Consider the following 455,819-nt stretch of genomic DNA (forward strand, 5'->3'; position numbering starts at 1 on the left):
AGGGTACAAAAGGACAAGGAACTCGATCATGCAGAGCGGCATCGAAAGGGAGCTAACGAGTGAACTCCCATTCCCAACAACATTCGTCGGAGGGGACAGCATGGCGGCTTCCAGCGACGCGGAACAGAAGTTCGAGCGCGTCAAGACCCAGCTGAAGGCACGCCTGGGAGCCGAGGTCTATTCAAGCTGGTTCGGCCGGATGAAGGTCGCGGAGGCGTCCCGGGGGATTGTCCGCATCTCCGTACCCACGGCCTTCCTGCGTTCGTGGATCAACGGCCATTATCTCGACCTGATCGCGGAACTGTGGAAGCACGAGGATCCCGAGGTCCTCAAGATCGAGATCGTCGTGCGCACCGCCACGCGCCAGACGCGCAACGGCGTCGAGCCAGAGGTGGCGCCGGCGCGTAAGATGACCCGACAGACGCAGACGGCGCTCGCCGCGGGCACCGCCGCGACAGGCAGGGTGGAACGGGCGCCGGCGCCGCGCCCGGGCGTGCCCGCCGAAACCGAGTTCCGGCACAATGTGCTGGGGTCGCCGCTCGATCCGCGCTACACCTTCAATTCCTTCATCGAAGGCCCGTCGAACCGGGTGGCCTTCGCCGCCGCCAAGGCGGTGGCGGAATCGCAGTCGAGCGCGGTGCGCTTCAACCCGCTTTTCCTCCATGCAACGGTCGGTCTCGGCAAGACGCATCTTCTGCAGGCGATCGCGGCGGAATCGCTGATGCACAACCCGAAATCGCGCGTCGTCTACCTGACGGCCGAGTATTTCATGTGGCGCTTCGCCACCGCCATCCGCGACAACAATGCGCTGACGCTGAAGGAGCAGCTGCGCGATATCGATCTCCTGATCATCGACGACATGCAGTTCCTGCAGGGCAAGTCGATCCAGCATGAGTTCTGCCACCTGATCAACATGCTGCTCGACAGCGCCAAGCAGGTGGTGGTCGCAGCCGACCGGCCGCCGTCGGAGCTGGAGTCGCTGGAGCCGCGCGTGCGCTCCCGCCTCAATGGCGGCGTGGCGCTGGAAATGTCGGCGCCGGACTTCGCCATGCGCATCGGCATGCTGAAGCTGCGCCTCGCCACGGCCAAGGTCGACGACGCCTCGCTCGACATTTCGGAAGAGATCCTCAACCATGTCGCCCGCACGGTGACCGGCAGCGGACGCGAGCTGGAAGGCGCCTTCAACCAGCTCCTGTTCAGGCAGTCCTTCGAGCCGCAGATCAGCATCGATCGTATCGACGAGATCCTCGGCCACATCTATCGCTCGGGCGAGCCGAAGCGAGTGCGCATCGAGGACATCCAGCGCATCGTCGCCCGCCACTACAACGTGTCGAAGACCGAGCTTCTGTCCAACCGGCGCACGCGCACCATCGTCAAGCCGCGGCAGGTCGCCATGTACCTGTCGAAGGTGATGACGCCACGCTCGCTGCCCGAGATCGGACGGCGGTTCGGCGGCCGCGACCATACGACCGTGCTGCATGCGGTGCGCAAGATCGAGGACCTTTCGGGCGCCGACAACACGCTGGCGCAGGAACTGGAACTCTTGCGAAGACTGATCAACGACCAGGCTTGAGCGGCAGGGAAAGGGCTGAAGCGCGTCGCGCCTGAAACGGGCTCTGCGACGCGCTTCAGCTTGTTGTTTCTGATGCGTGTCGTTGCCCAAAAACCGCTGCGTAGTTTTGGGCGACATGCGTTAACCGGGACTTCGCGGGCTTTATCCCCAGAAAGCCCGCGCAACCGGTCCGAACCGGTGGCGCGGGCTTGCGTTTGCAGGCTTTTTCCTGTCAGTTTAAGCAGATTCTGAGCCTGTTCAGAGCTTTCGCGGGGCGCCGCTCGCCGGAGACCCGCTCATTCATTCAAGCGAGCCTGTTTCGTCATGCGTGTTATCCTGGAACGGTCAAATCTCCTGAAGTCGCTCAACCATGTCCACCGCGTGGTCGAGCGGCGCAACACCATACCGATCCTGTCTAACGTGCTGCTCAGCGCCGAGGGCGCCAGCCTCGAGATGAAGGCGACCGACCTCGACCTGGAAGTGACCGAAGCCACGCCCGCCAAGGTCGAGCGCGGCGGAGCCACCACCGTCCCGGCGCACCTGCTCTACGACATCGTGCGCAAGCTTGCCGATGGGGCGGAGGTGATGCTGAAGACCGACGAGGACGGTAATGCGATGACCGTCACCTCGGGCCGGTCCAGCTTCCGTCTGCAGTGCCTGCCGCAGTCCGATTTCCCGGAACTCTCGGCCGGCTCCTTCTCGCACATCTTCCGGCTCGATTCGGTCGACCTGAAAGGCCTCATCGAGAAGACGCAGTTCGCCATCTCCACCGAGGAGACGCGCTACTATCTCAACGGCATTTACCTGCACACACATGAAGCCGGCGGCAAGCTGAAGCTGCGTTCCGTGGCGACCGACGGCCACCGCCTGGCGCGCGCCGAGATCGACGCGCCTGCGGGTTCGGAAGGCATGCCGGGCATCATCATCCCGCGCAAGACGGTCAGCGAATTGCAGAAGCTGGTCGACGACCCGGATGTGGCCGTCACCACCGAGCTTTCCGACACCAAGATCCGCTTCACCATCGGCAGCGTCGTTTTGACCTCGAAGCTGATCGACGGCACCTTTCCGGACTATCAGCGCGTCATTCCGACCGGCAACGACAAGAAGCTGATCATCGACCGCCAGAGCTTTGCCGCGGCGGTCGACCGTGTCTCGACAATTTCCTCGGAGCGCGGCCGGGCGGTGAAGCTGTCCATCGCGGAGGGCCAAGTGACGCTCGCTGTCAACAATCCGGATTCGGGCAGCGCCACCGAGGAACTGGCGGCCGACTATTCGTCCGACCCGATCGAGATCGGTTTCAACGCCAAGTATCTGCTCGACGTCGCCGCGCAGCTCACCGGAACGGAAGCGAAATTCATGCTGGCCGATGCCGGCTCGCCGACGCTGATCCACGACATGGCCGACGAGACCGCGCTCTACGTGCTGATGCCGATGCGGGTCTAGACCGCCAACGAGGCGATTTTGCTGCCGTGACCGCAGGTGCAACAAAGCTCCAGCAGCAAACTCACATAAGTAAGCTCACGCTTACCAATTTCCGCAACTACGCGGCACTTTCCGTCGACCTCTCGCCCGGAGCAGTCGTGCTGTCCGGCGACAATGGCGCCGGCAAGACCAATCTGCTGGAGGCGATTTCGTTGCTGACGCCCGGGCGCGGGCTGCGCCGCGCGCCCTATGCCGACCTGGCGCGCGAAGGCGGCGATGGCGGTTTTGCGCTGCATGCCCGCATCGAGGGACCGGAAGGCCAGGTCGAGATCGGCACCGGCATTGCAGGTGGCGACAGCGGCGAAAGCGGCAGGCGCGTGCGGATCAACGGCGCCGCCGCGCGATCGGCCGAGGACATGCTGGAATGGCTGCGGGTCGTCTGGCTGACGCCGGCGATGGACGGCCTGTTCCCCGGGCCGGCCGCCGACCGGCGGCGCTTTCTCGACCGGCTGGTTCTGGCGATCGACCCCGGCCATGGCCAACGCGCGCTCGACTATGAGAAGGCGATGCGAGGCCGTAACCGACTGCTTACGGAAGGATCGCGCGACGGCGGCTGGTTCGACGCCATCGAAACGCAGATGGCGGAGACCGGCGTGGCGATCGCCGCCGCCCGCGCCGAGCTTGTGCGCCTGCTTGCCGCCATGATCGAGCGGCTGCCTTCCAGCGGGCCGTTTCCGCAAGCCGACATCAGCCTCGACGGCGACCTGGAAAACGCGCTCGGCGCTGCGCCGGCGGTCGATGTCGAGGAGCGCTTCCGCCGCGCGCTGGCGAATGGCCGCGACCGCGACCGCGCCGCCGGGCGCACGCTGGACGGCCCGCATCGTTCCGATCTCATGGTGCGGCACAGGCCCAAGGCGATGCCGGCCGAGCTCTGCTCGACCGGCGAGCAGAAGGCGCTGCTGGTCGGCATCGTGGTGTCGCATGCGCGGCTCACCGGCGAGATGTCGGGGATGACGCCGGTCCTGCTGCTCGACGAGATCGCCGCGCATCTGGACAGCGGCCGGCGCGCCGCCCTGTTCTCGATCCTGGAAGAATTGAACTGCCAGGCGTTCATGACCGGAACCGATGCGGCGCTGTTTTCCAGCCTGGAGGGGCGCGCTCAGTTCCTGACCGTCGATCACGGCACCGTTGGGCCAACCAAAGTGTCCTGACAAGCATTTTTGCCCACTATATGGTCCGCTGATGACGACCGCCCTTTCAGACGAAGAGTTGGAGCGCTACGCGCGCCACATCGTGCTGCCGGAAATCGGCGGCGCCGGCCAGCAGAAGCTCAAGCGCGCGCGGGTGCTGGTGATCGGCGCCGGCGGGCTCGGCGCGCCGGTGCTGGAATATCTCGCCGCCGCCGGTGTCGGCACGCTCGGTATTGTCGACGACGACACCGTCTCGCTGTCCAACCTGCAAAGGCAGGTGATCCATGGCACCGACGCCATCGGCGCAGCAAAGACCGACAGTGCCAAAGCAGCAATCGCGCGCATCAATCCCAATGTCGCGGTCGAAATGCACCGTCTCAGGTTGACGGAGAAGAACGCCCCCGCCCTCATTGCCGGCTACGACATCGTGGTCGATGGCTCCGACAATTTCGAGACGCGCTACGCGGTGGCCGATGCCTGTGCGGCGGAAAGCAAGCCGCTGGTGCATGCCGCCGTCGGTCGCTTCGACGGCACGCTGACCGTGCTGAAGCCGTTCGAGACCGGCGCCGACGGCAGGCCCAACCCGGGCTACCGAGACCTCTTTCCCGAAGCGCCGCCACCGGGCCTGGTGCCGTCCTGCGCAGTTGCCGGCGTGATCGGCGCGCTGACCGGTGTCATCGGCACGCTGCAAGCGATGGAGGCGATCAAGCTGATCACTGGCATCGGCGAGCCGCTGGTTGGCCGGCTTTTGCTCTACGACGCGCTCGGCGCGCGCTTCGACACGATCCGCTACAAGAAGGCCTGATCGCATGGACCAGCCAACCGGCGTCCTCGTCGCGCACATTCCACCCGGTTTCGGGCAGTGGGACGAGCTGCTTTCGCTGATCATGCGCGCCTTTGCCTATATGGATGGAGTCATCGATCCGCCTTCCTCGGCGCATCTGCTGACCGCCGAAAAGCTCGAGGAAAAGGCCCGGCATGAAACGGGCTTCCTGGCGCTGCAGGGTGGCCGGATCATCGGCTGCGTTTTCACGCAGGAGCGGCCCGATATTCTCTATGTCGGCAAGCTCGCCGTCGCGCCGGACTTGCGGGGGCAAGGCATCGGCAGGCTGCTGATGCGGGCCGCCGAGGACCTTGCCGTGAGCCACGGCAAGCGCGCCATCGAACTGCAGACGCGCATCGAGCTTTCCGCAAATCACACCGCCTTCGCCCGGCTCGGCTTTGACGAGACCGAACGCACCGCACATGAAGGCTACGACCGGCCGACCTCGATCACCATGCGCAAGGTGCTGCCATGAGCCTCGCGCTCAGCGCCGAAGAACAGGCGATCGCCGCCGGTCGGGACGGCGCGGGAATGGCGATGCGCATCGTTGCCGAAAGCGCCCGCCTGCTCGGCGCGCCGCGACTCATCCCGATCGCCTCGACGCACATAGACGGGGCGCTTTATCACGGCGATTCCGGCACGCTGTTCGCCGAACGGCTCGTCGAGGGCGGCGCGCGGGTCGTGGTGCGCTCGACGCTCAACGTCGGCGCGCTCGACCTGATGGGCTGCTCGCGCATCCGTCTGGAGGAACCACAGCGCGGCATGGCGCTGCGGATGATGGAGGCCTATCGCAAGCTCGGCTGCGAGCAGAGCTGGACCTGCGCGCCCTATCAGGCCGGGCACCGGCCGGCACAGGGCAGCGACGTCGCCTGGGGCGAGTCCAACGCCGTGGTGTTCTGCAATTCGGTGCTCGGCGCGCGCACCAACCGCTATGGCGATTTCCTCGACATCGCCTGCGCCATCACCGGCCGCGCGCCGGACTACGGACTGCACCGCCCGGAGAACCGGCGGGCGCGGCTGGTGTTCGATGTTTCGGGCCTGTCCCCTTCCTTCCTCGCCTCCGAGATCGCCTGGCCGGTGCTTGGCAGCCTCTATGGCCGCGAGGTGGGTAACACCGTCGGCGTCGTCACCGGCGTGGGCAATCATCCAGGCGAGGACGCGCTGAAGGCATTCGGTGCCGCCGCCGCTTCGTCCGGGGCGGTCGGCCTGTTCCACATTGCCGGCGTGACACCGGAGGCGCCCGACGCCGGGACAATTCTCGCCGGCGCCGCGCCGGAAATGGTGATCCGCGTCACGCCCGAAATGGCCGCGAAGGCCCGTGCGGGCCTGTCGACGGCGGTGGCGCCGAAAACCATCGACGCGGTGGCAATCGGCAGCCCGCATCTGTCGCTGGCCGAGTTCGATTTGCTGGAGCGGCTGATCGCCGGGCGGCGGCTCGGCGTGCCGATCTATGCCTGCACCGGCCGCCATGCGCTGTCCGGCCTCGAACAGGGCGGCCGGCGCAAGGCGCTCGAGGCGAGCGGGGTGGTGATCGTTGCCGACACCTGCGTGGTGGTGACGCCGATCATGCCGGAGCTCAGCAACGGCGTGCTGATGACGAACTCGGGCAAGTTCGCGCATTACGCGCCGGGCAACACCGGCTATTCCGTGCTCTACGCCTCCCTGGCCGACTGCGTCGAAAGCGCCGTTCTTGGTAAGCCACGATTTACGGATATTGCCGCATGAGCGCCGCTCCGGAAATACTGGTGCCGGGGCGAGCCGGGCAAGGCGAGGCGCTGGTGCTGACGGCGCCGATCAGCTTCTGGGGCGGCGTCGACCCGAAGACCGGCCGCATCGCCGATGTCCGCCATCCGCAGCATGGCGAGACCATTTCCGGACGGGTGCTGTTCCTGCCGGGCACGATCGGTTCGTCCTCGGCCTCGGCCGTGCTGATGGAGCTTGTCCACAATGGCCGGGCGCCTGCCGCGCTGGTGCTGCACGAGCCGGACGCCATCCTCCTGCTCGGGCTCATCGTCGCCAGGGAGATGGGCTGGGAGACGCCGATGGCGATCCAGCTCGGGCGCGGTCAATTCGACCATTTTCGCGGCCGAGTGATCACCATTGCGGCGGATGGATCGATAAGGCTGCGTGCCGAAACGTCATGACCATCCGCATTCGTCCCGCGTCAACGAATGATGCCCTTCACGTCGCCGCGATCGTGGACATCGCTGGACACGGCATCGAGCTCGAAAGCTGGATCAGGGACAGCGGCGACAATCACGCGGCCCTGGAGGCGGCGCGCAGGGCGGCATCCGCGGATGCCAATTCGCCCTATCATTTCTCCAAAGCTCACCTCATTGAGGTCGACGGTGCCGTTGCCGGCGGACTGGTTGGAGAGGTGCTCACAGGGAATGACGACTATGCGGCGGAAATTTCACCCGCGCTCATGCCGCTCGTCACGCTGGAAACGCGGTTGGTCGGCTATTGGTTGATCCTTGCGATCGCCGTCTATCCCGAATACCGCGGCCGGGGACTTGCAAGGCGGTTGCTTGCAGAAGCCGCTGAACTCGCTGTCGCGGCCGGAGCAAAAGGCCTCTGCCTCACCGTCGAAGACAACAATCTTGCGGCGATCTCCGTGTACGACAGGCTTGGCTTCGTCACCGCCGACAGGCTTCCCTGGGTTGCGTACGGCGGCAGGAGCGGCCCACGCGAATGGGTTATGATGAGGCGCGACTTCTAGCTCATGTCCTGAGTGGCAGCACGCGGTCCGGCGGACGGTGGCCGTCGAAGAAGGCGCGGATGTTGATGATCACCTTCTCGCCCATGTCGATGCGACCTTCGAGCGTCGCCGAACCCATATGCGGCAGCAGCACGACCTTGCCCTTTGCGGCGAGCTTCAGCAGCTTGCTGTTCAGCGCCGGCTCGTGCTCGTAGACGTCGAGCCCGGCGCCGGCGATCTTGCCGTCGTGGATCAGCTTGATCAGCGATTCCTCGTCGATGATGTCGCCGCGCGCGGTGTTGACGATGTAGGCAGAGGGCTGCATCAGCGCCAGGCGTCGCGCCGACAACAGATGGAAGGTCGCCGGCGTCGACGGGCAGTTGACCGAGATGATGTCCATGCGGGCCAGCATCTGGTCGAGGCTTTCCCAGTAGGTCGCTTCCAACTCTTCCTCGACCGCCGGCAGCACGCGGTGGCGGTTGTGGTAGTGGATCGACAGGCCGAAGGCCTTGGCGCGCCGGGCGACGGCGGTGCCGATGCGGCCCATGCCGACGATGCCGAGTCGTTTTCCCCAGATGCGGCGGCCAAGCATCCAGGTCGGCGACCAGCCGGCCCATTTCTTGTCGCCGGTGAGCACGTTGGCGCCTTCCGCCAGCCGCCGCGGCACCGCCAGCATCAGCGCCATGGTCATGTCGGCGGTATCCTCGGTCAGCACGTTCGGCGTGTTGGTGACGGTGATGCCCTTCTTCGCCGCCGCCGCCACGTCGATCTTGTCGACGCCATTGCCGAAATTGGCGATCAGCTTGAGATTATCGCCGGCCTGGGCGATCAGCGCGGCGTCGATGTTGTCGGTGATCGTCGGCACCAGCACATCGGCTTCCTTGACGGCGTCGACAAGCTCCGGCTGCGTCATCGGCCGATCTTCGACATTCAGCCGCGCGTCGAACAGCTCGCGCATGCGGGTTTCGACGGGATCGGGCAGCTTGCGCGTGATGACGACGAGGGGCCTTTTCTTGCCTGCCATTGTTTCCTCGAACCCGATCTCGTTGAGACCTCTTTAACCAAGACAGGCGAAACTTGAAGCCGGTCGCGGTGCCAAGCCACTCCTGTAACAAGCGGTGCCGCCGAAGACAAAGAAAAAGGGGCGCCGGTGCCGACGGGCAGGCGCCGAAAGGAATGAAAGTGTCTGGTTTCGCGTCGCTTCGCCTGGCCGTCAGCGCGGCCGTTCTCGGCGCTCTCCTTTGTTCTCCGCAGCAGGTGGCGGCACAGGGCGCGGCCGCCCCGGCGCAGACGGTCACGCTGGGTCCCAGCGGCCTTCCCTTGCCGCGTTTCGTCAGCCTGAAATCGGGCCGCGTCAATTCGCGCGTCGGCCCCGGCGCCAACTATTCCGTCGACTGGATGTACTTGAAGGCAGGCCTGCCTATGGAAATCATCCAGGAGTTCGACACCTGGCGCCGCGTGCGGGATGCCGACGGCTCGGAGGGTTGGATCAACCAGTCGCTGCTTTCGGGCCGACGTACCGCGATCGTCGCGCCCTGGCAGCGCAGCAAGGGGGGCCGAATCAACCTGCTTGACGATCCCGACAAGGACGCAGGCGTCGTCGCCATCCTCGAGCCGGGCGTCATGGGCTCGATCAAGAAGTGCGACGGTCAATGGTGCGAAATGACCTTCGAAGGCCACACCGGCTGGCTGCAGCAGTCGGTCGTCTGGGGCGCCTATCCGGGCGAGCGGGTCAAGAACTAGTCCGTCCCGGCAGGTCCAGGGACCTCGCGGCGGCCGATGCGGCCAAGATGGGTGTCCTGGAAACCGCTGGGCAGCTTGAGGCCGTAGCCGAGCGCGCGGTCGATGGCGATGTGGGCAATCCAGATCAGCGCGATCGCCATCGCCATGGAACTGCCGAGGACGTATCCGGCCAGCGCCAGGAAAAGCGGGACGATCAGCATGTGCAGGGCGTTGTAGGCGATGGCGCCGACGCGCGGTCCGGCGAGGTAGCCCAGCATCGACAGATCCGGCGCCAGGATGAGCAGCGCGAACAGCCACCATGACGTGCCCGTCATCGCATAGAGGACGATGGCCGCCGCCGCAGCGACACACCATTCGAGCCTTACTGCGAGATCGACAGGCCGCATCGGAAGCGGATCAGTCGCGCCGCTTCGGGCGCAGCCTCACCACGATATCGACATTGGCGATTTCCATGCCCTGCGGAGGCTCCGGCAGGTTGGAGACAGTCACCGGGCCGCTGGCGATATCGAAGATCCTGTTTTCGCCTTCGATATAGAAATGGTGGTGGTCGGAAGTATTGGTGTCGAAATAGGTCTTCGACCCCTCGACGGCGAGGATGCGCAGCAGGCCCGCCTGGGTGAACTGGTGAAGGGCGTTGTAGACGGTGGCCAGCGACACCGGCACGCCGGCGGCGATCGCCTCCTCATGCAGTTCCTCGGCCGACAGATGGCGATCGCCCTTGGCAAACAGCAGATCGGCCAGCGCAACGCGCTGGCGTGTCGGCCTCAGGCCGGCCTCGCGAACCCGCTTGTCCACAGCGACATTATCCTTCCGGCAGCCCTGATCCATCTATCCCGTCGAAGCTCACGCTTTCGGCCCAAAAACACGCCCAGAGTGGCGAAAAAACGTCATCGGCCGAAACTGGACACGTTCCGACATATATTCTGTCGGCCGAATGCGATCAATAGAGCAAGACGCTTGTGCACCCGCGCGCATTGACCCGGGCAGATGGGCAGGTTAAGCGCAAACGCCGGTTTCCGGCCTTGGAAAGATTGTGTTAGGAAGCCAACGACAAGGGCGCCCACCGCCCGGGACGATCACGGGGACGAAATTGATGGCGGGTTCGAAGTCCAGCTACGATTATGAAGAACTGCTTGCCTGCGCCCGCGGCGAGTTGTTCGGACCGGGCAACGCGCAGCTGCCCTATCCGCCGATGCTGATGTTCGACCGCATCACCGAGATCAGCGAGACCGGCGGCGCATTCGACAAGGGCTTCATCCGCGCCGAATTCGACATCAAGCCGGACCTGTGGTTCTTCGCCTGCCATTTCATCGGCAATCCGATCATGCCGGGCTGCCTCGGCCTCGACGCCATGTGGCAGCTGACCGGCTTCTATCTCGGCTGGCTCGGCGAGCCGGGCAAGGGCATGGCGCTGTCGACCGGCGAGGTGAAGTTCAAGGGCATGGTGACCCCGTCGGTCAAGAAGGTGGAATACGGCATCGACTTCAAGCGCGTGATGCGCGGGCGCCTGGTGCTCGGCATCGCCGATGGCTGGCTGAAGGCGGACGGCGAACCCATATACGCGGCGACGGATCTGAAAGTGGGTCTGTCCAAGCAACCGGCGGCGGCTTGACCGGCGCCATTGTCGTGCCGCGCGCCCTTGAGATGCGGGATAGCGTAGCATTTTGATTTTGCGTATGAGCCCCAGCGAAAACCGACTACGGTTTTCGGGGCCATGGGCCGGAAGGAGTTGCGAATGAGACGGGTCGTAGTGACGGGCCTCGGCATCGTGTCGTCGATCGGCAACAATGCCAATGAGGTGCAGGCCTCGCTGCATGATGCCAAATCGGGCATCAGCTTTTCCAATTCCTTCGCCGAACACGGTTTCCGCTGCCAGGTCTGGGGCGCGCCGACGCTCGATCCGTCGGCAATGATCGACCGGCGCGCCATGCGTTTCCTGTCGCAGGGCGCGGCCTGGAACCATGTCGCCATGGACCAGGCGATTGCCGACGCCGGGCTTGGCGAGAGCGACATCACCAACGAGCGCACCGGCATCGTCATGGGCTCGGGCGGCCCCTCCACCCGCACCATCGTCGAAGCGGCCGAGACCACGCTCAAGAACGGCAGCCCCAAGCGCATCGGCCCGTTCGCTGTGCCGAAGGCGATGTCGTCGACGGCCTCGGCCACTTTGGCCACCTGGTTCAAGATTCACGGCGTCAACTATTCGATCTCGTCGGCGTGCTCGACCTCCGCGCACTGTATCGGCAATGCCTATGAGCTCATCCAGTGGGGTAAGCAGGACGTGATGTTCGCCGGCGGCCACGAGGATCTCGACTGGACGATGTCGGACCTGTTCGACGCGATGGGCGCCATGTCGTCGAAGTACAACGACAAGGCATCCACCGCTTCCCGCGCATATGACGTCAACCGCGACGGCTTCGTCATCGCTGGCGGCGCCGGCGTGCTGATCCTGGAGGAGTTGGAGCACGCCAAGGCGCGCGGCGCCAAGATCTATGCCGAAATCGTCGGCTACGGCGCGACCTCGGACGGCTACGACATGGTGGCGCCTTCCGGCGAAGGCGCGGTGCGCTGCATGCGCCAGGCGCTCGCCACGGTGTCCTCGCCGGTCGACTACATCAACACGCACGGCACCTCGACGCCGGTCGGCGATTCCAAGGAAATGGGCGCCATCCGCGAGGTGTTCGGCGACAAGATGCCGTTCATCACCTCGACCAAGTCGCTGACCGGCCATTCGCTGGGCGCCGCCGGCGTGCAGGAATCGATCTACTCGATCCTGATGATGCAGGGCGGTTTCATCGGCGAGAGCGCCCATATCGACGAGCTCGATCCGGAATTCGAAGGCATGCCGATCGTGCGCAAGCGCATCGACAACGCCAGGATCGACACCGTTTTGTCCAATTCCTTCGGTTTCGGTGGCACCAACGCAACGCTGATTTTCCAGCGCTATTCCGCATAAGGATCGCCAGTCATGGACGGACTGATGAAGGGCAAGCGCGGGCTTGTCATGGGTGTCGCCAACGACCATTCGATCGCCTGGGGCATTGCCCGGAAACTGTCCGAGCACGGCGCCGAGCTCGCCTTCACCTATCAGGGCGACGCCTTCGGGCGTCGGGTCAAGCCGCTGGCCGAAAAGCTCGGCGCATCGCTGGTGGTGCCTTGCGACGTCGAAGACAGCGCTTCGGTCAGCGCCACCTTCGAAACGCTCGGCAAGGAATGGGGCGGGCTGGACTTCGTCGTCCATGCCATCGGCTTTTCCGACAAGAACGAGCTCAAGGGCCTCTACGCCGACACCAGCCGCGACAATTTCGTCCGCACCATGGTGATCTCCTGCTATTCCTTCACCGAGGTCGCACGCAACGCCGCGCCGCTGATGACGGATGGCGGCTCGATGATCACGCTGACCTATGCCGGTTCGGTCCGGGTGATGCCGAACTACAATGTCATGGGCGTCGCCAAGGCCGGGCTGGAAGCCAGCGTGCGCTATCTCGCCAACGACTACGGCCCGCGCGGTATCCGGGTGAACGGAATCTCAGCTGGGCCGGTGCGTACGCTCGCCGGCGCCGGAATCTCGGACGCGCGCCACATGTTCTCCTACCAGCAGCGCAACTCGCCGCTGCGCCGCACGGTGACCATCGACGAGGTCGGCGGCTCGGCGCTCTATCTGCTGTCCGATCTCTCCTCCGGCGTGACCGGTGAGATCCACTATGTCGATTCCGGCTATCATATCGTTTCCATGCCGACGCTCGATGAATTGAAGCAGAGCGACGGCGCCCGGGAATAATCCCGCCGGAAATACTCAGCTCCGGTAAAATTGGATCCATTGGCGGAAACTCATTTTAAGGAGATTTCCGCTAGAACGTCCCGCAACTTGGGGACTCTGCATGTCTGCTGCCAGCAACCCGAAGCGAACACCGCTGTTCCGACTGCTGACCATAGGCAGTTCGGGCATGGGCAGCTTTATCCTCGGCATCTGGGGGCTGAAGTTCGGTTTCGGCGACGGTCTTGCCGGCATGTCGGCGGGAACGATGGCCGGCATCATCGCGGCGCTCTGCGCGCTGTCCGCGGCGGGCGCCGCGCTGTCCTTCTTCGCCGGCGTCGATGAATCCGAGCAGTATGTCTTCAACGAAACCAATTTCGACAAGCTGACGGGCCTGCTCGCGCGTCCGGCAATGGTCGGCAAGATCGCCGAGGCGGCTTCGGCGACGATCCGCACCGGCGAACCGGTGTTCCTGGTCGACATCGACATCGATCGCTTCAAGCATATCAACGACGCCCTCGGCTACAGCCATGGCGACGATCTGATCCGCGCCTTCGCCGAGCGGCTCAAGGCCCGCATGCCGGAGGGCACGGTGATCGGGCGCCTCGGCGCCGGCGAGTTCGGGGTGCTGCTGGCTGACCGCGCTCTGAAGGGCCCGGTCGAGGAGGTGATCGAGAAGCTCATCGACGACATGATGGAGCCCTACCAGCTCAATTCGCATCAGCAGTCGGTCAGCCTGTCAGTCGGCATCGCGGCGATGCCCAAGGACGGCGTCGACCCCGTGCTGGTGCTGCGCCGCTCCAACCTGGCGCTGCAGAACGCACGCGCCGGCGGCGTGGGCAACTGGTCGGTCTTCCATACCGACATGGGGCGGGTCGCCGACTATCGCCAATGGATCGAATCCGAGTTGCATACCGCTTTCGAGCGTGGCGATTTCGACCTTCACTACCAGCCACAGCTCGACCTGCCGAGCGGCCGCGTCATCGGCTATGAGGCGCTGATCCGCTGGAAGCATCCCGAGCGTGGCATGATCCCGCCGATGGAGTTCATCCCGATCGCGGAAGAGACCGGCATGATCAACCCGATCGGCGAATGGGTGCTGCGCAGGGCCTGCAGCGACGCCCAGTACCTGCCTGAGGATTGCTTCGTCGCCATCAACATCTCGCCGGTCCAGTTCATGACCAAGGATTTCGTCGGCAACGTGCGCGAGACGATGGCCGCAACCGGCATCAAGCCCTCGCGGCTGGAGCTGGAAGTCACCGAGACGGCGATGATGCAGGACCGCGAGCGCGCGGCCATCATCCTGCAGCAGCTTGCCGAGATGGGCATCTCGGTGGCCGTCGACGATTTCGGCACCGGCTATTCCAATCTGAGCTACCTGATCGATTTCTCGTTCGGCAAGCTCAAGATCGACCGTTCCTTCGTCAGCCGCATCGACACCGATTCCAACTCCGGCGCGGTCGTCTCGACCATCGTCGGACTTTCGCGCGCGCTCGGCGTCGGCATCATTGCCGAAGGCGTCGAGACCGAGAACCAGGCGACGCTGCTCAGGGCCGCCGGCTGCGAGGTGGTGCAAGGCTATCTGTTCGGCCGGCCGGCGCCGCTCAAGATCGAGCTTGGCGAAGCGCGCTTCGAAAAGCGCGAGGCGCGCATCGTGAGCATGCACTAAAGCGCGCCGCGCAAAACGGATTCGTGCGACGAGCTTTATCCCAAAACCGCTGCACATTTTTGGGCGACCTGCATTGACGGTGAAGATTACCGGCGCGCCGAAAGCACCTTGAACATACCGTCGCGGGCGATCTCGGCATGGCTCGAAAAGGCCGCCGCCAGCACCGCCTCGTAAGGCAGCTGGCGGTTCGCCACCATGAACAGCCGCCCGCCCGGCTTCAGCGCCTTGCCCGCCGCCCTGATCATGCCGGCGCCGACCTCGGGTTCGGCCGCCCGGCCGCGGTGGAACGGCGGGTTCATGACGATGGCGTCATAGCGCCGCTGGACCGGCTCGCCGAGCAGATCGGCCCAGAAGAAACGCGGCGCCGCCGACCCGCCGCCCACATTGGCCTTCGCCGCTTCCAGCGCCTCGAAATCCGCCTCGAACAGATCGAGCGCGGTGAGGCCAGGGAAACGCGACGCGACCTCCGCCGCCACGTAGCCCCAGCCGGCGCAGAAGTCGGCAACGGTGCCCTTGATGTCGCCCGGCAGGCTTTGCACCAGCAGTTTCGAGCCGGCGTCGACTCGATCGAAGGAGAACATGCCTGGCGCGGTGCGGAAGCGGTCCTCGACCAGAACGGCCGGATTGGCCGCGCGCAGCGCCGCCGCCGCTCCGGCGTCGTCGGGCCGGCGGAACCAGAAGGCAACGCCGTGATGCTTCGGCAGATGGCCGTCGAGCGGCACAAGCTCATCAATGCGCTTGCGCAGGGACGCGATGCCGTCCTCCTTGCCGCCGGCGACCAGGATCAATCCGCCCGGCGCCACGCGTTCGATCGCCCCGGCGACACGCAGCTCGTTCTGGCCGCGATGGCGCCCGGCGAGCACGAGTGCCATGTCGAAGCCAGCGCCTTGCGCTTGCGGCAGGACATCGAAGCCTGCTGCCTTCAGCGGACGGAAATGCGGCCGGAAGCCCTGCGCCAAATGGAGGGAGGCAGCAAACCCTTCAGGCAAGCGGAAACCGGGCTCTGCGCCAAGAAAAAGCGCACGCTCGCCCTTTCCGGGCAAGGCAAGGGCCTCGGCCTCATAGGGATGGAACAGCGTCTTCAGCGGCTCTGCCGACATTTCCTTGCCCCGTGGGAAACAAGTCCCCTAAACGAAAACGGGCGCGACATCGGTCGCGCCCGTCTCAACTATCTGGTCAGACCAATCAGGCTGCGTCTTCCTCGCCGCCTTCGGCCTTCTTCTCGCGCACGATTTCCTTGCCGGTGGCCTGGTCGACGACCTTCATCGACAGACGGACCTTGCCGCGCTCGTCGAAGCCCATCAGCTTGACCCAGACCTTGTCGCCTTCCTTGACCACGTCGGAGGTCTTGGCGACGCGCTCATTGGCCAGCTGCGAAATGTGAACGAGGCCGTCGCGCGGACCGAAGAAGTTGACGAAAGCGCCGAAGTCGGCGGTCTTGACGACCGTGCCTTCGTAGATCTCGCCGACTTCCGGCTCGGCGACGATGGTGTGGATCCACTTCTTCGCCGCCTCGATCTCCTTGGCGTTGGCCGAAGCGATCTTGACCGTGCCGTCATCCTCGATGTTGATCTTGGCGCCGGTCTTCTCGACGATCTCGCGGATGACCTTGCCGCCGGAGCCGATGACGTCGCGGATCTTGTCGGTCGGGATGTGCATGACCTCGATGCGCGGCGCGAATTCGCCGAGCTCGGCGCGGGCGCCGGACAGCGCGTGGGCCATCTCGCCGAGGATGTGCAGGCGGCCGTCCTTGGCCTGGCCGAGCGCGATCTGCATGATCTCCTCGGTGATGCCGTCGATCTTGATGTCCATCTGCAGCGAGGTGACGCCGTTGGCAGTGCCGGCAACCTTGAAGTCCATGTCGCCGAGGTGGTCCTCGTCGCCGAGGATGTCGGAGAGCACCGCAAAGCGCTCGCCTTCCTTGATCAGGCCCATGGCGATGCCGGCAACCGGCTTGGCGATCGGCACGCCGGCATCCATAAGCGCCAGCGAGGTGCCGCAAACGGTGGCCATCGAGGACGAGCCGTTGGACTCGGTGATCTCCGAGACGACGCGCAGCGTGTAGGGGAACTGGTCGGCGGAGGGCAGCATCGGCCGGATGGCGCGCCAGGCAAGCTTGCCGTGGCCGATCTCGCGGCGGCCCGGCGAGCCCATGCGGCCGGTTTCACCGACCGAGTAGGGCGGGAAGTTGTAGTGAAGGAGGAACTTCTCCTTGTACATGCCGGTCAGCGAGTCGACATACTGCTCGTCCTCGCCGGTGCCGAGCGTGGCGACGACCAGCGCCTGGGTCTCGCCGCGGGTGAACAGCGCCGAACCGTGGGTACGCGGCAGGACGCCGACTTCGGAGACGATCTTGCGAACCGTCTTCAAGTCACGGCCGTCGATGCGCGAGCCGGTGTCGAGGATGTTCCAGCGCACGACCTTGGCCTGGAGCTCCTTGAACACGGTGCCGATCTGCTCGGACGTGTACTTGGCTTCCTCGCCTTCGGCCGGCGCGAACGCCGACTTGACCTTCGCCTTGACGGCGTCGACGGCGGCATAGCGGGCCTGCTTGTCGATGATCTTGTAGGCGTCGCGAAGCTCGTCGCCGACGATCTTCAGCATCTCGCCTTCGAGCGCGGAATAGTCCGGGGCGGTGAAGTCGCGCGGGTCCTTGGCGGCGACCTCTGCCAGCTTGATGATGGCATCGATCACCGGCTGAAAGCCCTTGTGGCCGAACATCACGGCGCCGAGCATCAGCTCCTCGCTAAGCTCCTTGGCTTCCGACTCGACCATCAGCACGGCATCAGTGGTACCGGCGACGACGAGATCGAGCTTGGATTCCTGCATCTCGTCAATATGCGGGTTGAGCACGTACTCGCCGTTGATGTAGCCGACGCGGGCGCCGCCGATCGGGCCCATGAAGGGGACGCCGGACAGCGTCAGCGCGGCCGAGGTGGCAACGATCGACAGGATGTCCGGATCGTTCTCGAGATCGTGCTGGACGACGGTGACGACGATCTGGGTATCGTTCTTGTAGCCGTCGGCGAAGAGCGGGCGGATCGGGCGGTCGATCAGGCGGGAGACCAGCGTTTCCTTCTCGCTCGGACGGCCCTCGCGCTTGAAGTAGCCGCCCGGGATCTTGCCGGCGGCATAGGTCTTTTCCTGGTAGTTGACGGTGAGCGGGAAGAAATCGAGGCCGGGCTTCGGTTCCTTCATCGAAACGACGGTGGCGAGGACGACGGTCTCCCCGTAGGTGGCGAGCACGGCGCCGTCAGCCTGGCGCGCAATCTTGCCGGTTTCCAGAACGAGCGGACGACCGCCCCACTCGATTTCCACTTTGTGGTAGTTGAACATATCTTGTCCTTCATATGCGGAAAGGGTCGCGCTGCTTGATCGTGCGCGAATGCCCTTTCCCCTGGCTTCTTTTCTCGGGCAGCCACGGGCAAGACAACGGGAAGCTCATGTCAGTCTCGGCACGATGGCCGCACGAGCGTCCTGCAATCCTGCCCCATGACCGTCCATGGGCGGTTCCGAGTGGCCCTCTGCTTTCTCGAAACCGGGTGGCCGATCGATCCGAACGGCCTTGCGCATGACCCCGAAAGCCTCGGCTCTCGAAACGCGCCCTGCGCAAATGCGAACTTTGCGAAGCGTCCATTTGCGCATCCAACCGATGCGCGGCGCTTCATTTCCTTCATTGGCGCACTGGAGATATCCGATGCACCAATGCGCGACCGGCGGGCTCTCCCAGGGAAAGCCCGCCGGTCAATTCGTCAACGGCGCAGACCGAGCTTCTCGATCAGCGTCTGATAGCGCGTGTCGTCCTTGCGCTTGAGATAGTCAAGCAGGCTGCGGCGCTGGGAGACAAGAGCGAGCAGACCACGGCGGGAATGGTTATCCTTCTTGTGGTCCTTGAAGTGGTCGGTCAGATTCTTGATGCGCTCCGAAAGAATGGCCACCTGGACTTCCGGAGACCCGGTATCGCCCTTCGCGGTCGCGAATTCAGTCATCAATTCCTTCTTGCGCTCGGCAGTAATCGACATCGTGTTTTTCCTTATCTGTTGGAGGAAACGGGACGCCCTCAGCCGGGATGTCGTCCAGCAGGGGCCGGTGCAAGCAACGCGTCAGGGCGCGAAGCTGCCGGGCATATAGTGCAATTCCCTGGAAAACGCCAGCCCAATTCACAAGCCGGCTTGTCGCAGGCCTTTTGCAGTCAAACCGAAGATTTGCGTTCGACTACAACCACTTCTTCCACTTGAAGAAGGCAATGAGCCCGACGGCAACCAGGCCCATGAACAGCAGCGCCGTGGGATAGCCGTAATAGGCCTTCAGCTCCGGCATGTTCCATGGCGATGTGTCAGGGTCGAAATTCATGCCCCAGACGCCGACCAGGAAGGTAAGCGGCATGAAGATCACCGAGACGATGGTCAGATAGGAGATGACGTCGTTTGTGCGCGCCTGGCTCAGCGACAGATGCATCTCGATCAGCCCGGTCAGCATGTCGCGCTGGGTTTCGACCAACTCGATCAGCCGCAGCGAATGATCCAGCGTATCGTTGAAGAAGACTTTGGTCTCCGCCTTCACGTAAGGCACGTCGTTGCGGATCAGCGTCGCCAGCGCATCGCGCATCGGCCACAAGACGCCCTTCAACACATTGGCGTCGCGCCGCAATTCGTGCAATTGCCGCATCTGCTGCTTGTGCGGCGCGTGCAGCATCTCGTCCTCGATGCTGTCGACCAGTTCACTGGCCGCCTCGATCGGCGGGAAATAGCTGTCGACGATGGCATCGATCAGCGCATAGGCGAGATAGTCGGCGCCCCGCGCACGCAAGCGGTTGGGCATTGAGCTTGCGATCCGCTTGCGCACCGGATTGAACGGGTCGCCCTCGCGCTCCTGGAAGGTGACGACGAAGTTGTTGCCGAAGAAGACCGTGATCTGCTCGTAGCGATGGGCCGTGACGTCGTCGATCATGCGCATGACGACAAAGGCATGATCCTCGAAGAAATCCACCTTCGGCCGCTGGCCGGTGTTGACGACATCCTCCAGCGCCAGCGGATGCAGGCTGAAGATGTGGCCGATCTCCTCGATGAGCGGGATGTTGGCGAGGCCGGTGCAATCCAGCCAGACGACCGGCCACTGGTCGCAATGGGCGTTGAGATCGTCGATGCTGGCGTTCTCGATGGTCTCGTATGTCTCCGGCGAAATCAGCGTCAGGCGAAGCTCGCTGCGCCGCGCCGCCGGATCGGCGATCAGCGTGCCCGGCGAAGCGCCGACCGGCGGCCGTCTTGTTTTCAGCGGCGCGCGCTTCCTGACCGTCTCAGCCTTTGCCATGTCCCCCTCAAGCGCAGTGTCGACGCGAAATTAGCCGAACGCCGTCACCCGGCAAAGACCCGCTTGGGCTTGAACATGCCTTGCTCGATGGCGCCGATGGCGACCAGCCTGCCACGCGCGGTGGCGCAAGCCTCCTCGGCCTCGACCGGCGCGTCGCGGCCGCGGATGATGACTGGATTGCCGAGCCGGATCCTGGTCGCCGCGTCGTCGCTGACCACCACCTGCGGCAGGCAGTCGAGCGCGGCGGCGGTCTCGACCAGCAGCGCGTCGATCGCGCCGAAGTCGATGGGCGTTTCCGGGGCGTCGGCATCGCCCCCCGCCTCATCGCGTTCGCCGAAACGGGCGGCTTCCAACTCGGCGATGGTAACGAAATCCTCCGGCGTGAAAGGCTCGACCTCGACGCGGCGCAGTTCCGAAATATGGCCGAAGCAGCCAAGATCGCGGCCCATGTCGCGGGCAAGCGAGCGCACATAGGTGCCCTTGCCGCACTCGACCTCGAAAACGGTGCGATCGGCGCCGTGCTCGACGATGTCGAGGCGGCCGATCTCGATCTCGCGCGCGGGTATGTCGACCGTCTCGCCCTCACGGGCGAGGTCGTAGGCGCGCTCGCCGGCGATCTTGATGGCCGAGAATTGCGGCGGCGTCTGCATGATGACGCCGGTGTATTTCGGCAATAGCGCCCTCACCTCGGCCTCGGCCGGACGGAGCTGCGAACTTTCGGTCACCGGGCCTTCGAGGTCGTCGGTCGAGCGCTCCTCGCCCCAGGCGACCGTGAAGCGGTAGACCTTGGCGCCGTCCTGCACGTAAGGCACGGTCTTGGTCGCTTCGCCGAGCGCGATCGGCAACATGCCGGACGCCAGCGGGTCGAGCGTGCCGGCATGACCTGCTTTTTCTGCCTGGAACAGCCATTTGATCTTGGAGACAGCCTCGGTCGAGCCCATGCCGACCGGCTTGTCCAGCACCACCCAGCCGGAAACCGGCCGGCCCTTCTTCTTGCCGCGGCGGCCCACTATTCGCTGTCCTTCTCGTCTTCTTTGTTGTCTTCGTGGCTGAGATCGCGCGCCACTTCGGGCGATTTCAGCAATTCATTGATCCTGGCGAAATTGTCGAAGGACGTGTCGAGCCGGAAGCGGAATTCCGGCATGTACTTCATCTGCCTGAGCGCGCCCGAGACTCGGCCGCGGATGAACTTCGCATGCTTGTTGAGCGCTTCGACCACGGCATTGTCGTCGCTGGCGCCCAGCGGCGAGACGAAGGCGGTGGCGATCTTGAGGTCCGGCGACATGCGCACCTCCGAGACCGAGACCACCGCGTTCTCGATCAGCGGATCGATGATCTCGCCGCGCTGCAAGGTTTCGGACAGCGCGTGGCGCACCTGCTCGCCGACACGCAGCATGCGCTGGGACGGGCCTGACGTGGTTGAACGGGACATTTTCCTCGGTCCTGAAATCGTGATGCGCGGGATGGGACCGCGCCGCATGTCTCATGTGATGTGGGCGGCGGCCTCGCGACCACCGCCCGGTCTTCTCGACGCGTTACTCGAACTCAGAGCGTCCGGGTCACCATCTCAATGCGGAAGCACTCGATGACGTCGCCGACACGCATGTCCTCGTAGTTCTGGAAGGCCATGCCGCACTCCTGGCCGCCCGGCACTTCCGAAACCTCGTCCTTGAAACGCTTCAGCGTCTTCAGCGTGCCTTCGTGGATGACGACGTTGTCGCGGATCAGGCGCACGCCGGCACCACGCTCGACCTTGCCTTCGGTGACACGGCAGCCGGCGATCTTGCCGACCTTGGTGATGTCGAAGATCTCGAGGATCTCGGCATTGCCGATGAAGGTCTCGCGACGCTCCGGCGAGAGCATGCCCGAGAGGGCCGCCTTCACGTCGTCGACGAGATTGTAGATGATCGAGTAGTAACGGATCTCGATGCCCGCGGCCGCGGCGGCGGCGCGTGCCTGCGTGTTGGCGCGGACGTTGAAGCCGATGATCGCGGCACCGGAGGTCTCCGCCAGCGACACGTCGCTTTCGGTGATGCCGCCGGCTCCGGCATGGACGATGCGCGCACGCACCTCGTCGTTGCCGAGCTTGTCGAGCGCGGCGTTGATGGCCTCGATCGAGCCCTGCACATCGCCCTTGATGACCAGCGGGAATTCCTTCAGCCCGCTCGTCTGCAACTGCGACATCATCTGCTCAAGCGAGCCGCGCTGGCCGGCATGCTTGGCCACCGCCTTCTCGCGCGCCAGGCGCTGACGGTACTCGGTGATCTCTCTCGCGCGCGCCTCGTTGTTGACGACGGCGAAGCGGTCGCCGGCCTGCGGCGTGCCCTGCAGGCCCAGCACCTCAACCGGCATCGCCGGCGGCGCTTCCTTGACGTGCTCGCCGCGATCGTTAACCAGCGCACGCACCCGGCCCCACTCGTTGCCGGCGACGAGGATGTCGCCCGGCATCAGCGTGCCGGTCTGCACCAGCACGGTGGCGACGGGGCCGCGGCCCTTGTCGAGCTGCGCCTCGATGACCACGCCTTCGGCGGTGCGGTCCGGATTGGCCTTCAGGTCGAGGATTTCGGCCTGCAGCAGGATCGCCTCGAGCAGCTTGTCGAGATTGGTGCCCTTGGTCGCCGACACTTCGACGTCCAGCACCTCGCCGCCCATCGATTCGACGAACACTTCATGGCGCAACAGTTCGGAGCGCACCTTCTGCGGGTCGGCGTCATGCTTGTCGATCTTGTTGATCGCCACGATGATCGGCACGCCGGCCGCCTTGGCATGGCTGATCGATTCGATCGTCTGCGGCATGACGCTGTCGTCGGCCGCCACCACCAGCACGGCGATGTCGGTCGCCTGGGCGCCGCGGGCGCGCATCGCCGTGAAGGCGGCGTGGCCGGGCGTGTCGATGAAGGTGATCTTCTGACCGTTCTTCTCGACCTGGTAGGCGCCGATATGCTGGGTGATGCCGCCGGCTTCGCCGGAGACGACATTGGCGTTGCGGATGGCGTCGAGCAACGAGGTCTTGCCGTGGTCGACATGGCCCATGATCGTGACCACAGGCGGACGCGTCACCAGGTCTTCCGGACGGTCGGCGATGTTGAACAGGCCTTCCTCGATGTCGGACTCGGCGACGCGGCGCACGGTGTGGCCGAATTCGGTGGCGACCAGTTCGGCCGTGTCGGCGTCGATGACGTCGCCCGGCTTCATGATCTGGCCCTGCTTCATGAAGAACTTGACCACGTCGACGGCGCGCTCGGACATGCGCTGCGCCAGTTCCTGGATAGTGATGGTTTCTGGCAGGATCACTTCGCGCATGACCTTCTCGCGCGGCTCATTGTGCATCGCGCGTTTGAACTTCTCTTGACGGCGGCGCATCGACGACAGCGAACGGGCGCGCGCATCCTCGTCGGAGAGCGCCGAATTCAGTGTCAGCTTGCCGCGGCGGCGGTCTTCCTCGCCCTTGGTGGGCTTGGCCGGACGCGCCACTTCGGGCGTGACCAGGCGGCGCACGGGAGCGCCGGCGCCGGCACGCTTGGGCTTGACGTCCTCGTCTTCGTCCGGCGTCGCCAGTTCGGCGGCCAGCGGCGCGCGGCGGCGAGCCTCTTCCTCGGCGCGGCGCCGGGATTCGGCCTCGGTCTGCAGCCGCGCTTCTTCCTCGGCCTGGCGGCGCGCAGAGTCCTCACGCTCGCGCTTGCGGCGCTCTTCTTCCTCGGCGCGGCGCTTGGCCTCTTCCTGGGCGCGCTGGCGGTCTTCGACCTCGCGCGCCTTGGAGCCTTCCAGCGCCTTGCGGCGGGCTTCCATTTCGCTGCGCGACAATTCGTTGAGCACCATGCCGCCACGCTCGGCCGGCGGCGGAGGCGCCTTGGGCGCTTCCTGGACGGCAGGAGCCGCTGCCGCGGCAACGGGCTTCGGCGTGAAGACGGACACGGGAGCGGCCGCCGGCTCCGGCTTGTCGCCGGGCAGCGAGAACTTGCGCTTCTTGGTCTCGACGACGACCGCCTTCGTGCGGCCGTGCGAGAAGTTCTGGCGCACGGTGCCCTGTTCCATGCCGGGCCGCTTCAGCGTCAAGGTCTTCTTCGGCGTAACGCTCAACGTCTTGTCGTCGCCCGATTTCGTATCGCTCATTCGATATCCTCTGCGGCATCATCTTCGTCAGCAACGTCCGCAATCATTGCCAGATCGTCCGGGGAACCGCCCCGATACCGGTCGAGCGCAACCATGCGCTTCTCAACCGCCTTGCCCGCGTCTTGCGCGAGGACGGCAGCATGTATCACATTTGTACCCCCCAATGCCAAGCTCAACTCGGCCTCGGGGAAAAGTTTGTAGGCAGGGATGGCGGGGCCGCCGAGATGAACGGTCGCCCGTCTTGCCTGGCTGATCTTGCGGACGCCGTCATCCGACGCTTCGGTCGCATGAAGCACCAGCAAGGCCAGCCCCTCGCGCACCGCGTTCTCGACCTTGGCGGCGCCGAGAACGACCGCGCCGGCCTTGCGGGCAAGCCCCAACATGCCCAGCGCGGATCGGGAAAGCAGGGTGTCGACCATGTCGCCGAGGTCGGCGGGAACGTTCACCTGCGCCTTGAAGGCGCGGGCGAACAGGTTCTTCGCCGCTGCCTTGTCGACATGTAGGCGCTCGGCACTGACCCAGCAACCGCGGCCGGGCAGATTTCTCTTGAGGTCCGGGACGACGGCCGAATCGGGGCCGACGACGAAGCGGATCAATTCATCCGGTTCGGCCTGCTTGCGGGTGACGATGCAGGTGCGATCGTTCATCTCGTCCGGGGGCGGGTTCGGTGCGATAGGGTTTCACCTCACGCACCGACGGCTTCGTCAGCCGTCGCTTCCTGCGCGGCAAGCTCATCCTCGGTGATCCAGCCGGCCTTCAGGCGGGCGGCCAGGACCATCTGCTCGGCGTCGGCGCGCGACACGCCGTGGCTGGCGAGGACGCCCGGATAGACCTTGGTCTCGCCGTCCTTGCGTTCCTTCCAGCCGGTCAGGTCGTCGGCGGCATAGCCGGCGAAGTCCTCGATCGTCTTCACGCCGTCCTCGCCGAGCGTCACCATCATGGCGGTGGTGATGCCGGGGATTTCGCGCAGCTCGTCCTCGACGCCGAGCGCCTTGCGCTTGTCGTCGTGCTCGGCCTCGATCTTCTCCAGATATTCGCGGGCGCGGGTCTGGATTTCCGAAGCGGTATCCTCGTCGAAGCCGTCGATCGAAGCGATCTCGCCGGCGTCGACATAGGCGACTTCCTCGACGCTGGTGAAGCCTTCGGAGGCCAGCACCTGGCCGACCATCTCGTCGACGTCGAGGGCCTCCATGAACAGCGCCGAACGCTCGACGAATTCCTTCTGGCGGCGCTCGCTCTCTTCCTGCTCGGTCAGGATGTCGATGTCCCAGCCGGTGAGTTGCGAGGCGAGCCGGACGTTCTGGCCGCGGCGGCCGATGGCCAGCGACAGCTGATCGTCCGGCACCACGACCTCGATGCGCTCGGCGTCCTCGTCGAGCACCACCTTGGCGACCTCGGCCGGCTGCAGCGCGTTGACGATGAAGGAAGCGGCCGACGGCGACCACGGGATGATGTCGATCTTCTCGCCCTGCAATTCGCCGACCACCGCCTGGACGCGGCTGCCGCGCATGCCGACGCAGGCGCCGACCGGATCGATCGAACTATCGCGCGAGATGACGGCGATCTTGGCGCGCGAGCCCGGATCACGGGCCACCGACTTGATCTCGATGATGCCGTCGTAGATTTCCGGCACTTCCATGGTAAACAGCTTGGCCATGAACTGCGGATGGGTACGCGACAGGAAGATCTGCGGGCCGCGCTGCTCGCGGCGCACGTCGTAGACATAGGCGCGGACGCGGTCGCCGTATTTGTAATTCTCGCGCGGGATCAGCTCGTCGCGGCGGATGATCGCCTCGCCGCGGCCGAGATCGACGATGACGTTGCCGTATTCGACGCGTTTGACGGTGCCGTTGACGATCTCGCCAATGCGGTCCTTGTATTCGTCATACTGGCGGTCGCGCTCGGCCTCGCGCACCTTCTGCACGATGACCTGCTTGGCCGACTGGGCGGCGATGCGGCCGAAATCCATCGGCGGCAGCTGTTCAGCGATGAAATCGCCGAGCTGGGCGTCGGGGTTGCGCTCGCGGGCCGAGGAAATGGCGATCTGGGTGGCGTAGTCCTCGACCTTCTCGACCACTTCCATCAGCCGCTGCAGCTTCATCTCGCCGGTGTTGGCGTTGATGTCGGCGCGGATGTTGGTCTCCTGGCCATAGCGCGAGCGCGCCGCCTTCTGGATCGCATCGGCCATGGCGGCGATGACGATCGACTTGTCGATCGACTTTTCACGCGCGACCGCGTCGGCGATCTGCAGCAGTTCCAGTCTGTTGGCGCTTACAACCATTGTCTTTCTCCCGAGCCTGTTGCCGGACTAGTCCGGCAGCTCAAATCAATTTTCCTGTTCGTTTTCCGTATCCGCAGCAACGTCTTCAGCTTCGCCGCGGCGTTTTTTGGCTTCCTTGCGCGCCCTGTTGTCCTTCGACAGGGCGTCGCGGATGAGATCGTCGGTCAGCACCAGCCGCGCATCGGCGATCGCATCGTAAGGCACGCGCACCGTCGGCTCCTCGCCATAGGCCGCCTTGTCGCGGGCGATCAGCACGCCATCGGCGTCGCTCTCGGCGATCTTGCCCTTGAAGCGCTTGCGGTCGCCGACGAGGACCGAGGTCTCCATCTTGACCAGATGGCCGGTCCAGGTCGTGAAATCCGACTTGCGGACCAGCGGCCGGTCGATGCCGGGCGAAGAGACTTCGAGATGATACGCCTTTTCGATCGGATCTTCGACATCGAGCGCGGGCGATACGGCGCGGCTGACCTCTTCGCAATCCTCGACGGTCATGGTGCCGTCCTCGCGTTCGGCCATGATCTGCAGCGTCAGCCCGTTCTGGCCCGACAGATGCACCCGCACCAGGCGGAAGCCGATGCCGCGCAGCACCGGCTGCACGATGAGCGCGATGCGCGCATCGATGCCGCTTTCGCGGATGATGCGGTCGTCGGCTTCGCTTGCCGTTACAGTCATGCGGTTCCTGTCGTTCTCTGATGGCTGAGCGGCAGGTAATAAAAAAGAGCGGGACCGGGTGGACCCACTCTTCGTCATACCGACCAAGAATTTGAGGCTGATATAGACGATCCCGGCCGGCGTTTCAAGCCTGCTGTGGGGAGCGGCGCGAGCGCGGCGGTTGCGCGGCCGATCTGCAGCGAACGGAGGCCGGGGCAAACAGCCCTGCGCCGGATGCATGGCGCCCATGCGGTAACGCCTCTGTGATCCCGGGCGCACCACACCTATCTATGCTGCATCGCACAATAGATGAATTGCGCGCGGTGGCGCGCGAGAGGTTGAAAGTCATGGGTAGCCGCAAGCTGTTTTCCGCCATTGGCAACATCTTCACCACATTCGGCAGCGCCGTTGCCGTGTCGCGAGCCGTCGAAACCGGCCGCAAGCCGCGCGCCGACGATCTGCGCAAGCTCGGCATGGACCCGGCCGCCTTCGCCAAGATCGGCCGCTTCTGATTCAGTTGTTCGCCTGGCGCCTGATATTGGCGCCGGGCCTATGTCCTGACGAAGGTGAGATAGGCCGGCCGCCGGCCCTCGCGAATGGCCTTCGCCTCGTAACGCGTGCCCGGCCAGCCATCATAGGGCCGATGCCAGTCGGCCGCTTCCTGCGCCTGCCATGCGAAGGCGCCATGTGCCCGACAGTGCAGCAGCGTCCAGTTGACATAGGTGTCGATGTCGGAGGCAAAGCGGAATTTTCCGCCCGGCTTCAGCACGCGGGCGAAACGGTCGAGATTGACCGGACCGACGAAGCGCCGCTTCCAGTGCTTCTTCTTTGGCCAGGGATCGGGATAGAGCAGGTCGATGCCGTCGAGCGACGCCGGCGGCAGCCAGTCAAGCAGCCGCGTGGCGTCGTCGTCATAGACCCTGAGATTGGTCAGCGGTTTTTCCCTGACCGCCATCATCAGTTTGGCCATGCCGTTGACGAACGGCTCGACGCCGATAAAGCCGGTTTGCTCAGCCGCCGTCGCGCGATGCAGCAAGTGCTCGCCGCCGCCAAAACCGATTTCAAGCTGAATCGCTGAAACATCGGCGGCAAACAGGGCGCGCAATTCCGCCGGCGGCTCGGCCGCCAGATCAAGCCGATAGGTCTGAAAACCGCTTTCCAGCGCCGCGGCCTGCTGCGGACGGATGGTCTTGCCGCGCCGGCGGCCGAAGAAAGCTTCGGTCGCGCGGCTCGGCCTGTCTTTTGGGTCCATGGACAGGTTTGCCGTCGCCGTCAGGCGGCGACCGCATCCTTCAGCGCCTTGGCGAGGTCGGTCTTCTCCCAGGAGAAGGAACCGTCGCGGCCGGCCTTGCGGCCGAAATGGCCATAGGACGAGGTTTTCGCGTAGATCGGCTTGTTGAGGTCGAGGTGGCGGCGGATGCCGGACGGCGACAGGTCCATCACCGTGCGCAACGCGTCCTCCAGCCTTGCCTCGTCGACCTTGCCGGTGCCGTGCAGGTCGACATAGACCGACAGCGGCTGGGCGACGCCGATGGCGTAGGACAGCTGGATGGTGCAGCGGTCGGCGAGCTTGGCGGCCACCACGTTCTTGGCGAGGTAGCGCGCCGCATAGGCGGCCGAGCGGTCGACCTTGGTGGTGTCCTTGCCGGAGAAGGCGCCGCCGCCATGAGGTGCTGCGCCGCCATAGGTGTCGACGATGATCTTGCGGCCGGTGAGGCCGGCATCGCCATCCGGACCGCCGATGACGAACTTGCCGGTCGGGTTGATGTACCAGTTGCAGTCGTCGGCGATCTTGAGGTCGCCCAGCGCCTCGCGGATATAGGGCTCGACGACCTTGCGGACCTTCTTGGAATCCCACGTCGCGTCGAGATGCTGGGTGGAAAGCACGATCTGCGTCGCTTCCGCGGCCTTGCCGTCGACATAGCGCACGGTGACCTGGCTCTTGGCGTCCGGGCCGAGCTTCCCGGCCTCGCCGTTGTTTTCATGACGGGCGGCGGCGAGCAGTTCGAGGATCTTGTGGCTGTAGTAGATCGGCGCCGGCATCAGGTCCGGCGTCTCGCGGCAGGCGTAACCGAACATGATGCCCTGGTCGCCGGCACCTTCCTCGCCCTGACGGTCGGCGGCGTTGTCGACGCCCTGGCCGATGTCGGGCGACTGGCCGTGCAGCAGAACCTCGATCTTGGCCGTCTTCCAGTGGAAGCCGGCCTGCTCGTAGCCGATCTCGCGGATCGCCTTGCGGGCAACCGACTTGAACTTTGCCGGGTTGACGACCGGATGACCGGCGGCGTCCTTGAGGATGTTGCCGGCCTTGTCTTTCTTCAGCAGCGTCTCCGGAACCCGGACCTCGCCGGCGATGACGACACGATTCGTCGTGGCCAGGGTCTCGCAGGCGACACGGACCTTCCAGGGATCCATGCCGGTCTTCTTGGCCTCGCGATAGACCAGATCGACGATTTCGTCGGAGATACGGTCGCAAACTTTGTCGGGATGGCCCTCGGCAACGGATTCCGAGGTGAAGAAGTAGTTCTGCCGCGTCACGGGTGTCCCCTCTTGAAAAAAATCGACAGGTTGCCGATTTTGGCGCGCCACGTGTTAGCGGTGCCGGGCGCCGCTCGTCAAGCGCTGCCGCGGTACTGGCATGAATGTCAGCACAGTTTGTCTTGTGCCACCGGCGGCGGGGGCGCCGCAGGTGGCACAGGACCTGGGATCAGTCGGCGTCGTCGGTAGAAAGCGATTTCACCAGATCTATGATCCTGCGACGCACCTTGACGTCGGCAATCTTGACGAAGGCGCGGTTGAGCTGAAGCCCCTCTGGACTGCCGCAGAATTCGACGGCGAAAGCCATCGACGCATCTTCGGCAAATCCCCGGTTGCCCACGGCCTCCTGCCCCGGGGCATCCTCGAAAAAGAAGGCGACGGGCACGCTGAGGATGGACGCTATCGCCTGCAAGCGGCTGGCGCCGACCCGGTTCGTGCCTTTCTCGTACTTCTGGATCTGTTGAAACGTGATGCCGAGATTTTCACCCAGCTTCTCCTGGCTCATTCCAAGCATATTGCGCCGAAGCCTGATGCGACTTCCGACATGGATGTCGATCGGATTCGGCTTTTTCTTGTTTTCTTCTGTCATTTTCTCCTCGCCGAATTTTTCCGGCTTTTTCTATTTTTTCTTGCCCAAACGAAGCCGGAGCCAACTGCCCCAACAGAACCTCCAACCGACTTCGAGAAATTTCAGGCGCTTACAGTATGAGTTTCTAATGTGTCGACTGTCAATTCACCCGTAGCCGTTGCCTTACATTCAATGCGAGGGCTCCCAGCGCGAACAGGAACATGATCAGCAATCCGTTAATGCGCCGCCGATCAGCGGTAACGAGGGCGCGCCCAGAGATCGGTACACGGGCGTCGATGGCGCCGCGCGCATTGACGGCAAGCGCGTCGACAATGCGGCCGCGCGGATCGACAACGGCGGAAATGCCATTGTTAGCCGCGCGCAACAAAGGCAATCCATTCTCCACCGCGCGAATCTGGGCCTGCCTGAAATGCTGGTATGGTCCCGGCGTGTCGCCGAACCACGCATCGTTCGTGACGTTCACAATAAGCTGAGATGACGTTGCGTCAACCGCCACGAGGTCGGGGAAGATGACTTCGTAGCAAATGAAGGGGAGCGCCCGCACGCCGTCCGGCAACGCGATCGGATGGCGCTCGTTGCCGGGGGCGAAATTCATAGGGCCGGCGACCAGCTGCTCGACCCCGAAGCGGTCGAACAGGCCGGCGAAAGGCAGATATTCGCCGAAGGGCACCAGATGGACCTTGTCGACGGCGTCGGTGATCTCGCCCTTGTCGTTGATCGCGACCACGGAATTGTAATAGCGGCTGCCGGGACCTGCTGCCGAGCCGCCCTCTTCGCGGACGACGCCGGCGATCAGCATCTGGCCCTCGCCGAGCATGTCGCCCAGCGCGGTCAGCGCGTCCGGGCGCTCGGTGAAGAGGAACGGCACCGAGGTCTCCGGCCACAGGATCAGCTGCGGCTTGGCGTGGCCAGGGTCCGGCGCCTTGCCCGACAGGCCGAGCAAGGTGGCGAAGATGCGGTCGCGTACCGAAGCGTCCCATTTCTCGCTGAGGTCGACATTCGGCTGGACGATGCGGACATCGATCGAACGGGTCGCCGGCTCGAGCGGGGCTGCAAGCCTAGCATAGCCGAAGCCGACATGGGCGGCGACAAGCAGGACGAGCAGCGAAAAGCCAAGGCGAAGCTGGCGGCGCGCCGCGACGAGCGCCGGCAGCGAGAAGACGAAGACGGCGAGCGCGTTCATGCCGACCATGCCGGTCACAGAGACGCTCTGCATCAACAAGGGCACGGGCATCGCCGCGTAGCCGACGGCATTCCACGGAAAGCCGGTGAACAGGAAATCGCGCAGCCATTCGGTGAGGCCGAAGCCGAAGGCGAGCGCGGCGATGCGGCCGATGTCGTTGCTCCAGAGCAGCCGCGCCACGACCGTGGCGAAACCGTAGAAGAAGGCGAGCGCGAACGGGATGCCGACCACCGCGAAGGGCAAGGCCCAGGCGAAGCTGTCGGCCTCGACCAGGAGGGCCTGGCCGATCCACCACAGGCCGGCGAGGAAATAGCCGAAGCCGAACCACCAGCCGATGGCGAAGGCCGGCTTCAGCCGCCGCAGCCAGCCGTCGGAGGCTTCGCCGGTGGCGCCATCGAGCAGCCAGACCAGCAGCGGGAACGAGATGAAGCAGACGGCGAAGAAATCGGATGGCGCCTGGGCGAGAACCGCCAGCGCTCCAGCGAGAAACGCCACCAGCGCACGCCGCCACCCCCACAGCAGAATTATCCGGCCGGCCAGGCGCTGCATCGATGCTTCCGAGTCGCGCGAATCACGCCAGAAGATTTATCAGGCTGCGGTCCGCGCTCCAAACATCGATAAGCGCAATCTGATGTTATCTGTGTTACCTGTGCCAGCCCTCGATGCTGAGGGTCATGAGGCAGATTTCAGGCTTGCTCGGCGCGGGCGGCGCGGCGGCGGCGCTCGCCCTTCTGGATCTGCACGATGCGCACGCGCTTGACGCGACGCGGATCGGCGTCGAGCACGTGGAATTCGAAGCCGGGTATGGCCTGCACCACCTCGCCGCGGGCCGGCACCCGGCCGAGCGTGTTGAAGATCATGCCGCCGATCGTGTCGACATACTCGCCATGCTCGCCGGCGGTGAAGTCCTCGCCGATCATCTTGGCAACCTCGTCGATCTCGGCCTTGCCGTCGACGATGAACACGCCCTCGCCGGTCTGGGTGATCATCGGCTCGTCGTCGTCATGCTCGTCCTCGATGTCGCCGACCACCATCTCGACGATGTCTTCCAGAGAGGCGAGGCCGTCTGTGCCGCCATATTCGTCGATGACCAGCGCCATCTGGGTGCGCGTCGTCTGCATGCGGCCCATCAGGTCGGAAGCGAGCATCGAGGGCGGCACGAACAGCACTGGACGGATCAGGTTGAGCTCGCCGATGGTGCGGGCGAGATCGACCTGGGCGAGGTCGAGAAGCGTCGCCGCCGGCGTCTTGCGGCTGGCGCGGCCCTTCTTGACGCGGGCCACCTTGGTGATGTGGGCCAGCACGTCGCGGATGTGAACCATGCCGCGCGGGTCGTCGAGCGTCTCGGAATAGACCGGCATGCGGGAATGGCCGGACTGTTCGAAAAGGCCGAGAAGATCGCCCAGCGTCGTGGTGATCTCGACCGCCTCGATGTCGGCGCGCGGCACCATGACGTCCTCGACGCGCACCTCGCGCAGGCGCAGGATGTTGTTGAGCATGGCGCGCTCGCCGGGCGAGAAGGCGCCGGCGTCGCTCGCCGTTTCGGCCAGCGCGTCCGCGATCTCCTCGCGCAGGCTGGTTCCGTTGCGCTGCCTGAACAGGCCAAGCACGCGATCGAACAGGGAAGGACCGGCAGGCGATGGCTCGCTGGCGATGCTGCCGGTCGTGGTACTCGGACTCGAGCCCTCTTCCGTCTTTTCGGAAGGCTTGGCCGCACTGCCGGCGTCGGGGCGGGCGGCAGTCTCTGGTTTGTCGTTCATCGTCGTCCGGTCAATTGGTCTTTTTAGTTACGCGTAGGGATCGGGAATGGCAAGCCTCGCAAGCGCGGCGCGCTCGATCGCTTCCATCTCCTCGGCCTCGGCGTCGGTCTCGTGATCATAGCCCAGCAAATGCAGCAGGCCATGGATGACGAGATGGGTGATATGGTTCGCCACGGGCTTGTCTTCCAGTGCCGCTTCCCGTGCGACCGTCTCGGCGGCCAGCACGATATCGCCCAGCATCGGCGGCAGCGGGCCGTCCTTCAAGAGCGGAAAGGCCGGGAAAGACAAGACGTTGGTCGGCTTGTCCTTGCCGCGCCAGCCGGCGTTGAGCGTGCGGATCCGGGCGTCGTCGGAAAAGACGATGCTGAGCTCGGAGGCGCCCTCGATGCCGGTTTCGGCAAAAGCGGCCGTGACGGCGCGATCGACCAGGCGCGTCAGGGCCGCCTCGTCGGGCCAGTCGCCGGCCTCAATCGAAATATCGATGTCGACGGGCGAGCCGCCGGCGGGGTTGCTGTCTTCAGCCATGCGGCTTTTTCGTCAGCTTTCCGCGCCGAGGCCCCTGGCCAGCTTGCCGTCGCGGTCATAGGCCTTGACGATCTCGGCGACCAGCGGATGCCTGACGACGTCGCCTTCGTTGAAGCGCACCGTCACCATGCCGGTGACGCCGTCAAGGATGCGGAGCGCCTCGACCAGGCCGGATTTGGTGTTCGGCGGCAGGTCGATCTGGGTCGGGTCGCCGGTGACGATCATGCGCGAATTCTCGCCCAAGCGGGTGAGGAACATCTTCATCTGCATCGGCGTGGTGTTCTGCGCCTCGTCGAGGATGACGGCGGCGTGGGCCAGCGTGCGGCCACGCATGAAGGCCAGCGGCGCGATCTCGATCACCTCGGCGGCGATCGCCCGCTCGACCTTGTCGGCCGGCATCATGTCGTAGAGCGCGTCGTAGAGCGGCCGCAGATACGGATCGACCTTCTCCTTCATGTCGCCGGGCAGGAAGCCCAGCCGCTCACCGGCCTCGACCGCCGGGCGCGACAGCACGATGCGCTCGACCATGCCGCGTTCGAGCAGCATCGCCGCATGCGCCACCGCCAGATAGGTCTTGCCGGTGCCGGCCGGGCCGATGCCGAAGACGAGCTCGGAGCGCTCCAGCGCGCGCATATAGGCGTCCTGGTTGAGCGAGCGGGCGTAGATCGTCTTCTTGCGCGTCGCTATCTGAGCGGCCGACATCTTGCCCTTGCGTTCCAGGGTCGGCAGCGTCAGCTGGTCGTCGGCGGCGATCGCCATGCGCACGGCGCCGTCGACATCGGACTGGCCGATGTCGGCGCCCTTCTGGAGAATGCCGTAGAGATTGTCGAGCGCGCGGCGCGCCTGCTCGGCGGCCGATGCCGAGCCCTTGATGGTCAGCTGATTGCCACGCGAGCGGATATCGACGCCCAGCTTCTGCTCGAGCCTGGCCAGATTTTCGTCGAACTGGCCGTAGAGGGCGCTCGCAAGCTTGTTGTTGTCGAAGGTCAGAACGATGTGCGCCATGTCAGAGGCCCCGGACGCCTGGCTCGGGGGCAGATTCTTCAGTTCAGCAGCGCTCAACCGTCTCTCCTCATCTGCCGAGGCCGTCAGGCCAATTCGGCGAACAGGCTATTGTAGCCCGTCCTTGTGATTCGTACCTGAATAATGTCACCGATTTCGCCGGCCTTTTCATCAACAATAACCGGCTGCAGCCAGGGCGAGCGGCCGACCTTCTGGCCGGACTGCCGGCCCGGCTTCTCGATCAGCGTGCCGATGGTCTTGCCGACCAGGCTCGAGCCGAAATCCTGCTGCTGCTTCAGGAGCAGCGCCTGCAGGCGCTGCAGGCGCTCGTCCTTGACGGCTTCCGGCAGGTGGCCGGCCATTTCGGCGCCCGGCGTACCTGGACGCGGCGAATATTTGAACGAGAAGGCCGACGCATAGTTGACCTCGCGCACAAGCTGCATGGTCGCTTCGAAATCGGCGTCCGTCTCGCCGGGGAAGCCGACGATGAAGTCGCCCGACATGGCGATGTCGCCGCGCGCGGCGCGAATGCGCTCGATCAGCGCCAGATAGTCGCGCGCCGTATGCCTGCGGTTCATCGCTTTCAGGATGCGGTCCGAACCCGACTGCACCGGCAGATGCAGATAGGGCATCAGCGCCGGCAGGTCGCGGTGGGCGGCGATCAATTCGTCATCCATGTCGCGCGGATGGCTGGTGGTGTAGCGCAGCCGCGCCAGGCCGGGGATCTCGGCCAGCCTGAACAGCAGGCGGCCAAGTCCCCACTCCTCGCCGCCTTCGCCCTCGCCATGCCAGGCGTTGACGTTCTGGCCCAGCAGCGTCACCTCACGCACGCCGGCTTCCGCCAGGCGCTCGGCCTCGGCGACGATCTGCGCCACCGGCCGCGAGACTTCCGAACCGCGCGTATAGGGCACGACGCAGAAGGTGCAGAACTTGTCGCAGCCTTCCTGCACCGTGAGGAAGGCGGTGACGCCACGCTTGGCGACCTCGGCGCGGTTCGGCTGCGGCAGGTGCTCGAACTTGTCCTCGACGGCATAGTCGGTCTCGACGATCTTCTCGCCGCCGCGCACCCTTGCCAGCACGTCCGGCAGCCGGTGATAGGTCTGCGGACCGATGACCAGATCGACGGCCGGGGCGCGGCGGATGATCTCGGCGCCTTCGGCCTGCGCCACGCAGCCGGCGACGCCGATCAGCAACTCGCGTCCCATCCCGGCCCGTTCAGCTTTCATGTCGCGGATGCGGCCAAGCTCCGAATAGACCTTTTCCGCCGCCTTTTCCCGGATGTGGCAGGTATTGAGCAGCACCAGGTCGGCATCATCGACACTATCGGTCGCGACATAGCCGTCGGCCGCCAGCGCATCAGTCATGCGCTGCGAGTCGTAGACGTTCATCTGACAGCCATAGGTCTTGACGAAGACTTTCTTCGTCGCAGCAGGCGCCGCCAGGCTGTCGGACGCGATAGCGATATCGTTCCGTTCTGTCGTGTTCAGGTCCATCGGGCGGCTTCTAACGCCTTTCGGTGACAAAAAACAGACGATTCTGCGCCCCGGCGCCGCGCCCCTCGAACGCGCGAAGGCGGCGTCAGCGGCTCGGGCGTGGCTCGGCGAGCGCCGCTTGCACCATCTCGCGCACCCGGCTTTCCATCAGCCTTGCCGTCTCCTTGCGGTTCGAGCCCTTGGAAAATGCGATCGGCTCACCGAAATGCAGCTCGACGTCGAGCGCGCCTTCGGCCAGCAGCACCTTGAGATGCGGCATCAGGTCCTCGTCGCCGATCCAGGCGGCGATCGGCCGGTGGCGGCGGCCAAGCGGCACGCCATGCAGCCTGGTGTAGACGATGGCCACCGGCTGGATGAACACTTCCTGCGCCGCTCCTTCCGAAATCGCCATCGAGGCGGCGCCGAACAGCGTGCTCTTGAAGGGCAAAAGCAGATTGCCATCGCCGGTCGAACCCTCGGCGAACAGCACCATGGCGTCGCCATTGGCCATGCGGCTGGCGATCTCGCTGGCCTGGTCGCCCGAGCTGCGCTTGCGTTCCCGCTCGATAAAGACAGTGCGCTGCAGCTTCGACAGCATGCCGATCATCGGCCAGTTGGCCATGTCGGCGCGGGCGATGAATTTCACGTCGACCTTGGAGCCCAGCACCATGATGTCGGTCCAGGAGATGTGGTTGGACGCCACCAGCAGCGGGCGCTGGCTGGACAGCTCGCCCCTGACGTGGATGCGCAGGCCGAGCGCCCTGGCGATCATCCGGTGCCAGATCTTGAGGATGAAGGTTTCCGGCCAGAGCCCCGTCCTCATCGACAGGACCTGCAGCGGCACGAGGACCAGCGAGCCGGCGACGACCAGGCAGAGCGCCAGGAAAATCCTGATTTTCTTGATCATTCGCTCCGGCCCAATCCCACGCTTGGCTAGCGAAGATCGCGGCGCATGACAAGCGCGCCGGTCGGGCCGCGCTCGGGCGACCTGTAGTAGTTGGCGCGCTTGCCGACCTCGCGGAAGCCGAGCCGCCGGTAGAGCGCAATGGCCGCGACATTGGTTTCGTCGACCTCGAGGAACAGCGCCTCGGCGCGCTGCGCGTGCAATTCGCGCAGCACCGCGTCCATCAACTGCCAGCCCAGACCCTGGCGGCGATGCGAACGGGCGACGGCAACGGTGAGGATCTCGCCCTCTCCCGCCGCCAGCCGCGCCAGCACGAAGCCGACCGGCGGCTTGCTGCCCTGTCCGGTCTCGCGCGCGGCATAGCCGAACACGGTGTCCTGCTCGAGCAGAGAGGCGAATTCGCCATCGGTCCACGGCCGCACGAAGTCCTCCTGGTGCAGCGCCGAGACGGCGGCGCTGTCGGCAACCGTCAGCGGCTGGAGCGAGTAGTCCCTGCGGCGCGGCTGAAAGAAGGGAATGCGCATCAGCTTGCCTGTCGTGGGAGAATGAAGCCAGCCTGCGGCTTGGCGTCGGCGCCGCGCAGATAGAGCGGCTTCGGCCTTTCGCCCGCGCCCTTGGCCGCGGCCAGACGTGCATAGACGGCGATGTCGGCCGTGGCGCCGGTCGGGCCGATGTCGAAGGCGCGCCCGGCCGAAGCGGCGATCTTCGGCGCTGCCGTGCCGGCGAGCACGGCGGACGTGTCCACCGCCATGGCCGTTGCCTGCGCGAGGGTGGTCACCGCCGGACCGTAAGCCAGCGCTAACGCTTTGTCATAGACTGCGGCGTGGATCTCCTCGCGCCCGGCATCGAGGGTGGCGATCACCGTGCGGCCGGGAAAGGACGCGGCCGCCTCCGCAGCCAGGGCTTCGAGCGTCGTGACGCCGATCGCCGGGATTTTCAGCGCCAGCGCCAGGCCGCGCGCCGTGGAGACGCCGACGCGCAGGCCGGTGAAGGAACCGGGGCCGACGGAAACGGCAATGGCGCCGAGGCCGGCATAGCGGGTCTCTGCCGCTTTCAGCGCCGCGTCGATGACCGCCATGAGATGCTCGGCATGCCCCTTGCCGAGGTCGAGCACCTGGCGGCCAAGCTCGCGCTCCGCCGCTGCGTCGTAGACGCAAGCGGCGCACAGCGCGGCGGCACAGTCGATGGCGAGCAGCTTCATGGTGGCCAGTTAATGCCTTGGGTCGAAAAAACAATTCCCTGTGCCCGCCACGGCCCGTCCCTGCAAGGGGGATGGCGCATAATTGTTAAGTGGCTTCACTTCGTCGAGGCAGGGAAATGATCCGAGGGATGGCGCCAGCTTGGGTATGTCGAGATTCAGATCAGGCCGCGCCGAGGATGGCGGTTTCCGAGAACCGGAGCGGAGCGTACTTGAAGTACGTGAGCACCGGAAGCGCAGGAAACCGCCATTCGCAGGCCGGCATCACCTGAATCTCGACACACCCGAGGCCGCCTGCTCGATGCGCAGCATGTGGTTGTCCCAGACATAGTCGGGCTCGGAGCGCGTGGCGCCATTGCCTTCGACGATATCGCCGGCGCCGGTCGTGGCCATGAAGCCAGCGCCGTCGGGCGCCAGGCCGCAGACCTCGACAAGGGCCTTGGTGGCGACGATTCTGCCGCTGGTGGCATCGATAACGGCGAGCGAATTGCCTTCCGGCGAGGTGACGGCGACCGTGCCGGCGGCCGGATTGGCGGCGACCGAGCCGATATAGTTGCGGAAGCCGGAAAGCACGTCCTGCGGCATGTCGAGCAATTGCAGGTCCTTGCCGCGCGTCGCGCGGCCGACCAGCAGCGGACGGTCGATCGCCGGGCCGCGATACTGGCAGCCGAACCAGATCGTGCCGGACGGGTCGCAATCCATGTGGCGGATCGACAGCTGGTGCAGCGCCGGCGGCAGTTCGTGCTTCTCGATCAGATCGCCGGTGATGCGATCGACCAGCACATAGGACGGCTTCATGGTGGCGATGTTGAGCTCGGCGCGGCCATAGTCCGGATGCGTCTCGATGCCGCCATTGGCGACCGCGATCGTCCGGTCATCGCCGAGCAAAAGCAACTCATGCGGCCCCATGCCGTAGGTCGGGAACTCGCCAACACGCCTGAAGCCAGCGCGCGCGTCATAGACACCGACGACGCCGGCGGCGTTGTCGAAATCATTCTCGGTCGCGTAGAGCAGCGCGCCGTCGGTCGAGAACACGCCGTGGCCGAAGAAGTGCCGCCCGGTGACGCTGGCGATGGTCAGCGGCTTGTCGCGACCTGTGTGATCGAACACCATGGCAAAAGTGCCGGGCTGCCGGGCAAAGACCACCGAGCGCTTCGACACCCGGTCGAAGGTGACGTCATGGCCGCGATCGGGCAGGTCGATGGCGTGCAGCACGTCGCCGGCCTCGGATAGCACCGCGGCGCCATAGCTGCCGTCGCGCTTGACGAAAGCGGTGGCGAAGACCGCGTCGGCAACAAGCGTCTTTGCCCAGGCTCGCGGGGCCATGGCGGCGACGAAGCCGGCGCCGGCGGCCCTGAGGAAATCGCGGCGGTCGATCAGCGGCGTGCGTGTCCCGACCATGATCAGTCGCCATCCAGCGAGGAGAAGCCGGCGGTGAGGCCGAATTCGGCGGTCAGCCTGGTGCCGACCAGGGTCGACAGGCTCGAGGTGATCAGCGCGAAATGGTCGAGCTTTTCACGCAGCGCCCGATCTGAAAGCGCCTTGTCGATCGGACCCGTGACGGATCTGGCGGCCGCGACGCCGTTGGCAAGCTGGATGTGGATGGACTCGGCCATCCATTGCGCATCGGCCGGAAGCGCATCGCCGAGCTTCGAAGCCTCGAACAGCGCATCGATGCCGGAAAGATTGCCGGCCAGGGAATTCGTCGTGTTTCGCGAGCGCCAATAGATCGCCTGCCTGGGCTTGTCGCCCTCCGGCTTGCCGCCCAGGAATCCTTTGAGGCGCACGTCGCGGACCATCTCCAGTTCGTTGATGAATACGCCGACCAGCTCGGTCACCGCTTCGGTGCCGTCGCGGTAGAGCGCGTTCTGAGGTCCTGGATTGGCCCAGAGCGCGGCAAATCCGTCGGGCTTCTTCCAGGCCTCTTCGACCTCGGCGGCCATCGTTTCGATGTTACCGGCGACAGCCGCGCCATAGGCGCAGCGATAGGGATCGTCCTTGCCGGCGAGAGCGTCGGCGCCATCGCCGTAAAGCACGAATTCCAGCGCGCCGAGCCCTTGCATGGCGACGCTCTTGCCGGCCAGCTGCACCGGATCGGCGGCGCTCGGGTCCTTGCCGGCCAATGCCGCCTGCACCTGCTTCAGGCCGATGCCTTTACGATCCGGCCAGTAGAGCATGCGTTCCAGCCGGTTGTTTTCCTTGATCGGCCCGAATGCGATGATCTCGGCCGATGACCAGGCATCGACCGTGGCCGAAAACTCGGCACGCGCGGCCTCGAGGCCGCTCTGTGACGGCGCATCGCACAGCGCCCGCATCGCCTTGGTCAAGCTGCCGGTATGGTCGTGCAGCCTGGCATAGGCCGGGCGGACAAAGCCGTCGATCGCGCGCTGGATGACATCGGAGGCTTTCACCTCGGCGGATGACGGGGAAACGCCAAACATCGCCAAGGGAAGAAGGAGAGCAAGCAAACGACGCTTCGACATCACAGTGACTCCAGGAATTCGACCAGCGCATCGCGGTTCGTCGCATCGGCAGCGGCAAAGCGGTCGCGCGCCTTTTGCGCCTCGCCGCCATGCCACAATATCGCTTCGGCGAGCGTGCGGGCGCGCCCGTCATGCAAAAAGAAGGTGTTGCCGTTGACCGTCCCGGTGAGGCCGATGCCCCACAGCGGCGGCGTGCGACATTCGCTGCCCGTCGCCTCGCCGACAACCTGCCCATCGGCGAGGCCCGGACCCATGTCGTGCAGCAGGAAATCGGAATAGGGCCAGATCAACTGGAAGGCCTGCGCCTTGTTGGGCGTGCCGCGCAAGGTGACGAATTTCGGCGTGTGGCAGGAGACGCAGCCCATCTCGTAGAACTGCCTCTTGCCGGCGAGCACCTGGCGGTTGTCGATGTCGCGCCGGGCCGGCACGGCCAGGTTCTGCGAATAGAAGGTAACCAGATCCATCACCGGCGACGGCGCCTCGACCGGGCCGAGCCGCTGCTGCACACCATTGGGCATGGCAAGGCAGGCCTTTTCGGCCTCGGTGCAGTCGCCCCAATGTTTCGGCACCTCCGGCGTCGAGATGCCGACGTCGCCGGCAAAGGCTTCCGCCGCCTGCTCTCGGATGGACGCCGTCTGAGCCTTCCAGCCGAAGCGGCCGAGCGCGAGTTCGCCGCTCGCGGCATCGCGCACGATGTTGGGGCGGCCGGAAATGCCGTCGTCATCGCGGTCGTCCGGATCGGCATGGGCGAGGATGTCGGCGGACGCGATCTGCTCGATCAGGCCGAGGCCGATCATCGGCGGCGTCAGGCGCGGCGAGAGCGTGGTGCGCGGATCGAGCGGACCATAGCCAGGGTCGTCGACGAAGTAGCTCGGTTTGCGCAGCGAAACGACCGAGCCGTCGCCAAGCGTCACCTTCTCTTCCTGGTAGCCGACGCGCATCCGGCCTTCGCCCTTGAGGCCGGGAACCGCGAGCTCCTGCAATTGCGAGCCATAGGCCGGATCGGGGAAGTTCAGCAGCCTGTGGCCGGCGAGTTCGGCTCTCTCTTCTTCGCTGCTCGCGTCGCGCGCCAGGCGCAGGAACATCGAGGTGGTGCCGGCGCTGCCTTCGGGTGGACGGCCACGGCCATCCTTCAAATGGCAGTTCTGGCAGGCACGCTCGTTGAACAGCGGCCCAAGCCCGTCCGATGCCTGGGTCGAGGAGGGCGAGGACACCCAGTTCTTGCGGAAAAGCGCATTGCCGAGCTTGAAGGTGCCTTCTTCCTCGAAGGTGATGTTGGCCGAGGGTTGCGAGAAGGCGTCGCGGTTGACATCCTTGCGCGACGTGCCGGCGCCACCCTGCATCCGCTCGAACGGCTCGGCCTTGGAGAAGTCGGTGGTCGGCCTGGTAACGGCAATGACACGCGCCAGATCCTTCGGCGTCAGATCGGTGCGCGTGGCGGCAAGGCCCGCGGGCAGCGGATCTCCAGCCAGCGCCGAAGCGGTGGCCATCAAGACAGGAATGAAAGAAAGCCCGCGAAGCGGCCAGGCCCGCGAGCTTTTCCTGGAAGGCGAGGAAGGCGAGCCTTCGGCCCGCCGCGAGCGGCGCAGGAAAACTAGGCGGCGCCGCATTCCCGCATGCCCTTACTCCGCCTCGTTTGCCGATGTGGCGTTGAGCTGACCGTATTTCTCCTCGCCGATCGAGGCGAGCAGGTCGAGCTGCGTCTCAAGGAAGTCGATATGACCTTCCTCGTCGGCTAGCAGTTCCTCAAACAGTTTCATCGACACGTAGTCGCCTGCTTCTTCGCAAATCTCGCGCGAGCGCTTGTAGGCGGTGCGCGCGTCGTACTCGCCGGCTAGATCGGATTCGAGCACTTCCTTGACATTCTGACCGATTCGCAGCGGTGCCACCGATTGCAGGTTCGGATGCCCCTCAAGGAAGATGATGCGGGCCACGAGCCGGTCGGCATGGTGCATCTCCTCGATCGATTCGGCGCGCTCCTTCTTGGCCAGCTTGGCGTATCCCCAGTCCTCGAGCAGGCGGAAATGCACCCAGTACTGATTGACGGCCCCCAGCTCCAGAAACAGGGCTTCGTTAAGCCGCTCGATGACCTGCGCTTCGCCTTTCATAGGTTCTGCTCCCGTATTGGCCGCGCAAGCCTCTGACGCGGTCCAGGTGTGAAACGATGTCGGCGCCGCTCGCCTCCGAGCGGGCGTGGTAGTGCTCGGTGACCCGAATGATCGTTTCCACCACATTTGGGAAGCAGCCGCAACAGCGACCGCGCTTGCGCATGGCATGATAGACCTTGGCCGGCACGATAAGCTGCCAGGGATCCTCATCCAGCAGGCCGACGATCGTCTGCTCGATCTCCTTTTCGGTGATGATGTTGCAATGGCAGATCAGCATTCACTTGCCCTGGCTGACGGCGCCGCTCCGGCGCCGTTTGGCTTGTTTCCTATTTGAGCATGATCTTGTCCAAAAACCGGCTTCCGCTTTTTGGGATCATGCTCACGGCTACTTGAACACCTTGTCCGGCGCGTCGAGGCTGTCGGAGCCTTCGAAGGCGATGCTGTTGAGCTTCAAGGAGCCGACGGCGCGCTCGATCGACTTGGTCTGGTCGATCAGCGCATCGATCGCCGCCTGCACGGTGGCATTGCCTTCGGTATTGCCCTCGGCAATCTGCTGGTCGTAGGCCTCGCCGGCCAGCGCACGCGCCTTGATCGCCTCCATCCTGGCAACCGAGACGTCGAGCTTGTCCGACAGTTCCTTGTCGATCGCCGGGTCGTCCGCCTTGACCATATCGGACACGGAAGGTCCGGAAACGACCGTGCCGTCGAGGCGCGTGTAGCTCGCATGATAGGCGGCACGGATGCCGACGGCGTCATAGAGGTGGGAGTTGTAAGTGTTGTCCGAGAAGCAGTCGTGCTCCTCTTCCGGATCATGCAGCAGAAGGCCGAGCTTCATGCGCTCGCCGGCAAGTTCACCATAGGACAGCGAACCCATGCCGGTGAAGATGGTCGAGATGCCGGCATTGGTGTCGCCGTCGACCAGGTTCTTGCGGGCAGCGCCATCTTCCTTCCAGTTGTCGACCATTTCCTGCAGGTCGGAGACCAAAAGGTCGCTCGCCGACTTCAGATATTCGGCGCGACGGTCGCAATTGCCGCCGGTGCAGTTGGCGAGGTCATAGTCGGTGTAGGGCCGCTCGCCGGCGCCGGGGCCGGTGCCGTGCAGGTCCTGGCCCCAGAGCAGGAACTCGATGGCGTGATAGCCGGTCGCGACATTGGACTCGACGCCGCCGGCCTCCTGCAGCGTGCCGGACAGGAACTCCGGCGTCAGCTTCGAGGCGTCGACCTTCTTGCCGTTGATCTCGATCTCCTTGTTGGCGATCACGTTCGCGGTGTAGAGCGAATTGGTGTCCGACTCGGTGCCGTAGCTCTTGGCGACATAGTCGATCAGGCCTTCGTCCAGCGGCCAGGAGTTCACCTTGCCTTCCCAGTCGTCGACGACCTTGTTGCCGAAGCGGTAGACCTCGGTCTGCTGGTACGGGACGCGCGATGCCTTCCAGGCTTCGCGGGCGGCGTTCAGCGTTTCCGCCGAAGGCTTGGCGAGCAGCGCGTCGACGGCCTTGTCGAGGGCTTGCGCCGTGGTCAGCGCGTCCTCGTATTTGGCGAGCGCGATGTCGGCATAGGTCTTGATGACCGCCTTGGCATCGGTTTCGGCCTTGGCCGGCAGCACGAACACCGCCGCCGTCAGCGCGGCTGTCGCGCAGATCGCAGCGAGCCTGCCGCCATTACGTGCTGTCATCATCGTTCTCCAGTTCCTTGGGAATTCATTGAAAGGCGCGCGCGCCAGCCCGCGCAGAGGCATGGGCATGCCGCCGGGCACAAGATATGCCGCGCCAATGCGCGGCTCGCGGAAGAAAGACACCGAAATGCCTCCAATCGAAAGGGTTCAAGGCCCAGACATCAAAGGGAGCGCTTGACGCGCGAGCCTCCATAAAGCGGCGAAGGGGTTGGAAGTCAACAGGCGCAGCCAAGAAAATTCAATTGAAACAACTGTTTAGAATAATTCTAAACTAGAACTATCAACTTTAAGACGTTCCCGGCGCGACGTAATCGTGGAAGGCGGCGATTGACAGGTGACCGTTCCGGGTGCGACCCGGACCGAGGCTCTTGCGACGGCGGCAGACAATCGCCACCTGGCGGAACAGCTTAGATTTGAAGCGAAAACGGGATTGCGATGAAGAACGGGGTGGTCATTGTCGGTGCGGGTCACGCTGGCGTGCAAGCGGCGGCGAGCCTGCGCGAGGAAGGTTACGACGGCCCGGTCATCCTGATCGGCGACGAGAGCGAACTGCCCTACCACAAGCCGCCATTGTCGAAGACTTTCATCAAGGACCAGGACGCGAAGCCGCAGCCCCTGCGCGGTGAGGCCTTCTATTCGGGCAGCGCCATCGACTATCAGCCGGGCGTCCGCATCGAGGCTATCGATGCCGGTGCGCGCAGGCTGGAGGTCTCGGGCGGCGCGACGCTTGCCTTCGACCGCCTGGTGCTCGCGACCGGCTCGCGACCGCGCCTGCTCAAGCTGCCGGGTTCGGAACTGTCCGGCGTGGTCTCGCTGCGATCGCTGGCCGATGCGCGGACGATCCGCGAGCTCAGCGCGCAAAGCGAGGATGTCGTCATCCTCGGCGGCGGCTTCATCGGCCTGGAGATCGCAGCCACGCTCAGGGCAGCCGGGCGCAATGTCACTGTGGTCGAAGCCGTCGACCGGCTGCTCGGCCGCGCGGTGGCGCCGGTCATCGCCAGCCATGTTCGGCAGCGGCTGGAAGCGATCGGCGTGCGCCTGCTCACCGGCACCACTATCGATCGGCTCGAAGGCGACAAGGGCCGAGTCTCGGCCGCGATCACCTCCGGCGGCGAACGGCTTCCGGCGCAGATGGTCATCATCGGCATCGGCGTGGTGCCCAATGTCGAACTGGCCGAGGCCGCCGGCATCACGATCGCCAACGGCATCCGCGTCGACCAGCAGATGCGGACCTCGGCGCCGGATATCCTTGCCATCGGCGATGCGGCCTCCTACCGGCACTGGTTCACCGGCGCCGACGTGCGGCTGGAATCGGTGCAGAACGCCACCGACCAGGCGCGGCTTGCCGCACGCACCATTCTTGGCCATGCGGACGCCTATTCAGCGGTGCCGTGGTTCTGGTCGGATATCGGCGACATGAAGCTGCAGATGGTCGGGCTGACGTCGGGCGGTGACAGCCATGTCGTGCTGGGCGATCTCGCCGAGAACAAGTTCTCGATCTACCACTATGCGGGAAGCCGGCTGCTCGGCATCGAATCCGTCAACCGGCCCGGCGATCACATGCTTGGCCGCAAGATGCTGGGTGCCGGTTTCTCGCCCACGCCACAGGCCGTTGCCGCCGGCCCCGATGCGCTGAAGGCGGCGCTCGCCGCCTTCCAGGAAGAGCCCGCCAGGGCAACCGGTTAAGCGGCGCGAGCCTCGCGGATCGAGCTTTCCAGAATATCCAGCGCCTCGTTCATGACGCCGTCCTGGATGGTGATCGGTGACAGGAAGCGGATGACGTTGCCGTAGACGCCGCAGGTGAGCAGGATCAGGCCCTTGTCGAGCGCCTTCAGCCGCACCGCATTGGCGATGTCCGCCGAGGGCAGGTCCTTCTTGACGTCGTTGAATTCGACCGCGTTCATGAAGCCGGGGCCCCTGATGTCGACGATCTCCGGCACGTCCTCGCGGATCGATTGAAGCCGCTGCTTCAGCCTGTTGCCCAGCGCATTGGCGCGGTCGCAGAGCTTTTCCTCCTCGATCACGTCGAGCACGGCGTGGGCCGCGGCGACGCCGATCGGGCTGCCGCCGTAAGTGCCGCCAAGTCCGCCGGGGCCGGGCGCGTCCATGATCTCGGCGCGGCCGGTGACCGCCGACAGCGGGAAGCCGCCGGCCAGGCTCTTGGCCATGGTGGTGAGGTCGGGCGCGACGTCATGATGCTCCATGGCGAACATCTTGCCGGTGCGGGCAAAGCCGGTCTGCACCTCGTCGGCGATGAGCAAAATGCCATGCTGGTCGCAGACCTTGCGCAGCGCAGTCATGAAATCGCGCGGCGCCTCATAAAAGCCGCCCTCGCCCTGCACCGGCTCGACGATGATGGCGGCAACGCGGGCAGGATCGACATCGGCCTTGAACAGCCTGTCGAGGGCTGCGAGCGAATCGGCGACAGAGACGCCATGCAGCGCCACCGGGAACGGTGCGTGGAAGACATCGGCCGGCATCGCGCCGAAGCCGACCTTGTAGGGCACCACCTTGCCGGTCAGCGCCATGCCCATGAAGGTGCGGCCGTGGAAGCCGCCGGAAAAGGCGATGACCGCCGGGCGGCCGGTGGCGTTGCGGGCAATCTTGACGGCATTCTCCACCGCCTCGGCGCCGGTGGTGACGAAGATCGTCTTCTTGTCGAACTTGCCGGGCAGCAGGCCGTTCAGCCGCTCGGCCAGCCGCACATAACTCTCATAGGGCACGACCTGGTGGCAGGTGTGGGTGAAGCGGTCGAGCTGTGCCTTGACCGCCTCGATCACCTTGGGGTGGCGATGGCCGGTGTTGACGACGGCGATGCCGGACGCGAAGTCGATGTAGCGGCGGCCCTCGACATCCCAGATCTCAGAATTCTCGGCGCGGTCGGCATAGATCTGCGTGGTCATGCCGACGCCACGCGAGATCGACTGGTTCTTGCGTTCGGAAATGGCTGAATTCTTCATCTCATCCCTCATCGGGCCTGCGCCCGTTCTCGTTTGATGCCGTTGAAGTCCGTTCTGGCCCTATTTCAGCTTTTCCTCAAGCCCACACCAGTGCTGGTCGATTGGGCCTGCCGTTGCCGCAATTTAAACCAGTCCGCCCATACGCGTACGAGAGAGGTTTCCTTTTTGCGGGGATCGACTATCCTCGCAATGCTGGCGGTATCCGCCGCAGGGAGCGGCCCGCACGGTTGAGGGAACCATGAGCAGGAACGCGACATCGCCCGCCCCGCTGCTTCCGGTCAAGCCATTCATTCCGTTGTCTTTTCCGACTTCCGTAATCCTCGCCTGCGCTTTGGCGGCGCTGTCGCTCGCTGGCTGCCAGAAGCAGGAGGCGGCGGCCAAGAAACTGCCGATTATTGTGCGCACCGAGACGGTGGCGATCGCCGACTACGCACCGCGGACCTCGCTCACCGGCGTGATCGCGGCGCGCACGCTGAACAATCTGTCGTTTCGGGTCGGCGGCCGTGTCGCCGAGCGGCTTGTCGACGTCGGCCAGCATGTCGACAAGGACGCGGTTCTTGCCCGCATCGATCCGCAGGAGCAGGAGTCCGACCTGCGCTCGGCGCAGGCCGACCTCGATGCCGCGCAGGCGCAGTTGACGCAGGCCGCCGCCGCCTTCGAGCGGCAAAAGACGCTGCTTGCCCAAGGCTACACCACAAGGCGCGACTACGACACGGCCGACCAGACGCTGAAGGTGGCGCAAGGCAGCCTCGATGCCGCGCAAAGCGCGCTCGCAAATGCCAAGGAGAACCTCTCCTTCACCGAGCTCAGGGCCGGGGCCGCCGGCGTCATCACCGCCCGCCAGGTCGAGGCCGGGCAAGTGGTGCAGGCGGCGCAGACTGTCTTCACCGTCGCCGAGGACGGCGATCGCGACGCAGTGTTCAACGTGCAGGAAACGCTGGTGGCGCGGACGCCGGATGCGCCGACGGTGACGATCACACTGCTATCCGATCCACAGGTCAGGGCGACCGGCAAGGTGCGCGAGATCTCGCCGGCGGTCGATCCGGCGTCGGGTTCGATCCGGGTCAAGGTCGCCATTCCCGACACGCCCGCCGCTATGCCGCTGGGCGCGGCCGTGATCGGCTCGGCCAGCGCCAAACCGGTCAAGGCGATCCTCTTGCCATGGCAGGCGCTGACCTCGATCGACGGCAAGCCGGCGGTCTGGGTCGTCGACCCATCGGCCAAGGCGGCGGCGACGACGCCGGTCGAGGTGCTGGCCTTCGATTCCGGCGTGGTCATCATCGGCAAGGGGCTGGAAGCGGGCCAGAGCGTCGTCACCAATGGCGGCCAGCTGCTCAGTCCCGGACAGGCGATCGAGATCGCGGGGGCAGGCCAATGAACCGGCTGCCGCGCGCACTGCTCTTGCCCGCACTGCTATCGCTTGCGCCGCTTGCCGGCTGCTCGCAATCGGAAGAGAAGCCGCCGGAGATCACCCGCCCGGTGCTGTCGATGGTGATCGAGCCTCGCGCCATGCAGACCTTCGGCTTCGCCGGTTCGATCGAGCCGCAAGTCAGCGCCGACCTTGCCTTCCGCCTGCTCGGCCGCGTCGTCGCCCGCGACGTCAAGGTCGGCGACATCGTCAGCAAGGGAACGACGATCGCCGCACTCGACCCGACGGCGCTGGAACTTGCGGTGCAGGCGGCCAAGGCCGAGCTTTCCAATGCCGAGGCGCAGTTCGCCAACGCTGCCGCCAGCGAGGAGCGCCAGCGCCAGCTGCTGGCCGCCGCCAACACCTCCCAGGCCGTCTTCGATGCCGCCCAGCAGGCGCGGAAGGCGGCCGAGGCCGGCGTCGAGCGGGCCAAGGCATCGCTTGCCAAGTCGCAGGAGCAGCTCGGCTATGCGCGGCTGTTCTCCGATTTCGACGGTGTCGTCACCGCAGTCGGCGCCGAGGTCGGCCAGACGGTGTCGCCGGGCCAGACGGTGGTCACCGTGGCGCGCTCGGACCTGCGCGAGGCGGTGGTCGACATCCCCGACCAGTTGACCGGCGACCTCGCCGCCGGCACGCCGTTCCAGGTCATCCTGCAGTCGCTGCCGACCATCCAGACCGAGGCCAAGCTGCGCGAGATCGCGCCGCAGGCCGAGGGCTCGACCCGCACCCGCCGGGTCCGCTTAACGCTCACCGATCCGCCGATAGCCTTCCGGCTCGGCTCGACGGTGACGGCGACGCGCATGACCAAGATCACGCCGACGATCGAACTGCCGCTGTCTGCGCTGCTTGAAAAGGACGGTGCCGACAGAGTTTGGATCGTCGATCCGCAAACATCGAGCGTTAGCTCGAAAGAGGTCAAGGTGTCCGCTAAGGGCGCCGACACCTTCACCGTCGCCGAAGGGCTGGAGGCCGGCATGCGCGTCGTCACCGCCGGCGTCCACAGCCTCGCCGAGGGCCAGAAGGTAAAGATACCGGAAGGAGGAGCCATATGAAGGGCTTCAACCTCTCGGACTGGGCGCTCAACCATCGCTCGCTGGTGTGGTACTTCATGCTGGTCTTCGTCGTGGCCGGCGTGTTTTCCTATCTCAACCTCGGCCGCGAGGAAGACCCCGCCTTCACCATCAAGACCATGCTGATCCAGGCCAATTGGCCCGGCGCCTCCGTCAACGAGACGGTGACGCAAGTGACGGATCGCATCGAGAAGAAGCTCGAGGAGCTCGACAGCCTCGACTACACCAAATCCGTCACCACCGCCGGCAAGACCGTCATCTTCGTCAACCTGAAAGACACCACCAAGGCGCGCGATGTCGTGCCGAACTGGATTCAGGTGCGCAACATGGTCAACGATATCTGGTCGCAGTTCCCGCAAGGGGTGCAGGGACCGTTCTTCAACGACCGCTTCGGCGACGTTTTCGGCAACATCTATGCCTTCACCGCCGACGGGCTGACGCCGCGCCAGCTGCGCGACTATGTCGAGGATGTCCGCACCAAGATCCTGACCGTGCCGAACGCCGGCAAGGTCGATCTGGTCGGCGCCCAGGATGAGGCGATCTACCTCGAATTCTCGACCCGCCAGATCGCGGCGCTCGGCCTCAACCAGCAGGCGATCGTGGCTAGCCTGCAGGCGCAGAACGCCATCACGCCGTCCGGCGTCATCCAGTCTGGGCCGGAGCGCATCAGCGTGCGCGTCAGCGGCCAGTTCACCTCGGAAGAGAGCCTGCGCGCCATCAACCTGCGCGTTGGCGACCGTTTCTTCCGGCTGAGCGACGTGGCGACGATCAGGCGCGGCTATGTCGATCCACCGACGTCGCTGTTCCGCTTCAACGGGCAGGACGCCATCGCGCTGGCCATCGGCATGAAGCCCAACGCCAATCTGCTGCAGTTCGGCGAAGCCTTGCACGAGGAGATGAACAAGGTGCTGGCCGACCTGCCGGTCGGCGTCGGCGTGCATCTGGTCGCCGACCAGCCTGTCATCGTCGAGGAAGCGGTGTCGGGCTTCACCCGCGCTTTGTTCGAGGCGGTGGCCATCGTGCTTGCCGTGTCCTTCATCAGCCTCGGCATGCGCGCCGGTTTCGTCGTGGCGCTGTCGATCCCGCTGGTGCTCGCCATCACCTTCACCGTCATGGCCTATCTCGGCATCTCGCTGCAGCGCATTTCGCTGGGCGCGCTGATCATCGCGCTCGGCCTTCTGGTCGACGACGCGATGATCGCGGTCGAGATGATGGTGGCGCGGCTGGAGGTCGGCGACAACCTCCGCAAGGCGGCGACCTATGTCTACACTTCGACCGCCTTCCCGATGCTGACCGGCACGCTGGTAACGGTCGCCGGCTTCATCCCGATCGGCCTCAACAACAGCGCCGCCGGCGAATACACCTTCACGCTGTTCGTCGTCATCGCCGTATCGCTCCTGGTGTCATGGATCGTCGCGGTGCTTTTCGCGCCGCTGCTCGGCGTCACCATCCTGCCAGCGACGATGAAGGCCAAGCATCACGACCAACCCGGGCGCTTCACGTCGCTGTTCCGCAGCGTGCTCGTCTTTTCGGTGCGCCGGCATTGGCTGACCATCATCGCGACGGTGCTTCTGTTTGCGGCCTCCATTGCCGGCTTCGGCCTCGTCCAACAGCAGTTCTTCCCGCCGTCCGACCGGCCGGAGCTGGTCGTCGACTGGAACCTGCCGCAGAATTCGTCGATCACCGAGACGCGCGACCAGATGGAGCGCTTCGAGCAGCGCGCGCTGGTCGGCAATCCCGACATCGACCATTTCAGCTCCTATATCGGCCAGGGCGCGGTGCGCTTCCTGCTTGCCTATGACGTGCAGCCGGGCAATCCCTATTTCGGCCAGACGGTCATCGTCACCAAGAGCATAGAAGCGCGCAACCGGGTCAAGCCGGCGCTGGAAAAGCTGCTGCGCGAGGAGTTCATCGGCACCGATGCCTTCGTCAAGCCGCTCGAGCTCGGGCCGCCGGTCGGACGCCCGGTGCAGTACCGCGTCGGCGGTCCAGACATCCAGACGGTGCGGGACATGGCGCAGGAGTTTGCCGGCATGATTTCGGCCAACCCGCAGCTGGCGGCGCCCACTTTCGACTGGAACGAGCCGCAGCGCGTGCTGAGGGTCGACGTGCTGCAGGACAAGGCGCGGCAGCTCGGCATCACCTCATCCGACATCGCCAGCGCGCTGAACAGCACGGTCGGCGGCACCACGATCACCCAGCTGCGCGACGCCACCTATCTGATCAATGTCGTGGCCCGATCGCGCGAGGCCGAGCGCGGCTCGATCGGCACGCTGCAGAACTTGCAATTGCCGACCGGCACCGGCGAGGCGATCCCGCTCGCGGCGGTGGCGAACTTCCGCTACGAGCTCGAACAGCCGACGGTGTGGCGCCGTGACCGGATACCCACCATCACCGTGCGCGCCGGTCTGGTCGGCGACGTACTGCCGGCCACTGTCGTCAACGAATTGAAGCCGTCGGTCGACGCCTTCATCGCCAAGCTGCCGCCGGGCTATTCGGTCGCAACCGCGGGCTCGGTCGAGGAAAGCGCCAAAAGCCAGGGGCCGATCGCGGCAGTCGTGCCGTTGATGCTGTTCATCATGGCGACCATCCTGATGGTGCAGCTGCAAAGCTTCCAGCGCCTGTTCCTGGTGGTGGCGGTAGCGCCGCTCGGCCTGATCGGCGTGGTGGCGGCGCTGGTGCCCAGCGGCGCGCCGCTCGGCTTCGTCGCCATCCTCGGCGTCTTGGCGCTGATCGGCATCCTGATCCGCAACTCGGTCATCCTGATCGTGCAGATCGAGGACCTCGTCGCCGAGGGCAAGGACCGGTGGGCGGCGGTCATCGAGGCGACCGAGCACCGCATGCGGCCGATCGCACTGACGGCGGCGGCCGCCAGCCTGGCGCTGATCCCGATCGCGCGTGAAGTGTTCTGGGGGCCGATGGCCTACGCCATGATGGGCGGCATCATCGCCGGCACCGCGATCACGCTGCTGTTCCTGCCGGCGCTTTACGTGGCGTGGTTCCGGATCAAGGAGCCGAAGCGGGGGCAGGACAGCGTGCAAACAGAAACGGTGTCGGAAGGCGGGGCGGCCTAACCGGCAAAGTTCGATCGCCGAGTTCCCGCCCACCCCTCTCTGGCCTGCCGGCCATCTCCCCCGCAAGGGGGGAGATCAGATGTCTCCATCGCTTTCGCCAATCACCAAAGGTGCAGGAGGAGAGCGGCCGACGAAGCTGCCAGTCTCCCCCTTGCGGGGGAGATGTCCGGCAGGACAAAGGGGGTGCGAAGGATCGCGACTTCCCGAATTACGCCCTCACAAACCCCTCGCTGGCCCTGAGCAGGTTGCGCGTATAATCCTCGGCCACGCGATGCCCGATCAACTGGCTCGCCGTCAGCGTCTCGACCGCCTCGCCGTTCTGCATCACCATCAGCCGCTCGCACATATGGGTGATGATGGCGAGGTCGTGGCTGACCATCAGGAAGGTCAGCTTGCGCCGCCGCCGCACTTCTTCCAGCAGGTTGAGCACCTCCGCCTGCACCGAGGCATCGAGCGCCGAGGTCGGCTCGTCGAGCAGCAGGATCGAGGGTTCGAGGATAAGCGCGCGGGCGATGGCGACACGCTGGCGCTGGCCGCCGGAGAGCTGGTGCGCATAACGGAAGCGGAAGCCGTTGCCGAGGCCTACCTCGTCCAGCGCGCGCTCGATGCGCTTCTCGCCGTCGGCAAAGCCGTGGATGGCGAGCGGCTCCTGCAGTAGCCGGTCGACGGTCTGGCGCGGGTGCAGCGAGCCGTAGGGATCCTGGAAGACCATCTGCACCTCGCGGTAGAAGGCCTTGTCGCGGCTCTTGCCCAAGGTCTTGCCGTTGACGGTGATGGTGCCCGAAGCAACGGGCGCCAGGCCGGTGATTGCCTTGAGCAGCGTCGATTTGCCGGAGCCGCTTTCGCCGACCAGCCCGTAGGACTCGCCCTCCCTGACCTCGAGGCTGACGCCTTTCAGCGCGCGGAAGCGGTCGAAGATCACCTCCAGCCCTTCGATGGCAATGGCCGCATTCATGCCGCCCACTCCGGCTTGCGGTCGAGCACCGGCAGCGGGTGGCGTTCGAACCCTATCCTCGGCATGCAGTTGAGCAGGCCGCGCGTATAGGGGTGCTGGGCGTCGCGCAATTCCGACGCCTTGAGCTGCTCGACCACCTTGCCGGCATACATGACGATCACCCGGTCGCAGAAGGAGGACACCAGGCGCAGATCGTGCGAGATGAAGATCAGCCCCATGCCGCGCTCGGCGACCAGCCTGTCGAGAATGTTCAGCACATCGAGCTGCACCGTGACGTCGAGCGCCGAGGTCGGCTCGTCGGCGATCATCAGCTCCGGGCCGGCGATCAGCATCATGGCAATCATGGCACGCTGGCCCATACCGCCCGAAACCTCGTGCGGATGCAGGTCGAAGACGCGGGCCGGGTCGCGGATCTGCACCGCTTCCAGCATCGCAAGGGCACGGTCGCGTGCCTCGGCCTTTGAGACCCTCTCATGCGTGCGCAGCGTCTCGACGATCTGGCGGCCGATGCTCATCACCGGATCGAGCGAATATTTCGGATCCTGCAGGATCATGGCGATGCGGTTTCCCCGCAACGCCCGGCGCTGGCGCGCCGGTATGGAGAGCAGGTCGATACCGTCGAAGGCGAGCTTGTTCGCCGAGACCTCGGCTTGCGGCGGGGTGACGCCCATGATGGCGCGGCCGGTCTGCGACTTGCCGGAGCCGCTCTCGCCGACAATGCCTAGCCGCTCGCGGCCGAGCGAGAAGGTGACGCCGCGCACCGCTTTGACCAGGCCGGTGCGGGTCGGAAAGGTGACGCGCAGATCGTCGACCTCAAGAAGCAGGCCCTTGTCGCTCTTATTGCCGCTCATTGGTCGCCGCTCACTGGTCGCCGCTCCTTGGATCGAGTGCGTCACGCAGGCCATCGCCGAGCAGGTTGAAGCCGAGGCTGACGATGAGGATGGCGAAGCCCGGCGCACCCGCCACCCACCACTGGTCGAGGATGAAGCGTCGGCCGGACGCGATCATGGTGCCCCATTCGGGCAGCGGCGGCTGCGCGCCGAGGCCGAGGAAGCCGAGGCCGGCGGCGGTGAGGATGATGCCTGCCATGTCGAGCGTCACACGGATGATCAGCGAGGAGATGCAGAGCGGCATGATGTGGCGCAGCACGATGCGGAAGGGCGAGGCGCCCATCAGTTGCACCGCCTTGATGTAATCGGAATTGCGCACGGTAAGCGTTTCGGCACGGGCGATGCGGGCGTAAGGCGGCCAGGAGGTGATGGCTATCGCCAGCACCGCGTTCTCGATGCCGGGGCCAAGTGCCGCGACGAACGCCAGCGCCAGCACCAGCTTCGGAAAGGCGAGGAAGATGTCGGTGATGCGCATCAGGACGGCATCGATCCAGCCGCCGGCATAGCCGGCGACGGTGCCGACCAGGAGACCGATCGGCGCAGCAATGACGGCAACGAGGATGACGACATAGAGCGTCCAGCGCGAGCCATAGACGATGCGGGAATAGATGTCGCGGCCGAGATCGTCGGTGCCGAACCAGTGCGCCGCACTCGGCGCCAGCAGGCGCGCGTTCTTCAGGTCGCCGACGGTCGGCGAATAGGGCGCCAGCACATCGGCAAGGGCCGCGACCGCCAACAGCCCGATGATGATCAGCAGGCCGAGAAACGCCAGCCGGTTAGCGGAGAAGCGCCGCCACGCGACATAGCCACGGCCTAGCCTCGCCTGCATGCGCGAGGCCGGCCGATCGCTGAGCAGCCAGTCGCGCCGGCTCTGGATGGTCTCGGCGCTCATGCGGCCTTGGTCCTCGGATCGAGCACGCGGTAGAGCAGGTCGGAGAGAAGGTTGATGCCTATAAAGACGGAGCCGATGATGATGGTGCCGCCGAGAACGGCGTTCATGTCGGCGTTCTGCAGCGAATTGGTGATGTAGAGCCCGATGCCCGGCCAGGAGAACACCGTCTCGGTCAGCACCGAGCCTTCGAGCAGGCTGGCATAGGACAGCGCGATGACAGTGACCATCGGCACGGCGGCATTGCGAAGCGCATGCGCCCAGATGATGCGGGTTTCCGACAGGCCCTTGGCGCGCGCCGCCACGATATACTCCTGTGCCAGTTCGTTCAGCATGAAGGAGCGGGTCATGCGGCTGATATAGGCGAGCGAGAAATAGCCGAGCAGCGAGGCCGGCAGGATGATGTGGCGGTAGGCGTCGTAGAAGACATCCCACTGGCCCTGCATCGCCGCATCGAGCAGGTAGAAGCCGGTGATCGGCGTGAAGGTGTATTCGTAGACGACATCGAGCCGCGCCGGGAAGGCGACCCATTGCAGCTTGGCGTAGAACAGGACGAGCCCGAGCAGTCCCAGCCAGAAGATCGGCACGGAATAGCCGATCAGGCCGATGATGCGCACGATCTGGTCGATGAGGCTGCCGCGCCTGACGGCGGCCAGGACGCCGAGCGGCACGCCGATGACGGCGCCGATCAGCGTGCCCAATGTGGCGAGCTCAATGGTCGCCGGGAAGGCACGGCGGATGTCGGTCATGACCGGATTGGTGGTCAGCACCGAGGTGCCGAAATCGCCATGGAGGGCATTCTTGACGTAGATGTAGAACTGCTCGATCAGCGGCAGGTCGAGGCCCATCTCGCGGCGCGTGCGCTCGACGACATTGGCAGGCGCCCGGTCGCCGAGCACGGCCAGCACCGGATCGATCGGAATGACGCGGCCAATAAAGAAGGTCACCGCGAGAAGACCGAGATAGGTCGTCACCGCGATGACCAGGAAGCGGCCGATCGACGATAGAACAGCGGCGGAGCGGGCGCTGCCGCGCCCGGCCGCCGCCTGATTCTCAATTGTGCTCACGCGGCGCGTCCGCCGGAACTATTCCTTGGAGACCGCCCCGACGAAGTTGGTGTCGAAGCTCGGGCCAAGCGCGAAGCCCTTGAGGTTCTTGCGCAGCCCCGCCACTTCCAATTGCTGGTGGATGACGACGAAGGGGCTGGTGTCGAGGATCTTCTTCTGCAGATCCTTGTACATGTCGGCGCGCTTGCCCGAATCCTTCTCCAGCAGCGCCGCCTCGGTCTCCTTGGTCAGGTCCGGAATGTCCCAGGCATTGCGCCAGGCCAGCGTCTTGATCTTGGCGGAATCGGAATTGTCGGGGTTCGAGGCGAAGGTCTGGGCGTTGGAGTTCGGGTCGAAATAGTCCTGGCCCCAGTTGCCGATATAGATGTCGTGGTTGCGGGCGCGGTATTTGGTCAGCGTCTGCTTGCCGTCGCCCGGAATGATCTCCAGCTTGATGCCGGCCTGGCCGAGCGTCTGCTGGATCGATTCTGCCATGCCGGTGGTCGGCTGGCCGGTGCGCACATCCATGGTCACGCTGAAGCCATCCGCCAGGCCGGCCTTGGCCAGCAGTTCCTTGGCCTTGGCGACGTCGAGCTTGAACGGATTGTCGTCGATGGCGCCGAGATCGCCCTTGGGCAGGAAGGACTGGTGGATCTCGCCTATGCCCTTGAGGATGGTCGAGCTCAGGGCGTCATAGTCGACCAGATATTTGAAGGCCTGGCGAACCTCGGGCTTGGCGAGGTTCGCGTTCTTCTGGTTGAGGCTGATGTAATAGACCGTGCCCTTGGGCGCGCTGGTCGTGGTGAGATCGGCGTTCTTGGCGATGGCGTCGAGGTCGTTCGGCTCGAGGTTGCGGGCGACGTCGATGTCGCCGGCCTCCAGCGCCAGGCGCTGCGCGGAGCTTTCCTTCATGTTGCGGTAGATGACGCGGGCGAGCTTGGCCTTCTCGCCGTTGTAATTGTCGTTGCGCTCCAGCACGACGGCCTCGTTGGCACGCCATTCACGCAGCTTGAACTGGCCGGATCCGGCATAGCCGGTCTTCAGCCAGGCATTGCCGAAATCATTGTCCCACTTGTAGTCGGCGCTCGGCGTGACCGCCGCGACATGTTCCTTGACCAGCTTGGCGTCGACAACCGAGGCGACGGTGGCAGACAGGCAGTTCAAGACGAAGCTCGGCGCATAGGCCTTGTCGACGACGAACTGGAAGGTGGTGTCGTCGACGGCCTTGGCCTTTTCGGCGACATTGTCGCCGCTGATGCCGAACTGGTTGATGATGAAGGCCGGGCTCTTGTCCAGCTTGATGGCGCGCTCGAAGGAATAGGCGACATCTGCCGCGGTGATCGGATTGCCCGAGGCGAATTTCATGCCGGGCTTGAGCTTGAAGGTGTAGGTCAGGCCGTCGTCCGAAACGCTCCAGCTCTCGGCGAGGTCGCCCTTGACCTTGGAGGTGTCGCTGAGGTCGAGGCGGACCAGGAGATCATAGGTGTTGCCGGTGACCTCGGCTGTCGACAGCTCGAACGCCTCGCCCGGGTCCATGGAGATGATGTCGTCGATGGCGAAGCCCTCGACCAGCGTATCGGCAGGCGTTACGGCGAAGGCCGGCGCGACGAGCAGCGCGGACAGCGCCGCGCCCGCAAGCAAGGCACGAGAGCGAAGAGCAAACTTTTCCAGCATCATGGTGATCGTTCCCTGTTTTGTTGTTTGTTGACCTGAGTTCCCGGCTCAGGATTGCAGAAATTCCATCGGGTCGCGCGCGTGTCCCCGGCCACTTACCGTCGTGGTTTTTGTCCAATTGGTCAACACCATATCCGGCGGCCCGCATGCCGGCAACGCGCATTTGCCAGACAACGTATTGGACCAGAACGAGCCATGGCGAGTCGACCGATGCGCCGGCTAATCGACGCCGCCAATCGGGAAAATTTTGCTGTTCTTTTAGCTACTTCAGCACACCAACCAGGGCGGCGTCGGGGAAGCAGGTGGCGGCGCGGCCGCTCTTTTCCTGCCAGTTGCCGATCGAGCGGCGCGTCTTGAAACCCGGCAGGCCGTCGGCGCTGCCGACGTCGTAGCCCTTGGCCTCCAGCGCCCGCTGCAGGGCGGCTATGTCGGAGCGGTGGAGATCGCCGACAGGACCCCAGCTTGCAGTAAAGGTGGTGTCACCCTTGGCGATGCGGTCGGCGGCATGGCCGATGAACAGCGCGTAGAGGTCGCTGGTGTTGTACTCTTTCAGCACATAGAAATTGGGCGTGACGATGAAGGCCGGACCGCTGCGGCCGGCCGGCATCAGCAGGAAGCCCTCGGCCTTGAGCTCACTCGCCTGGAACGCTTTGTTGTCGGCGCGCCTGATGCCCATTGCCACCCAGTCGGCAATCGTCTTGCCCTGGTCGGGCCCTTCGAGCGAGCAGGAAACATTGGCCGGCGCGATCACCTCGGTCCCCCAGCCGCGACCCCTCACCCAGCCATAATGGACGAGATAATTGGCGATCGAGGCGAGCACGTCGGGGGTCGAGTTCCAGATGTCGGGCCGGCCGTCGCCGTCGAAATCGACGGCGTGCTTGAGGAAGGATGTCGGCATGAATTGCGGCTGGCCGAGCGCGCCGGCCCAGGACGACTTCATCGCATTGACCGGCGCCAGTCCGCGCTCGACGATCTCCAATGCCGCCAGCACCTCGGTGCGGAAGAAATCCTTTTTTGTCGACATGAAGGCCTTGGTGCCCAGCACCTCGAAGGCATCATAGGGCATCTTGGCCGCGCCGAAGCCGGTTTCGCGGCCCCAGATCGCCAGCACAATCTCGCCCGGCACGCCGTAGCGCTTCTCGATCAAACCCAGCACCCTTGCGTTGGCGCTGTCGCGCGTCCGTCCGCCAGAAGTGACGGCGCGAACCGTCTTCTCGGCGAAATAGGCGCCGGGCGGCCCGAACTCGGCCTGGTGCTGCTTCTCAGGCGTCGTCGGCTTCTCGCCGGGCATGACAAGGTCCGGCAGTTTCAGGTTCGGCTTCACGCCGATGAAGGCCTCGTCGAAGGTTTTCTTCGAGATGCCCTTGGCCTCGGCTTCCGGCCAGAGATCGTTCTGCAACCAGGTGCGGAACTGGTCATCGATCTGCGCGGCCGAGGCGGGGATGGCGAAGAGGAAAATGGCCAAGGCCGCGAAGAGGGGGGCGCGAAGGAATGCCGACATTTCCAAGCTTCCCTCCCCAATCCGCTCAAAACGCCGTCCGCGAGCGCAGCGCGGCGGCCAGCGTGCCTTCGTCGAGATAGTCGAGCTCGCCGCCGACCGGAACGCCATGCGCCAGCCTTGTCACCTTGACCTCGAAGCCGGAAAGCTGGTCGGTGAGGTAATGCGCCGTGGTCTGGCCCTCGACCGTGGCGTTGACGGCGAGGATCACTTCCTTGACCTCGCCGCCGGCGACGCGGTCGACCAGCGAGCGGATGTTGAGCTGCTCGGGGCCGATGCCGTCAAGCGGCGACAGCGTGCCGCCGAGCACATGGTAGCGCACATTCATCGCCGCCGCCCGCTCCAGCGCCCAGAGATCGGAGACATCCTCGACGACGATCAGCGTGCCGGCGTCGCGGCGCGGGTCGGTGCAGATCATGCAGGGATCGGAGGTGTCGACATTGCCGCAGGTCGAGCAGATGCGCACCTTGTCGACCGCCTCGCCCATGGCGGCGGCGAGCGGCTGCAGCAGCTGCTCCTTCTTCTTGATGAGATGAAGCGCGGCGCGCCTGGCCGAACGGGGCCCCAACCCCGGCACCTTGGCCAGGAGCTGGATCAGGCGTTCGATCTCTGGACCGGCGATTCGTTTCGACATCGCACTGATCTAGAGCAATTCCTGGAAAAGTGCGAAGCGGTTTTCCGTCCGGAATTGGAAGACGAAAAGCTGGAGCAGTTCGCCGTTTCCGTGAAACGGTCAACTGATCCAGGATTTTTCCGCGCGCTTTGGGACATGCGGCGTCCAGGCATGATCCGCCATGCTGACAGGGCGGACCATCGATTGCGGGTCAACTCAGTAGGCTTCGAGCGGCCGGCTCTGGCTGACGATCATCGCGCCGATTGCATCGGTGTTCTCGGGCGTCGACTGGAAACCCATCGCCGCTTCCTGCGGCGCGCTCGGCACCGAGGTGATGGTGCGGCTGTTCAGGGCGCCGCCGAAACGCGAGGCATCCGGCTCCGCCATCGGCTCCTGCATCGCCACCACCACCGGCTTCGCCGTAACACGGCCAGCCTTTGACGCAGGCGCCACCGCAGCCGTGACATATGTCTCTTGCTCGGGGGCCGCGGTCGTATCGGCCTGCTTGGCGGGGTCCGGATGGACAATCGTCTTGACCACCGGCTCGGCGGACGCCACGAGCACGGGAGCGGCGGGCGCCGCCTGTCGCGGCGTGGCCGAGGCAACGGCGACCATTGGCTCGTCCGGCAGCGGCTGCCAGTTGCGGCCGCGCTTCTCGTAGAAGGCATTGCCGCCGGCGACCATCGTGTAGTGCATGTTCTTGTAGGGGAAGCGCAGGCCCGCGGTGTGGAAGTACATCGTGTTCTTGAGCTTGGCCTTGCGCTCGCCCTTGAGCACGGCGTCGGCGGCCTCTTCGACGTCGGGCATCGCCTTCGAATTCATCGGCCGGGTCATCACGCCCGGAGCGAACTGGCCTTGCTCGCCGACGACCTCGCAGATCGTGCCGCCGTGCTGGCCCGAGCGCAGCCGGTTCATGACGACGGTGCCGACGGCGATCATGCCGTCGCGACTCGAGCGGTTGGACTCGAAGAACATCGCGCGTTCAAGACATTCCCTGTCCTTCGGCGTGTGGCTGGCGCGTGTGCTGAGGAAGCTCGGCGTGATGGCGTCGGTCAGGCTCGCGACCGACATGCCGTGCGAAGAGGTGGTCTGACTGCATCCGGCAAGGAACAGGGGAGAGAAGACGATGCCGATGAGCAGCGGCGTTTTCCATCGCGTCGCGATCAACAAAATTGCCTCATTTCCAGATGCCAGCCCGCCCCGAGATGTGGCAAGAATGAGACTCTTAAAGGCAAAAAGATGGCTAAAGGATTAGCATTCGTGCAGCATAGGTAAAACTTTATGAATGGCTGGAAATGACTGCGTGAACATAGCCGGGGAAAGTCTTAACAACCGCCCCGGTGTCCGATTTTCATTCATAATCAATTAACTGGCGGCAGCCGGCTCAGAACGGCAATTTCATTCCGGGCGGGATCGGCAAGCCTGCCGTGAGCGCCTTGGTCTTTTCCTGCATGACCTGCTCGACCTTATTTTTGGCGTCATTGTGAGCGGCGAGAATAAGGTCCTCGAGGATCTCGGCCTCGTCCTCCTTGAACAGCGACGGATCGATCTTCAGCACCTTCATCTCGAACTTGCCGGTGAGTGTTACGCTGACCAGGCCGCCACCGGCCTGACCGGTGGCTTCGAGCGTGGCGATCTCATCCTGCATGGCCTGGAACTTGGCCTGCATTTCCTTCGCCTTGCCCATCAGGCCGAGAAGATCCTTCATCCCAATGTCCTCTTCAGTTCTTCAGATTTCGTCGTCATCCGCCGCCGGCTCGACCGGCAGGTCGGCCTCGGCCTCTTCCACTTCCGGCACGTCCGGAATGCGCACATCGATGATCTTGGCGCCTGGGAAGCGGGCGAGGATTGCGGCAACCGTCGGGTCGCTCTTGGCGTCGAGGAAGGCGTTCTCGCGCTTCGTCGTCTCCATCTCCGCCAGCGTCTGGCCGCCATCTTCCTTCGACAGCGACACCAGCCAGTTGCGGCCGGTCCAGGCGCGCAGCTTGGATGTCAGGTCGTTGAGCAGCATCTTCGGCGCGTCTTCGGTCAGGCTGACGTCGAGGCGGCCGGGCTCGACGCGCACCAGCCGCACGCAGCGCTTGATCAGCACCTTGAAAGCGATGTCGCGATTGGAATCGGCGAGGGCTGCAATGTCGGCCAGCGATTTGACGGGCACGGCGGGTGCTTCCACGACCGGCTCCGGTGCGGCAACGAAGGCCGCAGGCGCCGGCTCGGCCTCGACAAGCCGCATCGTCTGCGCGCTACCGCCGGCGGAGGGCATGCGCGCCTGCGCCACGGCACTTGCGCCGCCGCCATTGCCGGAGCTTGCCGGCGCTCCGTTGGCGCGTGGCGCGCCGTTCGGGACGGACGCGGCCCCCTCCAACGATTTCAGCGCCTCGTCCAGCGTCGGCAGGTCGGCGGCATGGGCCAACCGGATCAGCACCATCTCGGCGGCGCTTACCGGCCGGTTCGAGGACTGCACCTCGGGGATGCCCTTCAGCAGCATCTGCCATGTCCTGGACAGCACGCGCACCGACAGCGCCCTGGCGAAATCGCCGCCGCGCCGGCGCTCATCCTCCGACAGCGAGGCATCGTCGGCGGCCGTCGGCACGAAGCGCAGCCTGGTGACGAGGTGATTGAACTCGGCAAGGTCGGTGAGCACCGCGGCCGGATCAGCGCCGGTGTCGTACTGGGCGCGGAATTCGGCCAACGCCGCCGCGACGTCGCCTTTCATGACATATTCGAACAGGTCGACGATGCGGGCGCGGTCGGCGAGGCCGAGCATCGCGCGCACCGCCTCGGCGCTGACCGCGCCGCTGCCATGGGCGATCGCCTGGTCGAGGATGGAGAGCGAATCGCGCGCCGAGCCTTCCGCGGCACGGGCGATCATCGCCAGCGCGTCGTCATCGACCGAGATGCCTTCCTTGGCGGCGATCGCCGACAGATGCGCAACCAGGGCGCCGGCATCGATGCGCCTGAGATCAAAGCGCTGGCAGCGCGACAGGACCGTGATCGGCACCTTGCGGATCTCGGTGGTGGCGAAGATGAATTTGACGTGCGGCGGCGGCTCTTCCAGCGTCTTCAGCAGGCCGTTGAAGGCCTGGGTGGAGAGCATATGCACTTCGTCGATGATGTAGACCTTGTAGCGGGCCGAGACCGGCGCGTAGCGCACGCGCTCGATGATGTCCCGGATGTCGTCGATGCCGGTGTGCGAGGCGGCGTCCATCTCGATGACGTCGACATGACGGCCTTCCATGATCGCCTGGCAATGCTCGCCAGGGATGGAAAGGTCGACGGAGGGCTGATCGACGGTGGCGGTCTTGTAGTTCAGCGCCCGGGCCAGGATGCGGGCTGTGGTCGTCTTGCCGACACCGCGAACGCCGGTCAGCATCCAGGCCTGGGCGATGCGGCCGGAAGCGAAGGCGTTGGTCAGCGTGCGGACCATCGGCTCCTGGCCGATCAGTTCGGAGAAATTCGCAGGGCGGTATTTGCGTGCCAGAACGCGATAGGCGCCGGCCTTGCCTGTCACCAGGCTTTCCGTCCCCAAATTTCCGGCTTCGCTCATTCGCCGTCAAAGCTCCCAGGACCGCGACGGAAGGCGGCCGTTTCCTGCGCATAGTTTCGCCCGCACGGCTTGGCGCCGTCAATGTCGCGAGAGAAAGGCGAAGAGGTGGGAGGCTGGAACAATGACCCGTTCCGGGCTCGTTAGGGCTGCTTCCTTCCGGACCTGACCCGGTTGGCGAGTGGATCGTCCACCACCAACCTCCCGGCCTCCATATCGGCAATTCGGCGATGAAATGCAAGGGCGGAGCGGAAGCGGCGGCGCGGGTCGTTCGTAGCGCACTGGCGGCAGGGCCTTCAAATCCGCAATTCCGGCCAATGATTCGCTTGCAGCCCCTTTGCAGCCGCTCTAGCGTTCATCGGTCAAAAAAACGGTGCAAAGTCCAAAAAAGTGAGGGAAACGCCAATGCTGCCGGGCCTCAAGGCCGGATTCACGCTCGACGCCAGGCTGGAGGCGGACAGCGAGCAGCTGATGTGGCTCGGCCTGTGCGAACTCAGGCTGATGAACGACTGCCGCTGGCCATGGCTCATCCTGGTGCCACAGCGGCCGGGCGTGGAGGAAATCCATGACATGACGCCGCTCGATCAGGCGATGCTGACCTTCGAGACCAACATGGTTGCGCAGGCGCTGAAGAAGACGACCGGCTGCACCAAGATCAACACCGGCGCGCTCGGCAACATCGTGCGGCAGTTGCACGTCCACGTCATCGCGCGATCGGAAGGCGATCCGGCCTGGCCGGGGCCGGTCTGGGGACACGGCCTGCGCGAACCCTACAGCAGTTCGGAGATCCGCCGGTTTGCCGAAACGATCAAGGCGGCGCTATAAGCTGACCCCCGTGTCCATCCCAAAGCTCTGAGTCCACATGACCTTCCGCCTGTTTGACGCGCCCTTGCGGGAGCCCAGCCAGTTCGTCGGCTTCGCCGGCAACACGATCGACCGGCAGTCGGAGACTCGCGCCGACGATTCCGTCGAACAGGCGCTCGCCGATGCCTCGACGCGGCTCCTGCTGATGCATGGCGGCCGGCTCTACCTGAAGCTCGAGGACGGCGGCTTCGACCCCTGGTTCAGTGCGGCCGAAGGCCAGACCTTCGACGTCTCGCTCGACCGCGGCGTGCTGCTCGGCTTTTCCGAGGCCGGCCCGGTGCTGGCGGTGCCGGCGGGCGTCGAGCCGGAGCAGCTTCCGGAAACCATCAAGGCCATCGACTACCGCTCCGTCTACATGCAAGGCCTGATCGACGAGGCGGCGGCCGGCGCGCTGGCGCAAGGGGCCGCCCTTCTTGCCTGGCACGCCAGCCATGCCTTCTGCAGCAAATGCGGCAACCGCTCGGAAATGCGCGCCGGCGGCTACAGGCGGCACTGCCCGGCCTGCGGCACCGACCATTTCCCGCGCACCGACCCGGTGGCGATCATGCTGACGGTGACGGCGGACAAGTGCCTGCTCGGGCGCGGCCGGCATTTCGGGCCGGGCATGTATTCGGCGCTAGCCGGCTTCATCGAGCCTGGCGAGACGATCGAGGCCGCGGTGCGCCGCGAGACGCTAGAGGAAGCCGGCATCCGGCTCGGCCGCGTCGTCTATCACGCCAGCCAGCCCTGGCCGTTTCCCTATTCGCTGATGATCGGCTGCTTCGGCGAGCCGCTCAACGACGACATCCAGGCCGATCTCAACGAGTTGGAGGACTGCCGCTGGTTCTTGCGCGACGAGGTGCGCCTGATGCTGGACAGGACGCATCCCGGCAATCTGGTCACGCCGCCCAAGGGTGCGATCGCGCACCATCTCATCCGCGCCTGGGTCGACAGCGAATAGGAGCAGAAGAATGATCCGTCACACCGTCGTGTTCACGCTGAAGCATGCGCAGCATTCGCTGGAGGAGAAGCGCTTCCTCCATGACGCCAAGAAGATCCTGACCGGGATCAAGGGGGTGACGCATTTCGAGCAGTTGCGGCAGGTGAGCCCCAAGAACGACTACCGCTTCGGCTTCTCGATGGAGTTCGCCGACCAGGCTGCCTACACACGGTACAACGAGCACCCCGACCACGTCGCCTTCGTCCGCGATCGCTGGGTGCCGGAGGTCGAGGCGTTTCTCGAAATCGACTACGTGCCGCTCGGATTCTAGGGCTAGTCGGCCACCTTCCACTGCTCGCGCGACGCGCTTGCCGGATAGACGCCGAGGATGCGCATCTCACGCGAGAAGAAGCGCAGCTCGTCAAGCGCCAGCTTGACCAGCGGATCGTCGGGATGGCCCTCGATATCGGCGTAGAACAGCGTCGCGGTGAAGGCGCCGAGCTGGTAGCTCTCGAGCTTGGTCATGTTGATGCCGTTGGTGGCGAAGCCGCCCATCGCCTTGTAGAGAGCGGCCGGGACGTTGCGGACGCGGAAGATGAAGGTGGTCATCATCTTGGCCTCGGCGGAAGGCCGCTCGGCCCATTGCTTGTTCTTGGTCAGCACGACGAAGCGGGTGACGTTGCTGTCGGTGTCCTCGACGTTCTTCTCGATGATGTCGAGGCCGTAAAGCTCCGCGGCGAGCGCCGGCGCGAGCGCCGCCATGGTGCGGTCCTTGACCTCGGAGACCATCTTCGCCGAACCCGCCGTGTCGCCGGCGACGACCGGCTTCCAGCCGTTCTTGCGGATGTATTTGCGGCATTGGCCGAGCGCATGGATATGGCTGTGCACGGTCTTGATCTCTTCGCGCTTCACCCCCGGCAGCACCATCAGCTGGAAATGGATCGGCAGGAAATATTCGCCGACGATGTGCAGCCTCGACTCCGGCAGCAGATGATGGATGTCGGCGACGCGGCCGGCAATCGTGTTCTCGATCGGGATCATGGCGAGCTCGGCCTTGCCGGTCTCGACCGCGACGAAGGCATCCTCGAAAGTCGGGCACGGCAACGGTTCCATCGTCGGGAACATGTTGCGGCAAGCAGTGTCGGAATTGGCGCCCGGCTCGCCCTGGAAGGATATTCTGTTGGTCTTTTCAGGCATGCACAAAATCTCAGGTTGAAAGGATTTCCCTGGCGCGTTCCAGGTCGTCGGGCGTGTCGACGCCGAGCGGCACGGATTGCACGATCTCGGCATCGATGCGCATGCCGGCCTCCAGCGCCCGCAACTGCTCCAGCCGCTCGCGCCGTTCCAGCGGCGACGGCTTCAGAGCGACGAAGCGCTCCAGCGCAGCACGCCGATAGGCGTACAGGCCGATATGGTGATAGAGCGGCCCCTCGCCCCAGGGCGCGGTGGCGCGGGTGAAATAGAGCGCCTTGAGCCGCGTCGCGGAACGCGGCGAGCCGACGATCTTGACGACGTTCGGGTTGGTCTTCTCCTCGTCGCGGACGATCTCGACGCCGAGCGTGGCGATGTCGACCGATCTGTCCTCGAACGGCCTCAGCGCCGCGCCGATGACCTCTGGATCGATGGTCGGCAGGTCGCCCTGCACGTTGACGATGGTTTCGACCTTGCCGGCGGGGTCGAGGATGGTCAGCGCCTCGAAGATGCGGTCGGAGCCCGATTCATGGTCGGCGCGGGTCATTACCGCCTCGAAACCGTGCGAACGCACCGCTTCGGCCACCGCCTCGGTGTCCGTCGCCACGACAACCCGGCCAAGGGCGGCCTCGGCGGCGCGGCGGGCGACATGCACGATCATCGGCGCGCCGGCGATGTCGGCCAGCGGCTTGCCCGGCAGGCGGGTCGAGGCCATGCGGGCCGGGATCAGGATGAGCGTTGACATCGGTGCGATGGGGCGTTCGAAAGGAGGCTGGAGAAAGTGGCAAAAGGTCTCACTGGAAGCGCCCTTATAGGTGTTGCAACGCCGGAGCAAAAGACCTAGTTTCCGCCCGATTTGACTGGCCCCGCGGGGCCTTCGCGATACCGACGGACGGAGTGGACGGTTCGGTCCGCCGGAAAAGGGAGCAAGGGGCGTATGGATTCCAACGAAGTCAACAAGCTGCTCGCCGGTCTCCTTGGCACCGTCTTTGTCGTCTTCTCGGTCGGCATCGTCTCCGACTCGCTGTTTGCCTCGCCTGCCCCCGAAAAGCCCGGCTTCGCCATCGAGGCGGCTGAGCCCGCCGAAGGCGGCGGCGCCGCCCCTGCCGCGGAAGCCAAGCCGATCGCCGATCTGCTCGCCACCGCCAATGTCGAGGCGGGTGCTGCCGTGTTCAAGAAATGCCAGGCCTGCCATTCCGGCGAGAAGGGTGGCCCGAACAAGGTCGGCCCCGATCTGTGGGACATCGTCGACCGCCCCGTCGCCGAGCATGAGGGCTTCGCCTATTCGGCCGGCATGAAGGATTTTTCCAAGGGCGGCGCCGAGAAGTGGACCTATGACAACCTCAACCACTTCATCACTTCGCCGAAGAAGTTCGTGAAGGGCACGGCGATGGGCTTTGCCGGCCTGCCGAAGGACGAGGACCGCGCCAACGTCATCGCCTATCTGCGCACGCTGTCGGACAGCCCGAAGCCGCTGCCTGCGCCGGGTGCGTCGGCCGAAGCGAAGCCGGCCGAAGGTGCGGCACCCGCCAAGCCGGCCGAGGGCGCCGCGCCCGCCAAATAACCAATTTGTAATGCACAGATCACACAAAAGCCGGGTTCAGCCCGGCTTTTTTGTTGGGAAAGCGCATATGCGGCGATAAAGCCGTCCTGCTGCGGTTTTCACGGGCGTCAAATGATCTAGATTGCCCGAGGACGTGCACGAGGAGAACGCATGACGGTTGGCCGAACGCTTCTCAAATCCGTACTGGTCGCAGCCGCCCTTGCCGGCGGCCTGCAAGCGACCTTCGCGGATGAATGGCGCACCACCTCATCGCTGATCGGCCCCTCCAAATACGGCGACAATTTCCAGCACTACGACTACGTCAATCCGGACGCGCCCAAGGGCGGCGCCTACAATTCCGTCGTTCTCGGCACCTTCGACAGCTTCAACCCCTATATCGTGCAGGGTTCCCCGGCAGCGGGGCTCGTCGGGTTCGGCGGCGGGTTGCTCTACGACACATTGATGGAGCAATCCACCGACGAAGGCAGCACCAGCCATCCGCTGATCGCCGACGCCTACAAATTTCCGGCCGACTATTCCTCGGCGACCTACCGCCTGGACCCGAGGGCAAAATGGCACGACGGCCAGCCGATCACCGTCGACGACGTGATCTGGTCGTTCCAGGTGCTGAAGGCGAACAGCCCGCAATACAGCCGCTATTTCGAGAACGTCACCGACGCGGTCGCCATCTCGGACCGTGAGGTCGAGTTCCATTTCAGCCAGAAGGGCAACCGCGAGCTGCCGAAGATCATCGGCGACCTCGCCGTGCTGCCGAAGCACTGGTGGGAAGGCAGCGACGCCAATGGCAAGAAGCGGGACGTGACCAGACCGACGCTGGAGCCGCCGCTCGGGTCCGCCGCCTACAAGATCGCCAGCTTCAAGCCGGGGTCGGAGATCGTCTGGCAGCGCGTGCCGGACTATTGGGCCGCCAAGCTGCCGGTGAAGATCGGCCGCGAGAATTTCGACACGCAGCGTTTCACTTACATCCTGGACGACAACGCCGCCTGGCAGGCTTTCACCAAGGGCGGGCTGGACGACATCAAGCCGGAAAACAGCTCGAAGCGCTGGAAGACATTCTACAACTTCCCGGCGATCCAGGCCGGCGACGTGATCAAACAGGAATTCAAGACCACCTCGCCCGAGCCGATGCAGGCCTTCATGCTCAACCAGCGGCGGCCGCTGTTCCAGGATCGCCTTGCCCGCGCAGCGCTGACCTATCCGTTCGATTTCGAGACGATGAACCGAACGCTTTTTTACGGCTTCAACACCCGTACGCAGAGCTATTTCCAGGGTACCGAACTTGCTTCCAGCGGCCTGCCACAAGGCAAGGAGCTGGAAATCCTGGAAACGTACCGCGACAAGCTACCGCCCGAACTGTTCACCCAGGAATTCAAGCTGCCGGTCTACGACTCGCCTCAGGCGGAACGGAAGTACCTGAAGCAGGCTGTCGACCTGTTCGCGCAGGCCGGCTGGGTGATCAAGGGCGGCAAGATGGTCAATGCCAAGACCGGCGCGCCGTTCAAGTTCGAGATCCTGGGCTGGAACGACACTGACCAGGTGATCGCCAGCCCCTGGATCGCCAATCTGCGCAAGATCGGTGTCGATGCGACGCTGCGCATCATCGACCAGACCCAGTATGTCAATCGCGTCAACAATTTCGATTACGACGTCATCATCGGGCAGCTTGGGCAGTCGGAATCGCCCGGCAATGAACAACGCGACTTCTGGAGCTCGAAGGCCGCCGATACGCCGGGATCGCGCAACTATTCCGGCATCAAGAACCCGGTCGTCGATGCGCTGGTCGACCGCATCATCTTCGCCACCGATCGGGACGACCTGGTCGCCGCCACCCACGCGCTCGATCGGGTGCTGCTGTGGAACTACTATGTGGTGCCGCAATACTACCGGGCCGTGGTGTGGCTCGCCTATTGGAACAAGTTCGGCATCCCGGAAAAGCAGCCGAGCTATAGCGGCGCTGACCAGAGCTCCTGGTGGATCGATCCCGAGAAGGAAAAGGCGCTGGCCGCCAAATACAAGGGCAGCAACTGATGGGGCGGCAACCGACGATGGCGCTTTCCCGCCGCGACGTCCTGGCGCTCGGCGTCGCGGCTACCGCCAGCACATTGCTGCCCGGCCGCGCCTTTGCCGCCATTCCGACCGGCGTCAAGGTGCACGGCCTGTCGGCGTTCGGCGACTTGAAGTACAAACCGGATTTCGCGCATTTCGACTATGTCAACGTCGACGCTCCGCAAGGCGGGACCTTCAACTTCTCGCCGCCCAACTGGGGCTACAACCAGAACCCGCTTACCTTCAACACGCTGAACTCCTACACGCCAAAGGGCGATGCGCCGCCACGCATGGGGCTGTGCTTCGATTCGCTGATGGCCAGGGCGCTGGACGAGCCGGACGCCGTCTACGGACTCGTCGCCGTCGGCGTGACGATTTCCGACGATCGCAACAGCTTCACCTTTTCGCTCAGGCCCGAGGCACGCTTCCACGACGGAACGCCGCTGACCGCCGAGGACGCGGCCTTCTCCCTGAAGCTGTTCAAGGAGAAGGGCCATCCCGACCTGTCGCTTTCGCTCACGCATCTTGCGGATGCCGTCGCCGTCGACCCGCGCACGCTCAGGCTGAGCTTTTCCGGCAAGCAGTCCGCCCGCACGATCCTCAACATCGTTGAATTCCCGATCCTGTCGAAGGCCTTTTACACGGCCAACCCGTTCGATTCCTCGCAACTCAACCCACCGCTCGGATGCGGCGCCTACAAGGTCGGACGCTGGTCGGCCGGGGCCTGGATCGAATATGAGCGGGTGGCCGACTACTGGGGCAAAAGTCTTCCGGTCAATCTCGGCCAGAACAATTTCGAGCGCATCCGCATCGAGTTCTACCAGGACCGCACCGCCGGCTTCGAAGCCTTCAAGAAAGGCGAGATCCTCTATCGCGAGGAGTTCACCTCGCGCGTCTGGGCGACGGCTTACGATTTTCCGGCCTTCACCGCCGGAAAGGTGGTCAAGCACGAATTCCCGGCTGAGAGCTTGCCCTCGATGCAAGCAACCGCAGTCAACCAGCGGCGCGAACAGTTCCGCGACCCGCGCGTGCGGCAGGCGATCGGGCTCTGTTTCGACTTCGAATGGACGCGGCGAAACTTCTTTTACGGTTCCTATGAACGCTCACAATCCTGCTTCGAGAAGTCGGATTTTCGCGCGCAAGGCATGCCATCGCCGGAAGAACTTGCCCTGCTGGAACCGCTGCGTGACAAGCTGCCCCCGGGGGCCTTCGGCGAGGCGGTGACGCAGCCGGCCTCGGATGGTTCGGGGCGTGACCGCAAAATGCTGGGCAAGGCGGCGAAGCTGCTCGCCGAGGCCGGCTGGAAACGGTCCGGCGATTTCGTCGTCAACGACAAGGGCGGGCGGCTGTCGGCCGAGTTCCTGGTCGATGACGAAACCTTCGTCCAGGTCTATTCGCCCTGGATCGCCAACATGAAGGCGGTGGGCATCGACGCCACGATCAGGCTGGTCGATTCTGCGCAATACGAGCTCAGGCAGTCGACCTTCGATTTCGACCTGTTGTCGGCCGCCTTCTCCTTTTCGGCGACGCCGACCCGCGACGATGTCGAGATCTTCTTCCATTCGAGCACGGCAGCCGTCACCGGCTCGCGCAACCTGCCGGGCATAAAGAGCCCGGCCATTGACGCGCTGATCGATACGGTCGGCGCCGCCAAGGACCGCCAAAGCCTGACCGTCGCAATGCGGGCGCTCGATCGGGTCTTGCGCGCGCGGCGCGATTGGATTCCAAGTTGGTTCCTGGCGAATCACCGAAGCGCCTATTGGGACATGTTCGGCTTTCCGGAACAGAAACCCGATTTCGGCTTTCCGGTCGAGACGCTCTGGTGGGTCGACAAGGGCAAGGCGGCAAAGATTGGCAAAGCCTGAAATCTCCGTTCGCTCAGGACGGGCGGCCTGATGGGCGCTTATATCCTGCGCCGCATCCTTTTGATGATCCCGACCCTGTTCGGCATCATGGCGATCTCCTTCGCCGTCATCCAGTTCGCACCCGGCGGGCCGGTGGAGCAGGTCATCGCCAGGCTCACCAACCAGGGCGGCACCGACCGTCTCGGCGGCGGCGGTGGCGATGCCGGTGGTGGCGGGGGCAATATCGATGTCGCCGGCGACGTCAGCTCGAAATACCGCGGCGCGCAAGGGCTCGATCCCGAATTCATCAAGAAGCTGGAAAAGCAGTTCGGTTTCGACAAGCCGCCGCTGGAGCGCTTCGGCATGATGCTGTGGAACTATTCCCGCTTCGATTTCGGCGACAGCTATTTCCGCGACATCTCGGTGCTCGACCTGATCCTGGAAAAGATGCCGGTGTCGATCTCGATCGGCCTGTGGATCACGCTCCTGTCCTATCTGATCTCGATCCCGCTCGGCATCCGCAAGGCGGTCAAGGACGGATCGGCCTTCGACGTCTGGACCAGCGGCGTCGTCATCGTCGGCTACGCCATCCCCGGCTTCCTGTTCGGCATCCTGCTGATGGTGCTGTTTGCCGGCGGCTCGTTCTGGGACTGGTTCCCGCTGCGCGGCATCGTTTCGGATAATTGGGACCAGTTGTCGTGGCCGGACAAGATCGTCGACTATTTCTGGCACATGACCTTGCCGCTCACCGCGCTGGTGCTGTCGGCTTTCGCCACGACCACGCTGCTCACCAAGAACTCCTTCCTCGAGGAGATCCGCAAGCAGTATGTGGTGACGGCGCGCGCCAAGGGCCTTTCGGAGCGAAAGGTGCTTTACGGCCACGTCTTCCGCAATGCGATGCTGATCGTCATCGCCGGCTTTCCCGGCGCCTTCATCTCGGCCTTCTTCACCGGGTCGCTTTTGATCGAGAACATCTTCTCGCTCGACGGCCTCGGCCTGCTCGGCTTCAAATCCGTCGTCGACCGCGACTATCCGGTGGTGTTCGCCAATCTCTACATCTTCTCGCTGCTCGGCCTGTTCGTTAACCTCCTGTCCGACCTGATCTACACCTGGGTCGATCCGCGCATCGATTTCGAGCGGAGGGATGTCTGATGGCGGAAGCCGCTGCAGTAACGACGCCGCCCCGCATCGCCCGCCCCTGGCTGTCGCCGCTCAACCAGCGACGCCTGCAGAACTTCAAGTCGAACCGGCGCGGCTTCTGGTCGTTGTGGATCTTTCTCGTCCTGTTCGTGCTGTCGCTGTTTTCCGAGTTCATCGCCAACGACAAGCCGATCATCGCCTCCTACAAGGGCGAGATCCTGTTTCCGGTGCTGGTCGCCTATCCGGAAGAGAAGTTCGGCGGCTTCTATGCTGTGACCGACTATCGCGACCCCGTCATCCAGGACGAGATCAACGCCAATGGCTGGATGATCTGGCCGCCGGTGCGCTACTCCTATCAGACGGTCAACAATGCCATTCCCGAGGCGGCGCCGACCAAGCCGTCCTGGCTCTACGACAAGAAGACGCTGTGCAACCAGTATCCGCAAGGTGCGGCCGACCCGAACTGCTCCGTCGGCAACTGGAACTGGCTGGGCACGGACGACCAGGCGCGCGACGTGCTGGCGCGGCTTATCTACGGCTTCAGGATCTCCGTCCTGTTCGGCCTGATCCTGACCGTGGGATCATCGCTGATCGGCGTGGCCGCCGGCGCGATGCAGGGCTATTTCGGCGGCTGGACCGACCTTCTCTTCCAGCGCTTCATCGAGATCTGGTCGGCGATCCCGGTGCTCTACCTGCTGCTCATCGTCGCCGCCATCCTGCCGCCCGGCTTCTTCATCCTGCTCGGGCTGATGCTCTTTTTCTCCTGGGTGGCGTTGGTCGGCGTGGTGCGCGCCGAATTCCTGCGCGCGCGCAACTTCGAATATGTCAATGCAGCGCGCGCTCTTGGCGTGCCCAACCTGACCATCATGTTCCGGCACCTTCTGCCCAACGCCATGGTGGCGACGCTGACCTTCCTGCCCTTCCTGCTCTCAGGCTCGATCTCGACATTGACCTCGCTTGATTATCTCGGCTTCGGCCTGCCGCCGGGCTCCGCGTCGCTCGGAGAGATGCTGAAACAGGCGCAGCGCAACCTTAATGCGCCGTGGCTCGGCATTTCCGCCTTCATCGTCATCTCGCTGATGCTGTCGCTGCTGGTCTTCGTCGGCGAGGCGACACGCGACGCCTTCGATCCGCGCAAGACGTTCAAATGAGCGAGCCCCTGCTTTCCGTCCGCGATTTAAGCGTCGCCTTCGCGCAAGGCGGCAAGCAATCGCTGGCCGTGGATCACATTTCCTTCGACATCGCCAAGGGCGAGACGGTGGCGCTGGTCGGCGAGTCCGGTTCCGGCAAGTCCGTCTCGGCGCTGTCGGTGCTGAAGCTGCTACCCTATCCGACAGCCAGCCACCCATCCGGAAGGATCCTGTTCCAGGGCGCCGACCTTCTGTCCATGGACGAGAAAGCCCTCAGGCGCGTGCGCGGCAACAAGATCACCATGATCTTCCAGGAGCCGATGACCTCGCTAAATCCGCTGCACACGATCGAGCAGCAGATCGTCGAGGTGCTGAAGCTGCACCAGGGGCTCGGTGACCGGCAGGCCCGCGCCCGCACGCTGGAACTGCTCAACGAGGTCGGCATCCGCGATCCGGAAAAGCGGCTCGACGCCTATCCGCACCAGCTTTCCGGCGGCCAGCGCCAGCGCGTCATGATCGCCATGGCTTTGGCCAACGAGCCGGAGCTCTTGATCGCCGACGAGCCGACGACGGCGCTCGACGTCACCGTGCAGGCGCAGATCCTCGAACTGCTGGCCGGGCTGAAGGCCCGCAAGGGCATGTCGATGCTGTTCATCACGCATGATCTCGGCATCGTCAGGAAGATCGCCGACCGCGTCTGCGTGATGACCAAGGGCAAGATCGTCGAGACCGGTCCGACCAGGGACATCTTCGCCAATCCGCAGCATGCCTATACCAAGCATCTGCTGGCCGCCGAGCCAAAGGGCAAGCCGCCGGCCGCCAACGCGGACGCCAAGGCGGTCATGAGCGGCAAGGACATCAAGGTCTGGTTCCCGATCAGGCGCGGCTTCTTCCGTCGCACCGTCGACAATGTGAAAGCGGTGGACGGCATCGACGTCACCGTGCGCGCTGGCCAGACGCTCGGCGTCGTCGGCGAATCCGGCTCTGGCAAGACGACGCTCGGGCTGGCGCTGGCCAGGATGATCTCGTCCTCCGGCGCGATCAATTTCAACGGTCGCGACATCAACCAGCTCTCCTTCAACGCCATGCGGCCGCTGAGGCGCGAGCTGCAGATCGTCTTCCAGGACCCGTTCGGCTCGCTCAGCCCGCGCATGTCGATCGCCGAGATCATCGAGGAAGGGCTCAAGATCCACGAGCCGAAACTGTCGCTTGACGAGCGCGACGACAAGGTCGTCGACGTGCTGAAGGAGGTCGGGCTCGATCCCGAGACGCGCAACCGCTATCCGCACGAATTCTCCGGCGGCCAGCGCCAGCGCGTGGCGATCGCGCGCGCCATGGTGCTCAACCCGCGCTTCGTCATGTTGGACGAGCCGACCTCGGCGCTCGACATGAGCGTGCAGGCGCAGGTCGTCGACCTGTTGCGCAGCCTGCAGGCCAAGCACGATCTCGCCTATCTGTTCATCAGCCACGATTTGAAAGTCATCCGCGCGCTTGCCAATGACGTCATCGTCATGCGCAATGGCCAGATCGTCGAAGCCGGGCCTTCCGAACAGATTTTTGGCAGCCCGCAAACGGACTATACTCGGGCGCTGATCTCGGCCGCATTCCGGATCGAGACGGCGCCGACCGGCGTGGTCAGCGAGTAGGTTGAGCCCAAGGCCAGAGCTGAAATGACAGGGAAGAGAAATCCGCACATGGAAAAAGGCCGCGTCCTGCTTGCCGTCACCGGCTTTCACCCGCAGCGCTGGCGCGAGCTGCTGTCGGCCGAGCGCGAGGTGGTGCTGGAGCCGGACGGCGCCAGCGATCCCTCGATCACCTATGCGGTGGTCTGGAAGCAGAAGCCCAATCTGCTTTCGTCCCTGCCCAATCTGCGCGCCATCTTTTCGATCGGCGCCGGCGTCGACCACATCTTCGCGGATCCCGGCCTGCCCGACGTGCCGATCGTCAAGGTGGTCGCCGACAATCTCACGCAATACATGACCGAATACGTAGTCTGGCGCGTGCTCGACCATCACCGCCAGGGCATGCTCTATCAGGCGCAGCAGAAGAAGAAGACCTGGCACGAGCCGCCGCAGCGGCCGGCCGGCGACATCTCGGTCGGCATCATGGGCCTCGGCAATCTCGGCCGTGCCGCGGCGTCGGTGCTGTTGTCGCTCGGCTTCGCGGTCAATGGCTGGTCGCGCACGGAGCGGCCGATGAAAGGTGTTTCCACCTATGCCGGCGAAGCCGGGCTGATCCCCTTCCTCAACGCCACCGACATATTGGTGGTATTGTTGCCGCTGACGGCCCGGACACAGGGCATCGTCAACTACAGTCTGCTGAAGGAGCTGCGCAGGCGCAACGGGCTCGGCGGCGCGGTGCTGATCAATGCGGGACGCGGGCGCCTGCAGAAGGACGCCGACATCCTACGCGCGCTGGACGACGGCACGCTGAAAGAAGCGAGCCTCGACGTGTTCGAGGTTGAGCCGCTGCCGAGGACCAGCCCGCTATGGGCGCATCCGAAAGTGTTCGTGACGCCGCATGCGGCGGCGACCTCGGACCCCGTGCACCTGGTGCCGATCATGCTGCGGCAGATGGCGGCTTACGAGCGCGGCGAGAAGCTCGACAATCTGGTCGATCGCGAGGCGGGGTACTAAGAAGGTTTCGACCCAGGCAGCTCGAACTTGTTCTTCTTCGCCGGCTTGCCGCAGTCCCGGCGCTCGATCGACCGGTTCATGGCGTCGATCTGGCCCGCCGCCTGGTCGGCGTCGCGCCTGGCCTTCGAACGCATATCCGGCGTGAACGGGCCGAAGCCCATGGCCGGATTGGAGAAGGTCGTCTTGGCGGCGGTCGGCAGGTTGTTTTGCTCGGCCAACGCGTTGCGCTGGGCAATCAGCTGATCGCAAGGCACGCTGTCGTATTGCAGCGAGGACTGCACGTCCTCGTCCTGACGTTCCGCCATCGAGGTGCCGCCGACGCAGCCGGCCATTGCCAGGCACGAGGCCAAAACCATGATGTTCCAGCGCATGGTATGTCCCTCTCTTTCGGTATCCGCCCGGCGCAACCCCGACACGCGATTCGGGCTTTTTCGCAGCAGACGGAGGGTCGGCGAGACACAAGGGGGTGGGAAGGATCACGGCGCAGGTGATTTGCCCGCCACCACGGCCAGGCCATCTATCGGCTCGCGGCGGTCGTGCCGGATGACCGCACTTTGAAGCCACCGGGCCGAAAATCCGTTGGCGGCCAGAACGCTCCGCACATAGGCCTCGGAATGGGCGTAGCGGCGGGACGGGCGCAGCGCGAAGCCATCGCCGCCGGCCTGTTCCCCATCAGTCAGCGTCTCGACGGAGAACGCAAACAACCCATCCTCGGCAAGCATGCCGGCGACGGCTCTCACAATGCCTTCAAGCGCGCCGACGTAGATGAAGACGTCGGCCGCAACCACGAGATCGGCTTTCGACCCGGCATAAGCGAAATCCTGCAGGTCGGCCTTGACGAGCCGGTCGTAGACGCCCTTGGCCCGCGCCTTCCGCAGCATGGCAGCGGAGATGTCATAACCCTCAAGCCGGTCGGCGATCGGCCGCAGCCTTTGACCCATCAGGCCGGTGCCGCAGCCGAGATCGAGCGCCAGAGAGAAGTGGCACGGCCGGACCGATCGAATGGCCTGGTCGAGGAATTCGGGCATCCGGTAGCCGAGCTTGCCGACGAGCGACTCCTCGAAGCTCTCGGCATAATGGTCGAACAGGGTCTCGACGAAAGCGCTGGGCGGGGCGGCAGCGGCCGGCGCCTTGCCGGCGAGCTGCAGCTTCAGCGCCGCGCCCAGCCGGTCCACCGGCTCCAGCCGCAATGCCATCGTCCAGGCCTGGGCGGCCTGCTCGGGCTGGCCGGCCGCTTCCTGCATCTCGCCGAGGCGGAACCAGCCGGCCGCCCAGTGCGGCGCCAACTCCAGCGCGCCGAGCAACAGTTCCGCCGCCGCGGCTGGATCGCCGGAGGCACTGAGCATCTCGGCGAAGTCGGCGCGGCGGTCGGCGGTCAGGTCGCCGGACGAGGCCTGGAGCGGTTTCATGGCTTGTTGGATCCCACCGGCAATCGGACCGGCTGGACGGGCTGTAGGATGAGTCAGCAGTCTCTGGCAACAGGCTTCCCGCGCCGGAATTAGCCACTATCTTGGAGCCATGCGTGCCAGCGACCTGCTCAAGCCCCGCCCCGAAGGCCTCTATTGCCCGCCCGGCGACTTCTTCATCGACCCGGTGCGACCGGTGGACCGCGCATTGATCACGCACGGCCATTCCGACCATGCCCGCTCCGGCCACGGCTCGGTGCTCGCCACCCAGCAGACGCTGGACATCATGGGACTGCGCTATGGCGAGGACTGTGCCGGGACAACGCAAGCCGCCGTTCCCGGCGAGACGGTCGACCTCAACGGCGTGTCCGTCAGCTTCCATCCGGCGGGCCATGTGCTGGGCTCGGCGCAGATCGCTGTCGAGCACCGCGGCATGCGCATCGTCGCGTCCGGCGACTACAAGCGTCAGAAGGACGCCACCTGCGAGCCGTTCGAACCGGTCCGATGCGACGTCTTCATAACCGAGGCGACGTTCGGCCTGCCGGTGTTCCGCCATCCGCCGGACGCGGAGGAGATCGCACGGCTGCTGAAATCGGCGGCGCAGTTTCCGGAACGCTCGCATCTGATCGGCGCCTACGCGCTCGGCAAGGCGCAGCGCGTCATGCGGCTGCTGCGCGACGCCGGCTACGACAGGCCGATCTACATCCATGGCGCGCTGGCGAAACTGAGCGAGTACTACCAGAGCCAGGGCATCGACCTTGGCCAGTTAGATCCGGCGACCGTCGACAGCGGCGGCAAGGACGATTTCGCCGGCGCCATCGTCGTCGGCCCGCCGGCGGCCTTCGCCGATCGCTGGGCGCGGCGCTTTCCCGACCCGATCTCCTGCTTCGCCTCGGGCTGGATGCGCATCCGCCAGCGCGCCAAGCAGGGCGGCGTCGAATTGCCGCTGATCATCTCTGACCATGCCGACTGGGACGAGCTGACCGCCACGATCAAGGAGACGGGCGCCGCCGAAATCTGGGTGACGCATGGCCGCGAGGAGGCGCTGGTGCGCTGGTGCGAGCTTGAGGGCATCGCGGCGCGGCCGTTGCATCTTGTCGGCTATGAGGACGAGGGCGATTGAGTTGAACCGCTTCGCCGAACTCCTCGATCGCCTCGTGCTGACGCCGTCGCGCAACGGCAAGCTGACGCTGCTCACCGACTATTTCCGCAGCGTCGAAGACCCCGACCGCGGGCTGGCGCTGGCCGCGATAACCGGCGACCTCTCGATCGCGGCGGTCAAGCCGGCGATGCTGCGGGCGCTGGTGGTCGAGCGCATGGACCCGGTGCTGTTCGGCTATTCCTACGACTATGTCGGCGACCTCGCCGAGACGGTGTCGCTGGTCTGGCCGCAAGCGCCAGGAAATATCCCGAACCATGCGCCGACGCTGGCCGAGGTGGTCGGCAAGCTGCAGGCGGCGAGCCGCTCCGACGGGCCGAAGGTGCTGGCAAGGCTGCTCGACAGCGCCAGCATCTCGGCACGCTTCGCCATCATCAAGCTGGTGACCGGCGGCCTGCGCATCGGCGTGTCGGCGCGGCTGGCCAAGCAAGCGCTGGCCGATCTCGGCAAGGTCGACGTCACCGAGATCGAGGAGCTGTGGCACGGGCTGACGCCGCCCTACACCAGCCTGTTCGCCTGGCTGGAAGGCAAGGCCGGCAAGCCGGAGCGGACCGCGCTTGCCCTGTTCAGTCCGGTGATGCTGGCCAACCCGGTCGGCGACGGCGATCTCGAAAACCTCGATCCGGCAGACTATGCGGCTGAATGGAAATGGGACGGTATCCGGGTCCAGGCGGTGTGCGAGGGCGGCATTCGCCGGCTCTATTCGCGCACCGGCGACGACGTCTCCGGCGCCTTCCCCGACCTCGCCGCGGCAATGGATTTCGAGGCGGCGCTTGATGGCGAACTGCTGGTCGGCGATCCGCGTGAGGCGACGGGAACCTTTTCCGACCTGCAGCAGCGGCTGAATCGCAAGAGCGTGTCGCAGAAGATCCAGCAGCAATACCCCGCCTTCATGCGCTGCTACGATGCGCTGCAGATCGGCGGCGAGGATTTGCGCGCGCTGCCGTTCCGCGAAAGACGAGCTCACCTCGAAGCCTTCATCGGCACGCTCGATCCCGGCCGCTTCGATCTCTCGCCGCTGGTGGAATTCCCAGACTGGCAAGCGCTGGGAAGCCTGCGCCAGGCTCCGCCGCACCCGATCATCGAAGGGGTGATGCTGAAGCGCTGGGATTCGCCCTATCTCGCCGGGCGGCCGAAGGGTCCGTGGTTCAAGTGGAAGCGCGATCCGCACACGGTCGATGCGGTGCTGATGTATGCGCAGCGCGGCCACGGCAAGCGTTCGAGCTTCTACTCCGACTACACGTTCGGCGTCTGGTCAGGGCCGGAAGGGTCCGAGGAACTGGTCCCTGTCGGCAAGGCCTATTTCGGCTTCACCGACGAGGAGCTGAAGCAGATCGACAAATACGTCCGCGACAACACGGTCGAGCGCTTCGGCCCGGTGCGCTCGGTGCGGGCCGACCGCGACAACGGCCTGGTGCTGGAGGTGGCGTTCGAGGGGCTCAACCGCTCGACCCGGCACAAATCGGGCGTCGCCATGCGCTTCCCGCGCATTTCGCGGCTGCGCTGGGACAAGCCGGCCGCCGAGGCCGACCGCATCGAGACGCTGCAGGCGCTGCTCGACAGTTAGGAAATCCAACGCAGGCGCTTCACCCCACCCGGCGCTTCGCGCCGACCTCCCCATCGAGGGGAGGTGGAATGTCGCGCCAACCCCTACCTCCCCTTGATGGGGAGGTCGCGCCAAAGGCGCGGGTGGGGTGCTGCGCCTACGTCGATGGGTCGAGAGACACTCACTGCGCGATCGAGACGCGTATCTCGTAGATGTCGACCGACTTGCCCTGCTTGTCGAAGTCGGAGTTGACGGCGATGGTGCCGGCCGCGCCCGGATGCTTGTCCGGGAACTGCACGTCGAACAGATATTCGTTGCGCTCGTGGCCGACGGCGTAGCGCTTGCGGCCGCAATCGCCGAGTTCGCCGAAATTGCAATCGACCGAGATCTGCGTCTCCTTGCCCTCTTCCGAGCGGGCGACGATGTCGAACATTACATGCTTGCCGATGAGCTTTTCCAGCACGCCCTGGCCGACGTCGAAGGCGATGGCAGAGCCGGAAGAGCCGGAGCGAATGCGTAGGAACGAGCCGGTATCGTCCTGCATCACCTCGGCCTTGGCGTCGGCCGGCGCGGCGACATGGGTCGGGTCAGCCGGCGCGAAGACATTGATCCAGTCGCGCTGCTGCGCGGCGTCGCCCTGTTTTTCCGGCGACCCGGCGGGCGGCTCGGTGGCCTCGTCGTCCTCGACCGTCGGCGGCGCCTGGGGCGGGCCGGTGTCGAGCTCCGCCGCTGTCTTGAAGACGCCGGTCTCCTTGGCGAAGTAGATACCGATGCCGGCGGCCGCCAGCAGCGTCACGCCGAGGAAGATTGCCGTCAGCGGCAGGCGCCGCCCCCTGATCCGACGCTCGTCGCGGTCTGGCGCGACCTCCGCCCCGCCGTCTTCCGCTGTGGCTGTTGCCGGCGTATCGAGGGTCGGGGCATCGGGAAGGTCGCCCGGCATGATATCGGGGACGACAGGCAGCACGCGCGAGCGCGGCGCGTCCGAGGCCGAAGGCTGCACCGGGCCGTCGACCACGATCGCTGGCGATGGCTGGGCAGGTGCCGCCTGGGTCGGCGGCTCCACGGCGGGCGCCGGCGCGGCGGTCTCGGCCGGCACGGCGATTTCGGCAGCCACCGCCGAGGCTATGGCGCTCTCGTCCAACGCGGAGACATCGGGAACCGCCGGCAAGAACTCCGATTCGATCTCGGTGATCTTGGCCTGCACCGCCTTGCGGCGCTTGATGGCCATCTCCACGGTCACGTTCGGATTGGCCTGCAGCACGCGGTCCAGCGCGGCAAAGGCCGAGCGATAGACCCGCTCGCGAAAGACGCGGTCCTCGGCATTGCCCTTCTCCAGGGCGTTGCGGATCGCTTTTTCGATCGCGTCCAAGCCAAATCCCTCTGCACGTTCCTGCCATGATCGTTAGCGGCAGGCGACCAATCAATCAACGGCCCGGCGGCCGCATTCTGCGCGGCTCGACCCAACAAGGCCGATTTCGGCGGTTTTTTCCAAGGAAATCAACATATTTCGCTAAGACCGGCTTGCACCGATGGCGGGGCGCCACCCTCAAAGCGGGCGACGGGGTGCCTTTACCGCCGTTCCAAGCCCCGCCCGCGCCGACACGAATTGCCAGGTTCCGGCTCGAATTCGCGGCTGGTTATTTGAATTCGTCGCTGGGCCATCTTGAATTCGCGGCGGGTTGAGTCTATCACGCAGCCCATCTTGGAGGCCTAGCGCTTCCCGGGCCGCTTTAGCTCAGTTGGTAGAGCACATCATTCGTAATGATGGGGTCGCGTGTTCGAGTCACGCAAGCGGCACCAGTTTTCCCATACAACGCAATTGTGTCCTTGAGGCGCGCCAAGTCCTATTTGGCGACGTCAAAGTTGCGGGTAGTCGTGATCCGAGCAGACCGCGCCAGCACCTGGCGACACTATGATCTGCGAGAGGTGCGGCGGCTACAATTTTCCATGTCTACAACATCATTTCTGAATTCAAACATAAAATATTAGTTTCTTCTAATGTAGATATACATAATTCTAGTCATTACTTTCAAATAACTTCAGACTTGGAATTCACTGTTAATCGTTGCCTTCTATAGAGACATCGGTCTGGGTGGAACTCATGAACGACGTCTCGACATCAAGATATATTCTGGGCGGACTGACGGTCTTTTCCTACATTACCGTCTATTCACTCGCATCCCTGCTCGGCCTGAAAATCGAGAACGCCCTGGGCGTCCCCCAGGGTCTTCTGGTCGTTGCGGCCATTGTGGCGAGTTCCAGCCTTTTGAACACCACACCTCTGTTCAGGGCGGCACTGGAAAATTTCCTCTACGGGGCGCTGCTCGTCTTCCCCATCGTGATCGCGACCTATCTCGCAGCGCATCTGAAGATGCCTTGGGCCGACGAAGAGCTGCGGCAAATGGATCAGGCGCTGGGCGTCAACTGGCCGGCCCTGATCGCTTTCGTGGACAGCCGAAAATATCTCTCATTCGCCTTGAACATCGCCTACCGAAGCTTCCATCCTCAGCTCCTGTTGCTGCCGTTGATACTGGCTTCGACGGGACATATCCTGCGCTCATATCAGATGACGATCGTCTATGCTCTAATCTGCTTCATCTCCAGCGTCGTCTCCATCTGGTATCCGGCGCTTGGCACGTACATTAGCTACGACATAGACCCCACCAAGCTTCACTACATAGACGGCGGGCTGGCGACTGTTTTCCTTGATGAGCTGAAGGGCGTTCATTCAAATCCGAACTTTGTTTTCGATTTTAACAGAGCCGCGGGAATTGTGACTTTTCCATCCGTCCACGCTGCCATCGCGGCTCTCTGCGCATGGGCTGCATGGGATATGAAATGGCTCCGCTACCCCATCCTTCTACTGAATATCCTGATGGCGGCTTCCGCCGCCATCGTGTCCAACCACTACATCGTAGACATCATCGCCGGCATAGGGATCGCTGGTCTTTGTATCTCAGCGGTGTCGCTCTCTTTCCGGCCGCGGCGTGTTGCAAAGGTGGCTCGCGCCCGGCGGGGCGTCGATATTCTACCCGCTACGTCAATCTCCGACAGCTCCGCGTGATCTCCGCACCGGCCTACCGTTGATCGAACTACGGGCCGACACATGCGTGGCGTAATCGTGATTGTCGACGCCCGCTTGAAGAACCGCCTGACCGCATAGGCCACGCAAATGGGTAGGCGTGTGAGCGACTGATGGCCGCTCGCTCATGCGGCCGGGCTATCGCCCAGCGTCGCCACCGTCTTCAGCGCGCCGTCGAGCATGTCGCCCTTCTCGTCCTTCAGCGCCGCCTCGCGCAGGCGCCTGATCCAGTCGGCGGCGTCGGCGCGGCCCTTGAGCATGGCGAGCGCCGACAGCACGCGGTCGAACTTCGACTGGGCGCGGGCGTGGGTGTCGCTGTAGCCCTTGATCAGCCGGCGGCAGTTCAGGATTTCCGTGCCAAGTGCGTAGTCTTCGCGGGCGCGAGCGAGCGCCAGGTCGTACCAGCGTTCCAGATGCTCGACCTCCACCTTGTGGCGCAGCAGGCGGCGGCGCCAGCGGCGCAGGCCGCCGATGACCCAGAGCATGGCGAAGCCGGTGAAACTGTCGGTGCGGATGTGGCGGCCGCGGTTGATGCGGCGGTCGAGGAAGGCGGCGAGCTTCGGCCGGTCCTCGATGTAGCTACCCAGCCCCGCCGGCAGCGTGCCGCAGAATTCCTCGATGCGCGGATGGAAATACTCGGTCACCTGCAGGACCGTTCCGTCCTTGACGCCGACCTCCTTGCGCACCCGCCTGTCCCGGGTCGAACGGGTCTTGAGATCGGCGACGCGGATCATGTCGTCGTAGCACATGGCGTTGGCGAGATGTTTCGCGGCAGCAATCGACAGCGCATAGGCGTGATCCGGGCCGTCGAGCGCGACGGCCCTGTCCAGCCGGTCGAGATACTCGCCGCCATAGGCGATGTCCTGGTAATCGACGACCTTTTTCAGGCCGCGTTCGGCCATATCGCGCAGCGGTTCCGGCAGCGACGCGACACGGGCGGCAAGCTCCTGCCAGCCCTTCAGCAAGGTTTCGGGACCACTGACCTTCGCCGTTGACCTGGCTTCGGAGACGGCAGGTTGAGCCACCGCCTTCTCGCCCGCCGGCACGGTCGCAACGCCGCGCGCGCGATCATAGGCGGCGCCGAAGGCTGCCAGGCTCTGCTTGACGCCACGGCCGCCGGCACTGACTGCCTGCTCGTAGTTTTCGCGCGCGAACGGCAGCGCGTCGGAGCCGGCCAGCGCGCCAAGCAGGCTGGCCGAGATCATCGTGCCGTTGTCGGCGGCGATCTTCTCCATGTCGAAGGCGATGAAGCGCCTAGCGGCTGCCTGAGCCGTGGCGTGCACCTTCTCGGACGAGGCGCGCCCATCGCCCGGCTCGATCTTTTCCGACACCGCGGCGATGCGATGCGATGAGGTGATCAGCGTCGTGCGCTCGGGCGTCACGAAGCCGCGGATGATGGCGCGGCCTGCCTCCATCAGTTCGGCGGCGATCAATATGTCGACATCGCCCTGCGAGGGCGACAGCGCGAAGACCGGCAGCCGGCCGGTGTCGCGGGCCATCTCGATATAGTAGATCGTCGCACCGGTACGCTGGGCGACGCCGGCGACCGAGGTCGATTGCGCAACATAGCCGCTGCGCTCGGCGACGTCGGTGATCCAGTCGGCAAGCACGCCGCCGCCCTGGCCGCCAACGGCAAGCACGGCGAGTTTTATCACCCGCTCGTCGCCGGCAGCGTCCGTCTTCGGGCGCGGGGCTGTGTTCTGGTCAAGCATCGGCGAACACCAGCCTGCGGCTTTCGCGGCGGCGCTGCAAAAGGCCGATCACGGCGCGGCGCGCGCTTTCCAGGAAGCGGTCCCAGCGGCCGGGATTGTGGACGACATCGGCGCGGTAGAAGGACGGGCAGAGCACGGCGGCGTCCGCCACCTCGCCGCAATTGCCGCAGCCGACACAGTTCTGGTCGATCGATGCCACCGGATCGTCGCGCAGCGGATCGTCGAGCGACTTCACCGACAGCGACGGACAGCCGGAGAGCCGCATGCAGGCGTGGTCGCCTGTGCAGATGTCCTCGTCGACACCGAACTTCGGCTTCACCACGCGCTCGCCGCCCTTGATCGCCTTGTCGACCAGCGGCTTCTCGCGGCGCTGGCGGTTGAGCATGCATTCGGACGAGGCGACGATAACCTTAGGACCCTTCTCCTCGGTGGTCAGCGCCTCGCGGAGCGTCGCTTGCATCTTGCCGACATCATAGGTGCGATCGATGTGGCGCAGCCACTTCACGCCCATGCCTTTCACCGCCTCGGTGATCGGATGCTTGGTAGATTTCGTACGGTTCGAGGCGCGCGACGACAGGATGTCCTGGCCGCCGGTGGCGGCCGAGTAGAAGTTGTCGACGATGACGATGACGCCGTCGTTCTTGTTGAAGACCGCGTTGCCGATCGAGGAGGTCAGCCCGTTGTGCCAGAAGCCGCCGTCGCCGACGAAGGAGATCGAGCGGCGCTTGGCGTCCGGCGAATTGAAGGCCGACGCCGAGGCCGGTCCCAGCCCGTAGCCCATGGTGGTGGCGCCAAGCTCGAAGGGCGGCATGATCGAGAACAGATGGCAGCCGATGTCGGAGGCGATGTGGTGTTTGCCGAGCTCCTGCTCGACCAGCTTGGTCGCGGCGAAGATCGGCCGCTCCGGGCAGCCGATGCAGAAGCCTGGCGGGCGGCCGGGAACGACATTGACGAGATCGGCGGTGTCGACGCCTTCGCCGAGCTTATTCGGCGCCCTCACCTCGCCCGGCAGCAGATGCGGGGCGTTGGCGCGCAGGAAGGAGCCGATGCCGTCGAGCATGACCTGGCCGGTGTATTCGCCGGCCATCGGCAGATGCTCCTTGCCGACCAGCTTGGTGCCGCGGCTGGCCTTGTGCAGCATGGCGGCAAAGGCCTGCTCGATATAGTTGGGCTGGCCTTCCTCGACGACCAGAACCGCCTGCTTGCCTTCGCAGAAGCCGAGGAATTCATCGTCGATCAGCGGATAGACGGCGTTGAGAACATAGAGCGGCACGTCGGTGTCGCCATAGGTGTCGGCGAGGCCGAGCCGCTGCAGGGCGCGGATGGCCGAATTGTACATGCCGCCCTGCATGACGATGCCGACGGAGCCGTGATCTGAGCCGAAGATCTCGTTGATCTTACGGCTCTTGATGAAATCCACCGCCGCTGGCCAGCGCTTCGCCACCTTCTCCTTCTCATGCAGGAAGGAGGCGGGCGGCAGCACGATGCGGCCGGTGTCGCGGCGCGGCGCTTCCAGCGCATCCGCCACTGACATTGGCGGCCGTTTGTTGTCCTTGGCGACGAAGTGGCCATGGACGTGGCAGCAACGAATGCGCACCTGCAGCATGACCGGCGTGTTGGAGGCCTCCGACAGTTCGAAGCCGTCCTCGACCGCCTTGACGATCGAGGGCAGGTTGGGGCGCGGATCGAGCAGCCAGACCTGGCTCTTCATGGCGAAGGCATGGCTGCGCTCCTGCATGATCGAGGAGCCCTCGCCATAATCCTCGCCGACGATGATCAGCGCACCGCCGGTGACACCGCCCGAGGCGAGGTTGGCCAGCGCATCGGAGGCGACATTGGTGCCGACCGTCGACTTGAAGGTGGCGGCACCGCGGATCGGGTAGTGCACGGAGGCGGCAAGCATCGCGGTGGCGGTGGCTTCGGAGGCGCTCGCCTCGAAATGCACGCCGAGCTCGCCCAAAATATCCTGCGCGTCGGCGAGTACGTCCATCAGATGGCTGATCGGCGCGCCCTGGTAGCCGCCGACATAGCCGACGCCGCATTGCAGCAGCGCCTTGGTGATGGCGAGGATGCCTTCGCCGGCGAACTCCTCACCGGCACCGAGTCTCAGCTTCTCAACTTCCTTGGCAAAAGACCGTTCGGCCATGGTGGCCTCCTTCCGTTGCCGCCGGCATCCGGCGGCGCGTACGTCTAGATGTCGTGCTTGCGGATGTTCTTCAGCATCTTCTGTAGAATCGCGATCAGAGCCGCGTATTCGGTATCGTCGACGCCGTCGAACATCGCCTCGAAGGCGTCGTGCATGGCCGGCCAGGCGCGGGTGAACAAAGCGCGGCCGTCATCGGTCAGGAACACGTGGCGGATGCGGCTGTCGGTGACGCCCTGCTCGCGCCGCACCAGGCCCTGCCCCTCCAGCGTGTCGAGCGTGCGGCTCAAGGTCGACTGCTCGATAACGGTGTAGACCGACAGGTCGTTGACAGTGACGCCGTCGGCGACGGAGAGCACGGCCAGCGTGCGGACCTGCGGAATGGTCAGGCCCTGCTTGCGGAAATCCTCGCGCAGCGTGGCGTTGTAGCGGCCCATTATGCGGTTCATCAGATAGGGCGCGAACTGCTGCAGGCCGATCTCGCCCAAGGTCGAGATGCGCTGGCGCTTCTGCTGGACCTTCTCTTCCATCACAGCCTCCCCGCCAGCAGGAAGCCGGAGCCGCCGCCGAGCCCGGCGCCGGGATGGGTGGAGGCGCCGATATGGTAGAGGGCCTTGATGCCAGTTTCGTGGTTGCGGCTGGCCTTGAAGGGTCGCCACAGGAAGGCTTGGTCGATCGTCGACGAGCCGCCATAGGGATCGCCGCCGACCAGGTTGATGTTCATCGCTTCGAGATCGGCCGGCGAATAGGCGCGGCGCGCGATCACGCTCTCGCTGAAGCCGTCGATGTGGTTGGCGAGGATCGCCTCGACGCGATCGGCATAGGCTTCGCGTAGCTCGGCGTTCCATTGCCCGTCCGCCGGCGCCGCGAGCTTGCCGGCGGCATCGCCCTTGATGTGGCGCGGCGCCTCCGGAAGCTGCAGCCAGAGGATCGCCTTGCCCTCCGGGCAGCGCGACGGATCGAGCGCATGCGGCTGGCCGACGCAGATGGTCGGCACCTCCGGCAGCAGGCCGCGCACCGCTTCGTTGCAGGCTTTCGATACGCCGTCGAGGCCAGGCGTCAGATGCAGCAACGCCACCTTGTCCAACCCCTCGCCGCGCCATGCCGGCGGCTTGTCGAGGGCATAGTGGATCTGGAAGTTGCCCTTGCCGTAGCGATAGTCGTGTGTCGCTTCGACAGCCGCCTCCGGCGCATCCCTGCCGAGCAGTCGGCCATAGAGCTGGGTCGGCGTGACCGAGCAGATGACGCTCTTCTTCGCATGCACCGTTTCGCCCGACGCCAGCCGCACGCCGGTGGCGCGGCCGCCATCGAGGATGATGGAGGCGACGTCCGCTTCGGTGGAGATCACGCCGCCGCGCTCCTTGATCAGCGCCTCGAAGGCGGCGAGCAGGTTCTTCGCGCCACCCTTGACGATCGGCGCGCCCGCGGCCTCCAGCGCAAACGCAATGACCCTTGCGATCTGGCCGGAGAAGGCGTCTTCCGGCCCGAGGCCGGCATGAAGCACCCAGGGCGCCCAGAGCGCGCGCGTGGTTTCGGATTGGTAGCTGCTCTCCAGCCAGCCGCGCGCCGGCGCCAGCGCCTCGCCGAGGAAGGCGGCGAGGTTGCGCGGCCCGCGCCGCCAGGCCTCGCCAGTGAGCAGCCTGGTCGTCGGATAGGACCAAAGCGCCCCGCCGAGCAGGCCGAACAGCAAGCCGGCATTGCGCTCGATGCCACCGACGTCGTTACCGTGGCGGTCGCCGTCGCCCGCGGCAACCTTGTTCAGCGCCGCGATGTTGGCGGCGCGGTCGGTGGTGAGCACCGCGTGACTGCCGTCGGGCCTCAGCACCCCGGTCGGCGTCGCGGTGTGGCAGAATTCCAGCCCGTGCCGCGTCAGGTCCTTGCCGAGCGCGGCAAAGGCCGGCGAGGTGATGAACAGCACGAAGGTCGTCGCCATCACGTCATGGACGAAGCCGGGCGCGGTGATCTCCTCGGTGCGCATGCAGCCGCCGATGCGGTCGTTGCGCTCCAGTACAAGCACGCGCGCGCCCTTGGCGCCAAGCATCGCCGCACAGACCAGAGCGTTGATGCCGCTGCCGACGATGATGTGGTCGGGGGCGTTCATTGATGATTGCTCCCGGGCGGCGGGCGGTGGAGTTCAATTGCGCGGGCTGGCGTTCCTTCGCGGCGCCGTAGAGCGGCAGCGTTGCAACGCTGCCACTTCCTACCCACCATCGCGACATTGCCTGCGAGCATGATCTTCTCCCGAAGACCGCCTCCTCGCGCCCCTATTTGCCCGGCACCAGCGCCAGCGCGCGGATCGGGCTGCCGGTGCCATGCTCGATCTTGAGCGGCGCGGCGATCAGGATCGCGCCCTTCGGCGGCAACTGGTCGAGGTTGCAGAGGCTGGCGAGGCCATAGCGGTTGGCCTTGTGCATCAGCGTGTGCGCCGGGAATGGCGGCTCCATGCCGCCGGCCTTGCCGGCGTCGGTGCCGATGGTCTCTGAGCCCCAGCCCTTGATGTCCTTGCTGATCAGGAACTGGATGGCCTCCGCCGTCGGGCCGGGCGTGTGCGGGCCGGTTTCGTTGGCGTTGAGGAACTCGGCTTCCGAACCGTTGCGCTTGTACCAGTCGGTCCGCATCACCACCCATTCGCCCGGATTGATGGCGCCATGCTTGGCTTCCCAGGCCTTGATGTGGTCGACGGTGAGCAGGAAATCGTGGTCGGCGGCGGCTTCCTTGGAGCAGTCGATGACGTTGACCGGGCCGACGAAGCTCTGGACCGGAATGGTGTCGGTGGCGCCGTCCGGATAGTCCTTGCCGGTGATCCAGTGCTGCGGCGCATCGAAATGCGTGCCCGAATGTTCGCCGAGCTTCAGCCAGTTCCAGGCCCACCACGGACCATTCTTGTCATAGCGGGAGATCGAATGGATCTCGACCTTCGGCGTGTCGACGGCGAGCTCCGGCGGCAGCTTGATCAGCGGCGTGTTCGGCCCGAGCGGCGCCGACAGGTCGACCACGCGTATGGCGCCCGAAAGGAGCTGGCCGGCGACCTCGCCGAGGAGTTTTTGCGTGTCCATGGTTTTCTGTTCCCTCTTGTCCGTGATCCATCAAGGCTCGTTTCGGCCCTTAATATCCTACTAGACGAAAACATATGCATCTGCAATTATCTTTAAGCATAAAGCAATTGGGGCGGGGCGTGAGCGAGTTCGACGCCATCTTTGTCGGGGCAGGCCACAACAGTCTGGCATGCGCCGCGCATCTGGCGCGCAAAGGCTGGAAAACAGCCATTTTTGAACGCAGCGCGGCAATCGGTGGCGCGGTGCAGACCCGCGAGTTCACCCTGCCCGGCTTCCGGCACGATTTCGGCGCGATGAATCTCAGCCTGTTCGCCGGCTCGGCCTTCCACCGAAAATATGCAAATGAATTGAAAACCCACGGGCTGGAATTCGCTCCCGTGGCCGACTGTTTCGCCAGCGCCTTTCCGGACGGGAAATGGTTCGGCGTCAGCAACGATCTGGAGAAGACCGTCGCGCGGCTGGCCGCCTTCTCCGCCGCCGATGCGGCCAGCTGGCGCCGGCTGGTCGCCGCCTTTCCAGGTGAAGCCGAGCACCTTTTCCGGCTGCTGTGGTCGCCGATGAGCGGCCGGGCGCTTGCCGGCACGGCGTGGAACCTGTGGCGCAAGAAGGGCCTTGCGGGCGCGCTCGACACCGGCCGGCTGCTGCTGTCATCGCCGCGCGCGTGGCTGGAAGAGAATTTCGAGACGCCGCATGTCCGCACGACGCTTGCAGCCTGGGGCATGCATCTCGACTTCGCGCCCGACATCGCCGGGGGTGCTGTCTTCCCCTATCTGGAATCGATGGCCAACCAGAGTTTTGGGATGGTGCTGGGCAAGGGCGGCGCCGACACCATCATCCGCGCGCTTTCAGGCATGGTGACTGCGGCCGGCGGCAAGATCGCCACCGGCGCCGAAGTGGCCGAGATCACGGTCGCCGGCGGCAGGGCGACCGGCGTGCGGCTAGCGTCCGGCGATTTCCACGTCGCCAGCAAGGCGGTCATCGCCGGCGTCGCGCCTAAGGCGCTTGCCGGCAGGCTCCTGCCCGAAGGCTCCGGCGACGCGACCTTCGATGCGGCGATGAAGACATTCCGCTACGCGCCGGGCACGATGATGATCCATCTGGCGCTCGACGATCTGCCGGAATGGCGTGCCGGCGCCGAGCTCCGGCAGTTCGCCTATGTGCATCTTTCACCGTCTCTCGACGCCATGTCGCGCACCTACCAGCAGGCGATGGCGGGCACGCTGCCCGACCAGCCGGTCCTGGTCGTCGGCCAGCCGACGGCGGTCGACCCGTCGCGGGCGCCGGCGGGCAAGCATGTGCTGTGGGTGCAGGTGCGCATGCTGCCGGCCGAGATCACCGGCGACGCGGCCGGCAAGATCGCGCCAGATCACTGGGACGCGGTCAAGGACGCCTATGCCGAGCGCGTGCTCGACATCATCGAAGGCTACGCGCCGGGGCTGCGCCAAAAGATCCTCGGCCGCGCCGTGTTCTCGCCGCTCGACCTCGAGCGCGAGAACCCGAACCTCGTCGGCGGCGACCAGATCTGCGGCAGCCATCATCTGACCCAGAATTTTCTCTTCCGCCCGGCGCGCGGCTTTGCGCGCTGGAACACGCCGGTCTCAAACCTCTACCTCACCGGCGCCGCGACATGGCCCGGCGCCGGCACCGGTGCCGGATCGGGCTTCATGCTCGCTGAACAGTTGGGCGGGAGGTAGGACCGACGATCTTTCCGGGATGCAGGAGGGCAAGGCGCGGTTGCCCTAGGAGCCTGAACCCAACGATCGAATGAGAATGCCGCGCGAAGAAACACAACCACAGGGGAACGACCATGACCATCAACAGACGTGACTTGCTCGGATATGGCGCGGCGGCGATCGGCGCGACCGCTATCGGCCTGCCCAAGGCAGCCAGGGCAGCGGGAGAGCTGACCATCGCCTACAACGTCAACTTGCCGTCCTGGGACCCGACGACCGGACCTTCGGCCGTCAACCCGACCATCCAGGGCCTCTACCAGTCGGTGTTCGACCAGATCATCCCGCAGAAGCCGGACCTGTCGTTCACGCCGGGCCTGCTCACCGAATGGGGCTGGAACGACGACCGCACCAAGGTGATGATGACGGTGCGCGACGGCGTGAAATGGCATGACGGCTCGCCCTTCACCGCCGAGGACGTGGTGTGGTCGCTGCAGCGGGCGGGCGACGAGAAGACCGGCAACCCGATCCAGTTCGTCTGGAAGAACGTCAACAACTTCAAGATCGACGGCAACAAGATCACCGGCGACGTCGTGCAGTTCGACCCGGTCTATTTCAAGTGGATGTCGTTCCTGACCGGCTACATCATGCCGAAGGCCTATTACGAGAAGGTCGGCGCCGAAGGTTTCGAGAAGGCGCCGATCGGCACCGGCCCCTACATGGTCGACAAGTTCGAGCGCAACGCCTTCCTGCGGCTGAAGGCCAATCCGAACTACTGGGGCTCGAAGCCGGCCTTCGAGAATGTGACGATCAAGTTCGTCACCGACGCGGCGAGCCGCGTCGCCGAAATCGAATCCGGCTCCTCGCAGGTGACGCTCGAAATCCCCTATGAGGAATACGACCGGCTGATCGCCAAGGACGGGCTCGCGGGCTCTTGCAAGAATGTCTCCGACATCGGCATGATCTTCTTCAACGACATCGAGGCGATGCTGGACAAGAACGTCCGCCAGGCAGCCGTGATGGCGGTGGACAAGGAGCTTCTGGTCAAGCGGCTGCTGCGCGGCTATGGCCAGCCGATCGCCACGCTGGAGACGCCGGAATACGCGGCCTTCGATGCCTCGATCAAGGTCGAGCACAATCCGGAAAAGGCCAAGCAATTGCTTGCCGCTTCCGGCTATTCGCCGGAGAAGCCGGTCAAGTTCACCATCCAGACGACCAAGGGCTTCAAGCCCAAGGATTATGAGATGATCCAGGCCATCGTCGGCATGTGGCGCAAGGTCGGCATCGAGGCGACGATCGAGGTCTACGAGATCGCCAAGCATTACGAGCTGCGCGCCGCCGACAAGCTGGCACCGGCCGCCTTCTACAACTGGGGCAACTCCATCGGCGATCCGACGACGTCGACCGGCTTTGCCATGTATGGCCCGAGCCCGCATTCGGTGTGGGACAGCCAGGACCTGATCGACATGATCAACCCGCTGTGGGGCGAGAAGGACGAGGCCAAGCGCATCGCCGGCTGGAAGGCGGTCGACAAATACGTCGCCGAGCAGGCCTATGTACTGCCGCTGATGCAGTATGCGCAGCCGATCGTGCACTCGAAGAAGGTGAATGTCGTGCAACATGTGTCGGGCGCGCTGCTGCCGGCGCTGATGACCCCGGCCTGACTGTGTCCCGGCATTCCGGGGCATAGCATTCCGGGGCAATAGCATTCAGGCGCGCCATCACTGTCGATGGCGCGCCCTTTCCGCCAGCCTATAGGCGACCATGCTTCTGCAAAGATTTCTGATCCGTCTTGTGACAATGCTGGTCACGCTGTTCGGCGTGGCCGTCGTCGTCTTCGTCGTCATCCGGGTGGCGCCCGGCGACCCGATCGCCATGATGCTGCCGCCCGGCGCCAGCGATGACGACATCGCGCGGCTGCGGGCGCTCTATGGGCTCGACAAGACCATCGTGCAGCAGTTCTTCATCTGGCTGGCGGGCGTCGTCCGCGGCGACTTCGGCACTTCGATATCGCTGCGCCAGGACGTGCTGGGGCTGGTCTTCGACAGGCTGCCGGCGACGCTGGAACTGGCAATCGTGGCGCTGCTGATGGCGGTGGCCATCGGCGGCACGGCGGCCATCCTCGGCGCACGCGAGCGCGGCACGGCGGTCGAGGCCGGCATCGACATCGCCAGCGGCACCGCGCTTTCGATACCGGACTTCCTGTGGGGGCTGGTGCTGATCCTTTTGTTTGGCGTGCTGATCCCGGTGTTCGACATTTCCGGCCGCGTGTCGCCGCAGCTCGACCTGCCCTTCGTCACCCAGTTCTATTTCTTCGAGAGCCTGCTTCGGCTCCGCCTCGATCTCACCTTCGACCTGCTCAAGCACATGCTGATGCCGGCGGTGGCGCTAGCGCTGCCGCTGGCGGCGATCATCGCCCAACTCTTGAAGCAGTCGCTGAAGGAGGTGCTCGACCTCGACTATGTCGTGCTGGCCAGGGTGAAAGGGTTTTCAGAGACGCAGGTCATCCTGCGCGAAGCGCTGAAGAACGCGGCGCTGCCGACGCTGACGCTGGTCGGCGTGCAGTTCACCTTCCTCATCGGCGGCACGGTCATCGTCGAGCGGCTGTTCTCCTATGAAGGCCTCGGCAACATGGCCATCGATGCCGTCATCAACCGCGACCTGCCGCTGATCCAGGGCATCGTGCTGGTCTTTGCGCTGCTCTTCGTGCTGATCAACCTTGCCGTCGACATGATGTATGCGCTGCTTAATCCGAGGCTGCGCCATGGATGACGCCCGCATCGCCGGGCGCGGCTTGCGCCCGAGGCTGTGGCTGGCCGGCGGATGGCTTCTGCTGGCGCTGCTAGCAGCCATCTTCGCGCCGCTGATCGCGCCGCAGGACCCGCTGGCGCAGGACCTGATGCTGGAGCGCCTGCCGCCCTTCTGGCTGGATGGCGCCGAACCCGGCTATTGGCTGGGCACCGACAGCCTCGGCCGCGATCTCTTGTCCCGCCTGATCTTCGGCGGCCGCATTGCCTTCATCGTCGCCTTCGCCGCCGCTTCGGCCGCCTGCCTCGTCGGCTCGACGCTCGGGCTGATCGCCGGCTATTTCGGCGGCTGGGCCGACCGCGTCATCTCGCGCATCGTCGATATCTGGATGGCGTTCCCGCCGGTGCTGTTCGCCATCCTTTTGGTGGCGGTGCTGGGCACGGGCCTCAGCTCGGTCATCATCGCCATCGCCGTCATCGACTGGACGCGCTTCTGCCGGGTGATCCGCGCCGAGGCGATGGGCCAGGCGCGCATGGACTATGTCGAAAGCGCGCGCATCGCCGGCTATGGCCGCATCGGCATCATGCTGCGCGAGGTGCTGCCCAATGTGCTGCCATCGATCGTCGCGCTGTTGTCGCTGGAGATGGGCATCGCCGTCATCGTCGAGGCGATCCTGTCCTTCGTCAATTTGTCGATCTCAACCGACGACCCGACATGGGGCGGCATCATCGCCGAAGGCCGGCTATCGATCCACCAGGCCTGGTGGGTGCTGGTATTCCCGTTGGTCACGCTGATCCTGACCGTGCTGTCCTTCGGCCAGTTCGGCGAGGCGCTGAAGGCGCGCTTCGATCCGGTGCTGCGATGAGCGCGGCCATGAAACCCTGCCTCGAAATCCGCTCGCTCAGCGCCGTGCTGCCCAACGGCCAGCGCGTGCTGCGCTCGGTGTCGCTCACCGTCCGGCCCGGCGAGGTCCGGGCGCTGGTCGGCGAGAGCGGCGCCGGCAAGACGATGGTCGGCAAGGCTGTGCTCGGCGTCCTGCCGTCCAGCGTGCGCGTTGTCGAAGGCGAGATGCTGCTGGAGGGCGAGGACCTCGGCGCCCTGCAGCCCAGGGCGCGCCGCACGCTCATCGGCGCGCGCACGGCGCTGATCCCGCAGGATCCGCTGACCGCGCTCAACCCGTCGCGCCGCATCGGCCCGCAAATGACCGACAGGCTGGTGCGCATCCTCGGCTGGCGCGGAGAGCGGGCCGATCAGCGCATCCGGCAATTGCTCGACGAGGTGCAGATACGCGACCCCGAGAGAGTACTGAAGAGCTATCCGCACGAGCTGTCCGGCGGCATGCGCCAGCGTGTGCTGATCGCAGCCGCCTTTGCCGCCGAGCCCCGTTTGATCGTCGCCGACGAGCCGACGACGGCGCTCGACGTGACGGTGCAGAAGCAGATCCTGCGGCTGATCGCGCAACTGCAGCGCGACCACGGCACGGCAATCCTGTTCGTCACGCATGATCTCGGCGTCGTCGCCAAGATCAGCCAGAAAGTGTCGGTGCTCTACGCCGGTAAGGTGGTCGAGGAGGCCGGCACCGCCGACCTCTTCGCATCGCCGCAGCACCCATACACGCGGGCGCTGATGGCAGCGACGCCGCGCTACACCGATCCATTCGCGTCGCTGAAGCCGGTGGACGAAACGGTGCTGACCGGACTGGCGACGGAGATCGCTGCTGCCGACCAGGCATGGAGGCCGCGCCATGGCTGAGCCCCTGTTCTCGGTGCGCGGGCTGAAGGTGGCGCTGCCCGACATGACCCGCAAGCCGCTGATCGGCCGGGCGCCGCTGGCCGAGATCCTGAAAGGTCTGGATTTCGACCTGCCGAAGGGGTCGGTAACCGGCATCGTCGGCGAGTCCGGCTCAGGCAAGTCGACACTGGGCCGCGCCCTGGTGCGGCTGATCGAGCCGAGCGACGGCGCAATCAGCTTTGAGGGGCGCGACGTCAGCCATCTTTCGGAAGCGGAGCTGAGGCCGCTCCGCCGCGACCTGCAGATGATCTTCCAGGATCCGATGTCGTCGCTCAACCCGCGCCATACGATCTTCAGCATCATCGCGGCGCCGCTCAGGCAAAATGGCCTCGGCGACAGGCTGAAGGAGCGCGTGGCCGAAGCCCTGCAGCGTGTTGGCCTGCCGCAGAACTTCGCCGGCCGCTATCGCCACGAGCTTTCGGGCGGCCAGCGCCAGCGTGTCGGCATTGCGCGGGCGCTGGCGCTGTCGCCCAAATTCGTGCTGGCCGACGAGATCGTCTCCGGCCTCGACGTTTCGACGCAGGCGCAGATCCTGACCTTGCTCGAAAAGCTCGCGGCCGAAATGGGGCTGACCGTCGCCTTCATCAGCCACGATCTGTCGGTGATCCGCCGGCTCTGCCAGCAGGTCATCGTCATGCGCGAAGGCAGGATCGTCGAAGCGAGCGCCACCGACGCGCTGTTCGGGAATCCCAAGGACGCCTACACACGCGACCTGCTCGCCGCCATCCCGCTCCCCGAGATCGACGCGGACTGGCTGCGGCCGCCCGCGAAGGCGCCGGCATGAGATGCGTCTGCCTATCCGCACGCCGAAGCAGCGGGCCTCGGATGTGCGCCTTTCAAGTCAGCCCGCGAATGGAGGGTGACATGAACTACGCAACCCGTGGCGCGCTGCTTGCCGCTATCCTGCTCGGCTCAATGGGAACGGCCTCGGCGGATTCGATCCCCGGCATGCGCGGGCACGACCATACCGGCATAACGGTGCCCGACATGAAGCAGGCCGTCGATTTCTTCACCGAGGTGGTCGGCTGCAAGAAGGCGATGTCCTTCGGCCCGTTCGCCGACGACAAGGGGACGTTCATGCAGGACCTGCTCGGCGTCGATCCAAAGGCGGTGATCGAGGAGATCACCATGGTCCGCTGCGGTGCTGGATCGAACATCGAATTGTTCAAATACACCGCGCCGGACCAGAAGGACCTGCAACCGAAGAACAGCGACATCGGCGGCTTCCACATCGCCTTCTATGTCGACGACGTCGCGGCGGCCAAGACCTATCTCGACGCCAAGGGCATCAAGACCCGGTTGGGGCCGCTGCCGGTCAAGGAAGGACCGGCCGCCGGCCAGACCATCCTCTATTTCCAGGCGCCGTGGGGCCTGCAGCTGGAAGCGATCAGCTATCCGGACGGCATGGCCTACGAGAAGGGCGCCGAGACGGTGCTGTGGAGCCCGAAGGATTCGAGCAAGTGACACGGGTTTGCGTTCAGCCGGTCAGATCAAGGCAATCATTCAATCATGAAACTTTAAGCTTGAAATAATTTTGCTCCCGCGCGATACTGTGAGTGGGGACCGCCGTGGCAGATGGCGGCCCGGAAGCGAAGAGGAGATCGCAGGCATGAAGGTTGCGGTTCTCGGCGGCGGACCGGCCGGACTCTACTTTGCCATCTCGATGAAGCTCCGCGACGCGGCGCATGAGGTGACGGTGTTCGAGCGCAACCGCGCCGACGACACGTTCGGCTGGGGCGTGGTGCTGTCGGCCGAGACGCTGGAAAACCTCAGCCGGAACGATCCGGTCAGCGCGGTCTGGATCAGGAAGCATTTCGCCTATTGGGACGATATCGCCGTCATCCATGACGGCGTGCGCACCGTCTCCTCCGGCCACGGCTTCTGCGGCATCGGCCGCAAGCGGCTCCTGATCCTCCTGCAGCGGCGCGCACATGAGCTCGGTATCAAGCTGGAGTTCGAAACCGACATCGCCGACCCCAGGCCGTTCATGGAAACGCACGAACTGGTGGTGGCGGCGGATGGGCTGAACTCGAAAGCCCGCGGCACCTTCGTCGACGTGTTCAAGCCCGATATCGATACCCGCAAGTGCAAGTTCGTCTGGCTCGGCACCAACCAGAAATTCGACGACGCCTTCACCTTCATCTTCGAGAAGACGGAGCATGGCTGGGTGTGGGCGCATGCCTACCAGTTCGACAGCGACACCGCGACCTTCATCGTCGAATGCAGCGAGCAGACTTGGGCTGCTTTCGGCTTCGGCGCGATGTCGCAGCAGGAATCGATCGCGGTCTGCGAGCGCATCTTCGAAAAGCATCTCGGCGGCCATGCGCTGATGACCAACGCCAACCACATCCGCGGTTCGGCCTGGATCAATTTCCCGCGCGTGCTTTGCGAGCGCTGGTCGTACAAGAACCTGGCGCTGATGGGCGACGCGGCCGCATCGGCGCATTTCTCGATCGGCTCCGGCACCAAGCTGGCTCTGGAAAGCGCCGTCGCGCTGGCCGACTACGTAGAGTCCGAGCCCAACCTCGAAGCGGCGTTCCGCAAATATGAGGATGCGCGTCGCACCGAGGTGCTGAAGCTGCAGTCGGCGGCACGCAACTCACTGGAATGGTTCGAGGAGGTCGAGCGCTACCTCGGCCTCGACCCGGTGCAGTTCAACTACTCGCTGCTGACCCGCTCGCAGCGTATCAGCCACGAGAATCTCAGGCTGCGCGATGCCGAATGGCTGGGCGGTGCCGAGGAATGGTTCCAGCGCCAGGCGGGTGCCGCCAGCAACCATCTTCGCCGCGCGCCGATGTTCGCGCCGTTCAGGCTGCGCGACATGGCGCTGAAGAACCGCGTCGTGGTGTCACCGATGGCGCAGTACAAGGCGGTCGACGGATGCCCGACCGACTGGCATTTCGCGCACTACGCCGAGCGCGCCAAGGGGGGCGCCGGGCTCCTTTATATCGAGATGACCTGCGTCAGTCCGGAAGGGCGCATCACGCCAGGCTGCCCCGGCTTCTATGCACCGGAACACGAAGTGGCCTGGAAACGCGTCGTCGATTTCGTCCATGCCGAGACGGAAGCAAAAATCTGCGCCCAGATCGGCCATTCCGGCGGCAAGGGCTCGACCCGCGTCGGCTGGCAGGGAACCGACGTGCCGCTCACCTCCGGCAACTGGCCGGTGATGGCGCCGTCGGCCGTGGCCTGGTCGTCCGAGAACCAAGTGCCGAAGGCGATGGATCGCGCCGACATGGTCAAGGTGCGCGATCAGTTCGTTGCTTCCGCCGAAATGGCCGAGCGCTGCGGCTTCGACATGCTGGAGATCCACGCCGCGCATGGCTATCTGCTTTCCTCCTTCATCACGCCGCTGACCAACCGGCGCACCGACGAATATGGCGGCTCGCTGGAGAACCGCATGCGCTATCCGCTGGAGATCTTCCATGCGGTGCGCGCCGTGTGGCCCTCGGAAAAGCCGATCTCGATGCGCATCTCGGCCAATGACTGGGTGGGCATTGAAGGCGTCACACCTGCCGACGCGGTCGAGATCGCAAGGCTGTTGCACGAGGCTGGCGTCGATCTCTGCGACGTCTCGGCCGGGCAGACTTCGGTTGCCGCCAGGCCGGTCTATGGCCGCATGTTCCAGACACCGTTCTCTGATCGCATCCGCAACGAGGTCGGCATGGCGACGATGGCGGTCGGCAACATCTATGAGCCCGACCATGTCAACTCGATCCTGATGGCGGGCCGCGCCGACCTGGTGGCGCTGGCGAGGCCGCATCTCACCGATCCCTACTGGACGCTGCATGCGGCAGTGACGCTCGGCGACAGCGGTGTCAAATGGCCCGATCCCTATCTGCCCGGGCGCGATCAGCTCTACCGGCTGGCCGAGCGCGATGCGGCAGCGGGGTTCAAGGTATGACCGCCACTCCGAGAATCACAGGCAGACATGCCCTTGTCAGCGGAGGCGGTTCCGGTGTCGGCAGGGCGATCGCGCTGGCGCTCGCCGGCGCTGGCGTCAACGTCACCATTTGCGGGCGACGCGAGGCGGCTCTTGCCGAAGTCGCGAGCGAGAATGACCACATCTTCGGTATCGTCGCAGACGTCACCGACGAGGCGGACATGATTGCACTCCATGAGAAGGCGGAAGCCGCGCGCGGACCGATCGACATCGTCGTCGCCAATGCCGGCTTGTCAGGCAGCGCACCTGCGCACAAGACCGCGCTCGTAGACTGGCGGCACACAATCGACGTCAACCTCACCGGCGCCTTCCTGACGGTGAAGCCGGCACTGGCCGGGATGGCGGCGCGGAAGGCGGGCAGGATCGTCTTCGTCGCTTCGACGGCCGGGCTGAAAGGCTACGCTTACGTCGCTCCCTATGTCGCCGCCAAGCACGGCGTCGTCGGGCTTATGCGGGCGCTGGCGGTCGAGACCGCCAAGTCCGGCATTACGGTCAATGCCGTCTGCCCTGGTTTCGTCGAGACCGACATGCTGGAGGAGTCCGTCCAGCGCATCGTCGAGAAGACCGGCCGCTCGACCGGGGAGGCGCGGGAGAGTCTTGCCGCGATCAATCCGCAAGGACGTTTCATCCAACCGGAAGAAGTGGCGGAAGCGGTGCTTTGGCTGTGCGGCGACGCTGCCCGCTCGATCACCGGGCAGACGATCTCGATCTCGGGAGGCGAGACATGGTAGCCGGTCCGTTGCCCACCCGATCCGGCTCCGGCAAGGAGCGGCTGCGGCTGTGGATACGCCTGCTGCGCGCCTCGCGCACGATCGAGGCGGAGCTGCGCGAGCGGCTGAAGAAGGAATTCAACACCACGCTGCCGCGCTTCGACGTGATGGCGGCGCTCTACCGGTCGCCGGAAGGCATGCTGATGAGCGACCTGTCGCGCTTCCTCCTGGTGTCGAACGGCAACGTCACCGGCATCGTCGACCGGCTGGTCTCGGAAGGGCTGGTGGCTCGGGCGCGCCGCAATGGCGACCGCCGCACCTCGATGGTGCGGCTGACCGAGGAAGGGTCGAGGGCCTTCGCCGAGATCGCCGCCGCGCATGAAGGCTGGATCGGTGAGCTGCTCGGCACTGTCAGCGAGGAAGAGGCGCGCCGGCTGACCGGCATGCTGACTTCGTTCCGCAGCAACTGGGAGGGACGAGAATGAGCGCCATGGCCAATCTCAAGCCGAAGCACTTCCTCTGGGATGTCGAAGGCAAGGTCGCGAAGGTCCGGCTCGACCGTCCCGAGCGGAAGAACCCGCTGACCTTCGACAGCTATGCCGAGCTGCGCGACACGTTTCGCGATCTCGTCTACGCCGACGATATCGACGCCGTGGTGTTCCTGCCCAATGGCGGGAATTTCTGCTCGGGCGGCGATGTCCACGACATCATAGGACCGCTGGTCAAGATGGACATGAAGGCATTGCTCGCCTTCACGCGCATGACCGGCGACTTCGTCAAGGCGATGCTCAACTGCGGCAAGCCGATCATCTCGGCGGTCGACGGCGTGGCGGTCGGCGCCGGCGCCATCATCGCCATGGCCTCCGACATTCGCATCGCCACGCCGGAGGCCAAGACCGCTTTTCTCTTTACCCGCGTCGGCCTCGCCGGCTGCGACATGGGCGCCTGCGCGATCCTGCCGCGCATCATCGGCCAGGGCCGCGCCGCGGAGTTGCTCTACACCGGTCGCACCATGACGGGGGCGGAAGGCGAGCGCTGGGGTTTCTACAACCGCCTCGTCGAGCCGGCCGCGCTCGAGGCCGATGTGCTCGACATGGCGGCGCGGATCGTCTCCGGCCCGACCTTCGCGCACGGCATCACCAAGACGCAGCTCAACCAGGAATGGTCGATGGGCCTCGACCAGGCGATCGAGGCGGAAGCGCAGGCGCAAGCGATCTGCATGCAGACGGCTGATTTCGGGCGCGCCTACAAGGCGTTCGTGGCGAAGGAAAAGCCTGTGTTCGAGGGGAATTGAGGATGGGCGCTTCCATAGAGAAGCTGGCGGGACGGGGCCGTAGAGCGCAACGCTCGAAGCATACAGGAGGCAGAAATGTCTGACCGTTCCTTCCTCAACTGGCCCTTCTTCGAGGATCGTCATCGCGCGCTCGCCGAACAGCTCGACGCCTGGTGCGCAAAGAACCTGCCGGTCGACCATCACGACGTCGACGCCGCCTGCCGGGAGCTGGTGGCGATGCTCGGCCGCGACGGCTGGTTGAAGCCGACAGCGCTCGACACGGACAATCCCGGACCGCTCGACGTGCGCACGCTCTGCATCACCCGCGAGACGCTGGCACGTTATGACGGCCTCGCCGACTTCGCCTTCGCCATGCAGGGGCTCGGCACAGGTGCGATCACGCTCTTCGGCACAGCGGACCAGCAGCATTGGCTGGCCGACACGCGAGCGGGCAAGGCAATCGCCGCCTTCGCGCTCACTGAACCGCGTTCGGGCTCGGACGTCGCCAACATGGAGATGACGGCGGTTCGCGATGGCGACAGCTACGTGCTTTCTGGCGAGAAGACCTGGATTTCCAATGGCGGCATCGCCGACCTCTACGTCGTCTTCGCGCGTACCGGCGAAGCGCCGGGCGCCAAGGGGGTTTCCGCCTTCATCGTGCCGGCCAAGACCGCCGGTCTCAGCATTGCCGAACGGCTGGAAACGATCGCCCCTCATCCGCTGGCGCGGCTGTCGTTCGACAAGGCTCGCGTGCCCGCCGCTTCGCTGATCGGCAAGCCCGGAGACGGCTTCCGCATCGCCATGTCGGTGCTCGACGTGTTCCGTTCCACCGTGGGTGCCGCGGCGCTGGGTTTTGCCCGTCGCGCGCTGGACGAAAGCGTCAGCCGCGCTGCCGAGCGCGAACTGTTCGGCGCGCCGATGGCCGACCTGCAGATGGTGCAGGGCCACATCGCCGACATGGCGCTGGATGTCGATGCCGCGGCGCTTCTCGTCTACCGCGCTGCCTGGACCAAGGACATGGGTGCCGTCCGCGTCACCCGCGAGGCGGCGATGGCCAAGCTGTTTGCCACCGACCGCGCGCAGGAGGTGATCGACACGGCCGTGCAACTGCACGGCGGCGACGGGGTGCGCAAGGACCACATCGTCGAGAGCCTCTATCGCGAGATCCGGGCGCTGCGCATCTATGAGGGAGCCTCCGACGTACAGAAGGTGGTGATCGCCAGGCAAGTGATGGGGTCGGCGTGAGATTGATCCATGTCTTGCAAACCGCATTTGGATTAGGGGGAGTCTAGCCATGCACACCATCCTGCAGCCCCAAGGCTGGGCAAAGCCCATCGGTTACGCCAATGGCGTTGCGGCGCGCGGGCGGCTGGTTTTCGTCGGCGGCCAGGTCGGCTGGAACGCAGACTGCCGGTTCGAGACCGACGATTTCGCCGGGCAGGTGCGCCAGACGCTGGCCAACATCGTCGCCGTGCTGGCCGAGGCGGGCGGCGAGCCGCAACACATCACCTCGATGACATGGTATTTCACCGACAAGGCCGAATATCTCGCCAACCTCAAGGGCATCGGCGAGGCCTACCGCGCCGTCATCGGCCGCCACTTCCCGGCCATGGCCGCCATGCAGGTGGTGGCGCTGGTCGAGGACCGCGCCAAGGTGGAGATCCAGGCGACGGCGGTCATTCCTGAGTGAGATTTCAACAGCGGCAACGCCTTGACGCCCGGCAGCGCCGCAGCCGGCTCGCGTTGGCTTTTCTCTTTCCTCAATCTATGATCAGATGATCATGCCTGCTTCGGCCGGCGCGTTTCACGTGTCTTCGCATAGACATTGTCGGCATCTAAGGAAAGCAAAACCGTGGCTCTGGGCTTTGAACCGGTATCGGCACGCATCACCGTCCAGGATGGCGTCTACCAGCAGCTTCGCCATGCCTTGATGGTCGGCAGTTTCGACCCAGGACAGGTGCTGACCATCGCCTCGCTTGCTGAAGCCTTCGGCACGTCGAACATGCCGGTGCGCGAGGCGCTGCGCCGGCTGGCGGCGGAGAACGCGCTGGAGATCTCCCAGAACGGCTCGGCCTGCGTGCCCGTCGTCACGCGTGCGCGACTCGACGACCTTTGCCGGGCCCGACTGGCGGTCGAAGGGCTGGCGGCGGAAATCGGCGCGCCACGGCTGACCGCGGCGGAGATTGCCGGCCTGCAGCGCATCACCGACGACCAGCAGGCGATCGGGCGCGACGGCAGCATCTACGAGCTGATCGCCAAGAACCAGCAGTTCCATTTCACCATCTACCGTGCCTCCGGTTCCGACGTGCTGTTCCAACTGATAGAGACGCTGTGGCTGCGCTTCGGGCCCTACATGCGGCTCCTGTCGAACCACGTCGCACCGCTAATGCGCGCCGGCACCATGGAACCCTCGGGCCGGCATGTCGCGATCATCGCCGCACTGCGCGACAAGGATTTCGTTCGCGCCAGGGACGAGGTGGTGGCCGACATCACGGCGACGCAGATGACGCTGCGCACGATCTGTCCGGACGTGCCCGAGCCCAGGGTGGTCGACTTTGCCGGTTTCGGCAAAGCGTCCTGACCTTCTCAGTGCCGGACATGACCAAAGGCCCGAGAAAGGTCCCATCACGACCGCGCTGGACCAAAGCGATCGCCTGATTTTCGACCACTCGCACTGACTTTCTTTAGCCTTAAAGGATTGACCCTTGGGCTATTTTGTGATCACATGATCACAAGGGAGCGAGACAGCAAATGTCCGGCTATTTTCTTTACCATTCGATCGGCACTTTCCCCGGCAAGGCCGACCTCATGGCAGCGGCGTTGGCGGAATTCTCCGGCATCTGGTCGGCGGAAGACGATGGCCAATGGCCGGCCGCACTTGCGGCACGGCATCGCTTCATCGACGCCTGGACCAGGCTGATCGCCGCTCCAGAAGGCACGCTGACGACCGCCGAGAATGTCACCGCGGCGCTCTACAGCCTGATCGGCGCCCTGCCATCCGAACGGCTGGCGGGAAAGCGCCTGCTGGTTGCCGCGGACTGTTTTCCGAGCCTGCATTTCCTGCTCGCGGGATTGGCCGAGCGTTTCGGCTTCACGCTCGATACCGTGCCGCTCCGGCCGGGCGAAAGCTGGGTGCGCGACGAGGATTTCATCGCCCGCTGGCAGGACGATGTCGGCCTCGCGGTGCTCACCTTCGTCACCTCGACGGCGTCGCATCGCTGCGATGTTGCGATGCTCGCCGCGCACGGCCGGGCGATGGGCAGCATCGTCGGCGTCGACATCACCCAGGGCGTTGGCGTGATGCCCTTCTCGGTGGCTGGGACGCCGGTCGATTTCGTCGTCTCGACATCGCTGAAATGGCTAAGCGGCACGTCGGGCGCCGGCATATTGCAAGTGGCGCCGGATCTGCTCGCAAGCTGCCGCCCGGAGTTGCGTGGCTGGTTCAGCCAGCCGAACCCATTCTCCTGGAATCTCGACAGCTTCACCTATGCAAGCGATGCGCGCCGCTTCGATCATGGTACGCCGGCCATACTGGCCAGCGTTGCCTCGCTGCCCGGCCTGCAATGGGTCGAGGAAACCGGCATCGACGCCATCCGCGCGCGCAATGCGATGCTTACGGGGCGCATCATCGGCGCCGCGCTGGACAGTGGCTGGACGATCCGCTCGCCGCTCGATGCCAACGAGCGTGGTGGCAGCGTGATGCTCGGCCTGCCGCAAGGCGTCGAGGCGGCGAAGCTCGTCGCGACGCTGCGCGATGAGCGGCTCTACTGCGACGCCCGCGGCACCACGCTACGGCTGTCACCTGGCATGGTCACGACGGACGCGGCCGTCGAGGCGCTGATTGCGCGGCTGCGGGACCAGATCGGCTCAAAGCGACGCCGCGCATCCTGATTTCAGGCGCCGCCTCGCCTGCAGCGTCCGGGAGCTGGACGCTGAAAGGGGCGGAAGACGAAATGCGCCACGCGAAGTGGCCGAACCAGAGGGAAGCAACATGCTCAAACGTCTAGGACTGATTGGCGTGATCATCGCCGCCGGTGTCGCGTTCGCCGCGCCCGCCTTCGCCGACAAGATCATGGTCGGCGCCTATCCGGCCAACCCTCCATGGGAATACAAGACCGATTCCGGCGGCTTCGAGGGCTTCGAGATCGACGTCGCCAACGACGTCGCCAAGCGCATCGGCGCCGAGGTCGAATTCCAGGATCTCGGCTTCCAGGCGCTGTTCGCGGCGACGGCTTCCGGCCGCATCGACTTCGCCGTGTCGTCGATCTCGATCACCAAGGAGCGCCTGCAGAACCAGAGCTTCACCCAGGCCTATTACGACAGCGACGGCACCATCGTCGGCAAGGCGGATTCGATCATCAAGACGCTCGACGATCTCAAGGGCAAGACCATCGGCGTCATCGCCGGCTCGACCGGCGAAGCCTACATGAAGGAAAACGCCGCCAAGCTCGGCGTCGCCGAGACCAAGAGCTACAACGCCCAGCAGGATCTGCTGCTCGACGTGCAGAACGGCCGCATCGATGGCGGCGCCGGCGAGCTCGCCGGCTTCCTGTTCGCCATCAAGCAGATGCCGGCGCTGAAGATCCTGGTGCGCATCCCGACCGGCGAGCGTTTTGCGATGATGACCAAGAAGGGCCATCCGCTGCTCGAAAAGGTCAACGACGCCATCACCGCGATGAAGAAGGACGGCACCATGGCCGCGATCCACAAGAAGTGGTTCGGCGTCGATCCGGAAGCCGGCACCAGCACGGTGACGCCGGGACCGATCCCGCAATAAGCCGGCTAAATATAGCCGTTCGCGAGAGCGCCGGCGACAGGCTGGCGCTCTCCGATCCCCACCCCGTTCAGGCCTGCAAAAGCGCGGGCTTGGCATTGCCTTGACGGTGACGCCGATGGAACTGATCGACACCTTCTTCAACTGGAGCATTCTCGTCCGATCGTTTCCGATCCTGATCCGCGGGCTCGGCAACACCATCCTGCTCGGCTTGGCCGCGATCGTCTTCGGCACCATCGCCGGGCTGGCTATCTGCCTGATGCGCCTCTATGCGCCGAAGCTGCTCAGGCGGCTGGCGATCCTCTATGTCGACATCTTCCGGGCATTGCCGATCCTGGTGGTGCTGATCCTGATCTACTACGCCCTGCCCTTCGTCGGCATCCGCCTGTCGTCCTTCGTGTCGGCGGCCCTGGCGCTGTCGCTGGTGCTCGCCGCCTTCACCGCGGAAGTCTGCCGCGCCGGCATCGAAAACATCCCGAAGGGCCAGTTCGAGGCGGCCGCAGCGCTCGGCCTGCCGTTCTGGGTCGCCATGCGCAAGGTGATCCTGCCGCAGGCGATCCGCGTCGTCATCCCGCCGCTGACCAGCAACTGCGTCTCGGTGTTCAAGGACACCGCGCTGGCCTCGGTGGTGGCGATGCCCGACCTTCTGAAGCAGGCGACCGACGCGCAGGCGCTGATGGCCAATCCGACGCCGCTGATCGGCGCCGCAATCATCTATCTCGCCTTCCTGTGGCCGCTGGTGCGGCTGGTCGGCTACCTCGAAGAGCGCGGCAAGGCTCAGTCCGGCGCGCGCTGATCCCACCTGGAACGACATCGATGAACTCAAGGAGACGTCTGTGAACCAACACCATATCTCGAAGGCGCAGGGCGGCGCCGCTTCGTTCCCGGTCGAGAAGATCCGCGCCATGTTCCCGGCGCTTCAGCAGGCCGGCGACTTCATCTTCATGGACAATGCGGCCGGCGCGCAGATCCCGCAGAGCGTGCTCGACGCGGTGACCAATCATCTGGTGGGACACAATGTGCAGCGCGGCGGCCGCTATGGCCGCAGCGTCACCGTCGACCAGTCGGTCGCCGAGGCGCGCGAGAGCGTGGCGCTTTTGATCAATGCCTACAGCCCGTCGGAAATCTGCTTCGGCATGAACGCCACCTCGTTCATCCGCCTGGTCAGCCTCGGTATCGGCCAGATGCTCGCCAATGAAACAGATGGGGGGCGCGACGAGATCGTCATCACCGAAATGGACCACGACGCCAACATCGCCACATGGCTGGCGCTGGAGCAGGCCGGCGCGAAGTTCAAATGGTGGCGCATGCGCGAGGACGGCAATCTGCATGTCGACGACCTCAAGCCGCTTGTCTCCGACCGCACCCGGCTCGTCGCCTGCACGGTGACGGCGCATTCGATCGGCTCGATCGTCGACGTCGCCTCAGTCGCCAAGATCGCGCATGCGGCGGGTGCGGAAGTGTTCCTCGACTGCGTGCATTACGGCCCGCACGGGCTGATTGACGTCAAGGCCTGGGACTGCGACTACCTCGTTTGCTCCGGCTACAAGAACTTCTCGCCGCATATGGGCTTCCTGTGGGGCCGCTTCGAGACGCTGAAGCGGTTGCCGACCTTCCGAGAGGATTTCATTCCGGACGAGCCGCCCTACAAGGTCGAGGCCGGCACCTTCATCTACGAGAACGTCTCCGGCATGGACGCGGCGGTGCGCTACCTGGAGTCGGTCGGCCGCAATTTCCTGCCCGAAAACAACCGCTCGCGGCGCGACAACATCGTCGCCGGCATGAACGCCATCCGCGACTACGAACTGGTGCTGGCGCGCGCGATGCTGAAGGAACTGAAGGATTGCGGCGCCACGATCTACGGCGTCGCCGACGAGGCCCGTATCCACGAGCGGGTGCCGACCTTCTGCTTCAACATCGGCAAGCTGTCGCCGCAGCGGATCGTCGAGGAGATGGCCGACCTGCAGATCGGCATCCGCGACGGCCACATGTACGCGCCACGACTGATGAAGCGGCTCAATCTGTCGATGGACAGCGGCGCCGTCCGCGCCTCGCTGTTGCACTACAACACGGTGGAGGAAGTGCACCGCTTCGGCGAGACGCTGCGGGCGATCGTCGCCAAGTTGTCTTGAGGGATAGGCCGGGCCTGACGCGTTCCTGAGACGTCAGGCCGCCTTCTTCTTCGCCAGCCTCGCCTTGATGCTTGCCACGTCGGCGCGCGGCGTCGCGGCGAACAGCGTCTTGGTGTAGCTGTGCTGAGGGTTGGAAAAGACCTCGTCACGCGGGCCGTATTCGACCGCCTCGCCGAAATACATGACCATGACGTCGTCGGCGATGTAGCGCACCACCGAGAGGTCGTGGCTGATGAAGACATAGGTGAGTTGGAACTCGTCCTGCAGGTCGGCGAGCAAATTGAGCACCTGCGCCTGCACGGAAAGGTCCAGCGCCGAGACCGGTTCGTCCAGCACCAAAAGGCTCGGGTTCAGCATCAGCGCTCGGGCAATGGCGATGCGCTGGCGCTGGCCGCCGGAGAACATGTGCGGATAGCGGTTGTAGTGCTCCGGTCCGAGGCCGACCTTCTTCAGCATCTTCATGGCAAGGTCGCGGCGTTCCTCGGCCGGTTTGTCGGTGTTGATCAGCAACGGCTCGCCGAGCACATCGCCGATCTTCTGGCGTGGGTTGAGGGAGCCATACGGGTTCTGGAAGACGATCTGCACCTTGCGGCGCATCTCCTTGGTCAGACCACTCCTTGCGATGTCGACCTTGTTGCCGTCGATGAACAGCTCGCCCGAGGTCGCCGGGTCGATCAGCGTGATGATGCGGGCGAGCGTTGACTTGCCGCAGCCGCTTTCGCCGACGATGGCGAGCGTCTTACCCTTGTCGACGCTGAAGGAGACGCCCTTCACCGCGTGTACCGTGCGCGCGCCGCGAAACAGGCCGCCGCCGACATGGTAGTCGCGCTTGATGTTCTTGCCTTCGAGGACCCTGGTGCTCATGAGGCAGCTCCCGAGGGCGCCGGCTGGAACAGCATGTCGGACACCGTCGGCAGCCGGTCGCCGACGGCATTTTCCGGCAGCGCCGAAAGCAGCGCGCGCGTGTAGTTGCTCTTCGGGCTCTCGAACAGCGACAGCACGTCGGCCTCTTCCATCTTGCGGCCCTTGTACTGGACGATGACGCGGTCGGCGGTCTCGGCGACCACGCCCATATTGTGGGTGATCATGATCAGGCCCATGCCGTATTTTGCCTGCAACGAGACCAGGAGATCGAGGATCTGCTTCTGGATGGTGACGTCGAGGGCTGTCGTCGGCTCGTCGGCGATCAAAAGCTTCGGATTGCAGGCAATGGCGATGGCGATCATGACGCGCTGGCACTGGCCGCCCGACATCTGGTGCGGGAACGAGTTCAGCCGTTCCGCCGGCTCGGCAATGCCGACCTGCTTCAGGAGTTCGATAGCGCGTGCTCGCCGCTGCGCACCGTCCATGCCCATGTGGAAGCGCAGCACCTCTTCGATCTGGAAGCCTACGGTGAAGCAGGGATTGAGGCTGGCCATCGGCTCCTGGAAGATCATCGACATGTCCTTGCCGACGATCTTGCGGCGCTCGGCAGGGCTCATCTTCAGCAGGTCGCGGCCATTGAAGCTCATACGGTCGGCGGTGACCGTGGCGGTCCAGGGCAACAGGCCCATCACCGCCAGCATCGACACCGACTTGCCGGAGCCGGACTCACCGACGATGGCGAGCACCTCGCGCTCGTCAACATGAAGCGAGACGCCGTCGACGGCGCGGAACGGACCGGACGCGGTCTGGAACTCGACGACGAGGTTCTGGATGTCGAGCAACGCCATCACGATCTCCTCAGCTTCGGGTCGAGGGCGTCGCGCAGGCCGTCGCCGATCAGGTTGATGGCGAGCACGGTGATGAGGATGGCAAGACCGGGGAAGGTTACCACCCACCAGGCGCGCAGGATGAATTCGCGCGCCGACGCGAGCATGGTTCCCCATTCGGGTGTCGGCGGCTGGGCGCCGAGGCCGAGGAAGCCGAGGGCAGCGGCCTCGAGGATGGCGTTGGAGAACGAGAGCGTGCCCTGAACGATGAGCGGCGCAAGGCAATTCGGCAGGATGGTGGCAAGCATCAGCCTGAGATGCCCGGCGCCGGCAACCTTGGCGGCCACGACATATTCACGGCTCTTCTCGGCCATGACGGCGGCCCGCACCAGCCGGGCAAAATGCGGCTGCAGCACGAGCGCGATCGCCAGCATCGCATTGAACAGGCCGGGCCCAAGGATGGTGACCAGCACCAGCGCCAGCAACAGCGACGGGAAGGCGAGGATCAAGTCCATGATGCGCATGATCGCGACGTCGACCCAACCGCGGAAATAGCCAGCCAGCAGGCCGAGCGTGATGCCGCCGGTGAGAGCCAGGGTGACCACGACCGCGCCGATCAGCAGCGAGAAGCGCGCGCCGTAGAGCAGGCGCGAGAGGATGTCGCGGCCGACAGGATCGGTGCCGAGCAGATATTGGGTGCTGCCGCCGGCCTGCCAGGCCGGAGGCCTCAGGAACGCGGTCTTGTCCTGCACGTCCGGCGCATAGGGCGCGAGCAGCGGCGCAAAGAGCGCCGCCAGCACCAGAAGGATGAACACGAACAGGCCGATCACGGCGCCGCGGTTCACCGAGAAATAGTGCCAGAAGGTCCTGAACCCCAACATCCGGTCAGGACTGGCGGCAAGCGGTGTGATTTCGGTCGACTGGCTCATCACGCGGCCCTGATGCGCGGGTTGATGACGGCGTAGAGCAGGTCAACGATGAGGTTCACGGCCATGACGATGAGGGCGATCAAAAGCAGACCTGACTGCACGACGACATAGTCGCGCTTGAAGATGGAATCGACCATCCACTTGCCGATGCCCGGCCAGGCGAAAATGGTCTCGGTAAGGATGGCGCCGGCAAGCAGCGTGCCGACCTGCAGGCCGATGGTGGTGACGACCGGGATCAGCGCGTTGCGCAAGGCATGCACGCCGATGACACGCGATGACGACAGGCCCTTGGCGCGCGCCGTGCGCACATAGTCCTCACCCAGAACCTCGAGCATTGCCGAACGCGTCTGGCGGGCGATCACCGCCAACGGAATGGTGCCGAGCACGATCGCCGGCAGCACCAGATGGCTGAGCGCCGATTTGAACGCATCCCATTTGCCATAGAGCAGGCAGTCGATGGTCATGAAGCCGGTGATCGGCTTGAAGAAGAACTGCAGGCCGATGCGGCCCGAAACCGGCGTCCAGCCGAGATAGCCGGAAAAGAAGATGATCAGCAGCAGGCCCCACCAGAAGATCGGCATGGAATAGCCGACGAGCGCCGTGCCCATCAGCGACTGATCGAACCAGGAGCCGCGCTTGACCGCAGCGAAGATACCGGCCGGAATGCCGAGCACCATGGCAAAGATCATGGCGAAGAACGACAGTTCCATCGTTGCCGGAAAGAGGGTCTTGAACTCCTCCATCACCGGACGCTTGGACGAGATCGAGACGCCGAAATCGCCGGTCGCGACCTCACCGACATAGCGGATATATTGCTGCCAGATTGGCAGATTGTAGCCGAACTGTTGCTTGAGCTCCTCGTAGCGCGCCGGCGCCACGCCATGTTCGCCGGCCATGGCAAGGATGGGATCGCCTGGTAGCAGTCTGACGAAGGCGAAGGCACAGATAGTGATGCCGACCAGCGTCGGAATCAAAAGTGCAATTCTGTGAAGAATGTATTTGAGCATGGCGAAAGGGGGCGGCGCTCTATCGCGCCGCCCCGCTCATCACTTATTCGGCTTTGTCGGTGCCGTCGAAGCGGTGAATGCCGAGCGGATCCATATAGAAGCCGCTGACGTTCTTGCGCACGACCGCATAGACCTGGCTGTGTGCCAGAAGGAAGGCCGGAGCCTGCTTCTGGAAGACCACCTGAGCCTGTCCATAAAGCTTGGTGCGTTCGGCCTGGTCGCTGGTCTTCTTGGCCTTCTGGATCAGATCCTCGAAGTCCTTGTCGCACCAGCTGGAGTAGTTCGACACGCCGATGGCCGAGCAGGCGAACAGCGTGGCGAAGAAGTTGTCCGGATCGCCATTGTCGCCGGTCCAGCCGATCTGGAAAGCGCCCGGGCGGTCCTTCTTCTTGCCTTCCGAGCGGTACTTGGTCCACTCGTAGTTGACGATTTCAGCCTTGACGCCGACCTTGGCCCAGTCGGCCTGGATCAGTTCGGCGGCGCGCTGGAAGTTCGGGTTGTAGGGACGAACGCGGTCGGAAGCCCAGAGCTGGATCTCCTTCAGCCCGGCAGCCTCAAGCACCTTCTTGGCCTCATCCGGATTGTAGGCGTCGGACTTCACGTCCTTGTTCCACGACCACATGGTCGGCGGGATCAGGTTTTCGGCCGGCGTGGCGCCTGCGTCCTGGAACAGCGACTTGATCAGCGCCTCCCGGTCGATCGCCTGGTTGAGCGCGTGGCGCACTTCCGGCTTGTCGAGCGGCGGGATGGTGGTGTTGTAGCTCATATAGCCGATGTTCAGGCCGGCCTGGTCCATCAGGGTGACGTCGTTGTTGGCCTTGATGGTGGGGATGTCGGCGGGATTCGGATAGGGCGCGACGTCGCATTCGCCGGCCATCACCTTCTGGATGCGGGCGGTGGCGTCAGGGGTGATGGCGAAGACCAGATCGTCGATCTTTTCCTTGCCCTTGAAGTAGTCGGGGTTGGCCGCATAACGGATGACCGAATCGAGCTGATAGTCGACGAACTGGAACGGGCCGGTGCCGATCGGCTTGGTCGAGAAGTCGGCCATCTTGCCGTCCTTCTGAAGCTGGTCGGCATATTCCTTCGACACGATCGAGGCGAAGTCCATGCCGAGATTGGCCAGCATCGGCGCGTTCGGCTCGGTCAGCGTCAGCTTGACGGTCAGGTCATCGACCTTTTCCCACTTGGCGACGTATTTCGGCATGTCCATGCCGGTGTAATAGTCCCAGGTCAGGTTGGGCAGATACTTGTCGCCGTTCCAGGGATTTTCCTTGTTGAACTGGCGATCGAAGGAGAAGACGACGTCGTCCGCATTGAGGTCACGCGTCGGCTTGAAATAGTCGGTGGTCTGGAACTTCACGCCCGGATGCAGGTGGAAAGTATAGACCAGGCCGTCGTCGGAGATTTCCCACTTGTCGGCAAGGCCGGGCTCGACCTCGGTGCCGCCATGCTTGAATTCGACGAGGCGCGAATAGACCGTGCGCGAAGAGGCGTCGAAATCGTTACCGCCCGTCGTCGTACCCGGGTCGAAATTGGCCGGCGACGCCTCCGAACAATAGACCAGCGTCTTGGCATTGGCCACGCCGCCGAGGACGCTTGCGGCCAGCAACGCGGCCGCAAAAGTCAGTTTCTTTTTCATTGAGCACTCCCTGATGTTCTGCCAAGCCCCTCTAGCAGGCTCGCGAAGCGCGCATATAAGCACCGTTTTTCTGGCTTTGGAACACCCCGTTTGCGTACCCCATGGGAAGCAGGAAAAGAATCCGCATTCTCCTAAAATGACAGAAAAAATTAGCAGATTTTTCCGCTCACGATAATGTTAACGATCGCATTTTTTTATTGATCGGCACTCCCGCGAAATCGGGGCGGCATCGCCTTCCTCGGCGCGGTCCGCCGCTCGGGAAGATGCGTTCCGGGTGCGGAAGAAGAAAAGGATTTCGACGGCAAATCTTTCCGGTTCTGCCGCAAGGGCAAGACTTGCACGGCCGAGGATAGTCGCAATACATAGACGGCAAGCTGGATTTCCTGAGGAATCCGCAACCATTGCGGCGGAGGACGCTTCTGTCATTCAGAGGCGCGCGGCACGAGTGAACGACGACGGGAGGGACAGGGTGGCGAAGGCAGCAAAGACGACGGCTCCGGCCAAGACGAAGGCCGCTTCGAAGCCGGCCGCCGGGTCCGGCAAGAAAGCGCCCGCGGCCAACGATGCGGCCAAGGCGAAGGCAGCCGCCCCTGTGAAGGCTGCCGCAAAGCCCCAGGCCAAGGCCACCGCCGGCAAGGCCGCCAAACTTGCGGCGGCGAAGCCGTCGGCCGCAGCCAAGCCCGCCGTCAAATCTGCCGCCGCAAAGCCGACCGCCAAGGCGGCCCCTGCAAAGGCGGCTTCGCCAGCGTCGGCAGCGAAGCCGGCGCCGGCCAAGAGGCTGCCGAAGGCGCTGACGGAGCTTGCCGCCGGCCTGCCGGAAAAGCCATGGCTGGCAAGCTATTCGAAGAACATGCCGGCCGAGATCGGGCCCTTGCCCTATGGCTCCATCGGCGACTTCCTGGTCGGCGCCTGCAAGCAGTTTGCCGGGCAGCCGGCCTTCGTGTGCATGGGCAAGGCCATAACCTATGCCGAGCTCGAGCGCCAGTCAGCCGCCTTCGGTGCCTATCTGCAGTCGAAGGGCCTGCAGAAGGGCGCGCGCGTGGCGCTGATGATGCCGAATGTGCTGCAATATCCGGTGGCGATGATGGCGGTGCTTCGCGCCGGATATACGGTGGTGAATGTCAACCCGCTCTACACACCGCGCGAGCTGGAGCACCAGCTCAAGGATTCCGGCGCGCAGGCCATCGTCATCCTCGAGAATTTCGCCAACACGCTGCAGGCGGTCATCGCCAAGACCTCGGTCAAGCATGTCGTGGTCGCCGCGATGGGCGACATGCTTGGCGGCCTCAAGGGGACGCTGGTCAACTTCGTCGTGCGCCGGGTGAAGAAGCTGGTGCCGGCCTGGTCGCTGCCCGGCCATGTCAAGTTCAACGCCGCCCTGACGGCGGGCGCCGGCGTCGCCTTCAAGCCCGCCAGCGTCAGCGCCGACGACATCGCCTTCCTGCAGTATACGGGCGGCACCACCGGGATCTCGAAGGGTGCGACGCTGTTGCATTCCAACGTGCTTGCCAATGTCGCGCAGAACGCGCTCTGGCTGCAGGACGCCTATGCGGTCAAGCCGAAGCCGGCGCATCCCAACTTCATCTGCGCGCTGCCGCTCTACCATATCTTCGCGCTGACGGTGAACGCGCTGATGGGCATGCAGCAGGGTGCGCAGAACGTGCTCATCCCCAATCCGCGCGACATTCCCGGCTTCGTCAAGGAGCTGGCGAAATATCCGGTCCACATCTTCCCGGGCCTCAACACGCTGTTCAACGCGCTGCTCAACAATGAGGATTTCCGCAAACTCGACTTCAAGCCGCTGATCCTGACGCTGGGCGGCGGCATGGCGGTGCAAAAGGGCGTAGCCGAGCGCTGGAGGGCGCTGACCGGCTGCCCGGTCACCGAAGGCTACGGGCTTTCGGAAACCTCGCCGGTGGCGACCGCCAACAAGTTCAGCGGCGGCGACTTCACCGGCACGATCGGCCTGCCGCTGCCTTCGACGGAGATCGCCATCCGCGACGACGACGGCAACAATGTGCCGCTCGGCGAGGTCGGCGAGATCTGCATCCGCGGGCCGCAGGTGATGGCCGGCTACTGGAACCGGCCGGACGAAACCGCCAAGGTGATGACCAAGGACGGCTTCTTCAAGTCGGGCGACATGGGCTTCATGGACGAGCGCGGCTACACCAAGATCGTCGACCGCAAGAAGGACATGATCCTGGTCTCCGGCTTCAACGTCTACCCGAACGAGTTGGAAGAGGTCGTGGCGCAGCATCCAGGCGTGCTCGAAGTGGCGGCGATCGGCGTGCCGGACGAGCATTCCGGCGAAGTGCCGAAACTCTTCGTCGTCAGGAAGGACCCGGCGCTGACCATCGAGACGCTGACCGCCTATTGCCGCGAGAACCTGACCGGCTACAAGCGGCCGAAATATATCGAGTTCCGCACGGAGCTGCCGAAGACGCCGGTGGGCAAGATCCTGCGGCGGGCGCTGCGCGGATAGGCAAGACCTTGAACGATCATCCTGCCGACAGGGAGACGACTGTCACAGGCAGCCGTCCCGATCCGGCGGGGTTCATCAAGGCGAACATGCGCCTTGCGCCGGTCGCGGCACTTCCCGAAATCCTCCTCTACAAGGCCCATCCCGGCAGCGGGCTGCGGCGGCTTGTCGACCCGGACGAAGAGGCAGAGCCCTATGCCGGGGCGCCCGAACCGCAGCCGCCCTATTGGGCCTATGCATGGGCCGGCGGCACCGTCCTTGCCCGCTACATACTCGACCGGCCGCAAACGGTGGCGGGACGCCGCGTGCTCGACCTCGGCGCCGGCTCGGGCCTGGTCGGCATCGCCGCGGCGAAGGCCAGCGCAGGCGCGGTGATCGCCGCCGAGATCGATCGCAACGGCGTTGCCGCAATCGGCCTCAACGCTGCGGCCAATGGCGTCGAGATCATCATTTTCGACAAGGATATCACCACGGGGCCGCCCCCGGCGGTAGACCTCGTGCTTGCCGGCGACGTGTTCTACGGGCGCGAGGTGGCCCGGCGGGTCATCCCCTTCTTCGACCGCTGCCTTGCCGCCGGCATCGAGGTACTGGTCGGCGATCCCGGCCGCGCAGATCTGCCGCTGTCGCGGCTACGGCTGCTCGCCGAATATCAGGTGCCAGATTTCGGTGACGCAAAGGCTGCGACCAAGCCGAGCGGGGTGTTTTCGTTTGAGGTGGAAGACTGCTGAAGTCCGGCTCAGACCAAACCATTCTGAGCGACCGAGTTCGCCTCTATTTCTACCATTCATAGCAGAAGTCGAGGGCATCTAAGCAAACCTGCAGATCGCCGTTGTCTTGGATCATGACTGTCGCAGGTTTCGGGTCTTTTGCTAATCCGCATTTTGGGGATTGACTTAGAGTGCACTCCAACCCCTAGCCTCATTCGCGTCGTGACGAAAGAACGGTGTTCATGAAGATTGGCGAACTGGCAAAGCGTTCGGGACTATCGGCCCACACGATCCGCTACTACGAGCGAATCGGGCTGCTTCCGTATGCTGACAGGAACCATTCGGGCCAACGTGACTATGACGCATCAATCCTGACCTGGATAGAATTTCTCGACCATCTCAAAGCGACCGGGATGCCTATTCGGGAAATGCTGCACTATGCAGCGTTGCGGGAGCGCGGCGTCGGCACGGAAGCTGAACGACGCACGTTGCTCGAACAGCATCGCGAGCGTGTCCGTGCCCGCGTGGTTGAACTGCAAGCCTGCCTTCTCGTCCTCGACACCAAGATTGCCGGATATGCCGGCACCGAACAGAGGATGAAAGACTATGACGCATCAATCCCCGAACGTCGACGAAAGCCGGCTGGAACGCGGCAAGCGGGCGCTCGCTGAAATCGATGGCGAGGCCGGCCACAAAGTGATTGCGGCTCTGGCCGACATTGCCCCCGATTTCGCCAACTACGTGTTCGAGTTCTCCTTTGGGGACATTTACAGTCGCCCCGGCCTCGATCTGCGCGCCCGCGAGATCGCGACCATCGCGGCACTAACGGCGATCGGAACCGCGGTGCCGCAACTGAAAGTCCACATAGAGGCCGGTCTGAATGTCGGGCTGACAAAGGACGAAATCATCGAAACCATCATACAGATGGCCGTCTATGCGGGCTTCCCTGCGGCGCTCAACGGGCTGTTCGCGGCCAAGGAAGTCTTCGCCGCCCGATTCCCCGTCCAGCAGGAGCAAGCGACGTAGTCCTTGTAACATAAGCCTGCCCATGCCCTATCCGGCAACGTCCGCTTCCAAATCTAAACCTGCAAGCCGTCTGTCCGCTGCCGGCTCTTAACGCTCTTCGTGACGCTTGGTGATCGTGATGGCGTTCAGGAAACTTAGCACTCGTTCCCACGTCTGGTCTGTCGCCGCCGCATTGTAGTCCGGCAAAGTTTCGTCGGTAAAAAAGTGTCCCACATTCGGATATGTGAACACTTCAGCGACGGCGTCAGCCTTCTCTGCCATCGCCGTCCACCGGGCGAGTTCTTCGGGGAGCGCGAACTGATCCGGATCCGCGACATGGACGGCAATCGGAATCCCACGACGCACGTTTTGCGGAATCTCCGCGAGTCCGTGAAAGAGGACTATGCCGGCGGATAAATCTCTATCGGGCCATACGCTGCCCACAACTCCCGCGCCCATGGAATGCCCGGCCAGGACGGCTGTTTCAGGGAGGGTTTCAAGCGCAACTCGCGCACGGCCGCAGATGGCTTCCCATCCGACAGTGCGCATGAGCTCAAAACCTTCTTCAATCGTACTCGCTGCAAGGCCCGCGTAGAGATCGGGCGTAACAACTGTATGACCAGCGCTACGCATTCGGCCGGCGGCCGCTCTTTCTACTCTTCTTAGACCGAGAACTGAATGAAACAGCGCGACCGTCGCCATGGCGCTTCTCGTCTCCGCGAGATCTGGTTGCCCAGGCTTCCCGTCAGATCGTCTCCTTGACCCGCGCCGCCAGAAAATCGGGCAGGTCGGCAACCGAATTGAGCACGACATCGGCGATCGCCGACAGCGATTCGCGCGTGCCTGTGCCGGAGAGCACGCCGACCGCCAGCCCGCAGCCACCGGCCCGCGCCATTTCGAGATCGTGTCGGTTGTCGCCGACCATGGCGATCTCGGCCGGCCTCAGCCCGGTCAGGTCGGAGAAAGCGAGAATGGTGTCCGGCGCCGGCTTCGGCCTGGCCACCGAATCATAACCATAGGCGGCGTCGAAAAGCTGCGCCACGCCGAGCGTCGCCAGGGTCTTTTCCGCGCCGCTGGTCGAATCGTTGGTGGCGACGCCGAGCCGGTAGGATCGCCGGTGCAGCACCGCCAGCGTCTCGACGATGCCAGGCAGCGCCACCGCCATGCTGGAGCCCTGCACCGAGGTGATCTCGTTGAAGCGGGCGACGGCGAGCATCTGGTCTTCGTCGGAGAGGCGGGGGAACCAGAGCTCGACGACGTCCATGTTGGTGCCCGAGGCGAAGATCGAATCGGGCTTGAAGCGCTTGCTGACGGAATCGAAGCCGGCCGCGGCGAGCAGCCTGTCAGCCTTCCAGCGATCGCCCTCGGCTGCATCCATGGCCATGAAATCGGCAATGCCGAGCCATGTCGCGTTGAAATCGACAAGTGTGCCGTCCTTGTCGAACAATATGCCTTTGATCTCCGCCAAGCCTGTCACTCCGATCCGCGCAATCGGTGGATGTGTCCCACCAGACCAGCCGTCGAGGCATCCCCCTTTGCGGCATTCTCCTTGCCTTCCACGACAGGAAGCAATCCGGTCGCCAGCTCCTTGCCCAGTTCGACGCCCCACTGGTCGAAGGAATTGATGTTGAACAGCGTGCCCTCGACGAAGACGCGATGCTCGTAGAGCGCGATCAGGCGCCCAAAGGTGCGCGGATCGAGCTTGCGGTAGAGGATGGTGACCGACGGGCGGTCGCCGGAGAACACGCGGTGCGGGGCGATCCTGTCGACGTCGGCCGGCTTCATGCCCTTGGCCAGCATCTGCGCGCGCGCCTCGTCCAGCGTGCGGCCCTTCATGAAGGCTTCCGACTGCGCCAGGCAGTTGGCGAGCAGGAGATCGTGATGGTGCTTCAGCTCCGGCTCGTGGCCGACAGCGGCGGCCAGGAATTCGACCGGGATGAAATCGGTGCCCTGGTGCAGCAGCTGGAAGAAGGCATGCTGGCCGTTGGTGCCCGGCTCGCCCCAGACCAGCGGGCCGGTCGGCGTGGTGACCGCGCCGCCATCCAGCGTCACGCTCTTACCGTTCGATTCCATGTCGAGTTGCTGCAGATAGGCCGGCAGCCTGGAGAGACGCTGGTCGTAAGGGATGACCGCGCGGGCGGGATATCGGCAGACGACCCGGTGCCACCAGCCGATCAGCCCCAGCAGGGCTGGCAGGTTCTTCTGCAACGGCGCGCTGCGGAAGTGCTCGTCCATCTCATGCGCGCCGTCGAGGAAGGCGCGGAAATTGCGCGGACCGATAGCGATCATCACCGGCAGGCCGATTGCGCTCCAGACCGAATAGCGGCCGCCGACCCAGTCCCAGAAGCCGAACACGCGGTCCGACGCGATGCCGAACTTCGCCACGAGGTCGAGCGCGGTCGAGACGGCGGCGAAGTGCTTGCCGACAGCCGCCTTGCCCAGCGCATTCTCCACCCATCGGCGTGCCGTCTCGGCATTGGTCATCGTCTCGACCGTGGTGAAGGTCTTGGAGGCGACGATGAACAGGGTGGTTTCGGCCGACAGACCCTTCAGCGTGTCGTGGATGTGGGCGCCGTCGATGTTGGAGACATAGTGCGCGCGGGGGCCGTCGTGATAGGGCGCCAGCGCCAGCGTCGCCATCACCGGGCCAAGATCGGAACCGCCGATGCCGATGTTGACGATGTCGGTGATCTTCTTGCCGGTGGCGCCGGCCGCCTTGCCGGAGCGGACAGCATCGGCGAAGGCGCCCATGGCGTCGAGAACGGCGAGAACCTCGGCCTTGGTATCCTGGCCATCGACCACCACGCTCTTGCCGGTCAGGTTGCGAAGCGCCGTGTGCAGCACGGCGCGGTCTTCGGTGATGTTGATCTTCCTGCCTTCGAACATGGCGGCGCGGCGGCCTGCGAGGTCGGCGGCGCCGGCGAGCTTCTCCAGCATTGCCATCGTGTCGGCATCGACCGCGCATTTCGACCAGTCAAGCAGGAGATCGCCATCGGTGGCTGAGAACGTCTCGAAGCGCTTGGGGTCGGACGCGAAAACCTCACGCATGGTGCCCTTGGCCGCCGCGCGATGTTCGCGCATGGCGACGACTTGCTTGTCAAAAGATGGCTGATCCATGCGGGCTCCTGGCGGGTTTTTGCATCTATTCTAACAGGCCGGATGTTTCCGGCGCGTGTCGTCGCGACATTCTATCGAGCCGAATTCCATTTCATTCAAGGGCGGCGATGCCGCACTGCATCACGCTTTCATGATGCAGCGCGGCGATCGTTTTCGCGGCCATTGGATCGCTTTCGTGACCGATGGATCACTGGCATAAATCCCAGCGATCAGAAAAATTGATTGGCGCAACCCCTTGTGCCACCCCTACACTCGACTGGTCCAGCCAAGCACAAAAAGCTGGCCATCGAGGAAACTCTTCCATGCCACAGCGCAATGACACGGCCATATGGTCCGGCCTGTTCCGGATTTCGGCTGAATCCGGCCAGACCCTGCAGGCGCAGATCCGTCAGGCGATCGTCGCCGCCATTCTAGACCGGCAGATCGCAGCTTCCATGCCGCTTCCCTCCTGCCGCATCCTGGCGGAGAAACTGGGCGTCGCCCGGGGCACCGTGGTGCTCGCCTTCCAGCAACTGGTCGACCAGGGCTTTCTGGTGGCGCGTGAGCGGCGCGGCCATTTCGTCAATCCGGACGTGCTGGCCACCCCCGCCAAGCCGCACCAGAAGGCACCCGACCAGCAGAACGAGATCGATTGGAAGGCGCGCCGGCAGATCGCCGCCAGCGACATGCCGCCGCCGGCCAAGCACGACAACTGGATCAAGTCGTCCTACCCCTTCGTCTATGGCCAGTTCGACCCGGCGCTGTTCCCGACCGCCGAGTGGCGCGAATGCAACCGCATGGCGCTCGCGGTGCTGGAGATCCGCAACTGGGCTTCTGACATGGTCGACCGCGACGATCCGCTCCTGATCGAGCAGATCCAGGCGCGGCTCCTGCCGCGGCGCGGCATCTTCGCCAATCCGGACGAGATCATCGTCACGCTCGGCGCCCAGAACGCGCTCTACATGCTGGCCACGCTGCTGATGACCAAGGGCTCGAAAGTGGCGATGGAGGACCCCGGTTATCCCGACGCGCGCTCGATCTTCCGCCTGGCGGGCGCCGACATCCAGCCGGTCCCGGTCGACCAGTCCGGCATCGTGACGTCCTCGATTCCGCAGGATTCGGGCTTCGTCTTCGTCACGCCAAGCCACCATTGCCCGACCATGGTGCCGCTGTCGGCGGAGCGGCGGCAGGACCTCTTGGCGCGGGCCAACCGCCACAACCAGATCATCATCGAGGACGGCTATGACAGCCAGCTGCTGGACGAGGCGCCGCAGCAGGCGCTGAAGAGCCTCGACCGCTCCGGCCGCGTCGTCTATGTCGGCTCGATGTCGAAGACCCTGGCGCCGGGCTTGCGGCTTGGCTACATCGTCGCCTCGGCCGGGCTGATCGCGGAGCTGCGCGCGCTGCGCCGCTTCATGCTCAGGCATCCGCCGGCCAACAACCAGCGGGCGGTGGCGCTGTTCCTGTCGCTCGGCCATCACGAAGCGCTGGTGCGGCGTCTGTCCACTGCCTTCGACGAGCGGCGCAAGCGTCTGGTCCATGCGATTTCCGCTTTCCTGCCGGAGTGGCGCTCGACCGACTCGGCCGGCGGCACGTCGCTCTGGCTCGAAGGACCGCGCGGCACCGACGCGCGTGGTCTCGCCGAAGCGGCCGCGTCGCGTAGCGTCATCATCGAGCCCGGCGACCGCTTCTTCGACCGCACGGAAAAACCGTCGCGTTTCATGCGCTTGGGCATTTCCTCGATCGCGCTTCAGCACATCGAGCCCGGCATACGGGAACTCGCGACGGCCGCCGGCCGCAGACCCGCCGCGGCCTGATCCACCTGCCGAATTCGACAGAGAGCCGGCCCGCGCCGGCTCTTTTGCTTTGACACGACCCTCTATCGCTTTAGCATCCTGGCATATTCGACGGGACTGGCTGGCTCATAGGCTGCACCAATGCCGGCGGCATAGTCGAGCCACAAAGGGGACGAAGCAGGGCCGATGGTGGACCAACCGCCGCGTCCCGCCTCGCAGATAAAGGTGGAGTGCTTCCATGTCAGTGGCTCTTGAGAAGCAGGATGCGCCGGCCGACCAGCGGTCGCGGCGATCCGGCGGGCGCGAAGCGCGCCGCGCGATGCGGGCGGCACCGCTTGCAGACGACATCAGGCCGGTGCGGCCCGGCCTCGAAGGCGGCAGCTACGGCCCGCTCAGCGAAAACGACCGCGAGCGCATCCACGAAGCGGTGCTGACGCTGCTGGAGACGGTCGGCTTCGCCAATGCCATCCCTTCCTGCATCGAGGCGCTGACCAGGGCCGGAGCCACCTATGGCGACGACGGCCGCATCCGCCTGCCCCGCGCGCTGGTGCTCGACACGATCAAGAACGCGGCCCGGCATTTCACGCTGCACGGCCAGGACCCCAGGCACGACATGGTGATCCAGGGCAAGCGCGTGCACTACGGCACGGCGGGTGCCGCCGTGCATCTCGTCGACGTCGAAAAGCGCGAGTACCGCGAGTCGCAGCTGCAGGACATCTATGACGCCGCCCGCCTCGTCGACGGTCTCGACAACATCCATTTCTTCCAGCGCACCATGGTGCCGCGCGACATTCCCGATCCGCTCGAGATGGATTTCAACACGCTCTATGCGTGCGTGATGGGAACCTCCAAGCATGTCGGCACCTCGTTCACGGTGCGCGAGAACGTCAAGCCGGCGCTGGAGATGCTTTATGCGATCGCCGGCGGCGAGGAGAATTTCCGCGCGCGCCCGTTCGTGTCGAATTCGAACTGCTTCGTCGTGCCGCCGATGAAGTTCGCCGAGGACGCCTGCGGCGTGCTCGAGGCCTGCGTGGAAGGCGGCATTCCGATCCTGCTGCTGTCGGCCGGCCAGGCCGGCGCGACAGCGCCGGCGGCGATTGCCGGAGCCGTGGTGCAGGCGGTCGCGGAAGTGCTGATGGGCCTCGTCTATGTCAACGCCATCAAGCCCGGTCATCCGGCGATCTTCGGCACCTGGCCGTTCGTCTCCGACCTTCGAACCGGCGCCATGTCAGGCGGATCGGCCGAGCAGGCCGTGCTGACCGCCGCGTGCGCGCAGATGGCGCAATTCTATGACCTGCCGGGCGGCTCCGCCGCAGGCATGACGGACTCAAAACTGCCCGACATCCAGTCCGGCTACGAGAAGGGCATCACCAATGTGATGGCCGGCCTCTCCGGCCTCAACCTCGTCTATGAGTCGGCCGGCATGCATGCCTCGCTGCTCGGCTTCTGCCTGGAGAGCCTGATCATCGACAACGACATGCTCGGCCACTGCCTGCGCTGCGTGCGCGGCATCGAGGTGACGGACGAGGCGCTGTCGATCGACACCATCGCCGACGTCTGCCTGAAGGGGCCAGGCCACTATCTCGGCAACGAGCAGACGCTGAAGCTGATGCAGACCGAATATTTCTATCCGGCCATCGGCGACCGCTTCTCGCCCAAGGAATGGAACGAGAAAGGCCGGCCCGATATCCTGCAAAGGGCGATCGCCGAAAAGAAGCGCGTGCTTGCCGAGCGCTTCCCGCGCCATGTGCCGAAAATGATAGACGACAAGTTGCGCGCCCGCTTCGGCGAGATGATCAAGCTGCCGCGCGGCGGCATGGGTGGCTGACGGACCTCCATCGGACCGTCACTCGGCGCTCAGCCCATAACGCTCCACCACCTGGGCGCTGATCAGCTTTGCGTGCAGCGCCATCAGCACGATCTGCGCATCGAGGCTGTCGCCGGCCTCGAGCGCCGCCTCTATCCTGCGTTCGGCGTCCAGCCTGCGCTCGCGGCCATTGGCCTGCTCAAACGTCTCCGGCCCGGCGACGCAATAGCCGAACAGTTCGGCGAGCGACGAATAGGCCTGTGCCGGCGGCTCGTCCGGCCAGTGATCCTTCATCAGATTGACGATGGTGAGCTTGACGCCCTCCGGCACGAGGGCGGGATGGAGGTCGGCGCCGCGTAGGGCGGCATCGAGCTGCCTCAGGTCGCCCGATCGGCCGAACATGCCAAGGAAGCCAAGGGAAGAACGCCGTTTCGTCATGATGGTCCTGTCCGCGCCTCACACATATGGCATCGGGCGCGCCGATTTGCACAGGAGCGGAACCCGCCTTGCTGCCGATCATGCATAGGTACGGCAAGGCCGGAACGGGCGCCGGAGACAGCCGCCCCATTCAGCAAAAACGGCGGCTTGATCCTTCGATCAAGCCGCCGTTCGCGCGAGCGAGGTTGCCGACGCTCAGTGGTTGTCGCGCGGCACCCCCCTGGTATGCGCGACATCCTGGTATTTCACCGCCGGCTTCAGCACCATGCCGGCGGAAAACTGGTCGACCATGCCGCGCTGGATCTCCTGCCACGGCGTCTGGTGCTGGGGATAGTGGAAGCCGCCATTGCCCTGCAGCGCGGCGCGCCGCGTGGCGATCTCCTCGTCGCTGACGAGGATGTTGGCGGTGCCCTTCTTCAGGTCGATGCGGACGCGGTCGCCGGTCTTGAGCAGCGCCAGGCCGCCGCCGATGGCGGCCTCGGGCGAAGCGTTGAGGATCGACGGCGAGCCTGACGTGCCGGACTGGCGGCCGTCGCCAATGCAGGCCAGCGAATGGATGCCTTTCTTGATGAGGTAGGCCGGCGGCTGCATGTTGACCACCTCGGCGCCGCCCGGATAGCCGACCGGCCCGGCGCCGCGCATGAACAGGATGGTGTGCTCGTCGATGCCTTGCGCCGGATCGTCGATGCGGGCGTGGTAGTCCTCCGGCCCGTCGAAGACCATGGCATTGCCCTCGAAAGCCTCGGGATCCTTGGGATTCGACAGATAGCGCTGGCGGAATTCCGGCGATATGCCGCTGGTCTTCATGATCGCCGAATCGAACAGATTGCCCTTGAGGTTGATGAAGCCGGCATTGGCCTTCAGCGGCTTGTCGACGCTGCGGATGACTTCCGGATTTTCGTTGGCCGCGCCTTTGCAATTGTCGCCCATCGTCTTGCCGTTTGCGGTGACGGCATCGGGATGCGGCAGCAAACCACCCTTCATCAGTTCGGCCACCACGGCCGGCACGCCGCCGGCATGGTGATAGTCCTCGCCGAGGTATTCGCCCGTCGGCTGCAGGTTGACGATGAGCGGCACGTTGAGGCCGATCTTCTGCCAGTCGTCATTGTCGAGCGGCACGCCGAGATGGCGGGCGATGGCATTGAGGTGGATCGGCGCGTTGGTCGAGCCGCCGATGGCCGAATTGACGACGATGGCGTTCTCGAACGCCTGGCGCGTCATGATGTCGGACGGCTTCAGGTCCTCATGCACCATCTCGACAATGCGCTTACCGGTCTCGTAGGCGATCTGGCCGCGCTCGCGATAGGGCGCGGGGATGGCGGCCGAGCCAGGTAGCTGCATGCCGAGCGCCTCGGCCAGCGAGTTCATAGTGGTGGCGGTGCCCATGGTGTTGCAATAGCCGGTGGACGGCGCCGAGGAGGCGACGATGTCCATGAACTCGTCATAGTTGATCTCGCCGGCCGACAGCCGCTGGCGCGATTCCCAGACGATGGTGCCGGAGCCGGTGCGCTTGCCCTTGTGCCAGCCATTGAGCATCGGCCCGACCGACAGCGCAATGGCGGGGATGTTGACTGTGGCGGCCGCCATCAGCAGCGCGGGCGTTGTCTTGTCGCAGCCAATGGTGAGCACGACGCCGTCGAGCGGATAACCGTAAAGCACCTCGACCAGGCCGAGATAGGCAAGGTTGCGATCGAGCGAAGCGGTCGGCCGCTTGCCGGTCTCCTGGATCGGATGGCACGGGAACTCGAAGGGAATGCCGCCCATCGAGACGATGCCCTCGCGCACGCGCTTGGCGAGCTCGAGATGGTGCCGGTTGCAGGGCGACAGGTCCGAGCCGGTCTGGGCGATGCCGATCAGCGGCTTGCCGGACATCAGTTCGGCGCGCGTCAGCCCGTAGTTCAGGTAGCGCTCGAGATAGAGCGCCGTCATGCCCGGATTGTCGGGGTTGTCGAACCACTCCTGCGAGCGAAATTTCTTCTTGTTGGTGGGGGCGCCGGCCATCATGGTCTCCGTATTTGTATGACAAATCGATATGACAATGCGCGGATGCAGGCAAGGGGCACGCGCCATCCGAACCCGCACTTTGGTGCGATAGACACAAGTGCGCCCCTGCGCTAGGGCTTTCGACAAGTCTCTCCGGGAGGTTCTGATGGCTTTGGTGATCGAAGGCGAGGAACGTATTGCCGCACCCCTGCAGAAAGTATGGGAAGCGCTGAACGACCCAGCCATTCTGAAGGACGCCATCCCCGGCTGCCAGAGCCTCGAAAAGAAATCCAACACCGAGATGGCGGCGATCGTGGTGCTGAAGATCGGGCCGATCAAGGCGACCTTCAATGGCGAAGTCACGCTGAAGAACCTCAACCCGCCGCACTCCTACACCATCCAGGGCGAGGGCAAGGGCGGCATCGCCGGCTTCGCCAAGGGCGGCGCCGACGTGACGCTGACCGCCGACGGCGCCGACACGACGGTACTCAAATATGCGGCCAAGGCCGATGTCGGCGGCAAGATCGCCCAGCTCGGCAGCCGCCTGATCGAATCGACGTCGAAGAAGCTCGCCGGGCAGTTCTTCACCGCCTTCGGAGACAAGGTGGGGAACGGCTGAGCCGTACCCGCAGTCTACTCGAACACGATGCTTGGCACCGCGGCTTCCGCCGCGCCGCGCTCCTCATTGACCCTGTCCCAGACCTTCAAGGCGATATCACGATAGATCTTCGCCTCGGCCCCGTCCGGCTTCGAGACCACCACCGGCGTGCCAGCATCCGAGCTTTCGCGAATGCCCATTTCCAGCGGCACTTCACCGAGGAAGGTGACGCCCAGCCGCTCGGCCTCGCGCCGCGCGCCGCCATGGCCGAAAATGTCGTAGCGCTTGCCGGTGTCGGGGGCGAGGAAGTAGCTCATGTTCTCGACGATGCCGAGCAGCGGCACGTCGACCTTCCTGAACATGTTGAGACCCTTGCGGGCGTCGATCAAAGCGAGGTCCTGCGGCGTCGAGACGATGACGGCGCCGGCGAGCGGCACCTGCTGCGCCATGGTGAGCTGGGCGTCGCCGGTGCCGGGCGGCATGTCGACGACGAGCACGTCGAGCGGGCCCCATTCGACCTCGCGCAGCATCTGCGTCAGCGCCGACATCACCATCGGACCGCGCCAGATCATCGGCGTCTCCTCGTCGACGAGGAAGCCCATCGACATCACCTTCAGCCCATAGTTCTGCATCGGCTTCAGGATCTTGCCGTCGACGGTCTGCGGCCGGCCATGGATGTTGAGCAGCCTCGGCATGGACGGGCCGTAGATATCGGCATCGAGCACGCCGACCTTCAGGCCGTTGGCGGCAAGGCCAAGCGCCAGATTGACCGCGGTGGTCGACTTGCCGACGCCGCCCTTGCCAGAAGCCACCGCGATGATCGCCTCGATGCCGGGCACGCCGCGCTTGCCGTGGCTGTGCGAGGCGGGCGCCTGCGGCGCGGGCCGCGAAGGTGCCGCCGGCGGGGCCGGTCGAGGCGCGGGACGCGGAGGCACCGGGGCTTCCATGCCGCCGCCTTTCTTCTCGGCCGTCAGCGCCACGACGGCGCCGGCGACGCCGGGAATGGCCTTGACCACACGCTCGGCAGCGGCGCGCAGCGGTTCCATCTCCTGCGCGCGGGCGGCGGGAACGGTGATCGAGAAGAACACCTTGGCGTCGGCGATGAAAATCTCCGAGACCAGGCCAAGGTCGACGATGTTGCCGGTGAAATCCGGCCCGTTGACCGTTTTCAGGCGCTCTATGACGGTTTCCTTGGTGACGGCCATGGTGTTTCCTTGAGGTTTGGCGATGCAGATAGTGCAGTTTCCGGCAAGAACCAAGCCGTGGAGCAATGGCTCGCGCCGCGTGCCACTGAAAACGACCGATGGTGTCGGTTTGCCCGACGCTGTTTTTGGCCGGCACGCACCGCTTGGCCATGGCCGATCGATCCACGGACCCTATCTCGGTTGCCATGAGCGACGGCAACCGGGGAAGGAGGCTGTCATGCTCGCAAACAGCAACGCGACGGCCAATCTGGCGGTGAAGGACCTTGCGAGGGCAAAGACGTTTTATGAAGGAACGCTGGGCCTCAAGCAGGTGGACGAGATGGCCGGAGACCTGATCGTCTACAAGAGCGGCGACACGGTCATCAACGTCTATCGTTCGGAATTCGCCGGAACCAACAAGGCGACGGCGTTGACGTGGACGGTCGGCAGCGAGATCGGCGCGATCGTCCAGGCGCTGAAATCGAAGGGTGTCGCCTTCGAGCACTATGAGATGCCGGGCCTTGCGCTGGAGGGCGACGTCCACGCCGGCTACGGCATGAAGGTCGCATGGTTCAAGGATCCGGACGGCAACATATTGTGCCTTGCGGGCGAGTAAGTTCCGAGGCGCGAACCAGTTCGTGGTTCCGCGGCAGCGCCGTCTGGCGCAACAGCTTTACGCCGGTTAGCCTGCGCCGATGATCGACAAGCTGGAATTCTTCATCGCGCTCGCCAGGGAGGAGCATTTCGGCCGGGCGGCGGAAGTGTGCGGCGTAACCCAGCCGACGCTCTCGGCGGGGATCAAGCAGCTGGAGGAACAGCTTGGCGTGATGCTGGTGCTGCGCGGCTCGCGCTTCCAGGACCTGACGCCGGAAGGCAAGCAGGTGCTGGTTTGGGCGCGCCGCATCGTCGGCGACAGCCGCACCATGCGCGAGGAGATGCGGGCGGCCCGCCACGGCCTGTCCGGCCGCATCCGCATAGCGGCGGTTCCGACGGCGCTGGCCATGGTGGCGCGGCTGACGACGCCATTTCGCGAAAAGCATCCGGGCGTCACCTTCTCGGTGCTGTCGCGCACCTCGATCGAGGTGCTGACGCTGCTCGGTAATTTCGACGTCGATGCCGGCATCACCTATCTCGACAACGAGCCACTCGGACGGGTGGTGAGCGTGCCGCTCTATGACGAGCGCTACCAGCTGATCACCGCGGTCGGAAATCCCTATTCCGACCGCGACAAAGTGACGTGGGCGGAGATCAGCCAGCTGCCGCTCTGCCTTTTGACGCCCGACATGCAGAACCGCCGCATCATCGACCAGCACCTGGCTGAGGCCGGCGTGCAGGTACGGCCGACGCTGGAATCCAATTCCATGATCGTGCTGTTCTCGCATATCCGAACCGGCAAATGGTCGTCGATCATGCCGCTCAACCTCGCGGAAACATTCGGCTTTTCAGAGCCGATCCGGGCCATTCCGATCGTCGAGCCGGATGCCAGCCACACGGTCGGGCTGGTGGCGGCTCCCGGCGAACCGCACACGCCTTTGGTGCAGGCGCTGCTGGACGAGGCGATGACGCTGGCGGACGATTTCCGAAACCATCGCTAGGCTAGACAGTGCAGGCGGACCGCACTTGATAGAAAATTTCTATCGAGCGACGGAACAGCTTTATTGATTTCGGAGGTTTCCTCTGATTTCGTAAGGACTTAGCGATATTGCGTCCTATGCATGTCGTTGCCCGAAAACCGCTCTATATTTGGGTGACATACATAAGGTCGCCACGACCAGGGAGGGCGCTGCATGCCAATGCAGCCTGCAAGTACCGAGATCGCATCGCGCACGGCCGCGATCGTTGAGGAATTGAAGGGCCTTGATGGCCCGCTGTTGCCGATCCTGCACGGCATCCAGGAAGAGTTCGGCCATGTGCCGCAGGCAGCGCTCCCGGTCATCGCCGACGGGCTGAACCTCTCCCGGGCCGAAGTGCACGGCGTTGTCACCTTCTACCATGATTTCCGCGCCCGCCCGGCCGGCCGGCATGTGCTCAAGCTCTGCCAGGCGGAAGCCTGCCAGTCGATGGGCTCGGACGCGGTGGCCGCCAAGGTCAAGCAATTGCTCGGCATCGGTTTCCACGAGACCACCCGCGACGGATCGGTTACACTGGAGCCGGTCTATTGCCTCGGGCTTTGCGCCTGTTCGCCGTCGGCGATGCTGGACGGCGAGGTGATCGGGCGGCTCGATGACGAGAAGATCGAAGAGATCGTCGCGGAGGTACGCTCATGATCCCGCGCATCTATGTTCCCGCAGACTCGGGCGCGCTGGCGCTGGGCGCCGACAAAGTCGCCAAGGCGATCGCGGAGGAACTCAAGGAGCGCGGCGTCGAGGCCAAGATCGTGCGCAACGGCTCGCGCGGCGCCTATTTCCTGGAGCCGATGGTCGAGGTTCAAACCACCGAGGGCCGCGTCGCGTACGGGCCGGTGAAGCCTTCCGACGTCAAGAGCCTGTTCGACAGCGGCTTCCTCAAGGGCGGCCACCACAAGCGCTGGCTGGGCGCGCCGGACAAGATCCCGTTCCTGGCCAAGCAGACGCGGCTGACCTTCGCGCGCTGCGGCGTCATCGACCCGGTGTCGCTCGACAATTACAAGGCGCATGGCGGGCTGAAGGGCCTGCAGAACGCAGTGGCCATGGCGCCGGCCGACATCGTCAAGCAGGTCACCGAATCCGGCCTGCGCGGCCGCGGCGGCGCCGGCTTCCCGACCGGCATCAAGTGGAAGACGGTGCTCGATACGGCAGGTGACCAAAAATATATCGTCTGCAACGCCGACGAGGGCGACAGCGCCACCTTCGCCGACCGCATGATCATGGAAGGCGACCCCTTCGTGCTGATCGAAGGCATGGCGATCGCCGGCATCGCCACCGGCGCGACCAAGGGCTTCGTCTATATCCGCTCGGAGTATCCGCATGCGGTGGCGACGATGAACAAGGCTGTCCAGGTCGCCCGCAAGGCCGGCGTGCTCGGGCTCAATGTGCTGGGCTCACCCAACGCCTTCGACATGGAGATCCGCGTCGGCGCCGGCGCCTATGTCTGCGGCGAGGAAACCTCGCTTCTGAACAGTCTGGAAGGCAAGCGCGGCGTGGTGCGCGCCAAGCCGCCGCTGCCTGCGATTCAAGGGTTGTTCGGCAAGCCGACGGTGATCAACAACGTCATCTCGCTAGCCTCGGTGCCGATCATCATGGACAAGGGTGCCGCCTTCTACAAGGATTTCGGCATGGGCCGCTCGCGCGGCACGATCCCGATCCAGATCGCCGGCAACGTCAAGCATGGCGGCCTGTTCGAGACGGCCTTCGGCCTGACGCTGGGCGAGATCGTCGACGAGATCGGCGGCGGCACGGCTTCCGGGCGTCCGGTGAAGGCGGTGCAGGTCGGCGGCCCGCTCGGCGCCTACTTCCCGCGCGCACTGTTCGACACGCCGTTCGACTATGAAGCCTTCGCGGCCAAGGACGGATTGATCGGCCATGCCGGCCTCACCGTGTTCGACGATACCGCGGACATGCTGAAGCAGGCACGCTTCGCCATGGAGTTCTGCGCCATCGAAAGCTGCGGCAAGTGCACGCCGTGCCGCATAGGCTCGACGCGCGGGGTGGAGGTTCTCGACAAGGTCGCCGCCGGGGTCGAGGCGGAGAAGAACCTCGCTCTGGTCACCGACCTCTGCAACACGATGAAGTTCGGATCGCTGTGCGCGCTGGGTGGCTTCACGCCCTACCCGGTGATGAGCTCGATCACGCATTTCCCCGAGGATTTCAAGCCGGCGCCGGCGCGCGTTGCGGCTGAATAGGAGCTGGCAGATGAACATCAAGGCCGACTTCCCGACCTTCATCGAAGAGATCGACTACGGCACCCCGGAATCGAGGGCTGAAAAGCAGGTCACGCTGACCGTCGACGGCCGCAGCATCAGCGTGCCGGAAGGCACCTCGATCATGCGCGCGGCGATGGAAGGCGGGGTCGAGATCCCGAAGCTCTGCGCCACCGACATGCTGGACTCGTTCGGCTCCTGCCGCGTGTGCCTGGTCGAGATCGAAGGGCGTGGCGGCACGCCGGCCTCGTGCACCACACCGGTCGGCGAAGGCATGGTTGTGCGCACGCAGTCGGACCGGCTCGACGCCATCCGCCGCGGCGTCATGGAGCTCTACGTCTCCGACCATCCGACTGGCTGGAACGAAAAGGCCGGCACCGGCGCCAGCGAGTTCGACGTTGTGGCGAAGTCGGTCGGCCTGACCGAGAACCGCTACGGCGTCGAAGGCCGTAACCACGTCAAGGAAGAGAACGGCGTCGCGCCTGGCCATGGCTCGCTGGCCGTCGACTACATCGCCCGCGACGAATCCAACCCGTATTTCACCTATGATCCGGCGCAATGCATCGTCTGCTCGCGCTGCGTGCGGGCCTGCGAGGAAGTGCAAGGCACTTTCGCGCTGACCATCGAGGGCCGCGGTTTCGAATCGCGCATGGTCGCCGGCATGCATGAGGATTTCATCGCTTCCGAATGCGTTTCCTGCGGCGCCTGCGTGCAGGCCTGCCCGACCGACGCGCTGCGCGAGAAGACGGTGCTGGAAAAGGGCATGCCGGAGCGCTCGGCCGTCACGACCTGCGCCTATTGCGGCGTCGGCTGCTCGTTCAAGGCGGAAGTGAAGGGTGACGAGGTCATCCGCATGATGCCCTACAAGGATGGCAAGGCGAACCACGGCCACTCCTGCGTGAAGGGCCGTTTCGCCTATGGCTACGCCACCCACAAGGACCGCATCCTGTCGCCGATGATCCGGGAAAAGATCTCGGATCCGTGGCGCGAAGTGAGCTGGGAAGAGGCGATCGCCCATACGGCCAAGGAATTCCGCCGTATCCAGTACCAGTACGGCCGCACCGCGATCGGCGGCATCACCTCCTCGCGCTGCACCAACGAGGAGACCTATCTCGTCCAGAAGCTGGTGCGCCAGGGCTTCCGCAACAACAATGTCGACACCTGCGCGCGCGTCTGCCATTCGCCGACCGGCTACGGGCTCGGCCAGACCTATGGCACCTCGGCCGGCACGCAGGATTTCGATTCCGTCGAATTCACCGACGTCGCCGTCATCATCGGCGCCAATCCGGTTTCGGCCCACCCGGTGTTCGCCTCGCGGCTGAAGAAGCGGCTGCGCCAGGGCGCCAAGCTGATCGTGCTCGATCCGCGCCGCACCGAGATGGTGAAGTCGGCGCATGTCGAAGCGGACTATCACCTGCCGCTGAAGCCCGGCACCAACGTTGCGGTGCTGACGGCGCTGGCGCATGTCATCGTCACCGAGGGCCTGTTCGACGAAGCCTTCATCCGCGAGCGCTGCGACTGGGCCGAGTTCCAGGACTGGGCGTCCTTCGTCGCCCTGCCGGAAAACAGCCCGGAAACCGTCGGCAAGCTTTCCGGCGTCGACCCCGAGCTCATCCGCGGCGCCGCGCGCCTCTACGCCAAGGGCGGCAATGGCGCGATCTACTACGGCCTCGGCGTCACCGAACACAGCCAGGGCTCGACCACGGTGATGGCGATCGCCAACCTCGCCATGGCCACCGGCAATATCGGTCGGCCGGGCGTCGGCGTGAACCCGCTGCGCGGCCAGAACAACGTGCAGGGCTCCTGCGACATGGGTTCGTTCCCGCACGAGCTGCCCGGCTATCGCCACATCTCGGGCGAAGCGGTGCGCGACATCTACGAGAGCCTGTGGGGCGTGAAGCTGGACGACGAGCCGGGCCTGCGCATCCCCAACATGCTGGACGCCGCCGTCGACGGCTCCTTCAAGGGCATCTACATCCAGGGCGAGGACATCCTGCAGTCCGACCCCGACACCAAGCATGTCGCCGCCGGTCTTGCCGCGATGGAATGCGTCGTCGTGCACGACCTCTTCCTCAACGAGACCGCGAACTACGCGCATGTCTTCCTGCCGGGCTCGACCTTCCTCGAGAAGGACGGCACCTTCACCAACGCCGAGCGCCGCATCAACATGGTGCGCAAGGTTCTGGAGCCGAAGGCGCGCTATGCCGACTGGGAAGCGACGCAGGAGCTCGCCCGCGCGATCGGCCTCGACTGGAACTACCAGCATCCTTCCGAGATCATGGACGAGATCGCCAAGACGACGCCGAGCTTCGCCAACGTCTCGTTCGAGTTGCTCGACCGTGTCGGATCGGTGCAGTGGCCCTGCAACGACAAGGCGCCGCTCGGCACCCCGATCATGCATGTCGACGGCTTCGTGCGCGGCAAGGGCAAGTTCATCCGCACCGAATATGTGGCGACGGACGAACGGACCGGGCCGCGCTACCCGCTGCTGCTCACCACCGGCCGAATTCTGTCGCAGTACAATGTCGGCGCGCAGACCAGGCGCACCGAAAACGTGATGTGGCATGCCGAGGACCGGCTGGAGATCCATCCGCACGATGCCGAGAACCGCGGCATTCGCGAAGGCGACTGGGTGCGGCTGACCAGCCGTTCCGGCGAAACCACGCTGCGCTCGCTGATCACCGACCGTGTCTCGCCGGGCGTCGTCTACACGACCTTCCACCACCCGGACACGCAGGCCAACGTGATCACGACCGACTTCTCGGACTGGGCGACCAATTGTCCGGAGTACAAGGTCACCGCCGTGCAGGTGGCGCCGTCCAACGGGCCGACCGACTGGCAGAAGGACTATAACGAGCAGGCCCGCCAGAGCCGCCGCATCGCCCCGCTGGAAGCGGCGGAGTAGTCTTGGCCGCGCGCCGCAAAGCAACGACGCAAATCTCGCGGCTGGCGCACCGCGCCAGCGGCACCGCGGCCGCGAACCGCATGGTGCCGGAGGAGACGCCGGTGGCTTTCTCCTATGCCGGCACCACGCATGCGGTGATGATGGCAAGCCCCGCCGATTTCGAGGATTTCGCGCTCGGCTTCTCGCTGACCGAAGGCATCGTTGCCGACCAGCAAGAGATCGAGGCGATCGAAGTTGAGGATCTCGGCGCCGGCATCGACATCCAGATAAGGTTGAAGGACAAGGCCAATACGCGCTTCCAGGCGCGGCGGCGCAGGCTTGCCGGACCGGTCGGCTGCGGCCTGTGCGGCATCGAATCCATCGAGGAGGCGATGCGCTCGGTCGACGCGGTCGGTTCGTCAAAGCTTACGCTTGAGGCCGAGGACATCGTCCGCTCGGTCAAGCTCCTGTCGAAGGTGCAGCCGTTGCACACTGAGACCGGCGCGGTGCATGCCGCCGGCTTCTATGTGCAGGGCAAGGGCATCGTCATGGCGCGCGAGGATGTCGGCCGCCACAACGCGCTGGACAAGCTGGCCGGCGCGCTGGCCAGGGCCGGCATTGACGGTCCGACGGGCGCCGTCGTGGTGACCTCGCGGGTCTCGGTGGAGATGGTGCAGAAGACGGCCGCCATCGGCGCCGCCATCATCATCGCCGTTTCGGCGCCGACGGCACTTGCCATCCGTACCGCCGAGGCCGCCGGGATGACGCTGGTGGCGCTGGTGCGCGGCGAGGAATTCGATATTTTCACCCACCCTGACCGGGTGGTCTGCGGAGTTGCCAAGCATGTCGCATGACGAAGATCACATCACGAGCACCAGGGAAAAACTGGTGCGGATGGCCAACCAGATCGCAACCTTCTTCGATTCGAAGCCGCGCGAGGAAGGCATTGCCGGCGTCGCCGAGCACATCAACAAGTTCTGGGAACCGAGGATGCGGCGGCAGCTGTTCGAGATGCTTGACGGCGGCACCGAGCATTTCAACGAGCTGGTCGTGGCGGCTGCCGCCAAGATCAAGCGGCCCAAGACGCCCGAACAGGCCGACACGAGCATCGGATACACCGGGCCTGCGCAAGGCGAGAGCGGTGCTTTGCACAAGTAATCCGGCCTTCGCACCCGATCGCCGAAGGTCTTATATTTCAGCTCTCTAAAGTTTGTCTGCCGCTTGCGGCATGGCTCTGCTATGGTCGACGAGAAAAAATCGTCTGGCCGGCAGGGTGTTGCGTGAGGCCGATCGAGACCCGATACGCCCGTAGCGGCGATGTGCGGATCGCCTACCAGGTGGTCGGCCAGGGCTCGTTCGATCTCGTCTTCGTGCCGGGCTTCATCTCCAATCTCGACCTGCAGTGGGAGGACGAGGGTTACAGCCGCCTGCTGAAACGCCTTTCGGCCTTCTCGCGACTGATCCTGTTCGACAAGCGCGGCACGGGTCTCTCCGACCGCGTCGACAGCCACCATCTGCCCAGCCTGGAAACCCGCATGGACGACGTGCGCGCGGTGATGGACGCCGCCGGCAGCGGCCGCGCGGCGATCTTCGGCACCTCGGAAGGGGCACCGATGGCGATGCTGTTCGCGGCCACCTATCCTGAGCGGACACGCGCGCTGGTCCTCTATGGCGGCTATGCGAATTTCCACAAATGGGTGATGCCGCCGGAGCGCCTCGAGGCGTTCATCGCGACGACGGAAACGGCATGGGGCACCGGCGCCACGCTGCCCAATTTCGCGCCGGGCCGGGTCGATGACCCGCACTTTTCGCGATGGTGGGCGCGGTTCGAGCGGCTGTCGGCGAGCCCGACGGCGGCGGCCGCGCTGGCGCGCATGAATGCCGGCATCGACGTGCGCGATGTCCTCGGCACGATCAGTGCGCCGACGCTTCTGATCCATCGCCGCAGTGATGTGCGGGTCGACCCGGAGGCGAGCCGCTTCCTTGCCCGCAAGATACCCGGCGCTCGGCTGGTGGAGATCGCTGGGCGCGACCATCCGGTGTGGACCGGCGATGTCGACCGCGTGGCCGATCTGGTCGAGGAGTTCCTGACCGGCGAGCCGGCCGTGGCCGACACCGAACGTGTGCTCGCCGCACTGCTGGTGACGCGCATCTACGACACCGCCAAATTGGGCGACCGGATGTGGGGCGAGCGCAGTCTGCGCTACCAGGAGACCTGGCGGATGCTGGTCGGCCGCCACGGCGGCCGCACGAGCGGCACGCATGGCGAATTGATGGTCTCGCGCTTCGACGGGCCGGCGCGCGCCGTGCGCTGCGCGGCGGCCCTGCGCGAGGCGGCGCAGCAGATCGGCGTGGCGAGCGCGCAAGGCGTCCATGTCGGCGAGATCGAGCTGCGCGGTCCGCCGGTCGGACTCACGGCGCGCGTGACCATGCAGCTCGCCGGCCTTGCCGGGCGCGGCGATATCCTGGCTTCGCGGCTGGTCGCCGACCTGGTGGTTGGCTCGGGCCTGCATTTCGTCGACGCCGGCCGCGTCAGCCTCGACGAGCTGGAGGAGCCGCTGCCGGTGGTGCACGCGACATCGGAACAGCATCTGGAACCGGCCTGCCGGCAGAAGGCCAGGCCGGCCGAGCCGGCGGCGCTGACGGCGCGCGAAAGCGAGGTGGTGAACCTGATCGCCGATGGCAAGAGCAATGCCGCGATCGCCGCCGAGCTCAGCCTCAGCGAGCATACGGTCAAACGTCACGTCGCCAACATCCTGCTGAAGCTCGACCTGCCGTCGCGGGCGGCGGCGGCGGCATTTTCCGCCAGGCACACTGGCTCGGACGGGCCATGAGAGCCATGGCGCTTTAGGGGGAAGCGGCAGGGGGCACGGCGGCGCTATCCATTTCTCCATGCAGGCCAGGCGGGTGTCGCCGGTAAAGGCGCTGCGAACGGAGGATGACATGAAGTCGAACCGGACACTGAAATCGCTGGTGATCGCGGCAAGCCTTGGCGCGACCTTCACTCTTGCGCCCGCAAACGCCGAGGATGCCTCGGCGACGGCGGCCTACAAGGACATCCAGGCAACGCTCGGCTCGGTGCCCGACATGTTCAAGACGCTGCCCGATGTCGCGGTGGCCGGCGCCTGGGCCGAGATCAAGGGCGTGCAGCTCAATCCCAACACCGCGCTCAACGGCAAGACCAAGGAACTGATGGGCCTTGCGGTGGCCTCGCAGATCCCCTGCCAGTACTGCATCTACTTCCACACCGAAGCGGCCAAGCTCAACGGCGCGACCGACGAGGAGATCAAGGAGACGATCGCGATGGCGGCCATCGTGCGCCACTGGTCGACGATGCTCAACGGCAGCCAGGTCGATCTCGCCACCTTCAAGAAGCAGACCGACGACGTGTTCGCCGCCGTCAAGGCGAAGTCGCAGTGAGGAACCCGCCGCCCGGCGATGAGCGCCGGGCAGCACTCGATCATCAACCGCCCGAGACGACGGGCACATGGAGGATGAAATGCTGACCAAGACACAGATCGTGGACGGCACGACGATCAAGAAGGCGATCGAGGGCCGTGACGGCAAGCTGCTGGCGAGCTTCTACACCGACGATGCGCTGGTTCGGGTGATCGACCGCAACAATCCGCCGAGCAAGCCGCGCGAAATCCGCGGCCGCGCCGCGATCAGCACCTTCTGGGACGACATCTGCAGCCGGGCGATGACCCACAAGGTCGACACCACCATCGCCGATGGCGACAACCTCGCCTTCACCCAGGCCTGCGCCTATCCGGACGGCACCAAGGTGTTCTGCGCGGCGATGCTGGAGCTGAAGAACGGCCGGATCGCGAAGCAGACCGTCGTGCAGGCCTGGGACGAGTAGGTGAGGCGCGGGTAGATCAACAGCGGAACCTGTCCATCCCGATCGAAGCGGGAGGGGCTCCATTCAAGTGCCGGAGCATGATCCTTTGCGAAACCGGATTCCGCTCTTCGGGATCATGGTCGGGCCGCAACCTCGGAGGAGAACGACGATGTTCAGCGCCAGATGGCAGATCGACGCCAAGTTCGGTCACAAGCAGACCGTGCTCGACATGATGCGGCAATGGGAACGCGAGGTCGGCTCGCAGGTCGGCATCGCCGATTTGAAGTTCCAGATCATGACCGGATCGATCGGTGCGCACGAATCGAGGATCGAGTCGCACCATGAGGTCGAAAGCCTGGCCCAGTTGGAGGCATTCTTCGCCAAGCTCGGCAAGATCGAGGCACATGCCAAATGGGGTAAGGCGTTGGAGCCCTTTGTCGTATCGGGCACCAATGTCTGGGAGATCTACCGGATCGTCGAATAGCCGCGCAGGTCCCAATCATCATGCCTGTTGCCCGGAACCGCTGTCGGTTTTGGGCGACAGGCGTTTGGGTCCGGTCGTCAGCTCTTGCGGCCGAAACTCGTGCGCTGACCCGCCTTCGCGGGTTTCTGGACGACCGTGAGCTTGTCGCCAACCTGCGGCTCGCGGCCCTCGCTCAAATCCATTTCGCCTGGAGGGCGTCCGCGCCGGCGCCGACGCGCGAGGTGCCGGTGAACTGGTGAGCTGAATAGTTTAAAGATGGCGGCACGCCGCCATCTTCTTCCAATCTTGCCGGTGGCGGCGGTGTCCCTTCAAACGGCGCTAGCCATACGCCACCATCACATGGCGGACGGCGGTGTAGTCCTCCAACGCGTAGAGCGACATGTCCTTGCCGTAGCCGGACTGCTTCAGCCCGCCATGCGGCATCTCGTTGGTCAGCATGAAATGGGTGTTGATCCAGGTGCAGCCATATTGCAGGCGGGCGGCGGTCGCCATGGCGCGCGAGACGTCCTTGGTCCACACCGACGAAGCAAGGCCGTAGTCGCTGTCATTGGCCCAGTTCACCGCTTCGTCGACTTCCGTGAAGCGCGTGATCGAGACGACCGGGCCGAACACCTCGCGGCGCACGATCTCGTCCTCCTGCAGCGCGCCGGCAACGACCGTCGGCTGGTAGTAGAAGCCCGAGCCCTCGCCCGGCTTGCCGCCGGTGGTGATCTCGATGTGCTTCAACTCCGAAGCGCGCTCGACGAAGCTCGACACGCGGTCGCGCTGGCGGCGCGAGATCAGCGGGCCGATTTCGTTTTCGGTATCATCCGGGCGGTTGTACTTGATGGTCGAGACGGCGGAGGAGAGGTCGGCGACCAGCCTGTCGTAGACCTTCCTGCCGGCGTAAATGCGGCAGGCGGCGGTGCAGTCCTGGCCGGCATTGTAGTAGCCGAAGGCGCGCAGGCCGTTGACCACGGCGCCGAGGTCGGCGTCGTCGAAGACGATGACCGGCGCCTTGCCGCCGAGTTCCAGATGCGTGCGCTTGACCGACTTGGCGGCCGCCTGCAGCACCTTCTTGCCGGTGGCGACGTCGCCGGTGATCGAGATCATGTTGACCTTGGCATGGTTGATCAGCGCATTGCCGACGCTGTCGCCGCGCCCGAGCACGACGTTGACGACGCCTTCCGGCAGGATCTCGGCGAGGATCCTGGCCAGCTTCAGCGACGTCAGCGGCGTCTGCTCGGACGGCTTGAAGACGACCGTGTTGCCGCCGCCGATCGCCGGCGCCAGCTTCCAGGCCATCATCATCAGCGGATAGTTCCAGGGCGCGATGGAGGCGACGATGCCGATCGGGTCGCGCCTGACCATCGAGGTGTGACCTGGGAGGTATTCGCCGGCGACCTGGCCGGGCATGGAGCGAACGGCACCGGCAAAGAAGCGGTAGCAGTCGACGATCGCCGGGATCTCGTCATTGAGCACGGCGTTGATCGGCTTGCCGCAGTTCAGTGCCTCGAGTGCCGCAAATTCCTTGGCCTCGGCCTCGATGCGGTCGGCGATCCTCAAGAGATAGCCGGAGCGCTGCGCCGGCGTGGTGCGCGACCAACTGACGAACGCTCGTTCGGCGGCACTGACCGCCGCCTCGATCTGCGCCGGGCTGGCTTCAGGCAGGTTGAGAATGGTCGCCCCGGTCTTCGGATTGAGGATCGGCTCCTCAGTCTCGGTGCCCTTCTCGAAGGTCGAGCCGATCAGCATCTGGGTGTCCATTAACGTTCTCCCTAAACAGGAGCGAGTAGCCAATAGCGAATAGCGAATAGGGTTTGGCTGTCGGTTTTCCCTATTCGCTACTCGCTACTCCCTATTCGCAGTTTTCATTTTCCGCTGCCGGCGATCTGGTCGCCGTCGCGGGTCAGGTAATAGGCAAAGAGGATCGGCAGCAGCGTCACCAGCACCACGACCATGGCGACGACGTTGGTGACCGGGCGCTGGCGCGGACGGATCAATTCCTCCAGCATCCAGATCGGCACGGTCTGCTGCTGACCGGCGGTGAAGGTGGTGACGATGACTTCGTCGAAGGACAGTGCGAAGGCCAGCATGCCGCCGGCAAGCAGCGCCGTGGCGATGTTGGGCAGCACGACATGCCTGAAGGTCTGGAAACCGTCGGCGCCGAGGTCCATCGAGGCCTCGATCGTCGAGCCGGAGGTGCGGCGGAAGCGGGCGACGGCATTGTTGTAGACGACGACCACGCAGAAGGTGGCGTGGCCAAGCACGATCGTCCAGAACGAGAACGGGATGTCGGCGAGCGCAAAGGCCGAGCGCAGGGCGATGCCGGTGATGATGCCGGGCAGCGCGATCGGCAGGATGACCAGCAGCGAGATGGTCTCGCGGCCGAAGAAGCGCGTGCGCGAGACTGCGGCGGCGCAGAGCGTGCCAAGCAACAGCGCGATCGTCGTCGAGATGGCGGCGACACGGATCGACAGCGACAGCGCCTCCCACACATCCGGGCGGTTCCAGGTGACGGCGAACCATTGCGTGGTCAGCCCCGGCGGCGGCCAGACGAAGCTCTTCTCCTCGGTCGTGAAGGCATAGACGAAGATCAGCAGGATCGGGAGGTGCAGGAAGAGCAGGCCGCAGGCGGCGGCGATCTTCAAGCCGAGCGGGGCGGAAGGCGAGCCGTCAGAGCGCATCGAAGGCCCCCATGCGCTTGGCGCCCCAGAGGTAGAAGCCCATGATGACGATGGGCACGACGGTGAAGGCGGCGGCGAGCGGGATGTTGCCGGCGGTGCCCTGCTGCGAATAAACCGCCTGGCCGATGAACAGGCGCGACGTGCCGATGATCTGCGGGATGATGTAGTCGCCCAGCGTCAGCGAGAAGGTGAAGATCGAGCCGGCGACGATGCCGGGCAGCGCCAGCGGGAACAGCACGTTGCGGAAGGTCTGGCCGGGCGAGGCGCCGAGATCGGACGAGGCCTCGACCAGATTGCCGGGCACGCGCTCGAGCGCCGCCTGGACGGGCAGGATCATGAAAGGCAGCCAGACATAGACGAAGGCGATGAAGGTGCCGGTGAAGGAGACCGACAGCGAATTGCCGCCGACGACGGGCAGCGACAGCCAGGCGTCGAGCAGCCACAACAGGTTCAGCTTGCCGAGCAGCCAGGTGAGGATGCCTTCCTTGGCGAGGATGAGCTTCCAGGCATAGACCTTGACCAGGTAGCTCGACCACAGCGGCAGCATGACGCCGAGATAGAACAGCGCCTTCCAGCGGCCGCGCGCATAGCGCGCCGCGTAGTAGGCGATGGGGAAGGCGATGACCGCCGAGGCGAGTGTGACCAGCGCCGCCATCGTCACCGTGCGCAGGATGATGTCGAGATTGGCGGCCTGGAGCAGGTCGCCATAAGTCTTCAGCGTGAACTCGCGGTTGATGAGGCCGGAGAACTCGTCGATCGAAAAGAAGCTTTGCGCCAGGAGCGCGAACAGCGAGCCGATGTAGACGATGCCGAGCCACAGCACCGGCGGCAGCAGCATGAGCAGCAGCAACAGCTTCGGCCGGCGCCAGAACAGGTCGGAGAGCGCGCCGCGCGGACCGCCGCTGCCCGGGAGGATGGCAGGGGCAACCTTCGACGGTATCGTCGCCTCGATGCTCATGCCGGCTCGTCCATCAAATGCAGCTGATCGCGGTTGAAGGTGAGCATGACGGCTTCGCCTTCCACCGGCAGCGCGACGCCGGCGGGCACCACGGCGTGCAGCCGCAAGCCGTCGGCATCGAGCGCCAGCCTGGTGGTGGCGCCAAGATAGTTGGTCGAGACCAGACGGGCGGCAACGCCGTCGCCGCTCGCCTCGCGCGTGACGCGGATGGATTCGGGGCGCAGGCTGCCCCAGCGGTGCTGGCCGGAATAGCGCTGGACGAAGTCCGGCGGCAGCACGTTGGAGGAGCCGACGAAATCGGCGACGAAGCGCGTCTTCGGACGCTGGTAGATGTCTTCCGGGGTGCCGATCTGCATGATCTTGCCGTCGTTGAAGACAGCGACCCGATCAGCCATCGACAGCGCCTCGCCCTGGTCGTGGGTGACGAAGACGAAGGTGATGCCGAGCACCTTCTGCAGCGACTTCAGCTCTTCCTGCATGTTCTCGCGCAGCTTGAGGTCGAGCGCGCCGAGCGGCTCATCGAGCAGCAGCACCTTGGGCTGGTTGACGAGCGCACGGGCGAGCGCGACGCGCTGGCGCTGGCCGCCGGAGAGCTGGCCGGGACGGCGGGCCCCGTAGCCCGGAAGCCTGACCAGCGACAGCGCCTCTTCCGCCGCCTTCTGCCGCTCCGGCTTGCCGACGCCCTTGACCATCAGCCCGTAGGCGACGTTGTCGAGCACGTTGAGATGCGGAAACAGCGCATAGTCCTGGAAGACGGTGTTGACGTTGCGCCGATAGGGCGGGACGCCCTCGGCGCGCTCGTCGAAGATCGAGATCGAGCCCGACGTCGGCTGCTCGAAACCGGCGATCAGGCGCAGGCATGTGGTCTTGCCGGAGCCCGACGGGCCAAGCATGGCGAAGAACTCGCCCGGCGCGATGTCGAGATCGACCGCGTCGACGGCACGAACGCTGCCGAAATGGCGGGATACTTTCTGGAAGGAAACGGCCGAGGTCATGGGCTGTCAGTCTTTTGCCGGGTTGTCTTTGGTCGAAATCGCTCTCGCTGCCGGCAATCGGGCAGCGCAAATGGCACGGCACTCCACCTCCCCTCAAGCGGGGAGGACGTCGGGAAGCCGCGGGTGGGTGGCAGCGAGGAACCTGCCCGGCTGACCACCCCGACGCTACACGTCGCCCCTCCACAAAGGGGAGGGTAAGGGCGCTCACCGCCCGCCGATGACGCCGATATAGTCCGACACCCAGCGGTAATAGGGTACGCACTGGTTGTTCTCGCTGGCGCATTTCGACACCGGCGTCTTCCAGAACTTGATCTTGTCGAAATAGTCGTAGCCGTTGGTCTTGCAGCCCTCTCCGCCAAGCAGCTCGTTGCCCTTGCAGGCGTCGGGCACCACCGGCAGCGAGCCGAACCAGGCGGAGACATCGCCCTGCACCTTGGGCGACAGCGAATGCTCGAGCCACATATAGGCGCAGTTCGGATGGGCGGCGTCGGCCTCCATCATGGTGGTGTCGGCCCAGCCGGTGACGCCTTCCTCGGGAATGGTCGAAGAGACCGGCTTCTTGGCAGCGACCAGCGTGTTGACCTGGTAGGGCCAGGAACCCGAGGCAACCACGCCTTCGTTCTGGAAGTCGTCGACCTGGATCGCGGCATCATGCCAATAGCGGCCGACCAGCGTGCGCTGGACGCGCAGCAGGTCGAGCGCGGCCTTGTACTGGTCCTCGGTCAGCTCGTAGGGGTCCTTGATGCCAAGCTCCGGCTTGTGGAACATCAGGTAGTTGGCGGCGTCGGCGATATGGATCGGGCCGTCATAGGCCTGGACGCGGCCCTTGTTCGACTTGCCGTCGGGCAGCTTCATCTCCTCAAAGACAATGTTCCAGCTCTTGGGCGCTTCCTTGAAGACATCGGTGTTGTACATCAGCACGTTCGGGCCCCACTGATAGGGGACGCCGTAGTGCACCTTGTCGACCGTGAACCAGGGCGCGTCCTTGAGGCGGTCGTCGACCGTCTTCCAGCTTGGGATGAGATCGGTGTTGATCGGCTGGACGCGCTTGCCGGCGACCAGGCGTAGCGATGCATCGCCCGACGCGGTGACGAGATCGAAGCCACCTTCGTTCATCAGCGAGACCATCTCGTCTGACGTGTTGGCGGTCTTGACGTTGACCTTGCAGCCCGTGTCCTTCTCGAAGGACGTCACCCAGTCATAGCCCTTGTCGGTTTCGCCGCGCTCGATATAGCCCGGCCAGGCAACGATGTTGACTTCGCCCTCGCCCTTGCCGAGTTCCTTGACCTGGGCGATGGCCTGGCCGGAGAAGGTCAGCGCGACCGTCAATGCGGTGCACGACTTCAGGAATGCATTCATCATCGATCTCCCATTTTGGCGCATGACCCCGAAGACCCGTCCGGCTTCGGAAAAGACCATGCGCTCCCTCAGACATCAAAGCGCCCGCCAGCCCAAGGCGGATGAGCGGCGCTTCAAGGGGCCGCACTCCACGGCGGCTTTGGTTCCCTGGAAGGAAGGTGCTGCGAAATGCCCGGTTTCGCAAATTCATTTGTCAGAAAGGCGATATCGGTTTTACCGATAGATAGCGATCTACCCTTATGGGCGCTGGCGGACGGTGCGCTGCGACTGGGCAAGGCCGATGAAGTCGCGCGCGGCCTGCGGCAGGCTGGAGCCGCGGCGCCAGACCATGCCGACCTGGACGACCGGCAGGGCGCCGGAAATATCGCGCGATTCGATGCGGTCGCCTTCCAGCGACCACGGCCGATAGACAAGATCGGGCAAGAGCGCCACGCCGGCGCCGGTGGCGACGAGGCTGCGTACCGCCTCGACCGAACGGGTGCGGAAAGCGACATGCGGCTTGGCGCCGAGCGCTGCCAGCAGCTTGCCGGTGTTTTCCTCGATTTCGTCGACAGTGAGCATGATCAGCGGCTCGGAAACGATGTCGCCAATGCCGATGATGTCGGCGCTGGCCAGCTTATGGCTGAGCGGTACCCACAAACGGTAAGCCGAGACCTCGAGGATTTCCAACTGCAGCGCGGTGCGGTCGCGCAGGTTCGAGGTGACCATGACGGCGATGTCGAGCTTGCCGCCGATCAGCAGGTGCTCGAGGTAGTCGCCATTGTCCTCGATGGCCGAGACCTCGACGCCCGGATAGGCGCGGCGGTAGCGGGCAAGAAGGTCGGACAGCACATAGCCGGCGACCAACGAGGTGACGCCTAGCTGCAGGCGGCCGCCAGCCACCAGCTGGTCGCCGAAGAAGGCGCGGCGGGCATCGGACACATCCGCCAGGATCTTGGTCGCGTGGCGCAGGAACTGGTGGCCCTTGTGGGTGATGTTGAGGCCGCGCGGGTGGCGCTCGAACAGTTCGACGCCGAGGTCGCTCTCCAACTCCTTGATCGCCTCGGTGACCGAGGACTGCGAGATGGAGAGGTTCTGCGCGGCGCCGGACACGGTGCCCTGCTCGGCGACGGCGACGAAGAACTGCAGCTGGCGGATGGTGAAGGCCATGGCGGGACTAAACACTGGCGGGGCGCGGAAGGAAAGCGGGCCGCTGTCCGGCCCACAACATCGCTGCCCTGGCCTTACCGGCTGTCGTCCTCGCCGAACGCAACGCTGATCCGCGCGCCGGCCCCGGCGAGCGCCGCGGCGATGTTGCGCGGCGGCGGCCGGTCGGTGGCGAGTTCGGAGAAGCCGTCGAAGCCGCAGACCCGGACCAGCCCCTGGCGGCCGAACTTGCTTTGATCGGTGACCACCACGGAGCGCTGGCCGCGCGACAGCACCATGCGAGCGAATTCAGCTTCTTCCAGATCATAGTCCATCAGGCCAGCGAGGGCGTCGACCGCGCCGATGGAGATCACCGCATGGCTGACGGAGAAGCGGCTGACGAAGTCGATGGCCGAGACGCCGAAGGCGGCGCCGGAATCGCTGCGCAACTCGCCGCCGGCCATATAGACCTTGTTGCCGTTTACGGTGGCCAGCGTGCGGGCGATGTCGGACGAATTGGTGACGACGGTGAGCCGCCGGTGGCCAAGCAGCTCGCGCGCAAGGAACGAGGTGGTCGTGCCGGTGTCGAGCATCACCGACTCGCCGTCGCGAATGGTGGCGGCGACCATGCGGGCGATGGCGCGCTTGGCATCGGCATTCTCGCGCATGCGCCGCTCGAACGGCGCCTCGCCGGCCATCGCCGGCAGGCTGACGGCGCCATGCATCTTCAGGATCGACCCGTCATGGGTGAGCGGCTTGACATCGCGGCGCACCGTCTCCAGCGAGACTCCCAGCCGGTCGGCCAGGCTCGCGATGGTGATGGTGCCCTCCTCGTTCAGAAGCCGCAGGATCTCGGCATGCCGTTTCGAATGGATCATATGGGGGGCTTCCATATTTTGACCGATTCTAAGGCAATCCTGCCGTTTTTAAAGGAACTGCTTATACTTTCGGGCAAAACACCCAAAAAAAGTCACAGCTTTTGATTGACAGCCGACCAACGCTGGCGTGAGATCAAGGGCATGACAGTCTCGGAACTGCCGGACAAGGCAGAGCCGCAATTGACTAACCAGACTGCCCGGAATGGGCCTGGTGCGAGGAATTTTCAGATCCGCGGGGGCGGATGCCGGGATCACAAACCTGGCCAAGGGGCTCGTCGGTGCGGTGCGGGATACCGGTCCTGGCGTCCCGCACCGACGAGATTTTTGCATTGCCCATTTCCATCGCGCGCTGTCTGTGGCGCTTTGCCGAAGCGCCGCCGAACCAGGAATAGACCGTGACCACCATTGAAGACCGCATCCGCGCCCTGCCCTGCTGGACCGGCACGATCGACATTGAGCCGCTGCCGGGAGGCTTGAGCAACGCCAACTATCTGGTCAAGGATGCGGCCGGCCGGCATGTCGTGCGCTTCGGCCAGGATTTTCCTTTCCACCACGTCTTTCGCGAGCGCGAGGTGATGACCTCGCGCGCGGCGCATGCCGCAGGCTTCGCGCCAGCCGTCCGCTATGCCGAGCCGGGTATCATGGTGACGCAGTATCTCGGCGCAAGGACTTATACAGGCGAGGATGTTCGCGCCAATATCGGCCGCGTCGCGGCGCTGATGCGCGGCTTCCACCGCGAAATGCCCAATCATGTCTCCGGCGCCGGCTTCATGTTCTGGGTGTTCCATGTCATCCGCGACTATGCGCGGACGCTGGACGAAGGCGGCAGCCGCAAGCGTGACGAGTTGCCCCGCTATCTGACGCTCGCCGACGACCTCGAACGCGCGCAGAAGCTGCTGCCGATTGTGTTCGGCCATAATGACCTTTTGCCGGCCAATATTCTCGACGACGGCAGTCGGCTCTGGCTGATCGACTTCGAATATGCGGGCTTCAACACGGCGATGTTCGACCTTGCGGGCTCGGCCTCCAACGCCGGCCTGAGCGACGAGGAATCCTTCGCCCTGCTCACCGCCTATTTCATGAAGGAGCCCGACGATGCGATCCGCCGCTCGCATGCCGCCATGCAATGCGCGTCGCTGCTGCGCGAGGCGATGTGGAGCATGGTCTCCGAACTCTATCTCGACGCGCCGGGCATCGACTACGTCGCCTACACCGAGGAGAACCTGACGCGGCTCGACGCGGCGCTGGACCACTACCAAACGAAGTACGGAAGACTGAACCCATGACCTTGCCCAGCCACGCCGGGATCGTCGTCATCGGTGGCGGCATCATCGGCTGCTCGACGGCCTATCATCTGGCGCGCGACCACAAGGCCGATGTCGTGCTGCTGGAGCAAGGCAAGCTGACCTCGGGCTCGACCTGGCACGCGGCCGGACTGGTCGGCCAGCTGCGCTCTTCGGCCTCGATCACGCGCGTGCTGAAGTATTCGGTCGAGCTCTACAAAGGGCTGGAGGCCGAGACCGGGCTCGCCACCGGCTGGAAGATGACCGGGTGCCTCAGGCTTGCCACCAATGCCGACCGCTGGACCGAGTTCAAGCGGCTGGCGACGACGGCGAAGAGCTTCGGTATGGACATGCAATTGCTGTCGCCGGCCGAGGTAAAAAGGATGTGGCCGCTGATGGAGAGCGGCGACCTCGTCGGCGCTTCCTGGCTGCCGACCGACGGCCAGGCCAGCCCCTCCGACATCACGCAGTCGCTGGCCAAGGGCGCGCGCATGCATGGCGCCAAATTGTTCGAGGAGGTACGCGTCACAGGCTTCGGCATGAAGGACGGCCGCATCACGGTGGTGAAGACCGACAAGGGCGACATCGCCTGCGACAAGGTGGTGAACTGCGCCGGGCAATGGGCCCGCCAGGTCGGCGCGATGGCCGGCATAAACGTGCCGCTGCAGCCGGTCAAGCACCAGTACATCATCACCGACAAGATCGAGGGGCTTGCGACCGACGCGCCGACGATCCGCGACCCCGACCGCCGCACCTATTTCAAGGAAGAGGTCGGCGGGCTGGTGATGGGCGGCTATGAGCCGAACCCGCAGGCCTGGACGACCGGCGACGTTCCCGATGACTGGGAATTCCGGCTATTCGACGACGACTACGATCACTTCGAGCAGCATATGGCGCAGGCGATCGAGCGGGTGCCGGCACTGGCCGATGCCGGCGTCAAGCAGATGATCAACGGACCGGAAAGTTTTACGCCGGACGGCAATTTCATCCTCGGCGCGGCACCCGAATGCGCCAACATGTTCGTCGGCGCCGGCTTCAACGCCTTTGGCATCGCGTCGGGCGGAGGTGCCGGCTGGGTACTGGCGCAATGGGTGGTCGACGGCGAGGCGCCGCTCGACCTCTGGGTGGTCGACATAAGGCGCTTTTCCGGCCTGCACCGCGACCGGCAATGGGTGTGCGACCGCACGCTGGAAGCCTACGGCAAGCACTACACGATCGGCTTCCCGCATGAGGAATACCTCTCGGGCCGGCCGCGCATCGTCTCGCCGCTCTATGAGCGGCTGAAGCAGCACCGCGCCGTGTTCGGCTCGAAGCTCGGCTGGGAGCGGCCGAACTGGTTCGCGCCCGAGGGCATGGCGCCAGAAGATGTCTACTCGATGGGCCGACAGAACTGGTTCCCGGCGGTCGGCGACGAACACAGGCACGTGCGCGAGAAGGTCGGCATCTTCGACCAGTCCTCCTTCGCCAAATATGAGATGACCGGCGCGGATGCGCTGAAGGCGCTCGACTGGATCTGCGCCAACGATGTCAACAAGCCGGTCGGCCGGCTGACCTACACGCAGCTTCTCAACACGCGTGGCGGTATCGAGGCGGACCTGACCGTGTCGCGGCTTGGCGAGGACAGGTTCTACATCGTCACCGGCACCGGTTTTCGCACGCATGATCTGTCGTGGATCGAGGACCATGTCGGCAAGGGCCTCGACGTGACGCTGAAGGATGTCAGCGAGGATTTCGGCACGCTGACGCTGATGGGGCCGCGCGCCCGCGACGTGCTGTCGACGGTGATCGATGCGGATGTCTCCAACACCGCCTTTCCGTTCGGCCATGCGCGCGAGATCACGATCGCCGGCCACACGGTGAAGGCGCTGCGCGTCACCTATGTCGGCGAGCTGGGCTGGGAGCTGCATGTGCCGATCGCCGCAACTGGCGAGATCTTCGACACACTGATGGCGGCGGGCAAGGCGCATGGCATACGACCGGTCGGCTACCGAGCGCTGGAGTCGCTTCGGCTGGAGAAGGGCTACCGCGCCTGGGGCTCCGACATCACCCCCAACGACACGCCGCAGGAAGGCGGCCTCGGCTGGGCGGTGAAGCTGCGCAAGAACACCGATTTCCTCGGCCGCAGGGCACTCGAAAAGGCCGGCGGCGAGGCACTGAAGAAACGCTTTGCCGGCTTCACCGTCGACGACCCGGAGACGGTGCTGGTCGGGCGCGAGACCATCCTGCGCAATGGCGAGCCGGTCGGCTACCTCACCAGCGGCGGCTATGGCTACACGATCGGCAAGAACATCGGCTACGGCTATGTGCGCAACGCCGACGGCGTGAGCGACGATTTCCTCGCTTCGGGCGACTATCAGCTGGTGGTGGCGATGGACCGCACGCCGGCAAAGATCCATCTGGAGCCGATGTACGATCCGGCTGGGGCAAAAATCAAAGCCTGACCAGAGTATCTGTCTTAGGCAATTCCGGACGGAAAACCGCTACACACTTTTCCTGGAATTGCTCTTGCAGATCAGGCGACGCCCAGGACGAGGCCGCGGCTGGGCACGGTGTCGGCTTCGCCGGGCATCGAGACATAGGGCGCCGTTTCCTCGACCCGGACAACCGTACCTTTCGCCTCGAGGTCGGCGATGCTTTTGGCAAAGCCCCCTTCCCACAGGGTGTTCTTGACCGTCAGCACGATGACACCGCCGGGCTTGCAGATGCGGATCAGTTCGTCCAGCCCTTCGGCGCCGACATGGCCGGAGGTGAAGACGCCGGCCGAGACGATGCCGGCATAGGCATTGTCCGCGAAGGGCAATGGCCCACCCATCGCCAGGCAGTGAAGTGCGGCGTAGACGCCTTTGGCGGCCGCCTTGTCCAGCATGCCTTGCGAAATATCGAGCGCCTCGACCTTCGGGTAGCCGGTGATGGCCAACCACTCGCCGATCAGGCCGGTGCCGGCGCCGGCGTCGAGCAGCGGCGCCGCGCCGCGCGGCAGATGGCGGGCAAGCAGCGCCAGGCAGATCGTCGGATGGCGGTAGCCGGCCGCCGACATGTCGGCGTCGTAGGTTTCCGACCAGCTATCATAGAGCGCCGCCACTTCCTCGGGCCGCGTCGCGGCGTAGGCTGCGCTGAGCGCACCCAGATGTTTGCTGTCGGTCATCGCTGCTTTGCCGTCGCCTGATCGAGTCGCCTTCGATCCGATGATAGCCAAACGGCGAAAACTGTGGAACCGTCCCCACCATAAATAGGGCGTGAAGGTAAATACGGGGCATGACTATGGACGAGGCGCGCGCGGCGTTGGCCGCCATTCCGGTGCTGGCGGGCTACCAGGGGCCGCTGGAACGGCTCGGCGGTCTCACCAATCTGGTCTACAGGGCGGGCGATCTTTGCCTGCGCATCCCGGGCAAGGGCACCGAGGAATACATCAACCGCGCCAATGAGGCGGTGGCGGCGCGCGAGGCAGCCAGGGCCGGCGTCAGTCCCGAGGTGCTGCATGCCGACGCCGGGACCGGCGTGCTGGTGACCCGCTTCCTAGCCGGCGCCGAGACGATGTCGCCGGAAAAGTTCAAGACGAGACCCGGCAGCCCGGCACGCGCGGGCGAGGCCTTCCGCAAGTTGCATTCATCCGGCGCGGTCTTTCCCTTTCGCTTCGAGCTGTTTTCAATGATCGACGACTATCTGAAGGTACTGTCGACCAAGGATGTCGCGCTGCCCGAAGGCTATCACGACGTGGTGCGGGAGGCTGACGGCGTGCGCGCCGCGCTCGCCGTCCATCCCGCTCCGCTTGTCGCCTGCCACTGCGATCCGCTGTGCGAGAACTTCCTCGATACGGGCGACCGGATGTGGATCGTCGACTGGGAGTATTCGGGCATGAACGATCCGCTCTGGGATCTCGGCGACCTCTCGGTGGAAGGCAAATTCGACGACGCCCAGGATGAGGAGCTGATGCTGGCCTATTTCGGCCGCGAGCCAAAGCCCGCCGAGCGCGGGCGCGTCGTTATCTACAAGGCGATGTGCGACCTTCTCTGGACGCTTTGGGGTTTGATCCAGCTTGCCAACAACAATCCGGTCGACGATTTCCGCGCCTATGCCGACGGCCGCTTCGCCCGCTGCAGGGCGCTGATGGAGACAAAGGAATTTTCAGAGCACCTGGCGGCTGCAAGAGCAGCGTGAGCACCAGCGGCAACGGATTTCAGTTCACCCCCTTCGGCACGTTCTCGGGCGGCACCACGGTTTCCACCACCTTCTGGCGATGGAAGATGAAGATGCCGGCGAGCACGACGATCGCCGAACCGACCAGGATGCGGGGGCTCGGCACGTCGCCGAAGAAGACCAGGCCGAAAATGATCGCCCACAGAAGCAGGCTGTAGTGCAGTGGCGCCAGCGTCGAGGCCGGCGCCAGCTTCAGCGCCCTGGTGATCATCAGATGGGCGGTGCAGGAGACGACGCCGAGCAAGAGCATGGCGCCGAAATCGAGCGCGGACGGCGCCCGCCAGGCGCCGATGGTCAAGGCGCCGCCGACCAGCAGCGTGCCGATGGTCTGCCAGGTAACAAGCGTCGTGTCGCTGGTGCCGCGCAGCCGCCGGCCGAGGATGATGGCGAAGGCGAAGGCGATGCTGCCGACCAGCGCATAGGCCGACGACAGCGAGAACGCCGCCGAGGAAGGCTTCAGAATGATCAGCACGCCGCAGAAGCCGACCAGGATGGCCAGCCAGCGGCGCCAGCCGACCTTTTCGCCGAGCAGCAGATGCGACAGCGCCGCGACATAGATCGGTCCGGCCATGTAGAAGCTCATCACATCGGCGAGCGGCAGGTAGACGACGGCGGCATAGAAGAGGCCGGTGTCGAGCGTGGTGGCCACCACGCGCAGAAGCTGCAGCACCGGCCGTTCCATGTGGAACAACTTGCCGGGCCCCTGGTTGGCGATCATCGGGCCAAGCACGATGAAGGCGCCGATTGAACGGATCAGCACGACCTGACCGACGGAGAAGCTGGCGACCAGCCATTTGCCCATCGCATCGTTCAGCGCGAACATGAAATCGCCCGCCAGCATCAGGAGGATGCCGGCGAGGAGAACGTTCCTGATCGTCAGAGTGCGGGCGATGGATCGAACCATGCCGGCTGCCTAGACGCAAGCGGCCGCTTTGACGAGTGGAAATCGCAGAAAAGGTAAGACCAGCAGCGGGAATCGGCTGGCTCTACGCCGATTTGTGCCGCCGATTTACCTGGCCCGGCCGGCCGGCAATCGACAGGCGCGTCTCCTGCTTCGTCCGCTCGGCCACGACCTTGCCCCTGGCGATGACGCAGAGGCGCTCGGGGCGCAAGCGCACCGCCTCGATCGGATTGCCGGCGTCGAGGACGACCAGGCTGGCGCGCTTGCCGACGGCAAGCCCGAGATGGTCGAGGCCCATGATGGCGGCATTTACGTTGGTGACCATGTCGAAGCAGCGCGCCATGTCGGCCGGGCTCGACATCTGGGCGACATGCAGGCCCATGAAGGCGACGTCGAGCATGTCGGCGGTGCCCAGCGAATACCAGGGATCGAGCACGCAATCCTGGCCCCAGCCGACGCGGATGCCGAGCGCCAGCATCTCCTTCACCCGGGTCAGGCCCCGGCGCTTGGGGAAGGTGTCGTGCCGGCCCTGCAGCATGATGTTGATCAGCGGGTTGGGGATCGCCGACACGCCGGCCTCGGCGATCAGCGGCAACAGCTTCGAGACATAGTAGTTGTCCATCGAATGCATGGAGGTCAGATGCGAGCCGGCCACCCTGCCCTGCAGGCCAAGCCGCTGCGTCTCATAGGCCAGCTGCTCGATGTGGCGCGACAGCGGGTCGTCTGTCTCGTCGCAATGCAGGTCGACCATCAGGCCGCGTTTTGCGGCGATTTCGCACAGTTCCGTCACCGAGCGCGTGCCGTCGGCCATGGTGCGCTCGAAATGCGGGATACCGCCGACGATATCGACACCCATGTCGAGCGCGCGGATGGTGTTTTCACGCGCCGTCGGCGAGCGGTAAAGCCCGTCCTGCGGGAAGGCGACGAGCTGCAGGTCGATATAGGGCGCCACCGTCTTCTTGACGTCGAGGAGCGCCTCGACCGCGAGCAGCCGGTCGTCGCAGACATCGACATGGGTGCGGATGGCAAGCAGGCCCATCGACACCGCCCAGTCGCAATAGGCGAGCGCCCGCTCCCGCACCGCCTGATGCGTCAACAGCGGCTTCAACTCGCCCCAGAGCGCGATGCCTTCGAGCAGCGTGCCCGACGCGTTGATGCGCGGAATGCCGTAGGACAGCGTGGCGTCCATGTGGAAATGCGGGTCGACGAAAGGCGGCGAGACCAGGTTGCCGTGGGCATCGACCTCCTTGCCCGCCTTGGCGTCCAGTCTGGGCTCGATCGCCGCGATCGTCTCGCCGGCAATGCCGATGTCGGCAACCCGTCCGTCAGGCAGGGTGCCGCCGCGCACGATGAGGTCGAAATCCATCTGTGGTCATCCCTTTGGTAGAATCAGCTTCTATCGTGGCCGAAAAGACACCCAGCCGCAGCCGTTTCCTTTCGCGACGGCGAAAGGTTCCATCCGACGGCAACTCGCTCTATAAGCCGCCTCTCGCCCCGGTGGCGAATCCGAAATCGTTTCAGCCAGGCATGGGATCGGCCGATTGTTTCGCTTCTTCCGCTCGACGGAAAACCAGCGCCTCATCGCGAGGCTGGTGAGGGAATCCTTCCGGGAGCACAGGGCCGGATATGGCGCCGCCGTATTGTCGATGCTCGTGGTGGCCGCCACGACCGGCGCGAGCGCCTGGATCCTGAAGGAGATCACCAATGAATTCGTGATCTACAAGAGGATCGATCGCGTCAATCTGATCGCGGTCGCAGTCGCGGTGATCTTCCTTCTCAAGGGCGCCGCCAATTTCGTCCAGGCCTATTTCATGAGCCGCGTCGGCAACGCCATCATCGCCGACCGACAGCGCAAGATCTATGACCGCATCCTGGCGCAAGGCATAGAATTCTATCATGCGACCTCGTCGTCCGATCTGATCACCCGCATGACCAACAATGCACAGGCCGCGCGCAGCGTGCTCGACCTCGTCGTCACGTCCTATGTGCGGGACCTGGTGACGCTGATTGTGCTGGTGTTGGTCATGATCTGGCAGCAGCCGGCGCTGTCTTTGATCTGCTTCGTCATCGGGCCCGTGGCCATCTATGGCGTCAACCGCATCCTGAAGCGCGTCCGCAAGATCGCCAAGATGGAATTCCGCTCGCTCGGCCAGATCGTGCATGTGATGCAGGAGACGGCAGTCGGCGTGCGCGTCGTGAAGTCCTTCAATCTCGAGGGCGCGATGCGCAAGCGCATGTACAAGGCGGTTTCCGACGTCGAAAACCGCGCCAACAACATCGCCACGCTGGAGGCCGCCACCAGCCCGGTCATGGAAACGCTTGCCGGCCTGGCGATCGCCGGCGCCGTCTTCGTCAGCGGTTTTCTCGTCCTTCAGGGCGGCCAGATGCCGGGCAACATCATGGCCTTCATCGGAGCACTGCTGCTCGCCTACGAGCCGGCCAAGCGCCTGGCGCGCGTGCGCATTTCGCTGGAGACCGGCATCGTCGGCGTGCGCATGATGTTCCAGCTCGCCGACCGGCCGCTGACGCTGGCCGAAAAGCCCGACGCCAGGCCGCTGCAGCCAGGTCCCGGCGAAATCCGCTTCGAGGACGTCGGCTTCGCCTATCCGGAGAGCCAGCCGGTGTTTGAAGGCTTCAACCTCACCCTCGCGGCGGGCAGGATGACGGCGCTGGTCGGGCCTTCGGGCAGTGGCAAGTCGACGATCCTGAACCTGATCATGCGCATGTACGACCCGCAGGACGGCAAGGTGCTGTTCGACGGCCAGGACATCTCCCATGCGACGCTCGCCTCGCTCAGGGGAAAGATCGCCTATGTCAGCCAGGACACATTCCTGTTTGCCGGCACCGTGATGCACAACATCCGCCTCGGCCGTGAGGGCGCGACCGACGCGGAGGTGATGGCCGCCGCCAAGGCCGCCAATGCACATGACTTCATCACCGCCATGGCCAAGGGCTACGAGACCGAAGTGGGCGAGAACGGCTCGCTGCTCTCAGGCGGACAGCGCCAGCGAATCTCGATTGCTCGCGCCATGCTGCGCAATGCCGAAATCCTGCTTCTCGACGAGGCGACCAGCGCGCTCGATGCCGAGTCGGAAGCGCTGTTCCGCGACGCGCTGCAGCAGCTCACCGTCGGGCGCACGACGATCGTCATCGCGCACCGGCTGTCGACAGTGCACCAGGCCGACACGATCGTGGTGCTGGAGAGCGGCAAGGTGGTGGAAAGCGGCCCGCACAAGACCCTGCTCAGGCAGGGCGGGCTGTACCAGAAGCTTTATGAATATCAGCTGATGCCGTAACGCCTTTTCCTCCCCCCCTTGTGGGGGAAGGTGGATCGGCGCGCAGCGCCGAGACGGATGAGGGGTGTTCCAGCGGAGTGAGACGTCGGCGTTCCCTGGAACACCCCTCATCCGTCGCCTTCGGCGACACCTTCTCCCACAGGGGGAGAAGGGGGAGCCTAGATCACTCCGGCACTTTCCTCACAGCGCCCTTGTCGGCGCTGGTGGCGAACGCCGCATAGGCGCGGAGCGCTGTCGTCACCTTGCGCTTGCGCTTTTCCTCGGGCTTCCAGGCATCCACGCCTTTTGCCGCCATCGCCGCGCGGCGGGCATCGAGCTCTGCCTCTGAGACGGCGAGGTGGATCTTGCGGTTGGGGATGTCGATCTCGATCGTGTCGCCTTCCCGGACCAGGCCGATCAGCCCGCCTTCGGCGGCTTCCGGCGAGACGTGGCCGATCGACAGGCCCGACGTGCCGCCGGAGAAGCGACCGTCGGTGATCAGCGCGCAGGCCTTGCCGAGGCCTTTCGACTTCAGATAGCTGGTCGGGTAGAGCATTTCCTGCATGCCGGGTCCGCCGCGCGGCCCCTCATAGCGGATGACGACGACGTCGCCCGCCTTGATCTCGTTGCCGAGGATCGCCTTGACCGAGGCATCCTGGCTCTCGAAGACACGGGCCGGGCCGGTGAACTTCAGGATCGACTCATCGACGCCGGCGGTCTTCACGATGCAGCCGTCGAGCGCCAGATTGCCTTTCAGCACGGCTAGGCCGCCGTCCTTGGAGAACGGCGTCTCAGCCGAGCGGATGACGCCCTTCTCGCGATCGAGATCGAGCTCGTCCCAGCGGCGGTCCTGGCTGAAGGCGACCTGCGTCGGCACACCGCCGGGGGCGGCGAGGAAGAAGTCGCGCACGTTCTCGGCGGAGGTGCGGGAAATGTCCCAATGGTCGAGCGCCTCACCGAGCGTCGCGGTGTGGACCGTCGGCAGGTCGCGGTTGATCAGTCCGGCCCGATCGAGCTGACCGAGGATGGCCATGATGCCGCCGGCGCGATGGACGTCCTCCATGTGCACGTCGGACTTGGCCGGCGCCACCTTGCAGAGCACGGGCACCTTGCGCGACAGCCGGTCGATGTCTTCCATGGTGAAGTCGACCTCGCCCTCATGCGCGGCGGCGAGGATGTGCAGCACCGTGTTGGTCGAGCCGCCCATGGCGATGTCGAGCGCCATGGCGTTCTCGAAGGCGCCCTTGGAGGCGATGCTGCGCGGCAGGGCGCTGGCGTCGTCCTGTTCGTAGTAGCGCTGGGCAAGATCGACGACCAGGTGGCCGGCCTCGACGAACAGCCGCTTGCGGTCGGCGTGGGTGGCGAGCGTCGAGCCATTGCCGGGCAACGACAGGCCGAGCGCCTCGGTCAGGCAGTTCATCGAATTGGCGGTGAACATGCCGGAGCAGGAACCGCAGGTCGGGCAGGCCGAGCGCTCGATGACCTTGACGTCCTCGTCGGAGACACGGTCGTCGGCGGCGGCCACCATGGCGTCGACGAGGTCGAGCGCCTGCGCCTTGCCGGCGAGCACCACCTTGCCGGCCTCCATAGGGCCGCCTGAGACGAAGACGGTCGGGATGTTGAGGCGCAGCGAGGCCATCAGCATGCCGGGGGTGATCTTGTCGCAGTTGGAGATACAGACCATGGCGTCGGCGCAATGCGCGTTGACCATGTATTCGACCGAGTCGGCGATCAGCTCGCGCGACGGCAGCGAATAGAGCATGCCGTCATGGCCCATGGCGATGCCGTCGTCGACGGCGATGGTGTTGAATTCCTTGGCGACGCCGCCGGCTTTCTCGATCTCGCGCGCGACGAGCTGGCCGAGGTCCTTCAGGTGCACATGGCCCGGCACGAACTGGGTGAAGGAGTTGACCACGGCGATGATCGGCTTGCCGAAATCACTGTCCTTCATGCCGGTGGCGCGCCACAGGCCGCGGGCGCCGGCCATGTTGCGGCCATGGGTGGTGGTGCGGGAGCGATAGGCGGGCATGAACTTTCCTTGGCTGGCTGGCCGCGCTCGATGCCGAGCGTGGCGGCGCTGAATTTGGACCGCAGGGTTTATAGACGCCGCAGTCCGGCATGGCCACAATTTTGCGATGCGCCAGATTTTGCCTGCGCCGGTTGACGGCGGCGAGCCATCCGTATATAGCCAATTGGGTATATAGCTATTTGGCTATGGAGTTGATGTGAACCAGTTGGATGCCACTTTCGCGGCGCTCGCCGATCCGACGCGACGCGCCATCCTCGCCCGGCTCATCCAAGGCGAAGCCTCGGTGATGGAACTGGCCGAGCCGTTCGCAATGAGCCAGCCGTCGATCTCCAAGCACCTCAAGGTGCTGGAAAATGCCGGACTGATTTCACGCGGTCGTGACGCGCAGCGCCGGCCCTGCCGGCTGGAAGCCAAGCCGCTGGCCGAAGCCAATGATTGGTTGGAGCGCTATCGCAAAATCTGGGAGGGCAACTTCCAGCGGCTCGATGCGCTGCTCGGCGCGCTCAAGGCCGAAAAAGGCTCAGACGAGCAGGAACATTAGACCCGGACGACTTCGGCGCGGGCCGAAAATATCGACGCCGCTGTCGGATCGAGGCCTGGCCGAGCGTCCTTGGGCTAATCAAGGACGAAGCAGAGGAGGACAGCAATGAGCACCACGAGATTGCCGGATTCGACCCTCGCGACGTTGACAGTCACGACCCCCAGCGATTGCGAGGTGAGGATCACCCGCGTCTTCGACGCGCCTCGCCCGATGGTGTTCGACTGCTGGACCGTGCCGGAACTCCTGAAGGGCTGGCTGCACGGCCCGGACGGCTGGTGGCTGGAGGTATGCCAAATCGACCTCAGGGTCGGCGGCGCGGCACGTTACGTCTGGCATCACAGCGATGGCCAGGTCATGGGCATGAGCGCCACCTACCGCGAGATCGTGCGCCCGAGCCGGATCGTCGCCACCGAGCTTTTCGACCAGGACTGGACCGGCGGCGAGACGCTGGGGACGGTGATCTTCTCGGAGGTCAACGACAAGACACTGCTGACACAGACGATCCTCTATGCCTCGCAGGCGGCGCGCGACGGCGCGCTCGGCACCGGCATGACCGGCGGCATGGGCGAAAGCTACGCTAAGCTCGACGCCTATCTTGCTTCCCTGCAGGACGCCGCCAAGGGCGCCGCCTGATCCTTCCATCATCCCCAAGAGAAGCCGAGGAGAGACGCATGCAAAAGATCACCACCTTCCTGTGGTTCGACGGCCAGGCAGAAGAGGCCATGAACCATTACATGTCCATCTTCAAGAATTCCAAGGAGCTGAGCGTGACGCGTTGGCCCAAGGGCCACGCTCTTGAAGGCAAGGTGCTGGTGGCGTCGTTCGAGCTCGACGGCGTTCCGTTCCTGGCGCTCAACGGCGGACCCCAATACAAGTTCACCGAGGCGATCTCGCTCTCGATCGACTGCAAGACCCAGGAAGAAGTCGATCATTTCTGGACCAGGCTCACAGAAGGCGGTGGCGAACCTGGCCCCTGCGGCTGGCTGAAGGACAAGTTCGGCGTTTCCTGGCAGGTCGTGCCGGAACAGCTGCCGCGCCTGCTTCAGGACCCCGACCAGGCAAAGGCCGGCCGGGCGATGAATGCGATGATGCAGATGGGCAAGATCGACATCGCCAAGATCGAGGAGGCCGCCAGGGGCTGAACCGCCCCAGGCCGATCGCTCCAGCTCCAGGGCGGTTCACCGTTTCACGGAACGGAGAACCGCTCTATCTCTGGATCAGACCATGCTCCTCAAGGATTTGCGCAATACGCCGCCCCACCACGACCAGCGATTGCTGTTCCTTCAGGAGCGCGAAGCCGCGACGCGCACGTGCATCGGCTTCCCCAGGTGAATCGTAGACCTTGCGCAAGGCCTCGACCGCGGCGTCGGCGTTCGCTGTCGCCCAAACCTGACCTTTGGTCTGCACATATTCGCCGTGGCGAACCGGCTCCAAGGCATAGGCGACGGGATATCCGGTCAGTTCATTGATGAAGTCGGTGGTGCCGCCATAGTCGGTGGCCACCACAGCCTTTCCGGCCGCGAGCGCCTCGGCGGCGCCAAAGCCGAAGCCTTCGGAGCGATGGAGCGAGATGAACGCATCGCATCCCCGCATCAGCGCATCCACGCCCATGCGATCGAGCGTGTGGTCCACAATCTGGATCCGGTCGTCTTGCGCTGCCATGTCACCAAGCCACTGCCGCAGCCCTTCATCGCGCTCGCCGCGCGTTTTGACGATCAGCTCGACATCACGCTTCGCCGGCGGGAAGGCGGCGCGGAAGGCGTTGACCGCGGCTTGAGGGTTCTTGCGCGCGACGTACGAGTCAAAGTCCAGATAGGTAAAGAAGCGTAGCGTTGCGCGGTCAGGGCGCGGTGTCGGCGCTTGCAAGGGAAGCCGCACGGGCTGCGGCACATACTTCAGGCTTACGCCCGAAAGTCCGTCGAAGGCGGACGCCACGAAACGCGAAGGCGCCCACACTTCGTCAAAATCACGGATTGCGGCATGCCATTCCCGCGGAATCTTTCCGAGCTCCCAAAACGGAAACAGGATGTTCAACCGGCCGGGCGCGATGTCCTGGCGATAATGCTCGGCGGCGGCCAGACCGGTAACGACCAGCTGGGCCTTGCGGTCGACCACCGGGTTGGACTTGGTTGTGAATTCGGCGTCATTTTCGCGTCCGGGCAAAGCAAGGGCGCGGGACGTAACGGGCAGGCGCGCCGCGTCGCACGCGTAGACGATGTTTCGCGCCGCCTGGCCCAGTCCAATTTCGGAACACAGATATCCGCTGACGCACAGGCCATCTTCCAGATTTCGCGGGAAGGGGATGACGCGACGTTCGGAGAGCTTCATCCGCACCGCCTTGAAATGGGGGGCATCGAAGCCATTGCGCAAAAGGTGCGCGATCGGATTGTCCTGGCCCGGCCGGAACCCCGGGGCCAGAGAGGCATAGCTTTCGATATCGATCCCGTTCGCCGGCTTCCGCCTTTCGCGCCAGCCATGGCTCATATAGTGCGCGAACGGATCGATGCCGCTCATGGCGACGTCCTTGTGGGCAGTCAAATACCACTCCGGGTCGAAGACGCCGGTCAGTTCGGCCAATGCCCGAAGATGCCGGTGCTCCCATTCGACGCCCAGCACCCCCTGCATCTGCTGCCGCCGCGACAGGATGGTACGCCGAGCGTAGCGAACGACCCTTCGCGCAAAATCCTTGATCGTCACGGATTGCCTATCCTGTCTGTCCACGGAAATCCGGCTTGCGGCCGATCGCCCATATCCACATGCGGATTGCAAAAGGGATCCTGCTCCACGGCTTCGCGCCAACGCTCGGCTATCAGGCGCATGCTTGCGACACGCATCCTCAGCACCTCAGGCGTGGCTTCGGAACCACGCGTCGCGGATTCGCGGTGGACGATCCCGTCCGTCGGTAGCGAAATGACCCTTAAGCCCATCAGGCGCGCGCGCAGGCAATAGTCGACATCGTTGTATTCAACAGGCAGGCAGACCTCGTCAAACCCGCCGATCTCATGGAAAACGGTTCGCCGCGAGGCGATGATGGCGCCCGTCACGGCCTGATAATTGCGCACGGTGCGCATGGCGTGGAGATAGCCGTCCGCATTTCCCGGCGCGCCTCGCAACACATGCTGCGCCAGCACGGGATGCTCGCTGTGCGAGCCGGGTTGCAAAACTATGCCCGCATGCTGCACCGAGCCATCCGGGTACAAAAGGCGGGCGCCCACGACGCCGACTTCGGGGCGCATAGCGTGCGCAACCATCAACTCCAGCTGACGAGGGTCGGTGATCTCGACATCATTGTTCAACAGGACCACAACGTCCGCGGTCGCGGCCGCCACGCCCATATTGACCATGCGAGAGAAATTGAAGCGGCCATGGACCCTGACGATACCGGCGCCGTGCTGCTTCTGGAGTTCCGCGTAGAGTGCCAGCGTGGCCGGGTCGGTGCTTGCGTGATCCACAATGACGAGCTCGGGCGAAAGGTGCTCCAAGGCTTTCACAAACCGGACGCAACGCTTCAGGAGTTTGGGCTGGTCACGGTTGGGAATGACGATCGCCACGGACCGAGGCGGAGGCAGACGCGCGATATCGGCTGGTTCCGCCGAAGGACGCGGCAGACCAGTGGGAAGGTGCATGACGGTCTCGGTGAGATGACCGACCGCGAGAGGCCCACTCGCCAGGGCACGCAGCCAACCGTGCAGGGAATTCGGGCGCCCGGCCGAGCGCCGGCCAAGGATGAGTTTACGCGAAGCCATGAAGGCCGTGCCGACATAGTCCATCGAAACGATCAGATCGGGATCCCAGCCCGGCAGAAAACAAGGCTGCGGGACCGCCCCGGCATCGAGACGGCGATCATGATCGCAGACGATCAGGTCCGGCATCGGTGCCCCGCGCGACGGTGAAAGCATGCGATTGAGGAGAGCGAAGGCATCCGTATCGAACGTCGTACCCGCGGCTGCGAAAACCATATGACTTCCGCGCCACAGATGATCGTGCGCCGGATCCGACAACAGGTTCAGCGCATCGAGCGTCGGCTCCGCGAACAGGCCGCGCAGGCTTGCAAAGTCGTCCACATCAGGCAAGTCCGTCTCGCGGACACCGGCAACGACGATCTCGATATTGCGATAGGACTGTGCAAGCAGCGTCGAGAGCGTATCCGACAGGGCCTCGCCGCTCGCCGATGCCGCGTCATGGATCACAACGGTAATCAGGTGATTCCACGTGCGCTGCTCGCCGGCTGCCGCCATCCTTTCGGCCAACCTGGATTGCCGCCAATCGTCGTAACCCGCCGATAGGGTGGCGTCTTCCCGCCTGCTCATACTACCGGCTCTCCTCAGTCGCCGTCGGCTTGTCTGCGCGTGCCGATTGTTGTCGTTGCCGAAAGAGATCGATCACTACAGCTTCGTCAGAACGACCATGTCCTGATAGTCGAGCGCACCGCGCGGGATATACTGGCATACACGCAAGAATTTCGACCAATGATCGAATACATACCGCACATTGTGGAAGGCGGAGTGGTAGAAGTCGGGGAAGTCTGCGCCCCACTGGTCATCCTTGGTAAAGAAAAGCCCTCGCGTATAGAAGATATCCGCGACCTGCTCGCGAAGCGGCGACTCCGGCGGAATCCCTCCGGAAAACTGATCGAATGCATGCTGTCCGTGAACTGTCAGCGTGACAAACCCGCCCGGGCGAAGGACGCGTGCCAACTCCGCAAGCCAGGCATCCTGATAATCCTCATCAAGATGCGACATCACACTGTGGTTGAAGATCAGGTCGAACGAGCCATCGCCGTAGGGAAGCGGAGGCAGGCCTTGCGTAAGGCTCGTTTCAATCCACGGCATATGCGCCGAAACCCATTCGATCGCTTCGGCGTCGATCTCGTTTCCGTACAGCTTGCGAGGCAAGGCGGGCACAGGCAGATGCCGCAAGATGCGGCCGCAGCCGCAACCCCACTCGAGGATATCGTTGAAATCCCCGTATGACTTTCGGATGGACGCCAAGGCCCGCTCCAGATCGCGCAAGGACTTTGCCCCCGACTCAACGAACCAGTCGCCGGCGTCCGTGCCGGTGACCTTGTAGCGCAGCCGCGGCGGAGGGAGCTGGATTTCCGGAGCAGCGCCGGATCTGTCGGCCGCATGGACTGCTGCTCCAGGTCCCTGATTTGAACTCTCGGTTGTCGAAATCACGAAGCCTCCTGTCCTGCATCACAAGAGCATCACGCTTCGGCGATGCTCCGCGGCTTTTATGGACCGATCAGACGACGATGAAAATCCAGAACATCCGACAGAGTCCGAGCGGTTCAGCTTGTGCAGGCATCTGCCGGCATCGTTTCGGCGCGCCAAAAGAGACCGCCTTCACGCTGCCTTGTCGCGAACCTGATAGTCCTTCACCGCCGCGAAGCGGATCGCTTTCCAGCGCTCGGCCTCGTAGTTGAGCGAAAAGCCATGCTGGGCGAGGAAGACCGGATCGTTGTCGAGGTCGCGGGCGATGTCGCCGCGATGCGCTTCGATGAACCGTTGCACCTCCGCTTTGTCGTCGGCCGAGATCCAGCGGCAGACCGAGAACCGCGACATCTCGAAATCGACCGGCAGCGTGTATTCGAAGTTCAGCCGTTCCTTCAGCACATCGAGCTGCAGGGCGCCGACGACGCCGACGATTGCGGGTGAACCGTCTTCCGGCGAGAACAGCTGCACGACGCCTTCCTCGGCCATCTGGTGCAGCGCTTCCTTGAGCTTCTTGGCCTTCATCGCGTCGCCGAGGCGGACGCGGCGCAGGATTTCCGGCGCGAAGTTCGGCACGCCCCGGAACAGTATCTCCTCACCTTCGGTGAGCGTGTCACCGATGCGCAGCGTGCCGTGGTTGGGAATGCCGACGACGTCGCCGGCGAAGGCCTCGTCGGCGGTGACGCGGGTGCGGGCGAAGAAGAACTGCGGCGCCGAAAGGCTCATCGGCTTGCCGGTGCGCACCAGCTTGGCCTTCATGCCGCGCTCCAGCTTGCCGGAGCAGACACGCACGAAAGCGATGCGGTCGCGGTGGTTGGGATCCATGTTGGCCTGGATCTTGAAGACGAAGGAGGTCATCTTCTCCTCGGTCGCCTCGACCTTGCGGCTGTCGGCCTCCTGCGCGCGCGGCGGCGGCCCGAAGGCGCCGAGCGCCTCGATCAGGTCGCGCACGCCGAAATTGCGCAGCGCCGAGCCGAAATAGACCGGCGTCAGATGGCCCTCGCGGAAGGCGTCGATATCGAGCGGGCGGCAGGCCTCGCGCGCCAGCTCCAGCTCCTCGATGAAGGCTTCCCGCTCATTGTCGGGCAGCAGCCCGGCGACGCGGTTGGAATCGGGACCGTGGACCGGCGTGCGCTCCTTCTCGTCGTCGCTCCTGCGCACGGCGTTCAGCGCAAGGTGGTAGGTGCCCGAAAAGGTCTTGCCGCGGCCGATCGGCCAGGTGACGGGGGCGGTGTCCAGCGCCAGCTTCTGCTCGATCTCGTCGAGGATCTCGAAGGGATCGCGGCTTTCGCGGTCCATCTTGTTGACGAAGGTGATGATCGGGATGTCGCGCAGCCGGCAGACCTCGAACAGCTTCAGCGTGCGCGGCTCGATGCCCTTGGCGGCGTCGATGACCATGACGGCCGAGTCGACCGCCGACAGCGTGCGGTAGGTGTCGTCGGCGAAGTCTTCGTGACCTGGCGTGTCAAGCAGGTTGAAGACGTTGTCGTCATACTCGAAGGTCATCACCGAGGTGACGACGGAAATGCCGCGCTCGCGCTCGATCTTCATCCAGTCGGACCGTGTCTGGATGCGGTCCTTCTTGGCCTTGACCTCGCCGGCAAGCTGGATCGCGCCACCGAACAGAAGCAGCTTTTCGGTGAGCGTGGTCTTGCCGGCGTCGGGGTGGGCGATGATCGCGAAGGTGCGACGGCGCGATACCGCGTTTTCGATGTCTTCTGCCAAGTCGTGGAATCCTGTCTGTGGCGCGGGCTTCTAGCAGTGCATTGCCAGCCTGTCGACAGTTTCGGGCGGATCGGTTCCGCACCGAGAAGCCGCCACCGGCTAGGAGCCGCAGTCCGTCAGATCCCAGTTTGATCGCTGTACTGCCTGCCGAAGCTGGTGGCTAACCGGATCTCCAGGCGGCTGATGCCGATATCGCGCAACAGGTAGTCCGGCAATTCGTCGAGCAGCGCCCGGTTCCTGCGGACGCGTACGATGCGAGCGACGGCATTGAGGCCGGCGCGACACTTTTCGTTGGCCGTGACGAAGAAGCGCCAGCCGATCGGCCTGTCGACCGCGAACTTCAGTTCGGTGAGGGATGACATTGGTCGTGGTTCCTTCTGTTTGAACGATGGAAGATCGGGAGGGCCATGCAATGACCCTCCCGTGAGATGCCGACATGAAATGCCGGGTGTCGGCTGCGTCAGGACTGGTCGTTGGCGCAGCTCACATAGGGGTTCCAGTCTGCGAACATGCCGGCCGGATTGTGCCGCCAGTGCCAGACATGGAGTTCGTAGTAGGGATCCACCGGGTGGACACCCACCGTCGTCTTGCGCTGGAGGGTGCGCCCGAGGAATTCGGGAACGCCCTTCTGCTTCCAGTCTTTCTCGAAGACGATGTATTCCATGCCGACGAGCTGCATGGAGCCATCCGGCTCCGGCTCGTAGGTCAGCACGTCCGGCTCGCCGAGCACCAGCCTGCCGTCGCCGGCACGGCCGGGGTTGATGAAGTGGACCCCCATCGTGCCGTGCTCGTCATGCGTCGTGCATTCGAAGAGCTGCTGGTAGCCCTCGGCCTTGGCGACCTCGATGTTGAAGTATTTGGCCGCCATTTCCCGCGAGCGGTTGAGCACCGCATCCGGCTTGTCATGGGCATCCGCGGTGCCGCAGGCGGACGCGGAGGCCCAGATGGCGCCGGACAACGCCGTGCCGAGGACGAGATTTGCGAAGAGTTTAACCACCCGTCCCTCCCCGTCAGGCGCTGGCGTGCGCCGTCGTCGGATCGAACAGGCGTTTCACCTGCGTGATCTTGGTGGCCGGGAAGCCGCTGATCTTGGCGTGGCGCTGGATGATCGCCTCGTCCTTGGCGAGATAGACGCAGAAGGTCTTGTCGTCGGTGACGAACGACTCCACCCACTGGATGTCCGGGCCGAGTTCGGCAAGCACGGCGTTCGAGGCCTTGGACGCATCGCGAAGCTGCTCGCGCTCGAAAGTGCCGACCTTGGGAATGTCCCGTTCGATGATGTACTTCTGCATTTTCGTAGTCTCCTCATCTTGGGTTCAAATGCCGGCGGGCGGCCGACCAGGTCGCTGCCGGTGACATGCCTGGGGTGGCTGAGCTAAAGTGCCTTTTGGCTCGCCAGGCAGGGGAAGAATGACAGGAGGGGCGGCCGACAGTCCTTACGCCGCGCTTATCTTCTCCTGATCCTTTGCCCATTGTCGTTGGAGGAATGCTGCCGATGGGGGTCTATTGCTTCGGCGACTTCGAGCTGAACGAGGAATCCCGCGCCCTTCGTCTCGCCGGCAAGGAGGTTGAGGCGCAGCCCCTGGTCTTCGATTTCCTCGCCGTTCTGTTGCGGAATCAGGACCGGGCCCTGAGCAAGGACGAATTGATCGAAACGCTGTGGCCGGGCGTCACGGTGACGGAGGCTTCGCTGCAGCGCGTGGCGAGCCTCGCCCGCAGCATCCTTCGCCAGGGCGGCATGGAAACGGCGCTGCGCAACCTGCCCCGGTTCGGCTACCGCATCTTCCTGGATTCGCCTGCCGTTTCGGAACGGCGGCCCAGCCCGCCCGACCCATCAAGCGCGCAGCCTCGCCCCGGGCCGCGAATCCTCGCCGCGCGAACGGCGGTCGCGGCCAGAAAATGGCACGAGGCCGCGGCTTCATTCGCCGAAGCCGATGCCTGCGACGAGCTGCTCACCGCCGATCTCGAGGAATGGGCGCTGGCGCTGGAATGCATGGGACGCCCGTCCGAGGCCATCGCGCCGCTGACACGGGCGGTGACGGCCTATGGCGTGGCCGGAGAGCGCCTGCGCGCGGCTACGCCGGCAATCGCGCTCGCACGGATCCACTTGGAGAGAGGAGAGCTCGCGGTCGCCAGCGGGTGGCACAAGCGCGCGGCCGCGTTGATCGGCACCGCCACCGACAGCCGCGAGCACGGGCTCTGGTGCTGGATGGGATCGCGCATCAGGGGCGCGGAAGCCGAGCCGGAGCAGGCGCTCGCCTTCGCCGAGCAGGCCTGCGTGGTCGGCAAGCACCTCGAGGATCCGGTGGTGGAGTCGCTCGGGCTGATCTATCGCGGCTTTTTCAAGCTTTGCCTCGGAGAAACCAAATCCGGTCTGGAAGATCAGGATTTCGCCGCCGCGCTCGGCCTGTCGAGCGACGTCGATCCGGTCGTCGGCGGCATCCTCTATTGCAACGTGCTTTGGGCCTGCCGGAATTTCGGCGACTGGGCGAGAGCCAACCAATGGACCCTGGGCTACGAAGACTGGTGCAGGGGACACGGGCTTGAGGACCTGTCTGGCTCGTGCCGGCTGCATCGGGCCGAGGTGCTCGGCGTGCTCGGCACGCTGAAGGAAGCGGAAGCGCTGGTGCGCGCTGCCCTCGACCAGCTTGCGCTCGATGCGCCGTGGGCGACCGGCGATGCGCTGCGCGTCCTCGGCGACATCCATCTTGCCGCCGGCGATTTCGCCGAGGCGGAAACGGCCTATCGAGCGTCCCATGCCGCGGGCTGGGATCCACAGCCGGGCCTGGCACTGCTGCAGCTCGAACTGGGACAGGCGGAAGCCGCCTTCGCCGCGCTCGAGCGGTCGCTGATCGGCGCGGCCTGGCCGACCCTGCAGCGCCGGGGGCTTGTTCTCGCCACGCTGGCAAAGGTCGCGGCACGGACGGATCGACCGGAGCGCGCCAGGGAGGCCATCACCGAATTGGAGACCCAGCCGCAGCGCTGGCCGATGGCGTCGATCCGGGCGCACACGGCGGAAGCCAAGGCCGAGCTTTTCACCCGGGAAGGCCGGCTGGCCGAGGCCGTTGGCGAGCTGCAAGCCGCATGCTCGCGCTGGAGCGAGATCGGTTCGGCAATCAATGCCGCCAACGCGCGGCTGTCGCTCGCGGCACTGCTCATTCACCTGGGCGATCGCATCGGCGCCGAACTGGAGCTCGGCACGGTGCTAACGGTCGCGAAGAAGGTCGACTCGCCACGGCTCATGCGGCGATATGAAGAGCTGAAGGGGCAGCTCGCCGGCGCGAAGAGAGAGGCACTGGGCTAGCGCATAGAGTTCCTTCCCGCTTGAGGTTGGATCGATGCGATGGCATGACGGGAAATCCCACGGAGCCCGGCATGAGCAGTGCGAAGGAAGTCATCGTCATCGGCGCCGGCATCATCGGCGCCTCGATCGCCTGGCATCTGGCGAAAGCCGGGGCGCGGGTGACGGTCGTCTCAGAAAGCGGTGCCGGCGGCGTAGCGACGCCGAATTCCTTCGCCTGGATCAACGCCAGCTGGGGCAATCCCGAGACCTATTTCCGGCTGCGCCGGCGCGCCATGGCCGAATGGACAAGGCTGGCAGACGACCTGCCCGGCCTGCCGCTCGCCTGGTGCGGCGGCCTGTGCTGGGACATGCCGACGGACGAGCAGGAGGCTTACGCGGCCGGGCATTCTTCCTGGGGCTACGGCATCGAGCGCGTCGGTCGTGATCAGGTGGCTCGTATCGAGCCCAATCTCGCCGAGCTTCCGGATCTTGCGCTTTACATCGCCGAGGAAGGCGTGGCCGAGCCGGTTGCCGCCACAAGCGCATTGCTGGCCGATGCCGAGCGGCGCGGGGCGCGCATCGTCACCGGAAAGACTGTCATCGCCCTGACGCGGTCCGGCGGCAAGGTCACGGGCGTGGAGATGTCCGGCGAGCGCCATGCCGCCGACGAGGTGGTGATCGCGGCCGGCACCGGCGCGCCGGCGATCGCCGAAACAGTCGGGGTCAAGCTGCCGATCGAAACACCGCCCGGCCTTATCGTCCATTCGCGTCCCTACACAAAAATGCTCAACGGGCTGGTGCTGGCCGACCGGCTGCACATGCGGCAAACGGCCGAGGGACGGATCATTGCCGGCTCGGATTTCGGCGGCGCCGATCCGGGCGAGGATGCGGATGCCACCGCGCACGAGCTGTTCGCTGCGACGAAGACGATGCTGCGCGGCGGCGAGGGGCTGGAGCTCGATTTCCACACGGTCGGCTACCGGCCGACCCCGGTCGACGGCTTCCCGATCATCGGCCGCGCCGAAGGGGCGGACGGGCTCTATGTCGCCGTCATGCATTCCGGCATCACGCTGGCGCCCGCGGTCGGCCTTTTTGCCGCCCGCGAAATCCTCGACGGCGAGCGTGATGCGCTGCTGGCGCCCTATGGGCTGAACCGCTTCGCTCAATAGCCAGGCGGCCGGCGAAAGCCGCCACTGAGCGGCGCCATCGCAGCGGCAATGCCGAGCAGCCGCGATTCCGACCAGCGCCTGCCGATCAGCTGCAAACCAATGGGCAGGCCCTCGCTGTCGTACCCGCTGGGTATCGCGACTGCCGGATGGCCGGAATAGTTGAACACCGCGCCGTAGGCCGGCAGCGTCCAATAGCTTTCGTGCTTGCCATTGACCTCGATCGCCGTTCCCGGCGCGCAATGCGGGAAGGCGGTGGTCATCGCGGCCGGGCAGAGCAATGCATCGCAGCTTTCGAAGAACCTGTCCCAGGCGAGAATCGAGCGGTCGCGCCGGGCGAGCGCCGCGAACCAGCGCGAGACAGGCGTCGGCTGGTCCGGCGGTTCCGGCTGCGCGGCCTCCAGCATCATGCCGATCAGCGCGCCGCCTTCGGCGAGATCGTCATGCAGGTCGAGCCTGGGCAGTTTTGCCTCCTCGACCGTGGTGCCGGCAGCTTGCAATTGCCTCGCCAGGCTCCCGGCGGCGGCCCTGATCCCGGCGGCGACCGGAAAGCCTGGGAAGACAGGCGCGACGGCAATGCGCAGCGATTTGAGGTCGAGCTTCGGCATCGCCTCGACCGGCACCGGGGCAAGGTCGGTGTCCATTCCGTCCGGGCCGGCGATGATCCTGTAGATCAGCGCCAGATCCTCGGCGCTGCGCGCCAGCGGTCCGAGGCATGACATCAGCCGCACGCTGCGCGCGGCACCGCCGGGATCGGGAAAGGCACCGGCCAGCGAAACGCGATGCTCGGTCGGTTTCAGCCCGTAGACGCCGCAGAAGGCGGCCGGCAGCCGGATCGAATCCTGGAGGTCGGTGCCGACCTCGAACGGAGTCATGCCGGCGGCAACCGCCGCCGCCGCGCCGCCGCTGGAGCCGCCAGCAGTGCGCGACCCATTCCAGGGGTTGCCGGTGCGGCCGAACAGCGGATTGTCCGATTGCCAGTCGCCCAGCATGGTCGCGACATTGGTCTTACCGATCAGCACGCCGCCGGCGGCCTTGAGCCGCACAACGACCGGGCTGTCCGCCTTCGCTACATAGTCGGCAAAGGGCGGGAAGCCGACCGTGGTCTTCATGCCCGCTGTTTCGTGCGTGTCCTTCAGCGTGAAGGGCACGCCGTGCAGCGGACCAAGCGCTTCGCCGCGCGCCAGCGCAACGTCCGCCTGCCTGGCACGCTCACGAGCCCCTTCCCTGTCGAGCGTGACGACCGCGTTGACCGCCCCGTTGAGCCTGTCGATCTGCGCCAGATGCGCATCCAGCGTCTCTAGCGCCGAGATTTTTCGTGTCGCGATCGCGGCGGCGAGGTCGATGGTCGAGGAAAAGGCTATGTCCATGGCGAATGCTCCGGCTTGGCCGCGCTCTTCCCTGAAATGGCGGACTGCGGCGTGGCTTCAAGCCAAGTTCAGCATCCGGGGATTGATTATGCTTGATCGGGATTGCTCCGCCGAAGTCGGCTGAGGGGGCGCGAAAGGAATGCGGGCTAAACCTGCTTCCTTGGGTCAGCCGACCAGCGCAAGCTTGGTCGCCGGCGCGAACGGCCGGATGCTCATGCCTTCGCGGGTCATGGTGACGAAACTCGACGGTGGGATCGCCTGCCAGTCGCCGCCTTCGCGGTCGAAGGGCTCGGAGACGATGCAACGGCCGCCATTGCGGAAGACGGAGGTATAGAGCGTCGGGGCATGATCGTCGGTGGCGTAGCGCACGGCGTGCAGCGCCTGGCCATCCGAGAAGGCGGCGGTGAGCTTCAGGGCCGGCTCGAGTCCAGCGCGGCGCGAGGCTTCCAGCACGCGACTGGTAGCGCGCGACGCCGCGCCTTGCGGGTCGTCGGACAGTCCTTCGTCGATCATGAGGAGGAAGAAGAGCTCGGAATCGGTGGTGCCCTCGCGCTGGTCGAAGACGGCGTCGGAGAGCGAATTCTCCAGCGCGCGGCGGATCTTCTCGAAGCCGCCGATCTGGCCGTTATGCATGAACGACCAGCGGCCGGAGATGAACGGATGGCAGTTCATGCGGCTGGTGGCGCCGCCGGTCGAGGCACGCACATGGGCGAGGAACAGGCCGGATTTGATCTGCCGGCACAGGCTCTTCAGATTGGGATCCGACCAGGCCGGCAGGATATCGCGATAAAGCCCGGGCTCAGGCCGGTCGCCGTACCAGGCAAGGCCGAAGCCGTCACCATTGGTCGGCGACTTCGCCTCCTGGGCACAATGACTCTGCGCGATCAGCGAGTGGCAGGGCGCCGTGACGATGTCTTCCAGGAAGACCGCTTCACCAAAATAGGCCGCCCACCGGCACATCGCCTTCCACCGTTGCTAGGCGCGGTCCATGAGAGCCTGAGGCTCCTTGACCGCGTGTGAGCCTCTGTTGTGCGTCCGCTCATAGAGTTCGCGAACGATCCGGCTGGCCGTAGTCTCGAACAAAAACGGCAAGAAAGCGTGAACAAACGCGGCGCCGGCGGCGAGCGACAGGCGGGAGCAGAACCACGCGGCGAAGGCCATGTGACTGAAATAGGTCTCGCCCACCTTGGCCGGGTGAGCGGTGAACAGCGTCGCAAACCGTGTCGTCATGGTGATCCCTCCTGCCGGGATGAGCCCCGATGCTGAGTATCATGCCAGCAGTCGAAGGTTCATCGGTCCCAAATTGTCCTTGCAGATGGCGACATTTTGGGACATTCATCCCAACATGAAATCGGAAATCGATGAAATCGATCGAAGATTGCTGGCGGAGCTGCAACGCGACGGCACGCTGTCGGTCGACCAGCTTTCGGAGCGGGTGGCGCTGTCGCGCAACGCCTGCTGGCGGCGGGTCAAGCGGCTGGAGGAGGATGGCGTCATCACCGGGCGCGTGGCGCTGGTCGACGCCGACAAGCTCGGGCTCGGCCTTTCGGTGTTTATCCTGGTCCGCACCTCCAACCACGATCCGGACTGGCTGGGGAAATTCCGCGCGGCGGTGACCGTTTTTCCCGAGATCACCGGCGTCTACCGCATGTCCGGCGACCTCGACTATGTGCTGAGAGCCCGCGTCGCCGACGTGAAGGCCTATGACCGGCTCTACCAGCGGCTGATCGCCAAGGTGGCGCTGTCGGACGTATCGGCCTCCTTCGTCATGGAGGAGATCAAGGAGACGACGGTCGTGCCGGTGGAACTGCGCTGAGGAGGAACTGCCTTCAAAGAAAGGCGTTGATAGCGTTGCGGCCGGGTTGACCTTTCCGGCACTCACGCCGATAGGAATGTGCTCATGCGCACAGCTGTCTATCCTTCCTCCGTCATCGGCCCCTCCGTCGGTTTCGTCAGGCTTCCGCATGGCGAAGGCCTGCCGCTGCCGGCCTATGAAAGCTCGGGTGCCGCCGGCATGGACCTGCGCGCAGCGGTGCCAGATGATCGGCCGTTGCTGATCCTGCCCGGAAAACGCGCGCTGGTGCCGACCGGGCTGATCCTGGAAATCCCGGAAGGCATGGAAGGTCAGGTCAGGCCACGTTCCGGCCTTGCCTTCAAGCACGGGCTGACCTGCCTCAACACGCCCGGCACCATCGACAGCGATTATCGCGGCGAGGTGAAGGTGCTGCTGGTCAACCTCGGCGACGAGGATTTCGCGGTGACGCGCGGCATGCGCATCGCCCAGATCGTCTTTGCCGCTGTGACGCAGGTGGCGATCGAGGAGCGCTCGCTCGCCGGCGGCACCGCGCGCGGCTCCGGCGGGTTCGGGTCGACCGGCACGGCGTGATGTCTGCACCAAAGCTGGTTATCTTCGACTGCGACGGGGTCCTGGTCGACACCGAGAACCTTGCCAACCGGCGCCTTGCCGAATGGCTGAGCGGCGCGGGCTTCGCCACCACCTTCGAATACTGCCGCAAGCATTTCTCAGGCCGCAGCATGGCCTCGGTGCAGAAAGAGATCGAAGCGGCGACCGACGTCAGGCTCGGCGCCGATTTCGTCGATCGGTGGAATGCCGGCCTGCCCGACCTATTCGCGCATGGCGTCGAGGCGATCCCGCATGTGCGTGAGTTCATCGAGAAGGTCCGCGGCGCCGGCATCGCCTACTGCGTCGCCTCCTCGGCGCGGGTGTCGAAGATGCACATCACGCTCGGCCAGACCGGGCTGCTGCCGCTGTTCGAGCACGCGATGTTTTCCTCGACAATGGTCGGGCGCGGCAAACCGTTTCCGGACCTGTTCCTTTACGCGGCAAAAACGATGGGCTTCGCGCCGGCCGACTGCATCGTCATCGAGGACAGTGTCGCCGGTACCCAGGCAGGCATCGCCGCCGGCATGCGCGTCTTCTCCTACCACGCCGACCCCTATTCCGACCCGCACGACCTGGAAGAAGCCGGCGGCATCCTGTTCGACGACATGCGCGAACTGGCCGGGTTGGTGCCGATCTCGTGAACCGGCCTTGAGGCCCGGCTGCGCGCTTCGAAACTCCGCGCTGGAGTGGTTCATCGGTTCATCGAAAAGCAGAGCCACTCCAACTTTTGTTTCGCCGCGATTCCGGGCGGAAAACCGCTTCACACTTTTCCTGAATTTGCTCTAGCGTACGCTCTCTCGAGGGGCGCCCGCACATATGATCTCCATTTTGTTTCGTTTCATTCTCGCTTGCCTGCTCTTGCCCTGGCTTTGGGCGACGGCAGACGCGCAGACCGCCAGCTTCCCGGAGATGAGCAGCGCCGTTCCTGGCCATCAGGACGTCACCTATCTCGACCTTGCCAACATGCTCATTCCGGTTCTCGCCGACACTTCGCCGATCAAGATCCGTCCCATCCTCGGTGACGATTACCACGAGGCGCCGCCTTCGACCGGCGACCTGTCGAGCGCCGCCGTGCTCGATATCAAAGCCGGCGGCAAGGAACGGCTGACGATGCTGTTCGACCTCGGACAAGCCTCCGATAGCGCCGAAGGCTTCGCGCTGCTGGCGCTCTATGATCTCGCCGGCAAGCCTAAACTGCTCGATGCGGTCAATGTCGCCACCGACCGGATCACCTTTTTCCGCGAACCGGCCAGGCTTGCGATCGGCGCCGGCGATGATGCCGTCGTCACCACGAGCACGCATTTCAATTCGAGCCAGGGCTATGTCAGCACGTTGCTGCTCATGGTCCGCAACGACCGCTTCAAGCTGGTCGACACAATCGACACGTTCGATGAAAACTACTGCGGCTACAAGCGGACGCAGGATCTTGCCTTCAAGACGCTCCCGGAGGGCCGCCTCTATGCGGCGATCAAGGCGACGGTCACCGACGCCACGGTGCCGGGCGAAGGCTGCGAGGACGAGCAGCCCAAGGCTTCGTCGCACAAGATCTCCGTGACCTACCGTTGGAGCAAGAAAGCGTCGCGCTACGTTCCGAACTCCAAGGCGTTCGAGCGCCTGTCAGCAGAGAACGCCAAACGCTTCTGAACCAACCGCATTCGTTTGCCCGGTTGAATTCGGCGCGATAGACTCCGCCTCAAAAGTCCACACATGAGGGAAGCATCCATGGACAAGGGCAAGATCTTTCGCGACCTTCACGCTTCGACCTTCGTCATGCCCAACCCCTGGGACATCGGCACGACGAAGCTTCTCGCCTCCTTCGGATTCAAGGCGCTGGCGACGACCAGCGCCGGCTTTGCCTTTTCGCGCGGCCTGCCGGACGGCGCGGTGACGTTCGACGCGATGATCCATCATTGCCGCGAGGTGACGGCGGCGACCGCTCTGCCGGTCTCGGCCGACCTCGAGCGCGGCAAGGGCGACAGCCCCGAACAGGCGGCAGAGACCATTTTCGCGGCCGAGGCGGCAGGCCTGGCCGGCTGCTCGATCGAGGACCACACCGGCGATCCGGATAAGCCGATCTACGAGTTTTCGCACGCCGTCGAACGCGTCGCCGCCGCAGTCGAGGCGGCGCGGGCGCTGAAGCATGATTTCGTCTTCACCGCGCGGGCCGAGAATTTCCTCTGGGGCAAGTCCGACCTGGACGACACGATCAAGCGGCTGCAGGCCTTCGAGCAGGCCGGAGCCGACGTGCTCTACGCGCCGGGCTTGAGCGACGTCGAGACGGTGCGAATCGTCTGCTCGTCGGTGCAGAAGCCGGTCAACGTCATGGCGCGGCCGGGCTTCACCGTCGCCGACCTCGCCCAAGCCGGCGGCAAGCGCATCTCGCTCGGGCCGTGGCTCACCAATTTCGCCTTCGGCATGCTGGAGACTGCGGCGCGCGAGATCCAGCAGGACGGCACGTTCGGCTTCACCCGCGCCGCAATGCCGTTCGGCAAGCTGCAAGCCCTGTTCGGCAAGCCCGGCGAATGACGACAGGATAAGTTACGGCTTTTCCCGCACTGATACCGCCTTGTGCAGATGCACCATCATGGCGGCGGCAAAGAGCGGCGTCAAAAGGTTGAGGACCGGCACGGCAAGGACGGCGGCGATGACCAGGCCGGCCAGGAACACCGTGCCGGCATGTTTCCTGCGCAGCGCCTTGGCCTCTGCCTCCGGGCGGAAGCGCATGGCGGCGAATTCGAAGAACTCGCGCCCGAGCAGATAGCCGTTGACGATGAAGAAGGCGGCGATGTTGACGCCCGGCACCAGGAGCAGCAGCAAGGCGACGATGTTGCCGAGGACAACGACGCCGAAGAATTTCATCGCCAGCACGAGCGAGTGCAACGCCGGCACCGGACGGCCGGGCGGATCGTCCGGATAGTCGGTGCGCTCCACCACTTCGGCGACGTCATCGAGGAACAGACCAGCAATGATCGCCGTCACCGGCGCTATGAGCAGCGCCATGCCCATCGCCAGGATGATGCCGGCGACGATGGCGCCCAGCCATCCAGCCCAGGACGGTAGGCCGGGAAGAAGCGAATGCAGCCATGGCCAGGCCAGCCATTCGAGCAGGCTCTCGATGCCGAACCACAGCGCCACCAGGGCCAATAGGGTCAGCCCAATCGTCTTGAGGAAGACGGAGCGGAATTCGGGCGAGAACAGCCGGCTGGCGGCGGCGCGGGCGGCGTCGAGGATCACGGTGTCTCCAACCCCTCATGGACAAGGACGCTTCCGAGATAGGCAGCCTTGTCGAGCAGCGCAACTATTGCGCAAGTTTCGCCTGCCGGGCGGGGATGGTCATCGCCGCGACGCCGACGACGACAAAGGCCATGCCGAGCCAGGCCGTCGGACCGAGGCTCTCGCCGAGGAAGACGGCGCCGATGCCGACGCCGATCGGCACGCGCAGGTAGGCCTGCGAGGTGGTGCCGACCGAGCCCAGCGTGTGGATGAGGCGGAAGAAGATCGTGAAGGCGAGCGCGGTGGAAAAGACCGAAAGCCCGATCAGGGCGAGGATCGACGCCGTCGATGGCGAAAGCGTCCAGGGCCGGTCGAAGACGAGGCTCAAGGGGATCAGGATCGCGGCGCCGCAGATCATCGAGCCGGCCGCCGGCAGCATCGGGTCGAGGCCCCTGAAGTTGCGTCCGAAAATGGCGGCGCCGGCGTAGCTGACGGTGGCGGCAACGACGGCAAGCTGCGCCCAGAGCTGATGGCCAAGGCCGCCGAGCGCCTCGGTGCCGACGATGAGGCAGATGCCGGCGATCCCGGCGCCGACGCCAACCAGCTTGCGCAGCGTCACCGGCTCGTGGCGGGTAATCAGCGCGGTCAGCAGGAAGGTGAAGATCGGCGAGGTGGCGTTGAGGATGGTGGCGAGGCCGGCATCGATGGAGCGCTCTGCGGCGGCGATCAGCGTGAAGGGCACGACGCTGTTCAGACAGGCCTGGAAGGCGAAGCGGCGCCAGGTTGCGGCGTCCCTCGGCATGGCGAGGCCGCGCCAGCGGATGATGGCCAGCAGGATGGCGCCGGCGATCAAGGTGCGGGCGGCGATGAAGGTCACCGGCGGGATCGTCTCGACGCCGACCTTGATAAAGGTATAGGACGCACCCCACAGCACCGCCAGCACGGCAAGCAGCGCCAGTTCGGTTGTCATGTCGGTCTTTGCGGGCATTGCCGGTTCGCGCTCTTCAGAAACTTCGATCGGATCGCTTCTAGCCGACGATTGAACGGAGATGTTTCGATCCGGAAGCAACCATAGCCGCCATCGTCGCGGCCGATATGGTCCAGTTCGATGCGATGGCTGCAGCAGCCGACGAACAATCGCGGCCATTGGCCGGCGCCGCGGAGCCCGATACCGATTTTCGGGGTAGGCAAAAGGCCGGCAACTCGCTAGACCCGCGCCCGGCCGGCGTGGCAGAAAGCCGGCAAGTTTCGAGGCGGAGAGATTGATGCCGGATTATGACGTGCTTTGCATCGGCAATGCCATTGTCGATATCATCGCCCAGTGCGACGACGCTTTCCTCGAGACCAACGGCATCATCAAGGGCGCGATGAACCTGATCGACACCAGGCGCGCCGAACTGCTCTACAGCCGCATGGGCCCGGCGATCGAAGCCTCCGGCGGCAGCGCCGGCAACACGGCGGCGGGCGTTGCAAGCTTCGGCGGCCGCGCCGCCTTCTTCGGCAAGGTCTCCAACGACCCGCTCGGCGAAATCTACACCCACGACATCCAGGCCCAGGGCGTCGCCTTCGACACCAAGCCGCTAAAGGGCCAGCCGCCGACGGCGCGATCGATGATCTTCGTCACGCCGGACGGCGAGCGTTCGATGAACACCTATCTCGGCGCCTGCGTCGAGCTCGGGCCGGAAGATGTCGAGGCTGACAAGGCATCGGGCGCCGCGGTCACCTATTTCGAGGGCTATCTGTGGGATCCGCCGCGCGCCAAGGAAGCGATCCGGCAAACGGCAAGGCTGGCGCACGAAGCCGGGCGCGAAGTGTCGATGACATTGTCGGATTCCTTCTGCGTCGACCGCTACCGCGACGAGTTCCTCGACCTGATGCGCTCGGGCACCGTCGACATCGTCTTCGCCAACAGCCACGAGATCAAATCGCTCTACCAGACCTCATCCTTCGAGGACGCGCTGGAAGCGATCCGCAAGGATTGCAAGATCGCCGCCGTCACCCGCTCCGAAAAGGGCTCGGTCATCGTGCGTGGCGACGAGACCGTCACCATCAACGCGACGACGATCCGCGAACTGGTCGACACGACCGGCGCCGGCGACCTCTATGCCGCCGGCTTTCTCTACGGTTACACTGCGGGACGCAGCCTGAAGGATTGCGGCAACCTCGGCTCGCTGGCGGCCGGGCTGGTGATCCAGCAGGTCGGGCCGCGCCCGCGGCAGAATTTGCGCAGCGCGGCCCAGCTGGCGGGGTTGCTGTAGGAGCAGGGCGTATCAGGACCGCCTTGCCGGGCCTCCTGCCACGGCCTCCCCGGCGTTCGCGTGTTTTGATCTTGCCAGCGGCGCGATGAATTTCGCTTTCGGCGAAACCGACCGCTCGCCTGTCGTGCGCCTGTCATAGAGCGCACTTACACGCAATTTGAGGCGTCTCGCGACTGACATTTCGGGACGCGCTCAATCGGTTGGGGTGTTAGATGGAAGACAGCAACCTGTCAGGTCGCTGTGTTTGTCGTTGTTGCCATTTCCGCTTCCTGCTGTAGCCATTTCAATCGGCCGCAGCTGGGGAGGAGCGCGCGTGGCCCACAAGACAGATACATGACCAGATTTCAAAATCCGACGGATGGGATATCGCAGGATGCCCTGGCGGGCCTCGTGGCCGAGGCGGTGCAACAGGCGCTGATCCAGCATGGCGTCGTTCTTGACGCAAAGACCCTGAGTTCAACCAGCGCCTTTGCCGGCAATGTTGCCGCAAGCCTGCCTTTCCTTCCGCAGGCACAGAGGCTCGCGATTGGCTCTTTCAAGGGCGAATGGAGCGCCCTGGCTTCGGAGTTGGTCCACGCTATGGCGGCCGCACAGCGCGACGCGGCGAATACCTCGGATGACAGCGCTGCTTTGGCATCGGCAATCGTCGACCGGAAATCCGCTTCCGTCGACCCGCGCGAGCGAACCAACGATCTACAATCGGTGCTGATCGAGGATTGGGCAGGCGAAGTCGCAGGGTCGACCTATCTGGAAGAGAATTTCCGCATTGCGCGCTCGACTCTGCATCGCTGGCAAAGGCGAAACGAGGTCATTGCCCTGCGCAAGGGCGGCCGCAAGCATGTCTTCCCGCTCGCCCAGTTCGTCGACGGCAGGCCGGCCGCGGGGATCAGCGAGGTGCTGGCGGTGATCGCCAATCCGAGACTGGCCTGGTTCTGGCTGACCCGCCCTTCGCCCGATCTCGATGGTCGTACTCCCCTTGAAATGCTCAAGCACGACAGAGTGCGCGAAGTCATGCTGGCCGCACGCGACTTTTCGTCGGCCAGCAGGCCCAGCGGCCCGCAAGCTTGATTTTTTTCTTTAAATCAATCGGCTGAGCAACAATAGCCGCCTCTTGAATTGGTCGGCTAATGGTATTTCATGGAATAGTCATAGTTGGATTTATCTCAGGTTGCGCCAATTTAGAGGCACGTTTCGTTTGTACAACTTGTGCCGTTTGTGCCGAATTCGACAATTTATTCGTGGTATTTACGCAACAATACTTTTCGAAGATTCCAAAAGCCGCTTTTACGACACAATCTCTGTTGAAGCGCGCTGAGGCATGGGCCATGTGGAGAGCGAAGAAGCGTCGCGATGCGCGTCTTTTTCAACCGTGGGGACGGGGGCGGCATCGCTGCCCTTCAAGAGATCAAACCCGTTTAACTTTTGACTGGAGATTCAGAAAATGAACATCAAGAGCCTTCTTCTCGGCTCAGCTGCGGCCCTGATCGCAGTTTCCGGCGCGCGCGCCGCCGACGCGGTCGTCGTCGCCGAGCCGGAACCGGCCGAATACGTCAAGATCTGCGACGTCTACGGCGCCGGCTACTTCTACATCCCCGGCACCGAAACCTGTCTGCGCATCGGCGGCTATGTCCGCTATGACATCGGCGCTGGCGATGTCGGTTCGTTCGATGGTGCGCTCGCTACGGACCGCCAGGACGGCGATGTCCAGGACACCTGGAAGAAGAATGCCCGCTTCACCTTCAAGACCTGGACCGGCCAGGAAACCGAACTCGGCACCTTGAAGACCTACACCGAAATGCGCTTCAACTTCGGCAACTCCGCAACCAGCAATTCAGCTGGCGACAAGGGCGTCTCGGTGAAATTTGCCTGGATCCAGCTCGGTGGTCTCCGTGTCGGTAAGGACGAATCGGCATTCGATTCGTTCATCGGCTACGCCGGCGCCGTCATCCAGGACACCCTGGTTCCCTACGGCGATTTCGACACCAACGTCGTTCAGTACTACTTCGACGCCGGCAACGGCTTCTCGGCGGTGGTCTCGCTCGAAGAAGGCTCTGGCGCGGTTGGCACGATCGACAGCTATGTTCCGCATGTCGTCGGCGGCGTGAAGTACACGCAGGGCTGGGGCGCCATCACCGGCGTCGTTGCTTACGACAGCAACTACGAAGAAGTGGCCGGCAAGGTGCGCCTGGACGTCAAGCCGATGGACAACCTGTCGCTGTTCATCATGGGCGGCTACGGCACCGACGACAATCTCAACGACGACGCCGGCAACTTCATCGACGCACACGGTCGCGGCTTCTACAAGCAGTGGAGCGGCAACTGGGCAATCTGGGGCGGTGGTACCTATACCATCAACGAGAAGACCTCGTTCAACGCCCAGCTCTCCTATGACGAAGGCAAGAACTTCGGCGTCGCGGCGAACATTGCCTATGAAATCGTCAAGGGTCTCAAGATCACGGCCGAAGTCGACTATCTGCATGTCGGCGAAGACACCGTCACCAACTGGACCAAAGCCGACAAGGAAAACAGCATCGGCGGCATCCTCCGCTTCCAGCGCTCGTTCTGATCGGTCCTACAATCTCGAAAGAAGGGCCCGCGGCTATGCGCCGCGGGCCTTTTCGTTTCAACTCAACCCGACCTGCCGCAGGGCCGAATAGACCCGCTGGCGCAGATCGTGCGGCTCCTGGCCGACGACCGAGTCGAACGAGGCGACCGTCAGCCCCTGGTCCATGCGCCTGGCCTCAGTGACGACGGCCTTGGCTTCCTCCGGGCGCCCGAGCGCGACGAGGGCGACGGCGAGGGCCAATCTAGACAAGGTCTCGCGCGCATTGAGCGCCGTGGCGGGCGGTGGCCTCGGCGGCGGCAAAATCGTCCAGCCAATAGTGGCAGGATCCTATCCGTGCTGTTCGATGGACGCGGGCCGTCGAAGCTATGCGATGCGACGCTGGCGGCGCGACGGCTGGCCGGCCTCGGATTGCTGCAGCACCAACTGGTCGGAGGTGACCAGCCGGCCACGGCCTTCCTTCTTGCCGACATACATCAGCCGATCGGCGAGCGCGACAAGCGCGTCGGGATCGGCCGCTTCCGTCGGATAGATCGCAACGCCGACGGTGCAGCCGACCTGGATGTCGCCGCTCGGGGCGGGAACCTTGATGCGCAGCCTTTCCAGCACGCGCTCCGCGACGCGCACCGCCTTCTCCCTGGCCTGGTCCGGCTTGCCCGCAAACAGGAAGGCAAACTCGTCGCCGCCGAGACGCGCGACGAAATCGGCGCTGCGCAGGATCGCGCGAAGCTTGTCCGAGACGCGCTGCAGCAGCGCATCGCCGGCCTCGTGGCCAAGCGTGTCGTTGACCTCCTTGAAGCGGTCGAGGTCGATGAACAGCAGACCTGCCGCGTCGCCGGTGGCGGCGCAGCGGCCGATCACCGATTTGAGCTCGTTGTGGAAGGCACGCCGGTTGGGCAGATCGGTCAAGAGATCATGGTTGGCCGAATGGTCGCTCTGCTGCTTGGCCAGCTCGATCTCACGCTTTTGCGCCGACAGTTCCTCGTTGGCAGCCTTGAGGTCGAGCAGCAGCTGGGCGTTGAGGTCCTCGACGACCTTGCGGTCGCTGATGTCGACGACGAAACCTTCCAGGAATTCGAGCCCGCCGGCCTCGTCCCAGACGCCGCCGCCGATCTCGCGGACCCAGAGCGGCTCGCCAACCCGCGGTACGATGCGGTAGTCGACATTCCAGTTGCAGCGCGCCTCGAGCGCGGTGTCCACGGCGGCATAGACGGCGGCGAGGTCATCCGGGTGGATGGCCGAGACGTAGTCGCGCACCGCATTATGGATGAAATCGCTCGGCCGATAGCCGCTGACGGTGAAGATACCGTCGCTGATGTAGAGCATCGTGTAGGACTGGTCGTTGCGGCAGCGGTAGAGATAGCCGTCCATGCGACCGGTGATGCTGAGCAGCGCGTCCAGCCGCTCGTCGTGGTGGACCCCCTGGCCGACCACGGATGCAGAAACCCCGTCATGCTTCATGGCCGCACCCCCAAGTTAGCGGTCTGAGCGCGCCGTAGATGCCGGTACGGCAAGTCGGCAAGAGGGGTTCTATATCAGCTGAATATTATCAATCTGTTATGGCCTGGACGCCGACCGGGCGCGCGTCCGCCTTTAATTCCCCGCCGTGTAGGCGGCGATCGCCGCCATGTTGACGATGTCCGAATCCTTGGCGTTCAGCGAGACGATCTGCACCGGCTTGTTGAGGCCGACCAACAGCGGGCCGATGACGGTCGAGCCGCCGAGCTCCTGCAGCATCTTGGTCGAGATCGAGGCCGAGTGGAACGCCGGCATGATCAGCACGTTGGCCGGGCCGGTCAGCCGGATGAAGGGATACTGCGCCATGGCGCGGGCATTCAGCGCCACGTCGGCCGCCATCTCGCCGTCATATTCGAAATCGACGCGGCGCTTGTCGAGGATGCGCACCGCCTCCTGGACGCGCTCGGAGCGCTCGCCCTGCGGGTGGCCGAAGGTCGAATAGGCAAGCATGGCGAGCCTCGGCTCATAGCCCATGCGGCGGGCGAAGCCGGCCGCCTCCTCGGCGATGTCGGCGATCTGCTCGGCGTTGGGCATATCGTGCACGGCGGTGTCGGCGACGACGACCGTACGGCCCCTGGCCAGCACGATCGAGACGCCGATGACGCGGTGGCCGGGCTTGGCGTCGATGACGCGGCGGATGTCGTCGAGCGCGGTGGAATAGTTGCGGGTGACGCCGGTGACGATGCCGTCGGCATCGCCCAGCGCCACCATGCAGGCGGCGAAATGGTTGCGGTCGTTGTTGATCAGCCGTTGGCAGTCGCGGAACAGAAAACCCTTCCGCTGCATGCGCTCGTAGAGATAGTCGGTGTAGATGCCGTTGCGGCGCGACAGCCTGGCATTGATGATCTCGATGCCCTGCTTGTTGAGCTCGATGCCGGCGTGCTTGGCGTTCTCCTTGATGACGTCGTCGCGGCCAAGCAGGATGGCGGTGCCGAGATTCTGGTTCACATAGGAGACGGCGGCGCGCATCACCTGCTCCTCCTCGCCCTCGGCGAAGACGATGCGCTTGGGCTGGCGGCGCACGCGGTCGTAGATGCGCTGCAGCGTGGAGGCGATCGGATCGCGGCGGGCGGAAAGTTCCTGCGCGTAGCGGCCGAGGTCGAGGATCGGCTTGCGGGCGACGCCGGATTCCATCGCGGCCTTGGCCACGGCGAGCGGGATGGCGGCGATCAGGCGCGGGTCGAACGGCACCGGGATGATGTAGTTGGGGCCGAATTTCGGCCGGTTGCCCTGATAGGCGGCGGCGACATCGTCGGGCACGTCCTTGCGCGCCAGCTCGGCCAGCGCGCGCGCCGCGGCGATCTTCATCTCGTCGTTGATGGTGGTGGCCCGGACATCCAGCGCGCCGCGGAAGATGTAGGGGAAGCCCAGCACATTGTTGACCTGGTTCGGATAATCCGAGCGGCCTGTCGCCATGATGGCGTCGGTGCGGATCTCGGCCACTTCCTCAGGCGTGATCTCGGGGTCCGGATTGGCCATGGCGAAGATGATCGGGTTCTTGGCCATCGACTGCACCATTTTGGTGGTCAGCGCGCCCTTGGCCGAGAGGCCGAGGAATACATCAGCGCCGTCGAGCGCCTCGGCCAGCGAACGCGCCTCTGTCTTGACGGCATGCGCCGACTTCCATTGGTTCATACCTTCGGTGCGGCCTTGGAAGACGACACCCTTGGTGTCGCACAGGATGATGTTCTCCGGAGAAAAGCCCATCGCCTTCATCAGTTCGATGCAGGCGATGCCGGCGGCGCCGGCGCCGTTGCAGACCATCTTCGTGGTCTTCATGTCGCGGCCGGTGATCTCGAGCGCGTTGATCAGGCCGGCGGCGGAGATGATGGCGGTGCCGTGCTGGTCGTCGTGGAAGACGGGGATGTCCATCAATTCGCGCAGCCGCTGCTCGATGATGAAGCATTCCGGCGCCTTGATGTCTTCCAGATTGATGCCGCCGAAGGACGGGCCGAGGAAGCGCACGCAGTTGATGAACTCGTCGGCATCCTCGGTGTCGACCTCGAGGTCGATGGAATCGACGTCGGCGAAGCGCTTGAACAGCACCGCCTTGCCTTCCATCACCGGCTTGGAGGCGAGCGCGCCGAGGTTGCCGAGGCCGAGGATGGCGGTGCCGTTGGAGATGACGGCGACCATGTTGCCGCGCGTCGTGTAGTCGAAGGCACGGCTCGGATCCTCGGCGATGGCGCGGACGGGAACGGCGACACCCGGCGAATAGGCGAGGCTGAGGTCGCGCTGCGTCGCCATCGGCTTGGTGGCGACGATCTCCAGCTTGCCCGGCCGTCCCATGGCGTGGAATTCGAGCGCCTCCTGCGCGCTGACGGAGGGGCCACTGCTTTCGGTTTTCCTGGCCATGATGCTCTTGATTTCCTCACCGGTGCGGCACCCTTGAGATGGACGCCATGTTTTTTTGTGAGCTTCCGGCTTAAGGCCACACGCCGCCGCTGTAAACCGCCAAGCGTCGGGCAAACGCTGTTCCTGCGCCGGGCGGAGCGACTTCGATCAGGCGCCTTCGGGCAAGGGTGCGAGCGCTGCCAGCTCGCGCGCATGCTGGCTGGCCGGCGCCCATCGCCGCAGCGAGGTGGTGCCCGGAAACGGCCAATGCGAGAGCGGCGGCTCCTTGCTGCCCATGCGCCTGTAGAGCTCCGACAGGAAATCGATGAGCTCCAGCCGCTGCGCCCGCACCTTCGCCAGCGTGCGGTTGCGGATCTCCTCGCGCGGGATGGCGCGGTCGCGCAGCGTCTCGACGGCGCGGCGGATCGCTGCCGGATCCGGCTCGGCCATCAGGCAATAGTCCGGGTCGAAATAGACGTCGCGACCGCCGAGGTTGGGCGTGCTGACGACCGGCAGCCCGGCCATCAGATATTCCATGCTGGCGCACATGGCTCCTTCGCTCGCCGACAGGCAGAGCCCGACCGCGGCCTGGTTGTAGACGCGATTGACCTCTTGCGGCGACAGCCTTCCGGTCATGCCGTCGGCAATCGGATTGGCGATCCGGTGAAGCGGCGACTGCGCCTGCAGGCGGCGGATGAAGGCGCGCGCGCCGGCGGGCGGCAATTCGCCGATCGAAACGGCGATATGGACCAGCCTTTCGATGTCGAATGCAAGGTAATGCCGCTTGGTGTGCGAGATGCGGCCGTTGTAGACGGCGTCGAATTCGACGGGAACGTCCGGCAGCGGCCGAAACACGTCCTCCGACACCATCAGATTGTGATTGGAGAAGATCGCGGTGCCGCCAACACCGGTGATCAGGCGACGTTCTTCCTCGGTATTGCAGAGGAAGATGATTTCGTGCTGCGGAAAGCGCGCGCCGTACCACGCGAGGTCCTTGCCCAGCTGTTCGATGACGGCCGGCCGCCTTTCCAGGGTCCAGCTCGGCATAAGAAGGAATGCGGCCCGCCGCGAAGCCAGGCGCCGGCCGAGGACGGCGACGGAACAGAGCGGACGTGGCCCGCCAATTGGCGTGTAAAGGACCAGCGGATCGCGATTGACCACATAGAGGGCAACCTTGATCCCGCCGTCGAGACCGGAGAGAGGGCCCTTGACCGGAAGCAGGAAAGGAGCCCGCTTCTGCGTTGAGAGCCTGAGCTTGCCCGCCGTCCGGTTGGCGCGTCGCGCGGCCTTGAGCCACAGGCGCTCGAATGGCGAGCTGATCGGCCCGACCATCTCCTCGAATGTCTCGTGCCCGTCCTTGTCCAAGCCCACAATCCGCCACTGACCTCGGACGATCTTTATGTCGTCCCCTGGCCGGAGGCAACATGATGGCCGGCGGTCCAAAGGCGCCGATTGCGGACAGTCGTCCCCCGTTTTTCAAGCCGCCGGCATTAAACCACGCCAGCGCTTCTGCTAGCGTGCCGGCATGGATATGCGCACCCCGACCGAACTCAACGCCCCCGAGGCGACCACGCCGATGGCTTTTGGCGGCGGCGTCACGCCGATGATGGAGCAGTATATCGAGATCAAGGCGGCGAACCCGGATTCACTCCTGTTCTACCGCATGGGCGATTTCTACGAGCTGTTCTTCGACGACGCCGAGAAGGCAAGCCGGGCGCTCGGCATCGTGCTGACGCGGCGCGGCAAGCACCAGGGCCATGACATCCCGATGTGCGGCGTGCCGGTGCATGCGGCGGACGACTATCTGCAGAAGCTGATCGCGCAAGGTTTTCGCGTTGCCGTCTGCGAGCAGATCGAGGATCCGGCGGAGGCCAAGAAGCGCGGCGCCAAATCGGTGGTGCGGCGCGACGTGGTGCGGCTGGTGACGCCCGGCACCATCACCGAGGACAAATTGCTGGCGCCGTCGGAATCGAGCTTTCTGATGGCGCTCGGACGCGTGAAGGGCGGCAGCAGCGATCATGCCTTCGCGCTGGCCTGGATCGAAATCTCGACCGGCGTCTTCCGCGTCGCCGAGACCAGCGCCGATCGGCTGCTGGCCGACATATTCCGTGTCGACCCGCGCGAGCTGATCGTCGCCGAGCCGGTGTTCCACGATGCGGAGCTGAAGCCGCTGTTCGACGTGCTCGGCCGAGTCGCCAACCCGCAGCCGCCCTCGCTGTTCGATTCGGCCTCGGCGGCGGGCAGGATCGCGCGCTTCTTCGAGGTGGCGACGCCGGACAGTTTCGGCACGTTTTCGCGCGCCGAGCTGTCGGCGATCTCCGGCGCGATCGCCTATGTCGAGAAGACGCAGAAGGCCGAACGGCCGCCACTGTCGCGGCCGGAGCGCGAGGAGAGCGGCTCGACGCTGTTCATCGATCCGGCGACACGCGCCAATCTGGAGCTGTTGCGCACGCTGTCGGGCAGCCGCGACGGCTCGCTGTTCAAGGCGATCGACCGCACGGTGACCGGCGGTGGTGCGAGGCTGCTCGCCGACCGGCTGATGGCGCCGCTGACCGATGCGGCGGCGATCGGCGCAAGGCTCGATTCGGTGTCGTTCTTCCGCGCTGAAACCCGGCTCTGCCAGGCGGCGCGGACGAGCCTGAAGAGCGTCGCCGACATGCCGCGCGCGCTGTCCAGGCTGGCGCTCAACCGTGGCGGCCCACGCGATCTCGGCGCGCTGCGCGCCGGCTTCGAGGCGGCGGACGCGATCGCGCAGCTGTTCGCGGCGACCGGCCTGCCTGAGGAACTTGCGGCGGCGCTGGCTTCGATCAAGGCCTTGCCGCGCGATCTGCGCGAGCATCTCGGCCAGGCGCTGGACGAGGAATTGCCACTGCTCAAGCGCGACGGCGGTTTCGTGCGCGGCGGCTACCACGCCGAGCTCGACGAAATGCGGGCGCTGCGCGACGAGTCGCGCAAGGTGATCGCCGGACTGGAGCGCTCGCTGATCGAGGAGACCGGCATCCGCTCGCTGAAGATCCGGCACAACAATGTGCTCGGCTATTACATCGAGGTCACCGCCAACCATCATGCGGCGATGACCGGCAGCGACGAGAGCAAGGCCCGTTTCATCCACCGGCAGACCATGGCCAATGCCATGCGCTTCACCACGACGGAGCTCGCCGAGCTGGAATCGAAGATCGCCAATGCCGCCGACCGGACGTTGAGCATCGAGCTCGCCACCTTCGACCGGCTGACGGCGGAAGTCGTTGCCGAGGCGAACGGCATCCGCGCCGGTGCCGATGCGCTTGCCGTGCTCGACGTGTCGGCCGCCCTTGCGCTACTCTCGGAAAGCGAGGCCTGGTGCCGGCCCGAGGTGGATTCCAGCCTCGCCTTCGAGATCGAAGGCGGCCGCCATCCGGTGGTCGAGCAGGCGCTACGCCGCACGGGCGAAGGCCCGTTCGTCGCCAACGACTGCAATCTTTCGCCGGAAGGCGGCGCCAAGGCCGGCGCCATCTGGCTTTTGACCGGTCCCAACATGGGCGGCAAGTCGACCTTCCTGCGGCAGAACGCGCTGATCGCCATCCTCGCCCAGACCGGCTCCTTCGTGCCGGCCGAGAGCGCCCATATCGGCGTCGTCGACCGGCTGTTCTCGCGCGTCGGCGCGTCCGACGATCTGGCGCGCGGCCGCTCGACATTCATGGTCGAGATGGTCGAGACGGCGGCGATCCTCAACCAGGCGGGCGAGCGGGCGCTGGTCATCCTCGACGAGATCGGCCGCGGCACGGCGACCTTCGACGGCCTGTCGATCGCCTGGGCGGCGGTGGAATATCTGCACGAGAAGAACCGCTGCCGGGCGATCTTCGCCACCCATTTCCACGAGATGACGGCGCTGGCCGGCAAGCTTCCACGCCTCTCCAACGTGACGATGCGGGTCAAGGAATGGGAAGGCGAAGTGGTGTTCCTGCACGAGGTCGGCAAAGGTGCTGCCGACCGTTCCTACGGCGTGCAGGTGGCGCGGCTCGCCGGCCTGCCGGAGGCCGTGGTGGCGCGGGCGAAAGAGGTGCTGCACCAGCTCGAAGAGGGCGAGGTTTCCGGCAAGACCAACCGCCTTGTCGACGACCTGCCGCTGTTTTCGGTGGCGGTGAAACGCGAAGCGCAAAAGCCGGTGAAGAGCGATGCGCTTAGCGAAGCGCTCGGCGGCATCAATCCCGACGAGATGACGCCGCGCGAAGCGCTGGAGGCGCTGTACCGTCTGAAGGGGATGGCGGGGAAGCCATAGCTTCTGTCTGCATCATCCGCCTCGCCATTGACTCATTGTACCATTCGGTACAATGTCGGTTGCCGATGATCGGAACCGATAGGAGATTTTCATGAGCCGTCCGCCATTGCCGCCATTCACGGCCGAGACCGCAGCGCAAAAGGCACGGCTTGCCGAGGACGCCTGGAACAGCCGCGACCCCGAACGGGTTTCGCTCGCCTATACGGAGGACAGCATCTGGCGGAACCGGGCCGAATTCATCTCTGGCCGCGGCGAGATCGTCGGCTTCCTCAGGCGCAAATGGGCGCGCGAGCTCGATTACCGCCTGATCAAGGAGGTGTGGACCTGGAACGACAACCGCATTGCCGTGCGCTTCGCCTATGAATGGCGCGACGACAGCGGCCACTGGTTCCGCTCCTACGGCAACGAGAACTGGGAATTCGACGACGCCGGGCTGATGCGCCGGCGCGTGGCGAGCATCAACGACCTGCCGATTACCGAAAGCGACCGGAAATATCATTGGCCGCTGGGCAGGCGGCCGGACGACCATCCCGGACTTTCGGACCTCGGGCTCTAGCAAAGCATGCGACGCATCGCGCCCGACCGAGACCAGTTGCTGGGGATCGTCGCGGAAGTTTTCCGCGAGCATGGCTATGAGGGCGCCAGCCTGTCCTTGATCGGCGAAGCGACGGGGCTCGGCAAGGGGAGCCTGTACCACTTCTTTCCCGGCGGTAAGGAAGAGATGGCGAGAGCCGTCATTGCCCATATCGATGGCTGGTTCGAGGACAATGTCTTTGCGCCTCTGCGCGACCGCACGGATGCGCTGGCCGGGATCGAGCACATGTTCGAGGCGACGGACAGCTACTTCCGCTCGGGGCGTCGGGTTTGCCTGATCGGCGCCTTCGCGCTGGATGAATCGCGCGACCTCTTCGCCGGCCAGATAAGGGACTATTTCGGCCGCTGGGTCACGCATCTCGCCGATGCGCTCGCGCGGGGTGGACATGGAAAGGCCGATGCGGCCGAGCTTGCCGAAGAATCCGTCGCCGCCATCCAGGGCGCGCTCACGCTTGCCCGCGCCGCCAATGACCTCGATGTATTTTCAAGGACACTGCGGCGACTGCGGATGCGGCTTGGGCTACCGGCTAAGATCTAGCCGCGGTTCCTACACTGGTTCGAAGCAGAAGCCTGTCTCGGTTCGGGAAATCCGGCCAACGCCCGGTGAATCGAGATGCGCTCCTGCAACGCAATAGGCGTTGTCGGCGGCGAGGGCCAAAATTTGCAACCGGCTTGCCCGCGCCTGTTCCTGGTCGGCGTCGAACTCCCATGCGACCTCCGGCCGATCGAACTGAAGCGACGGCACATGGACGAGGTCGCCCCAGACCAACAATGTTTCGCCCCCGCTCGTGACACGAAAGCAGGTATGGCCGATTTCATGTCCCGGCGCGGCGATCGCCTCGATGTTCGGGTCCAGACGCTGTCCCGGATCCAAAGGCTGAGCTCGCTCATGAAAGCGGCTCAACCTTGCTACCGACCGGAACATGTCGAGCTCAGCCCGAGGGACAAGCAAGCGGGACAGCTGCGGGAAACCGTCCCGACCATCGGCAAGGATAAGCCCGTGGATATGGTCGAGATGCGTGTGGGTGAAGGCAACCGTGCGTATTCGATCGACGGCAATCTGCGCTTCGCTTAGCGCCTGCGGCAGAAACCCCATCGTCGGGTGCCAGGCGTTCGAGGATCCCGTATCGATCAGCGTGATTTCATGACTGTCGTCGACAGCAAAGGCATTCACCGACAATCTGAGTGCACCGTCGAAGAGTGGTACCTGCAGCGGGAGATCATCGCCGAAAGGCTTGTCTTCCGGCTGGCGCAGTCGCCGGACCGGCATGTCGACATAACCGTCGCGCAGCGATGTGACGGTCAGGTTGCCGATCTTATAGGTCGTGTGATGAGGTCCAGCTGAAATTCGTTCCAATGCTTGCTCTCTGTCCAGTCCCAAAATCCGAAGTGAGGTTTTCGGCTAGATCATCTCCAGCCCGCGCTTGCGCGTCGGCGGCGGGAAGGCGCGGTCGAGCTCGGCGAGATCCTGCGGCGTCAGGCTGATGTCGAGCGCGGCGACGTTCTGGCGGACATGCTCCTGTCTACCCGCCTTCGGAATGGCGATGACGCCGGGCTGCGCCATCACCCAGGCAAGGGCGATCTGTGCGGCCGTGGCATTGTGGCGGGCGGCGATGGCTTCCAGCCGGGCATTGCGCGCCAGCGCGCCCTGCTCGACCGGCGAATAGGCCATCAGCGGGATGCCGCGCTGCCGGCTCCAGGGCACTAGGTCGAATTCGGGGCCGCGACGCGACAGGTTGTAGAGCACCTGGTTAGTCTGGACGTTGCCGCCGTCGCGCAGGCCGACCAATTCCTCCATTTCATCGGTGTCGAAATTGCTGACACCCCAATGGCGGACCTTGCCGGCCGCCTTCAACGCCTCGAAGGCCTCGACGGTCTCGGTCAGCGGCACGCTGCCCGGCCAGTGCAGCAGATAGAGATCGATGCGGTCGGTGGCGAGGCGCCTCAGGCTATTTTCGCAGGCCCGCTGCACACCGGCGCGCGAGGCGTTGGACGGCAGCACCTTGGAGACCAGGAAGACCTCGTCGCGGCGCCCGGCAATCGCCTCCGCCACCACCTTCTCGGCGCCGCCGCTGGCATACATTTCGGCGGTGTCGATCAATGTCATGCCGAGATCCAGCCCGAGTTGCAAGGCCTTCACCTCGTCGGCATGGCGGCGGCCGTCCTCACCCATTTTCCAGGTGCCCTGGCCGAGCACAGGCAAGGCTTCGCCCGAGGGCAGCGCGGTGGTTCTGATTGGTGAGGACATGGCAGGCTCCGCTTGGCGCAGGATCGCATCACAGCCGATACGGGAATCCAGATGAAAAGTCGGCGCCGGCTCCTGGCCTGGCCGCCCGATGCCTTACTTCGCCGGATGGGCGGCGAGCCAGGCCTGCATCTCCTTGATCTCGGCCTCCTGCGCCTTGACGACGCCTTCGGCCAGCTTGCGGATTTCCGGATCCTTGCCGTTGGCGAGAACCACCTTGGCCATGTCGATTGCACCCTGGTGGTGCGGGATCATGCCTTGGACGAAGTCGACATCGGCATCGCCGGTATATTCGACCATCATGGCGGCATGCATCTTGTCCATCGCCGCCTTGTAGCCGGCGGTCGACGGGCTCTCCGCCCCCATCGCCATGCCGGACATGTCGTGCTTCATCTCCTCGGACTGCGCGGGCACGCTTTCGAGGAAGACAGCGAGCAGCATCCCCGCCGCCATCAGCAGCAACACGATCTTCTTGGCCAAGGTCATCCGTTATCTCCTGTTGATGGAATGTCGTATTTGGGAGCTTCTGTCAGAGTTTCAACGTTCGCAGCCGCAATGCGTTGCCGATGACCGAGACCGAGGACAGGCTCATCGCCGCCGCCGCGATCATCGGTGACAGCAGCGTGCCGGTGAGCGGGTAGAGCACGCCGGCCGCGACGGGCACGCCGAGCACGTTGTAGAGGAAGGCGAAGAACAGGTTCTGGCGGATGTTGCGGATCGTCGCCCGGGCAAGCGTGCGGGCCCTGACGATGCCGTTGAGATCGCCCTTGACCAGCGTGATGCCCGCGCTTTCCACCGCGACATCGGCGCCGGTGCCCATGGCGATGCCGACATCGGCGGCGGCAAGTGCCGGCGCATCGTTGACGCCGTCGCCGGCCATGGCGACGCCGGCGCCCTTTGCCCGCAGTTCTTCGACCAGCGCGCCCTTCTGCTCGGGCAGCAGACCGGCGCGCACCTCGTCGATGCCGAGCTTGCCGGCGATCGCCCTGGCCGTGCGCTCATTGTCGCCGGTCGCCATGATGATCCGCAAGCCGCTGTCATGCAGCGCCCTGATCGCCTCGGCCGTCGTTGCCTTGACCGGATCGGCGACGGCAACGATGCCGGCGAGCCGGCCATCGACGGCGACAAACATCGCGGTCTTGCCCTCGCCCTGCAGTGCACCCGCCTGCGCCGAAACGGAGCCCGTGTCGACGCCGAGATCGGCCATCATCGCCGGATTGCCGAGCGCGACCTTGTTGCCCGCCACCGTGCCGGAGACACCCTTGCCGGTGACCGCCTCAAAATCGCTGGCGTCAGCTATCTTGATGCCGCGTTCGGCCGCGCCCTCGACGATCGCCTCGGCGAGCGGATGCTCCGAACCCTTCTCAAGCGCGGCGGCCAGCGCCAGCAATTCGTTTTCCGCGATGCCGCCGGCGGCGACGACGTCGGTCAGCCGTGGCCGGCCCTCGGTCAAGGTGCCGGTCTTGTCGACTATCAACGTGTCCACCGAAGCGAAGCGCTCCAGTGCCGCCGCCTCCTTGATCAGTACGCCGGCATGGGCGCCGCGCCCGGTCGCGGTCATGATCGACATTGGCGTCGCCAGCCCCAGCGCGCAGGGGCAGGCGATGATCAGCACCGACACCGCCGAGACGATGGCGAAGATCAGGCTGGGCTGCGGCCCGAGGACCGCCCAAGCGGCGAAGGCGGCGAGTGCCACCAGCACCACGGCCGGGACGAAATAGAAGGAGACGCGGTCGGCCAGTCCCTGGATCGGCGCGCGCGAGCGCTGCGCCTTGGCGACCAGCTCGACGATGCGCGACAGCGTCGTCTCGGCGCCGATGCGCTCGGCGCGCATGACCAGCGAGCCGTTCTTGTTGAGCGTGCCACCGGTCAGGGCGTCGCCCTCGGTCTTTTCCACCGGCAGCGGCTCTCCGGTGATCATCGATTCGTCGATTGCCGAGCGTCCCTCGAGCACGACGCCGTCGACCGGGACGGCATCGCCCGGCCGAATGCGCAGCCGGTCGCCGGCCTTGACGGTGTCGAGCGGCACGTCACTCTCGGAGCCGTCGGCGCCGATCAGCCGCGCTGTCTTCGGCGCCAGGTCGAGCAGCGCGCGGATGGCCGAGCCGGTGCGCTCGCGGGCCCTGAGCTCCAGCACCTGGCCGAGGAACACCAGTGCCACAATGACGGCGGCAGCCTCGAAATAGACAGGCACGGCGCCGCCATGGCCGCGGAACTGGTGCGGAAAGATGTCCGGGAACAGCGTGGCGGCGACGCTGTAGGAATAGGCCGCGCCGACGCCCAGAGAGATCAGCGTCCACATGTTGGGGCTGCGGTTGCGGATCGAGTCCCAGCCGCGATGGAAGAACGGGAACGCTGCCCACAGCACCACCGGGCTCGCCAGCGCCAGCTCCGCCCATGTCTTCGTGCGGTCGTCGACGAGGCTTTCGAAGCTCAGGCCGAGCATCGGCGCCATGGCGATGACGAGAAGGGGCAGGGACAGCACCGCGCTGACCCAGAATCGCCGGGTGAAGTCGACCAGTTCAGGGTTAGGGCCCTCGTCACCGGTCGGCACGCCCATCGGCTCCAGCGCCATGCCGCAGATCGGGCAGGCGCCCGGCTTGTCGCGGATGATCTCGGGATGCATCGGGCAGGTGTACTGCGTGCCTTTCGGCATCGGCTGCGGCGCCGCGCGCTCGCCGAGATACTTTGCCGGCTCCGCCTCGAACTTGCCCTTGCAGCCGGCCGAGCAGAAGTAGAAGCCTTGACTCTCATGGCGGAGAAAGTGCCTGGCGCTGGAGCGGTCGACGCTCATGCCGCAAACGGGATCGGTGGCGGTCAGGTATTTTTCCGGCTCCGCGACGAATTTCGAACGGCAGCCCTCACTGCAGAAATGATGGACGTGGCCGCCATGCTCGGCGGTCGGCTTGCCGGCGGCGGGATCGACCGTCATACCGCAGACCGGATCGCGAATGACCGCCTCCGCGACAGGCGCGGCGCCCTTCGCGGAACAGCAGCCGGCGCCGTGAGCGTGGTGATCATGGTCGGAATGGGCCATTGGGAATGCCTCTCATGTCTCGATCTGAGGCCGAGGTAGTGCTTCCAGTAACTGGAAGGTCAAGGGTCGACTGTAATTTTTCTCGCCAGGCGATTGCCGGCCGGTCGAGGCAGCGGAATCCCGTATTGTCGGCGTGTCCGTCCGCCCCATACCCAGCACCGAGAAAACGCGCTATAGACGCCGCCAAAAAGGCAAGGCCGACACGGGCATATGGCAAAGATCTCCCTGAAACTCGACGAGTTGATCGACGGCGTGATGCTGCGCGGCGACATGACGACGCTGACCGCGGCCCATGCCGGCGACGGTTCCGGGCAGGCAACGCGCGCGGCCGTTCTCCAGCTGCTCAAGGCCCGGCTGGCCGATGGCCGCAGGATCGCGGAAGCCATGCTGAGGGAGGATGGCGGCGGCACCGCCTGCGCCGCCCGGCTGTCGCATGTCATGGACGAACTCATCCGGGCGCTCTACGATTTCGCCGCGACCCACGTCTATCGCGTCAAGAACCGCTCCGCGGCCGAGCGCATGGCGGTGGTGGCGGTGGGCGGCTACGGCCGCGGCACGCTGGCGCCGGGCTCCGACATCGACCTCCTGTTCCTGCTTCCCTACAAGCAGACGCCCTGGGGCGAGCAGATCGTCGAATACATGCTCTACATGCTGTGGGATCTCGGCCTGAAGGTCGGCCACGCCACGCGCAACATCGACGAATGCCTCAGGCTGTCGCGCACCGACATCACCATCCGCACCTCGATCCTCGAGGCGCGTTTCCTGTGGGGCGAGCAGAAGCTTTATGACGAGCTTTTGACGCGTTTCGACCATGAGGTGGTGCGCACGACCGGGCCCGAATATGTGCAGGCCAAGCTTGCCGAGCGCGACGAGCGCCACGCCAAGGCTGGCGAGAGCCGCTATCTGGTCGAACCCAACGTCAAGGACGGCAAGGGCGGCCTGCGCGACCTGCAGACCCTGTTCTGGATCGGCAAATATTTCTACCGGGTGCGCACCGGCGAGGAGCTGGTCGAGAAGGGTGTCTTCACCGAGGCCGAGTACCGGGAATTCCGTAAGGCCGAGGATTTCCTCTGGGCGGTGCGCTGCCACATGCACTTCCTCACCGGCAAGGCCGAGGAACGGCTGCATTTCGACATCCAGCGCGAGATCGCCGAACGGCTCGGCTATACCAGCCATCCCGGCCTGTCGGCGGTCGAGCGCTTCATGAAGCACTACTTCCTCGTGGCCAAGGACGTCGGCGACCTCACGCGCATCTTCTGCGCCGCGCTCGAGGAAGAGCAGGCCAAGCACGTGCCGGGCTTCAACCGCATCTTCCTCACCTTCTCGCGGCGCAAGCGCAAGCTCGCCGGCACCTCCGATTTCATCGTCGACAACCACCGCATCAACGTCGCCGACGACATGGTGTTCGAGCGCGACCCGGTCAATCTGCTCAGGCTGTTCTGGTTCGCCGACAAGCACGGGCTGGAATTCCATCCCGACGCGCTGAAGCTGCTCACCCGCTCGCTCGGCCTCGTCGGCAAGGCGCTGAGGCGCGACGAGGAGGCCAACCGGCTGTTCCTCGACATATTGACCTCGGACCGCAACGCCGAGCTCAATCTGAGGCGCATGAACGAGGCCGGGCTGCTCGGCAGGCTGATCCCGGATTTCGGCAAGATCGTCGCCATGATGCAGTTCTCAATGTACCACCACTATACGGTGGACGAGCACCTGATCCGCTGCATCGGCGTGCTGGCCGAGATCGAACGCGGCGACGGCGAGAAGGTGCATCCGCTGTCGCACGCGCTGATGCCTGGGCTGAAGAAGAGCCGCGAGGCGCTCTATGTCGCCGTGCTGCTGCACGACATCGCCAAGGGACGGCCGGAGGACCATTCGGAGGCCGGCGCCAGGATCGCACGGCGCATCTGCCCGCATATGGGGCTGTCGGCCGCCGACACCGAAACCGTCGCCTGGCTGGTCGAGAACCATCTGGTCATGTCGATGACGGCGCAGACGCGCGACCTCAACGACCGCAAGACGATCGAGGATTTCGCCTCGATCGTGCAGTCGGTGGAGCGGCTGAAGATGCTTTTGATCCTCACCGTCTGCGACATCAGGGGCGTCGGCCCTGGCGTCTGGAACGGCTGGAAGGGACAACTGCTGCGCACGCTCTACTACGAAACCGAGCTGCTGCTGACCGGTGGCTTCTCGGAGGTGTCGCGCGCCGAGCGCACTTCCGCGGCGCGCGAGCGGCTGGCCGAGGCGCTGGCCGGCTGGCCGGCGAAGGAACGCAAGCGCTACGTCGCCCAGCACTACGAGAACTACCTGCTGACCGTCGACCTCGCCGACCAGCTGCGCCACGCCGAATTCGTCCGCGAGGCGGATGTGCAAGGCAAGAAGCTCTCCACGATGGTCAAGACCCACCAGTTCGAGGCGGTGACCGAGATCACCGTCCTGGCGCAGGACCATCCGCGCCTGCTGTCGGTGATTGCCGGCGCCTGCGCCGGCGCCGGCGGCAATATTGTCGACGCGCAGATCTTCACGACCTCCGACGGCCGGGCGCTGGATACCATCCTGATCTCGCGAGAGTTTGACCGCGACGAGGACGAGCGCCGCCGCGCCGAGCGCGTCGGCCGGCTGATCGAGGACGTGCTGTCGGGCAAGAGCTGGCTGCCCGAAATGATCGAAAAGCGCACCAAGCCGAGGCGCGGCGCCAAGGTCTTCCGCATTCCGCCGCGCGCCGAGATCCGCAACACGCTGTCGAATCGCTTCTCGGTGATCGAGATCGAAGGGCTCGACCGGCCGGGCCTGCTGTCCGAGGTCACCGGCGCGCTCTCGGACCTGTCCCTCGACATCGCCTCGGCCCACATCACCACCTTCGGCGAGAAGGTCATCGATACCTTCTATGTCACCGACCTCACCGGACAGAAGATCGACAGCCCGACGCGCATGGCCACCATCCACAAGCGGCTGATCGAATCGCTCGAAGGCATCGCGCCGGAGCGCGGCGGCAAGGCCAAGGCCGCCGCCGAGTGACCATCACTTTGTCCCAATCGCACAGGCAGTCTCTCCGCGCATGAGCCTTGTCAAGAAATTCGCCACGGTCGCTTCAGGCACGCTGATGAGCCGCGCGCTCGGCTTCGGCCGCGAGATGCTGATGGCGGCGGCGCTGGGCACGGGACCGGTGGCCGACGCCTTCAACGCCGCCTTCCAGTTTCCCAACACCTTCCGCCGGCTGTTCGCCGAGGGCGCCTTCAACGCCGCCTTCGTGCCGCTGTTCGCCAAGGAGATCGAGACGCACGGCACCGAGGGCGCCAAGCGCTTTTCCGAGGAAGTGTTCGGCGTGCTGTTCTCGGCGCTGCTGGCACTGACCATCGCCATGGAACTGGCGATGCCGCTGATCGTGCGCTACCTGGTGGCGCCGGGCTTTGCCGACACGCCGGGCAAGTTCGAGACGACGGTCACGCTCGCGACCATCATGTTCCCCTATCTCATCTGCATGTCGCTCGGCGCCATGATGGCCGGCATGCTGAACTCGCTGCGCCGCTATTTCGCGGCAGCGATCGCGCCGGCCTTCCTCAACATCATCCTAATCAGCGTGCTGGGTTACGCCTGGTATCACGGACTGGACGCGCATGATGTCGGCTTCGGCCTGTCCTGGGGCGTGCTTGTGGCGGGCCTAGTGCAGCTCGCCATCGTCTGGGTGGCGGTGCGCAACGCCGGCATCTCGATCGGTTTCCGCCGGCCCAGGATGACGCCGAGCGTCAAGCGGCTCTTGATCCTGGCGCTGCCGGCGGCGATCACCGGCGGCATCACCCAGATCAACCAGCTGATCGGCACGGCGATCGCCTCGGCGCAGGACAGCGCGGTGTCCTCGCTCGCCTATGCCGACCGCATCTATCAGCTGCCGCTCGGCGTCGTCGGCGTGGCTGTGGCGATCGTGCTGCTGCCCGAACTATCTCGGGCGCTGAAGTCAGGCAACCTGATCGAGGCGGCCAACCTGCAGAACCGCTCGGTCGAGTTCACGCTGTTCATGACCTTGCCGGCGGCGGCCGCACTCTGGGTGATGTCAGAGCCGATCGTGCGGCTGGTCTATGAGCGCGGCGCGTTTGCCGCCAACCACTCGACGCCGATCGTGGCCTCGATCCTGGCGATCTTCGGCCTCGGCCTGCCGGCCTTCGTGCTGATCAAAGCCTTCACGCCTGGCTATTTCGCCCGCGAGGACACGCGCACGCCGATGATGTTCGCCGCCATCTCGGTCGGCGTGAACGTCGCCACCGCGCTGACGCTGTTCCCGACGATGGGCGCGCCGGGCATCGCGGTCGCATCGGCCGTCGCCGGCTGGGTCAACGCAATGATGCTGCTCGCCGTGCTGATCCGGCGCGGCCATTGGGGCCGCGACATCCCGCTGTTGAAGCGCATTCCCAGGCTGGTGCTGTCAGCTGCGGTGATGGCTGTCGTCCTCTATTTCGCCGAGCACTGGTTCGCCACAAGGCTGGGTCCCGGCTCGCCGCTGGTCATAAAGGCGACGACACTGCTGGCGCTGGTAGCCGGCGGAGCGACGCTCTACTTCGTCACCGCCTTCGCCACCGGCGGCGCCGATTTCGGCATGATCCGGCGCAACGTGAAACGTGGATCCGGCAAGGCAGCGCCGCCAGCAGCAAAGATCGAGCTGGACGAATAGAGCCTCAAAATCCGCTTGCAGCACCCGTCTTGATCGCAGCGTCGTCTTCGTCCATAAGCGCGCCGTCGCAAGACTTTCGCCGCGCGCGGTTTCCAGCCGCGTGATTGGCTCCGAAAAGTCTGCAACTTTTCGGAATCACGCTTAGACGGCCCTCCACAAGCCATGAGGACATCATGACCGCCTTCAAACCCCTTGTCTTTTCGGGCGTCCAGCCGACCGGCAATCTGCATCTCGGCAATTATCTCGGCGCCATCAAGAAATTCGTCGCGCTGCAGGAGCAGTCCGACTGCATCTATTGCGTCGTCGACCTGCATTCGCTGACCGCGCAGCTCGTCCATGACGACCTCGCCGACCAGACACGCTCGATCACCGCTGCCTTCCTCGCCTCCGGCATCGACGCGAAGAAGCACATCGTCTTCAACCAGTCGCGGGTGATGCAGCATGCCGAGCTCGCCTGGATCTTCAACTGCGTGGCGCGCATCGGCTGGATGAACAAGATGACGCAGTTCAAGGACAAGGCCGGCAAGGACCGCGAGAACGCCTCGCTCGGCCTGCTCGCCTATCCGAGCCTGATGGCGGCCGACATCCTGCTCTACCGCGCCACCCATGTGCCAGTGGGCGAGGACCAGAAGCAGCATCTGGAGCTGACCCGCGACATCGCCCAGAAATTCAACAACGATTTCTCGAACCGCATCGCGGCGCTGGGCGTCGGTGTCGAGATGCAGGTCGGCGAGGAGACCGTGAACGGCTTCTTCCCGATCACCGAGCCGGTGATCGGCGGGCCGGCGGCGCGCATCATGAGCCTGCGCGATGGTTCGAAGAAGATGTCGAAGTCGGACCCATCGGACCTGTCGCGCATCAACCTGACCGACGATGCCGACACCATCTCGAAGAAGATCCGCAAGGCCAAGACCGATCCGGAAGCCTTGCCGAGCGAGGTCGACGGGCTGGAAAGCCGGCCGGAGGCGGAAAACCTGGTCGGCATCTATGCCGGGCTCGCCGATATCTCCAAGGCCGACGTGCTGAAGGAGTTCGGCGGCCAGCAGTTCTCGGTGTTCAAGCCGGCGCTGGCCGACCTGGCGGTCGAGAAGCTGGCGCCGGTCGCCGGCGAGATGCGCCGCATCGAGGGCGACCGCGCCTATGTCGACGCGGTGCTCAGGGACGGCGGCGAGCGCGCCGGCGCGCTCGCGGAATCCACCATGAGGACGGTGCGCGACATCATCGGCCTTCTGCAGGATTGATCGATCCAATCTCGTTGATCGCTACTGCCATGGAGGCCGGCGGCTTGCCGCCGGTCCGTGGCGGTGGCAGATTGCGGCCGAATTGATACCGGGCAGATAGACATGGTCTCCAAACGCCTCAGCCGTGAAGTCGGCCACCGCCGCAAGTTCCTGGCGATCATCGACGACACGCCCGAATGCGAACGCGCCGTCGCCTATGCCTCGAAGCGGGCGCAGAGCACCAGCGGCGTGCTGGTGCTGCTCTATGTCATCGAGCCGGACGATTTCCAGCACTGGCTGGGGGTCGAGAAGATCATGCGCGAGGAGGCCAACGCGACGGCGCGCGCAGCGCTCGATACTTACGCCAACAAGGTTCGCCAGAAGCTCGGCATCGAGCCTGAGCTGGTGGTGCGCGAAGGCAAGCCGACCGAGGAGATCCACAAGCTGATCGAGGAAGACCAGGACATCGCCATCCTGGTGCTGGCGGCGGGCGCCGGCAAGGAAGGCCCCGGACCTCTTGTCAGCGCCGTGGCCGGCAGGGGCGCCGCCTTCCCCATCCCGGTCACCGTGGTGCCGCAGAATCTGTCGGATGAGGAGATCGACAGCCTCGCTTGAGATGTGTTGGTATTCAGGTGAGGCCGGCCTGCAAATGGCGGCTTCCTGCGCTTCCGGTGCTCACGTACTTGGAGTACGCTCCGCTCCGGTTCTCGTAAGCCACCACTTTCGGCACGGCCTGACCTGAACCTCAACACACCTCACGCACATTGCGGGAGCCCGCAAAAACATTCCGCCAGCCGGCCGTTCGGGCGATGCGTTTCGCTTGAATGTCCAGCCGATAGGGCCTATTTAGAATTATTCCAAACTTCCCGCCCGAAGGGGCATGGAGACCGCCATGTTCATCCAGACCGAGTCGACGCCGAATCCGGCGACGCTGAAGTTCCTGCCCGGCAAGGAGGTGCTTCGCGAAGGCACCGCCGATTTCCGCGACGCCGATGGCGCCGCCGCCGCCTCGCCGCTGGCCGGCCGGCTGTTCGAGATTCCGGGCGTCACCGGCGTCTTCTTCGGCTATGACTTCATCACAGTGACCAAGGACGGTCCCGACTGGCAGCATTTGAAGCCGGCGATCCTCGGCGCCATCATGGAGCATTTCATGTCGGGCGCGCCGGTCATGGCGACGAGCGGCCCGGCGGCCGAAACCAGCCAGACCGGTGAATTCTACGACAAGGCCGACGAAGAGCTGGTCATCACCATCAAAGAGCTGCTCGACACCAGGGTGCGCCCGGCGGTTGCGCAGGACGGCGGCGACATCACCTTCCGCGGCTTCGAGAACGGCACCGTGTTCCTGCACATGAAGGGCGCCTGCGCCGGCTGTCCGTCGTCGACGGCGACGCTGAAGCACGGCATCCAGAACCTGCTTCGTCACTTCGTTCCCGAGGTGCAGCAGGTCGAGCAAGTGGCTTAATCCCACCGCTCCCTTATCCGCAGACAACAAAAAACCGGGCCGAATTGCCCGGTTTTCTGTTTTAGGACGTCCATTTGTTGCCTAGACGGTCCGCGCACGAAACTTTCAGTTGGCCTACATCACGATGACCTTGGCGCCGACCGAGGTGCGGTCGTAGAGGTCGATGATGTCCTGGTTCATCAGCCGGATGCAGCCCGACGACATCGCCTTGCCGATCGAATTCCATTCCGGGCTGCCGTGCAGGCGGTAGCCCATGTCACCGCCCTTGTTGAACAGGTACATGGCGCGCGCGCCGAGCGGGTTCTTCAGGCCCGGCTCCATGCCGCTGGCGAATTTGGCGAGCTCCGGCTGGCGCTTAATCATCTGCGAGGGCGGCGTCCAGGTCGGCCATTCGCGCTTCAGCGCGATATGGGCGGTGCCATGCCACTCAAAACCTTCGCGGCCGACGCCGATGCCGTAGCGTATCGCAAGGCCGTCGCCCTCGACGAAGTAGAGGAACTTGTTCTGGGTGTCGACGATGATGGTGCCCGGCTTTTCCTTGGTGTCGTAGTCTACTTCCTGCCGGTGGAAGCGCGCCGGAACCTTCTCGATCGGGATGCGCGGCAATTGATAGCCCGCATCGGTGACCGCGCCATAGTCGTTGGTAAAGAGTCGCAAGCCGATGGTGCTACAACCACTGATCGCAGTCGACAGCGCCAGAGCGGCGACAATTGCAAAAGACTTCAAGCGCATGAATAGGTCCGATGCCCAGCCCGTTGATCGCGGCACGAGTCGGCCGCTTTTTCCTGAAATCATTCATGCTGGCATTTCTTTTGCTTGCCAAGCGCGCGATGCCTATATGCAGGACCTTACCTGCCGGTAGATGCACAACTGCGTCTTTTCGGCAACAGGGCTCACAGGATTGTGAAGCAAAATCAATGGGCCTGTCCCGCGGGATGGCCGAGGCCGAGGAGAGCGCCATGAATGTCGGAGATGCCGCCGAGCGGTCCGGCCTGCCGGCCAAGACCATCCGCTACTACGAGGAGATTGGCCTGATCCGCCCGGCGCGGGCCGAGAACGGCTATCGCGACTATTCCGGCGACGACATCCACCGGCTGGCCTTCCTGCGCCGGGCGCGCAATCTCGGCTTCTCCATCGACGACTGCCGCCAACTTATGTTGCTCTACCAGGATCGCAGCCGCGCCAGTCACGACGTGCGCGAGATCGCAGCCGCCCATGTCAGGGCGATCGAGGAGAAGGTGCGCGAGCTGCAATCGATGCGCTCCACGCTGCAGACGCTGATCCACGCCTGCCATGGCGACCACCGCCCGGACTGCCCGATCCTGGACGACATGGCGGGGCTGGCGGCGGAGAGCGGTCGCGGCAAGACGGCGAACTGACCCCGGGCGGGATCGCGCAGAGCACGCGACGACGTTTATTCAGGACGTTCGTGAGCGCTTCTTGCCGGGTTTGCGGCTGGTGGTCTGCTTGATGAACAGCTTGGCGTGATCGGCCCAATCGGCTGTCGTGACGCCATGCTCCCGAACCGACTTCCTGAACATCTCGCGCAGCGTGTCGAGGTCGAAGGCCGAAGGCCTCTCGCCATTCGATCCTGCTCTGTCCACCGCCATCTCCGCCCCGAAAGCAACAAGAAACATATATGTTTCTATATGATCGGCGTCCGGAACCCTTCAAGTTAAAAGCGGTCCCGGCGCTGACTTCTTTTGGGTGTAAATGGCATCTTGCTCGACAGCCATCCAATCGTCGCCGGGGGTTGCAATTCAGCCGGGCGCGGCTGTTGAACCACGCCCGCGCCTTTGAGCGTCGGGACGGGCGGCGAACCCGCGTCTTTCCCTGGACGGGAAGACGCGGGCCAGGTTGCCACCTGTTGCAATCACCAGCGGCGAATGCAACCGGACACAACCATTAACGATAGCTAATGTCCAGACGGGCCTAGGCTGTTCGGGAGCCCTAATCCCACTCTGGGTTTGTCAATCATAATCGCCATAATGTTCCTAGGTAGGGCGATTCTCGTAGGAGGTTGCAGTGGGCATGCGCAACAAACCCAACCAGCTATCGGGTCAGGATTCGGACCGGTTACTACAGGCCGCGGAAGGGCTGCATACGGCCCATCGTCGACCCACTGGTATCGCCGCAGTGCGACCACTACCCGCTCGCTCCAGGTTCTGCATGCGGCGCTGTTGAAGACCGTGCATGAAGTCACCGGGAAGGAAGTAGCGTTCATCCGGTGGAACGGGACGGGACCGGCTGAGCCACTTTAGAGGCCGCTAACGTAGGAACGCCCGGCGGACGTTCCGCGAACGAAAGGAGCCAATCTAAATCGAATGGGCGTGGGCTTACGCCTTTAGGCGGACCCTCGAATGGATTGCCGTGTTGCGCGATTGTCGGGGCGCCCCCAAGCCCTACGAGTAACCGATCAAGCGTGCGGGAACAAAGGCACGACCCTTCGTGCCGACTGAAATTCGCGTCAGCACTATCAAGGACTATAAGGGGCCCCTTGGCATCCTATCGATTCAGACCACCGAAGGTTTCTCTGGTGTTCGCCGCTGCCGCCATCCTCAGCGTTCCAGCGTACGCTTTCCTCCACATGATCTACATCCTGTCGCAGATTCATGGCCCTTGGTGAGTGCACCTGCGTCCTCGGGAAAGATCCGTTCATCGGTGGAACGGGACGGGTCTGGGCAACTAGGCACGAAGCTGCGCCCTAGCTTCCTGAGCGGCTTCGATAAGGAGGTCTAGATCGACGCTCCGCATCGGGGAGAAGTACGAATCTTCGCCTGACTGCACGCTCATACGGCACGTCCGTTCGCCATCATCTGACTGGTAGATTTTGAACGAAACCGTGAAGTATTGGGCATTAACGTTGTACTTGGCGATAAGCTTGCGCGACCAGAACCGCCGCCAACCGTTCACCAGCGATTGAAAAACCAAGGTGCGCCCCCGCTTCCACCGGATATCGGAAGCTATCCCCCGAGCACTTGGGTCTGTCAAATATGCAATCGCCCGGGTTCAAACCGTGAACAAAATCTGGCATGGTGCCGGCCATGCCCATCATTTCTCCGATTCCGCTCAACCCCCTGATCGACGGCCGCCAGTCGGAGCGAGCCATGCTGGTGCGGCGCGGGGTGCAGCGGCTGCTTACCGAAATGGGCGCGCATGTGCTGCCGGAGCTCTCGCTCGCCACCGGCCGGCGCGCCGACCTCGTCGCGCTCACCCGGCAGGGCGATATCTGGATCATCGAGATCAAATCCTCGATCGAGGATTTCCGCGTCGACCGCAAATGGCCCGACTATCGGCTGCATTCCGACCGCTTCTTCTTCGCCACCCATCCCGGCGTGCCGCAGGACATCTTCCCGGAGGAATGCGGCTTCATCCTCTCCGACGGCTATGGCGCCGAAATCCTGCGCGACGCGCCGGAGCACCGCATGGCGGCGGCGACGCGCAAGGCGCTGATGCTGCGGATCGCCCGGGCGGGCGCGGCACGGCTTTTGGCGGCGGAGCTTGCCGGTGTCTCGGTGCCGTCGCTGGATGGCGAGAGCGAGTAGGGCTGATACGGCCCGCCGGGGTCATCCTGCGACGCTGGCGCCGCCCCTCATCCCCCTGCCGGGACCTTCTCCCCGTGAACGGGGAGAAGGGAGATAGCCTCGACCGTACTGATCGCCCGAAAAGTTTTTTGACCTCGCACCGATGATTTCCGCTGACTCCGGCTGTCCTCATCAACAGGGGCGCCCGGATGGTCCGGCGGCCCGCAACGAGAGGTGATCCATGGGATCGTTGAAAGGTCAGAATGTCGTCGTCATCGGAGGGAGCCGGGGTGTCGGCCGCTCGATCGTGGAAGCAGCGCTTGGCGAAGGGGCAACGGTGCTTGCCGTCGCCCGTGGCGCCGCGGACCTGAAACAGCTTGCCTGGGAGAAGCCCGGCGTGAAGACGCTGGCGGTCGACGCGACGGACGAGAGCGCGCCCGAAGCCGTTTTCGGCGCGCTTGCGCCGGACGTGCTGGTGGTCTCGGCGGGCGCGCTTGCCCCGACCGTGCCGGTGCAGGAGCAGAGCTGGGAGGTGTTCTCGGCAAACTGGGACATGGACGTCAAGGCGTCGTTCCTGTTCTGCAGGGCCGCGCTCCAGGGCCGGCTCAAGCCGGGGAGCCGGGTGGTGCTGATCTCCAGCGGGGCGGCCATGACCGGAGGCCCGCCGAATTCCGGCGGTTATTCCGGCGCGAAGCGCATGCAGATATTCCTGGCCGGCCACAGCCAGAAGGAAGCGGACCGGTTGGGCCTCGGCCTGCGCTTCATGGCGCTGTCGCCGGCCCGCATCATGCCAGGCACCGGCGTCGGCGATCGCGGCATCGACAGCATTTCGGCCTATATGGGCATCCGCCCGGCGGACTTCCTCGCCAGCATGACCGACATGCAGAGCCCGGCCGATGTCGGGCGCGCGGTGGTTCAGCTCGCCACCGCGAAGCAGCAAGGCAGTTCCTTCCTGGTGAGTGGCGCCGGACTTGCGGCGGCGGCATGAGGCGCGCAGGATGCCGGCCGAACTCAACCCCGCAGGCTCCGCATGACAGACGCTCCCGGCGCTTCTGAGCCATTGGGCCGGCCAGGCCAGCCGATCCTCGATCGGCTGGCCTTCGAGCGCTTGACCGTGGCCCATCGCCGCGAGCTCAAGCTGCACTGCTACCGGATGATGGGTTCGCTCAACGAGGCCGAGGACCTCGTCCAGGACACTTTCCTCAAGGCATGGCGCGCAAGGTCGCAATTCGGCGGGCGGGGCTCTCCTCGCGGCTGGCTCTACAGCATCGCTACCAACAGCTGCCTCAACGCCATCAAGGCGAGAGCGGCGGCGCGCCGCATTCTCGAACTGCCCCGACAGCCGCCCTCCGACGGGCCGGCAGCAGACGGGCCCGCCGCCGAGCTTGCCTGGCTGGAGCCTTATCCGGACACCGAGCTTCCGGACCTCGCCGACGACGAGCCCGGTCCGGAGGCGCGCTACGAGGCGCGCGAGGCCGTACAGCTCGCCTTTGTCGCGGCGATCCAGCTTCTGCCGCCCCGGCAACGGGCCGCGCTTTTGCTTTGCGATGTGCTGGGATGGTCGGCGATCGAGACGGCGCAATTGCTGGGCGGGTCGACCGCCTCGATCAACAGCGCCCTGCAGCGCGCCCGCGCGACGCTTGGTGAACGATACGCTGAGGGCCGCCCCCTGCAACGGGTGCAGCCCAGTCCGGAAGAGGGCCTGCTGCTCGAACGCTACATGCGGGCCTGGCAGACCGACAATCTCGACGGCCTCGTCGAGCTGCTGCGGGAGGACGCCAGCTATCACATGCCGCCATGGCGGGAATGGTACCGAGGACGCAAGGCGATCGGTGCTTTCCTGGGGACGGTCTGGGGCAATTTTGCCGGCTATCGCACGGTGGCGACAAGGGCCAACGGCCATCCCGCCGTCGGGGTCTACGCGTTGAGCCATCAGGATCAGGTCTGGCGGCCCCACTCGCTGCATGTCATCGAGCCCGCCGACAGCGCGATCGCTTGCCTGACGATCTATGTGCCGCCGCTCGGACCTAAACTGTTTGCGGCCTTCGGACTGCCGCCGATCTAGTCTTCGTCCGCCTCGTCCCCCACCGCCGGCGCGATGAGCAGCACCGCCGCGCCGAGCAGCGCGGCGACCAGCGAGCCGGCGAGGATGCCGACCTTGACCGCGTCCTGGAGTGCGGCATCGCTGGCAAAGGCGAGCAGGCCGATGAACAGGCTCATGGTGAAGCCGATGCCGCACAGCAGCGAAATGCCGATCATGTGCAGCCAGCCGGCATTGACCGGCAGGTCGGCGAGGCCGAGCCGGATGGCGAGCGCGGAAGAGCCGAAGACGCCGACCAGCTTGCCCAGCACCAGGCCAGCGGTGACGCCCAGCGTCAGCGGCTCGACCAGGGCGGCCATGCTCAGGCCGGCAAGCGATACGCCGGCATTGGCGAAGCCGAAGATCGGGATGACGAAGAAGGGCACGAGCTTGTGCAGGCCGTGCTCCAGCCGGTGCAGCGGCGAATGCTCGAGGTCGTGGCTGATGCCGGCGGCGCGCTCGAGTGGGATGGTGAGCGCCAGCGCCACGCCGGCCAGCGTGGCGTGCACGCCCGATTTCAGCACCAACACCCAGAGCACGGCGCCGAGCACGAGATAGGGGATCAGGGTCATCACCCGCATGCGGTTGAGAACGACGAGCGCGGCGATGACCGCGAAGGCGGCGCCGAGATAGGCGAGCGACAGGCCGCTGGTGTAGAACAGCGCGATGATGATGACGGCGCCGAGATCGTCGATGATGGCGAGCGCGGTGAGGAAGATCTTGAGCGAGGCCGGCACGCGATTGCCGAGCAGCGACAGCACGCCGAGCGCGAAGGCGATGTCGGTGGCGGTCGGGATCGCCCAGCCGGAGAGCGCGGCGGAATTGTCCCTGTTGATGGCGACATAGACCAGCGCCGGCACCACCATGCCGCCGGCGGCGGCGATGCCGGGCAGCACGCGGCGCGGCCAGGTCGAAAGCTGGCCGTCCAGCATCTCGCGCTTGATCTCCAGGCCGACCAGCAGGAAGAACACCGCCATCAGCCCGTCATTGACCCAGTGCGCGACGCTGAGCGGCCCGAGATAGGCGTGGAGCGCGGCGAAGTAGGCTTCGGCGAGCGGCGAGTTGGCGACGATCAGCGCAAGCGCCGCCGCCACCATCAGGATGATGCCGCCGGCCGCCTCGCCGTCGAGGAATTCGCGGAAGATGGATTTTGGCCGCTCGTCCCGCATGTACCCTCCGTTGCCGACTGTCAGCCGGCGCTATTCATGATGATGCTCAAGCGTCGCCGATGACGCAAGGCGCGCTTGGTACGTCGGAAATTGGCCGAGACGCCCGTCGCTTCGTCATCCTGGGGCGGAGCAAGGAGCGAAGCGACGCAGCGCAGACCCCAGGATCCATGCCGTGACTTCAGAGCGCTGCTGCGGTGCAGTATTTTGCGCCGTTTGCATTCTCCGGCTGAGGTAACGGCATGGATCCCAGGGTCTCCGCGACGGAGCTTCGCTCCTGCTTCGCCCTGGGATGACGACGTTGGGGGCTTTCGCCAATTGTGAAGCTTGCGACGGCTCCTCCAACGATGCTCCGTCAGCGCGGCGCGCGCTTGGCGAGGATCCGCTGCAGCGTGCGGCGGTGCATGTTGAGCCGGCGTGCGGTTTCCGAGACGTTGCGGTCGCACATTTCGTAAACGCGCTGGATGTGTTCCCAGCGCACGCGGTCGGCCGACATCGGGTTTTCCGGCGGAGCGGCGCGCTCGCCAGAAGTGCGGGTGAGCGCGGCGAAGACGTCGTCGGCGTCGGCGGGCTTGGAGAGATAGTCGATGGCGCCGAGCTTCACCGCGGTGACGGCGGTGGCGATGTTGCCGTAGCCGGTGAGGATGACGGCGCGGGCGTCGTCGCGCTTCTCGCGAATGGCGGCGATGACGTCGAGGCCGTTGCCGTCGCCGAGCCGCATGTCGACCACGGCATAGGCCGGCGGATGGGCGCGCGCCCTGGCGACCGCCTCCTCGACGCTCTCGGCCGTCTCGACGACGAAGCCCCTGGTTTCCATGGCGCGGGCGAGCCGGGTCAGGAACGGCTTGTCGTCGTCGACGATCAGCAGCGAGGTGTCCTCGCCCTCAACCATTGCGCCAGTCGTTTCGTCTCCACTCATGGTGTCCAGAATTCCTGCTGCCTTAAGTTTACGCAGATACAGTCCCGCGCCACTATTGTCCAATTTTTAGGGCCTGCAACCGGCTCCGATGAGGCCACTAAGCAGGTTAAAGCGTGGTTTCAGGCGGTGTCGAACATGCTCGAAGACGATTCGGGGTTGAGAAAGACGCCGCGTGGCCAGGATATCTGCACCACGGCGCCCTCGCCCAGCCCGCTCGAATTGCGGAAATCGAGCGTGGCGCCGGAACGCTCCAGCAAGGTCTTGGCAATGAACAGGCCGAGGCCGAGGCCGCCGCCGGCCTCTGTGCCCTGCCGCGTCGACATATAGGGTTCGCCGATGCGGTCGATGATCTCCGGCGGGAAGCCCGGCCCGTCATCGATTATCGAAAAGGTAACTTCGGCGTCGTCCCAGCTCCAGCTGACAGTCACGGTCTTGCGGGCGAAGTCGACGGCGTTCTCGACCAGATTGCCGAGACCGTAGATGACGCCTGGATTGCGCCGTCCGACCGGCTCGGGGCCGATGCGCTCGCCCGGCCGCAGCTTGATCGAGATGCCGAAATCGCGGTGCGGTGCGGTCACCTCCTCGACCAACGAGGTCAGCGGCAGACGCGACAGATGCGCCTCGCCCTCGGGAGACAGGCTGGTCAGCCGCTTCAGGATCTCGCGGCAGCGCTCGCTCTGCGAGCGCAGCAGCTTCACGTCCTCGGCAAATTTCCGGTCCTCACCGAGCGCCTTCTCCATCTCCTTGGCGACCAGCGTGATGGTGGCAAGCGGCGTGCCGAGCTCATGCGCGGCTGCGGCCGCGAGCCCGTCAAGAGCGGAGAGATGCTGCTCGCGCTGCAGCACCAGCTCGGTGGCGGCGAGCGCGTTGGCAAGCAGGCGCGCTTCCTCGGCGACGCGGAAGGCGTAGATGGCGGTGAAGGCGATCGAGGCGAACACCGCCATCCACATGCCGGCGACGTAGATGAAGGGCATCTCCAGCGGCGCGCCCTCGTACCAGGGCAGCGGCTGGTGGAAGAAGACCAGCAGCGTGGCCGCCACCATGACCAGCGCCCCTAGCACCGCTGTGAGGCGCAGCGGCAGCGACGCCGCCGAGATGACGACGGGCACGGAAAGCAGCACCGAGAACGGGTTGGTGAGACCGCCGGTCATGTAGAGCAGGCCGGCAAGCTGCAAGCTGTCGACGGTGAGGATGGCGAAGGCCGAGAGCGGGGTGAGCCGGTGTGCCGCCGGGTAACGGAAGGTCAGCCACAGGTTCATCCAGGCCGAGCAGGCGATCAGCGCGAAGCACATGCTGACGGACAACGGGAATTTCAGCCCGTAGGCGACGACGAGCACCGTCAGGCTCTGGCCGACGATGGCCAGCCAGCGCAGCCGGATCAGCGTGTTGAGGCGCAGCCGCTGGCTTTGCTGGAAATCTGGTGAACGCAGTATGTTGATCATGACGAGCGACTATAGCCGGGAAAAGACGATGGGGTGACTACCATGTTTCGATGCCTGCCCTTACGTCCCGCGCGGCTTGGCGCGGCTGGTGGCGGTGGCGAGCAACGGGTTCTCGGGCCAGACATGCCTGGGATAGCGGCCGCGCATGTCGGTGCGGACATCCGCCCAGGAACCGCGCCAGAAGCCGGGCAGGTCGCGCGTCGTCTGGATCGGCCGGTGCGCCGGCGACAGGAGTTCGAGGGTGAGCGGCACGGTGCCGCCGGCGATCGCCGGGTGCCTGTCGAGGCCGAACAGCTCCTGCACGCGCACCGCCAGCACCGGCCATTCGCCGTCGTAGCGGATCGGCACATGGCTGCCCGACGGGGCGTCGAAATGGGTCGGCGCCAGCGCGTCGACCTTGCGCTGCAGATCATGCGGCACCATCGCCATCAGCCCGGCCGAAAGGGAAGCCGGCTTGATCGCGGCGAAGGAGGCATCGCCGCCGAGGAAGGGCAGCAGCCAGTCGTCGAGGCGGTCGAGGAGCGCCTCGTCGGAAACATCAGGCCAGGGCGCGCCGAGGCCACGATTGAGCCAGCCGAGCCGCTGCCGCAGCGTCTCGGCCTCCTTGCCCCAGTCGAGCAGCGACAGGCCATGCTCGCGCAGAGCTTCGAGGATCGCCCGATCCGCGTCGGCGCCGGACGGCGCCGGCAGCATGCGCTCGGCCAGCGTGATGGCGCCGAGCCTTGCGGTCTCGCGCACGCGCACCGCACGCCGGTCGCGGTCGAAGCTTGTCTCGCGGCGCGTCTCGATGCGGTCGCCAAGGGCCGCGCGGATGTCGGCCTCGTCGACCGCAGCGGCGGCGGTGATGCGGGCGTTCTGCGCCTTGCCCTGCAGGTCGGCGACGACCAGCCAGGTCTCGCCAGCCAGCGGATCGGCGGCATCGAGGATTGCGCCCGAACCATTGGCCAGCACGAAACGGCCACGCTCGCCGCGCGCTTTGGCGACGCGGTCCGGCCAGGCATGGATGAGGAGCGCGCCGGCGGAAGCCTGCGCATCGCCTTTGCCGCCGCCGGCCTGCCTTGCCAGCCGTTCGGCGAGCTGGCGGGCTGAAACGGCACGCGGCGACTTCTCGGCGCGGAAGCGCATTAGCCGGCGTTCGAGGTCGGCGCCGTCGCCGCCGAGCCCACGTTCGGTAAGCAGCACGGCAAGCGTCGCCGCCTCCAGCGCATGGCCGATTGCGGCGGCTTCGGCGACCATATGGGCAAGCCGCACCGGCAGCGCCAGCTTGCGCATCGCCGAACCAGCATCGGTCAGCCGCCCCGCCTCGTCGACGGCGTGCAGCGCGCGCAGCAAGACCCTCGCCTCGTTGAGCGCCGGCGCCGGCGGCAGGTCGAGGAAGGACAGGCTCGAAGGATCGGCGACGCCGAAGGCGGCGCAATCGAGCATGAGGCCGGAAAGATCGGCCTCAAGGATTTCCGGCGGCGTGAAGGCGGGAAGCGCGGCCGTCTGCTCGGCGCGCCACAGCCGGACGGCGACGCCAGCCTGCGTGCGGCCGGCGCGGCCGGCGCGCTGGTCGGCCGATGCCCGGCTGACGCGCACCGTCTCCAGCCTGGTCAGTCCGCTCGCCGGCTCGTAGCGCGGCAGGCGCGACAGGCCGGAATCGATGACGACGCGCACGCCGTCGATGGTGATCGAGGTCTCGGCGATGGACGTCGCCAGCACCACCTTGCGGCGACCCGGCGGCGGCGGCCTGATCGCCGCGTCCTGTGTTTTGTTGTCGAGTTGGCCGTAGAGCGGCACGATGTCGGTGTCGGCGCCGAGGCGGTCCCGCAGCCGCTCGGCGGTGCGCTCGATCTCGCGCTGGCCGGGCAGGAAGGCAAGCACGCTGCCGTTCTCGTCGACCAGGGCCGAGCGGATCGCCCTGGCCATGGCGTCCTCGATCGCAGTGCCCGGCGGCCGCTCGTCATAGCGGATGTCGACCGGGAAGGCGCGGCCCTCGCTCTCGATCACCGGCGCGCCGGACAACAGCCTGGCGACGCGCGCGCCGTCGAGCGTCGCCGACATGACCAGCAGCCTGAGGTCCGGCCGCAGCGCACCCTGCACGTCGAGCGCCAGCGCCAGGCCGAAATCCCCGTCCAGCGAGCGCTCGTGGAATTCGTCGAAGATCACGGCGGAGACACCGGGCAGTTCCGGGTCATCGAGGATCATGCGCGACAACACGCCCTCGGTGACGACGAGAATCTTTGTCTTCGCCGAGGTGCGGTTCTCCATGCGCATGGCATAGCCGACGGTCTCGCCGGGCTCCTCGCCGAGGAGCTCGGCCATGCGGCGGGCGGCGGCGCGGGCGGCGAGCCGGCGCGGCTCGAGCAGGACGATCCTGCCCGCGCCGAGCCACGGCGCGTCGAGCAGCGCCAGCGGCACCAGCGTCGTCTTGCCGGCGCCGGGCGGCGCCACCAGCACGGCGCTGCTCTTCATCGCCAGCGCTTCGCCGAGCGCCGGCAGCACGGCTGAGACCGGAAGCTCCGGCAAGCGATCTGTCTTCATCGCGCCCGCATATCAGCGGCCATGGCCAGCGCGCAACAATGCGCTGCCGGCCGCGTTAAAGCCGGGTGCGCGAAAACGGGTTCCAGCGCACCGTGCCCAGCCGCACCTCCTCGCGCACCATGGTGAGCAGGCCGGACCCGCCGACGACGGCGAGGCCGACGAGCGACAGCGTATCGGGATACTCCTGGAAGAACAGCGCGCCGAGGATCACCGCCCAGACGATCTGCGAATAATGCGTCGGCGCGATGCGGTTGGCGGGCGCGTATTTGACGGCGAGCAGCTGAAGCAATTGTCCGCAGGAGGTGAAGGCGCCCGATATGACGAACCATACAAGATGCCTGGCGTCCGGGAGCGTGAACGAGGTGGCCGCGGCGCCGAGGCCGTTGAACAAAAGCCCGTAGCCGATCAGCACGCCGAGTATGGTGGTGCGCTTTTCCTGCTGGGCAAGCGAGCGCATCAGGATGACGCTGGCGGCGGCGAGGAAGGCAACGCCGAACGCCGCGAGATGGCCGAGATGCAATTCGCGAAAGCCCGGCCTGACGACCAGCATGACCCCGGCAAAGCCGGCGACCACCGCCAGCCAGCGCCAGGGGCCGACGCTCTCCTTGAGGATGAGGGTGGAGAGGATGGTGACGCAGAGCGGCGCCAGGAAGATGAGCGCATAGGCTTCGGCCAAAGGAATTGTGGTGAATGCGTAGACGCTGAGCACGCCCGATGCGATGCCGGACCAGGCGCGGGCCTGCACCGCCCACGGCCTTCTGGTGCGCCAGAAGTCACGCCAGCGTTCGCCGTTCGGGCGGGTGAAGAGCAGGAAGCAGCCGGAAAACAGCGTCGAGAAGAAGCCGATCTCGAAGACGGTGAACTGCCCGCCCAGGCTTTTGACAACGGCGTCGTTGCACGAATAGCTTGCATAGGCGATCAGGGCGAGCAGGATACCGTTCGGCACGTTTTTCCATTTCCGGGAGAGTAGAGTGAAGGTACTGGCGCTCGGGGCGCATCCGGACGACATCGAGATATTCATGTTCGGTACGATGGCCGCCTATGCCGCGCTAGGCGCAGAGCTGACTTTCGCCATAGCCACGGACGGCGCCAAGGGCGGCAAGGGCGACCCGGCAGTCCTTGCCCGCGCCCGCCGCGAGGAGGCGACCGCGGCGGCGGGACTGCTCGGCGTCGTTCCACGCTTCCTCGACTTTCCCGACGGGGCGCTCGTCGCCGACGCCGCCCTGATCGGCGCGCTGAAGGCGCTGATCGGCGAGGTGAAGCCGGATCTCGTCATCACCCACGCGCCGAACGACTATCATGGCGACCACCGGGCGCTGTCGGACGGGGTGCGCATCGCGGCGTCGTTCGCGGTGCCGGTGCTGCATGCCGACACGCTCGGCGGCACCGGCTTTTCGCCGACGCACTATGTCGACATCTCCGGCCATGGCGGGATCAAGGCCGAAGCGATCCGGGCGCACCGCTCGCAGGACCCCGAGCGCTTTGTCGAGGCATCGCGGACGCTGAACGCCTTCCGCGCCGGCCAATGCAACGGCGCGCCGGCGGCTCTCGCCGAAGCCTTCCGCTTCGAGCCCGTCTTCCCCTTCGCCGACATCCGCGCCTTGCTGCCGCCGGCGCCGCCGATCCGGCCGGTGACGGTGAGCACGAGGACTGTCCAGGGCTGACGAACGGCCGGGGCGGTCGGCAGTAATTTTCCAACGATTTCAAGCGCGCCTTCCGCCATGCTGCGGCGCAGCAACGAATTCGCTTGCGTTGTTTAGTAAAAAGCGCATCACTAAACAAATTACTAAACATCCTGCGCACCGCGCACTGTCATGTTTGGGCCCCCGGAGGAGCGGGGGTTGAGAGCTCTTGAAACCGTCATCCGGGCGTGTTTCGCAAATGGGAGGAAGGCATGAAATCGACCTTGAAACTGGCGTTGGGTCTGGCCTCGGCGATCACCGCGTCGACAGCCGTCTCGAACGTCGCGCATGCGGAAGACCTGACGCTTTGCTGGGCGGCCTGGGATCCGGCCAACGCACTCGTGGAACTGTCCAAGGACTTCACCAAGGAAACCGGCATTGGCATGAAGTTCGAGTTCGTGCCGTGGACCAACTATGCCGACCGCTTCCTCAATGAGCTCAACTCGCACGGCAAATTGTGCGACCTGATCATCGGCGACAGCCAGTGGATCGGCGGCGCCGCCGAGAACGGCCACTATGTCAAGCTGAACGACTTCTTCGACAAGGAGAAGATCAGCATGGACGACTTCGTGCCGGCGACCGTCGTCGGCTATTCGGAATGGCCAAAGAACTCGCCGAACTACTGGGCGCTGCCGGCCATGGGCGACGTCGTCGGCTGGACCTACCGCAAGGACTGGTTCTCCAAGCCGGAACTGCAGAAGGAATTCAAGGAGAAGTACGGCTGGGATCTCGGCCCGCCCTCGACCTTCGACCAGTTGAAGCAGATCGCCGAATTCTTCCAGAAGCGTGAGATCGACGGCAAGACGGTCTATGGCGCCTCGATCTACACGGAGCGCGGCTCCGAAGGCATCACCATGGGCGCCATGGACGTGCTCTACAGCTTCGGCTTCCAGTATGAGAACCCGAAGAAGCCCTATGAGATGGACGGCTTCGTCAACTCCGAGAAGTCGGTGAAGGGTCTGGAGTTCTACAAGGCGCTCTATGATTGCTGCACCCCGCCCGGCGCCTCCAACAGCTACATGGGCGAAGGCGTCGACGCCTTCAAATCCGGCCAGGTGGCCATGCATATGAACTTCGCCTTCACCTGGCCCGGCCTGCAGAAGGACGAGAATGTCGGCGGCGACAAGATCGGCTACTTCGTCAACCCGAAGGGTCCCGACGGCGACCAGTTCGCCCAGCTCGGCGGCCAGGGTATTTCGGTTGTGTCCTATTCCGACAAGCAGGAATCGGCGCTGAAATACATCAAGTGGTTCGCCAACAAGGACGTGCAGGCCAAATGGTGGTCGCTCGGCGGATATTCCTGCCTGAACGCGGTGGTCAAGGATCCGAAGTTCCCGGCCAGCCAGCCCTATGCGCAGACCTTCCTGGACTCGATGGCCATCGTGAAGGACTTCTGGGCCGAGCCAAGCTACGCACCGCTGCTGCAGGCCTCGCAGAAGCGCTTCCACGACTATGTCGTCGCCGGCCAGGGCTCGGCAAAGGACGCGCTCGACGGCCTGGTCAAGGACTGGACGCAGGTCTTCCAGGACGACGGCAAGATGTAAGGCTCCTCCCGAGCCGCGACCCGAGCGTCCCGTGCCGCCCTTGGCACGGGACGCAGTTCAGATAAATTCCATTGTCGAGACTTGACGTGACCGAAGCAGGACTCACCATGCTCAATCGGACTGCGGACAGCGTTGCCCGGGCGACCCCGGAGCCGTTGGCACGCAAGGTCCGCGGCATCAGCGACAAGGGCCTCGCCTGGCTGTTCATCTCGCCGACGATCCTTTTGCTTCTGGCCATCAACATCTTCCCGCTGTTCTGGGCGATTTACCTGTCCTTCACCAACTTCCGGGCCAACCGGCCCAACGAGGTGGTGAAGAACCTCGGCTTTGCCAACTACCAGCGCATCCTGACCGACCAGGACATCTGGATCGCGATGCAGACGACAGCGCATTTCGTCTTCTGGACCATCCTCCTGCAGACGGTGATCGGCTTCACGCTAGCCTGGCTGATCGACAGGAAATTCCGCGGCCATGCCTTCTGGACCACCATCATCCTGGTGCCGATGATGCTGTCGCCGGCGGTGGTCGGTAATTTCTGGCGCTTCCTCTACGAGCCGCAGATCGGGCTGTTCGCCTATGCCATCTCGTTCGTCACCGGCATTCCGCCGACGAACATCCAGATGCTGTCCAATGTCGAGCTGGCGCCGTGGTCGATCATCATCGTCGACACCTGGATGTGGACGCCTTACGTGATGCTGATCTGCCTCGCGGGCCTGCGCTCGATCCCCGAATACATCTATGAGGCGGCCGAGGTCGACCGCGCCTCCAATTGGCGGCAGTTCTGGTCGATCACACTGCCGATGGCGCTGCCCTTCATCATGCTGGCGGTGCTGTTCCGCGGCATCGAGAACTTCAAGATGTTCGACATGGTCAACCTGTTGACTGGCGGCGGACCAGGCTCGACCACCGAGGTCGCCTCGATCACGCTGAAGCGGCAGGCCTTCGAGAGCTGGCGCACCGGCTATTCCTCGGCCTTCGCCATCATCCTGTTCGTCGCTGTGTTCGGGCTGGCCAACATCTACGTCAAGGCGCTGAACAAGGTGAAACAGAGATGAGCCTGACCACCGCCCATTCCGTCGTCGCGCCGTCGTCGAACGCGAAGCTTGTCGCCGGCACGATCATCGTCGCCTATGCGCTGATCTCGATCGTGCCGCTGTTGTGGATCTTCGCCACAAGCTTCAAGACGCCGCCGGATTCGATCGCCTATCCGCCGAAGATCGTCTTCCAGCCGAGCATCGAAGGCTACTGCAACCTGTTCACGACGCGGACCCGGCAGACACCGGAGTACATCAACTCGCTCGGGCCTGCGACCGGCTTCTGCGACGAGACCGTGCGCAAGCGCAACATGGTGATCGCCGGGCCGTCGAACTTCCTGCCGCGCTTCGTCAATTCGCTGATCATCGCCTTCGGCTCGACCTTCTGCGCGGTGTTCCTCGGAACGCTGTCGGCCTACGGCTTCTCGCGCTTCAAGGTGCCGCTCGCCGACGACCTGCTGTTCTTCATCCTGTCGACGCGCTTCATGCCGCCGATCGCGGTCGCGATCCCGATCTACCTGATGTACCGCGAGCTCGGCCTCTCCGACACCGCGCTCGGCATGATCCTGCTCTATACGGCGGTCAACGTCTCGCTGGCGGTGTGGCTGCTCAAGGGCTTCATCGACGAGATCCCGCGCGAATACGAGGAAGCGGCGATGATCGACGGCTATACGAGGTTGCAGGCCTTCTGGCGCACCGTGCTGCCGCAGGCGACGACCGGCATCGCCGCGACCGCCATCTTCTGCCTGATCTTTGCCTGGAACGAATATGCCTTCGCCGCGCTCTTGACCTCCGGCACGGCGCAAACCGCGCCGCCGTTCATCCCGACCATCATCGGCGAGGGCGGCCAGGACTGGCCGGCCGTGGCGGCGGGCACGACGATCTTCCTGGTGCCGATCCTGGTTTTCACCATCCTGCTCCGCAAGCAGCTGCTGCGCGGCATCACCTTCGGCGCGGTGCGCAAATGATTAGTTTGGGAATAAGTCGACCCCCACTCCGTCGAGCTTCGCTCGACACCTCTCCCCCGATCGACAGGGTAGAGGAAGGGCGCGAACTTCATTCAGCGAGGCTCCCTTCCTCTCCCTCCGGAGGGGGGAGAGGTGGCGCTGCAAAGCAGCGACGGAGTGGGGGAACCACCTGGCAACCATCTCTCCCCTTGAACGGGGAGAAGGACGGGAGGAACGCATGAGCCGCACTGTTGTCTCCAAGCGCTCCTCATGGCCCCGCTGGGCGAAGCGCGGCCTGCTCGAAAACATCGCGACGGCGATCATCGCCATCGGCTTCCTGATGCTGTTCCAGCCCTACGCGCTGTCGCTCTACACCTATTCCTTCATCACCATGCTTGCCGGCACCGTCATGTTCATCATCGTGTCGAAGTTCCCGGAGTAGACGATGGCGGAGATCAGAGTTCAGCATCTGCGCAAGGCCTTCGGCGATTTCGTCGCCGTGCAGGACTCCAACTTCGTCGTTGAGGACGGCGAGTTCTTCGTCATGCTCGGGCCGTCCGGCTGCGGCAAGACGACGACATTGCGCATGATTGCCGGGCTGGAACTGCCGACGGGCGGCAAGATCCTGCTCGGCGGCGAGGACGTCACCATGCGCCGGGCGCGTGAGCGCGACATCGCCTTCGTCTTCCAGCTGTTCGCGCTCTACCCGCATATGAATGTCCGAAAGAACATCGGCTTTCCGCTCCTGGCGCAGGGCATGCCCTCGGCCGAGATCCGCCAGCGGGTCGAAGAGACGGCAAGGCTCTTGCGCATCGACCATCTGCTCAACAAGTCCGTCTCCGGCCTTGCCGGCGGCGACCGCCAGCGCGTGGCGCTCGGCCGCGCCATCGTGCGGCGGCCGAAATGCTTCCTGATGGACGAGCCGCTCGGGACCCTTGATACCGAATTCCGCGATTTGATGGTGCATGAGCTGCGCGAGCTGCACAATCGCATCCACGCCACCACCGTCTACGTCACCCACGACCAGATGGAAGCGATGTCGATGGCCGACAAGATCGCGGTGATGAACCACGGCGTCATCGAGCAGTTCGGCACGCCGCGCGAGATCTACGATCGGCCCGCGACGATGTTCGTCGCCGACTTCATCGGCTCGCCGCCGATGAATTTCCTCGGCTTCGGCGGCGGGCTTTCAAAAGGTTCGAAGGAAATCGTCGTGCAGGGCGCCAAGGTGGCGGTGCCGGAGGTGCGCGAGGACATCGCCCCGGTCGACATGGCGCTCGGCATCCGGCCAGAGCACGTCCGCTTCGACGACGCCTCGAAATTGCGCGGCGCGATCTATGGCACCGAATATCTCGGCACGACGCAGATCGTCGCGGTGGAGACGGCGGACGGCATCATCAAGGCCCGCGTGCCAGCCGAAATCCGGCTCACCACGGGCGAGCCGGTCGGGCTGGCATTAAACAGCGCGCGGCTATCGCTGTTCGAAAAAGGCTCCGGCCGGGCGGTCAAGACCGCCATGCATGACCAACCCGCGGAGGCGCGCCATGGCTGATGTCCGGATCCAGGGTGTGACCAAGAGTTTTGGCGACACTGTCGCGATCAATGATCTCGACTTGCAGATCAAGGACGGCGAGTTTGTCGTGCTGCTCGGCCCGACCGGCGCCGGCAAGACGACGACGCTAAGGCTGATCGCCGGGCTGGAGCGGCCGGACAGCGGCACGATCCATATCGCCGGTCACGACGCCACGGCGCTGTCGCCGGCCGAGCGCGACACCGCCTTCGTGTTCCAGCAATATTCGCTCTATCCGCATCTTTCGGTGTTCGACAACCTTGCCTTCCCGCTGCGCTCGCCGGCGCGGCGCTTTCCCGAGGAGGCGATCCGCCGCCGCGTCGAGGACGTGGCCCGCATGGTGCGCATCGACCACAAGCTCAACAACCGCTCGACGAAGTTGTCCGGCGGCGAGATGCAGCGCGTCGCCATCGGCCGCGCTTTGGTGCGCAAGCCGGCGATCTATCTGATGGACGAGCCACTGTCGTCGCTCGACGCCAAGCTGCGCGCCGATTTGCGGCTCGAGCTGAAACGCATCCAGTCCGAGCTCGGCGCCACCATGCTCTATGTCACGCACGACCAGATCGAGGCGATGACCATGGCCGACCGCATCGGCATCCTCGCCGATGGCGTGCTGGTGCAGATCGGCACGCCGCGCGCCATCTATTCAGAGCCGGCAAACCTTCACGTCGCGGCCCGCCTCGGCCAACCGGCGATCAACCTTCTGCCGGCCGGGCTCTTGCCCGACGGCGACGCGCCGGCAGGCACCAAGACGATCGGTGCCCGTACCGAGCACCTGGCAATCGAGAAGGCGGCGAACGGCCACGCCGACGGTATCGTCGACTGGGTCGAGCATCTCGGCGACCAGAACCATCTGCATGTGACGGTGGGGCCCAAGAAGCTGGTGACGCTGACCGACCCCGACACGGCGCTCGAAAAGGGGGACAGGGTGACGATCCGCTACCGCGCGCCGCTTTATTTCGGCTCGGACGGGCAAAGACTGATGTAGGCGGACCGCGCACGCATCGCACATCGATTGACGACCGCAGATACGGACTGGACGAAATCCATGAAGCACTTTTTCAACCGCAAGGACTCGATCGTCACCGAAGCGCTAGACGGCTTTCTCGCGACCGCCGGCTCGGGCACGCTGGCGCGGCTCGACGGCTATCCCGAGATCAAGGTCGTGCTGCGCGCCGACTGGGACAAGACGAAGGTGGCGATCGTTTCCGGCGGCGGCGCCGGGCATGAGCCCTCGCACGCCGGCTTCGTCGGCGCCGGCATGCTGACGGCGGCTGTCTCCGGCGAGATCTTCGCTTCGCCCAGCGTCGAGGCGGTGCTGGCGGCGATCCGCGCGACGACCGGCCCGGCCGGCTGCCTGCTGATCGTCAAGAACTATACCGGCGACCGCCTCAATTTCGGGCTGGCCGCCGAGAAGGCGCGCGCCGAGGGGTTCTCAGTCGACATGGTGATCGTCGGCGACGACATCGCGCTTCCCGATATCGCGCAGCCGCGCGGCGTCGCTGGCACGCTGTTCGTGCACAAGATCGCGGGGCATCTTGCCGAAACCGGCCATGACCTGTCCTCGGTCGCCGCGGCGGCACGCGCCGCGGCGAAGGACATCATTTCGCTCGGCATCTCGCTCTCCTCCTGCTCGATCCCCGGTCAGGCGCATGAGGATCGCTTCGGCGCCGACGATGGCGAGCTCGGGCTCGGCATCCATGGCGAGCCTGGCGTCGAGCGCATCGCGCTGCAGAGCGCCGGCACACTCGTCGCTATCATGGCGGAGCGTCTTGCCGCGCGGCTCGATCCCGGCAGCCGCTACGCCCTGCTGATCAACAATCTCGGATCGGTGCCGCCGCTCGAAATGTCGCTGATCGCCAACGCGGTGCTGGCCTCACCGCTGGCGAGGGCGGTGACGCTGACGGTCGGCCCCGGGCACCTGATGACGGCGCTCAACATGAACGGCTTTTCGCTCTCGCTGATCAGGCTGGACGCGGCGCGCGAGGCAGCGCTGCTCGCGCCGGTCGGCCCGCATGCCTGGCTGCCGGCAAGGCCGGTGCGCACGCCGGTCGTTGTAGCGGTCGCCAAACCGGCCGTTCGCGATGCTTCCAGCGCAAGCAGCGATGCCGCCGTGGAGCGTCTGATCACAGTCGTCTGCGAAAAGCTGATCTCGCTGGAAGAACCCCTCAACAATCTCGACGCCAAGGCCGGCGACGGCGACACCGGGTCGACCGTGGCAACGGGCGCGCGTAGCGTCCTTGAGCGCATCGGCACCCTTCCGCTCGCCGACAAGGCCGCGACGCTGGCCACGATCGGCGATACACTGGGCACGTCGATGGGCGGTTCCAGCGGCGTGCTTTTGTCGATCTTCTTCACCGCGGCGGCGCAGTCACTCGGCGGCGGCGCGACGCTTGGCAAAGCGTTGCTCGCCGGCTTGGACCGGATGAGCTTCTATGGCGGCGCGAAGATCGGCGACCGTACCATGGTCGACGCGCTGGAGCCGGCGCTGAAGGCGCTCGATTCGGGCGGGGTGGAAGCAGCCGCGGCGGCCGCGCGACATGGGGCGGAGGCCACCGCCGCGATGCAGAAGGCGAAGGCCGGGCGTTCGGCCTATATCGGCCGGCAGCTTGACGGCGTCGCCGACCCGGGCGCATTCGCGGTGGCGGAAGTGTTTGTGGCCGTGGCGGCCATGTTCGCCCCGGCATGAAGGACAGAGAATGGCCGCATCCGATTTCTCCAGCTTGATCGAGGCGGCGGCCGATACGATCGCGGCGCATGCCGAGGAACTGACCGGGCTCGACCAGGCGATCGGTGACGGCGACCATGGGTTGAACATGAGACGCGGCTTCGAGGCGGTGCGGGCCGACGCGGAGGCAATCGCGGCGAAGCCCTTGCCGGACGCGCTGAAGGCGATCGGCACCAAGCTGGTGATGACCGTGGGCGGGGCCTCCGGCCCGTTGTTCGGCACGCTGTTCTTGGCGCTCGGCAAGGAACTGCCGGGCACGCCTGACCGCGCCGCGCTGACGGCGGCGCTTGGCAGGGCGATCGAGGCGGTCGCGGCGCGAGGTAAATCTCAACCGGGACAAAAAACCATGCTGGACGTGCTGCAGCCGGTGTATGAGGCGCTGGCGCAAGGCAAGACAGGCACGGAAATCGCCGATGCCGCCGACAAGGCGGCTGACGCCACCGTGCCGATGAAGGCCCTGCGCGGGCGCGCCTCCTTCCTGGGAGATCGCTCGATCGGGCATATGGACGCCGGGGCGCGCTCGACCGCGCTTCTGGTGCGCGCAGTCGCTGAAACCGTCGAGGACCGCTGATGAGCAATGTTGGTATCGTCATCGTCTCGCATTCGCCGCTGGTCGCCGAAGGCACGGCCGACATGGTGCGCCAGATGGTGGGCGACGAAGTGCCGCTTGCATGGTGCGGCGGAAACGGCCATGGCGGGCTGGGCACCAGTGTCGAGGCGATCATGGGCGCCATCGACAGGGCCTGGTCGGAAGCGGGCGTCGCCATCCTCGTCGATCTCGGCGGCGCCGAGACCAACTCGGAGATGGCGGTCGAGATGATCGGCGAGCCGCGCTCGCACAGAATTGTCGTCTGCAACGCGCCGATCGTCGAGGGCGCGGTCATGGCGGCGACGGAAGCCTCCGGCGGCGCCTCGCTCAAGGAAGTGGTGGCGACGGCGCATGAACTCTCGCCGTCGTGAATGAACGGGAACCCGACCGCATGTCCGCATCCGCCGAAGCCAACGTCCTGATCACCCACGATGTGGGTCTGCACGCGCGCCCTTCGGTGAAGTTTACCAAGCTCGCCAAGTCGTTCGCGGCCGAGGTGCAAGTGGCTTTGGCCGCCAACGGCCCATGGTTCGACGCCAAGAGCATCGTCAAGGTCATGGCGGCCAAGGCGCCCAAGGGAACGCTGCTGTACATCCGCGCCAGGGGCGACGGCGCAGGCGAAGCGGTCGAAGCGCTGGTCGATCTCGTGCAGCGTGATTTCGACGAGGATGCGGACCATGCCCGGTCCGCTTGAGACGGACTCGCAAGTGCCCGGAACCGCAAGGAATGCGGGCCATGCGGATTGAGGGTGTTCCTGCCTCCACGGGCTATGCCGAGGGGCCGCTGTTCGATCTCGATCGGCCGCCTGCCGCCTACATGGGCAAGGCGAGCGCGGCGGAGGAAAAGGCAGCCCTGGAGAGCGCGATCGGCAAGGCGGTGAGCCGGCTTTCGACCATGATCGAAACCGCCGATGGCGATGCCGCCGACATCCTCGAATTCCATGTCGCCATGCTGGAGGACGACGCGCTGAGCGGACCGGCCCTTTCACACATAGACGAGGGCACGGCGGCCGACCTGGCGTGGCGGTGGGCGCTCGACGCCGAGATCGCCGGCTACGAGGCATCCGACCAGGACTATTTCCGCGCGCGGGCCGCCGACCTGCGCGACATTCGCGACCAGGTGCTGCGGGCGCTGAGCGAGGACAGCGAGGCTTCGGCACCCGCCGGCGCCATCCTCTATGGCGAGGACATCGCGCCGACGCGCTTCCTCGAAACCGACTGGAGCGCCGGCGGCGGCATCGCGCTCAGGGCCGGCAGCACCGCCAGCCATGTCGCCATGCTGGCGCGCTCGCGCGGCGTGCCTATGGTGGTGGGGCTCGGCGCTTCGGCGGAGAAACCTGCCGGGGTCGCGCTGCTCGACGCCGAGCATGGCGGCATCGTGCTTTCGCCCTCGCCGGCGGAGATCGAAGCCTTCCGGCAGTCATCTTCCTCCTTCGCGGCACGCCAGGGCAAGGCGCGGACCTTCCTGGCGCGGCCGGCGGTGACCAAGGCGGGCACCGCCGTGCGGGTCCAGGTCAACATCGCCTACCCTTCCGATGTCGACGGCCTCGATATCGAGACCTGCGATGGTGTCGGGCTGATGCGGACGGAGTTCCTGTTCGGCAGGACGCTGCCGGACGAGGAGACGCAATATCACGCATACCGCAAGGTGCTGGAATGGGCCGGCGGCAAGCCGGTGACCATCCGCACCGTCGATGCAGGCGGCGACAAGCCGGTCCCCGGTTTCACCGTCGAGGAGACCAATCCCTTCCTCGGCTTGCGCGGCATCAGGCTGTCGCTGGCGCGGCTCGACGTCTTCCGCGCGCAAATCCGGGCATTGCTGCGCGCCGCCATACACGGCAATCTGAAGGTCATGTTTCCGATGATCGCCACGGCCGATGAGTATGCGAGGACTGCCGCGCTGTTCGCGGAGGAGCAGTCAGGACTTGCCGCGCGCGGGATAGCACACAAGATGCCGCCGCTCGGCATCATGGTCGAGGTGCCGTCTGTGGCCATCGCACCGGAGGCGTTCGCCAATGTCGCCTTCTTCTCGATCGGCTCCAACGATCTGACGCAATATGTCATGGCGGCGGCGCGCGACAATGCCGCCGTTGCGAACCTCAATTTGGTCCGCCATCCGGCCGTGCTGCGGCTGATCGCTTCCGTCGCTGCCTTTGGACGGGAGAAGGGCATCCCGGTGAGCCTGTGCGGCGATGCGGGCGGCGATCCGGCCACCATTCCGGCACTGATCGAGGCAGGCCTCCGCGACCTGTCGGTCGCCCCCGCACAACTCGCCATGGCCAAGGCGGCCATCGCTGAAGTCCCGGTCTAGGCGGCGTGGCGGAGATGGAGAAGGTACCCGAAGCGAACTCGGAAGAGGCGATCCGCGCCTACAAGACGATCCTGTCGCTGGTTATCGACCAGCGGCCGTCCGGCATGCGACAGCGGCTCGCCGATGCGCTCGGCAAGCATCGCAGCTTCGTCACCCAGATCTCCAGCCCGGCCTATTCGATCCCAATCCCGTCAAAACATTTGCCGGCTATCTTTTCCGTCTGCCATTTCAGCCCGGCAGAGCGCGATCAGTTCCTCGCCGCCTACCATCAGGCGCATCCCGGCAAGATGTCGGCGGCTTCCGGGCTGCGCAAGACACGCCATGTCTCGCTCATCGTGCCGGATTTCGGCGACGACAAGCAGAATGCGGCGCTCGATCGGGCGATCAACGAATTCATCCAGAAGATCACCAGCATCGCCGGCAAGGGCAGCGGCTGATCAAGACTGTTCCGGGAGGACAGCCATGAAGAAATTCATCAACGCAGTGGACACGGTGCTGACCGAGAGCCTTGACGGCTTCGTCGCCGCCCATTCGGATATCCTTGTGCTGGGCGATGACCACAAATTCATCCGCCGCAAGGCCCTGAAGCCCGGCAAGGTGGCGCTGATCTCCGGCGGCGGCTCGGGCCACGAGCCGCTGCATGGCGGGTTGGTCGGGCACGGCATGCTCGATGCCGCCTGCCCCGGCCAGGTGTTCACCTCGCCGACACCCGACCAGATGATTGCTGCCGTGCAGGCCGTCGATACCGGCGCCGGCTGCCTGTTCATCGTCAAGAACTACGAAGGCGACGTGATGAATTTCGATATGGCGGCGGAAATGTCGGAAGGCGTCATGCAGGTGGTGACCAATGACGACGTCGCGGTCGAGAATTCGTCCTACACCACCGGCCGGCGCGGCGTCGCCGGCACGCTGGTGGTGGAAAAGATGGTTGGCGCGGCGGCCGAGCAAGGCATGGCGCTGAAGCAGCTCAAGGCGCTCGGCGACCGCGTCAACGGCGCGACGCGCTCGATGGGGGTGGCGCTCACCAGTTGCACGGTGCCGGCTGCGGGCAGGCCCACCTTCGAAATCAGCGACGGCGAGATGGAGTTCGGTGTCGGCATCCATGGCGAGCCCGGCAGGCGGCGCGACGCGCTGAGGAGCGCCGATGCCATCGCCGAGGAAATCTGCACGGCCATCGCCGGCGACCTCGGCGAGCGGGCAAAAGGGCCGGCGCTGCTCTTCGTCAACGGCTTCGGCGGCACGCCGTCGATGGAGCTCTATCTGATGTACAACAGCGCCCGCAACATCTTCGAGAAGAACGGCGTGAGCGTGATCCGCTCGCTGGTCGGCTCCTATGTCACGTCGCTCGACATGGCCGGCTGCTCGATCACGCTGACCATGCTCGACGACGAGATGACGGCTTTGTGGGACGCGCCGGTGCACACGGCCGCGTTGCGCTGGGGATTGTAGCCCCGCCGAGTTCCAAGAAGGTCAGATCGTCACGAGCGAATTGCCGTTGGCGGCGGTGATGCCGGACAATCTGCCCGCCTTGCGCAGCACCGGCGCCTCATACGTCTTCCTGGTCATTGCAGACAGCCTCCGCTTCAACGCGCAGGATGGAGGAACATCCGTTGCCAAGTCAAATCAACCCTGAGGTTTGTCGCCGCCGCACTGGTCTCAATGGTGCTTTTCTGCAACCATATTCGAAACATTGTCCTCCAGTTCGCAAACACCGACCGGGTTGATGCTGCCACCACTGACGCCTGCCGACGAGAAACTGCTGCTGAACTATGCGGACCCCGAGGCAGAGCTGGCCGTGGTTCCCAGGGCAGGAAGCCTGTTGGCGCTGCTCGACAATGCCGAGTTCCACGGTGTGCTGCCGATCATGCTGCGCAAGTTGCGGGAGGCAGGCGATGCGCATCTGCCGCAGGATGCTGACCTGCAAGCGAGATTGGCCGAACTGCGCGAGGCATCGACGCTGGTCACCGGCCAGTCCATGCTGCTGCAATACCATGGCGAGCGCATCATGAAGGCGCTTGCGGCGAAGGCCATTCCGGCGCGGATCGTCAAGGGACCGGTGTTCGCGCGCAAGCTTTACAAACACGTCTCCGACAGACCCTTCACCGACATCGACATCCTGGTCGAGCCGGCCAGCATCAACGATGCCAACCGGGTGATCGCGGCATCCGGCTTCGAGCTCTGCAGCGGCGAAGCCCAGTCGCACGACCTGCAGGAGTTCAAATGGCTGGAGAAGGAGAATTCGAGCCTGCTGATCGAGCTGCACGGCAATCTGGTGCATGATTCCGGCATGCGGCGGCGGCTGTCGCTGGGCTTTCGCGACTTGCAGGCCATCGACGGCAACGGAACGGACACGCCGGCGGCACTGCTGACCATCGCCATCGTGCATGCGTCCGGCGGACACAAATTCCACCGCCTGCAGCTCTGCGTCGACGTGCTGCAAGGCGTGCGGGCCTTGCGTTCGCCGGCGGCCGAAGCGCGGCTGCTGGAGGCCGCGCGCATGACCGGCATCGAGCTCGAACTGGCGACCGTGCTCGACGTGACCGGCCGGCTTTTCGACGAGGCACAGGCGCTCGACCTCGCCGACCGGATCAAGCCTGATCTCGGCATCCGGCTCGCCAGGCGGCTGATCACCCGTGAGACGCTGCTCGGCGTCAATTCCAGGGACAAAATGCGCTCGCGGCTTCGCCGCGACGCGTTCCGCTGGATCCAGAGGCTGGCCAGGCCGAGGCCGTATCGTGCCTGATCACGCAGCAGCCTCGGACAGGCCGATCTCGGCCGTCTTCATCATCGAAATCACGCCGATCACGGCCCCGATGCTCGCCGGCTGGCTGGAGAAGGGCCACCACATCGCCGCGGTCGTCGTGCCTGGTCCGCGGCCCGGCAAACAGGCGAGCTTCGGCACCTGGCGGCGGCGGCGCAAACGCAAGCTCGTGCTGAAGCGGCATCTGGTCCCCGCCGAGGTGCCGCTGATCGAATTCGGCCGCCCCTATGACTGGGCCGCGCTTTGCGAGCGCCTTGCCGGCGTCCACGCGGAAGTCCTCATCACGTTCGGGTTTCTCACCCTTATTCCCGAGACCTTGCTGAAACTGTTCGCGAAGGGCGGACTGAACCTGCATCCGGCGCTGCTGCCCAACTACAAGGGCCCTCACCCGATCGCGCGGCTCGTCGTCGACCAGCAATACGAGGCGCATGGCGGGGTCAGCCTGCACAAGATGACGTCGGGCTTCGACGAGGGCGACATCCTGGCGCAGGTCGCGTTTTCACCTGGCGATTGGCAGTCGACAGCGACGCTGTCGCGGGCGCTGGCCAGCGGGATGAAATTGCTGGTGGCGGAGGCCGCGCCCGATCACTGCGTCGGCGTGCTCGAAGGCATGCGGCAGCCGGAAGGGAACTTCACCTGGGCGAAGCTCGGTCGCGCGCCGGTGGTGGTCGGCAGTCAATGGTCGAGCGCTCATGTCGCAAGAATATGGCGCGTGGTCGGGCGCGCCGTCGCGCTCCATGTGCCGATCGACGGGAAGCTGGCCCGGCTGGCGCATCCCATCCGCAGGCTCGGCCCGGCAACGGGCGAACCGCCGGCGAGACGCTGGGGAACGATCGAATTCGATTGCGCCGACGGCCGCATCGCGCACCTTGCCTATAACGGCTTCGCGCGGCAGCTGACGCGCTGGCAGCGCGCGTTCGGCCGGCTGCGGCTTCGGCAGAAATCCTTCGAAGTGCGCCGCTTTGGCGAGCGCGCCGAAGGCCCGCGGTGAGTCAGGCGACCGCCAGCGTGGACCGGATCAACCGTGCGGCATCGGCAGGCCGCGCACCGACCTCCAGGGTAAAGGTCGGCACCGCCGTGACCAGCCTGGCGATAGTCGCCAGCCGGTGTTTTTGCAGCGGCAGCAGGCCGGTCATGCCGGTCCTGACATTGTCGGCGGCCAGCGCGACCATGGCGTCGGTCCTAGCCATGGGATGAAGCCTGCTCTCGCCGTCGGACGAGCGGGCAAGATGAAGCAGCGCCGCGACCGGCCTGGCGACTATGCTTTCGACGCGCAGGATCTCGGCGAGGCGCTCGAGCGACACGGCCTGCTCGCCATTGCGGTCCCAGGACGGGCCGAGGCAGGGCGAGACGAGCGGGACAAGCTCGGCGGTCTTGCGGTGGATCTTCACATGGCGAGGCAGGCCCCAGGCTGCCGCCTTGTCCGGCGCCACGTCGAGGATCATGGAATCATCCGCGCAGAGGCCGAAGCCTTGCGAGGCCAGCGCCAGCGAGGTCGTGGTCTTGCCGGTGCCGCTCGGCGCGTGGATGAGGACCATTGCATCACTGCCTGGCAACGTCAGGCCGGCGGTGTGCAGCATATACTGCCCGCCGGCGTCGAGCGCGGCATCCAGCGCCAGCATCCACGCCGTCCAGGTGACCCTGACGCCGGGGCGCGTGCGGATTTCCGCCCGGCGCTCGCCGGCACGGATGGAGACCGTCTGGCGACCGGGAAACACCAGGTGAAGGACGTCGCCGCCATCGATCATGCGGCAATGGCCGTCCTCGGGCACCTCGCCGTCGAAGGCGAGCGTCCCATCGGGCGTCTCGGACAGGGACTGTGTCTCGACGATGTCGATGCGAAAGCCGGCATCGAGGGGTTCGGCGGCGCTCAGGCCCGAGAGCATCCTGTCGAGATCGCGCCAGAGCTCGGCGCGTTCGGCCGAAATGGCGACGACCTGGCCGTTGAGGGCGTAGCTTATGGACGCGGTCAAGCGGCACGCGCCTTTCCGGGCTCGGCATGATGGCGATAGATCTCGACCATGCCGGGAAGGCTGTCGCTGACCACCGGCCGGCCATCGAGGCAGACCCAGCAATGCGCCGACAGGCGGGGCGCGTGCATCGACTGCGGATCGACGCCAAAGCGCAGGTCCGGATCGAAGCCGGCGAGGCGCAGGAAACGATGGGCAAGCAGGCCTTCCCTCAGGCATCTGCGGTCGCGCATCAGCCAGGGATGCCTGACCGCGTGGTTGACGCTGGCGACGATGTAGGAGGACGGCAGGCCGCGATAGGGCGTCGGCGATGTCAGCGGCGCCCATTTCAGCACCGTTTCGAAATCGCGCTTGCCGACGAGGGCCGGCATCAGCCGCGCGCTGATCCACAGATGGGCGCGAAACAACACCCGCATCAGCGGCCCGTCAGCCATCATGCACCCGGGTCGGCGAGGATGCCTTCCGCCACCAGCTCCGCGGCAAGCGCCGCCATGTCCTGGTCGAGCATATTCTTGTCGACCTCGAACTCGTCGGAAAGCAGATCGACGATCTGGTCGAGGCTGCGCGCGCCGTCGACCTTGTCGAGAAAGGCTTCAGTGGTGCCGTTGCAAGTATAGAGCTGGCCGCTGCGCGCCAGAAGCACGACGGCGCCGTCGCCGACATGCTGCACCGAGGCGTCGTCCGCCAGGCGCAGAACCATTCCTGATGCGATTTCAGCCATGGGCCTGCTCCAGATCATGCAAGAATGCTGGAGAGCCATTAGCGCGGCGAGGCGATGCTGTCCATCGCCCTGACGGCTTGTCCGCAACGAACCCCCGGGCCCGGCTGGAGCGGAAATCACACGCATGAGGGTTGCGGCGCGGCGGTCACGGCGGACAGTTTTTCGCGCTTGCTCAACACTGGCTTTTCGTAGGCCTTCTTCGCGGCAATCTCCCGAGACGATCGACAACCGCAGGTGACAGTGAACGCCATTGTCCGGCAAGCTGGCGAAAACGGGGGGTGTTGCCTTCCTTCCCTTAAGTAAGCTATGGAATCGCCGGGGTTGGGGAGAGGGTGACGAGTATGCGTTACAATTGGGACCGGGCTCCGACGGCGTTCGAACGCCATCGGAAGGCATTTGCTGCTGCGATACTGATCGCCGGCGGCGTCGGGTTGATGCTCGCGGCGTTGCCGCTTTAAGCCGGTAGACAGTGCGGACAGGCAGGAACGGTGCCTGGCATCGTCGCCAGGGTTTGCATGCCCCGGCCGGGCCGGCGCTGCTCAGCGCGCCTGGCCGGTGACGGCGATGAAGCGGCGGTCGCGTCCTTCGAAGCCCTGGCTGAAGCGCTGCACGAGCACGGCGATCACCGCAGGCTTGCCTTCGGGCGCGAATTCGTAGGTTTCCGACAGGGAGTAGGACGTCGGGCAGTTCCGCGAGCCGGGCACGGCCTTGTCCTCATGCAGCACCTTGATCGGCTTGCCATCCTGGCCCTGCAGCGTCAGGCGGAAACCGAGCGCCTTGCCCGACGCATCGGCAGCCTGCTGCGCCTCATCGAAGCTTGCCGAGCAATCGGTCTTGCTCTCCGCCAGGATCTGGTCGAGCTGGATGGTCGAGATGCCGAGCTGGTCATAGGTCGGCGACAGCCATTTCTGCGAAACCTGCTCGAGCCTTGCGATGTCGTTGTAGGCGACGGTCTCGTCCGGGAAGGTGAACTTGTCGAAGGCGGTCCGGTCGCCGCGCGGCGCAATGGCATATCTAGCGAGAATGGGAGCCGCTTCGGCCGCGGCCTGCTTCCGCGCCTGATCGACGGTCATCGTCGCCTCCTCCGATTCGTCAACGATGCGGATCGGCTTGCCGCCGACGAATTCATCGGTGCGGGTGTCGATGATGTCGATCTCCGAATAACCGGAGGCCGAAGCGCCGGCGTCGAGCTGGCCGTACTGCTCGAAGGCGAAGTAGGCGCCGTCAGGCGAAAAGCCGATGATGCGCCGTGCCGCGGCATCGCCGGCCTGGGCTGGCCCGGCTGACGTCGCCAGCGCCGCCCCAAGCAGCGCTGCACGAATGATCGGGATCTGCATTGTCCCCTCCATCGCAAACTCGACCCGGCGGCGATGGTGCCGGATATTTGCGGCCAAGGCGAGATCGGCCATCGACGAAATTCGGGGAAGACATGGCCGGCCGGAACGGCATAGGCTATTCGAGGGCGGCAAATTTCCGGGGAGGAAGCTGGATGGCGTCACGCTACCACGAGGTCTATGAGGGTTGGAAACGCGATCCGGAGCAATTCTGGGCGGACGCTGCGAAAGCCATCGACTGGTATTCGCCCTACGAGCGCGTCTTCGATGCCGAGGCCGGCGTCTATGGCCGCTGGTTCCCCGGCGCCTCCTGCAACACCTGCTTCAACGCCATCGACCGCCATGTCGCCGGCGGCCGTGCCGACCAGGTGGCGCTGATCCATGACAGCGCGATCACCGGCACGATCAGGAAATTCACCTATGCCGAGCTGAAGCGCGAAGTGATCGCGCTCGCCTCGGTGCTGAAGAACCGCGGCATCGGCAAGGGTGACCGCGTCATCATCTACATGCCGATGGTAGCGGAAGCGGCCTTCGCCATGCTCGCCTGCTCGCGCATCGGCGCCGTGCATTCTGTGGTGTTCGGCGGCTTCGCCTCGCATGAGCTCGCCACCCGCATCGACGACGCTAAGCCGAAGCTGATCATCTCGGCATCCTGTGGGCTCGAGCCCGGACGCACCGTCGCCTACAAGCCACTGCTCGACACCGCGATCGAGCTCTCCAGGCACAAGCCTGACGCCTGCCTGATCCTGCAGCGTGACCAGTCGCGCTGCGACCTGAAGGACCATTACGACATCGACTATGCCGACGCGGTTGCCCGCGAGCGCGCCGCCGGCGCCAATGTCGACTGCGTTCCGGTGCTGGCCACCGACCCGCTCTACATCATCTATACGTCGGGCACGACCGGTCAGCCGAAGGGCATCGTGCGCGACAATGGCGGCCACATGGTCGCCTTGAAATGGACGATGGAAAACGAGTTCGGCGTCAAGCCGGGCGAGGTGTTCTGGGCGGCTTCCGATGTCGGCTGGGTGGTCGGCCACTCCTACATCGTCTACGGCCCGCTGCTGCATGGCGCGACCAGCGTGCTGTTCGAGGGCAAGCCGGTCGGCACGCCGGATGCCGGCACCTACTGGCGGGTGATATCGCAGCATGGCGTGGTGGCGCTGTTCACCGCGCCGACCGCCTTCCGCGCTATCAAGGGGCAGGACCCGCGCGGCGAGTTCGTGCCGAAATACGATCTGTCGAAATTCCGCACGCTGTTCCTCGCCGGCGAGCGCGCCGACCCGGAAACCATCAAATGGGCCGAGCAGAAGCTCGCCGTGCCGGTGATCGACCACTGGTGGCAGACCGAGACGGGCTCGCCGATGACCATCAACCCGGCCGGCCTTGGGCTCTTACCGGTGAAATACGGATCACCCGGCGTGCCGATGCCGGGCTACGACATCCGCGTGCTCGACGATGCCGGCCATGAGGTGCCGCGCGGCACGCTCGGCAATGTGGTGGTCAAGCTGCCCTTGCCGGCCGGCTGCCTGCCGACACTGTGGAACGCCGACGCCCGCTTCCGCCAGGCCTATCTCGAGGAGTTCCCCGGCTTCTACAAGACGGCCGACGCCGGCATGATCGACGAGGACGGCTATCTCTATGTGATGGCCCGCACCGACGACATCATCAATGTCGCCGGGCACCGGCTGTCGACGGGGGCGATGGAAGAGGTGCTGGCCGCCCATCCGGACGTCGCCGAATGCGCCGTCATCGGCATCGCCGATCAGATGAAAGGCCAGGTGCCGCTCGGCTTCGTCGTGCTCAACGCCGGCGTCGCGCGCGACACCGCGCTCATCGAAAGCGAGGTGGTGGGGCTGGTGCGCGAGCGCATCGGCCCGGTCGCCGCCTTCAAGACGGTGGTGACGATCAAGCGCCTGCCGAAGACGCGCTCCGGCAAGATCCTGCGCGGCACCATGCAGAAGATCGCCGACAAGGAGGCATGGACGATGCCGGCGACGATCGACGATCCGGTCATCCTCGACGAGATCACCGCGGCGCTCAAGGGACGCGGCATCGGGGTGTAGCCGGGCATGCATGGTCGCTCGCGATAACGGGACCGGCACGGAAAAAAGTGCGATTGCCAGCCGATGACAGCGGCGCGACATTTGTGATTGCCGCGGCGCCCGATCTTTTGTTGTGCAATGCAGCAAATCACCCTACAGTTGCCGTGGGGGGCCATTCCCGCGGCACGGCATGGCTCAGCAGAAAACCACCTTTGGCGGCGTCGATATCCTGCGGTTCCTGGCCGCAGTGCTGGTGATGTTCTATCACTATGGTTTCTGGGTGTGGGCCTTTCCCGGCGGCATCTCGGCGCGCGCCACCGGCGGCATCCCGCCGCATCCGGAGATGGCCCTGCTCGGCTCCGGCTGGGTCGGCGTGCAGGTGTTCTTCGTCATCAGCGGCTTCGTCATCGCCTTCAGCGCCGAGAAATCGACGCCGCTGCGCTTCTTCGAGGCCAGGGTGAAGCGGCTGGCGCCGGCGGTGTGGGTCTGCGCGCCGATCACTGCAGCGGTCTTGCTTCTCACCGACCTCAGCTGGCCGACGGATGCGGTGATCCGGGTGGTCCGCACGGCGCTGTTCGTTCCCGTCGACCCGTGGGTCGACAGCGTCTACTGGACGCTCGGCATCGAGATCGCCTTCTACGCCATCGTCTGGATCCTGCTGCGGCTTGGCCGCTTCGACCGGATGGAGGCCGTCGCCATCGTCATCGGCCTGATCAGCACGTTCTTCTGGTGCCTCTATTATCCGCTGGACATGTCCGATCTGGCTGAGACGCGCTGGCTGCAGCTGACGCTCGTGCATCATGGCTGCTTCTTCGCGCTCGGCGTGATGCTATGGCTGATGCGGTTCAAGGCGGTGACGCCGGCGCGGCTTGGCTTCTCGGCGCTGTTCCTGGCCGGCGGCGTGCTGCAGATCATCAGTTCGGTCGACGTGCACAGCCTCAAGATCGAGGCGGCGATGCCGTACACGCCGCCAATCCTCATCTTTCTCGCCGCGGTCGGGCTGATGGCATGGTCGCTGCGGCTCAATCTGTCCTGGCGCGGCTGGCGCCGGATCGGACTGATGACCTATCCGCTCTATCTGCTCCACGACGTCGTCGGCGCTGCCATGCTCGGCGCCCTGGTCCGCGCCGGCGTGCCCTACCTTTTGTCGATCGCCGCCGTCGGCGCAACGATGATCGCGGCAAGCTGGCTGGTAGCGATCGAGGCCGAGCCGCGCATCCGGCTGCTGCTCGACCACACGGTGTTCCGCTACCGGCTCAAGGCGGCGTAATCGCCGCAGATCCTCGTCCGTAGGAACCTTGCCGTAATCTGCCTGGGCCGCAACGGCGGGTCACTGGTATGGAAATTCCGGCCAAGCATGATAATCGAAGATTCATGCATGCCGTGTGACATGCTCCTCAGAAACGGACCTCCCCCAGCGAGCATCGAGCCTCATTCCGTGAGCCTGTTCCAGCGATCGAGACGACCCCGGACCGCGCCGCGCGATCGCCTGGAATTGGATATGCAGGACACGGTCGTCTATGCGATCGGCGACGTGCACGGCTGCTACAAGGAGTTGCGGGCGCTGGAGCAGAAGATCCTGCTCGACGCGCTGCCCTTTCGCGGGCGCAAGATCATCATCATGCTTGGCGACTATGTCGACCGCGGCCCGAACTCGAAACGCGTCCTCGATCATCTCATCGCGCCGGCGCCGAAGGGCTTCCTGCGCGTCTGCCTCGCGGGAAACCACGAGATTGCGATGCTCGGCTATCTCGACGGCCATCTGTCGCGGGAACTCTGGCTGGCGATCGGCGGACTCGAGACGCTCTATTCCTACGGCGTCGACCCGGCACGCCTTAGTGACCTTTATGGTTCAAGCGAGGAGGTCGACCGGCGCATCCGCGAGGCCATTCCCGCCAGCCATGTCAGCTTCATGCGCTCGCTGCCGGTATTGGTCTGCTCGCGGAAATTCGTCTTCGTCCACGCGGGCATCCGGCCGGGCATCGACCTTATCGAGCAGGACGAAGACGACCTGCTCAACATCCGCTCGGAATTCTTCGAGAAGGCCCATCTCCTCGACCGCTGGGTCGTGCATGGACACACGATCGTGGATGTGCCGAAGTTCGAAGGGCGCCGGCTTGGAATCGATACCGGCGCCTTCCAGAGCGGGCGGCTGACCGCCGTCAGGATCATCGGCAAGCACGGCAAGCTGATCACGTCCTGACCTGCCGGACCGCCCGAGGGTATCAGGCCGCGGCCTTGGTTCGTGCCTCCGACTTCTCCAGATAGTAGCTCGAATAGCGGTCGAAGAATTTCTCGGAGCCGCCGAGCGATCCGTATTTCGCCAGCCGCTTCAGATCGACCTTGTTGAGCACGGCGCCGATGATCTTGTTGGCGACGTAGGGTTCCGATTCCAGCATCGAGCGCACCATGGCGCGCGGCGTGCGGCCCCATTCGGTGACCAGCACGAAACCGTCGACGAGCGGCGCGAAGGCCTTGGCGTCGACCACTGGACCCAGCGGCGGCAGGTCGACGACGATGTATTCGAACGTCTCCTTGGCGTTGTCGATGAAGCGGCGCATGCCGGCCGAGGAGAGCAGCTCGCTGGTGTGCGAGAACTGGCCGCGCAGCACGGCCGGGATGATCGCGAGCTTCGTCTGCCGGTCGACCTTGCCGACCGACTGCCAGGTCTGGCCGCTGACCACCGCTTCCATCAGCCCCTGCTCGGTTTCCATGCCAAGGCTGCGGCTGAGCCCGGGATTGCGCAGATCGCCATCGATCAGCAGCGTCCTGGCACCGTTGGCGGCCAGCAGCCCCGCGAGGTTCGCCGCCACCGTCGACTTGCCCTCGCCGGGCAGAAGCGAGATCACGCCGATGACGCGGCTGCCCTGGCCTTCCATCACCACGTCGAAGGCGATCTTGGCATTGCGCAGCGTTTCGGCGAACATCGATGCCGGCGCGTCGATGCTGACCCGCATTCGCGCCCGCTTTTCCGCCGCCGACAGGCTGGCGACCTTGGGATCGGCTTCGGCGTCGTCGGGCTTGCTGTCCTTGCCGGCCTTGCCGCCGCCGATCGTCGGCAGGTAGCCGAGGAATTTGAGGCCGACGCGGTCGCGGACGTCGTCACCGGTCCGGAAGAAGCGCTCGTTGAACTCGTTCAGACCGCCAAATCCGGCGCCGAGCAACACGCCAAGCACGAGAAAGAGCGCCAGCACCTTGGACGTGCGCGGGCTTGCCGCGGAAAGCGGCATCGTCGCATCGGAAATGATGCGCACCTTGCCGACCGGGAAGGACTGCTGCTGCGAGGCCTCCTCATAGCGGCCCAGGAAGGTCTGGTAGAGCGTGGTGAGCGCAGTCGCCTGCTGGTTCAGATCGCGCAGCTTGACCTGTGACTGGTTGTCGATGGAGCTCTTGCCTGCCGCGTCGGCGATCTTCTGCCTGAGCGCCGTCTCACGTGTCTGAGCCACCTCATACTCGTTGCGGTAGTTTTCGGTAAGCTGCTTCAGCTCGCCAAAAATCTGCGCCGACACGTCGGCCTTCTCCTTGGCAAGCGCGACCGCCTGGGGATGGTCCGCACCGTAATTGGCCGAAACATCCTGCAGCCGCTTGGCGATGGTGAGATAGCGGGTCTTGAGCGTCGTGATGACCAAGCTGCTCGGCTGATCGCTCGCGATGGCCGAATCGTTGAAGGCGTTGTCCGAGCCGCTGTCGACGATCGCCTTGTATTGCTGATAGCGGGCGCTGGCGCGCGCCGTATCGGCCTGCGCGACGATGAGCTGGGCATTCAGGTCGGCGAGCTGCTTGTCGCTCATCAACTGTCCGTCGCTGTTGGCGGACAGGCCGTGCTCGGCCCGGAACGTCTCGACCGCCATCGACGCTTTCTGCGAGCTTTCGCGAAGCTCCGCCAAGCGGCCCTGCAGCCAGACCGCCGCGCGTTCGGTGGCGTCGAAGCTGGCGTTGAGCTGGTCAGCGAGATAGGCCTCGGAATAGGCCTTGGTGATCGCCGTCGCCAGCGCCGGGTTCGGCGACTGATAGCCGATGGCGATGACATAGCTGCGGCCGTTGCGCTGCGCCAGCACCTCGCTCTGCAGCTTCAGCACGGCATAGTCGTGGCTCGCTTCCTTGATCATGGCGTCGCGCGTCGCGGCGTCGACGTTCTCCATGCCGGGAATCTCGTCGGCCGTGCTGCTGCGGAAATAACCAACCACGCCGCGCAGGAAACCGATGCCCTTGGCCAGAGCCGATTGCGGCGGGTTCATGAAGTCCTGGTTCTGGTCAAGCTTAAGCTTGTCCACGACCACCGAGGCCAGGCGGGCCGAGTTGATGATCTCGATCTGGCTGAGCAGGGCGGCGTCCGTCTGCATGGTGACGGACGCGGCCGAGATGTCGTCGACAACCTTGTTCAGCCCCTCGTCGATCAGAACGCTGGCGACCGACAAATACTGCTTGGGCGTGGTCTGCAGATAGAGCACGCCCAGGAACAGGCCGATGATCGCGCACACCGCCACCACCTTGACCTGCCGCGCGGCCATGCCGAGCAGGCGTTCGATGTCGATGAAGTCCTCACCTTTTTCCGCGTCCGCGCTAGGCAATGGCGTCCTCTTGTCGAGGGGAAAATTGGCATAGTTCATCGTCGGTCCAATTCCAGGTTGCAGGCGCTATCGGCCTTCGAAGATTGGCGTCGTCACCAGAAAAGACCACGCAACATTCATGCCAGAAAGCGCTTGGCCGGGTCGGCCAAGCGCGGCGGCGTTTGTCGCGCCATCATCGATACGCATATGCACCCAAAAGATGGGCATTATGCGGCTTCTTCCCGGCGTTCATGCGTCCGGACGAATTCCTGCAGCATCTCGAAGATCGGTCCCTTCATGTCGTCGCGCGCCAGAGCGAAGGCGACATTGGCCTGGATGAAGCCCTCCTTCGAGCCGCAGTCGAACATGCGGCCGTTGAAAGGCTGGGCAAAGAACGCCTGCTTTTCGGACAGCCGGACCATGGCGTCGGTGAGCTGGATCTCGTTGCCGGCCCCGCGCTGCTGGTTGCCGAGCAGCGCGAAGATCTCCGGCTGCAGGACATAACGGCCGTTGATGTAGAAGTTCGACGGCGCATTGGCCGGCGCCGGCTTCTCGACCATGGCTGTCACCTCGAAGCCGGTGCCGATCTCAGCGCCGCGGCCGACGATGCCGTATTTGCTGGTCTCGCTCGGCTCGCAGCGCTCGACGGCGATGACGTTGCCGCCGGTGCGCTGATAGAGGTCGACGGTCTCGGCAAGGCAGCCGCGCCCGCCGAACGACACCATGTCAGGCAGCAGCAGGGCGAAGGGCTCGTCACCGATCACCTCGCGCGCGCACCATACGGCATGGCCGAGGCCCTGCGGCGATTGCTGGCGGATGAAGGACGTAGCGCCGGCGACGGGCAGCAGGCTTTCCAGCGACTGCAGCTGCGCCTTCTTGCCGGTCTGCTCCAGGGTCCCGATCAATTCAGGATGCAGGTCGAAATAGTCCTCGATGACCGCCTTGTTGCGGCCGGTCACGAAGACGATGTGCTCGATGCCCGCCTCGAAGGCTTCGTCCACCGCATATTGGACGACCGGCTTGTCGACCACGGGAAGCATTTCCTTCGGCATCGACTTGGTCGCCGGCAGGAACCGCGTTCCAAGCCCCGCCACCGGTATGACTGCCTTCCTGACTTTCTTCATTGCATAGTCCTTTTGAGAAGATCGATTTCAATATGCCGCAGGCCATGAACCCTCGTTTCATCAGCCCGCACTCTCACCTCCCCGTCCCCACGGCAAACTGTGCCGCCACCCTTCGCAACCGGACGGCGATCGGCATGCTCATATGCCTGACCGCCGCCGGATCACTCAGCGCCGTCCATATCGCCCTGAACGGCGAGCGCGCCTTGATGTGCTGGACCAGCGACAGGAACGATGCCGCCTTGCGCAGGCTGCGGCCGCGCCTGGCAAAAGCAGCCGCGGCGGCCGCGTCCATGAGATGCGTCTCGGCGAATTTGGCGTCGGCCGCGCGCATCGCCTCGACATGATGCAATTCAAGCACCCGCGAGATGGAGCCGGTGCGGATGTGGTAGACATAGCCGGTCGTCGGCTCGACCACGCATTTGCCGCCCTTGGCGAGCGCGTTGGCGAGCAGGATGTAATCCTCGCCGATGATCAGCTTCTCGTCATAGCGAAGGCCGTTTTCGTTGAGGAAGTCGCGCTGGAAGATCGGCTTGAGATAGCCGAGGTTGAAGCGCGACTCGAAGACGATGTTGCCGGCGATGTAGTCGGCGAGCGAAATCTCGCCCAGGCCCTCGAGATAGTCGGCCGGAAACATCGTGTCCTCGGGCACGCCGTCCTCGCGCACGACCTGGAGATTGTCGACCGCGATCACCGCGCCCGCTTTTTCCGCCCGCGCGATCATGGCGCCAAGCCGCCCTGAGAGAACCTCGTCATCGGAATCGAGGACCGCCACCCATCTGCCCCGCGCGGCCTCGAGGCCTGCGTTCCTGGCGCCGCCGGGGCCGCGATTGTGCTCAAGCGCGACGACCCGCACGATGTCCTCGGGGTAGGATCGCGCCACGTCGAGCGTCCGGTCACGCGAACAGTCGTCGACGACGATGACCTCGACGGAAACGTCGCGCTGGGCAATGGCGCTGGCGATCGCCCGGTCGAGGGTCGCCTCGGAATTGTAGGCGGCGATGACGAAGCTGACGTCAGGTTGCATGCTTGCCTCCTTCCTGCGCGGAGGTGAGGCCGTACTGGCGAATCTCGCGGACGCCGACGAGGCCGCTAATGACGCCGACATGCATGATGCCGCGCAGCACGCTGCGGTTCCTGCGCACCGGGCTGATCGCGGTCAGCGCCGCCATGCCGAAACAGTAGGCCGCTTTGGCCGAGGCGAGGCCGACCTGGGCGACGCGCCTGATGCCGCTCGCGCCATTTCCGATGAGGTGTCCGTGCGTCTGCCCGAAACGGAAGCGGCGGCGGCGCAGCCAGTCGAACGCCGCCCTGGCATGCGGCACCACTTCCTCGACCAGAGCATCCGGTGAAAACGCGATGCTGCCGCCGTCCCTGACCATGCCGTCGAAGAACTCGGTGTCCTCGCCGCCGGTCTGGCCACGCGCCAGGCTGAAGCGGCGGCCGCGCAGGCTCGCCTCGCCGGTTCTGAGCAGGACGTTGCAGGTGTAGCCGGTGCGGATCTCGCCACGCACCCAGACCGGTAAGGTCGAATGAAAATCCCCCTTGCGCATCCAGGCCGGTGCATCCTGTCGGTAATGCGCCCGCACGGGCCCGAGCACGGCGGTGGCGCCGCTCGCCTCGGCCGTGGCGACAAGTTCGGCCAGCCAACGGACCGAGGCGGTCTCGTCATCGTCGATGAAGGCGACAAGATCGGAAACGCTGGCATCGAGGCAGGCATTGCGCGCGATCGAGATGTTGCGCGCCGGTGCGTGGCGGTAGCGGATCGGCAGCTTCAGCTCCTGCGCCAGCGCCTTGACCAGCGGCTGGGCGCTTGGCTGATCGTCATTGTCGGCGACGACGACGCCGACCTCGAAGCCGGGGGGCCTGTCCATGGCGGCGATGGAACGCAGCGTGTCGGCGAGCTCGGCCCGCCGGAACGTGCAGACGCAAATATCGATCGAGCGGCTTTGCGCGACAGCCATCACGCCACCCCGCGCTGCGATCGGCCGCCGAGGAGCTGCAGCCAGAAACCGACGGACCAGCCGAAATGCATGACCATCGCCGACACGCCGACAAGCGTAAGGCCAGGATTACGCTGACGGATGGCGGTGGCGATGCCGTAGCCGAGGCAGACCGCCGCCCACACCAGGAACGGCACCGCCGCCAGCCAGTGGACGAAGGAGAAGGCGGCAAGCAGGACGACCGGGAAGACCAGCAACGGGATCATCTGCCGGACCTTGGGCACCATGCGGTGCTTGAGCACGTTCCTGGCGCGGCCGCGGCCATAGCCGAGATACTGGAAATAGAGGCTCTTCAGCGACGAGCGCGGATAATAGACCATCTGCGTCCTGCCGCTCATCCAGATGCGGTAGCCGGCCTGGCGCAGCCGGTAGTCGAGCTCGGCATCCTCATTGTGGCTGAACGTCTCGTCATAGCCGCCCACCGCCCTGAAGGCCGAAATGCGCATCAACGCGTGGTGGCCATGGTCGACCCATTCGCCCGCCGACAGGTGCCGGTGCTTGGAGCCGCCGGTGCCGAGCTTGGAATTCTGCGCCGCCGCCACCGCCTGCTGCACCGCGCCGGTGCCGCTAGTCAGCATGGAGACGACGACCGAATCGGCGCCAGTGGCCAACGCCTCCTCGACCAGCCGGTCGCAATAGTCGTCGGGGTAGCCGCCATGCGCATCGATGCGGATGAGATACTCCGCGCCATCGCCATGGCTGGCGACTGCGAGATTGATCGCCGCACTCTGGATGCGCTGCGGGTTGTGCAGCAGGACGACCTGCGCATCCCTCGCGGCGATCTCCCCGACGATGCCAAGCGTACCGTCGGTGCTGCCGCCATCGGCGACGATGATGCGGGCGCCGAGCCTTTGCGCTGCGGGCCGCAGCTGTTCGAGCAGCGCGCCGATATGGGCGGCCTCGTTCAGGCACGGAATCACGATCAGGCTCGATGCTGACGTTGCGGTTGGCGTCATCCGGTTCTGTCCATCCTATGCCAGCGCTTCGGCCACGAAGGGCCCCGGCGCCGCCACAAGCCCACGCAGCTTGTCGACGAAAGCCCGGCAGTCGTTGCGGTCGTAGCTCCAGGTCCTCGGGTTGCGGGCCAGCACGCGCGCCTTGAGCTTGCCGAAGCGCTCCTGCTCCATCCGCCCGAGCGCGGTTTCGAGCGTTTCGGGCGTCGCCTCGGACAGCAGGACGCCGATGTCCTGCTGATTGAGGAAGCGGCCGGTTTCGGTGTTGCCCATCGAGATCGGCACGGCGCCGAAGCGGCAGCCCTCATAGAGGCGGTTGGGCAGCAGCCATTCGGAGTTCTGCCCTGCCTCGAAGAAATCGATGGCCCAGGAAAAATGCACGTCGCCGTAGATCGCCGCCATGTCTTCAGGGTTGCGATAGGGCCCGCGAAAGGAGAGCCAGGGCTCGGCCTCGACGAAAGCGTGGAAATCGGGAAATTCGGAGAGCGCCGGACGGCCGCGCAGGACGACCTCGAAGCGCCCGTCGAGACGGCGGGTGAATTCGGCCAGCAGTTCCAGCGAGCGGCGGCAGCGCAGCGCGCCGAACCAGCCGATCCGCCAGGGGGGAGCCGCGGGAATTTCCGCCTTCAATCGCTCGTCCACCGTCACCGCCGCGGCGTCGAAATATTTGTTCTCGACCAGTTCGACGGGTGCCGCGACCTGCTCGAACGGCTTGAAATAATTGGCGATGAAGGCGGGCGACGAAGTCACGAGGAGCTTAACGTCGCGGGCAAGATAACGTTCCGCGCCACGCAGCGCCTTGCCGACCAGATCGTTGCGCAGCACCAGGCGGTGGATGTCGAGGCATTCGTAGACAATCGGGACCGCGCCCCCGAGCGCCGACTTGGCGCGGCGGGCAAGCGCCAGCATTTCGAGGTTGCGCGCGATGATGAGGTCGGGCCTCGGCACCGTCGCCAGCTTCGCACCGATGCCGAACGCAGCCCTGGCGATCGCCGCCAGGCGCTGGCCGAATCGGCCGTCGCGCGTCGCGCCGAGATCGATCGGGCGCAATCCTTCGATGTCGGCAACCGGGCTGGCGGCGCGGCGGAAACCCGCCAGCGTGACCTTGGCCCCGCCTGCCCTGAGCATTGTGATCCGCCGGCGAACCGCCGGGTCGGATACGTCATGCACAAGGTACAAGACATGCAGCATGAAACTCGACCGCTGTTGGCCCACCCACGGCGAAGTTAGTACAGCTCTTGCTGCATCGCAACATTTTTGGTGCAGCGTAGCAAATATCCACGTTTTTTGTTGCGCTGCACCAAAAATGCCGTAGTTTGTGGGACGGCGGCGGGCGCCGGTCACGACATTGTCGGGAGCGACGCAAAAATCAGGGATCCTGAATTTGGAAGCCAGTGCATTCGACCCGCCAGAGGGCTCTCTCCGCAGATCGGTCGGGCGCGGCGCCGTTGTCACGGCCATGGCGCAGTCCGTGCGGGTCGGGACGCAGATCGTTTCCGTCATCGTGCTGTCGCGGCTGCTGTCGCCGCAGGATTTCGGCGTCGTGGCGATGTGCGCGCCGGTGCTTGCTTTCATCGCGCTGTTCCAGGATTTCGGCCTGACGCAGGCGACGATCCAGAAAAGCGGCATCACGCATGAGGAGGTCAACTACCTCTTCTGGATCAATGTCGCGGTCAGCGCCGTCCTGGCCTGCCTGCTCGCCGCCGCCGCGCCGCTGGTCGCGGCCTTCTATGGCGAGCCGCGGGTGTCGGGCCTTGTAGCTGCGCTCGGCCTGCAGATCATGGCCTATGGGCTAGGCGCCCAGCATCTGGCGCTGCTGACGCGCCGCATGCAGTTCGCGCGGCTTGCCGCCATCGACGTCACCAGCGCCGTCGCCGGGCTTGCCGTGTCAATCGCCTGGACCTTCATCGACCGCTCCTATTGGGCGCTGTTTGCCGGTACGCTGACCGGCGCGGTGCTGCCGACGCTCTGCTACTGGGCAAGCTCGCGCTGGCGCCCCGGCCTGCCGCGCAAGGTCGAAGGCATCAGCCAGCTCATCAATTTCGGCGCCGGCATTACCGGCTTCAACTTCGCCAACTTCTTCGCCCGCAACCTCGACAATGTGCTGATCGGCAAATATTGGGGCGAAGCCCAGCTCGGCCTCTACGACCGCGCCTACAAGCTTTTGCTGTTCCCGCTCAGCCAGATCACCAATCCGCTGTCGAAGGTGATGGTGCCGGCGCTTTCCAGGCTGAAGGACGAGCCGGACCGCTACCGCAGCGCCTATCTGCGCGTCATGCCGCTGATCCTTCTTGTGGCGCTGCCGGGCGTCGCCTTCGCCACCGCAATGTCCGACGTGGTCATCCCCTTTGTGCTCGGCGAGCAGTGGCGACAGAGCTCCGGCATCTTCCTGGCGCTCGGCTTCGCCGGGCTGCTGCAGCCGCTCAACAATCCGGCCGGCTGGCTGTTCGTCAGCCAGGGCCGTTCGGGCGATTTTATGCGCTGGGGCATCGTCACGGCGGTGACCTCTGTGCTCGCCTTCCTGGTCGGCCTGCCCTATGGCGCGATCGGCGTGGCGGTCGCCTATGCGGTGAGCGAGTATCTGAGAACGCCTTTCCTGTGGCTCTATATCGGCAAGACCGGGCCACTCAGGGCGAGCCACGTCCTGCAGGCGGCGACGCCCTTCGTGCTTGGCGCGCATCTGGCGCTTGCCGCGGTGTGGTTCGCCAAGCCGTTCCTGCCGCAGCAGCCGATCCTGGCCATGGCCGGGGCTGTGGTCATGTCCTACATCGCCACCATCGTGGTCGCGCTGGCCTTCGCCTCCGGGCGCGAGGCGCTGCGCGAAGCCCTGAAGCTGATACCGACGCGGGCGCCGGCGGCTGCCCCCAGCGGAGCGAAATAACATGCGCACATCCGAGGACCCGACCAAGACCATGCACTACCGCTCGATCTCAGACATGAACGACGCGATCGTCAGCAACCTTCACCGCCTGCCGCGCGACATCGACCTTGTCGTCGGTGTGCCGAGAAGCGGCATTCTCGCGGCAACGCTGGTCAGCCTCGCCGCGAACATTCCGATGACCGATCTCGACAGCTTCCTTGCCGGCAAGATCTATTCGTCCGGCATCACCAAGCGCCGCGCCGCGCTCGACCGGCAAGCCGCCGAGATGCGCAAGATCCTGGTCATCGACGACAGCGTCAGCGGCGGCAACGCCATGCGCGACGCGCGCAACCGGATCGAGGCCGCCGGCATCAAGGCGGACTTCACCTTTGCGGCGGTGTTCGGGCTCTTGTCACAGCACAAGGAAACCGATGTCGTCTTCGAGGTGGTGCCGCATCCCAGGATGTTCCAGTGGAACTTCATGCACCACAAATTCCTCGAGCAGTGCTGTGTCGACATTGACGGCGTGCTCTGCCTCGACCCCACGGAAGCGGAAAACGACGACGGGCCGGCCTATGAGAAATTCCTGGCCGAGGCGCGGCCGCTGCATGGTCCGACCCGCAAGATCGGCTGGCTGGTGACCAGCCGGCTGGAAAAGTACCGCAAGCTGACCGAAGCCTGGCTGGCCAAGCACGACATCAAATACGACCACCTGATCATGCTCGACCTGCCGAGCAAGGCAGAGCGGCAGCGGCTTGGCGTGCATGGCAGCTTCAAGGCCGATTTCTACGCCAAGTCCGACGCCATCCTGTTCATCGAGAGCGAGCACCAGCAGGCGCTCAAGATCGCCGAGCTGTCGGGCAAGCCGGTGCTGTGCGTGGAGACCCATCTGGTCACCTATCCCGACGCGCTGTCGCTGCCGGCGCTCAGCCAGGCGGCGCGCAACCTGCCGGCCAGATTGCGCCAGATCAACTCGCCCGACGGACGCAAGTCCGTGGCCAAGAAGGTGGCGCGCACGCTGCTCGGCGAGCGCGGCTACGAGACGCTGAAGAGCCGGGTCAAGCGCCCAGCCTGATCGCGACAACAACTCGAACAAGCTTGGAGGCAGCGCCCGCAGGGGGCGCTGCAGCCGAACCCTAAGCAGCCTTTCGCGAAGACTGTTGCGCCGCCCTGTCGAGCAGCGAGAAGAAGGTGGCGAACTGGCGCTCGGGGTTCAGGGCGGGGCGCTCCGAGAAGGCGCGCGCGGCTGCTGAAAGCCGCTGATACTCCTCAGTGTCGTTCCAGAGCCGCCTGACCGCCGCCACCCAATCGTCGAGCGGGCCGTCATAGTCGAGCACGACGCCGCCCGAGCCGATGGCCTCGGGCAGGCCGCCGCGCCGCGAGCCGACGACGGGGATGCCGCTGCAATGCGCCTCCGATGCGACACGGCCCCAGGCCTCCTCCCACTTGCTGGGAGCGAGCAGAATCTTGGTGCGGCCATAAACCGTCTTCATGTCGCTGGTGCGGTTTTCCAGCCTGATGTTGGAGAAGGGCGCGATCGTCGCCTCGATCCGGGCCCTGTGATCGTCGTCGAGCTTCCAGCTTTCGACGAAGAGGAACTGGATCTCGGGGCAGGCGCCGGCGATGCGCACTGCAAGATCAAAGCCCTTTTCCTCGTAAGGGTTGATCAGGGTGACGAACTCGCCGGTCGTCGGCGTGTTGTAGGTGGCCGGATTGATGGTCGGCGGAATGACCGTGGAATCGATGTCGAACTTCTCCTTGTAGGTGCGTGCGGTGAACTCCGAATTGGCGATGTAGAGCGCCGAATGCAGCTCGCGCAGGTCGCCGCCCAGTTCATGGAATTCGACGTTGCGGAGGTAGACGACCAGAGGCACGCCCTCGGCCTGCAGCGCCTTGCCGATCGGAACCGACTTGTGACACTGCACGACGGCGACGTCCGGCCTCAGCTTCTTGACTGCAAAGCCCGCCGCCTCCCAGGGAAACCAGGCCCGCACCACCGGATAGCCAGGATAGCTGTCGATGACGGCGCGCTGCCTGAGCAGCTTCATCTTGGCGCGCGCCTTGTAGCCGAAGACGCCCTGGCCGAACAGCGCCGCCAGCACCGACGCCTCATGGCCGTGCTCGATCAGTTGCTCGACCAGATGATGGGTGCTGGACTGCACGCCGCCGCTGAACTGGGGAGTGTAGCCATTGCCGCCTGCAAAGAGGACTTTCATGGATAGGGCTCCTTGTCGTGTTTCGTTCGGAAGCTGGCCAGGACCAGCGTCTTGCCTCCGGCCTCAAGCGACCTTCGGCGGCTCCAGATTCGCGAATGGATTGGTGCATGGATGCCAGCCGGTGAAGCGGATCGGATCGCCTGGCGAGCTGCGCCAGGCATAGTCGGTCAGCATGTGGAACTCGGCGATGACCCAGCGCTCGAAATGCGTCAGGTCTTCCCGCTTATCCCGCGGCAGCAGCCGGCGCGCCTCGCCCAGCTTGACCGTCTCCAGCAGGGTGACCGCGTCCGCCACCTTAGTGCTCGGGAATATCCACGGATTGCGGTTGGAGAACTCAAGCACGAATTGCTGCAGGTGCTCTATGCGCATGTTCAGTTTGCCGAAATACTTTTCCAGCGTGACGCGCACGAGATCCTCGTCCGAAAGCGAGGACACGGCGGCATAGGCGATGCCGGTCGAGGCGACCCCGCCGGCCATCACGGCCAATGCTGCACGTCGAGTGATCTTCATCATGCCGACAGCTCCTTCATGCCATCCGACTCGCCGCCCGCAACGACAGGGCGGCCGCCGTCAGGCTGGGATTGACGCAGGAGCAGCTCGGATAGGTGCTCGTGCCGACGACGACGAGGTTCCGCTGCTGATGATGGATCATGTCGCGGTCGACCACCGAATCGGCCGGGCCGGTGCCCATCCGCAACGTGCCCTGCACATGCGATTCGGTCGGCCGGATGCCGCGGTCGAAGAGCTGCTCGACTGGCAGCGGCTGAAGCAGCGCGGGCAGCTTTTCCAGCGCCTTGGCCATGCCCTTGACGGCATAGTCCGACGCGCCCTTGAAGCTGACGAAGGCGTTCTCGTCCTTGTCGAGGATCACCCGGTTCTCCGGGTCGAGCAGGTTTTCGGTGACGACCACCAGCGGCAGCACCTGCCGCAGCCGTCCCTTCTCGGCGCGCATGCCGTGCTGCCAGCGGTTTTCGAAATAGACGAGCGCCGCCGCGTGCTCGGCCCGATGCGGACCGTCATAGAGGCCGAAATTCAGGCCGGTGGTGATGGTGCTGCCGTCGAAATTGTCGACGCCGTCGAGATAGGCCTCGAAGTTCCAGCCATAGGATTCGTGCAGGCCGAGACCGACGAATTCGCCGCCAAGGCCGGAGCGCAGCATGATCGCCGGGCTCTGGATCGCGTTGGCGCCGAGCACGAACAGGTCGCCGCTCGCCGAATATTCCTTGCCGCCATGCACGAACGTCACCGAGCGGACGGAGCCGCCAACGTGTTCGAGCCGCCGCACTTCCGAGCTGAGGCAGACCGAGACGTCAGGATGCTCGAAGACATGCATCAGGCCGTTGTTGACGGTGAACTTGGCATCGGCCGGGCACAGCCAGCAGCGCAGATTGGCGCAGCAGGCGCCGCGCAGCGCGGTCGCCACGCGGGCGCGCGCCGTCGGCATGACGAAGTGTTGCTCCGGCTGCGCCGCCTTCATCATCAGGTCGGGCGACGACATGCGGTGGGGCGGCTGCGGGAAGGGCTTCGAGCGCGGCAGCATCCGAGCCATGTCCGGGTCGCCGGAGATCGACATGACCTCCTCGGCGTCGCAGTAGAACGGCTCCAGCTCGTCATAGCTGATCGGCCAGTCATTGCCGACGCCGTATGTGCTCTTCAGCCTGAAGTCGTTGGGGTGGAAACGCGGCGTCTGCGCGAACCAGCAGTTGGTGCCGCCGCCGAGGCCGATCGTGTAGTTCCACGGCTTGTCGGAGTTGGTCTTGTAGGTGCTCTCGTCGTCGATATCGGTGTTGGCGTTCTGGCCGAGCTGCCATTCGTGCGTGTTGTGCCGGCCCCATTCCAGGACCAGGACACGGGCCTTCCGCCGCTTCAACAGGCCGTGCAGGAAGAAGGCCGAACCGAAACCGGAACCGATGGCGATGATATCGAAATGCTCGTTGGCGATTTGCTCGGGCCTGATATCCAGCACCATCAGATAGAACCCTTTCTGGATACGCGTATGGTCACCGGCGGCCTCGCTGTCGTTCGTCGAGGCCGAACCGGTCCTTCAGGCTGATGTCGGCGCATGCCCTCACGCCGCCATCCTGCCGATGCTGAAATATTCGATGCCGTAGCGGGCGATGACCTTGGGATCGTAGAGGTTGCGGCCGTCGAAGATCACCGGCGTGGTCAGTGCATCCTTGAGCGCGTCGAAGGAGGGCGCGCGGAAGCTCTTCCATTCGGTGCAGATCAACAGCGCCTCGGCGCCGCGCAGCGCGGCCTCTTTCGTGCCGCAGAGCAGAAGATCGTCGCGCAAGCCGTAGATCGCCTGGCATTCCTGCATCGCCTCGGGATCATAGGCCTGAACATTGGCGCCGGCCTGCCACAGTGCTTCCATCAAGACACGTGCCGGGGCCTCGCGCATGTCGTCGGTGTTGGGCTTGAAGGCCAGGCCCCAGAGCGCGAAGGTCTTGCCCTTGAGGTTGCCCTTGAAATAGCGGTGCACCTTGTCGAACAGGACCGATTTCTGCTCGTTGTTGCGCTCCTCCACCGCGCGCAGCAGCTTGGCGTCGAACTTGACGCCTTCGGCGGTCTTGATCAGGGCGCGCACGTCCTTGGGAAAGCACGAGCCGCCATAGCCGAGGCCGGGATAGATGAAGTGGTAGCCGATGCGCGGATCGGAGCCGATGCCCTTGCGCACCTCCTCGATGTCGGCGCCCAGCTGCTCGGCCAGATTGGCCATCTCGTTCATGAAGCTGATCTTGGTCGCCAGCATGCAATTGGCGGCGTATTTGGTGAACTCGGCACTGCGCACGTCCATCACGATCATCTTCTCGTGGTTGCGGTTGAACGGCGCATAGAGCTCGCGCATCACCGCCTCGGTGTCCTCGCTAGAGGTGCCGACGATGATACGGTCGGGCTTCATGCAGTCGGCGACGGCCGAGCCTTCCTTGAGGAATTCCGGATTGGAGGCGACGTCGAAAGCCAGATCCTCGCGACCCCTCGCCTTCAGGGTCTCGGCGATCTTGGCCTTGATCTTCTCGCAGGTGCCGACCGGCACCGTAGACTTGCCGACGATGATCTTGGGCGTCTCCATCTCGCGGCCGATGGCCTCGGCGACGGCGAGCACATATTTGAGATCGGCCGAGCCGTCCTCGCCGGGAGGCGTGCCGACCGCGATCATCTGGATCTGGCCGTGCTTCACCGCCGCCACCGCGTCGGTGGTGAACTTGATGCGGCCGGCGGCGTGGTTCTCCTTGACCAGCGTTTCGAGCCCGGGCTCGAAGATCGGGATCAGGCCCTGGTTGAGCCGCTCGACCTTTTTCTCATCAATGTCGACGCACACCACCTGGTGCCCGACTTCCGCGAGCACGGCGGCCTGCACGAGGCCGACATAGCCAATTCCAAAGACGGTCAGATTCATTCGGTTTTGTTCCTGTTCAAGGCCGTCTTCGGTCCGGCCGGTTCAGATGTTGCCTGGCCGTGATCCCCACGGCTGTTTCCTATTTAAGCACGATTCCGAAAGCGGTCGCCGCTTCTGCCACGCTTGGCTTTCCTTCGGAACCATACGCTAGTTGCTGTTGGCGCCGCTGCTTATGCTGCACGCCAGCGATTCCTTGAACTGGCATGGCTCGCCCAGCGCCGTAAACGCGACGCGTTCCACCTGCATGGTGACCTTGCGGCCGGGGTCGGAAAAGGGGCCCATCCAGTTGGTCAGCTTGTCGCTGCCCCAGAGGCTGAAGAATATCTTCTGCGAATGGGTCGGCAATTCCGCTGGGTCGGTCACTTCCTGGACCAGCTTGCCGTTGACGTAGAAGCGCAACCGCTCTTTCTCCCAGACAAAGCCGTAGTCGTTGAAGCCCTTGTCGGTGCCGCCCTCGACATCGGCGAGCTTCTCATTCTTCGGCTTGCCCAAGATGTAGGTGTTGACCTGGACCTTCGAGGTGTCCTTGGTCAGGACCTCGAAGTCGATCTCGTCCCAGGGCTGCTTGTCGGCGGGGCCGATGTAGGAAAAGAAGGCGGCGTTGAGGCCGGACCCGGTGTCGGTCTTCATGCGCGCTTCATAGGTGCCGTAGCCATAGCGCTTCTTGGTCTGGATCTCGCCGCAGGCGAATTCGCGGTCCTTGGTCTGGCGCTTCTCGAAGCCCAGCGTCAGCACACCATCGGAAAGCCCGACAAGGCTCTTCGACCAGGTGCAGTTCTGGTGTGGGCCGTTCGACCAGCCGTCGGAAACATACCAGCGCGAATGGTCGAAATTCGAGAAGTCATCGACGAATGAGGGCGCGCTCTGCACGTCCTGCGCCCGCGATGGATGCGGGGCTGCAACCAGGCTTGCGGCCACGGCCACAAGAAACGCGCCAGCTGTGGATAGCCGCCGCAGGCCCGCTCTCGGCTCGAACCGCATGACATCGGCCGCGACGATGGGGATAGTCTTCGGATCTGCGTTCATACCAACTCACCTTTGTGCTGTTCCGCCCCAACCCAAAGTCGTCCAATGACCCGCCTTGCGGGCCGTTTGCGATCCTCCGCCCTAGAACTCCTTGTCTGTGCCTCGTACCTAGCCTTTGCCCTGCGGACCTCGTTCGTGCCGTCAGCGCGCGCCCGCCGACTTGACGAAACCGCTCCGCGAATCGGAGCCCTGCGCACTTTCGTCGACAATCGCGTCGAGCGAATGACGCAGTTCCTTCATCAGGCCGTTCTGCCGGGCAAGCTCGGCAATGCGTCGCTCGCAGTTCAGGATCGACTTCGTCAATTCGTTGACTTCCGACGACTTGCCTGTCGACGCCGATCCGTTCTCCATCGCCTCGACCAGGAAAGCGGCGTTCGTCGCCTTCGACCGGTAGCGATTCTCAAGTCCGGTCTTCTCCGCCTCGATCTCGCTGGAGATCTGGTCCAGCAGCCGCGCCAGACGATCGTAACGCTGGAGGTCGGTCTGCCGGTCCCGGGCCGGATCCCTGGATCTGAAGCCGAATATCGAAGCCATCCGGTTGGCCTTCCAAAATTGCTGCACCGCAACATACACTGCCATTCCGAGGCCGAGTAGGCAACCTCGGAGTTAGGCAAAGGCGATTTTTTTCGATCCGAGACCGAGGCCGAGCCGCGGTCCGGCTTACTTTTCAACAGCTTGAGCGGCCATCAGGAAGCGCATCGGCGGCACCGGCCGCTTGGGGGCAAGGCCGGTCTGGCGAAAGAGCGCCTCGAGCTTGTCGGCGGCGACGCCCCGGACGATGGGGATCAGGTTCGACTGGCTCGCCAGCGCATAGGCGGCGGCCGATGCCAGGCCACGCTCGGCCTTCACGTCGAGGAAATTGCGCAGCCGGTATTTGTCACGCACGTGGCGCTCATGCTTCCTGAGCGCCGCCTTGGACGTTTCCGGCAGCGTGTCGATGGCAAGCAGCGCCAGGTCCGCGTCGGCCAGGCGCTTCAGATCCTGCGTCTTGTGGCGGCCGCTCAGCGAATCGGCGCGCACGATGGCGCCATAGCCGCAAGACCTGATGACCTTGAAGCGGGCGCCGCAGGCGACGGCGCGGGCATAGAGCTCATAGTCCTCGCCGAGGCGCAGGTTCTCGTCGTAGCGCAGGGCGTGGCGATCGAGGAAGGCCCGGCTGATCACCGGCTTCAGAAAGCCGAGCTCGCCGCGCTGCACGCGGCGCCTGGAGATGTTGCCCTCGACGAAACGCTCGAAGTCGAGGAATTCCGGATCGGCCGAAAAGGACGGGGCGACGACCTTGGAGACATCGGTCGCCGTGTCGTCCCTGATCAGCATGATGTTGTCGGCGGCGAAATCCCAGTCGGTGCTGGCGAACAGCCTGCGAAAGCGGCCTTCGAGGAAGAAATCGTCGGCGTCTAGGATGCTGATGAAGGGTGAGCTTGAGCCGGCGATCGCGGCGTTGCGGGCAAAGGACGGGCCCCGGTTCACGTCGAGACGCATGACTTTGAGCCTGCCGCTGCCGTCATCGGCGGCGCGCGCCACCTCGGCGGTGTCGTCGGTGGAGGCGTCGTCGACGACGACGACTTCAGCCGCTTCCGGCTCGCGCAGCGCCGACGCTATGGCGGCTGGGATCGTTCGGGCGGCGTTGCGGGCGGCGATGATCACGCAGACCCGGGAAGCTGTGCTGGACATCAATTCACCTCTCGATCGAACGAGTTTGTTTCGAATTTCCTGCCCCATGCCCCAAAATGATCGTCACCGGCCACCTGCTTCGCCGACTGCCGGCCGTTCGAAAATGCGCCGGCTGAGATCGGCCGAAGCCGCCCAGCCGGCCTCGGCCAGATAGCGGACCGGCGCGCGGCCGCATAGTTCCCATAGCACCGTCCGGCGCTGCGGCCAGCGCAAGGAGGACAGCCAGGGCGCGATCACCATGTGGAGGAGATCGGCGTTGTCGATGCGCGACAGTATCCGCGTGGCGCGCTCCGACAGCAGCGTGCCCGTGCCGCCAAGCAGCACATCGGCGGCCCTGAGGCCAAGCAGCAGCGTATCCGCCAACCCCTGCCCGGCCGCGTAGTCGAGCACGCCCTGCTGCTCGGCCTCGCTCAGCCGGCTGGTGCTGGCCCTGACATCGCAGACATAGCCGGCGCAAGGCTCGCGGTTAAAGAAGGCCTTGGCGACGCTGATGCAGGACAAAAGCAGTGTGTCGGAAGCCGAGATGAAGGGCACATGATTGCCGGCGATCCCGACCTCGCGCCTGCGCCGCAGGAAGCCATCGGTGTCGCGCGGGCTCGGCGACCCGGGCTGCTGCAGCCGGTAGTGAAGGTCGACGGTGGACGGCCTGAACTCGCCGCCGCGGATCATGTGCTGCTCGCCAAGGAAACGCAGCCACCAGAGCGAACGCGACTTGCCGGCGACCTCGTAGCCGATCGCGCGCAGCGCCTCGCGCGCCCTGGCGAAGCCTGCCTGCGAAACGAGGATGTCGACATCGCCCGACGGCTTCATGAAGTGATCGCCATAAAGCAGCTGCTGCTGGAACGGCCCCTTCAGGAAAACGAATTCGATCTGCCTGTCGCGCAGCGCCTGATGAATGGCCAAGGAATCCATGATGCCGGACGAATTCATCGAGACCGTGCGGCGGCGGTAGGTGTCGAGCCAGCCGAGCAGTTCCGACGGCGCTTCGCCGGCTTTGGCATGGGATAAGGCCTTGAGCACGAAGATCGCGACCTTGTTCAGCCTGGCGATGTCGGCGACGGTGGCGATGGAGATTGACGGCGCCAGCGCCCCGCCTGCCGCCGCACCCGAGCCGGGCGAGAAGAACAGCCTCAGGCACGCCTGAACGTAGGCGACTTCGTCGGCGCAGTCGGTGGCGCGCAGCCTCTGGTAAGCACTTTCCTGCACGGCCATTCCCGACAAGGTCCTCGCAAAAAATCCGCCCGGCCTGTTATATTGCAACTGCGAAGGAAAGCATCGCCAAAATCGCCGCAGGCGTCCAGCCTTTCCTTCATCGCGGCGGAGTCCTGCAACCCCAGCGTTTACATAGGCGGCAAATGAGCAAGCCATCCGGCGACCCAGTTCGAGCCGAGGGACGGCACGAATTCGGGCGCATCGGGCACTGAATTTTTCATGCCTAGAATGCGGGCATTTGAGTCAAAATATTTATCATAATCAAATCAGTTGCTTAAATAGACGTCACGGACGCGTCGTTGAAATCCGTCTGGAGGCATGGCTAGGATGCGCGTGCAAAAGGTTTGATCACCAACCAAGGCAGGCGCAACCAAGAATTGATTAATGGTTGGTAAATCAGGCTTGACTCATTTAGGGTGCCATGCAGCTATTGCGTTGCAGCATAGTAATGTGCTGCCGGCACTCGACAGGCCGTTTCCAGTCCTATCGGAGAGTAAAATGGAACAGAATGTTGAAAAGCAAGAGTACGAGACGCCGAGCCTGACGGTTCACGGTTCGATCGAAACGATCACGCAAGGCGGCTCGGGCACGACGGCGCTCGACGCGGCATTCCCTGCGCACACGCCTTTCGACCAGCTTACGTTCTCTTGAGCTTGATTGTGTTCCGGGGCGCAAAGTTGGGGCTCCGAATACGTCTTCTCGGGAAGCCGGGGGACCCAATCCCCCGGCTTTCTGCCTGAGGCCGCGATCAGCCTGGCGAACGGCATGGGTGCTGGGCTTCTGTTCAACAACGACCTATCGGGGTGACTTCGGCCGACGCTGATCGATCCCTTCCTGGAACTGACGAAGCGTAGCGTTTTGTAACGGGGTTTTAGGATGACATGGGATCCGGCGGATCAGGACCGCGTAACCGCCACCAGCGACGCCGTGGCTTGCGAATTCGGCAACGGGCTGGCGCTGCTCAATCTGCAATCCAACATCTATTACAGCCTGAACAGTGTCGGCGCCTATATCTGGGAACTGATCCAGGAGCCGCGCCCGGTGGCCGACATCCGCGCCGCGGTGCTCACGCGCTACGACGTCGATCCGGCGCGCTGCAGGGCCGACGTCGATGGACTGTTGAAAGGCCTGGCCGAGGCAGGGCTTGCGAGGCTCCACCATGAGGAACTTGTCTAGGCTCCTCTCACTCAGCGGTGCGGAGATGCTCTTCCTGGCGCGCTGCGTTGTGGTGGTCGCCGCCGTGCGGCTGGGGCTGACGCTGTTTTCCTTCAACCGTGTTCGCCGCCTGGTGACCCGGCTCGACGCGCGCGAGGTGGCCAGCGTCGCCGATCTGAGACGTGTCGCCTGGGGCGTCGCGGCCGCTGCCCGGCTTGTCCCCTATGCCAGTTGCCTGACCCAGGCGCTGTCGGGCCAATACCTTCTCGCCCGCGGGGGCAAGGCCTCGAACATCCGCATTGGCATCGAGCAGAATACGGGCGCCGAGCTGAAAGCGCATGCCTGGCTGATGAGCGGCAGCCACATTGTCCTTGGCGGCTCGCTTGCCGGGTTCGCCCATCTCGTCGACCACGGTCAGTAAACGATGAGCGGCATCGCCGGAATCCTGGCCAGACGGGACGGCAAGCCCGCCACCGCCGCCGACATCCAGCAGATGCTCGCGCGCATGCGGCATCGCGCCCGCGACGGCGCCTCGTGGTGGTCGGACACGGCGATAACCCTCGGCCATGCCTGGCTGAACACGACCGACGAAGCCGGGCCGGGTCCGCTGACGATGGCCGGCGGCAAGCTGGCGATCACCGCCGACTGCCGGCTGGATAACCGCGACGAATTGCTGGCAAGGCTCGGAATCCGGGACAGGTCGGTCGCCGACGGCGTGCTTGTGATGCGCGCCTATCTCGCCTGGGGCGAAACCTGCCCCACCCATCTGCAAGGCGACTTCGCGTTCGCCATCTGGGATAGCGAAAGACAGGCGCTGTTTTGCGCCCGCGACCATTTCGGCGTCAAACCCTTCTACTATTACGCGAGCGACCGGCGTTTCGCCTTCGCCTCTGAGATCGGACCGATCCTTGGCCTCGACGGCGACGGCGCGCGTATCAGCGAGCACCAGATTTCCGGCTTCCTTGCTGGGCTGCCGGATGATCCGCAGTCCACCGCCTACACCGACATCTTCCGCTTGCCCGCCCGCCACAGCCTGACGGTGACGGAGAACCAGGTGGTGCTGCGCCGCTACTGGCAGATCGAGCCGTCGCGACGGCCGCTCCGGTCGGATGCGGCGGAGGAATTCGGGCATTTGTTTTCGCAATCCGTCCGCAATCGTATGCGCGGAACCGACGCGGTCGGCGCGATGCTGAGCGGCGGCCTCGATTCCTCCTCGATCGCCTGCGTGGCCGGGCTCGAGAGAGCCGCGGAGCGCAAGCCAGGACTGCCGACCTTCTCACTGATCTTCGAGAAAGGCTCCTCGATGGACGAGAAGCCGTTCATCGACGCCGTGCTTGAAAAGCCCAACCTCGACGGCACGCTGATCAGCGTCGGCAACTATGCGCCCTTCGCCGAGTTCGAGCGCATCCTTGAAGAGCAGGAAGAAACGTTCCTGGCGCCCGGCCTGTCGCTGACCCGCAGCATCTACCGGACCGCCGGCGCGAAGGGCACGAAGGTGCTGCTCGACGGCCATGGCGGCGACGAGGTGGTATCGCAGGGCCACGGCCATCTGCACGAGCTGGCCGATGCCGGCAGATGGATGGAGCTATGGCGGGAACTGCGCGGCGCCTCCAACACCTATGGCGACGGCATGCTCGGCATGTACTTCAAATTCCTGACCGTCTATGGGCCGGCCTGGCGGATCGCGAAACTGAGAGGGATAGCCAATCGCGTCCTCGGCAGGCTGAGGCGCGGGTCCGCGCCAGTGCCGCGCGGCTGGGGCGGTCTGGTCAATCCGGCGCTTGCCCGACGCACCGATCTTGCCGAGCGGTTCCATAGGAGCGGCTACATGCCGTCCAGCGTCAGCGCCAGCGAGGCGCTGACGCATCGCTGGATCCTGTCGACGGGGCTGGTGCCGCACGCCTTCGAGGTGCTCGACAAGTCAGCGGCCAATTTCGGCGTCGAGCCACGCTATCCGTTCTGGGACAAGCCGCTGGTCGAGTTCTGCCTGGCGCTGCCGGGCGAGGAGAAGCTGAGCAGAGGCTTTGGCCGCTACGTGCTGCGCCGCGCCATGGACGGCATCCTGCCGCCCGAAGTGCAGTGGCGGCGCGACAAGATCGATTTCACGTCCAACCTGGTGAAGGGCATGGTCGGCAACCATCGCGACCTGCTGCACAAGGTGCTGGTCTCGGACGCCGAGTTGATTGCGCCCTATGTCAACCTGCCGGAGGTGGCCGCCGCCTATGCCCGGATCCTGCGGCGGCCAGACGAGGCCGCGCCGCTCGACGTGCAGTATGTCTGGCGCTCGACCTCGCTGTCGCTCTGGTTGCGCCAGGTGAAACTCAGCGGGAGCCATGCATGATATCGCCCAACGGTTCGCTCGCGCCGGCTCTCTGGCAGGACACGGCTGAACCGGCCGGAGAGCGCGGCAGGGAACGCCGCTTCTACCGGGCCTATGGGCTGACGATCAGTTCGGAGGTGGCCTTGCCCGAGCTGGAGGCAACGGCGCCGGCAGCGGCCGACGTGGTGATCGCGGTCGGCCCCATCGACTATGCAAAACCCCGGCTCGAGGCCGGAACCGCCTTCCGCTTCGAACCGGCACGGCAATATCTCGCCTGGGAGGCGGTCGGCGCCTTCCTGATCAGCGATGCCCGCCGCATCGACATCGAGCCCGCGCCCGGCATCGACGACCAGCTGATCGCCTTTCCGCTGCTGGGGCCGGTCATGGCGTTGCTCCTGCACCAGCGCGGCCTGCTCGTGCTGCATGCCAGCGCGATCGCCGTCGGCGGCAGGAGCGCGATCTTCATGGGCGACAAGGGCGCCGGCAAGTCGACGACGGCCAGCGCGATGATCAGCGCCGGGCACCGGTTGCAAACCGACGATGTCGTGGCGGTGGACCTGTCCAGGCCGAACGAACCGGTGATCATTCCGGGCTTTCCGCAGCTGAAGCTCGCAGCCGATGCCGCCGCCGCCATCCCGATCCGGCAAGCGGAAATCCGCCCGCAGGCGCATCCGGCGATCGACAAGGCGCAGCATCGCCTGCATGGCGGATTTGCCCGCGACGCGGTTGCGGCGACACGGGTCTACATCCTGCAGCGCGGCGACAAAGCGGCGATCTCGCCCCTGACAGGACCCGACGCCCTGTCGGCGCTCATCAAATTCTCCTACGTGACGCGCTTCGGCCGCGCCGCGCTGGTCGGCGATTTCGCCGCCACGCATCTGCGCCAGTGCGCGGGGTTCGCCAACCGGGCCGGCGTCCATCGCCTCGAAGTGCCGACCGGGCTGGACCGGATCGGCGAGGCCGTCGCGCTGATCGAACGGGATCTGGCCGGCAGCGGGCAGGAGTGAGACGGGCCATGGCCGCGATCCTTCGCCTGTCGCTGTTTCGGGATATTGCCGGCTTCGGCGCCGTCATGGCCCGGATCGGCGGACGGCGGACATGGATCGCGCTCATCTTCCTTATCCTAGGAAGCCTGACCGAGGGCATCTCGATCCTGCTGCTCATCCCGCTGCTGCATCTTATCGGCAGGTCCGACAAGGATTTCGCGATCAGGCTGCCCGACAACCCTGTCCTGCACTGGCTGGTGCCCGGCGGAACGCTCGGGCTGGCGACGGTGCTTTGCCTGCTCGTCGGCCTCGTCGCGCTGCAGGCAGGCTTCAACCGCTTCAAGTCCGTCTACATGGCGCGGCTGCTCTATGATTTCGTCAACCGCCTGCGCATGGATTTGTTCGAGAGCATCGGCAGAGCGCGCTGGGGCATTTTCGCGCGCACGCGCAGTTCAGATCTCGACCATGCACTGACCGGCGACATCGACCGCGTACAGGCCGCCGCCTTCTCGCTGCTGATGCTGGCGCAGACCATCGTGCTTCTGGCCGGCTATCTCGTGGTGTCGTTGTTCATCTCGCCGGTCATGACTTCGTTCGCCATCGTCATCGGCGTGCTGATGTTCGCGGCACTGCGGCCCTTCCGCTCGCGCGCGACGGCCTATGGCCGGGTGCTCACCGCCAATCGCCAGGACCAGTACCGCACCGTCTCGGAGTTCCTCGGCGGCATCAAGGTGGCGAAGAGCCTGAATGTCGAGGCGAGCTATTTCGCGCAGCTGCGGACGACGCTCGAGAAAATGAAAGCCGACAACATCAACTATGTGCGCAACAGCACGATCGGCACGGCTCTGTTCCAGGTGGCGAGCGTCATCGGCCTCAGCCTGTTCATCTACATCGCGCTCACCCGGTTCCATCTCTCGCTGGCCGAGATCGTCGTGCTGCTCCTGGTCTTCATGCGGATCGCGCCGCGCTTCATGGACATGCAGACGCAGGCGCAGCAGCTGCTGATCAACCTGCCCGCCTACGCCTCGATGCAAGACCTGCAGAGGCGCTTCGACGCCGAGCGCGAGCCGGCGGGCAGCCAGGGCGTGCAGGTCGGGAGGTTGACCCTCGATATCGGGCTCAACATACGCGATGTCTCGCTTGCCTATGGCGGCCTTGCCGATGGCGCGGAGGGCAGGCCCGTCGTCAGCGGCATCACCTTCGGCCTTCCCGCCGGCAAGGTCACCGCCCTTATCGGCCCTTCGGGATCCGGCAAGAGCACGATCGCCGACATGCTGCTTGGCCTACTCGAACCGACACAAGGCAATATCCTCGCCGACGGTGTCGAGATCGGACCGGAAAACCGCAGGCTTTGGCGCGACCAGGTGGCCTATGTGCCGCAGGATGTGTTCCTGCTGCATGATTCGATCGCGGCGAACCTCAGACTTGCGGCGCCGGAAGCCAGCGATGGCGAGCTCTGGGCGGCATTGCGCGCGGCGCACGCAGCCGATTTCGTCAAGGGGCTGGAGAAGCGGCTGGACACGGTGGTCGGCGATCGCGGCATCCGGCTCTCCGGCGGCGAACGCCAGCGAATCGCGCTGGCGCGAGCGCTGCTGCGCAAGCCATCGCTGCTCATCCTCGACGAAGCGACCAGCGCGCTCGACTGGCAGAACCAGTCGCTGATCGCCAAGTCCATCGACGGGCTGCGCGGCACGATGACGATCCTGACCATCGCGCACCGGCCGTCGATGATCGCCTTCGCCGACTGGGTGGTGGCCATCGAAAACGGCCGCATCGTCGAGGTCGGGCAGTATCAGCGGCTGAAGGCGAAATCCGGCAGCCGGCTGTCCAGGATGCTGTCGGGCGAGCAGGCGGAACACGATATCGCCGACGCCAGTTGAGGGCGCCTCGATTCGTTGTTTCAGCAGGATGCCGCGTCAGCGGATGCTGCGCCGGGCGCTGAACTTCTCGCCCTCGGCCGCCTTCGGCGCACCAAGGTTCCTTTCGGCCTCGCGGAGCCTGTCGGCCGGGGTCGGCGCGCTCCTGGCGACTATGAGATAGACGAGCAGAAAATAACCCGCCTGGATGATGGCGGCGCAAGCGACGGCGCGCAGCACGATCGTGCCGGACGAGGCGCCATCGAAATAGGACCACGAGATCACGATCGCGAGGGCGAACAGCATCCCGACGATGAATTTTGGCAGTGACATGTCCGCCGATCCATCAACCGACGCGAGCATGCAAAAGTGACGGCTTACCCACCCGAGTATCTCCCCATGCGCCACGCGAGCTTATCCGGCTGCTCGCTTTCGACCGGTTGCTTCCGGCCTTCCCAACCTATCCAAACTCTAACAGGAACAGTTTGCGACTCTATTAAGGCGGGGAACCGCCAGCAAGGCCAAACGCAAATAATTTTGAGTGGGTTTTCGGGTTCGACTCTGCCATGCTGCGTCGCACACGCAGGCTGCACAGCCGATTGCGAAAAGCGGATTTTGCTGCAGTAGAATCTACAATATTAATTAGTATTTTACTCTAATAACTTAGCTGAGATAGTGATTCGGAGGCACGTTAAGGGCATTCACTCTCTGGCAAAGAACGATACGCCCAAAATCGGCCTCAAAAAGGCACTACATTTCCTAGTGTTGCTCATAGATTGTCACAAACGTGCCACAAAGGTGATTTTTTGAGCAGCGCGCGTTTATTATTTAGTCAAATCATGACGTGACTATTTCACTGCGATGGGAAATTGTGTGTTGCGCTGCAGCATTTTTTTGATATCTTGCCGTAAACCATTCGTTCAACGTATGGAGTTGCGGTATGAGGGATATTGCCAAGTCGGCCGATGCGGGTTTTCCGCAGGCCGGCATCGATTTTCCGCCACCGATCGGCGGTCTGCTTAAGCGTGGTTTCGATATCATCGGCTCACTGGCTGGCTTGATGCTTCTGGCCCCGCTGTTCGTGATGGTCGCGCTGCTGGTCAAGCTGTCCGATGGCGGGCCGATCTTTTATGGCCACAAGCGCATCGGCCGCGGCGGCCGGATCTTCCCGTGCCTCAAGTTCCGCACCATGGTCCAGGACGGCGAGCGGGTGCTGGCCGCGCATCTTGCCGCCAATCCGGATGCGAATGCAGAGTGGGTCGCGACGCGCAAGCTGAAGAACGACCCGCGCGTCACGCGCGTCGGCCAGGTGCTACGCAAGCTCAGCCTCGACGAGCTGCCGCAGATCATCAACATCCTGCAGGGCGACATGAGCCTGGTCGGGCCGCGCCCGGTCGTGCGCGACGAGCTGGAGATCTATGGCAGCGCCGCGGTCTATTATCTGAAGTCGCGTCCGGGCCTCACCGGGCTGTGGCAGGTCAGCGGCCGCAATGACGTGTCCTATGACAGCCGCGTCGCTTTCGATCGCCACTATGTCGAGAACTGGTCGCTGTTCGAGGACATTCGCATCATCTTCAAGACAGTGCCTGCGGTATGGATGTCGCGCGGCAGCTACTGAGCCGCCGGCCCAGCCGCGCCAGGGGCGCGGCTCTCTTCGATTGGGACGCCGTTTCGCATTGGAGCGGGCGTCCGGCAGCAAGCACATCGGGCGATGGGGCAAGCGGATCGGAAACGTTCAGTTGAAAACAAACATCTTCAGCATCCTTCGCGACAACGGTCTGTCGCTTCCCATGGTCCCGGCGCGGTTCACCGTCGCCGGCCTCGCGCTTTTGCTGGCCGTGCCAGCCATGGCCGGCGACTATCAGCTTGGGCCGCAGGACAAGCTCAACATCCGCATCGCCGAATGGCAGACGGTCGAGGGCACGTTCCGCGACTGGTCGGCCATCAATGGCGAATATTCGGTCGGCCCGGCCGGAACCCTGTCGGTGCCGTTCGCGGGAGAATTGCCCGCCGCCGGCAAGACCACCGCCGAGATCGCCGCGGCGATCAGCGAGACGCTGCAGCGTAAGCTGGCGCTTTCGGACAGGCCGGAAGCTTCGGTGGAAATGGTGCAGTTCCGGCCGTTCTACATTTCCGGCGAAGTGCAGAGCCCCGGGCAATTCCCCTATGTGCCGGAACTGACCGTGCTGAAGGCGGTCAGCGTTGCCGGCGGCATTCGGCGCAGCGCCGAAAATGGCCCGCAGCAGGACCGCGACCTGATCACCGCCAAGGGCAATTACGACATCTACGACGACCAGCGGCTTCGCCTCGTCGTAAGGCGCGCCCGCATCGACGCCGAGCTCGCCGACAAGACGACATTCGAGGCGCCGAAGGAAGTGGCCGACGATCCGAAGGTGGCGACGATCGTCGCCGACGAGATGGCGGTGCTGACGTCCGACCAGAAGAAGCTCAAGCTGAAGCTGCAGGCGCTCGACGACCTGAAAAGCCTGCTGCAGAACGAGATCGAGTCGCTGCAGAAGAAGATCGTCAACCAGCAGCGCCAGGTCGACCTCGCCAAGGAGCAGCTCGACAGCGTCGGAGCGCTGGCGCAGAAGGGCCTGGTCGTGCAGACGCGGGTGCTGAATTCGGAACAGACCATCGCCGACCTGCAGGGCCAGATCCTGGATTACGAGACGGCGATCCTCACCGCCAAGCAGTCGATCAGCAAGGCAACGCAGGACGCCACCGACGCCGAAAACACGCTGAGATCGAGCCTCGCTTCCGACCGGCAGCAAGTCGAAACCGACCTGAAGGAGGCAGAACTCAGGGTGGGCATGCAAAAGGGCCTGATGACCGTGGCCTCGGATCCTGCCACGCAGGCGGCCATGACCAACAGCGATCAACCTGCCCTGCTTTACGCGCTGGTTCGGGTGGTCAACGGCAAGACGACCGAGGTCGCGGCGACCGAGGATACGCCAGTGCTGCCCGGAGACGTGATCAAGGTGAAGCTGGCGCCGATGGCCAGCCAGTAGGCGATCGGCATGTATGGCGCGGGTGGACGCCGGCAAGAATTGAGAAGGCAGCGTCGAGTGCCGCCCGGTGGGGCGCAGGAGAGCCGCTGAGAAGTCGCGCAGCGATCCGCTGATGAAGGCCACGAATGCAGCCGGCAACCCGTCACGTCTACCTCAATCTCGACGCGTTGCGCGGCGTGGCGGCGATCAGCGTCATGCTCTACCATTTCTCGCCGTTCATCGCCGACGGCAAGGTGCTGCCGTCGAGCTATCTCGCGGTCGACCTGTTCTTCCTGCTCAGCGGCTTCGTCATCGCGCACGCCTATGACCGCAAGATCGAGAGCGGGATGGGGTTCGGGACCTTCCTGCTGGTCCGGCTGATACGGCTCTATCCGCTCTATCTCGCCGGCACACTGCTCGGCGCCTTCTACCTGCTGATCAAGAACAGGCTGATGCCCGGCGAATACATGCCGATGTCCGACATCGCGCTGATGCTGACGACGGGCATGCTGTTCATCCCGCTGGTCGGCAACGCCTATCACACGATCTTCCCGCTCAATCCCGCTTCCTGGTCGCTGTTCTTCGAGCTGCTGGTCAACATCGCCTATGTGCTCCTGTTCTTCGTCCTGTCGAAGCGGGTGCTCTCGGTGCTGATCACCGGCAGCCTAGCCTTGCTTGTTCTTGCCGCGGTGCTCTCCGGCACGCTCGATTTCGGCATGACCGGCCAGACCATCGCGAGCGGTTTGCCGCGCGTCACCTTCTCGTTCTTTCTCGGCGTGTTGCTCTGCCGGTCCATGGCGCAGGTCCAGGGGAATCTCGGCTTCCTGCGGCGCGGCTACTGGGTCGAGATCGCGCTTGTGCTGACGCTGGTCATCTTCGCCATCGCGCCATCAGGCGGCGGCGCGCGCGCCGCCTATGATCTGATCTGCGTGGTGCTTTTGTTCCCGGTCATGGTGACGGTCGGGGCGGTGGCGCCCAACGCGCCGCGCCTGTCGAAGCTCTACAGCTGGCTCGGGCGGATCTCCTACCCGATCTACATCATCCACACGCCGATGCTGATGATCATCGCGGGGGCGGGCAAGGCCGTCTCGATCGATCCGTTCGCCAACCACCCCTGGTTCGGCATCGCCATGGCGGGCGCGGTGGTCGTCATCGCCGATATCGCGACGCGCATCTATGACGAACCGGTGCGGCGCTTCCTGCAGCGGCTGACGCAGCGCTCGCGCGCCATCGCCTGAGTTTTTCCCAACGAGAGCACGCGCTCAGCCGCTTGCGGGCTTCGCTTCCTGGATCGCGACGCGCGCGCGCTGCGGGCGGACCGTCGCGGGAGCCGGGCGCAGCTTGAACAGCCCGTAATAGACGACGAACGAGGCGGTAAAATACGGGCCGAGGATCTCGACCTCGAAGAAGGAGCGGAGCAGCATGAGCCCCACCGCGCCGGCCAGGACGACCGAATCGGCGCGCCAGTCGCGGAAGACCACCGACGAGACATGTCCGTAGAAGGACCGCAGGATGACCATGGCGATCAGCGTCACGCCGACGAAGCCGAGCTCGACCAGCGTCTCGATATAGGTGTTGTGGAAATGGAAGCCGGTGCGGGTGGTGATGTAGAACTCGGCCCACAACCGCTCGGCCTCGGCGAAGCCCTGCACCCAGTAGGCGGCGTAACCATAGCCGAGGATCGGGAATTGCTGCGCGGCCTCCCAGCCCTGCTCCCACAGATACGTGCGTCCGGTGAGCGTCGAATCCTTGCCGAAGATGCCGAGCACGAAATCGAGCAGGCCAAGATTGAGCGCGGCCATGACCGCCCCCAGAAGCGCGCAGGCGCCGACCGTGAACAGCACCCGCCGGTAGCGGCGCGACAGCACCTTGCTCATGCCGAGCAGCATGACGACACCCAGCGCCGCCGGCAGCGACGCCACCGAGGTGGCGGAGTGGGCGATCGCAAGCATATAGAGCGACAGCAGGCCGATCGGCGCCGTCCAGACCAGGCTTTGCCAGCCGCGACGGTAGAAGATGGCAAAGACGAAGCAGAAATAAAGGCCGAGCGAGGCGAAGAAGCCGACCTGATTCTTGGAACCGAAGGCGCCGACGAAATTGGTGGTGCCGTCGATTGTGTCGAGCGCATAGCCGCCGACGCGCAGCGAATAAAGCAGCACGATGAAGATGCCGATCAGCGAGCCGACCACCAGCGTGCGCACGCTGACCGTGCGCGCGGCGACGTAGGCGCACACTATGTGCGAGAAGTACTGCAGCGCCGCGCGTGCCGTGGTGCCGGGCGCATGCGACCAGAACACTGAGAAGCAGATATAGGCAGCGAACAGCAGCGGCAGCCAGGCATCGGAGAGATGCCGCAGGAACCGCCGGTAGTCGACCAGGATCAGGGGCAGCCAGACCGCATAATAGGCGAGGATGAGGATCTTGCCGAAATTGGTGGAATAGGCGAAGGCGAAGATCGAGATGGCAATGGCGAAGGTGCCGTAGACGGCATTCCTGTCCGGATCGATCAACAAGGATTTTGGAATCTTCATATCCCTACCGGATTTCTCTTTCGCTGAGCCCTCGGGAGCGGGCTGTCAAAGGCCGGTCTGAAGCCCCGGGACGTTCCCCGATCCGGGCTTCCATTGTGCAGTGCAATATAACTTACCGCCCTATCGCCCGGCACTCAACGGCAAATGTTGTCGCGGGCTAACAACGGCCCGCAGGCCATGTTGCACAGGCGCATGGCGCGAATACGGCGACGCGGCGCGTGGTTCAGCCGGGCAGGAGAAGAGGGCGACGATGTCTGGTAGCTACCACAGGGCGCCGCCGGTGACCTGGATGTTCTCCATGGTGATGCCCCTGGCCGCGTCCGAGCACAGGAACACCGCAAGCGCGGCAATCTCCTCCGGCTGCAGCATGCGGCCCTGAGGATTGCCCTTCCTGAGCTCGTCCATCGCCTCCTCGACGCTGCGGCCCTTGCCTTCCCGCGCCACCACTTGAGCGACGTTGCGGCGCATCAGCTCGGTCTCGACCCAGGTCGGGCTGATCATGACACAGGTGACGCCGTGCGGGGCGCCTTCCAGCGCCACGCAGCGGGTGAGGCCGAGCAGGCCGGCCTTGGAAGCGCAGTAGGCCGGATTGTCCTTCCAGCCGACGGTGGCGGCGGTGGAGCCGATGTTGACGATGCGGCCCCAGCCGCGCTCGATCATCGCTGGCAGCACGGCACGCGCGGTGCGGAAGGCGCCGGTGAGATTGGTGTCGACGATCTTGTCCCAAAGTTCGTCGGAATGACCGCAGACCGGCTGCTCGGCGGTGGTGCCGGCGGCATTGACGAGGATGTCGATCGGTCCGAGCGCCGCTTGCGCCTCCGCAACGAAATGGTTGGTGAAATCGCTGTCGCGCACGTCGAGGTGCGCGGCGTGGACTCGCGTGCCATGCGCTGCCAACGCCGACCGGACACGCTCGATCTCGTCAGCGCCTGGATAGTAGGCGGCGTCGCTGCTGGCCGAATCTGGAGCGGCCACGTAGGAGCCGACGGCGACGTTGGCCCCGGCCTGGGCAAGCGCGGTGGCGATGGCGAACCCCATGCCGGAGAAGCCGCCGGTGACGATCGCGTTGCGGCCGGACAAATTGGTCATCGAGCACCTCCGGTATCAGGTGGCTGCATAACCTCCCCGCCCATCGCCATCAACCTCGCTTGCTTGACGGTTCCAGCGGCTTGCCCAGCCAGTCGCGGTAGAAGCCCTCGAGGTCCGGCTCGAAGTCGTGCACGATCGGATAGCCGGGCGCGGCCGCTTCGACCTCGTGGAGGGTGCCGCATTGCGGGCAGATGAATTCGCGGATCTCCATCCAGTCCGGGTCCGGCAAGTCGCTGTTGGGGTAGATCTCACGCAGCGATTCCTCTGTGTTGCGCACGATGATCGCGGCCTTCAGCTTCCAGTTCTGGCGGTAGTCGCCGAAGGAACGGCCGCACTCGCATTTCGTCACCCGCTCGTCGCCGCTCTGGCAGATGAAGAGGTGATCGCCGACGGGGAGCAGGATCGGGTCGCTCCAGCCGACGCGGTCCTGCAGCACGGCGACATATTTGAAGAAGCGGTCGTCGTCCTTGTAGGCGCTCATGATGCGGCGCGTCTGCGGCCAGGGCAGCGTGCCGGCAACCAGATCGGCGATGACTTCCTTGCTGTATGAGGTCATTGCTTTGCTCCCGGGATGAAGATGGATTTGGCGTCGACGTTCCAGAAGTCACTGAAATCCTTGGTGAAGCGCGACGACAGCTTGATGGCGCTGGCATACATCTTCTTCACTTCAGGGGCGAAATCGGCCTTTTCGACACGGCCGCGTTCGCTGGCGATCCACTCCGAAACCGGCCTTGCCTTGGCCAGCCGATTGGTGCGCATCTCGGCGCGATGGCGTTTGGTGGCCTCGATGTTGGCGACGGGATAACCCTCCTCATCCTCGTCGAGGATGATGCCGAAGATTCCTGTTGCCGCTTCCTTGGTGAGATAACCGTTCTCAACATCCATGGCCGTCTTGAGCGGATCACGCTCCAGCACGTCGCCATAGCCGCCGCCACCATTGTAGGAATGCGTGAAGACGTCGCCGGTCTTGTGCGGGGCGGTGATGTAGGGGCCTTCCATCGTCACATGCTCGCCCTGCAGCCGAAGTTCGAGCTCCGAGCGATGCGGATTGGTGCCGGTGTGATGCGCCAGCGGCGCGCCTTTTTCGGCAAGTTCGAAGATGTTTGAGTCGCGCACTGCGCGGTGCTTCTGGCAGGTCGGCGCCGGATAGCCACCGCACAGGCCGCCATTGTCGAAGACGCGCGAGGAATGCTCCGACGTCACCAGCCTGAGATGGTCCGTCTTGCTGACCAGCCAGGTCGACAGGAAGGAGCAGCCGCCGCGATATTTCCCGGCGCCACCGGAGTTGGGAACGATCGAGCGGCCGATATAGAGCATCGGCATGTTCTGTTCCCAGATCTCGATGTTGCCCATGTCGGATTCCGGGTTCCAGCCGACATAGGCGGTGTCGAGCCCGTCCTTGATGGCGAGCGCGCCGGAGCCGGCGGCGGCGCATTCGAAATGCGCCATGCCGAACAGCGTGCCGTACTGGCTGGTGCCGCCCATCTCGATCATCGGGCTGTTGACCTGCCCGACGAAAGCCTCCTCGACGAACCCGCGGGCGATGAAGGAGCGCGAGAGCAGCCGCTGGAAAACTCCGTAAGCGGGGAGCAGCAGCGCCCAGGAGGTGGCGGTCGCTACCATCTCATTGTCGGGGTTGGTCCAGGTGCCGTGCGGCAACTTCAGCTCCGTTGCCATCCAGGCGCCGTCATTGACCAGGCCCTCGAAATTCATGTGCTGGGTCAGCGTCACGAACATGCCGCCATCCATGCCGGCCGGCGTGCAGTTCATCGAATGATAGCCCCAGGGCTGCGTGCCCTCGAAGTCCATCTTGATCTTGCCGTCGGTGGTGATCTCCATCTCGATCGGAATGTTGTAGAACCAGTCGGGATCGCCGAGCGGCTGGTAGCCGGGCTTGCCCTTGGTGACGTGGCCGTAGAAGGTGTGGCCGCGATAGATGCCGGGGACGGTGAGCTGCCGCGTGCGGGCGAGCTGCGCGCGGCGGCCCTCCTCGATGAACTCCTTCGACACCTGCATCCAGTAGTCGAGGCCGATCTCGTCGATCAGCGCCTTGACGCTTTCGCGCATGTCGATGCAGGAGGCGACCTTGGCCTTCTCGTCCAACACCCAGTAGATCGGCATGCGCAGATTGCGCTCGCAGCGGATGACGTAGTCACGGCGAATCTCGTCGTTCGCGCCAACCTTTTCGGCGCAGACGAAGAGACCCTCGGTGAAGCGCTCCTGCGCCAGCGCCACATCGCCGCCGGGCGTGATGCCGCCGGCTTCAAGCTCGTGGCAGACGGCGCCGGCCCAGCCGACCAGTTTGCCGGAGTGGAAGATCGGCACCACGTCCATCACGTCCGGCACCTGCACGGTACCGATGAAGGCATCGTTGTTGGCGAAGATGTCGCCATCGCGGATACAAGGATTTTCCTCGTAGCCGTTGCGGATCATCCATTTGATGAAGCGGCTCATCGTGTGCACATGCACCATGATGCCGTTGGAAAGCGCAATGGCGTCGCCTTCCGGCGTGTAGATGGCGACGACCATCTCGCCGACCTCGCGCACGCCTGGCGAGGCGGAGATCCGCCGCGCCATCTCGCGCGCCGAGACGCAATAGGCGCGCAGCTTGGTGTGCAGCGTTTCGAACTTCAGCGGGTCCTGGTTGCGCAGCTTGAGCTCGGTGATGCCGTCGTAGCAGCCGGTCTCGTCCATCAGCCTTTCGGATTCGATCAGCCGCTCGCGGAGGCGGAGCGCGGAGGCGGGTTTGTCCAGCATGGCGTTCGCCCTTCTCAAGCGTGGGTGTAGTGGAGCAGCGTCCATTCGTCGACGAAGACGCGGTCCTGCGGATGGACGACGAGCGTCGTCGCCGGGTGTTCGATGATGGCCGGGCCGATCACCTCGTGGCCGGGCTGCAGCAAGTCCATCTCGTAGAGATCGGCCCTGTGCCAGCGGCCGCCGATATAGGCCTCTCGGACGCCCTTGTGGGCGGACGCCGGATCGGGCTTGCCGACTGGGCGCTTGATGAGCATCGGCTTCACCTTGTCGGCGGTGGCGATCAGACCGAGCTCGGTGATCGAGAAGCCGGCCTCGCCGTAGCGCGAGACGCGGTGGTTGACCTTGGCGTAGACCGCCTCGAATTCGGCGATGATCTTGCGCATGTCGTCGGCGGAGTGGATAGCCGACAACGGCGCCATCACCTCTACGTCCTCCAGCTGGCCGGTGTAGCGCATCATCAGGAACGGCACGGTCCTGATCTTTTCGCGCGCATGGCCGTCCTCGATCATTTCGTCGACCGCAGCCTTGGTCAGGTCGTTCCAGACGGCCGTGATCTTGGCGCCGAAGGCTTGCAATTCGTCATCGCCGGCGCGTGCGCCGATGTCGTGCTGCGTCGACACCGAATGCCGGCGCATGAAATCGGCGGTGGTGCAGCCGAAGGCCGAGAAGGCGGCAGCGAACTGGAAGGTGATGATGTCCTTGAAGCCGATGCCGCGTGAGCAGCCGGCCAGATGCAGCGGCCCCGAGCCGCCGTAGGACAGCAGCGTGAATTCCGAGGGATGGATTCCTTGTCCGGAGATGACGCGGCGTAGCGCATTGTTGGCGTCGGCCTCGAGCATCTCGATCATGCCTTCGGCGGCCTCCTCGACACCGACGCCGAGCACGCGGGCGCACTTCTCCTCGAAGGCTTTTCGCGCCTTCTCGACCTGAAGTACGACCTTGCCGCCGAGGAAGTAATGCGGATTCAGCCGGCCGAGGATGGCGTCGCAATCGGCGATCGTTGGTTCCGTGCCGCCCTTGGCGAAGCAGATCGGGCCGGGATCGGAGCCGGCACTTTCCGGCCCGAGCGAGACCTTGCGGGTCAACGGATCGACTTTCAGGATCATGCCGGCACCGGCGCCGATCGTATCGAGATGCAGCGTAGGCACATTGAGCTTGAAGCGGTCCATCAGCGGCTCGTTCTCGATCCGGGTCTGGCCGCGGGTGATGACGCCCATGTCGAAGGAGGTTCCGCCCATGTCGGAACAGATCAGCGAGTCGTTGCCGATCAGCTTGCCGACATAGGCGGCACCCAGGATGCCGCCGATCGGCCCTGAGATCATCGTCTCGTGCAGGCGCGGATGGTTGATCGAGGTCAGCCCGCCGAAGGACAGAAGCGTCTGCACGCCATATTTGAAGCCGTATTTCTTCGAGACGTCCTCGATGCCCTTCAGCTGCTTGCGGCCGCGCGAGGTGGCGTAGGCCTCTATCAGCACCGAGTTCAGGCGCGACTGCTCGCGGATGACCGGGCGAACGTCGTGGCTGGTGTAGACGAGGATGTCGGCGCCGGCTTTCGCGATCTCCTCGCGGCAGATTTCGGCGATGCGCTTCTCATGCGCCGGATTGACGTGCGAGAAGACGGTCATGACGCAGATCGCCTCGACCTTGTCGGCGATCAGCTTCTTTGCCGCGGCATGCACCTCGTGCTCGTAGAGCGGCAGGATGACGTCGCCGAACTGATCGATGCGCTCCGTCACGCCATGCGTGCGGCGGCGCGGCACCAGCGGATCGGGATGATGATGGGTGACCGCATGCAGGCGGTCGGCATAGGAGTAGTCTGCCCAGGCCTGCAGGCCGCGGCCCATCAGGATCATATCCTCGAGGCCCTTGGTGGTGATCAGCCCGAGCTTGCGGCCGGTGCGCGACAGGAGCGTGTTGAGCATACCGGTGCCGGAATAGAGCACGACGTTGACGCCCGAAAACAGGTCATGCAGCGAGATGCCCCAAGCGTCCGCCGCGTCCTCGGCCGAGGCGAGGAAGCCCTCGGCCTCGTTCTTCGGCGTGGTCGCCGACTTGCCGATCTTGAAGTGACCGTCCTGATCGACAAGGATCGTGTCGGTCATGGTGCCGCCGGCGTCGATGCCGATGACGATGGGATTGGTAGTGATCTGGTCCACGGGTCGCTTTCCCTTGCCGAGAGTGACCGCAGGCTAGATTCACAAGGCCGGATCGCGCCATATGCCTAAAGACACAATGACCTCGCGTCGCGTTTCGCCGAGAAAAGGGCATGGGCATGGGCACTATCTGGGCGCCGCTGGCCAAGGCGATAGCCGCCACCGGCACCGACCGGCATGTCGACTGCCTGATCGACCTGATCGGCGCGGACATCGCGCACGACCTTGTCACGGTGACCCGCTACTCGGCGACAAAGACACCCGAATTCGTCAAGCACCGGCGCTTCTCGGACGAGATGGTGCGGCGCTATCTCGCCAGCTACTACGTGTTCGACCCCTTCTATGCCTCGTGGCGGCAGGAACGCCGGCTGGGCATCCTGCCGCTGAAGCATTTCGCCGACGACAAGGCCAAGCGCGGCCAGTACATAGCCGGCTTCCTGGCGCAGTCGGAGATATGCGACGAGGTGGGCATCATGCTCGCCGACGGCGGCGACTGGTGCCTGGGCATCTTCCTCGACCGCTCGACATCTTCCTTCAAGGACAGCGAGATCGCGCTGCTTTGCGAGCGGCTGATGGTGTTCGAGGCGCTGCATGCGCTCGACATCAAGGCGCGCGGGACCGAGTTCTCGCGCACGTCGGTGCCGACAGGCCCTGGCGCCTCTCCCAGGCAAAAGCCGACCGTTCCGGACAGCCTGTGGCCGGAACTGTCCGCGCGTGAAAGAGAGCTGGTCCAGCTTATCCTGGCCGGCCATCCGACCGCCAACATTGCCAAGCGGCTTGGCATCACCGTCGGCACGGTAAAGAACCATCGACGCCGGATCTATGAAAAGCTCGACATCACCACCGAGCGGGAACTGTTCCTGCAGTTCTTCCAGCATCGAACGGAGCCGTAACAGCCGGCATGTCATCGACGCCAGCTGCCGTTGCAATGCGGAAGGTCATCCGCATACGCTAAGGTGAGTCGCTTTGCTGGAGGAAATGGATGGCCAAACCGCGAATCTTCCTGGGGTCGTCCGGAAAGCAGAAGAAGCTGTTGCAGGCGCTGACGCGCGGTCTCGAGGAGATTGCCCATGTCGAGCCGTGGACAACTGTTTTCAATCCCGGGACGACCACGTTGGGGCGCCTGCTCGAGCTCACGCGCGAGGTCGACTTCGCCGCTTTCGTGTTCGCCCAGGACGACTGGACGAGCGCCAGCCAGCCGGAATCGAGCGCCACCGTTCCAGTCCAGGCTTCGCCGCGCGACAATGTCGTCTTCGAGGCCGGCCTGTTCGGCGGTGTGCTCGGAATGCGCCGGACATTCATCCTGCACGCCAATGGCGCCAAGCTTCCCAGCGACCTGCTCGGCCTGACGTCGGTGCGCTACGGCGAGGCAACGACCGCTGCCGAGACGCGGGCGATCAACCAAAAATTGCGCAACGCCATCGAGAATGAGGGGCGTGTCGCCCGAATAGAGGGGTTTTGGTGGCAGTTTTCCCTCTCGGAGCGCACGGCGAGGGAGCCTTCCGCCGTCAGCCTGCTCAGAATCTCGCGGGACCGCAACGGCGCGCTGGAGCTGACCGGGCGCTCATGGCAGGAGAATGGCAACCTCTCGGCCAGATACTGGAGCGAGGCGTCGAAGGAGAAAGGAGAGTCTTCCGGCATCTTCTACTATTGGAACGGCGAGCGGCCCCTGGACGCAAACGCGCCGCAGCTCTACGGGACAGGCGAGATAAAGCTGGAATCCGCCGATCGCGCGTCCGGATACTTCACGACACGTTCGGATACGAACTCGGACGTAAATGCACGTACGTCCGGCGTCTATCTGCGCGCCGATCCGGAGGACGTGACCATCCTGGACGGGAACGACAATCAGCGTCGCGTGGCGTTGATCGCGGAACGGCTGAGCCATTGGCAGTCGATCAAGAACCTCTGACGCCAGTGCGCGGCGGCCTTCCCCCGACTGCCTTGCAGCGTTTCCGGCGGCTGATGCGCGCCGTTCGCCCCCACAAGATTCTGGGCGGGGACCGGAAGGCATGGCTGTACCGCGCCCGCATCCGCATCGGGCAGCTGGTTCTGCCAAGGGCTCCGGCCACGCCACTGCCGGCTCCCGGCAAGCATCGGACCTTGATTATCTGCCACGACCCCGCCTTTCCACCGACGTCGGGCGCCGATCTGCGGAATTTCGGCAATGCCACGGCGGCTGCTGAACTCGGGCTTGTCCGCCTCATCTCGATCTGTCCGCGGACCGACGACGCGCAGCCGCTCAACAGCAATATCGGTGTGGCCGCCCTGACCAATGCTGGCGAAATGCGCGGCCCGTGGCTGGGCTGGCGGCGGGCCAAGGGCGAGAGCCGGATTCCACGCCGGGCGCTCGCCCGCCTCAAGACGCTCGCCCGCGAGTTCCGCCCGGACACGATCGTCGTCGAGGGCATTGCGCTGTTCAGGTTGCTTCGGCCTTTGCGGCCGCTGACCGGGCAGCTGATCCTCGACATGCACAATGTCGAATCGAATCTCGCCGGACAGCTGGACCGGGCCAACGGCGCCCCGGTCACCGCGCCTGATCTCAAACGCCTCGAACGAGAAGCCGCGCGGATCGTCGACAGGATCTGGGTCTGCTCGCGCCTCGACCGCGACAGGCTGGAGCCATTGTCTTCCGGCACGGTGCCGATCGACATCGTCGCAAACGGCATTCCACGTGCCGAGGCCATTGCAAGGGCATTGCCGGCGCAGCCCGCATTTGCAGACGGCTTTCCGGTCATCCTGTTCGTCGGCCATCTCGGATACCAGCCAAACATCGAGGCCGCCGAACGGCTGGTCCGCAACATCCTGCCGCTTATCCGGCAGGCGCTGCCGCAGGTGAAGGTTGTCCTTGCAGGACGCTCGCCCATGCCGGCCGTGCGGGCGCTGGCCGGGCTGGAAGGCGTTTCGCTCATCGAGGATCCGGATGACACAAGGCCGTTGTTGGCCAAGGCTCACCTTTGCCTCGTTCCGCTTTCATCCGGCGGCGGCACCCGCATCAAGATCCTCGAGGCGATGGCCTTCGGCGTTCCCGTGCTGGCGACGCGGCTGGCGGCCGAGGGTCTGGACCTGGTCGAGGGTGAAGAGGTGCTGCTGTCCGACGAGGACGAAAGGCTGGCAGAGAAGACCATCGCGCTGTGCATGGACCCGCCCCGCATGGCCAGGCAGCGCACCCAAGCTCATGCAGCTGTCTGGTCACGGTTCGGGCCGCAAGCCATTGGCGATGCGGTTCGCCACGGGCTTCGGCTCGACGGCGAGCGCAAATGACGGCTGCCCATATTTTCTTGTTCAACGATGACGGGCAGGCAGATGCTCCCAAGTTCAAGGCCATCAGCCCCGCCCTGCAGCGTCAACGGGCCATCCGCCAGCGGCGTAGCTTGGAGCGTACGAAGGAGACGGCCCCGAACGGTAGCGTCGGCCAGCCGGAGGAGCGGCCCTGCCCTTGCTGCTGGCGCCGATACACGAATTCGGCCAGCCGGCATTTCGCTGGCGTTTCCAGGAGCGGCAGCCGGCTGGCGATCGACTCCGGCAGCGGTCGAGAGCGCCAGGCCAAATAAGCCTCATAGTCCCGCGGCGTCTCCAGCAAGTGGCGGAGATAGGCGGCAAGCTCGGCGGGCGTGCCGAAAGCGGTCGCGTCGATGTAGGAATTGGCCGGGACGAACTCCCCGACATTGGGCGCTCCGAGATAGACCGGCACGGTGCCGGCAAGGAGCGGATCGAAGATCTTCTCGGTGACATAGTCGGGCGCGATCGAATTCTCCAGCGCCAGGCAGAAATGGTATCGCCCTATCGTCTCGATCTTTGTCTGCGTGCCGAGATCGGGACCTTCGATCTTTCGCGTGGGGCGATGGCGGCCATAGGAATCGATATCGATATGCCGGCCAAGCTCGGCCATGAATGCACCACGGCCGCTGAGGTCGGTGCTTGCGGACTGGAAATGCACCACCGGCACGGTCTCGGTCTTGGGCGGGATCACGCGCTCGCGCAACGATTGCCACCAGGCGGCTGGCGGCAGATAGGGCGCCCAGATGTCCGCGCCGGCGTGGTAGGTCATGGTGAGATCGAAGTGCCGCATGAAGTCCGGAGCGGCCGCGCGCCGATAGTTGTCAGGGTTCTCCATCGACCACGCGACCCAGGTCTGGCCGGGATATTTCCGGGCGTCGCCGATCTCGCGGTAATCCGGAAGGTGGAACACCACCGCGGCCGCCTCGGCAAGGCGGCGGCGGTCGTTGCTCCATTCGACCGGCACCGCGCAATTCTGGATAGCAGCGATGTCGACCGGCTTGCCGAAGACGGAGGTGTAGAAAAGGATGAGCGGGTCGTTCGACGGCATAGGAGACTTTCGGCGTACGGGATGCGTTTCGTATACCCTTGCGGCCCGACTTTGGGGAAGCACCTCCCTTCCCACTCCGGCGAGGCGCTTTAGCCGTGAAGCTCCCTGGCAATGGGCGGGCCGATCGAAAAATCTGAGAAAGTGACCTCGAAACCTTCGCGCTGCGGGGAACAGCACATCATGCCGACATCGACCGACTTGGACGGCGGGAAATAGGCGAGCCGCACCGGTTTCCAGTGGCCGTCGGCCGCGTCCTGATACTGGACGCGGATGGTTTCGGCATGGCGGGTCAGGCGGATCCTGACCCCGTCCGGATTGGCTGGGATGCCGACCAGCGACCAGTCGGAAGCATCGTTGGTGACCACGACGGAGAAATAGGCGAGGCCGTCGGTGTACTCGATGCCGGCCTTGATCCAGTGCGTTTCGCTCAGCCGCACCATCAGCCCGGCCTGGTCGTAGAGCACCCGATAGTCGCCCTTGACCGTGACTTCGGCGCTGAAGTCGCCGGCGACCGGCCGATAGAGGAAGTGGCCGTTGTCGCGCCGGAAACCGTAGAAGGTCTCGCGCCAGAAGTCGGTTTCCTTGCCGGTGCGCACATGCACGGTGCTACCGGCAAAGGCATGATGCGGCGGCGGGTTGAGCCAGGTCAGGTCCGCATTCCAGTCCGTCGTCGACATGCTTGCCTGCCCGGTTGGTTGCGCCGTCGCCGGCTTGTCTCATTGGTTTGACGCAATTCCGGGCGGAAAACCGTTTCACACTTTTCCTGGAATTTCTTTAGCCCGCGAATGTATAGGCCGTCTTCACCGTGGTGTAGAACTCCATGGCGTAGCGGCCCTGCTCGCGCGGCCCATAGCTCGAGCCCTTGCGGCCGCCGAACGGCACATGGAAGTCGACACCCGCCGTCGGCAGGTTGACCATGACCATGCCGGCTTCCGAATTGCGCTTGAAATGCGAGGCGTGCTTCAGGCTGGTGGTGCAGATGCCGGACGTCAGGCCGAATGGCGTGTCGTTGGCCACGGCCAGCGCCTCGTCATAGTCCTTGACGCGGATGACGTTGGCGACCGGTCCGAAGATCTCCTCGCGCGAGATGCGCATGGCATTGCTGGCGCCGACGAACAACGCCGGCTGCAGATAGAAGCCCGGTGTCTCGCGGCCCAGCCGCTCGCCGCCGAAGGCAAGCTCGGCGCCTTCCTGGCGGCCAATGGCGATGTAGTCTTCGTCCTGCTTCAGCTGCGTGGCGTCGACGACCGGGCCGATCTGGGTCTTGGCGTCGAGCGCGTCGCCAATGACGAGCTTTTCCATGCGCTCCTTGAGCGCGGCGACAAAGCGGTCGTGGATGCCTTCCGTGACGACCAGGCGGGAGGACGCGGTGCAGCGCTGGCCGGTGGAGAAGTAGGCGCCGTTGAGCGCGCAGTCGACGGCGACCGCAAGGTCGGCGTCGTCGAGCACGACAAGCGGGTTCTTGCCGCCCATTTCGAGCTGGAACTTGCGCATGTGCTCGACGCTCGCGGCGGCAACGCGTTTTCCAGTGCCGACCGAGCCGGTGAAGGAGATGGCGTTGACATCGGGGCTGTCGAGCATGGCCTGGCCGACCACCGAGCCCTTGCCCATGACGAGGTTGAGCACGCCGTTGGGCAGGCCGGCGCGGTGCAGGATGTCGACGATGGTCCAGGCGCTTTCCGGAACCAGCTCGGCAGGCTTGAAGACGATGGTGTTGCCGTAGGCCAGCGCCGGCGCGATCTTCCAGGCGGGAATGGCGATCGGGAAATTCCACGGCGTGATGATGCCGACGACGCCGACGCCCTCGCGCGTCATCTCGACGCCGACGCCGGGGCGCACGCTGGGCACCAGCTCGCCCGACAGGCGCAGCGTCTCGCCGGCGAAGAAGTCGAAAAGCTGGGCGGCCCGGATCGTTTCGCCAATGCCTTCGGCGAGCGTCTTGCCTTCCTCGCGGGCGAGCGCCCGGCCGATCTCGTCCTTGCGGGCCATGATCTCATCGGACGCCTTCTTCAGCACCGCGTGTCGGGCCAGCGGCGCCGAGCGCGACCAGGCGGGAAAGGCCGCCTTGGCGGCCGCGATGGCCTGGCGCGCCTCGTCCGCGCCGGCGGAGGCATATTCACCGACGACATCATCCGTGTTCGACGGGTTGATGTTGCGGGAACCGGCCTCGCCCAGCCATTCGCCGTCGATGAGGTTTTTGCGCAGCAGGGTCATGGTCTTTCCTTGTGGTGGTTCGCTGATGGGGTGCCTGCCGGGTCGTTTATCACCCGGTCATCGATCGCCCAAGATATTTATCAGACAAATGGCGACAGTTTGAGGACGTTTCAATTCGTGCCCTCGATAGCCGATGGCGCGGGCCGATGAAAGCCCGTGCCTGTGGCCCTACCGAGACGGTATATGGTTCGTCAGGCCGGGAAGGTCCAGAACAGGCAGGCCAGCGTCGCCGCGGCAAAGACGACGAAGAACAGGCTTCTGAGCAGGATATTGCGGCGAAGCTCGTTCATGGCGAGATGGGCCGCGACGATGGCCGCGACGAACAGGAAGCGCCAATTGACCAGCGCCCACAGCACGCCGCCCTGGCCGAAGGCCCATCTGGCGACGAGACAGCCGACGATGGTGGCGAACAGCGCAACCGTCGCCCAGAACAGGGCATCGGCGGCGTTGGTCAGCACGATGCTGGCGGCGCGCAGCGGCAGGATCATCATCAAGAGCGCGCTGAAGAAATAGGCGGCGGCAAGCGGAATGAACGAGCCGGCATCGGCGATGCCGTCGAGACGCTTCACACCGAAGGCGCCGTAGGGATAGCCGTGCCTCGCCACCGCGAGCGCAAGCGCCATCAGCAAGGCGGTGAGCACCGCGACCAATGCGAAAGTGGTGAGGGCCTTGCTCATGCCGTTCCTTGCTCCTGCTCTCCGGCCGCGGCCGGGCGAATCAACAAGGATGTTTTAGCCCATGGTCGTAAATTGCGCGTGAGCTTTGCGACGGCAGGTCGGGAGCCGGAGCCTCAGGGCTTCTGCGTCGCCGTGACAAGCTCGGCCTTGCGCCGCGCCGTCTCCAGCCCGACCGCGATGAAGCGGCGGGCATGGCGGGCGAGCTCCATATTGTCGGTCCACAGATTGCGCCAGATCGCCGTCTTCTTCGACAGGTTCTCATCGCGACGATCTCCGAGGAGAAGGATTCGAAGCTCAGGTCGTCATGATAGCCGATGGCAGTCAGCGCATCGAAGATCGCGGCGAAATCGATGCTGCCGGTGCCGAGGAAACCGCGATGGCTCTCGCCGATATGGACATAGCCGATCTTGCCCGCGGCGTTGCGGATGGCCAGCCCGGCATCGGCCTCCTCGATGTTCATGTGGAAGGTGTCGAGATGCAGGAAGATGTTGTCGGAACCGGTGTCCTCGATGAAGGCCAGGCCTTGCGCGGCGGTGTTGAGCAGATTGCTTTCGAAGCGGTTGACGATCTCGAGGTTGAGCGTGACGCCGGCGGCCTTGGCCGTCTCCGCCACCTTTGCCAACGTCGCGGCGCTGCGGTTCCACTGGTCGCGGGTCGGCGCCTCGGTCTGCAGTCCGTGGCTGGTCGACAGGATGCCGCCGACCTTCCGGCCGCCTAGATCGCGGGTGAGCGCGATGGTGCGGTTGAGGATGTCGACGCCACGCCCGGCGACCGCCTTGTCGGCGCTGGAAATATCACCGTCGACCGGCAGGCCGATGCTGATCGCGACGCCGAGGCCGAGATCGGCGATGCGCCCGGCCAGCCTTGCGATGTCGACATTGGCGGGGTCGAGATAGGAGAACTCGATCAGGTCGAAGCCGGCTTCCCTTGTGTTGGCCAGCGTGCGCTCGAGGTCTTGCTGCGCCGAGCTCGCCGACCAGACGAAAGAGTGGATACCAATGCGCGACATGAGCGTCTCCGTAATTTGAATCTACCGAACCGTCGTCCGGCCCGTGTCGTTCTCGGCGCTGGCGGTTGCGAGATCGCGCCAGCGGTCACGATAGCCGGCTAACCCAGCGAAGTGCGCAGCATGCACAGGCTCCGGTCTTTCGGCGGCCAGGCTTCGGCCAACGCTCTCGAAGGCGAGCGCCGCGGCACCGGTAGCGCTGCCTTCCAGCGTCGCGCCCTGCATGAAGGCCTGGCCGGGGCGCAGCGCGGCGAGCAGGCCGGCGAGCAGGCCGCCCGTGTTCAACCCGCCATCGACGATGACGGTGTTTTGCGAATGGATCAGGTCGAGCGACAGGTCGACCATCAGGGCTACATAAAGCAGCGCCACTGCGGCGCGTTCCTCCGGGCCTGGCGCGCGCCCGACGAGTTCGCCCCGGTGGCCGGGCATCGGTCCGCCCGGGGCGAAGCTCGGCAGGGCCATGATGCCGGCGTCGACGACAGACTGGATCGAAGCCGGCGCGATCGCGCCTAGCCAGCCCGCGCTGATGGTCGCGAATTCGCGCCCGCCCATGAAGCGGATGGTCGGCACCGGACCGCCGTCGACATCGACATTGACCAGCATGTCGCGGTCGCGGTCGAGCACGTCCAGCGGGCAGTCGGGATTGAGCACCACCACCCAGGTGCCGGTCGAGACCACGGTGAGCGATCCAAGCTGCTGCCGGCGGTAGGCATGGAGCGCGGCATTCGAGTCATGGACGCCATTGTGGATCGCGACCGGCTTGCCGGACTTGCCGAAGTGCTGCTCGCCGATGACCGCGCCGGCGCGCGCGAAGCCGGGCATGCGGCCGCGCCAGCCCTCGGCATCGACCAGCGAGGAGAAGTCGCGCTTGCGCGGCGCCCACAGATGCGAATGGCAGCCGAGATAGGAGACTTCCGAGACGGCGCGGCCGCCGAAGCGCCAGCTCCAATATTGCGGATAGCCGAGGATCGATTTCGCGGCGCTGAAGGCACCTGGCACGACCTCCTTCAGCCACAGCATGTGGCGGCCATAGTTGAAGCCGAGCGGCAGGCGCGGCGAGAAGGTCTCGGCGAAATCGGGGATGCGGCGATCGATCCGCGCCGCGATTTCGGCCGGCGGCTCCTGTTCGTAGTCGAGGATTGGATGCGTCAGAGCCGTGTCATCGACCAGGGCGAAAGTGCAGCCATGGCCAGACACCATCAGCCCCTCGACGCCGTGGCTGTCGACAGCATCACCGACGGCAGCGAGCGCCCAGTCATGCAGCGCGGCGGCGTCTAGCACGCTGAACCCGCCCTTCAGAGTCCAGACCGGCTTGGTCCGGCGCTCGGCGAGGATGCGGCCATCCTCATCGAAGACGAACAGCTTCGAATTGGTCTTGCCGAAATCGACGACCGCCACTTTCACTGGACGGCCCCCGAGGCGGTGGCGATCCGGACCATGACGCCGGCGTCCTCGAGCATGCGCGCGTCGGTGTCGGAGAGGCCGTCATCGGTCACCAGCGTGCCGATGCGCGACAGCGGCAACGCGACGCTGCGGGCGTGGATCGACAGCTTGCGGCTGTCGGCCAACACCACGATCTGGTCGGCGCACAGGCTCAGATCGACGATGGAGCGGACCAGCAGCGGATGCGATTCCAGCACGCCTTCCTGGCTTAGGCCCTGCGCTCCGAGGAAGAACTTCGAGGCATAGAAGGGCACGGCCTGGGTGAGCGAATGGATGATGCCCGGCTCGCGGTGCAGGTCGCCACCTGCGATCGTCAGGCTACAATGGCCATGGTCACTGAGATAGGCGGCGAGCGGCATCGAATTGGTGAACAGGCGGATGTTGCGCTCGGCAAGCTTGACGCCGAGATGGAAGCAGGTCGAGCCGCCATGGACGATGACCGCGTCGCCGTCGCGCACCATGGTCGCGGCAAGGGTGGCTATCCGCCGCTTGGCGTCGACCGCGAGGTCGCGGTTTTCGTCATAGGGCCTGGCATAGGCGACGTCGGCCTGCGCGGCGCCGTCGAGCGCGGAGATGCCGCCATAGACTTTCCGCGCCTCGCCGGCGCCGTCGATCTTGTCGATGTCGCGCCGAACCGTCGCCGCCGAAACGCCGAGCCGCTGCTGCAACTCACGCACCGAGGCGAACGGGCGGTCGCGCAGCAGTTCAACGATCTGACGCTGACGGCCGGAGTCGCTCAACCTTTCCTCCCAGATATCGCTTTGGTGTAACTTACTCAACGCTGATGGAGCTGCAAAGCCATTTCTGACGAAGGAAGATCATGATTGACGTAGATCGCTCGCATCTGCGATACCGACATCGGCTCCCGTGAGGGGAGCGGTACCCGGCCGGGCCATCAAGGAAGCTCGACACGGACGGCAGCTGACAAGGGACGGATGACATGGCGCCACTTGCCATCGGCATCGACATCGGCACCTCGGGCGTGCGCGCCGTCGCCATGCGAGCGGATTTTTCAATCGCCGCGCGCGCCGCCGTGCCGCTCGACCAGTTTGGCGCCAACAGCCGCGACCCTGTCGTTTGGTGGGCGGCAGTCGAAACGACGTTGAAGGAATTGCTCTCCGGCATCGATCGCTCGGCGGTGCGTTCGATCGCCGTCGATGGCACGTCCGGCACCGTGCTGCCGGTCGACACCGCCGGACGGCCGCTGGCCGAACCGCTGATGTACAACGACAAGGTTTCGGGCGACGCCATCCTCGCAGTCATTGCCCGCGAGGCGCCGGAAGCAAGTGCGGCGCACGGCGCGACCTCTGGCCTCGCCAAGGCGCTCTCGTTCCAGCGCCTGCCCGGCGTTGCCAGGATGCTGCACCAGGCCGACTGGATCGCCGGACAATTTTCGGGACGTTTCGATGTCAGCGACGAGAACAACAGTTTGAAGACCGGCTACGATGTCGAGGCCGGGCGCTGGCCGGACTGGATCGCCGCGTCCGGCATGCGCAGGGAGCTGCTGCCCGATGTCGTCAGGCCGGGCGACGTGACCGGCAGGCTCACCGCCGACACCGCCGGGCTGTTTGGCCTGCCGCGCGACGTCGCGGTGGTCGCCGGCACGACGGATGGCTGCGCCTCGTTTCTGGCCACTGGTGCTGCGGCCGCTGGCGACGGCGTCACCGCGCTCGGTTCGTCGCTGACCATCAAGATCCTGTCCGACCGGCCGATCTCGGCGCCGCGTTACGGCATCTATAGCCACCGGCTGGGCAACGCCTGGCTGGCGGGCGGCGCGTCGAATTCCGGCGGCAAGGTGCTCGCGCAGCATTTTTCCGTCGCCCGCATCATCGAGCTGAGCGCCGCGATCGACCCGGCCACGGAGACCCGCCTCGACTACTATCCGCTCGGCGTGCCTGGCGAGCGCTTCCCCATCGCCGATCCGACGCTGCCGCCGCGGCTGACGCCGCGGCCGGCGGATGACGGCAACTACCTGAAGGCGATGCTGGAAGGCATCGCTTCCATCGAGGCGCTCGGCTATCGGCGGCTCGCCGAGCTGGGAGCGCCGAAACTGACCTCGGTGCGCAGCGTCGGCGGCGGCGCCGCCAATGCCGCCTGGACAGCGATCCGGCAGCGCAAGCTCGGCGTCGAGTTCTTAGTCGCGCTGTCCGACGAGGCGGCCGCCGGCACGGCGCGGCTGGCGCTCAAGGGCGCAAGCGAAGCGGGGCTGCTTTGAGCGCGAAACAGGTAAGCCATCTCGAAGGGGTCGAAGCGCTGGCCGAGCGCTACGACGTGTTCCTGCTCGATCAGTTCGGCGTGCTGCATGACGGCCGGCAGCCCTATGCCGGCGCGGTGGAAGCCCTGTCGGCGCTGAAGCGCGCCGGCAAGACCGTCGTGCTGATCTCGAATTCCGGCAAGCGGGCGGAGCCGAACGAACGCCGCCTGCTGAAGCTCGGCTTCGAGCAGGCAAGCTGGGATCATTTCGTCTCCTCCGGCGAGGTGGCATGGCGCGCCTTCCACGACATGGCGGCCGCGGGCGCACTCAGGACCGGCACGAAATGCCTGCTGATCAGCCGCGACAGTGACCGCTCGGCGATCGACGGCCTGCCGTTGGCGCTCACCGACAATGGCGACGATGCCGAGCTAGTGCTGATCGCGGCCAGCGAAGGCGACCGCTACGACCTCGACCATTATCGCGCGCAGCTCGGGCCTGCGGCGGCGCGGCGAGTGCCATGCTTCTGCACCAATCCCGACAGGGTCATGCTGACGGCGGTCGGACCGCGCTTCGGCGCCGGCGAGCTCGCCGATCTCTACGAAAGACTCGGCGGCAGCGTCACCCGCATCGGCAAGCCCTACCCGGCGATCTATGACGCGGGGCTGGCGCTGGCCGGCAATCCGGATCGAGAGAGCGTGGTGTGCGTCGGCGACAGCGTCGAGCACGACATCGCCGGCGGAGCCGGCGCAGGCGTCGCGACGGCGCTGGTGCGGTCGGGGATATTGGCCGACGCCGACAACCTCAGCGAACTTTTCGACGAGCTGGATGCCTATCCGGATTACGTGATGGACGCCTTCCGCTGGTGATACCTTATCCGATGCGGCTTCCGCCCGCCGGATCGAACAGATGCAGCGCCGCCGGATCGGCTGACAGTCGCACGGTGTCGCCCGGCCTGACATTGCTGCGCCCCATGACGAAGACGCAGACCTGCTGGTTGGCGAGCCTGACATAGAACTGCGTCGACAGGCCGAGCGGCTCGACCACTTCGACCTCGGCCTTGAGCGCGCCGTCGTGGGTCAGCCTGATGTGCTCCGGGCGAAGCCCGACGGTGAGCGCGTCGCCATCGCTCAGCGGCAGGCCGTCCGGCAGCCGGAGCTTCTGGCCGTCGGCCAAGACGGCATCCGCCTTGCCGCTCTTGGCAACCTTCGCCGGCAAAAAATTCATGCCGGGCGAGCCGATGAAGCCGGCGACGAAGGTGTTGACCGGCCGGTCGTAGAGCTCGAGCGGATGACCGACCTGCTGGACGAAGCCGTCATGCATGACGACGATGCGGTCGGCCATGGTCATCGCCTCGACCTGGTCATGGGTGACGTAGACCGAGGTGGTCTTGAGTTGCTGGTGCAACGCCTTGATCTCGGCGCGCATATGGACGCGCAGTTTGGCGTCGAGGTTCGACAGTGGCTCATCGAACAGGAACACCTTCGGGTCGCGCACGATGGCGCGGCCCATGGCGACGCGCTGGCGCTGGCCGCCCGACAACTGGCGCGGCAAGCGTCCGAGGAAACTGTCGAGGCCGAGGCGCTTGGCGGCCGCGCCCACCCTGGTGTCGATCGTGGTCTTCTCTGCCTTCTTCAGGAGCAGGCTGAAGCCCATGTTCGACGACACGTCCATATGCGGGTAGAGCGCGTAGGACTGGAACACCATGGCGATGTCGCGATCCTTAGGCGCGACATCGTTGACCAGTCGCTCGCCGATGCGGATCTCGCCGCCCGAAACCTCCTCCAGCCCGGCGATCATGCGCAGCAAGGTCGACTTGCCGCAGCCGGAGGGGCCGACCAGCACGACGAACTCGCCATCGGCGATCTCGAGATCGACGCCGTGCAGGATGCGCAGCGAGCCGTAGTCCTTCTCGACATGTTGCAGCGTGACGGAAGCCATCGATTATCCTTTGACCGCGCCGGCGGTAAGGCCGGTGACGAGATAGCGTTGCAGGAAGGCGAAGAAGATGCAGACCGGGATCAGCGCCAGGATCGACGCCGCCATCATCTGCCCCCAGTCGACGGCGAACTTGCCGATGAAGGTGAGCAGGCCGACGGCGAAGGTCTTCTGGTCGTCGCTGGAGATCAGCATCAGCGCGAACAGCAACTCGCTCCAGGCGGCGGTGAAGACGAAGCCGAGGGTGGCGCCCATGCCGGGCAAGGTCAGCGGCACAATCACCTTGCGCATGGCCTCGGCGCGCGTGCAGCCGTCGATCATCGCCGCCTCCTCCAGGTCCTTCGGGATGCCGTCGAAAAAGGACTGCATCAGGAAGGTGGCGAAGGCGGTGTTGAAGGCGGTGTAGATGATGATCAGCCCGACCAGGCTATTGGTCAGGCCGAGCTGACCCATGATCCGGTAGATCGGCGGGATGACCATGACCAGCGGAAAGGTCTGGGTGAGCAGCAACAGGATGGCGAGCGTGGCCTTGCCGCGGAAGGTGAAGCGCGACATGGCGTAGCCGGCGAGCGTGGCGATGACGGTGACAAAGGCCGCCGTCGACACCGAGACGATGACGCTGTTGAGGAAATAGCGCGGGAAGTCGGAGGCTTCGAGCACGGTGACGAAGTTCTGGAAGGTCGTCTGCGACGGCCAGAAGGTGATGCCTTCGGAATAGAGCAGGCGCTCCGGCGTCACCGAAATCTTCAGCGTCCAGAAGATCGGGAACAGGGCGAAGATCATGTAGGCGGCGATGGCGCCATAGAGGCCGATGCCGCCGGCAATACGCGAGGAGGTGGAGCGTCCGGCGATCATCAGACGTGCCTCACCAGCGTGCGACGGATGGCGATCAGGCCGATGGCGTAGGCGATCAGCAGCACCAGGAGCAGCACCGCGACGGCCGAGGCATAACCCTTGTCCAGCGACTTGAAGGCGCTGACATAGATGTAGACCGGCACCGTGCTGGTCGAGCCGGCCGGACCGCCCTCGGTCATGACGAAGATGAGGTCGGCGAAGGTGGCGATCCAAATCGTACGCAGCATGACGGTGATGACGATGGTGGGCGCGAGGAAGGGCAGCGTCACCTTGGTGAAGCGCTGCCAGGGCGAGGCGCCGTCGATAGCCGCAGCCTCGTGCAGTTCGGACGGGATCGACTTTAGCGCCGCAAGCAGCGTGATGGCGAAGAAGGGAATGCCGAACCAGATGTTGGCGATGATCGGTCCCCACATGGCGGTGGCCGGGTCGGAAAGCACATTGGTCGGCTCCGCCTTCAGCCCGAGCGCGAAGAGCCAATGCGGCAGCGGCCCGATGATCGGGTTGAACAGCCAGGCCCAGGTGAGGCCGGAGAGAAAAGACGGCACCGCCCAGGGCAGGAACACCACCGCCTGCACAACCTTGCGGCCGTAGAACGGCTTGTCGAGCAGCAGCGCCAGACCGAGCCCGAGGAAGAACTGGAAGAACAGGCTGGCGACGGTCCACCACAGCGTGTTGATCAGCGCCTGACCGAGTACTTGGTCGGACAGCATCGTCTCGTATTGACCGAGGCCGACATATTCCGATCTGAAGGCGGAGAACTTTCGGAACGAGTAGCTGATGCCGATGATCAGCGGCACCAGGAGCACCACGACCAGCAGGACGATAGCCGGCGAAAGATAGAGCCAGGGCTCAATCGCGGCCCCGGTCAGCCGCTTCTTTCGCGGCCGGCCGGCGGATCGTATTTCGGACACGGCGTAGGTCATAAGCTCTGGCTCTACGGTGAAGGTTGGTGGCTGGCGTAAGCGACAGCGTCCTTCTCCCCGTCTCTATACGGGGAGAAGATGCCGGCAGGCAGATGAGGGGCGGAGCCAGCCTTTCAGAACTCGGCGCCGCCCCTCATCCGGTCCTTCGGACCACCTTCTCCCCGTGAACGGGGAGAAGGAAGAAGAGGCGCCTACTTCTTGTTCTTCGCCATCCAGTCCTGCTGTTCCTTGGTCAGGAACGTGGCCCATGCGTCGGCCGCCTCCTTGGCCGTCTTCTGGCCGAGCAGCACTTCCTGGAAGTTCTTGATCGCCACCTGATCGACGAAGTTGCCGAGATTCTCCAGATGCGTCGGCGGCGTCACCATTTCATATTTGGAACTGTCGCTGAGCTCGGTGAACCAGCCCTTGAACTGCTCGGTCTTGAAATGGGCGTCCTGGTCGGCGCCGTTGTGGATCGGGACGACGCCGACTTCCTTGGCCCATTCCAGATTGTCCTTGGGCGACAGCAGCGTCGCCATCAGCTTCCAGGCATCGTCCTTGTGCTGCGAATTGGCGAACATCGCCCAGCCGGCGTAGCCCAGCGTCGGGTAGGATTTGCCGCTCGGTCCGACCGGCAACGGCGCCACGGCGAAATCGTCGGCGCTCATCTTGTCGGCGATGCCGAGCAACGCGTCCGGATCCTGGTTGAGCATGGCGCAGGTGCCGGAATAGAAGCCGGTGACGGTCTCGTTGAAGCCCCAGCTCACCGCGTCCTTCGGCGCCAGGCCGTTCTTGTACATGTCGGCCAGCATCTGCAGGCCCTCGACCGAGCCCTCGTCATTGATGGTCGAGGTGCCGTCCTCGTTGAAGTAGCCGCCCTTGCCGGCAGCGATGTTCATGAACATGTGCATGCCGTTGAAGGCGCCTGGGCCGCCGCGCAGGCAGTAGCCATATTTGCCCGGGATGGCCGAGATCTTCTTGGAATCCTCGACGAATTCGTCGAGCGTGGCCGGCGGGCCGTCGAGACCGGCTTCCTTGAACAGCTTCTTGTTCCAGAACAGCGCGTTCACATAGTAGCCGTAGGGGATCATGAACTGGGTGTTGTTGACGGTCGACCCGAACTGCTTGGCGCGGTCGCCCAGGGTCTTGGCGTCGTCCCACTTGGCCATGAACGGGCCGAGATCCTCGAGCTGGCCGTTGTTGGCATAGAGACCCATCCAGCGTTCCGGCATCTCGACGACGTCCGGCGTGTCGCCGGCCTGCACCATGGTCAGGAACTTCTCGAAAGCCTGGCCCCAGGGCAGAGAGACGAGCTCGACCTTGACGCCCGGATTGGCGGCCTCGAATTCGGCGATCTGCTTCTTGAGGAATTCGGTACGCGGCGGGCTGGTGATCACCTCGACCATCTTGAGGGTGGTGTCGGCCAGCGCGCCGCTGGCGGAAATCGCCAGACCGGCGGCGGCGGCCAGCATGAACGTCAGTCTTTTCATGTTCGGAACTCCCATTTTGAACGCTCGGTTATTTTTTTGCTTTGTCGAAGGCCTGGGCGATGTCGGCCCAGAGATCCTCGACGCTTTCCAATCCGACATTGAAGCGGATGGTTCGGGGGCTGACGCCGAAGCGCGCCATCGAATTCAGGCCCGGCGTCTGCTCGAGCGAGGCCTTGGCCGGCACGACCAGGCTTTCGTGGCCGCCCCAGCTGACGCCGATGCGGAAGAATTTCAGCGCATCTACGAAAGCGGGAATGTCGACGTCCTCCGTGACCTCGAAGGAAAACAGCCCGGCATAGCCGGCAAGCGTCTTCTTGCCGGGATGGTTGGAATAGGCGGGATGATTGACCCGCTCGACCTTGCCATGCGCCTTCAGCCGCTCGGCGAGGATGAGCCCGCTCTTCATGTGGTGCGGCAGCCTGAGCGGCAGCGTGCGCAGGCCGCGCAGCAAGAGCCAGCCTTCGAAGGGCGACAGCTTGCCGCCGAGCGAGGAATAGGTCTGCTCGTTGATGTGCCCGATATGGGCGGCGGAGCCCGCCACCACGCCGGCGACTGTGTCGCTGTGGCCGCCGAGATATTTCGAGGCCGAATGCAGCACCAGATCGACGCCGTGCGAGATCGGCTTCTGGAACACCGGCGTGGCCCAGGAATTGTCGATGGTGGTGACGATGCCCTGCTCCTTGGCCAGCCGTGTCAGATGGGCGATGTCCTGCAGCTCGAACATCATCGAGGTCGGGCTTTCCAGGTAGAGCAATTTCGCGCCGGGCAGCGCCGCCGCAACCGCTTCCGGGTCGGAGCCGTCGACATAGTCGACCTTGATGTTGAGGCGCGGGAACAGCCGCTCGAACAGGCGGTAGGCGTCGCCGTAGCAGTTGCGCACGGCGACGATGCGCTCGCCGGCGCCGACGAAGGCGAGCACCGTGGCGCTGATCGCCGCCATGCCGCTGGAGAAGCCGCGGGCGGCCTCGGCACCTTCGAGGGCGGCAACGCGCGCCTCGAACTCCATCACCGTCGGATTGTCGCCGCGCGAATAGATCGGCTGGCGGCGCCGGCCGGCGAACGTGTCGGCCATCTCGGCATAGTTGGCGAAGGTGAACAGCGAGGTCTGGTAGATCGGCGGCACCACCGCACCGCCGGGGAACGGATCGTCATGCGCCAGAAGCGTCGCCGCATCGGCGAGATAGTCACTGCTGGAAAGGCCCGGGTCGAAACCGGTGGGATGCTCGTTCATTTGCGGTCCGAAAGCTTGAGGTTGGCCGCGCCGCGCTTCAGATCGTCCTCGACGGTGGCGATGAGCTTCAGCGCCTCGGCCCGGGCTCCTTCCGGGTCATGAGCGGCGATGCAATTGAAGATGGTGCGGTGATAGGGGAAGCTGGCGTGGCCGAAATCGCGGACGCCGAGCGGATGCTCCCAGAAGCGGTGGAACAGCTCGTACATGGCGGCAATGATCTGCTCGAACAGCGGGTTGCCCGAAGCGCGGAAGATCGCCTGGTGGAATTCCCAGTCCTCGTCCGACGACATGCCGGCGCGGGTCTGGAAGGCCTCTTCCATGAGGTCGAGCTTGCGCTCTATCTCGGCGAGTTCGGCCTTGCCGGCACGAATGGCGCAGAGCGCGGCGGCTTCCGCCTCCAGCGCGCGGCGGATCTCCAGCGTGGACATCAGGCCGGCGAAATCATTGCCGCCGGCCAATGTCAGCGGCATGTGCAGCATGTCGGGCGAGACGGCGGCCTTGAGATAGGTGCCCGAGCCCTGGCGGCGCTCGACGAGGCCGAGGCCCTCCCAGCGCGTTAACGCCTCGCGCACCGTGTTGCGGCTGACCTTGAGGCGCTCGGCCAGGATGCGCTCGGTCGGCAGCTTCTCACCCGGACCGAGCGACTCCTGACGGACAAACCCCGCCAACGCCTTCAGCACCGCGTCGTCGCGGGCCGTGGTCTGGATGGGCGGGAGGAGATCGGTCACACGCGGTCCGCTTAAAGTGGTTCAATGGTCCAACCAATTTCTGCACAGACCGACAGGTGTGTCAACAGCCGAAACGAGACAGGGGCCGAACAGCGTAGAGATGCGCCATTCGGCCGGGGCCGGTTCAGCCGTGGGCGCGCATTGGGGCCGCGCGGGCATCGCGCCAGCGCGCAAACATCTCCTCGCGTACCCGCCTCGAACCCGCGAGCCGCTCCTTCGCCTGCGCAAGCACGGACGGTGAAGCCTCGGCGGGCGTGCCGGATCGGAAGGGCGGAGCCGGCGCATATTCGAGTGTAAGCTGCACCGTTTCAGCCTCGGCCTGTCCGAGCAGCCTTGCGACCAGCACGAGACCGAAATCGATCCCCGAGGTGACGCCGCCGGCGGTGATCAGCTTGCCGTCCTCCACGATGCGCTCGTCGATCGGAATCGCGCCGAATTCGGTAAGGAAATCATGCGCGTACCAGTGCGTCGTCGCGCGCTTGCCCTTGAGCAGACCGGCCGCGCCGAGCACCAGGGCGCCGCTGCACACCGACGTGATGTAGCGTACCTGCGCCGCCCGCTCCCAGACGAAATCGAGCACTGCCTGATCCTCGAGCAGCGCGTTGACGCCGCCTCCGCCTGGAATGCACAGCACATCGAGAGGCGGGCAATTGTCGAAGGTGGCTGTCGGGGTAAGGGACAGCTGCGTCGACGACGTCACCGGATTGCGATCCTTCCAGATCATTTCCACCTCGGCGCCCTTGGCCGTTGCCAGAACCTCGTAAGGGCCGGTGAGGTCTAGCTGCTGGACGTTGGGGAATACGAGAATGCCGAAACGAAGGGTCATGGAAATCTCCTCAGGTTGACTCCGGTCAATCTAAGGCATCTTGCTTTGGCACGAACGCCAATCACCCCTCGTTTCAGGCCAAACCCATGCGCCGTATCGAAATCCTCGCCTATCCCGACGTCCAGCTCCTCGATGTAAGCGGGCCGCTTCAGGTGTTCGCCAGCGCCAACGACTTCAAGACGCAGGCCGGCGAACCGGCTGCTTATGAAGTCGTCGTCGTCGCCGCTTCGCCACGCATCAGAACATCGGCCGGCCTCGTGCTCGAGGCAGCGGCGCTGCCGACGCACGGGTTCGATATCGACACGGTGATCGTGCCCGGCGGATGGGGCGTCAACGCAGCCTGCGAGAATCCTGAGCTGGTCCATTGGATCATCGGCCGTTCGCGCGATGCCAAGCGAACGGCCTCCGTCTGCAGCGGCGCCATGCTTCTGGCCGAGGCAGGCCTGCTCGACGGCCGGCGCGCGGTTACCCATTGGGGACGCTGCGCCGAGTTCGCCCGGCGCTATCCGGCGGTTCGGCTCGATCCCGACCCGATCTTCATTCGCGACGGCAATGTCTGGACATCCGCCGGCGTCACCGCGGGTATCGATCTCGCCCTTTCCTTCGTCGAGGCCGATCTTGGCCGGCACATAGCGCTTGCGGTGGCGCGCGAGCTGGTGGTTTTCCTCAAACGCCCCGGCGGTCAGGCGCAATTCAGCCAAACCCTCAAGCTGCAGGAAGGCGATGGGCGCTTCGACAGGTTGCATGGCTGGATCCTCGACAATCTCGGCGGCGACCTTTCGCTGGCGCAGTTGGCCGAACGCGCCAATATGAGCCCGCGCAGCTTCTCGCGGCACTATCGCGAGGCGACGGGCCGGACACCCGCCCGCGCGATCGAGGAGATCCGGATCGAGGCGGCGCGACGGATGCTGGAGCGCGGCCTCGCGGTCAGCCAGACGGCTCGCCGCTGCGGCTTCGGCTCGGAAGAAACGATGCGGCGCGGCTTCCTGCGCGCCCTCGGCACCAACCCGCGCGACTATCGCGAGCGTTTCTGAGGCGCCGGCCTTTTTCTCAAAGGCGCCTGCCTTGCCGCCAAGCGGCTTAGTGCTCCCCAACGCCTTGGGTGAAGCGGCATATCGCCGTGCATCACGGTCTTTCGCCGGATCAATATCGGGCGAAGTGGAACCTGCCTGCCAACTATCCGATGGTGGCACCGAATTATTCCGCAAACCGATCGAGGCTGGCCAAATCCATGGGGCTCGGACGCAAGCCGAATGGCTCGGCGCAGTAGGTCGCCTGGCAAGAAACGTCGACGATCAAGCCTGGGTCGCCACATCAAATCGGCGACCCGGATCATGCATCGATCTTCGTGTCGAATTGACGGGCCTCGCACAGGCGCCGTTCAGCCGGCCTCGGCCATCGTTTGCGACTGCAGGGCCACCTGGCCGACTTCGGTGAGCGCATAGATCCCGCGCTCCGTTCTGGCGAACCAGCCATAGTAGTTGTGCAGCAATATGCTGGCCGCGCGCAGCGAAACGGCTTTCAGGTCACGCGGCCGCTTGGGGCCGTCGGCCATGGCGGCGGCGCAGGCCAGCGCCTCCTGCCGGTAGGCGGTCATGATCGGCGCGCGCGTGCTGCCTCCGGCCGTGGGATCGCCACGCCGGCGCCGATGCTCCTCGATCAGGCGCGAGCGCCGCCTGGGATCACGCCTCGGCGGCACGGCGGCGGGACTGAGCAGCAACTCGACCTCGCCCTTGCTGCCGACCCCCATCAGCCCGAAGCCGAGGCGGCGGCACAGCGCCCGGAAGCGGCGGTCGTGCTCGCGCCCCTTGCCGCGCGCCGACATCAGCGCGGCGAGCCAGACCTCGTCGCAGGCCGCCGCGCGGTCGACGGCCTGGAGCACGAGTTCCAGGTTGAACTGCAATTTCAGTTCGCAGATGACGACCACGGGCGGCTCGCCTTCGCGCAGCCCGACCACGTCGCAGCCGCCGACTTCGCCCTTGACGGTGAAGTCCAGGCTCTCGAGGAACTGCTTCACCGGGACGTATAGGGACGTTTCCTGCATGCAAGAGGCATAGCCGATTCGGACCGGGCGCGGACAGCGCCACCGAGGGGCGCGTCGACCGACGGATTGCCGGCTGCGCAAGTTCGGCCCGCACTGATTGAGGCCACCCCTGCAACAGGCCATCCATCGCGGCAGAGAGATTGCCTGAATTACTGCCTGGCGAACGCACCCGCGTAGGTCTGGCCGGCAAGCGCATAGGTGGCGGCCAGCGTTCCGTCGGGCTGCATGATGAAGGTGGCGTCCGCGCCGTTGGGCAGGCGCGCGAGCTTCAATGTGTTGCCGACAATCTTCCCGGAGCCGTCGGCGACGCCAGGCTTGTTGTCGGCCAGATCTCCCCACGCATAAGTGACAGTCACCTGCCCGTGCGGAGAAATCGTGAGCACGGCCAGCTTGCCTTCATACATCCCATCCAGCCGCCCGGCCCATATGCCCGAGAATGCGGCGTATTTCGCCGGAACGCCCTTGCCCGGGGGCGTGGCCACCACCGATGGGTCCAAGACCGCCGAATCCTGCGCAGGAGGAACCGCAGCCAGGGCAGGTTGGGGAGGAGGTGGTGGTGGCGGCGATGCTTCAGGAGCCGACTGGCACGCAGCGAGCGTAAGCGCGGCGAACCCAAGCATCGGGAACAGACTGTTTGGTGGAGCCAATCGGAATCGAACCGACGACCTCTTGAATGCCATTCACAGGGCCTTTCTTTCGTTCTGTTTCCGTTCGTTGCGCCGAGTTTCCAAAAACCTATTGTTTTCAAGGCAAATCAGTTATGGTGTTTCCGTTAGTATCGCCGGCTTTCCATTTTTGCGGTGCCCCGGCGGTGCCCCGACCCTCGAAATGGTGCGCGTAGTATGTCGGAAGGCGGCAGGACAGTCAAAATCACAAAGCGCGTGGTCGATGCCACGAAACCGAACGGCACGGATTTCTATGTGTTCGATAGCGAGCTGATTGGGTTCGGCCTTCGCGTCCGCGCCACAGGGGGCATGTCTTATATCGTCCGCTATCGCGCCGGCTCAGGGAAAAATGCCCCGGTCAAACGAGTGACGATTGCAAAGGTTGGCAAGGTCACGCCGGATCAGGCCAGGGACGTAGCGAAAGACCTCCTGGCCTCTGTCGTCAAGGGTCAAGACCCTTCGCGGGATAGAGCCGAGGAACGCGGCGCTATCACGTTCGCCAATCTGGCCGAGAGTTTCCTGCACCATGTCGAAGCGCTCAAGAAAGCGAACACCCACGCCCAATACGCCCACATGTTGAACGCCTATGCGGTGCCGGAGTTCGGCACGCGCAAGGCGAAAGCAGTGACCCCGAGCGATATAGCCGCACTACATCTCAGCCTGAAGGCGAAGCCAACGACCGCGAACCGAGTGCGGGACGTGATTAGCTCAATGTACGGATGGGCCATAAGGGGCAAGCTGCTGTCCAAGATGGAAAACCCTGCCGCAGGCATTACCAAATATCGAGAGGCCAAGCGGGAACGATTCCTGTCGTCGGAAGAAATCTTGCGGTTAGGCTCTGCGATTCGCGAAGCCGAGACGGTCGGCATTGCATGGGAGCCGGACCCGGCCAAAAAAACCAAGCACGCCCCCAAGGCAGAAAACCGGGTTGTGAAGCTTGATCCGGCATCGGCGGCAGCGCTGCGGCTGTTCATCCTGACTGGCGCCCGCTTGCGGGAAATCCTGCACCTTACATGGGACATGGTTGACCTAGAGCGTGGGCTGTTGCTGCTGCCTGACAGCAAGACCGGCCAAAAAACCATCATCTTGAATGCACCGGCGCAGATGGTTCTTTCCGATCTGCCGCGCATCGATCGCTACGTTATCCCCGGCAAGCCGAGAGCCACCAAGAACGGCAAGAAGGAAAGCCGTCCGCGTTCAGACCTCAAGCGACCCTGGCAGATGGTGCGTAAGCGGGCCGGGCTGGCCGCACAGGCCGACAATCCGGGTTTCAGGGTGCGCATCCATGATTTGCGCCATACGCATGCATCTATCGGCGTGGGCGCCAATCTCGGCCTGCCGATCGTGGGCAAGCTTCTAGGCCATACCCAGGCCCGTACGACGGAACGATACGCGCATCTCGAAGCGGACCCGCTGCGCAAGGCGTCGAACGCCATCGGCAAGCGCATCGCGGAGGCCTTGGGCGACACAGAGCCGAAGCCGGCCGAAAACGTAATTCAGCTTCGCACCGATAAGGCATGAGGCAACTAGACCCGCAGGGATAGGACGGCCATCCGACAAGCCGGGGCAGCACCTCTCGGCTTCCCTGCGGTCCTTATAGGTGCATCGCGCGAAAAGGTGCGGCGATGAACGACAAAAGCGCATCAGGCAAGTCTGTCTGGTCAATGCCTATGGCGCTTTCTTGGGTCATGTGGCGGGACTTCGACAGGGTAAGCGATGCCAAAACGTTTGGGGACGTTTGGGACATTGACGGCCAGGATGAAGCGGCCGGCCAGATCTTGACTTACAGCGAAGCTCTGGAGCGGTTCCTGAATAGGGCCGCAGACGGCGAATTGCCTATTACAATGGTCCACCAAGGGACGCTGGAGCTTGTTGTGCCATCTCCCGAGGAATGGGCTCATCTGTCTCTTGATTACGATTCTGACCTTTCCGAGCGGTTCTGGTTTACTCCACGCAGAGGCATCCGAGAGAGTGCCCCTCGATATCGATCAGCGACAATCAGGCGCGCCGATGTATTGCGGCTTTGGGAGCCTCGCGACGATGGAGCCATCGAGCCCGCTGAAAACAGTGGCAAAACAGCGGAGCAAGCGCCCAAAAGGCGCAATAGACGCCCCCAAGATCAGGACCGGGTTAAGCCCTTTCTTGATGACCTTTGGCCGCATGGGATTCCAGATCGTTCGACCCTGAAAGACGCCGATTTGATCAAGGCCGTTGGCAGAGCGATGGAGAACAAAAAGCAGATCGTGCCGAGCAGGGAAACCCTCCTGCGGGCGGCCGGCAGAAAGGAATAACCGCCGAGGGGGAGTTAACATCGACTTCTCGTTTTCTTTCAAATGGTTATCCCTATTTAATTGCGAACTTAAGGCGCGTAAGGCAATTGCCTTAGTTGCAAACTGACAGCCTTACGGTGTGTCGGCATGTTGCCTCTACGCTCATGGATTCTCCGGGCGGTTGATGAGGCAAAAAGACATGAACGATACTCCAGCCGAGGTCCGCAGGATGCTCCGCACTGATGGTGCGGCGCTTCGTGTCGGGCTCTCCGTTTCCACCCTCGAAAAACTCCGGCTTACCGGTGACGGCCCCGAATATATCAAGCTCGGCCGCGCGGTTGTGTACAAGCCCGAAGACCTCGATGCATGGATTGACGGCAACCGCCGTAAGTCCACCTCGGTAGCGGCGTAGGGAGGTGGCAAATCATGCATCTCCATAGCGAAACGCCGCGCCTGACGGGCTCAATCGTCAGGAACGGCGCCTCGGTAGTCATAGAAGCTGGACAGCTCCAAAACTACCAAATCACCGCATCGCCCGCAACGGAAATCGCCGCCTTCATCCTCGCGGCCAAACACCGTTTGCCCCTGCACATTGCCAAGCTCGTCTGCGAGTTGGCACGTATTGGCGGGCCGCGCTGATGGCTAAGAAAACCATTGCCCAATATCGGGAAAGGCTCCCGGCACTCACGGCGGAACGTGCGCGCGAGCTGCTTATCTACGATCCCGAGACTGGATCCCTCAATTGGCGTGTAGCACGTGGGTGCCGTCGCGGGGCATTGGCAGGCACTCGCACTGCCGATGGCTACACACAGGTGGAGATTGATTGCCGGCTATACCGGGCGCATCGCGTCATCTGGCTGATGCAAACCGGGAAGTGGCCGAAACATTTGCTCGACCATCGCAACGGAATGAGGGCCGATAATCGATGGAAGAACCTTCGCGAAGCGACGCACCTTCAGAACTCAAGGAACCGGCGCCCCGGCAAGGCCAATTCTAGCGGCGCGGTGGGCGTCACCTTCGTAACCAGCATTCAGCGCTGGGAAGCGTATATCGGCTTGGACAACCGTTGCATCAGCCTCGGTCGATTTTCCGACAAGGAAGAGGCGATATCAGCGCGCCGGCAAGCCGAGTTACATCACTTTGGAGAGTTCGCCGCAGGCGGGGAACTCGCCGAATGAGCAATACTCGCAATTTCACGATGGTTGCGCCTGGGCTTCACAGCTCCAGGCGCTTCCTGGCTCTCGATGACAGCGGGCGCGCCCTGTTCTTCTATCTGCTCACCAGTCCGCACCAAACAAGTTGCGGCTGCTCTCAGATCCGGCCGGGCTATGCCTGCGCAGACCTTGGGCCGGGCTGGCCCGAGGCGAAGTATCTTACCTGCCTCGCCGACCTGGAGGGTGCCGGGCTCATCATCACCGACCCGGAGACCAACGAGATCTATATCGATCGGTGGTTCAGGCATAACTCAAAAGGCTCCTGGAAATATGCCAAGGCCATCCAGAGCCAGATCTATAAGATCGAGAGCGAGATGCTCCGCGAGAAGGTGAACGCCGACTTTGCGGACACCGATCTCGGCCACGCCGCATACGAGGCTGGCGAGGCTGAGAAAGCCGCCGACAGGCCATCAGCAGCCAACAGCGAAAGCCGCCTTCTGAGCACTCGCCTTATGCAGCGCGGCGATCCTGATGCCCGTATCTACCGCGGAGTTCGATAGGCCATGGATAGGGTATCGAATGACAATCGATACACGGAGACGGAGACGGAGACCGAAACGGAGATTGAAACCATACCGATACCAAAAACCGAAAAAGAGACCTTAGAGGTTCGCTTGGAAAAAGAGGCTAGAGCACGTCCGTTCTTTCCGCTGAAAAAGGAGCCCAGATCCGATGCTGGAAACTTGCAGGCTTGCCCCACTGAAAACAGCGACGGAACGGTGAGGCGGGCAGTGTGCCAAGCTCCGGCAGACGCTCCTTGCCCAATCTCTCCCAGCGTCTTCGATGTCGTAGACGCATGGGTGGGCGCGGCTATGAAAGACGGCGCCCTTTCTGGCCATCCCGTCAGCGGGAAATGGCTCCGGCTAAAGGATGCCGCTTTCATTGCCGGCGTCTCTCCTGAGACCGTTGTCAATTGGTGCAAGCGTCACGGAATCGGCCGCCAATTGCATCTGAAAGCCCCTTGGAAGGTGGATCCGATCGGCCTTGCGATTGTGATGTCGGGAAACGCCGATGCGCTGGCGATCTATCGGGCCGCCAAGGAGGACATGCAGGCGGCGCCGAACTTTCCGGTTATTTGGAATGCCGAGTGAGGAGCACCCCCGGTAGAGTGTCTCGATGATTGAAGGAGAAAACTGATGTTACCAGGTATGGCTGGGATAATGGCGGGCCTTTCTCCCACCGACATTGTAGTTGTGGCCTCGATCGCAGATGCCGGCGGGAGTAGTCCCCATACTTTTTCAGGGTTGAGCTTTGGTCCGGAATTCTCTGGACGAGTGCTTATCGCCTGCACTTGCTTAAGGGGCAATGCCGCCTCAGGCATGAATGTCTCTGCGGTCACTATAGGTGGCACGTCGGCGGTGGGGAACGACAACGGCGAGTTCTTGGCCGGCGGCCCGTGTATTGGGACTGGCATTTTTGCAGCAGCGGTGCCCGCCGGACCGTCCGGCGATGTCGTCGTGACATGGAGCGGGCAATCTGCCAATGCTTCCGGCCTTATCCTTCTTAGCGTACCGGGGATTTCGACTACCGCATTTGCTCAGGCTTCACAGGCTTTTGGCGGTAGCGGGGGCACATCCTCCAGCAACACCATCGACATCCCAGGGCACGGGATCCTGATTGTGAATGAGGGGCATAGCAACACCAATACAGCGTCCCTGGTTGGCGTCACACAAAGAGCGACGCTTACTGTCGGGACGGCGGAATTCAAGGTTGGGTTTGATAGAGGCTTGGCTGCAGAGACGGCCCGCGCCATTTCTGCCTCATGGACCACTAACGCCGCGCGCGGATTCCAGGGCCGATCTTACACTCAGAGTTAATCTGGATGGCTTGCCGGCCACCCGTTGCAATGCCCGATCTCATGTCGAAGTACCGCCTTCGGTGTCGCCCGGAGAATCGGCTTTGTTGCGATAATGACGGTGCAGGTATTCGCCGAGGTGATGGCCGAACAGCCGCGCTGCCTCGGGCTCGCCGCAGCTCGGATCTTGTACTTTGCAAAGAGGATTCGACACGCAGTCACAACAGACGGTCGCGGCAGGCGTCTGATATTCAGTTCGCCTCTGTACGGATGGTCGAAACGAGATGGCGGGTTCCATTCAGGGCCGTTTTTTCCGGCCAACGCCGGACAAACCAAAGACGCCGAAAGAAACAAAGCCAACATATGCCCGCGTGCGCCGCTGCCGACTCTCACCTCGATACCCTTCTATCCGAAAAATAGTCGTGACGTATAAATATACGTAGCGACTAATCGCAACAAGGGTGAGTAGACGTAGCGTCAAGTCCTTTGCTACCGACCGAAGGCATGGAGAATCATCCGTGGCAGAAGCGGGCAAAGGACGCGGGGCTTACTCAGCGAGCCTTGGCAAAGCTGCTCGGCCGTCCTGAGATGACCATTTCCCGACAGCTTCGCGGCCATTGGCAAAGCGGCATCCCGAAGCACGTCATCGCGGCTATCGTTGCCTGGGATCTGATGTCAGAGGACCAACGCAAAGAGTGGCAGCGCCAGATGGATGACGTGCCGTCATCGAAAGAATAGGCCCGCGCGGGACACAACGGGTTCGGGGCCGGCGCCGAGCCGCTCAATGCCGGTTATCTTGATTATTTGGAATGCCGCGCTCGCTCTGCCGTTGGTAGCCTGTGCCTCAATGATTTGGTCGGCGATTACCAACTCGGAGGCTCCGCCCATGCGTCTAGGCGCTGCGATGGCTGAAAATATCAGACTCAGGGTTTCACCCGAGGAAAAGCGAATGCTGCGCATCGCTGCCATGCGGCGTGGTGTGACGCTTTCGGAATACGTTCGGCAGGCCGCACAGGAAGCGGCTCAGTACCGGGTGGCGTGACATGGGACGCCTTAATTATGAGACGGGACAGCCGGTGATCATCATGCCCGACCTCGCCCGCATCAAGTCCAATGTCGCCAAGATGGCCGCCCAGGGCGCGCCAGAGCAGGACATTGACGGCTATATCGCCAGCGAAGGCGTGACGGTTGATGACGTGCGGAATTTCAAGGCAAGTGCGATCGCCGATGCTGACGCCCGCGCGAAAGCCGGCATTGAGCGCGCGAAGGCCGTCATGGCGAATGGCGGTCCTCAGTCTTCGTCCATCGCTCCGGAATTCCGTGGTCCTGACCTCATGGGCTCGACGGGCACCCTCATGGCATCTGGTGCTGAAGGCGTGCCGATCATCGGCGGCGTGCTCGACAAGGGCGTTTTGAATGCCTCGGCCGGTCTCGGTGCATTGTTTTCGGGACAGCGTTTCTCGGATGTCAAAAACGATATGCAGGCCATGCGCGACGCCGGTCGCGCGGCGCATCCTTATGCTCATTTGGCCGGGAATATGGCTGGCGCGGCTATTGCCACGGCGCCGCTGGCCGCAACGTCCCTTGGCGCAAAAGCCTTCGGCCTTGCTCCCGGCATGTCTTTGCCGGCCCGCATGGGAGCATCCGCGTTGACCAATGGCACCATCAGCGGCGCCGACACGGCAGCGCGCGGTGGCGACCTTGGCGACATCGCCGGGTCTACAGCGATCGGCGCCGGTCTTGGCGGCATTATGCCCGTGGCGGCAAAGGGCGTTTCCGGGGCCGTAGACCGCGTGGCGGGCTGGTTCAACCCCAAGCCGGCTGTAATGGGTGTGGACGATCTAACCGCTGCAGCTAAGGCGGCCTATGAGCGCGCCGACCAGGCGGGCGTTGCCTTCAATAACGAAGGCGTCAACGCGCTTAGGTCCAATATCATCAAAGACCTCACGGAGCGCGCCTTTGATCCGGTTAATGAGCCTGGTGTTATGCCAGTCATCAGGCGGCTGGAAGCGATGCAGGGCAATGTCACGCTGAAAGGTTTGGACACCCTCCGGAAGGTGGCTTCGAATGGGTTCATCCCCGGAAACAAATCGAACAATGTAGCTCTAACGCAAATCATCAGCCGCATAGACGAACTGGTGACGAAGGCAGATCCATCACATGTCATGATGGGTGATGCCAAAGCCGGGGCTTTTGCCCTCCAGGATGCGCGCAAGTTCTGGTCGAGCGGCAAGAAACTTGAGATCGTCAATGAGCTGCTTGACCGGGCTGGCTTGAATGCCGGCTCGACAGGGGCTGGCGGAAATGTCGAGAACGCGACCCGTCAACAGCTAAAGCGGCTGCTGACCAATCCGAGCATGCGGCGCGGCCTTACTGCCGATGAGCAGGCCGCCGCACGCAAGGCCGTTCTCGGCTCCAAGACGCAGAATGCCTTGCGCCTGGCCGGCAAGCTCTCCCCGCAAGGCAACGGCCTGATGCTGGCGATCGGCGGGGCGGGAACTATCGCGGCGCCAGCTACTGCTATCCCGGCCATGGTTGCCGGCTACGGAGCGAAAAAGACGGCCGAATACCTGTCCCGCAAAAGTGTCGGCGAGCTGGTCAATCTCATCGCCCAAGGTGGAGACAAATCAACGCTTCCGGTCATCAAGAACGCGGTTCAATTGCTTGCAGAGTCGAAGAAGGTCGCACTCGCCCGCGCGCTCACGGTTGCGGGCTATGCCGGCACGCATTCCGTGGTGATGCGAAATCAGTAGCCAAACAGGGAAATGAGCCAGTTACCGAAATCATGGGCATAAAGGGCCTTCACCCATCCGATCAGACCAATGAAAAGGGCACAGATGAAGATCTCGACCAAGGGAACAATGTTTCGGGAGTGCTCGTACGGGTCGTGGTCGATCTGTTTCACTTTTTACAAAGAGCCCATTCGTATTCGGAATTGTTCCAGCAGTAATGATGGGCTTTTAGGCTGGCGGCTAGCCGATCGCGCTTGGCGCAAATCCTGTCCCACTCTGGTTTCGAAAGGTCTCTTCCGTCGCGAGTCTGGACCATTCGGCATGTGTCAAAGGCCGCATCGAATTCTTTCGCTACCTTCGGCCCATCAAAAGCAAAGCTGTTCAATGACCAGACAGAGAGAGAAGCAACCAGAAGAGCGCGCATGAAAACCTCCGGTCTTCAAAATAATGCTCAGTTTGAGGCTTTACAATGGCAACATTGACCTATGGCAACGTTGTTGCGGCTGGCCCTGGCTGGACGAAAGTAACGACGCCGACCGGCACCAAGACGGTATACGGCGACCGTGCCACCCGAAACAACAATCCCGGCAATCTCGAATATCATGGCTGGGAAGATGCCTATGGCGCGATCGGGGACGATGGGCGCTTTGCAGTTTTTGGCTCCAGAAAGCTGGGCCTGCAAGCCCAGGCGCACCTTCTTTTCGACAACAACCAATATGCAAATCTGACGCTGGGACAGGCCATCGCTGCCTATGCGCCGTCTTTTGAGAATAATACCGCCGCTTATGCCGCAGCTGTCGCCGCCGCCTCTGGTGTTTCACTTAACACCAAAATGAAAGATATCCCGGCCAGCAAGCAGACGGCTGTCTTGGGAGCTATGCATGCGGTGGAGGGCAACACCGGCGCCCTGGCGTACGACGCAAACGGCAATCTGACCGATACGCTGGACACGGTTTCGCCACGGACGCCCAACACGGCACCGACACCATATGGCCGAAACAGCCAACAGGCTCTCGGCTCTGTTCGTCCGGACAATTTCAGCTTTGGCGGCCCGAAGGGATTGTTTTCCGTCGATACTCAGGTGGCCTCGCCAATCGGCCATGTCTCGCGCTCGCCGCTTGGGCCGGTTGCTCCGAGCCGAACCGCCTTTAGCGGATTGGGCACACCGCGCGGCATGAATACTGTCTCCGCGCCGTCAAGGCCGTCAGTCTCAGGCTTCACCAGCCAGGACGAGAAGTCGAATACCGGAAGCTACAAGAACGCGCCGAACGCCGGCAATTTCACCAGCCAAGACGAACGGGCGAGCATCGCCGACCGTATGGGCATTCCGGGTGCCGTAGCGCCGTCTGCCTCGCCACCGTCTCCTACTCGGCCAGATAACTTCGCCTACAGCGGTCCGAAGGGAATCTTCAGCGTCGATCCTGCCGCCAACGTGAAGATGGACATTGCCAAGCCTGCCGTGGCTCCTGCGCCATCCATCGGCATGCCGACTGCCCCGACACGTCCCGCAATCGCCCCTACGCTTCCCGCTGCCGTTCCCGCATCGGTTCCAGCGGCTGTGCCAGCCCGCGTTGCCCCGCCCGCGCAGTCAGTAAGCCGCCAGAGCCTTGCGCCGGCCCGTCCGGCACTTTCTCCGGCCGATGTCTACGGTGGCGCTGTAGGAACGGCGCAGACCTCTACGCCCGGCACGACTGTTTCACGGGCAACATCGTTCGGGCCAACCTACACGACCAACAAGTTTGGCGCTGTCACGGCGACGGCACCGGACGGCACGCAAATGGCAGCGCTCGGGGGTATCCCTTCGCAGCAGATCGCAGGACCGCTCAGTCAGCCGGGCATTGCAACCAATCCGTCAACTGGCGGTCTGTTCGGGCCAAAGGCGAAGTCTGCAACGGGAATGGTGACCGGCGCGGCTATCGGTGGCTATGCGCTCGGGCCTCTCGGCGCAATGCTGGGCGGCCTGATCGGCAAGAACGTCGCACAGGGCAAGCCAGCTCTCACCGGGCTTCTTGGCGGCAACAACAGCTCTGTCGGAACGCACATTGTCGATACCTTCGATGGGCCAATGAGGGTGGCCAATGCGGTCAGCGGGGGAGGCTTCCCCAGCAAGCCTTCCGGTCCCGCTCCCGGTGGCGTTGCGGGGGGCATGCGCGGACTTTCTCCTGGTGCCGCCAATGCGATCGATACGGGCGTAGGTGGTTTGTACTAGAGACGAAAGGGCTTGCGCATGACGCCAGTGTTCGAATGGCTCGACACCTTCTCCGAGGAGGTTGTGAATGGCTTTGCTCGCAGGCCGGATCCGGACAGTTCCATATCCAAGGCACTCTTCATGGATCGCATGGCGCAAGCCCGCAATGAGGACGAGGGACCAACACTAGAAACCATCTTCTGTTACCTCGCGGCCTCGCATGGACTACATGCAGCGGCAGAAAAGGCCCGCGGCTTGAATGACCACGAATGGGCTCAAGAACTTCACGAACTCGGCCAGATTTACGCCAACTATGCAGTCGGCGATCTAGGCAAGGTAGTGGACAAGAGCCTGGCTCTATCTGCTGCTGCCGAGGCTACAGACGGCACGGTGCACTGAATGGCTGTAGTCCCGATGCCCAAAAAGCCGAACACCGATGTCGCGAAGCCATACGAGCCCACTGAGCGAGAGCTAGCTGTTCAGAAGGCCTATCGAAAGCGTACCCATCAGGCGCGGCCGACACCGACAATGGCGATCGCTATGAGTAAGAGCGACGGCAAAACCGTTGCCTCCATTTCGATTAATCACCCAGATCCGAAATTGGGCTTTGAATTGCTGTCCGAGTCCCTTGCGGCAGACAGCGAGGCATTTCTGACGGGCACCCTCGATGCTTTGGGCATGGTCACGCAGCGCGGGGGCACGGTCAGCGAGCAGAATATGAACTACGCCCTGTCGATGGTTGTCGGCATGAAACCGAGGGACCAGCTAGAGACAACCCTGGCTGTCCAGATGGCCGCGATTCACATCGCTACCGTCAACACGGCCGCAAGCATGGGTGGCGCCAAAACCGAGGTAGTGAAGGAAGGATACGAGAGGGCACTTAACCGGCTCACCCGGACATTTGTAGCCCAGGTTGAGGCCCTAAAGCGCTATCGGTCTAAAGGCGAACAGCGGGTGGTGGTCGAGCGCGTGACGGTCGAGAGAGGCGGCCAAGCTATCGTCGGAACTGTGGCCCAAGGGGGTGGGGGGCCGGGCGAAAATGGCTGATAATCCCATGGACAGGGCGCACGCCGCTCCCCGATGCCAAGCCACGAGCAAGCGAACTGGTGTCAGGTGCAAAGCGCCGGCAGAGCGAGGCAAGCGGGTTTGCCGTTTTCATGGGGCCCGAGCTGGTGCGCCTAGAGGACCGGCGCACGGCCTCTACAAACATGGGCGGTTCACCTGTGAAGCCATCACGGCAAGGCGGACTCTGTCCCTACTGTTGGCGATGGCTAGGGAGACGATTGCGGATGTTTGAGGTGCACTCGAAAGGGTTTTCCGCATGTCTAGCTGCAGAAAGTTTCTGGCTGCCTTCTTTCCTCTGCAAGAGCCGTCTCCGTCTGAAAACAGCCGGGAACAGACGCACTGGGGAACCTGGGCAGTGTCTCAGTTTGAAATTCAGGGAGCGGCATAAACTGCGGGGAACCGCGAATGATGTGTGGCCCACGCGCAAGTGTCGGCGCACATCCAGCCTATAGCCTCCAAACACTCAGCATGCAGTAGATTAGCTGAAGAGAATATGGGCTCGTGGTGTGCTACGCGATTCCGGAATCGGCGCAGCGCGTTAAGCCGCCCGTTCACCCTCGTGCGTTTCTTACCGCCTTGGGCCCTAAAGGCTTTGTGGATGACTGTGCGCCAAAGGGTGGCATCGTAGCCGGGGCCAGTGAGGCCTACCCAAAATGAGAACTTCAATTCAGCAACCAAATCGCTGATCGTATACCCAGCACCACACTCACTTATTGCATCTGCAATCATTTTCCGCGCGTTCGGCGCTAGGGGTGGCGTTCCGTTGGTTAACCAGTCTGCGCCATACGCAAGCCCCATTTCATGGCTAATGCAGTTCCTGATACATACCTCTAGGCTCTGCAATGGCGCGTACATCGCTTCTGACAGGCGCGTATTTCGTTCGTACAAGGTCAGCGATGCGTCCAGATTGTTGCCTGTCGCAGCTAGGTACTTGGTCAGCCTGTCACGTGTGATCGTACGTTCGAGTGACGTGTTTATTGCGGGCGTTCGCAAATTGTTCACTTGTCCTTAACGTGAAGTTCTATATATGTACCAGCGTATACCCCGGGCCGGCCTCTGCTGCAAAGCATGCTCCCGGGGTCAGTCTTTTTAGGCCTGTGCCGCCTTCCTGTACGGCCCGCGCCTGCCGGGCTTCGGCGCAACGGCGTCCATCTTCTCGCACAGATCATCCATTGACCAAAGCGTCTGCGACACGCCAGCGGCCATTGCCGGCGTCATGCTCTGGTATCAAGCGGACAACCACAAAAGCAACCGCGCGCAATGAGAGATCGATCCGCTAAATCTGGGGTGATTTGATGCGCGATCGCGAGCTTACAGAGCGGCCCAGCAGCCTGTTGGGGTATTGACCGCCGGGCCTGACCGGCTTGGGGCTTTGGGGGTGGGCAAGCCGGCTGGGACGACCGTAGTATTAGCAACTCTGCAACAGAACCCCGCGCGGACGTTTTCCCCCGGTAAGCGACGTTAGGCGACGCGACGTCGTGATGCACCCGCATTCGAACCCCAGCGATTTGCGCATTTGCTAATTTAGTGAAACGGTGAAGCGGGAACTTTGGGCAAAGTGGCGCCGATTCTCGAACCCGGTGGTTTGAGATAGGCCGGGGAAAAGAGCATGTATTTTCCGCAATTTCTGGTCGGGATGTCTGCCACGACAATCGTCGTGGCGATCTGGGCCTACATGGAAGCCGGTTCAATCTGGACGGCGTTCGGCTGGGCAGTCTTTGCCATGGTCGTCCTGCAGGTCGGCTACGTCGGCCTTGTCGTTCGCCTCATAGTCAGGCGATCGGAAGCCGAGGACGCGGGGACAGTGCCGGTTGACCGCACCTCACCGTTGATGTTCCGGGATCTCTAGGATCACCCGCAAGAGTGCGCCGAGACCATCGGCGACAACCTGCCCCACAATGGGTCATTTGCTGCTGGCACCGCAATTGCATGGCCAGCTACGCCGGGTGTTGGGACCGGCACTTGGGGCGCAGGGGGGCCTCGCCGCTCCGCGAATGGGGCGGCGAGGTTTTTCAATTCCAGGCTGATCGACGCGAAGATGACGGCCGGAGCCGGTTCTGGCAGCGGAGGTTCGATCCGCTGCCAGAGATGTTTCAACCAGTGGTCTGCCTATCTTGCTGGGGATCTGTAGGAGGAAGCGATTTTGCCCGCCTTCTCTTGGGCCGCCTTGAATTCCGCGCTCGTGTATGCTCGCACGGTTTTGACATTCGTTACCGCTCCCGATGCGCCGACGACGAGAAGTGCGGGGAGCAGGTCAACACCGTCGTCGAATTCCGTAATTGCCAGCCAGTCAGTTTCGCCCGTCGTGACGTAGAAAGTATGTAGTTTCCCGCCTGCTGCTTCAAAGATGGCACGGGCTGCCTTTTCTCGGTTCGATGGATTGTCAATCATTCCCATCGCTGCCGTGGCTGAATAGCAGCCTGTGACTATGAACGTTGGCATATGACATCCTCCCTCGATAAATCGGGCAGATCGAATGATCTGCCGGCTGGCAAATCATAGGCCGTTCATTGGAATATTCAATTTTGCTAAAATGTCTCGGAACAAACACTCGCGCGTCCCGTTGGAAATGCCGACCGGATTGCATGGCCCCTCCATCCTTCCGGTCCCTTGTGAACGGCCCGCTGCCATGTCATTGGCGGCGGGTTTCGCATTCTAGCGATTGCTGAAACAAAAGCCGCGTCGAGCCGTTGATTATTCGCCAGATCGTACCTCTGGTGGCACAGTAGACCCTCCCGCCGGCTGCGGTCGGCGGGCTTTTTAGCAACCGCTAACGGAACGCAAACGACCGTGCGATATTGAATCAAATTCGATGTTGCGGGGCGTTCCATGCGTAAGCCTGCCGGCCGGGTCCGGTTGGAATTCATCGAGCCGCTTATGCCGACACTGGTGGACAAGCCGCCTGACGGCGATGGCTGGCTGCATGAGGTGAAGTTCGACGGCTACCGCTCCCAGATCGTCAGGGATGCCGAAGGAACGCGCATCTTCACAAGGCGCGGTCTCGACTGGACATCGAAATTCCGTGACCTCGCCAAAGCAGCAGCCGAGCTAGACGTTGAGAGCGCCATCATTGACGGCGAGATCATCGTTCTGAACGATGCCGGCCTGTCCGACTTCAAGGCGCTGCGCAAGGCGATCACCAGTCGGCAACACGATCTGTATTTCGTCGCCTTCGACCTCCTGCACCTAAATGGCCACGACCTACGCGACATGACCCTGGAAGACCGTCGCGAGATCCTAGCCGAGATGATTCCGGAAGGTGGCCGCATCCAATTCAGTCAGGCTTTGCCGGGCGATGCCAAAGCGATCTTTCATCTGGTCGATCAGGCTGGGCTCGAAGGCATGGTGTCGAAGCGGCGAGACAGCAAATACCGGAGTGGCAACTCGACGGCCTGGCTGAAGGCGAAGACGTTCACGATCGACGAGTACGAGCTTCTTGGCGTCGAACGTGAGGCCGGCAAGCCTGCCTTTGCCCTGATGGCCGAGCGAGGCACAGGGCGCTATGTCGGCTCGGCTTTCATCACGTTGAACAGGGAAATGCGCGAACGGCTCTGGCAGCGTGTCCAGGAGCAGCAGGGGACGGCGCCGAAGGGCATGAAGCGGCCGGCGACGCAGTGGGTCAAGCCGGGCCTGATCGGCCGTGTGAAGCACCTGCGGGGCGAGGATGACCTGCGCCACGCCTCGCTGCAGGATTTTCGAGAGGAGTGACGGCTGCCTTATGTCGGTTGCGCCTTAACTGGCCGTGGCCGCCATAGCGAATCCTACCTGACCGGACCCGTCCCGTTCCACCGGATGAACTCGCCTTCCTTCCCGGTGACCCCCGTTATTGGCTAGGCAGCCTCATAGGGCGTATGGTGTGATGATTGCGGAAAAATTTCGAAACGGTCCACATTGCTCGGCCATGTGCAGGTTGACCCTCGCTCTTGCCTTCATGCTCACCTGTGGCACCGTGTCCGCAGGAGAGCATTGGTTTGCTAATGACGGCGACACGCTGTGGCATAACAAGGAGCAAGTTCAGCTGGTCGGTATCGATGCCCCCGAACTTCTGCAGGGGTGTTTTGATGCCGCTGGCAAGATCTGGCCCTGCGGCAGGTATGCGCGTGACCACGTTCGTCATCTCATTGCCTCAGGAGATGTATCCTGCATCATCGAAGGCAAGGACCGCTACGACAACGATGTCGGCGTCTGCTTCGTGGGAAGCATCGATCTCGGACGCGACCTGGTGAAACACGGATTGGCGGTCGCCGACAGACAAGCTCCTCGATACCTCGCCGAAGAGCGCGAAGCCCGCATTGCCAAACGGAACTTGTGGGCGGGGCAGTTTATCGATCCCCGCGAATATAGACGGGGTGGACTGTACAGCCAGCGGCGCAACTAACCCGCCAGCGCCAATCCAACTGCTATTCCAAGGCCGATGGCAACGCCCGTGACGAGCTTTCCGGCAAGATCGAGGACAATGACGCGGACAGCGCTCCGAACAGGCGAAATCCATTATGCGCCTTGCCAATACCAGCTGGACAAGGAATATAATCCTCTGGTGCGGCGACCCCTCAACGGAGATCGCCATGACCCAAAAGACCCTCGCCGATACCCTGGCCGCCCGTGAAACCATCTACGTCAATTGCGCGCATCCGATGTGCTGCCGTTCGACAAAGCTCGATATCCAAGCGCTGATCGACAGGCTCGGCGCCGACCACGGCTCGATGCACGACGACCTGGTCAGGCTCTTCGGCTGCTCGAAATGCAAATCAGAGGGCCGCGACCGCCGCCCGGTGTTCTTCACGTGCATTCCCGACTACGCCGGCCAGCAGAGGGAACGGAACCGCGACTGGAAGCCGACTTTCGCTTAAATCCGAACTCTATTCGCTATGGCTGGCCTGCCTCTTAGGTCTGACCCTGGCAAGCGATTGTCGCCTACAACGCGATCGGCGGCCGATGTCTTTGGCGGAGTGAAATGACCGGTAGCGCCGATCTCACCCAGCCAATCGTCATAGCCAGTGTTCATTTTGGACGTCAGTTCGTCGGGGTGATGTATCCCGGACTGGAATAGGCTCATGAGGCGCCGGCCGAAGTGTTGCCATGCCGGATGGCCTTCGGGAATTCCTGCCTCTGCGCAATAGGCGTTAAGAACCTTTGCCAGCGTTGCGAGTTGCTCAGAATCGAGATGTTCGTCGAATGAAATCGCTTTATCCCTTCGTGGGGGCGAAAGCGTGATCGACTCTTCCAAGCGCCAGGCGCCCGTTCAAATTGGCCAGCGACGTTCCTTCAGTACGCTTTAGTCAGGGAATAGCGAGTCAAATCGGCCGTGGAGCGGAGCCTAGGATATATCTTTCAGCCGACGGAACGTTTTGTACTCGCCCGGTGTTACCACCATGATCCCCGCATAGGGATCATAAAGGGCCTTGCCCCCTCTTGGCCCTGGTTTGAGTCCGCTGTCTCCCGGAAAGTGTCCAGTTGCGCAACGTTTGCGCTTTGGAGCCGTCGACAGCGGACCCGACGCTTTCGGGCGAGCGGTCAATCGGGCAGCAGCATCACCCAGATCGCCAGTACCGCCATGAGCAGGCAAGCGATGGCGCCGATCATGTCGCGCTGGCGGTAACGCCAAACCGCGCTGGCGAGCATCAGGGCGGCGATTGCGGCGATGTACAAGGGGACCACCCGCGTCAGAGTCCGTGGGGATAATCGTCGATATTGAAGTCGCCAACCTCAAGTTTCTTACGCCGTTCATCCTGTGCCCTTACGCCGTCATGGATGACGTAGAGCAATCCCTCAGCGTCAGGATGCAAGGGCAGAATATGTTCAAAGGCTGTTTCGGAATCGAGGTAGTGCGAGGAGAGGGCGTTTAGCACATTGGAGATCGCGGCGAGCGCCTCGTCGACCTTGAGCCTGGTGGCATCCTTGAGCGGCTTCGCCGACGGGTTAAGCCGGTGCTCAAGGTTGTTGTGGCCGATCCTGTTGTTGCGCCAGTCGCGGCAGAATTCTTCGGCTTTCAAAGCCAGACCAACCTTCGCCCGGACAGTGTCGGCGAACGCTGCGTCGGGAATGAGACCGGCGATGCGCTGTACAGTAAGGGTCTGATGAGGTCCGATTGACGGTCGGTCGGTCATCCTCGAAATCGAGAGCAGGACCCGATCGAATAGGCTGTCCTGCACGATACGGAAGAAGCTACCGGACGCTTGGTTCAGCAAATCGACGCGGGCTTCCGTGGTGCCAAACAGAATCCTGTACTGACCCCATACGAGGTAGATCGAACAGAGCTCCTGTACGAGTTCGGCATAGATCCCGCCAAGCTCGACGCCCATCACCTGTTCATAGTCCGCTCGCGATTCAGCAGCCGTTCTCGTGGTCATGATCACCTAAATCCTTGAACGGCCGCGCTGGTGGCCGCCCGATTGTAGCAAAGCGGGATCTAATTCGGCGGCGGTCCGCAGACATCCATGAAGGCGGTGGCGCCCCCAGGTGAATGGTCAGTGGTCGCAAGGGCGGATTTGGTCGCACCTGAGACTTCGTCGATGGCCTTTTGCACTCTGTCGGTAATGGGGCTGACGTCGTGTTCGCCACCAAGGTGCTGCAGCTGATAGTTCAAAGCAGCGAGGTCAAGCATGGCGAGTTGGGCTCGCTTCATCGCCTCTTGGTAGTTCTTGAGGTTCGTTGCGTCTCTGATCAATTGGGCGCGGACAAGCTCGCACTGCTCGCGCGAAATCTTCATAGCGTGTGCGCCGCTGACCTCGCCGGTCAGCAGGAAGTCGACGCCCTTCAATTGCGGACTATTCCCGATCAGCATCTTGCCGACTGTTCCTTCTACCCCGACGTCGCAGCGCTCGTCGGTGAGGAGGCTAGTGCAATGTTCGAAGAGCGGTCGCAGATCGGCACGGTCGACCCATGGTGGGAAGAGCGTGACGTTTCCGCCCGGCAGGGACAGAAGCATCATCCCGTCGCTGGCGCCAACCACTCGACCCTTGGTGATTACGACATCGCGCCCGACCAGATCCGGCCAAGACACCATGAATTCAAGAGGGTCTATCGTCGCGATATCCTTGGCTACGGCAGTCGTGGCGACGAGCGCTAGTAATAGGCCAGTATAGCGCATGTTGAAGCCCCCCCCAGGGGCAGCATCGCGCCGGTTGAGTACAAATGCAAGCAGCGCTCAGCCGGCACCGTCTTGGCCACCCTTCCGCAACCGCACTCCGGCGCCGCCGCCGTTCTCAGGAATGAGAATAACTCCAGCGTCCTCAATCGCCTTGACCATAGCGGCCAGGTTATTTGCTACTGGGACCGAGCGCCCTGCCTCGAAATTCCGGACAGTAGAAAGGCCAACCCGCGCCGCTTTGGCGAGTTCCTCCTGAGAGATATTGGCGAGACCGCGCGCCGCTCGACATTGATCCGGTGTCATAGGCATTTCCCCAACGAATTTGCGACACCATAACGAATTTCGTTTGACTTATCCATGGGCAACGATTATCGTTCGTGTTAACGGTAAACGTTGTCGATCGGAAGTATCCGAAATGACCGCTCTACTTTCTTTGGACCTGACCCCGGCTATCGGTGCTTTCGATGCCCGTATCTCGGACGCTTGGCGCATTTCCAGCCAGGAAGTGGGCGAGGCGATCCGCTTCGTGAAGCAGTACCAGCGCGTCATCGCCGAGCGCGACGAGATGCTGACGCCGGCGTTCCGGCTGCACGACGCCGCCTATGTCGACGTTTGCGAAAAGCGCCTGCCGTGGGCTCTGTCGGTCTACCTCGGGCATGTGCGCCGCATCAGCGAAGCCGAAGCCGAAATGGAAGCTCGCGGCATGGCGTTCGCCAAGTCGTCTTACGCATGGGGCGAGTAGGAGCGCCCTCACCGGACCTCTAACTCTTGGGAGACATACAATGCCGAACACACCAGTTCAGGCAGCCGCCGAAGGCATATCCGAATATCCCCGCAATCCACATCGAATCGGCTTCGTACGTGAACTGCTGATGCGCTGGGGTTCGCGGGCGTCAAACGCGCCCGCCTCGCAAACGTCATTACAGGAGAGTTTCATGAACCAGCATGTAGATCGCCGTGCCCTTCTTGCATCGTCAACGGCAGCCGCTGCCGCAGTGGCTGCCGTCGTAACCGCTACGCAAGATGCCCGCGCAAAGGACACGTCAGTCTCCCCCGAGTTGGAGAGGCTGATCGCTGCGAAGGGCAAAGCCTACAGCGATTTCGATTGCGCCCTAGCCAAGACGTCCGAATTCGAGGAGGCCTATTTCGCTAAGAACAAGAAGGAACTGGTTGTCGATCTGTCGATCGGCGGGGCGCAGTCGTTCAACGTCTCCGCGCACTTCGCGCACTTTGACGTGTTCGACCACTACCGCGATGTGCGGGCCGACATCATCCGGCGATACGAAGAGCAGCACCGTAAGCTGGCGGCAATCGCCAAGATCGCCCCAGCGACTGCGGCGGAAGCCACCGCCGCGCTGCGCAAGGCAGAGGCCAACGACACGCGCGTTCTGCGTCAGGTTCTCCGCGACGAAGTTGACCGTCGCAAGGCCTTCGGTCTCTGGCAGGTCGAGGAGGCCCAGGAAGCGGCGTCCCAGGCGGATCTCGACACGTTCACCGCAATCTGCGCCTACCGCTGCCGGACGTTCGCCGACATCACCCGCAAGGCCGAGGTGCTGGCGCACTACACCGGACAGATGTTTGCCGAGATACAGGCAGAGGACTTTCAGGTCTTGCTCGCCTCGATGATGCCAGCGGACGAGGAAGGCGGCGCAGTATAAGCATCACGCGCCACCCTTCTTCCGCCAGTCAGCCGCGAGTGCGCTTGCGTCGACCGCCCGCCGCCTCACGCGGCAGACTTTCTCTATCTAGTGGCAGAAAAGTCACGCGGCTTGAATATGCAGAGCTTCAACCGGCGCGAGCTTATTATCCAGCTAAGCGAGGCGTACCGTTGTTTTGCGGGCACACAGGGGACTTGCCCGCCTCCTCCCGGAAACTAGCGCCCGCTGCCTCAAGGTGGCGGGCTTTTTGTTAGCCCACCGCCCTCCGACTGGACAGCAGGCGCGTGGTCTCGATGTCATCACGGGAAATCCCAATGTCTCTGAGCAGGTCGTTCGGTGACTCGGTCAGCTCGTCCATTGCCTTCAATTGCGCCTTCTGTTCGGCTCGGCGACTGAGCCAGTCCACAAGGGGACCAACTGCGACAAGAGGAAGAAGGTTCACAATCGTAGGAAGGTTCACAAGCATCGGAGCACTCCCTTCACCGCTGGCGGAAAAACTGCACGCAAGCTAGACCGATGCGTCGATGCGTCTGTGACAAACCTCACAGACCGTGCAGCAAAACTGCCCGGCTGTCTCTGGTGGCGGCCTTTCGCGTCCCGGCAAAAAGCAACCTCATCTCAATCCGCTTGCAGTTGTTTCATCCGCACATCCCATTCAAGGTCAGTGAGCACTTCTGCCTCTACGGTAATGTTGTCCGCGAACCTGTCGGCATGCTCGCGCAGGAGCTTCCTCGCCGCTTTAACAGCGGCTTCCCTTCCGACGCATTTCTCTTGGAACTGATCAACGCTCTCCCCTACGCGGTTGTCGTCCCACAGGGTGACGTCCACGACGGCATACCAAACACCTTTGCCGGTTCGGCGACGACGTTGCACTTCTAGATGCCAGTCGGACATCTCAGCGATTGCCCGGTATAGATGCGCATACTCAGGATCTGCGCGGGAGCGCTCGCGAGCTTCAAATCCGAATGACTTTTGGCTGGGTTCCTTGAGCTGCTCTATCGCGTTTGAAATTTTCCAGAACTGCCCGGAGATTTCATCGATGGCATGCCTGGCATCAAAAGTGAGGGGAGGTTTGCGTGTCGTTGTCCCCTTGGCCGATTTCAATCGGTCGCCCGTCCTTTTCGGCCAGATGTCGGCGATAACCCGTTCGATTTCTGCGCCCCCCGGCTCCCACCGGTACTCCTTCTGCAACTTCGCCTGCTTGGCATGCGGGTGAAGTTGAACGACCGTTGCGTTGGGCTGCGGAGTTGGCAGAGAGTCCATTGCTAACGCCAGAGCCTGGTGCAGACCTTCTCGAATGCCGCCATCTTTGTCGAACTGCCAGACTGCGGCTTCCGTTCTGATGATCCGAACTGGTTTGCCCTCGTCGTGTTCCAGCATCGCAGAGAGCACGCGCTGCTTTGTGCCGGCGAATTGAGGAAGTGCGTCGGTCCCGAATGTCAAACCTTCAACCAATCGCTGAGATAGCCGTAGTGGGTCCTCACCCTCTGGGAACAAATAATAGCGAGACATCCCCGGTCCTCCCCTTTGCTTGTCGGCGTCAAGCCACCGTAGCAAACCATAGCCGAGGAGGCTTTTGAACCTTTTGAGTGTTCGCTGTAGGTGCCATTCTGAAATTTCGCCGCATGTTTCTAGGGACTAACAGGCGAAGGGGCGATTATGTACTTTGCGAACACACAAGCCAAAGAGCGTCCCGGTGCTAGACCTTGCGGACTAGCATCGCTGCGAACTCATCCGGGTTTTTCGGCGTGATCGCTAGGAACCGGGGCCACCACCGCTTTTCAACCAAGACCATCTTCCGAGGCCAACGATTGACGATGCTGACGGTATTCCAGGGATGCGAGCCCATATTCAAGAGAGCGGTGAAATTGAAAGGACCTTCGATGACATGGGCGGCGACGATGTTTGTCGCTTTCAACCGATAGATTGGCAGCAACCGAAAGAGTCGAATCTCAAAGCATTCAGCCGTCGCATAGTACTCCCAGAGCAGACCCCACATTCTCAGGTCCGCCTCAGAAAGTTGTGCAATTGACGGTATTGCCGAACCGGTTGCATGTTGTGGTTCTTGGGCGATTGGCAGCCGCCTGAGCGGCCATTGTAGCGTTAGCCTGCGCTATCCCGGCATTGACGGAAGCTGATCTTATGGCTGCGGCCTGACGTGCGGAACCAGATTCATTCTGGATGCACTGAGCCATTTCGGGCGTGCCTGGCTTGAAGCCATAAGCTTGGCATCGTTGGGAAAAATACTGGACTTGGGTATCCATCGAGGCAGTTGCGAACCATGCTGGAGAGCCAGGCCTGCCAAGATATGTCTCGCCATCTACACCAGTACACCCAGCGAGTATTATCAACGGAAGCAAGATTGATTTTTTGGACATCTGCGCTCACCCCCCTTTGAGCACGACTTTTTTGCTGCCACGAAGATGAGGGGAAAACGGCAGGAACGCAATCGGCCTCTCCGGCGGAAGCCCAGCCCGCTGAAAACAGTGGCAAAACAGTGGGGCTAGGCGCGCTCTGAATGAAGCACGAAACAGACAGTCGCGCCGAGCATTTCTTATCCCCGCCCGGCGGCAGCGCCCGTGTTGGACAAAAGAACTATTTCGGGGCCGAAAATGCGTCTCGCGGTGCCCCGGCGGTGCCCCGGACGATTCTCGCGGCGGTGGCCGAAATCGGCCGCCCGCTAATTGATTGAAAACATTAGAGACTGTTTGGTGGAGCCAATCGGAATCGAACCGACGACCTCTTGAATGCCATTCAAGCGCTCTCCCAACTGAGCTATGGCCCCACTCCCGGCAGTCAGCCGGCGCCGTTTCCGGCGAAGAGATCCGGCGCGGGTTTTGAGGACCGCGCCGTCAAGTGCAGGCGGCTTCTAACCCCGCCTTCGGTCAAGATCAAGCCTTCAACGACCGCTTTTTCGTCACAGGCCAACAAAGGCCGGCAAACGATCGCGTCGGGGCCCGATCAGACCTCGTCGTCGTCGTCGCCGACGCCGATCATGTCCGTGACGTCGTCGTCCTCTTCCTCTTCATCGGCAAGGAAGGTGTCGTCCTCGTCGTCGCCGAGGTCCACATCGTCCTCGTCGTCGCCGAGATCGGGAAGATCGTCGCCGCCCTTGGCCTCGTCATCGGCCTCTTCGAGCGAGACGATCTCGGCGCCCTCTTCGTCCTCGGCGTCCACTTCCTTGTCGGCGACTTCCTCATCCTCCTCGAGGGCGGCGATCTTGCCTTCCTCGAAATAGGAACGCGGATAGCTCTTGCCGGTGTAGGGCGAGACGATCGGGTCCTTGTTCAGGTCATAGAATTTCCGACCCGTTTCCGGATCAATGCGTTTGGTGCCAAGTTCAGATTTTGCCACAGTAGGCCTCGTAGATAGAAGAGTGGTCCCCTTAACGGCAGTTTACCGCGCTGTCAAAGCCAAAAGCCGGCTTCAAGCTGGCATTGCAAAAGCTTGCAATCGAAGGCCTTGCACCAAGGGGATGACCATTTCAGTCCGCCGTGATACGAGACCGCCGCAACAAAAGAAAAGTGCCGGCGCGCCGGCGTTCCATCCAGGGAAAACCATGTCTCACGCTGCCGCTCCGAAACCGGCCACGGCCCGCAAATCTCCAGCCCTTTCCGGCGCCGCGCGGGTGCCGGGCGACAAGTCGATCTCGCACCGGTCCTTCATGTTCGGCGGCCTGGCCTCGGGCGAGACCCGCATCACCGGCCTGCTCGAAGGCGAGGACGTGATGCGCACGGGCGCGGCGATGAAGGCGATGGGCGCGCATATCGAGAAGCGCGGCGCCGAGTGGGTGATCCGCGGCACCGGCAACGGGGCGCTGCTCGAACCGGAAGGCCCGCTCGATTTCGGCAATGCCGGCACCGGCTCGCGCCTCACCATGGGCCTGGTCGGCACCTATGACATGGAAACGACCTTCATTGGCGATGCATCGCTCTCCGGCCGGCCGATGGGCCGGGTGCTGGAGCCGCTGCGCCAGATGGGCGTTCAGGTGCTGAAGGCGACGCCCGGCGACCGCATGCCGATCACGCTGCGCGGCCCAAAGCACGCCGCCCCCATCACCTACCGGGTGCCGATGGCCTCGGCGCAGGTGAAGTCGGCGGTGCTGCTTGCCGGGCTGAACACGCCCGGCATCACCACCGTGATCGAGCCGGTGATGACGCGCGACCACACCGAAAAGATGCTGAAGGGCTTTGGCGCCAATCTTACGGTCGAGACCGACGAGCGCGGCGTGCGCCACATCTTCATCGAGGGCCAGGGCAAGCTCACCGGGCAGACGATCGCCGTTCCGGGCGACCCGTCCTCGGCCGGCTTCCCGCTGGTCGCGGCGCTCATCGTGCCGGGCTCGGACATCGTGATCGAGAACGTGCTGATGAACCCGACCCGCACCGGCCTGCTGCTGACGCTGCAGGAGATGGGCGGCCGGATCGACATTCTCAACCCGCGCAATGCCGGCGGCGAGGACGTCGCAGACCTGCGCGTGCGCTCATCTGAACTGAAGGGCGTCATCGTGCCCCCGGAACGGGCGCCGTCGATGATTGACGAGTATCCGGTGCTGGCGGTTGCCGCGAGCTTCGCCGAGGGCGAGACGCTTATGCACGGGCTGGAGGAATTGCGGGTCAAGGAATCCGACCGGCTGTCGGCGGTCGCCAACGGCCTGAAGCTCAACGGCGTCGACTGTAGCGAGGGTGAAGCGTCGCTCGCCGTGCGCGGCAGGCCGGGCGGCAAGGGACTCGGGCGACACCCCAATGGGCCGGACACGACCGTGAAGACCCATCTCGACCACCGCATCGCCATGAGTTTTCTGGTGATGGGACTGGCGACGGAAAAGCCGGTGACCATCGACGACGCCGCCATGATCGCGACGAGTTTTCCGGAGTTCATGGGACTGATGACGGGCCTCGGCGCGGAGATCGAGTGACGGGCGATGAGTTTGAGCCGACCTGAGACGCTGGCGGGACAGCGCCCCCCTCTGTCCTGCCGGACATCTCCCCCACAAGGAGGGAGATCAGCCGGCACCGCAGCTTTCGCCAATCGCCAGCGTCGCAGGATGGGGCGAAGCGCCAAAGCCACCAATCTCCCCCCTCGTGGGGGAGATGTCCGGCAGGACAGAGGGGGGCGCGAAGGATCACGGCGCTTGCTCTTTTCGGCAAAGGCAGCCCGCCCATGACCCCAACCTTCACCATCGCCATCGACGGCCCCGCCGGCGCCGGCAAGGGTACTCTCGCCCGCCGGCTTGCCGACCACTACCGGCTGAACCTGCTCGACACCGGCCTGACCTATCGCGCCGTGGCGCATGCGCTGCTTCGGCTCGGCCTGCCGCTCGACAATGTCTCGGCGGCGGAAACCGCGGCGCGGCAGGTGGACCTTTCGAAACTCGACCGCGCGGTGCTGTCGGCGCATGCGGTAGGTGAGGCCGCTTCCAAGGTCGCCGTCTTCCCGACCGTGCGGCGCATCCTGGTGGAAAAGCAGCGCGACTTCGCCAAAACGCCGCCGGGCGCCGTGCTCGACGGGCGCGATATCGGCACCGTCGTGTGCCCCGACGCCGACATCAAGCTCTACGTGACGGCGAGTGCCGAGGTGCGGGCGAAGCGCCGGCTGGCGGAGATCGAGAGCATCGGCGGCAGCGCCGATTTCGCCACCATCCTGGCCGACATCGAGCGTCGAGACGAGCGCGACATGGGCCGAGCCGACTCGCCGCTCAAGCCGGCCGCCGACGCGCACTTGCTTGATACGTCCGAAATGGCTATAGAGGCCGCGTTTCTGGCGGCCATGGCGATCATCGACGACGTCCTGGCCAAGAGAAACAGAGCCTGAGCTGGGTTTTTCCTCGTGTTTCCGTTGCCGGAGGCGTAGAAAATACCCATATCGGGCACGAACCAGCCTGCCAGCATTCTTCATGCGCCGGACTTGCCGCTAAATGCGGCCAAGGGCTCTTCTGCCCGGAACGCCGGCAGGCTCACGCAACGCTAACCAACGGCGCCCACTCCGCGACAGACGCGGGGTATTCCAGGAGAAACAATGTCAGCTGCTAATCCGTCTCGCGACGATTTCGCGAGCATGCTCGAAGAATCATTCACCGCCGGCCATTCCGGCGAGGGCCAGGTTGTCCGGGGCACGATCACCGCGATCGAAAAGGACATGGCCATCATCGACGTCGGCCTCAAGGTCGAAGGCCGCGTGCCGCTGAAGGAATTCGGCGCCAAGGGCAAGGAATCCTCCCTCAAGGTCGGCGACACCGTCGAAGTCTATGTCGAGCGCATCGAGAACGCGCTTGGCGAAGCCATGCTGTCGCGCGAGAAGGCTCGCCGCGAGGAGAGCTGGGTGCGCCTCGAGGAGAAGTTCACCAAGGGTGAGCGCGTCGAAGGCGTCATCTTCAACCAGGTCAAGGGCGGCTTCACCGTCGACCTCGACGGCGCCGTGGCGTTCCTGCCGCGCAGCCAGGTCGACATCCGCCCGATCCGCGACGTCTCGCCGCTGATGCACAACCCGCAGCCCTTCGAGATCCTCAAGATGGATCGCCGCCGCGGCAACATCGTGGTGTCGCGCCGCACCGTGCTCGAGGAAAGCCGTGCCGAACAGCGTTCGGAAATCGTGCAGAACCTCGAAGAGGGCCAGGTGGTCGAGGGCGTGGTCAAGAACATCACCGACTACGGTGCGTTCGTCGACCTCGGCGGCATCGACGGCCTGCTGCATGTCACCGACATGGCATGGCGCCGCGTCAACCATCCGACCGAGATCCTCAACATCGGCCAGACGGTCAAGGTGCAGATCATCCGCATCAACCAGGAAACCCACCGCATCTCGCTCGGCATGAAGCAGCTCGAGAGCGATCCGTGGTCGGAGATCGGCACCAAGTTCCCGATCGGCAAGAAGATCAAGGGCACCGTGACCAACATCACCGACTACGGCGCGTTCGTCGAGCTGGAGCCGGGCATCGAGGGCCTCATCCACGTTTCGGAAATGTCGTGGACGAAGAAGAACGTGCACCCCGGCAAGATCCTGTCGACGACCCAGGAAGTCGACGTTGTGGTGCTCGAGGTCGATCCGGCCAAGCGCCGCATCTCGCTCGGCCTCAAGCAGACGCTGGAAAACCCGTGGGAGGCCTTCGCGCGCACCCATCCGGTCGGCAGCCAGGTCGAGGGCGAGGTCAAGAACAAGACCGAGTTCGGCCTGTTCATCGGCCTGGAAGGCGACGTCGACGGCATGGTCCACCTCTCCGACCTCGACTGGACCCGTCCGGGCGAGCAGGTGATCGAGGAGTACAATCGCGGCGACGTGGTCAAGGCGCAGGTGCTCGACGTCGACATCGAGAAGGAGCGCATCTCGCTCGGCATCAAGCAGTTGGCCCGTGACACGGTCGGTGAAGCGGCGACTTCGGGCGAACTGCGCAAGAACGCCGTCGTCACTTGCGAGGTCATCGGCGTCAAGGATGGCGGTCTGGAAGTGCGGCTGGTCGACAGCGGCATCGAGACCTTCATCAAGCGCTCCGACCTTTCCCGCGACCGCGATGAACAGCGCCCCGAGCGCTTCACGGTCGGCCAGAAGGTCGACGCCCGCGTCATCGCCTTCGACAAGAAGACCCGCAAGCTGCAGGTCTCGATCAAGGCGCTGGAAATCGCCGAGGAGAAGGAAGCGGTTGCCCAGTACGGCTCGACCGACTCCGGCGCCTCGCTGGGCGATATCCTGGGCGCGGCGCTGAAGAAGCAGGGCAACTAAAGCATTCCAGGAAAACCGCGTGGCGGTTTTCCCGTCGGAATTGCTTAGGCCTCTTCGCCAAGCCAAACAGAGAAAACCCCGCCGGAGCGATCCGGCGGGGTTTTTCTTTGGTCGACCGGCTGAGCTCTATGCCCTGCCGTAGAGCGGCACCAGCGTGCCGCTCATCGCCAGATTGGTGGGCGAGGCGAGATAGGCGATCGCCTCGGCGGCGGCTTCGAGGCTCACCCATTTGGTGAAATCGGCCTCGGGCATGTCGGCCCGATTGGCCGGCGTGTCGAGCGTCGAGGGCGCCACCGCGTTGACCAGTATGCCCTTGTGCTTCAGCTCCTCGGCCATCGCCACCGTCATCGCCGCGACGGCGGCCTTGCTGGCGGCATAGGCGACCATGCCGGAACCGCGCCTGGGATCGAGCCCGGCGCGCGCCGTGACGTTGACGATGCGGCCCGCTGTGCCCGAGGTCAGCATCGAGCGGATCGCGGCACGGCAACAGAGAAAGGTCGTGCGGGCGTTGGTGTCCATCATCTCGGCGAAGGAGGCCGATTCGATCTTCTCCACCGGCGCCATGGCAAAGCCGCCGGCGAGGTGGATCGACCCCCACAGGTCGGGAAGCTGGTGGTAGAACGCCTCGACCTTGGCGGAATCCGACAGGTCGACATTGTGCGCCAGCCTGACGCGGTCATGGGCGGCGAAGGGAAAGTGCGGAGGCGCCGCGGCATGGGCATTAGGGACATGGCAGATCGCGCCCTGCTCCAAGAGCTTGCCGACAACCGCGCCACCCAGCGCCCCCGTGCCGCCGGTCACCACGATATGCCTGCCGTCCAGTGTTTCCGTCATATTCGACTGCTCCAGTCCATTTCATTCTTGCGCCGCGCCGGCGCCGAACCTCGCGCCTTTCGCGCCGTCACTCAACTGAAATTTCGTTCACGCTAAATCATCGTTTCAGCTCGCCGGCCAACCGTCGATGATCGCATCCCAGAGCAGGCGCTTGTCGGTCGCCGGACGCTCGGCCTTGTGCGTAAGCTTGTGCAACCAGAAGCGATCGTGAACGGCGCGATGCGCGGCCTCGTCGAACGGCTCGAAGAGCCGCCATTGCAGTTCGTGCGGCCGGTCGGCGCCGACCTGCGGCCTGGCCAGGAACTCGCGCCGAAGCCGCCGATGCAGGAGCAGCGAAGCCTCGAAATGGTAGGGGAACATGAAGTAGTCGTGAAGCCTGTCATGGGCCTTCCAGTAGTCGACGAGGCCGCAAAGCACGGTCTCGACCAGCGGGTGGCCCTTGCGGGCATGGATGAACCAGGTTTCGACGAGTCGGGGGTGGCGACCGGTCTCGCGCAGAATGTAGAAATCCTCGCATTCGATTTCGGGCGGAACCGGCTGCCGCAGCAGGATCGTGGCATCGAGCCATGTCCCGCCATGCCGGGCCAGCAGGTCCAGCCGGATGAAGTTGGAAAAATGCTGGCTGTTCATCAGCCCGCGCCGCCGCTTGTCCCAGACGTGGCCAGGAAGGTCGATATGGTTCTCGACGGTCCTGTCGTCGAGGACGATGAGCTCGCGCTCGCCCTTGTGGCGGGCCACGGAGCGCAGGCACGCCTGGACCACCGGCGGCGCCGCGTCGACGCCTTGCGCCCAATACTGCCAGATTGGGCCAAGGCCGCCAGGCGTGCCGGCGGAACACCACTGCGAATGATCGACGGCGATGTGCCGCACCCGATGCAGCCTCTTGCGGGACAAGGTCATGCACAGCTTGGCGGCGCGCTTGCGCAGCGGCCAGGGCAAGATGCGCGAAGACGCCGCCCGGCGCAGCGGCGCAAGATAGGGGAGCTTCAGCGGATCGCGGAACGGCGCTGGCTCGCTGAAGAACGAACCCGCCGCGCCATCGTCTGATATCACGGCGCTCAATCCACCGTGATTTCGATGACGCGCGGCTTGCCCGCCGCCCGGGCGCGCTTCAGCGCATCCGCGAGGCCGTCCGCTCCGGCAAGCCGCTCGGCGGCGATGCCATAGGCCTCGGCCAGCTTGCAGAAATCCGGCGGCGCCGGCGACACGCCGACCGGCTCGACGCCGACATCGAGCATAGAGGTCTCGATCTCGCGATAGCCGCGATTGTTCCAGACGACGAAGATGACCGGGGCATCGGCATCGAGCGCCGCGCCCAGCTCCGGCAGGGTGAACTGGAAGCCGCCATCGCCGGTCAGGCAGACGACCGGCGCCTCGGGCACGGCGAGTGCGGCGCCGATCGCCGCCGGCGGACCGTAGCCCAGCGCGCCGAAGCCGGTCGCGGCGTTGAACCAGCCGCCCGGCCGGTCGTGATCATAGTAGAGATTGGCGGCATAGACCGGCTGCGTCGAGTCGCCAACGATGATGGCGCCGGGCAGTGCATCGCGGATCGTCTCCACGGCGCGCATCTGCGCCACATAGTCCGGCCTCAGCTCGGCGAACGCAGCCTTTCGTGCCGCGGCCGCCCGGGCATCGCCGTCTTTCGCGGCGAAGGGGGCTGAGCCGAGCTCCGCCAGCAGGGCACGCAGCGCCTCGGCGCAATCGGCCTGGATCCCGACCGTCACCGGACGGCGCGCGAGCTGGTCGGCGCCGATGTCGATGCGGATCAGATTGCTGGGCAGGACGAAACCGCCGTCGCCATAGCCATCATAGTCGGTCGGACCGAATTCGGTACCGGCGGCAATCACCAGATCGGCCTCCGCCATCAGCGCGCGCACCGCCTTCAGGCTGGGGCTCGCCGGCACGCAGAGCGGATGGCCATGCAGAAGGCCGCGCGCGTTGGTCGTTTCGACGACCGGCGCGCCGAGCCTCTCGGCCAGAAGCCGCAACGGCGCCTCGGCCCATTTGGCGCCGCCGCCGGCCAGGATCAGCGGGCGGCTCGCGGTCTTGCAAAGCTTTGCTGCCTGCGCGATCGCGGCCGCTTCGGGAGCCGGAGGCGCCGCATTGCTCAATGAGGCGACAATGCCGTCGGCCGGCTTGACCATGACATCGGTCGGGATCTCGACATGGACCGGACCGGGACGCGATGACGCTAGCAGCGCGAAGGCGCGGGCCAGCACGCCGGGGAGTTCCTCGGCCTCGGTGATCCGTTGCGAGAACAGCGCCACTTTCTCCATCATGCCACGCTGGTCGGGCAATTCGTGCAGGAAACCGAGGCCCTTGCCCAGGGTCGGCGTGGCGTTGACGCCCGAGATCACCAGCATCGGCACCGAATCGGCGCGCGCCTGGCCCATGGCGGTGATGGTGTTGGTGAGCCCCGGACCGGTGATGACGAAAGCGACGCCCGGCCTGCCGCTGGCGCGGGCATAGCCGTCGGCCATGAAGCCGGCGCCCTGCTCATGGCGCGGCGTGATATGGCGGATCCTCGAACGCGCCAGGCCGCGATAGAGCTCGACGGTGTGGACACCCGGAATGCCGAAGACGGTGTCGACGCCATGCGCCTCGAGCAGGGTGATGAGGGCTTCGCCGATTGTCGTCATTGGTTTTCTCCGCTTTCCGGCGCGAGGCCGAGTTCGGCCTCGACAGTCTTGATGCCAATCGCCGCCAATTCGCCGGGCGAGAACATCTCGCTGGCCAGGCACCCTTCGATCCAGAGTCCGTCGATGATCGCATTGATCGCGATGGCATGGTGGCGCAGCTGGCTTGCGTCCGGTTTGCGCTGTTCTGCGGCGAGCACTTCGGCCACAACCGCTTCCACCTCGTTGCGAAAGCCGAGATAGCCTTCGCGGTGGGCACGGGCCAGGGTCGGATCCGCACTTGCGCGGCCGAGGAAGGTTGCCCAGAGCGAAAACACCCGCGCGTCGACGATCGGCGCGTTGAGGTTGGCGGTGACAAAAGCCGCAAGGCGTTGGCGCGGCGAAGCATCTTCCATCGCCAATGCTGCTTTGGCCTGCTCGGTCATGCGGCCGACCAGGGCTGTATAGGCTTCCTGCAGCAATTCTTCCTTGCCGGGGAAATAGTGCCGGATCAGCCCGGCGGTGACGTCGGCACGCAATGCGATGGTGCGTAAGGTGGCGCCCTGCAGGCCATATTCCGCGACGCTGTCCAGCGTCGCTTCGATCAGATCCTGCCGCCGCCGCTCCTCGCCCTCGCGACGGAACTTGCGGCGGGACGGCGCATTCATTGGCGCAGGATCGGCCGCGTCAGGCATGTCGGCCCGCCTTCACAGGCGATGCAGAGCGCATCCGCCTCGAAGGTTTCAACCGTGCAGCCCGCGGCCTCCATCGCGACTTTGGTCCTGGGAAAGCCTGCAACGGCAATGACCTTGAGCGGGCTGGTCGGCAGCACATTCAGGCTGAGGCCGTTGGAAGCGGCGAACTCTTCTGCGTCGCCTTCGACCAGCCGGATGCCTCGCGCCTTCAGCATCTGATAGAACGGGGCCGGCAAAAGCGGTGAATAGACCAGCGCGAGGTCGTCGGCCAGCGGGCTGATAACCGACATCAGATGCAGGCACGCCTCTTCGCCCTGCCACAGCGGCAAATCAAAGCCGTAGACGGAAATGCCCAGCGGCGTCAGCAGGTTGGAAACCTGCTGGATGCCTTCCTGGTTGGAGCGGACACCCCGCCCGATCGCCAGAGAGCGGGCATCCACCCATACACAGTCACCGCCTTCGACCTGGCCGGGAGCCTCGACGCGGCCGAGGATCGGAATGCCTAGCCTCCTGTAGGTTTCCTCATGCAGGGAAGGTTCCCCGGCGCGCAATGGCTTGCCCATGGACAGGATCAGCGCGCCGCGTTCGGTCATCAGCGATGGGTCGTGCGTGAACACCGAATCCGAAAGGCCGTCGGCCTTGTCCTCGATCCATTCGATCTTGGCGCCGGAAGCCGCCACCAGTTCAGCAAGGACCGCGTGCTGCGATGCTGCTTTCACCGGGTTGAACCCCGGGCCATAGTGCCAGGCAGCTTTGTCGGCGTCCCGCATGGCGTTGGCCGCCGAACGCATCAAAACGCGCCGCAGCGGCGCTGCCATGGACTGTGATCCGAAAGCGCTCATCGATGCCCTTTTTAGCTGAAAAAAATCGGAAAAATTTCACGGGAGGCTATTTATACACTTGCACAACAAGGCCGCAAGTGCCGTAATGAGCGGGATTGACGGGCTCGCGCTGTTGGGTCCATGCTGAGATCTGGAGCGGGGCAGTACAGCGTATGTTGATTAGCCGGATGGACGTTCGACGAACTGCCTTCGACCTAATAGAGATCACCCTGTGAGCGCGGTGGGCGTTGCCGCAGTCCGATCCGGCGAGGCGCAAAACGGCGCCGCCGAAGCCATCCATGTCGAAAACCTGCACAAGAAGTTCGGCCAGTTGCACGTGCTGAAGGGCGTGTCGCTGTCGGCGCGCGACGGCGAGGTGATCGCCATCATCGGCGGTTCGGGCTCCGGCAAATCAACCCTTTTGCGCTGCATCAATTGCCTGGAAAATCCGACCAGCGGCATCATCCGCGTCAACGGCGAAGAGATCAAGCTGAAGGCCGACAGCCACGGCCACACCATTCCCGCCGACCGCAAGCAGATCGAGCGCATCCGCTCCAAGCTCGGCATGGTGTTCCAGAACTTCAATCTGTGGAGCCACATGACGCTGATCGAGAACGTCATCGAGGTTCCGGTGCATGTGCTGGGCGTCAGGCGCGACGAGGCGATCGCCCAGGCCGAGAAGCTGCTGGCGCGTGTGGGGCTCGCCGAGAAGCGCGACGTCTATCCGGCCTATCTGTCTGGCGGCCAGCAGCAGCGCGCCGCGATCGCCCGGGCGCTGGCGATCAATCCGCGCGTCATGCTGTTCGACGAGCCGACCTCGGCGCTCGATCCGGAGCTGGTCGGCGAGGTGCTGAAGGTGATCGGCGACCTGGCGCGCGAGGGGCGCACCATGGTTCTGGTCACGCATGAGATGAAGTTTGCCCGCGAGGTCGCGACGCATGTCGTCTACCTCTACAACGGGCTGGTCGAGGAAGAAGGCCCGCCGGAACAGCTGTTCGGCGCGCCGAAATCCGAAAGGCTCAAGCAATTCCTCCGCAACGTCGGCTAGGGCCAGTGCGAAGCGGGCGAAAACCGGGAACAACAACAAACTGGGAGTCCTGAAATGAAGACTGTACTCAAGACATTCGCCGCGGCGCTGCTTCTTGGCGTCGCCGCGATGGGCGTCGCCAAGGCCGATCCGGTCAAGATCGGCGTCGCCGCCGAGCCTTATCCGCCTTTCACCTCGCCGGATGCGTCGGGCAAATGGGTCGGCTGGGAGATCGACTTCATCGACGCCGTCTGCGCCGAGGAGAAACTTGATTGCGTGATCACGCCTGTCGCCTGGGACGGCATCATTCCGGCGCTGACCACCAAGAAGATCGACCTGATCGTCTCCTCGATGTCGATCACCGACGAACGCAAGAAGACGATCGACTTTTCGAACAAGTACTACAATACGCTGCCGGCGATCATCGGCCCTAAGGACAAGAAATTCGGCGCCACGCCGGACGACCTCAAGGGCAAGGTGATCGGCGTCCAAGTGTCGACCACACACGCGGTGTACGCCAAGAAGCACTTCACCGGGGCGCAGGAAATCAAGGAATACCAGACCCAGGACGAAGCCAACCAGGATCTCGCCGCCGGTCGCCTCGATGCGGTGCAGGCCGATTCGATCGCGCTTGTGGAATACCTCAAGTCGGACCAGGGCAAGGCCTGCTGCGACCTGAAGGGCATGGTGGCTCCGGACGACGAAGTGCTGGGACCGGGCATCGGCGCCGGCGTGCGCAAGGAAGACACCGACCTGAAGGCAAAGATCAACGACGGCATCAAGGCGATCCGCGCGAACGGCAAGTATGACGAGATCACGAAGAAGTACTTCGATTTCGACATCTACGGCGGCCCTGCGCAGTCGAACTGACGACCCTCGCATGAGCAAGAGGGCATTGGCGCCAGCGCCATGCCCTCTTGCCCGACCTTTCCCACGCATGCTTGCCGCCGACCGCTGCCGGCGGTGGATGTAGCCAGCAATCCGGGGGCGAAGCTGATCGACGCGTTTCTTCCGGCCTCCGCGGCCGGTATCATCGAACTCCTGTCGCCCGCGCCGCCCGGCTGGGGCGGCACCTTGCTGGTCGGGCTGCTGCATTCGATCGAGATCGCCATCGGCGCCACCTGCCTCGGGCTGCTGATCGGCACCGGCGGCGCCTATGGCAAGCTCTATGGCGGTCCGGTGGTGCGCGATCTGCTCGCCGTCTACACGACCGTCGTGCGCGCCGTGCCTGAGCTGGTTCTGATCCTGTTGCTCTATTATGCCGGCACCGACCTGATCAACCAGGTGCTGGCGGCGATGGGCTACCAGCGCATCGACATCAGCGGACTGGCGGCCGGCATCTTCGTGCTCGGCTTCGTCCAGGGCGCCTATTCGACGGAAGTGATCCGCGGCGCCATCCTGTCTATCCCGCAGGGTCAAATTGAGGCCGCCCGCGCATATGGCATGCCGCCAAGCCTGCTGTTGCGGCGTATCACGCTGCCGGCGATGCTGCCTTTCGCCATTCCCGGACTTGCCAATCTCTGGCTGATCGCCACCAAGGACACCGCGCTGCTGGCGGTCGTCGGCTTCTTCGAATTGACGCTTGCGACGCGGCAGGCCGCGGGCGTCACCAAGGCATATCTCATTTTCTACATCGCGGCGGGCGCCCTCTACCTGCTGCTGTCGCTGTTCTCCAACCTGATCATCGGCCGCGTCGAAACCTGGTCCCGGCGCGGCATGCCTTCGATCAAGGAGGCGCGCTGATGGCGAACGAAGCCGCCGTCGTCAATGCCGTTGCACGCGCCTCGCTGTGGCTGCACCCGCATCGCATCGTACTGATCCTGATCGCGCTGGCGCTGGTCCTGAGCGCCGCCTTCTTCATGCGCTGGGACTGGCTGCCGCAATATTGGGAAATGGGTCTCATCGGCATCTGGCGGTCGCTGTGGATCCTGGCCGTCACCTGCGCGCTGGGCTTCCTGCTCGCGGTGCCGCTCGGGCTGGCGCAGGCCGGCGGCCCGTTCTGGTTCGCCGCGCCGGCTAAGGTGTTCTGCACCATCATCCGCGGTACGCCGCTGCTGTTGCAGCTCTGGCTGCTCTACTACGGACTGGGCTCGCTGTTTCCGCAGTATCCCTGGATACGCGACTCCTGGATGTGGCCCTACCTCAGGCAGGCATGGCCCTATGGCGTGCTGGCACTGACCTTGTCCTTCGCCGGATACGAGGGCGAGGTAATGCGCGGCGCCTTTGCCGGCGTGCCCAAGGGGCAACTGGAAGCCGCCCGCGCCTTCGGCATGAGCCGCTGGAAAATCTTCCGCCGCATCTGGCTGCCCCAGGCCTTCTACCGGGCGCTGCCGACGCTGACCGGCGAGACCGTGCTGCAGCTGAAGTCGACGCCGCTGGTGGCGACGATCAGCGTCATCGACATCTTCGCCGTCTCGTCAAAGGTGCGGCAGGACACCTACCTTACTTACGAACCCTTGCTGCTGCTGGCGTTGATCTATATGGCCATCACCGGCATTCTGGTCTTCGCCTTCAGCCGGATCGAGGCGCGGATTCCGGTCAAGATCGGCTAGGGATTCTTGGCGCGACGGCAAGGGCCGACGTGTCCGCCGCTTTTCTTGCAGTTGCGGACGGTTTTCATCACAAAAGCCGCCTCATCTGCTGCTAGGCACAGACCCACCAATGCAACCAGATACCCGCGATCCAGGACGGCCATGATGCAACTCAGTCTCGACCAGGCAAAAGGACTGTGCCGGATGGCGGCGCTCGGCGCCGGCGCCAATGAGGAAAACGCACAGGCGCTCGCCGCTTCAATCGTCGCGGCCGAGGCGGAAGGGCTTGTCGCGGTCGGACTGGCGCATTTCATCGACTATCTGGAGGCGATCGAGGCCGGCCGCATCGATGGCAATGCCGATCCGGTCATCACCAGGCCGGCGCTGGCCGTCTATCTCTCCGATGCGCGCGGCGGCCTCGCCCATACCGGCTTCGACCGCACGATCGAGGATCTCGCCAAGGCGGCAAGGCTGTTCGGCGTCGCCATCTTCTCGCAGAGGAACGCCTACACCTGCGGCGCGCTCGGCTATTTCACCGGACGGTTGGCCGAGCAGGGCCTGGTCTCCTTCGCCGCCACCAACGGGCCGGCGGTGCTGGCCGGCTCGGGCTCGGTCAAGCCGGTCTACTGCACCAATCCGATGTCGTTTGCCGCCCCGTCGGCCGAAGGGCCGCCGCTGGTCATCGACCAGTCGTCGAGCGCCACCGCCTTCGTCAACATCCGCAAGGCTGCCGAGGATGGCAAAAAAATCCCTGAAGGTTGGGCATTGGATGCCAGCGGCAACCCGACCACCGACCCGGCGGCCGCCATGAAAGGCGCCATGCTTGCCTTTGGCGGCCAGCGCGGCGCCAACATCGCGCTGATGGTGGAGGTACTGGCCGCGGGCCTTTCCGGCGCCAACTGGTCGCTCGACGCGCCCTGGTTCAGCGGCGGCCCGGACAGTCCGGGAACCGGCCTGTTCGTGCTCGCGGTCGAGCCGAAGCTGCTCGATCCGGACTTCGAGCAGCGCATGCGCGATCAGCTCGACCGGCTGCGCCGCCGCTACGGCGTGCATGTGCCGGGACGTGCCCGGGCCGAGGCGGCGGAGAAGGCCGTGGCGCGCGGCATCAACGCGCCCAAGGCGGTGATCCAGCGCATCTCCGAATTCGCCGAGCGCTATTCCTCCAGCTGATTTGGCAGCCCTGTCCCTTTCGCAGTGGCGCCTGCACCGGCCCGGAACCATGGCGGACGGGTAATTTTTCCGCACCAGTGCTGAACCTTTTCGCGCGCTGCCACGACCCACCATCGGCACCCAACATCGCGAGCCGCAGGGGTGGCTTCGTCGCGGCTTGCGGTTGGCGGCGCCGTGCCGGGCGTCCAGGGCTGAGGCGGAGCGTGTTTGCTTCACGCCGCCTTGATGCCGTCTCAGGTCAGGCCGTCTCGTCAGACCCTGTTTCGGCGCGAGCGTCACCCGGAAAACCCCGCTTCGGCGGGGTTTTCTGTGTTTCCCTCTGGCAGCACGAAAACATTCCACCACTCAATCGGCGCCCGCATCGGCAGGGCGTTCTGACGAGGGCAGAAATTGGTCAAGGGCGACCTCCGGTCGCCCTTTGCCTTTGACGCGAAACCGACTATGAAACGGCTTCAGCCAAGACCCAGTGCCATCTGGAAAGCGCGCCGGAGCCAGCCATGACCGAAATCCTGCAGATCCCAAAGCTCGTCGTCGTCTTCGGCGGGTCCGGTTTTGTCGGCCGCCATGTCGTGCGGGCGCTGGCCAAGCGCGGTTACCGCATCCGGGTGGCCTGCCGCCGCCCCGATCTCGCCGGCCATCTGCAGCCGCTCGGCAATGTCGGCCAGATCCAGCCTGTGCAGGCCAATGTGCGGGTGCGCTGGTCGGTCGACCGCGCCGTGCAGGACGCCGACCACGTCGTCAACCTAGTCGCCATCCTGCATGAGAGCGGGCGGCAGAAATTCGGCGCCGTGCACGACTTTGGCGCCCGCGCCGTGGCCGAGGCCGCGCGCTCGGTCGGCGCCGGCCTCACCCATGTCTCGGCGCTGGGCGCCGACCTCAATTCGCAGTCCGTCTACGCGCGCACCAAGGCGCTTGGCGAGAAGGCGGTGCTGGAGACGATCAGCGATGCCGTGATCTTCCGGCCCTCGATCAATTTCGGGCCGGAGGACGGTTTCTTCAACCGCTTTGCCAACATGGCGCGCTTCTCGCCGGTGCTGCCGCTGCTCGGCGGCGGCCAGACCAAATTCCAGCCGGTCTATGTCGGCGATGTCGCCGAAGCGATCGCCCAGTCCGTCGACGGCAAGGTCGAAGGCGGCCGCGTCTACGAGCTCGGCGGACCGCAGGTGCTCACCTTCAAGGAGTGCATGGAAGAGCTGCTCACCGTGATCGACCGCAAGCGGATCCTGGCGCCGGTGCCGTGGTGGGTGGCGAACCTGCAGGCCTCGATCCTCGGCCTGCTGCCCAACCCGCTGCTGACCAAGGACCAGGTGCTGCAGCTGCGCGAGCACAACATCGTTTCCGACCAGGCCGCCCGGGAAAACAGGACGCTTGCCGGCCTCGCCATCCAGCCGCAGTCGATCGGAACCATCTTGCCAAGCTATCTCTGGCGCTTCCGCGCCGCCGGCCAGTTCCAGCGCAAACCCGCGGCCTGACCGCAGCCAAGCGGCTATGACGCGCGCCTGGCGGTGACCTGCATCGGCAGGCCGCCCTGAGGCTGTGTCGTCAGCTTCTGCACCGGCCATGGATGGGTTTCGGCGGTGCTGTCGAAGCGGAAGCGCGACAACAGGATGGCGAGCGCGATGATCGCCTCCTGCATGGCGAAGCTGGCGCCGATACAGACGCGCGGCCCGGCGCCGAAAGGCAGGTACTGGAAGCGGTCGATCCTATCGCGGTTTCCCGGATGGAAGCGTTCCGGCATGAAGGCGTCGGGCCTGTCCCATAGCTTGCGGTGACGGTGGACGACCCAGGGCATCACCAGCACGGCGGCGTATTTCGGTATATGCAGGTCGTTCCAGGTTTCCGGCTCGATCGGCTCGCGGTTGATGGACGGCGCCGGCGGATAGAGCCGCAGCGCCTCCTCGAAGGCGGCGCGGGTGAGCGGCATGGCGTCCAGCCATTTCGTCGGATCGGGCTCACGCGACAGCACGTCGTCGATCTCGCGCTCGATCTTGTCGCGCTCCCATGGCGCCTCGGCGAGGCAATAGAGCGTCCAGCCGAGCGCGCGGGCCGTCGTCTCGTGGCCGGCGCCGATGAAGGTGATGATGTTGTCCTCGACCTCGGCGCGCGTCAGCCCGTCCGGCCCCTCGGCCTTGAGCAGAAGCGTGAGGAAGTCCTGCGGCACGCCATCGGGATCGCGCTTCAGCCGCTCCTCGCGCATCCTCACGGTGCCGGCGACGATGTCGCGGAAATAGGCCATGGTCTTGCGGCCGCGGATGCGGGTGAGCCGCGGCAACCACAGGGGAGCGCGCAAAAGGTCGAGCGGATCGACCCGGCCCATGGTCTCGAACAGACGGTCGATCTCCCTGGCGAAGCTGCCTGGCTCGCCGGCGATCTCGCCGGAAAACAGCGTCTCGGCGAGGATGTCGTAGGTGAGCAGCGTCATGTCATGCGCAATGTCGGTGGTGCCGCCCGCCTCGTAGCGGGCGACGAAGTCCAGCGTGCGCTTCAGCATCGGCTGGGCGAAGCCGAAGATATGGCGCGGCGTGAACACCGGCGCCATCGCCTTGCGCGAGCGCTTCCAGACCTCGCCTTCCGCGGTGAGCAGGCCGTCGCGCAGAATCGGGCGCAGGATCATCTGGCGCACCGTCGCCATCTTGTAGTTCCTCGCATTGTCGACCAGCACGTGGCGGATGAGGCCGGGATCGTTGGCGACGACCAGTGGGCCGCCGACGCCGTTCACCGAAATCCAGGGTTCGTTGTAGGTCGGCTCGCCCCACAGTTCGAGCGGATTGCGGTAGACGATGCGCATCATCTCCAGCGTCGAAGGCGGCGAGGTGCGCGGCTTCGGCGCCGGCGGCACGAAGGGGGCCGGCTGGGTGTCCATGGCTTGCTCCGCTTGTTCCCCTGAATGTAGTGCCTGCCCCGGCTGACGTCCATGCGGCGGAACTGCAGCGCGCCGGGGGTCACTCTCCGGAATGTTACCGGCTTCGGAGCGCGCCTTTCTTGCAGCCTCTCGCGGCATGCCCTACTGGCAGTCACCAATAGATACCGCGACCTGTAGGAGCCCCGCCTTGAAACACCGGCTGAACATCATCATCGGCAGCACGCGACCCGGCCGCGCCGGACCGGTCTTCGCTGAATGGCTGGACGGCTTCGCGCGCGAGCACGGGAAATTCGAGCCCGTGCTGACCGACATCGCCGCGTTCGAACTGCCGATGCTGGACGAGCCGCATCATCCGAGGCTCGCCAAATACGAGAAGGAGCACACGAAGGCCTGGTCGAAGGCGATCGACGCCGCCGACGCTTTCGTCTTCGTGGCGCCGGAGTACAATTATTTCGTGGCTCCCGCGATCGTCAACGCGATCGACTACCTGCTCAAGGAGTGGCGTTACAAGCCGGCCGCCATCTTCAGCTATGGCGGCGTCTCCGGTGGCCTGCGCGCCGCGCAAGCGCTCAAGCCTCTGCTGACCGCGGTCGGCGTGATGCCGATCCCCGAGGGTGTGGCGCTGGCGGCCTACAAGACGCTGCTCGACAAGGACGGCGCTTTCCAGCCCGGCGAGCCGGTGCTCAACGGCGCCAGGACCATGCTGGACGAATTGTTCCGCTGGAGCGAGGCGCTGAAGCCGCTGCGCGCCGGCTAGGCCGGCCGGCATACGCTCCCGGCTTGTTCGCGCCATAAAGAGATGAAATGCTCCGGCAAAAGACCGGTCGGGGCGGTTTGGACTTGCGTTTTCTGCTTGCGCTATTGCTGATCCTGTTTACGGCCGCCACCGCGGCGGCGGAGCGGCGCGTGGCGCTGGTGATCGCCGATGACGACTACCGGCTGATCCGGCCGCTCGCCAATCCAATCAACGACGGCGAGGCGATGGAAGGCGCGCTGAAGAGGCTCGGCTTCGAGGTCGTGCTCGAGACCAATCGGGACCTGCGCCGCACGCGCCGCGCGCTCGACGATTTCCGCGAGGACGCCAAGGGCGCCGACGTGGCGCTGGTCTATTTCTCCGGCCATGGCGTCGAGATCTCCGGCGACAACCGGCTCTTGCCTGTCGACGCCGACGCCTCCTCGCTTGCCGCGCTGGAGAAGACCAGCCTGCCGCTGGAAGAGGTGCGCGAGGCGGTCGCCAACACGGCCAAGGTCGGGCTGATCGTGCTCGACGCCTGCCGCAGCGATCCCTTTGCCGGCGCAGGCGGCGAGGGCCGCGGCGCGACATCGCTGGCCAAGGATGCCGCCGACAAGGTCCGGCCGGGTCTCGGCCGCGTCGGCCGGGCGGAGAACATCCTGTTCGCCTTTGCCGCGGCGCCCGGCGAAACCGCCGCCGACGGGTCCGGCCAGAACTCGCCCTTCACCGCGGCGCTGACGAAATATCTCGGCACCGACGGGCTCGAGATCCGCTCGGTGCTGACCCTGGTGCAGCAGGAAGTCTACGACCTCAGCCGCGGCAAGCAGCTTCCCTATGTCGAAAGCGGCCTGCCGCAGTTGTTCTTCGCTGCTTCGACCAAGGAGCAGCTGCCGGAGCGCGAGCGGCTGCTGCTGGCCATGGCCGATGTGACGCCGGAAATGCGCGGCGAGGTCGAGCAGATCGCCAGCGACGCCGACATGCCGCTGGCGCCGCTCTATGGCGCGCTGATCAGCGCCGACACCAGCCACCTGTCGGCCGAGAGCCTGAACGCCAGGCTGCGCGAGGCGGCCGACGCCTTCGTCAAGGTGCGCGGCGAGATGACGACGCTGGCCTCGGACGACCCGCAAGTGACGGCGCTACGCCGGCAGGCCGAGGAGCAGCTCTCGCTCGGCGCCTTCGATGCCGCACGGGCGAAACTTGCCGAGGCTGCCGACATCGACAGCACTTCGCGCAAGGCGCTGAAGGCCAATTTCGTCAGCCGCACGCTGTCGGAGGCCGCGACGCGCTACCTGTCGGCAGGGGCGGCGCGCGCCGACCTCGACTATGCCGCCGCCATCCGGGATTACGAAGAGGTGCTGGCGCTTTACGGCGAAGCCGGGCAATCGTCGCTTGCGCTCGACGATGCCGACCGCCAGATCCGCACGCTGGACGAGCTCGGCAAGCTCTACATCACTGTCGGCAACACCGCTGCCGCCGGGCGCGCATATGAGGCGCTGCTTGCCAATCTCGAGCAGCGCGTGCGGCAGGAGACCGACCCCAGCGTGCGGCGCGACCTCGCCGTCAGCCACACCAAGCTCGGCAACGTCAGGATGACGCAAGGCAACCTGCCGGCGGCGCTGGAGAACTACCAGACGGCGCGCACGATGCTTTCCGAGCTGACCGCGGCCGATCCCGGCCAGTTGGAATGGTTCGGCGACCTCGCCATGAATGACGACAAGATCGGCAACGTTTTGGTGACGCAGGGCAATCTGGCCGGCGCCGCGCGGGCCTATCAGGAAAGCCTGTCGATCAAAAAGGAGCTCGCCGGCCATGAGCCGGAGCGCGACGACCTGCAGCGCGAGCTGACGATCACCTATGACGAGATCGCCAGCCTCGCCCGTGCCGCCGGCCGGCTGGACGATGCGCAGACGGCCTATGAGGAAAGCCTGCGCATACGGCTGGCGCTGGCGGCGAAAGACCCGGATGATGCCGAGCGGCAGCGCGACGTCTCGGTCAGCCATGACACGATCGGCGACCTCAAGCGCGAGCGCGACGATCCCGCCGGTGCGCTCGCAGCCTACCGGGACAGCCTGGACATCGTCGAGCGGCTGGCCAGTCGCGACCCGGACAACACCGAACTCCAGCGCGATCTGTCGGTCGGCAACACCAAGGTCGGCAATGCGCTGAAGGACCAGGACAACTGGCCGGCAGCGCTCTCGTCCTACCGCCAAGCGCTGTCGCAGGCCCAGGCGCTGGCCGACAGCGACCCGGACAACACGGACTGGCAGCGCGACCTCTCGGTCAGCCTAGAGAAGGTCGCGGGCGTGCTCGCCATCCAGGGCGACCGCGAGCGCGCGCTCAAACTCTATCTCGACAGTTTCACCATCGTCGACAGGCTGGCCAGGCTCGATCCGGCCAATTCCGACTGGCAGCGCGACCTGTCGATAACGCTGTCGGAGATCGGCATGCTGAAGGCCAAGCAGCGCGACATAAAGGGCGCGCGGAAGGCTTTCGAGGACAGTCTGGACATCCGCCAGCAGCTCGCCCAGTCCGACCCCGACAACGCCACCTGGCAGCGCGACCTGGTGGTCGCGATGATCGATTACGCCCAGGTCGCCAGCAACCCGAAGGCCGTGCTTTCCGAGGCGCTCGACCGTACGCTGGAACTCGACCGCAGCGGCCGGCTGGCGCCGCGATACAAGTTCATGATCAAGTTTCTCCAGGATAGGCTGACCAGGACAAAATAGGCCGTGGACAGGCCCGGTCCAAGCAACCGGCCATCGCGCCCGGAAATGCCGGCAAACCTTGGAAAAACCGGCATTTGCGCCTATATCTAGGACATCAAAACGGCGCGATTCGGAGCCACCTTCCAGCGCTGTGCCAGCAGCCATCAATCAGACAGGTTTTCATGAGCGATCAGACTGAAAGCGCCAATGGCGCGGAAGCCGAGTACGGCGCCGATTCCATCAAGGTTTTGAAGGGGTTGGATGCTGTCCGCAAGCGGCCGGGCATGTATATTGGCGACACCGACGATGGCTCTGGCCTGCATCACATGGTCTATGAGGTGGTTGACAACGCCATCGACGAGGCGCTGGCCGGCCACGCCGACCTGGTCTCGGTGACGCTCAATCCCGACGGATCGGTCACCGTCATCGACAATGGCCGCGGCATTCCGACCGATATCCACTCCAGCGAAGGTGTCTCGGCGGCCGAAGTGATCATGACGCAGCTGCATGCCGGCGGCAAATTCGACCAGAACTCCTACAAGGTGTCGGGCGGCCTGCATGGCGTCGGCGTCTCGGTGGTCAATGCGCTCTCCGCCTGGCTCAAGTTGAAGATTCGCCGCAATGGCGAGATCTACGAGATGGGCTTCACGCACGGCAATGCCGACGCGCCGCTGAAGGTCACCGGTAGCTACGAGCAGGACAAGCGCCCCGGCACCTATGAGGGCCGCAGCGGCAGCGAGATCACCTTTTTCCCGTCGGCCGAAACCTTCACCATGGTCGAATTCGACTACGGCACGCTCGAGCACAGGCTGCGCGAGCTCGCCTTCCTCAATTCCGGCGTGCGCATCGTGCTGACCGACGCCCGCCACGCCGACCTCGTGCGGCACGAGCTGCACTATGATGGCGGCCTCGAGGAGTTCGTCAAATATCTCGACCGGGTCAAGAAGCCGCTGATCCAGACGCCGATCGCGATCCGGGCCGAGCGCGACGGCATCACCGTCGAGGTAGCGATGTGGTGGAACGACAGCTACCACGAGAACGTACTGGCTTTCACCAACAACATCCCGCAGCGCGACGGCGGCACGCATCTGGCCGGCTTTCGCGCGGCGCTGACCCGGCAAATCACCGGATATGGCGAGTCCTCCGGCCAGACCAAGAAGGAGAAGGTGTCACTGACCGGCGACGACTGCCGCGAAGGATTGACGGCGGTGCTGTCGGTCAAGGTTCCCGACCCGAAATTCTCCTCGCAGACCAAGGACAAGCTGGTCTCCTCGGAAGTCCGTCCGGTGGTCGAAAGCCTGGTCAACGAGGCGCTCGGCACCTGGCTGGAAGAGCATCCGGCCGAAGGCAAGGTCGTGGTCGAAAAGGTGATCCAGGCGGCCGCGGCCCGCGAGGCCGCGCGCAAGGCACGCGACATCACCCGCAAGAGCACGCTCGGCGTCACCTCGCTGCCGGGCAAGCTCGCCGACTGCCAGGAACGCGATCCGGCGAAATCCGAAATCTTCATCGTCGAGGGTGACTCGGCCGGCGGCTCGGCCAAGGGCGGCCGCTCGCGACAGAACCAGGCCATCCTGCCGCTGCGCGGCAAGATCCTCAATGTCGAGCGCGCGCGCTTCGACCGCATGCTCAGCTCCGACATGATCGGCACGCTGATCACAGCGCTCGGCACCTCGATCGGCAAGGACGAGTTCAACGCCGACAAGCTGCGCTATCACAAGATCATCCTGATGACCGACGCCGACGTCGACGGCGCCCACATCCGCACGCTGCTGCTCACCTTCTTCTTCCGGCAGATGCCGGAGCTGATCGAGCGCGGCCATCTCTACATCGCCCAGCCGCCGCTCTACAAAGTGACGCGCGGCAAGAGCTCGCAATACATCAAGGATGAAAGTGCGTTCGAGGAGTTTCTGATCGGCTCGGGGTTGGAGGAAGCGTCGCTTTCGCTTGGCTCCGGCGAAGTGCGGGCCGGACAGGATCTGCGCAGCGCCATCGACGATGCGCTGGCGGTGCGCCAGCTGATCAACGGGCTGCATACGCGCTACAACCGCGGCGTGGTCGAGCAAGCCGCGATCGCCGGTGCGCTCAACGCCGATGTGCTTGCCGACCTCGGTCGCGCCAACGCCATGGCCGAACGCGTCGCCGGGCGTCTCGATATCATTGCCGAGGACACGGAGCGCGGCTGGACCGGCCGCCTGTCGACCTCCAATGAAGGCGTCGGCGGCTATGTCTTCGAGCGCATGGTGCGCAGCGTCAAGGAATTCGCCCAGCTCGACGCCGGGCTGGTCAATTCGGCCGACGCCCGCCAGCTCGACCGCTATGCGCCGCGCCTGACCGAAGTCTACGGCACCCCACCCGTGCTGCGCCGCAAGGATGTTTCCGAGACCATTTCGGGGCCGCTGGCGCTGCTCAACGCGGTGTTCGCAACCGGCCGCAAGGGCCTGACCATGCAGCGTTACAAGGGCCTCGGCGAGATGAACGCGGAGCAGCTCTGGGAAACCACCCTCGACCCGAACGTGCGCTCGCTGCTGCAGGTCAAGGTCAACGATGCAACCGACGCCGACTCGCTGTTCTCGCGGCTGATGGGCGACGAGGTCGAGCCCCGGCGCGAGTTCATCCAGGACAACGCGCTGTCGGTCGCCAATCTGGATATCTGAAGCCGGCTTACATCGGCGCCTCGGCGAAGCAAATTGCTGGCCGAGATGCCGACCTAACTAACGGGTCGACTTCTCGATTGCGCTCAAGGAAGATAGCCCGCGCAGCGGCGGTTCGCCTGCCTGGCCATAGGCGTTGATCAACTTTTCATCGTCATCGCTTTTGTAAGTCGCCGGGATGCCTCTTATCTGCGCTGGCATATCCCAATCGGCTGGACGGTCCTTGGGCGAGAACCGTCGGCAGTGTTCGACTTCAACCCAGTGTCGCCGAAGCCGAAGACAATTCTGCAATCCATCGTCCCCATAGCCGAATTCGACGCCGCAACAATCGCAGATGTTGTATGAGGGCTGTCGACCGTCCTCACCCCAAGGCAAGTCCGGAAATTGGCTCAGGCCGCAGACGCGGCACTTGAACTTATCCTCCATCGACGCCGAACATCTCCCTGGCCTGTTCGGCTGTATAGTAGCCGAGCCGGACATCCTCGGCGACCTGCTTCGGGTCGCGCTGGCGCGGGTCGCCGTACCCGCCGCCGCCCGGCGTGCCGACCCGCACGCGATCGCCGGCTTTCAGCGCGATGTCCTGCTCCTTCGACAGATGCGGCGGCACATGCGCCTCACCGCCGCGGAACACCGTCACCGTGTTGGGCGCGCCGTCCTTGCCGCCCAGCGCACCCTGCGGCCCGAAGCGGCCATGGTCCATAACGAAGGAGGCGCGGGCGTCGCCACGCAGGATCTCGACCTCATAGGCGAGGCCGAAACCGCCGCGATGCTTGCCGGCGCCGCCGGAGCCTTCGCGCAGGGCATAGTGGCGGTAGAGCACCGGAAAGGCCTGCTCCATGATCTCGACCGGCGGCGATTTAGAGATGCCGATGGTGGAACAGCCATTGGTCAGGCCGTCATGGCCGGCATTGCCGCCATAGCCGCCGCCAGAGATCTGGTACATGACATAGTCGCGGCCGCGCGCGGGATCGTTGCCGCCAAGCGCGAAATTGCCGCTGGAGCCGGCGGGCGCCGCCGTCACCTTGTCCGGCAGCGCCTGTACCATGGCCGCGAACACGGCCTCGGCGATGCGCTGCGAGACCTCCGCGGCGCAGCCCGAGACCGGGCGCGGATAGCGGGCATCGAGGAAGGTGCCTTCCGGCCGCTTGACATTCAGCGGCTCGAAAGCCCCGGCGCTGATCGGCACATCCGGGAAGATATGGCGCATGGCGAGATAGACCGACGATAGCGTCGTCGCCAGCACGCTGTTCATCGGCCCGGCACAGGGTTTTGATGAGCCGGCAAAGTCGAAGGTCAGCGTGTCGCCCTGCTTTTCGACGGCAAGCGCAATGGTCAGCGGCTCGTTCACCACGCCGTCGGAATCGACGAAAGCCTTGGAACGGTAGGTGCCGTCGGGAATGGCCGAAATGTTGGCGCGCATCTGGTCGGCAGCGCGCCGGCGCAGCTCGGCGATCGCCTCGACGACCGTTTCGTCACCGTAACGATCGAGGATTCCGTTGAGCCGGTCCTGCCCGATCAGCAGCGCGGCGGCCTGCGCGCGGATGTCGCCGATGCGCTGGTCGGCGACGCGGATGTTCGAGCAGATGATGGCGTAGATCTCGGGATCGAGCTCGCCCTTCTTGAACAGTTTCACCGGCGGCAGCCTGAGGCCTTCCTGCTCGACGGCGGTCGCCGAGGCGGAAAATCCGCCCGGCACAGAGCCGCCAATATCCGGCCAGTGGCCGGTGTTGGACAGCCAGCAGAATATCCTTCCGCCCCGGTAGACCGGCATGACGAAACGCACATCCATCAGATGGGTGCCGCCGAGATAGGGGTCGTTGACGATGTAGATATCGCCGGGCTCCGGCGGCAGGCAGCGCCCGTCGGCGATCATCTCGATCACCGTCTTCGTCGAATATTGCATGACGCCGACGAACACCGGCAGGCCCTGGCTGCCCTGCGCGATCAGCGAGCCATCGACCGCCGAATAGATGCCGTCGGAACGGTCATTGGCCTCGGCGATCACCGGCGAGAAGGCCGCGCGGGAAAACGTCAAATCCATCTCGTCGCAGACCTGCTGCAACGCGGCCTGCAGCACCGAAAGCGTGATCGTGTCGAGCGTGCTCATATCAGGCCTCGCCGATGTCGATGATGATGTTGCCGTCGGCATCCGAGCGCGCGCGGTCGCCGGGCTCGAGCACCGTGGTGGCGTCCATCTGTTCCAGGATCGCCGGCCCTTCGATGACGGCATCGATCGGCAGCTTCTCGCGGCTGTAGACAGGCGTCTCGTGCCAGGACCCATGATACCAAACCGGCCGGGTCTCGCGCCGCGCCTCCTCAAGCGTCGCCGCGCGCCCTCCGGGATCGATCAGCCGCGACAGGTCGATGGCCGGCCGCACGCCGGTGACCGATGTGTTGAGGTTGACGAGGTTGGCGCGGATCTCCGGCAGCTCGACCTTGAAGCGGGCGAAATATGCCTTTTCGAACAGGTTCTGCAGCGTCGCGCGTGTCACCGAGGACGATGGCAGCGGCACGTTGATGATGTGCGTCTGGCCGACGAACTGCATGTCGGCGGAGTGCGTGACGCGGATCGTCTCCGGCTTCACCGCTTCCTTGGCGATCAGCTCATCGCCTTCGTTCCGGTGTCGTTCCAATAACGCGTGAAGCGAAGCTTCATCGAGCAGCGCGACCGGCTGGTTGACCGTGTTGACGAAGTCATGCCGCAGATCCGCGACGACGCAGCCAAGCGCGTTGGTGATGCCCGGCCGCGCCGGCACCAGCACTTTTGGCAGGCCAAGCTCGCGCGCCAGCGCCGTCGCATGCAGCGGCCCAGCGCCGCCGAAGGCGAACAGGGCGAAATCGCGCGGGTCATGGCCGCGCGACACCGACACCATGCGGATGGCGCCCGCCATCTTCATGTTGCCGAGCCGCAAGATTGCGCCAGCCGCCTCGACGCCGGAAAGGCCGGTGCGCTTGCCGATCCTGTCCTCGAATATGCCGGTGACGCACTCGACCGTGACCGGATTGTCGACCGCGAGCAGCTTCTTCGGCGCCAGCCGCCCCAGCACCAGGTTCGCGTCGGTGATGGTCGGTTCCGTGCCACCGCGTCCGTAGCAGATCGGGCCGGGATCGGCGCCTGCGCTTTCCGGGCCGATCTGGATCAGGCCGGCCGCGTCGACACGGGCGATCGAGCCGCCGCCGGCGCCGACGGTGTGCACCGCCACCATCGGCACGTGGATCGGCATCGCATATTCGATCTCGATCTCGTTGGACACCGCAGGCTCGGCGTTGCGGATCAGTGCCACGTCGGTCGAGGTGCCGCCCATGTCGTAGGTGACGAGGTTCTCGAAGCCGGCACGCTTGCCCGTATAGGCTGCGGCGATGACTCCGGAGGCCGGGCCCGACATCACCGTCTTTGCCGATTCCCGGGTGACGAAGCGGGCCGAGATCATGCCGCCATTGCCGTTCATGATGAGGAAGTCGCGGGCATAGCCCTTCGCCGCCAGTTCCTTGCGCAGCCGCTCGACATAGCGCTCGAGGATCGGCTGCACCGAGGCGTTGACCGAGGCGGTTACGCCGCGCTCGAATTCACGCGCTTCCGACAGCAGCGCATGGCCCGTCGTGATGTATCCGTTCGGCCAGATCTCCCTGGCGATCGCAGCCGCGCGCCGCTCATGCGCCGGATTGGCGTAGGAGTGCAGGAAGTGGATGACGAGCGACTCGCAGCCAGCGTCCAGCAGCCTCTGCACCGCGTCGCGCATGCCGGCCTCGTCGAGCGGGATGCGCACCGCTCCCGATGCCTCAACGCGCTCCGACACCTCGAGCCTGAGATCGCGCGGAATGACCGGCACGAACGTCCCCGTCATGCCGTAGGGCTGCGGCCTGGTGCGCCGGCCAAGCTCGATCACGTCGCGAAAGCCCAGCGTGGTGATCATGCCGGTCCTGGCCAGCCGGCGCTCCAGCACCGCGTTGGTGGTGGTCGTCGTGCCGTGCACGATGAGGTCGATGCCGTCGACTGCAAAGCCGGTGGCGCCGAGCGCCGAAACCACGCCAAAAGCCTGGTTTTCGACCGTCGTCGGCGTCTTGGCGATGTGCACCCTGCCGCCGTCCTTGCCGTCGATCAGGATGAGGTCGGTGAAGGTGCCGCCGACATCGATGCCGGCGACGACGCTGCCCAGGGAATCCCGCGGTTGCGCCGAAAAATTCTCTTTCATTGTCGAAACCCGAAATGCGCGGACTACGGATATGCCTCGGTTTGGAAAGGCGTTTTACGCTACCATCTTGACGCAAATATCATTTGTATACTAATAAATTCCGGACACAAGAGCTTACCGCTTGGCAGTGTGCGAGGAGCACGCCGGAACCTGACCGTTCGGGCGTGCAGGAGAAGGTTTGGCGCCAGCGCCTTAAGCTTGGGCCAGAAGGTTGGGTTTGATGAACACCACATCCGCGTTGAACGCCGCCGGCGCCAAGCCGCTGCAGTTCCCTATCCCGGCCAATGTCTATGCCGAAACCGTCGTCTCGGTGAAGCATTACACCGACCGGCTGTTCTCGTTCCGCATCACCCGGCCGCAGTCGCTGCGCTTCCGCTCCGGCGAGTTCGTCATGATCGGCCTGCCCAATGCCGAGAAGCCGATCTTTCGCGCCTATTCGGTCGCCAGCCCGGCCTGGGACGACGAGCTGGAATTCTTCTCGATCAAGGTGCCGGACGGTCCGCTGACCTCGGAACTGCAGAAGATACAAGTCGGCGACACCGTCATCATGCGCCAGAAGTCGACGGGCACGCTGGTGCTCGACGCGCTGACGCCAGCCAAGCGCGTGTTCATGATCTCGACCGGCACCGGCATCGCGCCCTTCGCCAGCCTGCTGCGCGATCCCGACACCTATGAGAAGTTCGACCAGGTCATCCTGACCCATACCTGCCGCGACAATGCCGAGCTCACCTACGGCCAGGAGCTGGTGGCAGCGCTCGAGAACGACCCGCTGATCGGCGAGCTGACCGGCGGCCGCGTCACCCTCTACAACTCGACCACGCGCGAGGACTCGGCACGCATGGGCCGCATCACCGCGCTGATCGGCTCCGGCAAGTTCTACACCGACCTCGGCATCGACAAGCTCAATCCCGAGACCGACCGCATCATGATCTGCGGCTCGATGCACATGCTGAAGGACGTCAAGGAACTGGCCGAAAGCCTCGGCTTCCAGGAAGGTTCGCTCAGCCATCCTGCCAGCTTCGTCGTCGAGCGCGCCTTCGTCGGCTGAGTGATAGCCGGCGCCCCAGCGTCCGCCAAATCGAGGTTTTGACCATACGGTCAAAAATCAGCTGCTTTCGCGGCCTTTTTCCGCTATGAACCGTTTGAGGACTCGTGGAGCACTGCTTCACGGGCTATCTTCGTGTGCGTCGCCCAACAGCGCCGAGCGGTTTGGGCATACGACAGGCACCAAGGCATAGAGCGCAAGCCGCTGAATGGAAGGGCAGGAGATGAGCAGCACAATCCGCGACGCCGACCTCGGCGCGTCCAAGGTCACCTCGCTGCCGGCGCGCGCCGCCGCGAACACCCCTGTGCCGCAAGGCCATATTGCGCGCAATCCCGGCATGCGGCTCGATCTCGGCTTCCTGGAATCGGTTCGCAGCGTCAACCGTTCGGCACTGGAGCGCCGCGTCGCCACGCTGACCAAGCGGCGTTCGATCAAAGCCGACAACCAGGCGGCATGGCTGCTGCGCGCCGTCGCCTGCATGGATCTCACCACGCTGAACTCCAATGACACGGACGAGCGCGTGCGCCGGCTCTGCGCCAAGGCGATCAACCCGTTCCGCCGTGACATCGTCGAGGGGCTGGGCATTGCCGGCGAAACCATCCGGCCGGCCGCGGTCTGCGTCTACCATCCTTTCGTCGCCACCGCCGTCGATGCGGTGCGCGGCACCGGCATCCATGTCGCCGCCGTGTCCACCGCTTTTCCGCACGGTCTGGCGCCGCTGTCGACGCGGCTGCAGGAGATCGAGGCCTCGGTCCGCGACGGCGCCGATGAGATCGACGTCGTCATTCCGCGCGGCCTGGTCTACGGCGCAAAATGGCAGGAGCTGTTCAACGAGATCGTCGCCATGCGCGAGGCCTGCGGCGAGGCGCATCTCAAGGTCATCCTCGGCACCGGCGACCTCGCCACGCTGCGCAACGTCATGCTGGCCTCGATGGTGGCGATGATGGCGGGCGCCGACTTCATCAAGACCTCGACCGGCAAGGAGAGCGTCAACGCCACGCTTCCGGTCGGCCTCGCCATGGTGCGCGCCATCCGCGCCTATTTCGAGGAGACAGGCTACCTCATCGGCTTCAAGCCGGCCGGCGGTATTTCTACGGCCAAGGTCTCGCTCGACTGGCTGGTGCTGATGAAGGAAGAACTCGGACGGCCGTGGCTTGAGCCGGAGCTGTTTCGCTTCGGCGCATCCAGCCTGCTCACCGACATCGAGCGCCAGCTCGAGCATCACCTGACCGGGCATTATTCGGCCAATCATCGCCACGCGATGGCTTAGCCCGCGAAGTCGCCCGCCAAGAACGAAAACCTCCTGCGGTAGGAGCGCCCCATGAACATTCTCGAACGCTATCACGCCATGGAGTACGGCCCGGCGCCGGAGGCGCGCAACGAGGCGGATGCCTGGCTCGCCGCGCGCGACTTCTCCAAAGCGCTGTTCATCGGCGGCGAGTGGAAGGCAGCGGCCGGCGGCAAGACCTTCGACACCAGCGAGCCATCCTGCGGCAAGCTGCTGGCCAAGGTTTCGGATGCCGGCGCCGCCGACATCGATGCCGCGGTCGCGGCCGCCACCAAGGCGCTGCCTAAGTGGAGCGCCAGCTCAGGCTACCAGCGCGCCAAGGTGCTCTACGCCATCGGCCGCGCCATGCAGCGCCACCAGCGGCTGTTTGCTGTGCTGGAATCGATCGACAACGGCAAGCCGATCCGCGAAAGCCGCGACATCGACGTGCCGCTGGCCATCCGCCACTTCATCCACCATGCCGGCTGGGCGCAGGCCCTGGACAGGGATTTCCCCGAGCACAAGGGGGTCGGCGTCGTCGGCCAGATCATCCCGTGGAACTTCCCACTGCTGATGCTGGCCTGGAAGATCGCGCCGGCGCTCGCCGCCGGCTGCACGGTGGTGCTGAAGCCGGCCGAGTTCACGCCGCTCACCGCCGTGCTGTTCGCCGAGATCTGCGAGCGGGCAGGCGTACCGAAGGGCGTCGTCAACATCGTCCAGGGCGGGCCGGAAGCGGGCGCGGCCATCGTCAACCATCCCGGCATCCAGAAGATCGCCTTCACCGGTTCGTCAGAGGTCGGCAAGATCATCAGGAAGGCGACCGCCGGATCGGGCAAGAAGCTGTCGCTGGAGCTCGGCGGCAAGTCTGCCTTCATCGTCTTCGAGGACGCCGATCTCGACAGCGCCGTCGAGGGTCTGGTCGACGGCATCTGGTTCAACCAGGGCCAGGTCTGCTGCGCCGGCTCACGCCTGCTCGTGCAGGAAGGCGTCGCCGAGGCCTTCATCGCCAAGGTCAAGGTGAGGATGAGCCGGCTGCGTCTTGGCAGTCCGCTCGACAAGAACACCGATATCGGCCCGCTGGTCGATTCGACCCAGCTCGACCGTGTCAAGGGGCTGGTCGCCGAAGGGGCAAAGCAGGGCGCCGTCTGCTGGCAGCCGGACGCGGTGTTGCCGTCTACCGGCTACTACCACCTGCCAACACTGGCCACAGGTGTTTCGCCGGCTAATATTCTTGCCCAGGAAGAGGTGTTCGGGCCGGTGCTTGCGACGATGAGCTTCCGCAACACCGAGGAGGCGATCGAGCTCGCCAACAACACGCGCTATGGGCTCGCCGCCTCGGTGTGGAGCGAGAACGTCAACCTAGCGCTGCATGTCGCGCCGCAACTGAAGGCCGGCGTCGTCTGGGTCAACGGCACCAACATGTTCGATGCCGCTTGCGGCTTCGGCGGCTATCGCGAGAGCGGCTTCGGCCGTGAGGGCGGGCGCGAAGGCATGTATGAGTATCTGACGGCCAAGCTGCCGCTCGGGCCGGTCATCAAGCCTGCGGCACTCCCTTCGGCCCAGCCGGTAGAGCAGGCGGATGGCGCCGCCATCGACCGCACGGCAAAGCTGTTCATCGGCGGCAAGCAGGTCAGGCCGGACGGCAACTATTCGCTCGCAGTCGCCGGTGCCAAGGGCAAGCTTGCCGGCGAAGTCGGGCTCGGCAGCCGCAAGGACATCCGTGATGCGGTTTCCGCCGCCCGCGGGTGCAAGGCCTGGCCGGAGGCGACCGCCTTCAACCGCAGCCAGGTGCTCTACTACCTGGCGGAAAACCTGTCCGGCCGCGCCGACGAATTCGCCGCCCGCCTCGTCCAACTGACCGGCGTGACGGCCAAGGCCGCGCGCGAGGAGGTCGAGCAGTCGATCGAACGGCTGTTCCTCTATGCCGGCCTGACCGACAAGTTCGAGGGCCGCGTGCACCAGCCGCCGGCTCGTGCCGTCACACTCGCCCTGCACGAGCCGGTCGGCGTCGTCGGCGTCGTGGCGCCCGACAACCAGCCGCTGCTCGGCTTCATCTCGCTGGTGGCGCCGGCGCTTGCCATGGGCAACACCGTGGTCGCGGTGCCTTCCGAACGGCACCCGCTGCTTGCCACAGATCTCTATCAGGTGATCGAATATTCCGACCTGCCGGCCGGCGCCATCAACATCGTCACCGGGCGCAGTTCCGAGCTTGCCGGCGTCCTGGCCAAGCACGACGATGTCGACGGGCTCTGGGTGTTCGCCGATGCCGACACCTGCACGAAGGCGGAGGCCGACTCCATCGGCAACCTCAAGCGCGTCTGGAGCGGCAATGGCCGCAGTCTCGACTGGGCGTCAGAAGACGCCGCCGGCGAGACGTTCCTGCGCCGCGCCATCGAGGTCAAGAACGTCTGGGTGCCTTACGGCGACTAACGCAAGGCCGATTGCCGCGTTTGCCGCAGGCCTTCAGGCTTGACGGGTCCAAAAATGTTCTTTAACGAGAAAAAACAATTGGCCTGTGAGCGACCACCCGCGCAGGCGGCACGGTAGGTGCCGTCTGGCACATTGCGCCTGGGCCGGATGCGCCTAAAAACCGGGCGGCCCAGACAGCGAGGAGAGTGAGAATGGCGGATCTGGCAGGCAAGGTGGTTGTCGTCACCGCGGCGGCGCAGGGCATTGGCAAGGCGAGCGCGCTGGCCTTCGCCAAGGCAGGCGCGACAGTCTATGCAACCGACATCAATGAAGCGCTGCTGGCCGAACTCGCCAAGACAACAGGAATAAAGGCCCGCAAACTCGACGTGCTCGACGATGCAGCCGTGTCCGCGACCTTCGCGGACATCGGCCGGGTCGACGTGCTGTTCAACTGCGCCGGCTTCGTCCATGCGGGTTCGATCCTCGAGATGAAGGACGCCGATCTCGACTTCGCCTTCAACCTGAATGTGCGCGCGATGATCCGCACCATCCGCGCCGTGCTGCCGGGAATGCTGGAGCGTGGCGACGGATCGATCATCAACATGTCTTCGGTCGCCGGCGCCGGCAAAGGTGTGCCCAACCGCTTCGCTTACGGTGTCACCAAGGCCGCCGTCATCGGCCTGACCAAGGCGATCGCCGCCGATTATGTCGCCAAGGGCATACGCTGCAACGCCATCTGCCCCGGCACCGTCGAGAGCCCGTCGCTGCAGGACCGCATGCATGCGCAGGGGGATTACGAAGCCGCCCGCGCCGCCTTCATCGCCCGCCAGCCGATGGGCCGGCTGGGCACGCCGGAAGAAATCGCCGATCTCGCCGTCTATCTGGCCGGCGCCACCTATACGTCGGGGCAGGCCTACAATATCGACGGCGGCTGGTCGATCTGACTTCGTTCCGGAACAGTTCGGGCGGTCCGGATCGAGAAGTCTGAAAATCCTGCATGCCGGTCGCCTGAAGCGGTCACCGCGCTTGCCCGGGATCAGCTCGATAGGTACGGTCCGGCCGGTTTCCGCCAGGGGAGCAATCGCCTCGGCGGAGAGTTTGCAACGGCTGCGAGGCCGCAAGTAGGAGAAAGAAATAGATGAAACTGCTGCGCTATGGCGAGGTGGGGAGCGAACGTCCCGGCCTGCTCGATCAGGATGGGACAATCCGCGATCTCTCGGCCTATGTCGCCGACATCGGCGGCACGGCGCTTCATCCGGTCTCGCTCGACATGCTGTCCAAGCTCGATGCGAAATCGCTGCCGGCGGTTTCCGGCAATCCACGCATCGGCGCCTGCGTCGCCGGCACCGGCAAGTTCATCTGCATCGGCCTCAACTATTCCGACCATGCCGCCGAGACCGGCGCCACCGTGCCGCCGGAGCCGATCATCTTCATGAAGGCAAGCTCGGCCATCGTCGGGCCGGATGACGACGTGCTGATCCCGCGCGGCTCGGTCAAGACCGACTGGGAGGTCGAGCTCGGCGTGGTCATCGGCAAGACCGCCAAGTATGTCTCGGAGGCCGAGGCGCTGGATTACGTCGCCGGCTACTGCGTCTCGCACGACGTGTCGGAGCGCGCCTTCCAGGCCGAACGCCAGGGCCAGTGGACCAAGGGCAAGAGCTGCGACACGTTCGGCCCGATCGGCCCGTGGCTGGTCACCAAGGACGAGGTGGCCGACCCGCAGAACATCAAGATGTGGCTGACCGTCAACGGCAAGACGATGCAGAACGGCTCGACCAAGACCATGGTCTATGGCGTCGCCTATCTGGTTTCCTACCTCAGCCAGTTCATGTCGCTGCATCCGGGCGACATCATCTCCACCGGCACGCCGCCCGGCGTTGGGCTGGGCATGAAGCCGCCGGTGTTCCTGAAGGCTGGCGACGTCGTCGAGCTCGGCATCGAAGGCCTGGGCCAGCAGAAGCAGACGTTCAAGGCGGACGCGTAAGGCGCGACTCCCCTTCTCCCCCTGTGGGAGAAGGTGGATCGGCGCGCAGCGCCGAGACGGATGAGGGGTGCTGGAAGAAATGAGGCGCTGAAAATACGGTGCTTGGAAGCGCCAAATTGCTCGACGCGGTGATCCTTCCAACACCCCTCATCCGTCGCCTTCGGCGACACCTTCTCCCACAGGGGGAGAAGGAGAGGCTGGCGCCTACTTCAGCACCTTCCCATCCGCCCCAAACCGATACGTCTTCGCCGGATCCGGCGTCGCGTACAGGATAGCGCCCGGCTCGGCGTTGTAGACGCCGAAGATGCGCACGGTGATCAGGCCGGCCTTTTCGCAGTCGAGATAGAGGTTGGTGTCGGCGCCGAGATGCTCGGCATGCACCACCGTGCCCTTCCAGGCGCCGGATTTCGTGTCGACGGTGAGGTGCTCGGGCCGCACGCCGACGGTCTTGGCCGTCTCGCCAAGTCGCGCGCCGTCGATGAAGTTCATCTTCGGCGAGCCGATGAAGCCGGCGACGAATTCATTCGCCGGCGAATTGTAGAGCTCCATCGGGCCGCCGATCTGCTCGATGCGGCCGGCGTTCAGCACGACGATCTTGTCGGCCAGCGTCATCGCCTCGACCTGGTCGTGGGTGACGTAGATCATCGTCGCCTTCAGCCGCCGATGCAGTTGCGCGATCTCCAGACGGGTGTTGACGCGCAAGGCGGCGTCGAGGTTCGACAGCGGCTCATCGAAGAGGAAAAGCTTCGGCTCGCGCACCACGGCGCGGCCGATGGCGACGCGCTGGCGCTGGCCGCCCGAAAGCTCGGCCGGACGTCTTTCGAGATAGGGCTCTAGCGACAGCATCGAGGACGCGATGCCGATGCGGCGGTCGATCTCGGCCGCCGGGGTGCCGGCCTGCTTGAGGCCGAGGCCCATATTGTTCTTCACCGTCAGATGCGGATAGAGCGCATAGGTCTGGAACACCATGGCGATGCCGCGTTTGGCCGGGGGCGTGACGGAGACGTCCTGGCCGTCGATCACAACCCGTCCGGAGGTCGAATCCTCCAGGCCGGCGATGACCCGCAGCAGCGTCGACTTCCCGCAGCCGGAAGGGCCGACGAAGACGACGAACTCGCCGTCATTGACCTCGAGGTCGATGCCCTTCAGCACCTCGACCGGCCCGAAAGCCTTCTTCACATTCTCGATGTTGAGCGAGCCCACAATATCGTTCCTAGCTTTAGAGTTTGACGGCGGCGCCGCTGCGCACGCTCTCGTCGGCGGCAAGGCAGACGGCGAGCGACTTGACCGCGTCGTCCATGTGCCGGGTGAGGTCGATGTCCTCGCGGATGGCCTTGAGCAGGAAGGCCTGTTCGAGGTCGCAAAGCTCCTGGTGGCCGGGCTCGCCTGCCATCGACAGAAGCTCGTCCTGTTTGGCGAATCTGCCGTCAGGCCCGGTCGCGGCACTGTGCAAGCGGATGGTCGAGGTCTTGGTGTGGGTATCGATGTCGTCGGACCTGATGCCTTCCTTCATGACGATCGACACGCAGCCTTTCGGCGAGATGACGTCCTTCACGAAGAAGGCGGTCTCCGAGATCATCGGACCCCAGCCGGCCTCGTACCAGCCGACCGAGCCATCCTCGAACAGCACCTGAAGGTGGCCGTAATTGTACATCGATGGCGCGACCTCGTCGGTCAGCCTGACCCCCATGCCGCGCACCTCGACCGGGTTGGCATCGGTGATCTGCAGCATCACGTCGAGATAATGCACGCCGCAGTCGACGATCGGCGACGTCGTCTGCATCAGCTGCTTGTGCGTGCCCCAGGTATGGCCCGAGGATTGCTGGTTAAGATTCATGCGGAACACGTAGGGGCCGCCGAGCTTGCGTGCTTCGGCGATCAGCCGCACCCAGGATGGGTGGTGGCGCAGGATATAGCCGATCACCAGTTTCCTGCCGTTGGCCTTGGCGGCGGCGACGACGCGCTTGGCGTCGGCCACCGTCGTTGCCAGCGGCTTCTCGACGAAGACGTGGCAGCCGGCCTCGAACGCCCTTACCGCATAATCGGCATGGCTATCCGAATAGGTGGCGATCGAGGCGACGTCGGGCTTCTCCTCGCGCAGCACATCCTCGAAGGAGCGCCTGATGCCATAGCCACCAAGCCCTTCCGGCAGCGGCACGTCGGAGCGGTTGACGAGTGCGGCGATCTCGAAGCCCGGGTTGTTGTGGTAGGCCAGCGCATGGCTGCGGCCCATATTGCCGAGGCCGGCGACGACGACGCGAAGTGGTCTTTCTGCACTCACTTGACGGCTCCAGACGTGATGCCGCGGATCAGCTGCCGCGAGAAGATGACGTAGAGGATCAGCACCGGCAGGATCGCCAGCGACAGCGCCGCCAGGATCGCGTTCCAGTTGGTGACGAACTGGCCGAGGAAGAGCTGGGCGCCGAGCGTCACCGTCTTGGTCTCCTCCGATGGCGCCAGGATCAGCGGGAACCATAGATCGTTCCAGATCGGGATCATGGTGAAGACGGCGACGGTCGCCATCGACGGGCGCACCAGCGGCAGCACCAGCCGGAAGAAGATCGTGTATTCCGACAGCCCGTCGATCCTGCCCGCATTCTTCAGGTCGTCGGAGACCTGCTTCATGAATTCCGACAGGATGAAGATGGCGAGCGGCAGGCCCTGCGCGGTGTAGACCAGGATCAGCGCCGTCAGCGTGTTGACCAGCCCGCTCGCCACCATCAGCTGCAGGATGGCGACGGTGCCGAGACGGATCGGGATCATGATGCCGAGCGCCAGGTAGAGGCCCATCATCGTGTTGCCGCGGAAGCGGTATTCCGACAGCGCGAAGGCGGCCATGGCGCCGAACAGCAGCACGAAGAACAGCGAGGCGACGGTGACGACGAGGCTGTTCTGGAAATAATGGATGAAATCGCCCTGGCCGATCACCGTGGTATAGCCGATCAGGTCGAAAGTCCCGGGCGTCGGCGGCGTCAGCGGCGCGCCGAAGATCGCGGCGCGCGACTTGAACGAGTTGACGATGACCAGGATCACCGGAAACAGCGCGATCGCCGTATAGGTCAACAGGATCGCGTGGGCGCCGATGGTGCGGGGAAGCGAATGGGTTGCGGTGCTCATCTGTCGCCCCCTCAGAATTGATAGCGACGCAGGCGCGTCTGGATGAGGAACAGGTAGACGCAGACGCCGCCGAGGATGATCAGGAACATCATCGTGGCGATCGCCGCGCCCATGTTGGGATCGCCGACCTGCAGCTGGAAGCCGAAGAAGGCGCGGTAGAGGAAGGTGCCGAGGATGTCAGTGGAATAGTTCGGCCCAGCGAGCGCGCCTTGTGCGGTGTAGATCAGGTCGAAGGCGTTGAAATTGCCGACGAAGGTCAGGATCGAGATGATGCCGATCGACGGCAGGATCAGCGGCAGCTTGATCTTCCAGAACTGCGCCATGCCGGTGACGCCGTCGCATTCGGCCGCCTCGATCACCTCGTCCGGGATCGACAGCAGCGCCGCGTAGATCAGCATCATCGGGATGCCGACGAACTGCCAGACCGAGATCAGGCTGAGCGCCGTCAGCGCATACTGCTCCTTGCCGAGCCAGGGCGTGAACAGGCTCTTCAGGCCGACGAAGTCGAGCAAATGCGGCGCCACGCCCCACAGCGGCGACAGGATCAGCTTCCAGGCGAAACCGACAATGACGAAGGACAGGATCGTCGGCACGAAGATCGCCGTGCGGTAGAAGGCGGCGAACCGCAGTCGCGGACTGGAGAGCAGTGCGGCAAGCAGCACGCCGATCGGATTCTGCACCAGCATGTGGATGATGAAGAACCAGACATTGTTCCTCAGCGCGTTCCAGAAGTTCACCGACCAGTTGGGGTCGCCGAACAGCGTGCGGAAATTGTCGAACCCGACGAACACCTGTGCCTGCTCGATGTTGCGAAACAGCGAGAGCTGCAGCGTGCCGGCGAGCGGCAGGATCATGATTGCCGTGTAGACAAGCACGGCCGGCGCCAGGAAGACGCCGATGTGCCAGCGGGTCGGTCTTTTCGGTCGTGTTTCTGCGGCCATGAGTTCGGTCCCCGCCGTCTCTCGGTTCCAAATCGTATGATGCTAGATGATGCCTCTATGCACGGCCTGATCGTCCCCTTCGGAGAGGACAAGGCCCGCGACTGCGCGGCTTCGTCTTCCCCGCAAGGTGAGGGTAAGACCGAGAGGCGGCGCCGACAATCGCTATCTAGAAACTGTCCGAATGCCGGCCGGGCAGATGCCCGGCCGGTCTGCTGCCTGAGCTCTTACTTCGCCGGCTTGTACCAGCTGTCGAGGCCGGCCTGCAGCTTCTTGGCCGCGGCCTCCGGCGTGTCGGTGCCGTTGATGACGTTGGCCGATTCAACCCAGGTCTCGTTCTCGAGGTTCGGCGTACCGCGCGACAGGATCTGGTAGGTCGAGCGGATGGTCGACTTGCACTTGCCGCGCCAGGAGACGAATTCCTGCGCCAGGGGGTCTTCCATCTTCACCGGCGTGTTGTTCAGGCTGAAGAAGCCCGGCAGCGCGTTGGCGTATATGGTGGCGAAGTCCGGCGAGGCGACCCAGGACAGGAATGTCTTGGCCGCATCGGCGTTCTTCGACGCCGCGTTGAGACCCATGCCGATGTCGGTATGGTCGGAGATGTAGCAGGTGTCGCCGGCCTTCTGCACCGGCGGCGGGAAGGCGCCCATCTTGAACTGCGCCTGGGTGTTGAACAGGCCGATCTCCCACGAGCCGGCCGGGTAGATGGCGGCGCGGCCGAGCGTGAACAGGTTCTGGCTGTCCGGATAGGTCTGCGCCTCGAAGCCGTCGCCGAGATAAGGCTTCCACTTGGCCAGCTCCTTGTAGGGCTCGACCCAGTCGGCATCGGTCAGCTTCTGGTCGCCCTTGATCAGCGCCAGACGGCCATCCTCGCCCTTCCAGTAGTTCGGGCCGATGTTCTGGTAGCCCATGGTCGCGGCTTCCCAGAGATCCTTGGTGCCCATCGCCATCGGGATGTAGGTGCCGTCGGCCTTGATCTTGTCGAGGGCGGCGTAGAACTCCTCATTGGTGGTCGGCACCTTGATGCCGAGCTTGTCGAAGGCGTCCTTGTTGTAGATGAAGCCGTGGATGACCGAGGCCATCGGCACGCAGAAGCTCGCCTTGCCGTCGTCGGTCTGCCAGGCGGCCTTGGCCACCGGCGAGAAGTTCTCCATGCCGGGCAGCGCCGAGAGGTCGGCGAGGTTGCCCTTCTTGAACAGCTCCAGCGACTTGTCGAAGGGGCGGCAGGTGATCAGGTCGCCCGCCGAGCCGGCGGCGAGCTTGGCGCCGAGTGCTGCGTCATACTCGGTCGGCGCCGACGGCGCGAACACCACCTTGATGCCCGGGTTCTTGGCTTCGAAGGCCGGGATCAGCTTGTCCTTCCAGATGGTCAGGTCGTCGCCGCGCCAGCTTTCGATGTTGAGGGTAACGTCATCGGCATAAGCCACCCCGGCGGTGCCGAGAATGCTGGTGCCGAGCAGAAGGGCCGTCAGTAGTTTGGTCGTCATGTTCAGTCTCCCTGTTGACCTTTTTCAGGTTCGGTTTGGTGAGAACAGAGGCTCAGTGCCCCTTGCTCCCCTCGATCGCGGAAAGGGCCGGCCGAAGCTTGTGGCCGGTCCCTTCCAGTATCTTCTCGGCCGTGTCGGCGTTGGCAGCGCCGGCGGCGAGCAGAATGGCGGTCTTGACGACGCCGCCGCTCTTTTCGAGCAGGCGCGCCGCATCCTCGCGGCTGCAGCCGCTGATGGCGGCAACGATGCGGGCCGCGCGGTCGCGCAGCTTGATGTTGTCGGCGGTGAGATTGACCATGTAGCCGTCATGGACATGGCCAAGATGGACGGCGGCGAGCGTCGACAGCATGTTGAGCGCTATCTTCTGCGCGGTGCCGGCGCCCATGCGCGTCGAGCCGGCGATCAGTTCCGGCGGCGTCTCGAGCAGGACGGCGACATCGGCCTGTCTGAACAGCGGCGCATCCTTGTTGTTGGCGACGGCGATGGTCGCCGCGCCCCGGCTCCGCGCATCCTCCAGCGCCCGGACGGCATAGGGCGTCGAGCCGCTGGCCGAAATCGCGATCAGGCAGTCGCCCTTGCCGATGCCGGCGGCGGCAACCGCGGCCGATGCCTCTTCGGTGTCGTCCTCGGGTCCGCCGGCAAGCGTGTGGAAGGCCTCGTCACCACCGGCGATCAGGATGGCGATGCGGTCGCGCCCGATCCCGAAGGTGCCGGGCAGTTCCAGCGCGTCGGCCACCGCCATCAGGCCCGAGCTGCCGGCCGCCGCATAGGCAAGCCTGCCGCCGCCCTTCAGACGGTCGGCGATGATTTCAGCGGCTGCCGCTATGGAAGGAATGGCGCCGCGCACGGCCTTGGCGGCCTCGATCTGCGCATCGGCGAGAAAGGAAAGGATGGCGTCCGGGGCCTGGATATCCAGCCCCTCGGCATTCTGGTGACGCGCTTCGGTGCGCTTCTCGGCCATCCAACGTCCTCCAACTGACGAAACAATACCAAAAAAATACCACTTGTCCACATCGATTAACGAATTCGTCGCTCCAAAATCGCCTTGCCGGCAAAATATCCTGATTTTTCAATAAAATACGCCTTAATCTTTTTGAAAGCGAAATTAACTCTTGGCTATTGGTATTTTATTGGTATTATCCGCCCGGAGGAGAAATCACGTGAATTTCGTTCTTGGCATCGATGGCGGCGGCACCAGCTGCAGGGCGGCCCTTGCGACCGCTGACGGCGCTGTGCTCGGCCGCGCCAAAAGCGGCGCAGCCAACATCCGCACCGACCTCACCGGCGCGAGGACCAACATCGTCGAGGCGGCAAGGCAGGCCTTCGTCGCCGCCGGCAAGGATCCGCAGCTCATCCCGCAAACGCCCGCAGTTCTCGGCCTCGCCGGCGCCAATGTCGGCACTTACCGTCAGCAGCTCGAAGCTATCCTGCCGTTCAGCAAAAGCCGCGTCGAGACCGACGCCGAGATCGCGCTTGAGGGTGCTGTCGGCGCCGGCGACGGCGCCATGGCCATCCTTGGCACCGGCACCGCCTATATGGCGCGCAAGCACGGCAAGTCGCGCGCCATCGGCGGCTGGGGCTTCCAGGTCGGCGACCAGGGCAGCGGCGCCCGCATCGGCCGCGACCTGCTCGAACAGACGCTGCTCGCCCATGACGGCATCCGTCCGGGCTCGCCGCTGACCGACGCCATGCTTGGCGTCTTCCGCAACAATCCGGAGGATGTCGTCGAGTTCACCACCAATGCCAAGCCCGGCGACTTCGGCGGCTTTGCGCCAAAGGTGTTCGACCATGCCGAAAAGGGCGACCTGGTCGCCAACTGGATCCTCGACAAGGCGGTTGCCGATGTCGAAGCCTCGCTCGGGGCGCTCGATCTTGCCGACGATGCGCCGCTCTGCCTGCTCGGCGGCCTGGCGCCGCTCTACGCGCCGCGGCTTTCGGCGCGTTACCAGGCGCTGCTCAGGCCGGCGCTCGACGATGCGCTGGGCGGCGCGGTGCAGATGGCGGTGCGCATCTTCGCCCTTGGTTCGGAGGCCGCCCGATGAGCGCCGCCGACCAGATTTTTGCTATGCTGAAGGAATCGTCGCAAAGCGGCGCGCCGCTCTATCTGCAGCTCCGCAAGAGCATCGAGGAAGCGGTCAATCGCGGCCTGATCGGGCCGGGCGACGCGCTGCCGTCGGAGCGCGACATCGCCAGCAAGGCCGATATCTCGCGCGTCACCGTGCGCAAGGCGGTGCAGGACCTGGTCAAGGGCGGCATCCTCGTCCAGCGCCACGGCTCCGGCACGTTCGTGGCGCCGCGCATGGAGCGCGTCGAGCAGTCGCTGTCGAGGCTCACCTCGTTCACCGAGGACATGGCGCGCCGCGGCATGGTGGTGCGCTCGGCCTGGCTCGACCGCGGCCTCTATGCGCCCTCGCCCGACGAGATGATGGTGCTCGGCCTGTCGTCGAACGAGCTGGTGGCGCGGGTGGCACGCCTGCGCATCGCCAACGACACGCCGCTGGCGATCGAGCGCGCCGCACTCTCGGCCAGCGTGCTTCCCGATCCCGAGGCGATCGGCTCCTCGCTCTACGCAGCGCTGGAACTGACCGGCAACCGGCCGGTGCGGGCGGTGCAGCGCATCTCGGCCGCCAATCTCGGCGACGATGACGCGCGCCTGCTGGAAGTGCCGCCCGGGGTTGCCGGCCTGCATATCGAACGTATTTCCTATCTTGCGAGCGGCAAGGTGATCGAATTCACCCGCTCGATCTACAGGGGCGACGCCTATGATTTCGTCGCGGAACTCCGGCTGACCGGGCCGGGAGAGGAGAGCCGGCCATGAGCGCGACCATCACCCATATGCGGCGCGAGATCGAAGAGATCCCGGAAGCAACCGCCCGCTTGCTCGACGGTTCGGCTGCGGTGCTGACCGAGGCCGGGCGCGGCATCCGCGAGCGCGATCCGAGCTTCGTCGTCACCGTGGCGCGCGGCTCGTCCGACCACGCCGCCACCTTCATGAAGTATGCCGTCGAGCTGACCGCCGGCCTTGCCGTCGCCTCGGTCGGCCCGTCAATCGCCTCGATCTATGGCGCCAGGCTCAGGCTCGCCGGCTCCGCCTGCCTGGCGATCTCGCAATCGGGCAAGAGCCCCGACATCGTCGCCATGGCGGAGGCGGCCCGGGCCGGCGGCGCGCTCACCGTCGCCATCACCAACACCGCCGATTCGCCGCTGGCGCGCGCCTCGGATTTTGCCATCGACATCCTGGCCGGGCCGGAACGCAGCGTCGCGGCGACCAAGACCTTCGTCAATTCGGCCGTCGCCGGCCTGGCGCTGATGGCGCATTGCACCGGCGACGAGGCGCTGCTGGCGGCATTGGCCCGATTGCCCGAACATTTCCGCAAGGCGATCGCCTGCGACTGGATGGCGCTGGCCGGCGCGCTGGAGACGCCGCGGTCGCTGTTCATCCTCGGCCGCGGTCCATCCGCGGCGATGGCCAACGAGGCGGCGCTGAAATTCAAGGAAACCTGCGGCATGCATGCCGAGGCCTATAGCGCGGCGGAAGTCATGCATGGACCGCTGGCGCTGGTCGGGCCCGGCTTCCCGGTGTTGGCACTTGCCGCCCGCGACGCTTCCGAACCCTCGGTCGCCGAGGCCGCCGACAGTCTGGCCGGCAAGGGCGCAGCCGTGTTCGTGACATCCGACAAGGCGACGAAGGCACTGGCCCTGCCCCATGTGGCGACCGGCCATCCGCTCACCGATCCGCTGACTCTGATCGTGTCCTTCTATGGCTTCGTCGAGGCCTTTGCCCGGCACCGCGGGCTGGATCCCGATACGCCGCGCAATTTGCGCAAGGTGACGGAAACCGTATGAGCGACCGTTTCGCCCTGACTGGCGCCCGCATCTTCGACGGCGCCGACTGGCACGACAATGCCGCCCTCGTCGTGAACGGCGGCCTTGTCGAGGCCATCCTCCCCGCCGGCGCCATTCCGTCCGGCGTCGAAAGCATCGAGACCGGCGGCGGCCTGCTTGCGCCGGGCTTCGTCGATCTGCAGGTCAATGGCGGCGGCGGCGTCATGCTCAACGATCATCCCGACGTCGCCTCGATCGAGACCATCTGCCGGGCGCATGCACCCTTCGGCACCACCGCGCTTTTGCCGACGCTGATCACCGACACGCCCGCGATCACGGCGGCGGCTGTCGCGGCCGGCGCCGCGGCGGCGCGGCAGAAGGTGCCGGGCTTCCTCGGCCTGCACCTAGAGGGTCCGCATCTGTCGGTTGCCCGCAAGGGCGCGCATGACCCGGCGCTGATCCGACCGATGACCGACACAGATCAAGCGGCGCTGATCGCCGCGCGCAAGGAGCTCCCGGTCCTGCTCACCACGATCGCGCCCGAATCCGTTGAGCCGGAGCGCGTCGCGGCGCTTGCCAAGGAGGGCCTCGTCATAAGCCTTGGCCATTCCGATACCGGCTATGCCACGGCAAACGCCTTTGCCGCCGCCGGCGCGACGGTGGTGACGCATCTGTTCAACGCCATGAGCCAGATCGGCAACCGCGAGCCGGGGCTGGCCGGTGCCGCCATCGACATCGGCGGCCTGTCCGCCGGCATCATCGCCGACGGCATCCATGTCGATCCCGCTACCATGGCGATCGCGCTGCGCGCCAAGAAGGGCCCAGGCAAGATCGTGCTGGTCACCGACGCCATGGCGACGATCGGCACCGACATGACGTCATTCACGCTGAACGGCCGCACCATCTACCGCAAGGACGGCAGCCTCAGGCTTGCCGACGGCACGCTTGCAGGAGCCGACCTCGACATGATCTCCGCCGTTCGCTTCATGCACCGCGCCGTCGGTCTGGAGCTCGGCGAAGCGCTGCGCATGGCTTCGCTCTATCCGGCGCAAGCGATCGGACAGGCGCACAGGCTCGGCCGATTCGCCAACGGCACCGCGGCCGATATTGTTGGGCTATCGGACGATCTCGACGTCAAAGGTGTCTGGATCGGCGGCGAGAAGGTGTTTGCCGCCTGAGCCTATCCTTCGTCATTCTCGGGCTTGACCCGAGGATCCTGTGTGTTTGCTCAGTGCTATGGTTGAAGTGGGAAGGAGGCCGAGAGGATCCTGGTCGTCCCTTCGAGGACAGGCCGCGGCATGGCTCGGTCCCTTCCCACCAATGAACCATCAACCTGAACAGTTGCACGGGGCTGTCTTCAGCAGACCCCGCACCACAGGAAGAGGCATGGCCATGATAGTGCAGAACTATGTCGGCTGCGACATCTCCAAAGCGAGGCTCGACTTCTTTGATGAGGCAAGCGGCCGCTACCAGCGGATCGCCAACCAGGCTGAAGCGATAGAAGCCTATGTGGCAGGCCTTTGCGCTGGTCGTGACTTCGTTGTCATGGAGGCGACCGGGGTCCATGACCGGCTGCTGCGCCATGCGCTGGGCAAGGCCGGCATTGCGTTCTCGCGGCACAATCCGGCGCACACCCACCACTACGCGAAGTCGGCGACCCAGCGCGCCAAGACCGATCGTCTCGATGCCCGGATGCTGAGCAGCTACGGTCGTCGCTACCAGCCTGCGGCCGAGGCGGCACCTTGCGAGAAAGGCGAACGCCTTCAGTCGCTTGCCCGCCACCGCGACCATCTTGTTGAGATCCGGGCAAGGTTGAAGAGATATCTCAGCGAGGCCTTCGATGAGGACGTCATAACCGAGACTGAAAGTCTGATCGCCGACTTCGACACACGCATCGATGCACTCGAAAGCCGGATTGCCAAAGCCATTCGCGAAGCCGAGGACACCGCTCTCGACTACACGCTGATGGTCTCTGTACCAGGCGTCTCCACCATCACCGCGCTTTCGCTGCTGGCCCACATGCCCGAGCTCGGCCGGCGCTCGCCCAAGTCGATCGCGGCACTTGCAGGCCTTGCCCCGCTCGACAACGAGAGCGGCAAGGCCAAGCGCAAGAGCAAGATCAGCGGTGGCCGCCCGCGCGTGCGCCGCGCCCTCTACATGGCGGCGCTGGGCGCCATCCGCGCCAACGATCGCTTCAGAACTTTCTACACTGCGCTCGCCGCGCGCTCCGGATCGAAGAAACTTGCCATCGTCGCTGTCGCAAGGAAGCTCCTAGTCACTCTCAATGCCATCATTCGAGACAAAACGGCCTTCGCATGAACACAGTTGCCATGCCGTGACGACTGCCGTAGAATGCAGCGGCGCAAATTCTGCAACCGTTACAACGCCTTAGCGTAACGGCATGGATCCTAGGGTCTGCGCGCGTCGCTTCGCCCTAGGATGACGACGCGGTGCGATTAGCCGACTTTGGGGCATAGATATCCTTGTAGGTCTCGCGCAGCAGGTTTTTTTGCACCTTGCCCATGGTGTTGCGCGGCAGTTCGTCGACGAAGATCACCTGCTTCGGGTGCTTGTATTTGGCCAGCCGCCCACTGATCGCCCCGACGATATCGGCAGCGCCGATGGCCGCGCCAGGCTTGCGCACCACGACCGCGGTGACGCCCTCGCCGAAATCCGGATGGGCGACGCCGATCACCGCGCTTTCGCTGACGCCGGCGAGCGCGTCGATCTCGCCTTCGATTTCCTTCGGATAGATGTTGTAGCCGCCGGAAATGATCAGGTCCTTGCCGCGCCCGACGATATGCACATAGCCGTCCCGGTCGATGAGGCCGAGATCGCCGGTGATGAAGAAGCCGTCGCTCCGGAATTCGGCCTTGGTCTTTTCCGGCATCCGCCAATAGCCGGCAAAGACGTTCGGACCCTTCACCTCGATCATGCCGACCTCGCCTTGCGGGAGCGACCGGCCGCTGTCCGGATCGGCGATGCGCAGCGAAACGCCCGGCAAGGGAAAGCCGACGGTGCCGGCGCGCCGCTCGCCGTCATAGGGGTTGGACGTGTTCATGTTGGTCTCGGTCATGCCGTAGCGCTCGAGGATGGCGTGACCGGTGCGCTCGCGCCAGGCGGCATGCGTCTCGGCCAGCAACGGCGCCGATCCGGAAATGAACAGGCGGATGTTCCTGGCCGCCTGGCCGTCCAGGTCCTCCTGCTGCAGAAGCCTGACATAGAAGGTTGGCACGCCCATTAGTGTCGTGGCGCGCGGCAGCAGCGCGACGATGCGGGCCGGATCGAACTTTGCTTCGAACAGCATCGAGGCGCCGGCCATCAGGATGACGTTGGTGGCGACGAAGAGCCCGTGCGTGTGGAAGATTGGCAGCGCGTGGATCAGGACGTCATCGGGTGTGAAGCGCCAGTGCTCGACCAGCACACGCGCGTTCGAGGCGAGGTTCTCGTGGGTGAGCATGGCGCCCTTGGAGCGGCCCGTCGTCCCCGACGTGTAGAGGATCGCCGCCAGATCGTCCGGTCCGCGCGCCACAGCGCTGAATTCCGTCGATTGCCTTGAGGCGCTGTCGGTCAGCGAGCCATGTCCGTCGCTGCCGAGTGTCGCGACGCCGGCGCCCGATGCCTCCGCCAGCGGACCGATGTCGGCCACCCGGTCGGGATCGCAGACCACCAGCCGCGGTTCGGCATCGCCAAAGAAGTAACCGAGCTCCGGCAGCGTGTAGGCGGTGTTGAGCGGCAGGAAGACAGCACCGGCGCGCAGGCAGGCGAGATAGAGCAGCACCGCCTCCGGGCTCTTCTCGACCTGGACGGCGACGCGGTCGCTCGGTTTGACGCCAGATTGCACCAATGCATGCGCCAATTGCGCGGAGCGCGCCAGCATGTCGCCATAGGTCAGGGAACGCCGGTCATCCGTCGCCATCAGCAGCCGCTGCGGTGCCGGCACGCGGCCACGGAAAGCGTCGAACAGGTGATTGCTCATTGTTGCTCCCGCGTAACGAATGGCGCGGCGAATCCTGAATTCGCGTCGTTTCGGTCAGAGCGAATATCAGATTTGAGGCTGAACGAGCAGCTATTTGCGCCCGCGGTGCGCCTTGGTGGCACTCACTTTCGGGTCGCCGTCCCGGCTGAAGCGCACCATGCACCTGGCCGCCGTCAGCCGGTAGTGGTTGAGCAGGGCCTCGACCGCGCCATCGGCATCGCCATCGAGCGTGCGTTCGGCGATCTGGCGGTGTTCGGCAAGATCGTCGCGCTCGTCTCCCAGGCCGTGCTGCGACATCAGCCGGTAGCGGGAAGCCTGGTCGGAAAGCTGGTCGCAGAAGCCAACCAGCCAGTGCGACCGGCAGCCCGCAATCAGCGCGCGATGGAAGGCGCGGTGCAGCTTCTCCCAGTCGGGATTGTTCGACGAGGGATCGTCCGGCATGCGGCGCTGGGCGCGCGCCAAGCGGTGCAGCGCCAGCACCAGCTGCTCTTCCCACTCGCCGGTGCGATGTTCGATCGATTCGCGCAGCGCCCTTTCTTCCAGCCAGCAGCGGGTGCGCGTCAGTTCCTCCAGCTCCTCGGCGCTGACCGGCATGAGGAAGAAGCCGCGCTGGTCATGGCGGCCAAGCAGGCCTTCGGAGGCGAGACGGTTGAGAGCCTCGCGCACGGGCGATGCGCCGGCACCATATCGCGAAACCACCCATTCGACCCGAAGCTTGCTCTCGGTCTCCAGCACACCGCGGAGGAGATCGTCCCGAAGCTGATGATAGACCGTGCTGGCGAGGGTGCTCTTGGGTCCGGCACCTTCATCGCCCGGATCGGCGGTTCCGTAGGTCAATATGGCTCCTGTTGCCTGCTTTGGGCCTGTTGTTGGTCTTATTGCGAAGCAGTCTCAATCCCGTACACGTACTATACCGTGTCCAGCTTCGTGGTCTCAAGCGGAAGATGATGGTATTGGACTTAAAGAGGATAGAGCGCGCTGTCTTGCCGAAGTAACGGCCGGCGCAAGAATCTTGAGCGTGCTGCGAAGCTTGAGGTGCTGAACAGCGAAGCTACTCGTTTCAGGTGTCGATCACACTGGGAATCCGGCGGCGATATGGCTCACAGCCAAATCAGCGGGCGGCTTGATCCGCCGCGGTCCTGATCGCCTCGATGTTTGCCCGGTAGGCCTCGACGCTGCCACCCTTGAAGATGGCGGCGCCCGCCACCAGCACGTCGGCGCCCGCCGCCGTGACCAGCGGCGCCGTCTCCGGCGACACGCCGCCGTCGATCTCGATGCGGATCGGCCGGTTGCCGATCAGCGCCTTGACGCGCTTCACCTTGTCGACAATGGCTGGAATGAAAGCCTGGCCGCCGAACCCTGGGTTGACGGTCATGATCAGGATCAGGTCGAGCCGGTCGAGCACATACTCGACCGCACTTTCGGGCGTCGCCGGGTTGAGCGACACGCCGGCCTTCTTGCCGAGGTTCCTGATCGTCTGCAACGAGCGGTCGAGATGCGGTCCGGCCTCGGCATGCACGGTGATGCCGTCGCAGCCGGCCTCGGCGAAGGCGGCCAGATAGGGATCGGCCGGCGCGATCATCAGATGGCAATCGAAGAAGGCCTTGGTGCGGTTGCGGATCGCCTTCACCACCGGGGGGCCGAAGGTGATGTTGGGGACGAAATGGCCGTCCATCACGTCGAGATGGATCCAGTCGGCGCCGGCTGCCGCGACGGCCTCGACCTCGTCGCCGAGTTTCGAGAAATCCGACGCCAGCACCGATGGCGCGATCAGGGTTTTTTTGGCCATGTCCGCTTCCCGTTCTTCAAGTCCGCTCCGCCCTAGCGCATCGGCCGGAAAATCGGAACCGATTTTTGGAAGGGCAGTGCGCTGATTGAGTGTTGGAGCGCTGCTTGCGCGCTCCAGCTCTGCTTGTTGACGGGAATCCGGCGCCGGCGCGTCATCCGCGCAAAGGAGAGAGGCAGCGGCCGCCGCCTCTCTCTCGTTTGCAGCAAGATTCAGTTCACCTGAAGCCGTGACCTGGCCTGTCCCGGCAGAAACGGCTGGCCCCTGCCTTGCTTCAACTTCTGCAGCCCAAGCACCTTCGAAACCGGCCTGGGCACGCAATGTCCGCGCACCGTCATTTCGGTTGCCCGGCAGCCCGTGGTGATGATGGCATCCTTCACGCACGTCTTGCCGACCAGATGGTAGCCGCGTTTGCAGTCGATGATGATGGAGGGCTTGCGCACGCATTCGCCATTGATGCGCTGTTCGTCACGCCGGCATTTCCCCGCTATAACGGCATTCCTCACGCATTTCAGGCCAAGCTGATGATAGCCGGGCAAGCAGTGGATGCTGACGCCGATGCACTTGCCGTCGACCAGCTTCTCGGTGCTCTTGCATGCGGCCACCAAAGGCCTGTCGACACATCTGCCGCGCAACAAGCTCTGGCTGGGCAGGCATTTGCGGCCGGGATCCACGACGACCGGCGGCAGGCGGGGCTTGCCGAAGTCGCGGCGCGTGCTCGACACCAGATCGTCGACCTTGGGCTCAGAGGTGCGCTTTATGCAGGTGAAATCCTCCGCATCCGTGTCGATGGTGGCGATGGATCCATTCTGCTTGATCTCCTGCAAGGTGCACTGGATCGAGCGGGTTCTGGTGATGTTGAGATCGTGTGCGGCGCTGGCCTTGAACACGCCGCCTTCGTTGAAGGCGACCGCGGTCCCGGTGAAGAAGGCGCCGTTCGAGCAGCCGATCCGATAGTGCAACGCGCCGGGAGCATCGCGGCTCGCTTCGAACGCGACCCGGCCTTTGCGCGGGCAAAGTTTCCTTGATCCGGCGCTGTCGGAAACGGTCACTTCGCCTTGCCAATCGGCCTTGGCCGGCGGGTTGTCGGGATCGGCCTGCGGTCCGTCGGTGAAGCCTCCGCCGCCCGCGCCAGTGCAATGGACGGTGATGTCCTTCCAGCCATCGAAGGGCTCGAACGGATCGTTGCCGACGATCTCGGTCTTGTACTGGAAATAGGCGGTCGCCCCGACATTCTCCCATTTCTCGTAAGTGGCGAAATAGCCGTTCTTGCCCGCGTCAAAGGACGCCCAGGCCTGCTTGAACTCCGACGTGATCGGCCCATTGTCCTTCTGCCGCCAGATGCGCATCGATACCGGCCCGGCCTTGTTCGTCTGCGCGCGGCTGGTCACCTTGAGCGCCGGGCAGACTGTTCCCGGTGTCGAGCCGGGCAGGTTCGAGCGGTAGGTGGTCAGGAACAGCTTGACGTTCTTTGTCTCGAACTCGCCGAAGTCGACGGCAATGTCTTGACCCTTCGGTTTGACAACGGGGTCGCATACCACCTGAACGTCGAACGAACCGTGTTCGGCATAGTGCGATTCGTGGAGCGGATAGGGCCAGCTGCCGCCGGTCACCTCGCTGGCAGCATTGTGCATGTCGAGCGCCTTGTCGGTCAGCGCCGAAAAGCTGGCGTGGAACGTGTGTGTGAACGAATAGGACTTCGTCGGTCCATCGGGCTGGAGGTGCTGGTTGCACCGGGCGATAATCTGATCCCCATACGGCACCACGGCGATGCCCGTGTTCGAAGACAGCGCTATGATCGATGGATCGAAGGAGAAGTTCTCCTGGTGATCATAGTCGCGGCTGACCGGCGATGCGCTCCAGATCGGCGGAAACGCCCCGCACTGGCCGGGCCTGCAAACGCCGAGGGATACGCCGACCTCCTGCACGTAACCTGGCCAGCGTGTGTCGATCTTCATATGGCCCCAGAACTGGACGGTGCCGCTTTTCAGCCCGTCCCATTTCTGTTTGTCGCTCGAGACGACGTGCAGTGTGGTGTTGACGCTCTGCGTGTCGAACGACATCGACTTGATGTTGGCCTGTTCGGCGAAAGCGGAGGTGCTGGTTAGTCCGGCTGCGAACAGGGCAACAGTCGCAACCGTATTGCGAAAGGCATAGCTGACTGAAGACATCTCTCTCTCCTGACGTGTTCCTTCAGCGATTGGTCGCCGCTCGCGGCATCAAGGTTCATGCGGCGATCCCAGCAACGAAAAACCCCGCCGGATCGCTCCGGCGGGGTTCTGGTCTTCCTATCGCTAAATCACGGCTTGGAGTTCTGGATGTTCGCACCCGCCGGATCCTGCTGCACCTGCGGCGTGCGCCTCGGCACCAGCTGCTGCAGGATGTTCGGATTGAGCAGCAGGTTCGGGTTGACCTCCACACCCGGTTTGCGGTTCGGGACGCAGTTCGGATATCTTCCGGTCGTCCCGGTCGGGCAGCGCCGCAAAATGATGATCGGCTGGCACTGGCCGTTGATCAGCTGCGAACCTGGCGCGCATTCCTGCCTGACCCGGCGGCAGGCGCCGTCACGGACCTCGGTACCACGCGGGCAGACACACTCGCCTCGCTTGTTGTGGACCTGGCCGCGGATGGTGCACTGCTCCAGTTCAGGCTTCTTCTGCCGGCAGGCGCCGTCGCGGATCTCCGTGCCCTTCGGGCAGACACAGTTGCCGTTGGCGTCGTGGACCTGGCCGCGGATCGTGCACTGTTCCGGTTCCGGCCGGATCGGCCGGCAGGCGCCGTTGCGCACCTCGGTCCCCTTCGGGCAGACGCAATCGCCATCGGCATTGCGGACCTGGCCGCGGATCGTGCACTGCTCCGGCTTCGGCCGGATCGGCCGGCAGGCGCCATTGCGCACCTCGGTCCCCTTCGGGCAGACGCAATCGCCGTCCGCATCATGGACCTGGCCGCGAATGGTGCACTGCTCGGGCTTCTGCTTGTCCCTCACGCAGGCATTCACGGTCCTGTCGAGATGCGTTCCCTTGGGGCAGTAGCAGCTGTCACCGTCCGCCGACGGCACCGAGCCGGGTATGGTGCACCCTTGCGTGATCTTCACGCAGGCGCCGTTCTCGAGCTCGGTCCCGCGCGGACAGACACAGCGCCCGTCCTCGGTGCGGATCTGGCCCTTGAGCAGGACGCAAGGCTTCGGCTTCGGCTTGGGCTCGATGATGACGCCGCCGCCCGTGCACTGGCCGTTGCGATAGGTCGTGCCTTCGGGGCAGACACACCGGCCGGCATCGTTCATGACGAAGCCTGCCGAGCACTGCTTCTTCACCTCATTGCGGATGGTGAAGGGATGGCACGCATAGGCCTTGCCGCGATCACCCTGGATGTTGGCCTGATCGCCGGAAAGCATGTCGCCGCCGCCCTGCACCCGCGTGTCGGGCGACAGGACGCCAACGCAGTTCCGGCCGTTGACCGTGCCCTGCAGATTGGCGAGGCGGCCGTCATCGGGGATGACCACGGTGACATTGTGCACGTGGCTTTCCCCGGCGCCGAGCGTCAGGTTGGCAATGCAGGACAGAGGCAGCGTCGCCGGTTCCGGCGAACAGCCGAAGGGCGGCTCGATCGACGTGATCTCGACGCCTTCCAGCCTGCCCAGCCCCTCCACGCCGATCGCATCGCCGATGCGGACCGGACCGGAGAAGGCGGTCGGCCCATCGTTCGTGATGGTGATCTCGAACGTGCAAGGCTGGCCGGGCTGGCATTCGCTGTCGCCTGTCTTCTCGACGCGGATCGCCGGGGCGCCGCCGCCCTTGGCGCAAGCCTGGCCGATCGGATAGACGATGTCGTCGCCCGGCGCCGGCCCGTAGGAGCCGCGCGCGCAGTTCTCGAACTCGCCATTGGCCGAAACCGTCACGTCGAAGTGCCGGCTCGTTCCGGGCGTCATCACGGCGCCGGGAATCTGGCACGACAGCGAGTTGGCCGGAACCGGTCCGCAGGCCCATTCCGCGCCGTCGGGAGTGACGGTCTGGATCTGGACCGGCGCTCCGCCGGCCACCAGCGTGGCGGCATCGCTGACCCGCACCGGTCCGGTGGGGGCCGCGGTGCCGGCGTTGCTGACGGTGATGCGGCAGGAAACCACCGCAGCGCCCGCCAGCGAGCCATTGCACACCTTGGTGATGCGCAGGCCGGGCTTGCCGCCATTTGGATGACGGAAGCGTTCCTTGGCGCAGGCCTTGTTGTTGGTGAGGTCGACCTCACCGGGAATGGCCTTCACCTCGGCGCAGTTCTCGACGCTATCCGACTGGTAGTTTGCCGGCATCACCGCCTTGACGACGATTGGCGTCGAGGCGCCAGGCATCAGCACGATGCCGGGATTGTCGCAGCGGAACTGGCCGGGGCCGATCGGGCCGCACGCCCAAGGCGGCGACGGGCCGAAGGTCGAGGAGGCCGGCGCGCCGCCGGGATAGCTGTCGATGACCGTCAGCGGCCCATTGTAGGGGACGCTGCCGTTGTTGATGATGTCGATCACGAAGTAGCAGATGCCGTCGGCCGTGCAGACCGGGATGCGGGCACGCTTCTTCAGGATCAGGTCGACCTTCTTCTCGACCGGCGGCCGGCACTCAGGATCACGATCGCCACGCCGGCAGATCGGGATCGAAGCGCAGCCGCGGTCGTTCTGCTGGCTGCCGAACAGCGGCTTGCCGCTGGCCTGGTAGTCGTAGATGGCGCAGTTGCGCAGCACGCGGCCCTGCCAGCCCGGCGCCGGCTTGAAGCCGAGCTTGAGGTCGACAAAGGCGCCCGGATTGAGCGTGGTCACCGGATAGGTGCAGGTCATCGGCGTGACGCCTGGCACGCAGACCCAGGGTGGGTTCGGACCCGAATCCAGCACCGAGCCGGCCGGCAGCGTCACCTCATCAAGCACGATCTTGCCGTGATAGGGCGCGCCGCCGACATTGCTGACCCTGATGGTGAAGTCGCAGCCGCCGGCCATCGTGCAACGTGTGACCTCGGCGCGCTTCTCGACCTTGAGGTCCGGCTCCTTGTCGGGCGGGCATCTGAGGTCGCGCGGGATGACGATGTCGATGGTCTGCGTGCAGCACAGGCCCCAGCCCTCCTCGGGCCCGGCATAGGTCTCGATGCCGGTGACGATGAGGTGGATGACGTCGCCGGGTGATGCGCCGACGATCTTCCAGTTGAGCACGCCGCCGCCCGCCGGCACCAATTGCGTGTCGGGGATGATGGTGATGCCGGGCGTGGTCGTCGAGACCTGCACCCACTTGCCGCCCATCTCCGGGCCGACAGGCATGTGGTAGATGAAGGCGCCGCCGCCGGGCACGCAATCGACCGTGCCGCGCTCCACCCTGAAGCACTCCTTGCCGGGAGGTGGCGGCGGCGGGTTGCATTTGGTCAAGTCGATGCGGATCGAAGTCTTCTCGCCGGTGAGGAAATCGCCGTCATCCGGCTTGCCCGGATCCTGCGACGGGATGATGGTTCCCGTGCCGGCGCCGCCGACGGTCACCTTGATCGTGCCCTGGTTGTCGACCATGGCCGGCGCGGGGAACGCCGCATGGTCGATCTTGGCCACGATCTGGAAGGTGATGGCGCGTTCGTTCGGAGCACCCATGCCGTCGAGATCGGCGGCGGAGATCCGGAAATCGGAAACCGTCGCCGTGTCGTTCGGGTCCGCCGAGGTGCTGATCACAGCACCGGGCAACGCACCGCCACCGGCATCTGTGCCGTCGCCGGACACATGCGCGCTGACGATCTGCAGGCCATGCGGAAGCTGGTCCTTGAAGTCGAGCCCGGTGTTCTTCAGCGCATTGGCAAGCACCGGATTGGCAAAGGCTTGCGCATTGCCGCGCAGGCCGAAGGTCAAGGTGTAGAAGACATAGTCGCAGCTTCTCTGGCCGCCCTTCTTGGTGAAGAACGGCACGATGCGCCCCGGCTCGGGATTGATGACGCGGGGATTGTCGAGCTCAAGCCTGGGTTCCGGGCCTGCGGCCTCGACGATCTTGGCCGGGATGGGGTCCTCGGCGAAGGCCGGCAGTGCCGGCATCATGGCGACCGCGATACCGGCCGCCATCAGCCAGCGCGCACCACGCCTGGCATATGACAGGGGTTTCATGATGGTCTCCATGACGGTGGGTTTGCTGCTGCTCGGAGCAAGCGGGGAAAGCGCGGAAATGGTCATCTTTCCCTCCCTCACGGTTCGCAGCTGACGGCTGGGGTTCTGAGCGGCAGGGTCATCTTGCAGCAAGGGTAGTAGCCACCCTTGTCCTGGTCGGACTTCCTGTAGAAGCAGAGCCCGACATCGACCGTATCGCCCGGATAGTGGCCGGTGATGCCGATCGTGTATGGCGCTCCCGGCACATGCGACATGGGTGAGGTCACCCCGACGCCCGGCGTTTTGGACAGAGCCTTGATCGAATCGCCGCCGAAGCCGGCATGGTCATGGAGATAGAGATCGGCCTCGAGGCCGGAGGGCGTACAGAAATACTGGACGTCCTCGACATCGAGACAGGGAGGCAGATTGCCGGGCGGTGGGAAGTCCGGCGGATAGAAGGGTGGCAGGTAGCCGCCCGGGATTTCCTCATAGTAGCCGGCGCGGCCCTCGCAGGGGCGCCAGACCCTGACGTCGCCGACATGGCCTTCCACCTCGGGATCCTCGAAATAGCCGTCGAAGTCGACGAACCAGGAACCGAAGGGCGGCACGTTGGCCGGCTTGACCAGCGCGCTCGGTGTGAGCTGCACGCCGTGCACGGCAAAAGGCCCGCCGGCAGCGAGCTGTTCGGCAAGCGTGGGATTGTCGCGCAGCTTGTCGCCGGTGTTGACCAGCGTATCGGTGCAGACGCTGGTGTCGAGATTGCCCTCGGCGTCGTAGCCATATTGCAGGTCGACCCCGCCGGCAGACTGGCGGTTGCCTTGCGGGAAGCCGATCGCATATTCCTGCGGCACTTCCACCCAGATCGATTCCGTCGCCGGATCGTCCGGATTCTCGCGCCAATAGCGGATGACCTCGCCCTTGCCGGAATCGGCGAAGCGGCTGTAATCGTAGCGGTTTTCAACCGGGCCGCGCTGGGCCAGATACATGAAGCCCTTGTTGTCGAAGGCGATGCCGGTAACGGCATAGTCCTTGTCGGCCTTGACCGTCAGCTCCCAGCGCGGATCGCCGGCGAAGTGGCCGTCACGGGCAATGCCGACCGACCAGACCTCCGCCTTTTCACCGACCGAGTAGTAGACCCGGTCGCCGTGATAAGCGACCGCCCAGACACGGCGCTCGTCCTGGGTGTAGCCCCATGTGTCGGGGTCTTCGCTGTCGAAGGCAGCACCCTGGATGTCCATGACGGCGCCGTCGTCGGCGACCGGGGTGAGGCCATGCGCCGGGCGTCCGGCGACGCCATGGTCGAACGTGTCGATCAGCGTGCCGTTGGCGTCGATGCGATGGATCAGGCCGGTGTCGAGATCCGAGGCGAAGAACTGGCGATGGATGGGATCGAACGACAGGTTGCCGATGCCGGGCCCGCTGTTGGTGTCGATGTCGGCGAATTTCGAGACCGCGCCGGTGATGCCGTCGATCTTCCAGATCGTGCCCGGCCCGCCGCCATTCTCGGTGCCGAACTGGCCGTCCATGAAGGCAGCACCGGCAGCGCCGCGGCGCTCGCGCTCGGGGCGTCCGTCATCGTCGGCATCCGGCGTGACGATCTCGATGCCGTGCAGCGAGGTGGCGGCGGCATAGAGGTTCGGGATGCCCGACGGCACGCCATCGCGCACGCCGTCGTCATAGGTCAGGCCGAACACCTCGCCGATCTGGCCCGCCGTCACCTCGAAGGGCGGCGGTGTATTGACCAGCTGGCCCGAAGCCGGGCCGCCGAGATGCGAGACGTCGAAGACGCGCAAGGAGGCGCGTGTGGTGTCGATGAAGGTTTCGTCGACCGGATCGACACCGGGCGGCAGGCCTTCGTCGAAATTGGGGATGACGGTGCCGGGAAAGCCGGTCACCGCCATCGAGCCGGGATAGATGATCTGGGTTTCCTGCGCTGCGGCGGGGCCGCCGAGCCACAGGCTGGCGCTCAGCGCCAGTGCCAACGCAATTCCAGGAAAAGTATGAACCGGTTTTCCGTCAGGAAAACAAAGGGATAGGAATCCGCTGGTTGCTTTGATGGCGCGGCGCAAACGGCCGGCACGAGCGTGCGCGAAAGCGCTGTGGTCGCAAGACATAGAACTCCCCCCGAAGTCTAAGGGAGAAACGTCCGGTCTTGCCGCGCGGATCAGGGCCAGGCGCGGTGTTCCGGCACGTTCGTCCCTGATCGAATTGTCTGCTTTCCTCATAGTCACGATACGCCGGCTCTTACGCAGGGTCAACGGAATCAGCGGAAAGCCCAGCGCATCGACCCCGTCCCGAAGGCGGTGGTCGCGCCGAGCTCCTGTTGTTCCCGGAGACCGTGGAGCCTCTGGGTTTCTGGTCATAGGGGCTGTCCTTTCCCGGAGCCGCACCATGCGGCACCTGAGCGTCAGTGGTAGGCTGGCGCGGAAAGGTTCATGCTGCCGTCGAAGGAAACCTGCGGCCGGCTTTCCGGCGCGGCGGCCTTCTGTTAGCGTCATTGCAGATAAGCTTGGATAGTCAGGGGGCGGGCATGACCGGCAATCGCCTTGTTCTGCTGCTGGCGTCGATCGTTCTGGTCTCACCGGTATTGCCGTCGGCGGCCAAGACTCTGGTCTATTGCACCGAGGCCAGTCCCGACACGTTCGATCCGGCGATTGCCTCCGGCACCCGCGATGCATCGGCGACCGCGCTCTACAACCGCATCGTCGAGTTTGAGCCCGGCACGACCAGGGTGCGGCCGGGCCTCGCCGAAAAATGGGAGGTTTCCGGCGACGGGCTGACCTACACCTTCCACCTGCGGCACGGCGTGAAATTCCACAGCATCGATGGCTTTACGCCGACGCGCGACTTCAATGCCGACGATGTGCTGTTCACCTTCGACCGCCAAGCCAACGCCGAGAACCCGTTCCACAATTATGCCGGCCGCCAGTACATCTATTTCGACGGCATCGGCATGCCGGGTCTGGTCGCTGGCTGGCGCAAGCTCGACGACTACACTGTCGTCATGACGCTGAAGGCGCCGCACGCGCCGATGCTTGCCGACCTGGCGCTGGATTTCGCGTCGGTCGTTTCCCGGGAATATGCCGACAGGCTGCTGGCCGAGAAGCGGCCGCTGGATCTGGCGACACGGCCGGTCGGAACAGGTCCGTTCCAGCTTGTCGACTACCAGCAGGACGCGGTCATCCGCTACAAGGCCAATCCGGACTACTGGCGCGGCCGGCCGAAGATCGACGATCTTGTCTTTGCCGTCACCACCGACGCCAGCATCCGCATGGCAAAGCTGCGGGCCGGCGAGTGCGATGTGATGCCTTACCCCAACCCGGCCGACCTCGAGGCGATCAAGGCCGCGCCAGGCATCAGGCTGCTGCAGCAGGAAGGTCTCAACACCGGCTATCTCGCCTTCAACACCTTGCAGAAGCCGTTCGACGATCCGCGCGTCAGGAAGGCGATCGACATGGCCATCGACAAGAGGGCGATCGTCGACGTCGTCTTCCGCGGCACCGGCGAACTCGCCCGCAATCCGTTGCCGCCGACCTCATGGGCCTATGACAGGACGGCCCCGGACGATGTCTACGATCCCGATGCCGCCAAGCGCGAGCTTGCCGCGGCCGGCGTTCACGATCTGCATATGAAGGTCTGGGCGATGCCCGTGCAGCGGCCCTACAACCCCAACGCCCGGCTGATGGCCGAGATGATCCAGTCGGACCTCGCCAGGATCGGCGTCGGCGTCGATATCGTCAGCTACGAATGGGCCGAGTACCTCAGCCGCTCGAAGGCGCGCGACCGCGACGGTGCCATGCTGTTCGGCTTCACCGGCGACAATGGCGATCCCGACAATTTCCTCTCGGTGCCGCTCGGCTGCGCGGGCGTAGGCACTACAAACCGTGCCAACTGGTGTTTTCCTGCCTTCGATGCGCTGCTCAAGCAGGCCGCCGCCATCGTCGATCCGGCCGCCCGGACGAAACTCTATATCGAGGCGCAACAACTGTTCCGGCAGCAAACGCCTTGGGTGGTGATTGCGCATTCCGTCGTGTCGATCCCGATGCGCGAAAGGGTTCGAAACTATGTCATGGATCCTTTCGACCACCATGACTTCTCCGGCGTCGACATCCAGGACTGACCGCCGAGGATGGCCGCGGACCTCGACCTCTATGTGGAGAGCCTCGGCAATTTCGGTTCGGCCCGGGAATACTCGATCCAGTCGCTGCTGCCCTACGTCGAAGAGGCCGGGCTGAAGGTGCGCGTGCTCGACCGCCTGGCAAACGAGAGCCGGGCGCCGGCCGCTCTTATGCATGTCGACCTGACCGAGGTGCCGCAAGCCTATCGCCAGATCGACGATCTCTACCAGCGCACCCTCAATGGCCGCGCGCTGTCCATCCACCGGCACCTCTATTCGACGCTCAGGCTTGAGGCCGGCGACAGTCATCCCGGCCCGGTCGTCGTCAAGACCGTGCTCAACAGCCGGGGCCGCCCGGAGCTGCGCTGGCGGCAGTACAGCAATGGCTGGACGCGCATGGCACATGCGCTGCGCAAGATGGTCACGCCGGACTACAAGGAGCGTCTGTGCCCGCCCTACCGCGTCTACGCTAGCATCGCCGAGGTGCCGGCGGAGGTCTGGCGCGACGAAAGGCTGATGGTGGAAAAATTCGCCTTCGCCAGCCTCGACCTGCCGATCGTCAAGCACCGCTACATGTTCCTGCTCGGGGCCGAGCTCAACATGCGGCAGGTCTACAACGACGTGCTGTGCGCCGGCGGCAAGATCGTCAGCAACGAAGTGGGAGGCGCGGTTCCGGATGAGGTCAGGGCAGTGCGCGAGAAGCTCAACCTCGATTTCGGCGCGATCGACTATTTTGTCGTCGACGGCAAGGGCATCGTCGTCGACGCCAACAAGACGGTCGGTTCCAATCCGAACTGGCTGAAACGCAATTTGTTCCGGCAGGAATTCGACCACCGCATGGCCGAAGCGCTGATCGCCTTCATTCGCGGCTGAGCAGAGAAAACCTGCTCACCAGATCCATTCGCCCTTGCCTAGCGCCGACACGGCGTCGACGATGCGGGTAAAACTCGTCCGCGCCCGGCCGACCGTGTGCCTGGCCCTGAGATAGCCGTGGACGAGGCCCGGCTCCTCGAACCAGTAGGCCCGCCCGCCTGCGGCAAGCACCCGGTCGCGATAGGCTTCGCCGTCCGATGACAGCGGGTCGCACTCGGCGGTGATCAGCACGGTCGGCGGCAGGTAGGCGAAATCGGCATCGGCGAGCGGCGACAAGGTGATGTCACCGGTGCGATCCTCGCCGCCGGTGCGGATACCCATGTAGAAATCGAGATCGCGCACCGTCAGCATCGGCGCCTCTGCATGCGCGACATAGGACCCTTTCGAACGATCGCCGCCGAGGCCCGGATAGATCAAGACCTGGCCGAGCGGCTTTTTGCCATGGCCGCGCGTCGCATGGCTGACAGCGGCGCAGAGATTGCCGCCGGCGCTGTCGCCGCAGAGCAGGACGGAGCGATCGTAAGTGGCGGCAGCCCATTCGAAGGCGGCCATGACATCGTCGAAGGCCGCCGGGTGCCGGTGCTCCGGCGCCAGCCGGTAATCGACCGAGACCACCTCGAAGCCCGTGCGTGCGCACAGTTCGGCGCAGACATCGTCATGGCTGTCCAGCCCCCCGAGGATGAAGCCGCCGCCATGGACGTAGAGAACCATCGCGGCCCCATCCGGCTTCGAATTGCGGTAGATGCGGACCGGGATGTCGCGCGCGGGCGCGGCGATAACGGTGGTCCTGACCGTCACACCCTCCGGATAGCCGGCAAAGAATTCGCGGCACATCCTGTCATAGATCGCGCGCTGCTCGGCAACGGTGTAGTCGATCGTGTCCGGCGGATAATAGGAGTTAGTCTTCTCGATGAAGGCCCAGGTCTCGGGGTCGATGAGCTTCTTGTAGTCGGTCATGGGATGCTGAAGGCGTCCTACCTGCCCTTCCACACCGGATCGCGCTTCTCGGCAAAGGCGCGAAAACCTTCCATATTGTCCTCGGAGCCGTAGAGGATATCGACGGTGGGCAACTGCCTGCGGGTAACCTTGTTCATCGCGTCCTGGAAGGTGAGCGCCTCGGCGACGCGCGCGGTTTCCTTGATCGCGGCGAAGACCAGCGGCGGGCCGCTGGCGAGCAGCCGCGCGATCTCCCAGACGCGGTCCTCGAGCTTCTCCCGGGGCAGCACCTCGTTGACCAGGCCCCAGCGATGCGCTTCGGCAACATCCATCCAGCGGCCGGTGAGCAAAAGGTCCATGGCGACATGGTAGGGAATGCGCTTCGGCAACTTGATCGTCGCGGCGTCGGCAAGCGTGCCGGCGCGGATCTCGGGCAGCGCGAAGGAGGAATGGTCGGAGGCGTAGATCAGGTCGCAAGACAGCGCCAGCTCGAAGCCGCCGCCGACCGCCATGCCGTTGACGCAGGCGATGACCGGCTTGTTGAGGTCGCGCAACTCCTGCAGCCCGGCGAAGCCGCCGACGCCATAGTCGCCGTCGACCGCGTCGCCGCCGGCCGCCGCCTTGAGGTCCCAGCCGGCGCAGAAGAACTTGTCGCCGGCGGTCTTGACGATAGCGACGCGCAGGTCAGGATCGTCGCGGAACGCCTTGAACGTCTCGCCCATCAGCCGCGACGTCTTGAGGTCGATGGCGTTGGCCTTCGGCCGGTCGAGCGTGACCTCGAAGACGGCGCCCTCGCGGCGGGTGGTGATGACGTCAGCCATTCTTCTTTTCTCCAAGCACCAGCAGCGCGTCGGCGATCCAGGCGCCCTTGCCTTCGGCGCAGACAATCAGCGGATTGATGTCGAGTTCCTCGATCTCGCCGGCATTCTGCTGCACGAAAGCGGCAATGCCGGCGATCGCGTCGATAGCGGCGGCGACATCGGCCTTTGGCCGGCCGCGATAGCCTTCGAGCAGCGGATAGAGCTTCAGTCCACGCAGCGCCGCCTCGATGTCGTCGCGCGTCGCCGGCAGCATCAAAGTGACGCTGTCGCGCAGGAGCTCGACCAGCACGCCACCGGTGCCGAGCGTCATCACCGCGCCGAACATCGGGTCGCGGGTGAAGCCGACGATCAGTTCGGCGACGCCGTCGCGAACCATGCGCTCGGCATATAGGCCGGTGCCGAGCGGCAGGAGATCATGGGCGGCGGTGCTGACGGATTCGGCGTCCCTGAGGTTCAGCCGCACCGCGCCGACTTCCGACTTGTGGGTGACGCCGAGCGCCTTCAACGCCACGGGGAAGCCGAGCGCCATGGAGGAGATCACGGCCTCCACCGCATTGGCGGCGCGCTCGCCCTTCGGCACGGGGAGGCCTGCCTTGATCAGCCGCGCCTTGGCCTCGGCTTCGTCGGGCGTGACATGACCGGCGTCAGCCGCGCCGGCAGCGCTGGTGTCGACCGGCTGCGCCTCGGGCTCGCGCCAGGCCCAGCCGATGAAAGCGGCCGCCTGAGCCGCGTCCATGGCTTCCGAGATGCCGAACAACGGCACCATGCCGCGCGCCATCAGCCCGGCAGTATATTCCTCCGGCAGGTTCTCCGGCAGCGACGACACGATCGCGCCTTGCGCGCCGTTGGTCTTCAGCGCCGCCTCGAAAGCGCGCAGCGTCGCCCACCAGTCGGTGTCGGAGCAGCGGTCGGGGCGCGGGAAGTCGAGCACCAGCATGTTGAGGTCGAAGCCGCCCGACACCATGGCGGTGAAGGTCGCCGTCATCGCCGGCTCGTTGTTCCAGATGAAGGTGTGGTAGTCGAGCGGATTGGCGACCGCGACCAGCGGCCCGAGCGTCGTCTTGACATGGGCGCGGTGCTTGTCGGTGAGCGCAGGGAAATGCACCCAGCGGCCTTCGGCGCTGTCGGCCATGACCGAGGCCTCGCCGCCCGAGCAGCTCATCGAGGACAATTTGTAGCCGGGCAGCGGCCCGGTGATGTGCAGGAGCTTCAACGCTTCGATGAAGGCCGGAATGGAATCGACGCGGGCGATGCCGAGCCGCCTCAGGAAGGCGCCCGAGGCAGCGTCCGAGCCGGCCAGCGAGGCGGTGTGCGACACCGTCGCTTGCCGCGCCTGTTCCGAACGGCCGACCTTCATGGCGATGATCGGCTTCTTCAGCTCGCGCGCCCTGGCCGCCAGCCGCTCGAAGCCGGCTACCGAATCGAACGCCTCGATATGCAGGCCGAGCGATGTGACGCGCTCGTCCTCGATCAGGCCGAGCGCCATTTCGGAGAGACCGGTCTGCGCCTGGTTGCCGGCCGTCATCAGGAAGGCGATCGGCAGGCCGCGCTTCTGCATGGTCATGTTGATGGCGATGTTGGACGACTGGGTGATGATGGCGACGCCCTTGCCGCCGTCGGGCAGCCTGATGCCGCCATGCTGGTCGGGCCAGAGCAGCGCGCCGTCGGCATAGTTGATCAGGCCGTAGCAGTTGGGGCCGATGATCGGCATCTGGCCTGCAGCTGCGACAAGTTCCGCCTGCAGCCGCTCGCCGTCCTCGTCATAGGCCTCGGTTTCGAGGAAGCCGGCCGCGAAGCAGACGGCGCCGCCGGCGCCGCGCTCGGCCAGCGCCTTGACGACTTCGATGGTGAGATGCCGGTTGACGCCGACGAAGGCCGCGTCAGGCGCGCCGGGCAATTCGGCGACGGAGCGGTAGGCCTTGCGGCCGGCGACCTCGTCCTTGGTCGGATGCACCGGCCAGATTTCGCCGGCAAAGCCCATCTTGATCGATTGCGCCACGACGGCGGCGGCCTGCGCGCCACCGAACACGGCGATCGATTTCGGGCGCAGGAGACGTTCGAGTTTATGCATGGCCATCTTTTCGTTTGAGCACGATCTTGTCCAAAGCCGGATCCTGGCTTTGGCGCATCATGCTCTAAGCCCCGAACGGGCGCAGCAGCGCCCGCGAAATAATATGTCGCTGAATCTCCGAAGTGCCTTCCCAGATGCGCTCGACGCGCGCGTCGCGCCAGATGCGCTCCAGCGGCAGGTCGTCCATCAGACCCATGCCGCCATGGATCTGGATCGCCTCATCGGCGACAAAGGCGAGCATTTCGGTGGCCTTCAGCTTTGCCATGGCCATGTCCTGGTCGGTGACGGTGCCCTGATCGTACTTCCACCCGGCTTCGAACACCATCAGGTCGGCGGCCTTCAGTTCGGTCGCCATGTCGGCGAGCTTGAACGACACGCCCTGGAATTTGCCGATCTGCTGGCCGAACTGCTGGCGCTGCGCGGCGTACTCGATGGCGTGGCCAAGCGCGCGCTCGGCGCGGCCGAGGCAGGTGGCGCCGACCTGCAGGCGGGTGGCGCCGAGCCAGGAGTTGGCAACCTCGAAGCCCTTGTGCACCTCGCCCAGGACCTGGCTGGCCGGCAGCCGGCATTCGTCGAATTCGAGGATGGCGTTGGTATAGCCGCGGTGCGAGACGTTGCGGTAGCCGTCGCGCACCGCAAAGCCCTTGGTGCCCTTGTCGACGAAGAAGGCGGTGATCTTCTTGCGCTTGCCGCGCGGCGAATCCTCTTCGCCGGAAGCCATGAAACAGATCGCGAAGTCGGCGATATCGGCATGGGAGATGAAATGCTTGGTGCCGTTCAGCACCCAGTCGTCGCCGTCCTGCACGGCGGTGGCCTTCATGCCCCGCAGGTCGGAGCCGGCGCCGGGCTCGGTCATCGCCAGGCAGTCCCACTTCTCGCCGCGGATGCAGGGGAAAAGATACTTCTCGCGCTGCTCCGGCGTGCCGGCGAGAAGGATGTTGGACGGGCGCGCAACGCAGGTCCAGTGCAGCGCGTAATTGGCGCGGCCAAGCTCCTTCTCGTAGAGCAGCCAGCTCACCGTATCGAGGCCCGCGCCACCGACATCGGCCGGCATGTTGGCGGCGTAGAGGCCGGCCTCGATCGCCTTGGCCTTGATTTCCTCGATCAGTTCACGGCGCAGCACGCCGGTGCGCTCCACCTCGCGCTCATGCGGGTAGAGCTCGTTCTCGACGAAGGCGCGCGTCGTCTCGACGATGAGTTTCTGCTCTTCCGAAAGACCGAAATCCATTGCGTCAGCCCTTCTTCTTGCTCTTCTTAGACTTTTCAGCCTTTGCCGGCTTAGCGGCCTTTTTCACCGGTTTGGCCGCCTTGGCCTTCTCGGCGGCCTTGGAGGCGGGCTTCTTCGCCGCCAGCTTGGCGAGCTGCTTGGTATAGTCCTTGTGCAAGGCGCCGGCGCCCCAGCCCTTGCCCTTGTTCTGCTTCGACAGCGCTTCCATGATCGCGACCAGATTGTCGTCGCGGATCTTTTCCAGCTCGCGGATCGACAGGCCGTGCGCCTGCTCGTCCGACTGGGTGGCGATGAGGTCGACCAACTCGTCGTTGAACTCCGGCACGTCCATCAGCTTGGTCCACGGCCATTTCAGGCAGGGGCCGAACTGCGCCATGAAGTGACGCATGCCGGCCTCGCCGCCGGCGACGCGGTAGACCTGGAACATGCCCATCTGCGCCCAGCGCAGACCGAAGGAATAGCGCATGATGTCGTCAAGTTCCTCGACGGTGCAAATGCCGTCCTTGACCAGCCACAGCGCCTCGCGCCAGGCCGCTTCGAGCAGGCGGTCGCCGACGAAGGCCTCGATCTCCTTGCGCACCACCACCGGCTTCATGCCGATCGAGGCGTAGAGCTCCTTGGCGACTTCGATCGCTTCCGGGAAGGTCTGCTCGCCGCCAACGATCTCAACCAGCGGCAGAAGATAGACCGGGTTGAACGGATGGCCGACGACCAGCCGCTCCGGATGCTTCTTCATCGCCACCTGCATGTCGGTCGGCTTGATGCCGGAGGTCGACGAACCGACGATGGCGTTGGCCGGCGCATGGGCGTCGATCTCGGCCAACACCCGGTGCTTGAGGTCGAGCCGCTCCGGCACGCTTTCCTGGATGAAATCGACGTCCGCAACCGCCTCGGCGATCGTCTTGGCGAAGGTCAGCTTGCCTTCCTTGGGCAGGCCGCCGGGCAGCATCTGCTTGTAGGCGCGGCGCGCGCCCTTCATCACCTCGCCGACCTTGCGCGAGGCCTCGGGATCCGGATCGAAGATCGACACGTCGATGCCGTTCAGGAGCAGGCGCGCCACCCAGCCGGCGCCGATGACACCGCCGCCGATGGCGGCTGCCTTGTTGATGATGCTCATGGTCAGGCTCCGGTTCTGGTCTTGGCTGTTTCGGGATCGGTGAGGGGCACGCGCTCGCCGGCGCGGATCACCGCCGGGTCGTAGGCCTTGCGGGCGAAGACTTCGAGCACGAACGGCCGGAAGAAATCGACCGGCAGCGTGTCGTAGTCGGGATCGAAGCTCGACTGGTCCCAGCGCTCGCAGAACTGGTCGCAATCGTCGAAATATGGATGGCCGGCGAAGCGGTCGCGGGCATGCTGGTTGCCGCCGAGGTGGTGGGCGTAATAGAGGCGCTGAAAATCGCCGTGCTTCTCCACCACCCAGGTGCACTGCTCGCGCACGAAGGGCTTCAGGATCGCGGCGGCATATTCGTCGTGATTGTAGGGCGCGTAGATGTCGCCGATGTCGTGCAGCAGGGCGCAGGCGATCCAGTCGGTGTCGGCGCCCTCGCGCCAGGCCCGCGTCGCTGCCTGCAGCGAATGGCCGAGCCGGGTGATCTTGTAGCCCGAGAGGCCCTCGTCGAGCTGTACCAGCGCGGTAAGCAGCCGCTCGCCGGTTTTCGCGGCATAGTCGATCTCGTGGGCCGTCAGGAATTCATAGTCTTCCTTGTCGCCATCCTTCATCGCGGTGAATTTGACGGTAGCCATCCCGGACCCCCCTCAGATCACGCGGCGATCGGCGCCCGCTTGGTGAGGTTGAGCTTCTTGCGCACTTCCTCGGGCCCGAGGATCCTGGCGCCGAGATTGGTGACGATGCTCGCGGCACGCTCGACGAGCTGCGCGTTGGTCGCCAGCACGCCCTTGTCCAGCCAGAGATTGTCTTCCAACCCGACGCGGACATTGCCGCCGGCCAGCACAGCGGCGGCGGCATAGGCCATCTGGTTGCGGCCGATCGCGAAGGCCGACCAGTTCCAGGTCGACGGCACGTTGTTGACCATGGCCATGAAGGTGTTGAGGTCGTCGGGCGCGCCCCACGGCACGCCCATGCAGAGCTGCACCAGCGCATCCGGCTTCAGCACCTGCTCCTCGACCAGCTGCTTGGCGAACCAGAGATGCCCGGTGTCGAAGGCCTCGATCTCAGGCTTGACGCCCAGCGCCGTCATCATGCCGCCCATGGCGCGCAGCATGCCGGGCGTGTTGGTCATGACATAGTCGGCCTCGGCGAAGTTCATCGTGCCGCAATCCAGCGTGCAGATCTCGGGCAGGCACTGGCGCACATGCTCCATGCGGTTGGTGGCGCCACCCATGTCGGTGCCTTTTTCATTGAGCGGCAGCGGCGCCTCCGGCGAGCCGAACACCATGTCGCCGCCCATGCCGGCGGTGAGGTTGAGCACCACGTCGACATTGGCCTCGCGGATACGCTCGGTCACCTCGCGGTAGAGATGGATGTCGCGCCTGGGCTTGCCGGTCTCGGGATCGCGGACATGGCAGTGGACGATTGCGGCACCCGCCTTGGCTGCGTCGATCGCCGAGTCGGCGATCTGCTTGGGCGAGCGCGGCACATGCGGGCTGCGGTCCTGCGAGCCGCCGGACCCGGTCACGGCACAGGTAATGAAGACCTCACGGTTCATCGCGAGCGGCATCGTCTCTCTCCCAATTCGATCAGGCCACAACATTGCCTGACTTGCCGGAAACTGTTTTACGTTTTACGAAGCGTGCATGATCAAAAGCGAAAAGCCGACGATCTTTCGCGCCGAGCGCTCGCCGCTCAAGGTGACGTTCCTGGTGTTCTCCGGCTCGTCGATCATGTGCGTGGCCTCGGCTGTCGACCCGCTGCGCGCCGCAAACCGCATCTCCGGCGAGACCCTGTTCGATTTCAAGCTGGTGTCGGTGACGGGCGAGGCGCCGGTCACCACTTGCGGCCTGCCGGTGGCGGTCAGCGGCCGCTTCGATGCGGCCGAGCCGACCGATGTCCTGGTCGTCGTCGCCGGCTTCGGCACGCAGAATTACGCCACGGCGGCGCTGCTTGCCGGCCTGCGAAGGGCAGCGCGTGCCGCCCGCGCCTGCGGCGGCGTCGAGGCGGGCACCTGGCTGGTGGCGCGGGCAGGCCTGCTCGAGGGGCGCAACGCCACCACGCACTGGGAGGACATGGAGGATTTTTCCGCCGCCTTCCCTGGCGTCGACGTGCGGCCGGACCGCTACGTCATCGACGGGCCGGTCTTCACCTCCGGCGGCGCCTCGCCGACCTTCGACCTGATGCTGCATCTGGTCCGCACCCGCCTCGGCATGGCCGTGGCGCTCGATGTGGCGAGCGTGTTCATCTACGATCAGGCGCGCGCCGCGACCGACGCGCAGCCGCTGGTCTCGCTCGGCCGGCTCGACGGCTACGACCCAAGGCTGGCGCAGGCGATCCGGCTGATGGAGGCGCATGTCGACCAGCCGCTGACCATCGATGCGGTGGCAAAGCGCGCCGGCGTGACGGCGCGGACGCTGGAAAGCATTTTCCGCAAGTCAATCGGCGAGACGCCCGGCGCCTATTATCTGAGGCTGCGCCTCAGCGCCGCCCGGCGCCTGGTGGTCGATACGCGCATCGCCATGGCGGACATTGCCGGGCGGACGGGGTTTTCCTCCGCCGCGGCATTTTCCAGAGCTTTTTCGAGGGCATTCGGCGAAGCGCCGGTGAGGCTCCGCCGGGGATAGGTTACGCGGCGGTCTGCCGGGTGCTGGCGCCGTCGATCTCGGAGCGCATCTGCTTTGCAATATGGGTCTCGAAGCGGCTGGCGACCGCGCGATCCCATTCGGTCGCGCCGCGCGAACCGGCCTTGCCATGCGGCAGCGCCATCAGCCGGTCGATGATCGAGCCAGCCTCGCCAGATGAGAGCAGGGCGTCGATTTCGCGTTCGTGCTGCATATCGTTTCGCCTCCTTCTTCCTGATTCCCGCCATGAGCCACACTATAGGAAATCCGTGACGGCTGTTTGAAGGCAAGAGAGAGGCGATTGAGGGGCGGCGCGGGGCAAAACCTTGTCGTCGGTTTCTGCCCCGCGCAAAGCCGTTTTATCTTAGCGGCTGCTTGAGTTAGGGCGGCGCCCGCCGTCACACATAGCGGTTGACGATGTTTTCCAGCAGTTCCTGCCGGCCGGAGCGCGGCTGCGGCTCGATCTTCTTCTTGACCACCCGTTCAGCGATCTCCTCCAGCGTACGCTTGCCGGACAGCATCGCCTTGCCTTCGGCGGTGTTCCAGCCGGCATAGCGCTCGGCCAGCGGGCCCGAAAGCGCCTTGTCCTCGATCATCTTCGCCGCCGCCTTGAGGCCGCGCGCGCAGGCATCCATGCCGCCGATATGGCCGATCAAAAGGTCCTGCGGGTCGAGCGACTGGCGCCGCAGCTTGGCATCGAAATTGGTGCCGCCGGTCTTGAAGCCGCCGCCCTGCAGCACCTGGTAGTAGGCAAGCGCCATTTCCGGCACGTTGTTGGGGAACTGGTCGGTGTCCCAGCCAGATTGGTAGTCGTTGCGGTTCATGTCGATCGAACCGAAGACGCCGAGTGCATTAGCGAGCGCCAGTTCGTGCTCGAAGGAATGGCCGGCAAGGATCGCGTGGCCCTGCTCGATGTTGAGCTTGACCTCCTTCTCCAGGCCGAAGCGCTTGAGGAAGCCGTAAACGGTCGCGACGTCGTAGTCGTACTGGTGCTTTGTCGGCTCCTGCGGCTTCGGCTCGATCAGGATCGTGCCCTTGAAACCGATCTTGTGCTTGTAGTCGACGACCAGGCTGAGGAAGCGGCCGGCCTGCTCCTGCTCGCGGCCAAGGTCGGTGTTGAGCAGCGTCTCATAGCCTTCGCGGCCGCCCCACAGAACGTAGTTCTCGCCCTTCAGCCGCTTGGTGACGTCGATGCAGCTCTTCACCGTCGCCGCCGCATAGGCGAACACATCCGGATCGGGATTGGTGGCCGCGCCCGACATGAAGCGGCGGTGCGAGAACAGGTTCGCCGTGCCCCAGAGCAGCTTGACGCCGGTCTTTTTCATCTTGGCCGCAAAATAGTCGGCGATCTCGTCGAGGCGCGCGGCGCTCTCGGAAAAATCCTTGCCTTCGGGGCGGACGTCGGCGTCGTGGAAGCAGAAATAGGGCGCACCGAGCAGCGAGAACATCTCGAAGGCGACGTCGGCCTTGAGCTTGGCCAGTTCCATTGTGTCGATGCCGCCGGCCTTGGGGAACCAGGGGCGGTCGAAGGTCTGGCCGCCGAAGGGATCGCCGCCCTGCCAGGCGAAGGAATGCCAGTAGGCGACGGCGAAGCGCAGATGGTCCTCCAGCCGCTTGCCGGCCACCACCTCGTCCGGGTTGTAGAACCGGTAGGCCAGCGGATTGGTCGAATCCGGCCCTTCATACTTGATCTTCTGGATGTCGCCGAAAAATCCGCTGCTCATGGCTTCCTTCCTCTCCGAGATGTTCGGCCCGATTACCTCAGGCGTAATTGGTTTCACTCTTTGGCGGGGCGAAAAGGGTCATGTCGAAACGATCAAACCAAGGAACACGACAATGACCGACCTCAACACCATTGCCCGCAACTACATCATCGCCTGGAACGAGGGCGACGCGACCCGCCGCAAGGCGCTGCTCGAAGCGGCCTTCACCAGCGACGTCAGCTACCGCGACCCGGTGATGCAGGGCGACAGCCACGAAGGCATCGCGGCGCTCATCGAAGGCGTGCAGCAGCGCTTCGCCGGCTTCCGCTTCTCGCTCAAGGGCCAGCCGGACGGGTTTGCCGACCGCATCCGCTTCTCGTGGAATCTCGGCCCGGAAGGCACGGAGTCGGTCATCGAAGGCACCGACATCGGCGTCATCGAGAACGGCCGCCTGAAGAGCGTCACCGGCTTCCTCGACAAGGTGCCGGCGCAGTGAGGCTTTGCTGTTGAGGTGGGCGCCAGGCACCCCCCTCTGGCCTGCCGGCCATCTCCCCCTCAAGGGGGGAGATTGGCTGGCTTTTCCGCCTTCGCCAATCACTGACCTTGCAAGACTGGCATAGCCGTCGACGCTGCTGATCTCCCCCCTTGAGGGGGAGATGCCCGGCAGGGCAGAGGGGGGTGCCTCGCGCATGCTCACGCGGTTACAGCCCTGATCGCCGGATAGAGTGCGCGATAGCGTTGATAGGCATCGGCAAACGCCCCACCCAATCCGGCATCCGGCTCGATCGTGGCGTCGGTGGCCGGCGCGGTGCAGACGGCAAGCGGATCGGCGCCCGTCGCGGCGATCAGGCCGAGCCGGGCCGCGCCGAAGGCGGCGCCGAAATCGCCGTCGGCCGGGATGTCGACCGGCACCTGCAAGGCGGTGGCGATCGCCTTCAGCCAGTAGCGCGAGCGCGAGCCACCGCCGATCGCCGTCACCCGGGTCAGCGTCGTGCCGGCCGTCTTCAGCGCTTCGAGACTGTCGCGGAAGGCGAAGGCGACGCCTTCGAGCACCGCTTGGGTCAGCACGGCGCGACTCGATTCATGCGCCAACCCGGTGAACGAGCCACGAATGGCGGAATCATTGTGCGGCGTGCGTTCGCCGGAGAGATAGGGCAGGAAGGTGACGCCGCTCGGCGCCATGAGCGTGTCGCCGAGCTCGGCGGTCAGCTCTCCGGCGCTTTTCCCGGTGATTTCGCACAGCCAGTTGAGCGAATCTGTAGCCGACAGGATGACGCCCATCTGGTGCCAGGTATCGGGGAGCGCATGGCAGAAAGTGTGCACGGCGCTTTGCGGATTGGGCAGGTAGGAGGCGTTGGCGGCAAACAGCACGCCCGACGTGCCGAGCGAGACGAAAGCGTGGCCGGCGCCGACCGTGCCCATGCCGCAAGCCGAGGCCGCATTGTCGCCGGCGCCGCCGGCGACCGGGATGCCGGCCTGGATTCCCCATTTTGAGGCGAGCCCCCCGCGCAAGGCGCCGGCTTTCGCGGTGCCTTCGACCAGCGACGGCATGTGCTTTTCATCGAGCGATGTCGCCGCCAGCAATTCCGAGGACCAGCGCCTCTGGCCGACGTCGAGCCAGGACGTTCCGGCCGAATCCGACATTTCCGAAATGTGCTCGCCGGTCAGCCAGAGCCGCAGATAGTCCTTGGGCAAGAGCACCTTGGCCACATTGGCGAAGAGTGCCGGCTCGTTGTTCTTCACCCAGGCGAGCTTGGGCGCGGTGAAGCCGGGGAAAACGATGTTGCCGGTCAGCTTGCGGAAACGCGGATCTGCGTCGAGCGCGGCCGCCTCGACATGGCTGCGTGTGTCGTTCCACAGGATGCAGGGCCGCAGCACCTGATCGCCGGCATCAAGCAGGGTGGCGCCGTGCATCTGGCCGGAAAGGCCGATGCCCTTGACCGCCGCGAGCTCTTTGGGATGCGCAGCCTTGAGCTCGGAAATCGCCGCCACGCAAGCCTCGATCCAATGCGCGGGGGCCTGCTCGGACCAGCCCGGATGCGGCCGCGACACATCGAGCGAACCGTGGCCAGAACCGATGACTGTCTGCCCGGCATCGATCAACAGCGCCTTGACGCCCGACGTGCCCAGATCGAGGCCGAGATACATGATATCCTCCCAATGCCATTAATTTTTTCGGATCTCGAAAAAATCTGGCTTGGCCAGTTCTTATGCCAAGATCCGCCTCGGGTCAATTCTCTGACAAATCGGCGGCGCGCCGCGAGAACAGCGCAGACAATGGGCTGTCCGGCCGCGCCAGGGCGCGTTCCGCCGTCAGCGCCCGCGCAAGCGCGCCATCGCCGGCGCGCAACGCCGCCTCGATCAGCGTCAGGTCGATGACATCGCGCTGCGCGTGGCTGCCGCCGAAGCGGTGGGCGATCGACCGGATGGGCCGGATCAAGCGAACTGTCTCGGCGTACTTGGCCTCGCCAAAGGCCTTAATGGCGAGCGTGAGTGGATGGCCAACATCACGTGTGAAGGCGACATTGTCGTCGTTGCCGCGCATCGCCTCGCGCTGCGCCTCCAGCAAGGTCCTGGCCGGCGCCTCCAACCCAGCGCCGACGAAGGCCATCATCGCATGGGCGTCGTTGAAGGCATAGTTGCCGGCGCCAGCCTTTGGCGCCCAATTGGCAGCGAGGGCGGCCCAGCGATCGCCGACATCGACGCCGCCGAGATGCAGCCGCCACAGGATCGCCGAGGCGTCGACCATGTTGAGAGCCAGCATCGAGCGCGCCCCGTAGATCGGCCCGTCATAGAGCGCCAGGACTTCCTCGGTCTCGCCGAGATCGTAGTGGAACAGCGCCAGATGCCACCAATTGTGAACCTTGAGGAAACTGTCTTTCGCCCACGCGTCCGGGTTGGCGCGCATCCAGGCGATGCCGTCCTTTTGCCGGCTCTGCATTTCCATGACATGCGCGACCGCGTGCTGCGCCCAGCCATCGCGCGGCTCGATCTCGATCGCGCTCCGGCCGAAGCTCTCGGCACGCGCATAGTCGCCCATCTCCTCGAGACCGAAGGCCTGCATGCCGAGAATGGCGTGGTAGCCCGGCATGCCGCTTCGCCAGGATGGCAGCGCGCGACCGATGCGATCGCGCAGCATGCGTGCATTGCCGGTGAAGAAATCGATCTGGTGGCCGGCCTGCAGGGCCACCGCATCGAGCGGAAAATCGATGGCGATATCTTCGAGCAGGCGCGAGGCGTCGTGCCAACGGCCCGCGGCGAGATGGCCGAGCGCCGCGACATGCGCCTGCTCGCGCGCCGTCGCCGCAAGCGGCAGCGCCGCTTCGTGACAGGCCCTGGCCACCGCCGTCGCCTCGGGCTCGGTGGCAAGGGCAAAGAGATAGCCCTTGAAGACATGGGCCATGACGAAGCCGGGATCCTCGGCGATGGCGCCGTCGATGGTTGCGACCGGATCGCCGATAAAACATTGCAGCTCGCGGACAGCCCTCGCATAGGGCGAAAACCCCGCCTCCGTCGCGCCGGAAAATGTCAGGCCGAATGCGTCCTTCAGCGCCATTGAGTGCCCTTCGATGCTACCGTCCTGATCGAACAACAGGCGAGTGCCGGGATTACACCGCTCGGCTGGACCCGCCTCAATTCCCCGAGCGCATCGCCATGGTGGCGATGCCGGCGCCGACCAGCAGCGTGCCGCCGGTGCGATTGAAGATGCGGATCGCCTTCGGGTTGCGCACGACGTTGCGGGCGCGGGCCGCGATCAGCGCGTAGCCGAAGGCATTGGCGAAGGCGAGCGCCAGGAAGGTCATCTCGAAAACCAGCATCTGCGTCCAGAAATCGGCGTGCCGGTCGAGGAACTGCGGCAGGAAGGCGACGAAGAAGGTGATGCTCTTCGGGTTGAGCGCGGTGACCAGCCAGGCATGCGCCATCATCTTGGCGGCGGACACCGCGTCGGTGCGCGGCTCGGCCTTCAGCGCGCCGCCGGCCCGGAACAGTTTGATGCCGAGATAGATCAGATAGCAGGCGCCGATCGCCTTGAGCACGGTGAACACGGTGGCTGATGCCGCAAGCAGGGCGCCGATGCCCAGCATCGACAGCGTCATGGCGGTGAAGTCGCCGAGCGCCACGCCGACCGCCATTGGCAGCGCGGTGCGCCAGCCCTGGCCGAGCGCATAGGACACGACGAGAAGGATCGTCGGGCCGGGGATGACGAGAAGGATGGCGGAGGCGGCGGCAAAGGCAGCCCAGTTTTCGAAGGACATTTCCTCACTCCTTGAGCGCAAAGAACAGGATAAATCCTTGGGTCAGCCGGAATGTAAAGAGGCATTTTCGTATTGCGCGGCGGGCCTTCTCGCCCTGGGGGGCAGCCTTAAGACCAAAGTCGGACCCTTCACGCTTTTTCAACCATGATTCGTGAAAATGCCCTCCATCGGCCGGACCGTGCTTCCCGCCGAACAGCGTAAGGTTTGGGTGCATGCGTGAGTTGCCGCAAAGTCTGACGCCGCCGTCGAACGGCGACGCGATCGAAACCGAAAATCTCATCTCGCGCCGTTCGGTGCTGACAGGCGCCGGCGCCATGGCGCTCATCGGCATGGCCGGCTGCAGCACCCAGACGCTCGAACTGCCGCAGTTGCAGCTCGACGATGTCACCACCGGCTCGCTGCGGCCGATCCGCCCGGCGATCAGCGTCGACAAGAACATCACCGGCCCCGACGTCATGTATGCGTCGCTGACCGATGGCGGCTTCGAGGTGCCGGCGGTGCCGTATCTGAAGGTCAAGCCGGAGTTCCGCCGCCAGATCGTCGTCGACAAGACCGGCGAGGCGCCCGGCACCATCGTGGTGCATCTGCAGGAGCGCATGCTCTATCTCGTGCAGCCCGGCGGCGACGCCATCCGCTACGGTGTCGGCATCGGCAAGGACGGCTTCCGCTGGTCGGGCCGCGCCAACATCCAGTACGGCAAGGAATGGCCGGTCTGGACCCCGCCGCCGGAAATGATCGCCCGCAAGCCGGAGCTGGTAAAGTGGCAGGGCGGCCAGCCCGGCGGGCTCACCAACCCGCTCGGCGCGCGGGCGCTCTACATCTTTCAGAACGGCAAGGACACCGGCTACCGCATCCACGGCTCGCCCGAATGGTGGAGCATCGGCCAGGCGATGTCGTCTGGCTGCGTGCGGCTGATCAACCAGGACATCATCGACCTCTACAGCCGCGTGTCGAAGAAGAACCCGGTCGTCGTGGTCTGATCCCGCGGCCGCTGCCGGCGGCCGCTTTGGCGACTTGTCCAAGTGCGGTCTTTTCTCCCGTTGCGTGATGCCGCAAGACAGGCGAAGGTGCCCTGAAAACCATCGCCCCGGGAGAGACCAAGCATGGCCGGAACTTTCGTCATCGCGCAGGGTGGCGGCCCCACCGCCGTCATCAACCAGACCGTCGTCGGCGCCGCACTGGAGATCCGCAAGCGCCATCCCGGCGCCCGTGTGCTGGGCTCGATCCACGGCGTGCGCGGCATTCGCGACGGCAACTATGCCGACCTCTCCGCCATCCCCGAGGAGCAGCTCAGGCTGATCGCGGCGACGCCGAGTGCGGCGCTGGGCTCGACCCGCGACAAGCCCGATGCCGCCTATTGCGAGGTGATCCTCAACGGGCTGAAGAAGATCGGCGCCGACGCCTTTATCTACATCGGCGGCAACGACACGTCGGGCACGCAGCAGATCCTGACCGACGCCGCCGGCGGCAGCATTGCTTTCGTGCACGCGCCGAAGACCATCGACAACGACCTCGAGGAGAACGACCACACGCCGGGCTTCATCTCGGCGGCCGAGTTCGTCGCCGGCGCCTTCCTCTCGGTCGACCTCGATTTCCGCGCCCTGCCCGGCATCTATGTCGGCATTGTCATGGGCCGGCATGCCGGCTTCCTGACAGCGGCAGCCGCCGCCTGGCAGCTCGATCCGGACAGCGGCCCGCATCTGGTCTACGTGCCGGAGCGCGCCTTCTCGGCGAAACGGTTCATCGACGATGTGCGCGCCACGCTCGACCGCCACAAGCGCTGCATCGTCGCCGTCTCCGAAGGAGTCAGCACCGCCGACGGCAAGGCGCTGGTCGAAAGCCTGGTGCCGCCGGAGAAGCTGGAGCGCGACGCCCATGGCAACGTCAAGCTGTCGGGCAGCGACCTGACGGCCGCGCTGGAACGCGCGCTGGCCGAAGGCCTGCCGGGCAAGCGGGCGCGGGTCGACGCGCTGGGCTACATGCCGCGCGGCTATATCGGCGCGATCAATGCCGTCGACGCCAAAGAGGCCTTCGACGCCGGCGCCTTTGCCGTCGAGGTCGCCGGGCAGGGCGGCGGCTCGGTGGCGCTGCAATATGACGGCACCAAAACCGTGCTGAAGAAGGTGCCGCTGAAGAATGTCGCCGGCAAGACGCGCCACATGCCCGACGATTTCATGAAGCCGGACGTCAACCAGCTCTCGGAAGCCGGCATGGCCTATCTGAAGCGGCTGGTGCCGGAAAAATACAAGGTCGGAAAGCCCTTCGTCTGATGGGCGACCTTGTGGTCGGTGACTGGTTCGGCAAGGCTGTTGTCGATGCCAGAACGACGATGCTGACCGAGCCGTACGTGCATGATTTCGTGCGCGCCAACATCTGGCATTTCAAAGGCCGCGACGCCGACCTTCTGGTCGACACCGGCATGGGCATCTGCCCGCTGGCGCCGGAAATCGACACGCCTGCCGGCAAGCCGCTGATCGTCGTCGCCACGCATATCCATCTCGACCATGTCGGCTCGCTGCATGAATTCCCGCTGCGGGCCGGACCGAAGATGAGCGCGGCGCAATTCGAGAACATGGATGAGGCCGTCACCTACGCCTACATGTTCCACAATCTCGACGGCGCCGTTTCCAGGCTGCCCGCGCCAGACTGGAAGGCGGCCGACTACCGCATTCCACCGGCGCCGCTGACGCGAACGCTGGCCGAGGGCGACATCGTCGATCTCGGCGACCGGCAGTTCCGCGTCCTGCATCTGCCGGGACATTCGCCCGATTCGATCGCGCTGATCGACGAGGCCGATGGTCTGCTCTTCGCCGGCGATGCCGTCTATGACGGCATGCTGATCGACGACCTGCCGGATTCCGACCGCGCCGCCTATTGCCGCACCATGCAGCGCCTGCTCGATCTCCCGATGCGCATTGGCCATGGCGGCCACGGACCGAGCTTCGACGGCGCACGGATGCGCGAGATCGCCTCGGCCTATCTGCGCCGGAGAGAGCGGTCCGTCAGCAGTCGCTGATATTAAATCTTCGTAAGGTCGCGGCAAAACCCTAATTCGGGCCGATCCACGCCCTAGATGCAGGCTGTCGGTCCGGCCGGCTGCCATGCACGGCGAGACAGGCAGTCCCGGCCGCCGACACGCTGAATGGCGGGTTTCCCAAGAGGAAATGGCAACGGCGCCGGATCAACTCTCGCCCGGACAGAACGACCATGTCACCCTCAAGCATTCTTCGTAGACATCGCGTCGCGGCCCTGCTGGGCGCTGCGCTGATCATCTCTCCCTTCGTCGTGTCCTTCGCCCAAAGCGCAAGCAGCCCTGGCGTGAGCAACGTCGTGGCGACGACCCAGACCCCCGTTGCCGGAATAACAGCCCCGAACGGCTCGTTCGCGCCGATCGTGGCCGCCGACAAGCCGGCGGTGGTGACCGTCACCACCGTCATGAAGGCGCAGCCGGAAGCGATGGGCGAGGACCAGCCCTTCGACGGCGGCTCACCCTTCGACGACTATTTCCGCCAGTTCTTCGGCGACCAGGGCGTGCCGATGCCCAAGACGCCGCCGCAGCAGGCTCAACGCGCCGAGGCGCTGGGGTCCGGATTCATCGTCGGCGCCGACGGCACCATCGTCACCAACAACCACGTCATCGACGGCGCGACCTCGATCAAGGTGACGCTCGACGACGGCACCGAGCTTCCCGCCAAGCTGGTCGGGCGCGACGCCAAGAACGACCTCGCCGTGCTCAAGGTCAAGGCCCCCAAGCCGCTGCCGATGGTCAAATGGGGCGATTCCGACAAGCTGATGCCGGGTGACCAGATCCTGGCCTTCGGCAACCCGTTCGGGATCGGCACCACGGTTACCGCCGGCATCGTCTCGGCGCGCGGCCGCGACCTCAACAGCGGTCCGTTCGACGATTTCATCCAGATCGACGCGCCGATCAACCACGGCAATTCAGGCGGCCCGCTGGTCGATGTCGGCGGCAATGTCGTCGGCATCAACACCGCCATCTATTCGCCCAATGGCGGCAGCGTCGGCGTCGGCTTCGCCATTCCGTCCGACCAGGCGCAAAAGGTGGTCGCCAAGCTGATGAAGGGCGGCGACATCGAGTACGGCTATCTCGGCGTGCAGATCCAGCCGGTGACGCAGGACGTGGCGAGCGCCATGGGCCTCGACCACCCCGGCGGCGCGCTTGTCGCCGCGGTCACCGAAGGGTCGCCCGCGGCCAAGGCCGGCATTGTGACCGGCGATGTCATCACCGGCTTTGCCGGCCAGGAGATCAAGGATCCCAAGGACCTGTCGCGCGCCGTCGCCGATGTCTCGCCCGGCGCCAGGGAAACGCTCGACGTCTGGCGCAACGGCAAGACCGTGCAGATATCCGCCGATGTCGGCCGCAACACGGAAGAGGTCAAGACCGCGTCCAACAACGAGGGCGGCAAGCCGTCGGCGGGGCAGGCCCTGCGCGTGCCGTCGCTAGGCCTTGGCCTCACCGACATCACGCCCGATGCCCGCGAGGAGCTGAACCTGGCCGACAATCAGCGCGGCGCCCTGGTCGAGCGCGTCAACCCGGACAAGGCGGCTTCGGCCTCTGGCATCGAGCCTGGCGATGTCATCGTCGCCGTCGACCGGACGCCGGTGAAGAGCGCCAGGCAGGCCAACCAGGCGATCGCCGAGGCCGGCAAGTCCGGCCGCAAGTCGGTGCTGCTGCTCGTCGACCGTGGTGACGCCCAGATCTTCGTCGCTGTGCCTTTCGCCGCCGGCTGAGGCGTGCCGCCGGCGACAGGCGCGCTGCCCGTCGCCGGCAAGTTTTCTGTTGCCCGCCGGGCCATCTTCGAGAACATTGCGCTGGGCCGCAAACGGCCCCTACGCAAAGGGACGTGCTGATGGTCACCCGCGGTTTCTCTTCCGGCCGGCATCCGCCCACGGACAATGACGCACGCATTCCGCCCGGCCAGTATCTCGAGCAGGGCTTTCCCGTGCTGTCGGCCGGGCCGACGCCGCGCCTGCGCACCGAGGACTGGTCGTTCACCCTCAAGCACGGCCCTCGCCCGATCAAGAAATGGAACTGGACCGAGTTCAACGCGCTGCCGCTGACCAGGATGACGCGCGACATCCATTGCGTGACCGCCTGGACCAAGTTCGACACGGCCTGGCAGGGCGTGCTGGTCGATGACATCCTCGCCGATGCCGGCATCGCGCCACCGACAGCTTTTACGCTGGCGCTGTCCTTCGACGGCTACACCACCAATGTGCCGGCCAAGGACCTCCTCGACGGCAGGGCGATGGTGGCGCTGCTCTATGAGGGCAAGCCGATCACGCCCGACCATGGCGGACCGGCGCGGCTTTTGGTGCCGCATCTCTATTTCTGGAAGTCGGCGAAATGGCTGAACGGGCTGCAGTTCACCGAGCGCGACGAGCCGGGCTTCTGGGAGTTGCGCGGCTATCATATCTATGGCGATCCGTGGCGCGAGCAGCGCTATACGGGCGATCCATGAGCGAGGCATCGGCCGCGCAGTCGCCGTGGCAGACGGCGCGGATCACGCGCATCGAAAAGCGCACGCCACGCGTCACCTCCTTCTTCTTCAAGCTGTCGCGGCCTTTCACCCACCAGGCCGGGCAGCATGTCGACGTCAGGCTGACGGCGCCGGACGGCTATCAGGCGCGCCGCTCCTACTCCATCGCCTCGGCGCCGGAGAGCGCCGGGACGATCGAGCTGGCGATCGAGAAGCTCGAGGATGGCGAGGTGTCGCCCTTCTTCCACGAGGTTGCGGCAGTCGGCGACGAGATCGAGCTGCGCGGGCCGCTCGGCGGCCATTTCATCTGGTCGGCCAGCGATGGCGGGCCGATCCTGCTGGTCGGCGGCGGCTCCGGCGTGGTGCCGTTGATGGCGATGGTGCGTCACCGCACCTTGCGGAAATCGGCCGCGCCGGTCGCTCTGGTGTTTTCGGCGCGGGTCTGGGACGAGGTGATCTTTCGCGACGAGTTGATCGGCCTCGACGACCGGCGCGACGGCTTCGACCTGGTGCTGACGCTGACGCGCGAGCCTGCCCAGAGGGCCTCGGACTATTCCAGGCGCATCGACGCCGCGATGATGGTGCAGGCCACGGAGCGGTTGCCCAAGCCACCGACGCTGGCCTTCGTCTGCGGCTCGAATGCCTTCGTCTCGGCCGCCGCCCAGGCGCTGATCGATGCCGACGTGCCGGCCGGTCTGATCCGCACCGAACGCTACGGCGTTTGAGCAGGCGGCGAGGACGTCGTCATCGGGAAACCGGCGAGAACTTTGCCGAAACGAGCTGGAAGGGCAGCGCGCCATAGGTGGCGACGGTCGTCTCGTCGTCCCAGGTGCGGAACTGGCGCGACGGCCGCGCCTCGATCACCAGCGTATGCCCCGCCGTCCGGTCGAGCGTCACCTTGCCGCGAAAGCGCAGCACCCGCTCGCCGCCGGCGCGGCTGATCGCCAGCGAGCGCAAGCGAGCGACATGCAGGCCATCGCCGTTGATCTCCATCTCGATACGGCGGCGCACCGGTGGAACGGCGATCCGGACCGTCACCTCCAGCATCATCTCGCCGCCCGGGTCCGGACAGGCGATTGCCTGCGACAGCACGAAAGGCGACGGCTTCGTCTTCGCCCTGCCCGCCACCCGCCTGCCGCGCCAGACGACATCCGGTTCCGCTTGCCGCAACCGCCCGCTCTTGCGTTTCAGCCGCAACTGCTTGGCAAAGCCGCGCGACAGCCAGGCGAGCCCGCCGAAATCGGTGCGCGGCTTGGCCTGCAGCACCGAGGACAGGCGCGACAGGCCGGCGCGGTCGCCCAAGCCGACCGTGCTCGCCAGCACCGCCTCCGGCACCGGAATGCCGATCTCCAGCGCGAGATAGGAGAGCGCCACCGCGGCGGCGACGGCAAGGCCGCGCCTGGCGACGACGTCGAGGAACGCATCCCAGTCGGCGTCGCCGCCGTGGATGGCCACCGCGCAGTCGACCAGCCAGTCGCTGTGGGTGTGGGCATCGAGCCCGCCATGCGCGATGGCGAGCGCGATGCGATCGGCCGGCGACGGCACGAAGACGCCGACGCCGCTGAATTCCGCGGGGATCGCCCGCCGCCAGATCGCCAGATCGTCCTCGGCGCTTTGCTGCGAACCGTCATAGGCGAGCTGATGCAGGTCGATGTCGCCGAAATTGCCCTTGAAGAAATTCATCGAGCGCAGCGATGCCAGCCTGGTCCTGAGATAGGCCGGACTGACGCCGCTGGCGATCTGCCAGTCGCGGTCGCGCAGCACGTCGAAGGCAATTTGCATATGCTGAGGGCGCACCAATATGTCGATATCATGCGCCACGCGGCCGCGCTGCGCGGCGGCATTGACGGCGATGCGGCTGGCGCCCTTGATCAGCATGCCCGGCGCGCCCGCCTCCACCATCGCCTGCAGCGCCGGTTCGGCCTCGCGCATGGCCAAGCGCGATTTGGTCCACAGCATCTTCTGCAGGCCGACAAGACGCGGATAGGCGGGATGGGCGGCGAGCTTGCGGCCGAAGCGGTCGGAAATCGCGGCGAGCAGCCGGTGCTCCCGGAAGGAGACGAGGTCGATGTCGTTCTCGTCCAGCCAGCGCGCCGCGTGCCGGCTGGCCGCGTCCTCGTCAGGCAAAAGCGCCGCCTTGAGCAGCTGGTCGAGCTTGCCCGTGGGCCAGGACCAGCCGTAATCGGGAAAGCGGCGGCCGATGGCGCGGATCTTCGCCATCAGCCGGAACCCGGCTTGTTCCGCGCACGGCGCAGCATGGCCGCCCGGGCCACCTCCAGATAGCCGCGATCGCGGGCCGCGTCGCGCCCATAGGACAGGCTGCCGGGCCTGATGCGCCTGAGCGCCAGCACCTCGTCCAGCATGTCGAGGACGAAGCCCGCTTCGCGCACCCTCGCGATCCAGTCGATCATCTCCCCGCGGCCACCCGGCGGATCGACGACAGGCCCGACGATGTCTGCGACCTCACGGCGGATCATCATCGTCGAGCGCGACCAGCCAGGCGTCGCGGCCGCATCGGGCAGATCGGGCCGGTCATGGCGGAAATTGCGCAGATGCGTGAAAACGCCCGCTGTGCGCGGAGATCGTTCAAGATGCGCGAGCTGCGCCTCGATCTTGGTCGGCAGCCACAAATCGTCGGCATCGAGTGTCGCTATAAGCGGCGTCGACAGCGCGCCCATGCCCCTGGTCGTCGCGCTGCCGGGGCCGGCGTTGTCCTGGCGCAGCAGCCTGACCGGGATGTCCGCAACGGCGATCGCCGCCTCGAGATCGTCGGTCGAGCCGTCATCGACGACCACGATGGCGTCGGCACCGATCGTCTGGGCTGCCACCGACCGCAAGGTATCGGCGATTGTGGCGGCCGCGTTGAAGGCCGGAATGACGACGCCGTAGCTGCCCATCACATGAACCGCCAATCCGCGAGATCCTTGACCTCAAAGATCTTGTCGATCGCACACAGCGATGGGTCGGCCCGGCGCCGCTTCATCGATTTGTGGAGCGCGCGCATGAACTCGCGACGGGGAATATCCGGCGCCTTGGTCATGTTGCCGGCGTGACGCCTGTAGTAGAGCCCCACCGTATCGGGCATGACGTAGTTCGGGCCGCTCTCGAAGGTGCGCAGCAGGTAGTCGGTGTCCTCGGCCTGGCTGAAATCGGTGTCGAAATCACCGATCCGATCGACAAGCCGGCGCGTGAATATTCCAGCCGACAGATGAACGCCACGCACGGTCACGCAATGGCTGTCGGCCGCCGGCTCCAGTGTCTCGTCGTCCAGGTGGTCGGCCAGCGTCATCAGCGAATAGGCCAGGTCGAGACCGGGGTCGGTTTCGAAAAGCGCCAGATCGTCCTTGAAGCGACCGGCCGGCGAGATGTCGTCCGAATCGAGGAAGGAGACAAAGCCAGTCTCCGGCAGGAGCTGCCGGAGGCCGGCGTTGCGCGCCTTGGTGACGCCCATATTGGCCTGCTGGAAAAGGCGGATGCAGGATGCTTCGCTCATCATCGAGCGCACCACCTCAACCGAGCCGTCGATCGAGCCGTCGTCGATGACGATGATGTCGAGATCGGCACCGTCGCGCTGCCTGAGCAGCGAGCGCAGCGCAGCGCCGACATAGGCCTCGCGGTTGTAGACCGGCATGATCACGCTCAGCTTCATGCTGAGCCTCGCGTGAGAAACCCGGAAACCGTGGCGGCGATTTCCTCCGGCCGCGTCCCCAGCGCCAGACGATAGCATGGCAAGTGGCGGGTAAGGTCGCTGAAAAAGCGAAAGCCTCCCTCGCGCTCGCCAGGCATCTGCGCGATGCCGGACGGCGCCAACGCAATCATGGCGTCCTTGCGCGACAAGGGCATGACCGAGCTTGTCCCACCACCGCCGATATGTGGCACCACAAGCGCGACGATGTCCAGACTTGCAGGCAGCGGCCGGGGCGCGACGTCATCGATGTGGAACGGATGCTTGCCCTGCCAGTTCAGCGGACCATAGGACTTCAACCGCTGCCTGAGCCCGAGCCGTTCGAAACCCTCGGGATCCTGCTTGAGGGTGGAAAACAGCGGATAGGCCCTTATCCCCTCATCGGTCCTGTCGATCAGCACATAGTCGTCGCCGACGCTGTCCAGGCCGTTGAGCAGGCCGGCGACAACGGTTCCCGATTTTCCCGCTCCGCCGGCGCCGGCAAGCAGGATGCCCTTGCCGCCGATGCCCAGCGTGCCGGCATGCGCAAGCCGCATGCCGCGCGCCGCATAGTCCCAGTGCAGGAAGGCGCGCAACGGCGCGCCAGGTTCCCATGGCGGGAAGCCGTCGGCGGAGCGCATCAGTTGCGCGCCGACGCGGCGCTCGGGGTCGTAGACCTGCCAGAAGTCGAGGTCGTGGAAGTAGGAGCCGCGCAGCCCGGCATCGGCAAGCCGGGAGGCAAAGGCGTGCGGGGCGAATTGCGCCTCGCCCCATTTCGCCGGAGCGGCGATGCCGTCGATGCCCGGATGGGCAATGAAGATGCGGCACTGACCCGATGCCTGCCGATCGCCGCCGGCCGGAACAAGGCCACGGCCGATGGCATCCGCGAAGGGACCGGGCGTGAGATGCACAGCCATGTCCAAGCGGGGCAAACGGACGTCCCGCGTGACGGAATAGCCGGCGGCCGCACCCTCGGCCATGGCCAGAACCTGGCGGGCATAGTCCGGCAAGGTTTCCAGGGTGATATGCGACATGGCCTGTTCCCGCGTACCGTCGCGCATGCGATCGGCCGCCCCGGGGCGTCTCACAATGCCTGCTTGACCGCGGGCCAGCCCAAGGGTTCCTCGACCTCATGGATCGGATCGACCATGATGAGATCTGCAAGATCGTCGTGGACATCGACCTTCAGGGGCTCGCGAGACGCTGCAAGCTCGGCCAGCAGCCCGCCCGGCAGCGGCTGCGCCGGCGCATCCGGGGCCGCCGCCAGCAGGCCGAAATCGATGAGTTGCGCGATGAAGCTTTCGAGCTCGGCCAATCCTATCGTCGCCGTTCCCGCGGACAGTCCGACCAGGGCCGGGGCCGCTACGCCCGACGACAGCGCCTGCCAGATCCGGCTGCCCGTATCGGAGAAACCGAAATATTTGCCGCTCGCGAGGTCGAGCACGACGGCTTCGCCGTCGAAGGATTCAAAAACGATATCCTTGTTCGCAACAGCGTAGACATCGGCTGCCCGCATTGTTCTTGCCCCAGTTCATGGCTCACGCAACCGCCGCAGCCGCGGGCGCTCTACCCCCAAGGAACGCCTGTAAAGACTCGGTTCCAGCTTGGCAAGACGACGGATATGGCGAGACGCCCGCCATTTTGGGGGTTTATGCGGCGGATCAGGCCTCGATTTCCAGCGCCGTCATCGGCCTCGAGCAACAGGCGAGGATGAAGCCGTCGTCGATCTCGTGATCGAGGATGCCGCCATTGTGGCTCATCTCGACCTCGCCTGAAACCTTCTTCACCTTGCAGGTGCCGCACAGGCCGAATTCGCAGGCCGCCGGTATCCTGACGCCGGAAGCGCGCGCCGTCTGCAGCACGGTCTGCCCGGCGATGCAGTCGGCATCGACATCGGAAAGCGAAAAACGAACCGGCGTCGCGGCCTCGACGGGTATCTCGATGCCGCCGTCGGCCGGCAGCGCGAACGGCGCCGATACTTCCTCCACCGCAGGCGCGGCAAAGCTTTCCTGGTGGTATTTGGCCATGTCGAAGCCGGCGGCCTCCAGCATCTGCCGCACGGCGCGCATAAACGGGTCGGGGCCGCAGCAGAAGATTTCCCGCTCGCGGAAGTCAGGTGCCAGAAGCGGAAGCCTTATGGCGTCGATGCGACCCATATGGCCGAACCAGCCTTCGCGGCTGGAGCGTTCCTCGATCATGAAGCCGAGCGACAGGCCGGGCATGCGGCTGCCCAGCAATTCCAGTTCCTTGCGGAAGATGATCTCTTCCGCCCTGCGCGCGCAGTTGACGAAGCCGACATCGGTCCATGGCGCGCAGTCGTTCAGCCAGCGCAGCATCGACATCATCGGCGTGACCCCGGAGCCGGCCGAGATGAACAGGTATTTGGCCGCCGGATGGCTGTGCAGCGAGAAATCGCCGGCCGGGCCGTAGGCCTTCACATGGGCGCCGGGCTTGAGATTGTCGAACATCCAGCGCGTGCCGATGCTGCCGGCCTGCGCCTTCACCGTCACCGCGATCGAGAACGGCCGCGACGGCGACGACGACAGCGTGTAGGTGCGCATCAGCGGACCGTCGGCGGTCGGCAGTTCCAGCGTCACGAACTGGCCCGGCTTGTAGCGGAACCAGGTCTGGTTGTCGGAGCGGAAGGTGAAGGTCTTGACGTCCGGCGCCTCGTCGCTGACGCCGATCACCTCCAGCACCTGCAGCCGATCGTTCCACGGCGCCATCTCGTCGAGGTGGCGATAGAGGCCGAGATCGGTCATCGCGTTCATCCCCTTACCTTTCTTGTCTTGCGCATCTCGCTACCCCAAAACCGCCGAACACTTTTGGGCGCCATGCGCTAGGCGACGCTGCGCAGCGCCGGTCGACCACCTTCAGCAAGGCGCGGGCCGATGAAGGCGGCGTACCATTCGACGAACTGGATGACGCCGCCCTCGTGCAGCTCCGAATAGGGGCCGGGCTCATAGGCCGGCGACAGGATGCCGTGCGCGTTTTCCTCGACGATGCGGCGATCCTGGTCGTTGGTCTCGGTCCAGACATGGGTGAGTTCGGCGAGATCGTAGTCGACGCCTTCCACCGCATCCTTGTGCACCAGCCATTTCGTCGTCACCGCGGTTTCGGTGGCGCTGATCGGCAGCACGCGGAAGGTGACGGCGTGATCGATCAGGATATGGTTCCAGGTCGTCGGATAGTGGTAATGCATCAGCGTGCCGATGCGGTCCGCGGCGACACTGTCGGAGAGGTTCTTCCTCACCGCGCGCTTGCCGTTCATCGTGTAGCTGATGGCATCGCGCAGCAGCGGGGCGCGGGTGGCGCGGTATTGCCCGGCGGGGTCGATGCGGAACTTGCTCGGCAGGCCGGCCGCCTCGCATTTCGCCCAGTGCGCCAGCATCTCGGGATCGCTGTCGGCGCCCTGCACGCCCGTCACGGTCGGGGCTTCAGGGAAGGTCTTGCAGAGCTCCGGATGATTGCCGGCGCAGTGGTAGCACTCGCGGTTGTTCTCCCAGACCAGCTTCCAGTTGCCCTTCTCGACAATGGTCGATTCGAAGGCGACTTTCGCCTCGCTCAACCTGTGCGGCAGGAGATAGGGTTCGATCATGGCGCGCATCGGCGCGAAATCGGCCGGCTCCTTCGCCAGGCAGATGAAGATGTAGCCGCCGACGCTTTCGCAGGCGACCGGCTTCAGGCCGAACTGGCTCTTGTCGAAACCGTCCGCCATCTGGCGGGCGAACAGCAGCCTGCCGTCGAGCTCGTAGGTCCATTGATGGTAGGGGCAGACGAGCTTCGCCGCCGTGCCCTTCTCGGCGTTGCAGACGCGGCTGCCGCGATGGCGGCAGGAATTGTGGAAGGCATTGACCCTGCCCTGCTGGTCGCGGACAAGGACCACCGGATAATCGCCGACCTGCGCGGTGATGTAGCTGCCCGGCTTCGGCAATTCGCAATCGTGGCCGATGAACAGCCAGTCGCGGTACCAGATCAACTCCATGTCGAGCTTGAAGTAATCCGGGTCGGTGTAGAAAGGCTGTTCGAGCGAAAAGCCCGGCCTGCGGTTGTGCAGGTGCCTCAGCATGTCGTTGCGCGCATCCATGTCCTGTCCCTCGCGTCGGTCGCATCAAGGACTGAACTGGTGGTGATGGAGAGGAACGGCGGCCGCCGGCAGGGCCGGGCACGCGCCATCCGCCTCTTGACCGCCCACCGCGATCAGTCGAGTCAAAGAATCTCGGGCTGGTTTCCGGGCTTTGGAGTGCCCTGACGGGCGGTCGCGGCACCTTCCCAGGCTAGATGGCCCAGTGGTCTCCCGTCGCGACTTGAACTCCACCACCGTTGCGGGGGCAGCGCCGGAATTCGACCGGCTTCCCAATTCTCCGTCCCGTCGTCACGGGGCGGCACCTGAGATGACCTGATCTAATCACGACGGCCGGCGAACCGTCGGTACGAAAACGACATCGCATCGATGCGGGCGCGACACGGCTTTCGGCTTCGCGGCACTCCAGCGCACCGAATTTCCGTGCTCGGGGCAATCCGAATCGCGCACTGGAAACGCCCTCGTATCGACCTCCAGCCGGCTCTGAACTGGTTACCAGTATCGAAAAGTGACTATTAGGAGATTCTAAAATCGAACCGAACGGTTCGTTTCTGTTGACAATGCGTGCAAGACGCTGTGAACGCAGATCTTCCAAATCGTCAATTGGCGCGATGGCCCATTCGCCTAAGCTACGGATATTGTTCCATAAAAGCTCACGTGTAGGAGGCCTTGGCACAATTTCAAGATGCAGAGTCATGGGCCAGGCGCAACAACTTCGTGATTGGAAAGCGGGTATGGGCTCTCCCACATCGGGGCTGTCCGAACGACGCGATTTCCTCCCAAGACACGCCGCTAGACGGACGGAAAAAATACTGGAGTACCAAAAATGAAAAAGATTGTTCTTACTGCCGCCGCCCTTCTGGCCATTTCCGGCAGCGCCTTTGCCGGTGGCAGCGACCACTACGGCTCGAACGGTGCCAACCAGACCGCCGCTTCTGTCGACAGCTCGTACACGGCCTCGATCAAGAAGTCGGAACCGGCTGCCCAGACGCCTGCCCAGGGCGCTGACCGCAACCTGTTCGGCAACAACTAACAGCCGATCCCTGACCGCGGTGGGCAAGGGCCCGCCGCTCGGGATCGTCAGGAATTCAGGAGCACTAAAATGAAGAAGATCGTTCTTGCCACCGCGGCCCTTCTGGCCATTTCGGGCGGCGCCTTTGCAGCCGGCAGCGACCATTACGGTTCGGACGGCGCCAACCAGCCGGCCACCGCGGTCGACAGCTCGTACACCGCTTCGATCAAGCACTCGCAGCCGGCCGCCGAGAAGCCCGCCAACCAGGGCAGCGACCGCAACCTCTTCGGCAACAACTAAGCCGACGCGGACCGCGCTCCCGGACCTCTGGTCCGGGTTGTGGCCAACCGAAGATAGACGCGGCGGACAAGCCCGCCGCTCCGATACAAATTCAGGAGTACCAAAAATGAAGAAGATTGCTCTTACTGCCGCCGCTCTTTTGATTGCCGCCGGCAGCGCTTATGCCCGCAATGACAATGTTGGCGGGACCGACATCAACCAGCGGCCGGTCGCCACCGGCGTCGACACCACCCAGACGTCTTCGACGCGCGACACCAGCTCGCCGGTCTACAAGCTGCTGAACTCGTCGGGCGACGTCGAGAAGTCAGCCCCTCAGGGCAGCGACCGAAACCTGTTCGGCCGCTAACGGCCGAACGGAGCCGCCCATGCCGGTCCACCGGCAACGGGCTCGGCTGAATACCAAGAGCGGCGGGCAGTGCCCGCCGCTCTTGTTTTGTCCAACGTGACGTTCAGGCCGCCTTGGCTGCCGCCATGTGCAGCGTGAAGGAGTGGCCGTCGGCATCGAAGATGTGCAGGTCGCCAGCGTCCGCGGTCAGCCGCAGCGTCGCACCGCGCTTGACCTCGACATTGCCCGGCATCTTGGTCACCAGCGGCAGGTCGGCGCGGCCGATGTCGACATAGACGAGCTGCACCTCGCCGAGCTGCTCGACATAATCCACCGTTCCCTCGAACAGATAGTCCGTACCGGTGGCGATCGCCAGATCCTCCGGCCGCACGCCGAAGCTTACCGCCGCGCCATTCGCCGAGGCGGGCGTCGCGATCGGCACCGTCGCCTTGCGGCCGCCGACATGGCTAACGACGGTCGGATTGCCCGCCTTGTCGATCGTCGCCGGCAGGATGTTCATGGCCGGCGAGCCGATGAACTGGGCGACGAACAGATTGCCCGGCCTTTTGTAGAGGTCCATCGGCGTGCCGACCTGCTCGATATGGCCTTCTTTCAGCACGACGATGCGGTCCGCCAGCGTCATTGCCTCGACCTGGTCGTGGGTGACGTAGATCATCGTCGTGTTCGGCATCGATTCCTTGAGCTTGGCGATCTCGATACGGGTGGCGACGCGAAGTGCCGCGTCGAGATTGGACAGCGGCTCGTCGAACAGGAACACTTTCGGATTGCGCACGATGGCGCGGCCGATGGCGACGCGCTGGCGCTGGCCGCCCGACATCGCCTTGGGCAACCGGTCGAGATATTTGGTCAGCTGCAGGATCTCGGCCGCCTGCCGCACCCGCTTGTCGATCTCGGCCTTGCTTTCCTTGCCGATCTTCATCGAGAAGGCCATGTTGTCGTAGACGGTCATGTGCGGATAGAGCGCGTAGGACTGGAACACCATGGCAATGCCGCGCTTCGACGGCGGCACGTCGTTGACCACCTCGCCGGCGATCTTGAGCTCGCCCGAAGTGATCTCCTCCAGCCCGGCGATGGACCTCAGCAAGGTCGACTTGCCGCAGCCGGACGGGCCGACGAAGACGATGAACTCGCCCGACTTAATGTCGAGGTCGATGCCATGCAGGATGTTGAGATTGCCGTATGATTTCTTCACTTGCCTCAGCGTGACATCGGCCATGTTTTCCTCCCAGTGACGTCCGTTTCAAAAACTCAGTCGACGCGCCCGAACCAGGCGCCGTAGCCGCCAAGGCGGATGGTGCCGCTGCCAGCTTGGTTCGAAAAGCCGTGCCCGGGCAAGGGCTGAAGCGAGCCCTGGCCGAGATCGACTTCGGCCGGCTTGCTGCCCAGGTTGAAGACGCAGACGATGCGCTCGTTGCCCTCGCGGCGGGTGAAGGCGACGGTGTCGCCCTCGCTTTCAATGAAGGCGATGTCGCCCTTGGCCAGCGCCGGATGCAGGCGGCGGAAGGCGAGGAAGCGCCGGTAGTGCTCAAGCAGCGAGTTCGCGTCGCCCTGTTGCACGTTCACCGCTTGCGAAAGGTGCTTGCCCGGCACCGGCAGCCAGGGTTTTGCCGTCGAGAAGCCGCCATTGCTGGCGGTGGCATCCCACACCATCGGCGTACGGCAGCCGTCGCGGCCCTTGAATTCGGGCCAGAAGCGGATGCCGTAGGGGTCCTGCAGATCCTCGTACCGCAGCTCCGCCTCGCCAAGGCCGAGTTCCTCGCCCTGATAGAGGCAGACCGAGCCGCGCAACGACATCAGCAGCGCCGAGATCACCTTGAGGTAGGCGGTTGGATCGGCCTCGTTGGCCGCCCAGCGCGAGGCCGGCCGCACCACGTCGTGATTGGAGAAGGCCCAGCACGACCAGCCGTCGCTGGCGACCTTGCCGAAGGCTTCCAGCACCGAGCGCACCTTGGCGGCGCTGATCTTCTCGGGCGCCAGGAAGTCGAACGAATAGCACATGTGCACGCGCTTGCCGCCGGCGGTGTAGGCGGCCACCACTTCCAGGCCGCGTTGCGAATCGCCGACCTCGCCGACCGCGGCCTGCGCCGGATACTCGTCGAGCAGGGCGCGGAAGCGTTCGAGGAAGCCGAGGTTTTCCGGACGGCTCTTGTCGTAGATGTGGTCCTGGTAGTTGTAGGGGTTGACGGCAGGCGCCGTCTGGTCGTTGCGCTCTTCCGGCGGCAGCGGCGGATTGTTCTCCAGCCCCTGGCTGTGGAAATAGAAATTGATGGTGTCGAGGCGGAAGCCGTCGACGCCGCGCTCCAGCCAGAAGCGGGTGACGTCGAGCAGCGCATCCTGCACTTGCCTGTTGTGGAAGTTGAGGTCGGGCTGCTCGGCCAGGAAATTGTGCAAATAATATTGCTGGCGGCTGGTGTCCCATTGCCAGGCCGAGCCGCCGAAGATCGACAGCCAGTTGTTCGGCGGCGTGCCGTCGGGCCTGGCATCGGCCCAGACATACCAGTCGGCTTTCGGATTGTTCCGGCTCGAGCGGCTTTCCTTGAACCAGGGATGGATGTCGGCGGTGTGCGACAGCACCTCGTCGATCATCACCTTGAGGCCAAGCCGATGCGCTTCCGCCACCAACGCATCGAAATCGGCGAGCGTGCCGAACATCGGGTCGACGTCGCAATAGTCCGACACGTCGTAGCCGAAATCCTTCATCGGCGACTTGAAGAAAGGCGAGATCCAGATGGCGTCGACGCCGAGCGAGGCGATGTAGGGCAAGCGCCGCACAATCCCTTTCAGGTCGCCGATGCCGTCGCCATTCGAGTCCTGGTAGCTGCGCGGATAGATCTGGTAGATCACCGCGCCACGCCACCAGTCGCGATCGACGGCGGGGTCGGGCCTCGACGTCGCCTTCAAAGCCGATTGCATTATCTCAACCTCCTTTCACCGAGCCGGCAAGCAGCCCGCGTACGAAATAGCGCTGCAGCGAGAAGAACACGATCAGCGGCACGATGATGGTCACGAACGCCGATGTCGTGAGGATCTCCCAGTCGCCGCCGCGCGAGCCGAGCAGCGCGTTCAGCTTGGCGGTCAGCACTATCTGGTCGGCCTCCGTACCAAGGAAAACCATCGCCACCAAGAGATCGTTCCATACCCACAGGAACTGGAAGATGGCGAAGGAGGCCAGCACCGGGAACGACAGCGGCAACACGATCTTGACGAAGATCTCGAAATCGCTGGCGCCGTCGATGCGCGCCGATTCCATGATCTCGCGCGGCAGGCCGGCAATGTAGCTCCTGAGCAGGTAGATGGCGAAGGGCAGGCCGAAGCCGGTATGCGCCAGCCAGATGCCGAGATAGGTCTTCGACGGCACGCCGAAGAAGGAACCGACGCCATTGTAGAGCTTCAACAACGGGATCAGCGACATCTGCAGCGGCACGACGAGCAGGCCGATGATCACCGCGATCAGCAGTGCCCGGCCGGGAAAGCGCATCCAGGCCAGTGCATAGGCGGCAAATGCGGCGATCAAGATCGGGATCACCGTCGCCGGGATGGTGACGGTCAGCGAGTTCATGAAGGAGCGGCCGATGCCCTCGGAGAACAACACCGTCTTGTAGTTGTCGGTGGTGAATTTCGGCGGCGCCGACGAGGCGTAGTAGACACGCTGGCCGCGGTCGCCCTCGAAGGCCTTGGGCGATGAAAGCACGAAGGTGCCGTCGGCATTGACCTGCAGGGTGACGCCGTCACCGAGCTCGGCGGTCGAGCCGGCCGGATTTTGCGTTGGCGCCGCCGACTTGACGCCGAAGGCGCTGATATTGCGCTTGGCGCCGTCGCCGAAGATGTTGCCCTCGATGACGAACTTGCCATCCTTTTCGACCTGCGCCGAGGCGGCCGGCAGTCGTCCGGCCTCGGTCTGGCTGGAGCTGGCAAAGGAATTCCACCAGCCCGAGGCGATGATCTGGTCCTTGTCGCGCAGCGACGAGACAAGGATGCCGAGCGTCGGCACGGTCCAGATGGCGACGAAGATCAGCACCGCGATGTGGACGCCGAAGCGGCTGGCAAAGGACTTTCCGGTCGATGCGGCCATCTCAGTGCCCTCCCGTCTCTTTGTTGGCCTGTCGGATGTTCCAGACCATGATCGGAATGACCGCGATCATGATGATGATGGCGATGGTGGCGCCACGGCCGAAATCGCCGCCGCCGCGGAACATCCAGTCGAACATCAGATTGGCGAGCACCTGGCTGTTCCACTGGCCGTTGGTCATGGTCAGCACGATGTCGAACACCTTCAGCACCAGGATGGTGATGGTGGTCCAGACCACGGCGATGGTGCCCCAGATCTGCGGCACCATGATCTTCCAGAAGATCTGGAACGGGTTGGCGCCGTCGATCACCGCGGCCTCGATCGTCTCCTCGGGAATGCCGCGAAGCGCAGAGGAGAGGATGACCATGGCGAAGCCGGTCTGGATCCAGATCAGGATGACCATCAGGAAGAAATTGTTCCAGAACGGCAACGATATCCAGACCTGCGGCTGGCCGCCGAAAAACTGGATGATGGAATTGAGCAGGCCGATCTGGACCTGGCCTTCGCCGCGATACTCATAAATGAATTTCCAGATCACGCTGGCGCCGACGAATGAGATGGCGAGCGGCAGGAAGATCAGGCTCTTGGCGATGGTGCCCCACCAGATCTTGTCGGTGAGCACGGCGATGATGAGACCGAGGAAGGTGCAGGCCGCCGGCACCACCGCCAGCCAGACGATGTTGTTGAGGATGGAATTGCGGAACTCGCGATCGCCGAATGCCCACTCGTAATTGGCGAACCCGACGAAGCTCGTGCCGCCACGGTCGAAGAAAGAGAGCCACAGCGTCGCGATCACCGGATAAATCAGATAGATGGTGAGGATGATCATCGCCGGGCCGACGAACAGCCAGGGACGGATCAGCCCCTGCCGGCGCAGATTGTCTACGGCGGCTGTGCCGCTGACGCCGCGCGAGGGGAAGACGGTGTCGAGCGCCTTGTTGGCGCCCCAGAAATAGGCGACGCAGCCGCCGACGCCGACGATGATGACGAATATGGCTGAGAAAATCTGAGCCGCCATGGGTCCCTCTCCCCTGCGCATGGATCCGCCAGGACTGAAATGATCGTGGCGATCGTGCGCTGTTCTCGTTGTTGGGGCGCGAACGGGACAAGGAAGCGGAATGTCCGCCCACCCCGGCCGCGCCGCATGCCGGAATGTCTACGCTTTCACGACTGGGCTTTCACGACTGGAACCTGGTCCATCCCGGCCTGACCGGGATGAGATGTTGTGATGGGCCAGCCGGATCCGGGCAAGAAAGCCCGGATCCGCTTGGGAGGAGGAAGCAAGAGCTTCCGGTCGTGGGGCGCGACCTTACTTGATCGCGTCCCAGCTCTTCTGGATGTCGGTGGCGACGTCCTGGGCGGACTTGCCGCCGACGAGGTCGATCATGCCGGTCCAGAACGAGCCGGCGCCGATCTTGCCCGGCATCAGATCGGAACCGTCGAAGCGGAAGGTCGAGGCGTTGGCCAGGATCTCGCCCTGCTTCTTCAGCGCGTCGCTAGCATAAGCGTCCTTGTTGACCCCCTTGAACGGCGTCACGAAGCCGCCCTGGGCCATCCAGATCTCATGCGCCAGCGGCATCTTCAGGAACTCGATGAAGGCGCGCGCGGCCTTGCTGTCCTTGGTGATCATGGCCAGCGTGCCGGCGCCGAGCACCGGGGTGCCAAGATCGGGCTTCGAAGCATAGGGCGGGAAGTAGAAGAAATCGGCATCCTGGCCGAGCTTCGTGCCCTCGGGGAAGAAGGTCGGGATGAACGAGGCCTGATGGTGCAGGTAGCACTTCGGCGGCACCGAGAAGAGGCCCTTCGGGCTGTCGCGGAAGTCGGTCGCGGCAACCGCCTTGGCGCCGCCGTCGACCATCTTGTCGTCGGTCGCGATCTTGCCAAAGATGTCGATGGCGTTGACGACCGCCGGGTCGTTGAACGGAATCTCGTTCTTCACCCATTTGTCGTAGACATCGGGCGTCTGCGTGCGCAGCATGATGTCCTCGACCCAGTCGGTCGCCGGCCAGCCGGTGGCGCCGCCGGAGCCGAGACCGATGCACCACGGCTTGCCGCCATCGGCGATGATCTTCTTCTCGAGCTCAGCCAATTCTTCCTGCGTCTTCGGGACCTTGTAGCCGGCTTCTTCGAAATTGTCCGGCGAGTACCAGACCAGCGACTTCACGTCGGCCTTGTAGGGGAAGGCGAAGAAGCCAGGCTTGCCGTCCTTGTCCTTGAAGGTGCCGAGGTCGACCCAGGACTGGCCGGCGCCGTAATTGTCCTTGACCCACTTTGCGGTGTCGTCGCCAAGCGGCGTCAAAAGGCCCTTGGAGGCCAGGTCCTGGATCAGGCCCGGCTGCGGCAGCACGGCGATGTTGGGCGGGCTGCCGGCCTGGGTGTCGATGACGATCTGCTGTTCGTAGTTCTCCGACGAGGAGTATTTGATCTCGACGCCGGTGGCTTCCTGGAAATATTCGAGGACGGTGCGCACCAGGCCTTCATCCTCGCCGCGCCATGGCCCGAAGATGGTCAGGGTCTCGCCCTTGAGATCGACCTTCTTCAGCTCTTCGTAGTTCGCCCAGTTGAAGCGCGGGTCCTCTCCCGGCTTGAACTTCAGTTCGGCTTGCGCCGGCAGGCTCAAGGCGAGCGTAGCGAACGCGGCGCCCAGCAGAAGCATCTTCTTCATCGGTATTCCTCCCAGTGGTCACAAACACCCGGACGGAACCTCCATTCCGTCCGCCGACGCCGCAGGACTGTGACTCAGTCAGAAAGGAACCGCAACCTTTCGAAGAGTCTTCCAAAGCGCTTTGGTCTTTTCGATCTCGCCATTGATTCAACCGAAAGTCAAGAGGGTTAAGAGACTAATCGATTTAATTTTGGCGATAAACACTCCTGAAAGTGCGCTGCAGCACGTTTTTTTGGCACTGCAGCAGCATATTTTGCTTCAAACCCACCTGAACGCTGCTTATGGTCGGCGGGGTTGCCGGTCACCAGCGTTCGTTGCCGGTTTAACTCAAATTAAAAGCGCTTTGAGGCTTGGAGGCCTCCAGTGAACCTCAAACAGCTGTCGCATATGCTGGCGCTTTCGCAGACCACGGTGAGCCGCGCGCTGAACGGCTATCCGGAGGTCAACGAGGAAACGCGGCGGCGGGTGATGGATGCGGCCAAGCGCCATGGCTACCGCCCCAATCCGAGCGCGCGCCGGCTGGCGACCGGCAAGACCGGGATGATCGGCTATGTGCTGCCGACCGGCAATGCCGTCGACATCGACCCGCATTTCGTCGAGTTCCTCTCCGGCCTCGGCGACTATGCGCGCTCGCACGAGCTCGACCTCGTGCTGTCGCCGGCGGACGCCGACGACCAGGAGACCACCTACCGCCGCATCGTCGCCAACCGGCAGGTCGACGCAGTCTACATCTCGTCTCCGCGTCCTGCCGACCGGCGCGTGGCGCTGCTCAACACGCTCGGCATCCCCTTCATCGTCCATGGCCGCAGCGAGGGCTTCGATTTCGACTATGCCTTCCTCGACATCGACAATGAGGGCGCCTTCCACGAGGCGGCACGGCTCCTGGTCCAGCTCGGCCACAGGCGGCTGGCGCTGATCAACGGCGACGACCGCGAGACCTTCGCCATCCATCGCGAACGCGGCATGCGACGGGCGCTCGCGGTGAGCGGGCTGGTGCTCGGCGAACGCCATATCTGTTCGGTCGCCATGACCGAGGAGAACGGCTATCGCGCCGCCAGGCGCCTGCTCGAACAGAGCGAGCCGCCGACGGCGATCGCTTGCTCCAGCCTGATCATGTCGCTCGGCGTCGTGCGTGCGGTGCGCGATCTCGGCCTGACCATTCCGGGCGATCTCTCTTTGATCGCGCATGACGACGTCTTTCCCTGGCTGAAACCGGAGAATTTCCCCGTGCCGCTGTCGACGACGCGCTCGTCGATCCGGCTCGCCGGCGCCCGGGTCGCCGAACGCCTGGCTGCGCGCATATCGGGGCTCGAAGAGGGCGCGCGCGGCGAGGTCTGGCCGGTGGATCTGGTGGTGCGGGGATCGGTGGCGGGAGCGCCGGGGTAGCGGCAAACTCGGCAAGACGTTCAAATTTGAGCTTCCGCGCTCATGCTTTGTCGAGAGTATGTCCTGTAGTCTTTTCACACCTTCTGCGCCCATCAGTTTTGGCCGTTTTGAAGCGCCGCCGGCGACGATGACGACGAAATAGGAGAACGCAATGACTCGCAATCACGTTGAACGTCTTGGAGAGTTCAGGGAAATCCTGGTCGCAACTCGACGCGAAGGCGTCCGTAACGTGCACCATACTCGCGACGCCATGCGGGCAAGTGGCTTTCAGATCGGGGACAGCGATGGCTCCAGCTATGGTGCCCAGTTGAAGGCGCTCCAAGAGGAGATTGAGGCAGTCGATCGCGCCATCGAAGACGAAAAGCGGTTGGCCCTGACTCTCGAGGGCGCGGCTCAATCCCGTCGACCGGCTAAGCCGAGAATCGTGAAGCGAGCATAGAGCCAACAACGGCAGTTGGTGCTCATCGGGTCGATTGCTAAGACCCGGCCTTCGGCTTCCGGCTCGTTCTGCATCGGCGGCCATACGGCTGATCGAGTGTTCGACGCAATCCGATTCGACAGAAGCTTCACTCCTTCGCCGCTTCGGCCGCCTTCGTATCCAGCAGCCCGTAGCCGAAGTCATTGTCCCTGCCCTTCGGGCCGAGATCCCTCGCGGTGTCGGCCAGCGCCTTCTCGATCTCGTCGGCCGAACGGTCGGGCGCGACATGGATCAGGTTGGCGATGGCGCCGGACACGATCGCCGCGGCGAAGGAGGTACCGGTGACGACGTCGGAGCCGGCGCCGCTCGGTGCCACCATCTCGACGCCGGGGGCCGAGATGAAGACATAGGCGCCGCGATTGGCCTGCGGCATCAGCCCGTCCTTGGCATCGGTGGCGGTCACGGCGATGACGCCGTCAAAGGCGGCCGGGTAGCCATAGGGCGCTTTCGGCCCGTTATTCCCAGCGGCGGCGACCAGCACGATGCCCAGCGCGCGGGCGTTGCGGCAAGCAATGCCGAGCAGGTCGTTCTTCGGGCCGACGAAACTCATGTTGATGATGCGCACGTCCTGCTCCGCCGCCCAGTCGAGCGCCGACAGGATGACGTCCATTGTCGACTTGCCGCCCTCGAAGGCGCGGGCGTGGTAGATCTTGGCGCCCGGCGCCATGCCCTTCAGGGCGCCGACGCCGGCGATCAGGCCATCGATCGAGGTGCCATGATCGCGCTTTTCGACCGGCACGCTGGGCATGGCGTCGAACTGGTCGGCGATGACACCCGACAGCGCCGGGTTGGTGTCGTCGATGCCGGTGTCGATGACGGCGACGCGCACATTCTCGCCGCTGGCCGCCTTGGCGTCGAGCGCAATGCGGTCGAAGGCATAGTTGACGATGCCGGCCGCCTGCTGCAGCGAATAGACATGGTTGGGCTCACGCCGCATTGTGCGGCCGTCAGCGGCAAGCTGCGCCAGCACGATGCCGACCGGGCGTCCGTCGGGAATGCCGAAGCGCGCCAACGTCGTGCCGAGCAGCCGCGACCGGCGCTCGGAGCGCACTTCGAGGCCGAAGGAAGCGGCGATCTGCTGCACGGTGGCGGCATCGCCATCAACCGTCACAAGCACCTCGTCGGGCACGAAATCGCCGACGATGGCGCGTTGCGGCTCGGTCGCGACGAGGTCGGTCGGCGAAATGATCGGACCGCCAAGCGCCACCGCCTGCACCGGCGGGGCCGGTGGGCCCGGCGGCGGCAGCGAGCTCGCCGGATCGCGGCGCGGGTCGGGCGTCGGCAGCGGCGTCGCGCCGCCGGGAGGATTGGGGAACAGGTCGACGATCAGCGCCGGCAGAAAAACGGCTCCGCCGCCGGCAGGCCCGGTGCCGGACGTCCCGCCGTCCTTGGCGCAGTCGGCGCCGGCGGCGTTTGTCCGGTCGGCACAATCGGTTTGCGCCGGCGGCTGGTCCTTGCTCTGCGCAAGAACGGGCGTGGCGGCGATTGTCGTCGCCGCCAGCAGAAATCCAGCAAATGCGATGACTGCCCTAGCCGCCATCAACCGGTTTCCTTCCCTCGATCACAGCATCCGCGAAAGGCTGGGCGGCAATAAGGCCAAGCAGCTTCTCGTAGTCGGCGCCTGTCTTGGCCGGCACGGCAATGTGGAAGACGCCATCGGCGGTCGGGCCGCCCGATATCTTCAGCCCATTCTGATCGAGGAAGGCGGCGATGTCGGACATCTTCGCCTCCGGCTTGAACTTGACGAGAGCGAACGGCATCTTTGCCAGCTCGTCCCCAGTGCCGGCGACTTCGAAATCATTGCCCTTGCCGCCGGGCTGGACGAAGGACTGCACCACCACCAGCGCCAGCAACGCCGCCGCGGCCGCCCAGGCGACGGTGGCGGGCACCGCCATGAAGCGATTGAGGGCCTGCGAGAGCCATGACGGGCTGGCCGGCGCACGCGCCGGACCGGCCTCGGCGTCGAGCGCCCGGGCAAAGCGGCTCAGCGCATCGGCCGGCGGGCGGATCGCCTCGTTGGCGGCGGCGACGCCGGAGAATTCGGCCTCGGCCTCGCCGAGCGCGGCAAGCGCTGCCGGATCGGTCGCCAGCCATTCCTCGACGGCCTCGAGCTCGGCGCCTTCCAGCGAGCCGTTCAGGTAGAACGGCAGCAGCGTTTCCATCTCGTCGCGGCGCGACATCTTTTCAGCGGCGCTCATGGCCACCCCCTGTCGTAACCGGCGGCCTTGAGGGCCTCGCCGAGTTTCTTGCGGGCGTAGAACATCCTGGTCTTGACGGTGGCGACGGGAATGCCGAGCACCGCGCCGATCTCGGTCACCGACTGTCCATGGTAATAGGCAAGGTCGATCACCGTGCGGTGCTCTTCGGGCAAGGCATCGATGAAGCGCCGCAAGGCGGCGCCCTTGTCTTCCTTCATGGTGACGACTTCCGGCGTATCGGCGCTGTCGGGGACCTGGGCAGCGTCATCGTCGTCGATCCAGTCCTCCTTCTTCTTGCGCAGCGAGGACAGCGCCTTGAAGCGGGCGATGCCGAGCAGCCATGTCGAGACTTCCGAGCGCCCTTCGAAACTGGGCGCCTGGCGCCACAGTTCGAGGAACACCTCGTTTGCAATATCGTCGGCCATCATTTCCGATCCCGTCTGGCGCGCCACGAAGCGGTAGACCCGCGCGTGGTGACGCATGAACAGGAGCCGCACGGCAGCCCGGTCGCCCTTCGCGACCCGGTCGACAAGCGCGCGATCGGTCTCCATCGCCGCTGTCATGGCCGGTCGAGCCGCCTGGCTCCTCGTTGCTCTGTCGCCGATCGGTCCAAAAAGGTTCATCCTCCGCCAAGGAATTTTCGGAAGCTAACCGAAGAGCGGGGAGGTTGCCAGTAGGGGCGCTTTCCTTCTCCCCTCGGGGAGAAGGAGAAGGTCACCCCAGGAACGGCTTCGCCTTCATCGTCGCCGGTATTTCCACGCCGAGCCGGCCCAGCACCGTCGGCGCCAGTTGCAGCTGGTCGAGCAGCGTGTCGGGCTCGGGACCCTTGCCCGGACCGAAATAGTATAAGGCAAAATCCTGCATCTCGTCGTCGTGGCCGCCGTGGTGGCCGCGGACGGTCTGGCCGTGGTCAGCGGTGACGATCACTTCGTAGCCGGCTTGCCGCCAGACCGGCAAGAAGCCGGCGAGCATGGCGTCCATCGCATAGCAGGCATGGTCCATCTCGTGGCAGTCATGGCCGAAGCGATGGCCCATGGAGTCCAGCGTGCAGGTGTGCAGGATGCCGTAGTCGATGCCGTGGCGCCTGGCCAGCATGGTCAGCGTGGCGAACAGGTCGACATCGCTCGGCGTCATCTGGTTCTTGAGATTGTAGCCGGTCATCGTGTGGAAGCGGCCATGGCTGATCGGCCCGCCCGGTTCGTCGAACTCCATGTCCTCGACGAGGTCGAACGGATAGGAGCGGAAGAATTCGGACCAGTAGGAATGGGTCACCGCACCCGTCTTGCCGCCTGCCTTGCTGACCTCGGAGAAGATGTCCGGCTGCTGGACCCTGAACCGGTTCTCGTTGGAGAGGATGCCATGCACCTGCGGCGCAACGCCGGTGTGGATCGAGGCATAGCAGCAGGCCGAAGTCGACGGCAGCACCGAGCGCATCTTCCACACTTGCGCTTCGCCAGACTGCACCCAGCCCTCGAGATTGCCCATCAGCCGGCGCCAGTTCCGGTAGGGCACGCCGTCGAGGATGATGAGCAGAAGTTTTGTCGCGAGCGCCATCGGCGGCTCCATGCGGTCTTGCCGGAGAGATTTGGGGTTGGCCGATCCGGCCAAGCCCAAACGTAGTGAGAGAATCGGCAGGAGGCTCGCTAGTTCCCCGCGCTCGCCATGCGACGGCCCGCGATCGCCTTCTCCAGCCAGCCGATTTCCATTTCCGGCACGGAGGACAACAGAAGGTCGGTATAGGCATCGAAGGGCGGCGTCAGCACCTTGCTCTTCGAGCCATAGCGCACCACCTCGCCGCGATACATCACCGCGATCGAATCGGCGATCGACTTCACCGTCGCCAGATCGTGGGTGATGAACAGATAGGCGACCTTCTCGTGCTGCTGCAGGTTGAGCAGCAGCTTGAGGATGCCGTTGGCCACCAGCGGGTCGAGCGCGGAGGTCACCTCGTCGCAGATGATCAGCTTGGGCTTGGCCGCGAGCGAACGCGCAATGCAGACGCGCTGCTTCTGGCCGCCCGACAGCTCGGCCGGATAGCGGTCGACGAAGCCCTTGCCCATCTCGATCTCGTCGAGCAGTTCGGCAACGCGCTTGTCGCGCTCGCGGCCCTTCATGCCGAAATAGAACTCCAGCGGCCGGCCGATGATTGTGCCTACGGTCTGGCGGGGGTTCATCGCCACGTCCGCCATCTGGTAGATCATCTGCAGCTGGCGCAGATCCTCCTTCGGCCGGTCGGCAAGCCTGTTGCCGAGCGTGCGGCCGTCGAAGACGACACTGCCTTGCTCCGGCGGCAAAAGCCCGGTGATGGCGCGCGCCAGCGTCGACTTGCCGGAGCCGCTCTCGCCGACCACGGCCAGCGTCTGGCCCGGAAAGATGTCGACCGAGACGTTCTTCAGCACCTTGACGTGGCCGCCGCCATAGGCGGCGGTGACGTTCTTGACCGACAGGAACGGCGTCGCGCTGGGCTTCTGCTCCTGGTGCTCGATCTCGTGCACCGAGACCAGCGCATTGGTGTATTCCTGGCGGGGTTCCTTGATGATCTGCCTTGTGCCGCCCCATTCGACCAGCCGGCCGTGGCGCAGCACCATGATCTCGTCCGACACCTGGGCGACGACGGCAAGGTCGTGAGTGATGTAGAGCGCCGCAACGTGGGTGTCGCGGATGGCGTCCTTGATCGCCGCCAGCACGTCGATCTGGGTCGTCACGTCGAGCGCGGTGGTCGGCTCGTCGAAGACGATCAGGTCGGGTTCCGAGCACAGCGCCATCGCCGTCATCACCCGCTGCAGCTGGCCGCCGGAGACCTGGTGCGGGAAGCGTTCGCCGATGGTTTCGGGATTCGGCAGGCTGAGCTTCTTGAACAGCGCCACGGCGCGTTTCTCGGCCTCGGCCCGTGTCGCCGTGCCGTGCAGCAGGGTGGCTTCCACCACCTGGTCCATCAGCTTGTGCGCCGGATTGAAGGCGGCGGCCGCCGATTGCGCGACATAGCAGACCTCGCGGCCGCGCAATTTGCGGAAACCTTCCTTGCCGCCCTTGAGGATATCGCGGCCGTTGAGGAGCACCTCGCCGCCGGTGATGCGCACGCCACCGCGGCCATAGCCCATCGACGACAGGCCAATGGTCGATTTGCCGGCGCCGGACTCGCCGATCAGGCCGAGCACCTTGCCCTTTTCCAGCGTCAGCGAGACGTCATGGACCAGCACGATGTTCTTCGGCGCCTCGCCGGGCGGAAACACTGTCGCTTCGATGCGCAGGTTGCGGATATCGAGCAGCAGGCCGGGCTTTGCTTTTGTGTCGGCCATCACCCGCGTCCTCCCTTCAGACTTGTCGTGCGGTTGAGGATCCAGTCGGCGACAAGGTTGACCGAGATTGCCAGTGCGGCGATTGCCGCCGCCGGAATGAGCGCGGCACCGATGCCGAAGACGATGCCGTCCTTGTTTTCCTTGACCATGCCGCCCCAGTCGGCGTCCGGCGGTTGCACGCCAAGGCCGAGGAACGACAGCGTCGACAGGAACAGCACGGCATAGATGAAGCGCAGGCCGAGTTCCGATACCAGCGGCGACAGCGCGTTGGGCAGGATTTCGCGGAAGATGATCCAGCCGCTGCCTTCGCCGCGCAACTTGGCGGCTTCGACATAGTCCATGACGTTGATGTCGACGGCCACCGCACGCGACAGCCGGTAGACGCGGGTCGAGTCGAGAACGCCCATCACCAGGATCAGCGTCACCAGGGTGGTCGGCAGCACCGAGAGCACGACGAGCGCCATGATCAGCGTCGGGATCGACATCAGCAGGTCGACAAGACGCGACAACAGCGTGTCGAACCAGCCGCCGAACACTGCTGCCGAAAAGCCGAGGATGGCGCCGAGCGAGAAGGACAGCGCAGTCGCAAGCACCGCGATGAACAAAGTGATGCGGGCGCCGTAGATCATGCGCGACAACAGATCGCGGCCAAGATTGTCGGTGCCCAGCCAATGTGCCGAAGACATCGGTTCCCAAGGAACGTCACTGACAATCTCGGCATTGCCGTGCGGTGCGATCCATGGCGCGAACACGGCTGCCACGACAAACATCGTCGTCAGCACGATGCCGATCAGTGCGGGGATGGGGATGCGTTTGATATCGAGCATGCCCGCCCCCTATTTCGGATGTCTGAGACGCGGATTGGCGACGATCGCCCCAATGTCCGCAATGATGTTCAAGGTGATATAGACGGCGGCGAAGATCAGGCCGACCGCCTGCACCACCGGCACGTCGCGCTTGGTGACGTGATCGACCAGATATTGCCCCATGCCCGGATAGACGAAGATCACCTCGACCACGACGACGCCGACGATGAGGTAGGCGAGGTTGAGCATGACCACGTTGATGATCGGCGCGATGGCATTGGGGAAAGCGTGCTTGCGGATGACGTTGAAGGCCGACAGGCCTTTCAGTTCCGCCGTCTCGACATAGGCCGACTGCATGACGTTGAGGATGGCCGCGCGGGTCATGCGCATCATGTGCGCCAGCACCACCAGCGTCAGCGCGGCGGCCGGCAGGGCGATCGCCTGCATGCGCTCGCCGAACGGCATGCCGTCATAGACCGTGGAAATTGCCGGAAACCATTGATATTTGACGGCAAAGAAGAAGACCAGCACGTAGCCGATGAAGAACTCCGGGAAGGACGTCGAAGCGAGCGCCAGTCCGGATATCAGCTTGTCGACCCAGCCATTGCGGTAACGCACCGCGATCAGGCCGAGAATGATGGCCAGCGGCACAGCTACGACCGCCGCCCAGAAGGCGAGGAACAGCGTGTTCCACAGCCGCCCCTTGATCGAGGTTGCGATATCCTGGCCGCTCGTCATCGCGGTGCCGAGATCGCCGGTGAGCGCACCGCCGAGCCAGTGGAAGTACCTGATGTAAGCCGGCTGATTGAGGCCGAGCTGCTCGCGCAGATTGGCGAGCGACTCCGGCGTCGCCGACTGTCCGAGGATTGCTTGCGCGACGTCGCCGGGCAGGATCTGGGTGCCGGCGAAGATCAGGACCGATACGGCCAACAGGAGAAGGATGCCCAGCGCAACGCGCTGGGCCACCAGTTTCACGATGGGTGAGGACATGTCCGCAAGGCCAAGCTCAGGCTTCGAGCCAGCACTTCGCCAAGGCGTAGCCGTTCATCAGTTCCTGATGCGGATCGTCGACCCAGCCGGCGACCTTGGCGCCCGTCGCATCGATGAACTGGTTGAACATCGGCAGGATCAGGCCGCCCTCGTCGCGCACCATGACCGCCATGTCGTGGTACATCTGCTTGCGCTTGGCCTCGTCGAGTTCGGCGCGCGCCGCCAGCACCATCTTGTCGAAATCGGGGCGCTTGAAACGCGTGTCGTTCCAGTCGGCAGTCGAAATGTAGGCGGTCGAGTACATCTGGTCCTGGGTCGAGCGGCCGCCCCAGTAGGAGGCGCAGAAGGGCTGCTTGTTCCAGACTTCGTTCCAGTAGCCATCACCGGGCTCGCGCTTGAGCTCGATCTTGATGCCGGCCTTGGCGGCGCTCTGCTGGTAGAGCTGCGAGGCATCGACGGCGCCGGGGAAGGCGACATCCGACGTGCGCAGAAGGATCGAGCCGTCATGGCCAGACTTCTTGTAGTGGAACTTGGCCTTGTCGGGATCGTATTTGCGCTGCTCGATCTCTGTGAACAGTGGATAGGACGCGTTGATCGGGAAGTCGTTGCCGAGCGAGCCATAGCCGCGCAGCACCTTGTTCAGCATCTCCTCGCGGTCGATCGCCAGCTTCAGCGCCATACGCAGGTCATTGTTGTCGAACGGCGCCGTGTTGCAATGCATGATGAACACGTAGTGGCCGGGGCCAGCATGGTTGCGGATGGTGACGCCCGGCACGCGCTTGATCAGGTCGACGATCTTCGGCTCGACGCGGTTGATCATGTTGACCTGGCCGCCCTGAAGGGCCGCCGTGCGCGCCGTCGCATCATTGATGACGATGATCTCGACCTGGTCGGCATGGCCCATCTTGTCGCCCTGCCAGTAATTGGCGAAACGCTCGCCGCCATGGCGCACACCAGGCTCGTTGGTGGTGATCTTGTAGGGGCCGGCGGAGATGCCGGCATCGGCCTTGTCCTTGCCGCCATTAGGCTGGACGATAAGGTGATAGTCGCTGAGCAGGTAAGGAAGGTCGGCATTGGCCTCCTTCAGCGTCAGCACCACTTCCTTGCCGCTGGCCTTGATGGACTCGATGCCCTTCATGTAGCCGAGCGCGCCGGATTTCGACTTCTCGTCGGAATGGCGCTCGAGCGTGGCGGCCACATCCTCGGCGGTCACGGTCTTGCCGTTGTGGAATTCGACGCCGTCGCGGATTTTCAGCGTCCACACCTTGGCATCATCCGAAGCGCCAATCTCCTCGGCAATGCGGTTCTCGAGCTTGCCGTCGGGGGACAGCTCGACGATCATTTCACCCCAGCATTTGCCGAAGATCGTCGGCACCTGGGTCATGAACAGGGCCGGATCGAGACTGTTGGTGGACTCGCCACCGACGAGGCCGGCCTTCAGCGTGCCGCCCTTGACCGGGCCTGCGGCGCGCGCAGCGCTCGAAAGCAGCGAATTGGCGAAGGGAGCGGAGATGCCGAGCGCGGCGGCGCGGCCGAGAAAATCGCGACGGCTGAGCTTGCCGGCGGCGACACGACGGCTGAGATAGTCCAATTCGTTAGACATTGCAGGTTCCTCACTCTGATGGTTCGGCCTTGCGGCCGTTTCTTGTTTCTTGTGAGGATAATGACCGCAACGGAAAGCTGTAAGCAAGACCGAATGCGACATGCCGTGGCGTAAATGGCGCGTCGCAATTGGACCAATCCTGCCAGCCCTCAGACGAGGGCGCGCGGAACCGTCTGTTCGAAGTTGCGTTCGAAGACGAGGTTTTCGCCCTCATAGGCCTCGATTCTGGCGCTGAGCATGAAGTTCTGCGCGTCGGAGCGCATCTCAGCGAAGGTTTCGGTGCGCACCGACCATCCATTTCGCGACAAGGTCTGCGTCCAGTGGGTTTTTCCCGAGGCTGACAGGGGATTGTCAGGATGGATCGTCCAGGTCTCGCGGGCGATGCTGCCATTGGCGAGACCATGCGCAAGGTCGCGTACAGCGCCAAAATCGTCGACGATTGAAAGCGTGACGACCCCGGTCTTCTCGTCGCGATCGACGTAACGCTCGGAATTGGCGGCACGGATCATCTTCGTCGCCCAGGGCGAGGCTGCCTCCGGCGAAGGGAAGGTTACTTCGTCGCCTTTCGCCACCGGGCGTTGCGGCAACATGAGCGTCGCGGCCGACAGGTCCAGCCGGACCGGCTCCGGCGACGGCCAGATCATTGGCCAGTAGGCGTTCGAAACGGCAATGCGCAGGCGATGGCCGGCCGGCACGCGGTAGGCGCATTGATCGAGCACGACCCGCGCAGAAACGGTTTCGCCCGGCACCAGCGCCTCCGGGAATTCATGCGAGTTGCGGTGCGTCAGGTTGAGCACGCCGTAGGAGATCAATTCGGAGGCGCCGTCGGGATGCACGTCGCACAGCCTGACGGCAATGTTGGCCTGCGGCCGGTCCGAGGTGACGCGGACCAGCAATTCGGGCGCGCCGAGAATGTCGATCGCCTCATCCAATATGGGCTGATCGAAGCAGACCGACAGCGCATCGTCGGGGCGCTGGTCGCCCGGCAGCTCCGGCCCGAAGGTGAAAGGAAAATATTCGCCGCCGGCGAGGCCGCAGCTCTGCGGCGAGGCGACGATCGCCGGCTTGCCGCCTTCCGGCATCAGCTCGATCGTCTGCGTCTTGATGCTCGGTGACGGCCATTCCTGTTCCGCCACCCAGCGGCCGGGCCGCTCGGGATGCCAGCGTGCCGGCCGCACGCTGTCCATCACATAAGCGCGGTAATCTGGGTCGGCCTCAACGCCGGTGTCAGTGCCCTTCAGCCAGCGGTCCCACCAGCGCAGGGCCTCTTGCAAGAAGCCGATGGCTGGCTTGGGTCCCGCGTAATGCGGGTACTTGTGGATCCAGGGGCCAACAATACCCTTGACCGGCGCCTCGATGTTGGTGACGAGGTGCGAGATGGTGTTGCGATAGCCGTCGTGCCAACCGCCGATCGACAGCACGGCGGCCTTGACGGCTGAAAAATCCTCGCAGATCGAGCCATGCTTCCAATAGGCATCACGGTGCTGGTGGCTGAGCCACAGCGGCGCCAGGAACGGCTGGTTCTCCAGCCTGTTCAGCCACATGTCGCGCCAGCGGTTGCCGCCGGCGAAGAGCGGGTCCGGCGGCCGCGACGAATAGGACAGCATTGTCGAGGCCCAGCCGAAATTCTCGATCAGCAGGCAACCGCCCTTGTAGTGGATGTCGTCGGCATAGCGGTCGACAGTCGAGCACAGGCTGATCACCGCCTTCAGCGCTGGCGGCTGCCTGGCCGCCACCTGCAGGCAGTTGAACCCGCCCCAGGAAATGCCCATCATGCCGACATTGCCGTTGCACCAGGGCTGGGCCGCCGCCCAGGCGATGACGTCGCAGGCGTCCTGCAATTCCTGCTCGGAATATTCGTCGTCCATCAGCCCTTCGGAATCGCCGTTGCCGCGCATGTCGACGCGGATCGAGGCGTAGCCGTGGCCGGCGAAATAGGGATGCGTCAACTGATCGCGGAAGATGGTACCGTCGCGCTTGCGGTAGGGCAGGTGCTCGAGGATTGCCGGCACCGGGTCGTCGCCGGCATCCTCCGGCATCCACACCCGCGCCGACAGCCGGCAGCCGTCCGGCATGACAATCCCCATTACTGGAAATTCGACGACTTTGCGGGGGAATTCGGTGACGATCTTCATGGCCGGCACATGATGGATCCCGCCCCGCCGCGTCATGAGCCAGCCGGCGAAATCGACTGGTCAATCCGCGTCAATTGAGTGGAATGTCGTTCTCGGCCTTGCTGGCCTGATAGGCGCCGGACAGTTCGTCATAGCGAGCCGAGATCTTGCCGATACGCGCTTCCAGCCGCTGCCGCTCGGCCTCCGGCAGCGCACGCGCCAGCCTGCGGATCGAAAAGCTCTTCCAATAGGCGTTCTCGGCATTGTAGCCGCCGGGGTCGAGGGTGAAGACCTCCTTCAGGATCTTGAGGTCATGCGGAATGGCGAAGCTGTCGCGCGAATCCTCATGACTGAAGAGGTAGTAGAAATTGTCGAAGCCGGTCCACGTGATGGCCGACAGGCAGAGCGAGCAGGGCTCGTGCGTGGCGAGGAAGATCGCGTCGCTGGTATCGACCCGCTCGGCCTTCGGCATCTCGTAGAAGCGCTTCAGGCAATGCACTTCGCCGTGCCAGAGCGGGTTCTCCATCTCGTTGTTGGTCTCGGCCAGCACCAGCGAGCGGTCGTCCTTCCTGAGGATCGCGGCGCCGAACAGCTTGTTGCCGTGGGCAACGCCTTCGGCCGTCTTCGGCACGATGTCGTACTCGATGACGTCAAGCAGGCGGTCGATCAGTGAAATGTCGGTCATGGCGGGCAATCTCGAGCGTTCAGGGAAGGTGGATCTCGTAAGGGTGCGAGAAATGGCACTCTTCGAGGTTGGAGCCGTCGCCGCCGCGGTCGACGATCAGGAAGTCCTGCTCCTCGCCGATCGGCGTCAGCACGCCGTGCCAGAGATTGCGGCGGTAGTTGATGCCTTGGCCGGGCGCAGTGATGAAGGCATGCGGCTCGCCGGGACCGTCCTTGCCGTCATGGCAGACGACGACCAGGAATGGCCTTGGAGACAGCGGAATGAAGGCCTGGCTGCCGAAGGGATGGCGCTCGACCATGGTGAGCTTCAGCGGCATCTCATAGGGCGTGCCGCGCACCATGGAGATCAGCACGCGCGCATTGGGCCCGGTCGCCTCGGCGGTGGCGAGGTCGTGGTAGCGCTCGGCCCTGCCGCTGTTGATCGGGTAGTGGTTCGAGCCACCCATATCGATGACGTCGCCGAACGGGGCGAAGTTTTCGCGCGTCAGCGGCCGGGCGACGATGCGGGTCACCGCGCGCGCCCAGTGATGCCGGCGGCGCCGAGCTTGGCGTGGCGGTTTACGTCCTTGTAGAGCAGATAGCGGAACTTGCCGGGGCCGCCGGCATAGCAGGCCTGCGGGCAAAAGGCCCGCAGCCACATATAGTCGCCGGCCTCGACCTCGACCCAGTCCTGGTTGAGGCGGTAGACGGCCTTGCCTTCCAGCACATAGAGCCCGTGTTCCATCACGTGGGTCTCGGCGAAGGGGATGACGGCGCCCGGCTCCAGGGTGACGATGGTGACATGCATGTCGTGACGCAGGTCGGCGGGGTCGACGAAGCGCGTCGTCGCCCAGCGGCCTTCCGTGCCGGGCATCGGGCTCGGCGCGATGTCCTGCTCGTTGGCGAAGAAGGCCGGCGGCGTGTCGAGGCCCTCCACCGCCTCATAGGCCTTGCGCACCCAGTGGAAGCGGACGGCGGCATTGCTTTCGTTGCGCACCGTCCAGACGCTTGCCGGCGGCAGGAAGGCAAAGCCGCCGGGGCGAAGCACGTGCTTCTTGCCGGCAAGCGAAACGCTGAGCTCGCCCTCGACGACGAACAGCACGCCCTCGGCGCCGGCATCCGGCTCCGGCCGGTCGCTGCCGCCGCCGGGCTCAACCTCGACGATGTATTGCGAGAAGGTCTCGGCGAAGCCCGACAGCGGCCGCGCGATGATCCAGACCCTGGTCTTGTCCCAGAACGGCAGCGCGCTGGTGACGATGTCCTGCATCACGCCCTTGGGGATGACGGCATAGGCCTCGGTGAAGACGGCGCGGCCGGTCAAGAGCTCGCTCTGGCCGGGATGTCCGCCATGCGGTGCGTAGTAGGTGCGCTCGGGCGTCTTGATCATGTCCATAGTCCTGATCCTCAGAGCAATTCCAGCAAGAGTGCGTAACGGCTTTCCATCCGGAATTGCGTAAAACCAAACATCTAAAGCGGCAGCATGTCCTTCAGCCGAAGCAGCGCGATGCGCTCGACCTGTTTGCAGGCGGTTTCGAATTCGGTTGCGCGGCTATTGCCGATGCGCCGTTCGAACTCCGCCAGGATCTCGTCCTTGCTCTTGCCCTTGACCGCTATGATGAAGGGGAAGCCGAAGGTGGTGACGTAAGCGGCGTTGAGCTTTGAGAACAGCTCGCGCTCCTTGTCGGTCAGCGCGTCGAGCCCGGCGGATGCCTGCTCCCTGGCAGATTCCGCCGTCAGCCGCCTGGCCTTGGCCAGCTTGCCGGCGAGGTCGGGATGGGCGTTGAGCACCGACAGCCGCTCGGCCTCCGTCGCGGCGCGGAAAACGCGGCAGAGCGCATTGTGCAGGCCGCCGGCGCTGTCATGAGCCTGGCCGAGCTCCAGCTCGTAGGCGCGCTCGGCGATCCAGGGTGAATGCTCGAAGACGCCGCCGAAGGCATGGACGAAGGCCTCGAACTCCATCCGTGAAGGTCTGAGCGCCGGCGCCAGGTATGGGTGCGTCTCCTGCCAGTGCCTGGCGATGTCGACGCGCCGCGCCAGCCATACCCTGTCATGCGACTTCACATAGTCGACGAAGCGCTTCAGCGCAGCCACGCGGCCCGGCCGGCCGACCAGCCGGCAATGCAGGCCGATGTTCATCATGCGCGGCCGCCCGGCCTCGCCCTCGGCATAGAGCGTATCGAAACTGTCCTTCAGGTAGGCGAAGAACTGGTCGCCCGAATTGAACCCCTGAGGCGTCGCGAAGCGCATGTCGTTGACGTCGAGCGTGTAGGGGATGACGAGCTGCGGCTTCTCCATGCCATCGCGGTCAAACCAGTAGGGCAATTCGTCGTCATAGGTATCGGAGACGTAGTCGAAGCCGCCTTCCTCGGCGACAAGCCGCACCGTGTTGACCGAGGTGCGGCCGGTGTACCAGCCGGTCGGCCGCGCGCCGGTCACCTCATAGTGCAGCCGGATCGCTTCCTCGAGATCGCGGCGCTCGTCCTCCAGCGAATGATCGCGGTAGTCGATCCATTTCAGCCCGTGCGAGGCGATCTCCCAGCCGGCCTCCTGCATGGCCGCCACCTGGTCCGGCGAGCGCGCCAGCGCGGTGGCGACGCCGTAGCAGGTCACCGGCACTGCAGCTTCGGTGAACAGCCGGTGGAGCCGCCAGAAACCGGCCCGCGCGCCATATTCGTAGATCGATTCCATGTTCCAGTGGCGCTGGCCCACCCAGGGTGCGGCGCCGACGATCTCCGACAGGAAGGCTTCCGAGGCCTTGTCGCCATGCAGCACGCAGTTCTCGCCGCCTTCCTCGTAATTGACGACGAACTGCACCGCGACATGCGCGCCGCCCGGCCATTTCGGGTCCGGCGGATTGGCCCCGTAACCGCGCATGTCCCGTTCGTAACGCATCGTCACTCCTGCCGATTGTTGAGATGAAGATATCGAAAGGACTGCTCGTGCATTCCCCCGAAAATTTTTGAAAGTGCTTTTTGTCGCGCTCCGCTCGACCGGGACTTATGCATCGCCTTTAATTGGCGCACAATTCAGTGACGTTCGACTGTACCGGCCAATCGGTCGTACTGGAAATGGGAGACGGCAGTGGCAGAAACGTCGAAAGCCGATGGCGGGCGTCTGACGACGCATGTGCTGGATACGGCCACCGGCAGGCCGGCCAAGGGCCTGTCGATCGAGCTTTTCCACATCGAGCGCCAGACGCGCACGCATCTGAAGACGGTGGTCACCAACGATGACGGCCGCTGTGACGCGCCGCTGCTTGCCGGCGCCGACTTCCACACCGGCGAATACGAGCTGGTGTTCGCCGCCGGCGACTATCTGCGCCGGCAAGGGACGAGCCTGCCGGAGCCGGCCTTCCTCGATATCGTGCCGATCCGCTTCGGCATGGCGGAAGAGCGCCACTACCATGTGCCGCTGCTGATCTCGCCCTATGGCTATTCGACCTATCGGGGGAGCTGAGACATGGCCAAGGTCAAGACCCGCAACGAAATCCGCTTCATCCTCAATGGCGAGGACGTCGCGCTGGCCGATGTTGCGCCCGATGCGACCCTGCTCGACTGGCTGCGGCTGAACCGGACGCTGCGCGGCACCAAGGAAGGCTGCGCCGAGGGCGACTGCGGCGCCTGCACGGTGCTCGTCGGCAGGCTATCCGCCGGCAGGCTGGTCTATGAAGGCGTCAACGCCTGCATCCGCTTCCTCGGCTCGCTTGATGGCACGCATGTCGTCACCGTCGAGCATCTGCGCGGCGAAGGCGAAAATCTGCATCCGGTGCAGCAGGCGATGGTCGATTTCCACGGCTCGCAATGCGGTTTCTGCACGCCGGGCTTCGTCATGTCGCTCTACGCCCTCTGGATGCGCTCGCCCGAACCGTCGGACGCGGCAATCGAAAAGGCGCTGCAAGGCAATCTCTGCCGCTGCACCGGCTATGAGGCGATCATGCGCGCGGCGCGGGCCATTTCCAGCTACGGCAAGGCGGCGAAGGACCCGCTGGCGGCGGAGCGCAAGGCGATCACGGCAAGGCTTGCAGCGATGAAGGACGGCGCGCGCGTCGAGATCGGCTCGGGCAAGGCACGGCTGATCGTGCCGGCCAATGCCGACGATCTGGCCAAGGTGCTCGACAACGAGCCGGGCGCGACGCTGGTCGCCGGTTCCACCGATGTCGGCCTTTGGGTGACCAAGCATATGCGCGATATCGCGCCGGCCGTCTTCATCGGCAATCTCGATGGGCTGTGCGCGATATCCGAGGACAAGGGCGTGATCTCGATCGGCGCCGGCGTCACCTACTCCGAAGCCTTCGCCATGTTGTCGAAGCGGATCCCGGCGCTCGGCCCGCTGTTCGACCGCATCGGCGGCGAGCAGGTGCGCAACATGGGCACGATCGGCGGCAACATCGCCAACGGCTCGCCGATCGGCGACACGCCGCCGCCGCTGATCGCGCTCGGCGCGCGGCTGACGCTGCGCAAGGGCAAGAAGCGGCGCTCGATCCCGCTCGAAACCTTCTTCATCGCCTATGGCAAGCAGGACCGGCGGCCGGGCGAATTCGTCGAGGCCGTGCATGTGCCAGTGCCGGCCAAGGCAACGAAGTTTGCCGTCTACAAGATCACCAAGCGCCGCGACGAGGACATCACCGCGGCCCTCGGCGCGTTTCACCTCGCACTGGCCAAGGACGGCACCGTCGCCGACATCCGTATCGCCTATGGCGGCATGGCGGCGACGCCGAAGCGGGCTTTCGCCGTCGAGAAGGCGCTGCTCGGCAAGCCGTGGACGGAGGACACCGTTGAGGCCGCGATGGCCGAATACGCGAGGGATTTCACGCCGCTCACCGACATGCGGGCAAGTGCCGAATACCGGGCGCTGGCGGCGAAGAACCTCCTGCTACGCTTCTTTGTCGAGACCACCGGCGCCAAGGCGCCGTTCCAGGTCTCACGCTATGAGGCTGCCTGATGACCAAGCACGTCCCCAACCTGAAGGCGCAGAAGATCAAGGGCGGCGTCGCCAGCGATCAGCGCCACGATTCCGCGCACAAGCATGTCAGCGGCACGGCGGTCTATATCGACGACATGCCGGAGCCGGCGGGCACGCTGCATGGCTGCCTCGGCCTGTCTGCGGCAACGCATGCCACCATCACCAGGATGGACCTTTCGGCGGTGCGCACCGCGCCGGGCGTCGTCGACGTGCTGACGGCGAAGGACGTGCCCGGCGAGAACGACATTTCGCCGACCGGCCGCCATGACGAGCCGGTGCTGGCCGACGGCAAAGTCGAGTTCTACGGGCAGCCGATCTTCTGCGTCATCGCCGAAACGCGCGAAGAGGCGCGCCGCGCCACCAGGCTGGCCAAGGTCGAATACAAGCAATTGCCCTTCGTCACCGACATCGGCGACCTCAACCCCAGGAAAGACAAGCTCGTCACGCCGCCGCTGACGCTCAGGCGCGGCGACGCGGCAGCGGCGATCAAGGCGGCGCCGCGCAGGCTCAAGGGAAAGATGCGCGTCGGCGGCCAGGAGCATTTCTACCTCGAAGGCCATATCGCCATGGCCATCCCCGGCGAGGACGAGGACGTCACCATCTATTCCTCGACCCAGCATCCGAGCGAAGTCCAGCATATGGTGAGCCATGCGCTGGGCGTGCCGAGCAACGCCATCACGGTGGAAATTCGCCGCATGGGCGGCGGCTTCGGCGGCAAGGAGACGCAGGGCAACCAATTTGCCGCCTTGGCCGCAATCGCCGCGAAGAAACACCATCGCGCGGTAAAAATCCGTCCCGACCGCGACGACGACATGACCGCCACCGGCAAGCGCCACGACTTCCTCGTCGATTACGAGGTCGGCTTCGACGATGACGGCAACATTCTCGGCGTCGACTTCATGTTCGCGGCGCGCTGCGGCTTTTCCTCGGACCTGTCAGGCCCGGTGACCGACCGTGCGCTGTTCCACTGCGACAACACCTATTTCTGGCCGGCGGTGCATGCGCAGTCGGCGCCGCTTTACACCAACACGGTGTCGAACACCGCCTTCCGCGGCTTCGGCGGCCCGCAAGGCATGGTCGGCGCCGAGCGCGTCATCGACGAGGTCTCCTTTGCCCTCGGCAAGGACCCGCTCGAGATCCGCAAGAAGAATTTCTACGGCACCTCGGACCGCAACATCACGCCCTACCATCAGACGGTCGAGGACAACATCATCCAACGCATCGTCGCCGAGCTGGAAGCGAGTTCCGACTATGCGCGGCGGCGTCGCACCATCCAGGCGTTCAATGCCAACAGCCGCTTCATCAAGCGCGGCCTGGCGCTGACGCCAGTCAAGTTCGGCATCTCGTTCACCGCCACGCACTACAACCAGGCCGGCGCGCTGGTGCATGTCTACACCGACGGCTCGGTGCATCTGAACCATGGCGGCACCGAGATGGGGCAAGGGCTCTACCTCAAGGTCGCGCAAGTGGTGGCCGAGGAGTTCCAGATCGACCTCGACCAGGTGAAGATCACCGCCACCACCACCGGCAAGGTGCCGAACACGTCGGCGACCGCGGCGTCGTCGGGCTCCGACCTCAACGGCATGGCGGCGCAGAACGGCGCGCGCCAGATCAAGGATCGGCTGACCAATTTCGCCGCCGAGAAATACCAGGTGCCGCGCGACCAGGTGCTGTTCCTGCCCAACCGCGTGCGCATCGGCAATCAGGAGATCCCCTTCGCCGACCTCGTCAAGCAGGCCTATATGGCCCGCATCCAGCTCTCGGCGGCGGGCTTCTACAAGACGCCGAAGATCCACTGGAATCGCGACAAGGGCGAAGGCCGCCCCTTCTACTATTTCGCCTATGGCGCCTCCTGCTCGGAGGTCTCGGTCGACACGCTGACCGGCGAATATGTGGTCGAGCGCACCGACATACTGCATGAGACCGGCCGCTCGCTGAACCGCGCCATCGACCTCGGCCAGATCGAGGGCGGTTTCATCCAGGGCATGGGCTGGCTGACCACCGAGGAACTGTGGTGGGACGACAAGGGCCGGCTGCGCACCCATGCGCCGTCGACCTACAAGATACCGCTCGCCTCCGACCGGCCAAAGATCTTCAACGTCACGCTGGCCGACTGGCCGGAGGCGCATGAGCCGACCGTGCACCGCTCCAAGGCGGTCGGCGAGCCGCCCTTCCCGCTCGGCATGTCGGTGTTGCACGCGCTGTCGGACGCGGTGGCGAGCGTGGCGAACCACAAGGTCTGCCCGCGCCTCGACGCGCCGGCGACACCGGAGCGGGTGCTCATGGCGATCGAACGGTTGAAGGGTGACGCCAGGGCGTGAACCCCGGCAAACGTGCAAATCTGCCCGAAAAGGCTTACATTTCCGCAACGGGAATGCAGACGATGAACTCGAACGTGCAAAGCCTGAAAGCCTTTCTCGGCCAAGCCGCCCGCGTCGCACTGGTCGAGGTCGCGGCGACGAAGGGCTCGACGCCGCGCGAGAGGGGCGCCTTCATGCTGGTCTCGGCCTCGTCGATTTTCGGCACGATCGGCGGCGGCCAGCTCGAATATATGGCGATCGACAAGGCGCGGCAGATGCTGGGCGGGCGGACGCCATCGCGATCTGCCACCAATGAAGCCCGGATCGAAGTGGACGAAGTCTGCGCCACGCTCGACGTTCCGCTCGGGCCCGAGATAGGCCAATGCTGCGGCGGACGGGTCGAGGTGCTGATCAGGCCGGTGCATGCAGCGCTCGAACAAGAGCTCATTCGCAAGGCCGAAGCCGAGGAGGCGCATCTGCCGCATGTTTATCTGTTCGGCGGCGGCCATGTCGGCCAGGCGCTGGCAGCGTCGCTCGCGCTGCTGCCCATCCATGCCGTCGTCGTCGAGACGCGCGCAGACGCCTTGGAAGGCATGCCGGAGACCGTCGAGACGAGGCTGACACCGATGCCCGAGGCCGTAGTGCGCGAGGCGCCGGCTGGATCGGCCTTCGCCATCCTCACCCACGACCACGCGCTGGATTTCCTGATCGTCGCCGAGGCGCTGAAGCGAAACGACGCCGCCTATGTGGGCATGATCGGCTCGAAGACCAAGAAGGCGACGTTCCGGAACTGGTTCCTCAAGTCGGCCGATGGCAGCGAGGCGGAGTTCAACCACCTCGTCTCGCCGATCGGCGGCAACGCAGTGAAGGACAAGCGCCCGCAGGTGATTGCAGCGCTTGCCGCCGCCGAGATCATGACGGCGCTGGTGTCGCACGCCGCCGAGGCGCCCGGCTCGAGCACGCCAGAGAAGGCGATGGCCGGCTGATTCCAGGCGGCCTCACCGTCCCTGCCTATTCGTTCTCCTGCGTGTGCGCTTCCAGGAACCACAACAGCTTGTCGAGCGAACGCGAATAGGCGGTGAAGATGTCGGCGGTGTCGGCATCGCCGGCACCGGCTGCCTCGTCGATTGCCGCGCGGGTCAGCTTGGCGGCCGCGGCATAGCGGTCTATCAGCGCCGCCAGATGATCCTTGGTCTTGTGGATGTCGGTCGGATAGGGCTTCAGCTTGGTCGCCTTGGCCACCTCCTGCGACGTGCCATGCGCGGTGCCGCCGAGCTGCGCGGCGCGCTCGGCGATGATGTCGACATGGCCGTCGATCTCCTCGCGAAACGTGTCCAGCATTTCATGGATGGCGATGAATTGCGGCCCCTTGACGTTCCAGTGTGCCTGCTTGGTGATCAGAGCCAGATCGATGGCGTCGGCAAGCCGGGCGTTGAGAAGGTCGATCGATTCCGACTTGGCATCGGATTTGAGGTCGTTCCTGGTGACGATGGCGTCCATGGTCGGCTCCTGTCGCGGTGGGTCGCGTTGATGAAAGCTGAGGATTGATCCAGAGGGGCGGCCTCACGCGGCCGCCGATTGCCAAAACGGCACCGGGGACGTTTCGTTCCGAAAGAGCGCAGCCGCGGGCGCTTGCGGCAACTGCCGGATATGACCAGCGCTCACAGCTGCTCGTCGCTTTGTTCGTTTCCCAAATCGCCCAAAAAATGGTTTCTGCGTGCCGGACAGACACGGGGCGGAGTGCCATGGACGTAGTTAGAATTGCAGCGTTTTCGGATGGCGAGACCGGCGGCAACCCAGCCGGCGTGGTGATTGCGGATGTCTTGCCCGACGCCGCCGAAATGCCGCGCGTCGCGGCCGAGGTCGGGTTTTCGGAAACCGCCTTCGCCGCCCGCGAAGGCGATGGCTGGCGCGTCCGCTATTTCTCGCCGGAAAGCGAAGTGCCGTTCTGCGGCCATGCGACGATCGCGCTTGGCGCGGCGCTTGTGCGGCAGTTCGGCGACGGGATTTTCGCGCTCACCCTCAATCAAGCCAGCATCACTGTCGAAGGGTTTCGGGACGGCGCCAACATCGTCGCCGCGCTGCAGTCCCCGCCGACGCACAGCAGACCGGCGCCGCCGGCGCTTGTCGCCGAGACGCTGGCGTTGTTCGGCTACACGACCAACGATCTCGATCCGGCCATTCCACCGGCGCTGATCCATGGCGGCGCCGACCATCTGGCGCTGGCGCTGAAGTCGCGCGAGGCACTGGCTGCGATGGCCTATGATTTGAAGCAAGGCCAGGTGCTGATGCGACGCGAAGGGCTGGTGACGATCCTGCTCGCCTACGCGGAGACCTCCAGCCTCTTCCACACGCGCAATCCGTTCGCGTCCGGCGGCGTCTACGAGGATCCGGCGACCGGAGCTTCGACCGCCGCCTTTGCCGGCTATCTGCGCGACCTCGGCTGGCCGCATGGCGGCGCGATCGATGTCGTGCAGGGCGAGGATATGGGGATGCGCTCGCGGCTGCATGCCGACATCCCGCCTCAGAAGGGCAGCTCGATCAGGGTGTCCGGCACGGCGCGCATGATGGGCGGCTGAAGCAACTCACGCCGGCCGTTTCAGGCCGAGATGCTCGCGCAAAGTGCGGCCTTCGTATTCGGTGCGGAACAGGCCGCGCCGCTGCAATTCCGGCACGACCAGGGCGCAGAAGGCGTCGAGCTCGCCAGGGAACCAGGACGGCATGACGTTGAAGCCGTCGGCCGCGCCGCCTTCGAAGCGCGCCTGCAGTTCGTCGGCGATCTGGGCAGCCGTGCCGACGATCCGCCAATGGCCGCGCGCGCCGGCGAAATGGCGGGCGAGCTGGCGGATGGAAAGACCGTCGCGGCGCGACTGCTCAACGACCAGCGCCTGCCGGCTCTTCATCCCTCGCTCTCCGGCAGTTCCGGCAGCGGCCCGTCGATCGGGTAGCGCCCGAGATCGGAGATGCTGAGGTAACTCGAGAGCAGCGCCACGCCGACCTCGTCGGGGATCAGCTCCTGCAATTGCTCATGCTTTGCCCGGGCCTCCGCCTCGGTCGTCGCAACGACCGGCGCGACGCCCGGCATGATCTTGACGTCGTCCGGCTCGCGCCCATAGGCGGCAAGCCGCCGTTTGACGTCGTCATAGAAGGCCTTCGCCTCGTCGAAGGTCTGCGCGGCGCTGAACACGACGTCGGCGGTCCTGGCGGCAAGATCCTTGCCATCCTCCGAAGCACCCGCCTGCACCATGACCGGCGCGCCCTGCGGCGAGCGCGGCAGGTCGAGCGCATCCTTGACCGAAAAGCTCTGGCCGTCATGGTTGAGGCCGCCATTGCCGGCGCCGCGCCAGAGGCCGGTGACCACCTGGGCGAATTCCCGCGCGCGCTCGTAGCGGTCGGCATGCGGGCGCAGGCCGGTCGAGCCGAAATTGGCGGCCTCGATGTGGCTTGCCGAAGTGACCAGGTTCCAGCCGGCGCGGCCGCCGCTTAAGAGGTCGAGCGAGGCGAAGGTGCGGGCCAGCCCGTAGGGCTCGTTGTAGCTGGTCGATGCCGTGGAGACGAGCCCGATGCGCCCGGTCTGCACGGCGATGGCGGCGAGCAGGCTGATCGGCTCGAAGCCGATCGAGCGCGAGGTCTGGCTGGCGATCTGGACATTGGCCTCGCGCAGGCCGGCGGCATCCTCGCAGAAGATCATGTCGAGCTTCGCCGCCTCGGCCGTGCGCGCCAGCCGGATGTAGTGGTCGATGTCGATGCCCGCTTTGACATGCGCCTGCGGATGGCGCCAGGCGGCGATGTGATGGCCCGTCGCCCACAGGAAGGCGCCGAGCTTCATCTGGCGCGCGCTCATTGTCCGCCTCCCGCGCCAAGTCCGAGACGTTGGCGCAGCGTCGCGCCGGCATCTGCGGATTGAGCCAGGCCGCGACGTTCCCGGCAGCACACGATCGGTAAAGTCCTCGAGTGAAGGAAGATAAGCCGGCAAAGCAAAATTGAGGCCGTCGCAGCCGTTCGAGTCGAACCCCGGTTCGAGCCTTTCGGCGGCAACGGTCACAAAAACCTTCAGCGATTCCGGCTTGCGCCCAGCAGCAAGCGCCCGTCGTTTCAGGTCGCCGCAGGCCACACGCGCCGATGGTTGCCCGTCCAGCAGGACGACGTCGGCGGCACGGACGGCGAAGTCGAGATTGTCCTCGGTCAGGCCGGACATGACCAGCACCGGCGTGTCCTGCGGGGAGCGCGCCACATTGAGCGGCCCGCGCACCGAGAAGAACTCGCCCTTGTGGTCGAGGAGATGCATCTTTCCCGGGTCATGAAAGCGGCCGCTGGCCTTGTCGAACAACAGCGCATCGGCGTCCCAGCCCTGCCACAGGCCCTGCACGATGCCGATGAATTCTTCGGCGCGGCGGTAGAAATCATCGTCAGAAAAACCTTCGGGCCGGCTGAAATTCGTCGCTTCGCGCGGGTTCTGCCGCATCGTCGCGTTCCAGCCTGTCCGGCCGTGACTGATTATGTCGAGGGAAGCAAAACGCCGCGCCAGATTGTAAGGCTGGTGCGCGAGCGTCGAGGCGCTGGCGACGAGCCCGATCCGCTCGGTCACCGTCGCCAGCGCCGCCAGAAGCGTGGTCGCCTCGAACGGGCTGGTCGATCGATCGCCATTGGCGGCGGAATCGGAAACGACAACCATGTCGAGCCCTGCCGCCTCGGCTTTGCGCACGAAGCCCGCCAGGCGGCTGAAATCCAGACCTGCCTGTCCGGCCGCGGAAGCTAAGTTGAGCGAAACGGCAAGATGCATGACGCGAACCTAAGTCCGCCTCCGTGCAAGGCAAGGCCGTCGAATGGGCCAGCAGCGCGTCACCTGCCGGCCAGCCCTTACTTGCCGACTACCCCCTACTTGCCGGCGAGAATGTCCTTGATCAGCCGCTGGCAGCGCTCGGCCATGAAGTCGAGCAGCAGCCGCACCTTGGGGTCCTGCAGCTTCTTGTGCGGGTAGACGGCGGCGAACTGCACCGGCGTCGGCGGTGTCTTCGCCAGGATAACCTGCAGCCGCTGGTCGCGGATGAAGGGCTCGACCTCGAAGCGCGGCTTGTTGATGATGCCGCGCCCGGACAGCGCCCAGCCGGTCAGCACGTCGCCGTCGTCGGTGTCGTAGGGCCCATGCACCTCGAATTTCTGCGGGCCGGTCGGCGTCTGCAGCGTCCAGACATATTCGCGCGCGCCGGCATAGCGCAGCATCAGGCAATCGTGCTTCTTGCCGATCAGTTCCTGCGGCTCGGCCGGCTCGCCGCGCGCCTCCAGATATTTCGGCGCCGCCACCAGCACACGCTCGCATTCCATGATGCCGCGCATCCGGAGGCTGGAATCCTCGATGATGCCAAGTCGGAAGGCGACGTCGATGCCTTCCTTCATGATGTCGACATTGTGGTCGGAGAGCCTCAACCGCACCTCGATATCAGGATATTTGTCGTGGAAATCCGGAATGCCGGAGGCGACCAGCCGCCGCCCGAGGCCGAGCGGGGCCGTCACCTTGATCGTGCCGCGCGGCTGGCCGGACAGCGCCGAGACCGCGGCCTCCGCCTCGGTGATCGCTTCCAGCACCTGCTTGGCGCCGGCGTAGAACACCGTGCCGTGCTCGGTCGGCATCAACTGCCTTGTCGTGCGGTTGAACAGGCGGACGCCGAGATGCTTCTCCAGCTCCTTGATGCGGTTGGAGGCGACCGCCGGCGAGATGCGCATGTCGCGTCCCGCCGCCGACAGATTGCCGAGCTCGACGACACGGACGAAGACGGCAATGTTGTCGAGATAGGCCATGCGGGTTCGTGGCTCTCAAGCGGCTGCGTATAGCCAGCCTAGTATTTTCCATTTTTTTTTGAAAGTCATCGTGCACCTCGCCTCTTTCGGTTTCAGCACGACGCCGTAAAGTCGGCCAATCGGCAGGGACGATTTCAATGATGGATTTCGCGATTTTCTGGGACTGGCTGAGCTTCGCCGTCCGCTGGCTGCATGTCATCACCGGCATCGCCTGGATCGGCTCGTCCTTCTATTTCGTCGCGCTCGATCTCGGGTTGCGCCAGCGCCCCGGCCTGCCGGCCGGCGCCTTCGGCGAGGAGTGGCAGGTGCATGGCGGCGGCTTCTACCACATCCAGAAATATCTGGTGGCGCCGGCCGAGATGCCGGAGCACCTCACCTGGTTCAAATGGGAATCCTACGCCACCTGGCTGTCGGGCTTCGCCATGCTGTGCGTGGTCTACTATGCCGGCGCCGACCTGTTCCTGATCGATCCCAATGTGCTGCCGATGTCGGTTCCGGTCGGCATCCTGCTTTCGATGGCGACGATCGGCGTCGGCTGGGTGGTCTACGACCTGCTCTGCCGCTCGCCGCTGGGCAAAAGCGACACCGGGCTGATGCTGGTGCTCTACGGCGTGCTGGTGTTCATCGCCTGGGGGCTGACGCACCTGTTCACCGGCCGCGCCGCCTTCCTGCATCTCGGCGCCATCACCGCCACGATCATGTCGGCCAATGTCTTCATGGTCATCATCCCCAACCAGAAGATCGTCGTCGCCGACCTGATCGCAGGTCGCAAGCCCGACCCGAAATACGGCAAGATCGCCAAGCAACGGTCACTGCACAACAATTACCTGACGCTGCCGGTGCTGTTCCTGATGCTGTCGAACCACTATCCGCTGGCGTTCGGCACCCAGTTCAACTGGGTCATCGCCTCGCTGGTGTTCATCATCGGCGTGCTGATCCGGCACTATTTCAACACCGTCCATGCCCGCAAGGGCAACCCGACCTGGACCTGGCTGGGCGCCGCGGTGCTGTTCGTCATCATCATCTGGCTGTCGACCGTGCCGAAGGTTCTGACCGGCGAGCCCAAGGCCTCGGCGGCGGCCGAGACCTATATCGCCTCGGCGCATTTCCAGGCCGTGCGCGACACGGTGCTTGGCCGCTGCTCGATGTGCCATACCGAGGAGCCGGTCTACGAAGGCATTTACCACGCACCCAAGGGCGTGATGCTGGACACCGACGCGCGCATTGCCGAGCACGCGCGCGAGATTTATCTGCAGGCCGGCCGCAGCCACGCCATGCCGCCCGCCAACGTCACCCAGATCAGCGACAAGGAGCGGGCGCTGCTGGTCGCCTGGTTCGAAGGCGCGGGAAAGTAAGCATGACCTCCACACTTCTGCGCGGCCGCACGCTGACCTTCCTGCGCTGGCCGGAAACGATCGACGACCATGCCGCCTGGCGCTACGAGGAGGATGGCGGCCTGCTGATCAGCGACGGCCGGATCGTCGCGTCTGGCGCTTATGCGCAAGTCGAGAAACAGGCGGGCGACGGGACGAAAAAAATAGACCATCGCCCGCATCTCATCCTGCCGGGCTTCATCGACGCGCATGCGCATTTTCCGCAGATGCAGATCATCGCCTCCTACGGCGCCGAGCTTCTCGACTGGCTGAACAAATACACCTTTCCCGAGGAAACGAAATTCCGCGACGCCCAGCACGGCCGCCGCATCGCGAGGCTGTTCCTCGACGAGATGGTGCGGCACGGCACGACGACGGTCGTTGCCTATTGCTCGGTGCACAAGGCTTCGGCCGAGGCCTTCTTCGCCGAATCGCATGACCGCAACATGCTCAATATCGCCGGCAAGGTGATGATGGACCGCAACGCGCCGGACGGCCTGCTCGACACGCCGCAGTCGGGCTATGACGACAGCAAGGCGCTGATCAAGGAATGGCATGGCAAGGGGCGCCAGCACTACGCCATCACGCCGCGCTTCGCCATCACCTCGACCCCGGAGCAGATGGAGATGGCCGGCGCGCTGTGCCGCGAGCATCCAGACCTTCACATGCAGACACATCTCTCGGAAAACCATGCCGAGATCGCCTTCACGCAGGAGCTGTATCCCTGGTCGCGCGACTATACCGATGTCTACGAACACTATGGCCTGCTGGGGAAGAAAAGCCTGTTCGGCCACTGCATCCATCTCTCCGAACGCGAGGCGGACGCGCTGTCGGGTTCCGGCTCGGTAGCGGTGTTCTGCCCGACCTCGAACCTGTTCCTCGGCTCCGGCCTGTTCGACTATCAGCGCTATCGCAGGCGTGACAGGGCCCTCAGGATCGCTGCCGCCACCGATGTCGGCGGCGGCACCAACTATTCGATGCTGCGCACCATGGACGAGGGCTACAAGGTGATCGCGCTGAACGGCGAGAAGCTCAACCCGTTCCAATCGTTCTGGCAATTGACGCGCGGCAATGCCGAGGCGCTGTCGGTCGCCGACAAGGTCGGCACGCTCGAGGCGGGCAGCGACGCAGACATCGTCGTGCTCGATGCCCGCTCCACGCCGGCGATGCGGCTCAGGATGGAAACGATCGGCACGCTGGCCGAGGAACTGTTTCTCCTGCAGACGCTGGGCGACGACCGCACTGTCCGCGAGGTCTATGTCGCGGGACGGCCGGCCAAGAGCGCAATCACGAACTAGTTTCGTTTGCGCGTTCCGGCTTGACCCCACGGCAACCATCGGCCAAAGCGTGCGGCGACATTGACAGGGGAACGACATGGCCGTTGCCGACGACATCGCTCTGATCAAGAAACAGGAAGCCACGCTGGTCTTCCCCGCCTTCGACGAGGCCGTCGCCTTCGAGATCGGTACGGCGATCCGCAAGCGCGCGCTGGCCGAGAACCTGCCGATCATCGTCGACATCAGGACCTTCGACCGGCCGCTGTTCTACGCCGCGATGCCGGGCTCGAACGCCTCCAATCCCGACTGGGCGCGGCGCAAGATCAATGTGGTGAAGCGGTTCCTCAAAAGCACTTACCGCATGGTGCTGGAGCAGCAGCGCCCGGACCGCACCTTCAAGGTCGGCGAAGGGCTGGATATCGCCGACTACGTGCTGGCCGGCGGCGGCTTTCCGGTCACCGTCAAGGGCGCCGGCGTCATCGGCGTGATTGCCGTGTCGGGCCTGCCGGAGCGTGAGGATCACGGTGTGGTGGTCGACGCGCTGTGCGCGCATCTGGGCGCCGACCGCAAACAACTGGCCCTGGCGCCGGAAGCACAATGACAGACCCCAAATCCTTCCTGACGTCGATCTTCAACGCCGCCGTCGCCGCCGCCGATCCGGAGAAGACGATTCGCGATCATCTGCCGGCAAGGCCGAAGGGCCGCACCATCGTCATTGGCGCCGGCAAGGGCTCGGCGCAGATGGCAGCGGCCTTCGAGAAGGTGTGGGACGGCCCGATCGAGGGGCTGGTCGTCACCCGCTACGGCTATGGCGCGAAATGCGAGCGCATCGAGATCATCGAGGCGGCGCATCCGGTGCCGGATGCGGCCGGTCTGGAGGCGTCGCGGCGGCTGCTGGAGAAGGTGCGCGGGCTGACGGCGGACGATCTTGTCGTGGCGCTGATCTCCGGCGGCGGCTCGGCTCTGCTGCCCTCGCCCGCTCCCGGCCTGACGCTGGCCGACGAGATCGCCGTCAACGAGGCGCTGCTTGCCTCCGGCGCGCCGATCGCGGCCATGAACACGATCCGCAAGCATCTCTCGACCATCAAGGGCGGCCGGCTGGCGGCCGCCGCGCATCCGGCCAGGGTGGTGTCGCTGGTGGTCTCCGACATCCCCGGCGACAATCCGGCCCTCGTCGCCTCAGGCCCGACCGTTCCCGACACCGGCAGCCGCGAGGATGCGCTGGCGTCCATCGCCGCCTACAACATGAAGCTGCCGGCCTCGGTGATGGCGCATATCAATTCGCCGGCTGCCGATGCGCCGCGTCCGGACGATCCGGTCTTCGCCGGCAATGAAGTGCATCTGATCGCCTCGGCCGGCGTGTCGCTGGAAGCCGCCGCCGCCGAGGCCAGGCGGCAGGGTATTGAAGCCGTCATCCTCTCCGATTCCATCGAGGGCGAAGCGCGTGAGGTCGGCGGTGTGCATGCCGCGATCGCCCGCGAGGTGGCGACGCGCGACCGTCCGTTTGCCAAGCCGGTGCTGATCCTGTCGGGCGGAGAGACAACGGTGACGCTGCGGGCCAAGGGCAAGGGCGGCCGCAATTCGGAATTCCTGCTCGCCTTCGCGATTGCCATTGGCGGCCTGGACGGCATTCACGCGCTGGCGGCCGACACCGACGGCATCGATGGCTCGGAAGACAATGCCGGCGCCTTCGCCGACGGCTCGACGGTGTCGCGCATGCGCGCCGCCGGCATCGACGCCAAGGCGATGCTGGCGGGCAACAATGCCTGGACGGCCTTCAACGCCGTCGGCGATCTCTTTGTCCCGGGCCCGACGGGCACGAATGTGAACGATCTGCGAGCGATCCTGATCCGCTGAGATCGCGAAACAGGCTCGTCAGCCGAACTCACACCTCGTGCAGATAGAGGTGATAGTCCAGTTCGCTGACGGTGCGGGCGACGCGCAGATATTCGGCTTGCTTGATCGCCACGAAGGTCCGGTGCAGATCGGGGCCGAGTGCCTCTTTCAGGAAATCGGACGCCCGCGCCGCCTCGATCGCGGCGCGCCAGTCCACCGGCATGGTCGTGCGCGTGACGGCCGCTTCGTAGCCGTTGCCGGTGGTTTCAGGACCGGGATCGAGCCCTTCGTCGAGACCCTTGGCAATGCCAGCCAATACCGTCGCCGCCACCAGATAGGGATTGGCGTCGACGCCGGACGGCCGGTGCTCGATGCGCCGGTTTTTGGCATTGCCCGCAGGCACGCGTAGCGCCACCGAGCGGTTGTTGACGCCCCAGGTCGGCGCCACCGGTGCGTAGGACTGCGAGACGAAGCGTCGCCAGGAATTGGCGTGCGGGGCAAACACCAGCATCGATTCCGACATGGTCTGGATCAGGCCGCCGAGACCCTGCAGCAACGGCAGCGACCAGCTCTCGCCGCCGGCTTCGGCAAACACGTTCTTGCCGGCATCGTCCTGCAGCGAGACATGGAAATGCATGCCGGAGCCGGCATATTTCTCGATCGGCTTGGCCATGAAGCAGGCGGTGACGCCATGCCGGCGCGCCTGCGCCCTGACCAGCCGCTTCAGCATCACGAGGTCGTCGGCCGCCCGCATGACGTCCTTGCGGTAGTTGAGCGTCAGCTCGTACTGGCCGGGCGCATATTCGGAAATCACCGTCTCGGCCGGAATGCCTTGCACTTTTGCGGCGGCATAGATGTCGGAGAAGAGCGGCTCCATGCCGTGCAAATGGTCGACCGAATAGACCTCGGTCTTGGCCGAGCGGCGTCCGTCAAGCACGGCATGCGCCGGCTGCACCTTGCCGTCGGCATCGCGCTCATTGGCAAGCAGGAAGAATTCGAGCTCGAAGGCGCCAGCTGGGTGCAGTCCCTTGGCCGCCAGACGCTCGACCTGCCTTTTGAGCGTCAGCCGGGGATCTGAGGTCATCGGCTGGCCGTCGAGATGGTACATCGCCATCAGCACCTGGCCGCGTGGCGGGCTGGTGCCGAAGAGCGGCACCAGCGTGCCCGGAATCGGCCATGCGCGAAGGTCGCCGTCGCCGGTGTCCCAGACCAGCCCGGTCTCGTGCACATCCTCACCGGTGATGTCGAGGCCGAGGATCGAGATCGGCAGGTGCCGGCCGCCCTCGAAAATGCCCATCAGCTCGTGCCGGCGCACGATCTTGCCACGGCCGATGCCGTTGGCGTCGGTCAAGACGATGTCGAAGGCCTCGATTTCGGGGTGGGCGTCGAGAAAGGCTTTCGCCTCGCGGGGCGTCGAGCCCGAAGGTGAGGTCATGATGGAACTCTGCTTTGGCCTGGCCGCCAATCTTCCAGCCGCTTGTCTCATGCCGCAAGCCTTGCCGCAACCGTCGCGAAAGCGGTGATCAGCCGGTTGACCTGGGCTGCCGTTGTCGCCGGCGAGATCAGCATCATATTGTGGAAGGGCGCGATCAGCACGCCCTGGTTGACCAGCGCGACATGCATGGCGGCTTCCAGCTCCGGCGCATGCGCGGCCTCCGCCTCACCGCCGTTCCGCAGCGGGCCCGGCGCGCAGATGAATTCGACGCGGGCGCCGACACGCGCGACATGCCAGGGCAATTGGTAGCGGTCGATGACGGCGGTCAGCCCGGCATCCAGCCGCCGCGCCAGCCGGTCCATATGGGCATAGGCTTCCTCGGTCATCACCTCCTCGAGTGCCGCACGCATCGTGGCGAACTGCAGCGGGTTGGCCGATAGCGTCGTGCCCATGCCGGAATAGCCGGGCTCCTTCACCCTGTTGTTGGCGGCATAGCGGGTGGCGACCTCCTCGCTCAGGCCCCAGATGCTCGCCGGCACGCCGCCGGCCACCGGCTTACCGAGCACGAAGAGATCGGGATCCAGCCCGTGCTTCCTGGTGTAGCCGCCAGGACCGGTGGAGATGGTGTGGGTCTCGTCGATAAGAAGCAGCGTGCCGGCGGCGCGGGTGAGGCGCCGCAGCGCGTCGTGGAAGCCTGGGTCGGGCAGCACCATGCAGGAATTGGTCAGCACCGGCTCGGTGATGACGCAGGCGACATCGCGGTCCGCGAGCGCCGCTTCGAGCCCGGCGACGTCGTTGAACTCCACGATCTTGGTTGCCCGGGTGAGATCGCGGAATTCGCCGGCGAGCCCCGGCCGGTTCACCGGCTTGCCGTCGATCAGCCGCACCATCGTCTCGTCGACCGAGCCGTGGTAGCAGCCGTTGAAGACGAGGATCTTCTCCCGGCCGGTGACGGCGCGGGCGACGCGCAGCGCGAAGCGGTTGGCATCGGTCGCGGTGGTGGCGATCTGCCAGAAGGGCAGGCCGAAGCGCTGCTGGAGCAACGGGCCGATGGCCAGCGCATCCTCGCTCGGCAGCATATAAGTCAGGCCGCGCCCGGACTGGCGGCGGATGGCGCGGGCGACCGGCGGCGGCGAGTGGCCGAACATCGAGCCGGTGTCGCCGAGGCAGAAATCGTCGAGTCGGTTGCCATCAATGTCGGTAATGAGGGCGCCTTTGGCGCTGTCGACGAGGATCGGGAACGGCGTCGGCCAGTCGGTCATCCAGTGCATCGGCACACCGCCGAGAAAACCGGCCATGCCATTGCCGACCCTGGCTTCGGATTTCGGCCGCCCCTTGCGGAAAATCTCTGCCTCCGCCTCACGCAGCGCGGCAATGCGGTCGCGGCCAATGCCACCGATCGAAGTCTTTGAATGGTCGATTGAATGCATGAAGGCCCCTCTCGCCGGGCACTGTAGACAATCGCCCTCTCAAACCGCAATTGGCCGCAGGGTTGCCCTGCATTGGTTCAGCCGCAGTCGACCGGCGCTTGACCTCGAGGCAAAACCCGGCGCCAATAGGGTCGGGCTTTTGATCTTTGGGGGAAAAATGCGGGCGATCATCTGCACTGCAACGCTGCTGCTATCGGCCGGCGCGGCCCTTGCGAGCGGCGGTATCTGGTGCACCGCCGAGGACGCGGCGGCCATATTCCAGGTCGAAGCCGGCGTCACCAGGGGCATGGGCGGGCCGACGTTCAATTTTCGCGGCGATCTCGAAATTCTCGGCCGGCCTGCCGGCGACAGCCTGCGCAAGACCGTCTTCGAGGATTCCAACCTGACCCAGTACTGGCTCGACGACAAGGAATTGCGGCTGAACATCTACCACGAGCACGAAGTCGCGGAACGTATCAACTCGGTCGAACTGACGATCCTAACCAAGACCAGTGACGAAGGCGTCTATGACGGGCGCTATACGCTCGCCATCTACGACCCCGCGGCGGATACGGACCAGGACGGCAAGCCGGTTGAAGTCACCGGCAATGTATCCTGCGGGGCCGAGTAGGCGAGTTCAGGCCGTGATGTCGATGACGCCGCAGTCGCCGGCGGCGCTGCCGAAGACGATCCGGCGCTCTTCCCTGTCCCACATCATCGAGGTGATGGCGCCCTTGCCGGGCCGGCGCAGCAGCACTTCCTTGGCGTCGGCGAAGCGCACCGCCATCACCATGCCGTCGTCATAGCCGATCGCCACCACATCCTGGCTCGGATGACAGGCGACCGTGGTGACCATTGC

413 protein-coding genes, 2 tRNA genes, 1 other RNA gene, 6 pseudogenes and 1 riboswitch (1 of these 423 running past the window's edge) are annotated in these 455,819 nt (G+C 64.7%); of the genes and pseudogenes, 201 read left to right on the forward strand and 221 right to left on the reverse strand.

The annotated features are described in order from the left end of the window. Positions 1–100 precede the first annotated feature (100 nt). The 8 genes from dnaA (at position 101) to JG743_RS00040 (ending at position 7,706) form a co-directional block, all read left to right on the forward strand. A complete protein-coding gene (gene dnaA, locus JG743_RS00005) occupies positions 101–1,573 on the forward strand; it encodes a chromosomal replication initiator protein DnaA (protein ID WP_244673027.1) in 1,473 nt (490 codons plus the stop codon). 303 nt (positions 1,574–1,876) lie between these two features. Further along, positions 1,877–2,995 carry a DNA polymerase III subunit beta gene (gene dnaN / locus JG743_RS00010; RefSeq protein ID WP_202296741.1) on the forward strand — a complete coding sequence of 373 codons (1,119 nt, stop codon included), beginning with the start codon at positions 1,877–1,879 and terminating at the stop codon, positions 2,993–2,995. Positions 2,996–3,021: 26 nt separating this feature from the next. Next, on the forward strand, positions 3,022–4,185 hold the full coding sequence (gene recF / locus JG743_RS00015; protein ID WP_202296743.1) for a DNA replication/repair protein RecF: 1,164 nt from the start codon (positions 3,022–3,024) through the stop codon (positions 4,183–4,185). A 31-nt stretch (positions 4,186–4,216) separates the two neighbouring features. After that, the gene (locus JG743_RS00020) at positions 4,217–4,969 is read left to right on the forward strand and encodes a molybdopterin-synthase adenylyltransferase MoeB (protein ID WP_202296745.1); all 753 of its coding nucleotides are present in this window, start codon (positions 4,217–4,219) and stop codon (positions 4,967–4,969) included. Between the two features lie 4 nt (positions 4,970–4,973). Beyond that, positions 4,974–5,462, forward strand: a complete 489-nt coding sequence (locus JG743_RS00025) for a GNAT family N-acetyltransferase (protein ID WP_202296747.1) — start codon at positions 4,974–4,976, stop codon at positions 5,460–5,462. Beyond that, positions 5,459–6,712: an aconitase X gene (locus tag JG743_RS00030; RefSeq protein ID WP_202296749.1), complete on the forward strand. Its 1,254-nt coding sequence runs from the start codon at positions 5,459–5,461 to the stop codon at positions 6,710–6,712. The genes JG743_RS00025 and JG743_RS00030 overlap by 4 nt, the downstream gene beginning before the upstream one ends. Next, the gene (locus JG743_RS00035; protein WP_202296751.1) at positions 6,709–7,131 is read left to right on the forward strand and encodes an aconitase X swivel domain-containing protein; all 423 of its coding nucleotides are present in this window, start codon (positions 6,709–6,711) and stop codon (positions 7,129–7,131) included. The genes JG743_RS00030 and JG743_RS00035 overlap by 4 nt, the downstream gene beginning before the upstream one ends. Beyond that, positions 7,128–7,706 carry a GNAT family N-acetyltransferase gene (locus JG743_RS00040; RefSeq protein WP_202296753.1) on the forward strand — a complete coding sequence of 193 codons (579 nt, stop codon included), beginning with the start codon at positions 7,128–7,130 and terminating at the stop codon, positions 7,704–7,706. Before JG743_RS00035 ends, JG743_RS00040 begins: the two co-directional genes overlap by 4 nt. A gap of 1 nt (position 7,707) precedes the next feature. On the opposite strand, the gene JG743_RS00045 is transcribed toward JG743_RS00040, so the two are convergent. Continuing rightward, the gene (locus JG743_RS00045) at positions 7,708–8,709 is read right to left on the reverse strand and encodes a 2-hydroxyacid dehydrogenase (RefSeq protein WP_202296755.1); all 1,002 of its coding nucleotides are present in this window, start codon (positions 8,707–8,709) and stop codon (positions 7,708–7,710) included. Positions 8,710–8,867: 158 nt separating this feature from the next. Between JG743_RS00045 and JG743_RS00050 the strand changes: the two genes are divergently transcribed. Then, positions 8,868–9,428 carry an SH3 domain-containing protein gene (locus tag JG743_RS00050; protein ID WP_202296757.1) on the forward strand — a complete coding sequence of 187 codons (561 nt, stop codon included), beginning with the start codon at positions 8,868–8,870 and terminating at the stop codon, positions 9,426–9,428. Here the strand turns inward: JG743_RS00050 and JG743_RS00055 are convergent. After that, complete coding sequence (locus tag JG743_RS00055; protein ID WP_202296759.1) at positions 9,425–9,814, reverse strand: DUF4260 domain-containing protein; 390 nt, start codon at positions 9,812–9,814, stop codon at positions 9,425–9,427. The genes JG743_RS00050 and JG743_RS00055 overlap by 4 nt on opposite strands. A gap of 10 nt (positions 9,815–9,824) precedes the next feature. Further along, positions 9,825–10,256, reverse strand: a complete 432-nt coding sequence (gene irrA, locus JG743_RS00060; RefSeq protein WP_126056655.1) for an iron response transcriptional regulator IrrA — start codon at positions 10,254–10,256, stop codon at positions 9,825–9,827. Positions 10,257–10,521: 265 nt separating this feature from the next. Here irrA and fabA point away from each other — a divergent pair, with 265 nt between their 5' ends. The 4 genes from fabA (at position 10,522) to JG743_RS00080 (ending at position 14,854) form a co-directional block, all read left to right on the forward strand. Continuing rightward, positions 10,522–11,040, forward strand: coding sequence for a 3-hydroxyacyl-[acyl-carrier-protein] dehydratase FabA (gene fabA / locus JG743_RS00065; protein ID WP_202296762.1), 519 nt, complete (start codon positions 10,522–10,524; stop codon positions 11,038–11,040). 123 nt (positions 11,041–11,163) lie between these two features. Further along, on the forward strand, positions 11,164–12,384 hold the full coding sequence (fabB, locus tag JG743_RS00070) for a beta-ketoacyl-ACP synthase I (protein ID WP_202296764.1): 1,221 nt from the start codon (positions 11,164–11,166) through the stop codon (positions 12,382–12,384). Positions 12,385–12,396: 12 nt separating this feature from the next. Then, entirely contained in the window at positions 12,397–13,209 is an 813-nt protein-coding gene (gene fabI / locus JG743_RS00075) for an enoyl-ACP reductase FabI (protein WP_202296766.1), read from the forward strand. Between the two features lie 100 nt (positions 13,210–13,309). Further along, complete coding sequence (locus tag JG743_RS00080) at positions 13,310–14,854, forward strand: putative bifunctional diguanylate cyclase/phosphodiesterase (protein WP_202296767.1); 1,545 nt, start codon at positions 13,310–13,312, stop codon at positions 14,852–14,854. Positions 14,855–14,940: 86 nt separating this feature from the next. Here the strand turns inward: JG743_RS00080 and JG743_RS00085 are convergent, their stop codons facing one another. The 10 genes from JG743_RS00085 to rimP form a co-directional block, all read right to left on the reverse strand. Next, positions 14,941–15,954 carry a class I SAM-dependent methyltransferase gene (locus JG743_RS00085; RefSeq protein WP_202296769.1) on the reverse strand — a complete coding sequence of 338 codons (1,014 nt, stop codon included), beginning with the start codon at positions 15,952–15,954 and terminating at the stop codon, positions 14,941–14,943. An 85-nt stretch (positions 15,955–16,039) separates the two neighbouring features. Further along, complete coding sequence (pnp, locus tag JG743_RS00090; protein ID WP_202296771.1) at positions 16,040–18,190, reverse strand: polyribonucleotide nucleotidyltransferase; 2,151 nt, start codon at positions 18,188–18,190, stop codon at positions 16,040–16,042. 416 nt (positions 18,191–18,606) lie between these two features. Continuing rightward, a complete protein-coding gene (rpsO, locus tag JG743_RS00095; RefSeq protein WP_274608553.1) occupies positions 18,607–18,918 on the reverse strand; it encodes a 30S ribosomal protein S15 in 312 nt (103 codons plus the stop codon). 151 nt (positions 18,919–19,069) lie between these two features. Next, a complete protein-coding gene (gene corA / locus JG743_RS00100) occupies positions 19,070–20,164 on the reverse strand; it encodes a magnesium/cobalt transporter CorA (RefSeq protein WP_202296791.1) in 1,095 nt (364 codons plus the stop codon). Positions 20,165–20,208: 44 nt separating this feature from the next. After that, positions 20,209–21,174 carry a tRNA pseudouridine(55) synthase TruB gene (gene truB, locus JG743_RS00105; protein ID WP_202296793.1) on the reverse strand — a complete coding sequence of 322 codons (966 nt, stop codon included), beginning with the start codon at positions 21,172–21,174 and terminating at the stop codon, positions 20,209–20,211. After that, a complete protein-coding gene (gene rbfA / locus JG743_RS00110) occupies positions 21,174–21,596 on the reverse strand; it encodes a 30S ribosome-binding factor RbfA (protein WP_202296795.1) in 423 nt (140 codons plus the stop codon). Before rbfA ends, truB begins: the two co-directional genes overlap by 1 nt. Positions 21,597–21,709: 113 nt before the next feature. Further along, positions 21,710–24,277 (reverse strand): translation initiation factor IF-2, encoded by a 2,568-nt coding sequence (infB, locus tag JG743_RS00115; RefSeq protein ID WP_202296797.1) that lies wholly within the window; start codon positions 24,275–24,277, stop codon positions 21,710–21,712. Continuing rightward, positions 24,274–24,924, reverse strand: a complete 651-nt coding sequence (locus tag JG743_RS00120; RefSeq protein ID WP_202296799.1) for an RNA-binding protein — start codon at positions 24,922–24,924, stop codon at positions 24,274–24,276. The genes infB and JG743_RS00120 overlap by 4 nt, the downstream gene beginning before the upstream one ends. Before the next feature lie 38 nt (positions 24,925–24,962). Beyond that, on the reverse strand, positions 24,963–26,558 hold the full coding sequence (gene nusA / locus JG743_RS00125) for a transcription termination factor NusA (RefSeq protein WP_202296801.1): 1,596 nt from the start codon (positions 26,556–26,558) through the stop codon (positions 24,963–24,965). A gap of 45 nt (positions 26,559–26,603) precedes the next feature. Beyond that, a complete protein-coding gene (rimP, locus tag JG743_RS00130; protein ID WP_202302351.1) occupies positions 26,604–27,230 on the reverse strand; it encodes a ribosome maturation factor RimP in 627 nt (208 codons plus the stop codon). A gap of 326 nt (positions 27,231–27,556) precedes the next feature. On the opposite strand from rimP, the gene JG743_RS00135 reads away from it, so the two are divergent. Then, entirely contained in the window at positions 27,557–27,721 is a 165-nt protein-coding gene (locus JG743_RS00135) for a hypothetical protein (protein ID WP_202296803.1), read from the forward strand. A gap of 38 nt (positions 27,722–27,759) precedes the next feature. Here the strand turns inward: JG743_RS00135 and trmB are convergent, their stop codons facing one another. The 17 genes from trmB to JG743_RS00220 form a co-directional block, all read right to left on the reverse strand. Beyond that, the gene (gene trmB, locus JG743_RS00140; RefSeq protein WP_202296805.1) at positions 27,760–28,461 is read right to left on the reverse strand and encodes a tRNA (guanine(46)-N(7))-methyltransferase TrmB; all 702 of its coding nucleotides are present in this window, start codon (positions 28,459–28,461) and stop codon (positions 27,760–27,762) included. Between the two features lie 20 nt (positions 28,462–28,481). Then, on the reverse strand, positions 28,482–29,747 hold the full coding sequence (gene metK / locus JG743_RS00145; RefSeq protein ID WP_202296807.1) for a methionine adenosyltransferase: 1,266 nt from the start codon (positions 29,745–29,747) through the stop codon (positions 28,482–28,484). Positions 29,748–29,916: 169 nt separating this feature from the next. Continuing rightward, complete coding sequence (locus JG743_RS00150) at positions 29,917–30,336, reverse strand: helix-turn-helix domain-containing protein (RefSeq protein ID WP_126056673.1); 420 nt, start codon at positions 30,334–30,336, stop codon at positions 29,917–29,919. A 139-nt stretch (positions 30,337–30,475) separates the two neighbouring features. Further along, the gene (lnt, locus tag JG743_RS00155; RefSeq protein WP_202296809.1) at positions 30,476–32,068 is read right to left on the reverse strand and encodes an apolipoprotein N-acyltransferase; all 1,593 of its coding nucleotides are present in this window, start codon (positions 32,066–32,068) and stop codon (positions 30,476–30,478) included. A gap of 137 nt (positions 32,069–32,205) precedes the next feature. Then, a complete protein-coding gene (locus JG743_RS00160) occupies positions 32,206–33,279 on the reverse strand; it encodes a hemolysin family protein (protein WP_202296811.1) in 1,074 nt (357 codons plus the stop codon). Between the two features lie 27 nt (positions 33,280–33,306). Next, complete coding sequence (ybeY, locus tag JG743_RS00165) at positions 33,307–33,804, reverse strand: rRNA maturation RNase YbeY (RefSeq protein ID WP_202296821.1); 498 nt, start codon at positions 33,802–33,804, stop codon at positions 33,307–33,309. 12 nt (positions 33,805–33,816) lie between these two features. Beyond that, the gene (locus tag JG743_RS00170; RefSeq protein WP_244673028.1) at positions 33,817–34,809 is read right to left on the reverse strand and encodes a PhoH family protein; all 993 of its coding nucleotides are present in this window, start codon (positions 34,807–34,809) and stop codon (positions 33,817–33,819) included. A gap of 83 nt (positions 34,810–34,892) precedes the next feature. Next, positions 34,893–36,299, reverse strand: a complete 1,407-nt coding sequence (gene miaB / locus JG743_RS00175) for a tRNA (N6-isopentenyl adenosine(37)-C2)-methylthiotransferase MiaB (RefSeq protein ID WP_202296825.1) — start codon at positions 36,297–36,299, stop codon at positions 34,893–34,895. Between the two features lie 85 nt (positions 36,300–36,384). Further along, positions 36,385–37,185 carry a lysophospholipid acyltransferase family protein gene (locus JG743_RS00180; RefSeq protein WP_202296827.1) on the reverse strand — a complete coding sequence of 267 codons (801 nt, stop codon included), beginning with the start codon at positions 37,183–37,185 and terminating at the stop codon, positions 36,385–36,387. Between the two features lie 26 nt (positions 37,186–37,211). Beyond that, the gene (rimI, locus tag JG743_RS00185) at positions 37,212–37,706 is read right to left on the reverse strand and encodes a ribosomal protein S18-alanine N-acetyltransferase (RefSeq protein WP_202296829.1); all 495 of its coding nucleotides are present in this window, start codon (positions 37,704–37,706) and stop codon (positions 37,212–37,214) included. Next, positions 37,706–38,383 carry a tRNA (adenosine(37)-N6)-threonylcarbamoyltransferase complex dimerization subunit type 1 TsaB gene (gene tsaB, locus JG743_RS00190; protein WP_202296839.1) on the reverse strand — a complete coding sequence of 226 codons (678 nt, stop codon included), beginning with the start codon at positions 38,381–38,383 and terminating at the stop codon, positions 37,706–37,708. Before tsaB ends, rimI begins: the two co-directional genes overlap by 1 nt. A gap of 261 nt (positions 38,384–38,644) precedes the next feature. Then, complete coding sequence (locus tag JG743_RS00195) at positions 38,645–39,781, reverse strand: DUF1513 domain-containing protein (RefSeq protein WP_202296841.1); 1,137 nt, start codon at positions 39,779–39,781, stop codon at positions 38,645–38,647. Between the two features lie 2 nt (positions 39,782–39,783). Then, on the reverse strand, positions 39,784–40,863 hold the full coding sequence (locus JG743_RS00200) for an imelysin family protein (RefSeq protein ID WP_202296843.1): 1,080 nt from the start codon (positions 40,861–40,863) through the stop codon (positions 39,784–39,786). Continuing rightward, complete coding sequence (locus tag JG743_RS00205) at positions 40,863–42,473, reverse strand: di-heme oxidoreductase family protein (protein ID WP_202296845.1); 1,611 nt, start codon at positions 42,471–42,473, stop codon at positions 40,863–40,865. The genes JG743_RS00200 and JG743_RS00205 overlap by 1 nt, the downstream gene beginning before the upstream one ends. A 12-nt stretch (positions 42,474–42,485) precedes the next feature. Continuing rightward, positions 42,486–42,971: a bacterioferritin gene (bfr, locus tag JG743_RS00210; protein ID WP_202296847.1), complete on the reverse strand. Its 486-nt coding sequence runs from the start codon at positions 42,969–42,971 to the stop codon at positions 42,486–42,488. Beyond that, complete coding sequence (locus JG743_RS00215) at positions 42,937–43,248, reverse strand: (2Fe-2S)-binding protein (protein WP_202296849.1); 312 nt, start codon at positions 43,246–43,248, stop codon at positions 42,937–42,939. The genes bfr and JG743_RS00215 overlap by 35 nt, the downstream gene beginning before the upstream one ends. A 108-nt stretch (positions 43,249–43,356) precedes the next feature. Next, positions 43,357–44,646 (reverse strand): imelysin family protein, encoded by a 1,290-nt coding sequence (locus tag JG743_RS00220; protein ID WP_202296851.1) that lies wholly within the window; start codon positions 44,644–44,646, stop codon positions 43,357–43,359. A gap of 435 nt (positions 44,647–45,081) precedes the next feature. Here JG743_RS00220 and JG743_RS00225 point away from each other — a divergent pair, with 435 nt between their 5' ends. Beyond that, positions 45,082–46,332 (forward strand): NAD(P)/FAD-dependent oxidoreductase, encoded by a 1,251-nt coding sequence (locus JG743_RS00225; protein ID WP_202296853.1) that lies wholly within the window; start codon positions 45,082–45,084, stop codon positions 46,330–46,332. Here JG743_RS00225 and JG743_RS00230 read toward each other — a convergent pair. Next, the gene (locus JG743_RS00230; RefSeq protein ID WP_202296857.1) at positions 46,329–47,606 is read right to left on the reverse strand and encodes a 4-aminobutyrate--2-oxoglutarate transaminase; all 1,278 of its coding nucleotides are present in this window, start codon (positions 47,604–47,606) and stop codon (positions 46,329–46,331) included. The two genes, JG743_RS00225 and JG743_RS00230, sit on opposite strands and share 4 nt — an antisense overlap. Positions 47,607–47,844: 238 nt before the next feature. Between JG743_RS00230 and JG743_RS00235 the strand changes: the two genes are divergently transcribed. Genes JG743_RS00235 through JG743_RS00245 form a run of 3 tightly spaced genes read left to right on the forward strand, consistent with a single transcriptional unit; the run spans position 47,845 to position 53,158 of the window. Beyond that, positions 47,845–48,984, forward strand: coding sequence for an efflux RND transporter periplasmic adaptor subunit (locus JG743_RS00235; protein ID WP_202296859.1), 1,140 nt, complete (start codon positions 47,845–47,847; stop codon positions 48,982–48,984). Then, complete coding sequence (locus JG743_RS00240; RefSeq protein ID WP_202296861.1) at positions 48,981–50,066, forward strand: efflux RND transporter periplasmic adaptor subunit; 1,086 nt, start codon at positions 48,981–48,983, stop codon at positions 50,064–50,066. The genes JG743_RS00235 and JG743_RS00240 overlap by 4 nt, the downstream gene beginning before the upstream one ends. Continuing rightward, positions 50,063–53,158 (forward strand): efflux RND transporter permease subunit, encoded by a 3,096-nt coding sequence (locus JG743_RS00245; RefSeq protein WP_202296863.1) that lies wholly within the window; start codon positions 50,063–50,065, stop codon positions 53,156–53,158. The genes JG743_RS00240 and JG743_RS00245 overlap by 4 nt, the downstream gene beginning before the upstream one ends. 208 nt (positions 53,159–53,366) lie before the next feature. Here the strand turns inward: JG743_RS00245 and JG743_RS00250 are convergent, their stop codons facing one another. The 11 genes from JG743_RS00250 to ffs form a co-directional block, all read right to left on the reverse strand. After that, positions 53,367–54,113: an ABC transporter ATP-binding protein gene (locus tag JG743_RS00250; protein WP_202296865.1), complete on the reverse strand. Its 747-nt coding sequence runs from the start codon at positions 54,111–54,113 to the stop codon at positions 53,367–53,369. Beyond that, positions 54,110–54,964: an ABC transporter ATP-binding protein gene (locus JG743_RS00255; protein ID WP_202296866.1), complete on the reverse strand. Its 855-nt coding sequence runs from the start codon at positions 54,962–54,964 to the stop codon at positions 54,110–54,112. Before JG743_RS00255 ends, JG743_RS00250 begins: the two co-directional genes overlap by 4 nt. A 10-nt stretch (positions 54,965–54,974) precedes the next feature. Beyond that, on the reverse strand, positions 54,975–55,895 hold the full coding sequence (nikC, locus tag JG743_RS00260) for a nickel transporter permease (protein ID WP_202296868.1): 921 nt from the start codon (positions 55,893–55,895) through the stop codon (positions 54,975–54,977). After that, positions 55,892–56,959, reverse strand: a complete 1,068-nt coding sequence (locus JG743_RS00265; protein ID WP_202296870.1) for an ABC transporter permease — start codon at positions 56,957–56,959, stop codon at positions 55,892–55,894. The genes nikC and JG743_RS00265 overlap by 4 nt, the downstream gene beginning before the upstream one ends. An 18-nt stretch (positions 56,960–56,977) precedes the next feature. Continuing rightward, a complete protein-coding gene (locus JG743_RS00270) occupies positions 56,978–58,615 on the reverse strand; it encodes an ABC transporter substrate-binding protein (protein ID WP_202296872.1) in 1,638 nt (545 codons plus the stop codon). Between the two features lie 259 nt (positions 58,616–58,874). Continuing rightward, the gene (locus tag JG743_RS00275; protein WP_202296874.1) at positions 58,875–60,113 is read right to left on the reverse strand and encodes a lytic murein transglycosylase; all 1,239 of its coding nucleotides are present in this window, start codon (positions 60,111–60,113) and stop codon (positions 58,875–58,877) included. Positions 60,114–60,138: 25 nt separating this feature from the next. Then, positions 60,139–60,744 carry a recombination mediator RecR gene (recR, locus tag JG743_RS00280; protein WP_202296876.1) on the reverse strand — a complete coding sequence of 202 codons (606 nt, stop codon included), beginning with the start codon at positions 60,742–60,744 and terminating at the stop codon, positions 60,139–60,141. A 195-nt stretch (positions 60,745–60,939) separates the two neighbouring features. Then, on the reverse strand, positions 60,940–61,890 hold the full coding sequence (locus JG743_RS00285; RefSeq protein WP_202296878.1) for a cell wall hydrolase: 951 nt from the start codon (positions 61,888–61,890) through the stop codon (positions 60,940–60,942). A 217-nt stretch (positions 61,891–62,107) separates the two neighbouring features. Continuing rightward, positions 62,108–62,431: a YbaB/EbfC family nucleoid-associated protein gene (locus tag JG743_RS00290; protein ID WP_126056700.1), complete on the reverse strand. Its 324-nt coding sequence runs from the start codon at positions 62,429–62,431 to the stop codon at positions 62,108–62,110. A 21-nt stretch (positions 62,432–62,452) separates the two neighbouring features. Next, on the reverse strand, positions 62,453–64,270 hold the full coding sequence (locus tag JG743_RS00295) for a DNA polymerase III subunit gamma/tau (protein ID WP_202296880.1): 1,818 nt from the start codon (positions 64,268–64,270) through the stop codon (positions 62,453–62,455). Between the two features lie 105 nt (positions 64,271–64,375). Continuing rightward, positions 64,376–64,472, reverse strand: an RNA gene (gene ffs, locus JG743_RS00300) — signal recognition particle sRNA small type. A 200-nt stretch (positions 64,473–64,672) separates the two neighbouring features. Here ffs and JG743_RS00305 point away from each other — a divergent pair. From JG743_RS00305 to JG743_RS00315, 3 genes are read left to right on the forward strand one after another with little or no spacing between them, the layout of a single operon-like run. Further along, positions 64,673–65,092, forward strand: a complete 420-nt coding sequence (locus JG743_RS00305; protein ID WP_202296882.1) for an HIT domain-containing protein — start codon at positions 64,673–64,675, stop codon at positions 65,090–65,092. A gap of 37 nt (positions 65,093–65,129) precedes the next feature. Continuing rightward, positions 65,130–66,071 (forward strand): NAD(+) diphosphatase, encoded by a 942-nt coding sequence (gene nudC, locus JG743_RS00310; RefSeq protein WP_202296884.1) that lies wholly within the window; start codon positions 65,130–65,132, stop codon positions 66,069–66,071. A 10-nt stretch (positions 66,072–66,081) separates the two neighbouring features. Continuing rightward, on the forward strand, positions 66,082–66,381 hold the full coding sequence (locus JG743_RS00315; RefSeq protein ID WP_202296886.1) for a Dabb family protein: 300 nt from the start codon (positions 66,082–66,084) through the stop codon (positions 66,379–66,381). 2 nt (positions 66,382–66,383) lie between these two features. On the opposite strand, the gene JG743_RS00320 is transcribed toward JG743_RS00315, so the two are convergent. Both JG743_RS00320 and JG743_RS00325 read right to left on the reverse strand, forming a co-directional pair. Continuing rightward, the gene (locus JG743_RS00320; RefSeq protein WP_202296888.1) at positions 66,384–67,247 is read right to left on the reverse strand and encodes a prephenate dehydratase; all 864 of its coding nucleotides are present in this window, start codon (positions 67,245–67,247) and stop codon (positions 66,384–66,386) included. A gap of 10 nt (positions 67,248–67,257) precedes the next feature. Further along, a complete protein-coding gene (locus JG743_RS00325; protein ID WP_202296898.1) occupies positions 67,258–67,986 on the reverse strand; it encodes a 3-deoxy-manno-octulosonate cytidylyltransferase in 729 nt (242 codons plus the stop codon). Between the two features lie 192 nt (positions 67,987–68,178). On the opposite strand from JG743_RS00325, the gene JG743_RS00330 reads away from it, so the two are divergent. From JG743_RS00330 to JG743_RS00360, 7 genes are all read left to right on the forward strand, one after another. After that, a complete protein-coding gene (locus JG743_RS00330) occupies positions 68,179–68,805 on the forward strand; it encodes a c-type cytochrome (RefSeq protein ID WP_202296900.1) in 627 nt (208 codons plus the stop codon). 150 nt (positions 68,806–68,955) lie between these two features. Further along, a complete protein-coding gene (locus JG743_RS00335; protein WP_202296902.1) occupies positions 68,956–70,833 on the forward strand; it encodes an extracellular solute-binding protein in 1,878 nt (625 codons plus the stop codon). 17 nt (positions 70,834–70,850) lie between these two features. Continuing rightward, on the forward strand, positions 70,851–72,716 hold the full coding sequence (locus tag JG743_RS00340; RefSeq protein WP_202296904.1) for an extracellular solute-binding protein: 1,866 nt from the start codon (positions 70,851–70,853) through the stop codon (positions 72,714–72,716). A 30-nt stretch (positions 72,717–72,746) separates the two neighbouring features. After that, entirely contained in the window at positions 72,747–73,847 is a 1,101-nt protein-coding gene (locus tag JG743_RS00345; RefSeq protein ID WP_202296906.1) for a microcin C ABC transporter permease YejB, read from the forward strand. Beyond that, the gene (locus JG743_RS00350) at positions 73,847–74,986 is read left to right on the forward strand and encodes an ABC transporter permease (protein ID WP_202296908.1); all 1,140 of its coding nucleotides are present in this window, start codon (positions 73,847–73,849) and stop codon (positions 74,984–74,986) included. Before JG743_RS00345 ends, JG743_RS00350 begins: the two co-directional genes overlap by 1 nt. Beyond that, positions 74,983–76,611: an ABC transporter ATP-binding protein gene (locus JG743_RS00355; protein WP_202296910.1), complete on the forward strand. Its 1,629-nt coding sequence runs from the start codon at positions 74,983–74,985 to the stop codon at positions 76,609–76,611. The genes JG743_RS00350 and JG743_RS00355 overlap by 4 nt, the downstream gene beginning before the upstream one ends. 48 nt (positions 76,612–76,659) lie before the next feature. Further along, on the forward strand, positions 76,660–77,601 hold the full coding sequence (locus JG743_RS00360; RefSeq protein WP_202296912.1) for a 2-hydroxyacid dehydrogenase: 942 nt from the start codon (positions 76,660–76,662) through the stop codon (positions 77,599–77,601). Here JG743_RS00360 and JG743_RS00365 read toward each other — a convergent pair. Together JG743_RS00365 and JG743_RS00370 are read right to left on the reverse strand one after the other, a co-directional pair. Next, positions 77,598–77,972 carry a hypothetical protein gene (locus tag JG743_RS00365; protein ID WP_202296914.1) on the reverse strand — a complete coding sequence of 125 codons (375 nt, stop codon included), beginning with the start codon at positions 77,970–77,972 and terminating at the stop codon, positions 77,598–77,600. The two genes, JG743_RS00360 and JG743_RS00365, sit on opposite strands and share 4 nt — an antisense overlap. Positions 77,973–78,077: 105 nt before the next feature. After that, entirely contained in the window at positions 78,078–79,010 is a 933-nt protein-coding gene (locus JG743_RS00370; protein ID WP_202296916.1) for a methyltransferase domain-containing protein, read from the reverse strand. Positions 79,011–79,119: 109 nt separating this feature from the next. Here JG743_RS00370 and JG743_RS00375 point away from each other — a divergent pair, with 109 nt between their 5' ends. Continuing rightward, a complete protein-coding gene (locus tag JG743_RS00375) occupies positions 79,120–80,130 on the forward strand; it encodes a ligase-associated DNA damage response exonuclease (protein ID WP_202296918.1) in 1,011 nt (336 codons plus the stop codon). A gap of 1 nt (position 80,131) precedes the next feature. Beyond that, positions 80,132–81,733, forward strand: a complete 1,602-nt coding sequence (locus JG743_RS00380; protein ID WP_202296920.1) for a cisplatin damage response ATP-dependent DNA ligase — start codon at positions 80,132–80,134, stop codon at positions 81,731–81,733. A gap of 160 nt (positions 81,734–81,893) precedes the next feature. Here the strand turns inward: JG743_RS00380 and JG743_RS00385 are convergent, their stop codons facing one another. Further along, positions 81,894–83,081 (reverse strand): hypothetical protein, encoded by a 1,188-nt coding sequence (locus JG743_RS00385; protein WP_202296922.1) that lies wholly within the window; start codon positions 83,079–83,081, stop codon positions 81,894–81,896. 355 nt (positions 83,082–83,436) lie between these two features. Here JG743_RS00385 and JG743_RS00390 point away from each other — a divergent pair. Together JG743_RS00390 and JG743_RS00395 are read left to right on the forward strand one after the other, a co-directional pair. Next, a tRNA-Thr gene (locus tag JG743_RS00390) sits at positions 83,437–83,512 on the forward strand. 301 nt (positions 83,513–83,813) lie between these two features. Next, a complete protein-coding gene (locus JG743_RS00395; RefSeq protein WP_202296924.1) occupies positions 83,814–84,776 on the forward strand; it encodes a phosphatase PAP2 family protein in 963 nt (320 codons plus the stop codon). 143 nt (positions 84,777–84,919) lie between these two features. Here JG743_RS00395 and JG743_RS00400 read toward each other — a convergent pair whose 3' ends face one another. The 5 genes from JG743_RS00400 to JG743_RS00420 form a co-directional block, all read right to left on the reverse strand. After that, on the reverse strand, positions 84,920–86,506 hold the full coding sequence (locus tag JG743_RS00400; protein WP_202296926.1) for an indolepyruvate oxidoreductase subunit beta family protein: 1,587 nt from the start codon (positions 86,504–86,506) through the stop codon (positions 84,920–84,922). Further along, positions 86,499–88,652: a thiamine pyrophosphate-dependent enzyme gene (locus JG743_RS00405; RefSeq protein WP_202296928.1), complete on the reverse strand. Its 2,154-nt coding sequence runs from the start codon at positions 88,650–88,652 to the stop codon at positions 86,499–86,501. The genes JG743_RS00400 and JG743_RS00405 overlap by 8 nt, the downstream gene beginning before the upstream one ends. Positions 88,653–88,696: 44 nt before the next feature. Next, positions 88,697–89,179 (reverse strand): MarR family winged helix-turn-helix transcriptional regulator, encoded by a 483-nt coding sequence (locus tag JG743_RS00410; RefSeq protein WP_202296930.1) that lies wholly within the window; start codon positions 89,177–89,179, stop codon positions 88,697–88,699. Continuing rightward, positions 89,179–90,750, reverse strand: coding sequence for a phytoene desaturase family protein (locus tag JG743_RS00415; protein ID WP_202296932.1), 1,572 nt, complete (start codon positions 90,748–90,750; stop codon positions 89,179–89,181). The genes JG743_RS00410 and JG743_RS00415 overlap by 1 nt, the downstream gene beginning before the upstream one ends. A gap of 163 nt (positions 90,751–90,913) precedes the next feature. Then, on the reverse strand, positions 90,914–91,705 hold the full coding sequence (locus JG743_RS00420; RefSeq protein ID WP_202296934.1) for a cyclase family protein: 792 nt from the start codon (positions 91,703–91,705) through the stop codon (positions 90,914–90,916). A 119-nt stretch (positions 91,706–91,824) separates the two neighbouring features. Between JG743_RS00420 and JG743_RS00425 the strand changes: the two genes are divergently transcribed. The 18 genes from JG743_RS00425 to JG743_RS00510 all read left to right on the forward strand — a co-directional run bounded on the left by JG743_RS00425 (position 91,825) and on the right by JG743_RS00510 (position 110,746). Continuing rightward, positions 91,825–93,399, forward strand: coding sequence for a phytoene desaturase family protein (locus JG743_RS00425; protein WP_202296935.1), 1,575 nt, complete (start codon positions 91,825–91,827; stop codon positions 93,397–93,399). Between the two features lie 113 nt (positions 93,400–93,512). Further along, positions 93,513–95,039: an ABC transporter substrate-binding protein gene (locus tag JG743_RS00430; RefSeq protein ID WP_202296937.1), complete on the forward strand. Its 1,527-nt coding sequence runs from the start codon at positions 93,513–93,515 to the stop codon at positions 95,037–95,039. A 100-nt stretch (positions 95,040–95,139) separates the two neighbouring features. After that, the gene (locus JG743_RS00435) at positions 95,140–96,147 is read left to right on the forward strand and encodes an ABC transporter permease (protein ID WP_202296940.1); all 1,008 of its coding nucleotides are present in this window, start codon (positions 95,140–95,142) and stop codon (positions 96,145–96,147) included. Then, positions 96,140–96,988: an ABC transporter permease gene (locus JG743_RS00440; protein ID WP_202296942.1), complete on the forward strand. Its 849-nt coding sequence runs from the start codon at positions 96,140–96,142 to the stop codon at positions 96,986–96,988. Before JG743_RS00435 ends, JG743_RS00440 begins: the two co-directional genes overlap by 8 nt. A gap of 8 nt (positions 96,989–96,996) precedes the next feature. After that, positions 96,997–97,875: an ABC transporter ATP-binding protein gene (locus tag JG743_RS00445; protein ID WP_244673029.1), complete on the forward strand. Its 879-nt coding sequence runs from the start codon at positions 96,997–96,999 to the stop codon at positions 97,873–97,875. Continuing rightward, entirely contained in the window at positions 97,868–98,698 is an 831-nt protein-coding gene (locus JG743_RS00450; RefSeq protein ID WP_202296946.1) for an ATP-binding cassette domain-containing protein, read from the forward strand. Before JG743_RS00445 ends, JG743_RS00450 begins: the two co-directional genes overlap by 8 nt. Before the next feature lie 80 nt (positions 98,699–98,778). Next, positions 98,779–99,378 (forward strand): VOC family protein, encoded by a 600-nt coding sequence (locus JG743_RS00455; RefSeq protein ID WP_244673030.1) that lies wholly within the window; start codon positions 98,779–98,781, stop codon positions 99,376–99,378. Between the two features lie 145 nt (positions 99,379–99,523). Continuing rightward, complete coding sequence (locus tag JG743_RS00460) at positions 99,524–101,818, forward strand: bifunctional salicylyl-CoA 5-hydroxylase/oxidoreductase (RefSeq protein ID WP_202296948.1); 2,295 nt, start codon at positions 99,524–99,526, stop codon at positions 101,816–101,818. Continuing rightward, on the forward strand, positions 101,815–102,588 hold the full coding sequence (locus JG743_RS00465) for an SDR family NAD(P)-dependent oxidoreductase (RefSeq protein WP_202296950.1): 774 nt from the start codon (positions 101,815–101,817) through the stop codon (positions 102,586–102,588). The genes JG743_RS00460 and JG743_RS00465 overlap by 4 nt, the downstream gene beginning before the upstream one ends. Then, the gene (locus JG743_RS00470) at positions 102,582–103,052 is read left to right on the forward strand and encodes a MarR family winged helix-turn-helix transcriptional regulator (RefSeq protein WP_202296952.1); all 471 of its coding nucleotides are present in this window, start codon (positions 102,582–102,584) and stop codon (positions 103,050–103,052) included. The genes JG743_RS00465 and JG743_RS00470 overlap by 7 nt, the downstream gene beginning before the upstream one ends. Next, positions 103,049–103,861, forward strand: a complete 813-nt coding sequence (locus JG743_RS00475) for an enoyl-CoA hydratase family protein (RefSeq protein WP_202296954.1) — start codon at positions 103,049–103,051, stop codon at positions 103,859–103,861. Before JG743_RS00470 ends, JG743_RS00475 begins: the two co-directional genes overlap by 4 nt. 75 nt (positions 103,862–103,936) lie before the next feature. Beyond that, a complete protein-coding gene (locus JG743_RS00480; protein WP_202296964.1) occupies positions 103,937–105,085 on the forward strand; it encodes an acyl-CoA dehydrogenase family protein in 1,149 nt (382 codons plus the stop codon). 49 nt (positions 105,086–105,134) lie between these two features. Continuing rightward, a complete protein-coding gene (locus tag JG743_RS00485) occupies positions 105,135–105,530 on the forward strand; it encodes a RidA family protein (RefSeq protein WP_202296966.1) in 396 nt (131 codons plus the stop codon). Positions 105,531–105,692: 162 nt separating this feature from the next. Beyond that, positions 105,693–106,421, forward strand: coding sequence for a GntR family transcriptional regulator (locus tag JG743_RS00490; RefSeq protein ID WP_202296968.1), 729 nt, complete (start codon positions 105,693–105,695; stop codon positions 106,419–106,421). A gap of 170 nt (positions 106,422–106,591) precedes the next feature. Further along, the gene (locus JG743_RS00495) at positions 106,592–107,731 is read left to right on the forward strand and encodes an aminotransferase class V-fold PLP-dependent enzyme (protein ID WP_202296970.1); all 1,140 of its coding nucleotides are present in this window, start codon (positions 106,592–106,594) and stop codon (positions 107,729–107,731) included. Between the two features lie 100 nt (positions 107,732–107,831). Continuing rightward, positions 107,832–108,617, forward strand: a complete 786-nt coding sequence (locus tag JG743_RS00500) for an ABC transporter substrate-binding protein (protein WP_202296972.1) — start codon at positions 107,832–107,834, stop codon at positions 108,615–108,617. Between the two features lie 115 nt (positions 108,618–108,732). Further along, positions 108,733–109,410 carry an amino acid ABC transporter permease gene (locus tag JG743_RS00505; RefSeq protein ID WP_202296974.1) on the forward strand — a complete coding sequence of 226 codons (678 nt, stop codon included), beginning with the start codon at positions 108,733–108,735 and terminating at the stop codon, positions 109,408–109,410. 40 nt (positions 109,411–109,450) lie between these two features. After that, entirely contained in the window at positions 109,451–110,746 is a 1,296-nt protein-coding gene (locus tag JG743_RS00510; protein WP_202296976.1) for a cysteine desulfurase-like protein, read from the forward strand. Between the two features lie 33 nt (positions 110,747–110,779). Here the strand turns inward: JG743_RS00510 and JG743_RS00515 are convergent, their stop codons facing one another. From JG743_RS00515 to JG743_RS00535, 5 genes are read right to left on the reverse strand one after another with little or no spacing between them, the layout of a single operon-like run. Beyond that, positions 110,780–111,610: a dipeptide ABC transporter ATP-binding protein gene (locus tag JG743_RS00515; RefSeq protein WP_202296978.1), complete on the reverse strand. Its 831-nt coding sequence runs from the start codon at positions 111,608–111,610 to the stop codon at positions 110,780–110,782. After that, complete coding sequence (locus JG743_RS00520) at positions 111,607–112,458, reverse strand: ABC transporter ATP-binding protein (protein WP_202296980.1); 852 nt, start codon at positions 112,456–112,458, stop codon at positions 111,607–111,609. Before JG743_RS00520 ends, JG743_RS00515 begins: the two co-directional genes overlap by 4 nt. Continuing rightward, on the reverse strand, positions 112,458–113,318 hold the full coding sequence (locus JG743_RS00525; RefSeq protein ID WP_244673162.1) for an ABC transporter permease subunit: 861 nt from the start codon (positions 113,316–113,318) through the stop codon (positions 112,458–112,460). Before JG743_RS00525 ends, JG743_RS00520 begins: the two co-directional genes overlap by 1 nt. A 47-nt stretch (positions 113,319–113,365) precedes the next feature. Further along, positions 113,366–114,373, reverse strand: coding sequence for an ABC transporter permease subunit (locus JG743_RS00530; RefSeq protein ID WP_202296984.1), 1,008 nt, complete (start codon positions 114,371–114,373; stop codon positions 113,366–113,368). 43 nt (positions 114,374–114,416) lie between these two features. Further along, positions 114,417–116,015, reverse strand: a complete 1,599-nt coding sequence (locus JG743_RS00535) for an ABC transporter substrate-binding protein (RefSeq protein ID WP_202296986.1) — start codon at positions 116,013–116,015, stop codon at positions 114,417–114,419. Between the two features lie 469 nt (positions 116,016–116,484). On the opposite strand from JG743_RS00535, the gene JG743_RS00540 reads away from it, so the two are divergent. The 4 genes from JG743_RS00540 (at position 116,485) to JG743_RS00555 (ending at position 120,227) form a co-directional block, all read left to right on the forward strand. Beyond that, positions 116,485–118,497 (forward strand): long-chain fatty acid--CoA ligase, encoded by a 2,013-nt coding sequence (locus tag JG743_RS00540; RefSeq protein ID WP_202296988.1) that lies wholly within the window; start codon positions 116,485–116,487, stop codon positions 118,495–118,497. Positions 118,498–118,505: 8 nt separating this feature from the next. After that, entirely contained in the window at positions 118,506–119,222 is a 717-nt protein-coding gene (locus JG743_RS00545) for a class I SAM-dependent methyltransferase (protein ID WP_446720881.1), read from the forward strand. 221 nt (positions 119,223–119,443) lie between these two features. Continuing rightward, positions 119,444–119,872 carry a MerR family transcriptional regulator gene (locus JG743_RS00550; protein ID WP_202302357.1) on the forward strand — a complete coding sequence of 143 codons (429 nt, stop codon included), beginning with the start codon at positions 119,444–119,446 and terminating at the stop codon, positions 119,870–119,872. Continuing rightward, the gene (locus JG743_RS00555; protein WP_202296990.1) at positions 119,808–120,227 is read left to right on the forward strand and encodes a carboxymuconolactone decarboxylase family protein; all 420 of its coding nucleotides are present in this window, start codon (positions 119,808–119,810) and stop codon (positions 120,225–120,227) included. Before JG743_RS00550 ends, JG743_RS00555 begins: the two co-directional genes overlap by 65 nt. A gap of 87 nt (positions 120,228–120,314) precedes the next feature. Here JG743_RS00555 and JG743_RS00560 read toward each other — a convergent pair whose 3' ends face one another. The 3 genes from JG743_RS00560 to pgi are packed head-to-tail and all read right to left on the reverse strand — an operon-like array spanning position 120,315 to position 123,323. Next, positions 120,315–120,908 (reverse strand): dienelactone hydrolase family protein, encoded by a 594-nt coding sequence (locus JG743_RS00560; RefSeq protein WP_202296993.1) that lies wholly within the window; start codon positions 120,906–120,908, stop codon positions 120,315–120,317. A gap of 43 nt (positions 120,909–120,951) precedes the next feature. After that, positions 120,952–121,674, reverse strand: a complete 723-nt coding sequence (locus JG743_RS00565; protein ID WP_202296995.1) for an HAD family hydrolase — start codon at positions 121,672–121,674, stop codon at positions 120,952–120,954. A gap of 5 nt (positions 121,675–121,679) precedes the next feature. After that, on the reverse strand, positions 121,680–123,323 hold the full coding sequence (gene pgi, locus JG743_RS00570; protein ID WP_202296997.1) for a glucose-6-phosphate isomerase: 1,644 nt from the start codon (positions 123,321–123,323) through the stop codon (positions 121,680–121,682). A gap of 302 nt (positions 123,324–123,625) precedes the next feature. Here pgi and pdxR point away from each other — a divergent pair, with 302 nt between their 5' ends. After that, a complete protein-coding gene (gene pdxR, locus JG743_RS00575; protein ID WP_202296999.1) occupies positions 123,626–125,119 on the forward strand; it encodes a MocR-like pyridoxine biosynthesis transcription factor PdxR in 1,494 nt (497 codons plus the stop codon). 217 nt (positions 125,120–125,336) lie between these two features. Beyond that, positions 125,337–126,926 (forward strand): trimethylamine methyltransferase family protein, encoded by a 1,590-nt coding sequence (locus JG743_RS00580; protein ID WP_202297001.1) that lies wholly within the window; start codon positions 125,337–125,339, stop codon positions 126,924–126,926. A gap of 18 nt (positions 126,927–126,944) precedes the next feature. Here JG743_RS00580 and JG743_RS00585 read toward each other — a convergent pair whose 3' ends face one another. Both JG743_RS00585 and JG743_RS00590 read right to left on the reverse strand, forming a co-directional pair. Continuing rightward, positions 126,945–127,343: a hypothetical protein gene (locus JG743_RS00585; RefSeq protein WP_202297003.1), complete on the reverse strand. Its 399-nt coding sequence runs from the start codon at positions 127,341–127,343 to the stop codon at positions 126,945–126,947. Between the two features lie 195 nt (positions 127,344–127,538). Continuing rightward, on the reverse strand, positions 127,539–129,344 hold the full coding sequence (locus JG743_RS00590) for an IlvD/Edd family dehydratase (RefSeq protein ID WP_202297005.1): 1,806 nt from the start codon (positions 129,342–129,344) through the stop codon (positions 127,539–127,541). A gap of 148 nt (positions 129,345–129,492) precedes the next feature. Here JG743_RS00590 and JG743_RS00595 point away from each other — a divergent pair, with 148 nt between their 5' ends. Further along, positions 129,493–129,945, forward strand: a complete 453-nt coding sequence (locus JG743_RS00595; protein WP_202297007.1) for an SRPBCC family protein — start codon at positions 129,493–129,495, stop codon at positions 129,943–129,945. Positions 129,946–129,959: 14 nt separating this feature from the next. Here JG743_RS00595 and JG743_RS00600 read toward each other — a convergent pair whose 3' ends face one another. Further along, entirely contained in the window at positions 129,960–131,129 is a 1,170-nt protein-coding gene (locus JG743_RS00600) for an Mrp/NBP35 family ATP-binding protein (protein WP_202297009.1), read from the reverse strand. Between the two features lie 217 nt (positions 131,130–131,346). On the opposite strand from JG743_RS00600, the gene JG743_RS00605 reads away from it, so the two are divergent. The 11 genes from JG743_RS00605 (at position 131,347) to JG743_RS00655 (ending at position 142,155) form a co-directional block, all read left to right on the forward strand. After that, positions 131,347–131,724: a VOC family protein gene (locus JG743_RS00605; protein WP_202297011.1), complete on the forward strand. Its 378-nt coding sequence runs from the start codon at positions 131,347–131,349 to the stop codon at positions 131,722–131,724. A gap of 79 nt (positions 131,725–131,803) precedes the next feature. Continuing rightward, the gene (locus tag JG743_RS00610; protein ID WP_202297013.1) at positions 131,804–132,703 is read left to right on the forward strand and encodes a LysR family transcriptional regulator; all 900 of its coding nucleotides are present in this window, start codon (positions 131,804–131,806) and stop codon (positions 132,701–132,703) included. A gap of 192 nt (positions 132,704–132,895) precedes the next feature. Continuing rightward, positions 132,896–133,375, forward strand: a complete 480-nt coding sequence (locus JG743_RS00615; RefSeq protein WP_202297015.1) for a formate dehydrogenase subunit gamma — start codon at positions 132,896–132,898, stop codon at positions 133,373–133,375. Next, on the forward strand, positions 133,372–134,928 hold the full coding sequence (locus JG743_RS00620) for a formate dehydrogenase beta subunit (protein ID WP_202297017.1): 1,557 nt from the start codon (positions 133,372–133,374) through the stop codon (positions 134,926–134,928). The genes JG743_RS00615 and JG743_RS00620 overlap by 4 nt, the downstream gene beginning before the upstream one ends. A 10-nt stretch (positions 134,929–134,938) precedes the next feature. Next, positions 134,939–137,851 (forward strand): formate dehydrogenase subunit alpha, encoded by a 2,913-nt coding sequence (gene fdhF / locus JG743_RS00625; RefSeq protein ID WP_202297019.1) that lies wholly within the window; start codon positions 134,939–134,941, stop codon positions 137,849–137,851. Between the two features lie 2 nt (positions 137,852–137,853). Beyond that, entirely contained in the window at positions 137,854–138,684 is an 831-nt protein-coding gene (fdhD, locus tag JG743_RS00630) for a formate dehydrogenase accessory sulfurtransferase FdhD (RefSeq protein ID WP_202297021.1), read from the forward strand. Next, positions 138,674–138,988 carry a formate dehydrogenase subunit delta gene (locus JG743_RS00635; RefSeq protein WP_202297023.1) on the forward strand — a complete coding sequence of 105 codons (315 nt, stop codon included), beginning with the start codon at positions 138,674–138,676 and terminating at the stop codon, positions 138,986–138,988. The genes fdhD and JG743_RS00635 overlap by 11 nt, the downstream gene beginning before the upstream one ends. A gap of 122 nt (positions 138,989–139,110) precedes the next feature. Further along, the gene (locus JG743_RS00640) at positions 139,111–140,664 is read left to right on the forward strand and encodes an alpha/beta fold hydrolase (RefSeq protein WP_202297034.1); all 1,554 of its coding nucleotides are present in this window, start codon (positions 139,111–139,113) and stop codon (positions 140,662–140,664) included. A gap of 109 nt (positions 140,665–140,773) precedes the next feature. After that, positions 140,774–141,250, forward strand: a complete 477-nt coding sequence (locus tag JG743_RS00645; protein ID WP_202297036.1) for a carboxymuconolactone decarboxylase family protein — start codon at positions 140,774–140,776, stop codon at positions 141,248–141,250. Positions 141,251–141,329: 79 nt separating this feature from the next. Continuing rightward, positions 141,330–141,692: a nuclear transport factor 2 family protein gene (locus JG743_RS00650; protein ID WP_202297038.1), complete on the forward strand. Its 363-nt coding sequence runs from the start codon at positions 141,330–141,332 to the stop codon at positions 141,690–141,692. 148 nt (positions 141,693–141,840) lie between these two features. Continuing rightward, the gene (locus tag JG743_RS00655; protein ID WP_202297040.1) at positions 141,841–142,155 is read left to right on the forward strand and encodes a hypothetical protein; all 315 of its coding nucleotides are present in this window, start codon (positions 141,841–141,843) and stop codon (positions 142,153–142,155) included. A gap of 318 nt (positions 142,156–142,473) precedes the next feature. On the opposite strand, the gene JG743_RS00660 is transcribed toward JG743_RS00655, so the two are convergent. The 7 genes from JG743_RS00660 to JG743_RS00690 form a co-directional block, all read right to left on the reverse strand. Beyond that, the gene (locus JG743_RS00660; RefSeq protein ID WP_202297042.1) at positions 142,474–143,901 is read right to left on the reverse strand and encodes a gamma-aminobutyraldehyde dehydrogenase; all 1,428 of its coding nucleotides are present in this window, start codon (positions 143,899–143,901) and stop codon (positions 142,474–142,476) included. A 104-nt stretch (positions 143,902–144,005) separates the two neighbouring features. Further along, the gene (locus JG743_RS00665) at positions 144,006–144,821 is read right to left on the reverse strand and encodes an ABC transporter permease (protein ID WP_202297044.1); all 816 of its coding nucleotides are present in this window, start codon (positions 144,819–144,821) and stop codon (positions 144,006–144,008) included. Then, entirely contained in the window at positions 144,811–145,779 is a 969-nt protein-coding gene (locus JG743_RS00670; protein ID WP_244673031.1) for an ABC transporter permease, read from the reverse strand. The genes JG743_RS00665 and JG743_RS00670 overlap by 11 nt, the downstream gene beginning before the upstream one ends. Beyond that, on the reverse strand, positions 145,776–146,774 hold the full coding sequence (locus JG743_RS00675; protein WP_202297046.1) for an ABC transporter ATP-binding protein: 999 nt from the start codon (positions 146,772–146,774) through the stop codon (positions 145,776–145,778). The genes JG743_RS00670 and JG743_RS00675 overlap by 4 nt, the downstream gene beginning before the upstream one ends. A 204-nt stretch (positions 146,775–146,978) precedes the next feature. After that, positions 146,979–148,133, reverse strand: a complete 1,155-nt coding sequence (locus JG743_RS00680) for an ABC transporter substrate-binding protein (protein ID WP_202297048.1) — start codon at positions 148,131–148,133, stop codon at positions 146,979–146,981. Positions 148,134–148,370: 237 nt separating this feature from the next. Beyond that, complete coding sequence (locus tag JG743_RS00685; protein WP_202302361.1) at positions 148,371–149,282, reverse strand: LysR substrate-binding domain-containing protein; 912 nt, start codon at positions 149,280–149,282, stop codon at positions 148,371–148,373. A gap of 74 nt (positions 149,283–149,356) precedes the next feature. Beyond that, positions 149,357–150,136, reverse strand: coding sequence for a DeoR/GlpR family DNA-binding transcription regulator (locus JG743_RS00690; protein WP_202297050.1), 780 nt, complete (start codon positions 150,134–150,136; stop codon positions 149,357–149,359). Between the two features lie 395 nt (positions 150,137–150,531). On the opposite strand from JG743_RS00690, the gene JG743_RS00695 reads away from it, so the two are divergent. Next, a complete protein-coding gene (locus JG743_RS00695; RefSeq protein ID WP_202297052.1) occupies positions 150,532–151,422 on the forward strand; it encodes a phosphotransferase family protein in 891 nt (296 codons plus the stop codon). Beyond that, entirely contained in the window at positions 151,419–153,860 is a 2,442-nt protein-coding gene (locus tag JG743_RS00700) for a GcvT family protein (protein ID WP_202297054.1), read from the forward strand. Before JG743_RS00695 ends, JG743_RS00700 begins: the two co-directional genes overlap by 4 nt. Before the next feature lie 71 nt (positions 153,861–153,931). Here JG743_RS00700 and JG743_RS00705 read toward each other — a convergent pair whose 3' ends face one another. After that, positions 153,932–154,564: a class I SAM-dependent DNA methyltransferase gene (locus JG743_RS00705; protein WP_202297056.1), complete on the reverse strand. Its 633-nt coding sequence runs from the start codon at positions 154,562–154,564 to the stop codon at positions 153,932–153,934. Between the two features lie 110 nt (positions 154,565–154,674). Here JG743_RS00705 and JG743_RS00710 point away from each other — a divergent pair, with 110 nt between their 5' ends. Continuing rightward, on the forward strand, positions 154,675–155,577 hold the full coding sequence (locus JG743_RS00710) for a phosphotransferase family protein (protein WP_202297058.1): 903 nt from the start codon (positions 154,675–154,677) through the stop codon (positions 155,575–155,577). 19 nt (positions 155,578–155,596) lie between these two features. On the opposite strand, the gene JG743_RS00715 is transcribed toward JG743_RS00710, so the two are convergent. Continuing rightward, positions 155,597–156,520 (reverse strand): DMT family transporter, encoded by a 924-nt coding sequence (locus JG743_RS00715; RefSeq protein ID WP_202297060.1) that lies wholly within the window; start codon positions 156,518–156,520, stop codon positions 155,597–155,599. A gap of 82 nt (positions 156,521–156,602) precedes the next feature. Beyond that, the gene (locus JG743_RS00720; protein ID WP_202297062.1) at positions 156,603–157,883 is read right to left on the reverse strand and encodes an amidohydrolase family protein; all 1,281 of its coding nucleotides are present in this window, start codon (positions 157,881–157,883) and stop codon (positions 156,603–156,605) included. A 175-nt stretch (positions 157,884–158,058) separates the two neighbouring features. Between JG743_RS00720 and JG743_RS00725 the strand changes: the two genes are divergently transcribed. Next, entirely contained in the window at positions 158,059–159,813 is a 1,755-nt protein-coding gene (locus JG743_RS00725; protein WP_202297064.1) for an ABC transporter ATP-binding protein, read from the forward strand. A gap of 163 nt (positions 159,814–159,976) precedes the next feature. Here JG743_RS00725 and ilvD read toward each other — a convergent pair whose 3' ends face one another. After that, positions 159,977–161,821, reverse strand: coding sequence for a dihydroxy-acid dehydratase (ilvD, locus tag JG743_RS00730; RefSeq protein WP_202297066.1), 1,845 nt, complete (start codon positions 161,819–161,821; stop codon positions 159,977–159,979). Between the two features lie 196 nt (positions 161,822–162,017). On the opposite strand from ilvD, the gene JG743_RS00735 reads away from it, so the two are divergent. The 3 genes from JG743_RS00735 (at position 162,018) to JG743_RS00745 (ending at position 163,504) form a co-directional block, all read left to right on the forward strand. Beyond that, positions 162,018–162,362 carry an ArsR/SmtB family transcription factor gene (locus JG743_RS00735; RefSeq protein ID WP_202297068.1) on the forward strand — a complete coding sequence of 115 codons (345 nt, stop codon included), beginning with the start codon at positions 162,018–162,020 and terminating at the stop codon, positions 162,360–162,362. A gap of 105 nt (positions 162,363–162,467) precedes the next feature. Beyond that, positions 162,468–162,995, forward strand: a complete 528-nt coding sequence (locus tag JG743_RS00740) for an SRPBCC family protein (protein WP_202297070.1) — start codon at positions 162,468–162,470, stop codon at positions 162,993–162,995. 38 nt (positions 162,996–163,033) lie between these two features. Beyond that, entirely contained in the window at positions 163,034–163,504 is a 471-nt protein-coding gene (locus JG743_RS00745) for a VOC family protein (protein ID WP_202297072.1), read from the forward strand. Between the two features lie 64 nt (positions 163,505–163,568). Here JG743_RS00745 and JG743_RS00750 read toward each other — a convergent pair whose 3' ends face one another. The 7 genes from JG743_RS00750 to JG743_RS00780 all read right to left on the reverse strand — a co-directional run bounded on the left by JG743_RS00750 (position 163,569) and on the right by JG743_RS00780 (position 170,592). Beyond that, on the reverse strand, positions 163,569–165,059 hold the full coding sequence (locus JG743_RS00750) for a glycosyltransferase (RefSeq protein WP_202297074.1): 1,491 nt from the start codon (positions 165,057–165,059) through the stop codon (positions 163,569–163,571). Further along, complete coding sequence (locus JG743_RS00755; protein WP_202297083.1) at positions 165,056–166,672, reverse strand: glycosyltransferase; 1,617 nt, start codon at positions 166,670–166,672, stop codon at positions 165,056–165,058. The genes JG743_RS00750 and JG743_RS00755 overlap by 4 nt, the downstream gene beginning before the upstream one ends. A 75-nt stretch (positions 166,673–166,747) precedes the next feature. Further along, on the reverse strand, positions 166,748–167,539 hold the full coding sequence (locus JG743_RS00760; RefSeq protein ID WP_202297085.1) for a class I SAM-dependent methyltransferase: 792 nt from the start codon (positions 167,537–167,539) through the stop codon (positions 166,748–166,750). A 168-nt stretch (positions 167,540–167,707) separates the two neighbouring features. Continuing rightward, positions 167,708–169,300 carry a peptide chain release factor 3 gene (locus JG743_RS00765; RefSeq protein ID WP_202297087.1) on the reverse strand — a complete coding sequence of 531 codons (1,593 nt, stop codon included), beginning with the start codon at positions 169,298–169,300 and terminating at the stop codon, positions 167,708–167,710. 116 nt (positions 169,301–169,416) lie between these two features. Beyond that, positions 169,417–169,662, reverse strand: a complete 246-nt coding sequence (locus JG743_RS00770) for a DUF1127 domain-containing protein (protein WP_202297089.1) — start codon at positions 169,660–169,662, stop codon at positions 169,417–169,419. Between the two features lie 98 nt (positions 169,663–169,760). After that, positions 169,761–170,297: a hypothetical protein gene (locus JG743_RS00775; RefSeq protein WP_202297091.1), complete on the reverse strand. Its 537-nt coding sequence runs from the start codon at positions 170,295–170,297 to the stop codon at positions 169,761–169,763. 13 nt (positions 170,298–170,310) lie between these two features. Beyond that, positions 170,311–170,592: a DUF4242 domain-containing protein gene (locus tag JG743_RS00780; RefSeq protein ID WP_202297093.1), complete on the reverse strand. Its 282-nt coding sequence runs from the start codon at positions 170,590–170,592 to the stop codon at positions 170,311–170,313. Between the two features lie 203 nt (positions 170,593–170,795). Between JG743_RS00780 and JG743_RS00785 the strand changes: the two genes are divergently transcribed. Both JG743_RS00785 and JG743_RS00790 read left to right on the forward strand, forming a co-directional pair. Further along, entirely contained in the window at positions 170,796–172,604 is a 1,809-nt protein-coding gene (locus tag JG743_RS00785) for a winged helix-turn-helix domain-containing protein (RefSeq protein ID WP_210388516.1), read from the forward strand. Positions 172,605–172,675: 71 nt separating this feature from the next. After that, positions 172,676–173,752 (forward strand): NAD(P)/FAD-dependent oxidoreductase, encoded by a 1,077-nt coding sequence (locus tag JG743_RS00790; protein WP_202297104.1) that lies wholly within the window; start codon positions 172,676–172,678, stop codon positions 173,750–173,752. On the opposite strand, the gene JG743_RS00795 is transcribed toward JG743_RS00790, so the two are convergent. The 3 genes from JG743_RS00795 to JG743_RS00805 form a co-directional block, all read right to left on the reverse strand. Then, the gene (locus JG743_RS00795) at positions 173,746–175,119 is read right to left on the reverse strand and encodes an amidase (protein ID WP_202297106.1); all 1,374 of its coding nucleotides are present in this window, start codon (positions 175,117–175,119) and stop codon (positions 173,746–173,748) included. The two genes, JG743_RS00790 and JG743_RS00795, sit on opposite strands and share 7 nt — an antisense overlap. Before the next feature lie 165 nt (positions 175,120–175,284). After that, entirely contained in the window at positions 175,285–176,079 is a 795-nt protein-coding gene (locus JG743_RS00800; RefSeq protein WP_202297108.1) for a class II glutamine amidotransferase, read from the reverse strand. 15 nt (positions 176,080–176,094) lie between these two features. Then, positions 176,095–176,349: a DUF6356 family protein gene (locus tag JG743_RS00805; RefSeq protein WP_202297109.1), complete on the reverse strand. Its 255-nt coding sequence runs from the start codon at positions 176,347–176,349 to the stop codon at positions 176,095–176,097. Positions 176,350–176,464: 115 nt separating this feature from the next. Between JG743_RS00805 and JG743_RS00810 the strand changes: the two genes are divergently transcribed. The 5 genes from JG743_RS00810 (at position 176,465) to JG743_RS00830 (ending at position 180,049) form a co-directional block, all read left to right on the forward strand. Then, positions 176,465–176,935: an Lrp/AsnC family transcriptional regulator gene (locus tag JG743_RS00810; protein WP_202297111.1), complete on the forward strand. Its 471-nt coding sequence runs from the start codon at positions 176,465–176,467 to the stop codon at positions 176,933–176,935. Positions 176,936–177,019: 84 nt separating this feature from the next. Continuing rightward, positions 177,020–177,505 (forward strand): dUTP diphosphatase, encoded by a 486-nt coding sequence (gene dut, locus JG743_RS00815; protein ID WP_202297113.1) that lies wholly within the window; start codon positions 177,020–177,022, stop codon positions 177,503–177,505. Further along, positions 177,505–178,164 (forward strand): HAD family hydrolase, encoded by a 660-nt coding sequence (locus JG743_RS00820; protein WP_202297115.1) that lies wholly within the window; start codon positions 177,505–177,507, stop codon positions 178,162–178,164. The genes dut and JG743_RS00820 overlap by 1 nt, the downstream gene beginning before the upstream one ends. Positions 178,165–178,339: 175 nt before the next feature. Continuing rightward, positions 178,340–179,167 carry a hypothetical protein gene (locus JG743_RS00825; protein ID WP_202297117.1) on the forward strand — a complete coding sequence of 276 codons (828 nt, stop codon included), beginning with the start codon at positions 178,340–178,342 and terminating at the stop codon, positions 179,165–179,167. A 78-nt stretch (positions 179,168–179,245) separates the two neighbouring features. After that, entirely contained in the window at positions 179,246–180,049 is an 804-nt protein-coding gene (locus JG743_RS00830; protein WP_202297119.1) for an isocitrate lyase/PEP mutase family protein, read from the forward strand. Between the two features lie 12 nt (positions 180,050–180,061). On the opposite strand, the gene JG743_RS00835 is transcribed toward JG743_RS00830, so the two are convergent. Together JG743_RS00835 and JG743_RS00840 are read right to left on the reverse strand one after the other, a co-directional pair. Beyond that, positions 180,062–180,757 (reverse strand): sulfate transporter family protein, encoded by a 696-nt coding sequence (locus tag JG743_RS00835; RefSeq protein WP_202297121.1) that lies wholly within the window; start codon positions 180,755–180,757, stop codon positions 180,062–180,064. A gap of 64 nt (positions 180,758–180,821) precedes the next feature. After that, on the reverse strand, positions 180,822–181,724 hold the full coding sequence (locus JG743_RS00840) for a DMT family transporter (protein WP_202297123.1): 903 nt from the start codon (positions 181,722–181,724) through the stop codon (positions 180,822–180,824). A gap of 277 nt (positions 181,725–182,001) precedes the next feature. On the opposite strand from JG743_RS00840, the gene JG743_RS00845 reads away from it, so the two are divergent. The 3 genes from JG743_RS00845 to JG743_RS00855 all read left to right on the forward strand — a co-directional run bounded on the left by JG743_RS00845 (position 182,002) and on the right by JG743_RS00855 (position 185,560). After that, complete coding sequence (locus JG743_RS00845; RefSeq protein ID WP_202297125.1) at positions 182,002–182,994, forward strand: adenosine kinase; 993 nt, start codon at positions 182,002–182,004, stop codon at positions 182,992–182,994. Positions 182,995–183,327: 333 nt separating this feature from the next. Further along, positions 183,328–184,062, forward strand: coding sequence for an antitoxin Xre/MbcA/ParS-like domain-containing protein (locus JG743_RS00850; protein WP_202302363.1), 735 nt, complete (start codon positions 183,328–183,330; stop codon positions 184,060–184,062). Positions 184,063–184,435: 373 nt separating this feature from the next. After that, a complete protein-coding gene (locus tag JG743_RS00855; protein WP_202297126.1) occupies positions 184,436–185,560 on the forward strand; it encodes a porin in 1,125 nt (374 codons plus the stop codon). 57 nt (positions 185,561–185,617) lie between these two features. Here the strand turns inward: JG743_RS00855 and JG743_RS00860 are convergent, their stop codons facing one another. From JG743_RS00860 to JG743_RS00875, 4 genes are all read right to left on the reverse strand, one after another. Continuing rightward, complete coding sequence (locus tag JG743_RS00860; protein ID WP_202297128.1) at positions 185,618–185,809, reverse strand: hypothetical protein; 192 nt, start codon at positions 185,807–185,809, stop codon at positions 185,618–185,620. A 114-nt stretch (positions 185,810–185,923) separates the two neighbouring features. Further along, complete coding sequence (locus JG743_RS00865) at positions 185,924–187,018, reverse strand: sensor domain-containing diguanylate cyclase (protein WP_202297130.1); 1,095 nt, start codon at positions 187,016–187,018, stop codon at positions 185,924–185,926. Positions 187,019–187,150: 132 nt separating this feature from the next. Further along, entirely contained in the window at positions 187,151–189,430 is a 2,280-nt protein-coding gene (locus JG743_RS00870) for an NADP-dependent malic enzyme (RefSeq protein WP_202297132.1), read from the reverse strand. A gap of 147 nt (positions 189,431–189,577) precedes the next feature. Beyond that, a complete protein-coding gene (locus JG743_RS00875) occupies positions 189,578–190,774 on the reverse strand; it encodes a glycosyltransferase (protein ID WP_202297134.1) in 1,197 nt (398 codons plus the stop codon). 160 nt (positions 190,775–190,934) lie between these two features. Here JG743_RS00875 and mutS point away from each other — a divergent pair, with 160 nt between their 5' ends. From mutS to JG743_RS00890, 3 genes are all read left to right on the forward strand, one after another. Further along, positions 190,935–193,667: a DNA mismatch repair protein MutS gene (mutS, locus tag JG743_RS00880; RefSeq protein ID WP_202297136.1), complete on the forward strand. Its 2,733-nt coding sequence runs from the start codon at positions 190,935–190,937 to the stop codon at positions 193,665–193,667. A 91-nt stretch (positions 193,668–193,758) separates the two neighbouring features. Further along, complete coding sequence (locus JG743_RS00885) at positions 193,759–194,223, forward strand: nuclear transport factor 2 family protein (protein ID WP_202297138.1); 465 nt, start codon at positions 193,759–193,761, stop codon at positions 194,221–194,223. A 6-nt stretch (positions 194,224–194,229) separates the two neighbouring features. Then, positions 194,230–194,799 carry a TetR/AcrR family transcriptional regulator gene (locus JG743_RS00890; protein ID WP_202297140.1) on the forward strand — a complete coding sequence of 190 codons (570 nt, stop codon included), beginning with the start codon at positions 194,230–194,232 and terminating at the stop codon, positions 194,797–194,799. Between the two features lie 9 nt (positions 194,800–194,808). Here the strand turns inward: JG743_RS00890 and JG743_RS00895 are convergent, their stop codons facing one another. The 4 genes from JG743_RS00895 to JG743_RS00910 all read right to left on the reverse strand — a co-directional run bounded on the left by JG743_RS00895 (position 194,809) and on the right by JG743_RS00910 (position 199,543). Then, positions 194,809–195,618 carry an MBL fold metallo-hydrolase gene (locus JG743_RS00895; protein WP_202297149.1) on the reverse strand — a complete coding sequence of 270 codons (810 nt, stop codon included), beginning with the start codon at positions 195,616–195,618 and terminating at the stop codon, positions 194,809–194,811. 45 nt (positions 195,619–195,663) lie between these two features. Beyond that, complete coding sequence (locus JG743_RS00900) at positions 195,664–196,509, reverse strand: aldo/keto reductase (RefSeq protein WP_202297151.1); 846 nt, start codon at positions 196,507–196,509, stop codon at positions 195,664–195,666. Between the two features lie 93 nt (positions 196,510–196,602). Beyond that, entirely contained in the window at positions 196,603–196,992 is a 390-nt protein-coding gene (copM, locus tag JG743_RS00905) for a CopM family metallochaperone (protein WP_202297153.1), read from the reverse strand. Positions 196,993–197,035: 43 nt separating this feature from the next. Next, positions 197,036–199,543: a heavy metal translocating P-type ATPase gene (locus JG743_RS00910; protein WP_202297155.1), complete on the reverse strand. Its 2,508-nt coding sequence runs from the start codon at positions 199,541–199,543 to the stop codon at positions 197,036–197,038. A gap of 210 nt (positions 199,544–199,753) precedes the next feature. On the opposite strand from JG743_RS00910, the gene JG743_RS00915 reads away from it, so the two are divergent. The 5 genes from JG743_RS00915 to JG743_RS00935 all read left to right on the forward strand — a co-directional run bounded on the left by JG743_RS00915 (position 199,754) and on the right by JG743_RS00935 (position 206,885). Beyond that, on the forward strand, positions 199,754–202,555 hold the full coding sequence (locus tag JG743_RS00915) for a [protein-PII] uridylyltransferase (RefSeq protein ID WP_202297164.1): 2,802 nt from the start codon (positions 199,754–199,756) through the stop codon (positions 202,553–202,555). Between the two features lie 40 nt (positions 202,556–202,595). After that, positions 202,596–204,203, forward strand: a complete 1,608-nt coding sequence (gene murJ / locus JG743_RS00920; RefSeq protein ID WP_202297166.1) for a murein biosynthesis integral membrane protein MurJ — start codon at positions 202,596–202,598, stop codon at positions 204,201–204,203. 173 nt (positions 204,204–204,376) lie between these two features. Beyond that, positions 204,377–205,444: a tryptophan--tRNA ligase gene (gene trpS, locus JG743_RS00925; RefSeq protein ID WP_202297168.1), complete on the forward strand. Its 1,068-nt coding sequence runs from the start codon at positions 204,377–204,379 to the stop codon at positions 205,442–205,444. A gap of 102 nt (positions 205,445–205,546) precedes the next feature. Further along, entirely contained in the window at positions 205,547–206,038 is a 492-nt protein-coding gene (locus JG743_RS00930) for a universal stress protein (protein ID WP_127283974.1), read from the forward strand. Between the two features lie 277 nt (positions 206,039–206,315). Next, positions 206,316–206,885 (forward strand): NifU family protein, encoded by a 570-nt coding sequence (locus JG743_RS00935; protein ID WP_126056814.1) that lies wholly within the window; start codon positions 206,316–206,318, stop codon positions 206,883–206,885. A gap of 114 nt (positions 206,886–206,999) precedes the next feature. Here JG743_RS00935 and JG743_RS00940 read toward each other — a convergent pair whose 3' ends face one another. Then, positions 207,000–207,617, reverse strand: coding sequence for a L,D-transpeptidase (locus tag JG743_RS00940; RefSeq protein ID WP_202297170.1), 618 nt, complete (start codon positions 207,615–207,617; stop codon positions 207,000–207,002). A 227-nt stretch (positions 207,618–207,844) separates the two neighbouring features. On the opposite strand from JG743_RS00940, the gene cueR reads away from it, so the two are divergent. Further along, positions 207,845–208,264, forward strand: a complete 420-nt coding sequence (cueR, locus tag JG743_RS00945) for a Cu(I)-responsive transcriptional regulator (RefSeq protein ID WP_202297181.1) — start codon at positions 207,845–207,847, stop codon at positions 208,262–208,264. 39 nt (positions 208,265–208,303) lie between these two features. On the opposite strand, the gene JG743_RS00950 is transcribed toward cueR, so the two are convergent. Then, the gene (locus JG743_RS00950) at positions 208,304–208,489 is read right to left on the reverse strand and encodes a hypothetical protein (protein ID WP_202297183.1); all 186 of its coding nucleotides are present in this window, start codon (positions 208,487–208,489) and stop codon (positions 208,304–208,306) included. Between the two features lie 1,081 nt (positions 208,490–209,570). Beyond that, positions 209,571–209,816 (reverse strand): hypothetical protein, encoded by a 246-nt coding sequence (locus JG743_RS34060; RefSeq protein ID WP_210388517.1) that lies wholly within the window; start codon positions 209,814–209,816, stop codon positions 209,571–209,573. 113 nt (positions 209,817–209,929) lie between these two features. Here JG743_RS34060 and JG743_RS00955 point away from each other — a divergent pair, with 113 nt between their 5' ends. The 3 genes from JG743_RS00955 to JG743_RS00965 all read left to right on the forward strand — a co-directional run bounded on the left by JG743_RS00955 (position 209,930) and on the right by JG743_RS00965 (position 212,474). Continuing rightward, complete coding sequence (locus JG743_RS00955; RefSeq protein ID WP_202297189.1) at positions 209,930–210,430, forward strand: MmcB family DNA repair protein; 501 nt, start codon at positions 209,930–209,932, stop codon at positions 210,428–210,430. Positions 210,431–210,650: 220 nt separating this feature from the next. Beyond that, positions 210,651–211,397 carry an SDR family NAD(P)-dependent oxidoreductase gene (locus JG743_RS00960; protein WP_202297190.1) on the forward strand — a complete coding sequence of 249 codons (747 nt, stop codon included), beginning with the start codon at positions 210,651–210,653 and terminating at the stop codon, positions 211,395–211,397. A gap of 42 nt (positions 211,398–211,439) precedes the next feature. After that, positions 211,440–212,474, forward strand: coding sequence for an RNA polymerase subunit sigma-70 (locus JG743_RS00965; RefSeq protein ID WP_202297191.1), 1,035 nt, complete (start codon positions 211,440–211,442; stop codon positions 212,472–212,474). On the opposite strand, the gene nhaA is transcribed toward JG743_RS00965, so the two are convergent. The 5 genes from nhaA to JG743_RS00990 all read right to left on the reverse strand — a co-directional run bounded on the left by nhaA (position 212,471) and on the right by JG743_RS00990 (position 219,485). Further along, positions 212,471–213,658 (reverse strand): Na+/H+ antiporter NhaA, encoded by a 1,188-nt coding sequence (gene nhaA, locus JG743_RS00970; protein ID WP_202297192.1) that lies wholly within the window; start codon positions 213,656–213,658, stop codon positions 212,471–212,473. The genes JG743_RS00965 and nhaA overlap by 4 nt on opposite strands. Before the next feature lie 352 nt (positions 213,659–214,010). Then, positions 214,011–214,574, reverse strand: coding sequence for an ActR/PrrA/RegA family redox response regulator transcription factor (locus JG743_RS00975; RefSeq protein ID WP_127405771.1), 564 nt, complete (start codon positions 214,572–214,574; stop codon positions 214,011–214,013). Positions 214,575–214,693: 119 nt separating this feature from the next. Then, positions 214,694–216,016, reverse strand: coding sequence for an ActS/PrrB/RegB family redox-sensitive histidine kinase (locus tag JG743_RS00980; protein ID WP_202297202.1), 1,323 nt, complete (start codon positions 216,014–216,016; stop codon positions 214,694–214,696). A 60-nt stretch (positions 216,017–216,076) separates the two neighbouring features. Further along, positions 216,077–218,539, reverse strand: a complete 2,463-nt coding sequence (gene hrpB, locus JG743_RS00985) for an ATP-dependent helicase HrpB (RefSeq protein ID WP_202297204.1) — start codon at positions 218,537–218,539, stop codon at positions 216,077–216,079. 55 nt (positions 218,540–218,594) lie between these two features. Continuing rightward, complete coding sequence (locus JG743_RS00990; RefSeq protein WP_202297206.1) at positions 218,595–219,485, reverse strand: DMT family transporter; 891 nt, start codon at positions 219,483–219,485, stop codon at positions 218,595–218,597. Between the two features lie 25 nt (positions 219,486–219,510). Between JG743_RS00990 and JG743_RS00995 the strand changes: the two genes are divergently transcribed. The 14 genes from JG743_RS00995 to dhaK all read left to right on the forward strand — a co-directional run bounded on the left by JG743_RS00995 (position 219,511) and on the right by dhaK (position 232,392). Then, positions 219,511–220,203: a PIG-L deacetylase family protein gene (locus tag JG743_RS00995; protein ID WP_202297208.1), complete on the forward strand. Its 693-nt coding sequence runs from the start codon at positions 219,511–219,513 to the stop codon at positions 220,201–220,203. A 230-nt stretch (positions 220,204–220,433) separates the two neighbouring features. Then, positions 220,434–221,765 carry an ABC transporter substrate-binding protein gene (locus tag JG743_RS01000; protein WP_202297210.1) on the forward strand — a complete coding sequence of 444 codons (1,332 nt, stop codon included), beginning with the start codon at positions 220,434–220,436 and terminating at the stop codon, positions 221,763–221,765. A 107-nt stretch (positions 221,766–221,872) separates the two neighbouring features. Then, positions 221,873–222,820, forward strand: coding sequence for a carbohydrate ABC transporter permease (locus JG743_RS01005; RefSeq protein WP_446720896.1), 948 nt, complete (start codon positions 221,873–221,875; stop codon positions 222,818–222,820). After that, positions 222,817–223,767, forward strand: coding sequence for a carbohydrate ABC transporter permease (locus tag JG743_RS01010; protein ID WP_202297214.1), 951 nt, complete (start codon positions 222,817–222,819; stop codon positions 223,765–223,767). Before JG743_RS01005 ends, JG743_RS01010 begins: the two co-directional genes overlap by 4 nt. Positions 223,768–223,984: 217 nt before the next feature. Next, complete coding sequence (locus tag JG743_RS01015) at positions 223,985–224,188, forward strand: hypothetical protein (protein WP_202297216.1); 204 nt, start codon at positions 223,985–223,987, stop codon at positions 224,186–224,188. A gap of 3 nt (positions 224,189–224,191) precedes the next feature. Further along, a complete protein-coding gene (locus JG743_RS01020; RefSeq protein WP_202297218.1) occupies positions 224,192–225,298 on the forward strand; it encodes an ABC transporter ATP-binding protein in 1,107 nt (368 codons plus the stop codon). Continuing rightward, positions 225,291–226,304 (forward strand): ABC transporter ATP-binding protein, encoded by a 1,014-nt coding sequence (locus JG743_RS01025; RefSeq protein WP_202297220.1) that lies wholly within the window; start codon positions 225,291–225,293, stop codon positions 226,302–226,304. The genes JG743_RS01020 and JG743_RS01025 overlap by 8 nt, the downstream gene beginning before the upstream one ends. Positions 226,305–226,364: 60 nt before the next feature. After that, positions 226,365–228,005: a dihydroxyacetone kinase subunit DhaK gene (locus JG743_RS01030; protein WP_202297222.1), complete on the forward strand. Its 1,641-nt coding sequence runs from the start codon at positions 226,365–226,367 to the stop codon at positions 228,003–228,005. 10 nt (positions 228,006–228,015) lie between these two features. After that, a complete protein-coding gene (gene dhaL / locus JG743_RS01035) occupies positions 228,016–228,615 on the forward strand; it encodes a dihydroxyacetone kinase subunit DhaL (protein WP_202297224.1) in 600 nt (199 codons plus the stop codon). Then, a complete protein-coding gene (dhaM, locus tag JG743_RS01040; protein WP_202297233.1) occupies positions 228,615–229,004 on the forward strand; it encodes a dihydroxyacetone kinase phosphoryl donor subunit DhaM in 390 nt (129 codons plus the stop codon). The genes dhaL and dhaM overlap by 1 nt, the downstream gene beginning before the upstream one ends. A 20-nt stretch (positions 229,005–229,024) precedes the next feature. Then, on the forward strand, positions 229,025–229,327 hold the full coding sequence (locus JG743_RS01045; protein WP_202297235.1) for an HPr family phosphocarrier protein: 303 nt from the start codon (positions 229,025–229,027) through the stop codon (positions 229,325–229,327). Positions 229,328–229,368: 41 nt separating this feature from the next. After that, positions 229,369–230,943 (forward strand): phosphoenolpyruvate--protein phosphotransferase, encoded by a 1,575-nt coding sequence (gene ptsP, locus JG743_RS01050; RefSeq protein WP_202297237.1) that lies wholly within the window; start codon positions 229,369–229,371, stop codon positions 230,941–230,943. A gap of 14 nt (positions 230,944–230,957) precedes the next feature. Continuing rightward, positions 230,958–231,380, forward strand: coding sequence for a hypothetical protein (locus tag JG743_RS01055; RefSeq protein WP_202297239.1), 423 nt, complete (start codon positions 230,958–230,960; stop codon positions 231,378–231,380). A 25-nt stretch (positions 231,381–231,405) separates the two neighbouring features. After that, entirely contained in the window at positions 231,406–232,392 is a 987-nt protein-coding gene (dhaK, locus tag JG743_RS01060) for a dihydroxyacetone kinase subunit DhaK (RefSeq protein ID WP_202297243.1), read from the forward strand. 21 nt (positions 232,393–232,413) lie between these two features. On the opposite strand, the gene JG743_RS01065 is transcribed toward dhaK, so the two are convergent. After that, positions 232,414–232,509, reverse strand: a complete 96-nt coding sequence (locus tag JG743_RS01065) for a putative RiPP precursor (protein ID WP_202297244.1) — start codon at positions 232,507–232,509, stop codon at positions 232,414–232,416. 157 nt (positions 232,510–232,666) lie between these two features. Between JG743_RS01065 and JG743_RS01070 the strand changes: the two genes are divergently transcribed. Together JG743_RS01070 and JG743_RS01075 are read left to right on the forward strand one after the other, a co-directional pair. Then, complete coding sequence (locus JG743_RS01070) at positions 232,667–233,686, forward strand: nucleotidyltransferase family protein (protein WP_202297245.1); 1,020 nt, start codon at positions 232,667–232,669, stop codon at positions 233,684–233,686. Continuing rightward, entirely contained in the window at positions 233,679–234,695 is a 1,017-nt protein-coding gene (locus JG743_RS01075) for a formyltransferase family protein (RefSeq protein WP_202297247.1), read from the forward strand. The genes JG743_RS01070 and JG743_RS01075 overlap by 8 nt, the downstream gene beginning before the upstream one ends. Before the next feature lies 1 nt (position 234,696). Here JG743_RS01075 and JG743_RS01080 read toward each other — a convergent pair whose 3' ends face one another. The 4 genes from JG743_RS01080 to JG743_RS01095 form a co-directional block, all read right to left on the reverse strand. Then, positions 234,697–235,677 carry a serine kinase gene (locus JG743_RS01080; protein ID WP_202297249.1) on the reverse strand — a complete coding sequence of 327 codons (981 nt, stop codon included), beginning with the start codon at positions 235,675–235,677 and terminating at the stop codon, positions 234,697–234,699. Further along, a complete protein-coding gene (locus JG743_RS01085) occupies positions 235,674–236,108 on the reverse strand; it encodes a lasso peptide biosynthesis B2 protein (RefSeq protein ID WP_202297260.1) in 435 nt (144 codons plus the stop codon). The genes JG743_RS01080 and JG743_RS01085 overlap by 4 nt, the downstream gene beginning before the upstream one ends. Further along, complete coding sequence (locus JG743_RS01090; protein WP_202297262.1) at positions 236,108–236,395, reverse strand: PqqD family protein; 288 nt, start codon at positions 236,393–236,395, stop codon at positions 236,108–236,110. Before JG743_RS01090 ends, JG743_RS01085 begins: the two co-directional genes overlap by 1 nt. 539 nt (positions 236,396–236,934) lie before the next feature. Further along, positions 236,935–237,732 carry a DUF2259 domain-containing protein gene (locus JG743_RS01095; RefSeq protein ID WP_202297264.1) on the reverse strand — a complete coding sequence of 266 codons (798 nt, stop codon included), beginning with the start codon at positions 237,730–237,732 and terminating at the stop codon, positions 236,935–236,937. 152 nt (positions 237,733–237,884) lie between these two features. Between JG743_RS01095 and JG743_RS01100 the strand changes: the two genes are divergently transcribed. The 3 genes from JG743_RS01100 (at position 237,885) to JG743_RS01110 (ending at position 241,974) form a co-directional block, all read left to right on the forward strand. After that, positions 237,885–239,792, forward strand: coding sequence for a propionyl-CoA synthetase (locus JG743_RS01100; RefSeq protein ID WP_202297266.1), 1,908 nt, complete (start codon positions 237,885–237,887; stop codon positions 239,790–239,792). Between the two features lie 169 nt (positions 239,793–239,961). Then, positions 239,962–241,041 (forward strand): acyltransferase family protein, encoded by a 1,080-nt coding sequence (locus JG743_RS01105; RefSeq protein ID WP_202297268.1) that lies wholly within the window; start codon positions 239,962–239,964, stop codon positions 241,039–241,041. Positions 241,042–241,272: 231 nt separating this feature from the next. Next, positions 241,273–241,974, forward strand: coding sequence for a metallophosphoesterase family protein (locus tag JG743_RS01110; RefSeq protein ID WP_244673033.1), 702 nt, complete (start codon positions 241,273–241,275; stop codon positions 241,972–241,974). 22 nt (positions 241,975–241,996) lie between these two features. On the opposite strand, the gene JG743_RS01115 is transcribed toward JG743_RS01110, so the two are convergent. From JG743_RS01115 to JG743_RS01140, 6 genes are all read right to left on the reverse strand, one after another. Further along, positions 241,997–244,381: a polysaccharide biosynthesis tyrosine autokinase gene (locus JG743_RS01115; RefSeq protein WP_202297280.1), complete on the reverse strand. Its 2,385-nt coding sequence runs from the start codon at positions 244,379–244,381 to the stop codon at positions 241,997–241,999. Between the two features lie 167 nt (positions 244,382–244,548). Beyond that, positions 244,549–245,445 carry a UTP--glucose-1-phosphate uridylyltransferase GalU gene (gene galU / locus JG743_RS01120; protein ID WP_202297282.1) on the reverse strand — a complete coding sequence of 299 codons (897 nt, stop codon included), beginning with the start codon at positions 245,443–245,445 and terminating at the stop codon, positions 244,549–244,551. 73 nt (positions 245,446–245,518) lie between these two features. Further along, positions 245,519–246,469 (reverse strand): glycosyltransferase family 2 protein, encoded by a 951-nt coding sequence (locus tag JG743_RS01125; RefSeq protein ID WP_202297284.1) that lies wholly within the window; start codon positions 246,467–246,469, stop codon positions 245,519–245,521. Continuing rightward, positions 246,459–247,406 carry a glycosyltransferase gene (locus JG743_RS01130; protein ID WP_202297286.1) on the reverse strand — a complete coding sequence of 316 codons (948 nt, stop codon included), beginning with the start codon at positions 247,404–247,406 and terminating at the stop codon, positions 246,459–246,461. Before JG743_RS01130 ends, JG743_RS01125 begins: the two co-directional genes overlap by 11 nt. After that, positions 247,406–248,401 (reverse strand): glycosyltransferase family 2 protein, encoded by a 996-nt coding sequence (locus tag JG743_RS01135; RefSeq protein ID WP_202297295.1) that lies wholly within the window; start codon positions 248,399–248,401, stop codon positions 247,406–247,408. The genes JG743_RS01130 and JG743_RS01135 overlap by 1 nt, the downstream gene beginning before the upstream one ends. A 15-nt stretch (positions 248,402–248,416) precedes the next feature. Next, positions 248,417–249,589: a glycosyl transferase family 1 gene (locus tag JG743_RS01140; protein ID WP_202297297.1), complete on the reverse strand. Its 1,173-nt coding sequence runs from the start codon at positions 249,587–249,589 to the stop codon at positions 248,417–248,419. Between the two features lie 193 nt (positions 249,590–249,782). Here JG743_RS01140 and JG743_RS01145 point away from each other — a divergent pair, with 193 nt between their 5' ends. Together JG743_RS01145 and JG743_RS01150 are read left to right on the forward strand one after the other, a co-directional pair. Next, positions 249,783–251,279 carry a lipopolysaccharide biosynthesis protein gene (locus JG743_RS01145; protein ID WP_202297299.1) on the forward strand — a complete coding sequence of 499 codons (1,497 nt, stop codon included), beginning with the start codon at positions 249,783–249,785 and terminating at the stop codon, positions 251,277–251,279. 31 nt (positions 251,280–251,310) lie between these two features. Next, on the forward strand, positions 251,311–252,333 hold the full coding sequence (locus JG743_RS01150; protein WP_202302365.1) for a phosphoribosyltransferase: 1,023 nt from the start codon (positions 251,311–251,313) through the stop codon (positions 252,331–252,333). 61 nt (positions 252,334–252,394) lie between these two features. Here the strand turns inward: JG743_RS01150 and JG743_RS01155 are convergent, their stop codons facing one another. The 8 genes from JG743_RS01155 to JG743_RS01190 form a co-directional block, all read right to left on the reverse strand. Further along, complete coding sequence (locus tag JG743_RS01155) at positions 252,395–253,474, reverse strand: glycosyltransferase (RefSeq protein ID WP_202297301.1); 1,080 nt, start codon at positions 253,472–253,474, stop codon at positions 252,395–252,397. Positions 253,475–253,537: 63 nt separating this feature from the next. Continuing rightward, the gene (locus JG743_RS01160) at positions 253,538–253,987 is read right to left on the reverse strand and encodes a hypothetical protein (RefSeq protein ID WP_202297304.1); all 450 of its coding nucleotides are present in this window, start codon (positions 253,985–253,987) and stop codon (positions 253,538–253,540) included. 13 nt (positions 253,988–254,000) lie between these two features. Beyond that, positions 254,001–255,443, reverse strand: coding sequence for a GMC oxidoreductase (locus tag JG743_RS01165; protein WP_202297306.1), 1,443 nt, complete (start codon positions 255,441–255,443; stop codon positions 254,001–254,003). Between the two features lie 99 nt (positions 255,444–255,542). Continuing rightward, entirely contained in the window at positions 255,543–256,874 is a 1,332-nt protein-coding gene (locus tag JG743_RS01170; RefSeq protein WP_202297308.1) for a UDP-glucose dehydrogenase family protein, read from the reverse strand. A gap of 147 nt (positions 256,875–257,021) precedes the next feature. Beyond that, on the reverse strand, positions 257,022–257,900 hold the full coding sequence (gene exoK / locus JG743_RS01175) for an endo-1,3-1,4-beta-glycanase ExoK (protein WP_202297310.1): 879 nt from the start codon (positions 257,898–257,900) through the stop codon (positions 257,022–257,024). A gap of 141 nt (positions 257,901–258,041) precedes the next feature. Then, a complete protein-coding gene (locus tag JG743_RS01180; protein WP_202297312.1) occupies positions 258,042–258,434 on the reverse strand; it encodes a hypothetical protein in 393 nt (130 codons plus the stop codon). Between the two features lie 126 nt (positions 258,435–258,560). Next, positions 258,561–259,574 carry a glycosyltransferase family 2 protein gene (locus tag JG743_RS01185; RefSeq protein ID WP_202297314.1) on the reverse strand — a complete coding sequence of 338 codons (1,014 nt, stop codon included), beginning with the start codon at positions 259,572–259,574 and terminating at the stop codon, positions 258,561–258,563. A gap of 63 nt (positions 259,575–259,637) precedes the next feature. After that, entirely contained in the window at positions 259,638–260,786 is a 1,149-nt protein-coding gene (locus tag JG743_RS01190) for a nucleotidyltransferase family protein (protein WP_202297316.1), read from the reverse strand. Positions 260,787–261,284: 498 nt separating this feature from the next. On the opposite strand from JG743_RS01190, the gene JG743_RS01195 reads away from it, so the two are divergent. The 6 genes from JG743_RS01195 to JG743_RS01220 all read left to right on the forward strand — a co-directional run bounded on the left by JG743_RS01195 (position 261,285) and on the right by JG743_RS01220 (position 267,127). After that, the gene (locus JG743_RS01195; RefSeq protein WP_126056859.1) at positions 261,285–261,437 is read left to right on the forward strand and encodes a lasso peptide; all 153 of its coding nucleotides are present in this window, start codon (positions 261,285–261,287) and stop codon (positions 261,435–261,437) included. 225 nt (positions 261,438–261,662) lie between these two features. After that, positions 261,663–261,962, forward strand: coding sequence for a PqqD family protein (locus tag JG743_RS01200; protein ID WP_202297319.1), 300 nt, complete (start codon positions 261,663–261,665; stop codon positions 261,960–261,962). Further along, positions 261,946–262,362 (forward strand): lasso peptide biosynthesis B2 protein, encoded by a 417-nt coding sequence (locus JG743_RS01205; RefSeq protein WP_202297336.1) that lies wholly within the window; start codon positions 261,946–261,948, stop codon positions 262,360–262,362. Before JG743_RS01200 ends, JG743_RS01205 begins: the two co-directional genes overlap by 17 nt. A 3-nt stretch (positions 262,363–262,365) precedes the next feature. After that, complete coding sequence (locus JG743_RS01210) at positions 262,366–264,282, forward strand: lasso peptide isopeptide bond-forming cyclase (RefSeq protein ID WP_202297338.1); 1,917 nt, start codon at positions 262,366–262,368, stop codon at positions 264,280–264,282. Beyond that, entirely contained in the window at positions 264,279–265,268 is a 990-nt protein-coding gene (locus tag JG743_RS01215) for a serine kinase (protein WP_202297340.1), read from the forward strand. Before JG743_RS01210 ends, JG743_RS01215 begins: the two co-directional genes overlap by 4 nt. Before the next feature lie 8 nt (positions 265,269–265,276). After that, the gene (locus tag JG743_RS01220; RefSeq protein WP_202297342.1) at positions 265,277–267,127 is read left to right on the forward strand and encodes an ABC transporter ATP-binding protein; all 1,851 of its coding nucleotides are present in this window, start codon (positions 265,277–265,279) and stop codon (positions 267,125–267,127) included. A 36-nt stretch (positions 267,128–267,163) separates the two neighbouring features. Here JG743_RS01220 and JG743_RS01225 read toward each other — a convergent pair whose 3' ends face one another. Further along, complete coding sequence (locus JG743_RS01225) at positions 267,164–267,436, reverse strand: exopolysaccharide production repressor exox (RefSeq protein ID WP_202297344.1); 273 nt, start codon at positions 267,434–267,436, stop codon at positions 267,164–267,166. A gap of 607 nt (positions 267,437–268,043) precedes the next feature. Here JG743_RS01225 and JG743_RS01230 point away from each other — a divergent pair. The 3 genes from JG743_RS01230 to JG743_RS01240 all read left to right on the forward strand — a co-directional run bounded on the left by JG743_RS01230 (position 268,044) and on the right by JG743_RS01240 (position 271,331). Beyond that, positions 268,044–268,721, forward strand: a complete 678-nt coding sequence (locus tag JG743_RS01230) for a sugar transferase (protein WP_202297346.1) — start codon at positions 268,044–268,046, stop codon at positions 268,719–268,721. A gap of 172 nt (positions 268,722–268,893) precedes the next feature. After that, on the forward strand, positions 268,894–270,114 hold the full coding sequence (locus JG743_RS01235; protein ID WP_202302367.1) for a polysaccharide biosynthesis/export family protein: 1,221 nt from the start codon (positions 268,894–268,896) through the stop codon (positions 270,112–270,114). A 125-nt stretch (positions 270,115–270,239) separates the two neighbouring features. Next, positions 270,240–271,331 (forward strand): acyltransferase family protein, encoded by a 1,092-nt coding sequence (locus JG743_RS01240; RefSeq protein WP_202297348.1) that lies wholly within the window; start codon positions 270,240–270,242, stop codon positions 271,329–271,331. Positions 271,332–271,355: 24 nt separating this feature from the next. Here the strand turns inward: JG743_RS01240 and JG743_RS01245 are convergent, their stop codons facing one another. The 5 genes from JG743_RS01245 to JG743_RS01265 all read right to left on the reverse strand — a co-directional run bounded on the left by JG743_RS01245 (position 271,356) and on the right by JG743_RS01265 (position 278,626). Continuing rightward, positions 271,356–272,624, reverse strand: a complete 1,269-nt coding sequence (locus tag JG743_RS01245; RefSeq protein WP_202297350.1) for an O-antigen ligase family protein — start codon at positions 272,622–272,624, stop codon at positions 271,356–271,358. Positions 272,625–272,885: 261 nt separating this feature from the next. Then, entirely contained in the window at positions 272,886–273,713 is an 828-nt protein-coding gene (locus JG743_RS01250; protein WP_202297352.1) for an SDR family NAD(P)-dependent oxidoreductase, read from the reverse strand. A gap of 49 nt (positions 273,714–273,762) precedes the next feature. After that, on the reverse strand, positions 273,763–274,269 hold the full coding sequence (locus tag JG743_RS01255) for an acetone carboxylase subunit gamma (RefSeq protein ID WP_202297354.1): 507 nt from the start codon (positions 274,267–274,269) through the stop codon (positions 273,763–273,765). Then, on the reverse strand, positions 274,266–276,470 hold the full coding sequence (locus JG743_RS01260) for a hydantoinase B/oxoprolinase family protein (RefSeq protein WP_202297356.1): 2,205 nt from the start codon (positions 276,468–276,470) through the stop codon (positions 274,266–274,268). The genes JG743_RS01255 and JG743_RS01260 overlap by 4 nt, the downstream gene beginning before the upstream one ends. A gap of 14 nt (positions 276,471–276,484) precedes the next feature. Then, positions 276,485–278,626: a hydantoinase/oxoprolinase family protein gene (locus tag JG743_RS01265; RefSeq protein ID WP_202297358.1), complete on the reverse strand. Its 2,142-nt coding sequence runs from the start codon at positions 278,624–278,626 to the stop codon at positions 276,485–276,487. Between the two features lie 110 nt (positions 278,627–278,736). On the opposite strand from JG743_RS01265, the gene JG743_RS01270 reads away from it, so the two are divergent. From JG743_RS01270 to JG743_RS01275, 3 genes are all read left to right on the forward strand, one after another. Beyond that, positions 278,737–279,516, forward strand: coding sequence for a helix-turn-helix transcriptional regulator (locus JG743_RS01270; protein ID WP_202297360.1), 780 nt, complete (start codon positions 278,737–278,739; stop codon positions 279,514–279,516). An 89-nt stretch (positions 279,517–279,605) separates the two neighbouring features. After that, complete coding sequence (locus JG743_RS34080) at positions 279,606–280,535, forward strand: TIR domain-containing protein (RefSeq protein ID WP_244673036.1); 930 nt, start codon at positions 279,606–279,608, stop codon at positions 280,533–280,535. 191 nt (positions 280,536–280,726) lie between these two features. After that, positions 280,727–281,887 carry a glycosyltransferase family 4 protein gene (locus JG743_RS01275; protein ID WP_244673037.1) on the forward strand — a complete coding sequence of 387 codons (1,161 nt, stop codon included), beginning with the start codon at positions 280,727–280,729 and terminating at the stop codon, positions 281,885–281,887. An 82-nt stretch (positions 281,888–281,969) separates the two neighbouring features. Here the strand turns inward: JG743_RS01275 and JG743_RS34755 are convergent, their stop codons facing one another. The 8 genes and pseudogenes from JG743_RS34755 to JG743_RS01310 form a co-directional block, all read right to left on the reverse strand. Next, on the reverse strand, positions 281,970–282,515 hold the full coding sequence (locus JG743_RS34755; protein ID WP_446720897.1) for a glycosyltransferase family 10 domain-containing protein: 546 nt from the start codon (positions 282,513–282,515) through the stop codon (positions 281,970–281,972). A gap of 180 nt (positions 282,516–282,695) precedes the next feature. Continuing rightward, positions 282,696–282,953 (reverse strand): annotated as a pseudogene (locus tag JG743_RS34760) (glycosyltransferase family 10 domain-containing protein); the annotation flags it as partial. A gap of 89 nt (positions 282,954–283,042) precedes the next feature. Then, positions 283,043–283,630 carry a DUF1349 domain-containing protein gene (locus JG743_RS01285; RefSeq protein WP_202297366.1) on the reverse strand — a complete coding sequence of 196 codons (588 nt, stop codon included), beginning with the start codon at positions 283,628–283,630 and terminating at the stop codon, positions 283,043–283,045. Between the two features lie 97 nt (positions 283,631–283,727). Next, a complete protein-coding gene (locus JG743_RS01290; RefSeq protein ID WP_202297368.1) occupies positions 283,728–285,167 on the reverse strand; it encodes an aldehyde dehydrogenase family protein in 1,440 nt (479 codons plus the stop codon). A gap of 191 nt (positions 285,168–285,358) precedes the next feature. Continuing rightward, positions 285,359–285,844 (reverse strand): hypothetical protein, encoded by a 486-nt coding sequence (locus tag JG743_RS01295; RefSeq protein ID WP_202297370.1) that lies wholly within the window; start codon positions 285,842–285,844, stop codon positions 285,359–285,361. A gap of 113 nt (positions 285,845–285,957) precedes the next feature. Beyond that, positions 285,958–286,853, reverse strand: a pseudogene (locus tag JG743_RS01300) (sugar phosphate isomerase/epimerase family protein). Positions 286,854–286,874: 21 nt separating this feature from the next. After that, complete coding sequence (locus JG743_RS01305) at positions 286,875–288,254, reverse strand: FGGY-family carbohydrate kinase (protein ID WP_202297372.1); 1,380 nt, start codon at positions 288,252–288,254, stop codon at positions 286,875–286,877. Then, on the reverse strand, positions 288,251–289,033 hold the full coding sequence (locus JG743_RS01310; protein ID WP_202297374.1) for a DeoR/GlpR family DNA-binding transcription regulator: 783 nt from the start codon (positions 289,031–289,033) through the stop codon (positions 288,251–288,253). The genes JG743_RS01305 and JG743_RS01310 overlap by 4 nt, the downstream gene beginning before the upstream one ends. 200 nt (positions 289,034–289,233) lie before the next feature. On the opposite strand from JG743_RS01310, the gene JG743_RS01315 reads away from it, so the two are divergent. Beyond that, positions 289,234–290,508, forward strand: a complete 1,275-nt coding sequence (locus JG743_RS01315; RefSeq protein ID WP_202297376.1) for an FGGY-family carbohydrate kinase — start codon at positions 289,234–289,236, stop codon at positions 290,506–290,508. Continuing rightward, positions 290,505–291,353, forward strand: coding sequence for a TIGR01459 family HAD-type hydrolase (locus JG743_RS01320; RefSeq protein ID WP_202297378.1), 849 nt, complete (start codon positions 290,505–290,507; stop codon positions 291,351–291,353). Before JG743_RS01315 ends, JG743_RS01320 begins: the two co-directional genes overlap by 4 nt. Positions 291,354–291,357: 4 nt before the next feature. Here JG743_RS01320 and JG743_RS01325 read toward each other — a convergent pair whose 3' ends face one another. The 7 genes from JG743_RS01325 to JG743_RS01355 form a co-directional block, all read right to left on the reverse strand. Beyond that, complete coding sequence (locus JG743_RS01325) at positions 291,358–292,425, reverse strand: ABC transporter ATP-binding protein (protein ID WP_202297380.1); 1,068 nt, start codon at positions 292,423–292,425, stop codon at positions 291,358–291,360. A 3-nt stretch (positions 292,426–292,428) separates the two neighbouring features. Continuing rightward, the gene (locus JG743_RS01330; RefSeq protein WP_202297382.1) at positions 292,429–293,277 is read right to left on the reverse strand and encodes a carbohydrate ABC transporter permease; all 849 of its coding nucleotides are present in this window, start codon (positions 293,275–293,277) and stop codon (positions 292,429–292,431) included. Beyond that, positions 293,277–294,200 carry a carbohydrate ABC transporter permease gene (locus JG743_RS01335; RefSeq protein ID WP_202297384.1) on the reverse strand — a complete coding sequence of 308 codons (924 nt, stop codon included), beginning with the start codon at positions 294,198–294,200 and terminating at the stop codon, positions 293,277–293,279. The genes JG743_RS01330 and JG743_RS01335 overlap by 1 nt, the downstream gene beginning before the upstream one ends. Before the next feature lie 191 nt (positions 294,201–294,391). Continuing rightward, the gene (locus tag JG743_RS01340; RefSeq protein WP_202297386.1) at positions 294,392–295,669 is read right to left on the reverse strand and encodes an ABC transporter substrate-binding protein; all 1,278 of its coding nucleotides are present in this window, start codon (positions 295,667–295,669) and stop codon (positions 294,392–294,394) included. A gap of 28 nt (positions 295,670–295,697) precedes the next feature. After that, complete coding sequence (locus tag JG743_RS01345) at positions 295,698–296,900, reverse strand: PLP-dependent transferase (protein WP_202297388.1); 1,203 nt, start codon at positions 296,898–296,900, stop codon at positions 295,698–295,700. Beyond that, positions 296,897–297,628: a FadR/GntR family transcriptional regulator gene (locus JG743_RS01350; RefSeq protein ID WP_202297397.1), complete on the reverse strand. Its 732-nt coding sequence runs from the start codon at positions 297,626–297,628 to the stop codon at positions 296,897–296,899. The genes JG743_RS01345 and JG743_RS01350 overlap by 4 nt, the downstream gene beginning before the upstream one ends. Positions 297,629–297,752: 124 nt before the next feature. Next, positions 297,753–298,454, reverse strand: coding sequence for a DJ-1/PfpI family protein (locus JG743_RS01355; protein WP_202297399.1), 702 nt, complete (start codon positions 298,452–298,454; stop codon positions 297,753–297,755). 86 nt (positions 298,455–298,540) lie between these two features. Between JG743_RS01355 and JG743_RS01360 the strand changes: the two genes are divergently transcribed. Both JG743_RS01360 and JG743_RS01365 read left to right on the forward strand, forming a co-directional pair. Then, positions 298,541–299,488 carry a GlxA family transcriptional regulator gene (locus JG743_RS01360; RefSeq protein WP_202297401.1) on the forward strand — a complete coding sequence of 316 codons (948 nt, stop codon included), beginning with the start codon at positions 298,541–298,543 and terminating at the stop codon, positions 299,486–299,488. Between the two features lie 68 nt (positions 299,489–299,556). Further along, positions 299,557–299,724, forward strand: a pseudogene (locus tag JG743_RS01365) (MucR family transcriptional regulator); the annotation flags it as partial. A 111-nt stretch (positions 299,725–299,835) separates the two neighbouring features. Here the strand turns inward: JG743_RS01365 and JG743_RS01370 are convergent. Continuing rightward, positions 299,836–300,498 (reverse strand): DUF2161 domain-containing phosphodiesterase, encoded by a 663-nt coding sequence (locus tag JG743_RS01370; RefSeq protein ID WP_202297411.1) that lies wholly within the window; start codon positions 300,496–300,498, stop codon positions 299,836–299,838. 149 nt (positions 300,499–300,647) lie between these two features. Further along, the gene (locus JG743_RS01375; RefSeq protein WP_244673038.1) at positions 300,648–300,995 is read right to left on the reverse strand and encodes a hypothetical protein; all 348 of its coding nucleotides are present in this window, start codon (positions 300,993–300,995) and stop codon (positions 300,648–300,650) included. A gap of 345 nt (positions 300,996–301,340) precedes the next feature. Here JG743_RS01375 and JG743_RS01380 point away from each other — a divergent pair, with 345 nt between their 5' ends. From JG743_RS01380 to JG743_RS01425, 10 genes are all read left to right on the forward strand, one after another. Beyond that, a complete protein-coding gene (locus JG743_RS01380) occupies positions 301,341–302,684 on the forward strand; it encodes a site-specific integrase (RefSeq protein ID WP_202297413.1) in 1,344 nt (447 codons plus the stop codon). 104 nt (positions 302,685–302,788) lie between these two features. Next, a complete protein-coding gene (locus JG743_RS01385; protein ID WP_202297415.1) occupies positions 302,789–303,454 on the forward strand; it encodes a hypothetical protein in 666 nt (221 codons plus the stop codon). A 178-nt stretch (positions 303,455–303,632) separates the two neighbouring features. Then, entirely contained in the window at positions 303,633–303,845 is a 213-nt protein-coding gene (locus tag JG743_RS01390) for a helix-turn-helix transcriptional regulator (protein ID WP_244673039.1), read from the forward strand. 14 nt (positions 303,846–303,859) lie between these two features. Next, complete coding sequence (locus JG743_RS01395) at positions 303,860–304,072, forward strand: hypothetical protein (protein WP_202297419.1); 213 nt, start codon at positions 303,860–303,862, stop codon at positions 304,070–304,072. Next, positions 304,072–304,611 (forward strand): HNH endonuclease signature motif containing protein, encoded by a 540-nt coding sequence (locus JG743_RS01400; RefSeq protein WP_202297421.1) that lies wholly within the window; start codon positions 304,072–304,074, stop codon positions 304,609–304,611. The genes JG743_RS01395 and JG743_RS01400 overlap by 1 nt, the downstream gene beginning before the upstream one ends. Next, positions 304,608–305,147 (forward strand): hypothetical protein, encoded by a 540-nt coding sequence (locus JG743_RS01405; protein WP_202297423.1) that lies wholly within the window; start codon positions 304,608–304,610, stop codon positions 305,145–305,147. The genes JG743_RS01400 and JG743_RS01405 overlap by 4 nt, the downstream gene beginning before the upstream one ends. Before the next feature lie 3 nt (positions 305,148–305,150). Then, positions 305,151–305,738 carry a hypothetical protein gene (locus JG743_RS01410; protein ID WP_202297431.1) on the forward strand — a complete coding sequence of 196 codons (588 nt, stop codon included), beginning with the start codon at positions 305,151–305,153 and terminating at the stop codon, positions 305,736–305,738. A 1,208-nt stretch (positions 305,739–306,946) separates the two neighbouring features. Beyond that, entirely contained in the window at positions 306,947–307,180 is a 234-nt protein-coding gene (locus JG743_RS01415; RefSeq protein WP_202297433.1) for a helix-turn-helix domain-containing protein, read from the forward strand. Positions 307,181–307,346: 166 nt separating this feature from the next. Further along, positions 307,347–307,484 (forward strand): plasmid mobilization protein, encoded by a 138-nt coding sequence (locus tag JG743_RS01420; RefSeq protein ID WP_202297435.1) that lies wholly within the window; start codon positions 307,347–307,349, stop codon positions 307,482–307,484. A gap of 1 nt (position 307,485) precedes the next feature. Further along, positions 307,486–309,195, forward strand: a complete 1,710-nt coding sequence (locus JG743_RS01425) for a hypothetical protein (RefSeq protein WP_202297437.1) — start codon at positions 307,486–307,488, stop codon at positions 309,193–309,195. 148 nt (positions 309,196–309,343) lie between these two features. On the opposite strand, the gene JG743_RS01430 is transcribed toward JG743_RS01425, so the two are convergent. After that, positions 309,344–309,598 carry a hypothetical protein gene (locus JG743_RS01430; protein WP_202297439.1) on the reverse strand — a complete coding sequence of 85 codons (255 nt, stop codon included), beginning with the start codon at positions 309,596–309,598 and terminating at the stop codon, positions 309,344–309,346. A gap of 45 nt (positions 309,599–309,643) precedes the next feature. On the opposite strand from JG743_RS01430, the gene JG743_RS01435 reads away from it, so the two are divergent. From JG743_RS01435 to JG743_RS01445, 3 genes are read left to right on the forward strand one after another with little or no spacing between them, the layout of a single operon-like run. Further along, the gene (locus JG743_RS01435; protein WP_202297441.1) at positions 309,644–311,383 is read left to right on the forward strand and encodes a hypothetical protein; all 1,740 of its coding nucleotides are present in this window, start codon (positions 309,644–309,646) and stop codon (positions 311,381–311,383) included. An 18-nt stretch (positions 311,384–311,401) separates the two neighbouring features. Continuing rightward, the gene (locus JG743_RS01440) at positions 311,402–311,761 is read left to right on the forward strand and encodes a hypothetical protein (RefSeq protein WP_202297443.1); all 360 of its coding nucleotides are present in this window, start codon (positions 311,402–311,404) and stop codon (positions 311,759–311,761) included. Then, the gene (locus JG743_RS01445; protein ID WP_202297445.1) at positions 311,762–312,409 is read left to right on the forward strand and encodes a hypothetical protein; all 648 of its coding nucleotides are present in this window, start codon (positions 311,762–311,764) and stop codon (positions 312,407–312,409) included. Between the two features lie 1,107 nt (positions 312,410–313,516). Here JG743_RS01445 and JG743_RS34765 read toward each other — a convergent pair. Further along, positions 313,517–313,645: pseudogene (locus JG743_RS34765) on the reverse strand (IS1 family transposase); the annotation flags it as partial. 391 nt (positions 313,646–314,036) lie between these two features. Here JG743_RS34765 and JG743_RS01455 point away from each other — a divergent pair. After that, the gene (locus JG743_RS01455; protein ID WP_202297450.1) at positions 314,037–314,276 is read left to right on the forward strand and encodes a hypothetical protein; all 240 of its coding nucleotides are present in this window, start codon (positions 314,037–314,039) and stop codon (positions 314,274–314,276) included. A 260-nt stretch (positions 314,277–314,536) separates the two neighbouring features. On the opposite strand, the gene JG743_RS01460 is transcribed toward JG743_RS01455, so the two are convergent. Beyond that, a complete protein-coding gene (locus tag JG743_RS01460) occupies positions 314,537–314,869 on the reverse strand; it encodes a GYD domain-containing protein (RefSeq protein WP_202297452.1) in 333 nt (110 codons plus the stop codon). Between the two features lie 387 nt (positions 314,870–315,256). On the opposite strand from JG743_RS01460, the gene JG743_RS01465 reads away from it, so the two are divergent. The 3 genes from JG743_RS01465 (at position 315,257) to JG743_RS01475 (ending at position 317,277) form a co-directional block, all read left to right on the forward strand. Further along, positions 315,257–316,135, forward strand: coding sequence for an ATP-dependent DNA ligase (locus JG743_RS01465; protein WP_244673040.1), 879 nt, complete (start codon positions 315,257–315,259; stop codon positions 316,133–316,135). A 151-nt stretch (positions 316,136–316,286) separates the two neighbouring features. Beyond that, positions 316,287–316,805: a thermonuclease family protein gene (locus JG743_RS01470; protein WP_202297454.1), complete on the forward strand. Its 519-nt coding sequence runs from the start codon at positions 316,287–316,289 to the stop codon at positions 316,803–316,805. Between the two features lie 187 nt (positions 316,806–316,992). After that, positions 316,993–317,277, forward strand: coding sequence for a hypothetical protein (locus JG743_RS01475; protein WP_202297456.1), 285 nt, complete (start codon positions 316,993–316,995; stop codon positions 317,275–317,277). Between the two features lie 664 nt (positions 317,278–317,941). On the opposite strand, the gene JG743_RS34535 is transcribed toward JG743_RS01475, so the two are convergent. Genes JG743_RS34535 through JG743_RS01490 form a run of 4 tightly spaced genes read right to left on the reverse strand, consistent with a single transcriptional unit; the run spans position 317,942 to position 319,820 of the window. Beyond that, a complete protein-coding gene (locus JG743_RS34535; RefSeq protein WP_274608514.1) occupies positions 317,942–318,076 on the reverse strand; it encodes a hypothetical protein in 135 nt (44 codons plus the stop codon). A 14-nt stretch (positions 318,077–318,090) separates the two neighbouring features. After that, a complete protein-coding gene (locus tag JG743_RS01480) occupies positions 318,091–318,777 on the reverse strand; it encodes an AbiU2 domain-containing protein (RefSeq protein WP_202297458.1) in 687 nt (228 codons plus the stop codon). 59 nt (positions 318,778–318,836) lie between these two features. Then, positions 318,837–319,517, reverse strand: a complete 681-nt coding sequence (locus JG743_RS01485; RefSeq protein WP_202297460.1) for a hypothetical protein — start codon at positions 319,515–319,517, stop codon at positions 318,837–318,839. 57 nt (positions 319,518–319,574) lie between these two features. Continuing rightward, positions 319,575–319,820 carry a helix-turn-helix domain-containing protein gene (locus tag JG743_RS01490; RefSeq protein WP_244673041.1) on the reverse strand — a complete coding sequence of 82 codons (246 nt, stop codon included), beginning with the start codon at positions 319,818–319,820 and terminating at the stop codon, positions 319,575–319,577. Positions 319,821–319,932: 112 nt separating this feature from the next. Here JG743_RS01490 and JG743_RS01495 point away from each other — a divergent pair, with 112 nt between their 5' ends. Further along, positions 319,933–320,259: a hypothetical protein gene (locus JG743_RS01495; RefSeq protein WP_202297464.1), complete on the forward strand. Its 327-nt coding sequence runs from the start codon at positions 319,933–319,935 to the stop codon at positions 320,257–320,259. A gap of 40 nt (positions 320,260–320,299) precedes the next feature. Further along, the gene (locus JG743_RS01500; RefSeq protein ID WP_202297466.1) at positions 320,300–321,175 is read left to right on the forward strand and encodes a hypothetical protein; all 876 of its coding nucleotides are present in this window, start codon (positions 320,300–320,302) and stop codon (positions 321,173–321,175) included. Positions 321,176–321,425: 250 nt separating this feature from the next. On the opposite strand, the gene JG743_RS01505 is transcribed toward JG743_RS01500, so the two are convergent. From JG743_RS01505 to JG743_RS01515, 3 genes are all read right to left on the reverse strand, one after another. After that, positions 321,426–321,641, reverse strand: coding sequence for a DUF1127 domain-containing protein (locus JG743_RS01505; RefSeq protein WP_202297467.1), 216 nt, complete (start codon positions 321,639–321,641; stop codon positions 321,426–321,428). A 152-nt stretch (positions 321,642–321,793) separates the two neighbouring features. Further along, positions 321,794–322,687, reverse strand: coding sequence for a hypothetical protein (locus tag JG743_RS01510; RefSeq protein WP_202297469.1), 894 nt, complete (start codon positions 322,685–322,687; stop codon positions 321,794–321,796). A 187-nt stretch (positions 322,688–322,874) separates the two neighbouring features. Continuing rightward, on the reverse strand, positions 322,875–323,174 hold the full coding sequence (locus tag JG743_RS01515; RefSeq protein WP_202297471.1) for a hypothetical protein: 300 nt from the start codon (positions 323,172–323,174) through the stop codon (positions 322,875–322,877). A gap of 519 nt (positions 323,175–323,693) precedes the next feature. Here JG743_RS01515 and JG743_RS01520 point away from each other — a divergent pair. Beyond that, positions 323,694–323,867 carry a hypothetical protein gene (locus tag JG743_RS01520; protein WP_202297473.1) on the forward strand — a complete coding sequence of 58 codons (174 nt, stop codon included), beginning with the start codon at positions 323,694–323,696 and terminating at the stop codon, positions 323,865–323,867. A 17-nt stretch (positions 323,868–323,884) separates the two neighbouring features. Here JG743_RS01520 and JG743_RS01525 read toward each other — a convergent pair. Both JG743_RS01525 and JG743_RS01530 read right to left on the reverse strand, forming a co-directional pair. Beyond that, positions 323,885–323,960: transfer RNA gene (locus tag JG743_RS01525), tRNA-Ala, on the reverse strand. A 176-nt stretch (positions 323,961–324,136) separates the two neighbouring features. Then, entirely contained in the window at positions 324,137–324,529 is a 393-nt protein-coding gene (locus tag JG743_RS01530; RefSeq protein WP_202297475.1) for a TIGR02300 family protein, read from the reverse strand. 205 nt (positions 324,530–324,734) lie between these two features. On the opposite strand from JG743_RS01530, the gene aroA reads away from it, so the two are divergent. From aroA to rpsA, 3 genes are all read left to right on the forward strand, one after another. Beyond that, entirely contained in the window at positions 324,735–326,093 is a 1,359-nt protein-coding gene (aroA, locus tag JG743_RS01535) for a 3-phosphoshikimate 1-carboxyvinyltransferase (protein ID WP_202297477.1), read from the forward strand. Between the two features lie 245 nt (positions 326,094–326,338). Further along, a complete protein-coding gene (gene cmk, locus JG743_RS01540) occupies positions 326,339–326,989 on the forward strand; it encodes a (d)CMP kinase (protein ID WP_202297479.1) in 651 nt (216 codons plus the stop codon). 204 nt (positions 326,990–327,193) lie between these two features. Beyond that, the gene (rpsA, locus tag JG743_RS01545; RefSeq protein ID WP_127284419.1) at positions 327,194–328,891 is read left to right on the forward strand and encodes a 30S ribosomal protein S1; all 1,698 of its coding nucleotides are present in this window, start codon (positions 327,194–327,196) and stop codon (positions 328,889–328,891) included. A gap of 126 nt (positions 328,892–329,017) precedes the next feature. Here the strand turns inward: rpsA and JG743_RS01550 are convergent, their stop codons facing one another. From JG743_RS01550 to JG743_RS01570, 5 genes are all read right to left on the reverse strand, one after another. After that, entirely contained in the window at positions 329,018–329,725 is a 708-nt protein-coding gene (locus JG743_RS01550; protein ID WP_202297481.1) for an SDR family NAD(P)-dependent oxidoreductase, read from the reverse strand. A 105-nt stretch (positions 329,726–329,830) separates the two neighbouring features. Further along, positions 329,831–330,778, reverse strand: coding sequence for a capsular polysaccharide synthesis protein (locus JG743_RS01555; RefSeq protein ID WP_202297483.1), 948 nt, complete (start codon positions 330,776–330,778; stop codon positions 329,831–329,833). A 5-nt stretch (positions 330,779–330,783) separates the two neighbouring features. Beyond that, complete coding sequence (locus JG743_RS01560) at positions 330,784–332,364, reverse strand: 5-guanidino-2-oxopentanoate decarboxylase (RefSeq protein WP_202297485.1); 1,581 nt, start codon at positions 332,362–332,364, stop codon at positions 330,784–330,786. Next, the gene (locus JG743_RS01565; protein WP_244673042.1) at positions 332,361–333,008 is read right to left on the reverse strand and encodes a TetR family transcriptional regulator C-terminal domain-containing protein; all 648 of its coding nucleotides are present in this window, start codon (positions 333,006–333,008) and stop codon (positions 332,361–332,363) included. Before JG743_RS01565 ends, JG743_RS01560 begins: the two co-directional genes overlap by 4 nt. After that, on the reverse strand, positions 333,005–333,877 hold the full coding sequence (locus tag JG743_RS01570) for a dimethylarginine dimethylaminohydrolase family protein (protein ID WP_202297489.1): 873 nt from the start codon (positions 333,875–333,877) through the stop codon (positions 333,005–333,007). The genes JG743_RS01565 and JG743_RS01570 overlap by 4 nt, the downstream gene beginning before the upstream one ends. Positions 333,878–334,088: 211 nt before the next feature. Between JG743_RS01570 and JG743_RS01575 the strand changes: the two genes are divergently transcribed. From JG743_RS01575 to JG743_RS01600, 6 genes are all read left to right on the forward strand, one after another. Then, the gene (locus tag JG743_RS01575) at positions 334,089–334,904 is read left to right on the forward strand and encodes an ABC transporter ATP-binding protein (protein WP_274608515.1); all 816 of its coding nucleotides are present in this window, start codon (positions 334,089–334,091) and stop codon (positions 334,902–334,904) included. A 54-nt stretch (positions 334,905–334,958) separates the two neighbouring features. After that, on the forward strand, positions 334,959–335,753 hold the full coding sequence (locus JG743_RS01580; protein WP_202297491.1) for a transporter substrate-binding domain-containing protein: 795 nt from the start codon (positions 334,959–334,961) through the stop codon (positions 335,751–335,753). A gap of 207 nt (positions 335,754–335,960) precedes the next feature. Further along, complete coding sequence (locus JG743_RS01585) at positions 335,961–336,626, forward strand: ABC transporter permease (RefSeq protein WP_202302375.1); 666 nt, start codon at positions 335,961–335,963, stop codon at positions 336,624–336,626. Next, complete coding sequence (locus tag JG743_RS01590; RefSeq protein WP_202297493.1) at positions 336,626–337,435, forward strand: ABC transporter permease; 810 nt, start codon at positions 336,626–336,628, stop codon at positions 337,433–337,435. Before JG743_RS01585 ends, JG743_RS01590 begins: the two co-directional genes overlap by 1 nt. Positions 337,436–337,579: 144 nt before the next feature. Then, positions 337,580–338,584, forward strand: coding sequence for an Ldh family oxidoreductase (locus tag JG743_RS01595; RefSeq protein ID WP_202302377.1), 1,005 nt, complete (start codon positions 337,580–337,582; stop codon positions 338,582–338,584). Positions 338,585–339,081: 497 nt separating this feature from the next. Then, a complete protein-coding gene (locus JG743_RS01600) occupies positions 339,082–340,056 on the forward strand; it encodes a complex I NDUFA9 subunit family protein (protein ID WP_202297495.1) in 975 nt (324 codons plus the stop codon). 14 nt (positions 340,057–340,070) lie between these two features. Here JG743_RS01600 and JG743_RS01605 read toward each other — a convergent pair whose 3' ends face one another. Next, on the reverse strand, positions 340,071–341,447 hold the full coding sequence (locus JG743_RS01605) for a cytochrome P450 (protein ID WP_202297497.1): 1,377 nt from the start codon (positions 341,445–341,447) through the stop codon (positions 340,071–340,073). A 187-nt stretch (positions 341,448–341,634) separates the two neighbouring features. Between JG743_RS01605 and JG743_RS01610 the strand changes: the two genes are divergently transcribed. The 3 genes from JG743_RS01610 to gyrB all read left to right on the forward strand — a co-directional run bounded on the left by JG743_RS01610 (position 341,635) and on the right by gyrB (position 347,539). After that, positions 341,635–342,204: an NADPH-dependent FMN reductase gene (locus JG743_RS01610; protein ID WP_202297499.1), complete on the forward strand. Its 570-nt coding sequence runs from the start codon at positions 341,635–341,637 to the stop codon at positions 342,202–342,204. An 83-nt stretch (positions 342,205–342,287) separates the two neighbouring features. Beyond that, entirely contained in the window at positions 342,288–344,906 is a 2,619-nt protein-coding gene (locus JG743_RS01615) for a caspase family protein (RefSeq protein WP_202297501.1), read from the forward strand. A gap of 161 nt (positions 344,907–345,067) precedes the next feature. Next, positions 345,068–347,539 carry a DNA topoisomerase (ATP-hydrolyzing) subunit B gene (gene gyrB / locus JG743_RS01620; RefSeq protein WP_202297503.1) on the forward strand — a complete coding sequence of 824 codons (2,472 nt, stop codon included), beginning with the start codon at positions 345,068–345,070 and terminating at the stop codon, positions 347,537–347,539. Between the two features lie 57 nt (positions 347,540–347,596). On the opposite strand, the gene JG743_RS01625 is transcribed toward gyrB, so the two are convergent. Genes JG743_RS01625 through JG743_RS01635 form a run of 3 tightly spaced genes read right to left on the reverse strand, consistent with a single transcriptional unit; the run spans position 347,597 to position 351,729 of the window. Then, positions 347,597–347,962, reverse strand: coding sequence for a hypothetical protein (locus JG743_RS01625; RefSeq protein WP_202297505.1), 366 nt, complete (start codon positions 347,960–347,962; stop codon positions 347,597–347,599). Then, on the reverse strand, positions 347,952–349,643 hold the full coding sequence (locus JG743_RS01630; RefSeq protein ID WP_202297507.1) for a hydantoinase B/oxoprolinase family protein: 1,692 nt from the start codon (positions 349,641–349,643) through the stop codon (positions 347,952–347,954). Before JG743_RS01630 ends, JG743_RS01625 begins: the two co-directional genes overlap by 11 nt. Position 349,644: 1 nt before the next feature. Beyond that, positions 349,645–351,729, reverse strand: a complete 2,085-nt coding sequence (locus tag JG743_RS01635; protein ID WP_202297508.1) for a hydantoinase/oxoprolinase family protein — start codon at positions 351,727–351,729, stop codon at positions 349,645–349,647. A gap of 220 nt (positions 351,730–351,949) precedes the next feature. On the opposite strand from JG743_RS01635, the gene JG743_RS01640 reads away from it, so the two are divergent. From JG743_RS01640 to JG743_RS01660, 5 genes are all read left to right on the forward strand, one after another. Continuing rightward, entirely contained in the window at positions 351,950–352,777 is an 828-nt protein-coding gene (locus JG743_RS01640) for a ferredoxin--NADP reductase (RefSeq protein WP_202297509.1), read from the forward strand. Between the two features lie 220 nt (positions 352,778–352,997). Beyond that, entirely contained in the window at positions 352,998–354,044 is a 1,047-nt protein-coding gene (gene deoC / locus JG743_RS01645) for a deoxyribose-phosphate aldolase (RefSeq protein ID WP_202297510.1), read from the forward strand. 51 nt (positions 354,045–354,095) lie between these two features. Then, positions 354,096–356,471, forward strand: a complete 2,376-nt coding sequence (locus tag JG743_RS01650) for an aldehyde dehydrogenase family protein (RefSeq protein ID WP_202297511.1) — start codon at positions 354,096–354,098, stop codon at positions 356,469–356,471. 191 nt (positions 356,472–356,662) lie between these two features. Next, positions 356,663–357,394 (forward strand): SDR family oxidoreductase, encoded by a 732-nt coding sequence (locus JG743_RS01655; RefSeq protein WP_202297512.1) that lies wholly within the window; start codon positions 356,663–356,665, stop codon positions 357,392–357,394. Positions 357,395–357,588: 194 nt separating this feature from the next. Continuing rightward, positions 357,589–358,434 (forward strand): fumarylacetoacetate hydrolase family protein, encoded by an 846-nt coding sequence (locus JG743_RS01660; RefSeq protein WP_202297513.1) that lies wholly within the window; start codon positions 357,589–357,591, stop codon positions 358,432–358,434. A gap of 204 nt (positions 358,435–358,638) precedes the next feature. On the opposite strand, the gene JG743_RS01665 is transcribed toward JG743_RS01660, so the two are convergent. The 6 genes from JG743_RS01665 to JG743_RS01690 all read right to left on the reverse strand — a co-directional run bounded on the left by JG743_RS01665 (position 358,639) and on the right by JG743_RS01690 (position 364,937). Continuing rightward, complete coding sequence (locus JG743_RS01665; protein ID WP_202297514.1) at positions 358,639–359,637, reverse strand: ABC transporter ATP-binding protein; 999 nt, start codon at positions 359,635–359,637, stop codon at positions 358,639–358,641. A 16-nt stretch (positions 359,638–359,653) separates the two neighbouring features. Then, complete coding sequence (locus JG743_RS01670; RefSeq protein ID WP_202297516.1) at positions 359,654–360,715, reverse strand: Gfo/Idh/MocA family protein; 1,062 nt, start codon at positions 360,713–360,715, stop codon at positions 359,654–359,656. After that, positions 360,712–361,551, reverse strand: coding sequence for a carbohydrate ABC transporter permease (locus JG743_RS01675; protein ID WP_202297518.1), 840 nt, complete (start codon positions 361,549–361,551; stop codon positions 360,712–360,714). The genes JG743_RS01670 and JG743_RS01675 overlap by 4 nt, the downstream gene beginning before the upstream one ends. Before the next feature lie 11 nt (positions 361,552–361,562). After that, positions 361,563–362,492: a carbohydrate ABC transporter permease gene (locus JG743_RS01680; protein ID WP_202297520.1), complete on the reverse strand. Its 930-nt coding sequence runs from the start codon at positions 362,490–362,492 to the stop codon at positions 361,563–361,565. A 224-nt stretch (positions 362,493–362,716) separates the two neighbouring features. After that, complete coding sequence (locus JG743_RS01685) at positions 362,717–363,976, reverse strand: ABC transporter substrate-binding protein (protein WP_202297522.1); 1,260 nt, start codon at positions 363,974–363,976, stop codon at positions 362,717–362,719. Between the two features lie 52 nt (positions 363,977–364,028). Next, complete coding sequence (locus JG743_RS01690) at positions 364,029–364,937, reverse strand: N-acetylmuramic acid 6-phosphate etherase (protein WP_202297524.1); 909 nt, start codon at positions 364,935–364,937, stop codon at positions 364,029–364,031. A gap of 199 nt (positions 364,938–365,136) precedes the next feature. Here JG743_RS01690 and JG743_RS01695 point away from each other — a divergent pair, with 199 nt between their 5' ends. The 5 genes from JG743_RS01695 to JG743_RS01715 all read left to right on the forward strand — a co-directional run bounded on the left by JG743_RS01695 (position 365,137) and on the right by JG743_RS01715 (position 370,120). Beyond that, on the forward strand, positions 365,137–366,018 hold the full coding sequence (locus JG743_RS01695) for an N-acetylglucosamine kinase (RefSeq protein ID WP_202297526.1): 882 nt from the start codon (positions 365,137–365,139) through the stop codon (positions 366,016–366,018). Next, positions 366,015–366,794, forward strand: coding sequence for a GntR family transcriptional regulator (locus JG743_RS01700; protein WP_202297528.1), 780 nt, complete (start codon positions 366,015–366,017; stop codon positions 366,792–366,794). The genes JG743_RS01695 and JG743_RS01700 overlap by 4 nt, the downstream gene beginning before the upstream one ends. After that, positions 366,791–367,822: an SIS domain-containing protein gene (locus JG743_RS01705; RefSeq protein WP_202297530.1), complete on the forward strand. Its 1,032-nt coding sequence runs from the start codon at positions 366,791–366,793 to the stop codon at positions 367,820–367,822. Before JG743_RS01700 ends, JG743_RS01705 begins: the two co-directional genes overlap by 4 nt. Beyond that, positions 367,819–368,979: an N-acetylglucosamine-6-phosphate deacetylase gene (gene nagA / locus JG743_RS01710; protein ID WP_202297532.1), complete on the forward strand. Its 1,161-nt coding sequence runs from the start codon at positions 367,819–367,821 to the stop codon at positions 368,977–368,979. Before JG743_RS01705 ends, nagA begins: the two co-directional genes overlap by 4 nt. 208 nt (positions 368,980–369,187) lie before the next feature. Beyond that, the gene (locus JG743_RS01715; RefSeq protein ID WP_202292791.1) at positions 369,188–370,120 is read left to right on the forward strand and encodes an IS110 family transposase; all 933 of its coding nucleotides are present in this window, start codon (positions 369,188–369,190) and stop codon (positions 370,118–370,120) included. Positions 370,121–370,235: 115 nt separating this feature from the next. Here JG743_RS01715 and JG743_RS01720 read toward each other — a convergent pair whose 3' ends face one another. From JG743_RS01720 to JG743_RS01745, 6 genes are all read right to left on the reverse strand, one after another. Continuing rightward, the gene (locus JG743_RS01720; RefSeq protein ID WP_202297534.1) at positions 370,236–371,780 is read right to left on the reverse strand and encodes a malonate--CoA ligase; all 1,545 of its coding nucleotides are present in this window, start codon (positions 371,778–371,780) and stop codon (positions 370,236–370,238) included. A gap of 90 nt (positions 371,781–371,870) precedes the next feature. After that, the gene (locus tag JG743_RS01725; RefSeq protein WP_202297536.1) at positions 371,871–372,617 is read right to left on the reverse strand and encodes a GntR family transcriptional regulator; all 747 of its coding nucleotides are present in this window, start codon (positions 372,615–372,617) and stop codon (positions 371,871–371,873) included. Positions 372,618–372,891: 274 nt separating this feature from the next. After that, positions 372,892–373,569 (reverse strand): ribulose-phosphate 3-epimerase, encoded by a 678-nt coding sequence (rpe, locus tag JG743_RS01730; protein ID WP_202297538.1) that lies wholly within the window; start codon positions 373,567–373,569, stop codon positions 372,892–372,894. A gap of 209 nt (positions 373,570–373,778) precedes the next feature. Next, a complete protein-coding gene (locus tag JG743_RS01735; protein ID WP_202297540.1) occupies positions 373,779–375,737 on the reverse strand; it encodes an EB domain-containing protein in 1,959 nt (652 codons plus the stop codon). A 128-nt stretch (positions 375,738–375,865) separates the two neighbouring features. Continuing rightward, positions 375,866–379,741 (reverse strand): COG1470 family protein, encoded by a 3,876-nt coding sequence (locus JG743_RS01740; protein ID WP_202297542.1) that lies wholly within the window; start codon positions 379,739–379,741, stop codon positions 375,866–375,868. Between the two features lie 11 nt (positions 379,742–379,752). Continuing rightward, entirely contained in the window at positions 379,753–382,017 is a 2,265-nt protein-coding gene (locus JG743_RS01745) for a hypothetical protein (protein ID WP_446720882.1), read from the reverse strand. Positions 382,018–382,184: 167 nt separating this feature from the next. On the opposite strand from JG743_RS01745, the gene JG743_RS01750 reads away from it, so the two are divergent. Together JG743_RS01750 and JG743_RS01755 are read left to right on the forward strand one after the other, a co-directional pair. Then, complete coding sequence (locus JG743_RS01750) at positions 382,185–383,774, forward strand: ABC transporter substrate-binding protein (protein WP_202297546.1); 1,590 nt, start codon at positions 382,185–382,187, stop codon at positions 383,772–383,774. A 9-nt stretch (positions 383,775–383,783) separates the two neighbouring features. After that, on the forward strand, positions 383,784–384,644 hold the full coding sequence (locus tag JG743_RS01755; RefSeq protein ID WP_202297548.1) for a hypothetical protein: 861 nt from the start codon (positions 383,784–383,786) through the stop codon (positions 384,642–384,644). 15 nt (positions 384,645–384,659) lie between these two features. Here the strand turns inward: JG743_RS01755 and JG743_RS01760 are convergent, their stop codons facing one another. The 7 genes from JG743_RS01760 to JG743_RS01790 form a co-directional block, all read right to left on the reverse strand. Further along, the gene (locus tag JG743_RS01760; protein ID WP_202297557.1) at positions 384,660–385,601 is read right to left on the reverse strand and encodes an alpha/beta hydrolase; all 942 of its coding nucleotides are present in this window, start codon (positions 385,599–385,601) and stop codon (positions 384,660–384,662) included. Between the two features lie 17 nt (positions 385,602–385,618). Next, entirely contained in the window at positions 385,619–386,401 is a 783-nt protein-coding gene (locus JG743_RS01765) for a carnitinyl-CoA dehydratase (RefSeq protein WP_202297559.1), read from the reverse strand. Continuing rightward, positions 386,394–388,472: an acetate--CoA ligase family protein gene (locus tag JG743_RS01770; protein WP_202297561.1), complete on the reverse strand. Its 2,079-nt coding sequence runs from the start codon at positions 388,470–388,472 to the stop codon at positions 386,394–386,396. Before JG743_RS01770 ends, JG743_RS01765 begins: the two co-directional genes overlap by 8 nt. Before the next feature lie 64 nt (positions 388,473–388,536). After that, positions 388,537–389,700: an acyl-CoA dehydrogenase family protein gene (locus JG743_RS01775; protein WP_202297563.1), complete on the reverse strand. Its 1,164-nt coding sequence runs from the start codon at positions 389,698–389,700 to the stop codon at positions 388,537–388,539. A 4-nt stretch (positions 389,701–389,704) separates the two neighbouring features. Further along, entirely contained in the window at positions 389,705–390,817 is a 1,113-nt protein-coding gene (locus JG743_RS01780; protein WP_202297565.1) for a carnitine 3-dehydrogenase, read from the reverse strand. Between the two features lie 2 nt (positions 390,818–390,819). Continuing rightward, a complete protein-coding gene (locus JG743_RS01785; RefSeq protein ID WP_202297568.1) occupies positions 390,820–391,443 on the reverse strand; it encodes an HD domain-containing protein in 624 nt (207 codons plus the stop codon). 17 nt (positions 391,444–391,460) lie between these two features. After that, a complete protein-coding gene (locus JG743_RS01790; protein WP_202297571.1) occupies positions 391,461–392,378 on the reverse strand; it encodes a 3-keto-5-aminohexanoate cleavage protein in 918 nt (305 codons plus the stop codon). 76 nt (positions 392,379–392,454) lie between these two features. Between JG743_RS01790 and JG743_RS01795 the strand changes: the two genes are divergently transcribed. Next, a complete protein-coding gene (locus JG743_RS01795) occupies positions 392,455–393,435 on the forward strand; it encodes a GlxA family transcriptional regulator (RefSeq protein ID WP_202297573.1) in 981 nt (326 codons plus the stop codon). 1 nt (position 393,436) lies between these two features. Here JG743_RS01795 and JG743_RS01800 read toward each other — a convergent pair whose 3' ends face one another. Next, positions 393,437–393,646: a hypothetical protein gene (locus tag JG743_RS01800; RefSeq protein WP_202297575.1), complete on the reverse strand. Its 210-nt coding sequence runs from the start codon at positions 393,644–393,646 to the stop codon at positions 393,437–393,439. 184 nt (positions 393,647–393,830) lie between these two features. Further along, positions 393,831–395,156, reverse strand: coding sequence for a xylose isomerase (gene xylA / locus JG743_RS01805; RefSeq protein ID WP_202297584.1), 1,326 nt, complete (start codon positions 395,154–395,156; stop codon positions 393,831–393,833). 112 nt (positions 395,157–395,268) lie between these two features. On the opposite strand from xylA, the gene JG743_RS01810 reads away from it, so the two are divergent. Beyond that, positions 395,269–395,631 (forward strand): nuclear transport factor 2 family protein, encoded by a 363-nt coding sequence (locus tag JG743_RS01810; protein WP_202297586.1) that lies wholly within the window; start codon positions 395,269–395,271, stop codon positions 395,629–395,631. Positions 395,632–395,828: 197 nt separating this feature from the next. Here the strand turns inward: JG743_RS01810 and xylB are convergent, their stop codons facing one another. From xylB to JG743_RS01825, 3 genes are all read right to left on the reverse strand, one after another. Next, on the reverse strand, positions 395,829–397,283 hold the full coding sequence (xylB, locus tag JG743_RS01815) for a xylulokinase (protein ID WP_202297588.1): 1,455 nt from the start codon (positions 397,281–397,283) through the stop codon (positions 395,829–395,831). Positions 397,284–397,365: 82 nt separating this feature from the next. Further along, the gene (locus JG743_RS01820; protein WP_202297591.1) at positions 397,366–398,691 is read right to left on the reverse strand and encodes a tetratricopeptide repeat protein; all 1,326 of its coding nucleotides are present in this window, start codon (positions 398,689–398,691) and stop codon (positions 397,366–397,368) included. Between the two features lie 76 nt (positions 398,692–398,767). After that, the gene (locus JG743_RS01825; RefSeq protein WP_202297593.1) at positions 398,768–399,391 is read right to left on the reverse strand and encodes a LysE family translocator; all 624 of its coding nucleotides are present in this window, start codon (positions 399,389–399,391) and stop codon (positions 398,768–398,770) included. 212 nt (positions 399,392–399,603) lie between these two features. Here JG743_RS01825 and JG743_RS01830 point away from each other — a divergent pair, with 212 nt between their 5' ends. The 6 genes from JG743_RS01830 to JG743_RS01855 all read left to right on the forward strand — a co-directional run bounded on the left by JG743_RS01830 (position 399,604) and on the right by JG743_RS01855 (position 405,617). After that, entirely contained in the window at positions 399,604–400,371 is a 768-nt protein-coding gene (locus tag JG743_RS01830; protein WP_202297596.1) for a L,D-transpeptidase, read from the forward strand. A gap of 123 nt (positions 400,372–400,494) precedes the next feature. Continuing rightward, entirely contained in the window at positions 400,495–401,661 is a 1,167-nt protein-coding gene (locus JG743_RS01835) for a diphosphate--fructose-6-phosphate 1-phosphotransferase (protein ID WP_202297598.1), read from the forward strand. Next, positions 401,661–402,407 (forward strand): MBL fold metallo-hydrolase, encoded by a 747-nt coding sequence (locus tag JG743_RS01840; protein ID WP_202297600.1) that lies wholly within the window; start codon positions 401,661–401,663, stop codon positions 402,405–402,407. Before JG743_RS01835 ends, JG743_RS01840 begins: the two co-directional genes overlap by 1 nt. A gap of 191 nt (positions 402,408–402,598) precedes the next feature. Then, positions 402,599–404,143, forward strand: a complete 1,545-nt coding sequence (locus JG743_RS01845) for a DegQ family serine endoprotease (RefSeq protein ID WP_202297609.1) — start codon at positions 402,599–402,601, stop codon at positions 404,141–404,143. Positions 404,144–404,262: 119 nt separating this feature from the next. Next, entirely contained in the window at positions 404,263–404,874 is a 612-nt protein-coding gene (locus JG743_RS01850; RefSeq protein ID WP_202297611.1) for a molybdopterin-dependent oxidoreductase, read from the forward strand. Beyond that, the gene (locus JG743_RS01855; protein WP_202297613.1) at positions 404,871–405,617 is read left to right on the forward strand and encodes a ferredoxin reductase; all 747 of its coding nucleotides are present in this window, start codon (positions 404,871–404,873) and stop codon (positions 405,615–405,617) included. Before JG743_RS01850 ends, JG743_RS01855 begins: the two co-directional genes overlap by 4 nt. A gap of 19 nt (positions 405,618–405,636) precedes the next feature. Here JG743_RS01855 and JG743_RS01860 read toward each other — a convergent pair whose 3' ends face one another. The 7 genes from JG743_RS01860 to JG743_RS01890 all read right to left on the reverse strand — a co-directional run bounded on the left by JG743_RS01860 (position 405,637) and on the right by JG743_RS01890 (position 412,643). Further along, positions 405,637–407,112, reverse strand: a complete 1,476-nt coding sequence (locus JG743_RS01860) for a nucleotidyltransferase family protein (protein ID WP_202297615.1) — start codon at positions 407,110–407,112, stop codon at positions 405,637–405,639. Further along, positions 407,112–407,804, reverse strand: coding sequence for a glycosyltransferase family 2 protein (locus JG743_RS01865; protein WP_244673043.1), 693 nt, complete (start codon positions 407,802–407,804; stop codon positions 407,112–407,114). Before JG743_RS01865 ends, JG743_RS01860 begins: the two co-directional genes overlap by 1 nt. Next, on the reverse strand, positions 407,789–408,541 hold the full coding sequence (locus JG743_RS01870; protein ID WP_202297617.1) for a glycosyltransferase family 2 protein: 753 nt from the start codon (positions 408,539–408,541) through the stop codon (positions 407,789–407,791). Before JG743_RS01870 ends, JG743_RS01865 begins: the two co-directional genes overlap by 16 nt. Next, a complete protein-coding gene (locus JG743_RS01875; protein WP_202297619.1) occupies positions 408,538–409,590 on the reverse strand; it encodes a serine kinase in 1,053 nt (350 codons plus the stop codon). The genes JG743_RS01870 and JG743_RS01875 overlap by 4 nt, the downstream gene beginning before the upstream one ends. 50 nt (positions 409,591–409,640) lie before the next feature. Then, entirely contained in the window at positions 409,641–410,000 is a 360-nt protein-coding gene (locus tag JG743_RS01880) for a PqqD family protein (RefSeq protein WP_244673044.1), read from the reverse strand. A gap of 217 nt (positions 410,001–410,217) precedes the next feature. Next, a complete protein-coding gene (locus tag JG743_RS01885) occupies positions 410,218–411,318 on the reverse strand; it encodes a hybrid-cluster NAD(P)-dependent oxidoreductase (protein ID WP_202302381.1) in 1,101 nt (366 codons plus the stop codon). A gap of 77 nt (positions 411,319–411,395) precedes the next feature. Beyond that, entirely contained in the window at positions 411,396–412,643 is a 1,248-nt protein-coding gene (locus tag JG743_RS01890; protein ID WP_202297623.1) for an aromatic ring-hydroxylating oxygenase subunit alpha, read from the reverse strand. 118 nt (positions 412,644–412,761) lie between these two features. Next, a riboswitch (cobalamin riboswitch) is annotated at positions 412,762–412,964 on the reverse strand. 502 nt (positions 412,965–413,466) lie between these two features. On the opposite strand from JG743_RS01890, the gene JG743_RS01895 reads away from it, so the two are divergent. The 3 genes from JG743_RS01895 to JG743_RS01905 all read left to right on the forward strand — a co-directional run bounded on the left by JG743_RS01895 (position 413,467) and on the right by JG743_RS01905 (position 414,298). Then, a complete protein-coding gene (locus tag JG743_RS01895) occupies positions 413,467–413,673 on the forward strand; it encodes a DUF680 domain-containing protein (RefSeq protein ID WP_202297625.1) in 207 nt (68 codons plus the stop codon). A gap of 69 nt (positions 413,674–413,742) precedes the next feature. After that, positions 413,743–413,952 (forward strand): DUF680 domain-containing protein, encoded by a 210-nt coding sequence (locus JG743_RS01900; RefSeq protein ID WP_202297627.1) that lies wholly within the window; start codon positions 413,743–413,745, stop codon positions 413,950–413,952. A gap of 106 nt (positions 413,953–414,058) precedes the next feature. Beyond that, on the forward strand, positions 414,059–414,298 hold the full coding sequence (locus tag JG743_RS01905; RefSeq protein ID WP_202297629.1) for a DUF680 domain-containing protein: 240 nt from the start codon (positions 414,059–414,061) through the stop codon (positions 414,296–414,298). Between the two features lie 103 nt (positions 414,299–414,401). On the opposite strand, the gene JG743_RS01910 is transcribed toward JG743_RS01905, so the two are convergent. From JG743_RS01910 to JG743_RS01930, 5 genes are all read right to left on the reverse strand, one after another. Then, positions 414,402–415,514, reverse strand: coding sequence for an ABC transporter ATP-binding protein (locus JG743_RS01910; protein ID WP_202297630.1), 1,113 nt, complete (start codon positions 415,512–415,514; stop codon positions 414,402–414,404). Positions 415,515–415,546: 32 nt separating this feature from the next. Beyond that, entirely contained in the window at positions 415,547–417,211 is a 1,665-nt protein-coding gene (gene bglA, locus JG743_RS01915) for a beta-galactosidase BglA (RefSeq protein ID WP_202297631.1), read from the reverse strand. Positions 417,212–417,215: 4 nt separating this feature from the next. Continuing rightward, on the reverse strand, positions 417,216–418,370 hold the full coding sequence (locus JG743_RS01920; RefSeq protein ID WP_202297632.1) for a carbohydrate ABC transporter permease: 1,155 nt from the start codon (positions 418,368–418,370) through the stop codon (positions 417,216–417,218). Position 418,371: 1 nt separating this feature from the next. Then, positions 418,372–419,385: a carbohydrate ABC transporter permease gene (locus tag JG743_RS01925; protein ID WP_202297633.1), complete on the reverse strand. Its 1,014-nt coding sequence runs from the start codon at positions 419,383–419,385 to the stop codon at positions 418,372–418,374. A 291-nt stretch (positions 419,386–419,676) separates the two neighbouring features. Further along, entirely contained in the window at positions 419,677–421,032 is a 1,356-nt protein-coding gene (locus tag JG743_RS01930) for an ABC transporter substrate-binding protein (protein WP_202297634.1), read from the reverse strand. A gap of 363 nt (positions 421,033–421,395) precedes the next feature. On the opposite strand from JG743_RS01930, the gene JG743_RS01935 reads away from it, so the two are divergent. Further along, a complete protein-coding gene (locus tag JG743_RS01935; protein WP_202297642.1) occupies positions 421,396–422,418 on the forward strand; it encodes a substrate-binding domain-containing protein in 1,023 nt (340 codons plus the stop codon). Between the two features lie 151 nt (positions 422,419–422,569). After that, a complete protein-coding gene (locus JG743_RS01940; RefSeq protein ID WP_202297651.1) occupies positions 422,570–422,857 on the forward strand; it encodes a hypothetical protein in 288 nt (95 codons plus the stop codon). A gap of 127 nt (positions 422,858–422,984) precedes the next feature. Here the strand turns inward: JG743_RS01940 and JG743_RS01945 are convergent, their stop codons facing one another. From JG743_RS01945 to puuE, 13 genes are all read right to left on the reverse strand, one after another. Then, entirely contained in the window at positions 422,985–424,436 is a 1,452-nt protein-coding gene (locus JG743_RS01945; protein ID WP_202297653.1) for a S8 family serine peptidase, read from the reverse strand. Beyond that, the gene (locus JG743_RS01950) at positions 424,426–425,094 is read right to left on the reverse strand and encodes an anti-sigma factor (RefSeq protein WP_202297655.1); all 669 of its coding nucleotides are present in this window, start codon (positions 425,092–425,094) and stop codon (positions 424,426–424,428) included. The genes JG743_RS01945 and JG743_RS01950 overlap by 11 nt, the downstream gene beginning before the upstream one ends. Then, on the reverse strand, positions 425,091–425,657 hold the full coding sequence (locus tag JG743_RS01955; protein ID WP_202297657.1) for a sigma-70 family RNA polymerase sigma factor: 567 nt from the start codon (positions 425,655–425,657) through the stop codon (positions 425,091–425,093). Before JG743_RS01955 ends, JG743_RS01950 begins: the two co-directional genes overlap by 4 nt. A 151-nt stretch (positions 425,658–425,808) precedes the next feature. Continuing rightward, positions 425,809–426,648, reverse strand: a complete 840-nt coding sequence (locus JG743_RS01960; protein ID WP_202297660.1) for an alkaline phosphatase family protein — start codon at positions 426,646–426,648, stop codon at positions 425,809–425,811. An 89-nt stretch (positions 426,649–426,737) separates the two neighbouring features. Continuing rightward, positions 426,738–428,393 carry an ABC transporter ATP-binding protein gene (locus JG743_RS01965; RefSeq protein WP_202297662.1) on the reverse strand — a complete coding sequence of 552 codons (1,656 nt, stop codon included), beginning with the start codon at positions 428,391–428,393 and terminating at the stop codon, positions 426,738–426,740. Beyond that, on the reverse strand, positions 428,393–429,220 hold the full coding sequence (locus JG743_RS01970; protein WP_202297664.1) for an ABC transporter permease: 828 nt from the start codon (positions 429,218–429,220) through the stop codon (positions 428,393–428,395). The genes JG743_RS01965 and JG743_RS01970 overlap by 1 nt, the downstream gene beginning before the upstream one ends. Before the next feature lie 9 nt (positions 429,221–429,229). Next, complete coding sequence (locus JG743_RS01975) at positions 429,230–430,189, reverse strand: ABC transporter permease (protein WP_202297666.1); 960 nt, start codon at positions 430,187–430,189, stop codon at positions 429,230–429,232. A 16-nt stretch (positions 430,190–430,205) separates the two neighbouring features. Next, on the reverse strand, positions 430,206–431,792 hold the full coding sequence (locus tag JG743_RS01980) for an ABC transporter substrate-binding protein (RefSeq protein ID WP_202297668.1): 1,587 nt from the start codon (positions 431,790–431,792) through the stop codon (positions 430,206–430,208). Between the two features lie 149 nt (positions 431,793–431,941). Next, positions 431,942–433,927, reverse strand: a complete 1,986-nt coding sequence (locus JG743_RS01985; protein ID WP_202297670.1) for a CocE/NonD family hydrolase — start codon at positions 433,925–433,927, stop codon at positions 431,942–431,944. Between the two features lie 70 nt (positions 433,928–433,997). Beyond that, positions 433,998–434,591, reverse strand: a complete 594-nt coding sequence (locus JG743_RS01990; RefSeq protein WP_202297672.1) for a nucleoside deaminase — start codon at positions 434,589–434,591, stop codon at positions 433,998–434,000. A 19-nt stretch (positions 434,592–434,610) separates the two neighbouring features. Continuing rightward, complete coding sequence (locus JG743_RS01995) at positions 434,611–435,102, reverse strand: ureidoglycolate lyase (protein WP_202297674.1); 492 nt, start codon at positions 435,100–435,102, stop codon at positions 434,611–434,613. After that, positions 435,099–435,962, reverse strand: coding sequence for a bifunctional allantoicase/(S)-ureidoglycine aminohydrolase (locus JG743_RS02000; protein ID WP_202297676.1), 864 nt, complete (start codon positions 435,960–435,962; stop codon positions 435,099–435,101). Before JG743_RS02000 ends, JG743_RS01995 begins: the two co-directional genes overlap by 4 nt. A gap of 74 nt (positions 435,963–436,036) precedes the next feature. Continuing rightward, entirely contained in the window at positions 436,037–437,461 is a 1,425-nt protein-coding gene (gene puuE / locus JG743_RS02005) for an allantoinase PuuE (protein WP_202297681.1), read from the reverse strand. A gap of 189 nt (positions 437,462–437,650) precedes the next feature. On the opposite strand from puuE, the gene uraH reads away from it, so the two are divergent. The 4 genes from uraH (at position 437,651) to xdhC (ending at position 442,817) form a co-directional block, all read left to right on the forward strand. Then, positions 437,651–438,025: a hydroxyisourate hydrolase gene (uraH, locus tag JG743_RS02010; protein ID WP_202297691.1), complete on the forward strand. Its 375-nt coding sequence runs from the start codon at positions 437,651–437,653 to the stop codon at positions 438,023–438,025. Between the two features lie 3 nt (positions 438,026–438,028). Continuing rightward, complete coding sequence (gene xdhA / locus JG743_RS02015) at positions 438,029–439,510, forward strand: xanthine dehydrogenase small subunit (protein ID WP_202297693.1); 1,482 nt, start codon at positions 438,029–438,031, stop codon at positions 439,508–439,510. Then, positions 439,510–441,852 (forward strand): xanthine dehydrogenase molybdopterin binding subunit, encoded by a 2,343-nt coding sequence (gene xdhB, locus JG743_RS02020; protein ID WP_202297695.1) that lies wholly within the window; start codon positions 439,510–439,512, stop codon positions 441,850–441,852. Before xdhA ends, xdhB begins: the two co-directional genes overlap by 1 nt. Positions 441,853–441,914: 62 nt before the next feature. Next, complete coding sequence (gene xdhC / locus JG743_RS02025; protein ID WP_202297697.1) at positions 441,915–442,817, forward strand: xanthine dehydrogenase accessory protein XdhC; 903 nt, start codon at positions 441,915–441,917, stop codon at positions 442,815–442,817. A 25-nt stretch (positions 442,818–442,842) separates the two neighbouring features. Here the strand turns inward: xdhC and dps are convergent, their stop codons facing one another. Further along, on the reverse strand, positions 442,843–443,331 hold the full coding sequence (gene dps / locus JG743_RS02030; protein ID WP_202297699.1) for a DNA starvation/stationary phase protection protein Dps: 489 nt from the start codon (positions 443,329–443,331) through the stop codon (positions 442,843–442,845). Between the two features lie 245 nt (positions 443,332–443,576). On the opposite strand from dps, the gene JG743_RS02035 reads away from it, so the two are divergent. Beyond that, positions 443,577–444,410: a PhzF family phenazine biosynthesis protein gene (locus JG743_RS02035; RefSeq protein ID WP_202297701.1), complete on the forward strand. Its 834-nt coding sequence runs from the start codon at positions 443,577–443,579 to the stop codon at positions 444,408–444,410. A gap of 6 nt (positions 444,411–444,416) precedes the next feature. On the opposite strand, the pseudogene JG743_RS02040 reads toward JG743_RS02035, so the two are convergent. From JG743_RS02040 to JG743_RS02050, 3 genes and pseudogenes are all read right to left on the reverse strand, one after another. Then, a pseudogene (locus JG743_RS02040) lies at positions 444,417–445,675 on the reverse strand (LLM class flavin-dependent oxidoreductase). 252 nt (positions 445,676–445,927) lie between these two features. Further along, a pseudogene (locus JG743_RS02045) lies at positions 445,928–446,614 on the reverse strand (LLM class flavin-dependent oxidoreductase); the annotation flags it as partial. A 95-nt stretch (positions 446,615–446,709) separates the two neighbouring features. Beyond that, positions 446,710–447,630, reverse strand: coding sequence for a LysR family transcriptional regulator (locus JG743_RS02050; RefSeq protein ID WP_202297703.1), 921 nt, complete (start codon positions 447,628–447,630; stop codon positions 446,710–446,712). Positions 447,631–447,767: 137 nt separating this feature from the next. Here JG743_RS02050 and JG743_RS02055 point away from each other — a divergent pair, with 137 nt between their 5' ends. The 4 genes from JG743_RS02055 to JG743_RS02070 all read left to right on the forward strand — a co-directional run bounded on the left by JG743_RS02055 (position 447,768) and on the right by JG743_RS02070 (position 452,137). After that, positions 447,768–448,985: a urate hydroxylase PuuD gene (locus JG743_RS02055; protein ID WP_202297705.1), complete on the forward strand. Its 1,218-nt coding sequence runs from the start codon at positions 447,768–447,770 to the stop codon at positions 448,983–448,985. A gap of 2 nt (positions 448,986–448,987) precedes the next feature. Next, complete coding sequence (gene guaD, locus JG743_RS02060) at positions 448,988–450,301, forward strand: guanine deaminase (protein WP_202297706.1); 1,314 nt, start codon at positions 448,988–448,990, stop codon at positions 450,299–450,301. A 76-nt stretch (positions 450,302–450,377) separates the two neighbouring features. Further along, a complete protein-coding gene (locus JG743_RS02065; protein WP_202297708.1) occupies positions 450,378–450,881 on the forward strand; it encodes a heme-degrading domain-containing protein in 504 nt (167 codons plus the stop codon). Then, positions 450,878–452,137, forward strand: a complete 1,260-nt coding sequence (locus tag JG743_RS02070) for a glycerate kinase type-2 family protein (RefSeq protein WP_202297710.1) — start codon at positions 450,878–450,880, stop codon at positions 452,135–452,137. Before JG743_RS02065 ends, JG743_RS02070 begins: the two co-directional genes overlap by 4 nt. A gap of 28 nt (positions 452,138–452,165) precedes the next feature. Here JG743_RS02070 and JG743_RS02075 read toward each other — a convergent pair whose 3' ends face one another. Together JG743_RS02075 and JG743_RS02080 are read right to left on the reverse strand one after the other, a co-directional pair. Continuing rightward, the gene (locus JG743_RS02075; RefSeq protein WP_202297712.1) at positions 452,166–453,551 is read right to left on the reverse strand and encodes a glutamine synthetase family protein; all 1,386 of its coding nucleotides are present in this window, start codon (positions 453,549–453,551) and stop codon (positions 452,166–452,168) included. A 47-nt stretch (positions 453,552–453,598) separates the two neighbouring features. After that, a complete protein-coding gene (locus tag JG743_RS02080) occupies positions 453,599–454,981 on the reverse strand; it encodes an aspartate aminotransferase family protein (protein WP_202297714.1) in 1,383 nt (460 codons plus the stop codon). A 157-nt stretch (positions 454,982–455,138) separates the two neighbouring features. Here JG743_RS02080 and JG743_RS02085 point away from each other — a divergent pair, with 157 nt between their 5' ends. Continuing rightward, on the forward strand, positions 455,139–455,591 hold the full coding sequence (locus tag JG743_RS02085; protein WP_202297716.1) for a hypothetical protein: 453 nt from the start codon (positions 455,139–455,141) through the stop codon (positions 455,589–455,591). A gap of 6 nt (positions 455,592–455,597) precedes the next feature. Here JG743_RS02085 and JG743_RS02090 read toward each other — a convergent pair whose 3' ends face one another. Further along, positions 455,598–455,819 carry the 3' end of a WD40 repeat domain-containing protein gene (locus JG743_RS02090; RefSeq protein WP_202297718.1) on the reverse strand. It continues 753 nt past the right edge of the window, so 222 of the gene's 975 nt are visible here — the last part of the coding sequence; its start codon lies beyond the right edge, outside the window — the gene reads right to left on this strand; the stop codon is at positions 455,598–455,600.

The organism is Mesorhizobium sp. 131-2-1 (assembly GCF_016756535.1).
GTDB lineage: Bacteria > Pseudomonadota > Alphaproteobacteria > Rhizobiales > Rhizobiaceae > Mesorhizobium.

What these genes read in the sequence shown, in the direction of transcription:
- dnaA (WP_244673027.1), top strand. Translation starts at nt 101, where the DNA reads ATGGCGGCTTCCAGCGACGCGGAACAGAAGTTCGAGCGCGTCAAGACC.
- dnaN (WP_202296741.1), top strand. Translation starts at nt 1,877, where the DNA reads ATGCGTGTTATCCTGGAACGGTCAAATCTCCTGAAGTCGCTCAACCAT.
- JG743_RS00020 (WP_202296745.1), top strand. Translation starts at nt 4,217, where the DNA reads ATGACGACCGCCCTTTCAGACGAAGAGTTGGAGCGCTACGCGCGCCAC.
- JG743_RS00025 (WP_202296747.1), top strand. Translation starts at nt 4,974, where the DNA reads ATGGACCAGCCAACCGGCGTCCTCGTCGCGCACATTCCACCCGGTTTC.
- JG743_RS00030 (WP_202296749.1), top strand. Translation starts at nt 5,459, where the DNA reads ATGAGCCTCGCGCTCAGCGCCGAAGAACAGGCGATCGCCGCCGGTCGG.
- JG743_RS00035 (WP_202296751.1), top strand. Translation starts at nt 6,709, where the DNA reads ATGAGCGCCGCTCCGGAAATACTGGTGCCGGGGCGAGCCGGGCAAGGC.
- JG743_RS00040 (WP_202296753.1), top strand. Translation starts at nt 7,128, where the DNA reads ATGACCATCCGCATTCGTCCCGCGTCAACGAATGATGCCCTTCACGTC.
- JG743_RS00045 (WP_202296755.1), bottom strand. Translation starts at nt 8,709, where the DNA reads ATGGCAGGCAAGAAAAGGCCCCTCGTCGTCATCACGCGCAAGCTGCCC.
- JG743_RS00055 (WP_202296759.1), bottom strand. Translation starts at nt 9,814, where the DNA reads ATGCGGCCTGTCGATCTCGCAGTAAGGCTCGAATGGTGTGTCGCTGCG.
- irrA (WP_126056655.1), bottom strand. Translation starts at nt 10,256, where the DNA reads ATGGATCAGGGCTGCCGGAAGGATAATGTCGCTGTGGACAAGCGGGTT.
- fabA (WP_202296762.1), top strand. Translation starts at nt 10,522, where the DNA reads ATGGCGGGTTCGAAGTCCAGCTACGATTATGAAGAACTGCTTGCCTGC.
- fabB (WP_202296764.1), top strand. Translation starts at nt 11,164, where the DNA reads ATGAGACGGGTCGTAGTGACGGGCCTCGGCATCGTGTCGTCGATCGGC.
- fabI (WP_202296766.1), top strand. Translation starts at nt 12,397, where the DNA reads ATGGACGGACTGATGAAGGGCAAGCGCGGGCTTGTCATGGGTGTCGCC.
- JG743_RS00080 (WP_202296767.1), top strand. Translation starts at nt 13,310, where the DNA reads ATGTCTGCTGCCAGCAACCCGAAGCGAACACCGCTGTTCCGACTGCTG.
- JG743_RS00085 (WP_202296769.1), bottom strand. Translation starts at nt 15,954, where the DNA reads ATGTCGGCAGAGCCGCTGAAGACGCTGTTCCATCCCTATGAGGCCGAG.
- pnp (WP_202296771.1), bottom strand. Translation starts at nt 18,190, where the DNA reads ATGTTCAACTACCACAAAGTGGAAATCGAGTGGGGCGGTCGTCCGCTC.
- corA (WP_202296791.1), bottom strand. Translation starts at nt 20,164, where the DNA reads ATGGCAAAGGCTGAGACGGTCAGGAAGCGCGCGCCGCTGAAAACAAGA.
- rbfA (WP_202296795.1), bottom strand. Translation starts at nt 21,596, where the DNA reads ATGTCCCGTTCAACCACGTCAGGCCCGTCCCAGCGCATGCTGCGTGTC.
- infB (WP_202296797.1), bottom strand. Translation starts at nt 24,277, where the DNA reads ATGAGCGATACGAAATCGGGCGACGACAAGACGTTGAGCGTTACGCCG.
- JG743_RS00120 (WP_202296799.1), bottom strand. Translation starts at nt 24,924, where the DNA reads ATGAACGATCGCACCTGCATCGTCACCCGCAAGCAGGCCGAACCGGAT.
- nusA (WP_202296801.1), bottom strand. Translation starts at nt 26,558, where the DNA reads ATGGTTGTAAGCGCCAACAGACTGGAACTGCTGCAGATCGCCGACGCG.
- rimP (WP_202302351.1), bottom strand. Translation starts at nt 27,230, where the DNA reads ATGACTGTAACGGCAAGCGAAGCCGACGACCGCATCATCCGCGAAAGC.
- JG743_RS00135 (WP_202296803.1), top strand. Translation starts at nt 27,557, where the DNA reads ATGGGTAGCCGCAAGCTGTTTTCCGCCATTGGCAACATCTTCACCACA.
- trmB (WP_202296805.1), bottom strand. Translation starts at nt 28,461, where the DNA reads ATGGACCCAAAAGACAGGCCGAGCCGCGCGACCGAAGCTTTCTTCGGC.
- JG743_RS00150 (WP_126056673.1), bottom strand. Translation starts at nt 30,336, where the DNA reads ATGACAGAAGAAAACAAGAAAAAGCCGAATCCGATCGACATCCATGTC.
- lnt (WP_202296809.1), bottom strand. Translation starts at nt 32,068, where the DNA reads ATGCAGCGCCTGGCCGGCCGGATAATTCTGCTGTGGGGGTGGCGGCGT.
- JG743_RS00160 (WP_202296811.1), bottom strand. Translation starts at nt 33,279, where the DNA reads ATGAACGACAAACCAGAGACTGCCGCCCGCCCCGACGCCGGCAGTGCG.
- ybeY (WP_202296821.1), bottom strand. Translation starts at nt 33,804, where the DNA reads ATGGCTGAAGACAGCAACCCCGCCGGCGGCTCGCCCGTCGACATCGAT.
- JG743_RS00170 (WP_244673028.1), bottom strand. Translation starts at nt 34,809, where the DNA reads ATGGCGCACATCGTTCTGACCTTCGACAACAACAAGCTTGCGAGCGCC.
- miaB (WP_202296825.1), bottom strand. Translation starts at nt 36,299, where the DNA reads ATGGACCTGAACACGACAGAACGGAACGATATCGCTATCGCGTCCGAC.
- JG743_RS00180 (WP_202296827.1), bottom strand. Translation starts at nt 37,185, where the DNA reads ATGATCAAGAAAATCAGGATTTTCCTGGCGCTCTGCCTGGTCGTCGCC.
- rimI (WP_202296829.1), bottom strand. Translation starts at nt 37,706, where the DNA reads ATGCGCATTCCCTTCTTTCAGCCGCGCCGCAGGGACTACTCGCTCCAG.
- tsaB (WP_202296839.1), bottom strand. Translation starts at nt 38,383, where the DNA reads ATGAAGCTGCTCGCCATCGACTGTGCCGCCGCGCTGTGCGCCGCTTGC.
- JG743_RS00195 (WP_202296841.1), bottom strand. Translation starts at nt 39,781, where the DNA reads ATGGTCGGGACACGCACGCCGCTGATCGACCGCCGCGATTTCCTCAGG.
- JG743_RS00200 (WP_202296843.1), bottom strand. Translation starts at nt 40,863, where the DNA reads ATGTCGAAGCGTCGTTTGCTTGCTCTCCTTCTTCCCTTGGCGATGTTT.
- JG743_RS00205 (WP_202296845.1), bottom strand. Translation starts at nt 42,473, where the DNA reads ATGCGGCGCCGCCTAGTTTTCCTGCGCCGCTCGCGGCGGGCCGAAGGC.
- bfr (WP_202296847.1), bottom strand. Translation starts at nt 42,971, where the DNA reads ATGAAAGGCGAAGCGCAGGTCATCGAGCGGCTTAACGAAGCCCTGTTT.
- JG743_RS00215 (WP_202296849.1), bottom strand. Translation starts at nt 43,248, where the DNA reads ATGCTGATCTGCCATTGCAACATCATCACCGAAAAGGAGATCGAGCAG.
- JG743_RS00220 (WP_202296851.1), bottom strand. Translation starts at nt 44,646, where the DNA reads ATGACAGCACGTAATGGCGGCAGGCTCGCTGCGATCTGCGCGACAGCC.
- JG743_RS00225 (WP_202296853.1), top strand. Translation starts at nt 45,082, where the DNA reads ATGAAGAACGGGGTGGTCATTGTCGGTGCGGGTCACGCTGGCGTGCAA.
- JG743_RS00230 (WP_202296857.1), bottom strand. Translation starts at nt 47,606, where the DNA reads ATGAAGAATTCAGCCATTTCCGAACGCAAGAACCAGTCGATCTCGCGT.
- JG743_RS00235 (WP_202296859.1), top strand. Translation starts at nt 47,845, where the DNA reads ATGAGCAGGAACGCGACATCGCCCGCCCCGCTGCTTCCGGTCAAGCCA.
- JG743_RS00240 (WP_202296861.1), top strand. Translation starts at nt 48,981, where the DNA reads ATGAACCGGCTGCCGCGCGCACTGCTCTTGCCCGCACTGCTATCGCTT.
- JG743_RS00245 (WP_202296863.1), top strand. Translation starts at nt 50,063, where the DNA reads ATGAAGGGCTTCAACCTCTCGGACTGGGCGCTCAACCATCGCTCGCTG.
- JG743_RS00250 (WP_202296865.1), bottom strand. Translation starts at nt 54,113, where the DNA reads ATGAATGCGGCCATTGCCATCGAAGGGCTGGAGGTGATCTTCGACCGC.
- JG743_RS00255 (WP_202296866.1), bottom strand. Translation starts at nt 54,964, where the DNA reads ATGAGCGGCAATAAGAGCGACAAGGGCCTGCTTCTTGAGGTCGACGAT.
- nikC (WP_202296868.1), bottom strand. Translation starts at nt 55,895, where the DNA reads ATGAGCGCCGAGACCATCCAGAGCCGGCGCGACTGGCTGCTCAGCGAT.
- JG743_RS00270 (WP_202296872.1), bottom strand. Translation starts at nt 58,615, where the DNA reads ATGATGCTGGAAAAGTTTGCTCTTCGCTCTCGTGCCTTGCTTGCGGGC.
- JG743_RS00275 (WP_202296874.1), bottom strand. Translation starts at nt 60,113, where the DNA reads ATGTCGGCATTCCTTCGCGCCCCCCTCTTCGCGGCCTTGGCCATTTTC.
- recR (WP_202296876.1), bottom strand. Translation starts at nt 60,744, where the DNA reads ATGTCGAAACGAATCGCCGGTCCAGAGATCGAACGCCTGATCCAGCTC.
- JG743_RS00290 (WP_126056700.1), bottom strand. Translation starts at nt 62,431, where the DNA reads ATGAAGGATCTTCTCGGCCTGATGGGCAAGGCGAAGGAAATGCAGGCC.
- JG743_RS00295 (WP_202296880.1), bottom strand. Translation starts at nt 64,270, where the DNA reads ATGAGCGAAGCCGGAAATTTGGGGACGGAAAGCCTGGTGACAGGCAAG.
- JG743_RS00305 (WP_202296882.1), top strand. Translation starts at nt 64,673, where the DNA reads ATGCTGCCGGGCCTCAAGGCCGGATTCACGCTCGACGCCAGGCTGGAG.
- nudC (WP_202296884.1), top strand. Translation starts at nt 65,130, where the DNA reads ATGACCTTCCGCCTGTTTGACGCGCCCTTGCGGGAGCCCAGCCAGTTC.
- JG743_RS00315 (WP_202296886.1), top strand. Translation starts at nt 66,082, where the DNA reads ATGATCCGTCACACCGTCGTGTTCACGCTGAAGCATGCGCAGCATTCG.
- JG743_RS00320 (WP_202296888.1), bottom strand. Translation starts at nt 67,247, where the DNA reads ATGCCTGAAAAGACCAACAGAATATCCTTCCAGGGCGAGCCGGGCGCC.
- JG743_RS00325 (WP_202296898.1), bottom strand. Translation starts at nt 67,986, where the DNA reads ATGTCAACGCTCATCCTGATCCCGGCCCGCATGGCCTCGACCCGCCTG.
- JG743_RS00330 (WP_202296900.1), top strand. Translation starts at nt 68,179, where the DNA reads ATGGATTCCAACGAAGTCAACAAGCTGCTCGCCGGTCTCCTTGGCACC.
- JG743_RS00335 (WP_202296902.1), top strand. Translation starts at nt 68,956, where the DNA reads ATGACGGTTGGCCGAACGCTTCTCAAATCCGTACTGGTCGCAGCCGCC.
- JG743_RS00340 (WP_202296904.1), top strand. Translation starts at nt 70,851, where the DNA reads ATGGCGCTTTCCCGCCGCGACGTCCTGGCGCTCGGCGTCGCGGCTACC.
- JG743_RS00345 (WP_202296906.1), top strand. Translation starts at nt 72,747, where the DNA reads ATGGGCGCTTATATCCTGCGCCGCATCCTTTTGATGATCCCGACCCTG.
- JG743_RS00350 (WP_202296908.1), top strand. Translation starts at nt 73,847, where the DNA reads ATGGCGGAAGCCGCTGCAGTAACGACGCCGCCCCGCATCGCCCGCCCC.
- JG743_RS00355 (WP_202296910.1), top strand. Translation starts at nt 74,983, where the DNA reads ATGAGCGAGCCCCTGCTTTCCGTCCGCGATTTAAGCGTCGCCTTCGCG.
- JG743_RS00360 (WP_202296912.1), top strand. Translation starts at nt 76,660, where the DNA reads ATGGAAAAAGGCCGCGTCCTGCTTGCCGTCACCGGCTTTCACCCGCAG.
- JG743_RS00365 (WP_202296914.1), bottom strand. Translation starts at nt 77,972, where the DNA reads ATGCGCTGGAACATCATGGTTTTGGCCTCGTGCCTGGCAATGGCCGGC.
- JG743_RS00370 (WP_202296916.1), bottom strand. Translation starts at nt 79,010, where the DNA reads ATGAAACCGCTCCAGGCCTCGTCCGGCGACCTGACCGCCGACCGCCGC.
- JG743_RS00375 (WP_202296918.1), top strand. Translation starts at nt 79,120, where the DNA reads ATGCGTGCCAGCGACCTGCTCAAGCCCCGCCCCGAAGGCCTCTATTGC.
- JG743_RS00395 (WP_202296924.1), top strand. Translation starts at nt 83,814, where the DNA reads ATGAACGACGTCTCGACATCAAGATATATTCTGGGCGGACTGACGGTC.
- JG743_RS00400 (WP_202296926.1), bottom strand. Translation starts at nt 86,506, where the DNA reads ATGCTTGACCAGAACACAGCCCCGCGCCCGAAGACGGACGCTGCCGGC.
- JG743_RS00405 (WP_202296928.1), bottom strand. Translation starts at nt 88,652, where the DNA reads ATGGCCGAACGGTCTTTTGCCAAGGAAGTTGAGAAGCTGAGACTCGGT.
- JG743_RS00410 (WP_202296930.1), bottom strand. Translation starts at nt 89,179, where the DNA reads ATGGAAGAGAAGGTCCAGCAGAAGCGCCAGCGCATCTCGACCTTGGGC.
- JG743_RS00415 (WP_202296932.1), bottom strand. Translation starts at nt 90,750, where the DNA reads ATGAACGCCCCCGACCACATCATCGTCGGCAGCGGCATCAACGCTCTG.
- JG743_RS00420 (WP_202296934.1), bottom strand. Translation starts at nt 91,705, where the DNA reads ATGGACACGCAAAAACTCCTCGGCGAGGTCGCCGGCCAGCTCCTTTCG.
- JG743_RS00430 (WP_202296937.1), top strand. Translation starts at nt 93,513, where the DNA reads ATGACCATCAACAGACGTGACTTGCTCGGATATGGCGCGGCGGCGATC.
- JG743_RS00435 (WP_202296940.1), top strand. Translation starts at nt 95,140, where the DNA reads ATGCTTCTGCAAAGATTTCTGATCCGTCTTGTGACAATGCTGGTCACG.
- JG743_RS00440 (WP_202296942.1), top strand. Translation starts at nt 96,140, where the DNA reads ATGGATGACGCCCGCATCGCCGGGCGCGGCTTGCGCCCGAGGCTGTGG.
- JG743_RS00445 (WP_244673029.1), top strand. Translation starts at nt 96,997, where the DNA reads ATGAAACCCTGCCTCGAAATCCGCTCGCTCAGCGCCGTGCTGCCCAAC.
- JG743_RS00450 (WP_202296946.1), top strand. Translation starts at nt 97,868, where the DNA reads ATGGCTGAGCCCCTGTTCTCGGTGCGCGGGCTGAAGGTGGCGCTGCCC.
- JG743_RS00455 (WP_244673030.1), top strand. Translation starts at nt 98,779, where the DNA reads ATGAACTACGCAACCCGTGGCGCGCTGCTTGCCGCTATCCTGCTCGGC.
- JG743_RS00460 (WP_202296948.1), top strand. Translation starts at nt 99,524, where the DNA reads ATGAAGGTTGCGGTTCTCGGCGGCGGACCGGCCGGACTCTACTTTGCC.
- JG743_RS00465 (WP_202296950.1), top strand. Translation starts at nt 101,815, where the DNA reads ATGACCGCCACTCCGAGAATCACAGGCAGACATGCCCTTGTCAGCGGA.
- JG743_RS00470 (WP_202296952.1), top strand. Translation starts at nt 102,582, where the DNA reads ATGGTAGCCGGTCCGTTGCCCACCCGATCCGGCTCCGGCAAGGAGCGG.
- JG743_RS00475 (WP_202296954.1), top strand. Translation starts at nt 103,049, where the DNA reads ATGAGCGCCATGGCCAATCTCAAGCCGAAGCACTTCCTCTGGGATGTC.
- JG743_RS00480 (WP_202296964.1), top strand. Translation starts at nt 103,937, where the DNA reads ATGTCTGACCGTTCCTTCCTCAACTGGCCCTTCTTCGAGGATCGTCAT.
- JG743_RS00485 (WP_202296966.1), top strand. Translation starts at nt 105,135, where the DNA reads ATGCACACCATCCTGCAGCCCCAAGGCTGGGCAAAGCCCATCGGTTAC.
- JG743_RS00495 (WP_202296970.1), top strand. Translation starts at nt 106,592, where the DNA reads ATGTCCGGCTATTTTCTTTACCATTCGATCGGCACTTTCCCCGGCAAG.
- JG743_RS00500 (WP_202296972.1), top strand. Translation starts at nt 107,832, where the DNA reads ATGCTCAAACGTCTAGGACTGATTGGCGTGATCATCGCCGCCGGTGTC.
- JG743_RS00505 (WP_202296974.1), top strand. Translation starts at nt 108,733, where the DNA reads ATGGAACTGATCGACACCTTCTTCAACTGGAGCATTCTCGTCCGATCG.
- JG743_RS00515 (WP_202296978.1), bottom strand. Translation starts at nt 111,610, where the DNA reads ATGAGCACCAGGGTCCTCGAAGGCAAGAACATCAAGCGCGACTACCAT.
- JG743_RS00520 (WP_202296980.1), bottom strand. Translation starts at nt 112,458, where the DNA reads ATGGCGTTGCTCGACATCCAGAACCTCGTCGTCGAGTTCCAGACCGCG.
- JG743_RS00525 (WP_244673162.1), bottom strand. Translation starts at nt 113,318, where the DNA reads ATGTTGGGGTTCAGGACCTTCTGGCACTATTTCTCGGTGAACCGCGGC.
- JG743_RS00530 (WP_202296984.1), bottom strand. Translation starts at nt 114,373, where the DNA reads ATGCTCAAATACATTCTTCACAGAATTGCACTTTTGATTCCGACGCTG.
- JG743_RS00535 (WP_202296986.1), bottom strand. Translation starts at nt 116,015, where the DNA reads ATGAAAAAGAAACTGACTTTTGCGGCCGCGTTGCTGGCCGCAAGCGTC.
- JG743_RS00550 (WP_202302357.1), top strand. Translation starts at nt 119,444, where the DNA reads ATGAAGATTGGCGAACTGGCAAAGCGTTCGGGACTATCGGCCCACACG.
- JG743_RS00555 (WP_202296990.1), top strand. Translation starts at nt 119,808, where the DNA reads ATGACGCATCAATCCCCGAACGTCGACGAAAGCCGGCTGGAACGCGGC.
- JG743_RS00560 (WP_202296993.1), bottom strand. Translation starts at nt 120,908, where the DNA reads ATGGCGACGGTCGCGCTGTTTCATTCAGTTCTCGGTCTAAGAAGAGTA.
- pgi (WP_202296997.1), bottom strand. Translation starts at nt 123,323, where the DNA reads ATGGATCAGCCATCTTTTGACAAGCAAGTCGTCGCCATGCGCGAACAT.
- pdxR (WP_202296999.1), top strand. Translation starts at nt 123,626, where the DNA reads ATGCCACAGCGCAATGACACGGCCATATGGTCCGGCCTGTTCCGGATT.
- JG743_RS00580 (WP_202297001.1), top strand. Translation starts at nt 125,337, where the DNA reads ATGTCAGTGGCTCTTGAGAAGCAGGATGCGCCGGCCGACCAGCGGTCG.
- JG743_RS00585 (WP_202297003.1), bottom strand. Translation starts at nt 127,343, where the DNA reads ATGACGAAACGGCGTTCTTCCCTTGGCTTCCTTGGCATGTTCGGCCGA.
- JG743_RS00590 (WP_202297005.1), bottom strand. Translation starts at nt 129,344, where the DNA reads ATGGCCGGCGCCCCCACCAACAAGAAGAAATTTCGCTCGCAGGAGTGG.
- JG743_RS00595 (WP_202297007.1), top strand. Translation starts at nt 129,493, where the DNA reads ATGGCTTTGGTGATCGAAGGCGAGGAACGTATTGCCGCACCCCTGCAG.
- JG743_RS00600 (WP_202297009.1), bottom strand. Translation starts at nt 131,129, where the DNA reads ATGGCCGTCACCAAGGAAACCGTCATAGAGCGCCTGAAAACGGTCAAC.
- JG743_RS00605 (WP_202297011.1), top strand. Translation starts at nt 131,347, where the DNA reads ATGCTCGCAAACAGCAACGCGACGGCCAATCTGGCGGTGAAGGACCTT.
- JG743_RS00610 (WP_202297013.1), top strand. Translation starts at nt 131,804, where the DNA reads ATGATCGACAAGCTGGAATTCTTCATCGCGCTCGCCAGGGAGGAGCAT.
- JG743_RS00615 (WP_202297015.1), top strand. Translation starts at nt 132,896, where the DNA reads ATGCCAATGCAGCCTGCAAGTACCGAGATCGCATCGCGCACGGCCGCG.
- JG743_RS00620 (WP_202297017.1), top strand. Translation starts at nt 133,372, where the DNA reads ATGATCCCGCGCATCTATGTTCCCGCAGACTCGGGCGCGCTGGCGCTG.
- fdhF (WP_202297019.1), top strand. Translation starts at nt 134,939, where the DNA reads ATGAACATCAAGGCCGACTTCCCGACCTTCATCGAAGAGATCGACTAC.
- JG743_RS00635 (WP_202297023.1), top strand. Translation starts at nt 138,674, where the DNA reads ATGTCGCATGACGAAGATCACATCACGAGCACCAGGGAAAAACTGGTG.
- JG743_RS00645 (WP_202297036.1), top strand. Translation starts at nt 140,774, where the DNA reads ATGAAGTCGAACCGGACACTGAAATCGCTGGTGATCGCGGCAAGCCTT.
- JG743_RS00650 (WP_202297038.1), top strand. Translation starts at nt 141,330, where the DNA reads ATGCTGACCAAGACACAGATCGTGGACGGCACGACGATCAAGAAGGCG.
- JG743_RS00655 (WP_202297040.1), top strand. Translation starts at nt 141,841, where the DNA reads ATGTTCAGCGCCAGATGGCAGATCGACGCCAAGTTCGGTCACAAGCAG.
- JG743_RS00660 (WP_202297042.1), bottom strand. Translation starts at nt 143,901, where the DNA reads ATGGACACCCAGATGCTGATCGGCTCGACCTTCGAGAAGGGCACCGAG.
- JG743_RS00665 (WP_202297044.1), bottom strand. Translation starts at nt 144,821, where the DNA reads ATGCGCTCTGACGGCTCGCCTTCCGCCCCGCTCGGCTTGAAGATCGCC.
- JG743_RS00670 (WP_244673031.1), bottom strand. Translation starts at nt 145,779, where the DNA reads ATGAGCATCGAGGCGACGATACCGTCGAAGGTTGCCCCTGCCATCCTC.
- JG743_RS00675 (WP_202297046.1), bottom strand. Translation starts at nt 146,774, where the DNA reads ATGACCTCGGCCGTTTCCTTCCAGAAAGTATCCCGCCATTTCGGCAGC.
- JG743_RS00680 (WP_202297048.1), bottom strand. Translation starts at nt 148,133, where the DNA reads ATGAATGCATTCCTGAAGTCGTGCACCGCATTGACGGTCGCGCTGACC.
- JG743_RS00685 (WP_202302361.1), bottom strand. Translation starts at nt 149,282, where the DNA reads ATGGCCTTCACCATCCGCCAGCTGCAGTTCTTCGTCGCCGTCGCCGAG.
- JG743_RS00690 (WP_202297050.1), bottom strand. Translation starts at nt 150,136, where the DNA reads ATGATCCATTCGAAACGGCATGCCGAGATCCTGCGGCTTCTGAACGAG.
- JG743_RS00700 (WP_202297054.1), top strand. Translation starts at nt 151,419, where the DNA reads ATGACCTTGCCCAGCCACGCCGGGATCGTCGTCATCGGTGGCGGCATC.
- JG743_RS00705 (WP_202297056.1), bottom strand. Translation starts at nt 154,564, where the DNA reads ATGACCGACAGCAAACATCTGGGTGCGCTCAGCGCAGCCTACGCCGCG.
- JG743_RS00710 (WP_202297058.1), top strand. Translation starts at nt 154,675, where the DNA reads ATGACTATGGACGAGGCGCGCGCGGCGTTGGCCGCCATTCCGGTGCTG.
- JG743_RS00715 (WP_202297060.1), bottom strand. Translation starts at nt 156,520, where the DNA reads ATGGTTCGATCCATCGCCCGCACTCTGACGATCAGGAACGTTCTCCTC.
- JG743_RS00720 (WP_202297062.1), bottom strand. Translation starts at nt 157,883, where the DNA reads ATGGATTTCGACCTCATCGTGCGCGGCGGCACCCTGCCTGACGGACGG.
- ilvD (WP_202297066.1), bottom strand. Translation starts at nt 161,821, where the DNA reads ATGCCCGCCTATCGCTCCCGCACCACCACCCATGGCCGCAACATGGCC.
- JG743_RS00740 (WP_202297070.1), top strand. Translation starts at nt 162,468, where the DNA reads ATGAGCACCACGAGATTGCCGGATTCGACCCTCGCGACGTTGACAGTC.
- JG743_RS00745 (WP_202297072.1), top strand. Translation starts at nt 163,034, where the DNA reads ATGCAAAAGATCACCACCTTCCTGTGGTTCGACGGCCAGGCAGAAGAG.
- JG743_RS00755 (WP_202297083.1), bottom strand. Translation starts at nt 166,672, where the DNA reads ATGAGCAGGCGGGAAGACGCCACCCTATCGGCGGGTTACGACGATTGG.
- JG743_RS00770 (WP_202297089.1), bottom strand. Translation starts at nt 169,662, where the DNA reads ATGTCATCCCTCACCGAACTGAAGTTCGCGGTCGACAGGCCGATCGGC.
- JG743_RS00780 (WP_202297093.1), bottom strand. Translation starts at nt 170,592, where the DNA reads ATGCAGAAGTACATCATCGAACGGGACATTCCCAAGGTCGGCACTTTC.
- JG743_RS00785 (WP_210388516.1), top strand. Translation starts at nt 170,796, where the DNA reads ATGGGGGTCTATTGCTTCGGCGACTTCGAGCTGAACGAGGAATCCCGC.
- JG743_RS00790 (WP_202297104.1), top strand. Translation starts at nt 172,676, where the DNA reads ATGAGCAGTGCGAAGGAAGTCATCGTCATCGGCGCCGGCATCATCGGC.
- JG743_RS00795 (WP_202297106.1), bottom strand. Translation starts at nt 175,119, where the DNA reads ATGGACATAGCCTTTTCCTCGACCATCGACCTCGCCGCCGCGATCGCG.
- JG743_RS00800 (WP_202297108.1), bottom strand. Translation starts at nt 176,079, where the DNA reads ATGTGCCGGTGGGCGGCCTATTTTGGTGAAGCGGTCTTCCTGGAAGAC.
- JG743_RS00805 (WP_202297109.1), bottom strand. Translation starts at nt 176,349, where the DNA reads ATGACGACACGGTTTGCGACGCTGTTCACCGCTCACCCGGCCAAGGTG.
- JG743_RS00810 (WP_202297111.1), top strand. Translation starts at nt 176,465, where the DNA reads ATGAAATCGGAAATCGATGAAATCGATCGAAGATTGCTGGCGGAGCTG.
- dut (WP_202297113.1), top strand. Translation starts at nt 177,020, where the DNA reads ATGCGCACAGCTGTCTATCCTTCCTCCGTCATCGGCCCCTCCGTCGGT.
- JG743_RS00820 (WP_202297115.1), top strand. Translation starts at nt 177,505, where the DNA reads ATGTCTGCACCAAAGCTGGTTATCTTCGACTGCGACGGGGTCCTGGTC.
- JG743_RS00825 (WP_202297117.1), top strand. Translation starts at nt 178,340, where the DNA reads ATGATCTCCATTTTGTTTCGTTTCATTCTCGCTTGCCTGCTCTTGCCC.
- JG743_RS00830 (WP_202297119.1), top strand. Translation starts at nt 179,246, where the DNA reads ATGGACAAGGGCAAGATCTTTCGCGACCTTCACGCTTCGACCTTCGTC.
- JG743_RS00840 (WP_202297123.1), bottom strand. Translation starts at nt 181,724, where the DNA reads ATGCCCGCAAAGACCGACATGACAACCGAACTGGCGCTGCTTGCCGTG.
- JG743_RS00845 (WP_202297125.1), top strand. Translation starts at nt 182,002, where the DNA reads ATGCCGGATTATGACGTGCTTTGCATCGGCAATGCCATTGTCGATATC.
- JG743_RS00850 (WP_202302363.1), top strand. Translation starts at nt 183,328, where the DNA reads ATGACCAGATTTCAAAATCCGACGGATGGGATATCGCAGGATGCCCTG.
- JG743_RS00855 (WP_202297126.1), top strand. Translation starts at nt 184,436, where the DNA reads ATGAACATCAAGAGCCTTCTTCTCGGCTCAGCTGCGGCCCTGATCGCA.
- JG743_RS00865 (WP_202297130.1), bottom strand. Translation starts at nt 187,018, where the DNA reads ATGAAGCATGACGGGGTTTCTGCATCCGTGGTCGGCCAGGGGGTCCAC.
- JG743_RS00870 (WP_202297132.1), bottom strand. Translation starts at nt 189,430, where the DNA reads ATGGCCAGGAAAACCGAAAGCAGTGGCCCCTCCGTCAGCGCGCAGGAG.
- mutS (WP_202297136.1), top strand. Translation starts at nt 190,935, where the DNA reads ATGGATATGCGCACCCCGACCGAACTCAACGCCCCCGAGGCGACCACG.
- JG743_RS00885 (WP_202297138.1), top strand. Translation starts at nt 193,759, where the DNA reads ATGAGCCGTCCGCCATTGCCGCCATTCACGGCCGAGACCGCAGCGCAA.
- JG743_RS00890 (WP_202297140.1), top strand. Translation starts at nt 194,230, where the DNA reads ATGCGACGCATCGCGCCCGACCGAGACCAGTTGCTGGGGATCGTCGCG.
- JG743_RS00900 (WP_202297151.1), bottom strand. Translation starts at nt 196,509, where the DNA reads ATGTCCTCACCAATCAGAACCACCGCGCTGCCCTCGGGCGAAGCCTTG.
- copM (WP_202297153.1), bottom strand. Translation starts at nt 196,992, where the DNA reads ATGACCTTGGCCAAGAAGATCGTGTTGCTGCTGATGGCGGCGGGGATG.
- JG743_RS00910 (WP_202297155.1), bottom strand. Translation starts at nt 199,543, where the DNA reads ATGGCCCATTCCGACCATGATCACCACGCTCACGGCGCCGGCTGCTGT.
- JG743_RS00915 (WP_202297164.1), top strand. Translation starts at nt 199,754, where the DNA reads ATGGCAAAGATCTCCCTGAAACTCGACGAGTTGATCGACGGCGTGATG.
- murJ (WP_202297166.1), top strand. Translation starts at nt 202,596, where the DNA reads ATGAGCCTTGTCAAGAAATTCGCCACGGTCGCTTCAGGCACGCTGATG.
- trpS (WP_202297168.1), top strand. Translation starts at nt 204,377, where the DNA reads ATGACCGCCTTCAAACCCCTTGTCTTTTCGGGCGTCCAGCCGACCGGC.
- JG743_RS00930 (WP_127283974.1), top strand. Translation starts at nt 205,547, where the DNA reads ATGGTCTCCAAACGCCTCAGCCGTGAAGTCGGCCACCGCCGCAAGTTC.
- JG743_RS00935 (WP_126056814.1), top strand. Translation starts at nt 206,316, where the DNA reads ATGTTCATCCAGACCGAGTCGACGCCGAATCCGGCGACGCTGAAGTTC.
- JG743_RS00940 (WP_202297170.1), bottom strand. Translation starts at nt 207,617, where the DNA reads ATGCGCTTGAAGTCTTTTGCAATTGTCGCCGCTCTGGCGCTGTCGACT.
- cueR (WP_202297181.1), top strand. Translation starts at nt 207,845, where the DNA reads ATGAATGTCGGAGATGCCGCCGAGCGGTCCGGCCTGCCGGCCAAGACC.
- JG743_RS00955 (WP_202297189.1), top strand. Translation starts at nt 209,930, where the DNA reads ATGCCCATCATTTCTCCGATTCCGCTCAACCCCCTGATCGACGGCCGC.
- JG743_RS00960 (WP_202297190.1), top strand. Translation starts at nt 210,651, where the DNA reads ATGGGATCGTTGAAAGGTCAGAATGTCGTCGTCATCGGAGGGAGCCGG.
- JG743_RS00965 (WP_202297191.1), top strand. Translation starts at nt 211,440, where the DNA reads ATGACAGACGCTCCCGGCGCTTCTGAGCCATTGGGCCGGCCAGGCCAG.
- nhaA (WP_202297192.1), bottom strand. Translation starts at nt 213,658, where the DNA reads ATGCGGGACGAGCGGCCAAAATCCATCTTCCGCGAATTCCTCGACGGC.
- JG743_RS00975 (WP_127405771.1), bottom strand. Translation starts at nt 214,574, where the DNA reads ATGAGTGGAGACGAAACGACTGGCGCAATGGTTGAGGGCGAGGACACC.
- JG743_RS00980 (WP_202297202.1), bottom strand. Translation starts at nt 216,016, where the DNA reads ATGATCAACATACTGCGTTCACCAGATTTCCAGCAAAGCCAGCGGCTG.
- hrpB (WP_202297204.1), bottom strand. Translation starts at nt 218,539, where the DNA reads ATGAAGACAGATCGCTTGCCGGAGCTTCCGGTCTCAGCCGTGCTGCCG.
- JG743_RS01000 (WP_202297210.1), top strand. Translation starts at nt 220,434, where the DNA reads ATGAAATCGACCTTGAAACTGGCGTTGGGTCTGGCCTCGGCGATCACC.
- JG743_RS01005 (WP_446720896.1), top strand. Translation starts at nt 221,873, where the DNA reads ATGCTCAATCGGACTGCGGACAGCGTTGCCCGGGCGACCCCGGAGCCG.
- JG743_RS01010 (WP_202297214.1), top strand. Translation starts at nt 222,817, where the DNA reads ATGAGCCTGACCACCGCCCATTCCGTCGTCGCGCCGTCGTCGAACGCG.
- JG743_RS01015 (WP_202297216.1), top strand. Translation starts at nt 223,985, where the DNA reads ATGAGCCGCACTGTTGTCTCCAAGCGCTCCTCATGGCCCCGCTGGGCG.
- JG743_RS01020 (WP_202297218.1), top strand. Translation starts at nt 224,192, where the DNA reads ATGGCGGAGATCAGAGTTCAGCATCTGCGCAAGGCCTTCGGCGATTTC.
- JG743_RS01025 (WP_202297220.1), top strand. Translation starts at nt 225,291, where the DNA reads ATGGCTGATGTCCGGATCCAGGGTGTGACCAAGAGTTTTGGCGACACT.
- JG743_RS01030 (WP_202297222.1), top strand. Translation starts at nt 226,365, where the DNA reads ATGAAGCACTTTTTCAACCGCAAGGACTCGATCGTCACCGAAGCGCTA.
- dhaL (WP_202297224.1), top strand. Translation starts at nt 228,016, where the DNA reads ATGGCCGCATCCGATTTCTCCAGCTTGATCGAGGCGGCGGCCGATACG.
- dhaM (WP_202297233.1), top strand. Translation starts at nt 228,615, where the DNA reads ATGAGCAATGTTGGTATCGTCATCGTCTCGCATTCGCCGCTGGTCGCC.
- JG743_RS01045 (WP_202297235.1), top strand. Translation starts at nt 229,025, where the DNA reads ATGTCCGCATCCGCCGAAGCCAACGTCCTGATCACCCACGATGTGGGT.
- ptsP (WP_202297237.1), top strand. Translation starts at nt 229,369, where the DNA reads ATGCGGATTGAGGGTGTTCCTGCCTCCACGGGCTATGCCGAGGGGCCG.
- JG743_RS01055 (WP_202297239.1), top strand. Translation starts at nt 230,958, where the DNA reads ATGGAGAAGGTACCCGAAGCGAACTCGGAAGAGGCGATCCGCGCCTAC.
- dhaK (WP_202297243.1), top strand. Translation starts at nt 231,406, where the DNA reads ATGAAGAAATTCATCAACGCAGTGGACACGGTGCTGACCGAGAGCCTT.
- JG743_RS01065 (WP_202297244.1), bottom strand. Translation starts at nt 232,509, where the DNA reads ATGACCAGGAAGACGTATGAGGCGCCGGTGCTGCGCAAGGCGGGCAGA.
- JG743_RS01070 (WP_202297245.1), top strand. Translation starts at nt 232,667, where the DNA reads ATGCTGCCACCACTGACGCCTGCCGACGAGAAACTGCTGCTGAACTAT.
- JG743_RS01085 (WP_202297260.1), bottom strand. Translation starts at nt 236,108, where the DNA reads ATGGCTGACGGGCCGCTGATGCGGGTGTTGTTTCGCGCCCATCTGTGG.
- JG743_RS01090 (WP_202297262.1), bottom strand. Translation starts at nt 236,395, where the DNA reads ATGGCTGAAATCGCATCAGGAATGGTTCTGCGCCTGGCGGACGACGCC.
- JG743_RS01095 (WP_202297264.1), bottom strand. Translation starts at nt 237,732, where the DNA reads ATGCAGATCCCGATCATTCGTGCAGCGCTGCTTGGGGCGGCGCTGGCG.
- JG743_RS01100 (WP_202297266.1), top strand. Translation starts at nt 237,885, where the DNA reads ATGGCGTCACGCTACCACGAGGTCTATGAGGGTTGGAAACGCGATCCG.
- JG743_RS01105 (WP_202297268.1), top strand. Translation starts at nt 239,962, where the DNA reads ATGGCTCAGCAGAAAACCACCTTTGGCGGCGTCGATATCCTGCGGTTC.
- JG743_RS01110 (WP_244673033.1), top strand. Translation starts at nt 241,273, where the DNA reads ATGCAGGACACGGTCGTCTATGCGATCGGCGACGTGCACGGCTGCTAC.
- JG743_RS01115 (WP_202297280.1), bottom strand. Translation starts at nt 244,381, where the DNA reads ATGAACTATGCCAATTTTCCCCTCGACAAGAGGACGCCATTGCCTAGC.
- galU (WP_202297282.1), bottom strand. Translation starts at nt 245,445, where the DNA reads ATGAAGAAAGTCAGGAAGGCAGTCATACCGGTGGCGGGGCTTGGAACG.
- JG743_RS01125 (WP_202297284.1), bottom strand. Translation starts at nt 246,469, where the DNA reads ATGCAACCTGACGTCAGCTTCGTCATCGCCGCCTACAATTCCGAGGCG.
- JG743_RS01130 (WP_202297286.1), bottom strand. Translation starts at nt 247,406, where the DNA reads ATGGCTGTCGCGCAAAGCCGCTCGATCGATATTTGCGTCTGCACGTTC.
- JG743_RS01135 (WP_202297295.1), bottom strand. Translation starts at nt 248,401, where the DNA reads ATGACGCCAACCGCAACGTCAGCATCGAGCCTGATCGTGATTCCGTGC.
- JG743_RS01140 (WP_202297297.1), bottom strand. Translation starts at nt 249,589, where the DNA reads ATGCTGCATGTCTTGTACCTTGTGCATGACGTATCCGACCCGGCGGTT.
- JG743_RS01150 (WP_202302365.1), top strand. Translation starts at nt 251,311, where the DNA reads ATGCACTACCGCTCGATCTCAGACATGAACGACGCGATCGTCAGCAAC.
- JG743_RS01155 (WP_202297301.1), bottom strand. Translation starts at nt 253,474, where the DNA reads ATGAAAGTCCTCTTTGCAGGCGGCAATGGCTACACTCCCCAGTTCAGC.
- JG743_RS01160 (WP_202297304.1), bottom strand. Translation starts at nt 253,987, where the DNA reads ATGATGAAGATCACTCGACGTGCAGCATTGGCCGTGATGGCCGGCGGG.
- JG743_RS01165 (WP_202297306.1), bottom strand. Translation starts at nt 255,443, where the DNA reads ATGGTGCTGGATATCAGGCCCGAGCAAATCGCCAACGAGCATTTCGAT.
- JG743_RS01170 (WP_202297308.1), bottom strand. Translation starts at nt 256,874, where the DNA reads ATGAATCTGACCGTCTTTGGAATTGGCTATGTCGGCCTCGTGCAGGCC.
- exoK (WP_202297310.1), bottom strand. Translation starts at nt 257,900, where the DNA reads ATGAACGCAGATCCGAAGACTATCCCCATCGTCGCGGCCGATGTCATG.
- JG743_RS01180 (WP_202297312.1), bottom strand. Translation starts at nt 258,434, where the DNA reads ATGGCTTCGATATTCGGCTTCAGATCCAGGGATCCGGCCCGGGACCGG.
- JG743_RS01185 (WP_202297314.1), bottom strand. Translation starts at nt 259,574, where the DNA reads ATGTCCAGCACAGCTTCCCGGGTCTGCGTGATCATCGCCGCCCGCAAC.
- JG743_RS01190 (WP_202297316.1), bottom strand. Translation starts at nt 260,786, where the DNA reads ATGGCCGTGCAGGAAAGTGCTTACCAGAGGCTGCGCGCCACCGACTGC.
- JG743_RS01195 (WP_126056859.1), top strand. Translation starts at nt 261,285, where the DNA reads ATGGAACAGAATGTTGAAAAGCAAGAGTACGAGACGCCGAGCCTGACG.
- JG743_RS01200 (WP_202297319.1), top strand. Translation starts at nt 261,663, where the DNA reads ATGACATGGGATCCGGCGGATCAGGACCGCGTAACCGCCACCAGCGAC.
- JG743_RS01205 (WP_202297336.1), top strand. Translation starts at nt 261,946, where the DNA reads ATGAGGAACTTGTCTAGGCTCCTCTCACTCAGCGGTGCGGAGATGCTC.
- JG743_RS01210 (WP_202297338.1), top strand. Translation starts at nt 262,366, where the DNA reads ATGAGCGGCATCGCCGGAATCCTGGCCAGACGGGACGGCAAGCCCGCC.
- JG743_RS01215 (WP_202297340.1), top strand. Translation starts at nt 264,279, where the DNA reads ATGATATCGCCCAACGGTTCGCTCGCGCCGGCTCTCTGGCAGGACACG.
- JG743_RS01220 (WP_202297342.1), top strand. Translation starts at nt 265,277, where the DNA reads ATGGCCGCGATCCTTCGCCTGTCGCTGTTTCGGGATATTGCCGGCTTC.
- JG743_RS01225 (WP_202297344.1), bottom strand. Translation starts at nt 267,436, where the DNA reads ATGTCACTGCCAAAATTCATCGTCGGGATGCTGTTCGCCCTCGCGATC.
- JG743_RS01230 (WP_202297346.1), top strand. Translation starts at nt 268,044, where the DNA reads ATGAGGGATATTGCCAAGTCGGCCGATGCGGGTTTTCCGCAGGCCGGC.
- JG743_RS01235 (WP_202302367.1), top strand. Translation starts at nt 268,894, where the DNA reads ATGGTCCCGGCGCGGTTCACCGTCGCCGGCCTCGCGCTTTTGCTGGCC.
- JG743_RS01240 (WP_202297348.1), top strand. Translation starts at nt 270,240, where the DNA reads ATGCAGCCGGCAACCCGTCACGTCTACCTCAATCTCGACGCGTTGCGC.
- JG743_RS01245 (WP_202297350.1), bottom strand. Translation starts at nt 272,624, where the DNA reads ATGAAGATTCCAAAATCCTTGTTGATCGATCCGGACAGGAATGCCGTC.
- JG743_RS01250 (WP_202297352.1), bottom strand. Translation starts at nt 273,713, where the DNA reads ATGACCAATTTGTCCGGCCGCAACGCGATCGTCACCGGCGGCTTCTCC.
- JG743_RS01255 (WP_202297354.1), bottom strand. Translation starts at nt 274,269, where the DNA reads ATGACCTCATACAGCAAGGAAGTCATCGCCGATCTGGTTGCCGGCACG.
- JG743_RS01260 (WP_202297356.1), bottom strand. Translation starts at nt 276,470, where the DNA reads ATGCTGGACAAACCCGCCTCCGCGCTCCGCCTCCGCGAGCGGCTGATC.
- JG743_RS01270 (WP_202297360.1), top strand. Translation starts at nt 278,737, where the DNA reads ATGGGCATGGGCACTATCTGGGCGCCGCTGGCCAAGGCGATAGCCGCC.
- JG743_RS34080 (WP_244673036.1), top strand. Translation starts at nt 279,606, where the DNA reads ATGGCCAAACCGCGAATCTTCCTGGGGTCGTCCGGAAAGCAGAAGAAG.
- JG743_RS34755 (WP_446720897.1), bottom strand. Translation starts at nt 282,515, where the DNA reads ATGGCCGAGCTTGGCCGGCATATCGATATCGATTCCTATGGCCGCCAT.
- JG743_RS01285 (WP_202297366.1), bottom strand. Translation starts at nt 283,630, where the DNA reads ATGTCGACGACGGACTGGAATGCGGACCTGACCTGGCTCAACCCGCCG.
- JG743_RS01290 (WP_202297368.1), bottom strand. Translation starts at nt 285,167, where the DNA reads ATGACCCTGCTGCGCAAAAACCTCATCGACGGCGAATGGCTGGGCGAG.
- JG743_RS01295 (WP_202297370.1), bottom strand. Translation starts at nt 285,844, where the DNA reads ATGAGCAAGGCCCTCACCACTTTCGCATTGGTCGCGGTGCTCACCGCC.
- JG743_RS01315 (WP_202297376.1), top strand. Translation starts at nt 289,234, where the DNA reads ATGGCGCCACTTGCCATCGGCATCGACATCGGCACCTCGGGCGTGCGC.
- JG743_RS01325 (WP_202297380.1), bottom strand. Translation starts at nt 292,425, where the DNA reads ATGGCTTCCGTCACGCTGCAACATGTCGAGAAGGACTACGGCTCGCTG.
- JG743_RS01330 (WP_202297382.1), bottom strand. Translation starts at nt 293,277, where the DNA reads ATGATCGCCGGACGCTCCACCTCCTCGCGTATTGCCGGCGGCATCGGC.
- JG743_RS01335 (WP_202297384.1), bottom strand. Translation starts at nt 294,200, where the DNA reads ATGACCTACGCCGTGTCCGAAATACGATCCGCCGGCCGGCCGCGAAAG.
- JG743_RS01340 (WP_202297386.1), bottom strand. Translation starts at nt 295,669, where the DNA reads ATGAAAAGACTGACGTTCATGCTGGCCGCCGCCGCCGGTCTGGCGATT.
- JG743_RS01345 (WP_202297388.1), bottom strand. Translation starts at nt 296,900, where the DNA reads ATGAACGAGCATCCCACCGGTTTCGACCCGGGCCTTTCCAGCAGTGAC.
- JG743_RS01355 (WP_202297399.1), bottom strand. Translation starts at nt 298,454, where the DNA reads ATGACCCTTCGTTTCGGCATTCTCGTATTCCCCAACGTCCAGCAGCTA.
- JG743_RS01360 (WP_202297401.1), top strand. Translation starts at nt 298,541, where the DNA reads ATGCGCCGTATCGAAATCCTCGCCTATCCCGACGTCCAGCTCCTCGAT.
- JG743_RS01370 (WP_202297411.1), bottom strand. Translation starts at nt 300,498, where the DNA reads ATGCAGGAAACGTCCCTATACGTCCCGGTGAAGCAGTTCCTCGAGAGC.
- JG743_RS01380 (WP_202297413.1), top strand. Translation starts at nt 301,341, where the DNA reads ATGTCGGAAGGCGGCAGGACAGTCAAAATCACAAAGCGCGTGGTCGAT.
- JG743_RS01385 (WP_202297415.1), top strand. Translation starts at nt 302,789, where the DNA reads ATGAACGACAAAAGCGCATCAGGCAAGTCTGTCTGGTCAATGCCTATG.
- JG743_RS01390 (WP_244673039.1), top strand. Translation starts at nt 303,633, where the DNA reads ATGAACGATACTCCAGCCGAGGTCCGCAGGATGCTCCGCACTGATGGT.
- JG743_RS01395 (WP_202297419.1), top strand. Translation starts at nt 303,860, where the DNA reads ATGCATCTCCATAGCGAAACGCCGCGCCTGACGGGCTCAATCGTCAGG.
- JG743_RS01400 (WP_202297421.1), top strand. Translation starts at nt 304,072, where the DNA reads ATGGCTAAGAAAACCATTGCCCAATATCGGGAAAGGCTCCCGGCACTC.
- JG743_RS01405 (WP_202297423.1), top strand. Translation starts at nt 304,608, where the DNA reads ATGAGCAATACTCGCAATTTCACGATGGTTGCGCCTGGGCTTCACAGC.
- JG743_RS01410 (WP_202297431.1), top strand. Translation starts at nt 305,151, where the DNA reads ATGGATAGGGTATCGAATGACAATCGATACACGGAGACGGAGACGGAG.
- JG743_RS01415 (WP_202297433.1), top strand. Translation starts at nt 306,947, where the DNA reads ATGGAGAATCATCCGTGGCAGAAGCGGGCAAAGGACGCGGGGCTTACT.
- JG743_RS01420 (WP_202297435.1), top strand. Translation starts at nt 307,347, where the DNA reads ATGGCTGAAAATATCAGACTCAGGGTTTCACCCGAGGAAAAGCGAATG.
- JG743_RS01425 (WP_202297437.1), top strand. Translation starts at nt 307,486, where the DNA reads ATGGGACGCCTTAATTATGAGACGGGACAGCCGGTGATCATCATGCCC.
- JG743_RS01430 (WP_202297439.1), bottom strand. Translation starts at nt 309,598, where the DNA reads ATGCGCGCTCTTCTGGTTGCTTCTCTCTCTGTCTGGTCATTGAACAGC.
- JG743_RS01435 (WP_202297441.1), top strand. Translation starts at nt 309,644, where the DNA reads ATGGCAACATTGACCTATGGCAACGTTGTTGCGGCTGGCCCTGGCTGG.
- JG743_RS01440 (WP_202297443.1), top strand. Translation starts at nt 311,402, where the DNA reads ATGACGCCAGTGTTCGAATGGCTCGACACCTTCTCCGAGGAGGTTGTG.
- JG743_RS01445 (WP_202297445.1), top strand. Translation starts at nt 311,762, where the DNA reads ATGGCTGTAGTCCCGATGCCCAAAAAGCCGAACACCGATGTCGCGAAG.
- JG743_RS01455 (WP_202297450.1), top strand. Translation starts at nt 314,037, where the DNA reads ATGTATTTTCCGCAATTTCTGGTCGGGATGTCTGCCACGACAATCGTC.
- JG743_RS01460 (WP_202297452.1), bottom strand. Translation starts at nt 314,869, where the DNA reads ATGCCAACGTTCATAGTCACAGGCTGCTATTCAGCCACGGCAGCGATG.
- JG743_RS01465 (WP_244673040.1), top strand. Translation starts at nt 315,257, where the DNA reads ATGCGTAAGCCTGCCGGCCGGGTCCGGTTGGAATTCATCGAGCCGCTT.
- JG743_RS01470 (WP_202297454.1), top strand. Translation starts at nt 316,287, where the DNA reads ATGATTGCGGAAAAATTTCGAAACGGTCCACATTGCTCGGCCATGTGC.
- JG743_RS01475 (WP_202297456.1), top strand. Translation starts at nt 316,993, where the DNA reads ATGACCCAAAAGACCCTCGCCGATACCCTGGCCGCCCGTGAAACCATC.
- JG743_RS01480 (WP_202297458.1), bottom strand. Translation starts at nt 318,777, where the DNA reads ATGACCACGAGAACGGCTGCTGAATCGCGAGCGGACTATGAACAGGTG.
- JG743_RS01485 (WP_202297460.1), bottom strand. Translation starts at nt 319,517, where the DNA reads ATGCGCTATACTGGCCTATTACTAGCGCTCGTCGCCACGACTGCCGTA.
- JG743_RS01490 (WP_244673041.1), bottom strand. Translation starts at nt 319,820, where the DNA reads ATGACACCGGATCAATGTCGAGCGGCGCGCGGTCTCGCCAATATCTCT.
- JG743_RS01495 (WP_202297464.1), top strand. Translation starts at nt 319,933, where the DNA reads ATGACCGCTCTACTTTCTTTGGACCTGACCCCGGCTATCGGTGCTTTC.
- JG743_RS01500 (WP_202297466.1), top strand. Translation starts at nt 320,300, where the DNA reads ATGCCGAACACACCAGTTCAGGCAGCCGCCGAAGGCATATCCGAATAT.
- JG743_RS01505 (WP_202297467.1), bottom strand. Translation starts at nt 321,641, where the DNA reads ATGCTTGTGAACCTTCCTACGATTGTGAACCTTCTTCCTCTTGTCGCA.
- JG743_RS01510 (WP_202297469.1), bottom strand. Translation starts at nt 322,687, where the DNA reads ATGTCTCGCTATTATTTGTTCCCAGAGGGTGAGGACCCACTACGGCTA.
- JG743_RS01515 (WP_202297471.1), bottom strand. Translation starts at nt 323,174, where the DNA reads ATGTGGGGTCTGCTCTGGGAGTACTATGCGACGGCTGAATGCTTTGAG.
- JG743_RS01520 (WP_202297473.1), top strand. Translation starts at nt 323,694, where the DNA reads ATGAAGCACGAAACAGACAGTCGCGCCGAGCATTTCTTATCCCCGCCC.
- aroA (WP_202297477.1), top strand. Translation starts at nt 324,735, where the DNA reads ATGTCTCACGCTGCCGCTCCGAAACCGGCCACGGCCCGCAAATCTCCA.
- cmk (WP_202297479.1), top strand. Translation starts at nt 326,339, where the DNA reads ATGACCCCAACCTTCACCATCGCCATCGACGGCCCCGCCGGCGCCGGC.
- rpsA (WP_127284419.1), top strand. Translation starts at nt 327,194, where the DNA reads ATGTCAGCTGCTAATCCGTCTCGCGACGATTTCGCGAGCATGCTCGAA.
- JG743_RS01550 (WP_202297481.1), bottom strand. Translation starts at nt 329,725, where the DNA reads ATGACGGAAACACTGGACGGCAGGCATATCGTGGTGACCGGCGGCACG.
- JG743_RS01560 (WP_202297485.1), bottom strand. Translation starts at nt 332,364, where the DNA reads ATGACGACAATCGGCGAAGCCCTCATCACCCTGCTCGAGGCGCATGGC.
- JG743_RS01565 (WP_244673042.1), bottom strand. Translation starts at nt 333,008, where the DNA reads ATGAATGCGCCGTCCCGCCGCAAGTTCCGTCGCGAGGGCGAGGAGCGG.
- JG743_RS01570 (WP_202297489.1), bottom strand. Translation starts at nt 333,877, where the DNA reads ATGAGCGCTTTCGGATCACAGTCCATGGCAGCGCCGCTGCGGCGCGTT.
- JG743_RS01580 (WP_202297491.1), top strand. Translation starts at nt 334,959, where the DNA reads ATGAAGACTGTACTCAAGACATTCGCCGCGGCGCTGCTTCTTGGCGTC.
- JG743_RS01590 (WP_202297493.1), top strand. Translation starts at nt 336,626, where the DNA reads ATGGCGAACGAAGCCGCCGTCGTCAATGCCGTTGCACGCGCCTCGCTG.
- JG743_RS01595 (WP_202302377.1), top strand. Translation starts at nt 337,580, where the DNA reads ATGCAACTCAGTCTCGACCAGGCAAAAGGACTGTGCCGGATGGCGGCG.
- JG743_RS01600 (WP_202297495.1), top strand. Translation starts at nt 339,082, where the DNA reads ATGACCGAAATCCTGCAGATCCCAAAGCTCGTCGTCGTCTTCGGCGGG.
- JG743_RS01605 (WP_202297497.1), bottom strand. Translation starts at nt 341,447, where the DNA reads ATGGACACCCAGCCGGCCCCCTTCGTGCCGCCGGCGCCGAAGCCGCGC.
- gyrB (WP_202297503.1), top strand. Translation starts at nt 345,068, where the DNA reads ATGAGCGATCAGACTGAAAGCGCCAATGGCGCGGAAGCCGAGTACGGC.
- JG743_RS01625 (WP_202297505.1), bottom strand. Translation starts at nt 347,962, where the DNA reads ATGGAGGATAAGTTCAAGTGCCGCGTCTGCGGCCTGAGCCAATTTCCG.
- JG743_RS01630 (WP_202297507.1), bottom strand. Translation starts at nt 349,643, where the DNA reads ATGAGCACGCTCGACACGATCACGCTTTCGGTGCTGCAGGCCGCGTTG.
- JG743_RS01635 (WP_202297508.1), bottom strand. Translation starts at nt 351,729, where the DNA reads ATGAAAGAGAATTTTTCGGCGCAACCGCGGGATTCCCTGGGCAGCGTC.
- JG743_RS01640 (WP_202297509.1), top strand. Translation starts at nt 351,950, where the DNA reads ATGAACACCACATCCGCGTTGAACGCCGCCGGCGCCAAGCCGCTGCAG.
- deoC (WP_202297510.1), top strand. Translation starts at nt 352,998, where the DNA reads ATGAGCAGCACAATCCGCGACGCCGACCTCGGCGCGTCCAAGGTCACC.
- JG743_RS01650 (WP_202297511.1), top strand. Translation starts at nt 354,096, where the DNA reads ATGAACATTCTCGAACGCTATCACGCCATGGAGTACGGCCCGGCGCCG.
- JG743_RS01655 (WP_202297512.1), top strand. Translation starts at nt 356,663, where the DNA reads ATGGCGGATCTGGCAGGCAAGGTGGTTGTCGTCACCGCGGCGGCGCAG.
- JG743_RS01660 (WP_202297513.1), top strand. Translation starts at nt 357,589, where the DNA reads ATGAAACTGCTGCGCTATGGCGAGGTGGGGAGCGAACGTCCCGGCCTG.
- JG743_RS01675 (WP_202297518.1), bottom strand. Translation starts at nt 361,551, where the DNA reads ATGAGCACCGCAACCCATTCGCTTCCCCGCACCATCGGCGCCCACGCG.
- JG743_RS01680 (WP_202297520.1), bottom strand. Translation starts at nt 362,492, where the DNA reads ATGGCCGCAGAAACACGACCGAAAAGACCGACCCGCTGGCACATCGGC.
- JG743_RS01685 (WP_202297522.1), bottom strand. Translation starts at nt 363,976, where the DNA reads ATGACGACCAAACTACTGACGGCCCTTCTGCTCGGCACCAGCATTCTC.
- JG743_RS01690 (WP_202297524.1), bottom strand. Translation starts at nt 364,937, where the DNA reads ATGGCCGAGAAGCGCACCGAAGCGCGTCACCAGAATGCCGAGGGGCTG.
- JG743_RS01700 (WP_202297528.1), top strand. Translation starts at nt 366,015, where the DNA reads ATGAGCGCCGCCGACCAGATTTTTGCTATGCTGAAGGAATCGTCGCAA.
- JG743_RS01705 (WP_202297530.1), top strand. Translation starts at nt 366,791, where the DNA reads ATGAGCGCGACCATCACCCATATGCGGCGCGAGATCGAAGAGATCCCG.
- nagA (WP_202297532.1), top strand. Translation starts at nt 367,819, where the DNA reads ATGAGCGACCGTTTCGCCCTGACTGGCGCCCGCATCTTCGACGGCGCC.
- JG743_RS01715 (WP_202292791.1), top strand. Translation starts at nt 369,188, where the DNA reads ATGGCCATGATAGTGCAGAACTATGTCGGCTGCGACATCTCCAAAGCG.
- JG743_RS01720 (WP_202297534.1), bottom strand. Translation starts at nt 371,780, where the DNA reads ATGAGCAATCACCTGTTCGACGCTTTCCGTGGCCGCGTGCCGGCACCG.
- rpe (WP_202297538.1), bottom strand. Translation starts at nt 373,569, where the DNA reads ATGGCCAAAAAAACCCTGATCGCGCCATCGGTGCTGGCGTCGGATTTC.
- JG743_RS01735 (WP_202297540.1), bottom strand. Translation starts at nt 375,737, where the DNA reads ATGTCTTCAGTCAGCTATGCCTTTCGCAATACGGTTGCGACTGTTGCC.
- JG743_RS01740 (WP_202297542.1), bottom strand. Translation starts at nt 379,741, where the DNA reads ATGACCATTTCCGCGCTTTCCCCGCTTGCTCCGAGCAGCAGCAAACCC.
- JG743_RS01745 (WP_446720882.1), bottom strand. Translation starts at nt 382,017, where the DNA reads ATGACCAGAAACCCAGAGGCTCCACGGTCTCCGGGAACAACAGGAGCT.
- JG743_RS01750 (WP_202297546.1), top strand. Translation starts at nt 382,185, where the DNA reads ATGACCGGCAATCGCCTTGTTCTGCTGCTGGCGTCGATCGTTCTGGTC.
- JG743_RS01755 (WP_202297548.1), top strand. Translation starts at nt 383,784, where the DNA reads ATGGCCGCGGACCTCGACCTCTATGTGGAGAGCCTCGGCAATTTCGGT.
- JG743_RS01760 (WP_202297557.1), bottom strand. Translation starts at nt 385,601, where the DNA reads ATGACCGACTACAAGAAGCTCATCGACCCCGAGACCTGGGCCTTCATC.
- JG743_RS01765 (WP_202297559.1), bottom strand. Translation starts at nt 386,401, where the DNA reads ATGGCTGACGTCATCACCACCCGCCGCGAGGGCGCCGTCTTCGAGGTC.
- JG743_RS01770 (WP_202297561.1), bottom strand. Translation starts at nt 388,472, where the DNA reads ATGCATAAACTCGAACGTCTCCTGCGCCCGAAATCGATCGCCGTGTTC.
- JG743_RS01775 (WP_202297563.1), bottom strand. Translation starts at nt 389,700, where the DNA reads ATGGATTTCGGTCTTTCGGAAGAGCAGAAACTCATCGTCGAGACGACG.
- JG743_RS01780 (WP_202297565.1), bottom strand. Translation starts at nt 390,817, where the DNA reads ATGAGCATCATCAACAAGGCAGCCGCCATCGGCGGCGGTGTCATCGGC.
- JG743_RS01785 (WP_202297568.1), bottom strand. Translation starts at nt 391,443, where the DNA reads ATGGCTACCGTCAAATTCACCGCGATGAAGGATGGCGACAAGGAAGAC.
- JG743_RS01790 (WP_202297571.1), bottom strand. Translation starts at nt 392,378, where the DNA reads ATGCCGCTCGCGATGAACCGTGAGGTCTTCATTACCTGTGCCGTGACC.
- JG743_RS01795 (WP_202297573.1), top strand. Translation starts at nt 392,455, where the DNA reads ATGATCAAAAGCGAAAAGCCGACGATCTTTCGCGCCGAGCGCTCGCCG.
- JG743_RS01800 (WP_202297575.1), bottom strand. Translation starts at nt 393,646, where the DNA reads ATGCAGCACGAACGCGAAATCGACGCCCTGCTCTCATCTGGCGAGGCT.
- xylA (WP_202297584.1), bottom strand. Translation starts at nt 395,156, where the DNA reads ATGAGCAGCGGATTTTTCGGCGACATCCAGAAGATCAAGTATGAAGGG.
- JG743_RS01810 (WP_202297586.1), top strand. Translation starts at nt 395,269, where the DNA reads ATGACCGACCTCAACACCATTGCCCGCAACTACATCATCGCCTGGAAC.
- xylB (WP_202297588.1), bottom strand. Translation starts at nt 397,283, where the DNA reads ATGTATCTCGGCCTCGATCTGGGCACGTCGGGCGTCAAGGCGCTGTTG.
- JG743_RS01820 (WP_202297591.1), bottom strand. Translation starts at nt 398,691, where the DNA reads ATGGCGCTGAAGGACGCATTCGGCCTGACATTTTCCGGCGCGACGGAG.
- JG743_RS01825 (WP_202297593.1), bottom strand. Translation starts at nt 399,391, where the DNA reads ATGTCCTTCGAAAACTGGGCTGCCTTTGCCGCCGCCTCCGCCATCCTT.
- JG743_RS01830 (WP_202297596.1), top strand. Translation starts at nt 399,604, where the DNA reads ATGCGTGAGTTGCCGCAAAGTCTGACGCCGCCGTCGAACGGCGACGCG.
- JG743_RS01835 (WP_202297598.1), top strand. Translation starts at nt 400,495, where the DNA reads ATGGCCGGAACTTTCGTCATCGCGCAGGGTGGCGGCCCCACCGCCGTC.
- JG743_RS01840 (WP_202297600.1), top strand. Translation starts at nt 401,661, where the DNA reads ATGGGCGACCTTGTGGTCGGTGACTGGTTCGGCAAGGCTGTTGTCGAT.
- JG743_RS01845 (WP_202297609.1), top strand. Translation starts at nt 402,599, where the DNA reads ATGTCACCCTCAAGCATTCTTCGTAGACATCGCGTCGCGGCCCTGCTG.
- JG743_RS01850 (WP_202297611.1), top strand. Translation starts at nt 404,263, where the DNA reads ATGGTCACCCGCGGTTTCTCTTCCGGCCGGCATCCGCCCACGGACAAT.
- JG743_RS01855 (WP_202297613.1), top strand. Translation starts at nt 404,871, where the DNA reads ATGAGCGAGGCATCGGCCGCGCAGTCGCCGTGGCAGACGGCGCGGATC.
- JG743_RS01860 (WP_202297615.1), bottom strand. Translation starts at nt 407,112, where the DNA reads ATGGCGAAGATCCGCGCCATCGGCCGCCGCTTTCCCGATTACGGCTGG.
- JG743_RS01870 (WP_202297617.1), bottom strand. Translation starts at nt 408,541, where the DNA reads ATGAAGCTGAGCGTGATCATGCCGGTCTACAACCGCGAGGCCTATGTC.
- JG743_RS01875 (WP_202297619.1), bottom strand. Translation starts at nt 409,590, where the DNA reads ATGTCGCATATCACCCTGGAAACCTTGCCGGACTATGCCCGCCAGGTT.
- JG743_RS01885 (WP_202302381.1), bottom strand. Translation starts at nt 411,318, where the DNA reads ATGACCGATCTCGGCCTCTATCGCCACCTCGACGAGATGGCGCCGTGG.
- JG743_RS01890 (WP_202297623.1), bottom strand. Translation starts at nt 412,643, where the DNA reads ATGGATGCGCGCAACGACATGCTGAGGCACCTGCACAACCGCAGGCCG.
- JG743_RS01895 (WP_202297625.1), top strand. Translation starts at nt 413,467, where the DNA reads ATGAAAAAGATTGTTCTTACTGCCGCCGCCCTTCTGGCCATTTCCGGC.
- JG743_RS01900 (WP_202297627.1), top strand. Translation starts at nt 413,743, where the DNA reads ATGAAGAAGATCGTTCTTGCCACCGCGGCCCTTCTGGCCATTTCGGGC.
- JG743_RS01905 (WP_202297629.1), top strand. Translation starts at nt 414,059, where the DNA reads ATGAAGAAGATTGCTCTTACTGCCGCCGCTCTTTTGATTGCCGCCGGC.
- JG743_RS01910 (WP_202297630.1), bottom strand. Translation starts at nt 415,514, where the DNA reads ATGGCCGATGTCACGCTGAGGCAAGTGAAGAAATCATACGGCAATCTC.
- bglA (WP_202297631.1), bottom strand. Translation starts at nt 417,211, where the DNA reads ATGCAATCGGCTTTGAAGGCGACGTCGAGGCCCGACCCCGCCGTCGAT.
- JG743_RS01920 (WP_202297632.1), bottom strand. Translation starts at nt 418,370, where the DNA reads ATGGCCGCATCGACCGGAAAGTCCTTTGCCAGCCGCTTCGGCGTCCAC.
- JG743_RS01925 (WP_202297633.1), bottom strand. Translation starts at nt 419,385, where the DNA reads ATGGCGGCTCAGATTTTCTCAGCCATATTCGTCATCATCGTCGGCGTC.
- JG743_RS01930 (WP_202297634.1), bottom strand. Translation starts at nt 421,032, where the DNA reads ATGAAGAAGATGCTTCTGCTGGGCGCCGCGTTCGCTACGCTCGCCTTG.
- JG743_RS01940 (WP_202297651.1), top strand. Translation starts at nt 422,570, where the DNA reads ATGACTCGCAATCACGTTGAACGTCTTGGAGAGTTCAGGGAAATCCTG.
- JG743_RS01945 (WP_202297653.1), bottom strand. Translation starts at nt 424,436, where the DNA reads ATGGCGGCTAGGGCAGTCATCGCATTTGCTGGATTTCTGCTGGCGGCG.
- JG743_RS01950 (WP_202297655.1), bottom strand. Translation starts at nt 425,094, where the DNA reads ATGAGCGCCGCTGAAAAGATGTCGCGCCGCGACGAGATGGAAACGCTG.
- JG743_RS01955 (WP_202297657.1), bottom strand. Translation starts at nt 425,657, where the DNA reads ATGACAGCGGCGATGGAGACCGATCGCGCGCTTGTCGACCGGGTCGCG.
- JG743_RS01960 (WP_202297660.1), bottom strand. Translation starts at nt 426,648, where the DNA reads ATGGCGCTCGCGACAAAACTTCTGCTCATCATCCTCGACGGCGTGCCC.
- JG743_RS01965 (WP_202297662.1), bottom strand. Translation starts at nt 428,393, where the DNA reads ATGGCCGACACAAAAGCAAAGCCCGGCCTGCTGCTCGATATCCGCAAC.
- JG743_RS01970 (WP_202297664.1), bottom strand. Translation starts at nt 429,220, where the DNA reads ATGCTCGATATCAAACGCATCCCCATCCCCGCACTGATCGGCATCGTG.
- JG743_RS01975 (WP_202297666.1), bottom strand. Translation starts at nt 430,189, where the DNA reads ATGTCCTCACCCATCGTGAAACTGGTGGCCCAGCGCGTTGCGCTGGGC.
- JG743_RS01980 (WP_202297668.1), bottom strand. Translation starts at nt 431,792, where the DNA reads ATGTCTAACGAATTGGACTATCTCAGCCGTCGTGTCGCCGCCGGCAAG.
- JG743_RS01985 (WP_202297670.1), bottom strand. Translation starts at nt 433,927, where the DNA reads ATGAAGATCGTCACCGAATTCCCCCGCAAAGTCGTCGAATTTCCAGTA.
- JG743_RS01990 (WP_202297672.1), bottom strand. Translation starts at nt 434,591, where the DNA reads ATGACCGACATTTCACTGATCGACCGCCTGCTTGACGTCATCGAGTAC.
- JG743_RS02000 (WP_202297676.1), bottom strand. Translation starts at nt 435,962, where the DNA reads ATGGACATGATCAAGACGCCCGAGCGCACCTACTACGCACCGCATGGC.
- puuE (WP_202297681.1), bottom strand. Translation starts at nt 437,461, where the DNA reads ATGCGTTACGAACGGGACATGCGCGGTTACGGGGCCAATCCGCCGGAC.
- xdhA (WP_202297693.1), top strand. Translation starts at nt 438,029, where the DNA reads ATGGCCAAGGTCAAGACCCGCAACGAAATCCGCTTCATCCTCAATGGC.
- xdhB (WP_202297695.1), top strand. Translation starts at nt 439,510, where the DNA reads ATGACCAAGCACGTCCCCAACCTGAAGGCGCAGAAGATCAAGGGCGGC.
- xdhC (WP_202297697.1), top strand. Translation starts at nt 441,915, where the DNA reads ATGAACTCGAACGTGCAAAGCCTGAAAGCCTTTCTCGGCCAAGCCGCC.
- dps (WP_202297699.1), bottom strand. Translation starts at nt 443,331, where the DNA reads ATGGACGCCATCGTCACCAGGAACGACCTCAAATCCGATGCCAAGTCG.
- JG743_RS02035 (WP_202297701.1), top strand. Translation starts at nt 443,577, where the DNA reads ATGGACGTAGTTAGAATTGCAGCGTTTTCGGATGGCGAGACCGGCGGC.
- JG743_RS02050 (WP_202297703.1), bottom strand. Translation starts at nt 447,630, where the DNA reads ATGGCCTATCTCGACAACATTGCCGTCTTCGTCCGTGTCGTCGAGCTC.
- JG743_RS02055 (WP_202297705.1), top strand. Translation starts at nt 447,768, where the DNA reads ATGATGGATTTCGCGATTTTCTGGGACTGGCTGAGCTTCGCCGTCCGC.
- guaD (WP_202297706.1), top strand. Translation starts at nt 448,988, where the DNA reads ATGACCTCCACACTTCTGCGCGGCCGCACGCTGACCTTCCTGCGCTGG.
- JG743_RS02065 (WP_202297708.1), top strand. Translation starts at nt 450,378, where the DNA reads ATGGCCGTTGCCGACGACATCGCTCTGATCAAGAAACAGGAAGCCACG.
- JG743_RS02070 (WP_202297710.1), top strand. Translation starts at nt 450,878, where the DNA reads ATGACAGACCCCAAATCCTTCCTGACGTCGATCTTCAACGCCGCCGTC.
- JG743_RS02075 (WP_202297712.1), bottom strand. Translation starts at nt 453,551, where the DNA reads ATGACCTCACCTTCGGGCTCGACGCCCCGCGAGGCGAAAGCCTTTCTC.
- JG743_RS02080 (WP_202297714.1), bottom strand. Translation starts at nt 454,981, where the DNA reads ATGCATTCAATCGACCATTCAAAGACTTCGATCGGTGGCATTGGCCGC.
- JG743_RS02085 (WP_202297716.1), top strand. Translation starts at nt 455,139, where the DNA reads ATGCGGGCGATCATCTGCACTGCAACGCTGCTGCTATCGGCCGGCGCG.